Source organism: Hahella chejuensis KCTC 2396, assembly GCF_000012985.1.
Taxonomy (GTDB): domain Bacteria; phylum Pseudomonadota; class Gammaproteobacteria; order Pseudomonadales; family Oleiphilaceae; genus Hahella; species Hahella chejuensis.
Map to the genome: position 1 here is coordinate 401587 of NC_007645.1, position 459936 is coordinate 861522.

Annotated in this window: 432 protein-coding genes, 1 pseudogene and 1 riboswitch (2 of these 434 cut by a window edge); of the genes and pseudogenes, 229 read left to right on the forward strand and 204 right to left on the reverse strand. The window is 54.0% G+C overall.

Annotation, left to right across the window (positions count from 1 at the left end; genetic code table 11):
* Both HCH_RS01770 and HCH_RS01775 read right to left on the reverse strand, forming a co-directional pair.
* Positions 1–983, reverse strand: the 5' portion of a protein-coding gene (locus HCH_RS01770; RefSeq protein ID WP_011394382.1) for a phage major capsid protein, P2 family. It extends 55 nt beyond the left edge of the window; 983 of the gene's 1038 nt are visible here — the first part of the coding sequence; the start codon lies at positions 981–983; its stop codon lies off the left edge, out of view.
* A gap of 25 nt (positions 984–1008) precedes the next feature.
* Entirely contained in the window at positions 1009–1824 is an 816-nt protein-coding gene (locus tag HCH_RS01775) for a GPO family capsid scaffolding protein (protein WP_011394383.1), read from the reverse strand.
* Between the two features lie 159 nt (positions 1825–1983).
* Here HCH_RS01775 and HCH_RS01780 point away from each other — a divergent pair, with 159 nt between their 5' ends.
* From HCH_RS01780 to HCH_RS01790, 3 genes are all read left to right on the forward strand, one after another.
* Positions 1984–3729, forward strand: a complete 1746-nt coding sequence (locus HCH_RS01780) for a terminase large subunit domain-containing protein (RefSeq protein WP_011394384.1) — start codon at positions 1984–1986, stop codon at positions 3727–3729.
* Between the two features lie 14 nt (positions 3730–3743).
* On the forward strand, positions 3744–4730 hold the full coding sequence (locus HCH_RS01785) for a phage portal protein (protein WP_011394385.1): 987 nt from the start codon (positions 3744–3746) through the stop codon (positions 4728–4730).
* Between the two features lie 64 nt (positions 4731–4794).
* Entirely contained in the window at positions 4795–5058 is a 264-nt protein-coding gene (locus HCH_RS01790) for an ogr/Delta-like zinc finger family protein (RefSeq protein ID WP_011394386.1), read from the forward strand.
* A 534-nt stretch (positions 5059–5592) separates the two neighbouring features.
* Here the strand turns inward: HCH_RS01790 and HCH_RS01800 are convergent.
* The 7 genes from HCH_RS01800 to HCH_RS01825 form a co-directional block, all read right to left on the reverse strand.
* Positions 5593–6393 carry a hypothetical protein gene (locus tag HCH_RS01800; RefSeq protein ID WP_011394387.1) on the reverse strand — a complete coding sequence of 267 codons (801 nt, stop codon included), beginning with the start codon at positions 6391–6393 and terminating at the stop codon, positions 5593–5595.
* Positions 6387–7760, reverse strand: coding sequence for a hypothetical protein (locus HCH_RS01805; RefSeq protein WP_011394388.1), 1374 nt, complete (start codon positions 7758–7760; stop codon positions 6387–6389). The genes HCH_RS01800 and HCH_RS01805 overlap by 7 nt, the downstream gene beginning before the upstream one ends.
* A gap of 195 nt (positions 7761–7955) precedes the next feature.
* Positions 7956–8534 (reverse strand): 3'-5' exonuclease, encoded by a 579-nt coding sequence (locus tag HCH_RS01810; protein ID WP_011394389.1) that lies wholly within the window; start codon positions 8532–8534, stop codon positions 7956–7958.
* A gap of 64 nt (positions 8535–8598) precedes the next feature.
* Entirely contained in the window at positions 8599–8766 is a 168-nt protein-coding gene (locus HCH_RS32925; protein WP_238384956.1) for a hypothetical protein, read from the reverse strand.
* 168 nt (positions 8767–8934) lie between these two features.
* Positions 8935–9489 (reverse strand): hypothetical protein, encoded by a 555-nt coding sequence (locus HCH_RS01815; RefSeq protein WP_011394391.1) that lies wholly within the window; start codon positions 9487–9489, stop codon positions 8935–8937.
* Positions 9490–9946: 457 nt separating this feature from the next.
* The gene (locus HCH_RS01820; RefSeq protein WP_011394392.1) at positions 9947–12601 is read right to left on the reverse strand and encodes a toprim domain-containing protein; all 2655 of its coding nucleotides are present in this window, start codon (positions 12599–12601) and stop codon (positions 9947–9949) included.
* A gap of 14 nt (positions 12602–12615) precedes the next feature.
* Positions 12616–12813: a hypothetical protein gene (locus HCH_RS01825; RefSeq protein ID WP_041598355.1), complete on the reverse strand. Its 198-nt coding sequence runs from the start codon at positions 12811–12813 to the stop codon at positions 12616–12618.
* Between the two features lie 260 nt (positions 12814–13073).
* On the opposite strand from HCH_RS01825, the gene HCH_RS01830 reads away from it, so the two are divergent.
* From HCH_RS01830 to arfB, 5 genes are all read left to right on the forward strand, one after another.
* Positions 13074–13391 (forward strand): hypothetical protein, encoded by a 318-nt coding sequence (locus HCH_RS01830; protein WP_041598356.1) that lies wholly within the window; start codon positions 13074–13076, stop codon positions 13389–13391.
* The gene (locus HCH_RS01835) at positions 13391–14401 is read left to right on the forward strand and encodes a phage integrase (protein ID WP_011394393.1); all 1011 of its coding nucleotides are present in this window, start codon (positions 13391–13393) and stop codon (positions 14399–14401) included. Before HCH_RS01830 ends, HCH_RS01835 begins: the two co-directional genes overlap by 1 nt.
* Before the next feature lie 75 nt (positions 14402–14476).
* Positions 14477–15586, forward strand: a complete 1110-nt coding sequence (locus tag HCH_RS32040) for a P-loop NTPase fold protein (protein WP_011394394.1) — start codon at positions 14477–14479, stop codon at positions 15584–15586.
* A 138-nt stretch (positions 15587–15724) separates the two neighbouring features.
* Positions 15725–16507, forward strand: coding sequence for a hypothetical protein (locus tag HCH_RS01845; RefSeq protein WP_238384957.1), 783 nt, complete (start codon positions 15725–15727; stop codon positions 16505–16507).
* 5 nt (positions 16508–16512) lie between these two features.
* Positions 16513–16932: an alternative ribosome rescue aminoacyl-tRNA hydrolase ArfB gene (gene arfB, locus HCH_RS01850; RefSeq protein WP_011394396.1), complete on the forward strand. Its 420-nt coding sequence runs from the start codon at positions 16513–16515 to the stop codon at positions 16930–16932.
* Between the two features lie 79 nt (positions 16933–17011).
* On the opposite strand, the gene HCH_RS01855 is transcribed toward arfB, so the two are convergent.
* Together HCH_RS01855 and HCH_RS01860 are read right to left on the reverse strand one after the other, a co-directional pair.
* The gene (locus tag HCH_RS01855) at positions 17012–18928 is read right to left on the reverse strand and encodes a 5'-nucleotidase C-terminal domain-containing protein (RefSeq protein WP_011394397.1); all 1917 of its coding nucleotides are present in this window, start codon (positions 18926–18928) and stop codon (positions 17012–17014) included.
* Between the two features lie 133 nt (positions 18929–19061).
* Positions 19062–19850, reverse strand: coding sequence for a substrate-binding periplasmic protein (locus tag HCH_RS01860; protein ID WP_011394398.1), 789 nt, complete (start codon positions 19848–19850; stop codon positions 19062–19064).
* Between the two features lie 419 nt (positions 19851–20269).
* Between HCH_RS01860 and HCH_RS01865 the strand changes: the two genes are divergently transcribed.
* From HCH_RS01865 to HCH_RS01945, 18 genes are all read left to right on the forward strand, one after another.
* Positions 20270–20641 (forward strand): hypothetical protein, encoded by a 372-nt coding sequence (locus HCH_RS01865; protein WP_011394399.1) that lies wholly within the window; start codon positions 20270–20272, stop codon positions 20639–20641.
* Positions 20642–20725: 84 nt separating this feature from the next.
* Positions 20726–21196 (forward strand): hypothetical protein, encoded by a 471-nt coding sequence (locus HCH_RS01870; RefSeq protein ID WP_011394400.1) that lies wholly within the window; start codon positions 20726–20728, stop codon positions 21194–21196.
* Between the two features lie 42 nt (positions 21197–21238).
* On the forward strand, positions 21239–21739 hold the full coding sequence (locus HCH_RS01875; protein ID WP_011394401.1) for a protein-tyrosine phosphatase family protein: 501 nt from the start codon (positions 21239–21241) through the stop codon (positions 21737–21739).
* A 215-nt stretch (positions 21740–21954) separates the two neighbouring features.
* Positions 21955–23079 (forward strand): TRAP transporter substrate-binding protein, encoded by a 1125-nt coding sequence (locus HCH_RS01880; protein ID WP_011394402.1) that lies wholly within the window; start codon positions 21955–21957, stop codon positions 23077–23079.
* A 160-nt stretch (positions 23080–23239) separates the two neighbouring features.
* Positions 23240–23785, forward strand: a complete 546-nt coding sequence (locus HCH_RS01885) for a TRAP transporter small permease subunit (RefSeq protein ID WP_011394403.1) — start codon at positions 23240–23242, stop codon at positions 23783–23785.
* Positions 23782–25068: a TRAP transporter large permease gene (locus tag HCH_RS01890; protein WP_011394404.1), complete on the forward strand. Its 1287-nt coding sequence runs from the start codon at positions 23782–23784 to the stop codon at positions 25066–25068. Before HCH_RS01885 ends, HCH_RS01890 begins: the two co-directional genes overlap by 4 nt.
* 61 nt (positions 25069–25129) lie before the next feature.
* Positions 25130–26470: a cache domain-containing protein gene (locus HCH_RS01895; RefSeq protein ID WP_011394405.1), complete on the forward strand. Its 1341-nt coding sequence runs from the start codon at positions 25130–25132 to the stop codon at positions 26468–26470.
* A 10-nt stretch (positions 26471–26480) separates the two neighbouring features.
* Positions 26481–27104: a response regulator transcription factor gene (locus HCH_RS01900; protein WP_011394406.1), complete on the forward strand. Its 624-nt coding sequence runs from the start codon at positions 26481–26483 to the stop codon at positions 27102–27104.
* A 47-nt stretch (positions 27105–27151) separates the two neighbouring features.
* A complete protein-coding gene (locus tag HCH_RS01905) occupies positions 27152–27637 on the forward strand; it encodes a C40 family peptidase (RefSeq protein ID WP_011394407.1) in 486 nt (161 codons plus the stop codon).
* Positions 27638–27739: 102 nt separating this feature from the next.
* Entirely contained in the window at positions 27740–28075 is a 336-nt protein-coding gene (locus HCH_RS01910; protein ID WP_011394408.1) for a low molecular weight protein tyrosine phosphatase family protein, read from the forward strand.
* Between the two features lie 79 nt (positions 28076–28154).
* Complete coding sequence (locus HCH_RS01915) at positions 28155–28481, forward strand: hypothetical protein (RefSeq protein WP_011394409.1); 327 nt, start codon at positions 28155–28157, stop codon at positions 28479–28481.
* Between the two features lie 149 nt (positions 28482–28630).
* A complete protein-coding gene (locus HCH_RS01920) occupies positions 28631–29446 on the forward strand; it encodes a hypothetical protein (RefSeq protein WP_011394410.1) in 816 nt (271 codons plus the stop codon).
* A 336-nt stretch (positions 29447–29782) separates the two neighbouring features.
* Entirely contained in the window at positions 29783–29896 is a 114-nt protein-coding gene (locus tag HCH_RS35140; protein ID WP_206617993.1) for an SEC-C metal-binding domain-containing protein, read from the forward strand.
* A gap of 246 nt (positions 29897–30142) precedes the next feature.
* Positions 30143–30766, forward strand: a complete 624-nt coding sequence (locus HCH_RS01925; protein ID WP_011394411.1) for a LysE family translocator — start codon at positions 30143–30145, stop codon at positions 30764–30766.
* A 12-nt stretch (positions 30767–30778) separates the two neighbouring features.
* Positions 30779–31297: an alpha-ketoglutarate-dependent dioxygenase AlkB family protein gene (locus HCH_RS01930; protein ID WP_011394412.1), complete on the forward strand. Its 519-nt coding sequence runs from the start codon at positions 30779–30781 to the stop codon at positions 31295–31297.
* Between the two features lie 11 nt (positions 31298–31308).
* Complete coding sequence (locus HCH_RS01935; RefSeq protein ID WP_011394413.1) at positions 31309–32013, forward strand: MOSC domain-containing protein; 705 nt, start codon at positions 31309–31311, stop codon at positions 32011–32013.
* Positions 32014–32153: 140 nt separating this feature from the next.
* Positions 32154–32777, forward strand: coding sequence for a glycine-rich domain-containing protein (locus tag HCH_RS01940; RefSeq protein WP_011394414.1), 624 nt, complete (start codon positions 32154–32156; stop codon positions 32775–32777).
* Positions 32734–33264, forward strand: coding sequence for a hypothetical protein (locus tag HCH_RS01945; protein WP_011394415.1), 531 nt, complete (start codon positions 32734–32736; stop codon positions 33262–33264). The genes HCH_RS01940 and HCH_RS01945 overlap by 44 nt, the downstream gene beginning before the upstream one ends.
* Before the next feature lie 57 nt (positions 33265–33321).
* On the opposite strand, the gene HCH_RS01950 is transcribed toward HCH_RS01945, so the two are convergent.
* The 4 genes from HCH_RS01950 to gap all read right to left on the reverse strand — a co-directional run bounded on the left by HCH_RS01950 (position 33322) and on the right by gap (position 41243).
* Complete coding sequence (locus HCH_RS01950) at positions 33322–37662, reverse strand: cation-translocating P-type ATPase (protein ID WP_011394416.1); 4341 nt, start codon at positions 37660–37662, stop codon at positions 33322–33324.
* A gap of 102 nt (positions 37663–37764) precedes the next feature.
* The gene (locus HCH_RS01955) at positions 37765–38445 is read right to left on the reverse strand and encodes a DUF72 domain-containing protein (protein WP_158304917.1); all 681 of its coding nucleotides are present in this window, start codon (positions 38443–38445) and stop codon (positions 37765–37767) included.
* Positions 38446–38764: 319 nt separating this feature from the next.
* Positions 38765–40213, reverse strand: coding sequence for a pyruvate kinase (pyk, locus tag HCH_RS01960; protein WP_011394418.1), 1449 nt, complete (start codon positions 40211–40213; stop codon positions 38765–38767).
* Between the two features lie 25 nt (positions 40214–40238).
* Complete coding sequence (gene gap / locus HCH_RS01965) at positions 40239–41243, reverse strand: type I glyceraldehyde-3-phosphate dehydrogenase (RefSeq protein WP_011394419.1); 1005 nt, start codon at positions 41241–41243, stop codon at positions 40239–40241.
* Positions 41244–41465: 222 nt separating this feature from the next.
* Here gap and edd point away from each other — a divergent pair, with 222 nt between their 5' ends.
* From edd to HCH_RS01980, 3 genes are read left to right on the forward strand one after another with little or no spacing between them, the layout of a single operon-like run.
* Positions 41466–43289, forward strand: coding sequence for a phosphogluconate dehydratase (gene edd / locus HCH_RS01970; protein ID WP_011394420.1), 1824 nt, complete (start codon positions 41466–41468; stop codon positions 43287–43289).
* Entirely contained in the window at positions 43282–44250 is a 969-nt protein-coding gene (locus HCH_RS01975) for a glucokinase (RefSeq protein WP_011394421.1), read from the forward strand. Before edd ends, HCH_RS01975 begins: the two co-directional genes overlap by 8 nt.
* On the forward strand, positions 44250–45134 hold the full coding sequence (locus HCH_RS01980; protein WP_011394422.1) for an aldo/keto reductase: 885 nt from the start codon (positions 44250–44252) through the stop codon (positions 45132–45134). The genes HCH_RS01975 and HCH_RS01980 overlap by 1 nt, the downstream gene beginning before the upstream one ends.
* Positions 45135–45166: 32 nt before the next feature.
* On the opposite strand, the gene HCH_RS01985 is transcribed toward HCH_RS01980, so the two are convergent.
* From HCH_RS01985 to HCH_RS02000, 4 genes are all read right to left on the reverse strand, one after another.
* The gene (locus HCH_RS01985; protein ID WP_011394423.1) at positions 45167–45508 is read right to left on the reverse strand and encodes a YfiM family lipoprotein; all 342 of its coding nucleotides are present in this window, start codon (positions 45506–45508) and stop codon (positions 45167–45169) included.
* The gene (locus HCH_RS01990; protein ID WP_011394424.1) at positions 45493–46185 is read right to left on the reverse strand and encodes an aspartate/glutamate racemase family protein; all 693 of its coding nucleotides are present in this window, start codon (positions 46183–46185) and stop codon (positions 45493–45495) included. The genes HCH_RS01985 and HCH_RS01990 overlap by 16 nt, the downstream gene beginning before the upstream one ends.
* 132 nt (positions 46186–46317) lie before the next feature.
* A complete protein-coding gene (locus tag HCH_RS01995; protein WP_011394425.1) occupies positions 46318–46707 on the reverse strand; it encodes a hypothetical protein in 390 nt (129 codons plus the stop codon).
* A 204-nt stretch (positions 46708–46911) separates the two neighbouring features.
* Entirely contained in the window at positions 46912–49032 is a 2121-nt protein-coding gene (locus HCH_RS02000; RefSeq protein ID WP_011394426.1) for an alpha-amylase, read from the reverse strand.
* Positions 49033–49290: 258 nt separating this feature from the next.
* Here HCH_RS02000 and malE (HCH_RS02005) point away from each other — a divergent pair, with 258 nt between their 5' ends.
* The 5 genes from malE (HCH_RS02005) to HCH_RS02025 all read left to right on the forward strand — a co-directional run bounded on the left by malE (HCH_RS02005) (position 49291) and on the right by HCH_RS02025 (position 54257).
* Positions 49291–50484 carry a maltose/maltodextrin ABC transporter substrate-binding protein MalE gene (malE, locus tag HCH_RS02005; RefSeq protein WP_011394427.1) on the forward strand — a complete coding sequence of 398 codons (1194 nt, stop codon included), beginning with the start codon at positions 49291–49293 and terminating at the stop codon, positions 50482–50484.
* Between the two features lie 140 nt (positions 50485–50624).
* Positions 50625–52175 (forward strand): maltose ABC transporter permease MalF, encoded by a 1551-nt coding sequence (gene malF, locus HCH_RS02010; RefSeq protein WP_011394428.1) that lies wholly within the window; start codon positions 50625–50627, stop codon positions 52173–52175.
* A gap of 10 nt (positions 52176–52185) precedes the next feature.
* The gene (malG, locus tag HCH_RS02015; RefSeq protein WP_011394429.1) at positions 52186–53076 is read left to right on the forward strand and encodes a maltose ABC transporter permease MalG; all 891 of its coding nucleotides are present in this window, start codon (positions 52186–52188) and stop codon (positions 53074–53076) included.
* Between the two features lie 156 nt (positions 53077–53232).
* Positions 53233–53721, forward strand: a complete 489-nt coding sequence (locus HCH_RS02020; protein WP_011394430.1) for a CC0125/CC1285 family lipoprotein — start codon at positions 53233–53235, stop codon at positions 53719–53721.
* A 257-nt stretch (positions 53722–53978) separates the two neighbouring features.
* A complete protein-coding gene (locus tag HCH_RS02025; RefSeq protein WP_011394431.1) occupies positions 53979–54257 on the forward strand; it encodes an RNA recognition motif domain-containing protein in 279 nt (92 codons plus the stop codon).
* A gap of 264 nt (positions 54258–54521) precedes the next feature.
* Here the strand turns inward: HCH_RS02025 and yjjX are convergent, their stop codons facing one another.
* The gene (yjjX, locus tag HCH_RS02030; protein ID WP_041598360.1) at positions 54522–55049 is read right to left on the reverse strand and encodes an inosine/xanthosine triphosphatase; all 528 of its coding nucleotides are present in this window, start codon (positions 55047–55049) and stop codon (positions 54522–54524) included.
* Positions 55050–55193: 144 nt separating this feature from the next.
* Here yjjX and HCH_RS02035 point away from each other — a divergent pair, with 144 nt between their 5' ends.
* Positions 55194–55517, forward strand: a complete 324-nt coding sequence (locus tag HCH_RS02035; RefSeq protein ID WP_011394434.1) for a TraR/DksA family transcriptional regulator — start codon at positions 55194–55196, stop codon at positions 55515–55517.
* A 24-nt stretch (positions 55518–55541) separates the two neighbouring features.
* Here the strand turns inward: HCH_RS02035 and HCH_RS02040 are convergent, their stop codons facing one another.
* Positions 55542–56702: a response regulator gene (locus HCH_RS02040; RefSeq protein ID WP_041598361.1), complete on the reverse strand. Its 1161-nt coding sequence runs from the start codon at positions 56700–56702 to the stop codon at positions 55542–55544.
* Between the two features lie 204 nt (positions 56703–56906).
* Between HCH_RS02040 and HCH_RS32045 the strand changes: the two genes are divergently transcribed.
* The 3 genes from HCH_RS32045 to HCH_RS02055 all read left to right on the forward strand — a co-directional run bounded on the left by HCH_RS32045 (position 56907) and on the right by HCH_RS02055 (position 60226).
* On the forward strand, positions 56907–58136 hold the full coding sequence (locus HCH_RS32045; RefSeq protein WP_083769695.1) for a methyl-accepting chemotaxis protein: 1230 nt from the start codon (positions 56907–56909) through the stop codon (positions 58134–58136).
* A gap of 75 nt (positions 58137–58211) precedes the next feature.
* Entirely contained in the window at positions 58212–58514 is a 303-nt protein-coding gene (locus HCH_RS02050) for an STAS domain-containing protein (RefSeq protein WP_011394437.1), read from the forward strand.
* A 29-nt stretch (positions 58515–58543) separates the two neighbouring features.
* Positions 58544–60226, forward strand: a complete 1683-nt coding sequence (locus HCH_RS02055; RefSeq protein WP_011394438.1) for an ATP-binding SpoIIE family protein phosphatase — start codon at positions 58544–58546, stop codon at positions 60224–60226.
* Between the two features lie 27 nt (positions 60227–60253).
* Here the strand turns inward: HCH_RS02055 and HCH_RS02060 are convergent, their stop codons facing one another.
* Both HCH_RS02060 and HCH_RS02065 read right to left on the reverse strand, forming a co-directional pair.
* On the reverse strand, positions 60254–61000 hold the full coding sequence (locus tag HCH_RS02060; RefSeq protein ID WP_011394439.1) for an MBL fold metallo-hydrolase: 747 nt from the start codon (positions 60998–61000) through the stop codon (positions 60254–60256).
* Positions 61001–61099: 99 nt separating this feature from the next.
* Entirely contained in the window at positions 61100–61750 is a 651-nt protein-coding gene (locus HCH_RS02065) for a hypothetical protein (protein WP_041598362.1), read from the reverse strand.
* Positions 61751–62036: 286 nt separating this feature from the next.
* Between HCH_RS02065 and HCH_RS02070 the strand changes: the two genes are divergently transcribed.
* The 10 genes from HCH_RS02070 (at position 62037) to HCH_RS02115 (ending at position 73244) form a co-directional block, all read left to right on the forward strand.
* On the forward strand, positions 62037–62399 hold the full coding sequence (locus tag HCH_RS02070) for a response regulator (RefSeq protein WP_011394441.1): 363 nt from the start codon (positions 62037–62039) through the stop codon (positions 62397–62399).
* Between the two features lie 28 nt (positions 62400–62427).
* The gene (locus HCH_RS02075; RefSeq protein WP_011394442.1) at positions 62428–64515 is read left to right on the forward strand and encodes a chemotaxis protein CheA; all 2088 of its coding nucleotides are present in this window, start codon (positions 62428–62430) and stop codon (positions 64513–64515) included.
* A complete protein-coding gene (locus HCH_RS02080; protein WP_011394443.1) occupies positions 64499–65008 on the forward strand; it encodes a chemotaxis protein CheW in 510 nt (169 codons plus the stop codon). Before HCH_RS02075 ends, HCH_RS02080 begins: the two co-directional genes overlap by 17 nt.
* A gap of 45 nt (positions 65009–65053) precedes the next feature.
* Complete coding sequence (locus HCH_RS02085; protein ID WP_011394444.1) at positions 65054–67375, forward strand: methyl-accepting chemotaxis protein; 2322 nt, start codon at positions 65054–65056, stop codon at positions 67373–67375.
* Between the two features lie 92 nt (positions 67376–67467).
* On the forward strand, positions 67468–69798 hold the full coding sequence (locus HCH_RS02090) for a methyl-accepting chemotaxis protein (RefSeq protein ID WP_011394445.1): 2331 nt from the start codon (positions 67468–67470) through the stop codon (positions 69796–69798).
* Positions 69798–70313: a chemotaxis protein CheW gene (locus HCH_RS02095; RefSeq protein WP_011394446.1), complete on the forward strand. Its 516-nt coding sequence runs from the start codon at positions 69798–69800 to the stop codon at positions 70311–70313. Before HCH_RS02090 ends, HCH_RS02095 begins: the two co-directional genes overlap by 1 nt.
* Positions 70310–70609, forward strand: a complete 300-nt coding sequence (locus HCH_RS02100) for an STAS domain-containing protein (RefSeq protein WP_011394447.1) — start codon at positions 70310–70312, stop codon at positions 70607–70609. The genes HCH_RS02095 and HCH_RS02100 overlap by 4 nt, the downstream gene beginning before the upstream one ends.
* A 13-nt stretch (positions 70610–70622) precedes the next feature.
* On the forward strand, positions 70623–71471 hold the full coding sequence (locus tag HCH_RS02105; protein ID WP_011394448.1) for a CheR family methyltransferase: 849 nt from the start codon (positions 70623–70625) through the stop codon (positions 71469–71471).
* A gap of 1 nt (position 71472) precedes the next feature.
* Positions 71473–72108: a chemoreceptor glutamine deamidase CheD gene (gene cheD / locus HCH_RS02110; RefSeq protein ID WP_011394449.1), complete on the forward strand. Its 636-nt coding sequence runs from the start codon at positions 71473–71475 to the stop codon at positions 72106–72108.
* Between the two features lie 50 nt (positions 72109–72158).
* Entirely contained in the window at positions 72159–73244 is a 1086-nt protein-coding gene (locus HCH_RS02115; RefSeq protein WP_011394450.1) for a protein-glutamate methylesterase/protein-glutamine glutaminase, read from the forward strand.
* Here the strand turns inward: HCH_RS02115 and HCH_RS02120 are convergent.
* Entirely contained in the window at positions 73241–73702 is a 462-nt protein-coding gene (locus HCH_RS02120; RefSeq protein WP_011394451.1) for a GNAT family N-acetyltransferase, read from the reverse strand. The genes HCH_RS02115 and HCH_RS02120 overlap by 4 nt on opposite strands.
* Before the next feature lie 4 nt (positions 73703–73706).
* Positions 73707–74417 (reverse strand): UTRA domain-containing protein, encoded by a 711-nt coding sequence (locus HCH_RS02125; RefSeq protein ID WP_011394452.1) that lies wholly within the window; start codon positions 74415–74417, stop codon positions 73707–73709.
* Between the two features lie 364 nt (positions 74418–74781).
* Here HCH_RS02125 and HCH_RS02130 point away from each other — a divergent pair, with 364 nt between their 5' ends.
* The gene (locus tag HCH_RS02130; RefSeq protein ID WP_011394453.1) at positions 74782–77169 is read left to right on the forward strand and encodes a purple acid phosphatase family protein; all 2388 of its coding nucleotides are present in this window, start codon (positions 74782–74784) and stop codon (positions 77167–77169) included.
* A gap of 57 nt (positions 77170–77226) precedes the next feature.
* On the opposite strand, the gene HCH_RS02135 is transcribed toward HCH_RS02130, so the two are convergent.
* The 7 genes from HCH_RS02135 to HCH_RS02170 form a co-directional block, all read right to left on the reverse strand.
* Entirely contained in the window at positions 77227–78414 is a 1188-nt protein-coding gene (locus HCH_RS02135; RefSeq protein WP_011394454.1) for an aspartyl protease family protein, read from the reverse strand.
* Positions 78415–79075: 661 nt separating this feature from the next.
* Positions 79076–79480, reverse strand: a complete 405-nt coding sequence (locus tag HCH_RS02145) for a hypothetical protein (RefSeq protein ID WP_041598365.1) — start codon at positions 79478–79480, stop codon at positions 79076–79078.
* Between the two features lie 73 nt (positions 79481–79553).
* Positions 79554–79982 (reverse strand): hypothetical protein, encoded by a 429-nt coding sequence (locus tag HCH_RS02150; RefSeq protein WP_041598366.1) that lies wholly within the window; start codon positions 79980–79982, stop codon positions 79554–79556.
* 335 nt (positions 79983–80317) lie between these two features.
* Positions 80318–81025, reverse strand: coding sequence for an SMI1/KNR4 family protein (locus tag HCH_RS02155; RefSeq protein WP_041598367.1), 708 nt, complete (start codon positions 81023–81025; stop codon positions 80318–80320).
* Positions 81022–81819, reverse strand: coding sequence for an RHS repeat-associated core domain-containing protein (locus HCH_RS34960; protein WP_011394458.1), 798 nt, complete (start codon positions 81817–81819; stop codon positions 81022–81024). The genes HCH_RS02155 and HCH_RS34960 overlap by 4 nt, the downstream gene beginning before the upstream one ends.
* Positions 81820–81940: 121 nt before the next feature.
* A complete protein-coding gene (locus tag HCH_RS02165; RefSeq protein WP_041598368.1) occupies positions 81941–82309 on the reverse strand; it encodes a hypothetical protein in 369 nt (122 codons plus the stop codon).
* 26 nt (positions 82310–82335) lie between these two features.
* Complete coding sequence (locus HCH_RS02170) at positions 82336–86640, reverse strand: RHS repeat-associated core domain-containing protein (RefSeq protein WP_011394459.1); 4305 nt, start codon at positions 86638–86640, stop codon at positions 82336–82338.
* Here HCH_RS02170 and HCH_RS02175 point away from each other — a divergent pair.
* Positions 86639–86830: a hypothetical protein gene (locus tag HCH_RS02175; RefSeq protein ID WP_011394460.1), complete on the forward strand. Its 192-nt coding sequence runs from the start codon at positions 86639–86641 to the stop codon at positions 86828–86830. The genes HCH_RS02170 and HCH_RS02175 overlap by 2 nt on opposite strands.
* 33 nt (positions 86831–86863) lie before the next feature.
* Here HCH_RS02175 and HCH_RS02180 read toward each other — a convergent pair whose 3' ends face one another.
* The gene (locus HCH_RS02180) at positions 86864–87409 is read right to left on the reverse strand and encodes a hypothetical protein (protein ID WP_011394461.1); all 546 of its coding nucleotides are present in this window, start codon (positions 87407–87409) and stop codon (positions 86864–86866) included.
* Positions 87410–87456: 47 nt separating this feature from the next.
* On the reverse strand, positions 87457–88359 hold the full coding sequence (locus HCH_RS02185; protein ID WP_011394462.1) for a sensor domain-containing diguanylate cyclase: 903 nt from the start codon (positions 88357–88359) through the stop codon (positions 87457–87459).
* 219 nt (positions 88360–88578) lie between these two features.
* Here HCH_RS02185 and HCH_RS02190 point away from each other — a divergent pair, with 219 nt between their 5' ends.
* Both HCH_RS02190 and HCH_RS02195 read left to right on the forward strand, forming a co-directional pair.
* Complete coding sequence (locus HCH_RS02190; RefSeq protein ID WP_011394463.1) at positions 88579–89106, forward strand: GNAT family N-acetyltransferase; 528 nt, start codon at positions 88579–88581, stop codon at positions 89104–89106.
* Positions 89107–89123: 17 nt separating this feature from the next.
* Positions 89124–89345, forward strand: a complete 222-nt coding sequence (locus tag HCH_RS02195; RefSeq protein ID WP_011394464.1) for a hypothetical protein — start codon at positions 89124–89126, stop codon at positions 89343–89345.
* A gap of 110 nt (positions 89346–89455) precedes the next feature.
* On the opposite strand, the gene malK is transcribed toward HCH_RS02195, so the two are convergent.
* The 3 genes from malK to malT all read right to left on the reverse strand — a co-directional run bounded on the left by malK (position 89456) and on the right by malT (position 95183).
* Positions 89456–90571: a maltose/maltodextrin ABC transporter ATP-binding protein MalK gene (malK, locus tag HCH_RS02200; RefSeq protein WP_011394465.1), complete on the reverse strand. Its 1116-nt coding sequence runs from the start codon at positions 90569–90571 to the stop codon at positions 89456–89458.
* A gap of 33 nt (positions 90572–90604) precedes the next feature.
* The gene (locus tag HCH_RS02205) at positions 90605–92227 is read right to left on the reverse strand and encodes an alpha-glucosidase family protein (RefSeq protein ID WP_011394466.1); all 1623 of its coding nucleotides are present in this window, start codon (positions 92225–92227) and stop codon (positions 90605–90607) included.
* 199 nt (positions 92228–92426) lie between these two features.
* The gene (malT, locus tag HCH_RS02210; protein ID WP_011394467.1) at positions 92427–95183 is read right to left on the reverse strand and encodes an HTH-type transcriptional regulator MalT; all 2757 of its coding nucleotides are present in this window, start codon (positions 95181–95183) and stop codon (positions 92427–92429) included.
* Positions 95184–95652: 469 nt separating this feature from the next.
* On the opposite strand from malT, the gene HCH_RS02215 reads away from it, so the two are divergent.
* Positions 95653–96654 (forward strand): DMT family transporter, encoded by a 1002-nt coding sequence (locus HCH_RS02215; RefSeq protein ID WP_011394468.1) that lies wholly within the window; start codon positions 95653–95655, stop codon positions 96652–96654.
* Here HCH_RS02215 and HCH_RS02220 read toward each other — a convergent pair.
* A complete protein-coding gene (locus HCH_RS02220; RefSeq protein WP_011394469.1) occupies positions 96562–97890 on the reverse strand; it encodes an SLC13 family permease in 1329 nt (442 codons plus the stop codon). The two genes, HCH_RS02215 and HCH_RS02220, sit on opposite strands and share 93 nt — an antisense overlap.
* 116 nt (positions 97891–98006) lie before the next feature.
* On the opposite strand from HCH_RS02220, the gene HCH_RS02225 reads away from it, so the two are divergent.
* Complete coding sequence (locus HCH_RS02225) at positions 98007–98510, forward strand: GNAT family N-acetyltransferase (protein WP_011394470.1); 504 nt, start codon at positions 98007–98009, stop codon at positions 98508–98510.
* Between the two features lie 11 nt (positions 98511–98521).
* On the opposite strand, the gene HCH_RS02230 is transcribed toward HCH_RS02225, so the two are convergent.
* Entirely contained in the window at positions 98522–99481 is a 960-nt protein-coding gene (locus tag HCH_RS02230; protein WP_011394471.1) for an AEC family transporter, read from the reverse strand.
* 166 nt (positions 99482–99647) lie between these two features.
* Positions 99648–100037: a DUF3461 family protein gene (locus HCH_RS02235; RefSeq protein WP_011394472.1), complete on the reverse strand. Its 390-nt coding sequence runs from the start codon at positions 100035–100037 to the stop codon at positions 99648–99650.
* 280 nt (positions 100038–100317) lie between these two features.
* Here HCH_RS02235 and HCH_RS02240 point away from each other — a divergent pair, with 280 nt between their 5' ends.
* Together HCH_RS02240 and HCH_RS02245 are read left to right on the forward strand one after the other, a co-directional pair.
* Entirely contained in the window at positions 100318–101223 is a 906-nt protein-coding gene (locus HCH_RS02240; protein ID WP_011394473.1) for an alpha/beta hydrolase, read from the forward strand.
* Between the two features lie 145 nt (positions 101224–101368).
* A complete protein-coding gene (locus HCH_RS02245) occupies positions 101369–102031 on the forward strand; it encodes a 2OG-Fe(II) oxygenase (protein ID WP_011394474.1) in 663 nt (220 codons plus the stop codon).
* 53 nt (positions 102032–102084) lie between these two features.
* On the opposite strand, the gene HCH_RS02250 is transcribed toward HCH_RS02245, so the two are convergent.
* The 8 genes from HCH_RS02250 to HCH_RS02285 form a co-directional block, all read right to left on the reverse strand.
* Positions 102085–102579, reverse strand: coding sequence for a glutathione peroxidase (locus HCH_RS02250; RefSeq protein ID WP_011394475.1), 495 nt, complete (start codon positions 102577–102579; stop codon positions 102085–102087).
* Positions 102576–103280, reverse strand: coding sequence for a DUF502 domain-containing protein (locus tag HCH_RS02255; RefSeq protein WP_011394476.1), 705 nt, complete (start codon positions 103278–103280; stop codon positions 102576–102578). The genes HCH_RS02250 and HCH_RS02255 overlap by 4 nt, the downstream gene beginning before the upstream one ends.
* A 12-nt stretch (positions 103281–103292) precedes the next feature.
* A complete protein-coding gene (locus tag HCH_RS02260) occupies positions 103293–103703 on the reverse strand; it encodes a CoA-binding protein (RefSeq protein ID WP_011394477.1) in 411 nt (136 codons plus the stop codon).
* Positions 103704–103775: 72 nt separating this feature from the next.
* On the reverse strand, positions 103776–106223 hold the full coding sequence (locus tag HCH_RS02265; RefSeq protein ID WP_041598370.1) for a putative bifunctional diguanylate cyclase/phosphodiesterase: 2448 nt from the start codon (positions 106221–106223) through the stop codon (positions 103776–103778).
* Between the two features lie 149 nt (positions 106224–106372).
* Positions 106373–107395, reverse strand: coding sequence for a 2-dehydropantoate 2-reductase (locus HCH_RS02270; protein ID WP_011394479.1), 1023 nt, complete (start codon positions 107393–107395; stop codon positions 106373–106375).
* A gap of 543 nt (positions 107396–107938) precedes the next feature.
* Positions 107939–108151 carry a hypothetical protein gene (locus HCH_RS02275; RefSeq protein ID WP_011394481.1) on the reverse strand — a complete coding sequence of 71 codons (213 nt, stop codon included), beginning with the start codon at positions 108149–108151 and terminating at the stop codon, positions 107939–107941.
* Positions 108152–108631: 480 nt separating this feature from the next.
* A complete protein-coding gene (locus tag HCH_RS33515) occupies positions 108632–109528 on the reverse strand; it encodes a methyl-accepting chemotaxis protein (protein ID WP_011394483.1) in 897 nt (298 codons plus the stop codon).
* Positions 109529–109678: 150 nt separating this feature from the next.
* Positions 109679–110896, reverse strand: coding sequence for a GGDEF domain-containing protein (locus HCH_RS02285; protein WP_011394484.1), 1218 nt, complete (start codon positions 110894–110896; stop codon positions 109679–109681).
* A gap of 193 nt (positions 110897–111089) precedes the next feature.
* Here HCH_RS02285 and HCH_RS02290 point away from each other — a divergent pair, with 193 nt between their 5' ends.
* Positions 111090–111554, forward strand: a complete 465-nt coding sequence (locus tag HCH_RS02290; RefSeq protein ID WP_011394485.1) for a MarR family winged helix-turn-helix transcriptional regulator — start codon at positions 111090–111092, stop codon at positions 111552–111554.
* A 68-nt stretch (positions 111555–111622) separates the two neighbouring features.
* Here HCH_RS02290 and xdp1 read toward each other — a convergent pair whose 3' ends face one another.
* Positions 111623–112354, reverse strand: coding sequence for an exosortase-dependent surface protein XDP1 (gene xdp1 / locus HCH_RS02295; protein WP_011394486.1), 732 nt, complete (start codon positions 112352–112354; stop codon positions 111623–111625).
* Between the two features lie 385 nt (positions 112355–112739).
* On the opposite strand from xdp1, the gene HCH_RS02300 reads away from it, so the two are divergent.
* Positions 112740–114074, forward strand: a complete 1335-nt coding sequence (locus tag HCH_RS02300; protein ID WP_011394487.1) for a DUF2235 domain-containing protein — start codon at positions 112740–112742, stop codon at positions 114072–114074.
* A gap of 95 nt (positions 114075–114169) precedes the next feature.
* The gene (locus HCH_RS32050; RefSeq protein WP_011394488.1) at positions 114170–115291 is read left to right on the forward strand and encodes a GGDEF domain-containing protein; all 1122 of its coding nucleotides are present in this window, start codon (positions 114170–114172) and stop codon (positions 115289–115291) included.
* Positions 115292–115297: 6 nt separating this feature from the next.
* Here HCH_RS32050 and HCH_RS02310 read toward each other — a convergent pair whose 3' ends face one another.
* Complete coding sequence (locus HCH_RS02310) at positions 115298–116653, reverse strand: cytochrome-c peroxidase (RefSeq protein ID WP_011394489.1); 1356 nt, start codon at positions 116651–116653, stop codon at positions 115298–115300.
* A gap of 410 nt (positions 116654–117063) precedes the next feature.
* Here HCH_RS02310 and HCH_RS02315 point away from each other — a divergent pair, with 410 nt between their 5' ends.
* The 5 genes and pseudogenes from HCH_RS02315 (at position 117064) to arsB (ending at position 119690) form a co-directional block, all read left to right on the forward strand.
* The gene (locus HCH_RS02315; protein ID WP_011394490.1) at positions 117064–117333 is read left to right on the forward strand and encodes a hypothetical protein; all 270 of its coding nucleotides are present in this window, start codon (positions 117064–117066) and stop codon (positions 117331–117333) included.
* 47 nt (positions 117334–117380) lie between these two features.
* Positions 117381–117791: pseudogene (locus HCH_RS02320) on the forward strand (arsenate reductase ArsC).
* An 11-nt stretch (positions 117792–117802) separates the two neighbouring features.
* Entirely contained in the window at positions 117803–118063 is a 261-nt protein-coding gene (locus tag HCH_RS02325; protein WP_011394492.1) for a metalloregulator ArsR/SmtB family transcription factor, read from the forward strand.
* 130 nt (positions 118064–118193) lie between these two features.
* The gene (locus HCH_RS02330) at positions 118194–118670 is read left to right on the forward strand and encodes an arsenate reductase ArsC (RefSeq protein ID WP_011394493.1); all 477 of its coding nucleotides are present in this window, start codon (positions 118194–118196) and stop codon (positions 118668–118670) included.
* Entirely contained in the window at positions 118671–119690 is a 1020-nt protein-coding gene (arsB, locus tag HCH_RS02335) for an ACR3 family arsenite efflux transporter (RefSeq protein WP_011394494.1), read from the forward strand.
* A 779-nt stretch (positions 119691–120469) separates the two neighbouring features.
* Here the strand turns inward: arsB and HCH_RS02340 are convergent.
* Positions 120470–121339, reverse strand: coding sequence for a PEP-CTERM domain protein (locus HCH_RS02340; RefSeq protein ID WP_011394495.1), 870 nt, complete (start codon positions 121337–121339; stop codon positions 120470–120472).
* A gap of 625 nt (positions 121340–121964) precedes the next feature.
* Between HCH_RS02340 and HCH_RS32055 the strand changes: the two genes are divergently transcribed.
* From HCH_RS32055 to HCH_RS02350, 3 genes are all read left to right on the forward strand, one after another.
* Complete coding sequence (locus tag HCH_RS32055; protein ID WP_011394496.1) at positions 121965–123836, forward strand: methyl-accepting chemotaxis protein; 1872 nt, start codon at positions 121965–121967, stop codon at positions 123834–123836.
* A 78-nt stretch (positions 123837–123914) separates the two neighbouring features.
* Positions 123915–124073 carry a hypothetical protein gene (locus HCH_RS34090; protein ID WP_011394497.1) on the forward strand — a complete coding sequence of 53 codons (159 nt, stop codon included), beginning with the start codon at positions 123915–123917 and terminating at the stop codon, positions 124071–124073.
* Positions 124074–124249: 176 nt separating this feature from the next.
* Positions 124250–124531: a hypothetical protein gene (locus HCH_RS02350; RefSeq protein WP_148212447.1), complete on the forward strand. Its 282-nt coding sequence runs from the start codon at positions 124250–124252 to the stop codon at positions 124529–124531.
* A 429-nt stretch (positions 124532–124960) separates the two neighbouring features.
* Here HCH_RS02350 and HCH_RS02360 read toward each other — a convergent pair whose 3' ends face one another.
* Complete coding sequence (locus HCH_RS02360) at positions 124961–125845, reverse strand: LysR family transcriptional regulator (protein WP_011394499.1); 885 nt, start codon at positions 125843–125845, stop codon at positions 124961–124963.
* A gap of 168 nt (positions 125846–126013) precedes the next feature.
* Here HCH_RS02360 and HCH_RS02365 point away from each other — a divergent pair, with 168 nt between their 5' ends.
* Positions 126014–126949: an alpha/beta hydrolase gene (locus HCH_RS02365; RefSeq protein WP_011394500.1), complete on the forward strand. Its 936-nt coding sequence runs from the start codon at positions 126014–126016 to the stop codon at positions 126947–126949.
* Between the two features lie 334 nt (positions 126950–127283).
* Positions 127284–129131 carry an ABCB family ABC transporter ATP-binding protein/permease gene (locus HCH_RS02370; RefSeq protein WP_011394502.1) on the forward strand — a complete coding sequence of 616 codons (1848 nt, stop codon included), beginning with the start codon at positions 127284–127286 and terminating at the stop codon, positions 129129–129131.
* On the opposite strand, the gene HCH_RS02375 is transcribed toward HCH_RS02370, so the two are convergent.
* Positions 129113–129619, reverse strand: coding sequence for a DUF1993 domain-containing protein (locus HCH_RS02375; protein ID WP_011394503.1), 507 nt, complete (start codon positions 129617–129619; stop codon positions 129113–129115). The genes HCH_RS02370 and HCH_RS02375 overlap by 19 nt on opposite strands.
* A gap of 269 nt (positions 129620–129888) precedes the next feature.
* Here HCH_RS02375 and HCH_RS02380 point away from each other — a divergent pair, with 269 nt between their 5' ends.
* A complete protein-coding gene (locus HCH_RS02380; RefSeq protein ID WP_011394504.1) occupies positions 129889–130884 on the forward strand; it encodes a rhodanese-related sulfurtransferase in 996 nt (331 codons plus the stop codon).
* Between the two features lie 51 nt (positions 130885–130935).
* Here the strand turns inward: HCH_RS02380 and HCH_RS02385 are convergent, their stop codons facing one another.
* Together HCH_RS02385 and HCH_RS02390 are read right to left on the reverse strand one after the other, a co-directional pair.
* Complete coding sequence (locus tag HCH_RS02385) at positions 130936–131274, reverse strand: chaperone modulator CbpM (RefSeq protein ID WP_011394505.1); 339 nt, start codon at positions 131272–131274, stop codon at positions 130936–130938.
* 3 nt (positions 131275–131277) lie between these two features.
* Positions 131278–132243: a DnaJ C-terminal domain-containing protein gene (locus tag HCH_RS02390; protein ID WP_011394506.1), complete on the reverse strand. Its 966-nt coding sequence runs from the start codon at positions 132241–132243 to the stop codon at positions 131278–131280.
* A 167-nt stretch (positions 132244–132410) separates the two neighbouring features.
* On the opposite strand from HCH_RS02390, the gene HCH_RS02395 reads away from it, so the two are divergent.
* The 3 genes from HCH_RS02395 (at position 132411) to folE (ending at position 134692) form a co-directional block, all read left to right on the forward strand.
* Positions 132411–133253, forward strand: a complete 843-nt coding sequence (locus tag HCH_RS02395) for a 23S rRNA (adenine(2030)-N(6))-methyltransferase RlmJ (RefSeq protein ID WP_011394507.1) — start codon at positions 132411–132413, stop codon at positions 133251–133253.
* A gap of 111 nt (positions 133254–133364) precedes the next feature.
* Positions 133365–134090 (forward strand): dihydromonapterin reductase, encoded by a 726-nt coding sequence (gene folM, locus HCH_RS02400; protein ID WP_041599162.1) that lies wholly within the window; start codon positions 133365–133367, stop codon positions 134088–134090.
* A gap of 35 nt (positions 134091–134125) precedes the next feature.
* A complete protein-coding gene (gene folE, locus HCH_RS02405; protein ID WP_011394509.1) occupies positions 134126–134692 on the forward strand; it encodes a GTP cyclohydrolase I FolE in 567 nt (188 codons plus the stop codon).
* Positions 134693–134746: 54 nt separating this feature from the next.
* Here folE and HCH_RS02410 read toward each other — a convergent pair whose 3' ends face one another.
* Together HCH_RS02410 and HCH_RS02415 are read right to left on the reverse strand one after the other, a co-directional pair.
* On the reverse strand, positions 134747–135793 hold the full coding sequence (locus tag HCH_RS02410) for a succinylglutamate desuccinylase/aspartoacylase family protein (RefSeq protein ID WP_011394510.1): 1047 nt from the start codon (positions 135791–135793) through the stop codon (positions 134747–134749).
* A gap of 55 nt (positions 135794–135848) precedes the next feature.
* A complete protein-coding gene (locus HCH_RS02415; RefSeq protein ID WP_011394511.1) occupies positions 135849–136532 on the reverse strand; it encodes an SIMPL domain-containing protein in 684 nt (227 codons plus the stop codon).
* A 661-nt stretch (positions 136533–137193) separates the two neighbouring features.
* Between HCH_RS02415 and HCH_RS02425 the strand changes: the two genes are divergently transcribed.
* Positions 137194–138195, forward strand: a complete 1002-nt coding sequence (locus HCH_RS02425; RefSeq protein WP_011394514.1) for an AraC family transcriptional regulator — start codon at positions 137194–137196, stop codon at positions 138193–138195.
* 23 nt (positions 138196–138218) lie between these two features.
* On the opposite strand, the gene HCH_RS02430 is transcribed toward HCH_RS02425, so the two are convergent.
* The 5 genes from HCH_RS02430 to HCH_RS02450 all read right to left on the reverse strand — a co-directional run bounded on the left by HCH_RS02430 (position 138219) and on the right by HCH_RS02450 (position 143225).
* Entirely contained in the window at positions 138219–139142 is a 924-nt protein-coding gene (locus HCH_RS02430) for a hypothetical protein (protein ID WP_011394515.1), read from the reverse strand.
* A gap of 131 nt (positions 139143–139273) precedes the next feature.
* On the reverse strand, positions 139274–141019 hold the full coding sequence (locus HCH_RS02435) for a PHA/PHB synthase family protein (RefSeq protein WP_011394516.1): 1746 nt from the start codon (positions 141017–141019) through the stop codon (positions 139274–139276).
* Between the two features lie 169 nt (positions 141020–141188).
* On the reverse strand, positions 141189–141980 hold the full coding sequence (gene znuB / locus HCH_RS02440) for a zinc ABC transporter permease subunit ZnuB (RefSeq protein WP_011394517.1): 792 nt from the start codon (positions 141978–141980) through the stop codon (positions 141189–141191).
* Positions 141973–142740, reverse strand: a complete 768-nt coding sequence (gene znuC, locus HCH_RS02445; RefSeq protein ID WP_011394518.1) for a zinc ABC transporter ATP-binding protein ZnuC — start codon at positions 142738–142740, stop codon at positions 141973–141975. Before znuC ends, znuB begins: the two co-directional genes overlap by 8 nt.
* A complete protein-coding gene (locus tag HCH_RS02450) occupies positions 142737–143225 on the reverse strand; it encodes a Fur family transcriptional regulator (RefSeq protein ID WP_011394519.1) in 489 nt (162 codons plus the stop codon). Before HCH_RS02450 ends, znuC begins: the two co-directional genes overlap by 4 nt.
* A gap of 364 nt (positions 143226–143589) precedes the next feature.
* Between HCH_RS02450 and malE (HCH_RS02455) the strand changes: the two genes are divergently transcribed.
* Positions 143590–144819, forward strand: a complete 1230-nt coding sequence (gene malE / locus HCH_RS02455) for a maltose/maltodextrin ABC transporter substrate-binding protein MalE (RefSeq protein WP_011394520.1) — start codon at positions 143590–143592, stop codon at positions 144817–144819.
* Positions 144820–144868: 49 nt separating this feature from the next.
* Here the strand turns inward: malE (HCH_RS02455) and HCH_RS02460 are convergent, their stop codons facing one another.
* The 8 genes from HCH_RS02460 to pilG all read right to left on the reverse strand — a co-directional run bounded on the left by HCH_RS02460 (position 144869) and on the right by pilG (position 159190).
* Positions 144869–145396 (reverse strand): chemotaxis protein CheW, encoded by a 528-nt coding sequence (locus HCH_RS02460; RefSeq protein WP_238384959.1) that lies wholly within the window; start codon positions 145394–145396, stop codon positions 144869–144871.
* 79 nt (positions 145397–145475) lie between these two features.
* Complete coding sequence (locus HCH_RS02465) at positions 145476–146522, reverse strand: chemotaxis protein CheB (RefSeq protein ID WP_011394522.1); 1047 nt, start codon at positions 146520–146522, stop codon at positions 145476–145478.
* Positions 146523–146526: 4 nt separating this feature from the next.
* Positions 146527–154707: a hybrid sensor histidine kinase/response regulator gene (locus HCH_RS02470; protein WP_011394523.1), complete on the reverse strand. Its 8181-nt coding sequence runs from the start codon at positions 154705–154707 to the stop codon at positions 146527–146529.
* 11 nt (positions 154708–154718) lie between these two features.
* The gene (locus HCH_RS02475) at positions 154719–155612 is read right to left on the reverse strand and encodes a CheR family methyltransferase (protein ID WP_011394524.1); all 894 of its coding nucleotides are present in this window, start codon (positions 155610–155612) and stop codon (positions 154719–154721) included.
* A gap of 64 nt (positions 155613–155676) precedes the next feature.
* Complete coding sequence (locus HCH_RS02480; RefSeq protein ID WP_011394525.1) at positions 155677–157743, reverse strand: methyl-accepting chemotaxis protein; 2067 nt, start codon at positions 157741–157743, stop codon at positions 155677–155679.
* A 77-nt stretch (positions 157744–157820) separates the two neighbouring features.
* Entirely contained in the window at positions 157821–158363 is a 543-nt protein-coding gene (locus tag HCH_RS02485) for a chemotaxis protein CheW (protein WP_011394526.1), read from the reverse strand.
* An 18-nt stretch (positions 158364–158381) separates the two neighbouring features.
* A complete protein-coding gene (gene pilH / locus HCH_RS02490; protein WP_011394527.1) occupies positions 158382–158744 on the reverse strand; it encodes a twitching motility response regulator PilH in 363 nt (120 codons plus the stop codon).
* 59 nt (positions 158745–158803) lie between these two features.
* The gene (gene pilG, locus HCH_RS02495; RefSeq protein ID WP_011394528.1) at positions 158804–159190 is read right to left on the reverse strand and encodes a twitching motility response regulator PilG; all 387 of its coding nucleotides are present in this window, start codon (positions 159188–159190) and stop codon (positions 158804–158806) included.
* A gap of 381 nt (positions 159191–159571) precedes the next feature.
* Here pilG and gshB point away from each other — a divergent pair, with 381 nt between their 5' ends.
* The 8 genes from gshB (at position 159572) to HCH_RS02535 (ending at position 165932) form a co-directional block, all read left to right on the forward strand.
* Complete coding sequence (gene gshB, locus HCH_RS02500; RefSeq protein WP_011394529.1) at positions 159572–160540, forward strand: glutathione synthase; 969 nt, start codon at positions 159572–159574, stop codon at positions 160538–160540.
* A 6-nt stretch (positions 160541–160546) separates the two neighbouring features.
* Positions 160547–161440 carry an energy transducer TonB gene (locus tag HCH_RS02505; protein ID WP_049780818.1) on the forward strand — a complete coding sequence of 298 codons (894 nt, stop codon included), beginning with the start codon at positions 160547–160549 and terminating at the stop codon, positions 161438–161440.
* 94 nt (positions 161441–161534) lie between these two features.
* On the forward strand, positions 161535–162092 hold the full coding sequence (locus HCH_RS02510; RefSeq protein ID WP_011394531.1) for a YqgE/AlgH family protein: 558 nt from the start codon (positions 161535–161537) through the stop codon (positions 162090–162092).
* Between the two features lie 43 nt (positions 162093–162135).
* The gene (gene ruvX / locus HCH_RS02515; protein WP_011394532.1) at positions 162136–162612 is read left to right on the forward strand and encodes a Holliday junction resolvase RuvX; all 477 of its coding nucleotides are present in this window, start codon (positions 162136–162138) and stop codon (positions 162610–162612) included.
* Positions 162596–163111 (forward strand): bifunctional pyr operon transcriptional regulator/uracil phosphoribosyltransferase PyrR, encoded by a 516-nt coding sequence (gene pyrR, locus HCH_RS02520; RefSeq protein WP_011394533.1) that lies wholly within the window; start codon positions 162596–162598, stop codon positions 163109–163111. Before ruvX ends, pyrR begins: the two co-directional genes overlap by 17 nt.
* 59 nt (positions 163112–163170) lie before the next feature.
* Complete coding sequence (locus HCH_RS02525) at positions 163171–164175, forward strand: aspartate carbamoyltransferase catalytic subunit (RefSeq protein WP_011394534.1); 1005 nt, start codon at positions 163171–163173, stop codon at positions 164173–164175.
* Positions 164172–165467, forward strand: coding sequence for a dihydroorotase (locus HCH_RS02530; RefSeq protein ID WP_011394535.1), 1296 nt, complete (start codon positions 164172–164174; stop codon positions 165465–165467). The genes HCH_RS02525 and HCH_RS02530 overlap by 4 nt, the downstream gene beginning before the upstream one ends.
* A 75-nt stretch (positions 165468–165542) precedes the next feature.
* Positions 165543–165932 carry a ComEA family DNA-binding protein gene (locus HCH_RS02535; RefSeq protein ID WP_011394536.1) on the forward strand — a complete coding sequence of 130 codons (390 nt, stop codon included), beginning with the start codon at positions 165543–165545 and terminating at the stop codon, positions 165930–165932.
* Positions 165933–166043: 111 nt separating this feature from the next.
* Here HCH_RS02535 and HCH_RS02540 read toward each other — a convergent pair whose 3' ends face one another.
* A complete protein-coding gene (locus tag HCH_RS02540) occupies positions 166044–166319 on the reverse strand; it encodes an HU family DNA-binding protein (protein ID WP_011394537.1) in 276 nt (91 codons plus the stop codon).
* 341 nt (positions 166320–166660) lie between these two features.
* On the opposite strand from HCH_RS02540, the gene HCH_RS02545 reads away from it, so the two are divergent.
* The 3 genes from HCH_RS02545 to HCH_RS02555 all read left to right on the forward strand — a co-directional run bounded on the left by HCH_RS02545 (position 166661) and on the right by HCH_RS02555 (position 171004).
* Positions 166661–167743 carry a hypothetical protein gene (locus HCH_RS02545; RefSeq protein WP_011394539.1) on the forward strand — a complete coding sequence of 361 codons (1083 nt, stop codon included), beginning with the start codon at positions 166661–166663 and terminating at the stop codon, positions 167741–167743.
* Between the two features lie 63 nt (positions 167744–167806).
* Positions 167807–168826 (forward strand): putative solute-binding protein, encoded by a 1020-nt coding sequence (locus tag HCH_RS02550; protein ID WP_011394540.1) that lies wholly within the window; start codon positions 167807–167809, stop codon positions 168824–168826.
* 87 nt (positions 168827–168913) lie between these two features.
* A complete protein-coding gene (locus HCH_RS02555) occupies positions 168914–171004 on the forward strand; it encodes a TRAP transporter large permease subunit (RefSeq protein WP_011394541.1) in 2091 nt (696 codons plus the stop codon).
* Positions 171005–171081: 77 nt separating this feature from the next.
* On the opposite strand, the gene HCH_RS02560 is transcribed toward HCH_RS02555, so the two are convergent.
* From HCH_RS02560 to yrfG, 4 genes are all read right to left on the reverse strand, one after another.
* Positions 171082–172617: a phosphoenolpyruvate carboxykinase gene (locus HCH_RS02560; protein ID WP_011394542.1), complete on the reverse strand. Its 1536-nt coding sequence runs from the start codon at positions 172615–172617 to the stop codon at positions 171082–171084.
* A 230-nt stretch (positions 172618–172847) separates the two neighbouring features.
* The gene (gene hslO, locus HCH_RS02565; RefSeq protein WP_011394543.1) at positions 172848–173705 is read right to left on the reverse strand and encodes an Hsp33 family molecular chaperone HslO; all 858 of its coding nucleotides are present in this window, start codon (positions 173703–173705) and stop codon (positions 172848–172850) included.
* A 30-nt stretch (positions 173706–173735) separates the two neighbouring features.
* Positions 173736–174149: a ribosome-associated heat shock protein Hsp15 gene (hslR, locus tag HCH_RS02570; protein WP_011394544.1), complete on the reverse strand. Its 414-nt coding sequence runs from the start codon at positions 174147–174149 to the stop codon at positions 173736–173738.
* A gap of 13 nt (positions 174150–174162) precedes the next feature.
* Complete coding sequence (gene yrfG / locus HCH_RS02575; RefSeq protein WP_011394545.1) at positions 174163–174840, reverse strand: GMP/IMP nucleotidase; 678 nt, start codon at positions 174838–174840, stop codon at positions 174163–174165.
* Between the two features lie 115 nt (positions 174841–174955).
* On the opposite strand from yrfG, the gene cysQ reads away from it, so the two are divergent.
* Positions 174956–175789: a 3'(2'),5'-bisphosphate nucleotidase CysQ gene (gene cysQ, locus HCH_RS02580; RefSeq protein WP_011394546.1), complete on the forward strand. Its 834-nt coding sequence runs from the start codon at positions 174956–174958 to the stop codon at positions 175787–175789.
* A 91-nt stretch (positions 175790–175880) separates the two neighbouring features.
* Here cysQ and HCH_RS02585 read toward each other — a convergent pair whose 3' ends face one another.
* The gene (locus HCH_RS02585; protein ID WP_011394547.1) at positions 175881–176225 is read right to left on the reverse strand and encodes a hypothetical protein; all 345 of its coding nucleotides are present in this window, start codon (positions 176223–176225) and stop codon (positions 175881–175883) included.
* 203 nt (positions 176226–176428) lie between these two features.
* Positions 176429–177244 carry a bifunctional DNA-formamidopyrimidine glycosylase/DNA-(apurinic or apyrimidinic site) lyase gene (gene mutM, locus HCH_RS02590; RefSeq protein ID WP_011394548.1) on the reverse strand — a complete coding sequence of 272 codons (816 nt, stop codon included), beginning with the start codon at positions 177242–177244 and terminating at the stop codon, positions 176429–176431.
* 304 nt (positions 177245–177548) lie between these two features.
* Here mutM and HCH_RS02595 point away from each other — a divergent pair, with 304 nt between their 5' ends.
* Positions 177549–178742, forward strand: a complete 1194-nt coding sequence (locus HCH_RS02595; RefSeq protein ID WP_011394549.1) for a DesA family fatty acid desaturase — start codon at positions 177549–177551, stop codon at positions 178740–178742.
* A 292-nt stretch (positions 178743–179034) separates the two neighbouring features.
* Positions 179035–180519, forward strand: a complete 1485-nt coding sequence (locus HCH_RS02600) for a hypothetical protein (RefSeq protein WP_158304918.1) — start codon at positions 179035–179037, stop codon at positions 180517–180519.
* A gap of 63 nt (positions 180520–180582) precedes the next feature.
* Here HCH_RS02600 and rsmD read toward each other — a convergent pair whose 3' ends face one another.
* A complete protein-coding gene (rsmD, locus tag HCH_RS02605) occupies positions 180583–181176 on the reverse strand; it encodes a 16S rRNA (guanine(966)-N(2))-methyltransferase RsmD (protein ID WP_011394551.1) in 594 nt (197 codons plus the stop codon).
* Positions 181177–181359: 183 nt separating this feature from the next.
* Here rsmD and ftsY point away from each other — a divergent pair, with 183 nt between their 5' ends.
* From ftsY to HCH_RS02650, 9 genes are all read left to right on the forward strand, one after another.
* On the forward strand, positions 181360–182490 hold the full coding sequence (gene ftsY / locus HCH_RS02610; RefSeq protein ID WP_011394552.1) for a signal recognition particle-docking protein FtsY: 1131 nt from the start codon (positions 181360–181362) through the stop codon (positions 182488–182490).
* 59 nt (positions 182491–182549) lie between these two features.
* Positions 182550–183212 carry a cell division ATP-binding protein FtsE gene (ftsE, locus tag HCH_RS02615; RefSeq protein WP_041599165.1) on the forward strand — a complete coding sequence of 221 codons (663 nt, stop codon included), beginning with the start codon at positions 182550–182552 and terminating at the stop codon, positions 183210–183212.
* A gap of 33 nt (positions 183213–183245) precedes the next feature.
* The gene (gene ftsX, locus HCH_RS02620; RefSeq protein ID WP_011394554.1) at positions 183246–184280 is read left to right on the forward strand and encodes a permease-like cell division protein FtsX; all 1035 of its coding nucleotides are present in this window, start codon (positions 183246–183248) and stop codon (positions 184278–184280) included.
* A 240-nt stretch (positions 184281–184520) separates the two neighbouring features.
* Positions 184521–185375, forward strand: coding sequence for an RNA polymerase sigma factor RpoH (gene rpoH, locus HCH_RS02625; RefSeq protein ID WP_011394555.1), 855 nt, complete (start codon positions 184521–184523; stop codon positions 185373–185375).
* 87 nt (positions 185376–185462) lie between these two features.
* Complete coding sequence (locus HCH_RS02630) at positions 185463–186353, forward strand: NAD(P)-dependent oxidoreductase (RefSeq protein ID WP_011394556.1); 891 nt, start codon at positions 185463–185465, stop codon at positions 186351–186353.
* A complete protein-coding gene (gene hyi, locus HCH_RS02635) occupies positions 186346–187113 on the forward strand; it encodes a hydroxypyruvate isomerase (RefSeq protein ID WP_011394557.1) in 768 nt (255 codons plus the stop codon). The genes HCH_RS02630 and hyi overlap by 8 nt, the downstream gene beginning before the upstream one ends.
* 133 nt (positions 187114–187246) lie before the next feature.
* Positions 187247–188053: a co-chaperone DjlA gene (gene djlA, locus HCH_RS02640; protein ID WP_011394558.1), complete on the forward strand. Its 807-nt coding sequence runs from the start codon at positions 187247–187249 to the stop codon at positions 188051–188053.
* 71 nt (positions 188054–188124) lie between these two features.
* The gene (locus HCH_RS02645) at positions 188125–188805 is read left to right on the forward strand and encodes a response regulator transcription factor (RefSeq protein WP_011394559.1); all 681 of its coding nucleotides are present in this window, start codon (positions 188125–188127) and stop codon (positions 188803–188805) included.
* Between the two features lie 106 nt (positions 188806–188911).
* Positions 188912–190225, forward strand: a complete 1314-nt coding sequence (locus HCH_RS02650; protein ID WP_238384960.1) for a sensor histidine kinase — start codon at positions 188912–188914, stop codon at positions 190223–190225.
* 63 nt (positions 190226–190288) lie between these two features.
* On the opposite strand, the gene HCH_RS02655 is transcribed toward HCH_RS02650, so the two are convergent.
* Positions 190289–190585, reverse strand: a complete 297-nt coding sequence (locus tag HCH_RS02655) for a hypothetical protein (protein WP_011394561.1) — start codon at positions 190583–190585, stop codon at positions 190289–190291.
* A 134-nt stretch (positions 190586–190719) separates the two neighbouring features.
* Positions 190720–191376 carry a TetR/AcrR family transcriptional regulator gene (locus tag HCH_RS02660; RefSeq protein WP_011394562.1) on the reverse strand — a complete coding sequence of 219 codons (657 nt, stop codon included), beginning with the start codon at positions 191374–191376 and terminating at the stop codon, positions 190720–190722.
* A 626-nt stretch (positions 191377–192002) separates the two neighbouring features.
* On the opposite strand from HCH_RS02660, the gene HCH_RS02665 reads away from it, so the two are divergent.
* The 4 genes from HCH_RS02665 (at position 192003) to HCH_RS02680 (ending at position 194353) form a co-directional block, all read left to right on the forward strand.
* Positions 192003–192350: a hypothetical protein gene (locus HCH_RS02665; RefSeq protein ID WP_158304919.1), complete on the forward strand. Its 348-nt coding sequence runs from the start codon at positions 192003–192005 to the stop codon at positions 192348–192350.
* Positions 192351–192379: 29 nt separating this feature from the next.
* Positions 192380–192883 (forward strand): transcription elongation factor GreB, encoded by a 504-nt coding sequence (greB, locus tag HCH_RS02670; protein WP_011394565.1) that lies wholly within the window; start codon positions 192380–192382, stop codon positions 192881–192883.
* A gap of 24 nt (positions 192884–192907) precedes the next feature.
* Positions 192908–193873 carry a VanZ family protein gene (locus HCH_RS02675; protein ID WP_148212449.1) on the forward strand — a complete coding sequence of 322 codons (966 nt, stop codon included), beginning with the start codon at positions 192908–192910 and terminating at the stop codon, positions 193871–193873.
* Positions 193874–194041: 168 nt separating this feature from the next.
* Positions 194042–194353: a hypothetical protein gene (locus tag HCH_RS02680; RefSeq protein WP_041598378.1), complete on the forward strand. Its 312-nt coding sequence runs from the start codon at positions 194042–194044 to the stop codon at positions 194351–194353.
* 21 nt (positions 194354–194374) lie between these two features.
* Here the strand turns inward: HCH_RS02680 and HCH_RS02685 are convergent, their stop codons facing one another.
* Together HCH_RS02685 and HCH_RS02690 are read right to left on the reverse strand one after the other, a co-directional pair.
* Positions 194375–194692 (reverse strand): site-specific integrase, encoded by a 318-nt coding sequence (locus HCH_RS02685; protein WP_011394568.1) that lies wholly within the window; start codon positions 194690–194692, stop codon positions 194375–194377.
* A gap of 195 nt (positions 194693–194887) precedes the next feature.
* On the reverse strand, positions 194888–195160 hold the full coding sequence (locus HCH_RS02690; RefSeq protein ID WP_041598379.1) for an acyl-CoA-binding protein: 273 nt from the start codon (positions 195158–195160) through the stop codon (positions 194888–194890).
* Positions 195161–195289: 129 nt separating this feature from the next.
* Here HCH_RS02690 and HCH_RS02695 point away from each other — a divergent pair, with 129 nt between their 5' ends.
* The 3 genes from HCH_RS02695 (at position 195290) to HCH_RS02705 (ending at position 198111) form a co-directional block, all read left to right on the forward strand.
* Positions 195290–195772, forward strand: a complete 483-nt coding sequence (locus HCH_RS02695) for a DUF4442 domain-containing protein (protein ID WP_011394570.1) — start codon at positions 195290–195292, stop codon at positions 195770–195772.
* 166 nt (positions 195773–195938) lie between these two features.
* Positions 195939–197759 carry an ABC transporter ATP-binding protein gene (locus tag HCH_RS02700; RefSeq protein ID WP_238384961.1) on the forward strand — a complete coding sequence of 607 codons (1821 nt, stop codon included), beginning with the start codon at positions 195939–195941 and terminating at the stop codon, positions 197757–197759.
* A 40-nt stretch (positions 197760–197799) separates the two neighbouring features.
* Complete coding sequence (locus HCH_RS02705; protein WP_011394572.1) at positions 197800–198111, forward strand: DUF2007 domain-containing protein; 312 nt, start codon at positions 197800–197802, stop codon at positions 198109–198111.
* Between the two features lie 6 nt (positions 198112–198117).
* Here HCH_RS02705 and HCH_RS02710 read toward each other — a convergent pair whose 3' ends face one another.
* On the reverse strand, positions 198118–200370 hold the full coding sequence (locus HCH_RS02710) for an ATP-dependent helicase (protein ID WP_041598380.1): 2253 nt from the start codon (positions 200368–200370) through the stop codon (positions 198118–198120).
* A 437-nt stretch (positions 200371–200807) separates the two neighbouring features.
* Here HCH_RS02710 and HCH_RS35145 point away from each other — a divergent pair, with 437 nt between their 5' ends.
* On the forward strand, positions 200808–200921 hold the full coding sequence (locus HCH_RS35145; RefSeq protein WP_420794868.1) for an HNH endonuclease: 114 nt from the start codon (positions 200808–200810) through the stop codon (positions 200919–200921).
* Positions 200922–201124: 203 nt separating this feature from the next.
* Here the strand turns inward: HCH_RS35145 and HCH_RS32060 are convergent, their stop codons facing one another.
* The 3 genes from HCH_RS32060 to HCH_RS02725 all read right to left on the reverse strand — a co-directional run bounded on the left by HCH_RS32060 (position 201125) and on the right by HCH_RS02725 (position 204893).
* Entirely contained in the window at positions 201125–201955 is an 831-nt protein-coding gene (locus tag HCH_RS32060; protein ID WP_011394574.1) for an abortive infection family protein, read from the reverse strand.
* A gap of 1005 nt (positions 201956–202960) precedes the next feature.
* Complete coding sequence (locus tag HCH_RS02720) at positions 202961–203578, reverse strand: hypothetical protein (RefSeq protein WP_041598381.1); 618 nt, start codon at positions 203576–203578, stop codon at positions 202961–202963.
* 655 nt (positions 203579–204233) lie between these two features.
* On the reverse strand, positions 204234–204893 hold the full coding sequence (locus tag HCH_RS02725) for a S24 family peptidase (protein ID WP_041598382.1): 660 nt from the start codon (positions 204891–204893) through the stop codon (positions 204234–204236).
* 84 nt (positions 204894–204977) lie between these two features.
* Between HCH_RS02725 and HCH_RS02730 the strand changes: the two genes are divergently transcribed.
* The 6 genes from HCH_RS02730 to HCH_RS02755 all read left to right on the forward strand — a co-directional run bounded on the left by HCH_RS02730 (position 204978) and on the right by HCH_RS02755 (position 209871).
* Complete coding sequence (locus tag HCH_RS02730; protein WP_011394576.1) at positions 204978–205172, forward strand: Cro/CI family transcriptional regulator; 195 nt, start codon at positions 204978–204980, stop codon at positions 205170–205172.
* Positions 205169–206182, forward strand: a complete 1014-nt coding sequence (locus HCH_RS34535; RefSeq protein ID WP_049780820.1) for a replication protein — start codon at positions 205169–205171, stop codon at positions 206180–206182. Before HCH_RS02730 ends, HCH_RS34535 begins: the two co-directional genes overlap by 4 nt.
* Before the next feature lie 2 nt (positions 206183–206184).
* Positions 206185–206895, forward strand: coding sequence for a replication protein P (locus HCH_RS02740; RefSeq protein WP_011394578.1), 711 nt, complete (start codon positions 206185–206187; stop codon positions 206893–206895).
* Between the two features lie 96 nt (positions 206896–206991).
* Complete coding sequence (locus HCH_RS02745) at positions 206992–207348, forward strand: antiterminator Q family protein (protein WP_011394579.1); 357 nt, start codon at positions 206992–206994, stop codon at positions 207346–207348.
* A 137-nt stretch (positions 207349–207485) separates the two neighbouring features.
* Positions 207486–209090, forward strand: a complete 1605-nt coding sequence (locus tag HCH_RS02750) for a hypothetical protein (protein ID WP_148212450.1) — start codon at positions 207486–207488, stop codon at positions 209088–209090.
* 118 nt (positions 209091–209208) lie between these two features.
* Entirely contained in the window at positions 209209–209871 is a 663-nt protein-coding gene (locus HCH_RS02755) for an EamA family transporter (protein ID WP_011394581.1), read from the forward strand.
* Here the strand turns inward: HCH_RS02755 and HCH_RS02760 are convergent.
* Together HCH_RS02760 and HCH_RS02765 are read right to left on the reverse strand one after the other, a co-directional pair.
* Positions 209833–210420 carry an IS630 family transposase gene (locus tag HCH_RS02760; protein WP_148212451.1) on the reverse strand — a complete coding sequence of 196 codons (588 nt, stop codon included), beginning with the start codon at positions 210418–210420 and terminating at the stop codon, positions 209833–209835. The genes HCH_RS02755 and HCH_RS02760 overlap by 39 nt on opposite strands.
* Before the next feature lie 22 nt (positions 210421–210442).
* A complete protein-coding gene (locus tag HCH_RS02765) occupies positions 210443–210841 on the reverse strand; it encodes a helix-turn-helix domain-containing protein (protein ID WP_011394583.1) in 399 nt (132 codons plus the stop codon).
* Positions 210842–210903: 62 nt separating this feature from the next.
* Here HCH_RS02765 and HCH_RS02770 point away from each other — a divergent pair, with 62 nt between their 5' ends.
* From HCH_RS02770 to HCH_RS02795, 7 genes are all read left to right on the forward strand, one after another.
* Positions 210904–211188, forward strand: a complete 285-nt coding sequence (locus tag HCH_RS02770) for an EamA family transporter (protein ID WP_011394584.1) — start codon at positions 210904–210906, stop codon at positions 211186–211188.
* A 194-nt stretch (positions 211189–211382) separates the two neighbouring features.
* On the forward strand, positions 211383–211745 hold the full coding sequence (locus HCH_RS02775; protein WP_011394585.1) for a histone-like nucleoid-structuring protein, MvaT/MvaU family: 363 nt from the start codon (positions 211383–211385) through the stop codon (positions 211743–211745).
* 405 nt (positions 211746–212150) lie between these two features.
* Complete coding sequence (locus HCH_RS33525) at positions 212151–212798, forward strand: hypothetical protein (RefSeq protein ID WP_011394587.1); 648 nt, start codon at positions 212151–212153, stop codon at positions 212796–212798.
* A 181-nt stretch (positions 212799–212979) separates the two neighbouring features.
* On the forward strand, positions 212980–213405 hold the full coding sequence (locus HCH_RS02780) for a hypothetical protein (protein WP_148212453.1): 426 nt from the start codon (positions 212980–212982) through the stop codon (positions 213403–213405).
* Entirely contained in the window at positions 213398–213634 is a 237-nt protein-coding gene (locus HCH_RS02785) for a tetratricopeptide repeat protein (RefSeq protein WP_011394589.1), read from the forward strand. Before HCH_RS02780 ends, HCH_RS02785 begins: the two co-directional genes overlap by 8 nt.
* A 71-nt stretch (positions 213635–213705) precedes the next feature.
* A complete protein-coding gene (locus HCH_RS02790) occupies positions 213706–214374 on the forward strand; it encodes a hypothetical protein (protein ID WP_011394590.1) in 669 nt (222 codons plus the stop codon).
* An 18-nt stretch (positions 214375–214392) separates the two neighbouring features.
* Positions 214393–214947: an SMI1/KNR4 family protein gene (locus HCH_RS02795; RefSeq protein WP_011394591.1), complete on the forward strand. Its 555-nt coding sequence runs from the start codon at positions 214393–214395 to the stop codon at positions 214945–214947.
* A gap of 149 nt (positions 214948–215096) precedes the next feature.
* Here the strand turns inward: HCH_RS02795 and HCH_RS02800 are convergent, their stop codons facing one another.
* The 12 genes from HCH_RS02800 to HCH_RS02855 form a co-directional block, all read right to left on the reverse strand.
* Positions 215097–222323, reverse strand: a complete 7227-nt coding sequence (locus HCH_RS02800) for a putative Ig domain-containing protein (RefSeq protein WP_011394592.1) — start codon at positions 222321–222323, stop codon at positions 215097–215099.
* The gene (locus HCH_RS02805) at positions 222316–222999 is read right to left on the reverse strand and encodes an imm11 family protein (protein ID WP_011394593.1); all 684 of its coding nucleotides are present in this window, start codon (positions 222997–222999) and stop codon (positions 222316–222318) included. Before HCH_RS02805 ends, HCH_RS02800 begins: the two co-directional genes overlap by 8 nt.
* Before the next feature lie 68 nt (positions 223000–223067).
* Positions 223068–223784 carry an imm11 family protein gene (locus tag HCH_RS02810; RefSeq protein WP_011394594.1) on the reverse strand — a complete coding sequence of 239 codons (717 nt, stop codon included), beginning with the start codon at positions 223782–223784 and terminating at the stop codon, positions 223068–223070.
* A gap of 31 nt (positions 223785–223815) precedes the next feature.
* The gene (locus HCH_RS02815; RefSeq protein WP_011394595.1) at positions 223816–224661 is read right to left on the reverse strand and encodes a DUF4261 domain-containing protein; all 846 of its coding nucleotides are present in this window, start codon (positions 224659–224661) and stop codon (positions 223816–223818) included.
* Positions 224662–225143: 482 nt separating this feature from the next.
* The gene (locus tag HCH_RS02820) at positions 225144–225800 is read right to left on the reverse strand and encodes a hypothetical protein (RefSeq protein WP_148212454.1); all 657 of its coding nucleotides are present in this window, start codon (positions 225798–225800) and stop codon (positions 225144–225146) included.
* A gap of 44 nt (positions 225801–225844) precedes the next feature.
* Entirely contained in the window at positions 225845–226690 is an 846-nt protein-coding gene (locus HCH_RS02825) for a DUF4261 domain-containing protein (RefSeq protein ID WP_041598385.1), read from the reverse strand.
* 277 nt (positions 226691–226967) lie between these two features.
* Positions 226968–227276 carry a hypothetical protein gene (locus HCH_RS02830; RefSeq protein WP_085944393.1) on the reverse strand — a complete coding sequence of 103 codons (309 nt, stop codon included), beginning with the start codon at positions 227274–227276 and terminating at the stop codon, positions 226968–226970.
* A gap of 28 nt (positions 227277–227304) precedes the next feature.
* A complete protein-coding gene (gene radC / locus HCH_RS02835) occupies positions 227305–227745 on the reverse strand; it encodes a RadC family protein (protein ID WP_011394599.1) in 441 nt (146 codons plus the stop codon).
* A gap of 373 nt (positions 227746–228118) precedes the next feature.
* Entirely contained in the window at positions 228119–228496 is a 378-nt protein-coding gene (locus HCH_RS02840; RefSeq protein ID WP_148212455.1) for a hypothetical protein, read from the reverse strand.
* 2 nt (positions 228497–228498) lie between these two features.
* Complete coding sequence (locus HCH_RS02845) at positions 228499–228714, reverse strand: helix-turn-helix transcriptional regulator (protein ID WP_011394601.1); 216 nt, start codon at positions 228712–228714, stop codon at positions 228499–228501.
* Between the two features lie 352 nt (positions 228715–229066).
* Positions 229067–230317, reverse strand: coding sequence for a tyrosine-type recombinase/integrase (locus HCH_RS02850; RefSeq protein ID WP_011394602.1), 1251 nt, complete (start codon positions 230315–230317; stop codon positions 229067–229069).
* A gap of 269 nt (positions 230318–230586) precedes the next feature.
* Positions 230587–230874, reverse strand: coding sequence for a SelT/SelW/SelH family protein (locus HCH_RS02855; protein WP_011394603.1), 288 nt, complete (start codon positions 230872–230874; stop codon positions 230587–230589).
* 145 nt (positions 230875–231019) lie between these two features.
* Between HCH_RS02855 and HCH_RS32070 the strand changes: the two genes are divergently transcribed.
* The 3 genes from HCH_RS32070 (at position 231020) to HCH_RS02870 (ending at position 234491) form a co-directional block, all read left to right on the forward strand.
* On the forward strand, positions 231020–231775 hold the full coding sequence (locus HCH_RS32070) for an ankyrin repeat domain-containing protein (RefSeq protein WP_011394604.1): 756 nt from the start codon (positions 231020–231022) through the stop codon (positions 231773–231775).
* Between the two features lie 115 nt (positions 231776–231890).
* On the forward strand, positions 231891–233960 hold the full coding sequence (locus tag HCH_RS02865; protein ID WP_011394605.1) for a sensor domain-containing diguanylate cyclase: 2070 nt from the start codon (positions 231891–231893) through the stop codon (positions 233958–233960).
* Between the two features lie 78 nt (positions 233961–234038).
* On the forward strand, positions 234039–234491 hold the full coding sequence (locus tag HCH_RS02870; protein WP_049780822.1) for a DoxX family protein: 453 nt from the start codon (positions 234039–234041) through the stop codon (positions 234489–234491).
* Between the two features lie 45 nt (positions 234492–234536).
* Here the strand turns inward: HCH_RS02870 and HCH_RS02875 are convergent, their stop codons facing one another.
* The 12 genes from HCH_RS02875 to HCH_RS34390 form a co-directional block, all read right to left on the reverse strand.
* The gene (locus HCH_RS02875; protein WP_011394608.1) at positions 234537–235298 is read right to left on the reverse strand and encodes an HvfC/BufC N-terminal domain-containing protein; all 762 of its coding nucleotides are present in this window, start codon (positions 235296–235298) and stop codon (positions 234537–234539) included.
* On the reverse strand, positions 235285–236139 hold the full coding sequence (locus HCH_RS02880) for an MNIO family bufferin maturase (protein WP_011394609.1): 855 nt from the start codon (positions 236137–236139) through the stop codon (positions 235285–235287). Before HCH_RS02880 ends, HCH_RS02875 begins: the two co-directional genes overlap by 14 nt.
* A complete protein-coding gene (locus HCH_RS02885; protein ID WP_041598387.1) occupies positions 236136–236387 on the reverse strand; it encodes a BufA1 family periplasmic bufferin-type metallophore in 252 nt (83 codons plus the stop codon). Before HCH_RS02885 ends, HCH_RS02880 begins: the two co-directional genes overlap by 4 nt.
* Before the next feature lie 125 nt (positions 236388–236512).
* Positions 236513–236803, reverse strand: coding sequence for a hypothetical protein (locus HCH_RS02890; protein ID WP_011394612.1), 291 nt, complete (start codon positions 236801–236803; stop codon positions 236513–236515).
* A gap of 261 nt (positions 236804–237064) precedes the next feature.
* Complete coding sequence (locus HCH_RS02895) at positions 237065–237553, reverse strand: Hcp family type VI secretion system effector (protein ID WP_011394613.1); 489 nt, start codon at positions 237551–237553, stop codon at positions 237065–237067.
* Positions 237554–238251: 698 nt separating this feature from the next.
* Positions 238252–240906, reverse strand: a complete 2655-nt coding sequence (locus HCH_RS02900) for an ABC transporter substrate-binding protein (RefSeq protein WP_011394614.1) — start codon at positions 240904–240906, stop codon at positions 238252–238254.
* A 322-nt stretch (positions 240907–241228) separates the two neighbouring features.
* Positions 241229–242119, reverse strand: coding sequence for a 3-hydroxyisobutyrate dehydrogenase (gene mmsB / locus HCH_RS02905; protein ID WP_011394616.1), 891 nt, complete (start codon positions 242117–242119; stop codon positions 241229–241231).
* A 66-nt stretch (positions 242120–242185) separates the two neighbouring features.
* Positions 242186–243307 (reverse strand): enoyl-CoA hydratase/isomerase family protein, encoded by a 1122-nt coding sequence (locus HCH_RS02910; RefSeq protein ID WP_148212456.1) that lies wholly within the window; start codon positions 243305–243307, stop codon positions 242186–242188.
* 42 nt (positions 243308–243349) lie between these two features.
* On the reverse strand, positions 243350–244132 hold the full coding sequence (locus tag HCH_RS02915) for an enoyl-CoA hydratase (protein WP_011394618.1): 783 nt from the start codon (positions 244130–244132) through the stop codon (positions 243350–243352).
* Entirely contained in the window at positions 244132–245292 is a 1161-nt protein-coding gene (locus HCH_RS02920) for an acyl-CoA dehydrogenase family protein (RefSeq protein WP_011394619.1), read from the reverse strand. The genes HCH_RS02915 and HCH_RS02920 overlap by 1 nt, the downstream gene beginning before the upstream one ends.
* 38 nt (positions 245293–245330) lie before the next feature.
* Positions 245331–246827 (reverse strand): CoA-acylating methylmalonate-semialdehyde dehydrogenase, encoded by a 1497-nt coding sequence (locus HCH_RS02925; protein WP_011394620.1) that lies wholly within the window; start codon positions 246825–246827, stop codon positions 245331–245333.
* Between the two features lie 413 nt (positions 246828–247240).
* On the reverse strand, positions 247241–247414 hold the full coding sequence (locus tag HCH_RS34390) for a hypothetical protein (RefSeq protein WP_011394621.1): 174 nt from the start codon (positions 247412–247414) through the stop codon (positions 247241–247243).
* Positions 247415–247691: 277 nt separating this feature from the next.
* On the opposite strand from HCH_RS34390, the gene HCH_RS02930 reads away from it, so the two are divergent.
* Entirely contained in the window at positions 247692–248411 is a 720-nt protein-coding gene (locus tag HCH_RS02930; RefSeq protein WP_158304920.1) for an ElyC/SanA/YdcF family protein, read from the forward strand.
* Positions 248412–248534: 123 nt separating this feature from the next.
* Complete coding sequence (locus tag HCH_RS02935; protein WP_011394623.1) at positions 248535–250184, forward strand: tetratricopeptide repeat-containing response regulator; 1650 nt, start codon at positions 248535–248537, stop codon at positions 250182–250184.
* Positions 250185–250201: 17 nt separating this feature from the next.
* Here the strand turns inward: HCH_RS02935 and hemH are convergent, their stop codons facing one another.
* The gene (gene hemH, locus HCH_RS02940; RefSeq protein ID WP_041598388.1) at positions 250202–251203 is read right to left on the reverse strand and encodes a ferrochelatase; all 1002 of its coding nucleotides are present in this window, start codon (positions 251201–251203) and stop codon (positions 250202–250204) included.
* Between the two features lie 299 nt (positions 251204–251502).
* On the opposite strand from hemH, the gene HCH_RS02945 reads away from it, so the two are divergent.
* The 4 genes from HCH_RS02945 (at position 251503) to hemB (ending at position 254781) form a co-directional block, all read left to right on the forward strand.
* Complete coding sequence (locus HCH_RS02945) at positions 251503–251826, forward strand: c-type cytochrome (RefSeq protein WP_011394625.1); 324 nt, start codon at positions 251503–251505, stop codon at positions 251824–251826.
* Between the two features lie 273 nt (positions 251827–252099).
* A complete protein-coding gene (locus HCH_RS02950; RefSeq protein WP_049781195.1) occupies positions 252100–252861 on the forward strand; it encodes an AraC family transcriptional regulator in 762 nt (253 codons plus the stop codon).
* A gap of 285 nt (positions 252862–253146) precedes the next feature.
* Entirely contained in the window at positions 253147–253785 is a 639-nt protein-coding gene (locus HCH_RS02955) for a hypothetical protein (protein ID WP_158304921.1), read from the forward strand.
* Between the two features lie 6 nt (positions 253786–253791).
* Positions 253792–254781 (forward strand): porphobilinogen synthase, encoded by a 990-nt coding sequence (hemB, locus tag HCH_RS02960; RefSeq protein ID WP_011394628.1) that lies wholly within the window; start codon positions 253792–253794, stop codon positions 254779–254781.
* 53 nt (positions 254782–254834) lie between these two features.
* On the opposite strand, the gene ppnN is transcribed toward hemB, so the two are convergent.
* Positions 254835–256202, reverse strand: a complete 1368-nt coding sequence (ppnN, locus tag HCH_RS02965) for a nucleotide 5'-monophosphate nucleosidase PpnN (protein WP_011394629.1) — start codon at positions 256200–256202, stop codon at positions 254835–254837.
* Between the two features lie 381 nt (positions 256203–256583).
* Between ppnN and thiI the strand changes: the two genes are divergently transcribed.
* Entirely contained in the window at positions 256584–258035 is a 1452-nt protein-coding gene (thiI, locus tag HCH_RS02970) for a tRNA uracil 4-sulfurtransferase ThiI (protein WP_041598390.1), read from the forward strand.
* On the opposite strand, the gene HCH_RS02975 is transcribed toward thiI, so the two are convergent.
* A complete protein-coding gene (locus tag HCH_RS02975) occupies positions 258032–259174 on the reverse strand; it encodes an HD-GYP domain-containing protein (RefSeq protein WP_011394632.1) in 1143 nt (380 codons plus the stop codon). The genes thiI and HCH_RS02975 overlap by 4 nt on opposite strands.
* Before the next feature lie 110 nt (positions 259175–259284).
* Positions 259285–259782, reverse strand: a complete 498-nt coding sequence (locus HCH_RS02980; protein ID WP_011394633.1) for a DUF3299 domain-containing protein — start codon at positions 259780–259782, stop codon at positions 259285–259287.
* A 224-nt stretch (positions 259783–260006) separates the two neighbouring features.
* On the opposite strand from HCH_RS02980, the gene HCH_RS02985 reads away from it, so the two are divergent.
* From HCH_RS02985 to HCH_RS03000, 4 genes are read left to right on the forward strand one after another with little or no spacing between them, the layout of a single operon-like run.
* Positions 260007–260630, forward strand: coding sequence for a DUF2796 domain-containing protein (locus tag HCH_RS02985; protein WP_011394634.1), 624 nt, complete (start codon positions 260007–260009; stop codon positions 260628–260630).
* A gap of 17 nt (positions 260631–260647) precedes the next feature.
* Positions 260648–261427 (forward strand): ABC transporter ATP-binding protein, encoded by a 780-nt coding sequence (locus HCH_RS02990; protein ID WP_011394635.1) that lies wholly within the window; start codon positions 260648–260650, stop codon positions 261425–261427.
* Between the two features lie 19 nt (positions 261428–261446).
* Positions 261447–262700 (forward strand): ABC transporter permease, encoded by a 1254-nt coding sequence (locus tag HCH_RS02995; protein WP_011394636.1) that lies wholly within the window; start codon positions 261447–261449, stop codon positions 262698–262700.
* Positions 262697–263518, forward strand: coding sequence for an alpha/beta hydrolase (locus HCH_RS03000; protein ID WP_148212457.1), 822 nt, complete (start codon positions 262697–262699; stop codon positions 263516–263518). Before HCH_RS02995 ends, HCH_RS03000 begins: the two co-directional genes overlap by 4 nt.
* 25 nt (positions 263519–263543) lie before the next feature.
* Here HCH_RS03000 and HCH_RS03005 read toward each other — a convergent pair whose 3' ends face one another.
* The 3 genes from HCH_RS03005 to HCH_RS03015 form a co-directional block, all read right to left on the reverse strand.
* On the reverse strand, positions 263544–265298 hold the full coding sequence (locus HCH_RS03005; RefSeq protein ID WP_011394638.1) for a diguanylate cyclase: 1755 nt from the start codon (positions 265296–265298) through the stop codon (positions 263544–263546).
* 208 nt (positions 265299–265506) lie between these two features.
* Positions 265507–267825, reverse strand: a complete 2319-nt coding sequence (locus HCH_RS32075) for a c-type cytochrome (protein WP_011394639.1) — start codon at positions 267823–267825, stop codon at positions 265507–265509.
* 38 nt (positions 267826–267863) lie between these two features.
* A complete protein-coding gene (locus HCH_RS03015; protein ID WP_238384963.1) occupies positions 267864–269384 on the reverse strand; it encodes a di-heme-cytochrome C peroxidase in 1521 nt (506 codons plus the stop codon).
* Between HCH_RS03015 and HCH_RS34355 the strand changes: the two genes are divergently transcribed.
* Entirely contained in the window at positions 269359–269637 is a 279-nt protein-coding gene (locus HCH_RS34355) for a hypothetical protein (RefSeq protein WP_162470415.1), read from the forward strand. The genes HCH_RS03015 and HCH_RS34355 overlap by 26 nt on opposite strands.
* A gap of 654 nt (positions 269638–270291) precedes the next feature.
* On the forward strand, positions 270292–270510 hold the full coding sequence (locus tag HCH_RS03025) for a hypothetical protein (protein WP_011394643.1): 219 nt from the start codon (positions 270292–270294) through the stop codon (positions 270508–270510).
* Between the two features lie 40 nt (positions 270511–270550).
* Here HCH_RS03025 and HCH_RS03030 read toward each other — a convergent pair whose 3' ends face one another.
* Together HCH_RS03030 and HCH_RS03035 are read right to left on the reverse strand one after the other, a co-directional pair.
* The gene (locus HCH_RS03030) at positions 270551–270874 is read right to left on the reverse strand and encodes a hypothetical protein (protein WP_041598394.1); all 324 of its coding nucleotides are present in this window, start codon (positions 270872–270874) and stop codon (positions 270551–270553) included.
* Positions 270843–271241: a hypothetical protein gene (locus tag HCH_RS03035; RefSeq protein ID WP_011394645.1), complete on the reverse strand. Its 399-nt coding sequence runs from the start codon at positions 271239–271241 to the stop codon at positions 270843–270845. The genes HCH_RS03030 and HCH_RS03035 overlap by 32 nt, the downstream gene beginning before the upstream one ends.
* Positions 271242–271561: 320 nt before the next feature.
* On the opposite strand from HCH_RS03035, the gene HCH_RS03040 reads away from it, so the two are divergent.
* The 11 genes from HCH_RS03040 (at position 271562) to HCH_RS03090 (ending at position 280751) form a co-directional block, all read left to right on the forward strand.
* Positions 271562–272332, forward strand: a complete 771-nt coding sequence (locus HCH_RS03040) for a substrate-binding periplasmic protein (RefSeq protein WP_011394647.1) — start codon at positions 271562–271564, stop codon at positions 272330–272332.
* A gap of 59 nt (positions 272333–272391) precedes the next feature.
* Positions 272392–272979 carry an ACP phosphodiesterase gene (locus tag HCH_RS03045; protein WP_011394648.1) on the forward strand — a complete coding sequence of 196 codons (588 nt, stop codon included), beginning with the start codon at positions 272392–272394 and terminating at the stop codon, positions 272977–272979.
* Positions 272980–273077: 98 nt separating this feature from the next.
* Positions 273078–273446, forward strand: a complete 369-nt coding sequence (locus HCH_RS03050; RefSeq protein ID WP_011394649.1) for a response regulator — start codon at positions 273078–273080, stop codon at positions 273444–273446.
* Between the two features lie 2 nt (positions 273447–273448).
* Positions 273449–274054 carry a hypothetical protein gene (locus tag HCH_RS03055; protein WP_011394650.1) on the forward strand — a complete coding sequence of 202 codons (606 nt, stop codon included), beginning with the start codon at positions 273449–273451 and terminating at the stop codon, positions 274052–274054.
* A gap of 62 nt (positions 274055–274116) precedes the next feature.
* Positions 274117–275412 carry an ATP-binding protein gene (locus HCH_RS03060; protein ID WP_011394651.1) on the forward strand — a complete coding sequence of 432 codons (1296 nt, stop codon included), beginning with the start codon at positions 274117–274119 and terminating at the stop codon, positions 275410–275412.
* A gap of 343 nt (positions 275413–275755) precedes the next feature.
* The gene (locus tag HCH_RS03065) at positions 275756–276454 is read left to right on the forward strand and encodes a zinc metallopeptidase (RefSeq protein ID WP_011394652.1); all 699 of its coding nucleotides are present in this window, start codon (positions 275756–275758) and stop codon (positions 276452–276454) included.
* Between the two features lie 176 nt (positions 276455–276630).
* Positions 276631–277488, forward strand: coding sequence for a hypothetical protein (locus tag HCH_RS03070; protein WP_011394653.1), 858 nt, complete (start codon positions 276631–276633; stop codon positions 277486–277488).
* Positions 277475–278368 (forward strand): hypothetical protein, encoded by an 894-nt coding sequence (locus tag HCH_RS03075; protein WP_011394654.1) that lies wholly within the window; start codon positions 277475–277477, stop codon positions 278366–278368. Before HCH_RS03070 ends, HCH_RS03075 begins: the two co-directional genes overlap by 14 nt.
* Positions 278355–278843 carry a hypothetical protein gene (locus HCH_RS03080; RefSeq protein ID WP_011394655.1) on the forward strand — a complete coding sequence of 163 codons (489 nt, stop codon included), beginning with the start codon at positions 278355–278357 and terminating at the stop codon, positions 278841–278843. Before HCH_RS03075 ends, HCH_RS03080 begins: the two co-directional genes overlap by 14 nt.
* Positions 278830–279765 carry a tetratricopeptide repeat protein gene (locus HCH_RS03085; RefSeq protein WP_011394656.1) on the forward strand — a complete coding sequence of 312 codons (936 nt, stop codon included), beginning with the start codon at positions 278830–278832 and terminating at the stop codon, positions 279763–279765. The genes HCH_RS03080 and HCH_RS03085 overlap by 14 nt, the downstream gene beginning before the upstream one ends.
* Positions 279732–280751, forward strand: a complete 1020-nt coding sequence (locus tag HCH_RS03090; RefSeq protein WP_011394657.1) for a hypothetical protein — start codon at positions 279732–279734, stop codon at positions 280749–280751. Before HCH_RS03085 ends, HCH_RS03090 begins: the two co-directional genes overlap by 34 nt.
* Positions 280752–280766: 15 nt before the next feature.
* Here HCH_RS03090 and HCH_RS03095 read toward each other — a convergent pair whose 3' ends face one another.
* On the reverse strand, positions 280767–281603 hold the full coding sequence (locus tag HCH_RS03095; RefSeq protein WP_202945288.1) for a peptidoglycan-binding protein: 837 nt from the start codon (positions 281601–281603) through the stop codon (positions 280767–280769).
* A 362-nt stretch (positions 281604–281965) separates the two neighbouring features.
* Here HCH_RS03095 and HCH_RS03100 point away from each other — a divergent pair, with 362 nt between their 5' ends.
* From HCH_RS03100 to HCH_RS32945, 3 genes are all read left to right on the forward strand, one after another.
* A complete protein-coding gene (locus HCH_RS03100) occupies positions 281966–282259 on the forward strand; it encodes a hypothetical protein (protein WP_011394659.1) in 294 nt (97 codons plus the stop codon).
* A gap of 85 nt (positions 282260–282344) precedes the next feature.
* Positions 282345–282749, forward strand: a complete 405-nt coding sequence (locus tag HCH_RS03105) for a hypothetical protein (RefSeq protein WP_011394660.1) — start codon at positions 282345–282347, stop codon at positions 282747–282749.
* Positions 282750–282898: 149 nt separating this feature from the next.
* A complete protein-coding gene (locus HCH_RS32945; RefSeq protein ID WP_011394661.1) occupies positions 282899–283921 on the forward strand; it encodes a phosphoribosyltransferase in 1023 nt (340 codons plus the stop codon).
* A gap of 18 nt (positions 283922–283939) precedes the next feature.
* Here HCH_RS32945 and HCH_RS03115 read toward each other — a convergent pair whose 3' ends face one another.
* The 7 genes from HCH_RS03115 to HCH_RS34095 form a co-directional block, all read right to left on the reverse strand.
* Positions 283940–284485, reverse strand: coding sequence for a MauE/DoxX family redox-associated membrane protein (locus HCH_RS03115; RefSeq protein WP_011394662.1), 546 nt, complete (start codon positions 284483–284485; stop codon positions 283940–283942).
* Positions 284486–284524: 39 nt separating this feature from the next.
* Positions 284525–285001, reverse strand: a complete 477-nt coding sequence (locus HCH_RS03120) for an MgtC/SapB family protein (RefSeq protein ID WP_011394663.1) — start codon at positions 284999–285001, stop codon at positions 284525–284527.
* Between the two features lie 8 nt (positions 285002–285009).
* On the reverse strand, positions 285010–285519 hold the full coding sequence (locus HCH_RS03125) for a hypothetical protein (RefSeq protein WP_011394664.1): 510 nt from the start codon (positions 285517–285519) through the stop codon (positions 285010–285012).
* 264 nt (positions 285520–285783) lie between these two features.
* A complete protein-coding gene (locus tag HCH_RS03130) occupies positions 285784–286272 on the reverse strand; it encodes a hypothetical protein (RefSeq protein ID WP_011394666.1) in 489 nt (162 codons plus the stop codon).
* 140 nt (positions 286273–286412) lie between these two features.
* A complete protein-coding gene (gene cydB / locus HCH_RS03135) occupies positions 286413–287408 on the reverse strand; it encodes a cytochrome d ubiquinol oxidase subunit II (protein ID WP_011394668.1) in 996 nt (331 codons plus the stop codon).
* A gap of 11 nt (positions 287409–287419) precedes the next feature.
* Positions 287420–288781 carry a cytochrome ubiquinol oxidase subunit I gene (locus tag HCH_RS03140; protein ID WP_011394669.1) on the reverse strand — a complete coding sequence of 454 codons (1362 nt, stop codon included), beginning with the start codon at positions 288779–288781 and terminating at the stop codon, positions 287420–287422.
* Positions 288774–288932, reverse strand: a complete 159-nt coding sequence (locus HCH_RS34095) for a hypothetical protein (RefSeq protein ID WP_011394670.1) — start codon at positions 288930–288932, stop codon at positions 288774–288776. Before HCH_RS34095 ends, HCH_RS03140 begins: the two co-directional genes overlap by 8 nt.
* 268 nt (positions 288933–289200) lie before the next feature.
* Between HCH_RS34095 and HCH_RS03145 the strand changes: the two genes are divergently transcribed.
* Both HCH_RS03145 and HCH_RS03150 read left to right on the forward strand, forming a co-directional pair.
* Entirely contained in the window at positions 289201–291069 is a 1869-nt protein-coding gene (locus HCH_RS03145; protein ID WP_041598398.1) for a sensor histidine kinase, read from the forward strand.
* Complete coding sequence (locus tag HCH_RS03150; RefSeq protein WP_011394672.1) at positions 291066–292427, forward strand: sigma-54-dependent transcriptional regulator; 1362 nt, start codon at positions 291066–291068, stop codon at positions 292425–292427. The genes HCH_RS03145 and HCH_RS03150 overlap by 4 nt, the downstream gene beginning before the upstream one ends.
* Before the next feature lie 38 nt (positions 292428–292465).
* On the opposite strand, the gene HCH_RS03155 is transcribed toward HCH_RS03150, so the two are convergent.
* Positions 292466–293164 (reverse strand): hypothetical protein, encoded by a 699-nt coding sequence (locus tag HCH_RS03155; protein WP_011394673.1) that lies wholly within the window; start codon positions 293162–293164, stop codon positions 292466–292468.
* Positions 293165–293248: 84 nt separating this feature from the next.
* Here HCH_RS03155 and HCH_RS34965 point away from each other — a divergent pair, with 84 nt between their 5' ends.
* Positions 293249–293380 carry a hypothetical protein gene (locus HCH_RS34965; RefSeq protein WP_011394674.1) on the forward strand — a complete coding sequence of 44 codons (132 nt, stop codon included), beginning with the start codon at positions 293249–293251 and terminating at the stop codon, positions 293378–293380.
* Between the two features lie 21 nt (positions 293381–293401).
* On the opposite strand, the gene HCH_RS03160 is transcribed toward HCH_RS34965, so the two are convergent.
* The 5 genes from HCH_RS03160 to HCH_RS03180 all read right to left on the reverse strand — a co-directional run bounded on the left by HCH_RS03160 (position 293402) and on the right by HCH_RS03180 (position 298956).
* A complete protein-coding gene (locus tag HCH_RS03160; protein ID WP_011394675.1) occupies positions 293402–294445 on the reverse strand; it encodes an ABC transporter ATP-binding protein in 1044 nt (347 codons plus the stop codon).
* Positions 294442–295410: an ABC transporter ATP-binding protein gene (locus tag HCH_RS03165; RefSeq protein WP_011394676.1), complete on the reverse strand. Its 969-nt coding sequence runs from the start codon at positions 295408–295410 to the stop codon at positions 294442–294444. Before HCH_RS03165 ends, HCH_RS03160 begins: the two co-directional genes overlap by 4 nt.
* Before the next feature lie 17 nt (positions 295411–295427).
* Positions 295428–296333 carry an oligopeptide ABC transporter permease OppC gene (gene oppC, locus HCH_RS03170; protein ID WP_041599182.1) on the reverse strand — a complete coding sequence of 302 codons (906 nt, stop codon included), beginning with the start codon at positions 296331–296333 and terminating at the stop codon, positions 295428–295430.
* Positions 296334–296369: 36 nt separating this feature from the next.
* On the reverse strand, positions 296370–297296 hold the full coding sequence (gene oppB, locus HCH_RS03175) for an oligopeptide ABC transporter permease OppB (protein WP_011394678.1): 927 nt from the start codon (positions 297294–297296) through the stop codon (positions 296370–296372).
* Positions 297297–297363: 67 nt separating this feature from the next.
* Positions 297364–298956, reverse strand: a complete 1593-nt coding sequence (locus HCH_RS03180; RefSeq protein ID WP_011394679.1) for a peptide ABC transporter substrate-binding protein — start codon at positions 298954–298956, stop codon at positions 297364–297366.
* 430 nt (positions 298957–299386) lie between these two features.
* Here HCH_RS03180 and HCH_RS03185 point away from each other — a divergent pair, with 430 nt between their 5' ends.
* Positions 299387–300136 (forward strand): spermidine synthase, encoded by a 750-nt coding sequence (locus HCH_RS03185; RefSeq protein WP_011394680.1) that lies wholly within the window; start codon positions 299387–299389, stop codon positions 300134–300136.
* A gap of 25 nt (positions 300137–300161) precedes the next feature.
* Here the strand turns inward: HCH_RS03185 and HCH_RS03190 are convergent, their stop codons facing one another.
* Entirely contained in the window at positions 300162–301544 is a 1383-nt protein-coding gene (locus HCH_RS03190) for a pyridoxal phosphate-dependent decarboxylase family protein (protein WP_011394681.1), read from the reverse strand.
* Between the two features lie 99 nt (positions 301545–301643).
* On the opposite strand from HCH_RS03190, the gene HCH_RS03195 reads away from it, so the two are divergent.
* Positions 301644–303056 carry a PLP-dependent aminotransferase family protein gene (locus HCH_RS03195; protein WP_011394682.1) on the forward strand — a complete coding sequence of 471 codons (1413 nt, stop codon included), beginning with the start codon at positions 301644–301646 and terminating at the stop codon, positions 303054–303056.
* Positions 303057–303059: 3 nt separating this feature from the next.
* On the opposite strand, the gene HCH_RS03200 is transcribed toward HCH_RS03195, so the two are convergent.
* Complete coding sequence (locus HCH_RS03200) at positions 303060–303845, reverse strand: substrate-binding periplasmic protein (protein ID WP_011394683.1); 786 nt, start codon at positions 303843–303845, stop codon at positions 303060–303062.
* A gap of 357 nt (positions 303846–304202) precedes the next feature.
* Between HCH_RS03200 and HCH_RS03205 the strand changes: the two genes are divergently transcribed.
* Entirely contained in the window at positions 304203–305051 is an 849-nt protein-coding gene (locus HCH_RS03205; protein ID WP_011394684.1) for a substrate-binding periplasmic protein, read from the forward strand.
* Positions 305052–305073: 22 nt separating this feature from the next.
* On the opposite strand, the gene HCH_RS03210 is transcribed toward HCH_RS03205, so the two are convergent.
* From HCH_RS03210 to ytfE, 5 genes are all read right to left on the reverse strand, one after another.
* Complete coding sequence (locus HCH_RS03210) at positions 305074–305409, reverse strand: hypothetical protein (RefSeq protein ID WP_011394685.1); 336 nt, start codon at positions 305407–305409, stop codon at positions 305074–305076.
* Positions 305410–305465: 56 nt separating this feature from the next.
* On the reverse strand, positions 305466–306185 hold the full coding sequence (locus HCH_RS03215) for an alpha/beta fold hydrolase (protein WP_011394686.1): 720 nt from the start codon (positions 306183–306185) through the stop codon (positions 305466–305468).
* Entirely contained in the window at positions 306182–306532 is a 351-nt protein-coding gene (locus HCH_RS03220; RefSeq protein WP_011394687.1) for a winged helix-turn-helix transcriptional regulator, read from the reverse strand. The genes HCH_RS03215 and HCH_RS03220 overlap by 4 nt, the downstream gene beginning before the upstream one ends.
* Before the next feature lie 117 nt (positions 306533–306649).
* Positions 306650–308920 (reverse strand): nitric-oxide reductase large subunit, encoded by a 2271-nt coding sequence (locus HCH_RS03225; RefSeq protein ID WP_011394688.1) that lies wholly within the window; start codon positions 308918–308920, stop codon positions 306650–306652.
* Positions 308913–309581 carry an iron-sulfur cluster repair protein YtfE gene (gene ytfE / locus HCH_RS03230; protein WP_011394689.1) on the reverse strand — a complete coding sequence of 223 codons (669 nt, stop codon included), beginning with the start codon at positions 309579–309581 and terminating at the stop codon, positions 308913–308915. The genes HCH_RS03225 and ytfE overlap by 8 nt, the downstream gene beginning before the upstream one ends.
* A 155-nt stretch (positions 309582–309736) precedes the next feature.
* On the opposite strand from ytfE, the gene norR reads away from it, so the two are divergent.
* From norR to HCH_RS03250, 4 genes are all read left to right on the forward strand, one after another.
* Positions 309737–311266, forward strand: a complete 1530-nt coding sequence (norR, locus tag HCH_RS03235; RefSeq protein WP_011394690.1) for a nitric oxide reductase transcriptional regulator NorR — start codon at positions 309737–309739, stop codon at positions 311264–311266.
* A gap of 556 nt (positions 311267–311822) precedes the next feature.
* Positions 311823–312326, forward strand: a complete 504-nt coding sequence (locus tag HCH_RS03240) for a hypothetical protein (RefSeq protein ID WP_011394694.1) — start codon at positions 311823–311825, stop codon at positions 312324–312326.
* Between the two features lie 17 nt (positions 312327–312343).
* Positions 312344–312754 (forward strand): hypothetical protein, encoded by a 411-nt coding sequence (locus HCH_RS03245; protein ID WP_011394695.1) that lies wholly within the window; start codon positions 312344–312346, stop codon positions 312752–312754.
* Between the two features lie 46 nt (positions 312755–312800).
* On the forward strand, positions 312801–313277 hold the full coding sequence (locus HCH_RS03250) for a hypothetical protein (protein ID WP_011394696.1): 477 nt from the start codon (positions 312801–312803) through the stop codon (positions 313275–313277).
* Positions 313278–313305: 28 nt separating this feature from the next.
* Here HCH_RS03250 and HCH_RS03255 read toward each other — a convergent pair whose 3' ends face one another.
* Positions 313306–314034 (reverse strand): substrate-binding periplasmic protein, encoded by a 729-nt coding sequence (locus HCH_RS03255; RefSeq protein ID WP_148212460.1) that lies wholly within the window; start codon positions 314032–314034, stop codon positions 313306–313308.
* Between the two features lie 251 nt (positions 314035–314285).
* On the opposite strand from HCH_RS03255, the gene HCH_RS03260 reads away from it, so the two are divergent.
* Together HCH_RS03260 and HCH_RS03265 are read left to right on the forward strand one after the other, a co-directional pair.
* Entirely contained in the window at positions 314286–315053 is a 768-nt protein-coding gene (locus tag HCH_RS03260) for an SDR family NAD(P)-dependent oxidoreductase (RefSeq protein WP_011394698.1), read from the forward strand.
* 98 nt (positions 315054–315151) lie between these two features.
* Entirely contained in the window at positions 315152–316129 is a 978-nt protein-coding gene (locus HCH_RS03265; protein ID WP_011394699.1) for a D-2-hydroxyacid dehydrogenase family protein, read from the forward strand.
* A 10-nt stretch (positions 316130–316139) separates the two neighbouring features.
* Here the strand turns inward: HCH_RS03265 and HCH_RS03270 are convergent, their stop codons facing one another.
* Positions 316140–316535 (reverse strand): DUF6795 domain-containing protein, encoded by a 396-nt coding sequence (locus HCH_RS03270; protein ID WP_158304922.1) that lies wholly within the window; start codon positions 316533–316535, stop codon positions 316140–316142.
* Between the two features lie 183 nt (positions 316536–316718).
* Between HCH_RS03270 and HCH_RS03275 the strand changes: the two genes are divergently transcribed.
* Positions 316719–317468, forward strand: a complete 750-nt coding sequence (locus HCH_RS03275) for a hypothetical protein (RefSeq protein WP_011394702.1) — start codon at positions 316719–316721, stop codon at positions 317466–317468.
* Positions 317469–317501: 33 nt separating this feature from the next.
* Here the strand turns inward: HCH_RS03275 and HCH_RS03280 are convergent, their stop codons facing one another.
* Together HCH_RS03280 and HCH_RS03285 are read right to left on the reverse strand one after the other, a co-directional pair.
* Complete coding sequence (locus HCH_RS03280) at positions 317502–318140, reverse strand: alanyl-tRNA editing protein (protein WP_011394703.1); 639 nt, start codon at positions 318138–318140, stop codon at positions 317502–317504.
* Between the two features lie 285 nt (positions 318141–318425).
* Entirely contained in the window at positions 318426–319802 is a 1377-nt protein-coding gene (locus HCH_RS03285; RefSeq protein ID WP_011394704.1) for an aldehyde dehydrogenase family protein, read from the reverse strand.
* Between the two features lie 393 nt (positions 319803–320195).
* Here HCH_RS03285 and HCH_RS03290 point away from each other — a divergent pair, with 393 nt between their 5' ends.
* Positions 320196–320888 carry a PEP-CTERM sorting domain-containing protein gene (locus tag HCH_RS03290; RefSeq protein ID WP_011394705.1) on the forward strand — a complete coding sequence of 231 codons (693 nt, stop codon included), beginning with the start codon at positions 320196–320198 and terminating at the stop codon, positions 320886–320888.
* A gap of 97 nt (positions 320889–320985) precedes the next feature.
* On the opposite strand, the gene HCH_RS03295 is transcribed toward HCH_RS03290, so the two are convergent.
* Positions 320986–322353, reverse strand: a complete 1368-nt coding sequence (locus HCH_RS03295; RefSeq protein ID WP_011394706.1) for a glutamine synthetase family protein — start codon at positions 322351–322353, stop codon at positions 320986–320988.
* Positions 322354–322829: 476 nt separating this feature from the next.
* On the opposite strand from HCH_RS03295, the gene HCH_RS03300 reads away from it, so the two are divergent.
* The 3 genes from HCH_RS03300 (at position 322830) to HCH_RS03310 (ending at position 324609) form a co-directional block, all read left to right on the forward strand.
* Positions 322830–323438, forward strand: coding sequence for a YopT-type cysteine protease domain-containing protein (locus HCH_RS03300; RefSeq protein ID WP_238384964.1), 609 nt, complete (start codon positions 322830–322832; stop codon positions 323436–323438).
* A gap of 101 nt (positions 323439–323539) precedes the next feature.
* A complete protein-coding gene (locus tag HCH_RS03305; protein ID WP_011394708.1) occupies positions 323540–324205 on the forward strand; it encodes a M50 family metallopeptidase in 666 nt (221 codons plus the stop codon).
* A gap of 119 nt (positions 324206–324324) precedes the next feature.
* Complete coding sequence (locus tag HCH_RS03310; protein ID WP_011394709.1) at positions 324325–324609, forward strand: DUF427 domain-containing protein; 285 nt, start codon at positions 324325–324327, stop codon at positions 324607–324609.
* Positions 324610–324631: 22 nt separating this feature from the next.
* Here the strand turns inward: HCH_RS03310 and HCH_RS03315 are convergent, their stop codons facing one another.
* Positions 324632–325300, reverse strand: coding sequence for a hypothetical protein (locus HCH_RS03315; RefSeq protein ID WP_148212462.1), 669 nt, complete (start codon positions 325298–325300; stop codon positions 324632–324634).
* 382 nt (positions 325301–325682) lie between these two features.
* Between HCH_RS03315 and HCH_RS03320 the strand changes: the two genes are divergently transcribed.
* The gene (locus HCH_RS03320) at positions 325683–326468 is read left to right on the forward strand and encodes a PEP-CTERM sorting domain-containing protein (protein ID WP_011394711.1); all 786 of its coding nucleotides are present in this window, start codon (positions 325683–325685) and stop codon (positions 326466–326468) included.
* A 109-nt stretch (positions 326469–326577) separates the two neighbouring features.
* Here HCH_RS03320 and HCH_RS03325 read toward each other — a convergent pair whose 3' ends face one another.
* The 5 genes from HCH_RS03325 to HCH_RS03345 all read right to left on the reverse strand — a co-directional run bounded on the left by HCH_RS03325 (position 326578) and on the right by HCH_RS03345 (position 333064).
* Positions 326578–327687, reverse strand: coding sequence for an HD domain-containing phosphohydrolase (locus HCH_RS03325; RefSeq protein WP_011394712.1), 1110 nt, complete (start codon positions 327685–327687; stop codon positions 326578–326580).
* A gap of 108 nt (positions 327688–327795) precedes the next feature.
* Complete coding sequence (locus tag HCH_RS03330; protein WP_011394713.1) at positions 327796–328596, reverse strand: class I SAM-dependent methyltransferase; 801 nt, start codon at positions 328594–328596, stop codon at positions 327796–327798.
* A 176-nt stretch (positions 328597–328772) separates the two neighbouring features.
* A complete protein-coding gene (locus HCH_RS03335) occupies positions 328773–328970 on the reverse strand; it encodes a PA3496 family putative envelope integrity protein (RefSeq protein ID WP_011394714.1) in 198 nt (65 codons plus the stop codon).
* Between the two features lie 179 nt (positions 328971–329149).
* Positions 329150–330007, reverse strand: coding sequence for a MurR/RpiR family transcriptional regulator (locus HCH_RS03340; RefSeq protein ID WP_011394715.1), 858 nt, complete (start codon positions 330005–330007; stop codon positions 329150–329152).
* A 150-nt stretch (positions 330008–330157) separates the two neighbouring features.
* Positions 330158–333064 carry an EAL domain-containing protein gene (locus HCH_RS03345; protein WP_158304923.1) on the reverse strand — a complete coding sequence of 969 codons (2907 nt, stop codon included), beginning with the start codon at positions 333062–333064 and terminating at the stop codon, positions 330158–330160.
* A 414-nt stretch (positions 333065–333478) separates the two neighbouring features.
* Here HCH_RS03345 and uvrD point away from each other — a divergent pair, with 414 nt between their 5' ends.
* A complete protein-coding gene (gene uvrD, locus HCH_RS03350) occupies positions 333479–335644 on the forward strand; it encodes a DNA helicase II (protein WP_011394718.1) in 2166 nt (721 codons plus the stop codon).
* A 217-nt stretch (positions 335645–335861) separates the two neighbouring features.
* Positions 335862–336965: a TRAP transporter substrate-binding protein gene (locus tag HCH_RS03355; RefSeq protein ID WP_011394719.1), complete on the forward strand. Its 1104-nt coding sequence runs from the start codon at positions 335862–335864 to the stop codon at positions 336963–336965.
* Between the two features lie 71 nt (positions 336966–337036).
* Here the strand turns inward: HCH_RS03355 and HCH_RS03360 are convergent, their stop codons facing one another.
* From HCH_RS03360 to HCH_RS03370, 3 genes are all read right to left on the reverse strand, one after another.
* Positions 337037–337432 carry an acyl-CoA thioesterase gene (locus HCH_RS03360; protein WP_011394720.1) on the reverse strand — a complete coding sequence of 132 codons (396 nt, stop codon included), beginning with the start codon at positions 337430–337432 and terminating at the stop codon, positions 337037–337039.
* Positions 337433–337534: 102 nt separating this feature from the next.
* Positions 337535–338914 carry a TRAP transporter large permease gene (locus HCH_RS03365; protein ID WP_011394721.1) on the reverse strand — a complete coding sequence of 460 codons (1380 nt, stop codon included), beginning with the start codon at positions 338912–338914 and terminating at the stop codon, positions 337535–337537.
* Position 338915: 1 nt separating this feature from the next.
* Positions 338916–339455 (reverse strand): TRAP transporter small permease subunit, encoded by a 540-nt coding sequence (locus HCH_RS03370; RefSeq protein ID WP_011394722.1) that lies wholly within the window; start codon positions 339453–339455, stop codon positions 338916–338918.
* Positions 339456–339800: 345 nt separating this feature from the next.
* On the opposite strand from HCH_RS03370, the gene HCH_RS03375 reads away from it, so the two are divergent.
* The 10 genes from HCH_RS03375 to HCH_RS03425 all read left to right on the forward strand — a co-directional run bounded on the left by HCH_RS03375 (position 339801) and on the right by HCH_RS03425 (position 352952).
* The gene (locus tag HCH_RS03375; RefSeq protein ID WP_011394723.1) at positions 339801–340772 is read left to right on the forward strand and encodes a PstS family phosphate ABC transporter substrate-binding protein; all 972 of its coding nucleotides are present in this window, start codon (positions 339801–339803) and stop codon (positions 340770–340772) included.
* A 198-nt stretch (positions 340773–340970) separates the two neighbouring features.
* Positions 340971–342662, forward strand: a complete 1692-nt coding sequence (locus HCH_RS03380; protein WP_011394724.1) for a TIGR03545 family protein — start codon at positions 340971–340973, stop codon at positions 342660–342662.
* A 275-nt stretch (positions 342663–342937) separates the two neighbouring features.
* Entirely contained in the window at positions 342938–345214 is a 2277-nt protein-coding gene (locus HCH_RS03385) for an ABC transporter permease subunit (protein WP_011394725.1), read from the forward strand.
* A gap of 66 nt (positions 345215–345280) precedes the next feature.
* Positions 345281–346945 carry a phosphate ABC transporter permease PstA gene (gene pstA / locus HCH_RS03390; RefSeq protein ID WP_011394726.1) on the forward strand — a complete coding sequence of 555 codons (1665 nt, stop codon included), beginning with the start codon at positions 345281–345283 and terminating at the stop codon, positions 346943–346945.
* Between the two features lie 54 nt (positions 346946–346999).
* Positions 347000–347872, forward strand: a complete 873-nt coding sequence (gene pstB, locus HCH_RS03395) for a phosphate ABC transporter ATP-binding protein PstB (protein ID WP_049780825.1) — start codon at positions 347000–347002, stop codon at positions 347870–347872.
* A gap of 38 nt (positions 347873–347910) precedes the next feature.
* The gene (gene phoU, locus HCH_RS03400; protein ID WP_011394728.1) at positions 347911–348630 is read left to right on the forward strand and encodes a phosphate signaling complex protein PhoU; all 720 of its coding nucleotides are present in this window, start codon (positions 347911–347913) and stop codon (positions 348628–348630) included.
* 98 nt (positions 348631–348728) lie between these two features.
* Complete coding sequence (locus tag HCH_RS32080; protein WP_148212463.1) at positions 348729–349121, forward strand: gamma-glutamylcyclotransferase family protein; 393 nt, start codon at positions 348729–348731, stop codon at positions 349119–349121.
* A gap of 126 nt (positions 349122–349247) precedes the next feature.
* A complete protein-coding gene (locus tag HCH_RS03415) occupies positions 349248–350075 on the forward strand; it encodes a DUF2059 domain-containing protein (protein WP_011394730.1) in 828 nt (275 codons plus the stop codon).
* A gap of 429 nt (positions 350076–350504) precedes the next feature.
* Entirely contained in the window at positions 350505–351872 is a 1368-nt protein-coding gene (nhaD, locus tag HCH_RS03420) for a sodium:proton antiporter NhaD (protein WP_011394731.1), read from the forward strand.
* Positions 351873–352055: 183 nt separating this feature from the next.
* A complete protein-coding gene (locus tag HCH_RS03425) occupies positions 352056–352952 on the forward strand; it encodes an alpha/beta hydrolase family protein (RefSeq protein ID WP_011394732.1) in 897 nt (298 codons plus the stop codon).
* Positions 352953–352999: 47 nt separating this feature from the next.
* On the opposite strand, the gene HCH_RS03430 is transcribed toward HCH_RS03425, so the two are convergent.
* From HCH_RS03430 to HCH_RS03455, 6 genes are all read right to left on the reverse strand, one after another.
* Positions 353000–353362, reverse strand: coding sequence for a histidine triad nucleotide-binding protein (locus HCH_RS03430; protein ID WP_011394733.1), 363 nt, complete (start codon positions 353360–353362; stop codon positions 353000–353002).
* Positions 353363–353514: 152 nt separating this feature from the next.
* Positions 353515–354801, reverse strand: coding sequence for an FAD-dependent monooxygenase (locus tag HCH_RS03435; RefSeq protein ID WP_011394734.1), 1287 nt, complete (start codon positions 354799–354801; stop codon positions 353515–353517).
* Between the two features lie 100 nt (positions 354802–354901).
* Positions 354902–355699 (reverse strand): substrate-binding periplasmic protein, encoded by a 798-nt coding sequence (locus HCH_RS03440; protein WP_011394735.1) that lies wholly within the window; start codon positions 355697–355699, stop codon positions 354902–354904.
* Between the two features lie 41 nt (positions 355700–355740).
* A complete protein-coding gene (locus tag HCH_RS03445; protein WP_011394736.1) occupies positions 355741–356268 on the reverse strand; it encodes an aminoacyl-tRNA deacylase in 528 nt (175 codons plus the stop codon).
* Positions 356269–356440: 172 nt separating this feature from the next.
* Complete coding sequence (locus tag HCH_RS03450) at positions 356441–357727, reverse strand: OmpA family protein (protein ID WP_202945290.1); 1287 nt, start codon at positions 357725–357727, stop codon at positions 356441–356443.
* Between the two features lie 79 nt (positions 357728–357806).
* Positions 357807–358625 carry a mechanosensitive ion channel family protein gene (locus HCH_RS03455; RefSeq protein WP_011394738.1) on the reverse strand — a complete coding sequence of 273 codons (819 nt, stop codon included), beginning with the start codon at positions 358623–358625 and terminating at the stop codon, positions 357807–357809.
* A gap of 364 nt (positions 358626–358989) precedes the next feature.
* Between HCH_RS03455 and HCH_RS03460 the strand changes: the two genes are divergently transcribed.
* Entirely contained in the window at positions 358990–359664 is a 675-nt protein-coding gene (locus HCH_RS03460) for a class I SAM-dependent methyltransferase (RefSeq protein ID WP_011394739.1), read from the forward strand.
* A gap of 476 nt (positions 359665–360140) precedes the next feature.
* Here the strand turns inward: HCH_RS03460 and HCH_RS32950 are convergent, their stop codons facing one another.
* On the reverse strand, positions 360141–360539 hold the full coding sequence (locus HCH_RS32950; protein WP_011394740.1) for a VanZ family protein: 399 nt from the start codon (positions 360537–360539) through the stop codon (positions 360141–360143).
* A gap of 27 nt (positions 360540–360566) precedes the next feature.
* On the opposite strand from HCH_RS32950, the gene HCH_RS03470 reads away from it, so the two are divergent.
* From HCH_RS03470 to HCH_RS03480, 3 genes are all read left to right on the forward strand, one after another.
* The gene (locus HCH_RS03470) at positions 360567–361382 is read left to right on the forward strand and encodes a DUF2971 domain-containing protein (protein WP_011394741.1); all 816 of its coding nucleotides are present in this window, start codon (positions 360567–360569) and stop codon (positions 361380–361382) included.
* A gap of 52 nt (positions 361383–361434) precedes the next feature.
* Entirely contained in the window at positions 361435–362208 is a 774-nt protein-coding gene (gene cysZ / locus HCH_RS03475) for a sulfate transporter CysZ (RefSeq protein ID WP_011394742.1), read from the forward strand.
* A gap of 115 nt (positions 362209–362323) precedes the next feature.
* Entirely contained in the window at positions 362324–363202 is an 879-nt protein-coding gene (locus HCH_RS03480; RefSeq protein WP_011394743.1) for a response regulator, read from the forward strand.
* A 6-nt stretch (positions 363203–363208) separates the two neighbouring features.
* Here the strand turns inward: HCH_RS03480 and phoR are convergent, their stop codons facing one another.
* The 5 genes from phoR to HCH_RS03505 all read right to left on the reverse strand — a co-directional run bounded on the left by phoR (position 363209) and on the right by HCH_RS03505 (position 368967).
* Complete coding sequence (gene phoR / locus HCH_RS03485) at positions 363209–364537, reverse strand: phosphate regulon sensor histidine kinase PhoR (RefSeq protein ID WP_011394744.1); 1329 nt, start codon at positions 364535–364537, stop codon at positions 363209–363211.
* A gap of 56 nt (positions 364538–364593) precedes the next feature.
* Positions 364594–365286, reverse strand: a complete 693-nt coding sequence (gene phoB / locus HCH_RS03490) for a phosphate regulon transcriptional regulator PhoB (protein ID WP_011394745.1) — start codon at positions 365284–365286, stop codon at positions 364594–364596.
* 136 nt (positions 365287–365422) lie between these two features.
* Positions 365423–366325, reverse strand: a complete 903-nt coding sequence (gene ubiA / locus HCH_RS03495) for a 4-hydroxybenzoate octaprenyltransferase (protein ID WP_011394746.1) — start codon at positions 366323–366325, stop codon at positions 365423–365425.
* A 49-nt stretch (positions 366326–366374) separates the two neighbouring features.
* Positions 366375–368348: a monovalent cation:proton antiporter family protein gene (locus HCH_RS03500; protein ID WP_011394747.1), complete on the reverse strand. Its 1974-nt coding sequence runs from the start codon at positions 368346–368348 to the stop codon at positions 366375–366377.
* 61 nt (positions 368349–368409) lie between these two features.
* Entirely contained in the window at positions 368410–368967 is a 558-nt protein-coding gene (locus HCH_RS03505) for a hypoxanthine-guanine phosphoribosyltransferase (RefSeq protein WP_011394748.1), read from the reverse strand.
* 235 nt (positions 368968–369202) lie between these two features.
* Here HCH_RS03505 and rd point away from each other — a divergent pair, with 235 nt between their 5' ends.
* The gene (rd, locus tag HCH_RS03510) at positions 369203–369370 is read left to right on the forward strand and encodes a rubredoxin (RefSeq protein ID WP_011394749.1); all 168 of its coding nucleotides are present in this window, start codon (positions 369203–369205) and stop codon (positions 369368–369370) included.
* Positions 369371–369420: 50 nt separating this feature from the next.
* The gene (locus tag HCH_RS03515) at positions 369421–370581 is read left to right on the forward strand and encodes an NAD(P)/FAD-dependent oxidoreductase (protein WP_011394750.1); all 1161 of its coding nucleotides are present in this window, start codon (positions 369421–369423) and stop codon (positions 370579–370581) included.
* Positions 370582–370598: 17 nt separating this feature from the next.
* Here the strand turns inward: HCH_RS03515 and rimK are convergent, their stop codons facing one another.
* The 3 genes from rimK to HCH_RS03530 form a co-directional block, all read right to left on the reverse strand.
* A complete protein-coding gene (gene rimK / locus HCH_RS03520; RefSeq protein ID WP_011394751.1) occupies positions 370599–371510 on the reverse strand; it encodes a 30S ribosomal protein S6--L-glutamate ligase in 912 nt (303 codons plus the stop codon).
* Positions 371511–371532: 22 nt separating this feature from the next.
* Positions 371533–373017 (reverse strand): OmpA family protein, encoded by a 1485-nt coding sequence (locus HCH_RS03525; RefSeq protein ID WP_011394752.1) that lies wholly within the window; start codon positions 373015–373017, stop codon positions 371533–371535.
* A 179-nt stretch (positions 373018–373196) separates the two neighbouring features.
* Positions 373197–373433: a cysteine-rich CWC family protein gene (locus HCH_RS03530; protein WP_011394753.1), complete on the reverse strand. Its 237-nt coding sequence runs from the start codon at positions 373431–373433 to the stop codon at positions 373197–373199.
* Between the two features lie 236 nt (positions 373434–373669).
* On the opposite strand from HCH_RS03530, the gene tesB reads away from it, so the two are divergent.
* On the forward strand, positions 373670–374533 hold the full coding sequence (tesB, locus tag HCH_RS03535; RefSeq protein ID WP_041599192.1) for an acyl-CoA thioesterase II: 864 nt from the start codon (positions 373670–373672) through the stop codon (positions 374531–374533).
* Between the two features lie 86 nt (positions 374534–374619).
* On the forward strand, positions 374620–375618 hold the full coding sequence (locus tag HCH_RS03540; RefSeq protein WP_011394755.1) for an MBL fold metallo-hydrolase: 999 nt from the start codon (positions 374620–374622) through the stop codon (positions 375616–375618).
* Positions 375619–375623: 5 nt separating this feature from the next.
* Here HCH_RS03540 and HCH_RS03545 read toward each other — a convergent pair whose 3' ends face one another.
* Together HCH_RS03545 and HCH_RS03550 are read right to left on the reverse strand one after the other, a co-directional pair.
* Positions 375624–378242, reverse strand: a complete 2619-nt coding sequence (locus HCH_RS03545; protein WP_011394756.1) for an EAL domain-containing protein — start codon at positions 378240–378242, stop codon at positions 375624–375626.
* A gap of 196 nt (positions 378243–378438) precedes the next feature.
* Complete coding sequence (locus HCH_RS03550) at positions 378439–378888, reverse strand: flavodoxin (protein WP_011394757.1); 450 nt, start codon at positions 378886–378888, stop codon at positions 378439–378441.
* Between the two features lie 186 nt (positions 378889–379074).
* Here HCH_RS03550 and HCH_RS03555 point away from each other — a divergent pair, with 186 nt between their 5' ends.
* On the forward strand, positions 379075–379530 hold the full coding sequence (locus HCH_RS03555) for an EVE domain-containing protein (RefSeq protein WP_011394758.1): 456 nt from the start codon (positions 379075–379077) through the stop codon (positions 379528–379530).
* A gap of 5 nt (positions 379531–379535) precedes the next feature.
* Here HCH_RS03555 and HCH_RS03560 read toward each other — a convergent pair whose 3' ends face one another.
* Both HCH_RS03560 and HCH_RS03565 read right to left on the reverse strand, forming a co-directional pair.
* Positions 379536–380639, reverse strand: coding sequence for a GGDEF domain-containing protein (locus HCH_RS03560; RefSeq protein ID WP_011394759.1), 1104 nt, complete (start codon positions 380637–380639; stop codon positions 379536–379538).
* 170 nt (positions 380640–380809) lie between these two features.
* On the reverse strand, positions 380810–381169 hold the full coding sequence (locus tag HCH_RS03565; protein WP_011394760.1) for a hypothetical protein: 360 nt from the start codon (positions 381167–381169) through the stop codon (positions 380810–380812).
* A gap of 224 nt (positions 381170–381393) precedes the next feature.
* Positions 381394–381500: riboswitch (SAM-I-IV-variant riboswitch) on the reverse strand.
* A 171-nt stretch (positions 381501–381671) separates the two neighbouring features.
* On the opposite strand from HCH_RS03565, the gene HCH_RS03570 reads away from it, so the two are divergent.
* The 3 genes from HCH_RS03570 to HCH_RS03580 all read left to right on the forward strand — a co-directional run bounded on the left by HCH_RS03570 (position 381672) and on the right by HCH_RS03580 (position 384835).
* Entirely contained in the window at positions 381672–383240 is a 1569-nt protein-coding gene (locus HCH_RS03570; RefSeq protein ID WP_011394761.1) for an inorganic phosphate transporter, read from the forward strand.
* Between the two features lie 138 nt (positions 383241–383378).
* Positions 383379–384242, forward strand: a complete 864-nt coding sequence (locus HCH_RS03575) for a DHH family phosphoesterase (RefSeq protein ID WP_011394762.1) — start codon at positions 383379–383381, stop codon at positions 384240–384242.
* Positions 384239–384835, forward strand: coding sequence for a DUF488 domain-containing protein (locus HCH_RS03580; protein WP_011394763.1), 597 nt, complete (start codon positions 384239–384241; stop codon positions 384833–384835). The genes HCH_RS03575 and HCH_RS03580 overlap by 4 nt, the downstream gene beginning before the upstream one ends.
* 93 nt (positions 384836–384928) lie before the next feature.
* On the opposite strand, the gene HCH_RS03585 is transcribed toward HCH_RS03580, so the two are convergent.
* A complete protein-coding gene (locus tag HCH_RS03585) occupies positions 384929–385243 on the reverse strand; it encodes a DUF4288 domain-containing protein (protein WP_011394764.1) in 315 nt (104 codons plus the stop codon).
* A 280-nt stretch (positions 385244–385523) separates the two neighbouring features.
* Entirely contained in the window at positions 385524–385778 is a 255-nt protein-coding gene (locus HCH_RS34540; RefSeq protein WP_011394765.1) for a cupin domain-containing protein, read from the reverse strand.
* A 314-nt stretch (positions 385779–386092) separates the two neighbouring features.
* Here HCH_RS34540 and HCH_RS03595 point away from each other — a divergent pair, with 314 nt between their 5' ends.
* The 3 genes from HCH_RS03595 to HCH_RS03605 all read left to right on the forward strand — a co-directional run bounded on the left by HCH_RS03595 (position 386093) and on the right by HCH_RS03605 (position 391504).
* Positions 386093–390406 carry a PAS domain S-box protein gene (locus HCH_RS03595; protein WP_011394766.1) on the forward strand — a complete coding sequence of 1438 codons (4314 nt, stop codon included), beginning with the start codon at positions 386093–386095 and terminating at the stop codon, positions 390404–390406.
* 53 nt (positions 390407–390459) lie between these two features.
* Positions 390460–390780, forward strand: coding sequence for a hypothetical protein (locus HCH_RS03600; protein ID WP_011394767.1), 321 nt, complete (start codon positions 390460–390462; stop codon positions 390778–390780).
* Between the two features lie 97 nt (positions 390781–390877).
* Positions 390878–391504: a hypothetical protein gene (locus HCH_RS03605; protein ID WP_148212465.1), complete on the forward strand. Its 627-nt coding sequence runs from the start codon at positions 390878–390880 to the stop codon at positions 391502–391504.
* 14 nt (positions 391505–391518) lie between these two features.
* On the opposite strand, the gene HCH_RS03610 is transcribed toward HCH_RS03605, so the two are convergent.
* The 7 genes from HCH_RS03610 to HCH_RS03640 all read right to left on the reverse strand — a co-directional run bounded on the left by HCH_RS03610 (position 391519) and on the right by HCH_RS03640 (position 399746).
* Positions 391519–393717, reverse strand: a complete 2199-nt coding sequence (locus tag HCH_RS03610) for a YgiQ family radical SAM protein (protein ID WP_011394770.1) — start codon at positions 393715–393717, stop codon at positions 391519–391521.
* 155 nt (positions 393718–393872) lie between these two features.
* Positions 393873–394235 carry a Na+/H+ antiporter subunit G gene (locus tag HCH_RS03615; RefSeq protein ID WP_011394771.1) on the reverse strand — a complete coding sequence of 121 codons (363 nt, stop codon included), beginning with the start codon at positions 394233–394235 and terminating at the stop codon, positions 393873–393875.
* A gap of 39 nt (positions 394236–394274) precedes the next feature.
* Positions 394275–394544, reverse strand: coding sequence for a K+/H+ antiporter subunit F (locus HCH_RS03620; RefSeq protein ID WP_011394772.1), 270 nt, complete (start codon positions 394542–394544; stop codon positions 394275–394277).
* A complete protein-coding gene (locus tag HCH_RS03625) occupies positions 394538–395041 on the reverse strand; it encodes a Na+/H+ antiporter subunit E (protein ID WP_011394773.1) in 504 nt (167 codons plus the stop codon). Before HCH_RS03625 ends, HCH_RS03620 begins: the two co-directional genes overlap by 7 nt.
* Positions 395041–396546, reverse strand: coding sequence for a monovalent cation/H+ antiporter subunit D (locus HCH_RS03630; RefSeq protein WP_011394774.1), 1506 nt, complete (start codon positions 396544–396546; stop codon positions 395041–395043). The genes HCH_RS03625 and HCH_RS03630 overlap by 1 nt, the downstream gene beginning before the upstream one ends.
* Complete coding sequence (locus tag HCH_RS03635; RefSeq protein ID WP_011394775.1) at positions 396546–396911, reverse strand: Na+/H+ antiporter subunit C; 366 nt, start codon at positions 396909–396911, stop codon at positions 396546–396548. The genes HCH_RS03630 and HCH_RS03635 overlap by 1 nt, the downstream gene beginning before the upstream one ends.
* Positions 396912–399746, reverse strand: a complete 2835-nt coding sequence (locus tag HCH_RS03640) for a monovalent cation/H+ antiporter subunit A (RefSeq protein ID WP_011394776.1) — start codon at positions 399744–399746, stop codon at positions 396912–396914.
* A 376-nt stretch (positions 399747–400122) separates the two neighbouring features.
* Here HCH_RS03640 and HCH_RS03645 point away from each other — a divergent pair, with 376 nt between their 5' ends.
* From HCH_RS03645 to HCH_RS03655, 3 genes are all read left to right on the forward strand, one after another.
* The gene (locus tag HCH_RS03645) at positions 400123–400851 is read left to right on the forward strand and encodes a carbonic anhydrase (RefSeq protein ID WP_011394777.1); all 729 of its coding nucleotides are present in this window, start codon (positions 400123–400125) and stop codon (positions 400849–400851) included.
* A gap of 266 nt (positions 400852–401117) precedes the next feature.
* The gene (locus HCH_RS32085; protein WP_011394778.1) at positions 401118–402785 is read left to right on the forward strand and encodes a lytic polysaccharide monooxygenase; all 1668 of its coding nucleotides are present in this window, start codon (positions 401118–401120) and stop codon (positions 402783–402785) included.
* Positions 402786–402938: 153 nt separating this feature from the next.
* Entirely contained in the window at positions 402939–403703 is a 765-nt protein-coding gene (locus HCH_RS03655) for an SDR family oxidoreductase (RefSeq protein WP_011394779.1), read from the forward strand.
* Positions 403704–403745: 42 nt separating this feature from the next.
* Here HCH_RS03655 and HCH_RS32090 read toward each other — a convergent pair whose 3' ends face one another.
* Positions 403746–407537, reverse strand: a complete 3792-nt coding sequence (locus HCH_RS32090) for a response regulator (RefSeq protein WP_011394780.1) — start codon at positions 407535–407537, stop codon at positions 403746–403748.
* A 399-nt stretch (positions 407538–407936) separates the two neighbouring features.
* Between HCH_RS32090 and panB the strand changes: the two genes are divergently transcribed.
* The 4 genes from panB (at position 407937) to HCH_RS03680 (ending at position 411028) form a co-directional block, all read left to right on the forward strand.
* Positions 407937–408773 carry a 3-methyl-2-oxobutanoate hydroxymethyltransferase gene (gene panB / locus HCH_RS03665; protein ID WP_011394781.1) on the forward strand — a complete coding sequence of 279 codons (837 nt, stop codon included), beginning with the start codon at positions 407937–407939 and terminating at the stop codon, positions 408771–408773.
* A gap of 100 nt (positions 408774–408873) precedes the next feature.
* A complete protein-coding gene (locus HCH_RS03670) occupies positions 408874–409446 on the forward strand; it encodes a 3'-5' exonuclease (RefSeq protein ID WP_011394782.1) in 573 nt (190 codons plus the stop codon).
* A complete protein-coding gene (locus HCH_RS03675) occupies positions 409443–409952 on the forward strand; it encodes an endonuclease V (RefSeq protein ID WP_011394783.1) in 510 nt (169 codons plus the stop codon). Before HCH_RS03670 ends, HCH_RS03675 begins: the two co-directional genes overlap by 4 nt.
* Positions 409953–410140: 188 nt before the next feature.
* Positions 410141–411028, forward strand: a complete 888-nt coding sequence (locus tag HCH_RS03680; protein ID WP_011394784.1) for a transporter substrate-binding domain-containing protein — start codon at positions 410141–410143, stop codon at positions 411026–411028.
* Between the two features lie 188 nt (positions 411029–411216).
* On the opposite strand, the gene HCH_RS03685 is transcribed toward HCH_RS03680, so the two are convergent.
* Complete coding sequence (locus HCH_RS03685) at positions 411217–412305, reverse strand: beta-galactosidase (RefSeq protein ID WP_011394785.1); 1089 nt, start codon at positions 412303–412305, stop codon at positions 411217–411219.
* A 383-nt stretch (positions 412306–412688) separates the two neighbouring features.
* Here HCH_RS03685 and HCH_RS03690 point away from each other — a divergent pair, with 383 nt between their 5' ends.
* The 5 genes from HCH_RS03690 (at position 412689) to HCH_RS03710 (ending at position 417212) form a co-directional block, all read left to right on the forward strand.
* Positions 412689–413267, forward strand: coding sequence for an HD domain-containing protein (locus HCH_RS03690; protein ID WP_011394786.1), 579 nt, complete (start codon positions 412689–412691; stop codon positions 413265–413267).
* Between the two features lie 365 nt (positions 413268–413632).
* Positions 413633–414148 carry an outer membrane beta-barrel protein gene (locus HCH_RS03695; protein WP_011394787.1) on the forward strand — a complete coding sequence of 172 codons (516 nt, stop codon included), beginning with the start codon at positions 413633–413635 and terminating at the stop codon, positions 414146–414148.
* Positions 414138–415349: an Ig-like domain-containing protein gene (locus HCH_RS03700; protein WP_011394788.1), complete on the forward strand. Its 1212-nt coding sequence runs from the start codon at positions 414138–414140 to the stop codon at positions 415347–415349. The genes HCH_RS03695 and HCH_RS03700 overlap by 11 nt, the downstream gene beginning before the upstream one ends.
* 111 nt (positions 415350–415460) lie before the next feature.
* The gene (locus tag HCH_RS03705; RefSeq protein WP_238384965.1) at positions 415461–416174 is read left to right on the forward strand and encodes a glycine-rich domain-containing protein; all 714 of its coding nucleotides are present in this window, start codon (positions 415461–415463) and stop codon (positions 416172–416174) included.
* A gap of 162 nt (positions 416175–416336) precedes the next feature.
* Positions 416337–417212, forward strand: a complete 876-nt coding sequence (locus HCH_RS03710) for an ABC transporter substrate-binding protein (RefSeq protein WP_011394790.1) — start codon at positions 416337–416339, stop codon at positions 417210–417212.
* Here HCH_RS03710 and HCH_RS34970 read toward each other — a convergent pair.
* The 5 genes from HCH_RS34970 to HCH_RS03735 all read right to left on the reverse strand — a co-directional run bounded on the left by HCH_RS34970 (position 417201) and on the right by HCH_RS03735 (position 420037).
* Positions 417201–417329 carry a hypothetical protein gene (locus tag HCH_RS34970; protein ID WP_274377832.1) on the reverse strand — a complete coding sequence of 43 codons (129 nt, stop codon included), beginning with the start codon at positions 417327–417329 and terminating at the stop codon, positions 417201–417203. The genes HCH_RS03710 and HCH_RS34970 overlap by 12 nt on opposite strands.
* A gap of 136 nt (positions 417330–417465) precedes the next feature.
* Positions 417466–417894: a hypothetical protein gene (locus HCH_RS32095; RefSeq protein WP_011394792.1), complete on the reverse strand. Its 429-nt coding sequence runs from the start codon at positions 417892–417894 to the stop codon at positions 417466–417468.
* Positions 417895–417907: 13 nt separating this feature from the next.
* Entirely contained in the window at positions 417908–418363 is a 456-nt protein-coding gene (locus HCH_RS03725) for a thioesterase family protein (protein ID WP_011394793.1), read from the reverse strand.
* Positions 418364–418452: 89 nt separating this feature from the next.
* Complete coding sequence (locus HCH_RS03730; RefSeq protein WP_011394794.1) at positions 418453–419328, reverse strand: SGNH/GDSL hydrolase family protein; 876 nt, start codon at positions 419326–419328, stop codon at positions 418453–418455.
* 34 nt (positions 419329–419362) lie between these two features.
* Entirely contained in the window at positions 419363–420037 is a 675-nt protein-coding gene (locus HCH_RS03735) for an esterase/lipase family protein (protein ID WP_041598404.1), read from the reverse strand.
* A gap of 332 nt (positions 420038–420369) precedes the next feature.
* Between HCH_RS03735 and HCH_RS03740 the strand changes: the two genes are divergently transcribed.
* Positions 420370–420621: a hypothetical protein gene (locus HCH_RS03740; protein ID WP_011394796.1), complete on the forward strand. Its 252-nt coding sequence runs from the start codon at positions 420370–420372 to the stop codon at positions 420619–420621.
* Between the two features lie 6 nt (positions 420622–420627).
* On the opposite strand, the gene HCH_RS03745 is transcribed toward HCH_RS03740, so the two are convergent.
* Complete coding sequence (locus HCH_RS03745; RefSeq protein WP_041598405.1) at positions 420628–421656, reverse strand: AraC family transcriptional regulator; 1029 nt, start codon at positions 421654–421656, stop codon at positions 420628–420630.
* A 265-nt stretch (positions 421657–421921) separates the two neighbouring features.
* Between HCH_RS03745 and HCH_RS03750 the strand changes: the two genes are divergently transcribed.
* Both HCH_RS03750 and HCH_RS03755 read left to right on the forward strand, forming a co-directional pair.
* Positions 421922–424216: a M4 family metallopeptidase gene (locus HCH_RS03750; protein WP_011394798.1), complete on the forward strand. Its 2295-nt coding sequence runs from the start codon at positions 421922–421924 to the stop codon at positions 424214–424216.
* 132 nt (positions 424217–424348) lie between these two features.
* On the forward strand, positions 424349–424573 hold the full coding sequence (locus HCH_RS03755; RefSeq protein ID WP_011394799.1) for a hypothetical protein: 225 nt from the start codon (positions 424349–424351) through the stop codon (positions 424571–424573).
* A gap of 38 nt (positions 424574–424611) precedes the next feature.
* On the opposite strand, the gene HCH_RS03760 is transcribed toward HCH_RS03755, so the two are convergent.
* From HCH_RS03760 to HCH_RS03785, 6 genes are all read right to left on the reverse strand, one after another.
* On the reverse strand, positions 424612–425265 hold the full coding sequence (locus HCH_RS03760; RefSeq protein ID WP_011394800.1) for an HAD family hydrolase: 654 nt from the start codon (positions 425263–425265) through the stop codon (positions 424612–424614).
* A 146-nt stretch (positions 425266–425411) separates the two neighbouring features.
* Positions 425412–426683: a pectate lyase gene (locus HCH_RS03765; protein WP_011394801.1), complete on the reverse strand. Its 1272-nt coding sequence runs from the start codon at positions 426681–426683 to the stop codon at positions 425412–425414.
* 149 nt (positions 426684–426832) lie between these two features.
* Complete coding sequence (locus tag HCH_RS03770) at positions 426833–427750, reverse strand: hypothetical protein (RefSeq protein WP_011394802.1); 918 nt, start codon at positions 427748–427750, stop codon at positions 426833–426835.
* A gap of 192 nt (positions 427751–427942) precedes the next feature.
* Positions 427943–428788 carry an alpha/beta hydrolase gene (locus HCH_RS03775; RefSeq protein ID WP_011394803.1) on the reverse strand — a complete coding sequence of 282 codons (846 nt, stop codon included), beginning with the start codon at positions 428786–428788 and terminating at the stop codon, positions 427943–427945.
* 168 nt (positions 428789–428956) lie between these two features.
* Complete coding sequence (locus HCH_RS03780) at positions 428957–429742, reverse strand: type IV pili methyl-accepting chemotaxis transducer N-terminal domain-containing protein (protein ID WP_011394804.1); 786 nt, start codon at positions 429740–429742, stop codon at positions 428957–428959.
* A gap of 384 nt (positions 429743–430126) precedes the next feature.
* Positions 430127–430825, reverse strand: coding sequence for a type IV pili methyl-accepting chemotaxis transducer N-terminal domain-containing protein (locus HCH_RS03785; protein WP_041598406.1), 699 nt, complete (start codon positions 430823–430825; stop codon positions 430127–430129).
* Positions 430826–431484: 659 nt separating this feature from the next.
* Between HCH_RS03785 and HCH_RS03790 the strand changes: the two genes are divergently transcribed.
* The 5 genes from HCH_RS03790 (at position 431485) to HCH_RS03810 (ending at position 437050) form a co-directional block, all read left to right on the forward strand.
* Positions 431485–432168, forward strand: a complete 684-nt coding sequence (locus HCH_RS03790) for a hypothetical protein (protein ID WP_011394807.1) — start codon at positions 431485–431487, stop codon at positions 432166–432168.
* Positions 432169–432581: 413 nt separating this feature from the next.
* Positions 432582–433337 carry an MBL fold metallo-hydrolase gene (locus HCH_RS03795; RefSeq protein WP_011394808.1) on the forward strand — a complete coding sequence of 252 codons (756 nt, stop codon included), beginning with the start codon at positions 432582–432584 and terminating at the stop codon, positions 433335–433337.
* Complete coding sequence (locus HCH_RS03800; RefSeq protein WP_011394809.1) at positions 433312–434142, forward strand: hypothetical protein; 831 nt, start codon at positions 433312–433314, stop codon at positions 434140–434142. The genes HCH_RS03795 and HCH_RS03800 overlap by 26 nt, the downstream gene beginning before the upstream one ends.
* A 26-nt stretch (positions 434143–434168) precedes the next feature.
* Complete coding sequence (locus HCH_RS03805) at positions 434169–435635, forward strand: sensor histidine kinase (protein ID WP_011394810.1); 1467 nt, start codon at positions 434169–434171, stop codon at positions 435633–435635.
* 152 nt (positions 435636–435787) lie between these two features.
* Positions 435788–437050: a hypothetical protein gene (locus HCH_RS03810; protein ID WP_011394811.1), complete on the forward strand. Its 1263-nt coding sequence runs from the start codon at positions 435788–435790 to the stop codon at positions 437048–437050.
* Here the strand turns inward: HCH_RS03810 and HCH_RS03815 are convergent.
* Both HCH_RS03815 and HCH_RS03820 read right to left on the reverse strand, forming a co-directional pair.
* Positions 437012–437599: an IS630 family transposase gene (locus HCH_RS03815; protein WP_148212451.1), complete on the reverse strand. Its 588-nt coding sequence runs from the start codon at positions 437597–437599 to the stop codon at positions 437012–437014. The genes HCH_RS03810 and HCH_RS03815 overlap by 39 nt on opposite strands.
* 22 nt (positions 437600–437621) lie before the next feature.
* Positions 437622–438020 carry a helix-turn-helix domain-containing protein gene (locus tag HCH_RS03820; RefSeq protein WP_011394583.1) on the reverse strand — a complete coding sequence of 133 codons (399 nt, stop codon included), beginning with the start codon at positions 438018–438020 and terminating at the stop codon, positions 437622–437624.
* 168 nt (positions 438021–438188) lie between these two features.
* Between HCH_RS03820 and HCH_RS03825 the strand changes: the two genes are divergently transcribed.
* On the forward strand, positions 438189–438515 hold the full coding sequence (locus HCH_RS03825; RefSeq protein ID WP_041598407.1) for a hypothetical protein: 327 nt from the start codon (positions 438189–438191) through the stop codon (positions 438513–438515).
* Positions 438515–439240 carry a hypothetical protein gene (locus HCH_RS03830; RefSeq protein WP_011394812.1) on the forward strand — a complete coding sequence of 242 codons (726 nt, stop codon included), beginning with the start codon at positions 438515–438517 and terminating at the stop codon, positions 439238–439240. The genes HCH_RS03825 and HCH_RS03830 overlap by 1 nt, the downstream gene beginning before the upstream one ends.
* Here the strand turns inward: HCH_RS03830 and HCH_RS03835 are convergent.
* Positions 439230–440264 carry a GlxA family transcriptional regulator gene (locus HCH_RS03835; RefSeq protein WP_011394813.1) on the reverse strand — a complete coding sequence of 345 codons (1035 nt, stop codon included), beginning with the start codon at positions 440262–440264 and terminating at the stop codon, positions 439230–439232. The genes HCH_RS03830 and HCH_RS03835 overlap by 11 nt on opposite strands.
* A gap of 193 nt (positions 440265–440457) precedes the next feature.
* On the opposite strand from HCH_RS03835, the gene HCH_RS03840 reads away from it, so the two are divergent.
* Positions 440458–441354, forward strand: coding sequence for an alpha/beta fold hydrolase (locus HCH_RS03840; protein WP_011394814.1), 897 nt, complete (start codon positions 440458–440460; stop codon positions 441352–441354).
* 104 nt (positions 441355–441458) lie between these two features.
* On the opposite strand, the gene HCH_RS03845 is transcribed toward HCH_RS03840, so the two are convergent.
* On the reverse strand, positions 441459–443762 hold the full coding sequence (locus HCH_RS03845; RefSeq protein ID WP_011394815.1) for a molybdopterin-dependent oxidoreductase: 2304 nt from the start codon (positions 443760–443762) through the stop codon (positions 441459–441461).
* A 134-nt stretch (positions 443763–443896) separates the two neighbouring features.
* Here HCH_RS03845 and HCH_RS03850 point away from each other — a divergent pair, with 134 nt between their 5' ends.
* The 8 genes from HCH_RS03850 (at position 443897) to HCH_RS03885 (ending at position 452177) form a co-directional block, all read left to right on the forward strand.
* Positions 443897–444373 carry a winged helix-turn-helix transcriptional regulator gene (locus HCH_RS03850; RefSeq protein ID WP_011394816.1) on the forward strand — a complete coding sequence of 159 codons (477 nt, stop codon included), beginning with the start codon at positions 443897–443899 and terminating at the stop codon, positions 444371–444373.
* 396 nt (positions 444374–444769) lie between these two features.
* Positions 444770–445366, forward strand: a complete 597-nt coding sequence (betI, locus tag HCH_RS03855; RefSeq protein WP_011394817.1) for a choline-binding transcriptional repressor BetI — start codon at positions 444770–444772, stop codon at positions 445364–445366.
* A complete protein-coding gene (gene betB, locus HCH_RS03860) occupies positions 445363–446826 on the forward strand; it encodes a betaine-aldehyde dehydrogenase (RefSeq protein WP_011394818.1) in 1464 nt (487 codons plus the stop codon). The genes betI and betB overlap by 4 nt, the downstream gene beginning before the upstream one ends.
* A gap of 9 nt (positions 446827–446835) precedes the next feature.
* Entirely contained in the window at positions 446836–448512 is a 1677-nt protein-coding gene (gene betA, locus HCH_RS03865) for a choline dehydrogenase (protein ID WP_011394819.1), read from the forward strand.
* A 67-nt stretch (positions 448513–448579) separates the two neighbouring features.
* Positions 448580–449518, forward strand: a complete 939-nt coding sequence (locus tag HCH_RS03870) for a choline ABC transporter substrate-binding protein (protein ID WP_011394820.1) — start codon at positions 448580–448582, stop codon at positions 449516–449518.
* Positions 449519–449530: 12 nt separating this feature from the next.
* Positions 449531–450376 (forward strand): choline ABC transporter permease subunit, encoded by an 846-nt coding sequence (choW, locus tag HCH_RS03875; protein WP_011394821.1) that lies wholly within the window; start codon positions 449531–449533, stop codon positions 450374–450376.
* 45 nt (positions 450377–450421) lie between these two features.
* Complete coding sequence (choV, locus tag HCH_RS03880) at positions 450422–451600, forward strand: choline ABC transporter ATP-binding protein (RefSeq protein WP_011394822.1); 1179 nt, start codon at positions 450422–450424, stop codon at positions 451598–451600.
* A gap of 187 nt (positions 451601–451787) precedes the next feature.
* Positions 451788–452177, forward strand: a complete 390-nt coding sequence (locus tag HCH_RS03885; RefSeq protein WP_193359413.1) for a DUF2721 domain-containing protein — start codon at positions 451788–451790, stop codon at positions 452175–452177.
* A 62-nt stretch (positions 452178–452239) separates the two neighbouring features.
* On the opposite strand, the gene HCH_RS03890 is transcribed toward HCH_RS03885, so the two are convergent.
* Both HCH_RS03890 and ltaE read right to left on the reverse strand, forming a co-directional pair.
* Entirely contained in the window at positions 452240–452989 is a 750-nt protein-coding gene (locus HCH_RS03890; RefSeq protein ID WP_011394824.1) for an integral membrane protein, read from the reverse strand.
* 219 nt (positions 452990–453208) lie between these two features.
* On the reverse strand, positions 453209–454216 hold the full coding sequence (ltaE, locus tag HCH_RS03895) for a low-specificity L-threonine aldolase (RefSeq protein WP_011394825.1): 1008 nt from the start codon (positions 454214–454216) through the stop codon (positions 453209–453211).
* A gap of 316 nt (positions 454217–454532) precedes the next feature.
* On the opposite strand from ltaE, the gene HCH_RS03900 reads away from it, so the two are divergent.
* The 4 genes from HCH_RS03900 to HCH_RS03920 all read left to right on the forward strand — a co-directional run.
* Complete coding sequence (locus HCH_RS03900; protein WP_148212470.1) at positions 454533–456320, forward strand: GAF domain-containing protein; 1788 nt, start codon at positions 454533–454535, stop codon at positions 456318–456320.
* Between the two features lie 310 nt (positions 456321–456630).
* Entirely contained in the window at positions 456631–457134 is a 504-nt protein-coding gene (locus tag HCH_RS03905) for a hypothetical protein (protein WP_041598408.1), read from the forward strand.
* Positions 457124–459628 (forward strand): ATP-binding protein, encoded by a 2505-nt coding sequence (locus tag HCH_RS32100; protein WP_011394828.1) that lies wholly within the window; start codon positions 457124–457126, stop codon positions 459626–459628. Before HCH_RS03905 ends, HCH_RS32100 begins: the two co-directional genes overlap by 11 nt.
* An 11-nt stretch (positions 459629–459639) precedes the next feature.
* Positions 459640–459936: the 5' portion of a response regulator gene (locus HCH_RS03920; protein ID WP_011394829.1), read on the forward strand. 1113 nt of this gene lie beyond the right edge of the window; only the first 297 of its 1410 coding nucleotides appear in the window; its start codon is at positions 459640–459642; its stop codon lies beyond the right edge, outside the window.

Sequence of the window (459936 nt, forward strand, 5' to 3'; positions counted from 1 at the left end):
GCGGCCTTGGTTTCGTCCTCGATCACATAGCCTTCGTTTAGGCTGTTGAAGTCTTCCACGCGGTTGCGTTTCGGGTTGTCGATCACCTGACGGCGCAGGCTGTCGGCCTGGTAGTAAAGGCTCAGGTTATCCAGGCTGGTGATCAGCAGGCCTCGGGCCGGGAAAAAGGGCGCGGTGATCGCAGGTAAACCGCCATAGGTGCGGATAATGGCCTGATTCTCCAGGCGCTCTTTTTCCGTTGGCTTGTGACCTTGCGCCGCGTACAGCTGCGCTTTGTCCTCCGCCAGCAGATCCCGCCCCATGATCACCACCAGGTCGCCGCCGTCGCGATGCAGTTCGTCCACCATCTGTAAGCAGGCGTGAACGGCGGCGTCCAGGTTGGCGAAGTCGCCGCCCTCGCCAATGCGGATCTGGCCGGCGGTCGCGCCTTCGACGAACCACTGCGAACCGGATTTAAATTCTCGTAGTTGCTGCAACCAGCCTTTGTTCACATCCTCGCCGTTGGGGTGGTCGCCAGGCTTAGTGGCGGGCAAGGCGCAACTGGTGCCCAGCCAGCCCACACGGAGCTTGGAAAGACTGATCGCCTTGCGCACCCATCCGCCGTAACGGGCTTGGAAGTCGGGAAACTTGGCCCAGGAATCGATGGTTTTGTATTTAATGTGGGTGTCGTATTCCACCGGGTGCAGCTCATAGCCTTTACTGCCCAGGGCCAGCACGTCGCTGGTCTGGCGGTCGGCGCTGTCAGTGTCGGTGCGTTTGGGCACAAAGCCGGTCACGCTGCCGATCACCTTTTCCCCTTTCAGCTCGTCCACCGCCACCACGTTAATCAGCTGCAAGAACTCCGAACTTTCGGTGATCTTGTCCTGCAACTCCTGGGCGATAGTGGGCTCTACATTGAACTGCTCCGCGACGGAGCCTACGCCATAGGTGGCCGCCATGGCGGCGCACATGTCATTGAATAGTTGTTTCGTTTTAAAGTTCATTCGGTCCGCTCGTAGGTGGTTGGAGTTACAGCACGCGCGGCGCGGCGTCGCCGACGCCTTCCGGGGTCAGGGTGCCGGGCGCTTCTTCCAGGGCGGCGCTGAACTCGGCCTTTAAACTGTCGTGCGCGGTCTTCAGGTCGGCGAACTCGGCTTTGATCTCCGCCAGGGCTTGCGCCAGATCTGGGGTTTCCGGTTCTTTTGGTGCGTCCTCGTGTTTGGCGTTTAGCTTGTCCGCGAGGCTGGCGAAGCCCTCCGCCAGAGCGCTGTTAAGCTGCTTGAATTGGTCTTCCGTCATGGCGTGCTCTTGTTCGTTGGGTTCGTGGTTGGTGTCCGTGCGCGCAAACTTACCCATGAGCCGGGAAAACAGGCTGGTCGGGTTGTCCACGCGCAGCGGCGCTAGTTCAATCGGGGCGGTAAACAGGTTGTCCGGGTGTTGCGCCCGGGCGTTAAAGCGCAGTTCCGACGTGCCCAGGCTGGCGGGTGAATCGGTCACCGCCAGGCCCGCCAGATAGGCTTTGCCGGTTCCCGCGAAATTCGGCTGGATCTCGATAGAGGTAAACAGCTTTTGTCCGCTGGTGTTCATCAAAATCAGTTGGTCCGAGGGGGCGATTCTGGCGAACAGACACTCCCGGCCTTTGTCGTCCTGTTCGTGCTTCACGTCCACCACCTGGCCGAGATTGCCGAAAATGCGAATGTGCTCGTACCAGATGTTCGCCGTGTATTCGGCGGGGTCGTAATTGGTTGCCATGTCGATGATGTCCTGGGCGGCGATGTTGCGCCCGTCAATCGTGGGTCCACTGGTGGCCACTTTGACAAAATCGGTATGCAGGGTGCGGGGCATGGGTTCGGGTCCGTCAGTCGTTGCGATGACGCCAAGATAGGCATTCCCACCGGCCCCGGCAAAGGCTTTGAATACGCGTCTTTCCTTGTCGTTTTTAGTAGGAATAACAAGGAGTTAAACAAGGATTAACGCCACCAAAAAGCCCTTACACTGGGCCGCATGTCATCACGTTACCCCCCTGAAATCATCGAAGCGGCGAAGGGCCTTTTTCTTCGCCATATCACGCCGGCGGAAATCCAGCAGCAGCTGGGGATTAATAACGTCCGCGTTATTTACCAGTGGATTGAACGGCACAACTGGAAAGACATGCTGCAACACGAAACCGTCGAGCAGGCCACCGCCCGCCGGTTAATTCATTTGGTGGAAAAAACCAATAAGGTGGCGGTCGATTACCAGGAGATAGACCGGCTCAGTAACCTGTTGGATAAGCTGGCGGGCATTGATTTAAAGAAAGCCAAAACCGCCCGTGAGAAAGCGCAGTCGGAACACGGCGACGCGGGCGGCAACCGCAAGAAGAAAAAGCGTGGCGTGAAAAATGACGTGAGCGGGATTACCCCGGAGCGTCTGGAGACGATCCGCAAGGAATTGTTTTATGACTACCAGCACCGCTGGCACGATAACAAAAGCCAGCGCACGCGTTTTATTCTGAAGTCACGCCAGATCGGCGCGACCTATTACTTTGCCTGGGAGGCCTTCCAGGACGCCATCACGTCCGGCGATAACCAGATCTTTTTATCCGCCAGCCGCTCCCAGGCGGACATATTTAAAGCCTATATCCTCAAGTTCGCGCGCGAGTATTTCGACACGGAATTGAAAGGCGTGGACGTGATCCCGCTCAGCAACGGCGCGGAGTTACGCTTCGTCTCCACCAATGGCCGCACCGCCCAGGGTTACCACGGTCATTTATACATTGATGAAGTGTTCTGGATTCCCGACTTTGACCGGCTCAACAAGCTGGCCAGCGGCATGGCGGCGCATAAGAAATGGCGAAAAACCTATTTCTCTACGCCGTCGGTGAAAAGCCATGGCGCGTACACCTTGTGGAGCGGCGAGCGTTACAACGAGAGCCGCCGCCATAAGGTCGAGTTTGATCTGTCGCGGGCGGCGTTACGGGAGGGCCAGCTGGGACCGGATAAGGTCTGGCGTAATGTGGTTACCGTTGAGGATGCCGCAAACCAGGGCTGCGATCTGTTCGACATAGACGAGCTGAAGCAGGAATACACGGAGGCGGAATTCAACAACCTGTTTATGTGCGCGTTCATGGAAGCGGGCCTCTCCGTGTTCAAGCTGGACGATTTGTTGAGCTGCGCGGTATGCAGCAGCGACGTCTGGCCCGACTTCAAGCCCAGGCAGCCGCGCCCGTTTGCAAACTATCCCGTGTGGTTAGGCTACGATCCGGCGCGCACGGGGGACCGCTCCACCGTGGTGGTGGTAGCGCCGCCGATGCATCCCGCCGGCAAGTTCCGCGTGCTGGAAAAGATCCAGTTAAAAGGCGCGTTCAGCTACCAAGCCAACCGCATCAAGGATTTGCTGGGACGCTACAACGTGCAGTTTGTCGGCATCGACTGCACCGGCCCGGGCCTGGGCGTATTTGAGCAGGTGAAAGCTTTTTACCCTCGCGCCACGCCCATTCACTACAGCCTGAACGCCAAAACCGCCCTGGTGTTGAAAGCCATGGACGTAATCGAAAACGCCCGCATTGAATGGGATGCGGAACACACCGACATTCCCCAGGCGTTCCTCCAGGTGAAGCAGACCACCACGGGCAACGACCTGGTCACCTATGTGGCCGACCGCAGCAGCAAAACCGGCCACGCGGACGTGGCTTGGTCGATCATGCATGCGCTTAGCAACGAACCTTTGGACCGTAAGCAGCGTCGTGGCTCCATCGCCATGGCCGGATAAGTGAGCATTAGAAAATGAGTAAATCGACTTCGCCCATGGCGTTTAGCTTTGGCGCGCCCGAGGCTGTTTTAGACACGACGCTGACCTCTTACCTGGGCGTGTTTTTAAATCCCCATGGCGACTATTACGCGCCGCCGGTCAGTCTTACCGGGCTGGCCAAACTGCTGCGCGCCAACGCCCATCACGGGACCATTCCCTATTTTAAGCGCAACATGCTGCGTAAGTTTTACGTGCCGTCGCCCGTGCTCAGCGCCACGGATCTGGAGAACGCCGGCTTCGATTACCTGGTGTTTGGCATGTGCTACTTTCAAAAGCTCTTTAACCGCCTTGGTCAGATCGTCCGCCTGAAACACATTCCGGCGTTGAATATGCGGCGCATGAAAGCCCCGGATCAGTTCTGTTTGTTGCAGCCAAACCAGGCGGACCCGTTGGCGTTTCGTCCGGGGGAAATCATTCAGTTAAAAGAGTACGACGTGAATCAGCAAATCTATGGCGTTCCCCAGTACCTGGGCGGGCTACAATCCGTTTTACTGAATGAGAGCGCAACGCTATTTCGGAGGAAGTACTACAACAACGGCGCGCACATGGGCTTCATCTTCTACACCGCCGACGCCCAGTTGGACCCCGAGGACGAGCAATCCCTAAAAGAACAAATCCGCGCCAGCAAAGGCGTGGGCAATTTTAGAAGCCTGTACATCAACATACCCGGCGGAAAACCCGACTCCGTGAAGATCATTCCCGTGGGCGATATCGCCACCAAGGACGAATTCGAGCGGGTAAAGAATCTAAGCCGTAACGATGTATTAAGCATGTGGCGTATTCAGCCGGCGCTGGCCGGCATCATGCCGGAGAATACTGGAGGCTTTGGAGACATCGAAAAGATCAGCCGCGTTTACTATGAAAACGAAGTGGTCCCCATGCAGCATGTGTTTTTAAAACTTAATGATGGCCTACAGGCGCAGAAGCAAATCCGCTTCGTAGAGATAATTAGCCCTAAATAGGGCATTATTTATCTGTAAACGGGTACTATGGTAATATTTTCTTTCACGAAAGAGGAAAGCAACAATGCAAGTAAATTGTACCGAGTGTGGAAACAAAGCCATTATCACCAGCCGCCAAGCCTTGGACCCTAAGCTGGCGAACTTATACTGCGTCTGCAAAAACGCGGAGTGCGGACACAGCTTTGTCATGAATCTGGCGTTTAGCCATACGCTCAGCCCGTCGTCGTTTCAGGCTAAAAAAATGATGGTGGAAATGTTAAGGGGAATGGATCGGGCCGAACAGTTGGAACTGCTGGCCCAGGCTCGAAACGATATGAGTGTTATTTAGTGTCCGCTTTGATCGCTTTCCGTGCCTCCTCTAACTTTTCCATTATTAGCTCAATAACCAAGTCGCACCCTAACTGATATTGTTCGCTTATCGCGTGTCGAGACCTTTCTTTCACTGAAAGTTGCACGAATTCCAATATTTGCTGACTTTCAGCCAAGCACTCCAAAGCATCAATAATATTTTTCGTCCTGTGTAACAAAACTCGATAACTCCCAAATACTTCCTTTTATGCCTCAGAACCTCTTCTGTCTTTCTGGCTATAAAAAGATCAGATTTCACATTAAAATTTTCAGGTAACTGTATATAAATACAGTTATTTTTATATCACTTTTTTGTGAGAACGGTGTGTAACGAATCTTTGTCAAATCTTTTCCGTTTTGTGAATTGCGTCACATTTTGTTTCTGTTTGCTCATTTACTAAACACAGTAATCAGTTCTACAGAGTTAGGGAGTCGAGAGACCTTTAAGGTAGAAGGGAGGAGTAGAACGAGAGGCACATAGCGCCTTTCAGCGCCATGCGAAAAGGAGGACAGGTTAATCGAGTTTAATGGGGCTTGAAGGTTTTATCCCCTTTGCTTCTTCAAACCGCTTTTGATACTCAGGAGAGAGCCTAACGTTTACAAACGACATGAACTCATCTATCGACTCCCTGGCGATCTCAGCAATATTATGTGAAGGATTATTAAACTCTCTGTTTAATGCGTCTGGACTAAACATTATGGCTATCTCGTGATCATCAGATATAGGGAGATGATATTCGATTTCATAAGGTTGCTGAGGGTGGCTCGCAACTATCTGATACCAGGCAAGTTGATTGATGTTTATTATCTTTACATCTTCATCAGACGTGGGGTACGTCCAAAAGTGAACCTCTGGATCAATGGGAACTGCATAGTCTCCCCTGTGTGTCCATAAATAAGTGTTCGCCTCTCCCCATATTTCCTTGCTGTGATCCAGCAGCCATTTTTTCATATCGGATGATAAAAACAGGCTGTCAATATCACGGTTTTGCGGAGTACGCCTCCTCAACTTTATATCTACGGTTAAGCTGCCTATTGCTCCCTCGCCGAAAGGCTTATCCCAATATTTCCACCCCCTGCGAAGTAAATTAATAGACATTCCCTTCTTATCGCTCCAAACCTTAAATTCACTATCTTTATAAATATCCACCTTGAAAGGCGTTCTAAGAACGCTTGTCGTTTTTTCATTAGGCGGACATTTAAACTCTAATATCGTTCCGGATAAGTCAAAACGAATGATGGGGGCTGATTTGAAATCAGGCCGTAGCGGGTTTGCTATGGATGCACGAAAGCGCTTAATCCAGCGCATTACCATTTCGGCCTCATCTCACGCATTAACGCCATGAAGGATTCTTTATATCCTCCTGACTGTTTAATAACTTGAGTATTAAAATCCACGTTGCTCTTTGTCGGATGATAGTGTGGGTTAAGCACTGTACTTTTTGAGCTATTGGCAATGATGTTTCTTATTTTAGAGGCGCCAAACAAAACGCCGATGGCGGTAACAGTAACGGCGGCGGCGCCTCCAAAAGTTGAAATTATGGGAGCCCCCATTGCAATTGAGCCTATCTTAAAGCCCGTCCCAAAGGCGGAAGCAGTAAGTCCAAAGCCCCACGCGCCGTCTATTCGCGCCTGAACACGAATTTTCTCCGCGACTTCTGCGGGAGCCCCTCCCCACTGCTCTAAAATGCCCGCTGTTTTAAATTGCTCAAGCATTTTAGACCTTACACAAGTCCAGTCGTCCGTTTGCGTCTTGGTGACGTCTTTCGCCAAAGACATTCCCCGCCTCTGCATTTCCAGCAGCAATGGATTTGCCGCCATTCCAGGCGCACCGATAAATACAGTGTGTTTGTCTAATTGTAAATCAGGCGGCAGTTGTCGCAAGGCGGCCAGCATCAACTCCGAGCCGTTCCCGGTAATGGTCCAGTTAATCTCGCGTCCGATCTTTTGCGCCTTGTAAATCCCTTGAGCGAGCATAGTGGCTGTAAAGTTGGCGGATGTTTGCTTCTGCTCGGGAGTGGTCCATTCCGTGCCGCCCCGGTACAAAGGCGGCGGGTTATAAGCAATAGTGTAACCATTGCTTTCAAGGGTATCCGTGGAACCGGAATAGGCATCTTCAATAATGGGGGGCATTATGTTTGTCGCCGCCTCTTTCAGATTGTCACAATGCCCATTAATAGCCGCATATTTATTAAGTAAGTGGTTTGACGGGGATGGGGACAAATGCCACTGATCCCTCCTATACCGCACATGGTAAAACCCCGGTTGATGTCCTTCCGCGTGTTCCACTAACTCAACGTCGGTTATGTACACCCCAGGAGAGAGCCCGCCGACGCTGTCTTGACGGATTACATAGCTGATACGCAGATTTTCCACCAAATCCACATGCTCAAAGGCGTTGCGCTTGTTGGAATAGGATTGAAAACCGCCTGCGCATGATCTGAGGCGAGACAGGCGAGACAAGACAAGATTTTCCTTACCTCCCACTGTAAGCAGGTAGGCAAAGCGGCGACCGACTTCCCCGCCAGGAACATAAATTTTTCTTCCCGACTCATTTCCTACGCCATCAAACATTAGCATGTAGCCAGAGGCCGCATTTCCATATGATCGTTTAAAGCCGTGGTTTATCAGGCTCGGTTGGCTCAAGCTTGTGCGAGTAAGTTCGGCGGCGGGCGCATTCATACGGGATAAATCTCCTTATTTAGGGTGTCTCTGAAAGGTAAAACTGGCCGTATAGTAGCCAAGTCCAGGCAAACGCTGAATCAGCCTAATGGCATAAATTTTTCTGGTCAATTCTACCGAGTGAAACGACGGGAAAGGGCCAGCCAGTAGGTTTACCCACTGACTGGAGGATAGGGCTGATATTAAACGGGAAGGCTATAGATTAGTGTTATGATGTGCTGGCTCAGATAGTGCGGCGACGGCTCTAATCACCTCCACCGTGGTGAAGCAATCCGCCACAGCCCGGTGGGCGCCATACACTTCTATCCCCATTTGCGCGGCGGCCTTGGCTAAGCTCTGCCTTCTATAGCCGCCTCGTTTCGCGTCGGGCTCTTTCCGATATCTGGCGTAAGCATTCATAGCGCATTGCCAGTTTGCTTCAATCATCGGCAATCTGTAGGCGGCGCAGGTCTGCTTTAATAGCCGACGGTCAAAGTCGGCATTGTAAGCCACCACTGTTCTACCGCCGATCGCTCGCCAAAGTGAAATATACACGTCTGGAAAGTTTGGCTTGTTCGCCAGTTTTTCGTTGGTAACGCCGTGAATCTCAGCGGCTTCCGGCGGCACTGGATTAAGCGGGCGCACCAACTGGTCAAACAATACATTTCCACGCATGTCCATGACGCTGATTTCTATCACTTCCGCCTGATCGTCCAGCCCCGTGGTTTCCGTGTCCAACACCACCACGCGGGAGCTTGTTAGCCATTCTTTAAAAAGTTCTAATCCGATATTCATTTTTACAGTGTCCTAATAAGCAGAGGGCGAACGGTTGCGGCTCTCTGCTTGTGCTTCCATTTGATTAATTCATATCGCCATTATTAACTGGCGAAACGTCGTTGTTTTCGCTTGTCGTCTGCTTTGCTCGTTCGTTCCTGTCTCTTAACCAGCGGCGGCCCTTGCCGCCTTTCACTTGATGCTTCAGCCAGGCGATGACGTGGCCGTTGTGTTTGGGGTGTTTGCGTTCCATTGCCGGCGCTTTCCTCTGCACGTTTCACCACGTAGAATCACACTCGGGCTAACGCATGGGCGCGTAGCGGTGCCGACTTGTCGGCCTGGTGCGGGTTGTCAGGACTAATGCTTGTGCGGCTGACAGCGTCCCGGTCAAGTTCTGCTGTCAGTGCTCCTTTAAAGTCATTCATATCAGCAACCCCTCTATAACCGACTCGTAATAGCTATCCAGCACGCCTCCGGCCAGATCGCTTTGGCTACATACGCCATGGCTGGCGACAAGTAGCGTTCCCCAGACGGGCTTTAACAGGCTGGCCATGGTCGCCAGTAAAATCTGGTCGCGGCGCTTGGCGTTGAGCAATGCCGCATTTAGCGCCGCCGGGGATCTCAAACCGATTTGCTCCAGACGGCTAACGCCCTTGTAGCGTTCTTTCATGGTTTGGATAGCAAAGGCGCTTTCCCCCAGCAGTTCGACGGCTTGGCTCCAGTAGAAGAAAAAAGCCGGGGTCGCCTGGGGAAGTTCGTGCGGCGCTCTGTAGTGGCGCTTGCCCAGGGTTTCGAGCACGGCGAGCCGGCCTTTTGTTTTCGCCTCATGCACCCAACAGCGCAGCGCCTGCCGCGAATTAAGGGTTTTCGACATGCCCGGCGCAATCGCCAGGCCGTTGCAGATCCCCGCCGCCCAGGTTTCCATTGGGCATAAGGGGGCCTCTAAAGTGGGCGCAATCGCCCCTTTATTCATCATGGTGTTAACTCCTTTACATTGATTCCGGGTCAGCCCCGGGCCTGAATCTCCCCCGATAATTGGGTGGGGGGTGTCGGGAATTGGTAACTTTGGTAACCAAGTTCCGAAAAAGTAATTTAAACCTATGTTTTTAAAGTGTTTTTCAGCCTCCGCGATTTGGTAACTAAAAGGTAACTAGAAGGTAACCTAAAAAGTTACCACGTTGATTTATAACGATTTTCCATTTTTGAAAAAGGGAACCTGCGAGTAACTTTTCAGAGCTTCAAAAGGTAACCTCGGTTACTAAAAAGTTACCTAAAAGTTACTTTTTTATTTTCTCTATAAGTCATTGTATTAATTAATAAATTCAGTACTTTTTTAATAGTGGTTACCAAAGTTACCAATTCCCGACACCCCCCTGAAAAAACGGGCTTCCCATGCTTAACGCGCACATAGGCGCACGTATTTACATATTTAGTTAGCGCTTAAAAACCCAACAATGAATGGTCTTTCCGAGCAATTTGCTTTTCACTTTTCGGGTGTCGGAGTACTTGTAGCGCCGGCTATTCGGCAACAGCTTTTTCAACATCTTAAGGTCCAGGGATCGCTGGCCATGGTTGCGGCACATCTCATCAAAATGGTTCAGGTTGATAGCGATCCCGCCCGTTCCGACCAGGTGGTTAAGCATCTCCACCATAGCGCTTTGGTGGTACGCCTGCGGGTCCGGTTGCTGGTTCAAGTACTCGTATGAATCCCAGAACTCCGCCACCGCCGGATGGTCGTCCGCCAGGCGCTCCTGACGACTGAGAGCACGCCCATACAGATAATCGCTCAAACCACTGAAAACGCTTTCATTAAGAGTTGGGAAGATATGCCGCAACGCTTTTGCAGCCGCCATTAACTGGGCGTGGTTTTTCACCAAACGCAGCAGGCTGGTTTTAATTTCCCCGCGGCTGGTGAAGACTTCCTCATAGTGATTAAACTCGTTGAAGAACGTGTTTAGGATCTGCGTTTCATTCTCCAGCGCCTTACGCAGAAAGCCCGCCATCTGGTCGACGCCTTGCCGTTCGAACCACTGCGCCAGCTTTCGCGTGCCAGGTGTGTGGTGTTCCGTCGTACAGTGGCAATGGACAATCCGTTGCAGCAAGGGCGGCGATCCGTCCACCTCGGCATTTTGCGCAAACACCAAGCCGCCTAAAAAGAGCGGTTCTTCCGTGTCGTTGCCGCGCTTGGCGACGCCCAACGTTCCGACCGCGCGCCCGTTAAAGAAGGGTTTAAACTCGTCGAAATCAAACTGCTTCTTTTTCACGTCCGGCTCGTCGCCCCGGTCGGATTCGATCAACACCAGGGGCATATTAGAGCTTTGCGTAAATGCGCGCCGGCGTCCGGCGGCCGTTGACTTCATGGCGTCGAATCCTTCGTAGTCGTCGCGGCCCAAGAGTTTCCAAAGAAACTCAATCAGCGTGGATTTACCGGCGCCCGGATCGCCCGTCAGTTCAAGAAAGGGGAAGCTCTTGTGCTTCGCCCGGATCTGCTGAACGAACAACGAGCCCAGCCAGAAGGCCAGCGCCGTTAATCCCTGCCAGGAAAAGGTCGTTATAAAGTTGTCGATCCACTCCGGGTTGAACTCCCCAGGCTGCACCCGAAAGCCCTTGAAGCTGGTTTTGATGCCGCTCCGCTCCAGTTCAAAATACCCCTCCGCATTCAGTTCCAGTTGTTTGCCTTTGCTGAAAGCAAAGGTCTGGTAGACGTAGGCTTGGCTGTCGGCGTGGTAACCCACATACGGAATGGATTGAATCTCTTTGACCTTACGGTTTAACCACTGCTCATGCAGCATGGCCATGTCTTTGGAGCTACCGGAAAACGCGCCATAGCCTTTGGTGATCATCGCCTTATGAAAGCTAGACGGCGTGTCGATGTTGCTCCCGTCCAACTGGATTAACGCATCCGCGTTATTGCTGCTGTACTGCACCCGGAACACATAGAATTTTTCGTCCAGGATCTCGTCCCGCTCCGCATAAAGCAGTTCCGGCACAAAGTTACTGATCGGGAAGGCTGTGCAGTGCTGGCTAAACGAGTCGTAGCCTTTACCTAGCGTCAATACTGCACCTTCCAGTGCTTCATATAGCTTAGTCACGTCCACTGATACGGAATGCAGCCGGTTATCAAAGTCGATAACGAAGTGAGAATGGCTCTTCCACAAATAGTATGCGTACGCCTTCCACATCACGTTTTTCGCCGTGAACATTTTCCCCCGGTACTGCGCTTCCTCCAGAAACGTATTGTGGATCATGTCCAGGCGGTAAAGGTCGTCCCAGTCCTTGCTGGTCCCAGTTAGAGAGATCTCGACTTTTTCACCCGCCATCTGGAGCTTGGTGTAGTGGGATTTCATGCTCTTGCGGCCCGCTGCGTCATCATCCAACGCCAGCACCCAAGTGATTTTTTTCCCTAAATAGGGTTTTATCGCCTCGCTTGGGTAGTAGCCGGCGGCCAGGATCGCCACCGCCTTACGCTCGGAGAAGTGCAGCGCCAAGGCGTGGAAGATACCTTCCACGATATAAACGCGATCACCTTGTTTAAGCTCCTGGGTCGGAGGCATCCACCACTTGCCCTTAACCGGATCAACCAACACCCATCGCCCATTGACGTTATGGCGTTTGCCGCTGAAGTTGATGCGCTGGCCGTCGTCCTTCTGCTTGTCGATCAACCGTTCCCAATAAAGGGTCCGGTCGCTGTTCAGATAGAAACGGACCGTATTACACCACTCCTGAGACTTGGGCAGCTTATAGCTGCCTTGCTCATACCAGCCCACCATTTCACTAAGAGGAAAGCGGCGATTGTGCGCCAGGTAGGCGTCCGCCGTGGCGTTCGGGTTTGCCTCCGTGGTGGGGAAGCGTTCGGAGTAGTTATTGAAAAGTTCCGGGTATATTTCCCGGGTTGTCTCGCTATAGCCGCAATGTTTTAGCCGGTTACAGCTGACGCGCCAGGGCTCTTTCATGCTGACGAAAAGCTCTTTCTTTCCGCAGTTTGGGCATTTGCCCTGCTGTAAGTATTCCCCTACACGCTTGAAAGCGAACTGGCCATCGCTGGCCAGCGCCTCCGCTATTTCGTTTCTGTTATCGAAAGTTTGCATTGATCGCCCCAGACTCACTTACGTTTTTCGCTTTCTTCGATGCACTCTTGCGCTAAACGAGCCACATTTATTAATACCAACCGCCCAATATGCCTAACGGGTAAATATCCTCTTGCGATTTGCCCTCTCACCTGGTCTTCGCGAAGTCCTGAGAGCTCAGCAAAAGCTCTTTTGGTCATGAGTGGAGAGGGGAATATGATTTTTTCTTTCATGCTAAATACATCCTTTATGCCTGTTTTGTGCTTGTATGTGCTTGCACCAGGGCATTATTTACCCTTCGCAATTGGTGTGTCAACGGAAATATGCCTTCAATCAGGCATATAATGCCTGTTAATCGGCACATACGAGCACATACAGGCACGTATCAACACATTAGCTATTTTTATTTCATCCTTTTTGTTGCAATTTCTGCCCCCAAAAGTGTAAAAATGTGCCGATATGAGCACGTATTTGTCGTTACAGAGGGTAAGAAATGAGACTTAAGGCTGGTGAAAGACTTAAAGCGCTTCGTGAATTAGCGGGATTTACTCGACAAGAGTTTTCAAGCATCACAAATATCGAGCTTATCCGGTTGACGAATCTAGAAAAGCTAAGAGCTAGGGTCGCAGAAGATGAATATGAAAAGCTTGGTTTGCTATTCCCTGAAGTAATTCCTTGGTTTGCGTACGAAGGTGACATTTCTCTAGAGGCATTAAGATCAAGTGAGCAGAAACTTTGCCGCCTAATTGCAGCAAGGTTTGAAGCTGGACAGATTCCAGAAGGTTATTTTTTGGAGGAAAAATTTAAGTAATGGCAGTGAAGAAAGTAGCCAACGGGTGGAAAGTAGACATCCGACCAGAAGGGGTTTATGGGAAAAGAATAAGAAAAACTTTTCCAACCAAACGGCAAGCTGAACAGTGGCAGATAGACCAAAAGGCAAAGGCTAACGCTGGCGAGTGGAGCCCACCAAACAAAGACCGCCGCAAGCTCTCTGATTTAGTGAACACTTGGTATGACTTACATGGGCATACTTTAAAGGATTGCGATAATCGCTTGAGATCACTAACGGCCCTAGTGAATAGATTAGGAGACCCTATAGCAAAAAACTTCACTGGAGAAGACTTTCTTGAATACCGAAGATTTAGACTGACACAAAAGCATGAGCACAGGGATAAGCTTGTGGAGCCAAATACTGTAAATCATGAGCATGCCTATCTCTTTGCTGTATTTAGCAAATTAATTAAGATTAAAAACTGGAAGCTTGATAATCCATTGAAAGGACTCTCAAAACTTACGATCGATGAGCCAGCACTTGTTTATCTGGAACAGGATGAAATAAGGGCATTGTTGGCATCCCTAAAGGAGTCAAAAAACCCTAATGTGTTAGTGATTTCAAAGATATGTTTGTCTACAGGCGCGCGGTGGGGTGAAGCTGAATCACTTCAGGCTCAACAAGTGAAACAAGGCAAAATCCACTTTATTAAAACTAAAAACAGTAAGTCCCGAGCTGTACCCATTTCAGACGAGCTTTCAAAAGAAATAATAGCAGGGCGTCCTAGATTTGGCCGACTGTTCCCGGGTACATCAAAACAAGCCTTTCGCCTTGCAGTAGAGCGCTCAGGCATCAACTTACCCGATGGTCAAATGACCCACGTACTCAGACATACGTTTGCTAGCCACTACATGATCAATGATGGAAACATTCTAAAGTTAAAAGATATCCTCGGGCACAAAACACTATCTATGACTATCCGTTACGCTAAGCTCGCTCCAAAACATTTGGCAGATGCAGTAACTCGAAACCCTTTAGCCACGCTGTAGAGTCCACAAAGTGTCCACCCAAAGGAGTTAGTACGTGCATAAATGAGATCGTGACGAGCGAAAAATCAATAGTTTATGTCAGTACGTGCCGGTACTAGCAGCCTCAGGACGGACGACACTTCCGTGTTTTCCTCAGGGCTCGGCAAAATCGCCGCGCATATTCCCGCATTGCTGCTGGCGGGCTCATACAAGTATTTCCAGACGGTTTGGGCGAGCCCCATGGCGCCGGAACTTAACACTTATCTGCGCCTGCCCACCTATGGCCATTATCTGGGAACCGCTCCTGTCATGCACAATCATCTGCAATCGCTCTGCGAGTTGCGGCTGAATCCGAAAAAAGGACCGCAAAGCCGCTTTCTGCTGGTTGTGGAGGATTTGGATCGCTGCAGTTATGAAAACATCGTCAAAACCTTTGAGACCCTGCGCCTGGTGATGAATATTCCCCGCGTCACCGTGATTATCGCCATCAATCAGCAAATCGCCCTGACGGCGCTGGCGATGCACTACGAAAAGCTGGCGCCGCAACACAAATGGCAGAATCCGCAAGCGATTGCGCGGGACTATCTGGCGAAAGTCATGCATGCGCCCATTACCCTCAGTGAGCCGGACGCCGCCGCCGTGACCCGCTATTTGGGAAGTGTTTGCGGCGCCCAGGCGGACCAGCGACAGGAAACGCCCCACATGGCGATCCATAAATTGCTGCCCGATTCCCCGGCTCGTGCGAATGAGGAAGGCATGTCTCCCCAGCAAAAACAAGCGTTTTACTACTGGCTGGAGCATTTCGAGCTAAGCAATCCCAGGCAAATAAAGCGGTTGTATAACGGTTATAACCTGTTGCGCGCCTGTCTGCGGGAAGACTGGTTGCAGACGGAGGAGGAAGCGCCTGGTCTCAGCGATAAGCGCAGACCTCTCGCCTATCCCATGATGGTTGCGTTGTTTGCGATGGAATACGCCAACGATCGTCCTGACCAGCTTGGTGAGAAGGGGCTGCATAACTGGAAAAAGTTCCTGCGCGGCGAGCGGGGCAAGCCGCTGGAGGACGGCGATAGCCTGGGGCGTATCGACCATGAGGTTCTGGCGATCCTTAAAGAGCCTGTGTGGGAAGACAAGTTAACACCGGCGATCAAGGCGTTTGTGCTGCCCGCTATTGAAACTGAGGAGATTAAGCCAGTGCTGAAAGGCTGATGCAAAGCGCCTTCAACCTTTCCCTGATACCATTTCCCGCCGCATATCAGTAAAGTGAGTATTTAGGGCTGGTTATTGATCGTACGTTTTATGCTGAGTAGAGTTTTGGGCGGGTATTTGCGACCGCTGATTTTAGCCGTGACAGTGCTCCTTTCCGCTTGCGCTGAGACTACATCCAGTCCGCAATTGCGTCTTAGCAATGCGGATCTGGAGTGGGTGGGGCGCAAAGTTTTTCAAAATGAATGCGCGGGTAAACGCGAATGTCTGGTGACCTGGAATCAGGGAGAGGCGTTTCCATCCCTGGGAATTGGTCATTTCATCTGGTATCCCGCGGGTGTCGAGGAGAAGTTCAAGGAAAGCTTTCCTCTGCTGTTTCAATACATGCTGACGCAAGGCGTGGTCGCTCCCTCCTGGATATTGGAACTGGACCCGCTCGACGCCCCCTGGCCAACCCGACAGGCGTTTCTGGCCGTTCAGAACAGCCCGCAGGTGGAGGAGCTACGTGGCTTCCTGGAGCGCACTAAAGCGCAGCAGGCCGCTTTCATGTTTCAGCGGGCGACGGCTTCGTTGGAGGCAATCATTGCATCCGCTCCCGCTGGCAGTCATGAAACCATTCGTCTGCGGATAATGCGTTTAAGCGAAACTCGCGGCGGCGCCTATGCGCTGATTGATTACGTCAATTTCAAAGGCGATGGTCTGTTGGAAACCGAGCGCTACAAAGGCGAGGGCTGGGGCCTGAAGCAGGTGCTGGAGGAGATGGATCGCTTTGAGCAGGGGCGCACGCCTCTGCTGGCGTTTCGCATGGCGGCGATCTTCGTACTGGAACGGCGGGCGAATAACGCCGCAAACCCTATCGAAAAGGAAAAATGGCTGCCGGGATGGAAAAACCGGCTCACCACCTACACGGACCCGGAGGCTTAGTCATCGTGCTGGAGATTTCCAACAAAGTCAGCATCCCCGATCATGAAATTGATATGCAGGCCATCCGCGCCCAGGGCGCAGGGGGGCAGAACGTCAACAAAGTGTCCTCCGCCGTGCATCTGCGCTTCGATATCAACGCGTCGTCGTTGCCGGAGATATACAAGGAAAGGCTGCTGGAGCTGAGCGACCAACGCATCACCAAAGACGGCGTTATCGTCATTAAAGCCCAGCAGTATCGCACCCAGGAGCAAAATCGCGAGGATGCATTAATGCGGTTGAAGGAAGTCATCGTGGCGGCGATGGCGACGCGCAAAAAGCGCATCGCCACCAAGCCCACCAAAGGCTCGCAAACCCGACGTCTGGAAGGCAAGACCAAGCGCGCCAAGGTCAAATCCGCCCGCGGGCGGGTGAGCCGTTACGACTGATTTATATTATTAACATGGCAATGATATTGGCATGTTAGTAATCAGGCGCATGGATGCGCCTGCGCGGCGGCTAGCCTGATTAATAGTTCTCGCAATCCGCCGATAAGCTGTGATTGCAGCCGTCGCGGCCAATGTAATGCTGAGTGCTGTACTCGGCGATCGGCAGTTTATCCACGGTCATGCCGTCTTCGGTGAGGGCGTCCACATAGTCCACGAACCCCTGCGCATACTCGGTGAACGTATCCACATACAGCCCGGCGTTATAAGGCGTGGCGAAAGTGGTGTAGCCGTCCTGGCCGGAGGCGATGAAGTCGTTAGTGACCACGGTGTAGGTCGCGTTCAGGTCGATGGCGTTCCAATCCCCCGCCACCCGTGAGTTCACCTCCACATTGGACAGGCGCGCGCCCTTGGTCTGTGAGGCGTCTACGTTGAAACGCAGGCCGGCGGCGTAAGGATAAGACCCGGAAGAACCATTGTTATCCAGGGTATTGGACAGCGCATCCTCCAGCACGTCGACAATTTGTCGTCCGGTCATTTGCAGCGTCACCAGGGTGTTGGAGAAGGGCAGTAGAGTATAGGCGTCCGCCACAGTGAAATCGCCCATGGGGATGTCCGTTCGCACGCCGCCGCCGTTCTGGATAGCGATATCGGCGGTGGGCGTCACGGTCAGGAAGGCTTTGGCGACAATATTGGAGATGTCGCTGCCGTTAACATAGTTCTCCGAGACGTCGCACAGGCTGGAGCGCGATTCGCCGGGCCAGCGCACCAAACACAGATTTTCAGATACCGTGCCGATCACGGTCTGCTTCAGGGTATCCACTTCATCGTCATAAATCGCCAGCAGGCGTTCTGAAATGGCGTCGGGCGTGGTGGACAGGATCTCCTTGTGGCTGGTCAGGGCCTGCGTCACCCGGTCGGCGTCAGCAGCGGGCAGGGGGTTGGTCACTTTGTCCGCGGCTGCGTAGGTAAACGTCTTGGCGACGGGCATGTAGGGGTTACCGCTACAGGCGGTGATTTTTCCGTTGTCATCGAATGTGACGTCCAAAGCGCCCAGCAGATGCGCATATTCCCAGGCGTGTACGATGCAAACCGCGTCTCCGGCTTTGTCCGTGGCTTTTTTCGGATAATCGCTGACGACGTTGAAGCCCAGCTGGGTGAATGTTTCTCCGCCCATCAGGGTGTGGGAGTCGCCGCCGACAATGACGTCCACCCCGGTCAGGTTCGCGGCCAGAGTCTGATCGTTGGTATAGGTGTAGTGGGTCATCAGAATGATTTTGTTGACGCCCTGAGCGCTGATTTCATCAATGTATTTCTGCGCCGTGGCGGTTTCGTCGAGTAGCGTGGTGCCGGCGTCGGGGCGGCTGGACTCTTGTGTCTTCTGGGCGATATCGATGCCGATGAGTCCAATTTTCTGGCCGCCTACTTCCTTAATCACGTAGGGTTTGATGTAACCCTGGGCGATAGGCGAAGCGTCGCCAGGGGCGACGTTGGCCGCCAGCACCTCCGTCGCGCAGTCATCCGCCGCCAGATAGTTCAGGAATGAAGCCAGCCCGGCGTCGCCGTTGTCAAACTCATGATTACCCAGGGCGAAGGCGTCAAAACAAATGCGGTTCATCATTTCCGCATCCGCTTCTCCGCCGAACAAGGTGAAATACAACGTGCCGGTGACCGCGTCGCCAGAGTGCAGTTTCAGGACATTGCGCTTCTCGTCCGCCAATCTGTCGGCCAGGCTGGTCAGCATGGGAAAACCGCCGTAGGACACAGTCACCGAACCGATGTCGGCTCCACCGTCGGTCTTGGTTTGCAGCCCCAGCGCGCTGACGTCGTAACTGAACGTGGAAGCGGCGAGATGAGAGTGGTGATCGTTAATGTGCAGAATGCTCAGGCTGAACCCGGAATCGTCGTCGCCATTGCTGTTATTGCTGTCGCTGCAGGCGGCGAGTGCGATCGTCGCGCACAAAACCGCGCTCGCGCGCGTTAGAGGAAAAGGCGCCATAAGACATGCTCCACAGTGAATTTGAGTGTTGAAGTTCGTTGTTATCGGAGCTGGGAGTGTCCCACTGAATTATTGCGGCAATGTTGCAACTAACGGGGAAGAATAGAGGGGATCGCCGCCCATTGCGCTGTATTCAGGGAGCGATGCCGTCGCGCGGCGTCAGGGCGGCGGCGCCCAGATATTTCTGGCGAATGCGGTTGTACTCGCCGGACTCGCGAATCATGCGCAGCCCTTTGTTGAACTTCAGCATAGTGTCCAGACTCATTGGGTGTCGTTTGCTGAAGCAGGTGTAGTAGGGCGCGCTGGTCATGTTGATGAAGTTCAACTCGGGAGGGTTCTCCATCTGTTGCGCCTCGTACTGAATCGTGTCGGCGAAGGAATAAATGGCGTCTACGCGTTGAAAGATGAGCATATTGAGCAGCAACTTGTCTGTCCCCACGGTTTCGATGTTTTCCAGCCCCGCTTTTTCCAACTCCGTCTCCAGGTTATAGCCGCGCACAACCGCCAGCTTGTAGGGCTTCATATCACTGAGGGCGCCGATTTTATTTATTTTGCGTCCGTTTAGCGTGAAAAAGCCTTTCTCCAGCGCGCCAAGTTCGTCGGAAAAATATAGAAAGCTTTCTCTTTCCGGTAGATAGGAGCAGCTGCAGAGACCATCGTAGGCTCCGGTTTTGGCCAGTTCCAGTGCGCGATTCCAGGGAAAATAACGAAAAGTGACCGCAATGCCGACCTGTTGAAAGGCGGCCTGTAACAGCTCGATATCATAACCCGGCCGGTCCGTGTTCTCGGGAGAGTCGATTTTTTGAGGAGGAAAGTAATTGCAGGCCAGATTGATGGCGCTGTCGGCGGAAGAGGAGGTTGTCCATAGTCCTGCGCTGACCAGTAACCAAGACGCCACTCTACGTAAAAAGACGGTACTCAATAGGACCTACCCGTATGCTCGCAACCAAATCAACAATTATCGTCAGGCCTGGCGCTCCGCGGCGAGTGCTTGTTTAGGAGAGCATCGCCGCACAACCTCGCGCTGGGCAAATTTTCACCAATCTAAAATATGTCCGGCCATGGTCTATTTCAATTCCGGCGCGCTCCCAGCGTTTGTCTTTTTACACTCTTTTTAAAAATGACGCTATTTGACTTTTTTACAGTATATCAGTGAAAAAACGAGTCAAAATGTCACGAACAGGCTGGCAACGGGGCGGGTCAAGGGGGCAGCGAGTTCCTGTCGTTTCGATGTTTACAATTTGCGTCTGCGTGAGGAAGGGGAGCCGAGACGCTCAGGGTTAAGCTAGCGCCCTCTTTACTCGCCATGTTCACCCACTCTGTCGACAGGAGGACATTGATTTGTCATATGAACAGCGATTGCGACGCACCCAGAAAGAGTATCCTTTCGATCTTTGGGCGGAGCGCTTCCAGGATGGGTTGGAGCAATATACGGACGAGAATAACGACGCCGCCAGACGGATTATGGACAATCTGCTGCAAGCTCTGCTGGAGCTGGGTGAAGGCGCGACGGAAAAGGTGAAGGTCAAACAGTTTGAAGTCGCCGTGGAGTCGCTTAACTACCTTAACGACACAGTGGGCGGGGACTTGATCGAAACGGCGGAAAGGGAAGAGCTGTGCGATCTGTTTGACGCCATCGCGGTAGCGGCTGGCATCGATCCGGAAAATTATGGCGACGGGGAGGGTATCGCCAGCGAGTGGCGAGACTGGTAAGCTGCTGATGTGACAAGTCGTCCGCTCTGATGCAGGCGCGTTGGAGTGGGCGCGAAAGGAATAATAATCAGCGAGAAAGCAGGAATGACCGACTTCCACGATATTCAGAAGACTTTTCCCCATGAGCAGGATTGGACGGCGCTTCAGGAAAATACCCTGATAGAATTAGTCCAAGATTATCAATCCAAACCTTCCTGCGCCAACTCCGCTCTTGTCGAGCTCGCCATCCGCAATCACCCTAAAACCATCGAGTTAAGCGAGCATATACTGGATGATGCGCAGGCGGATAAATGGCTGAAAGCCTCCGCGCTGGGCTCCCTTCTGACCAAGGATTTCAAGCGCGCCCTGGACAAGTCCCTGGGTTTTATCGACCACTGCGATCACCGGTTGCTCTGCGAACTGGTGGAAGCGATGAACTACGAGTTTCAGGGCGAACTCAAAGACTACGCCGCCAACCACGCTACGACTCAGAAACTGAAACAGCGCCTGCGCGCCGGCGCGGACAAAGACGTGGATTACTGCGAATTGTTTTACGAGTATGTGGGGGCTGAGTAAAAATAGCCCCTTTCGCGTATTCGCAAGATAAGGAGTCATAACGTGCTCGTCAGCACTATTTATCCCGTCCAACCTATCGGCAGCGGACGGCTTTTCGTCATGGCCAAACCGGTCGCCGGGGAGTGGATGGAAGAGGAGTTCGCGGGCATCGCCCGCAGCGGCGTCACCAGAATGCTGTCTCTACTGGAGACTCAGGAAATTCGCGAGCTGGGACTGACGCAGGCGCCGGAGCTGTGTCGCCGCTTGGGCATGGCGTTTACCCATTTCCCCATTCCCGATTTCGGGTTGCCCAGGTCCGTGCGGGACGTCGCCACGCTGCTGGACGCTATTTATCCCGCGGTGTTGGCGGGCGAGCATCTGGTTATTCACTGCCGCGCGGGCATCGGACGCACCGGCACGATCGCCGCCTCACTGCTGGTGCGTCATGGCTGGAGCCCAGAGCAGGCTTTCGCGGAAATCAGCTTGAAGCGCGGTGTAGAAGTGCCGGATACCGACGCCCAGAGGCGTTGGGTGATAGAGCATGCGCGCGCCTTATCCCAATAAAGCCACCCTACTGTCTACGTATTATTACTTAGATTGAGTCCGTAGTTATGCGGGCGTATTCGCCCACCGCCTAACGGCGCTAATACGGATAGAATTTGATCAGTCAAAAAGAGAGCATTTTGTGAAGCGCCCGGGTACGAGTGCGACGCGAGCCCGTTGCCGTCCACGGCGATGGCGGTTATTACGCGAAAATAAATATAAGAAAGGTACACAATATGACTCTTAAGCGATTCCTGAGAATCCTTCCCGTATCTGTTTTGTTGGCTTTCGGAATCTCCGGATGCAACGAATCCAGTCCGGCCGCCAGTGCGCAGGCCGCCTCTCCAGAAGCCAAAAAGCCGGAACAGGTCTACACCCTGAGAATGGCGGAAACCTGGCAGCCCAACTTCCCGGTATTCGGCGACGCGCCCCGTAATATGGCGGCGATGGCGGAGAAAATGTCCAATGGACGGCTGAAAATCACCATTGATTCCGCCAACAAGCATAAAGCGCCCTTCGGCGTGTTCGATATGGTCAAGACCGGCCAGTATGACATGGGCCACTCCGCTTCCTATTACTGGAAGGGCAAAGTGCCTGAGACGCTTTACTTCACCACCATGCCTTTCGGCATGATTGCGCCGGAGCAATACGCCTGGTTTTACTACGGCGGGGGCATGGATTTGATGGAGAAAGTCTACGCCAGGCACAACATACTTTCGTTCCCAGGCGGTAATACCGGCAACCAGATGGGCGGTTGGTTCCAGAAAGAAATCAACTCATTGCAGGACCTGCAGGGTCTGAAAATGCGTATTCCCGGATTCGCCGGCGAAGTATTGGCCAAAATCGGCGTGAGCCCCACCAATATCCCTTCCGGCGAGCTATATACCGCGTTGGAGCGCGGCACCATCGACGCTCTGGAGTGGGTCGGTCCCTCTCTGGACTTGCGTATGGGCTTCCACAAAATCGCGCCTTATTACTACACCGGTTGGCATGAGCCTGCGACCGAGTTGCAGTTCATGATCAATAAGGCATCCTGGGAGAAACTGCCTGCGGATCTGCAGGAGATTTTGCGGGTGTCCATGCGCACAGCCGCCTACGACATGTATATCCAGTCCACTCATGAAAGCGCTGTGAATTGGGCGACCATTCAAACGGAATTCCCCAACGTCAAACTGCGCACTTTCCCCAAAGAGGTTATCGCCGCCATGCGTAAAGCGAACGATGAGCTGCTGGCGGAAAAGGCCACTACCGATCCCATGGCGGCGGAGATCCTCAAGTCGCAGCACGATTACATGCTGAAAGCGCGTCGCTGGACTGAGATTTCCGATCTCGCCTACCTCAACAGCCAACCCCAAGGCTAATCGCAGATAATCCCGGGGCCGCTCAGACAGAGCGCGCCTCCGGCGGATTCTTCACGCCGGCGTTTGCGGAAGTCGGCCTGCAGCAGGCGGGCTTGAGGGCGCGCTGCGTGCTGAAGAAGTGCGCTGGGGGGACTGTCCTGCGCCCGGGCTGGAGTGGAATATGCAGTGGATTAAGTTCTTCGATCGCCTGTTCGAACGGGCGTCTCACATCTGCGGCCTTATCGCCGCGGGCTGTTTCCTGCTGATGCTGGTCAACGTGTTTTACGACGTGGTGATGCGATACCTGTTTAATCAGGTGTCTATCGGTATGCAGGAATTGGAGTGGCATCTGTTCGCCGCCGTCTTCTTGCTGGGCGTCCCTTATGCGCTGCGTACCGACGGTCATGTGCGGGTGGATGTGCTGTACGAAGGCTGGTCTGACCGGCTGAAAGCCATCGTCAATATGGTGGGGGCGATTGCGTTCGTCACGCCATTCTCTCTGCTGGTGATGTATTTCGGTTTTGGCTTCACCGTGGATGCTTTCAATCTGATGGAAGGCAGCGGCGATCCCGGCGGTTTACCTTATCGCTGGATCATTAAGTCATTGATTCCTCTGTCCTCACTGCTGATTTTACTGTCCGGCCTGGGCATGATCACTCAGGCGCTGAGAGTGCTGCTGTTGGGAGAGAAGTACGCAGAGTCTCATGCGAAGGAGGGCTTGGCGTGATTGGCATTATTATGTTCGCGGTGGCGTTGCTGATGTTGATGTTCGGCTTCCCCGTCGCATTCACTTTTGGCGGCGTGGCGCTGGTGTTCGGTTTGATCGCTCAGGGCCCCGAGCTGTTCGCATTCATGCCTTACCGCATTCAAAGCATCATGGAAAATACCGTGATGATGGCGATCCCCATGTTTATTTTCATGGGCTTGGTGTTGCAGAAAACCCGGCTGGCGGAGCAATTGCTGGAATCCATGGGCCGGCTGTTTGGCGGCGTGCGCGGCGGACTCGCTATTTCCACCGTATTGGTCGGCGCCTTGCTGGCGGCCTCCACGGGCGTCGTCGGCGCCAGCGTGGTCGCCATGGGGCTGATTTCCCTGCCGGTCATGTTGAAGTATGGCTATCACAAAGGGTTGAGCACTGGAACAATCTGCGCTTCCGGCACTCTGGGGCAGATTATTCCGCCTTCCATCATTCTGATTATTCTTGGCGATGTGATGGGCATCCCTGTGGGCGACCTGTTTCAGGCGGCGGTGGTTCCGGGCGTGGTGCTGATCGGCGCTTATATCGCCTACATTCTGATTGTCGCCTGGCTGAATCCGAAAATGGCGCCGGCGCTGCCGGATAATGGCGATAACCGCGCGCAGCAGGTGAAAATTGCGCTGTTCTCCATCCTGCCGCCATTGGCGTTGATCCTGGTGGTGCTGGGCTCTATTTTCACCGGCGTGGCGACGCCCACGGAGTCCTCCGCGCTGGGCGGCGTCGGCGCGTTGCTGCTGGCGGTGTGTTATCGCCAGTTTTCCTGGAAAATGGTGTGGGAGTGCAGCCGCGAAACCGTCACCGTCACCGCCATGGTGTTTGCGATCCTGTTGGGCGCGACCGCGTTCTCAATGACCTTCACCTACACGGGGGGCGACACCCTGGTGGAGCATTGGATGACGCAGCTGCCCGGCGAAAAGTGGGGCTTCCTGATCCTCACTATGCTGGTTATTCTGGTGTTGGGGTTCTTCATCGATTTCGTGGAGATCTCTTTTATTATTGTGCCGATCCTGGCGCCGGTGGCGGAATCGCTGGGCATCAGTATGGTCTGGTTTGCGGTGCTGATCGCCATGAACCTGCAAACCAGCTTCCTGACGCCGCCGTTCGGGTTCAGTTTGTTCTATCTTAAAGGGGTCGCTCCGAAAGAGGTGACCACGATGGACATCTACCGGGGCGTTACGCCATTTATCATCCTGCAGGCGCTGGTGCTGATAGTACTGCTGGTCGCGCCGGGGTGGTTCGGCTTTGAGGTCTGATTGAGGCGACGCGCAGGGAGGCGCTCCGCCAGATCCTGTTTATCTGCTGGAGGCTTGCGTCATGACGCTGCGCACTAAAGTTGTTCTGTTGGCGTTAGCGCCGCTGTTGTTGATCTCCATCGCGTTTGCGCTGGCGATGGTGAATCTGGCGGATGAGCTGGCGCAGCGTGAGCTGGAAACCTTTGAGAATAACTTGTTGCGCTCTAAGGAAACGGCGCTGAAGAGTTATGTCAGCATCATGCGCATCACCGCCGGTTATCTGGTTGAGAAAGCGGATTCCGACGAGGAGGCGCAACGCAGCATCCAGGAACTGATGCAACGCATGCACTTCAGCGAGGACGGCTATTTCTTCGCCTATACTCCCAGCGGCGTGAATCTGGTGCACGCCACCCAGCCCGGACTGGTGGGCATGGATCTGCTGAATATTCAGGACAACAACAGTAATTACGTAATTCGAAACTTGCTGGCGCGCGCCACGGAAGGCGGCGGCTTTCACAATTATCTCTGGCAGAAACCGACCTCCCGGGTGACGGTGGACAAGATCAGCTATGTGGAATCGTTGCCGCCCTGGAACTGGATGTTCGGCACGGGACTGTATCTGGACGACATTCAACAGGAAATGGAGCTGATCAAAGACGGCGTGGACGAGAACGTGGCGGATGCGCTGCTGACCTTTGTCATCATAGCCTTGCTGGCGGTGATGGGCGTGCTGGTCGCTTCTATCTGGTTCAATGTGCATGAGCATCGGCTGGCGGATCAAAGCCTGAAGGAACTCAGCCATAAAACCGTGCAGTTACAGGAGGAAGAGCGCCGCCGGGTGTCGCGGGAGCTGCATGACGGCATCAATCAGCTGCTGGTGTCGGTGAAATATCGTATCGAGACGGTGCTTGGCCTGCTGCAGGAAGGCCAGCAAACCTTGCGTGAACCACTGCTGAAAGGGCGCGAAACCTTGAAGCAGGCGATTCAGGAAGCCCGTCGCATCAGCCACGACTTACGTCCCAGCATTTTAGACGATTTAGGCCTGGTGGCGGCGTTGGAGCATCTGGGCGAAGATTTCGAAGAGCGCTCCGGCATTGAGGTGTCGGTGTATCTGCAAGTGTCGGAAACCAGACTGGATGAAGATATCGCCACGACTCTATACCGCATCGCCCAGGAAGCGTTGTATAACGTGGAGAAACACGCTTCAGCCAAACAGGTGACGCTACGACTGGAACAGGACGCTGAAGGGCTGTTTCTGGAAGTGAAGGACGATGGAGTCGGATTCTCATTGCGCCGCCTGGGACATGGCAGAGGCATCGGCATTCGCAATATGCGCGAGCGAGTGGAGTTTCTTGGCGGTAGTTTCAGTGTACATTCGGAAGAAGGCAAAGGGACCTGCATTCAGGTGACCTTCATGGGATAAAGAGACAAGAATGATAAGACTGGTATTGGTTGACGATCATATTCTGGTGCTGGAAGGCATCCGCGCCCGGCTGGAACAGGAGCCGGATATCGATGTGGTGGCGCAGGCCACGGACGGTAAGCAGGCCATAGACGCAGTGGCGGAGCATCAGCCGGATGTCGTAATGATGGACGTGAGCATGCCGCGTATGAACGGTATCGACGCCACTGAGTATATGGCGCAGCACTTCCCCGATACCCGCGTGTTGATCCTCAGCATGCATAACAATAAAGAGTATGTGTCGCAGATTCTGCACAAAGGCGCCAAGGGATATATTCTTAAAGATGTGTCTGTGGATGAAATGATTCGCGCCATCCGCACGGTTTATGAAGGCGGCACCTACATCAGCAGCGGAGCCTCGGCGGCATTGTTCTCGCAGCCGCAATTGCGCGGCGAGTCTTCCGCCAGTCTGACTCACCGGGAGGCGTCGGTGTTGAAGAAAGTGGCGGAGGGCAAGAGCAACAAGGCGATCGCGGAAGAGCTTGCCATCAGCGTGCGTACAGTGGAAACTCACAGGCAGAATATCAAGGCGAAACTGGGACTTAGCTCCACGGCGGAATTAACGAAATACGCCATTAAGCATGGGTTAATGTAAGTCGGTTTAACGTTTCGCCTGTCAGCGTAAGTATAGAGGATCGGCCGATGCGTATACCGGGGTTAATATTAATCACCATCTTAATGGCGCTCGCCTCCGGGTGTAGCTCGGTGCGGGTTAACCATCCGCCAGCGGCGACGCCGTCTCCCGACCAGATATCCAGCCCTGTCGCCGCCGCGCTTTATGACCAGTATGACGAGTGGCGCGGCGTGGACTACCGCTATGGGGGCCTTGATAAGTCCGGAGTCGACTGCTCAGGCCTGGTGTATCTCACCTTTCAGGAGCGCTTCGACGCCAAATTGCCCAGAACCACTAAGGGACTGGCGCAAAAAGGGCGTCAGGTGAGTCGCAAAGAACTGCAACCCGGCGATCTGGTGTTCTTCAAACCCGGCGGCTGGAAAGGCCTGCACGTGGGCATTTACGTGGAAAACAACCGCTTCCTGCATGCATCGACCAGTAACGGAGTGGAACTGGCCTATATACATAACGGTTACTGGGCCAATCATTTCTGGCAGGCGCGGCGGGTTAAATAGTGGGTCCTGCGTCGCCTGCGGAGAAAAGCGTTAGGCTATGCGCATCACTCATCAGCTGCTGAATAAAGAGCTGTTCACGGTTTCACCAGGTTTAAATACTTCTTGAGAAATATCCTATTTGTTTGCAGTCGTAACCAGTGGCGCAGCCCTACTGCAGAGCAGGTTTGGCGCAGGCATCCAGAGCTGAGCGTACGCTCGGCGGGGACCAGTCCCAAGGCCCGTAAAACGATTGGCCCAGCGGATCTTCGTTGGGCCGATGTTATTTTGGTCATGGAAGATAAGCATAAGCATCGCTTAATGGCCGACTATGGCCGTTTGTTGCAGCACAAGCAGGTGCATGTCCTTGATATTCCCGATGACTATCAGTACATGGACCCAGAGTTGGTTGAAATACTGCAAACATCCGTTGCCTGCCTTCTGGAATTAACCAATTTTTAATCAACTAACGTCAGTCTAAATGGGCGTCTTTCCTATATGATGGTTCGTTCAACTATTGAACCGTTGCGTGGGACTGACCATGAAAATGACGAATCTTCTTGAAAGGAAGTTGATTGGCGTGGACCCATTTTGGGTCGTCAGAATCGATTATTCTCCTTTGACCGCAAAATTGTGTCTGGATCTCACGCCAGAGCCGGAATCCGGCATCGTTACCCGCAGAGCGATTTTTTCCGGCGTCACCACGTGCAAGACAGATTATTTTGACGCTGTCGGCGATGCTGATTACATGCCCACTGTCATTGGCGTATTAAGTGCGCAGAAAGGCGCGCAACAAAAGATTGTCGTTACCACGGACGCCTTTGAAATGACCTTTGACTGCGCGGGAGAGCCCGAAATCGAGGTCTGATTTCACAAAATTTTTCCCGCCATGCACATTTGAGACTGTTTGTCAGCCCTTATAATTTTCGGTTATCTCTTTATAATGTTCGGCCCTCTCGGAGGTGTGTCTTCGAGCAGGAAAACGAAGAGTGTGCGGCAACGAATTTGAGGTTTTTGGTGATAGTTTTTACTGCTACCGATCAAGTTACGGGGAAAGTTTTTGCGGGCAGCACCCGCAGGTCATTGGAGGATCATTGGGGGCATTTGTTAGTCCAGGAATCCGAAGGCGCGATGGGAGAGTTCTTTGAAACTCTGCGGTCCAGCGGCGCGGACTCTTTCAAAATGGAAGAGTGGGGCTACTCTGACAACCCTAAAGAACTTCGGGAAATGTTGGCTGAAGCGATGGAAGCGCTGGGCGCCAGGGCAATCAAAGTCACACTGACTCGGCCAGAGAACAAATCCAAACCATCAATGGACCTGATGAAAGAGTTGGAAGCATTGAAACAGGAAATGTCGGACGGCTCTGACGATCCCGACTATACGCCGAAGAAGAAAGAGGCTGTGGTTAAGCCGGAAGCTCCCAAGACTGTCCCTAAAGCGGAACCGAAACCACTGCGTCACACCGCTTCCACCCGTGAGGCGGAAGAGATGCGCGCATTGATCGCCGGTATCGAGGCCCGCCGTCGCGGTGGGACCAAAGCGGGGCAAAAGGCGGCGAAGAAAGCTGGCGCCGCTGGTCTGGCGAAAGCGGCCAAGTCTGCGTCTGGCGCAGCTGAAAACGCTGCCCCAGTCAGCCGTCCCAAGCTGTCTGAAGGCCGTACGGGCTCCGCTGCGAAGGAAAAACGCATTCGTGAAGCGATTGCGGCTGAGAAAGCGGAATTGGAAGCGCAAAAGCGTAACCAGGCTTCTGATGAGGCTAAAGAGATGCGCGAGATCATGGCGCGTTTGGATCAGCGCACCAAGGAAACGGCGCGTATCCATCGTCGTCTGTAATTCTGTAGTACAGCGCATTTTAAGCAGGGCTCTGTGATCAGCAGGCCCTGCGACCTCTCATTAATATTCTCAATACCTTCTCTTCCCTATCTAAATAGTAAGTAGTAAGCAACAGCGTTATCTTGTGCTGACCTGTCCCACCCGTCTGCGTCTTTTTTAGTGGCTACTTTGTCGCTAACGGTTCTGATGTTATGATGCCGCCTCCCCGCCGTTAGGCGGAGGAACAACAATGACGGAAACATCAATGGAGGTGTGTCATGCGTACCAAATACGAAGAAATGCTGTGCTTTCGAGGTCACCAGTAAGCGCAGAAAAGGCTATCCATCTGAAACGCAGGTGAAGCGCGGCTACAGAGTCGTTCATGGAGACAAAGATCTGCATGAGAAGCTGGGGAGAAATGATCCCTGTCCCTGTGGCTCACGGAGGTTATTTCAAGCAATGTTGTCTTAAGTCAGGTTGCTTTCGACGGCGTTAACCGAGACGACTATTTCCGCTAAGCAGGCGCTTGCGACCTTGATGTCGACAAGCGCGCAAAATCAAACTTACCTCAGCCATCGCCGCCGCACATTTTATGCGGGGCGATGGCCTCCAGATACTTCTCTATCCCAGCTATTTTCTACTGCATTGACCCTTTGAGCGTGAGCGGGGTACATTGCCTGCAGCGATATTTGATTTACAGCGTTATGGCGGTGGCGTATGAGTCTGGATTCTTATTTGATGTTTGTGGCGGCCTCTTTGATCGTGGTGATGATCCCCGGACCTTCCGTCATGCTGGTGGTCAGTCAGGCGTTGTCGTCAGGGAAAGGCTCTGTCACGCCTTTGGCGGCGGGCGTGGGGTTGGGAGATCTGGTCGCTATGACGCTATCCTTTCTCGGGCTTGGCGCCATTCTGGCGGCTTCCGCCCTGACGTTTACTATTTTGAAATGGGTCGGCGCACTGTATCTGGCCTATTTGGGCGTGAAAATGTTTCGCGCTTCAAGCTCACTGACTGCTGAAGACGGACAGGTCGCCGATGCGAGCGGACGCAGCCAGTTCATCAGCGCATTCATCACCACAGCGCTTAACCCCAAAAGCATTATCTTTTTTATCGCTTTCGTACCGCAGTTTGTTTCCACTGAGGCTGCACTGGTTCCGCAATTCTTCATACTCGGCGCGACTTTCCTGGTGCTGGGCGTACTTAACGCCGCTATGTATGCGCTGTTCGCCGGCAAGTTACGCTCCATGCTGCGCAACCCTAAAGCCTTGCAACGTTTCAACCGTGTGGGCGGCTCCCTGCTGGTCGGCGCCGGAGTGCTAACCGCGGCGACGAGACATGGGTAGGACTGTAACCCGATGCCCCCCGATCTCATTTTAAAGTCAGCCTTTGTGGCGAACCCAGACGCGCTGTTCGGCGAACTGAAAAATAACGTGTGTTGGGATGAGCGCATTAAAGCGAGAAAAACCGCCAGTTATGGCGTTTCCTATGATTATTCGGGCATGACCTATCCACAAACGGAAATGCCGGAAAGCTTGGCGTCGATATGCCGTGATATTGAGACGGCCCTCGGCTTTCGCCCCAATAACTGTTTGCTCAACTACTACCCTGACGGCGACTCATCCATGGGGTATCACTCCGATTCGGCGGAAGAGTTGGCGCCGGGAACCGGCGTGGCGATTATTTCTTTGGGCGCCGAGCGGCGCATTTCCTATCGAAGTAAAGCGGATAAGGCGCATGTTGTAACCTATATGCTTGAACATGGCGCGTTACTGTATATGGACAAGGGCGTACAGGACCGCTGGATGCATGCGATTCCCAAAATGCCGGGCGTGGGGGAGCGCATCAGTCTTACATTCCGACTCATTCTCAAATAAGGAACCTTGGCATGCAGTCAATTGGAACTGCGTCATCCTTGTGGCGCTATCCGGTTAAATCCCTTCTGGGAGAAAAACTCGATGCTCTGGCGCTTGATGGACGCGGTGTGGTCGGCGACCGCATATTCGCTGTCCGCAATGCGGCAGGTAAATTTGGCAGCGGCAAGAACACCAGACGCTTCGCCAGAATGGAAGGGCTTTTGACGATGAGCGCGAGTTGGGACGCCGGCTCGGTGTCGTTGCGACTAGCTGATGGCCGGGTCATGTCGAACGACCATCCCGATCTGAATCAGGCTCTTTCCTCAGTATTGGATCAGGAGGTAGAGTTGGTGCGAGAAGCGGCTGTATCGCACCTTGATGCGGGGCCTGTACACCTGATTTCCACTTCTGCGCTTAATTGGTTGCGAGGACTACTGCCTGAGTCTTTTATCGACGAGCGACGTTTTCGTCCTAATATTATACTGTCGACCTCTGGCGTTGGCGTGATTGAGCACGACTGGCTGGGTAAGACTCTTTCCTTTGCCGGCGGGCTGCGTCTGCACATTACCGGACTGACTGAACGGTGCGTCATGACGGGAATGCGGCAGTCAGATTTGCCCGATGATCTTATGATCACCAGGACGATTGGCGAGCTTATGCAGTTTAATTTCGGCGTATATGCCCAGGTGATGGAGCCCGGTATTCTACGGCAAGGCGAACACGCATTTTTAGAATGATTTCTCTGCGGGCCATGACTGAAATGAAAGTATCCGCACAGGATAAGGAAGCTACGTCTAAACTTTTCTTGTCATTCATTAAAACGGGAAGGCGCGACGCAGGAGGCTTCGTCCTATCCTCAACGTAAGAGGTAAGCGTCATGGGGTGGTTGGCGGCGGGAGCGGTTATTGTCTTTATACTCTATCGTGTGCTGCTTAGTCGGGCGCGACGACAAGCCCTGCAGGCATTTCAGTTTCCCCGTAGCATAAAGAGCAAAGTCCAGAACAAATACCAGCATCTGAATGACTCGCAGTTAGAGATGGTTATGACGGGGCTGAAGGAGTATTTTGCGCTCTGCCAGCTTGGCGGTCGGCGCATGGTGGCGATGCCCTCGCAGGCAGTGGACGTGGCTTGGCACGAGTTCATATTGTTCACCCGCGCTTACGAGCAGTTTTGCCAGAAGTGTTTCGGCCGGTTTTTACATCATACGCCCGCCGAAGCCATGCAAAGCCCCACCCAGGCGCAGAGCGGCATCAAGACCGCATGGCGGTTGGCCTGCCATAAGGAAGGCATTGATCGTCGTAACCCAAACCGATTACCGATGATTTTCTCAATGGATCACGATTTACAGATTCCTGATGGCTTTGTCTACAGCCTCAACTGCAAAGGTCCGGGCGGCGTGGGCTATTGCGCCAGTCATATTGGCTGCGGCTCCGGTTGCGCCGGCGGCGGAGATAGCGATGGCGGCGACGGAGGATGCGGAGGCGGTTGTGGAGGAGATTGAGATCATGAAAAGCAGTACGTCTGCGCCCTTATTTTTTCTTGAGGGTGTGGTTCCAGCAAGGCACGGGGAGGTTGAGGATTGGTGGGCTCGATTGGGCGATTCTTTACAAAGCGAAATTATTGCTTTTTGGCAGGGAGATGCAGACTCGCCTTTGCAGAAGACTATCGCCAACGTCAGGGAATATTTGGTCGTTAGCAGGCTGCATGAAGAAAATGAGCAAGATGCAGAGTTGGAGTTGGATTACCCAAACAGAGAGTTCTATGAGTATTTGGTGAATCATGAGATTTACCTGGATGTGTTCGACAAGCGTTTTCATATTTGCAGGGCGCATAAAGCGATACGCGAAAAACTATTGTTAGGCCGCCTGCCTACTGACTTTGTTTGCCCGTTTATGCGCTCAGAGTGTGTTGTGCGTCAGGCGCTGGAGCGGTTTGGAGGCGGAGATATTCGCTTACGTCTGAGGAAACGCGGGGAAGCGCAAAAGTAAAATCAGGGGGCTGGACCGGGCGTTAGAGCTTTCCGCCTTTCTCGCGTAAGCGCCCCCTTATCCCGCTTTCGCCTCGACGTTCTGCGTCTCGACATTGTTTTCCGTCAGCCAGTCGCGCACTTTCTCCGCGATTTCCTGCTCCGCCTCCACACTTGCTTGCTCCAGCTTCGGCAGGAATTTTGCGCCCACCAGGGAGGCGCCCAGCGAGGCAATTACGCTGAGCCAGCCGGTGACGCCTGGACGGACACAGCCGAACACTCTCGCCAAACCGGGAATTTCCACTATCGCCACCAGCATTGCCGCAGCGCTGATCGACGCCAAGGCGACTTTGCGCGAGCCTTTGCCGGCCATAATGGTTTGCGTGAGTTGTGAGCCGATCAACGTCAGCAGAGCGACGGTCGACGCATGATCCGGTCCCCGCAGCAGACGGTCGACAGCCCAGGTGACGACGGTGACGCCGCCGGTCAAGCCTGCGCGCCATTGAATTTCCCGGGTCAGCGCGACGCCCAGGGATGCTTCCGGGCCTTCTTCCAATAACTGGCGCGCTTTCAATTTGGTGGGTTTGCGCAGAGCTACTGCGAGAGCCGGGACGGAATCGGTCAATAGATTGATCAGTAATAGTTGCCGCGCATTTAATGGCGAGCGTCCTTCCAGCAGCCCGGCGATCAAGGTAAAGCCGATCTCTCCCAGATTGCCTCCGACCATCAGGCTTACTGCATCGCGCACGGCGGTCCATAAAGCGCGTCCCTCCAGCACTGCGGTGACGATGGTTTCTATACGGCCATCCACCACCAACAGGTCCGCCGCTTGTTGGGCGGCCACACTGCACTCCGCGCCCAGGGCGATGCCGACTTCCGCCAGCCGGATCGCCGCGGCGTCGTTGGCGCCGTCTCCGGTCATGCCAACCACTTCGCCGCAGCTCTGCAGAGCGGTGACGATGCGCGCTTTCTGCGCGGGAGAAACGCGGGCGAACACGGATACCTGCGACGCCGTCTGCGCCAGTTCCTGATCGTCCATAGCATCTATCTGAGCTCCGGTGAGCACGGCGTCGCGGCCGTCCATATGCAGGTCGCGGGCGATGGCTTCCGCCGTCACCGGATGGTCGCCGGTAATCATTTTTACTTTGACGCCGGCTTCCCGCAACAGATTGAGAGCGTCTCTGGCGCTCTCGCGGACCGGGTCCGCCAGCGCCAGAAAGCCGCGAAATATGAGGCGTGAGACTTTGTCCCGGTTGAGAGTAAGACTGCGCGCCGGACGTTCCGCCACCGCCAGAATGCGATAGCCGCGGCTTGCCAGCGAATAGGCCAGTTCAGTCAGCTTCTTGCGGTTTTCGTCGTCGAGGACGGTGATACGGCCATCCGGCTGCCGCCAGCGGTTGCAGCGCTCCAGCACAATTTCCGGCGCGCCTTTGACGCACAGGCGTTTGTTTTTGTCCTGTTGGTACAGTGTGGCGTGATAACCACGCTCGGACTTGAACGGCATCTCTTTGACGCGGTTCCACTCATGCATCGCTTCGCGCAGGGAGGGAGCATGAGTCAACACCGCTTCGCCGATCACGCGATCGGTGACATGCGCAGTGTCTTCGTCACCGCTGCCGTGCGGGCTGGCCAGCATTGCGATGAGCAGCACCTCGCGGGCGAGATCGTTGAGGTCCTCAACGGAGACGATTTCCTCGTCGATGGCCACCAACCTGAGCGCCAGCGAGCCTTCAGTGAGAGTGCCGGTTTTATCTGCGCACAATACGGTCATGCGCCCCAGCGCCTCGATCGCGCGAGGATTGCGGGCCAGGGCTCCTTTTTCTCCAAGGCGGCTGGCGGAAGCCAACTGCGCCAGGGTGGCCATAATTGGAAGGCCTTCCGGTACAGCCGCCACCGCCAGACTGACGCCGGAGCCTATCACTTCCTTCACCGGTCGTCGCCGGGAAAGTCCCGCCAGCAACAGGGCGATGCCGGAGAAAGCGGCGATAGGCAGCGTCATGTCAGTGAGCTGATCCAGACGCTTTTCCACGCCATTGCTGGGGGGCTCCGTCAAGTAATGGCTGCGGCGCGCTTCGGAGCGGGAGCGCTCCGTCACCACTACGGCTTCCACTGTCCCTTGCACCACGGTGGCGCCTTCGAACAGCATGGACGAGCGCTCCGCCAGGTTGGGACTGAAACTGGGCGCAGTGTGTTTTTTTACCGGCAGAGATTCTCCCGTCAGCGAGGACTCATCCATTTCCAAGGCCTCAGCCTTCAATATACGCGCGTCCGCCGGCGCCACATCGCCTGCGGTGAGGGTCAGCACATCTCCGGGGCGCAACGCTTTCGCTGGTCCTTCCAGGTACTCTTCGCCGCGCTGGAAGGTATAGAGTTGCGCGGCGCTCATGCCTAATTGTTGCAATTGCTGCTCGGTCTTGCGGCGTTGCAATCCGCCTATCAACCCATTCAAACCTACCACGGTCCCAATCAGCAGCGCGTCTCCGACCGCCCCGGTAAATATCGCCAGCCCTGCGCCAGTGAGCAGTATCGGAACCAGGGGAGTGGTCATTTCCTCCAGCCATAACCGCCATAGGGGTTGCGGCGCGGCGCTTTGCTCCAGCGCCACAGGCAGCGGCTCCCGCTGTTGCAGTCGTTCCAATACGGCTTCCGCGTCCATTGCGTGCCAGGGCGTGCTGTCATGTCTCAGACTCAGCGGCAGTTCAGATACGTTTCGCGCCAGGCGATAGCTGTTCAACATGGCGCAGAGGGAGGCCAGACTGGCGGCCAGACGCACCCGTTTAAGCATGCGCCGGTCCATTTTTTCCAGCGACAGGATCAAACCGCTGAAAGCGTCGATCTTGGCCAATTCCACGCTTTGCGCCGCCATTGTGCGGGTCTGGGCGATAGCGGATAGCAGCCGCCATATCGTATCCAGAGGCGTAGACGTCAATATATGGGCGCCGAAGGGCCAGGGTTCTCCTTCTTTAAGCAAGCCGACCGCGAGATCGGCTTCCGGCAGCAACGCGGAGCCTCCGATCGCCATCACCGACTCGCCGCGGCGTTGATATTCACGGATACGCTCGCGGACCGGCTCCTTGTCGGGGTTCAAAACAGTCACTTTTAGTTCCAGGGCGCGCATTCTGGACAATACCGATTCCAGGGTATGGTCGGTCACCTCCTGTACCAGGACGGCGGCGCAGATGCGATTATCGCGAGTCACTATACGCAGGCTGTCCAGTGGCTGGGAGGTCGCCCTCCACCATTCGCGCAGGCGTGGGGGGACCTCTTGTTCCTGTTCTGGTGTGCGCCATTGGTAGGTGCGGCCTTTCCATTCGACAGCGGGCTCCGTCAGGAGTCCGTCAAGCACCGCCACCGGCGTGCGATGCCGGCCGCTGTGGCGGGTGGCGGTTACCGCCGGGCGTTGAGTACGGAACAATTCTTCATCCAGCGCCACTCGGTCAATGCGATCCAGACGCTCAAGAACCGACGGCTCTTCCAGCAGCAGAATGTCCGCCTTCGCCATACGTTGCGCCAGGGCCAGGCAGAATGCTTTGCGTCCGCGGTGAGCCGGGCGTGGTAGAGAAGAGAAAAAGGTCGATGCGGACTGCGTCAGGTCGTGGGTGAACGCCATCCCAGCGCTGAACGCCGCCAGCGCCAGCTTTTCCGCCGTATCTTTATATTTTTCGATAGGCCCGTCCGGTAATGGCCGGGGGCGCTGAGGCGCAGGCTCCGCTCCCCGCCTCAGTTGCTCGATCTGCTGCAGACAGGCGTCGCGCAGTTGATCCCAGGATTGCTGGCGGGCTTCTTCCGCGCGCCATTGCTGCAAGCGCAGCGCCATGTCCACCAACGAGCCCGACCAGCCATGGCTGAAGGACTCACCGACAGCGTTCATAAAACGCAACAGCAACTCGGTGTTTTCCGAACCAAGCATATGATCCAGCGGCTTGCGCAATGGCGACGTCTGCTCCAGTAAAATGCTGACGGCGGACAGGTCTGTGAAAAAGCGAAAAGTACGGCCGCTGACTTTACCGAACGTCATCCCCGCGCCCATGGCGGAGAGATCCAGGCCCAGCTCCAGCAACGCCCGGTAGCGGATGGTCATTTCTTCCGGAAAACGCGTGTCCGTTGCGAAGAGGTTACGATGCAGCCCGTAGGAGCGCTCCAGCTTTTCCACCGTCTCCAGCGCCGCCTTGCGGCTTTCTTCGCCGGCATTTGCACGCTTGACGGCGAGACGGTCCAATTCCGGGATATACCAGGCGTGCAGGCAATGCCCGGACTCTACGAGTTCGCGCTCCAGGCTGCGCAGGAATTCCGGGGAGTTGCGGCCGCCTTCACGCAACTCCAACAACAGCCAGGGACCATAGATGGACTCCTGGCGAACCTGCCCGAGAGCCTGTCTCAGGAGATGGCCTGGGAGGGGAAGGCGCCAACGTTTAAACATGATCAAACACTCCCTTTTTGAAACACATTGCTTTTATCTCAACCCGGGCTCTCAGTGGAGATATGGCGGTCTGGAGCGAATTCGGCGCTGCGCGCCGCTTTTCTAGTCCTGGGCCAGCCTGTTTAGCCTTGCGTCAACACGGCCCGCAATTGCATGGCTTTTTGGGCGCGCGCCCTGCTTCGTCATATTCGCCCTGGTCGCCCCGTCGGGTCCGTGGAGCCGCAGATAGATCAGATTGGCGGTTACTTTCACGGGCGCCAGAAAACCGTTCAGATCATGAATACAAAACGCCGCGCGGTAATCCGCCAGCAGGTCGTAAGTTTCTTGCGTATACCAGATTGGGTCGCGGAACTCGAAGGCGTAACGGAAGTCCCGGCTCAGCGCTTGTAGAAATTCTTTCAGCCGCCGCCCGTTAAAGCGCCAATGCGGCGGTAGTTGGAACAATATCGGGCCCAGTTTGTCTTCCAGGGCAGAGATGCGCTCCAATAAAGGAGGCGCATGACGCTCAGGGTCTTTGAGCTTTTTCATATGAGTGATATACCGGCTGGCTTTGACGCTGAATAAGAAGTCGGGAGGGGTGGCGTCGCGCCATTGCAGCAATGTCCGCTGCGGGAGCAGGTGATAAAACGAGCTGTTGAGCTCCACCGCGTCAAAGTGACGGCAATAGTATGAAAGCATTTCGCCGTCAGGCAGATCTTGAGGATAAAAGGGGCCGCGCCAGTGAGTATAAGACCATCCTGAAGCGCCTATGCGGACGCCATGAGCGTCGTCTCTCTGTTTCATGCCTCCCTTCCGCATGCGACATTTTTCCCGGATCTCAGCCTACAACCATAGCAGGATTGTCGACAAAAAAATGCCCGCAAAGCAAACTTAAACTCGTTTTCATCCGTTGGCGGCGACGGAGGATGCGAAGACGGCTGTGGAGGAGATTGCGCTTGCAGACCCAAATTGCAGGCAAAAAAAGAGCAGGGTGGAATGGGGACTCCGGAACCCTGCTAAATCACTCAGATTGCGAGTGCGAGAGTGTGATCGAAAATGAGGAGACCGGGTTAGACGCGGCCTCCTGCTAAAGTGGATAAAAAGCGTTTGGGACCCTTCATCCTTACTGAATAGAACCGCCTACGCGCACGATCTTCATCGTATTGGTGCCGCCCTGTGCGTTGACGTAGTCGCCCTTGGTAAGGATTACCAGGTCGCCGTCGGTCACGACATTGCGTTTCACCAGCTCGTTCACCACCAATTGGTTGATCTCTTCGTTGGGATGTTGATCCGAATCGAAGGGAATGGTCTGCACGCCGCGGTATAGAACGACTTTGTGCTGGGTTTCATGGTGGCGCGAGAACGCGTAAATCGGCAGGGGCGATTTGATGCGCGACATCAACAGCGGCGTAGCGCCGGTTTCCGTCATACAAATAATCGCCTTCACGCCTTTGAGATGGTTGGCCGCATACATCGCCGACAGGGCGATGGATTCATCAATGCGGGCCATTCCCTCATGAATACGGTGTTTGGACTGATGCGTGGACGGATGTTTCTCCGCGCCAACGCAGATCCGCGCCATGGCTTCCACCGCCTGCGCCGGATACTGACCCACGGCTGACTCGGCGGACAGCATGACTGCGTCGGTGTAATCCAGCACCGCGTTGGCGATGTCGGATACTTCCGCGCGAGTCGGCATGGGGCTGCTGATCATGGACTCCATCATTTGCGTCGCAGTGATCACTACCCGGTTCAGGGTTCTGGCCCTGGCGATAATATGTTTCTGTACGCCAACCAGCTCCGCGTCGCCGATTTCCACCGCCAGGTCGCCACGAGCGACCATGACCGCGTCGGAGGCCAGGATAACGGCGTCCAGTTGTTCGGGATTATGAACCAGGTCGGCGCGTTCAATTTTGGCCATCAGGCTGGCGTTAGAGCCTTCCGCCTTCAGCAGCGCGCGCGCTTCGTGCATGTCTTCCGGGGTGCGTGCGAAAGAGACTGCGACATAGTCCGCGCCCAGCTTGGCGGCGGTCTTGATGTCCGCTTTGTCTTTATCCGTCAGCGCGTTGGCGGAAAGTCCACCGCCTTTCTTGTTCAGGCCTTTGTTGTTGGACAGTTTGCCGCCGATAATCACGCGACAGATAATTTCCAGTCCGACAACCTGCTCGACTTCCAGTTCCAGGCGACCGTCATCCAGCAGGAGAGTGTCTCCGGCGGCGACGTCATTCACCAACTGTTCGTAGTCGATGCCGACCCGATCAATATCGCCGGCTTCTTTATCCAGGCGAGCGTCCAGTACAAAACGCTGGCCTGGCGTCAGGGTGACTTTGCCGTCGACAAATCGAGCGATGCGCAGCTTGGGGCCTTGCAAGTCGGCAAGAATGGCGACAAAACGATTTTGCTTGCGCGCGAGTTCGCGCACCAGTTCCGCACGGGCGATGTGCTCAGCGGCTTCGCCGTGGGAAAAGTTGAGCCGGACAACATCGACTCCCGCCTTGATGATGGACTCCAGCGCCTCAGGTGAACTGGTGGCTGGACCCAGTGTGGCGATTATTTTGGTGCGACGTAACATATCTCTACCTCTCGTATGAACCGGATTATCTGGCGACCTTCATCAGAGCCAGCGTGTTGTCCAGCATACGGTTGGAGAAGCCCCACTCGTTGTCGTACCACGCCATGACTTTTACATGGCGGCCTTTAACTTTGGTTTGGCCTGCGTCAAAGATGCTGGAGAACGCCGAATGGTTGAAGTCGGCCGATACCAGTTTCTCTTCGTTATAGTCGAGAATTGCTGATTTCGCAGCAGCTTCCCGCATGATTTGGTTGATTTCTTCTTTGCTGGTGTCTTTGCCTGCGATGAAAGAAAAGTCCACCAGAGAAACATTGATGGTGGGGACCCTGACCGCCATGCCGTCCAGTTTGCCTTCCAGTTCCGGCAACACCAGGCCAATCGCCGCAGCGGCGCCGGTTTTGGTGGGGATCATGGACTGGGTGGCGGAACGCGCGCGGTACAGGTCCGAGTGGTATACGTCAGTGAGTTTTTGATCGTTAGTATAAGAATGAATCGTTGTCATCAGGCCGCTTTCAATGCCTACCGCCGCCTGCAGAGCCTGAGCGACCGGCGCCAGACAGTTGGTGGTGCATGATGCGTTGGAAATCACCTGATGGTCCGCGCTGAGAACATTTTCGTTAACGCCGAAAACCACTGTGGCGTCTACTTCAGTTCCGGGAGCGGAAATAATCACTTTCTTGGCGCCGGCTTCAATGTGACCCATGGCCTTGGGCTTGCTGGTGAAGAAGCCTGTGCACTCGTAGACCACGTCTACGTTCAGGGCTTTCCAGGGCAGCAGCTTAGGGTCTCTTTGCGCGCTGATGGAGATGCGGTCGCCATTGACGGTCATGGACTCTTCGTCATGGCTGACTTCACCGGAGAACCGCCCGTGAACTGTGTCATACTTGAACAGGTGAGCGTTGATGGCGGCGTCGCCTAAATCGTTGATAGCGACTACCTGAATGTCTTTGCGATAGTTGTTTTCATAAAGGGCGCGGAGAACGTTGCGTCCAATGCGACCAAAACCATTAATAGCAACTCGAATCGTCATGCCAATCCTCCAGGTGGGGAATTTTTTGTTTTCACATGTAGTAAATATAACAAAATAATTTCCGTAATGGTACGGTCATGTCGTGATTTTGATCAATTAATCTTGTAATATTACCAAATAATTGGTTTTTTCCTCGTCAGGCTTGGAGTTACCTGCGTATCAGCGCAGCCGCCCGGCGTACTATTGGGACAAACAGACGAACATATAAAAGAGCGATCAGCTATGCACCCGACTGTAGACAGAGTTACCCGACGCATTATCGAGCGCAGCAAAGCCACCCGAGCAGCCTATTTGCAGCGCATGGAGAACCTGAAAAACAATAAGCCGCAGCGCAAAACCCTGGCGTGCGGCAATCTGGCGCATGGTTTCGCGGCCTGTACGCAGTCGGATAAAGATGTGCTGCGTCTGATGAATCAGGCCAATGTCGCAATTGTTTCCGCCTACAACGACATGCTCTCCGCGCATCAGCCCTACGAAACCTATCCCGAAGTAATCCGCAATGCGGTGCGGGAAATGGGCTCCGTGGCGCAGTTCGCCGGCGGCGTGCCCGCCATGTGCGACGGCGTGACGCAGGGGCAACCGGGGATGGAGCTGAGTCTGTTCTCTCGCGACACCATCGCCATGAGCACGGCGATTGCGCTCAGCCACAATATGTTCGACTCCGTCCTTCTATTAGGTATTTGCGACAAGATCGTTCCCGGCCTGTTGATCGGCGCACTGAGCTTTGGTTACCTCCCTTCTATATTGATTCCCGCAGGTCCAATGCCGTCTGGCCTGCCTAATAAAGAGAAGCAGCGTATTCGTCAGCTCTACGCCGAAGGCAAAGTGGGCAAAGATGAACTGCTGGAGTCGGAAAGCCAGTCTTATCACAGCCCGGGCACCTGTACTTTCTATGGCACAGCCAACAGCAACCAGTTGCTGGTTGAGGTCATGGGCCTGCATCTGCCTGGCGCGGCGTTTACTCATCCCAACACCCCATTACGGGAGGCGCTGACCAAAGAAGCGGCGCAGCAGGCGGTGCGCTTGTCCGCGCCCAATGGCGGGACTCTGGGCATGGCGGATATGGTGGACGAAAAGACCATCGTTAACGCGTTGGTGGCCTTGTTGTCTACTGGCGGCTCCACCAACCACACTATGCATTGGGTGGCGATTGCCCGGGCGGCGGGAGTGATTATCAACTGGGACGATTTCTCAGAACTTTCCGACGTGGTCCCCTCGCTGACGCGGATTTATCCGAATGGTCAGGCGGATGTGAACGCATTTCATGAAGCGGGCGGAACGCCTTTCCTTATTAAGGAACTGTTGGGCGCGGGTCTATTGCACGACGATGTGGAAACTGTCGTGGGCAAGGGCCTGAGCCGCTATGCGCAAGGACCGGTGTTGCAGAACAACGCACTGGTATGGAAAGACGCGCCGGCGGAAACTCTCAATCCCGCCGTACTGAGCTCGGCGGCGGAGCCGTTTTCCCCCAATGGCGGCCTGAAGGTGTTGTCCGGCAATTTGGGACGCGGCGTCATCAAAGTGTCCGCGGTGGCGGAAGAGCACTGGGTGGTGGAAGCGCCAGCGGTGGTGTTTGACGATCAAAACGACCTGGGCGACGCTTTCAGCAGCGGCAAACTGAATAAAGACTGCATTGTGGTCGTGCGCTTCCAGGGCCCGAAAGCCAATGGCATGCCGGAGCTGCATAAACTGACGCCCTACCTGGGCGTGTTGCAGGACCGGGGCTTCAAGGTGGCGCTGGTGACGGACGGACGCATGTCGGGCGCCTCCGGCAAAGTGCCGGCGGCCATCCACGTATATCCGGAGGCCGCTAACGGCGGTCCTCTGGCGAGAGTACGCAATGGCGATCTAGTGCGTCTGGACGCGCGTAAAGGCGTATTGGAGATACTGACGCCTGCGGAAGAGTTCGACGCCCGTCCGTTAGCGACGGCGAATCTGAGCGCGAATGAACTTGACTATGGCCGCGAGTTGTTCGGTATGATGCGCCGTCAAGCCAGCCATGCGGAAGCTGGCGCGTCTAGTTTCTGGAGTAGCGTCGATGAGTAAAGCGCAATACGCCCTGGTGGGCGATATTGGCGGCACCAATGCGCGTTTCGCGCTGGTGGCCCGGGATAGTTTCGAGCTGGAGCACATCCAGGTGCTTCCTTGTAATGATTACGCCAATCTGGATGAAGCGGTGCGGGATTACCTGGCCCATCATCCAGAAGCTGAAGTTCATGAAGCCTGTATGGCGTTCGCCTGTCCGGTGCACGGCGACACTATCAAAATGACCAACAATCACTGGACTTTCAACAAGGCGGACATGCAGGCCCGTTTGGGCTTTGATACGTTCAAGTACGTTAATGATTTCACCGCTATGGCCCTTGGCACTCTGCACGTGGCGGACGAGCGCTTGCAGAAAGTCGGCGGCGGTGAGGGCAAAGACGGCGCAGCCAGATTGGTGATTGGTCCTGGTACAGGATTGGGCGTGTCTGGTCTCGTGCGCACCATGACGGATTGGGCTCCGTTGTCCACGGAAGGCGGTCATGTTGATTTTGCGCCGACGGATGAAGTGGAAATCAGTGTGCTGCGAATCCTGAAAGAGCGTTTCGGGCGCGTATCCGTTGAGCGGATTCTGTGCGGCGAAGGCTTGTTGAACCTGTATCGCAGTCTATGCGAGATCGATGGCGTAGAGCCGGCGCATACGCAGCCTTCGCAAGTCACGGAAGCGGCGCTGGCGAACAGTGACGTTATCGCTCATAAGACATTAAAACTGTTCTGCGCCATTTTCGGACGCGTAACGGGCAATGCTGCGCTGACTTTGGGCGCGCTCGGCGGCGTTTACGTGTGTGGAGGCATTATTCCCCGCTTTATTGAGTTTTTCCGCGACAGCGATTTCCGCCAGTGTTTTGAAGACAAAGGCCGGATGCGCGATTATCTCGGCGGCATTCCTGTTTATGTGGTGACGGAAACTTACACCGGGCTGCTCGGCGCAGCGGAAGCATTGAAAAACCAAGAGGTGCATTAGTGGATCAGGTGCGGGCGGAGCTGCAAGCGGCTCCTTTGGCGTTGGGAATGATGCGCCTGTTGGATTATCCGGAACTTTGTCCTGCGTCCGCGCTGGCGGCGTGGATTGAGGCGCGCTTGGAGCAGGGGCTGAAAGTATTCGATCACGCCAATATATACGGCGGCGGCGAATGTGAACGTTTGTTTGGTTTGGCGTTGCAGGCCGCTCCGGAATTGAAGGAGCATGTGCGCCTGATCTCCAAGTGCGACATCGTTCCTCCCGCCGAGGACGGTTCCTCTGACTTCGTGAAGCATTACAACACGGAAGCCGCCTATGTGATGGCGTGTGTGGATGACTCTTTGCGTCGTCTGCAAGTGGACAGCATCGACTGTTTCCTGCTGCATCGCCCAGACCCGCTGATGCCGGTGGAGAATACGGCGCGGGCGCTGGAGGACCTGCTGATGGCCGGCAAGATCAAGTCCATCGGGGTGTCTAACTTTCTGCCCGAACACTGGCGTCTGCTGGCGGACCACCTGAATGCTCCTTTGCTGTGCAATCAGATAGAGCTTTCCCTGCTGGCGAACCAATCTTTGTTTGATGGAACCATGGACGCTCTGCGGCGGGACCAGGTGCAGACGATGGCGTGGTCTCCATTAGGCGGCGGCGGATTCTCGCGGGTTCCCGCGTTGGGTGACGCCTTGGCCGCCATGTCGGCGCAAACTGGCGTGTCTGAGACCGGATTAGCCTTATCCTGGCTGAAGCGTATTCCCGGACGGCCATTGCCGGTATTGGGCTCTTTGCGTGAATCCCGCATTAATGACGCCTTGGCCGGGGTTGGCCATGAGATGTCTCGAACTGATTGGTATGCGTTGCTGGAAGCGGCTCGCGGCCACTGCGTCGCCTGATCCAGCGGCCTTGCGTCAATCTGGCGTGAGGCTTACAGGCACCTTGATGCGGCCAGCGCGCCGGTCAAGGCGCCTAACAAGTTGACCGCCATATCCTTGTAGCTCCAGTACTTCCCTGCATAGTTTTCATCGTAATATTCTTTTCCCGCGCCGAACGTCATGGCGACTCCCACGCTTAACGCTGCGCTTCCGCAATCGCTGCGAGAGCCGCTGTCCAGTTGATCGGCGGCTGCCGCGGCGATTGCGGCGGAGGCGGTGAAGTGCGCAATCTTGTCTTTCCCCAGCCAGTCGCTGGGATCTTCACGCAATGCGGCGCAGCTGCTGAGAAACAAGGCTAGCGTCAGAACGAGGGCAGGTTTTATGCAGTCGCCCATTTTACCGCCATGGCGCAATGCAGGTTCGTGGTGTCATAGAGCGGAATGACGCAGTCTTCTGGACTGACCAGCAAGCCGATTTCGGTGCATCCCAGTATCACGCCTTCCGCGCCCTGACTGGCGAGGTTCTCAATGACGCGATAATAGAAATCTCTGGATGAAGGAAGCAGTTCGCCTCGGCACAGTTCTTCATAAATGATGCGGTTGATTTCTTCCTGTTGCGCCGATTCCGGTGTGATCACTGCAATGCCGGTGGCGTCATGAATACGTGTTTTGTAGAAGTCTAACTGCATGGTGTAGCGGGTGCCCAGCAGCGCCACTTTTTTATGGCCGTTGCGCTGTAGCTCGTCAGCAGCGGCATCGGCGATGTGCAACAGAGGAATAGTGAGACGTCTCTCTACTTCCGGCGCTACTTTATGCATGGTGTTGGTGGCGATCAACATGGCCTGGGCCCCGGCGCGCTCCAGGCCAGCGGCGGCTTCCGCCAGCATTTCGGCGAGGCTGTTCCAGTCTTGTTGCGCCTGCAGGCGCTCAATTTCAGCAAAATCAAAGCTATGCATCAGGAGTTTGGCGGAGTGCAGGCCGCCCAGGGCGTCTTTAACTCCCTGATTGATGAGGCGGTAGTAGCTTTGGGTCGACTCCCAGCTCATTCCGCCCAGAATGCCCAGGATTTTCATGGTCTGTTCCTTCTGGCGTATGTTGATGATTTATAAACGGTTGAGTCACCACGCTAACGCCTGTGGCATTCTCTCGCAAGAGGATGCGGCCCGCCAGCTGAAGTTGTTTGACCTCGGGCGGGCCTGTCAGAATCAGACTTCGCGGTATTCCACTTTGTTGTCGTAAACCACCATGCGTGATTTGCCCGCCAACCAGGCGCGATCATAGGGCGAGATAAAGTAAACGCCGGTGATGAACAGGTAAAACACGCCAAACATGTAGGAGTAGGCGAATGTGGCGATGCCGATGAACAACACGGCGGCGCCCATCAGATATAACTTGAGTTCGCTGAGGTCCGTAACGGTCGCCATCTGTAGTTGCTGAAGGATAATGAACAACTTGGTGGAGATATAGACGGTGCCGGTGAAGACCAGGAACAGGAGGATGTTCGACCAAGTCACGCCGCCAAACAGGAAGTGTGCGGCGGAGAAAAATAATGAAACCTGGACCAATCGGGTAGGGGTTTTATCGCTTAATTGCATAACTGCGCTCCTTAGGCTCTGTTGATACTGCAAATACGCCCGATAAGTAAATTGGGATCGGCGGGGGGTAATGGACATTCTAGACCATAAACTCCCCCCAGGGGATTACCACTTGGTTATTAATCAGCGGCAATTTGTAAGGTTTTTTAGCCGCTCCGACGGAAGGTCTTGCTTCCGTCGGAGCCGGGAGGGAAGCGAAGGGCGCTAACGTCCCCTTTCTGCGGAGACAATGATGACGCGGTCTTCGCCGTGAGTGCGAGCGAACGCATAAGGCGCTTCGCTGAGTTTCTGATGTTGGCCTGCGCCAATGGCGGCGTGTCGGTGGCGGAACTGGCCAAGCTTGCGCCAATGGGAGAGTACGGCGTCCACGGCGCCGGCGTCGATATCCGCCCAGTTCATATCGGAGCGGGTTCCCTGACTGGGATCGGAGCCGGTGGGGCCGAAGCGCCGCAGGCTTTCGTCGCCGTAGTAAATCTGCACGGCTCCCGGCGCCAGCAATAACGCGGCGGCGACACGCTTTTGCAACTCCGGCGATTGCCTGGCCAGGGTGCTGAACAATTGCGTGTCATGGGAGGAGATATAGCTCATGACGTTGAAATCAGGATCTTTGTTCAGTTTCTCTGCGTAATCGTTGTATACCGGCTCCAGATTGGATAGGCAGTCAGCGCCCTGACGGGCGTGCTTGCGTTGGAAATCGAAGTTGATCACCGCGTCGAAACCGGCGTCGAAATAGGCGCTCTTACTGACGTCGTGAGGAAATACTTCGCCCACCATCCAGAAGGGATCACTGAAGCCCTCGCTTTCTCCATGCTGGCTGCGATACTGAGTCAAAGCGGCGGCGGCTTCTCGCTTCAACATCAGCCAGGACGCCGGCTCCACATGTTTGACGGTGTCCACGCGAAAGCCGTCAAGGCCGTAATCGCGCACCCACTTCGTGAGCCAACTGACCAGATAGTCGCGGACGGTTGCGTTGGGAAGATCACGGGCGCCGGTATCGGCCTTGCTGCGCAGAAAAGCAGGAAGGGAGACGGTCTGATCGGACTCGGTTTTAAAGTCCGGCAGGAACGCCAGCGAACCTTTGATGGGGTCGACGCCTGCGTTGGGGGGACTGTCGTAATCATAAATACCCGCCCGCACCCAGTCGCGGCCCCACCAGTCCGCCCATTTGGCGTGGTCGTAATTGATGTTGGCGTGATAGCCGTGGAAGTTTTCATTACCGCTGGATTTCCAGTCGCCCCAGCGTGGCGGCAGGTATTGTTCAAAACCGTCGAACAGGCCGCCGAAGCCGAAATCCTGCATATCCTGCAGGGTGGCGTAGCCGGGGTGGTTCATCACGACGTCGAACAGCACTCGAATGCCCCGTTTGTGGGCCTGTTCAATCAATGTCTTCAGCTCCGCCTCTGTGCCCATGTTGGCGTCCAGACGGGTGAAATCAAGGATGTAGTAACCATGGTAGCCATAGTGAGGGAAATCGCCGCGATCTCCGCCGCCCACCCAGCCGTGAATCTGCTCGAAGGGAGGAGAAACCCACAGCGCATTGACGCCCAGAGACTGCAGATAATCGAGTTTGGCGGTGAGGCCGGCGAAGTCGCCGCCATGAAAGGTTCCGATTTCCTCTGCGCCATCCGCCTTGCGGCCATAACTGTGGTCGTTATCCGTGCGCCCGTTGGCGAAGCGGTCGGTGAGAGCGAAATAGACGGTGGCGTTATCCCAGGTGAAGGGTTGTGGCGTCGCTGTGTCCGCCTCCAGCAGCATCAAGCCCTCGCTGTCGGCGGCGGGCGTCAGACTGATCTTGCCGTCTATGACCTGGGCGCGCCGGCCGGAGTAGAAGTCCCGCACCCACTCTCCCTCCTTGAAGACTGGCGCGACCTGAATGCTTTGCTCTTCTATGGCGGGAGCGCAAACCCCGGTCGATGTGGCCTGGGCGGTCGTATTTTTTACTTCGGCCGGTTTGGGCGCGGCGCGCTTAATGACGCGAAAATGCGGCTCATCCCCCTGATTCAGCAAAATCTGGTAGACGCCGGCGGTTTCTATTTGCAGGATGTAATCCCCATGCAGATCCGGCTCCAGGTCCACTTTTCGATACAACCTGACTGGCTCCGCCTCTGCTTCGCCTGCGCCGAAGCGCAAGCGGTACTCGCCGGGCTCAAATTCGCCGTAAGCCAGTCTCTGGCCGGGTTGGGGCGTTTCAAAAAACAGCCGCACCGGCGCGCCGCCGTTTATCTGCACCCAGCTCGCTGGATCAGAGGATCGCGGTTGACTGGCGCAAGCGGTGAGGAGCGTCGATAGAGACAGGGCGGGTAGCAGCACACGGGGTCTGGCCATGTTGGGAAACCTCTTGTTTTATTCTTGGATGGGCGGACCAGATGACGTTCAGGCGTCTTCAACAGACCCTAATGGAAGCAGAATAGACGGCGGGAGAGTAGGTGGAATTAGGGGGATGAGTCTACTCCCCCCCTATACGCCTATGGGATTAAAAATAGGGATGATGCGGATCTTACTCATATGGCGGAGTATCCCTAAACACATAATGCCCCCACATGGCTTGTGGACAACAACAATAACCCACAGAGAGGTAATACAATGAAAGCTTGGCGAAAGCTTGTCGGCTCAGTCGCAGCCTCATTGCTAGTGTCGGCCGGAGCGGTTTCGAGCGCGCAGGCCGATATTGAAGAAGGGAAACTGGTTGTCTGGATAAATGGCGACAAAGGTTATAACGGACTACAGCAAGTCGGCGATTGGTTTGCGAAAGATACCGGCATCGAGGTGAGCGTCGCCCACCCTGATAATGTCACTGATAAATTCCAACAGGCCGCCGCTACCGGCAACGGGCCTGATATTTTCATTTGGGCCCACGACCGTTTCGGCGAATGGGCGAAGTCCGGTTTGATCTCTCCCCTGAATCCTTCCAAGAAAATCAAAGACGAAACCGTCGATTTCACTTGGGACGCGGTGAGCTGGAACGGCAAAGTTTATGGTTATCCCATCGCGCTGGAAGCGGTCGGCCTGATTTACAACAAAGACCTGGTTCCCACTCCTCCCGCTACATTTGAAGACGTTATGGCGTTGGACAAAAAACTGGCGGCGGACGGCAAGCGCGCCATCCTGTGGGATTACAACAACACCTACTTTTCCTGGCCTCTGTTCGCTTCCAATGGCGGTTATCCCTTTAAAAAGAACGGCGCCGGCTATGACGTGAAGGACACTGGCGTCAACAACCCTGGCTCCAAAACCGCAGCGAACCTGATCAAGCAATTGATCGATCAGGGCATGATGCCGAAAGGCGCAGACTATGGCGTCATGGAGTCCAAGTTCAACAAGGGCGAAGTGGCCATGATGATCAATGGTCCCTGGGCCTGGGGCAACCTGAAGAAGAGTGGGATCAACTTTGGCGTGACCACCATTCCTTCCATCAATGGCGAGCCCGGCAAGCCTTTCACCGGCGTGCTGGCGGCGGCGATCAACTCCGCCAGTCCGAACAAAGAGCTGGCGATTGAGTTCATCGAGAACTACATGCTGAACCTGAAAGGCCTGAAGATGGTTAACGATGACGTGCCTCTGGGCGCGGTGGCCAACAAGGCCTTTATGAAGGAACTGTCCGTCGACCCGAATATCGCCGCCACCTTCAAGAATGCGGAAATGGGCGAGCCCATGCCGAACGTTCCTGAAATGGGCGCTTTCTGGTCCTCCATGGGGCCTGCGCTGCAGAACATCACCTCTGGCAGACAGACAGTGGATGAAGCGTTGGACATGGCGGCGAAGCGTATCATTCGCTAAGACCGTCAATCGGGTTCATGGATGAGCCCGCGGCCAACGCAAACACTTTCCGGTCCCGCCGGAATCGTTGCGACCTTTTTCGGCTAAGCCGGAACATGCACGACCATTATTGATCAGACGTAGCAATAGGGGCTATATACATGCTAACTCACGCCCTTTCGTCACCTGTTGTAGATAACAAGCGACCCATGACAAAAGCAGTTTTCAAGTGGGCGGCGGTCGGAGCCGTACTGTTATTGGCTCTTTATCTGACTGTCGCGCTATACGCCCAGAACCAGACCGCCTTCGCGCTGTTGTTTCTGGTGGTAATCGGTTCGGCCGCTTATATCTTCAGCAGTCCGAAAGCTTATGCACACCGCTATATTTATCCCTCCATCGCCGGCATGGTGGCGTTTATTATTTTTCCCCTGTTGTACACCGTCGGTATAGGTTTCACCAATTACAGCGCCAGTAATCTGTTGTCTCAGGAACGCGTTCTTGAGCAGCTGCTCAGCCAGCGTTTTCAGACGGGTGAAGAAAGATACGATTTTAAGCTCTATCCAACGGATGATAAGTTTGTCATGCGTCTGGAGAGCCCTGCCGGAGAAAGCTGGGCGTCCGCGCCATTCAGCTTCTCCGAACTGCAGAACAATGCATTGGCGGTGGCTCCCGCCGAGCAGGCGGCCCCGGATGCACAACCCCTGGCGATCAAAGACGTCATCAAGCTGAAAGAAGACCTGAAAAGCCTGTCCGTCAATATAGAGGGCGGCGCTTCCCTGAGTCTGGCGGGGCTGCGTAATTTCGCGCCCATGCAGTCGCTGTATGGCCTGCGCGACGACGGCAGTCTGGTGAACCAGCAGACCGGCGTGGTGTATGCGCCGAATCAGGACATCGGCTTCTACGAAGGCCCTCAGGGCGAAACCCTGTCCCCAGGCTGGACCGTCACCATCGGCTGGGAGAACTATGTGCAGGTGGTGACTGATCCCAGTATTCGCGGACCTTTCATTGAGATCTTCGTGTGGACGCTGGCGTTCGCCACCATGACCGTGCTGTTTACTCTGGCGGTGGGTCTGGTGCTGGCCAATATCCTGCAGTGGGATCAGCTCAAGGGCAAAGGCTTCTATCGCATGATGCTGATCCTGCCTTATGCGGTGCCCGCTTTTATTTCCATCCTGGTGTTCAAAGGGCTGTTCAACCAGAACTTCGGCGAGATCAACCTGGTGCTGGAGAATCTGTTTGGCGTGCGTCCGGACTGGTTCAGCGATCCGGCGTTGGCGCGCACCATGATACTGATCGTCAACACCTGGCTGGGCTATCCCTACATGATGCTGTTGTGCATGGGCCTGTTGCAGGCGATTCCCCGGGATCTGTATGAAGCCTCCGCCATGGACGGAGCCACGCCGCTGGATAATCTGTTCCGCATTACGCTGCCGCAGATCATCAAGCCGCTGATGCCGCTGCTGATCGCCAGCTTTGCATTCAACTTCAACAACTTCGTGTTGATCGCTCTGTTGACCGGCGGCGCGCCGGACATCATCGGCGCCACCACGCCGGCGGGCACCACCGACCTGCTGGTCAGCTATACCTACCGTATCGCTTTCCAGGATTCCGGACAGAACTTCGGTCTGGCGGCGGCGATCGCCACGGTGATCTTCATCCTGGTGGGTTCGCTGTCGCTGATCAACCTCAAGTTGTCCAAGATAAAGGTATAGGAGCGTTATTATGGCGATGGTGCAGCCGCGTTCAGTGCGCTATCGGGTCTGGGCGACCCACTTTGGACTGCTGTGTTTTATCGGGATCATCCTGTTCCCGCTGCTGATGGTGGTGTCGATCTCCTTCCGCACCGGCAACTTCGCAACCGGCAGTCTGCTGCCGGAGCATCCCTCTCTGGAACACTGGGCGTTGGCCCTGGGCATCCCCTATACCCAGGCGGACGGGACTGTATTGCAGCCGCCGTTCCCGGTGTTGTTATGGTTGTGGAACTCCATCAAGATCGCGGTGATCTCATCGGCGCTGATCCTGCTGCTGTCCACCACCAGCGCTTATGCGTTCGCCCGTCTGCGCTTCAAGTTCAAGGGCGTGATCCTGAAGTCCATGCTGATCTTCCAGATGTTCCCGCCGGTGCTGTCGCTGGTGGCGCTGTACGCCTTGTTTGATCAGATCGGCAACCACGTGAGCTGGCTCGGCATTGATACGCACGGCGCGGTGATTCTCGCTTCGCTGGGGGGCATGGCGCTGCATATCTGGACCATCAAGGGATATTTCGAATCCATCGACCGCTCCCTGGAGGAGGCCGCCATTGTCGACGGCGCCACCACCTGGCAGGCGTTCAGGTACATCCTGCTGCCACTGTCAGTGCCCATTTTGGCGGTGGTGTTCATTCTCGCTTTCGTCATGAACATCATGGAGTACCCGATCGCCTCCATCCTGCTGTTGGATGTGAACAACCTGACCCTGGCGGTGGGCGCTCAGCAGTATCTCTATGAGCAGAACTATTTGTGGGGAGATTTTGCGGCGGCGGCGGTGCTGTCCGGGCTTCCCATCACGCTGATTTTTCTTTATTGCCAGAAATGGATTGTGGGTGGACTCACTGCAGGTGGGGTGAAAGGGTAATCGCGCAATCATCCTCTCGTCTTCCAAATTATTCCTTGCGCGTACCCGGCCTCATGGCCGGGTCTTTTTTTGTGCGCCAGTCGAGATTTTCGAACTGGGTCTGAGTATTCCTCTCCCGCTGTGATAAATTGAATCTCCTGATAAGGAGATTCCCTAATGTTCCCGCGAATTTCGTTAATTATCGCAGCTTTATCTCTGACCGCCGGACTGGGCGGCTGCTCCGCATTTTCCAAACTGCCGGACTATATGGCGAAAGAAGACGGTCGTCCCCATGGTTATTCTGAAATTGCGTTGCCGGAAGGGGGATATCAGGTCAGTTATGAAACTTACAAGAAGTATGAACTGGTCGAAGTGGAAGAACTGGCCATTCGGCGCGCCGCAGAGTTATCGGTTGAGCAGGGCGCCAAAGGGTTTGATGTCGAGAAAACCCTGTGCTTCAAGGAATACCAATTTGATAACGTGCCGGAGCAGAATGCGTCAGGGCGCACTGTCACGCTGACTTCTGCGGCGGGTCCTGTTTCGGTGCCGGTGGATGAACCCAACTTCCCCGGTTATACCCGCACCTTTGAGGTGAGGAAGTGCTTACTTAAAATCAAGTTGCTGAAGGATCTGGACGCCCCTGGCGAAGGGGGCGGCGTAAGTTGACGCTGTCGTATGCGTCACGGGCGAATAAGGGCTGACGTCGGCGAAATGTCATCAATTGGAAATGGGAATGTTCCATAGTTAAATCATTTGACGTTTTGCCACTTTTGTTCCAGATTTGTATGCATTGTGCGCAGCCGCGAAAGCGGGCCTGCAACCGAATTAGCCAGCGGTTGGCTAGTCACTGACGATAATTGGAGCGTTTGGTTTTCGTCAGTGTGATTGCTACAGGCGCTCGTGACAAATAATGAGATGGTGAGATGAATATTTATGTTGGAAACCTGTCCTACCAGGTAACAGAAGACGATTTGCGGGAAGCGTTTGCGGCCTATGGCGATATCAGCAACGTCAATATCATCCGCGATAGAGATACCGGTCAATCCAAAGGGTTCGGTTTCGTGGAAATGTCCGACAACGGGCAGGCGGAAGAGGCGATTCAGAAGCTTAACGAAAGCAACCTGAAAGGCCGTAACATGAAAGTTAACGAGGCCCGTCCCCGGGAAGAAAAGCCAAAGCGTAATTTCAGACCTCGCCATTAATTTGTCATCGTAAGGAAAATAACCGCCTGCCAGGCATAGTCTGGCGGTGATTGTTATTCCTTGCTGAGCGATGCTTTGTAGCAGCCGCTTTCCCTCTCGTCATGGGTGGGAGAATGAGCCGCTAAGCGCGTCTTTTGCTTTTCCAAACCCGGCGTTGCGCCGGGTTTTGGCGGGTTTCTTTGTGTCGGCGAATTCATCGTATTTGCACGCCGATTTTTGCCTGATTCTGCTTTGTCAGAGTAAGGCCGTGCGGGAAGAGATGGATTAAGTCCGGACTTCGGGAAGCGTGAAGCGGGTCAGCGCCAGGATAAGCGTGTCTGCGTACAGGCTTTCGCGGCTGAGCAAGTCTCGGGTCAGCAGTCCGATTGCGCCTGTCTGTTGCTTGCTGTTCTGCGTTCCAAATAACCGGTCGTTGGCTTCTCCCAGCTCCATTCCCTGATCCATCATTTCGACGACGGCTTGTGGTAGCGGCAACGCTGCAGAGCGCGCGTAACTGATGTCGTCTCTGTGACCCACCGCCACCCAGGCGACGGCGAACAGTTGTGAGCGAATCCGGTCGACGCCGCCTTCAAAGCTCACCCAGTAATCCGCGGAAGGATGTACTTCCCGCGCCGCCTGCACCCGGTTCAAGGCGCCTTGCAGGGTTTCGTCGTCGGTGAGGGGTTGGGAAGCGACGCCGGATTCGGTTGGCGCGCCGATACACTGAATCTGCAAACCGGGAAAGCAGCGATTGAAGCCGTTGCGCGCCGCATTGACTTTGACCGGATTGACGGAGGCTACGATGACTTCCATAGACATCTCTCTGTTGAAACAAAATCGCAATTAAAACTTGTTGGTTTGCGACGAATCAAGCCATATATTCTGTTAAATGACATTCTTGCCAGGGAGAGCAATACCAGCCTGGGATACCACCGTAAGCATCGCGAAGGAGAGATTATGCAGCAGTCCCACATCAAGAACAGATTGTCCGAACACCTGTCTGTACTCATCACGCGTCTGGAAGACATCACCCGCGACCTCACGTCCGAGCATTCGGCGGATTCGGCGGAGCAGGCGCAGGAACGGGAGAACGACGACGTGCTGAATGCGCTTAAAGTCGAGACGGAAATCGAGATCAATCAGGTGAAAAAGGCCCTGCAACGGTTACAGCAGGGAGAGTATGGCGTCTGTGTCGCGTGCGGGGAGGATATTCCCGAATCCCGCCTGCAGGTATTGCCTTTCGCAGAGCTGTGCGTCAGTTGCGCCAGTAAGTCTGAATAACCGCTTCCCCGGCTTTATTTCCAATCACTCCAGGCTGAACTGCTCCAAGGCGCGGTTCAGTTTTTCGGGAGGCAGCTTCATAATCTCGGATATCTTCTGAATCAGTTGACGGTCCCCCGGATTGACCCGCAGACCCTGATGGAAGATGTCGTTGGTGGTGAAGATGGCGTTGTCGATGATCGACATAATGGAGTATTCCTGGTCTTCCGATAACCCTAATGTATTCAGAGCGAAGACCATTTGCTCGGCGGCGTTTTCGGTGGCGCTGATGATTTTATCCGCGACGTCCGCATAGCGCTTGTCGATATCCTCCAGCACTCTCTCCGCCTTGGACGTCAGTTGCTTGAGTATTTCCATCTGTAGTTCGGTGGTGCGGCGGTCGTCCAGCGCTTTCACCCGGCTGTCCATGCCCTGTACGAGATAGAACAGGTTATCCCGCAGACGTCCGCAGCGTTTTTCGTCCCCCAGCGGCATGTTTTTCACCAGCAGCGAGACTTGGTCGAAGTTGATGAACAGACGGCGTCCGGCGCTGTGCAATCGTCCCGCGTCCTGAAAGTGTCGCAGCAGACGGCTTTCCAGGTCCCGGGAGAGGCCATTGGGCTCCATGTTTTTTTCTTCGAAGCGACCGCGTATCTGCAAGCTGCAGCGCACGTCGTAATTATTCAGCGCCTGGAACAGCCGTTGTCCCAGCTCGTCGAAGTTGTTGCATTCGGCGGAGTCCAACAGGAAGTTGATATTGACGCCCATGTCGCCGCTGTCAGTCATGGCGGACATGGCGACATCATGAGTGAATTGTAATTGCGACTTGAGCTGACGGTTGGCGATCAGGTTGATGATGGCCTTGTTGATGCGGGCGATGAACTCTTCCGAAGGCGTGTTAGTGGGGATGACGTCGTCCGCCCCGGAGTTGAACAGCGCAATGGTGTCTTCGACACTGTTGTCTGAGGTCAGGCATATCAGTGGGGTATCGGCGATCTGCGTATCCTGACGCAACATGCCGAGGGTCATTTGCGCTTCTTTAAGGGGTTGCTCTATACAGAGAATGATCGCATGCCACTGGCCGCCGTTGATCTTTTCAATGGCGTCCTTCAGCTCGCTTTGTTGCAATTCCAGTAGGCTCAGGCTGGCTGTCTGCAGGGGCTCGGGTAGCGAGCCTATGACTAGACCTGCGTATTTCAAACCCATATGAAACTCCTTGCCGATGATCCGTATTCCGCTTTTTCGCATGGTTATCTCTGAAGCATAGCGCATTTTTCCGGGTTGGCTTTGATGCCGAAGCGTTGAACTTGGCGACCCTGCTTTATTTTGATCCAGGGCTATTTTTTAAACGGCGGCGGCAGGTTGTTCTATAGTTACTAAATCCACTTCTAACAGCTTTCCTGGAACCCTATGCTTGCAATGACACAGAACCTCATGGCGAAAGATCCAATCATATTGGCTGCCCTGGGAACAGGGATGGCGACGCTTTGCGCAGGCTGGCTGACGTCCGGATTGCTATCCGCCGGACTGTTTACGATATCCAGTTTGTCGTTTTTCGCCTCCTGCCTGATTTCCGACGGCAAGCAGAATGAAAGCAAAGGAGAGGAGGACCGGCAGCGACAGAGCAGCGAGCGCGATTTCCAGAACGCGGTGAAGGAAATCGACAATTACGCCAATGGGCAGTTGGCTTCCATCAGTTCGGATAATCGCGATCTGGCGGACACCATCAGTAACAACATCGAATTATTGGGGCAGGCGTTTGTTTCATTGAGCGAGCTGGCCAACCACCAGAATGAGCTGGCCAAAGAAATTTTCGAGCGGATGAAGGGCAAGAAGAGCGATCCCAAGAAAGTCGCCAGGCACGGCGGCAAAAATGAAATGATCGATGATAGTATCAGTATTGAGTTCTTCGCTAAATCCCTGGATCAGGTTATCGGAACCTATGTCGATCTGTTGGTCAGCGTCAGTGAGAAAAGCGTCAACGCGGTGCATCGCATAGAGGATATGGTCACTCACATCGACCAGATGTTCTCCCTGCTGGGCAATATTCAGGAAATCGCTGATCAGACTGATCTGCTGGCGCTCAACGCGGCCATTGAAGCAGCGCGAGCGGGAGAAGCCGGACGCGGCTTCGCGGTGGTGGCGGATGAGGTGCGACGTCTGTCGCGTACTTCCAGCGATCTCAATACGCAGATCAAGGACAAGGCCAACGAAACCAAAGACGCTATCAGCAAAGTGCGCGCGATTGTCGGGGATGTGGCTTCGCTGGACATGAAAGACGCTCTCAATGCGCGCAGCTACATCGATCAGATGCTTCACACCATGCGGGAAGTCAATGATGAAGTGAATGGCGCCGTGGGCCGCATGACTCAGCTGACCAAGGAAATTAAGCAGTCCGTGGATTCCAGCGTGCGCGGCCTGCAGTTTGGCGATATCGCCATGCAGACATGCAGCCGGATGATGGGGCGCCTGGAAGCGTTGAACAACGTCTTGCATTTACAGACGGAAGTCTGCGGTCAGAACGGCAAGTATGCGGATATCGCCAAGGTCAGAGAGCGACTGGGCTCCTTGCATAACGACACCAGCAAGCATGGCTCGACCAAAGCGGCGGAATCCGGCGCCGACATTGAACTGTTTTAATCCGGCGGACAAATAGCTTCCTTCTATGTTTGTCTGCAAACGATCAGTCAGATCAACCTCAGGGAACAGGGTGTTATGAGCATAGAAACCAAAATCACCTCGGACGGCTCCGCCGTCACTATCTACATTCGCGGGCGTTTTGATTTCAGCGTGGTGAATCAGTTCCGGGAGGCCTATGAGGCCTACAAGCAAAAGACGCATTTTTATATCGATATGCGCCAGACCGAGCATATGGACAGCTCGGCGCTGGGTATGTTGTTGAATATGCGCAGTTATCTGGGCTCCGATGCGGTCAAAATCGAAATCGTCAATTGCTCCCCCGGCATCCGTAAAATTCTGGAGATAGCGAAGTTTGACAAGAAGTTCGCCATTAGCTGAGCCATTGCGGCTTTGTGAGGGGGATGGATATGAATATTCTGGTGGTGGACGACGATATGTACAGTCGTCAACTCATGGGATTCGTATTGGAGGAAGGCGGTCACAAGTGCGAGTTTGCGGAGTCTGGCGAGCAGGCGCTGGAAATCTGGCGCGAGCAAGGCGCGGATGTGGTGCTCATGGATGTGCTGATGCCGGGCATGAATGGTTATGAAGCGGCGCGTATTATCAAGGCGGAAGCCGGACAGGACCATATCCCCATCGTTTTCCTGACCGCCCTGGATGATGACCGCGCCCTGGTGGAGTGTCTGTCCATCGGCGACGACTTTCTCGGCAAGCCGGTCAATTTCGTCACCTTGCAGGCGAAAATTCGCGCGCATTCGCGCACCCTGGCCCTGAATCGGCAGGTGGTGGAGCAGAACCGGGAGCTTGCGTACTTCCACACCAAGGTGCAGGCCGAGCACGAGATGACCCAGCACATCATGACGGCGGCGCTCAAACTCAGCGCCAAGGATGTGTACGGCATTCGCTATCATTGCACCGCCCGCTCCACCTTCAACGGCGATCTGGTGTTGCTGAAAGAAAAGCGCGACGGCGGCGCCTATGTGCTGGTGGGGGACTTCACCGGCCACGGGCTGGCGGCGTCCGTCGGTTCTATTCCCGTGGCGCAGGCGTTCAGCACGATGTGTGAGCGTAATCTCTCAGTGAGCGAGATTTCTCTGGAACTGAATAAAATACTGAGGCGCTTTCTGCCCCCCACCATGTTCTTCGCCGCCTGTCTGCTGGAGATCAACTCCACCCGCAGCAAAATCGAGTTGTGGGCCGGCGGGCTTCCGGACGCCTTTATCGTCAGCGGCGACAATAAGATTCGTCGAGTCATTCATTCCGCTCATATGCCCCTCGGGATTATGGAGATGGAGGAGTTTGAATCCTGGACGGAAACGATCTCCGTCACGGCGGAGGACCGTCTTTACATCTACACGGACGGCATCACTGAGTGTCCCAATATCGCCAATGAGATGTTTGGCGAAGAGCGCCTGCGGCAAGTGCTGGAATCTGGCGAGAATAACCTGTTTGACGCCCTGATCGCCGCGGTGCATGAATTTAATGACGATCCGGATTTACAGGATGATCTGTCCCTGGTGGAGTTGAAATGCGCGCCGCCGCCCGAGACGAAATATGAAACGCCCCCGGATGAGGAGTTGAAGGGGGAAGAGACGTCGCCTAAGTCCAATCTGCCGGAGTTTCAGTTGGAGTTGCACTGGGGGCCGGATCAACTGCGTGATTCCGACCCGCTTATGATATTGCGGCAGTGGTTGGGCAGCCACTCAGTCGTGCGTAACAGCAAGGAAGTAGTGTTCATGGTGCTGGCGGAGTTGTTCAATAATGCATTGGAACATGGCGTGTTGGGATTGTTGTCGTCACTGAAAGACGACGACGAAGGTTTTGACCGCTATTATCAGGAGCGCGGCGCCCGCCTGGAAAAACTGGAGGATGGTTACGTCAGGCTGCAGGTGCGTTTATCCAACACCCGTCCGGCGCGGATGATGGTGAGAGTCAGTGACAGCGGACCCGGCTTCTCCATCAAAGTAGAGGATCTGGATTGCAATGACGAGTCCTTCGGGCGCGGCTTGCCGCTTATCAAAGCGCTGTGCTCCGAGTTTGAGCTGGACGGAGAAAACGCTACCGTCAAAGCGCTGATTGAGTTGGATTGAACGCGTTGAGGCGACGCTTATGTCGCCTCAACGGTTAGCGGTGCGCAACGCCGAGCCGACTTCCAACTGTTCCAGCCAGTCCAGGAAGCGGCCCACATCGTCGTCTTTGAAAATGCGTCCGTGTTGCGGCGCCATGTACTTGATGTTCAGCCGCCGCACCCGGCTGATCCAATCATTCTTGGCGGTATTGGAAGGCATCCAGCGCTTGTGGAACAACTCCATATAGCGGGTGTGCTCCTTGAAATTCTCCACGAACAGCGGCGGTTGCCCCGGCTCCAGTGAGGCGCCGATGTCGCCGCTCATCAAAACCTTGAGTTCGGGGTCATAGACGTTGAAGTTGCCGGAAGAGTGCATGTAGTGGGCGGGAATAAACTGCAGATTGACGCCGTCCAGATCCAGCACGCCGCCCTCGTCCGGCAGCGCGACGTACTCAATGTGGCTCATGCCGAAATGGCGGATGAAGCCTTCCCATATCCAGGGCGCATGCAGGCGCGCTTTGGGCAGCGCCTGATCCCACAGTCCCAACGAAGAAATGATGTCAGGGTCCTGGTGGGAGGCGAACAAATCGGTGATTTCATGTATCGGCGCCCAGTCCAGCGCGCACGCCAGCATGGCGGAAAACAGCTCAATGCCGCCAGGCTCCAATATCAGCAAGCGGCGATCGGTGCGCACCATGTATTGATTGGTGTCGATGATTTTTTGGGGTTTGTCGGTATCTCGGCCGCAAATAATCCATTTATGGCGTTTGCCCTGCCATAGCGCTTCGGAATGCATGGACGCTGTTCTCCACCTGTCTGCTAAAGGAAACGCCATACCCGCGCGTTTCCGCGTTGTTGTCGTTCAACGCCCGCTGTGTTCCGAGGCTGGTCGGCGTCAGGTCAGCAGGCCCATCAGGCGCAGGCCGATTGCGATACGTTCGCTGATGCGTTCGGCCGCGTTTTCTATATTTTCAGCAATGGTGAACAGGGATTCCTGAAAGGGGCCCGCCCGGGACGCCTCGATACGGCAGTTGGCGACGATAGACTTGAGGGCGCGGGTGCAGTCCCTGATCTCGGTCAGTAGCTTACGTACGCTGCGATAGTAGCCGTTGGTTTGCTCTTCCAGTTGCGCCTGATCTTTCAGATTACGCTGCAGAATTTCACGCAACTCTTCCGATTTCGCCTGATTGGCGCGCATGGAGCGATTCAACGCCGAGGCGAACTTCTGTTGGTTCATCAGTTTGACGGCGCTGCGGGACAGCTCTCGGGAGGCGGCGCCGATATCCGCAGCGCAAACCATACTGCGGGAGGCGATTTCTTCGATGAATTGAGTGATTCCGCTGAAGCCTTGTCCCCATTCGCCGGCGCGGGCGGTAATGGCCTGAGCGTTCTTGGAGGAGATGGCGATGAGCTTGGCGTAATGAATCGTGCTTTTCAGTTCGCTGGCCAGCGTCGCCGAGGCGACGAAACGGGGAATGGAGCGGCCTTCGTACTGACGCACGAGATCGTCAATGTCTTCCTGTTTCAGCACATTGAGTTCAGCCATTATCACGGATCGTCCATTCCTGATCTTTTCTTCAATTAAAGCGGAAGTTTTCGCTTTTACAACTTGCTGAACCTTGCCGCAAAGCCTTTCGCGGCCCTTTAGTGACACCGGTGCGCCTCGCATTCTTCGCCCCTGTGATTTTTAAATATGCTGCTATGCTTTTATTTCAGGTTCCGGTTAAGTTTTGAGCCGTTATTCTGTTTGAGCCGTATAAGACAGTAACCTGGGTTAGTTCGGGAAACCTGACCGGTTTATTGCGCACATTCAAAAAAGTGTTGGGGATTATATGGCAAAGATACTCGCAGTGGATGATTCCGCCTCTATGCGCCAGATGGTGACGTTCACTCTCAAGGGAGCCGGGTACCAAGTTGATGAAGCCGCCAACGGGCAGGAAGCGCTGAGCAAAGCGAAGTCCGGCAAATATGATCTGGTGATCACCGACGTTAACATGCCCGTCATGGACGGCATCTCCCTGATCAAAAACCTTCGTGCGGAAGGCGCTTACAAATTCACCCCGTTGTTAATGCTGACCACGGAGTCCGGCGCGGATAAAAAAGCGGAAGGCAAAGCGGCGGGCGCCACAGGGTGGATCGTCAAACCATTCAACCCGGATCAACTGGTCGCCACGGTAAAAAAAGTCTTGGGATAACCGGCTGAAGCCGGCTTAGGAGAGACGCATGAGCATGGACCTCTCTCGCTTTCACGATGTCTTTTTTGAAGAAAGCTTTGAAGCCGTCAACACCATAGAGGCGAGCCTCTTGGAAGTGGATCTTGACGCGCCCGATCCTGAATCCATCAACATTATTTTCCGCGCCGCCCACTCCATAAAGGGGGGAAGCGCCACTTTCGGATTTTCCCAGGTGGCGGCCTACACCCATGTAATGGAAAACCTGCTCGACGAGGTCCGCGCCGGCAAACGCCGTCTGACCCAGCCCATCGTGGACGTGCTGTTGGAGTCCGTGGACGCCATGCGCCTGCTGTTGTCTTCCGCCAAAGCCAGTGAAAATATCCCCGAAGAGGAATTCACCCAGCACAAATCCAAGCTCGAAGCCATTTCCCAGGATCAAGCCTCGCTGACGACGTCCAACGCGGCCTTTACCGACAGCGGAGCAGCGCCGGCTGCGGAGTCGTTCGATGCGGATGATGGCGTCAGCGGTTGGCGCGTTGTGTTCACGCCGCATAAAGAAATGATGCAACGGGGCAATGACCCTTTGCGTCTGGCCAGGGAAGTCGCGGCGCTGGCGGAAGGCGACGCGGAGATTGAATGCGACCTCAGCGCGCTGCCGGACTGGGAGCATTTCGAGCCGCTTAACAGTTACCTGGGGTGGACTGTGAGGCTGCGTCGGCCAGTGGACAAAGCCCAGATCGACGACGCTTTCGCCTGGGTGGAAGACGAGTGCGACATGGCGATTGTGCCCATCCCCAAAGCGCAATCGGCGCCATCGCAACAGGCGATGGAAACCCTTGCGGAGCCTTCCGCCCCGGTGGATGAGCAGGCGCAAGCGTCGGATAAGGGAGCCAGTCCCGCTGCGAAGCAGAATAAGCCGGCTATGGTGGCGGAAAGTCAGTCCATCCGCGTCGATCTGGAAAAAGTGGATGCGCTGATCAATATGGTGGGCGAGCTGGTGATCACCCAGTCCATGTTGAACATGCTCAGCGAGGACGAAGCCTTGCAGGGTATGGAAAAGCTGTTGCAGGGATTGACCCAGTTGAAACGTCAGACCCGGGCGTTGCAAGAAGGCGTCATGCAAATTCGCATGCTGCCGATTTCCTTCTGTTTTAATCGCTTTCCGCGCATGGTGCGGGACTTGAGTCGACAACTGGGCAAAGACATTGAACTGATGCTCAGCGGAGAAAACACCGAAGTCGACAAAACCGTTATTGAAAAGATCACCGACCCCCTGGTGCATCTGGTGCGCAATAGCGTGGACCATGGCATTGAGAGTCCGGCGGACCGCACCGCCAAAGGCAAGCCCGAACATGGCTCCGTGTACCTTCGCGCGTACCATCAGGTCGGCAACATCGTGATCGAAGTGGAGGACGACGGCAAAGGCCTGGACCCGCAGGTGTTGCTGTCCAAAGCCAAGCGCAAGGGGCTGATCGCCGGCGACGCGATTCTCAGCGAAGCGCAGATTTTCGAGCTGATATTCCTGCCAGGCTTTTCCACCAAAGAGGAAGCCAGCGACCTGTCCGGCCGCGGCGTCGGCATGGACGTGGTGAAGCGCAATGTGCAAAGCCTCGGCGGCAGTATTCAGGTGGAGTCTGAACTGAATCGGCGTACGCGTTTCACTATACGGCTGCCTTTGACGCTCGCCATCATGGACGGTCAGCTGATTTCGCTGGGCGAAGAGCTTTACGTGATTCCGCTGGTGACCATCATTGAGTCCCTGCAACCCGACCCCTCCATGATCAACCGGGTGGCGGGAACCCATGAGACTATCAAACTGCGCGGCGCCTATCTGCCTGTATTGCGGTTATCGGAGGCCCTGGACGCCGCGCAGAACGAAAGCAAAAAATCCAAGCCGCTTACGGATGGCATTATTGTGATCGTTGAGCATGAAAGCCGACGTTTTGGCTTGTTTGTGGATGAGCTGCTCAGCCAGCAGCAAATCGTCATCAAATCCCTCGAAGAGAATTACCGCATGATACCGGGCGTATCGGCGGCCACGATTCTCGGAGACGGCAGAGTTGCGCTGATTCTGGATGTCAGCGGTCTGTCGCAACTGCAAAAAGATTCGGAAGTCAGCTATGCAGATGCAGGTTAAACAACCCCTTGAAGAAGAGCAGGATGCGGAGCATCAGGCGGAACAGGAAAATGAATATCTGACGTTCAGTCTGGCGGACGAAGAATACGCCGCGCCGATTATGCTGGTGAAGGAAATTCGCGCCTGGGAACCAGTGACGCGGGTGCCTTACGCAGAACCCTGGGAGTGCGGCTTGATCAACGTGCGCGGCGCTATCGTACCGATCATCGATCTGCGCAAACGTATCGGACTGACCAAACTGGAATACAACAAGCACACCGTCGTGGTGATGTTCGCTTTCGACTCCGGGGGAAGAGAACGGGTGCGCGGTGCCGTTATTGACGCGTTGAACGACGTGGTCCGCTTTCCCTCCAGCAAAATTCAACCCTCACCGGAATTACGCAAACGCAAAGCGACGCAATTCGCTCAAGGCGTGGTCGAGTATGACGGACGCATGATCGTCATGTTGGACTTGATCCGAGCTTTGGGAATGGAAGTGGAGAAAACCGCGTGAGAGCCGGACGGGAACAACAATAACCTTAGGATATCGGGGAAGGACATGACGTTAAAGCGTACTTTATGGCTTGCTGGCGTAGCTGTTATCGCCATTTTCGCTGTAATTGTGATGGTTCTGGTGGTGCAGAACCGTTCCACGGTTTCCAACCAGGAGCAAGTAGAAAGGCTGACGGAAGTGGTTCGGGTGATGGGCAACCTGGACATGCGACGGGAAGGCGTGCGCGGAGCCACTTATAACTACGCCTATGGCGTGGAAACGGCGAATCAGCCTGTGCAGGAAGAAGCGCGCCGGGATTACGCAAATTTTGAAACAGCGATACGGAGGAACGTGGAGGCCGTGGTGAATACCCATGTGTCAGAGAAGGTGTCTGACGCTATGAAGGCCGCGATTCCCAGCGTCGACGCCTTTCTCGCTGCGGCCAATCAGGTGATGCAAAGCGGCGATGTCGCCACATTGCACGCTAAAACGCCGGTATTCGCTCGCGAGTTTGATGCGTTGGAGACGCGTACGTTGGCGATGAAGGATCTGCTGAAAGCGGAGCGTGACAGTATCCTGCAGGGTAATCGTCAAGAGATCAGCACGGCTTTCGCAACCGTGCTGGGCATTGTCTGTGTGGGGCTGACTATTATCGGCGTTGGTCTCTGGCGCTTCGGTCATAACCTTCTGTCGACCCTGGGAGAAGAGCCGGCAGTGCTGGAAAACGCCGCCGTCACTATCAGCGCTGGCGATCTGGAAGCGCAGATGACGCAGGCGGGCGGAGTCTACGGAAAGCTGCGGGAAATGCGCGATGAATTGAAGCAGCGCATTGAGCAGGACCGTCAGCAATTGATTATCACCACCCGGTTGAAACAGGCCATAGAAACCACTTCCACTGCTTTAATGGTGGCGGATGAGAACTTCAATATCGTTTACGCCAACCCCGCTGTGAAGAGAGTGTTAAAAGACGCGGAGGTGCAAATCAAGAAGAAACTGCCGCATTTCAACGCTGACAAAATGGAAGGCGTCTGCATCGACAGTTTCCATCGCGATCCCTCTCATCAACATCGTTTGCTCAGGGAATTGCGTCGGCCTTATGACGCCAGTCTGCAGCTGGGCGACGCCTATTTTGACCTGACCGCAGGCGCAATCCGCAATGAAGCCGGGGAGATTCTGGGCTTTGTGGTGGAATGGCGCGACATGACCGTGCAGGTGAATACAGAGAGAGAGGTGCAGCGCATCGTGGAGTCGGCGCGCAGAGGCGATCTGAGCCTGAAAGTGGAGCTGGAAGGCAAGAAAGGCTTTTTTCTATCGCTGGGAGAAGGTCTGAATGCCTTGGTGGATGTGATGGATGACGTTCTCGGCGATATCGGTCAAGTCATGGAGGCGTTGTCGGAAGGCGAGCTGCAGAGACGCATGCGGGACGATCATGAAGGACGCTTCGCCGCCCTGGCGGAGGCTGTGAACGGCAGCATGGTGCGCATGGATAATATCGTCACCCAACTGATTCAGAGCAGTGATTCCGTGAAGGCGTCCAACCAGGAAATCTCCACCGGCAACAACCAGCTCTCCGAAAGAACGGAAAAACAAAGCTCCAGCCTGGAGGAGACCGCCTCCAGCATTGAGGAACTGTCCAGTAACGTCAGCAATACGGCGGACAACGCGCGGCAGGCGGATCAATTGTCCAGCCTCACCCGCAATACGGCCTCGGAAGGCGGCGAAGTCACGCAGCGGGCGGTGAAGTCGATGCGCGAGATCAACGAAGCCAGCCGCAAGATCGCCGAGATTATCGGCGTCATCGACGATATCGCCTTTCAGACCAATCTGCTCGCCCTCAACGCTTCGGTGGAGGCGGCGCGCGCCGGCGAACAGGGGCGGGGGTTCGCGGTGGTGGCGACGGAAGTGCGCAATCTGGCTCAGCGCAGCGCCACCTCGGCGAAAGAAATCAAAGATCTGATCGAAGACAGCGTCAAGAAAGTGCAGGCGGGCTCCAGCCTGGTGGATGAGTCCGGCAAGAAGCTGGAAGAAATTATTGGCAACGTGAAAAAAGTGGCGGATTTAATCTCCGATATCGCGGCGGCGACGGAAGAGCAAAGTTCCGGTTTGGATCAAGTCAACCAGGCGGTGATGGAGCTGGATGAAATCACCCAGCAAAACGCCGCTCTGGCGGAGGAAACGGCGTCCTCAGCCGAGTCCTCGCTGGAAAGCGTGGAACAAATGGCGCAATTGATGTCTTTCTTCAAAGTGCGTGGGGGGGAGGGAAGCGCCCCGATAAGGAAGCCAAAGCCTAAACTGGCGCCGGCGCCTGAACAGGCTGCGCGACAACCCAGGCAGCCTGCCGGCAAGCCGAAAACGGAAGGCGGAGAGGATGACTGGGAAGTGTTCTAAAAGTCATGGCTCCACAGGAAATGCGGAGGCGGCCCAGATAACGCCTAAAACGATAACCCCTTTATGACAGACGCTGCTCTGAGGACCGAATCATGACTCTAAAGCGTACGCTGTGGTTGGCTTTAATTCTCCTCACGTTGGTATTTGCTGTAATTATCATTGTTCTGGTGGGACAGAGGTCCGCCAACGACGCTAATCAAAGTCAAATGGAGGCCGTGGTCACCGCCGTGCGCGCAGCAGGGGATCTGGATATGCGTCATGACGGCATTCGAGGCGTTGTGTATCAGTACGCCTATGGGATGACGGAAGGTCGCGCCAGCGATATGCAGTTGGCCCGGAATGACTTTGTCGAGCATGAGTCGGCCATGCGTAGTGATATCGAGGTGATTCTGAAATCAAGTATTTCAACGGCGGTGGGGGAGGCGCTGGAAAACGTCAAACCGGATGTTGAGCATTATTTCTCTACGGCAAAAGCGGTTCTGGGCAGCCCAACACTCACCAGTGTTGAAACTAACGCGTTGAAATTTCAAGAATCGTTTGAGGTGTTGGAGGAAAAGCTGGGCGCGCTGAGCGAACTGATTGAAGGCCGCACTACCAGCATTGGCGAGACGAACCATGCTGAATTGAATCGCACCTTTACCATTGTCCTGGCGGTGGTGCTGGCGGGTTTGTTTGGCGGGGCGTTTGGTATCTGGCGCTTTCGTAAATGGCTGTTTAACGTGCTTGGCGGAGAGCCTCTCGAGTTACAAAACATTGCTGGCGCAGTCTCTGAAGGGCGTCTGGATGAAGCCATGGAGGAGCGTCCAGGGATATACGGGCGTCTGTTGGCGATGCGCAATATGTTGCGTGAGCAAAGAACGCGGGATCAGGCCCAGATGGTGCGCATGTCGCGCCTTCAGCAAGCCATAGAGACCGCCAGCGTGGGGCTGATGGTGGCCGACGAAGAGTTCAAAATCACATACATGAACCCAGCTGTGACGCAGGCATTGAAGAATGCGGAGCCGGAGATTCGTAAACGTTTACCGCAGTTCAACGCCGACAACCTGATCGGCGAGTGCATCGATGTGTTTCACAAAAATCCCGAGCATCAGCGTCGCCTGCTGACGCAGCTCAACAAGCCTCATGACGCCCGATTGCAACTGGGCGACGCCTACTTTGATCTGACGGCGGGGACGATCCGCGACAAACAGGGCGCCATCCTTGGCTTCGTAGTGCAGTGGAGCGACATCAGTTCGCAAATGGCTATTGAACGCGAAGTGCAGGAAATGGTCGAGAAGGCCAAGCTTGGAGATCTCAAGAAGCGTATTGGTCTGGAAGGCAAAGAAGGCTTTGTGCGCACGCTGGCGGAAGGCCTGAATGAACTGGTTGGCGTGATCGATCTGGTGCTGGAGGATATTCGAGAAGTCATGCAGCGGTTGGCGGAAGGTGAACTGCAAGGGCGCATGCGTGATGATTACCAGGGCGGCTATGACGATCTGGCGCAGGCCGCCAACTCCAGTATGGAGCGTCTGGACAGCATTATGCGTCAGCTGATCGACAGCAGCGACAGTGTGCGTTCGTCTAACCAGGAAATCTCCAGCGGCAATAACCAACTCTCGGAGCGCACCGAAAAGCAAAGCTCCAGCCTGGAGGAAACCGCCTCCAGCATCGAAGAACTATCCAGCAATGTGCGCAACACGGCGGATAACGCCCGTCAGGCGGATCAGTTGTCCAACCTCGCCAGAGACGCCGCCGCCACCGGGGGCGAAGTCACCAAGCGCACAGTGGCGTCCATGGGCGAGATCAATGAAGCCAGCCGCAAAATTGCGGAAATTATCGGGGTGATCGACGACATCGCGTTCCAGACCAACCTGCTGGCGCTGAACGCCTCAGTGGAGGCGGCCCGCGCTGGCGACCAGGGACGGGGGTTTGCGGTAGTGGCGACGGAAGTGCGTAATCTGGCCCAGCGTAGCGCGACCTCCGCGCGGGAGATTAAGGATCTCATCGAAGACAGTGTGAAGAAAGTGCAGGCGGGTTCGAAGCTGGTGGATGAGTCCGGCAAGAACCTGGATGAAATCATCCTGCATGTGAAGAAAGTCAGCGATTTAATTTCCGATATCGCGGCGGCGACGGAGGAACAAAGTTCAGGGCTGGCGCAGGTCAACAAAGCGGTCATGGAGCTGGATGAAATTACCCAGCAAAACGCGGCGCTGGCGGAAGAAACTGCGTCCTCAGCGGAGTCTTCCCTGGATAGTGTTGAGCAGATGGTGCAGTTAATGTCGTTCTTTAAAGTCGATGGCGGTCAGGGCGCTGCTGTGAGCGCGCCCAAAGCGGCGTCGCGAGTGAAAGCGGCGCCTGAACCCGTAGCCGGAAAGGCGTCTAAACCAGCATCCAAACCCGCGTCCAAGGCGGAGTCTGGGGATGAGGATTGGGAAGTGTTCTGATGGATAAGCGACAGAATGCGCAGCAGAGCGCGGACAATAACCTGCAATTTCTGACCTTCTGGCTGGGAGAGGAGTCCTATGGGCTTGATATCCTGCGCGTGAGGGAGATTCGGGGCTGGAACAAACCACGGGAAATCCCCAATGTGCCCAAGTACATCAAGGGCGTCATCGACTTTCGCGGCGGTATCGTGCCCATCGTCGATCTGCGGGTGCGCTTCGCGCTGCCCAAGGCGGATTACGACCGTGAGACGGTGGTGATCATCGTCTCCGTGGAGTTGGACAAGGCCGACGGAGCGGAGCATCACACCATGGGCATGGTGGTGGATCGGGTGGCGGACGTCATGGATGTGGCGGAAAAGGATATCAAGGCGCGTCCGCAACTGGGGTCCAAGCTCGATACCCGCTATCTCACTGGCGTCGTTAACCGCAATGAAGGCATGGTGGTGCTGATCGATGTGGATAAACTACTCGATCCGGAAACATTCACCCAGATGGAATCCTGGAGCAAGGAATGAGTGAACAGCATGAAGCTATTAAGGCCGGCGCAATCAAGTTGCCGGGCGCTTTTTCCATCAGCTCGGTGGAGAAAGTATACGAACAAGTGAATAACGCGCCTGCGACGCAACGCATCAAGTTCGATGGCGCGGAGGTGGAAGTCATGGACGCGGCGGCGCTGCAACTGCTGCTGGCGGTGCAAAAACGACAGCTCAGCCATGGCGGCGGCATCGACTGGCTGGAAGCGTCGGACTACATGAAGCAGGTAGTGCGCTTGCTGTCACTGCAGGCGCAACTGCCTGGGCTGGCGGATTGAAGGAAGGCGGCTTATGAATGATAAGCTGCATACCAGCGAACGGACGCGGGAATTTAACTTCACCCAGGAGCATTTCGCTAAGCTCAGCGCGCTGAGCTATGACCATACCGGGATTGTGGTGCAGAACAACAAGTATGAAATGTTCTACTCACGTCTGGCCAAGCGGGTGCGCGCTCTGAAGCTGAGCAACTTCGATCAGTACGTGGCCTACCTGGAGCGGCATAAGGACGAAGAGTTCACCCATTTTATCAATGCGTTGACCACCAACCTCACGTCCTTTTTCCGGGAAAACCATCACTTTGTGTTTTTGCGCGATAAAGTCGTTCCGGAATACGCCAGTGCCGGCGTCAAGGAGTTTCGAGTGTGGTCCGCGGGCTGTTCTACAGGAGAGGAAACCTACTCTATCGCCATGACCCTGGCGGAGGCCACAGAGGGCTCCAAGATGAGCTGGCGGATCACTGCGTCCGACATCGACACTGAGGTGCTGGGTAAAGCACAGCGCGGCGTTTATCCCCTGGAGCGCGTCGAATCGATTCCCACGCCGGTCAAGAAACGCTGGTTATTACGCGGCAAGGGGACCAACGCAGGCATGGCGCGGGTATCTTCGGAGCTGCAGAAGAATATCGAATTCATACAGGTAAACCTGATTAAGCCATTCTCTTTCCAGCACAAATTCCATGTGATTTTTTGTCGTAACGTAGTGATCTATTTCGATCGCGAAACCAAACAGAAACTCATTGCCCGCTATGCGGACAGCCTGGTGGACACAGGCTACCTGATCATGGGGCACTCTGAATCCCTGCATGGGGTGTCCAGTGAATTCGTCTCCCTGGGGCAAACCATCTATCAGAAGGTGACTTAGCGTGAATTCCGCTCAGAAAAAACCGCAACCGCCGCCGCTGAGTCTGCCATGGTTCCAGAGTGTCAACCGCTTCTGGGTGCAGAACCAGGGCCGTTTTATGGCCAAGATCATGCCCGGGGAGTATTACGTCACCAACCAGCAGGAATTGATTGGCACTGTGCTGGGTTCCTGCATCTCCGCCTGCGTGCGCGATCCGGCTTCCGGCATCGGCGGTATGAATCACTTTATGCTGCCGCAAAACGCCGGCGGCGGCCGCATGGATATCCTCAGCGACGCGTTCCGCTACGGCAACTACGCCATGGAGCATCTGATCAATGACGTCATGAAACTTACCGGCAAGCGCAGCACGCTGGAAGTGAAAATATTCGGTGGCGCCAATGTGATCCGCGGCATGAGCAGCGTAGGAGACAAGAATATCGAGTTTGTGCGCCGTTATCTGGAAGTGGATGGTTTCAAGATCGCATCAGAAGACGTCGGCGGCGATTACCCACGTAAGATTTTGTATGACCCCACCAACGGCAAAGTCATGATGAAGCGTCTGAAATCTTTGCACAACGACACGGTGATCCAGCGTGAAGAGCATTATATGGACGAGTTAAGCCACACCAAGGTAGCGGGAGATGTGGACCTGTTCTGACCGGGGTAGAGGTTTCCGGCGCATTGGAACGAATGATGGCGAGGAACATTATGAGCAGCGGAGCGGGGAAGGTATACAAAGTCCTGGTGGTGGATGATTCTGCGTTGATGCGCAAAATTCTGGTGGAAATACTTAATCAATCGCCCTGTCTGGAAGTGGTGGATACCGCCGGCGACCCTTATCAGGCGCGGGATAAAATCAAGGCGCTCAGTCCAGACGTCATCACCCTGGATGTGGAAATGCCGCGCATGGACGGGCTCACCTTCCTGCGCAATCTGATGCGCCTGCGTCCCATGCCGGTGGTGATGATTTCCAGTCTGACCGAACAGGGCGCCGCTGTGACCCTGGATGCGCTGGAATACGGCGCGGTGGATTTCATCGCCAAACCCAAGATCGATCTGCGCGAGGGCATCGAAGAAAAGGCGCAGGAAATTATTGATAAAGTCATTACCGCCGCGCGCATCCCCCACGATAAATTGCTGCTCAAGCAACAGCGTTTGCAGACGCAGCACCAAAAAGCCGCCGTCGGCGAGAGGCCGCAACCGGTTTTCGCCACCACGGATAAGCTGATCGCCGTCGGCGCTTCCACCGGCGGGCTGGACGCCATTCGCGATCTGTTGGACGGGTTGAACATGGATCTGCCGGGCATCGTCATCGCCCAGCATATTCCCGGCGCCTTCTCACGCTCCTTTGCGGAACGCCTGGACCGGCGTCTGCCTATGAAGGTGGAGGAGGCCTACGACAACGCCCCTATCACCATGGGACGGGTGTATATCGCTCCCGGCGAATATCACCTCGAAGTGGTGCGCACCGGAGCCAAGTATGTGTGCCGGCTCAGCGAAGCGCCGCCGGTGAATCGTCATCGTCCCAGCGTGGATGTGCTGTTCGACTCTATTGTCAGCGCCGCCGGCGCCAACGCCATGGCGGCACTGCTGACAGGCATGGGCAAAGACGGCGCCGCTGGACTGCTGCGTCTGCATGAAGCCGGCGCCTACACCATCGCCCAGGATGAAGCCTCCAGCGTGGTGTGGGGTATGCCCGGCGCGGCGGTGAAACTCAACGCCGCCGATGACGTGTTACCCCTGGAAAAAATCGCCGCCTCCGTGAAACGCTGGTATGCGGAGAACCCTGGCTAGTCGCGCTGATTGCAGTCACGCGTCAGCTCGAAAAAATGTGCGTCTTCCCCGGTGATCCGGTAGCCGTGGCGTTGGTAAAAACGTACGGCGTCAGGATTGCTTTTAAAGCTGGACAGGGTGACGGGACGATTGTTGTCCTGCGTCAGGCGGCGCAGTTGCTCCATCACCTGCGAACCCAGTCCCTGCCTTTGCGCTTCCTTAAAGATCAACGCCAAATGCAGATGCAACGCGTCCTCAAGCAACCGATAGCAGATCAGGCCGACCCGGTTGTCGGCTCTGAAGATCCAATAAAGATCCTCCACGGCGTAGCTGCGATGGAAGCGCTGGGTTTGATAGTCTTCATCCCATCCGAATGCGGTGTCGATGGACGTATAGAGTCCCGCTTTGTACGCGGCGAACGCCTCGCTGAGTTGGTTTGTCTTGAGAGGGATAAATCTTACATCGGCGTCTTCGCGCATGCTTTCAGCTACCTTGTCCTTTCACTCGCATTTCAATGGCGTCATGCAGCCAGAATTCCCGTTCCAGCGCGATAGGTTCTCCGGCGACTTTCACCTGTCGCTCCAGCTTCAGGGAGGGGCAGCCTTCCCGCACCTGCAGGTGTTGCGCGTGGCTGGGGCTGAGTGGAGAGGAGGAGATGCTGACGTCCAGCTCTCTGGCCCGGTAGCCGTATTGCTCCCGCACCAGCGCAGTGAGGGACTTGGCCAGATCATGGGAGAGCAGATCGGGGAAGGCGGATTCCCTAAAGTAGCAGATTTCCAGCAATACCCAGCGCTGATCCACTGCGCGGCGACGGGTGACGACAACGGCGCTCTGCGTCGGCGCCTGTTTCAGCGCTTTGCTGACCTGAATCGGTGGCGTCTCCTGTGCGGCGCTGAGTAATTCTGTGGTCAGCGCCCGATGCTGGGAGATCGCTTCTTCCTGAATACTGCTGCTGCGGGTGGGATCGTAGATAAACACCGGCGGCGCCACGAACCAGCCCATACGATTCAAACGATAGATCAACCCTTGCGACTCCAGCGCATGCAGAGCATCGCGGGCGCTGACGCGGGAGACCTCGAACTGGCCGCACAGGGCGCGCTCCGAGGGAAGTTTACTGCCCGCGGGCAGCTCACCGTTGACAATGCGCTGTTGTAGTTTGGCGGCGAGAGACAGATAGGCGGCGGCCTGATTCACGATACATTCCTTACGACTTGTCCGGCGCGGTCCCGCGTCCGGTGTTGGCTTTAGCGCATTACAGCGAATCGGCGTGACATAAATATGACAATCTGGTTCGTACCAGTAGTAATAAAACTGCCTTGTTTATGAAATTTTATGGAAATTCCAATGAAATATTCCAACTTTATCTTGGTCCGAACCAGATGATTCGCCAGTTATTAGCATGGCTCTGATATGGACCTGTTAATAACCAGGCGCCTGGATGCGCCTGCGCAGCGACAAGCCGTGGGCGACAAGGGCTGACATGCGCAGGCCCTGTCGCTTCAGACAAATAGACGGACGCAATTTGGCTGTCGGATTAATACAATACAAGGAATATCTCATGCTTCATAAACGACTTGCTTGGTTGGCCTGCGGTCTCGCATTCGCTCTGGCCGGTTGTTCCGGCGACCAGGACCCCACCGATCCCCCCGGCTCCGATGTCGAGCCTCCCACGAGCGCCACCGCGCCGGACTTTATTGTGCAGCCCTATTTACAGGCGCCGGCGTCTGATCAGATGACGGTCATGTTCGAAACCGCAGAGAGCAATGCGGAAATATGGGTGCGCCCCTTCGACGGCAAGGGCGAGTTCACCCGCGTCAGCGCGGAGTCCCATTCCCTTGACGGCCTGGTGCGCAAGGCGCCGATACATCAGCTCAGCTCCAATACCTTGTATGAGTACTATGTGGTCACCAAGGTGCTGGGAGAACAGCGTGCGACGCCGCGTTACGCTTTTAAAACCTGGCCCCAGGCGGGGGATGGGGTGGAGCAGGCGCGCATCATCGCGTTGAGCGACACCCAGTTGGATCGGGACGAGTACGCCAAAGTGCTCACCAATGTGGTGAATCAGGGCTTTCTGCAACATGAATGCGACGCGGCGCAACCGCAGACCTGCGCGGAAAATATCGCCGCCATCACGATCTCCGGCGATGTGGTGCAGGTGGGCGGCAATCGCCAGCACTGGCGCGAGCAGTTGTTCGGCAGCCTCGCCGCCATCACGCCCTATGTGCCGCTGGTGACCGTGCCCGGCAATCACGATTATTACAGCGACGCCGAGCTGAGGCTGTATCGCAGCTACATGGCGCCGCCGGAAAACGGCTCGATTGGCTACGAAGACAAGTGGTACTACCTGGATTATCTGGACTTACGACTGGTCGGCCTGGACAGCTATTCCATTTCCGGCGCCCATGGCGCTTTTAATCGGGATACGCTGGCGGTGCAGCGTCAGTGGCTGAAAGAGACCCTGAATGATGCGGAAGTGCAGGGCAAACACTTTGTATTGGGGATGTTCCATCACGGTTGTCTGTCGGAAATGTGGAACGTCGGAGAGAGCATCGGCAGTTGCGAAATGGTGGCGGAGCTGGAGCAATACAGCGCTCGCACCGGCGCAGTGACCGGGCATCTCTTCGGGCACACGCACGCTTATTCCCGTGGTCAGTCCCGGGATGTGAATCACCTGTGGCTCAACGCCGCCAGCGCCTCCGGCTACATCGAACCGCTGGACGACGCGGACCATCAGGCCATGCAGATCCGCGACTACGACACCTTCGAGATCAGCCGCAGCGAGTTCGGCTACAACCTGCTGACCTTCCATTTCGGTGACGCGCCGACGATGACGCTGGAGCGCAAGAAAGGCGGCTTTGATGGCGATACGGAATTCGCTGTGGTGGACAGCCTCACCTTCTCCGTCGAAGACAATATCAATCTGCCGCTGGTGACGGCGGGAACCGGTGAGCAGGACGCCAGCGCCGTTGAGCTGGGCGTGCAGGTGGCCATGCCGGAAGCGGTGCGCGCGGTGCACTGGCAGGTGTCGGAAAGCGCTGAGTTTGACGGAGCGGTCTTCGACATCTGGGGGAATCGCACGCGTCGCCAAAACCTTTATTACGGTCCCGCCGATGAGGTCGAGGGCAATTATGAAAGCGGCTATGTCGCCATCGATACCCAGGCGGATGCGGATATCTTCAACCTGAAGCTGAGCGACATGCTGAACGCCGGTCCTGTACGCGTGGGCGGCGATGACTATTACCGCTGGAATAAACGTTACGACGAACAGAACTCGCATACCTCCAGCTATGACGCTTACGCCGGTCAGAGCCGTCCAGAACTGGCGCTGCGCCCGGGGACTACCTGGCATTGGCGCGCCAGGGTGCGCGACGAGCATATGAACTGGTCGGCCTGGAGCGACGTCGCCAGCTTCGATATCGCCGGAACCCGCACCGATAATCTGATCGTCAATGGCGACGGGGAAGCAGGGGACATGAGTGGCTGGGATCTGCAAAAAGGCATGATGAACGCCATCACCGCTAACGACAACGGCGGCTTTGGGCCCGCTGAAGGAACCTATTATTTCGCTGGACGCGGCTTTGGCAAAGGTGCGCCTTCCGACTGCTGCGAGGAGCAGGTCATACAGGAAATTGATGTCTCCGCCTACGCCACGGAAATAGACGCTGGCCACGCCTACGCGGAATTCAGCGCCATGCTCTCCACCTGGAGCGGCGCTGATGAACCCCGTCTGCAACTGACCGCCCTGGACGCCAGCGGCGCCGAATTGGAATGGGCGGGAGATGACGTGCTCACCAGCAACAGCTCGCAATCCTGGGAAGCCCGCCAAGTCTCAGGCCAGCTCCCCAGCGGCGCCCGCACCCTGCGCATCAGCATGGGAGGCGTGCGCAAAGCCGGTAACGACAACGACGTGTACTTTGATGACCTGAAGCTGTTTTTGTATTACTGAACGGAGTACGGAAAGCAGCGCTTCGTCATTGCTTCCGCATTCGAACGTTAACGGGTATTAGTCCGTTAACGTTCTTTCCCTGTTCAGCTTGGCCGCGCCGCCCTCCCACGTGAGCTCAATGACGTCGCCTTCCGACATCGCGCGCATGGCGCTGCGAATGCCTTCGCAAGAGGTGGTGGCCGGCTCTCCGTTAATAGACGCGATGCGGTGGCCGACGCGTAAGCCAGCCGCTTTAGCGGGGGAGTCGTCCCAAATCAGGGAGACCGTCGGAGACTCTTCAAAGTTCAGAGAAAAGCCATAGGTCGAGCGCGAGAAAGGCCCGTCGCGATACGGGAGAAAGTAAGCAGAGGAAGATCGTGAATCAAGGGTGACGATGAAGTGCTCCAGTACAGATGCGCCGATCAGGCTGGGCGGCGACTCTCGCAACAAGGCGCCGACTTTCCCCATCTCAACGTTACCGATGGATAGAGTTTTGAGCTGCATCTGCAGTTGCTCTTTATTCGGCGCGACGCCGCCAAGGGAAGCGCCAAGGGAGCCTGAGCCCGAAAGGCTGTCGCCAACGCCGCCGTTGTGCTTTGCGCCCTCAAAATCAGGAGGAGAAACCGCCAGATACTCTGGCGAACCGGTATCAAACATTGCCTTGCTTTTGGCCTTGTCCGCGAACTGAATATCGAATATCGGCGCATGCGGATAACCAAAATCATACAGAGTCTGCTTTTTGGCTTTATCAAGATGGTCGAGCTTCGATAACTCGGAATGACAACGCAGCACGGAGGAGGACAAGTCGATCTGCCAGGCGCAGAGCGGCAGCACTTCGGAGCCGAGTACGCCATCAAACAAGCACTGCGCCGTCTTTGGAAAATCCGCTACAAAGAGCGGCGTTTTATGAAAAACCGTCCCCCCAACATTCAAATCCGCCTGCACAATCTCACTTTCGACAATCGCCCCGTGAGAATCTCTTCCTTTACGCTTGTCGATGACTTTAAGGCCTAACTCCTTCGCAAGCTTCGCGCTCATCATCGATGGCGAACCCGTGTCAAAAACAAAACGCCGGGGAGCGCCGCCAACTTCGACTTCAACAAATAACTTGTTGGCCAGAACCTCCAGAGGGAGTTCGAAAGAGAACGCCTTCTCCACTACGTAAGGACCCTCCGTCACCCAACCCGGGGCCTTATCGGACGCGAGAGATAGAGAAGAGGCGGCGACCAGTGCGAAGAGCGGAATTAGCTCCTTTGGTAATGTCATATCGGTGTCCTGTTGTAAGCAGTGAATAGAAGGCGAATACCCTGAGCTGCTGAGTGCTATCCGTATCACAAAATTATTGGAGCCAGAATCGCCACCACTTTTTCACAGGCCCCCGGGGAATACAACTGACCTCACTACGCCATTCAAAGCCCTTTCTGTCCTTACTTCTCGCAGCGCAACTTCCATCCCGGCAGGATAACGACGCCTCGGAGCGCCAGTGCAGGAGTAAATCCTCTACAAACTGAGCAGGCAATTGGTAGTCATGGACGTTTATATAATGAAAAGCCGCCAAAGGCAGAACATAACGAATATCGCCTATCTCAACCCAGAACTCCCCATGAAACCTCTCGTCAGCATCACACATCTCACACGCATGTTTGCCCAACTCCCCATCATGGGCAAAATGACATTGCCGGAAATGCTGCAGAATCTCCAACACGAAATCAGGATTGGGTCCAATACTCGGAACAGAATCCCCCAACCAGCCAATCGTCCGAACGTTTGAGTCTCTGTGCATCTCTGGGCAGTATGCGTGATGGTGGAAATCTGGGATTTTCATAGGCGGAGTAGTGCAGGGGGATAGTTTTTGGAATGGTTTATATGGAGTATTTCAGATCACTCTTAGTGACTGAATGATAATACTCGCTGCATCAGAGATGCCTTAGTCTCCAATTTCTATTTCTGTTATGGCTGAATTAATGACGTCAATATCCCCTGTTACAGGGTTTCTGGCCGAAGCCTGGTACTGTATCGAAATGCTTCCGGACTCAGGTAGGTTGAAGTACTCATTTAGAACAAGGCTACCCCTGTATGAACTATGAGGCTTGATTTCTATATAGTCATCAGGAAACGAAGACGGCTTTACTTTTATATTTATCCTTCTTTTTATCTCTTTTCCTTCTGCATTTAATGACAAGCATGAAATTGTGTATATGCCATTATGGAAGGTAAGCTTTTTGTCCAGGAAGTAGCTTGTTTCTCCTATGTTACTAAAAATGACAGTGATGCTTAGAATTCCATTGGTGCTGTCTGTGATTATGCTGGCTTCTATTTGATTTTCTTCCATTGTTATTACGTCCAATAAAACTTGGCCAAAGCATGACTTGGTTAATATGGATTTTTGAACACTTTTATCTCTATCAATCGCGGCTCGAAGAGCTTAGTTCCTCCCTGGCCCATTCGTCCAGATCCATACCGCCAATTATTACGTCTATTAAAAATGAAAAGATATGACTGCGGTCGAGCTTCTCTGATAGTACATACTTAAGATAACTTTCAGCTCTCAATTCATCCAGATTGTAGTAAATATCCCTGGCTCGTGACTTCGTTATTTCATCAACTTCTTGAAAGCTTGAAAACATACTCTCCTCGCTTGGGTCGATGGTGGAGCCAATTGCGGCTTCAATCTTCCTTAAGTACATTTCAGGTATTCTTACGTCTTTACTTGCCATTTTCTTGTCCGTTTTTATATGACTTTCATATTTGCTCAAGTCTTTCTCTATCTGAGAGCTTAAGGAGTCTCTGATTAAAGTTATATGCGGTGAGCCTCTCAGAAGGAGTACTTTCATTGAATAAATGACTTTCTCCGAAGCCGAATACCCGAGTAAAAATCGCAAGACTCGTTGGAAAGTGTTTTTGGAGAGGATGGCTGGTTGCCATATACATTATGCTCTGATGTCTACTATATATAGTTATTTTACAACTTCAGCGATTCTGCTGGGCGATTTCCTTATCATTTATCTCATTTGAAAAGTGCTTTTCGTATAGAGAGACCCAATATTTTCTTAGTCCTTCAATGTCAAATGGCTCTTTACCAATCTCTAACGCTTTTTCTTTAGCTTTTTTAACTGAAGAAGCCAAGCGTCTTGATTTGGCTTATTGATCTCCCCGAGGTTTGCCAAGCCTAGCATGATTGGTCCATTCTCAATTTAAATGACTTCTCAAGTGATTTCTCAAGATATTTAACATAGTCACGATCATCTGACCCAATGAGAACCCATGTTTTATGGGTTGATTGAGAAGGAGGAGTCCCCAATAATGCTGCTGTATTGTTTTTAGTTACACAGATATTCATCTTATCGGAAAACTCTTCTATATAAAAATTTTCAGAACTAGCCCAATTTATTAACATCTCTTGTTTAATAGATTCTTGTGATATCGATGCAGATCTAAATTTCTTACTGCCGATCTCAAATCGAGTAAATACTTTGTGGTACAACAAATTTTCTAATGAAGATGCGTGCGATATTATTCCAGGAGGCTCTCCTAGTGTTATAGATCCGGGGTTTTCATTTTTAGCTATCAATAGCATCTCGGTTGGAGGAGGGCCGAGACCAATAACAAAATATTCTGAGAATAGTTCTTCGTCCCCTGGCTCGATGGGTTGCTCGTAAAAGTCGATAATATCCTCTAGGTTCGTTGTTCCATTATAGATTAAGTCCAAATTATAGCTGTCGTCACCTAACAGATTAAGAAAATCTTTGTATTCACCGGGAAGCTCAAAACCGAGAAGCCTCTCAAGGTGAAGAATACGACTTGATGACGCCCCTTTGATGTGTTCCCTAAAAGCAGGATCAAAGCGAGTTATATATGTCAGCCAATCGGTAATCATGAGCCATTTCCTGTATTACCTTTAATGATTTTTGCCCTATTAATCGGGTCGTCACAACTCAGGCAAGGGTTTGCAATATCAGTTCTACCATTTACTCCAGCGCTATGTTTGCCCGTCTTATTTGCGCGCGAAACAATACCAATACCCACAGCAGGTGAGTCATGTCCGCTCTGGAATACTTTGGGCTCTGCACAAGTTTGCCCACCTGCAAAGTGCTCTCCTGTCGGAGTATTGACTATACGTAACCCACTGGTATCAACAGAGCTTGGCGCCCAACGGTATCCTTCGGGCAATTTCTCACCCGCGGCTTCCAATCTATTTTTGATCAAGTCTACTTGTTCTGGGTTCCCTGAAATTGCAACGCTTACAGTTCCGTCCTTATGAACGATAGCTCCTATCATTCTCTCCTTTTTTCTGCCTATTTGTGCCTTATCCATCATTTCTATTACTTTATCAGCGGCAGCCAGTGCTGCTGGAGTGCGAGCAGGATAGTTGAGAACATCCATGCTCGTAGCAGCGATTGCATCAAATTGCCTCTTAGGGCTTTCTTTTTTTGCCGTCAACCCAAACGGATCAACCCATCCCACCGGATTTGGCGCATATTGGTAGGCATTGGCGCCGCCCAGGAGGCCGATGGGGGCTTGGTTGATGAAGCGGCCGCTTTGGGGATCATAGTACCGGTGGCGGTTGTAATGGAAGCCGGTTTCTTCGTCGTAATACTGCCCTTGGAAGCGTAGCGGGTTGTGGGCTCTTTCATGATCTGGAGCACCAACATCCCACAGGCGCTGTAGCACGGATCAGTCTAGGGCGCTTTCTTTCTTGTCATCTTCTAGGGGCAGGTAATCGAAGTGGTAGTGACAAAATTTTCATTCTAGGCGAATATCGATCACTTGTATTAGTGAAAGGTGATTATAATCAACTAAATGCAATAAGCGTTGAATGTTCTGATAGGTATTTTGCCAAATGAGATGATATGTCGTACCTGTTAGATATTTTGTGAATTGAAAGCTCTTCAATACTAACATTTTCTAGAATTTCGCCTGGAATGAGACGACTAGAATAACTATTGTAGCAAAAGCTATATGTTCCCTCTGATGCTTCCTTAGTGGCTCCATATAAAGCAATATAAAACTCATCGTTACGAGCTATGAAGGATATTGTATCGTCGCGGTCCATTTCTGTAAATTCTATAAAGTCGAATATTTTTTTTAAAATATTGCAAGTCTCATAAATATCAAATATTGGTTTTATTCCAATTATTCCCATGAAGCCTTCTGCTTTCATTTTCTTCCTCATAATACGTAAATTAGTTAGTTTTCAAAGAAAACTGGTGAGTCGCCTTCTTTAATTTTGTTTTCAATTTCATCATTGCTCCAGATCCTAAAGTCCACCTCTTCCTTACCTTTTATTCCAGTTGGGTCTTCATTTGTGTTTTTGTATTTTTTATTTTTCAATTCTTGTCCTTTCGGGTATCTGGTTTTTAGTTGACTCTCTAACTCATTTATATTTGAAGTTAGCTCTTCTGAAGCAATAAACCTTAGCCCCTGCCAAGGGATGTTGGCATGTTGCTTTAGTTTGTCACTAACAACAAAAAAGTCGACATCCCAACCCTGCTCATCTGTATAGGGTTTATCATTTTTGAAAGCAACGCTTTCATCGAATTTTACTCTCTGCTTCGCTTGACCAAGCTTGTGTGGTCCTTTCATGCCTGTGGTCATACTTCCTCTAAAGCCAACTTTGGCGCTAGGGTCCATTTCTTTGACTTTTGCAATGATTGATTTTAGCGCAGGCATTTGCGCTATATCTTCCATGATCAGCTTAGCCCTTTGTTGAGCTGATAACATGGCGTTATTTTTTATATCCAACTCACGCAGATAGTTAAATTCAGCTGCACGCTGTGCGATATTCTCAGCACTGTAAACACTGTCCTTGAGTGCAGGGGAAGTCGGAGGACAATCTCCCGGCTTCGCCGTCAACCCAAACGGGTCAACCCATCCCACCGGATTCGGCGCATACTGGTATGCATTGGCGCCGCCCAGGAGGCCGATGGGGTCCTGGTTGATGAAGCGACCGCTTTGGGGATCATAGTACCGGTGGCGGTTGTAATGGAAGCCGGTTTCTTCATCGTAATACTGACCTTGGAAGCGTAGCGGGTTGTGGACGCTTTCTACGTCTTGCAGGGCCAGGGCGCCGTAGGCTTTGTAGCGGGCGGACCAGACCAGGGTTCCTTCGGAGTCGGTCATTTCCTGGGGCGTACCCAGGTGATCCAGGTGGTAGTGGTAGACTTTTTCGTCCTGGATGAACGCCAGCGGACGGAAGGTGTCGGGTTCGTAGACGTAGACTTTGCGCAGGTGCTGGCGTTGTTCGGACAGCAGCACGTCGCCGTTCCACAGGAATTCCGTCTGCCCGAAGGCGTCCTGTTTGGAGATACGGCGGCCCAAGGCGTCATAACGGTACTCGGTGCGCTGACCGTCTTTCTCCACCGCGACCAGCTGATTCTGCTTGTTGTAAACGTAGCGGGTTTCCAGTTTGCCGCCTTTGCCGCGGCGCTCTCGAACTAGGTTGCCGGCGTCGTCATAGTCAAAGTGGCGATCACCATAAAAGTCCAGCCGGTTGGCTTTTTTGGTGTGCGATACGCCTGACTGAGTGTCTGAGAGAATATTTCCCGCCGGGTCGAAGTCGAACTGTTCGTTGCAGTAGCTCTCCACCTGCTTGAGGCGGTCCAGGGCGTCGTAATGGTAGCGGGTCGCGCCTTTTTGCAGATCGTCGATCAGCGCCAGATTGCCATGGTGGTCGTACTGATAACGACGGTCGATCAGCTGCGTTTTAGTGGCTTCATGGCTGACGCGATGGCGGCTCAGGCGGCCCATCAGGTCGTATTCATACTGGGATTGCAGCGCGCCCTGCTGGCGAGCGATTTCGCGGCCCTGTTCATCCCGGGTGATCTGCGTCAGCAGGTGGTCGTTGTAGCGGGCTTCGCTGAACAGGCCATGCTGGTCGTAGGCGAAGTTGAGCCGGGTTCCGTCCGCTAACTGGGTTTGCGTGCGCAGGCCCAGGGGATCGTAATCATGACGCAGCACATGCTGGTCCTGACGCTCTTCGGTTAACTGGCCCAGGGCGTTGTAGGCGAAGCGCAATTGTCGGTGGGGATTGCTCGCCTCAGTAAGCCGTCCCGCCGCATCGTAGTGGAACTGGCTGACTTCGCCGTCCGGGCTGTGTTTTTCCCGCAGTCGGCCCAACGGGTCGCGGCTGAAACGGGTGGTGTTGGCTTGTTCCGAGGGGATATCGAGATGCGCGCCTTCCAGATGGGCGATCAGATGCCCGGCGCGGTTGTACTGGTATTCCTGCATGCGGCCGTCGAAGCCGATCTCCCGAATCAGGCGTTCATTGCGGTCGTAACCCAGCTTGTAGCGCTCGCCCTTCTCGTTGATCAGGCCAATCAGGTTGCGTTCTTTGTCGTACAGGTATTCAAACACCTGCCCGTTGGCGTCGATCTTTTTGCGCACCTGGGACAGGCCGTCGTACAGGTATTCCGTGCAGCGACCGGCGGCGTCGATAAAGTGAGTGAGCTGGCTGTTGGCGTTGTAGCGCAGCTGCACGGCGGAGCCGTCCAGATGCTGTACGCGGGTGACGTTGCCGAGCAGGTCATATTCGTACTCGGTGGTGCGCTGGTCCGCATCCACAACCGCGCCGATATCGCCGTCTTCGTTCAGCAGGTACTCGGTGCGACGGCCGTTGACGCTTTCGCTGACCAGCTGCGCCATGGCGTTCCAGACGAAGGTTTTTTCATTGCCTGCGGCGTCGGTGATGGTTTGCGGCAGGCCGCGTTCGTTGTAGGCGTAGCGGGTCTGGTTGCCGAGCGGATCGGTGACGCAGGTCAGCAGCCCTTTGCCGTTGTACTCGCGACGCCAGCTGTGGCCCAGGGGATTGATCATTTCCACCGGCTGGCCGCGGTGGTTGTAACGGATTTTGTAGGTCGCGCCGGCGGCGTCGGTCAGTTGCGTCAATAAGCCCTGCTCGTCGTAGACGTAGCGGGTGACGCCGCCTTCCGGGTCTATGTGCTCGATCAGCTGGCCGTTCTTGTTGTAGGCCATGCGCGTGACCCCGCCCTCGGGATCGATTTCCTTGATGATCTTGCCGCGGTGGTCGTAGTAGTAAGTGGTCTTGCCGCCGTTGCTGTCGAAGGCGTGGGAGACTTTGTTCTGGGTATCCCACTCGAAACGGTAATCGTAAATGCCGCGATCGCCCCACTGACGCAGACACTTGCCGCTGGGGCTGTACTGGCTCCATTCAAAATAGAAGCTGAAGCCGGTTTTCAGGGTGCGGCGGGTGATGATGTGATTCCGGTAGGCGTAGCTTTCGCTGGCGCCGGCCCGGTCTGCGGCGCGGATCAGGTCCTGCTGTTCGTCATAGTCGTAGCTCGCCAGGGTTGCGAAGGCGCCGTTGCTCTGGATCGACTGAATCTCGCACATCAGGCCCTGGGCGTTGTGCAGGATATGCAGGCGCGGTCCCCAGTTGGCTTGCAGGATAGTGATGGGATGCGCATAACCTTCCACGTCCTGCCAATAGGCGATGTCGATGCGATTGCCCAGGGCGTCTATCAGGGCTTCCAGGCGATAGGCGCCATTGCCGCCGACGAAGACTTTATCCGGTTGTCCCAGCTGTTGCAGCGCATAGGTGTTCTCGTCCACCCGATGCAGGGTCATGCGCTCCGCCGCGTTGCGGCTGGACTGTTCGATCAGGGGACGCGGGAAGTCGATATAGCGGCCTTCGTCGCTGGTGAAAGTGATGCGGCCGTTGTCCTCTTCCAGGGTCTGACACAACAGGTGGGTCCAGCCCACGCCCAGGCCGCGCTGATGGTTGTTGGAAGACTTGTAGGTGCGTTTCCACACCAAAGGCATGGGACCGGGCAAGGTGAAGTCCACCAGGTCCAGTAGCTCCTCGCCGGTGATCATGCTCACGGGATCGCCGCTGACGCAGGCTTCGTCGTTGGCGGTCTGGGTGTCGCCGTTATCGTTGTGGCCGCTGGCGTCGCTGACGGACGTTTCTTCAGGACTGGACTCGGATGAGGCGGGCGGCGGCGCGCCATAACTGGTTTTCTCCCCCTTGACGCTCGCCCAGCCTACATTGCCGTTGAAAGACGGATGGCTTTCCGCCATGGGATTGGAGGCGGCCCCACCCGCGGCGGTTCCCGCCGGACGTTTCGGCGACGGCGTCTTCACCGGCTTCAGGCGATTCAACAACTGGGTGGCGGCGTGGGTGTTGGACTGCCCCGGCGTCAGCGTTTTGTTCTTCTCAACGATCAGGGGATGAAAAGGTTTTTCCGAACTATCCACCACCAGCAACACATTGCCATGGCGCGCTTCGCGAATCAGGGTGTTGCGCCAGGTGTTGAACGACGCTGCGGTGCGGTCGGGAAATTTGTTGGCGGTGGACTGGAAATGACTTCCCTGCAGCGAGGCGATAAAGGCGTCGAACTCTTTGCCGCGCCCGTCTCCGTCGCTCAGACACTTCTCGATATAGCCGATGGCGGTGGTGGGCGACTCAATGCGCGTCAGCTCATCGGCGACGATATCCAAGTGATGTTTGACTTGGTAACGACGGGGGTAATGCATGCAGGAAACATCCCTTGTTGAAGGCCGCTTCTGCGCGCACGAAGGCTCAGGCGGATGGGTGAAAGAAAGCCTGTATTGCGATAAGAAGTGGCTGGGTTACAAACAGAAACAATGCTTGCGCTATTGTATTTGTGGTGGTTTTTTAAGCAATCGTCCTTTGGGACTAACGCCAGTCATGAAAAAGGAGTAAGTGAGAATGACGCTGCGGAGGCGGTAAGAATATTTAAAACAGATCTATGTCTCCGTCGTCTTCATTTTGTTTAGCCATTTCATCCAGGTAATTGGCTTTGAAGTGAGCGAGGGCGGTTTCAATGGCGACGCCATTGAGAATCATATCGAACATTTCTCTTTCGCAGGCCATGGTGTAGCGGCCTTTGAGTTCCTGTTGCAGGTTTTTCCATTCTTCCGGCTTGTCCAGACGCTCGCGCGCCTGCAAAAGCCCACCCAGTTCGCCGAGGCTTTCCTTGACGTGGCAAAGACGTTGCGCCAGGCGGTCGAAAAACTGGAAGTCGACGACTGCGTTATGAACGTCTTTTTTCAGGCCGTCTAATTGCAATCTAAGCTCATGCGCTTGTGTAGACGGGTCGGGGGCGGCGTTGACGGTCTCTACGATGGTGGTGAAGGACTGGGTCAAACGGCCGAAAGATTTCTCGCTTTCCAAAATGGAGGCTTCGATCTGCGCCACAGCCAGCGTGAGCATGGTGATGGTTTCATTGATATGCAGCCACTGTTCTTCGCTTAGTTCCAAAGGGGTTTCTGCCTTGCTCATCCGTTTGCCTCTAATGTTTATTCTGGTCTTACGTCCTGTTTCGCCTGTCAGATTTCCACCACGGTCACCCGGTCGCCCTGAGCGCCGGCTTTGATCAGGCCCTGGCGGGCGCGGTTGAGGACGCTTTCCGGGCGCTCATCCAATAACTGATTCTGTGTAATGCCAATACTGACGGTAAATGGCGGCCGAATGCTGGGGTGGCGATCCACCAACGCCGCCAGCTTGCTACGCAGCCGCTCTGCGGCGAGACCAGCTTGACGCAAATCTGTTTCCGGCATCAGTACGGCGAACTCGTTTTCGCCGATGCGTCCAAGCGTGTCCTCGCGGCGGAATACGGCTTTGCAGGTTGCGCCGATAAGCGCCAGCATTTGCTGGCTTTGCTCTGAGTCGCGCGCATGGGACGCGTTGAACTGGTCCACTTGAAAAGTCAGCAGAGAGAATAGCGAGTGATGCCGATAAGCGCGTCGCCATTCTCTGTCCAGTCCATCCAGGAAATTGTCTTTATTGGAAAGCAGTGTGGTTTCGTCCTTGCCGGCGGCTTTGGAGAAATGTTCCTCCAGCTTCACATAGGCGCTGATATCCCGCTGTATGGCGGCGAAATGGCTGACGGCGCCGCTTTTGTCCAATAACGGCATGATGCTGATTTCGATCCAGTATTGACCGCCGTCTTTGCGATAGTTCAGCAGTCGGCAACGCACTTGTGACTTTTCCTGCAAGGCGCGACGAATACGTCGGCAGGCGCTTGCATCGGTTAATGGGCCTTGCAGCATTCTGGGAGTGGCGCCGATGAGTTCGTCTCTGCTGTATCCGGATAATGCCTCCATGGCGCTGTTGGCGTAAACGATTTCCGGGCCGGGGTCGTCCAGGGGCGAGGCTTTGGTGACCAATACGCCATCCGCGGCGTTCTCTACGATATCTTGAAAACCGAACTCTTGTTCCAGTGCGTTCATTGCTGTCCCAATTGCAGGTGTTCCACTTTTAAGTCTAGTTAAATCTGTCGGTTATCACTCACTTTTAGAAAATATGTTTATAAATCAAATTGTTGATATATCTTTAATAAATGACTGACTTAACCCCGGATGCTTATAATTAATTAACTTCATTCAAGTGTAGTAGAAAGCTGAATAAAGCCATTATCTGCACGGACTCTATGGAAAGACGCGAAACCTATGCAAAGTATTGAGATAAAAGCGCCGCTTACGCTGACGACGGAGCGCTTAAGGTTGCGCCAGTTTACGGAAGCGGATTTGCCGGATTACGCCAAGATGCTGGCTGACGACGAAGTGATGCGGTACATGGCGAACGGTCAGGGGTATGATTTGGACGCAGCCTGGAAAAGCCTCGCGCTGATGCTCGGCCATTGGCGTCTGCGGGGATACGGTTTGTGGGCGTTGGAGGAGATTGAGAGCGGGCGTTTGCTGGGGCGCGCGGGACTGTATTATCCGCAGGGGTGGCCGGGCATGGAGATCGGCTGGTTATTGCGCCGGGCTTCTTGGGGGCAGGGGTATGCCTATGAGGCGGCGCAAGCGATCAGGGAGGTGGCGTATTCTCACGTTGGCGCGTCCTCGCTGGTGAGTCTGATCCATCCAATGAACGCCCGTTCGCGGCGCGTGGCGGAAAAGTTGGGAGGGAAAGCCTGTAAAAAGCTGGAAATCCAGCAAAAGCAGGTTTTGCTTTATTCCATTCCAAGATCCTGATGGGCGGAGGAGAGGTAATGTCGAAGAAAACAGGACGGAGCAAACCGGCTCAGTTAGTAAAGGCGGGGTGCGGTGTGCGCTTCGACCCGGAGCAACTGGATGACGAGACAGGGTTTGATTTTTCCGGGGCCGCCGACTTGCTCAAGAAGCAGGTTGAGCGGGAGGCTGACGACGATTCTCCGGAAACACATGCCGCAGACGAAAAAAACCCGGCGAAGGCCGGGCAAAGCGCTGAGTAAACACTCAGGGTCGAGGTGCTTACATAGACGGAGTGAGCGACACAGGAATCGCTTTATCCGTCGCATCACTGCGGTCGCAGTAATTCTTTGGCGTTTGTTCCTGTACGCGCCTACAGCTCTACGCCGGGCTCAACATAAAGACGCGGGCAGGCGCTGCCGTCTTCTTTGAACAGATGACAGTTGTGCGCTTTCAGGCCCAAAGCAATCGGGTTGTTCTCCCGCACGGGATTGGCGCCCGGCGTACGCAGGGTCAGGGTGTTGTCGAAGCCTTCCACGTCCGCGTGCACCAGAGTCTGATAGCCGAGGCGTTCAACCACATTCACCACACCATTGAGAATGACTTCGCCTTCTTCTGCGCTGACGAAATGCTCCGGGCGGATGCCCAGGGTCGCTTTGTCGCCGGTTTTCAGGCCCGCCCCATTAACCGGCACGATGACGTCGATGGCGCCTGGCAACGAGACTTTGACGGACTGAGCGCCCGCTTCCATCACCGTGCAGGTGACGAAGTTCATTTTGGGAGAGCCGATAAACCCGGCGACAAATTTGTTGGAAGGATAGTGGTACAGCTCCAGTGGCTTGCCGACCTGCGCAATGCGTCCGTGGTCCAGCGCGACGATTTTGTCCGCCATGGTCATAGCTTCCACCTGATCGTGGGTTACGTAGATCATGGTGCTCTGCAGGCGTTTATGCAGTTTGGAGATCTCGATACGCATCTGCACCCGCAGTGCGGCGTCCAGGTTGGACAGTGGCTCGTCGAACAGAAACACCTTCGGTTCGCGCACCATGGTGCGGCCAATGGCCACCCGCTGACGTTGTCCGCCGGACAGATCCTTGGGTTTGCGTTGCAGCAGGTGCTCCAGTTGCAGAATGCGCGCGGCGTTTTCCACGCGCTTGTCGATTTCGATTTTGGCGGTTTTCGCCAGTTTCAGACCAAACGCCATGTTCTCCGCCACGTTCATGTGGGGATACAGGGCGTAGGACTGGAACACCATGCCCACTTCACGCTGCATGGGGGCTTTATCGTTCATGCGTTCTTCGCCGATGAACAGATCGCCGGAGGTGATTTCCTCCAGACCCGCGATCATGCGCAGCAAGGTGGACTTGCCACAACCGGACGGGCCGACGAAGACGACGAATTCGCCGTCTTCAATATCCAGATTGATGTCTTTGGATATTTCTACCGTGTCATAACTTTTGCAGACATTTCTTAGCGTTACGCTGGCCATGGCTGGACCCTCTTGACTTGATTGCCGGCGTGTTTACGCCAACTGACAAATACCGATTCCGTAAGCGGGAAGGTGGACGCGGGCGTCGCTCCATTCCGCGTTAAGTACGCTGAGTTCGCTCACTACCGTTTTGGCGCCGGCGGGCAGCTCGATGTCCACGCTTTGCCCGGACAGGTTCAACGCCACCATCATGCGTTCGCCGTTATGGCTGCGCTCGTAGAGAAGCGTATCCGGCGGGCTTGGCAGGAAGCGGACGTCGCCTTTCTGCAGCACAGGCTGCGCTTTGCGCCAGTGCAGGAATTCACGGTAGATGTGCAACAGCGAGTCTTCCGCATCTTCTTGCTCCGCCACCGCGGCGGCGACATGTTCTGGATACACCGGCAGCCAGGGTTTGCCGGCGGTAAAGCCGGCATGCTCTTGCTCCGCCTTCCAGGGCATGGGCGTGCGACAGCCGTCGCGGCCTTTATATTCCGGCCAGAAAGCAATGCCGTAGGGATCGACCAGATCCTCATACTCCAGTTCCGCTTCCACCAGACCCAGCTCTTCGCCTTGATAGAGGCACACGCTTCCCCGCAGGGTGAGCAGCATCGCCATGTAGACTTTGTTCAACGCCAATGGCGCTTCCTGTCCGCACCAGCGTGTGGCCACCCGCGCGACGTCGTGATTGCCGATGGCCCAACAAGGCCAGCCGTCCACCAGTTTCGACTCAATGGTTTCCACGGTTTTGCGCAGAAACTTGGCGTCGCATTGTTCGGTCAGGAAATCGAAGGAGTACGCCATGTGCAGCTTGTCGCCATCGGAGGTGTAAGCGGCCATGGTGTCGAGGGAGTTGTCGTCGCCGATTTCGCCTACGGTGGTTGTGCCCGGGTATTTCTCTAACAGGGCGCGTACCCGTTGCAGGAACGGCAGGTTTTCCGGCTGTGTTTTGTCGTAAAGGTGACGCTGGTAAGCGTAGGGATTTTCTTTACGCACTCCGATGGAGCCTTCCGCCACCTCGGTGTTGGCGGGGTTATCCCGCAGCAGCTTGTCGTGATAGCAGAAGTTGATGGCGTCGAGACGGAAACCGTCCACGCCTCTTTTCAGCCAGAACTCGACGTCGCTGAGCACTTGCTCTACCACTGCCGGATTGTGGAAATTCAGGTCCGGCTGGCTGGTCAGAAAGTTGTGCAGATAATACTGACGACGACGGCTGTCCCACGCCCAGGCGGAACCGCCAAATACGGATACCCAGTTATTGGGCGGCGTGCCGTCGGGTTTCGCCTCCGCCCACACATACCAGTCCGCTTTTGCATTGTCGCGACTGCTGCGGCTTTCCTTGAACCAGGCGTGCTGGTCGGAAGTGTGGCTGAGCACCTGATCGATGATGATTTTCAGGCCGCGCTTGTGCGCTTCCGCCACCATCGTCTCGAAATCTTCCAGGGTTCCGAAAATAGGATCGACGTTGCGATAGTCGGAAACGTCGTAACCAAAATCCTTCATGGGGGAAGTGAAGAAAGGAGACAGCCAGATGGCGTCCACTCCCAGACTGGCGACATAGTCCAGCTTTGCGGTGACGCCCGGCAGATCGCCGATGCCGTCGCCATTGGAATCAAAAAAACTACGGGGATAAATTTGGTAGATGACTGCGCCGCGCCACCAATCACGATCAACCTGCATGTCGCCTCTCTTAACAACTCCAAACCAGGTAACGCACGTGCACCCACAGATAAGTGGAAGACGTTGTTATTTTTACAGTTATGAAGATGGTGCCTGCGGCGAACCGGCCGAACATCCTCCCTCCCTCTTTTTTCTTGGCGTAGTAGTGGGGATGAGGGGGGAGGAGGAGGCGGAGGGTGGGTATGAGGGGGAGACTCGCTCACTCCCCCTGTATCTTACTCAACAGATCCCGCGCCAGATTGATGGCTTCTGAGCGGTGGGTGATGTTCTGTTTTTGGTAGAGGCTGCGGATGTGGGTTTTTACTGTGGTGGGAGCCACTTTCATGTGCTCGGCGATCTGGTCGTTGGACAGACCGGCGTGGATAAGGCTGAGCACTTGCCATTCCCGGCGGGTGAGGGGAGAGGTGCGGATGAGTTCCGGCACGTCGGGGCGGTCGATGATGTCCTGAATGATGGCTTCGTCCAGTGAAATGCGGATCGCCCGGCTGAAGTCCCGTTGTTGTTGCGCCAGTTGGATCAGGCGTTCCGCCCGCTGCTTCTCCATCTCGTCCAACTGCTCTTCGCTGATCAAGGCTTTGAGAATGTTGATCAGCACCTTGCCGATGCGCAGGAAGCTGCCCACCGCGCCGGTGGTGCTAGCGAGCTTCAATGCGATGGCCATGTGGCGCAGGGCGTCTTCACGTTGCTCGTTAAGCCAGTAAAGCTGCGATAAATGGATATGGTTGCGGTTGATATCGGTTTTCAGGCCAAACTGTTCCGCCATGCTTTGAATGCCTTCCAACAGCGGCAGCGCCTTGTCGAAATCTCCCAGACTGACGTAGGCGCGGGCCCAGTTGCGGATATTGCACTGGGTGAAATGGTTAGTGGCCTGTTCCGGCGTCGGCTCCGGCGCCGCAGTCAGCCAGCGTTGAATGGACTCTTTGTCGCGCACTGCGTCCCAGTAGGAAAGCATGGCTGCGTGGGCGTTGGCGGTCCAGTCGATATGGTATTCGCCGGAGGCCAGCATTTTGTGAATCTTCTGCACGTAGTCCGCGCATAAAGACTGACGTCCCCGCGCCTGGGCGATTTTCGCCAGCATCACATAGCTTTGGATGAACCAGCGTTCTCCCTGGCTTTCCAGAATCTCGATGCCCTTCAGCGCGCATCGCTCCGCGCTTTCCAGGTGATGCCATTCCCACATGATCTGGCTGCGAATGCGGTACAGGAATTCCAGAATGGGCAGGCGTTCCAGGCTGTGGTCCTCCGCATACTGCAGCGCCTTCTCCTGGATGTTGTAGGCTTTCTGCAGATAGCCTTGGGCGACGCTGATCTCCGACTGCTGACACAATGCCCAAATGACGTTCTGGTGCGCATGCTCCGCCAAGGCCAGTTGCTCGGTGTCCTGCATGCGGGTGATGGCTTCTTTCAGGTGGCCCTGTACGAACAGGGACTCGCCAATCACCGATGAAGCGGCGGTGCGGGAGGTCGGTAGGTAAACCGGGTCATGGGCCAGCGCGGACTTGGCGAAAGTCTGCGCCCTCTCTGCATCGCCCACATTCATGGCCACCTGGGCGCGCACGGCGTTGAACTCGCCGTTGATCGCTTCCCACTCTTCTTCGCTGCAGTGAGTTTTCAGGTGTTGCTCCGCCGCCCTGAGCCAGGACTCCACTTCAGACCACTGATACTGCCCTTGCGCCACCCAGGCTCTCAGCAGGGTGAGAATGGGGTGGTCGGCGATGACCTCTTTATTCAGCGCGTCGAAACAGCGCTGCAGCAGATTGAACTGGCCTTCGGTGAAAAAGTCGCGACCACAGCTCAGCAGAATGTCCTTAATGCGCTGCTGGTCTTTGGCCAGCACTGCATGACGAGCGGCGTCTTCGAAAAAGCCCATCTCACGCCAGGCGTCGCTGGCGCGCTGGTGGAGCTGCGCGGTTTCATCGGGCAGCACGCAGACTTGCATGTGCCGTAAATATGCAGCGAACAATGGATGGTAGCGGAACCACAAGCCGCTGCTGTCCAGGGGCACGATGAACAGTCCCAGGTTCAATAGCGAGTTCAACAGGAACTGGCCGTCCTGTTGTTGCGCCAGGCGCATCACCATCAGCGCGTTGAAACGTTCCAGCACGCTGGTGCGCAGCAGGAACAGACGCTGTTCGTTGTCGATGCTGGTGCGGGTCAGTTCATCAAAGTAATCGAATATATAGTGATTGCCGCTGTGCAATTGCTCCACATACTCGTTGAATTCCACCCCGGTGGAGGCGGTCGCCGCCAATAACTGCAAGGCCGATACCCAGCCCTCGACGCGGCGGTTGGCGCGTTCGACGCTTTCCCGGGACACTTCAAAACGCAGGCGTTGCTCAAAATACACCTGCGCCTCGTCGGCGCTGAAGGAAAGGTCCTTGGCGGTGATTTCCAGCATCCGCCCCTGCATGCGCAATTGCGCCACGCCGATGGGCGGCGTGGTGCGGGACAACAACACCAGGGTGATATAAGGAGGCAGGTGGCGCAGCAGGAACATCACTCCGCTGTGGATCTCCGGATTGCTGATCAGGTGATAGTCATCTAGAACCAGATGCAACGGATCGCCTTCCAAAGGCAGTTCAGACAGCAAGTCCGTGAGAAACGTCTGCAAGGTCGGATAGCCTTGTTGGTTCAAGGTGCGCAGGGTTTCCGGACAGGCGCCTCGGGTGGCCTCATTCAGTGAATGGGCGACATAGAAAGCGAACTGTTCGCTCAGGTTATCCTGGGCGTCGAGACGGAACCAGGCGGCGTTGGCGCCCAAAGCGCCCAAGCGGTCGTCGATCATCGTGGTTTTGCCGTAACCCGCAGGGGCTTGCACCAGGATCAGGTTGACCGGGTCGATCTCGTGCAGCAGATCGTCGAACTTTTCCCGCTCCAACAGATGCGCAGGCCTCGGCGGCGGCAGTATCTTGGCTTTTATCAAAGTTAAAGACTCGGGCTTTATTGTAGTTGTCATCGGCGACCCTAATTATGTTTCAGCGCTAATGTCGTCCATTATTGGCCGGTTCATACGCCGGTCATGAATTTTTGGTTATATGGAGTCTTGGCTCCCTGGACGCAGTTACTTCAGACTTTAGCAAATATCGCTCTGGAAAGTCAGCGTCCGTTCACCGTATGCGCCCCGGCGGCGGGCGCTTATGTGGTTATTGCGTATTGTCGGTATAAGGCCGGAAGACCACCATACGCGGATGTATACGACAGTGCGTTTTCATTATTTCACTTTGCCCGCAATGTCTTGCGCGTCCATTCTGCGATGTGCGCATGTGGCTGCGGTGAAATAGCGGGATCGTAACAGTTTTTGACGCCGCAGCGGTTCTTCCCCTGCGGCTTTTTTTTGCCCTCAGGGTCCGATCTAAAAATCCCCGACTGCGATAGTTTTGTATTGGCGATGCGACTGTGTTTAAGGAAAGGCGCGGAGGTTGGCGGTGGTTATTTTTGCTTATGCGATGGTGATTTTGGTTTGGGCGACGACGCCTTTGGGAGTCGTATGGAGCAGTCAGTCTTTTCATCCGACGGTGGCGGTAGGGTTGCGCATGACGATCGCGGCGGTCGTCACCGGCGTCATTATTCGCTTGTATCGTATTCCCCTGCACTGGGACCGGGACTCGCTCTATAGCTATCTGTGCGGAACCATGGGCGTGTTTGGGGCGATGATGCTGACCTACTTCGCTTCGAAAACGGTTCCCTCCGGATTGATCTCCGTGATGTACGGTCTGTCGCCGATTATGTCCGGCTTGCTTGGCGTCTATCTGCTGGACGGCGCTCGTTTTCAGAAGAGCCAGTGGCTGGCGCTCGCCCTGGCCATAAGCGGCTTGGCCACGGTGTTTGGCAAGGATCTGCACGCCACCGGCTCAATCGTGTTTGGGCTGATGCTGGTTTTGGGGGCGGTCATGCTGTTCAGTCTCAGTGGGGTGTTGTTGAAGAAACAGAAAGCAACCCCGCACCCCCTGGCGCTGACCTTTGGTTCTATTCTGCTGGCGCTTCCCGGCTATTTCATTCTTTGGGCGTTGATGGATGGCGCAACACCCCGCATCGAATTGCATGATCGCGGCTTGTGGGCGGTAGTGTACCTTGCGTTGATTGGCTCGGTGTTGGGTTTCTTCTCCTATTATTACGTACTGCAGAAGCTGCAGCCTTCCACTGTCGCCATGGCGACGCTGGTGACGCCGGTCTTGGCGCTGATGCTGGGGGTGACGCTGAATGATGAGACTATTCATCCCACGGTATTGCTGGGCGGTTGCCTCATTCTGGTTGGTTTGGCTTTATATTTCGATCTGCCGCGCAAGGCGCTGCGCTGGTTGCGGCCCATTAGCGAACCAGCGCTGGTTTTGCCGTTAAGCAACGAAGAAAATAAATGTACTGATCAACAACGCGCAGGCGAGATTGAGATAAAAGCCCACTCGAACCATGGTTCTCTGAGGAACTAATCCGGTCCCATGCACTATGGCGTTGGGCGGTGTCGCCACCGGCAGCATGAAGGCGCAGGAGGCGGCTACTCCGATGGTCAGCGCAGTCTGACCAGGGCCTAACTGACCCGTCGGCAACGCCAGAAAAATTGGAACCAGCAATGCGGCGGTGGCGGTGTTGCTGGACAGCTCGGTCAGAAAAATGACGAAGGCGGTAATCGCCAGCAGCAGTAAAAACGCAGGCCAGGCGGAGACCAGCGTCGCCAGAGACTCTCCCAGCAATTGGCTGGCGCCGGAGCTTTTCAGGATCACGCTCAAGGTCAAACCGCCCCCGAACAGCAATAGAACGCCCCAGTCTGTTGTCGCGCTGATATCCTTCCAGTTGACCACCTTGGTGATGGTCAGTGCGGCCAGGGCGAGGATCGCAATCCAGCTATCCAAGTCTTTCTCTATGCCTATCAACTCCCCCAGTGGCTTGCTCAGCAGCCACATCGCCACCGTACCGGTGAATACGCCAAGCAGCAGCATGCGCTCACGGGTCCAGGTGAAGTCCGCGGACATTGCGCTCTGGGCGCGTCCGCTAAGATCCGGCTGCAAGGTTTTGCGGAGAATCAGCAACATGACCGGCCATAGCATCAGTGTGATGGGCAGGCCCAGTTGAATCCAATCGCTGAACGTCATATTCAACTGGGCGGCGACAATAGCGTTGGGCGGACTGCCAACCAGGGTGGCGACGCCGCCAATACTGGCTGAGTATGCGACCGCCAACAGCGCGAATACGCGCGGATTGTCCGGGCGATCATCTTCCTGGCTGAGCAGGCCCAGCACCAGCGGCATCATGATCGCCGTGGTGGCGGTATTACTGATCCACATAGACAGCAGGGCGCTGAGCGCGCACAGTAAAATCAATGCATGGCTGATCTTCCCGCGAGTCAGGCGCAGCACCTTGGCGGCGATGGCGCGGTCCACTTGCTGCTTATGTAGCGCAGAGGCCAGCGCGAAGCCGCCGAGGAACAGGAAAATAATCGGATTGGCGAATTCACCGAACCCCTCCTTAACGGTCAACAGTCCGAGCGTCACCGCCATGATGGTAATCAGCAGGGCGGTGACGGTGACGTGGAAGAGTTCAGTGATCCACAGCACCGCGGCGATCCAGAGTATGGAGAGCCCATGACGGGCGTTGGCCGGCGCCTGTAGCAGCGTTTCCAGGCATAGCGGCCCCGCCGCCAGGATTATCCAGATCAGTTTCAGTCGCATGATTAATCAGCCGTTGCTTTCCTTGTCCTGGCGTTCTGCTTGATGTAACGCCAAAAATGGGGTAATCATCGGTTTTTCATAGAGTAAATGTCTTGATATAACGCAAAAGGACGCCAATGACACCGAATGCTTCTCAGTTTAGCCTACGACCTGTCACCCCTGCTGATAATGCGCAAATGGGGGAGGTGATTCGTCAGGTCTCCGCCGAATATGGGCTCACTCCAGAGCGGGGATTCGCTGTCGGTGACGCCAGTGTAGACGCCATGTATGAAACTTATGCGATCCCCGGCGCGGCCTATTGGGTGGTGGAGCACGAAGGCCGCATTGTGGGCGGCGGTGGCGTGGCGCCGTTGGCGGGGGGCGACGGCTCTGTCGCGGAACTGCAGAAAATGTACTTTCTGCCGGTCTGCCGTGGACAAGGCTTGGGGTACAAAATCGTGCTCATGGCGCAAGAGTTCGCCAAAGATCATGGGTTCAAACAGTGTTATCTGGAAACCACCGCCGCGTTAAAAGAGGCCATCGCCTTATACGAACGCCTGGGTTTCAAACTGTTGACCGAGCCCATGGGAGATACCGGACATCAAGTCTGTGAAGTGCGCATGATCAAAGCGCTGGACTGACGCAATGCGCCTTACATCCAGCCGATCGTGTTCAGCACCGTAATGCCGATCGCCAGGGTTATGAAGGACGCCAACGTAGACAAGGCGACAATGGCGGCGGCCAACTCACTGTCGCCGCCCATCGCTTTCGCCATCACGAAGCTAACGGTGGCGGTGGGGCTGGCGAACATGAGAAATAGCGAACCCAGGTAGATATCGCGTATGCCTATGGCGAACGCGACAACAATCTGCGCCACCGGCAACCAGATCAGCTTCAGTTGCGTGGCGTGCAACGCCAGCCCGGAGGTCGCACGCAAAACTTTGCCGTTGATGGAGCCGCCTACGCAGAGCAAGGCCAGAGGCAGGGTCAGGTCGGCGAAATACCCGGCGGCTTTCTTCGCCATGTCTGGCAATGGAATCTGTAATGCCGCAAATCCAAGCGCCAGCACGATGCTGATGATGAGGGGGTTGCGGACTATCTCTTTCAGTACGCCAGCCCAGGGGAGTTTGGCGTTTTGATGCTGCGAGGCGGTCAGCGCCCAGACTGACAACAGGTTATAAAGCAAGGTAACGAAACCCAGCAGCACTGATCCCACTGCAACGCCCTGTGCGCCATAGGCTCCGGCGCATAGCGCCAAACCGACGATGCCCAGGTTGCCTCGAAACGCGCCCTGAACGAATACGCCCAGTTGCGTGGGCTCTGAAATATAGCGTTTGGCGATGATCCAGACTGCAATAAAGCCAACTGTCGTGGAGACGATGGCGTAGCCCAACTGCGCCAGATTGACTACTTGTCCCAACTGAAGCTCGGCGACGTTGAGGAAGATGAGAGTGGGCAGCGCAATTTTGAACACCAGACGGGAGCCTGTCTCAATGAACGCGCCGTCAATCATGTTGCTGCGTCGCAATAAGAAGCCGAGGATGACGAGAAAGAATATCGGCAACACCACACCGGCGGCGAAAACGGCGCTTTGCAGCAACAACTCAAACATGGGCGGACTCTGGAACTTGTTGGCTTAATGGAGGAGTTTAAGCGAGACTGCCGCAGCGTATGAATGAGATGTCAGTATGACGAGAGGGAAATATTCAATTGCTGGCGGTCAGGTTGGCCAAGCGGCTACGTTGGAAGACCGCCCGGCCGAGATCGATCGTTACGAATCAGCGCGATGACAGCTTGTCCAGGTCGCGCTCGATTTCCTTGATCTTGTTGTTCACGACGCGCTCCAGGTGGCGCAGATCCTTCAGAATCTTCTCTTTAACATCTACCTGCTCAGTTTCTTTGCTGGTGATTTTGTCCAGCTCGTCCAGAACGTGCAGCAGATTAGGCGCAATTTCAGAAGTGTTTTCATAACGCTTGGCGCCGCCTGAGTCCACCAGCAATTGCTTTTGCAGGCGGGGAAATTTTACTTTCAGGCTTCTGTGGAAAAGGTCGCCTTTTTCCTTTTTGTAGTAGATCTTGAGGATATCGTTCTCAGCTTCGGTGCGCAGCGTGTATTTTTCGATGCGTTGGGGATCGGCGACGCCGATATGTTTGAGGTGGTCAGTCATGGGTACTCCAGATTAGTTTAAAATTTAAACCTTAAAAATCAGTTTAGTTAAGAAATGGGTAAGTTGTTAAAACAACGATAAAAAACTGTATTGGGGCATATCTTGAACTTTTGATGAAAAATTGCTATAGGTAGAACCCGACAAAAATGTTACCAACGGTAACCTTTTTGACTTATGTCTAGTTCTGTGAGCGGCGGATGTTTTTTTGTACAACTGTGTAAGTTGGTCTATAAATCAAAAGTAGGTCCATCAGTTGTAACTTGGACGGCTGTTTGCTCGTATGACTCGCATAAATATTCTGAAAGATATGATTCGCCTGGGGATGAATTTCATTCCCAACAACTTGATGGCCTATCGTCTGTGCGCCTCTCACACCTCGTGGTTTATTCATGCTCCGCCGGGCTTCTCCAGCGAGCCTTGTGAAATCGACGGGCTGCAGGCGTTATGGTTGAGTCACCACACTGAATGTGAATCCCGCGTTGTTTTGTATCTGCATGGCGGCGGATATGTCATTGGCTCCAACCGCACCCATCTTGAACTGGCCTGCCGCATCAGCAAAGCCGCCAAAGCGCGCACGTTGATGCTGGAATACCGGCTGGCGCCGGAGCACCCATTTCCGGCGGCGTTGCATGACGTGGTGGCGGTTTATAAGCAACTTTTGGATCGGGGCGTTAAACCCAGACATATTGTCATTGCGGGAGACTCCGCGGGCGGAGGCCTGACCATGGCGGCCTTGCAATTCATTCGCGACATGGACCTGCCGGCGCCGGCGGCGGCGGTGTGTATTTCACCGTGGCTGGATCTTACCTGCCACTTGTCGAGCAAGTCCCATCGTCTGCCTCATGATCCGGTGATTTCGCCGGATCGCATTCGTTTTTTTGCGCGCCACTATGCGGGTGACCATGATCCTAAACTGCCAGGCATTTCGCCTTTCTTTGGGGACTTGCATGACCTGCCGCCGATGTTGATTCAGGTGGGCGGCGATGAAATTTTGCTTTCCGAGTGTAAGCAGTTTCACCGGCGCGCCCGTTTACAGGGAGTGCCTCTGCAATTGCAGGTGTGGCCGCATATGTTTCACGTCTGGCATTTCGCCTCGCGTTTGTTGCCGCAAGGCGGTCGCGCCATTCATGAAATCGGCGACTTCATTCGCTCGCACACTCCGTTGGGAGCTACGGAGGCGGCATAAAATACGACTTGTGGGAGAATAGTAAAAAACAATGCGCGCTGAGTAATTTCCGCTCTATAATTCTTCGCCCGGTCAGCGCGGCAATCGCTATTGACCTTGAGGTCCCACTTTTTTTTCGCCGCCGGCGCGGAAGGAATTGCATTCTATGTCCTTGAATCAAGATATCGCCCAGTCGGGCGCTTTGGCCTGTGCGCTGCCTTCTCAGGAGTGGCATGAGCGCATGGCTGACGCCTTGGCGCGGCAAGGATGGGGCGTATTTGACGATCTGATTCCGCTGGAGCTGTCCGCACGCCTGCGACAGGAAGCCGAATTTATTTATACCGAAGGCGGTTTCAGCCCGGCGCATATTGGTCGTGCGGAAGATCGGCAGTTGAATGACTCTGTGCGGCGCGACTGGTCATGTTGGCTGGATGGGCGCAGTGAGACGCAACAGCAGTTTCTGCTGTTTCTGGAAAATGTGCGTCAGGTTCTGAATCGCACTTTGTTTCTGGGACTGCAGGAAGTGGAGGCGCATTACGCTGTTTACGAGGCGCAGGCGTATTATCGCCGTCATGTGGACAACTTTCGTGGACGCAGTCCCCGTAAGGTGACCCTGGTGCATTACCTGAACCCGAACTGGCTTCCCGACGAAGGCGGCGAACTGGGTTTATACGATGGCGGCAACGGCGGCCTTATCGCGGATATAGCGCCAGAGATGGGCCGGACTGTGATCTTTCTCAGTGAAGATTTTCCCCACGAAGTCAGACTGACCCATCGTCCCCGCTGGAGCCTCGCCTGCTGGCTGCGCACCAACTCATCGCCGTTCTGAGGCCCCGCACAGATGCGCGGAGCACTCTTGTCGTTGGAGAATAACTGCCTGGCCTACTTGCCCAGCAGAATTTTACTGAGATGGAGTTGCTCGTCGATTTTATCCAGCAATTCTTCATCGCTGGGCGGCGTACGTGGATCGAAGCGCGCTACGCAGCGGCCTTCGCCATCGACCAGAAACTTCTCGAAATTCCAGCGTATGTCTTCGCCATCGCCGATCAGCCATTGGTAAAGCGGGCTCCGTCCCGGGCCGTTCACCTCTGTTTTTGACGTCATGGGAAAGCTTACCTGGAAACGCGTGGAGCAGAACTCGTGAATGGCGGCTTCGTCGCCGGGCTCTTGCCCGCCGAACTGGTTGCAGGGCAATCCCAATACCACCAGGCCATCGTCTTTGCGCTCTTCATAGAGAGACTGCAACTCTTCGTACTGCGGCGTCAGGCCGCACTCACTGGCGACGTTCACCAGCAACAGCGTTCTACCTTTGAATTGCTCAAGGGGCAGGTCGGCGCCATGAATATCTTTGAGGGTAAAATCGTATAGCGTCGTCATAGTTGGATGTCCTTATGTTGTTCTGGATGTGAGGGAACCGGTTTACCGTTCGTCGTCACGACGGCGGGGTCCGTTTTGGCGACGCCGGGACCGGCGATCGCCAGCAAAGCCGCGCTGCCGGCGCCGCATGAAATGATGGTGCGAATGGCGGCTTCCACTTTGATATCCGGTCTCAGCGTCACTGCTTCGCCTGGGACGTGAAAAACGAAACCGGTCGTGGGGTTGGGGCCTGTTGGGACAAAGACCGTGTAGCGGCCGTCGTCATGCGTACTGGTGACAATGGCGGTCACGGTGGTCGGCGTTGAAGGACCGAATATTTTTACTTCCGCCACAGCGCCGGATCTGAACGGCGAGTTTTTCTTGTCGCCCAGCAACTGGGTGACGATCTCCTTCACCATTTGATAGCCCGGTGCGATACGACGTAAATGACCGTCGAATCGCGAATGTAGAAAGCGGCCGATGCTGGTGGCGGTAAGACTGCCCACCAGGATGCACGCGACGGCGATCACCAGGATAACGACCATGTCGCCAACCACCTCCGGCGCCGACACCATGCGAATCACGATATTGGTGATAGGTTGAATCAGGTCAGTAACGGCTCGGAAGAGCCAATTGAAGAACAGGCCCAGGATCGCCAGGGGCAACAGTACAATAACGCCGCCGATAAAAGCGTTGCGTAATAACAACTTCAGTTTTGTCATAGAGATTAGAAACTATAGTCCCAGTCGGGTAATTTCGATTTTCGGACAGCGGTCCATAACGACTTTGAGTCCAGCGTCCAACGCTTTCCGCGCCGCCTGTTCGTGGATGACTTCCAGTTGCATCCAGACTACGCCGGCGCCGATGGCGATCGCATCGTCAACGATGTCGGGCGCCGCATCCGGGCGGCGAAAAATATCCACCATGTCTACAGGGACGGGAATGTCGCGCAGGCAGGCGTAAACGGTCTCGCCCAGTAAAGTGGCGCCTGCCAGCGCAGGGTTGACGGGAATGACCCGGTATCCTTTGTTTTGCAGAAAAAGCATGACATGGTGGCTGTCGCGCCCCGGTTTATCGCTGGCGCCGACCATTGCGATAGTGTGTACGCTTTTCAATATTCGGCTGATTTCGGCTGCTGAGGGCATGGTGTCGTTGGCTCCGCTGATAAGCTGTCAGCATTATGCGGAGGGCCGTCGTCCCCTGCAACTGCGCTCAGGCTACTTGGGGTTTTTCGGCTGCAATCTCAGCAGTTCTCCCATCTCCTCGGCGGGCAGGGGTTTGCTGAACAGATAGCCCTGGTAGTAATCGCATTCGTTCTCTTTCAGGAACTCCAGATGTTCGACGGTCTCCACGCCTTCCGCCACCACTTCCAGGTCCAGGTGGGCGGCCATGGCCAGGATGGTGGAGACAATGGCGGCGTCGTTCACGTCGCTGTTGATGTCGGTGACGAAGGATCGGTCGATTTTCAGGGAGTCTACCGGCAGTCGCTTCAGATAACTGAGGGAGGAGTAGCCGGTGCCGAAATCATCCAGGGAAAAGCGGACGCCCAGGCCTTTAAGACTGAGCATCTTGTTGATGGTGTCTTTGACGTTCTGGATGACCACGGACTCGGTGACCTCCAGTTCAATGCAGTACGCGGGCAGCCGGGTGGCCTCAAGTATCTCTATGATCTGTTCAACAAACTCCGGCTGGTAGAACTGCTTGGGGCTGACGTTGACGGCGACGCGCATGTCCTCCTCCCACCATCCTTTGTCCAGCCACTCCTTCACCTGCATGCAGGCCTGGGTGAACATATCCAGGCCGGCGGTGAGAATCAGATTGGAGTTTTCCAGCACCGGGACGAATTCATCGGGAGTAATCAGTCCTCGCTGCGGGTGGTTCCAGCGTATCAACGCCTCTGCGCCGATAATGCGTCCATCGGTGACGCTGACCTGGGGTTGATAGTAGAACATCAACGCTTTGTCTTTTACCGCCGTACGCAATTCGTTTTCGATACTGAGTCGCTTGCTCACCGCATCCGCCATCTCCGCTTTGAAGATCGTCACTTTGTTGCGACCTTCGTGTTTGGCCTGGAACAGCGCCGTGTCGGCGTAACGCAGGATGACTTCCGTGTTGGCGTCTTTATCCGGATACAAAGCTACGCCCATACTGGCGGTAACAGTGAATTCCTGAGTGTTGAAAAAGAACGGCGTGGACAGCTCCGAGAGAACTTTCGCTGCGATCAGGTTGGCGTTTTGCTCCGCCTCCTCCGGCGTGCGCCCCAACTCCGGCATGATCACGGTGAATTCATCGCCGCCGAGGCGACCGACAGTGATTTCTTCATCCAGACAGTTACGCAGGTTTTTCGCCACATTGCGTAATAACTCATCGCCGACTGAATGCCCCAGCGAGTCATTGATGTTCTTGAAATTGTCCAGATCGATCAGCAGCAGTGCGCCATAGGCTCCGTGATTGCGGGAGCGGGCGATATCCATAGTAAGACGGTCATAGAACAGATTGCGATTGGGCAGGCCGGTGAGCGGGTCGTGAAAGGCCAGTTGCTCCACCCGGGATTGCGCCTCCACTCTGTCGGTAATGTCCACGGACACGATCAGCGCGCAAGGTTTTCCGAAAAAACGAAAAGGGATTTTGTTGCTCTGCAAGATACGGCGGCGGCCATAAATATCCGTGAGGCCGTGTTCAGGGATGAACATAACTTTCTGTTTGTCGATAACCTCCCTGTCTTCGTTGTCGAAGCGCACCGACTCCAGGTTGGAGATCAAGTGATGCAACGAGTGGTGATCCCCCCCTTCGATTTCCGTGATATTGCGGTCATAGAAGCTCGCTAGCGCCTGATTGACGAAGACAAAGGCGCCGTTGCGATCCTTGGCGTATATCAAATGTGGAACTGTATCGATAATCTGCCGGGTCTGGCGTTCACTGTCGCGCAAAGTCTCTTCCGCCTGGCGGCGCTCTTCCAGGCGCTTTTGTAAGGTCTCAAGAAATTGATTGCCGATCTGCGCCAGATAACCCAGCTCATCGCCATCATGGCTGCGAGGCAGGCGCAAGCGGCGGTCGCCGGGGTCTTCCGGGTTCACCTCGGAAAAACTGGCGGCGAGCGAAATCAATGGTCGCGTGATCATGTAATAGAAGGCGATAAACAGCAGCAATACCAGCACCATGTTGCGCACGATGCCGATAATCAGCACGTAGTAGGCGCGATTGAAGAAGGGTTCCAGGGCTTTATCCACATTCACCACCACTTCCATGCGGCCGGTCTGGAGTTGGTGGTAAGACTCCATCTGCAGCGCAATGGGATAGTTGCGGTAAATGGCGCCGATGCTGGAAGTGATCCAGCCGGTGCTGGAATTAGCGACAGGCTTGGCGCCTTCCGCGAGAATTTGCCCCAGTTCGTCGACGATCAGCACCTGATGGACATAATCATATTGCATAAGACCGGTGACGACTTCTTCCGCCAGACGAGCGTCCAGGGTGTGTACGGCGCGCACGGCGGGGGGACGGGCGGCTTGCAGCACGCGCTCAATAAAATCCCGAAAATCCTTCTCATGACTCAAATAGTCAAAATACACCTGTATGGAGCTGAGCAGACCTCCAAGAATGAAAGCCAGAATCACTCCTGCGCGGGCCAGTTTGAAGGATATACGTCGGTGAAACTTCAGTGTCATGTCTGAAACTGCGTCAGGCGCATCCCTCGACATGATTGGAGCGGCGGTGAGAAGGGATGCTGAGCCAATGTTATCTAACCAGTATAGTCTGAAAATCTCCGGCGCCGGCTAACGGGGAATATTGGATATTCGGGTTATTGCAACGGTCTTTACTTTTCCGCTGCGCAAGCCGCTGCAATGGCGTTGAGAAGCTCTTCCGCACTGTACTTACGGTATTCCCTCCCTTCGACTTCTGCTTGTTTAATAAGGTTCATGAGTGTCCGATTAACTGGACAGGGCGCGCCTAACTTGTCAGCCAAGTGCGTCACTTCGCCGTTGATGTATTCCACTTCGGTTTTTTTACCAAGACGAAGGTCATCTTGCATGGAGGAGCTGGCGTCGGGGTCAATGGCCAAGGCGGCGTTGGCGATGAGACGGAATAGTGGCGTTGGAAGATGCAGCAGATAGGGGGACAGTTCTGGCACAATCGCGCCCAGCCGAATGGTTTGGAAGCCAGCCTGTTCAATCACCCTTAGGGCTTCCCGTTGCGCCGCCGCCAAGGCTTTGCGATAACCGGGGTTGAGCAACATGGTGCGCAGAGGGAGTCCGGACAAAGCGTTAATGGCGTTGTTGAGGTTCAGCAAGAGCTTGCTCCACTGCACAGGCTCCATCCGCTCGTGAATATCCAACGGTAGTCCGCCTGCTTTGAAGTCTTTCTGAATTTGTTCTGAAATAGGAGAGGCCTGTATGGCCAAATGGCCGGAAGAGACTTGCCGTAGATCACCCGGGTGAGGCTGAATGACGTTGAATGGAACCATCCCGGGAATAATCTTATTAGGTAGCCGGGCTTTAAGTTGTCCGGCATTGCGGACGCCATTCTGAAAGCTGACGATAATGGCGGTCTCTGGGGCGTGATGGCGCAGAACCTCCGCTGCGTTTATCGTATCCTGGCTTTTGACGGTCACTAATATGCAGTCGGCGTTGGCCAGCGCAGTGGGATCATCGCCGAAATTAAGCTGCTTACCGTCAAAGTACCGTCTTACGCCTTTAATGTTGCGTAGATGCATGCCTTCCTGAGCAACGCTTTGCGCTTGTGCGGAGCGGCCTATAAACCAGACGGGATTGCCTCCTGCTTGCAGCATACCTCCCAAAAAACTGCCTATTGTTCCTGCGCCGAGTACGGCGTACTTCATCTTTCCACTCCTTTTGTTATTTTTCAGCATGCTGGGCGGCAGATTCTGTCCGGATATCCAGACGCAGGCAGACACTTTTTTGACGGCGAGTGCTATCTTCTTCTATTGCCGCAATGCCCAAGAGAGTGAGCTATAGAGCACATGCCCTCAATGAATGTAGCACCAAAAGCGGGATATTAAAATTTATAGAAGGATAGTGTAGAGAACAAATTCAAGGAGTTAGAGAATAAATAAGTAATATTGTCTGAGTGGTCGGGATGCGTAAATGCTACAGAGAATGAATGTGTAAAATTTTCAGACGTATAATTCCCCTTTTGTTAAATACTTTACAAAATCCTTGTAAAGTTTATTGATTCATAAATGGATATAAAAATGGCTATATATAATCTAAATTATTATAACGGATGTTTGTATGGGGCGACGATGGGGACTCTGTAGGGAAAACAGAAGAAAAGGCAACAAATTCAATAAATAAGAGACTTTACTGATGGCGCTGACTACAACTCTCTTTAAAGGAGAGGGGCGTCGGCGATAAATAGAAGACTATTTAGCGCCGACAAATTGTTTAAGTTCCTGACAAATCGCGTCAGCTTCCGCCTGCAATACCAGACAACGGAATTTGTTGCCTGCGCTCATTGCTCGGTTAAGTTGCTCCATCTTGCTACTATATAAACGCTCTAAGCGTTTGTTGTAGTGTGAAATTTGGCTGGTCATCGCAGTTACCTCCAAAATTTCCGTCTGTAATACTTTCGCCATGATCCTTGCTCACTATATCGGCAGTTTTACTCTCATCTATAGATAAGCAAAATGCTTGCCTATCTCCCTTTACTACAGCCTTTGGACTCTAACTACTCTGTCTCACTTCAAAAGGCTCTCTTACTTTAGAAAGCGCTGAACCTTAATAATTCCCTTGATTGAAAATTGTTGTGAATTATTGCCATAAGAAAATAATTTGCAACCTTACGACATACTTTTTTACCGTACTCAACCAAGGGTGGAATGAGCAAAATCTTATTTATTTAGTAGTTTAGACAAAGTTTTTAATAAGTCAGTTAAAAAATGCACAATAATTTAAAAAATTCGGAAATTACCTAACTATCAATTTGTTTCTGACAGAAAATGAATATGAAGACTATGTGTTTCTACGCACATAGAAACGCATTTGAGAGGAAGTGAAGTGGTACGGAAGTGCAAATAAATCAATGGGTTGATCGCACTTCCGTAATTAAGAATGGCTTACTTGACGCTGAGATGTTGGCGGAGTTCTTCACTGAGATGAATATTTTCACCCGCGCCTTCAACTGACTTATGAGTGTCTTCCAATAGGTTTTGAGTGCGGTGATTGAGTGAGTCGAGCTCTTGCGCAAGGTGATCGAAATCCCGAGCGACGCCTTTTGCGGCCTCCGCGCTTTCAGTGGCGGAACTCATTAGTTGATTGAGGTTGCGAACGGTTTCGCTGGCGATAGTGACGCTGCTCCCTATGACTTCGGACACTTCCTGTTGTTTTTGGATGACGCGTCCGGAAATATCAGTGATTTTCTTGATTTCACTTTGTATTTCTTCCGCCGATTCGTTGGCGGTGGTCGCCAGTTGTCGCACTTCATCGGCGACGACGGCGAACCCTCTGCCGTGCTCACCCGCCCGGGCTGCTTCGATTGCAGCGTTGAGGGCGAGCAGGTTGGTCTGGTCAGCGATAGCTTTGATGGATTCGACCAGCTGATTGATTGTCTTGTTGCTTTCTTCCAGGGATGACAGCAGATCGGTAAATTCGTTGATGTAGCGCGATGAGGCTTCGATATTTGAGGACAGTTGCTTGATGTCGGCCACGCTTTGCTGTGTGGTGTCGACAGTGCCCACCGCCACTTCCACGGATTGTTCCGTCACTCCTTTGATTTGTGCGGAATGATCCATAAACGCCTCTAATTGATGACAACTGTCCTGAATTTCAGACAGTCGCTTCTCAGTGGACTTTTTCACTTTGACGGCATTGTCGTGGATGGATTTCGCCATGGCCGCAGGGTTCTTCTCCATAAGCCTGTCTAGCAATTCCGCTTTGCGCTCCAACTCCCGCAAGCGCGAGTTGTCGATGATGGTCTGGTCGTCATTTGCGCGTGGTTTGCCGAATCCGAACATATTCTTATCCGCCTGTGATCATGTTTTTTGTCATCGCCCGATTGACGCGGGCCTGCGCCGGTGGATGGCGTCAAGGAGTATTCTTGATTGTAGACGCAGGCGGTGAATTTCGCCTGCGCAAATCTATTTAAAATTCATAAAGATGAGAGGTCAGCATTGCGCTCCTTTCTCTGAATCTACGGGCGTCAGAACGCCCTCCAGCGATGACCAGAATACGCAATTGCGGCCATAAGACTTGGCTTGGTAGAGCGCTTTGTCCGCAAGCTCCAGGAGTTGTTTGGGCGTCATGGTTTCTTTGGGAACGCCGCTGACCCCGCCAATGCTGATTGTGACGGATACAGGGTCAGATAAGTTCCACACGGCGCACGCCGCCACCGCGCTGCGTAATTTCTCCGCCAGCGCGGCGGCTTCCTCCGCATCGACGCCTGGCAAAATGATGCCGAATTCCTCGCCGCCATAGCGCGCGAGAACATCACTGTTGCGTTGTAACTGGCGCATCAGGGTTTGTGCGGTTTGCACCAGGCATTCGTCTCCGATCAGGTGACCGTAACGATCATTGACCCGCTTGAAGTGATCAATGTCGATAAGGAGTAGTGAGATGGGGTAGTTCAATCGGGAGGCGCGTCGCAAGTCTGCACTTAGAATCTGGTCAAAGTATCGGCGGTTTTTGACGCCGGTCAGGCCATCCTGAATGGTTAGTTCGGTCAGGTAATTGGCTTGTTGTGAAAGCTTTATGATGCTCAACACGGCGACTTCATACTCATGTCGGGGTAGTGTGGAGATCCAACTCATTCCCAGACCGAAGCTAATCAGAAGAAAACCTATGACGCCGGGTTGTGTGGAGTAAGCTGAAAACAGAGCCAGCGTCATGGGCGCAAGCAGGCAAATGATAAAGAGGTTCACCATACGTCCCAGAATCGCTAAGGACGCTGCGCCGCCAGCGCACAACCCAAGAGTGCAGGTCAGAAATAAAGGGAAGTGTGGGGCAAATGGCGTAGGAAGCACTGATAACGCAGCAACGCCGCCCCACAGGCTGGCGCTGAAGCCTGCTCCGAGTAGTAGTGGCGTATAGGAAGCCTCGCGCCCTGATTCAAGCTTACGCATGAACTGGTGCATCGCGTAATAACGGTAGCTTGATACGGCGAAAATCAGCAGTGCGGCATAAGCCAGCCAAAGAGATTTCTCTGGCGTGGGAGAGCTGAACATGATCGCTGCCGAGATGAACACCCAGGTTGCGGGGTAGAACAGGATTCCGGGACGCTGGCGGTTGGCCAAGTCCCGTTTGCGCTGCTGCTCCAGCTCATCTCGCAACGCTGGCGGGAGGTCCCGTTTATTTGGCGAATTGCGATGGAAGGCGAATCCTCGCATGGGATATTCCCAATAGGATTAAACGTTTGACTATAAGGGCATACTGCTATTTTTTCACGCCTTGAAAGGCGCATGCCTGCTCCTCTGTCTCGACCCGACGGATGGATGGCGTACAATACCCCGGGCAGCTGCGGGTAATCTAAATTTTAGCTGTATTCCCCGCATAGAGCGTGCTGCGAGACTGGAAAAGAGAATGACGACTATGACGACCACTCCCGGAAAAGCCTTAAAACTCGGCGAACAGCTTTGTTTCGCTCTTTACTCCACCTCATTGGCGATGAGTAAGCTCTATAAACCGTTATTGAGTGAATTGGGGCTGACCTACCCGCAGTATCTGATCATGCTGGTGCTTTGGGAGCAGGAAGGGCTGACTTCTTCTGAGTTAGCGAAACAATTGACCCAGGATCTTGGTGCGCTGAGTCCTGTGGTTAAGCGTCTGGAAAAAGAGGGACTGCTGCAACGCAAACGCTCAAGGGAAGATGAGAGAGTCGTGCGTCTCTTTTTGACGGAAGCGGGAAAAAAATTAAGAGACTCTGCGGAAAGCATTCCAGAGCAAGTGCTTTGCATTTCTGGACTTGGGATGGAAGAGGCGAAAGCATTGCGGAAGCAACTGGAAGAACTACGTCAGGCGTTATCAACGCGTGAGAAGTCAGAGTGAGGCGCTAAAGTTAAAAGTTGAGAGATAAAAAAAGCCGGCGTCGCCGGCTTTTTTTATCTTAGTGAGAATTATGCCGCTTTACGGCGACGGGACAGGCCGAAACCTGCCAGACCCAGACCAATCAGCGCTACTGTCGCAGGTTCTGGAACATCGATAGTCTCGATGGTGACATGTCTCAGTTTGAAGTGGTCATTGTAGGAAGACCAGCTTCCGCCGAATGCGGGGTTGTAGGCGCCAATCAACCAGAATTTGGACGCCATATCAGTGCCTGTCGCGGTTTCATTTTTCTTGGTGTCGGCGTAGTTGCCCGCCACGCTCCAGCCGTCACCCAACAGGTTGCTCCACTCTTTGTCATTCAGGTCATAAGCGGAAGCCCCGCCAGTGTAGGCCAGAAGGGAAACGTCAGAGTCGGAGTAATACCAGCCGTTTTTGAAAGAACTCAGATTAACGGCTTCAGAAAAGGACAACATGATCATGTCATAGTCTGCGCCGTAGCCACTGTCGTTGTCAGTGGAGTGCTCGGGAGAGGCGCAACGGTCTGCTCTGTATTCATCGTCATTACAAACGCCCAGACCATCCCAACGTCCCAGACGCGCGTCTTCGACTTTGTTGTCGGAAGAACCTTTGGTGTCGCTCCATGCAGTGACAGTCAGGTTCAAGCCGTCTTTAGAGTAAGAAATTGAACTATTGTAAGAGCCGTAAGCAACGCCATCATTCAGATCCCAGGAGATAGTGCTTGCGAATGCTGATGAAACCGTCAGCCCGGAGACCAGTACGCTTTTTGCGATAAATTTGAACATGTCGTTACTCCGTTAGTGAGAGTTTGAGGTCGTAGAGAAATTTCGAATTTTTACAGCAATACCCATGCCATGTATTTAAAAACAAAGGCTTAAGATCTATTGGTGTGGGCTGAGTGTAAAAAAATATGACGCTGTGTTTGAGCCAATGGCGTCGACCTGTGATAACTTTTCTGCTGTGTGGCCCCGGTGCGTAAGGCCTTCAGGGTGGATTGCATTTTTATTGCGTTAGACTATTTTTTAAACATATGTAAAGGAAAATAGATGGCGGATTTCTCTAGTCGCTGACGCCTCTTCGATTCTGCCGGAGCACGGCAATTGACGCCATGCATGCCTGCTCTGATAAGGATCGAAGACCGGCCTGCAATGTAATACGGGGGAGGGATGTATGGGCAAGTCGATAGTTGTCTGCTGTGATGGTACCTGGAATAGACCGGAATCCGAACAGGATTTGAATTGTCACCCCACTAACGTGCTCAAGCTGGTGCGCTCCATCACGCCTTGTCACCACGGTGCTCATCAAGTGGTGTTTTATGATATGGGCGTCGGCGTGAACGGCCTTTGGGATCGTTTGGCGGGGGGCGCGCTGGGAATTGGCCTATCCGATAATGTTATGGACGCTTATCGCTTCCTGGCTAACAACTGGTCGGAAGGTGATCGCATCTATTTGTTTGGGTTCAGCCGTGGCGCTTATACAGTCAGATCTCTCGCCGGCTTCATCCATTTATTTGGGTTGCTGCCGAAATATGAAATGAAGAATTTCCCTTTAGCCTACCGTTATTATCGCACTCAACCGGAAGAACGCGAGAAGTTGGCGCAGGCCTTCACTGCCCGCCGCTTGATTGACTTGGTGGAAAGTCAGAATCGGCGGGTGGAAATTGAGTTTATGGGGGTATGGGACACGGTTGGCGCGCTGGGCGCCCCAATCACAGGATTGCGCACGCTATCCAGACGTTGGGTGGGGTTTCATGACACCCAGTTATCCGATACGGTGAAGTTCGCCGTACAAGCCCTTGCGATTGATGAGTTGCGCAAGCCGTTCTCCCCGGATCTGTGGACCCACCATCCTGACGCTTCCGAGCTGCGTCGTGAGCGCGATAATCAGCGCATACTGCAGGTTTGGTTACCTGGCAATCATTGCGATGTGGGCGGTGGATACAGTGAAGCGGAACTGTCTGATTTGACGCTGGCGTTCATGTGCGAGCAAGCCAGGGTTCACGGCCTTTACACTGATCCGTCTATGGTGATGACCACTGCTGAAGAACATCGCGAAATGGGTTCTTTGCATGATGAGTTCAAAGGGATTTATTCCGCCATGGGGGAATTCTGTCGCCCGATTGGACCCCAGCAGCGGGAAGAATCGGGCTTAGAGCTTGGGGTGAATGAGAAAATTCATTGCTGCGCGAAAGTCAGGTCAGACAATAAAGGCTCTGGCCTCAACAAAGGCAATCTGTACGCCGCATTCAATGATCATGTCCCGCTGTTTTATCCTCGTAGATGTGAACGTATTCTTGTTGATGAGGCGACAGAAAGCGCCACTCTCACTGGAACGGGCGAGCGTTGTCGGGTGCTGGACTATTCTGGCGTCGGCGCGCGTCTGGAGGCGGTTGGCGCTATCAGCGAGCACAATCGGGTTACAGTCAGACACCCATTATGGGGCGAGCGTTTTGCGGAAGTGAAATGGCGCAACGGGCAGGAGGCGGGGTTGGCGTTCGCCGCATGACGGATTAAGCGGTTCTGTTCCTTTGGCGTCAGGAGGAGAGTAGAGCGTCTTCAGGGCGTCGATATTAAACGAAAGGAAAGGAGCGCGAAGGGAAAGTGAACAGCAGTCTGGACGAGCGCATCAAAAGTCATCAGTACATTCGCAAGCGCCGCACGCTGATGACGTTCGGTTCCTATTTCCTCACCTTCGCCGTCGCAATGGCGGGGTGGTCGTCGGGCTTGCTTGAACTTAGATATGCAGTGCATTTTCTCATTATGAGCGTCGCCATTAATGGCGGTTTTTATCTGTGCTTTCTTAGTAATTGGAACCTCAGACGGAAAGATCCCAATCTCACCGAAGAGCAAATGCTCATCTCTCTGTTTCCTCCGTTATATGTCATGTATTTCATGGATGACAATCAAGCCCGCAGCGCATTGGCGATGGTGGCTATCATCCCTCTTTTATACGGAATCCTCGGCATCGACACCAAACGTTATATTCGCGTCGCCGCAGCTTATTTCGGAGGTTATCTGGGGCTGCTGGGTTTGTTGTTATGGCAAAAGCCGCGCCTGGTGACGCCAAACTCTGAATTTGTCCTGTTAACCGCGCTTTTCATGGTGATGGCGCAGATGGCTTTGATTGGTGGTTTTATCAGTAAATTGCGCGCAAGCCTCAGGGTTAAAAACCATCAACTGAATGAAGCATTGGAAAAAATCAGCGTGATGGCCAGCACGGACGAGTTAACGGGGCTGTGCACCCGCCGTGAACTGATGAAGCAATTATCCAATGAGTTCAGTCGTTGTAGACGTAGTTCAGGCGCTTTGTCTCTCTGTCTGCTCGACATTGACCACTTCAAACGCATCAATGATTCCTATGGCCATCAGGCGGGAGACGCCGTGCTGAAAAAAGTAGCGCAAACCATGCAGTCACTGGTGCGTTCCATCGACTGTTTGGGACGCTATGGTGGTGAGGAATTTCTACTGATTCTCCCGCAAACTCCTCTCGACGGCGCATTCATTACAGCTGAGCGATTGCGGCGGGCGGTGATGGACATTCCCTTTCCGGAAGTGGCGCCGGAATTTCGTGTGACGATCTCCCTTGGCGCTGCGGAGCTGGAGGAGGGCGAAGCTATGGAGACGTTGATCTCCAGGGTGGATAAAGCGTTATATGCAGCCAAGGGCGCGGGACGCAATCGGGTGGTATCCGCGGAGCAAACCGCGGATACTTTACCTGGCTGAGCGAGGTCAATCGCTGACCGCAATGCCACTTGGAACCTGGCTGGGAATCAGTTTACGGAGATTAAGACTGTCCGTGTCCGTCAACGTATGCAGGAAGGCGATCAAGGCGCTGACTTCCGCGTCCGATAACGGGTTGGGGCGCAGTTCGTTGTTCTGGGCGATTTTGTCCCGTAACGAAACATCCTCATACCCCTGAAAGTCAATCTCATCCAGATCGCTGCGAGAGGGCATCAAGGCTTGCGATGTGTCGTAATTGTCCAATGACTCCAGCGCATTCAGGTGGTGCCTGACGACGCCTTCCAATGTAGCAAAAGCCCCGCTGTGGCCGTACGGAGCAGTATGGGCGACGTTACGCAGCGAGGGCGTTTTGAACTTGGCGAAGTCGCTCTGCTCACGACTGGCTTCCGTCCGACCGCGATCCTCTAGTGGCATACGCGCCTCCGGCCCGGGGCCGATCTGCGGCATGGCGATGTTGTGGAAACTGTGGTCAGTCTGGAATTTACCGCTATGGCAGCTGTCGCAACCCGCCGCGCCGTAGAATAAATTCATACCTTCCACTTCCTTCGGACTGAGTGCGTCGACACCGCCTCGCAGATACTGATCAAAACGGCTGTTGTCGGCGCGAAAGGCGCGGGTTTCAAAGGCGGCGATGGCGTTTGCATAATGAGCGATCTTGATATCGTCGGGCAGACTGATGTTGGGATAAGCAGCCTGAAATAATTCGACATATTCGGGAATGGCGCGAATGCGTTTCAGATAGCCCTCCCAAATGGGACGGAAGCGGCCATTGCCGGGGCGGACGGAGTCGGCGATTTCATTCTCGCCGCGTTGCCCGATCATCTCATTGATGTTGGCGATGGGGAACAGCGCCTGCCCGGCCAGTACGTTATCCAACCCGTCTGGCTTTTCCGGGCCGGCAGGAATACTGATTTCGCTTGGCTTGTCCGCATTGCCTTCCATGATGCCTTGCCAATTGAGATGAATGAACTCCCGCGCGCCCAGGTTATAAAGATGGGGGGCATGTCTCCCAATACGACCGGGTACGGCGTCGTCGCCGGAACCTGTGGTGCGATAAGGCCCGATAAAACGCCCGCCTTCGCCGATGCCCAGAGACAGGCCGTCAGTGGTCGCCAGCAATGGGTTATGGCACGTGGCGCAGGAAATATTGCGGTTGCCGCTCATAATCTTGTCGAAGAAGAGCATGCGTCCCAACTCATATTTAGCCGGAGCCGGATCGCCATTATCATAGTAATCCGAATCGATCACTGGCGATGGTAAAGACCCTGCGAAGACTTGTGCGCTGGTTAAGACAGTAAGTGCGATAGAACGACTTAAGAGATTGTTTTTTATGGAACGAGTCACAGCATTTCTCCCTGTAAAAGCTGTCGCAGTAATACTCCCTCTGCTTTGTTTTTTTGTTGTAGGTTTGTGCAGGGTGACGCGGGTTCCTGCTGGTTCTCGCGTACTTGGCGGGGCGCCTTAACCCATGCTATTTGGCCCTAATTCCCTCTCTCCTCCTCTACTTTATCGTTAGGTTGGTGTACGCGACTTTATAAAAATATATTTTCTTTGTAAACAATGAGTTATAAGTCATGCAAATTGAGCGGCTTTATCGTGGCTTTGGAGGAGAGATAGCTATAGGCAAACGGGGGCAACTATCTGAATTTGATCACATCGGGCTAAATCTAATATCAATTATTTCATATATGCGATTTTTCATAATGCCGTCATACGATGACTTCTCCAACAACCCTAGTTAAGGAGAAGCTACGATGAAGCGCCTGTTTCTGGCCATTGCCCTCGTTCTAGCAGGCACGGCCACTTTTGCAAGTGAGTTTGATCTACCCGGATTTGTGACTGAAATAGAAGACGGTCGCTTGTGGGTATTCAAAGAAGGCTCAAAAGCACTTGAGGAGTTTAAAGAGCATGGTGAACCCGGCAAGCAATTTACCAACATTGGTGCGGGCCTCAATGACATGACAGTGAAGGCGGCCGACCAAGCCACGCTTGATGCGTACTTGAAGGCTTTTCAGCAGAAGTAAGTGCACAGGGCCGCAAGGCCCTTAGCTAACGCCACAAGTGAGGAACCATGAAAAGATCTGTTCTGTTCGTTTGCACGGGGAATTCTGCCCGTTCCCAAATGGCTGAGGCGCTTCTGCGAAGCTAGGCTTCTGAGCATTTTGAGGCGTATAGCGCCGGAACCGCCCCGGAAAAGATTGACTTGCGCGCCATAGAGGCTTTGCAACACTTTGGTGTTTCGACGGAGGACCTCTATTCTAAAAGCCTGGATGAGATGAGAGGTAAGACGTTCGACTTTGTCATTTCCTTGTGTGATAAGGCGCAGTCGGAATGCCAAAAAGTCACCCAGGGCAAACAGCATTTGGCTTGGGATTTTGAAGATCCTAAAACCCGGCCTGGGACTGATCCATTTGGTGTGACATTGGGTGAGCTAAACGCCCGCATCAGGATGTTTGTTTTGGTGAATACAAAGACAAAGTAATAGAAAAGACCATGGACCCTCTTCAGCTTTTTAAATGCTTAAGCGACGAAACGCGTCTGCGCAGTCTGTTGCTGATTCAACAAGAAGGCGAACTCTGCGTCTGTGAATTGACCGCCGCGCTGGATGAAATTCAACCCAAAATTTCACGGCATCTAGCCCAATTACGAAAATGTGGGTTGCTGCTGGACAGTCGACAGGGGCAATGGGTGTTCTATCGGGTCAATCCGGCGTTACTTGCGTGGGTCGAAGGAGGTTCTAAGAGTCACCGCTGATGCCAATGAGAGGTTCCTGAAGGCGTCTTGGATGCAACTGTGTGGCATGGGAGACCGCCCGGCGCGAGCGAAAGCCTGTTGTTAAAAAAATTTCCCCTAAAATATATGTTTTTCCATATAAGGTGAGTCGATGAAATTGCTGTTTTTGTGCACCCACAATGCTTGCCGCAGCATTTTAGCGGAGAGTTTGGCCCGTCAGATTGGGGCGGGGCTTTGGTCTGTGGCCAGCGCAGGCAGCTCGCCTGCGGGGCGAATTCATCCTGATACACTGGCGGCTCTGACCGAAAGAGGACTGCCTACAGAAGGATTGCACAGCAAAAGCTGGAATGAGGTAAAGGACTTTCATCCCGATGTAGTGATCACTGTTTGCGATCAGGCGGCAGGCGAATCTTGTCCGGTTTGGTTTGGTCAAGCCGCCAAGCTCCATTGGGGGTTGCCGGACCCCTCTAAACAAACAGACCCGCAGTCCAAGCGGCATCAGTTTGAACAAGTAATCAATATGCTTGAAACCAAGCTGCTGCTTCTGGTGAAGGTGTCAAGACAGCAACCTTCTACCCCTAAAGCACAATGGCAGGCAGAACTGGAACGTCTGGAGGAAGAAGAATAAATGGGAATTTTTGAACGTTATCTATCGGTCTGGGTGGCCCTTTGTATTTTTCTGGGTGTAATACTTGGAAGCTATCTCCCTGATCAGTTTGCCTGGGTCGCGTCACTAGAATGGGCGCATGTAAACCTGGTGGTGGCGGTGCTGATCTGGATCATGATCTATCCCATGATGGTCCAGGTGGACTTTACCGCGCTCAAGGATGTCGGCAAAAAACCCAAAGGGCTGGTGTTAACTTTGGTGGTTAATTGGCTGATCAAGCCGTTTACCATGGCGGCGTTGGGATGGCTATTCTTCAAAATAGTCTTTGCTGACTTGGTGGACCCACAGAGTGCAAACGAATATATCGCGGGCATGATCTTACTGGGAGTAGCTCCCTGTACGGCGATGGTCTTCGTCTGGAGTCAGCTCACCAAAGGCGATCCCAATTACACACTAGTGCAAGTATCCGCCAACGACGTCATCATGGTGTTTGCTTTTGCACCCATTAGTGCCTTTTTGCTAGGGGTCAATGATATTACCGTACCTTGGCAAACCTTGCTGCTGTCCGTGGTGTTATATGTTGTGCTTCCTTTAACTGCAGGCGTGATAACCCGCCATCGACTCGAAGCAGGAGGCGACGGTGCTCGCTTAAAGACCTTTCTACATACCTTGAAACCCTGGTCGGTTATTGGCCTGCTGGGGACTGTGATACTGCTGTTCGGGTTTCAGGCGCAAACCATCTTGATCCAGCCACAGACCATCGCGCTGATTGCCATTCCACTTTTGATTCAGACCTACGGTATTTTTGTGTTGAGTTATGGAGGGGCTCGATGGCTCCGGTTGCCTCATAACATTGCTGCGCCGGCTTGCCTGATTGGCGCCTCCAATTTTTTTGAACTGGCCGTGGCCGTCGCCATCTCCCTGTTTGGCCTGCATTCCGGCGCCGCCCTGGCCACAGTGGTTGGCGTGCTGGTGGAAGTGCCGGTGATGCTGTCACTGGTTTATGTGGCTAACCACACCCGACATTGGTTTGTGTATTAAGAGGAAATCCCCATGCATCCATACGACATTCTCCCCCTTGCATCTGGCGCTCGATTGGTCGACTCAATATTCTCTGGAGTTTGGCCAAAGGCCAATTTTCTCAGGTTGGCCTTATTTTCTTCTTGCTCCTTCCACAGGCAGTGGACTCGAGCGGTTTGATTTCAGTATCGGGTAGCAGAGGAAACGGGCAATTCTCAGACATTGGGAAGCAACCTGAAATAGCAAGCCCAGACCCACAGGACTTGTAAATCCCCCTTTCAACAAGGTTTGCTCCCGTTATCACTCCCTGTAAAAGCTGTCGCAGTAATACTCCTTCTGCTTTGTTTTTTTGTTGTAGGTTTGTGCAGGGTGACGCGGGTTCCTGCTGGTTCTCGCGTACTTGGCGGGGCGCCTTAACCCATGCTATTTGGCCCTAATTCCCCCTCTCCTGGGCTATTCTCTCTCCTCCTCTACTTTATCGTTAGGTTGGTGTACGCGACTTTATAAAAATATATTTTCTTTGTAAACAATGAGTTACGATGAGCGCTAATCGAGCGGATTGATTGCGGCATTGGATAGCTGATTATTAATATGGCAATAATATTGGCATGTGAATAATCAGGCGCATGGATGCACCTGCGCGGCGGCTAGCCGCGGGAGACAGGGTCTGACATGCGCAGATCCTGTCATTTGTACGAGCCATGACCAACGTGCAGAAGGAAGGGCTCAGCGTATCTTGGCGAAAAAGGGCATCCCCGGTTTCCCGGGGAGTATTCAATGGCCGCACGCTACTCGGTTGACTATTTTGATTTAAAGCTCCGGCGTAAACGTCGAATAGAAGCGATAAGACGCTTACTTGATGAACTGAAAAAAGCAATTAACCCTACGCTGAATAACGCGATAGCTTCCGGCTCTGGGACAATCATTTCTTTCGTTACTTCGCCAGTGATTTCCAAGCCGGTGCTAAAGCGGTATATCTCGCCAATAGTAAATGTCGCCGCGATTATCGGCGCTGATGAGTCAATAACATCGTATTCAAATGCCGTTAGAGGCGTGCTTGAGTCCAAGAAAAAGTCACCAAGGGTAATTTCGTCCATTGTGGCTGGATCGAATCCAATGACGCCTTCTGAAAGCCACCTTGTGCTGTAGTCGATGGTTCCGCCTTGGGGAATCTGATCTCCGGGGACTCCTACTGTTGCGTTGAAGCCTGTTGAATCGATCAGGCTCGCAGTGACAATGCTATTAGTGAATAGACCTTCCCAATCGCCCGTAGTCGTGATTTCAAAGGTCGCAAAACCCTTATCAATGGCGCCGGTCATTGCTTGGAGGCCGGACAGGTTTGTATCGTAAGTAACGTTCCCTTTTTTATCCTTGAAGTCGGCAAGGGTGAGTGAACATCCAACGGCTCCTTTGCATTCTATCGTGACTTCTCCGCCGCCTTTTTTGGGTAGCTTTATACTTTCTCCACCTCGAAGGGTAACAGTAGCTTTAGATTTATCCTTAGAAATCCATTGTTGATTAACTAAGGCTCCGTAGGATGTTGCTGGAAGCCATAAGATGAGCAAAGCGCATGTGCTCAAAAGCCATGAATTTTTTCTAGAGGCAGCCTCATTTTGAGTGCGTGAGCACCATGCAATACTTTGAGGTTTTGGGGATTTTTGATTTTTCATTGAGCCGATCTCCATTCGTGGTGATTTAGTGTGAAGTGAACCAGAAGACGACTGCTAAACGGCGAGTTTTTGGAGAGCTGAGCTTTCCTTTGCTTACGACCTCATCATTTTATACCCGTTTGTGCAAAAGAGATCGGGGATTTCGATGGGAGGAAAGTTACGGGCAGCGGCCGCCTTTCAAGCGCCGATTCTGAAACGCTACTTCTTTTCAAAGTATCCGAACACTAGCTTCAGACATTGGAGCAGTCAGGCGCCCTGGTGAAGCGTCAAATGCGGTCTATGATTATCGTAATTTTCACAAATTTATTGTTAATGATGGCTGTAGGTTGGCTGCCTCCACTCCCCGTACGGAGCGGGATATTTGGGGGCAATGTTTTCTCCGCTATGGTTGGTAATTGACAGAGCCTCACTGCTGATTTGAAAGAGGGAGTTGCGGCGCCTTCCACCGGCAGCTGGTGGGAATGGAGCAAGTGGCGAGCGCCATGGAAAGCGTAAAGAAAGCCAGCCAGGACAGCCAAACTGGGCGGCCCGAAATCTACATCAACTGGGGCGGCTTACGCAGAACCGGACCGCTCAGTTCAAAACCTGAGAGGAAACAGGTAAACGGAAGGAGGCCGTGCTGACGATGCAAGCTTATCTGAATATGAAGACAGGGACCAAGCTGACTCTGGCGTTTGCCTTAATGTTGGCGTTCTTTTTCACTTCTCTCTTGGCGTCACAATGGAGCCTGAGACAGCTGCAGGCTTCTCAGGAGCGGCTATCAAGAGACATTCTTGCCGACTTACTAGAAATCAAAAACCTGAATGCGGATTTAAATTCTGCACGGGCGGGCATGCTGCTAATGTCGCTCGTTCGAGAAGAAAGCGATAGAGCGGAATTGAGACAGTCTATTCTGGCCACAGTAGAAAGGAATCAGCGCAGCCTGGATAAACTGTCCTCACGCGCTAACGGTGACCCAGAGAGAACGCTCGCCTTACAAAGTTTGAGACAGCTGTGGCTTGAATACGACCGGATTCGCAGGGAACAGGTCTTGCCTGATATTGAAGCCGGTCGTATTGATTCGGCTCGCGGTTTAATTCAAGGGGGACAGACACAGAGGATCAATGCTATCAGGGAGCTCGGAGATAGACTGTCCACCATTGCGGAAGAACAGGTGAACGTTTTGCTGGCCAAAAGCGATGGGTTAATACGTCGTCAGCAGTCCACTATCGTCATCTTTTGCGTTGCCGCGACGTTATTCAGCGGTTTGATTATCTGGAGCATGAATCGAACCGTAGCGGCTCCGTTGCTACGACTCACCGCATGGGCTAACCGAATATCCAAAGGAGATATGACGCCAGACCCTGAATCTATGGAAAGGCGTGACGAAGTCGGACGTTTGAATGCTGCTTTTGAAGACATGGGACGCTATTTAGGCAAGCTCACGAATAATGCCCGGCAGATTGCTGATGGAGACTTCAATATCCATGTGGAGCCAGCCTCCGATAAAGATTCTTTGGGCAAGGCCTTTGTCAAAATGGGGAATTACCTGCGAGAGCTGGCGCAAAGCGCAGCGTCGATCGCAGGTGGAGATCTAAGTATTACTATAACGCCGAAATCCGATGCAGACGCCTTGGGCGTCGCCTTCAGCGCAATGATTGAGCGATTGCGGAGTCTGGCGTTGGAGTTAAGTGAGGGAATAACAGTACTGTCCAGTGCGGCGCAGGAGATCTTGACCACTACCACGCAAGTGGCGACCGGATCGCAGGAAACAGCCTCCGCCATATCTGAAATTACCGCAACCGTGGAGGAAGTAAAGCAAACGGCATCCCTGGCGAGTGAAAAGGCGCGCAATCTCACGGTATTCGCTAAACGCTCAGTAGATGCGTCAAAGGAGGGTGAAAAGGCCCTAGATAGTATGCAGACGGAGATGGAACATATCCGCAGCCAGATGGCGGCGGTGGCGGAGAGTATTGTCAGGCTCAGTGATCAAAGTCAGGCTATTGGCGATATTGTCTCCAGCGTTAATGATCTGGCTGAGCAATCCAATTTATTAGGCGTAAACGCCTCCATTGAGGCGGTTAAGGCCGGGGAGGTTGGAAGGGGGTTTGGAGTTGTTGCGCAAGAAGTGAAAATCCTCGCTGACCAATCTAAACACGCCACCACACAGGTTCGTGGCATTCTGAGCGATATCCAGAAAGCCATGAATAAGGCGGTGATGGTGGCGGAACAAAGCAGCAAGTCCGTTGATAAGGGGGTTGCGCAGGCGCAGGTATCCGGACAAGCGATTCGACTCCTTGCGGATTGCGTTGAAAACTCCTCCGACGTGGCCATCCAAATTTCAGCTTCCAGTCAGCAGCAACTGGTAGGAATGGATCAAGTCGCCGCGGCGATTGAGAATATCAAGCAAGCCAGTCAGGACAATGTAGCGGGGGCCAAACAGTCAAAAGAGGCGGCTAGTAGCCTCCATCTTTTGGGTAATACGCTCAAAGAGCAGGTAGCGCAGTTCAGGCTGTAACGTAATGGAAAAAGGGCGCAAACGCATACAGAAGGAAAATAGGTGTGCAGGATAGATAGGTGTGCAGGATAGATAGGTGTGCAGGATAGAAATGAGGCGCTGAAGAAGCGGTGGCTCGAAGCTTTGCGTATGGAAGCCGGCGATGGGCTGCTACGTTATGAGGAAATGCTGCTTCTCGCAGAAGAAAAGTCGCGTCAGGTTTACTGGATGCTGGGCAAAAGGTTGACGCCACACTGAAGCGTCTAAAGCTGTAACATTTCCCCTTCACTTAGGCTGGCGCTTATCTACAGTCTGTTATTCCAACTCCATATAAAAAGACGCTCGCAACTTTTTGTAAGTGGAGTACTGTTAGTAAATGGGATGTTGTTGTACTACGGGGATTGGACAAGGCTGACAAGAATGGGGAGGGGGGTATGCCTTGGGATCGCAGTGGCCGGCTTGTCAACATAGGCGCTGCTGCTTCGCTTGAGACTGATAGCCTCCCAGTTAAAGGGGATCGGGTCACCCTGTCTAAAGGTGGAGGGGTGTTTTGGGCGGCGATAAAAGTCACAGAAATTTATGGGACAGAGCTGAAAGGGCTCGTTGAGGAAGTGTCCTGCTTGCATGGCTCTAAAGTTCGTGTGGAGGTCGGAGCCAGTGTTGAATTTAACTGTGAGAATATCAAAATTCTTGTGCGGCCGAGGTTGAAGCCATGACAGCATTGTTAGAGGCGAAGCGCTCGTAAGCTGAGTGACATGTGAATGAATAGCACGTAAGGAAGACGCCACAGGGAGAGGGATGATGCAATATTTTGTTGACAATGGTTGGGCGTACATAGGACGTAGTTGCGCTTCTATTGAAACTATAGAAGAGTCGATCGCCTCCAAACTTGTTCAGCTCAAGCAGCTTGAAGAGGTGGCGGCAAGGTTTCCCTCAATAATGTTTCAGGTGCAAAAATGTCAGTGCGCTTTGTATGGATTGAGAATGCATATTGGAGATAGGAATTATGAATATTTCTATCGGTACGCGGATACGGAGTTAGGGCGATTGGATCAAATACTTCACTATGAAAAAACAGGCTGAGAGCGCACCTTCACTCTCCTAAGTAGTTTGAAGGTTATATAGTCTTCTTTTTAAACAGAATGCTATAGCGCTAAAGGGGATTCACTTCGATCACTCAAAAATTCTATAAACGCCTTTATCCTGGCGCTGGTGAGGCGTCGGCTGGCGTGTAGCGCCCAGACTTCCACTGGCGGGGTGGGCAGGCGACCCCAATCGACCAAAGTTCCTTGCGCCAGGTCTTGCGCTACAAGCGCATAGGGCAGGACGGCGACCACACCTCCAGTGAGTACTGCGTCGCGCTGCATCAGAGGAGAGGGGAGGCGTAGTGCGCTGCGAAGCAGGTAAGCCCGTTCGTTTTGGCCATCCAGTACGCGCAAGATGCGCTCGTCTGGCGTGTTGGAGCGAGCGACCGCCGGAACGGGAGCTGTCTCGTCAGTGGGCTGCGGCAGTCCTGCCGGTGCAATAAGGTGTTGGACATTTCTCAGAATGCAACGTCCGACAAGCTGGCTATCGGGGCGGGGATTGACGCGAATGACGACGTCATAACCTTCTTCAATCAGGTCCACCTCTCGGTCCTCTACCGTCACTTCCAATTGAATTTCAGGATAAGCCTGCGCGAACTCGGCGGCGCGTCGTCCCATCACCATATGACCAAACATCATTGGACAACTGACGCGAAGGCGACCGCGGGCGGGAGCGCGGTCGTGGGTCAACGCCGTCACCGTTTCATTCAGATCGCCCAGTAGGTCACGCGTTCTCTCATGTAGCCATCTCCCTTCTTCAGACAAGGCGAAAGCACGGCTGTCACGGTTGATCAGACGAATTCCCAGTTGATCCTCCAATCTCCTTACCTGACGGGAAAGCGTGGCTTTGGGTTTGCCGGAAGCCTGCTCCGCTCTACTGAATCCGCCATGGCGTGCGACGAGATCGAAATACGCCAGGGCGTCCAGGACGATAGCTTGTTTCATTTATGGAACGCTCCGTCGGAATATTGGTGATTTATTCTCATTTATGGGATGGCCTATTCTACATGAGTTCCATCCGCAGGGCGCAAGCAGACGACTCTTAAACCCGCCGCGTAGCGGTTCTTGTAGGGCGCCAGTTGTAAGTTTTCCAATTTATAGAGGTGTAAATAGATGTCTAGAGAACGAAACGAACTCTTCATCAATCATCCCGTCAGCATGGCGGACCTTGCTGTAGTAGACGCCATACGCCAGCAATCTGCGCCTTTTAAAGGCATGCTGAACGGGCCGCAGGCGCGCGACAGTTATAATCAGATGATAGAGGAAACGCCCGCCGCCGCTGGCGTTGAGTATCAAACCGATACCGTGGGCGGTGTGCCGGGAGTCTGGGTGCGAGTCAAGAATGCCCTGTCAGGGGCTGTGATTCTCTACTTTCATGGAGGAGGCTATGTGGTTGGTTCGGCGAATGCATATTGTCATTTCGCCGGGCAGTTCGCAGCTCGGGTCGGTGTGGACGTTTTTATTGCGGATTATGGTCTGGCGCCAGAACATCCGTTTCCCACGGCGCTAAACCAGGCTAAATCCGTGTACGCAGGATTGCTGGAAGCAGGATACCGTCAGATCGCCGTGGCGGGCGACTCTGCAGGAGGCGGGCTTGCGCTCTCTCTGGCGGAGCAGATCGGCGCCAACGAAAGCGGCGCGCTCGGACTTGCGCCGGTGTGTTGCGTAACCATGTCGCCTTGGACTAATCTGGCTCTGACCGGCGCGAGCCATACAGAACGCGCCGAAGAGGAGTTCTATCTGACACGGGACGCTGTGGCGGCATTCGCGGAATATTACCTTGCCGGCCATGATGCCTACGATCCAAAGGTTTCGCCACTGTATGGCCAGCATTCCGGATTGCCGCCATTGCAGATTCATGTGGGGACGGCCGAGATATTGCTAAGTGATTCCCTGGAATACGCAACGCGGGTGCAGGCCGCTGGAGCGGCGGTCAGCGCGCATGTCTGGGAGGCGATGCCGCATGTCTTTCCCAATGGATTCGCTCAGATTGACGCAGCGGAACGGGCCATGCAGATGATGTCTGAGTTTCTTGTCTCTCACTTTTAGAGGGATAGTGATCCTGAACCACAATATTAATCAGGCAGACAAATAGCTTCCTTCTATTTGTCTGCAACGACAGGGCCTGCCCATGTCATGCCCTGTCTCCCGCGGCTCTTCGCCGCGCAGGCGCATCCATGCGCCAGATATTAACATGTCAATATCATTGCCATGTTAATAAGAGAATTGGCGGAGAATGAACTATAAGTACTTGTTATAGTGGTGGGTTCCCGATCCACGCCGCTAACAGGCGACGCGCTTATGTACGGCGATATCCGCCGTTGCGTACGAAACGCTGGCGGCATTCCAACACTGACCCTGATGACGACTGATTTATTTCATTATGCGACGCTCCAGTTCCGCCACCGACGCGCCGGACAATGAGGCGGGGATCAAGACTCTCCGTTCACTGTGGCCTTACCTGCTTGAGCATAAGCGCCGGGTTTTGCTGGCCTTGTTATGTCTGTTGGGGGCGAAGGGGGCCAGCGTCGGCTTGCCGTTTATCCTTAAATACATTATCGATAGCCTCGATTCGGGGCGCGCCAACATTGTGGTGGGATTGCCTCTGGCCTTGTTGTTGGCCTATGGCGCGGCAAGGCTTGGCAATGTGCTATTCGGCGAAGTGCGCGATGCCCTGTTTGGGAGAGTGACGGAGCGGGCCATGCGACGCATCGGCTTGCAGGCGTTTCAACATTTGCACTCCCTGGATCTGGATTTCCACTTGAATCGCAATACCGGCGGCTTGTCTCGGGATATCGAGCGTGGGCTGTCCGGGATCAGCTTTCTAATGCGGTTTATGGTGTTCAATATCGCGCCCACGCTGCTGGAAATCCTCATGGTGATTAGCCTGCTGCTGATTAACTACTCTCTGTGGTTCGCCCTAATCACCTTTATTGCCGTGGTGTTGTACGTAGCCTATTCCGTGGTGGCGACGGATTGGCGAACGGAGTATGTGCGGGAGGCCAATCGCGCGGATTCTGAAAGCAATACCCGGGTGGTGGATAGCCTGCTCAACTATGAGACGGTGAAGTACTTCACCAATGAAGAATATGAAGCGCAACGCTATGACGCGGATTTAGCGCGATGGGAGCGGGCGCGCCGCAAAAACCGCTTGTCGCTGTTTGTGCTGAACGGCGGGCAGGCGCTTATTGTGGCGCTGGCCATGACATCCATGATGATTCTGGCGGCGCAAAACGTGGTGATGGGAGAAATGACCCTGGGGGACTTCGCTCTGATCAACGCCTTTATGATGCAGCTGTTCATGCCGCTGAATTTTCTGGGTTTTATCTATCGCGAAATGAAAGGCTCGCTCGCTAATATCGAGCAGCTGTTTGTGCTGTTGCGCAGAACTTCGCAGGTGCCTGACAAGGCGGGCGCGCCTGACTTGAGAGTCGAACAGGGGGCGCTTGAATTTTCTGACGTCCATTTCGGCTACTCGGCGCAGCGTCCGATTTTACAAGGCGTTAGCTTCCGCATTGAACCACAGCGCAAGGTGGCGGTGGTGGGAGGCAGCGGCGCTGGGAAGTCGACGCTGGTCAAACTGCTGTTCCGGTTTTATGACGTCAATGGCGGCGCTATAAGCGTGGACGGCCAGGATATTCGGGAGGTGGCGTTGAAATCCCTGCGCTCCGCTATCGCCATCGTGCCTCAGGATACGGTGCTGTTTAACGACACCATTTACGAAAATATTCGCTATGGCTGTATAGATGCGACGGAGGAAGAAGTTTGGCGGGCCATTCGCATGGCGCATCTGGAAAGGTTTGTCCAACATCTGCCGGAGGGTGTGAATACCCTGGTGGGAGAGCGCGGACTGAAGTTGAGCGGCGGCGAAAAGCAACGCGTGGCCATTGCCCGCGCGATTTTGAAGAACCCGCCGATTCTGGTGTTCGACGAAGCGACTTCATCACTGGACAGCAAATCTGAGCAAAGCGTACTGAAGGCGATTCAGGAGGTGTCTCAGGGACAGACCAGTCTGGTGATCGCACACCGGCTTTCTACGATTATCGATGCGGACCTGATAGTGGTGCTGCAGGAAGGAAAGGTTGTGGAGCAAGGGACTCATGCAGAACTGTTGGCGCGCAACGGCGTTTACGCCAATCTTTGGCGCATTCAACAACGCGAGGATACGGAAGCTCCGGCCGTCAGGCCGGAGAAAGAAGACTCTGGCGAGGATTATTCGACGCCTAAATAATCGGCTTTGCCAATTTCCACGCCGTTGTGGCGCAGGATGGCGTAAGCGGTGGTGATGTGGAAATACAGGTTGGGAAGCACGAAGTGCAATAGATAGCGCTGGCCTGTGAAGGTCGGCGTGTATGAACCCAGCTTCAGTTGGATGGTCTTTTCTTCCGTTCCGTCGATCTGCTCTGACGTGAAGGTTTTTACGTAATCAATGGTCTTGTTGATCCGGGCGGATAACTCCGCCAACGTGGCTTCGTTGTCCTCAAAGACTGGCGGCTGCTGGCCGGAAAGGCGCGCGACGCAGCCTTTCACCGTATCGGTGGCGATCTGAATCTGAGAAGAAAGCGGCAACATATCCGGATACAGGCGGTAATTAACCAGATTTTGGGGGTTGAAGCCTTTTTTCTCAGCATGAGCGGCGGCTTTCTCCAGGATTTGATTGAGGTTGCCGAGCATGCGGATGAAGATGGGGACGGAAGTCTGGTACATGGATATAGACATAATATCGCCTCCAGCGATGATCAGAGTTGGTTATTTGCGGTCATAAAGCCGGTCTTGGCCGGTAAAAACAAGCTAACCAGTCGGCGCCGACAGATCCTGGCGCCGGGCTTCCTATTCTAACCAGCTCTGAACGTTAAGGCGTATCACATTGACGGACTTTTTAGCGGTTACGGTTTTCCGACGTGCGATTGGTTAAATTTTGAGTATAATGTCGCCCGCAAATTTTTTGCTCTGGTTTTACGTTCCAGCACGCAATATAGGAAAAGTGAATGTCACAGTATGTTATCTGTGCGCTGTACAAGTTCGTCGCTCTTGACAACTTCGAAGCGCTGCGCGCTCCATTGCTTGAAGTCATGGAGAAAAATGAAGTCAAAGGCACTCTGTTGCTGGCCCGCGAAGGCGTTAACGGCACGGTCTCCGGAACCCGCGAAGGGATGGATGCGCTGCTGGCCTGGCTGAAGTCCGATCCCCGCCTGGCGGACTTGAGCTACAAAGAATCCTACGATGAGAACATTCCGTTCTATCGCACCAAAGTCAAACTGAAGAAAGAAATCGTCACCATGGGCGTGGAGGGCATTGATCCGAAACGTGTGGTGGGCACTTATGTCAAACCGCAGGATTGGAATGCGTTGATTACCGATCCAGAGGTGCTGCTGATCGACACCCGTAACGATTACGAAGTGCAAATCGGCAAGTTTAAGAATGCGATCAACCCAAATACGGAAACATTCCGTGAGTTTCCAGATTATGTCAAAAGTAATCTTGATCCGGCCAAGCACAAAAAAGTGGCGATGTATTGCACCGGCGGCATCCGCTGTGAGAAATCCACCGCTTACTTGAAAGAGCTGGGCTTTGAGGATGTCTATCACCTGGAAGGCGGCATTCTGAAGTATCTGGAAGACGTGCCCCAGGAAGAATCAACCTGGGAAGGCGAGTGCTTCGTTTTTGATAACCGGGTGGCGGTGGATCACAGTCTCAATAAAGGCAGCTACGACCAGTGCCACGCCTGTCGTATGCCGATCAGCGCGGAAGATATGCAGAGCGAGCATTACAAGAAAGGCGTGAGTTGTCCTCACTGTTACGACAAGGTCTCCGAAGACCAACTTCGCCGTTTCGCAGCGCGAGAGCAGCAGATTGAGCTGGCCAAGTCGCGCGGAGAAGAGCACATTGGCTCCGAAGCGGCCAAAGCCATCAAGAAGCGTCAGGCTGAGAAAAAGCTGAAACGCAAAAACTATCATCAGCATCTGACCCAAGGCGCTGAATAGCAAATAGGCCGGCTTAGTAGCCGGCCTATTTCGTTGTGGTTTCCCCCTGCCTTAATCCGCAATCAGGCGGCTGAGTTGCTGGTTCAGTCGCGCGACTTCGCGTCTGAGCTCGTTGACCTCGTCCAATAAATCCAATGACATGGCGAGCCCGGGCAGGTTGAGTTGCAGGTCCCGCTGCAAGCGCATTGCCCGGCTCAACCGCGCCAACGCCAGGGTATCGAACTGCCATTGGTGGGCGGGCCGTTCCTCCACGGGCGCGATGACGCCATAACTGACCAGCTCGATAATGAACTCGGCGTTGACGCCGCCGCGCTCGCATAATTCGCGCAACGTGTAGGTGTCGCTTTGACCAAGCACTTCCACCGTGCTGACGATAGTTTTACGCGTCATCTCTCACACCCCCAACTTGCTGCGCGGATTATAGGATTTTTCTTTTTCCGCAAGTTCCTTATAAAGCGCCTCCGCATCTGCGCTGTGGGACTTGGGCAACGTTACCTGCAGTACGATAATCTGGTCTCCGGCGGGTTTACCGGGCAACCCTTTGCCTTTCAGTCTCAGCTTTTGTCCGCTGCTGGCGCCTTTGGGAACTTTCACGTTGACTTTGCCGCTCAGCGTTGGAGCTGTCACTGTCGCTCCTAGCGCAGCTTCCCATGGCGATACAGGCAGAGTCAGATAAATATCTTTGCCGTCGACGGAGTACACCGGATGGGGCGCCAGATCCACTTCTAAAAATAAATCGCCGTTTTCAGCTCCGCCAAACCCTGCTGCGCCCTGACCTCGCAGCCGTACGTGCTGCCCAGGCCCCATTCCGGCTGGAATTTTCACATTGAGAGATTTGCTGCGATGGCCTACCAGCCCGTATTCGTCAATTTCCGGCACCTGCACCTGTACTTGTTTCTCACACCCGTGGAAAGCTTCCTCCAGGAACAATGCGATTTTGGCGTGCACATCCTCGCCGCGCATGCGAAAGCTTTGTTGATGGCCTTGTCTGTAAGTGCGATGGGCGGAGCCGCCATGACCGAAGACAGACTCGAAAAAGTCGCTGAAATGACGCGCGTCCGCTTCGGTGAAGCCGCCACCGCTGAAGTTTGAGGCGGACTCCCAATCCGGCGGTGGGCGGAAACGACCGTCTTCGCTGTAGGCCCCCATGCGCTTGAGCTGATCATACTCCGCGCGTTTTTCCGGGTCTTTCAACACTTCATAAGCTTCGCCGACTTCTTTGAATTTGACCTCGGCATCCTTTTCTTTACTGACATCAGGATGATATTTACGGGCGAGCTTGCGGTACGCTTTCTTGATGTCATCGGCGGACGCTGCTTCCGCGACGCCGAGAATCTTGTAATAGTCTTTGAATTCCATAGATTTTTACCAACCTTCACAGACCCTGCGTCTCATTGTCGTTAGAATATCCAGCCCAAGGTCGGGCGGGTATTGCCATAGGTCAGATATAATGCTGAAAAGGCGACATTCAACGTCGGACCACATAAAATAGGCGGCTTTTTCAGGGGGAGGAGTCAGCGCCCTTTATGCTGAGCTATCAACATGTCTATCACGCAGGCAATTTCGCCGATGCGCACAAGCATTGGGCGCTGTCTTTATTGCTGCAGGCGCTATGTAAAAAATCCACGCCCTGGCGCTATCTGGAAACGCATGCAGGCCGCGGCGACTATGACCTGACTTCTGAAGAAGCGCAGAAGACATCGGAATGGACTGCCGGCATCCTGCCTTTGATGCAGGCCAAGGGGCCTTGTCCGCCAGAGTTTGACGCTTATCTGGCGGCTGTGCGCGCGCTGAACCCCAACACCGAGCGGTTGACTCGCTATCCAGGCTCTCCGGCCATCGCCGCTGGCTTTCTCCGTGAGACGGACCAGTTGGCGTTGTGTGAACTGCACCCAGGGGAATACGCGGAGCTTAAGCGTCAATTCGGTAGGAACAGGCAAATCCATATTCACCAGAGAGATGGCTTCGAGGGCGTCATGGCGATGTCGCCGCCGCCGGAGAAACGCGGCTTGGTGATGATTGATCCCAGCTATGAGCTGAAGGAAGATTATCAACGTATTCCCGCCTATGTAAACAAACTGACCAAGAAGTGGTCGAATGCGATCATCGCCATCTGGTATCCCATTCTTGCGGAGAAGCGTCACGAAAAAATGCTTGAGTTGATGCGTCAGCTTCCTTTGAACAAGACCCTTCGCAGCGAATTGATCTTAACGCCGGTGGCGCGCGGAATGTACGGAAGTGGTATGCTTGTGGTCAATTCGCCCTGGCGGCTCGATGAGCAACTGCAGGCGGGTTGGGCGTACCTCAGCGAAGCCCTCCGTGGCGATCCGAAAGCCTCCTGTAGCGCTGATTGGCTGATAGCGGAGTGAATCCGCAGGACAAGCCGGCCTGGGAGCGCCGACGCTTGAGGATGACACAAAGGGGATGCGGCCGGCGCCGCAGCCTACTGGACATGAATTCATTGGATACAGGTTTGTGTGGTGAATTGGACTAGCCAAGGAACAATATTAATAACCGGAGCGGCCCAAAGGGTTGGGCTCCATTGTCTGCAGCAGTTGCTTGAAAAAGGCGAGCGGGTCGCTATGACCTATCGCTCCGAGCGGCCGGAGATTGCTGATTTGCGCGAACGCGGCGCAACTTGTCTGCAGGTGGATTTTACGGAACAAAGCTCCGTCGAACGGCTGATACGACGGTTAAAGGAGGAAGTGGGCCCACTCAGGGCGTTGATACACAACGCGTCCTCATGGGCTCCCGACCGGAGTGAGGATACGGACTACCGGGCGGTGATGCAGGATATGGTGGCGATTCATATGACCGCGCCCTACCTGCTGAATATGCATTGTTATGACCTGCTGGAGCAGGGGCGTAACCCATGGTCCGATATCATTCATATTTCCGATTACGTGGTTGAAAAAGGAAGTGACAACCATATTGCGTACGCCGCTGCGAAAGGGGGAATGGAGAGCATGACCCGTTCTTTCGCCAAGCGTTACGCGCCGCATATTAAGGTAAACACTATCGCTCCGTCGTTATTGATGTTCAATGACGGCGACGATCCGGACTACCGAACTAAAACCTTAAGGAAGTCCGCCCTTGGGATCGAGCCCGGTCCTGACGTGGTCTGGCAGGCAATCGCCTTTATCCTGGACTGCTCGTATATGACCGGGCGGGAAATCAAGCTCGATGGCGGACGTCATATCCGTTGATCATAATGATCCATAGGTAATGTAGAGGAACCAACATGTTAGACAAACTGGTCGCGCAGTACAGCGCAATTATTGAATCCCTCGGAGAGGATGTTAACCGTGAGGGACTGCGCGATACGCCTAAGCGCGCCGCCAAAGCGATGCAGTTCTTGTGTCGCGGCTACAACCAGTCATTAGAGGAAGTCACCAACGGGGCGGTTTTCGAGTCAGATACGGACGAAATGGTTCTGGTCAAGGACATCGAATTATACTCCCTGTGCGAACATCACCTGCTGCCCTTCATCGGGCGTTGCCACATTGCCTACATTCCGAATGGCAAGGTGTTGGGCTTGTCGAAATTTGCGCGCATTGTGGATATGTTCGCGCGTCGGATGCAGATCCAGGAGAACCTGACCCGGCAGATCGCGGAAGCGGTTTTGGAAGTCACCAATGCGCATGGCGTCGGCGTCATCATCGAAGCGCGTCACATGTGTATGATGATGCGCGGCGTGGAGAAGCAGAACTCTGTTATGAGTTCCTCCGTGATGTTGGGCTCCATGCGCAACAATCCCTCTACCCGCAGTGAATTCCTCACTCTGGTGCATAGCCGTCGGGCGTTGTAAGCAGGCTCCCGACTCGGGCGCCGCATATCGCGGCGGCCGTCGCACAGGCGTTTGTCAGGTGATGGGCGCCTCGCTGCGGGAAATGTGATCCTCCATATCGGAGTGAAATGTCTCCACAACCTGTTCCGCCAGATCCACCTGATTAAAGCGCGCAATGTGAAAGATCGCCTCGCCTTCATGGGCAAGGGGCAGATTGCTGCGTCCAATGACGATGCCTGAGCATGGCGACAAAATAGGTTCCCCCTGACTGTCCAGAGGGCCGTTCAAGTAACCCAGCAGATCCCCTTTGTTCACCCGGCTTCCCAACGGCTTCAGAACTCGCAGGAAACCACCCACCGGCGCTCGCACCCATTGGGAAGAGCGCGCCACCACCGGCGTCGCCTGAGCTCTGCCTTTGACGCGCATCTTGATCATGCCCAGTTCTTCCATCACCCGACGCACGCCGCGAACGCCTGCGGCGATGCTGTTTTCATCGAAACGCAACGCTTCCCCGGCTTCGTAGGTAATGATCGGTACGCCGAGGTCGTCGCCGGCGCCGCGAAAGGAGCCGTCACGGATTTCCGCATCGATTATGACGGGCACGCCAAACATGTGCGCCAACTCCGCCGCTTTTTGATTATCCAGGTGCACCCGGATTTGCGGAAGATTGCTGCGATCGATCGCGCCAGTGTGAAGGTCGATGGCGTAATCCGCCTGTTGCAGAATGCGAGTGGTGAACAGATGCGCCATCCGCGCCGCCAACGAGCCTTTCTCGCTACCGGGGAAGCTGCGGTTAAGATCGCGCCGGTCAGGCAGGTAACGGGAACGGTGAATGGTGCCCAATACGTTTACGATGGGGACGGCGACCAGGGTGCCTTTCAGATTCTTCAACCAGGGAGCATGCAGCACGCGGCGCACGATTTCCACGCCGTTGAGTTCGTCGCCATGGATTGCGGCGCAGATCAGCAAGCGCGGACCTTTGGATCTGCCATGCACCACTTCGACAGGAATGGAGACGTCTGTTTGGGTATAGAGCTGTCCGACGGGAAGCTCGAATTGTTGACGATGTCCCGGCGCGACCTGCGCGCCGAGAAATTCAAAAGGTTTGGACTTAACCGCCATGGTTGCACATCCTGACTGTTTTCAAGCTGCGGTTGCGTCCAGAATTCGCCAAGCGTTACCGCACCAGTTCGATTTCGCCGTTGACGGTCATGGTGACCGTTTGCGTGCCGGCTGCTACGGCTGGCGTCGCCATGTCAGCCATTTTGGCTGCGCCAAAGCTGCGCATTTCCTGCCGCGCATAGTAGACAGGGCCGCTGCTTGAAATATTCATGTTAACGATTTTGTAGCTCTGCGCTCCCAGTTGGGACGTAATCAGCTTGGCGCGTTCGCCAAAAGATTTCAGCGCTTCGCCGATCAGCTCATTTTCTTTAGCCGCTTTCAGGGCGTCAGACGCGTCGAACTCCACGTTTTGTACTTTCAGACGTTCCTGCAATTCACCAATGAGGCCGGACAGCGCTTCGATATCTTTGCTTTCCAGTTTCAGAGACTGCTCTGCGTTCCAGGCTACGATTTTTTGCTCTTTGTAGCGGGGATCGGTGCGGTAGTCTTGCGTCTGGTATTTCACGCTTTTGGCGGACTTTACTTCATCCAGCGCCCAACGCATGGCTTTGTTTACGTCATCGGCCGCTTGTTGCGCGGTTTTCTGCTGTGATTGGGAGTGTAGCACGACGCGCATGATGTCGTTCTCCAGTTCGCCTTTGGCTTCGGTGGAGAGCTGAACGCGATCGTAGTTAGTTTGCTCCGCAGCGAACGCCGGCATGGCCAGAACGCTGAGTACAAGAAATCTGCTTATCGACATGATTTTCTCCCTAATCCTAAAAGTAGTTGCTGCTCAGCAACATAGCAAAATGATCCTGAGTGCTAAAGATAAATTTAGTTAAGGAGATTAAGCAAAGTATCAGGCTAGGAAAGGCGTAAGGCGGTAGAGATGGGAAGGGGAAATTTCAGAAAATTGCTTTATTCAGAGCAAAAAAAAAACCGCGAAATAAATTTCGCGGCGGGAATTGTGCACTTTCATCAGGCTGGAGTCCAAAGGGTGTCAACAGTAGTAGATGCTGTTGAGATACTCATCCAACGCTGCAAAATTTGCTTGCTCTTGGTCAGTATTTGGAACACAGACTTTCCAATTTTCATCATACATCATACTTGTCTCTCCCTAAGTCAAGTGGCCTGAGTCGGTTCTCTAGGGCCTGAAAACACAGTTAAACGATGGCTACTGCTTCACGTTTACGGGATTCATATTATCAAGGTGAAAGAAAACCGGCTTGACTGCCTGTGTTAAGCTTTTGACATTCTGTTGCAACTTTACGCAGCTATGGTCGGCTTCTTCAGTAATTGCTACAGCGTCTGCATTGTTGCGGAAAAATCGCCGCCAACTCTTACCGCCACACCTGGATGATTGTTATATTGGCCGCTAATAATAATTAACAGTCCCATTTAAATGGTTGAGATTAGTTGATATGGATCAGCCCACAGTCGCCGGTTCCACCGTTAAAGCGCTTTGCTTTTGGCTTGCTGAGCGAGGGATGGATATCAATGCATTGGCGCATGAGGCTGAGCTGGATCTCTCCATGCTGGAGGATCAGGACTATCGCGTTCCTTTACCGGCATATAATCTGCTGTGGTCGCGCGCTGAAGAAACCTTGAAGGACCCTGCTGTTGGCCTGCACGTAGGAGAGTGGGTTGATTCGCGTCGCATGGGGGTGATCGGGCACATCATCTTCAACAATCGCACGTTGGAGCAGGGGTTAAAGCAGTACGTACGTCTGTCGGCGCTGGTGAATGAAGGCGTGCGCACGGAATTTCACCTGCAGGGCGACGATGCGGTGATTGAGTATCACTGCGAACGTCCGGAATATTATCACCGCGCTGGGATGGATCGAATGCTGGCGTTGTCGGTGACCAGGGCGCGGCGCTTTGTCAGCGAGAAGATCTACCTGACCAAAGTGGGCTTTTCCCACCCCGAACCTGAGTACGTCGCTGAATACGAGCGCATCTTTCAATGCCCGGTCAGCTTTAACCAGCCATGTTGCTCTCTCGCTTTCAATAAAGACTTCCTCACCTTTGAACTGCCTCAGCGCAACCCCTATTTACACCAGGCGCTGACCCGCCAAGTGGAGGCGCTGCTGCAAAAGCTGTCCCTGCGCCGTACGGTGTCGCACAAAGTTAAGGCGATCGTGGCCAAACGCCTGTCCCGTGGCGATATCGAGGCGGAAAAAGTGGCGGAAAAAATGAACATGTCGCGCCACACCCTGTATCGCAAACTGAAACAGGAAGGCGTGTCATTTCAGGAATTGGTGGAGCAGGTGCGTAAGGATAAAGCCTTGGATTATCTGCAAAAGGGCAAGTATTCCCTCAGTGAAATCGCCTTTCTACTGGGGTTTTCCGAGTTGAGCGCCTTCAGCCGCGCGTTTAAGCGCTGGACGGGAGAAAGTCCGGCCAGCTACCGCAGTCAGCAATAGCTGGCGTCACAAGACGTAGCCTTCTAAAACCCTTCCGCTTCGCTGTCCGTCTCACCACTCTTCCTCGTGGGACGGGCGAGCAGTAACGACAACAGAATGCTGATGATGGCGCCGGAGATAAACAGGGTGAGGGTGTAACGGTTATTGGTTTGGTCATGGAAAGCCTGATTGGGCGTGATGCGCAATAGCCATTGGCGCTCTGGAAGATCCAGCGTGTCGCTGTACAGCCAGGATTTGCGTTTCTTTATGTTCTCCTCTCCGTCCTGTGGCAGCACCAGCTTCACCAATGGGTCGCTGGCGTAGCGCATCAAGTCAAACACAGACAGGGTGAACCCCTCCGGCTTATAGTCGGCGATGGCGGCTTTCAGGCTATGCTCCAGATCAAAACTGATGGCGATGAGCGTATCGTTCACCCGCCGAATATAGCGAACTTCGCCGCGATAGGCGGGATTCTGAGAGTTGATGCGGGTCACTGGCGTTGCGATGGTTTCTCCACTGCGCCACGCCTCGTCAAAGGCGGGTTGAAGTTCGGGTAATTCGGTGACGCGTTTGATGTCGTTGAGCGTTAGAGATTGCAGGCTGTTGATATCCGTAACACTGAAATGACGGCTCTCATCGGCGGATTTAGCGATTACCAAGTGTTCAATGGTGTTGATGTTGGGAAATCCCTGCAAAAACACGCGGGTGGCGTCAGTCGCGGCGTCTTCTGACTCAGGGCGAGCGCCGCTCATGCGAAACCACAATTCCGCAGCGGCGCGATTCTGTTCGAATGTCCGGCGGACCGTTTGTGCAATGAACTGCGCTTCCTGGGCGAAGCGCGCGTGTGCGTCTCTCTCTTGCTGCTTATTGGAAAAATAGGACATGGCCGCCGTTAACGACAGCCCCACCAAAAGCGCCAGGAGAGATGGCAGAGAAAGTATAAACCCGTACATATTGCGGGACCGCATTGAATCCTCCGGATAATTGCCGCCCCCAGGCGGTTACCAACCCATTTCCGCTGAAAGCGTACTCCATATTCGTGACAGTCGGTAACTATAGAGTTCCCTATTACCCGCATCAAGCGGAAGCCTGAAAGCCTTTATCTTTGATATATATAAGTGCCCGGTGCGTCACAAAGTTGCGGATAACCGGAGTCCGGCGCGCCTAGCGGCGGAGGCGAGGACTGTTCAGCGCTGCTGTGATCTCGCAGCCACTGGCTCCAGGCCGGCCACCAGGAGCCTTCATGACGGGGCGCAATATTGAGCCAGTCGTCGGGGCTGTAATTGCGATCCTGCCCATAACGGGTATTGATCTGGTAACTGCGCCTCGGATGGCCGGGCTCACTGATGATGCCGGCGTTGTGGCCGCCGCTGGTCAATAAAAAAGTAATCTCTGCGGAGCTGGTGAGACGGCGGATTTTATACACGGATTTCCAAGGCGCGACATGATCCTTAGTAGCGCCGACGGCGAAGATGGGAATGCGGATATCACGCAGAAATATTGGACTGTCGTCCACTTCAAAACGGCCCTCGGCGAGATCGTTATTAAGAAACAGACTGCGCAGGTATTGTGAATGCATGCGATAGGGCATGCGAGTGGTGTCTGCGTTCCAGGCCATCAGGTCGTTCATGCTGCTGCGTTCGCCCAGCATATATTCTCGTACGATGCGCGACCAAAGCAGGTCCTTCGAGCGTAGCATCATGAACGCGCCGGACATTTGCGTCGCGTCCAGATAGCCTTGCTCCCACATCAAGTCTTCCAGGAAGGTCAGCTGACTCTCGTTGATGAACAACATCAACTCGCCGGCTTCCTTGAAGTCCGTTTGCGCGGCGAAAAGGCTGATGGTGGCGAGTCGCTTATCCTCGTTTCTCGCCATCGCGGCGGCGGCGATGCTGAGCAGGGTGCCGCCGAGACAATAGCCGACGCCGTGTATCGCCGGAGCGTCGGGAACGATGGCGGAGATTGCGTCCAGCGCTTCCGTCACCCCCAGGCGCAGATAATCCTGCATGCCGAGATTGCGATCTTTGCTATCCGGATTCAACCAGGAAATCATAAACACTGTGTGGCCTTGCTCCACCAAGTACCGGGCCAGGGAGTTATGGGGCGACAGGTCGAGAATGTAGTACTTCATGATCCAGGCGGGAACGATAAGCACCGGCTCTTTGTACGTGCGTTCGGTTGTTGGCGCGTACTGGATCAGTTCTATCAGGCGATTGCGATAAATCACTTTTCCCGGGGTTACGGCGAGATTCTCGCCTACCTTATAGTTTTCCGATCCGACAGGCGGATCGCCATTGAGCATACGCTGAGCGTCTTCGCGCCAGTTCTCCAAGCCGTCGAGAAAATTTTTGCCGCCGGTTTCCAGGGTTTTCTTGATGACCTCCGGGTTCAACCAGGGAATATTGGACGGAGACATCAAATCCAATATCTGACGTGCGCAAAACGACACGATATTTTCGTTGCGGGGCGACACGCCGGGAATATCCGTCGTCGCGTAGTGCCACCACTGCTCATAAAGCAGGAACCACTGGTAAGCCAGATTAAAAGGAAAGCGTCCCCATTCCTCATTGCGAAAGCGGATATCCTGGGGAAGGGGGGCGATGACCGGTTCCGGGTTCTGGTTGGTTATAGTGCGGGAACAATAGACGCCATAGCGCAGCAGGTTGCGGGAGATGTTCTTCGCCAGTTCGGCATGCTTTCCGGGCGCCATCACCGCATGACTGACCCAGTCTGTGTAGGCCTGGATGAAAGCGGCGGGAGAATTGCCGCCAGTACCGTATCCGATAAACGCATGCAGGAGGCGGTCAATCGCCTTTGATTCCGCAAATAAAGAGCTGTCGTCCACGTTAGCCTCTTTGTTTTAGTAGACATTAAAACACGACGCGAAACGCTGGAGCGCGTCCTGGGTGAATCCGGGGACTGCTTGTGGAATGATCACAGTAAGGAGTTGAGGCTTTGAAAGCAACCGTGAAAGACGGCCGGCGAAACTCAACGCTCGCCGGCTTTGCCTTGGGTCAAGCGTGGCGTAGACGGTGCGCGCCCATGCTGCTTAAAAACAGGACGAACGCTGCGACGACGACGGACGGTCCGGCGGGAGTGTCCCACCACCAGGAGAGGCTCAGTCCCGCCACGACAGCGAAGACGCCGCTGGCGATGGCGAGCGCCGCCATTTTTTCTGGCGTATCGCTAAATGGGCGGGCTGCGGCGGCGGGGATAATCAGCAACGATGTCACCAGTAGTACGCCGACGACTTTCATGGCGAGAGCGATGACCAGCGACATCATCAGCATCAATAACAACTGGGTGCGTAATATGTTGTAGCCCTCTACTGCCGCGAGATCCTCGTTCAGCGTCATCATCAGCAGGGAGCGCCACAACAGTTTGAGCATAACGATGGCGGCCACCGCGCCTGCGAATATCCAAATGACATCCTGATAATTGAGCGCCAACAGGTCGCCGAACAGGTAGCTCATCAGGTCCACTTGTTGGTCACGCATAAAACTCAGCGCCACCAGGCCCAGGGACAGGGAGCTGTGAGCCAGGATGCCCAGCAGCGTGTCCGTAGCGATGTGCTTTTGCCTTTGCATCAGGGCCAGCGTCAGGCCCATCAATACGCAGCCGGCGGTGATGGCCAGGCTGACGTTCACCTCCAGCATCAAGCCCAAAGCAACGCCCATTAGCGCTGAGTGGGACAGGGTGTCGCCGAAATAGGACATGCGCCGCCACACTACAAAACAGCCCAAAGGGCCGGTGATAAAAGCCAGACCGATGCCCCCCAGCAGGGCGGGTATGAGGATATCAAGCATGTTGGTCGCCGTGAGAACACTCACTGCCGGCGGCGACGGTGCCGTCGGTATGGTGATGATGGTCGTGATGGTGGTGGTAGACCGCCAGCGAGCGCGCCGCCTGGGTCCCGAAAAGGTTGATGAAGGCAGGCTCGTTGGACACCTTTTCCGGGTGCCCGGCGCAGCAAATATGCCGGTTCAGGCATAACACCTGATCCGTAGAGGCCATTACCAGATGAAGATCATGGGAGACCAGCAGAGCGCCGCAGTGTAACTCATCCCGTAGTGAACGGATAAGGCGGTACAGTTCCGCCTGGCCGGTGACGTCCACGCCTTGCGCTGGTTCATCCAGCACTAACAAGTCTGGCGCCCGTTGCAATGCGCGCGCCAGCAATACCCGCTGCAGTTCGCCGCCGGATAAAGTGTGCATGGGTTGTTTGGCCACGTGCTCCATTTCCACTCTTTGCAGCGCTTCACGCCAGCGCTGCGGGTTGTGCGCCAATTGCAGAAAGCGTTTGACCGTCAACGGCAAGGACGCGTCGATATGAAAGCGCTGCGGCATATAGCCGATTTTCAGGCCGGGACGGCGCAGCACTTCTCCACGGCTCAACGGCTGTATGCCCAAGAGCGCTTTTGCCAGCGTGGACTTGCCGGCGCCGTTGGGACCAATGACCGTGATGATTTCGCCGGAATTAATATCGAAAGTGACGTTTTCAATCAGCGTGCGACCTTGGATCTTTACGGTGACGTCTTGCAGACGTATTAATGGCGGCGGGTTCATTGGGCGGTCCTGCAGGCAGCGCACAGGCCGCTGATTTCCAGCGTCATACTCTCCACTTCGAAATCCCGTTCCTGCGCCAAGGTCAGCAGTTGTTTGCGCAGCGCGCCTTCCGTAATTTCCTGCGCGCGCTTGCACTGTTTGCAAATCAAAAAGCCGCCCTGGTGGCCTTCCTGCGGACACACGCAGCCCATGAAGGCGTTCAGTGACGCAATGCGATGCACCAAGCCATTTTCCTGCAGAAACTCCAACGCTCGATACACCGTTGGCGGGGCGGAATTACGGCCTTCCTGTCCAAACTGAGCAAGGATGTCGTAGGCGCCGATGGGCTTATGGGATTGCCAGATCAGCTCCAGCACGCGTAAGCGTGTGTCCGTCAGTCTCAGACCGCGTTCTTTGCAGAGTCTCTTGGCGGTAATCAGCGCGTCATGAATGCAGGAGGCGTGATTATGTTGCTGAAACACGGCGTTGTCAGATTGGCTGTTCATAATGATTCCGCAAGAGTTGCAATGCTGGCGTTAGCGCGGTCGTCGGAGGAGACGTAGGAAGTGTAATGTTATAACAATTGGGCTTGCGCTGAAACCGCCAACGGCGTTCATGGCGGCGTCTGGCGTGAAACAGGTCGCCAATGTTACAAAAATTCGCGTTTTTATAAGGTTACTTGTATGCAAAACCGCCGGTTAGGGTCCATAATCCTTTGCTGGATGTTTGGCGGGCGCTTGTCGACGTCCGCATTATAAAAATATAAATCAGGGCGGAATGAAACCGGCGTATGCCGGATTGCCAGGAAGGTCGCGCTGAGTCCTCGGGTCGAGACTTCGAACCCCGTGAGACTTCAGAGGTAAAATAAGAATGTCAGCGCTAAAGAACCTTTTCACACTGGCGTTATGCTTGGTCAGCGCTTTCGCCTGCGCGTTTGAAAAAGACTCTCTCATTGTCTGGATAGGAGCCGACAAAGGCTCAAAAGGCGTCGCCGAAGCCGGCGCCGCCTTCACCGCCGCTACCGGCATGAAGGTAAAGGTGGAAACGCCGGACGATCTCACCGTTCAATTCGATCGCCTCGCGCCAACGGCGCAAGGTCCGGACATTGTCATATGGGCCCATGAACGTTTTGGTCCCTGGATCAACGACGGCTTTCTGGAGCCGGTCACACCCTCTCAAAAGATGCGCGACAGCGTAGCGCCTTTCACTTGGCGCGCCCTGACGGTCGGGGATGATATATACGGCTTTCCTATCGCTATAGAAGCGGTGAGCCTGATCTATAACAAGGCGTTGGTGAAAACGCCTCCTCGTACGCTACAGGATGTCATTGCGCTGGATCGCGATCTGCGGAAACAAGGCAAAAAAGCCATTGAGTGGGACTATAAGAATACTTACTTCAGTTGGCCTTTTATCGCCGGCGCCGGCGGCTACAGCTTTGGCAAGTCAGACGGCGTTTATAATCTGGCGGATGTCGGCTTTGACAACCGCGGCTCCGTTGACGCAGTGCAAGCCATTAAGCAGCTTCTGGATCAAGGCGTACTGGAAAAGACGGCGGATTACGGCTCTATGATGAACGGCTTCAAGAAGGGCGAAGTGGCGATGATCATCAACGGTCCCTGGTCGTGGCGTGAGATCCGCGATGCGGGCGTCAATTTTGGCGTGGACTATATTCCCGGACTGACGGCGGAACATCCCGGGCGTCCTTTTGTTGGCGTGCTGGCGGCGGGGATCAATTCCGCGGGAAGAAACAAAGAAGCCGCGCAGCGTTTTCTGGAAGATTATCTACTGACCTATGAGGGACTAAAGAAAGTAAATACAGACAAGCCATTGGGCGCGGTAGCCAATATTCAATTAATGAAAGAGCTTTCCTCCGACCCTTTGATCCGTCATACCTTCGTATCCGCTGAAAAAGGGGAGCTGATGCCGGACGTGCCGGAAATGAAGCGCTTCTGGGGATTATTTACCTATAAGTTGCCAGCGATGCTAAAAGGCGAGGCGGCAATCAGCGCAACGCTGAATGATATGGCGGATAGGCTGCGAAAACTGGACGAACTGAAAGGCTGGGGGCGGCGGCACTATCTTTCAGATAAGAAAAGCTGAGCGTCGACTATACGAACGACTGGGGCGCTTGAGCGCCCCGGATTATCGATCAGCGTGCGGAAACCGCCTGTAATGCGAGGAGTTCCATTTGTTCCAGGGAAGGAATAATGGCTTCTTCGCCGCTGACTTTAACCATCATTTTGTCCATGGGGCCCAGGTCGGCCTTTTCATGGGCGCTGACTTCCTCGCTTCGTACTTTCATCAAACGAGGCAGGCCCTGAGTGACGAACGCCATGAACGGCATTTGTTTGTGCTTGTCGCCAATCGTATTGGTCACGGCAATTCGGGTATGCGTAGATTTCGCGCCGGAGGCGGACTTATTGGCCTTGTCATAAGACATTAACGGCAGACGCAGACCGCGCCAGCGAATGTAGCCCAGGAACCAGTCCGCCCCGTCTTCAACGGGCTCCGGCGCCTGATAGTCAACGATTTCAGCGATGCTGGCGTTGGGTAATAGCAAGTTTTTTCCCTGTACGGGAATCAATAAACAGGAGATCTGTCCGGAGGTTTGCTCCACCATGAATCTATCCTCGAAATCGTTTGTCTTACCGGCGCCTGTCTCACGGCGGGCGCGCATATCATCTCTGGACCAGCGGCAGGTCCAAGCTGATAGAGCTTCAGTCTGAGTCTAGCTTAACAGACCGGGTTATGGAACGTCAGGCCAGGCCGCGCTTGCGTTTCGCCAGTTCCTCAAGCTCTATGGTTTTCAGTAACTTTTCCGCCAACTGATGCGGCGAGCCGCGAAATTCCACGCACCCCGTTGCGGCGACGGAGTCCGGCATTGAGCTGTTGGCGCAGGTGTCTGAGGTCTGAGACCAGATACGGCTGCCATAAGCCCGCAACAGTGGGCCGGCCAGGGAGCCGTCATTGCCCATGCCGCTGAAAATAATCGCATTACAACGGCCGCTGTAGTAGCCGCCGACATTTAGCATGACCTGATCGATAGAAGGGCCATAAGGACCCGGCCAGGCGTTTTCTCTGACCTCCATCGTCCCCTCCGCGCTGAACACCACCTCGTGGTCGACAGGCATGATCACCACTTCGCCATAATGCAGACGCGCGCCGTGCTGTACTTCCTTCAGATCGAAGGCGGAGTGGCGACCTAACACTCGCACCAGCACATTGGCGGCGTTCTGGTCGATATGCTGGGCGTAAACGAAGGCGACAGGCAAGCCTGAGGGTAAGCAATCGAGAAAGCTCTTCACCGCCGCCGGACCGCCCAAAGAGGCGCCCAGAATCCATACCCTTTCCACCGGGTCGTTAACGCCGCCTGGCCGTATATGATGCGGCAACGGCAAAGCGGAAGGGCCGCCTGGAGAGGCTTCCAGCGCAGTTAAAGAAGCTCCGGCCTGGGTAAGCGTGGGCGGTTCGCCCAACAACTCCACCAGTTTGGTAAACAGGCGCCGCTCCCATTTGGCGTAATCGAGGCTGTGCTTGTTGGGCGCCTCTCCTAATCCAAACAAGACGGGGGCTTCGCTATGATCGATCAGCGTATCAATGGCGTCCGCCCAACGGTCTTCGTCGGCCAGTATGACGATCCACACCTCGGCGGCGGCGTGGCGCTCCAGGAGCGCCGTGCTCAGCCGGGAAGGATCACAGCTGGCGATCACCGAAAAACCGTATCCTTCCACCGCGCTTTGCATGATATGCCGCTGTAAAGGGCAGTCCGAAATAATGCCAACTTTTGCAGCCTGCACTGACATCCAGTTATTCCACTAGTCGTTCTATCGTCTCAAGCAGAATTTTTTCCTGGAAGGGTTTACCGAGATATTCATTAACGCCGATTGAAAGCGCACGCTCGCGGTGTTTTTGTCCAGTACGCGAGGTGATCATAATGATCGGCACATCTTTCAGGCGCTCGTCGTGACGCACCAGACTCGCCACCTCGAATCCATCCATACGCGGCATTTCTATATCCAGCAACATGACGTCCGGCTTGTGGTCCTGCAATAACGCGATCGCGTCCACACCGTCTTTTGCGGTAATGACTTCCATGCCATTCCGCTCCAGCAGACGGGAAGTCACCTTCCGTACAGTAACCGAGTCGTCCACCACCATAACGGTAGTTGGGCCGGATGCCGCGCGCGCAGGCTCCGCCGCCGGTTTGAGCGTCGGAGTGAGGCTTGGGCCGAAGTGAGACATATCGCTGCGGAGCAGCGCAGGCAAGTCAAGAATCACGACCACGCTACCATCCCCGAGAATGGTGGCGCCGGAGACGCCGCGCACTGAGGAGAACTGGGTGCCGAGACCTTTTACAACAATCTCGCGGGAGCCCATCAAGCTGTCCACCTGCAGGGCCAGAGGCTGATCGCCGCCGCCGCGCACCAGAATAACCGGCAAAGGCAGGGGCTGACCTTGCAGTTTTGGATGATGTTCGCTCTTCAACAGGCTGCCCAGGTACTGCAGACGATATTTTTGGCCTGCGTACTCGTACAGCGGCGCGTTGGGCTTGTAGTACTCCTCCAGCTCGTAAGTGCTGACGCGCACGATACCTTCAATTGTGTTCAACGGAATCGCGTAATAGTCTTCGCCGGTGTTCACCATCAGCGCCCGGTTCACGGAAACCGTGAACGGCAGGTGGACGATAAAGCGCGTGCCGTGGCCGGGCTTGGAGTCAATAGTGACGCGTCCGCCAAGCTGTTTGATTTCGCTGGCTACAACGTCCATACCGACGCCGCGTCCGGAAATCTGGGTGACTTTTTCCGCGGTGCTGAAGCCGGCCTGGAAAATAAACTGCAGCATATCGTGATCGCTAAGGTGCGTGCCTTCGTCGATCAAGCCGCTCTTAATAGCTTTACGTCTGACCGCGTCGACGTTGATGCCGGCGCCGTCGTCGGAAAGAATCAGTACAACGTCGCCGCCTTCACGACCCACCGACAGTTCGATGCGTCCGGTTTCCGACTTACCTTTGGCGCGACGTTGCTCCGGCATTTCCACACCGTGGTCGATCGCATTACGCAGCATGTGCTCCAATGGCGCCAGCATGCGCTCCAGTACGGTACGGTCCAGCTCGCCTTCCGGGTTGTACACTTCGAAATCGGCTTTCTTGCCAAGTTCGGAGCTTACCTGCCGGATGATGCGGCGCAGTCTGGGCACGATCGAGGTGAACGGGACCATGCGGGTTTTCATTAACCCTTCCTGCAGCTCCGTATTGATACGGGATTGTTGCAGCAACAAGGTTTCCGCGTCACGAGCCTTATCCATCATAGTTTCACGGAGGTCGGTCAAGTCCGAAGAGGACTCGCTCAGAGCTCGCGACAACTGCTGAATAGAGGAGTAACGGTCCATTTCCAGCGGGTCAAAGTCTTCGTATTTGACGCCGCTCTCTTTCTCCATGCGGAACAGAACCTGAGCTTCCGTCTCCATGTCCATCCGACGCAACTGCTCGCGCAGACGGTCGATGGTGGACTGCATCTCTTCCAGGGTATAGGTGAAGTCACTGATCTGCTGTTCAAGCAGACCACGGGTAATACTGGTTTCGCCTGCGAGGTTAACCAGGTTATCCAGCAGGTTGGCGGAGACCCTGACAGTTTCCGCAGCCGTCTGACGTTGCGCCGCTGGTTGTGCGGGCTGCATCTCGGTTTTAGCCGGCTCTTCCTTTTTGACGGCGGGAACGGCTTGCTCACGCTGCATTTGCACCATGCGCTCAGCCAGGGCCTCAGGTTCGCTTTTCGGCGCTTCCGCCGCAGCGGCTTCCGCCTCAGCTTCCTGCTGGCTGCTGTAGAAGTTTTTAACCTGCCCGATTTCGCTTTTCAGGCGATTGAACAGAATCTCGATCTCGCTGCGCAGGGCGTCGTCCAGCTCATGCTTGTGGTCATAAGCTTGTTTAACGATGGATTCAATTTCCTGCGCCAGATCGCCGATGTTGGTCAAAGTGGCCAGGCGCGCGCCGCCTTTCAGAGTGTGCAGGGCGCGGGACATGGAGTCCGCATGCACACTGTTGCGAGGTTCGCGGGTCCAGTCGTTGAACTCACGCTCCAGGCTCGCCTGCAGTTCATTCGCTTCTTCCACGAAGACTTGCAGGATTTCCGGGTCGACATCCAACGCAAACTCAGAGGCTGGCAGCTCATCGCCGCTGCCGACTTCTTTCAGCTCGCGAATCAACTCGTTGGGAACTTCCGGTTGCTCCAGCTGTTCAATCTGATCCAACAGTCGGCCGATGTAACGGATGGAGCGGTCCACCAGCGTGATCAGCTCGTCAGGCACTTGATGCTTGCCGTCGACAACGCTCTCCATACGCTCGGTCAGCGCTTCGGTGAGAGCATGCACGCTGTCGATATTCGCCAGCTTGGCGCCGCCGTTCAGGGTTTGCAGGTCCCGAACCAGCTCTTTCGTCGGCGTAATGTTATCCGGATTGGCTTTCCAGCGATCAAAGCAGTCAATCACTGCGTCCATGATGTCCCTGGACTCATCCAGGAAAATGCTGCGCAGGTCTTCGTCGCTGGTTTCCAGAGCGGCTTCCTGCAGAGACTGCTGCTCGCGCTCGATTTCCGCAATGGTGTCTTCGTGATCAGGCGCGCCTTTCGCCGCCAGATCATGTTGCGCGCAGTACTTGATGACTTGCTGGGCGAGATCGTTCGCAGCGCGCACCGGGCTGTTGCTGGTGACGCTATCCACCATTTCCGCCAGACGGTCATGGCAGGCCAACATCAAATCAGACAGCGACGGTTCCGCCAGGAAACGGCCTTCGACAATGCCCTCGAACAACGTTTCCAGCTCGTGAGCCAAATCGCCGATGGGCTTGATTTCCGCCATGCGCGCGCCGCCTTTCAGCGTGTGCAGGGCGCGCTGCAGTTCTTTCACATGCTCGATATTCTCGAGCTCGCCCAACCAGCTTTGCAGGTTGCGGGCGGTGGAGTCCACCAACTCATTGGCTTCTTCCAGGAATATAGAGACCAGCTCCTGATCCAGTTCGCTGATATCGTAAACCGGGTTCTCGATAGGCGCTTCTTCAACCGGCGCAGGCTCCGCAGTGATCTCTTCGATGCCGGCAAGCCCTTCCGGCTCTTCCGCCGTCTCTTCCACTTGAGGCTCAGATGTCGTTTCAGCGGCGGCTTCCACTTCTGGATGCGCGTCGACAATATAGTCGTCTTCGCCATCCGCGTAGTGATGACCGGCGCCCTGCGCCATGTCGTGAACGCGACCGATCAAGTCGCGAGCAGGGGAGGCGACCTGATTCTGAGCGACGGCGTCCACCATACCCGCCAAGCGGTCGTGACACTCCATCACCAGCCCAACCATGGCGGGCTCTGGCGCCAGGCGGCCTTCCGTCATTCTCTCAAACAGCGTTTCCAGCTCGTGAGCCAAGTCGCCGATGGACTTGATCTCCGCCATTCTGGCGCCGCCTTTCAGCGTATGCAGATCACGCTGCAGTTCTTTCAAATGCTCCAGATTGCCCAGCTCTTCGGACCAACTGTGCATGGTTTCGCCAGTGCGTTGGATAATGTCCTGAGCTTCCTCCAGGAAGATTTCGACCATTTCTGGATCAAGGGGAGCGACTTCCTCAAGAACAGGAATATCTTCCTCTTCGTTGAAATCCATCGTCGGCAAACTGGTTTCGTCGTAGGAAACCTCGTCGCCCTCATCCTCCTCGTCTTCTGACGAGCGCTCGCCGGACAGGTAAGCGTGCAGGGCGTCAATCAGATCCTGAGCGTCATTACAGGTGCGTGTGGCGGTGACGGAGTCGACCATGCCCGCCAGGGTGTCGTGCGCCAGCAAAGACAAGTTACTGGCCTCTTCATCCGGCGTGACCCGTTGCTCAACGATGCCTTCGAACAGGCTTTCCAACTCGTGGGAGAGGTCGCCGATAGGAGGAATGCCCGCCAGTCTGGCGCCGCCTTTCAAGGTATGCAGATCGCGCTGTAATTGCTGAACCAGCGCAATATTATGTAGATCCTGCGACCATTGCTGCATCACGTCAGCGGAGGATTGAATAATGTCCTGAGCTTCTTGCAGGAATACATCCGCCAGCTCTGGGTCCAGTTCGTACACCACGCCGCCGGATGCGACAGGCGCAGGCGTTTCTTCGATCTCCTCCATAAAGCTCGCAGAAGGCTCAATCGCCTCTGGCTCTTCAGGTAGGCCGATATCAAAATTAATATCTTCGGCGAGATCGTCTTCTTCCGCCTCTTCGATGATCACGTCGTCTAAGAGAGGAATCTCGTCATCCGCCGCATTGGCGGCTGGCGCCAGGCTTTCCTCTTCCGCGACTTCTGCGACGGGAGGAACGTCCTCGGCAGGCGCAGACTCAACTGGCTTGGCCAAAGCATAAAGCTCTTGAATCAGAGAGGCGTCAGGTTGAGTGGCGAGGCCCGCCGCAACCTGATCCATCATGCTGATCAATACATCATGGCCACGTTTCGCGATAGTGAAGAAGCGATCGTCAGTGTTGGCGGCGCCAGCTTCCGCCAGTTCATAAGCGGTTTCCAGCGCGCGGGAAAGTTCCGCCACATCTTCCAGACCGGCCACTTCGGCTCCGCGGGATAATGTGGTCAATTCGGTGACCAGCTTATGCTGATCTTCTTTGGAATTCGGGTCCTGGCTCCACTCATTAAGGATGCGCTCGGCGTCCAGCAGAATATCCACGCCTTCCGTCAAGAACAGATTGATCAGTTGCGGATCGGGTTTGCTGGTGGCCTGCAATACGTCGCTTTGGGCGGCGTTAGTCAGGATGCGATTGCTGACAGTGGCCAGTTTTTCCAGGTAGTCATTGGCGCCGTCCAGCGGTTTTAGCGGTGTGCTTTCGATCTGGTCTAAGCCGCGACGCACAAAGCCTGCGCCTTCCTGCAACAACTCGCAAATATCGCTGTCCACGCTGACGCCACGCGCGCGGGCTTCTTTGACAAACTTCTCAAGCGGCACCACTACGGTGGCGATGGGCTCAATGCCAGCGGTATTGGCGCTGCCTTTGAGCGTATGCATGGCGCGGGAGATTTCGTCCGTAATGGGCGTCGGCTCGCCATTTGCGGCGGCTTTAGCAGTGAAAGTCGCCAGCGTTTCAAGATGGCTTTCTGTTTCCGCCTTGAAAATGTCTTTCAGGGCCGGATCGATGTCCAGGGTCGGCTCGCCCGCCGCCGTTGCGGAGGCGTCCTGGTCAAGCTTCAATGGCTTGGGAATCTCGCCTTTGGCGATGGCATGCGCCTGATCCATATACGGTTGCGTATTATGGCTGGGTTTACGGCGCAGTTTGAAATCCTCGACGAGGTCGGGAAGGATTTTGGTCACAGCCTGCATCAGCTCGCCAATATCCTGGCTCATGAAAATGGCGCCGTCGATGATACGGTTCAGCAGATTTTCAACAGACCACGCCAGTTCGCCGACAAGCGTCGCTCCAACCAGGCGGCCGCTGCCTTTCAATGTATGGAAAGCGCGACGGACTTCAATCAACGCTTCCTGGTTGTCGTAACTGGCCAGATAAGAGGGCAGGTACTGGCCAATGGTATCCAGCACTTCCGCCGCTTCTTCAACGAAGATTTCGATGATTTCGTCATCGATCATATCATCTTCGTCTTCTTCCTCCAGTTCTGGAACCTCAATAGTTTCAGCGACAGGCTCAGGGATAGACGGAGGCTCAATAGGCTCTGGCTGCCTTTCTTCAACAACAGGCGCTTCCGGTTCGGAAGCCGCTACAGGCTCTTCGATTGGAGCAGGAGCGGGCTCTTCTTTGGGGACGGACAGATCGATATCAGAAGCGGCGCTTTTCTCGCGGGAGAGACGACGGGCCGCCGCCAGCGCTTCGGCTTTGGCGACGAACTGCTCTACGTCGTTGATTTCCTGTCCTGTTTTAAAGCGCTCAATCAGCTCCGGCAGTTTATTGATCACGCCTTCCAGCAGCTCGAACATTTCCAGCGTGGCGGTAATGGAGCCGTCGATTACCCGGTTGAGCATGTTCTCCACACTCCAGGCCAGCTCGCCCAGGGTGGTGGCGCCGACTAAACGGCCGCTGCCTTTAAGGGTATGGAACGCGCGACGAATTTCAGCCAGGGCTACCTGATCGTCAGGATTGCTCTGGAAGCTGGGGAAATAGTTGTGAATGGTCGCGAGAACTTCTTCCGCTTCTTCAACGAAGATTTCGACGATTTCGTCGTCGATAAGTTCTTTGTCGGAGGCCTTGTCGCGGGACGACTCAGGCGGCGCTGACATAGTGGGCGCAGTACCCGCTACGGTCTGTGGCGCTATGGCGACCGCATCGCCCACCGGATAGCCCAGTTGCGCCAAGCTCTCTTCCGCAACCTGTAGAATCAGTTCGTTATCCTGGCTGCCTTCGCTCAGGCGCTCAAGGTAATACTCAATACTGGTGATGGCGTCCGCCAGCGTATCCAACTGGTTCCAGTCAGGAGACTGGTCGCTGTCTAGCAACCGGTCCTGAATGTAGCGCGCGGAAGCGTCCAACAGATCGGCGGCGCGCTCCAACGGGATAATGCGTAGCCCGCCGCGGATGCTCTGCAGCAGCTTCGGCACGCTTTCAATTTCAGAGCGATCCCAGTGAGAGGCGATGTACTCGACAATATCGGTTTTCGCCTGCTCCAGGCCGTTACGGGCTTCACGAATAACCGCTTCGTGAGCGTTATCGACCTGCTCCTTGGGAATCGCTGCGCCGCCAGCGTTGTCGCCGCTGCTGGCGCGCTGGGAGCCCGCGTCGTCGCTGAAACCGCTGAGAGTGGCTTCAACATAGAGGAGGGCGCCGGCAATATCCATCAATACATTGTCGTCTGGCGTATCCGCGCCGGAAGACAGGGTTTCAATTAAATCGATCTGCTCCTGCACTACTTTTCGTGGAATACCCAGACCCAGGACCGCCATGGTATTGGCGACTTGGTGCAGCCCCGGCAACAGTTCCGCCAGATCGCTGCTATCTTTGAACTCGCCACGTACGAACAGATCCAGTTGGTCTTTGACCCGGGCCAGTTCTTCGTTAAGCGCTTCCACAACGGATTCAATCGCGCCTTTGTCCGGGCCGGACATTTTCTGGCGCTCGATATCCACTTCTTCGTCGCTGGGGAGAGCCTGATCCAGACGGTAGTCTTCACGCACGCCTTCTATAGCAGGGGTGCGGGCGTCGGAACGGGCGACGTAGTAGAGCAAGTGCTTCAGCAGATCTTCAGGCGGCGCCTGCACCAGAATATCGATATTTTCATCAATGACTTTCTTGATGCGGTAATCCAGCGCGCGCAACAGATTCTTGATCGCGGAAGACAGTTCGATACCGTTATTCACCAACGCGTCGATGAAGGCATGGGCGACTCGCCAGATCTGTCCTTGCGCGGTATCGCGGCAGAGGGACTCCAGACGTTTGAACACCTTGCCCATATAGCTGAAGTTAGCAGGCAGCTCGCTTTCGCGAATCACTCCGGCGAGGGCGAACTGATACATTTGCCGCAGCTTACGCAACTGCATGATGACTTTGTCATCGTGCAGACGCTGGTTCACTCCTGGAGGCGCGGCGATGCGGGCCATGGAAAGGTCAGGAGTGAACAAAGATGTGTCGGAAAGCAGCGATTCACCGCGCGAAGCGCGCAGGTCGTTCAAAATCGGCAGCAGAATGACGGGCAGATCGCGCCGGCTTGACTGCAGGCGGTTAAGATAGTTAGGCAGTTGCAGAATCGCCCGCATCAGCACTTCGATGGCTTCATCGGGGTGCGGAACGGTTTCCTGCAGGACTGCCTGCGCCAACTTCTCCATTTCTTCCGCCAGCAAGGCGGCGCCATAGAACTCGACCATCTGCAGAGTTCCATGGACCTGATGTATGTAGTTCAGACAAAAGCGTAATTTGGCGCTGTCTTCAGTGTTGTTGACGTAGTCTTCAAGCGCTAACTGCGCTTGCTTAAGTGTACTGTCGATTTCGCCCTTAACCCAATCAAGAGCTACATAGTCATGGTTGCCCGCCATAACTTCTCCAATTAACTGTTGCGCTCGTTTCGCCTGATAAAAGCGAGAGTTTTGTCACTTCCGACCCGCTGCAAAAGAGGGTGGGTCCAGTCAACGATTTCTCCCAGTCCCAATACCAGTATGCCACCTGGCACCAGGCGTTCAGCCAAGCGGTTGAGGATCTCCTTCCGCCGCCAGCGTCTGAAATAAATCAATAAGTTCTGGCAGAAAATAATGTTCATGCCATGCATCGGCGCGTCTTTAAGGTTAAGCACGTTAACCCTTGCAAAACACACTCTCTCTTTCAAGCGCGGGATAACTGCGTAGAGATTCCCGTTACGCTTTTCAAAAAATTTCTCTTTGCGTTCTTCGTTCAGGGTGACCAGTTTGCGTGCCGGGTAAACAGCAGTTCGGGCCTTCTCCAGCACCGGCGAGGAAATGTCCGTGCCGGTAACGCCGTAGTACTTGGCCAATCCCAGAGCTTCAAGACACTCTTCGATGATCATGGCCAGCGTATAAGGCTCTTCTCCGGTTGAGCAGCCAACGCTCCAGGCTTCGATGGTGGACTTGGCCAGTGCTTCAACCGGCCGGGTCAGCAGATAATCCTTGACCAATCCAAACGCATCTTCATCTCTGTAAAACCGGGTTTCCTGAACCGTCAGCCGATCTACCAGGATGGCCCATTCGACGACGCCGGATGGACTGTCAACGATTTTGTGAAAGTACTCCTGATAGGAGGGGCAGCCGATTTCCCGCATCCGAATGCCCAAGCTGGTCTGCAGAAATGTCTTGCGCTGTATTGGCAAGTTCATTCCAGTGCGCTTCTCCAGCAACGCCTGCCACCGGAAGAATTCCTGATCTTCCATTGGCGGCAGGGTTTTTAAACTCCATGATCCCTCAACTTCAGTGCCATCATTGATCGCCATATTGGCGCCTTAGTCGTGTCCTTGCTGTTGTCGGACGATAGGTCATTGGAACATCAACACAGGTTTAGGCGGCGTCGATGTCCAAGTCTTCCTCGTTGCTGTGACCTACCTGGTCAGGCAGCTTGAAACCTGCTACAGAGTTACGCAGCTGGTTAGCCAGTTCCGCCAGTTTACCGATAGACTTCGCTGTAGCGTTTGTACCCGCGGAAGTCTGTGAGGTAATTTCCTGGATAACGTTCATCGTATTGGAAATATGGCCTGCTGAAGACGACTGCTGACGTGCGGCGTTCGAGATGTTCTGGATCAAGTCCGCAAGGTTTTTCGATACGTTCTCGATTTCTTCCAGGGCGACACCCGCGTCTTGTGCGAAGCGCGCTCCACGCACCACCTCTGCGGTGGTTTGTTCCATGGAGATTACCGCTTCGTTGGTGTCGGTCTGAATGGTTTTTACCAGCGCCTCAATCTGTTTGGTCGCTGCAGAGGAACGTTCCGCAAGTCGCTGTACCTCGTCCGCAACAACCGCGAAGCCTCGACCTGCGTCACCGGCCATAGATGCCTGGATTGCAGCGTTCAAAGAAAGAATGTTGGTCTGGTCGGCAATGTCGTTAATCAACGATACGATATCCCCGATCTCCTGGGATGATTCACCCAGACGCTTGATCCGCTTGGATGTTTCCTGGATCTGTTCACGGATGTTATCCATGCCGCGAATAGTAGACTGTACGATTTCGGCGCCTTTCTTCGCGATCGCAACCGACCGCTCCGCAACCGCTGCTGATTCGGCGGCGTTAGAAGATACCTGGTCGATAGAGACCGCCATTTCGTTGATCGCCGCGGATGCGCCGGCGATTTCCTGCGCCTGGTGCTCGGAAGCGTCGGCCAGATGCATCGCAGTCGCCTGGGTTTCCTGGGCTGCGCCCGCCACCCGTACAGCGGTTTCGTTAATGGAGGTTACCAACTGACGCATCTGGTCGATCGCGAAGTTGATGGAGTCGGCGATCGCGCCCGTGAAGTCCTCGGTTACCGTCGCCTCTGTAGTCAGGTCGCCGTCCGCGAGGTCGGCCAGTTCGTCCAGCAGTCGCAGGATCGCGTTCTGGTTCTGCTCGTTCTGAGAAGCCTCTTTTTCGTAACGCTTTTTGGATTCCTGAGAACCAATGTAGAAGATGATCAAGATCGCAACGATGATGAGGAACAGCAGGGCGTATCCCATTTCGTCACTAACCAGACGGCCTTCAGCCTGAGTCTGGAATACTTCGTTCAGTTTGGAGGTTTCGGTCAACAGCGCCTGTGATTTTTCAAAGATGTTGTTGGCGGCTTCACGCACCCGGAACAGTTCAGGGGACGTTTCAAGAATGGTGTCTACGTTTTCGTTAACGAATTCGAACAGCTCCGCGATGGCTTCCAGACCGAAGGTGGCGTCTTCGTCAGCCACTTTGGTGATGCCCATAACCTGGTTGCCTTCAACCATCCCGTTCAGTACGCGACCGAACAAGTTTACGTCGCGGCCGAAACGGTCCGCTGCGGTTACCGCGTCCTCGCCACCGGCGAGTACTTTGTTAACGCTTCGTACAATACGTTCCGCCAGCAGTGACTGACGCTGGGCTACCGCGACCTGATCGGCGGGCGCATTGTTTTCCAAAAGAATCTGTACAACGTCGTCATACTCAACCTGTAGCTGGGGAATGGTGTCGTTGAGTGTGATGGCGACCTGGTGCAACTGCAGAACGGTGTCTTTGGAGCCGAGGATCTGGTCCGCCGCTTCACGTACGTCGTCCCACAAGCCGGTTACGTTAGACATCTGCACGCTTTCAACGGCAGGCAGATTACGCTCAGGGTTGCCTTTGGTTAGATAATCCCACAAACGTTGGAAGTCGTCCCGGGAGCGGCGCAATTCTTCGAAAGCCTCCGATTTACCGTCCGCGGCCTCCGAGGAGTTCTTTGCGATCTCCTGAGAAAGTACCCGCAGCTCGGAAGCGTAACTGATGTACGTCTTATCCTGACTCGCGTTAAGGTTTACCGTAAATATAACGTAGAGAAGGGCGATTACCGCCACAATCACCACGCCATACATGGCTAGCTGAATAGGGTTCGCACCCTGTCCGGACGAAGTTTTTCCAGATATTGATATCATTGCTTTGGCTCCCCAGCCTTTTCAACTCTAACCATCTAACAGCGTAGCAGACGCTGTAATAGCTGCGCAGCGATTTCTCACTGCGCTACGTTTATGAAATTGGAATCTGCCACCAGACTGGTCGTATCGAATACAATCCAGCGTTCGTTACTACGGGCGTAAAAGCCGCTTACATAAGGTCTCAGCACTTCCGGGATATCCGGCGCGTCCTTTTGGAAGCTGTCCACCGGGAAGTACTGCATGCCAAGCACGCCGTCCACTATCAGGCCGCTGAAAACATCGCCCTGTTCAATGACCAATACGCGCCTGTTTCTCGTGCTGCGGGTTTGTTGCGGCAGCTCGAAGAAAGAAGTCAGGTCCATTATAGGAAGAAGCCGCCCACGTACGTTGGCGACGCCCTGCATCCAGGTTTTAACGCCCGGAATCTGTGTGAAACGGGGGACCGGGAGGATTTCAACCACCTCTCCCATTGCTGCGACGAAGTGAAGTCCCGCCAGAGAGAAACCGATTCCGTTCCACAACTCAATGACGTCTTCCTGCGCAGGCAAACCCTCTGCTAAGGCCTTGCTCTTGGCTTCAATCTCGGCAAGTACGGCAAACGGGTCCGTAGTAATTGACATGATAAAAAGTGGCTCCGCCTATCTGATGAGCTCGTTGATCGTATTGATCAGATCGCTTTCATTGACAGGTTTGACCAGATAGCCCTTGGCGCCCTGACGCGTACCCCATACGCGGTCAGTTTCCTGGTCTTTGGTAGTGACGATGACCACCGGAATATTGGCGGTTTCTTCTGCGCGAGTCAGCTGACGAGTCGCCTGAAAACCGTTCAATCCGGGCATAACGACGTCCATCAGGACGAGGTCAGGTTTTTCCGAGCGGGCCAGCGCCACGCCGTCGGCGCCGTTGTCGGCGGTTAAGATTTCGTGTTGATGCTTTTCCAGTATGCTTGAGATCTTGCGGACCTCAGTTGGCGAATCATCTACGATAAGTATGCGAGCCATAATTCCCCCGAAAACTCATGTGTAACCCTGTAAAAAAAGTGTAGCTTAATAAACTGACATCATTTCTTCGGCAAATGATTTCGAATTGTACCCAGTAGTTCGTCCTTGCTGAAAGGCTTGGTTAAATACTGGTCCGACCCCACAATGCGTCCCTTGGCCTTGTCGAAGAGTCCGTCTTTGCTTGAGAGCATGATAACGGGAGTGCTCTTGAATGCGCTGTTGTTTTTGATAAGCGCGCAGGTCTGGTAGCCGTCGAGCCGGGGCATCATTATATCGACAAAAATGATGTCCGGGTGAGAATCGGCGATTTTTGCCAAGGCGTCGAAACCGTCTGTCGCGGTAATTACAGTGCAGCCGACTTTTTTCAGAAGCGTTTCGGCCGTGCGACGAATCGTCTTACTATCGTCAATCACCATAATTTTGAGGTTTTCAAAGTTATCTTCCATCTCAATATGGCCCTGGTAATGAGGTCATGTTTTCGTTGTGTGAGTCACTAATTCGGCTGGCTGATTTACGTCGGAAAGCGGCGTCAGACATGTTAATGGCTTTTTTAACATAGAATTACAACGCAATCTATAAGTAAATACTATTTATAGTTCAGATGCCCAGTAAGGCAAAGAAAATCTTTGTGTATAAATGTCACAAAACCACTAACGACCTTAACAATTGGAACCTGACTACCTTTTAATTAGCAGATTAGTACAGAAAATAAGATAGTACAGAAGTGGGCTTTGGGCCCGGAAAGTGGCATCATTATGCCCGCCCGATTGCCGGGCGCCCAGTTAATTTTTGCAACCGTCTTTTAACGCATTTAAGTAGGTGCGGATATGACTATCAGGTTGGGTGTGGTGATGGACCCTATCGCCGACATCAACGTTAAAAAGGACAGCACGCTCGCCATGCTGTTGGCGGCCCAGAAACGGGGCTGGTCTCTGTACTATATGCAGCAGGACGATCTGTATCTTGAGCAGGGGCGGGCCTATGCGCGGATGCGCACGCTGAAGGTGGCGGACGACCCCTCCAAGTGGTTCGAAATACAGGATGAGTTCGTGGATGCGCTGGCGACTCTGGACCTGATACTGATGCGTAAAGATCCGCCAGTGGATAGCGAGTTCGTGTTCGCCACCCATATCCTGGAAGCTGCGGAACGTGAGGGCGCGCTGGTCGTCAATCGACCTCAGAGTCTGCGCGACTGCAACGAAAAACTATTCGCCACCCAGTTCCCTGATCTGTGCCCGCCTGTTTTGGTCAGTCGCGACGTAATGCGCCTGCGCCGCTTTTTTGCGGAGCATGAGGACGTGGTGTTCAAGCCGTTGGACGGGATGGGAGGCAAGTCTATCTTTCGGGTGAAAACAGGGGACTTTAACCTTGGCGTTATTCTCGAAACACTCACGGACAATGGACGTCGCCAGATTATGGCGCAACGCTATTTGCCTGAAATCAAGCAAGGCGACAAGCGCATTCTGATGATCAACGGCGAACCTGTTCCGTACGCTTTGGCGCGTATCCCCGCGCAGGGCGAAAACCGCGGCAATCTGGCGGTGGGTGGGAGCGGCGAAGGTCGCGAATTGACGGATCGGGATAAAGATATTTGCGCGCGCGTTGGGCCGGTATTAAGAGAGAAAGGTCTGCACTTTGTCGGACTGGATGTAATTGGCGACTACCTCACAGAAATAAATGTCACTAGTCCTACCTGTATAAGAGAGTTGGATAAACTTTATCATTTGGATATAGCGGGACAATTAATGGATTATTTGTCGTCTTTATTAAAGTCACGTCGGGATATTGTTGTTTAAATAGATATGAGTGATAAGTCGCTTTCTTCTCCGGCTGCGGGAGTCACCGCTTTTGATCGCCTGGGTTTTTGTATGTTCTTCGCCATCGCCGTGCATGCGGCGATTGTGTTGGGAATTACCTTTACTATCGAACCAGAGCGCCCTGTGCCCCTGACAGTCGAGGTCACCCTGGCTCAATTTGATGATAAAGAAGAACCGGAAGACGCCGATTTCCTCGCGCAGTCGAATCAAAAAGGCAGCGGCTCGGAAGAAGATAAGAAAGAACTCACTACCACTGAGCAGGCGGACTTTCGTGATATAGAAACCCATGAAGTCGCGCAGCTACAGCCTGAGGCGGTAAAACCCAGGGAAGCCTCAGCTGAGCGACAGGTGGTTGCGAACAAGACCTCCAATCGTGACATGAGCATGTCGGAAAAGCCGAAGAAGGATAACCCCGAAGAGGCTCCCCCGGAAGAGCGCAGTCAGTTGTTGCAGCGTAGTCTGGAGATCGCCAGCTTGGAGGCGAAGCTTTCCGAGCAGCAACAGGCGTACGCCAAGCGTCCGCGTGTGACGCGACTGACGGCGGTATCGGCGAGAAAGACCGCCAGCGCCTATTACATGGAAGAGTGGCGTCGGGAATTGGAGCGCATCGGCAACATCAACTATCCGGAAGAAGCCCGTAAGCGCAAGCTGGAAGGGAAAGTTCGCGTAGCCGTCATCATTGAGCCGGATGGTCAGGTTCAGGAAATAAATATCCTGGCTTCCTCCGGCGCCAAGATATTGGACGACGCGGTGATCCGTATTATCCGTCTCGCTGAGCCCTTCCCACCGTTCACCGAAGAGATGCGTAAGGAGTCTGACCTGTTGGAGATCATCCGCACCTTCTCTTTTGGCGAGCGCATGTACGCCACTGATTCGTGAGAACTTTCCGGTTAATTCCTATGGTTTTTTGCCGCATAGGGGTTAACTGGTTTATGCTTAGAACTATACAGGCAGTTAAAAAGGCCGCAACTGCATGAGTTCATCAATGTCTACATTACGCAATCAATTTCTGATTGCCATGCCTCACCTCAAGGACCCTAATTTCGAGGGGACCATCAGCTATATATGCGACCATAACGACGAAGGCGCCATGGGAATCGTCATCAATCGGCCTTTGGATATCCGGCTTAGCGATATGTTGGCGCAACTTGAACTGGGCGGAGAAGGCATCGCCATGCCGGTGTATTCCGGCGGTCCCGTGCAGATTGAGCGCGGTTTCGTTCTACATTCGCCTCTTGGCGACTGGCAGTCCTCCATTGAGATCGCTCCTGACATTTGCATTACTACTTCCAAAGACATTCTGGAGGCTATGGCTCGCGGCGTCGGCCCGGATCGTACACTCGTGGCGCTTGGCTATGCGGGGTGGGGCGCCGGCCAACTGGAGAAGGAAATCTCCAACAATTTCTGGATCACCTGTCCCGCTGACTCCGCTATCATTTTCCGTACGCCGGACAGTGAAAAAGTCGTTTCCGCATTGGGACGGGTGGGCATTGATTATCACCGTCTCTCGTCGATTTCCGGGCATGCTTGAAGCTTTGGCGCAGAGGACGTTCGGGAGGTTCGACGTATAGTTTATGGCGACAGTGGTTGGTTTTGATTTCGGGCTTAAGCGCTTTGGCGCGGCTGTCGGACAGTCGGTATCGATGACGGCTTCTCCGCTCAAGGAAATTCCCGCTCAGGACGGCATCCCCCGATGGGAGGCGATTGAAGCGCTGTTGGAAGAATGGAAACCTGCGCTGGTCATCGTGGGAGAACCTTTGAATATGGACGGCAGCGTCAGTGAAATGGCGTTGCGCGCCAGGAAATTCGCCCGGCGTTTGCACGGAAGATATAATCTGCGCGTCGAAATGGCGGACGAGCGACTCACCAGCAGCGAAGCCAAATCCATGGTGAGAGAGCGCTACGGGCAGCGCGACTTCGGACGTTTCGCGGTGGATTCCATCGCCGCGGTCTTTATCGTGGAAAGCTGGCTGGAAGCCCACGCCGACAACCTGGACGCATTTCTTCATCCTCCTCGTAAACAAGGAAAATCCAATGACATCATTGATTGATGTTGATGCGGCCATGCGGGACATGGCCGAAAAACTCAAACTGCTCTGCGCGGAACGCAATATAGATAAGCCTGCGCTCGTCGGCATTCATACTGGCGGCGTATGGGTTGCGCGACGATTGCAAAGCCTGTTGGGCTGGGATGGTCCGGTGGGCGAGCTGGATATCTCATTTTACCGCGACGACTTCACCCGCATCGGCTTGAACCCCAAGGTTAAAGCCTCTTCTTTGCCTTTCGAAACAGAAGGTCGGGACGTGGTGCTGGTGGACGACGTGATTATGAGCGGAAGAACGATTCGGGCCGCCATGAACGAACTTTTTGACTTTGGCCGGCCGGCAAGTATCCTTCTCGTCGCGCTCATGGATGTGGGCGGTCGCGACCTTCCCATACAGCCGGATGTGGTCGGCGCCAGCCGACGGTTACAGTCAAATCAACGTGTGAAACTGCTGGGGCCGGACCCTCTTGCGGTGGAGCTGCGGGAGAAAACAGGCTCCAGCTGAAAGACCTTGGCGACAAGTTCACACATGGGCGAAATCCATCAACCTGAGAATTGATTTCCATGCCTCGCATAGACGACGAACTCAGTCCCCTGCAGTTGAACAGGTTTCAGCAACTTCGACATTTTCTGACCATCGAAGGGCTGAGCCGGAAGCATCTCACGGACATCCTGGACACGGCGGATACTTTTATTGAAGTCGGCTCCAGATCAATCAAGAAAGTTCCTTTACTCCGCGGCAAAACCGTCGCCAATTTATTCTTCGAAGCAAGCACCCGCACCCGCACTACCTTTGAATTGGCCGCCAAACGTTTGTCGGCGGATGTTCTGAATATCAACATCACCACCTCGGCCACCAGCAAAGGCGAATCCTTGTCCGACATGCTGCGCAATTTGGAAGCGATGGCGGTGGATATGTTTGTGGTGCGTCACGCTCAGAGCGGCGCGCCGCATTTCATCGCTAAATCGGTGACGCCAAGAGTCTCGGTCATTAACGCTGGCGATGGCCGTCATGCGCACCCGACCCAGGCGATGTTGGATATGCTGACCATTCGCCAACATAAGCATAAGTTTGAAGGGCTGAAGGTCGCCATCGTGGGAGATATTCTGCACTCGCGAGTCGCGCGATCACAAATTCAGGCCCTTAACCTGCTTGGCGCCGAAGAAGTTCGGGTCATTGCGCCAGATACGCTGCTGCCGCCTTATATTGATCAGTTTGGCGTCAAAGTATTCAGCTCGATGAAAGAAGGCATGCGGGACGTTGACGTAGTGATCATGCTGCGTTTGCAGAAAGAACGTATGGAAGGCGCTTTGCTGCCCAGCGAGCAGGAATTTTTCCGTCTTTACGGCTTGTCCCAGGACAAACTGGCATTGGCCAAGCCTGATGCGATTGTCATGCATCCCGGACCGATTAACCGCGGTGTGGAGATAGAGTCCGCAGTCGCTGACGGTCCGCAATCCGTTATATTGAACCAGGTGACTAATGGCATTGCGGTGCGGATGGCGGTCATGTCCATGGCGATGAGCGGCCAGATAGCTGAATTGACAGCGGATGAGGAGGTTGCGTGAGCGGGCGGGTACACATAAAAGGCGGTCGAATTATCGATCCGTCTCAAAGTCTGGACGCTGTGTCGGACTTATATATTGCTGATGGAGAAGTCGTCGCGATCGGCGCGGCGCCAGCCGACTTCCAGGCAGATATGGTGATTGACGCCGCCGGTTCCTGGGTGACGCCTGGATTGGTAGACCTGTGCGCTTATTTGCGCGAGCCGGGCTATGAACATAAAGCAAACATCGCCAGCGAGTCGCTGGCCGCAGTGAAGGGCGGCTTTACGACGCTATGCTGCCCTCCGGCGACATCGCCAGTCAATGACACCGCGGCGGTGACCAATCTCATATACGATCAGGCGTTGACCGCGGGTAAGGCGAAGATACTGCCTATTGGCGCAATGACCAAAGGGTTGGCCGGAGAGCAACTGAGCGAAATGCACGCGTTGCGAGAGGCCGGCTGCGTTGGCGTTTCCAATCTGCGCTATCCTTTCCGGGACAATCAGGTCATGAAACGCTGCCTGGAATACGCCTGCTCTCAGGATATTACGGTATTCGTATGCCCGGAAGATTATGCGTTGGCGAAAGACGGCTGCGTTCATGAAGGCGCCACCAGCGGATTGCTGGGCCTGAGCGGCATTCCCGCCATTGCGGAAACCATGGCGGTGGCGCAGTGGCTGATTCTGGTGGAGGAAACCGAAGCGCGGATACACCTTGGGCAATTATCCTGCGCGAAATCGGTCGAGCTGGTCGCAGACGCCAAACGTCGCGGCCTGAAAGTCACCTGTGACGTGGCGCTGGCGAACCTGATTTATACCGATGCCGTGATCAAAGACTTCAATCCTGCGTTTCACGTGCGCCCTCCGCTGCGACGGGAGGAAGACCGTAAGGCATTGCTGAATGGTGTGAACGAGGGCGTGATCGACGCTATTTGTTCTCATCATCAGCCTCATGAAAGCGCAGCCAAGCTGGCTCCGTTTGCGGAAACCCGCTCAGGCATGTCGGTGATTGAAACGGTGCTGCCGCAGATTCTTGCGTTGACGACGGCAGGCGAGCTGCGCCTGGAAGCGGCGATGCGGGCGCTGACGTCAGGGCCGGCGCAGGTGCTGGAGCTATCTATGGGGAGTTTGCAGATTGGAAGCGCAGCGGATGTGGCGTTGATAGATCCGACTGCGAGGTGGCTGGTGACTGAGACCGATCTGGTGTCCAAAGGCAAGAATTGCCCATGGCTGGATACGGAAGTGGTTGGATTGGCCTATAAAACCATTGTGGAAGGACGTGTAGTGTATGATCGCTCGTTGATGATGGAGTAGCATACAACGTTCACTTATCGAGGCGGTTGTCAGATTTGACGAGACAATGACGATTTGATTGAAGGAGGTTGACGAATGGGATCTTTCATCCTGTTTATAGCGGTATTGGTTATTATCTATCAGTTATCGAACATCTCCCGCAATACTGCGGACGCATTGGATAAACAGGTGGCGTTGCAGTATGAAATCGTCGCTGTCGAGAAGCGTCTTGATCAGTTGACCGAGTTGCTGAGCGCGCGACAATTCGAGAGTAGACAGGAGAGCGCAGTCATTGTCGATGCGGATGAGCTGGTCAACATTAACCACGCTACAGTTAAGCAGTTGACTTCTTTACCCAAAATTGGCCGCGCTACGGCTCAGAAAATTGCTGAAGCGAGGCCGTTCTCCAAGCCGGAAGACCTGAAACTGGTGCAGGGAATCAATGAGGATATCTTTGCGGATCTGGCGGAAAAAATAACGGTCTGAGTCCGTTGTTTAAAACTTCTGATCCTTGAGGGCTGTTTGGCCTTCTGCGGCGGAAGCGCCCTGTTCCTGTCCGGACGGATAGCGGGCAGAGTGGGGCTTCCGCCGCCAATATTATTTATTGACTGCATCCTTCAAGAGCTTGCCAGCCTTGAACCCAACGGTTTTGCTGGCGGGAATTTTAATTGCGGCCCCAGTTTTGGGGTTTTTACCTGTACGTGCGCTCCTATTGCGCTGACTGAAGGTTCCGAATCCGATCAGTGAGACGGTTTCATTGCGGGATACCGCGTCGGCTATTTCATCGGTTAACGCGTTCAGTACCTCCGCAGCTTTGCTTTTCGACAAATTCGTGCGTGCTGCAATCGCTGCGGCAAGTTCAGGTTTGCGCATACTCTTCTCCTATCGGGTTTGTATTGTTATTGGTGGCGAACGCTGTGAGCCGAAGTCCTACAAACCCTGCTTCAGGCCCAGCGCTCCTTTAGTTATAGCGGCTCCCGGAGCCCTGTCAAATGCGCGGCGGCGTAATTTCGGCCTTTTTTGAAAGACGCTTCGGTAACGGTATTTATCGTTTTTTGTCTTTTTGTGCCAAATTTATTGCGCTTTGTGCCGTTCATCTCACAAAAAACCTTCCAGTTTGTCCATAATCTGGCCCTTCCTAAGCATAAACCCCTATGCTCGCCGGGCTGCGGCGACATCGAAGAATAAAGACAAAAGGCAACTGGGAGGTTTTTGTGAGCCCATATTTCTTGAGGTTTTCATCCGCGATACTGCATTGGGTCTGCCCCGTCCGGCGGTGGTTTTCCGCCAAACACGCGGCTGTCCTTGCTACAACTCTGGCGCTGGCTGGATGCGGCGCAACACGCAATGTGATGTACAAGACCACTGGCGACGTCATGGTGAGTTTTGCGCAGGAACATCAGACTCCCTTTGTCCTCAGCACAGATGACGTTTCCATGAACTGCGGTATGTCGGAAGCGTTGGCGCCGATGTTGATGTCCTTTGGTCGCGTTCGCGACGAGCCCCACTCTCTTGCTGTCATGATCTACGGCTCCGCTGGTATGTGCGCAGAGTCCCGCGCTTTAAATGAAGAGTTGCGCTATATGCGTGCGATTCGCGACCAGGACCCGGCGGAAGCCGAGGATGCGCTGATCGCGCAGAAACGCTTTAACACCTTGGCGGCCAAGCGCAACTACGAAGCTTATCAGCATCTCGTCGCCCAATATGGCGAGCCAGGAGGAGCCTGCCCTGAGCTGGAAGAGGACTACGACGAATTCATCTGGATGATGGGTATGATTGCCGGTTTGCAGGCGCTTAACAACGAAATTGCGTCAGGAGCGGGGCTGGGCGTACCTAAGAATATCGCTGCGAAAGTCGAACGGTCTGCAGCCTGTGTGGATGATGACAAATGGTGGGGCGCGCCCATGGCGATTCGAGCGACGGTGTGGTCCATGTTGCCTGGAGCCGAACCTAAGGGCGAAAACGCCTCCATGCGACTCGCCGCAGCGGCGAAGAAAGGCGAACGCGCAGGCGTGCGGCTGGCTCATGTTTTTCAAGCCTTGGCGGCATACGGGAAAGGGGATATGGATGCGGTGAAACAGGTCATTCGCGCCCATGCCAAGTCCAAAGCCAATAAAGAAGCCCCGCCGGAGGCGCGTCTGTTGGATGAATTGGCGACGACGATGCTGACTGGATTGTCCGACCGCATGTGGACAGAGCATACCGGCCACCGCACGCCGATGGGCGCCTTGGGAAGGTTCTGGGACGATAAGAAGCAAACTACAGCGGAGACTGTGGATCTCAGCGATATTTTGTAGCTGGCCGGCATGGCGGGAGCGGACCGGATCAATGTCAAAGAAGCTAACGACTGGGAAATTAAAATGAAAACAAGGGCGATAAAAAAACAACTGGCGGGTTTGGCATGCGCCGCCGCTATGACACTGTCGGGCTTTTCCAACGCGGAAATGATGGAGCGCTCGTTCTGCGTATTTGATCCAATCGGGGCCAATGGGCCACTGTTTAACATTATGAAGACGGCGAAGCCTTCTGCGCTGGGGTGGGGGGTGAATCTGGATTTACGCGCCTACACTGACGAAAAAGTAGCGGCTGAAGATTTTAAAGCCGGGCAGTGTGACGCAGTGCTGCTGACAGGCACTCGCGCGCGCGAGTTCAATCGATTTACCGGCACCTTGGAAGCGATGGGCGCTATCCCGGGCGATGAAGAAATGAATCTGCTGCTGCAGACGTTGAATCAACCGAAGGCGGCGGCTCTGTTGACGCAAGGCGAGTTTGAAGTAGCCGGCATCCTGCCTGCAGGCGCTGTTTACCTGTTCATTCGCGACCGCAATCTGGATTCCGTTGAGGAACTGCAGGGTAAGAAGATCGCCACACTGGATTATGACAATGCGGCCTTAACCATGGTGCGTCGGGTAGGCGCTTCGGTAGTAAGCGCTAACTCCAGCAACTTTGCCGGAAAGTTCAACAATGGCAATGTCGATGTCGCCTACGCGCCAGCGGTGGCGTATACCCCATTGGAGCTTTATAAGGGACTGGAACCGGATGGCGGTGTGTTTAATTACAAGCTGGCGCAAATGAACTTCCAGATCATTATTCGTCAGGACCGCTTCCCGGAGGGGTATGGCCAGTTATCGCGGGAGTACGCGGCGGGTCGTTATGAAGAAGCGTACCAAATCATCCGCGATGCGGAAGCGGAAATAAAAGACGAATACTGGATGCGTCCGGCGACGCAAAAACTGGAAGGCTATGACAAGTTGCTGCGCGAAGTGCGCATGGCTTTGCGGGACGAAGGCGCCTACGACAGTCGTGCGCTGACGCTGATGCGTAAAGTCCGTTGCAAGACCAACCCCACCGCCGGGGAATGCGTGGAAAACCTCGAATAATCCGTACTGCTCAGATCCTGCTTTGGCGCAGAGGCCCTGAAGGTGGATGCGGGCGGTAATTGAATATCATCTGGATTGCACTAAATCATGAATGGTTCCCTGGCCTATGAGTCCGGTGTCGCTATCGGCCGGACCAAGCGGGAGTGGTTTTCATCATTTCCGGTTTGTCTGCTTTTGGCGGCGGTGGTGGCGTTCGGCGCCGCCAGCGATATCCATAATAAAATTCTGCAAATGGGGCAGGCGATCTGGCCGGGGTATTACGAGCTGCGCATAGAACCGGTAGCGCCGGAATGTAATCCCAATCCGAATATCGAATCTGAATTGCAGAGGTTATTGGCGCAGCAGCAAGCGCCAGCGGACGATCTCGGATTGTTTGAGCCAGACCCCGTCGACCCTGCGACATTACGCGCGTCATTACTCAACGCCAAGGCGGCATGCGTTGAGAAGTTTCAACGCTATGAGGCAGCCAAGGATCGCATTACTCCAGGAGTGAGGGCGTTCCGGGCGGGAGAGCTGTTTGTGGCGGACGTTATTGCATTCGGGCTGACTTCTCAGCGCTTTATTCTGGTCATTCTGGTGTTGATCTGCGCCGCCACAGCAACGGCAGGACGCCATCATATCGCTATGCGTCCCATGGTGACAGTGTTGGATCATCGCGTTTCCACGGCTTTGCAGCTGGTCGCCAACGCGATGTTGTTTGCGTCTTCCTGGTCTTTCCGTGAGCTTGGGTTAGCCCATGGCGGCGAATCGCCGCAACGGGATGCATTGCATTTATTGTGGATGTCCGGATTCGGCGCCTTGACCCTGATGAGTCTCTGGCAGTTGATCAAGATCCCGGAGGACGCCAAACCAGGAGGCCGCTTTGGCGGAGCGTTGCTAAGCGTGCCGCTGTACACCACCATGTGCTTGATATCTGGAACTTATTTCATGATGGAAGGGCATGTGGCGGGCGTCGGCATCTATCTGGATAAAATGATGGATCTGTCCGACATGTTCCTGAATGTAGGGCTATATGTCTGGATAGGCATGATGCTGAAGGAGACAAGGCTCGCCAGTCTGGTGTTCAACGTATTCCACCCTTGGAAGATGCCGCCGGAAATGCTCGCCTTTGTGGCGATCGCCGTTGCCGCCATACCCACGGCCTATACGGGCGCCTCAGGCATTTTCGTGATCGCGGCGGGCTCGGTGATTTATCTTGAACTGCGCAAAGCCGGGGCGCGTCGCCAATTGGCCTTGGCGGCCACGGCTATTTCCGGCAGTCTCGGCGTGGTGCTGCGCCCCTGCCTGCTGGTGGTGATCATCGCCTATTTGAACCGGGAAGTGACCACGGATCAATTGTTCGGCTGGGGCGGCAAAGTGTTCGTGCTGACGTTGATGTTGTTCGCTGCTTTCAGTATGACGATGAACCGGCGCAGTCCGATTGCGCTGGCCCCGGTACGCGTCGCTGCGCCGGCAATGCTGGCGGCTTTGAAACCGCTTATTCCTTATGTGCTGGCGATCAGTGCAGTCACTTTGGTTTATTCCTGGGGATTGGGCGTTGGTCTTAATGAGTTCACCGCTCCGCGCATATTGCCAGTGATGATGCTGGCTATTCTGGTATACGAACGCTATCGAACGCCGAGCGCGGCGGAAAAAAAGGAATCCAACGGAGAAGTTAAGTGCGCCAGTTTTGAGAAGGCGTTGCGCTCGGCGACGAACGAGACGACGACTCATATCGGCGCCTTGTTATTCTTGATGGGGCTTTCCGTCAGTGTGGGGGGCGTGGTAGAGCGCTCTGGTTTGATGGAGCTCTTTCCGCACAGTTTCGCCAGCGTCTGGATGGTCATGCTGATGCTGGTGGCGATACTGGTGGTGATCGGTATGGTGATGGACCCCTATGGCGCAGTCATTCTTGTCAGCGCGACCATCGCCAAAATCGCTTATGACAATGGCGTCGACCCTGTGCATTTCTGGATGGTGACTCTGGTGGCCTTTGAGTTAGGTTACTTAAGCCCGCCTGTGGCGCTCAATCACTTATTGACCCGGCAGGTTGTTGGAGAGGAAGAAATCCGTCTGGCGCAAATGGAGGAGGGAAGTTTTTATCAGCGCCATGAACGAATTCTCATGCCGTTATTGGTGCTGGGTAGCGCATTGAGCATTGTGGCTTTTGGGCCTTTAGCTTATCAAGCGTGGAGCTAGCCAGCTTCGGATGCGTTGAGGGTAACCCCGGGACATAAAAAAACCCGGCGGACCGGGTTTTTTGAAAGAGCCGTCGCTTAGTCCAAAGAAGGACCCGCTGCGCGGATAGCGTCGGAAACATCGAACTTTTTGAAGTTCTCCACGAACTGTTGGATCAGATCCTGCGCCTTGGCGTCGTACGCTTCTTTGTCCGCCCAAGTGTTGCGCGGGTTCAGCAGTACGCTGTCTACGCCTTCCAGTTCTTTGGGAACGGTCAGGTTCAGCTTTTCTAAGTGTTCAGTTTCGACATCCGCCAGCTCTCCGCTTTGGATGGCGCTGATAATGGCGCGGGTCACAGGAATGCTGAAGCGCTTGCCTACGCCGTGGGGACCGCCGGTCCAGCCAGTGTTGACCAGGTAAACCTTGCTGCCGAATTCTTCCATACGCTTCATTAACAGCTCAGCGTAAACGCCTGCAGGGCGAGGGAAGAACGGTGCGCCAAAGCACGTGGAGAAAGTAGACTTCAGCTTGGAGCTGGAGCCCATCTCGGTAGAACCCACCAACGCGGTGTAGCCGCTCAGGAAGTGATAAGCCGCCGCTTCTTTGCTGAGGATAGACACGGGAGGTAATACGCCGGTCATGTCGCAAGTCAGGAAGACGATAGCGGACGGTTCGCCTGCGCGATTTTCCAGCACGCGCTTTTCCACATGCTCAAGCGGGTAGGCGCAACGGGTGTTTTCGGTTAGAGACACGTCAGTATAGTCCGGCGTGCGGTCTTGATCGTCAATGACGACGTTCTCGACGATGGCTCCAAAACGAATAGCGTTCCAGATAACCGGCTCGTTTTTCTGGCTTAGATCAATACACTTCGCGTAACAGCCGCCTTCCACGTTGAAAACAGTGCCGCGACCCCAGCCATGCTCATCATCGCCGATCAGAAAACGGGACTCGTCAGCGGACAGCGTGGTTTTGCCGGTGCCGGACAAGCCGAAGAACAGGCATGTCTGACCGTCTTCGCCGACATTGGCGGAGCAGTGCATGGGCAGTACGTCTTTTTCCGGCAGCAGGAAGTTCTGTACGGAGAACATCGCCTTTTTCATTTCACCCGCGTAGCGCATGCCCGCCAGCAAAACTTTGCGGCGCGCAAAGTTGATGATTACGGCGCCATCGCTGTTGGTTCCGTCGCGCTCAGGCTCGCACACGAAGTCTGGAATGTTCATCACCTGCCATTCTTGTTTGTCCGCCGGGTTGTAACGCTCGGGGCGGATGAACAGGTTACGGCCAAACAGGTTGTGCCAGGCAGTTTCGGTGGTGACTTTTATGGGTAAGTAGTGCTCGGGATCAGCGCCTACGTGCAGGTGGGAAACGAATCGGTCGCGGGTGGAGATGTAATCTTCGACGCGGTCCCAAAGTGCGTCGAATTTCTCTGCATCGAAGGGCCGGTTAATCGCGCCCCAGTCGATAGCATCCGCAGTGCTGGGCTCCTGTACGATGAAACGGTCCATTGGGGAGCGTCCCGTTCGTTTTCCGGTGTTGACCACCAGGGAGCCGTTGGCGGCCATACGGCCTTCTTTACGGCTAATAGCCTGTTCAACCAACTCGGCTGAACTAAGATCTGTATATATATTGCTCACTTAACCTCGCCCTCATTATAACAATCATAGGCGCAGACGCCGCCGTTCTTTTAAGTTTTGTTATGCTCGGGACGCGCTGCGTTATCGCAAACAGGGGCGCTATTATGCCAAAAGCAGGTTGAAAAGACGACAGTTTCCGGGTGTGCGTAAGGCCTAGTCCTGCGTGCGTTTCCGGCCCGCCCTGTGGGGGCTGGCCGGGGCGCGCGAAACGGTTCGCGCGAGCGTCAGGTTCAGTGAAGGGTGGGGGAGTCGAATAATTGCTCTATACGCTCGCGGCCAAAGCTGTAGCGTTGCAGGCAAAACTGGCAGTTCATCTCTATTTCTCCGCTTTCGTCCAAGATAGAGAAGGCTTCTTCTCGGCCTAGAGACTTAACCACTTCAAGGGTTCTCTCCTCCGAGCAGGAGCACCAGAAACTGGCGGGCTCTTCCTGAAGCACTCTGACGGATTCCTCATGGAACAAACGATGCAGCACTTCTTCCGCCGGCAGGCTGAATAGCTCATCCGCCGTTAACGTGGCGGATAGCGCGACAATGCGCTCCCAGTTTTCAGCGGAGTACTCGCCGCCACGGGCTGCGGGAAGTTGTTGCAGCAGCAGTCCGCCCCAGCATCCGTTGGATTCATATAGCCAGATTCTGGTCGCCAACTGCTCGGAGCGTTCAAAATATTCTTCCAGGCAGGCGGAAAGTGAATCTGAAGACAGGGGAACAATGCCTTGATAGCGCTGACCATTTTGAGGCGCAATGGTTATCGCGAGAGCGGCGCGATTTCCCAGCAACTGCTTTAATGACGTGCTGTCCGGCGCGCCTTCCCAGCGAGCGATGCCGCGGGCGGTGCGGCGGTGGGTCGCTTCCGCCATCAACAGACGCAACTCGCCTTCACCGGTGGCTTGCAGGGTTGTGTCGCCTTTGATTTTGAGCGTCGCGCTTAGCAGCAGGCCTGCGCTTAAGGCTTGACCCAGTAAGGACTGGATCGCCTGTGGGTAATCATGGCGGGACAGCGCATCCTGCACGGTTTTTTTCAGGACCAGCAGCTCGCCGCGGATGTCCAGTTCGTCAAAAATAAAGCGTTGCAGTAAATCGGCTTTCATGAGTGAGGAAATATCCTGCTCTAATCAATATTAATCGTGTTCAGCTTGTTCTTTGAAGCGGTGGATCATACGCCGTTGCTTCTTGGTCGGCCTGCGCGCCGGCGGTAATTGCGCCGCCTGAATCTGCTTCTGCTGCCAGGCCAGTTGCTCGCGTTTTTCGACGCTGGCTTCCGTTTCTTGATATAGCTTCTGCGCCACGGGAGCCGGGCCGCGTTTTTCGGAGATATCCAATACCAGTACAGTCTTTTCCGACCAGCCTTGTTTAAGGGTGACCTCCGCCCCTGCTTCAACTACTCGTCCGGGCTTAACGCGGGCTCCATTATAATGCACCCTGCCGCCTTCTATGGCCTCTTTAGCGAGGGTGCGGGTTTTGTAAAAGCGCGCGGCCCATAACCATTTATCCAACCGCACTTTGTGTTCTGTCGCTGAAGCCTGCCCCTTCATTTATTACCTGTCTCTAAGCTTTACTGTTGACGAAGACGTTGGTAGGCAAAATCTGGTCGAAGTGCAGAATGCCTTTAAATTCTGTCTCTTCTTTTGCGGGACGTTTGCTGTCCGGGTGTAGCACAGCCAGCAAGTGCGCGACGCCGTACTCTTTGGCTGAGCGCAATACCGGCAAGCTATCGTCTATCAATACCGCTCTGTCCGGCTGGAAAGGCTCCACCTCCTGCAGGCGGCTCCAGAACGCAACGTCCTCTTTGGGAACGCCAAAGTCGTGAGAGCTGACAATGTTGTCAAAATAAGGCGTTAAGTCGACTTGGCGTAACTTGAGTTCAAGGCTTTTGCGATGGGCATTGGTCACCATCACCACACGGTGATGACTGTCCTGCATTGCCTTGAGAAACTCCTCAACAAAGGGGCGATAGCCAATTAGATGTCGGACTTCTTCTTTCAGTGTAGGGATATCGACTTCCAGCTCTCGGCTCCAATAATCGAGACAGTACCAATTCAGCTGCCCCTGCAGCAGTCGGACTCTCTTAAGCAGATCCTTGCTCACCACTTCCGGATGAAGCTCTTTAAGCTCCGCCAAGCGCTTTGGCAGGTGCTCCATCCAGAAAAAATTGTCGAAATGTAAGTCCAGTAGTGTGCCATCCATATCAAGCAATATAGTGTCGATGGCGCTCCAATCCAGCATGTAATAACCTTCTTTACTTCATGAGTAAGTCTGTTAGATTGTAACTCTTTCAAAGAGTACAGGACAGGCGCGCGCAAAGATGGCGTCGTCCCCCTTCCCATCAGGACAAGGTTACATGATAGATAAAAACACCATTGAGCGGATGCACGCCGAAATTCAAGGGATTATGGATTCGGCCGGCGCAGCGATTCTCGATGTATACGAAAAAGCGGAATCCATTGAAATCACCACCAAAGACGACGATTCTCCATTGACCCTGGCGGATCGCAGAGCTCACGCCATTATTGCGGAAGGCCTGCGTAAGATGCCGGAAGGGTTTCCTGTGCTGTCAGAGGAGTCTACCTTGCCGGACTACGAAGAACGCCGCCAATGGACGACTTATTGGCTGGTCGATCCGCTCGACGGCACCAAGGAGTTTATCAACCGCAATGGTGAGTTCACGGTCAATATTGCGCTGATCCATGAAGGCTTTCCGGTTGCTGGTTGGGTGTATGTGCCTGTTAGGAGCCAGCTATATTATGGCTGGAGCCTGGATGGCGACGCCGCTGCATTTTTGGCGGAGAATGGCGCTTCTCATGCGATCGCCGCCCGCAAGTTGAATCCAGAAGCGGGAGTCATAGTGGTGGCGAGCCGTCGTCATGGAGGCGAAGCGCTGCAGCCTATGTTGGATAAAGCGGAAGCGCGCTTTGCGAAACTGGAGCGCAAGAGCATCGGCAGTTCTCTGAAAATCTGTCTGGTGGCGGAAGGTAAAGCGGATTGGTACCCCCGATTGGCGCCAACCTCTGAGTGGGATACCGCTGCGGCGCATGCGGTGCTGCTAGGAGCCGGCGGGGTTATGGTGGACGCTGAATACAAGCCGCTACGCTACAACACTAAAGAAAGCATCTTAAATCCGCATTTTCATGCTATCGCCGACGATGGCGAGGTTTGGAAAGAGCTGGTGCTCTAATTGCGAAAGGCCGGCCATACACATGGGCGGTAAAATGAAAAAGCCGGCGTATTGCCGGCTTTTTCATTTATGTGGGCGGTCAGCGGTCGACTTAGTTTTGTGCGCCCTCGTCACCCAAAGTCACTACTTTCTCCTTACGGCCAACCTGGGTGCACCCCAGACAGCGTACAAATGTGGTTTTGGCTGGGCCGATAACTAAGGTTTCCGCCGCTTCCCCTGCGTTTCCACCCAAAGCGGAAAAGGGCAGTGAAGCTACGTAAACGACGGAGCCAATGACAGTGATGCCGAACAGCACTGGACGGGCGAACAGAGCGTCACCGGTCATGGCCAACGCGGATGGCTTTTCCTCCACGATTTCGCTGTATCCTGCAGTAGGCATGATGAAGGCTGCAGTGGCGACAACAATACTAATCCAACGAATAAGCGTCTGGCGCATGGGTGAACTCTCCCAATTAACAAATCCAATAGTCTATCTATTAAGACAAATATAACAGGCTTTTGAAAACTTTCTAAAAAAGAATCAGCTGTTTTGCCATAATATTTTGTGTATTTTCTAACTTTGCCGCGCCCCTGTCGACGCTTTTTGTTGAGTTTGTGACATTCTCCCATTGCACCTCAGCGATAAAAAATGTCTATACCCTAGCGCTGACAGGAAGGGCAGAATACACTGGTCCGCTGGCCTAGTTTGATTTCCTTGAGTTCCGTTTGGCATACCGTGCAGGGCTGTCCGCCTCGTCCATAGGCGCGCAACGTCTGCTGAAAGTAACCGGGCTTGCCGTCTCCGCCTACAAAATCCCGCAAAGTGGCGCCGCCCATGTTGATCGCGTCGCTTAGTACTTTTCTGACTGCCTCCGCCAGAACCTGATAACGTTTGAGACTAACCTCGCCAGCTGCCCGAGTGGGGCGAATACCCGCCAGGAATAGCGCCTCATTGGCGTAGATGTTGCCAACGCCGACAACAATGGCTTGATCCATCAGAAAGGTTTTGACTGGTGACTTGCGTTGGCGAGAGCGCTTGTACAGGAGTTCTCCGCTGAACTGGTCGCTCAAGGGTTCAGGGCCGAGATGTTTCAGCAGGGGATGTTCTTGCGTTGGCGGATTTAGCAGCAACAGACAGCCGAAACGCCGTGGATCGTTGTAACGCAAGGTGATATCGCCTTCGAGCAATATATCCACATGATCATGCTTCATTCGCGGGGTTTCCGGCGCCACGATGCGTAGGTTGCCGGACATTCCTAAGTGAAAGAGCAGCTCATCGTCCCCAAGGTTGATCAACAGATACTTGGCTCGGCGGGTGACATTCAACACCGTTTTACCCTGCGCCGCGGCGGGCAAGTCCATTGGTACGGGCCAGCGCAAGCGTGGTTCATAGATATTTACTTGGAGTATTTTTCTACCAGTGATGTGGGGCGCAACGCCTCTACGGGTAGTTTCCACTTCAGGTAATTCTGGCACGGGGCAAACCTTTATTTCGAATTGAGTTGGGAGGAGAAGACCACCGACTGAGCGTGACCTCTGTAACGTTAGGCATTCACCGAGTAAAAACAACAGTCTAACCATGAGAGTGTGAAAAACCTATAGAGAACTTCCGCGAAATGGCTTGGGTTAGCCTTTGTAATTGCAGTTTTCAGAGTGCGAACATTGTCCCGTTTCACGCCGGTTTTTCAGTAATTTCTTACAAACTTTAATATGCGGGCGCGCAAAGTTTAGCGTACACTTGTACGCTCAAATTTCGGGATACAACAAGAGAGATTTCCACATGTGGTATGAAGGCCTGCTGGGGCTGACTGCTTGGCAAACCGTCCTGGCGACCCTGATTCTTACGCAAATCACCATTGTGAGCGTCACCGTTTACTTACACCGCCATTCGGCTCATAACTCCATTGATCTGCATCCGGCGTTAGCGCACTTCTTCCGTTTCTGGCTGTGGCTGACCACAGGCATGATTACGAAAGAATGGACAGCTGTGCACCGTAAGCATCACGCGAAGTGTGAGACTGAAGAAGACCCGCACAGCCCGGTTAAGAAAGGGCTGAAGACCGTATTCTGGAGCGGCGCGGAGCTTTATAAAGCCGGCGCTACGGAGGAAACCCTCAAGCGCTACGGGCAACGCACCCCGGATGACTGGCTGGAACGTAATCTTTATGCCCCCTATAACTGGATTGGCATTACCGTCATGGCGGTGATTGATCTGCTATTGTTCGGCGCCAAGGGCATTACTGTGTGGGCGGTGCAGATGATGTGGATTCCATTCTTCGCCGCTGGCGTTATCAACGGAATTGCGCATTTCTTTGGCTACCGCAATTTTGAATGCACTGACAACGCCAGAAATATCTCGCCTTGGGGCTTTTTCATCGGCGGCGAAGAATTGCACAACAACCATCACACCTATCCGCACTCGCCCAAGCTCTCCGTGAAGCCTTGGGAGTTTGACATTGGCTGGATGTGGATAAAGATTTTTGAGTTTCTACGATTGGCCAAAGCCAAGCCTGTCGGCCCTATCGCACATCAAGTGCCCGGAAAGTCGCTGCTGGATGTGGACACGTTGATGGCTATCGCCAACAATCGTTTTCAGGTCATGGTGCAATATCGGAAGAAAGTGCTGGCGCCGTTATTGAATGAGCGCAAACTGCAGCTCCCGCCGGAGGAGCGCACATTGTTGCAAAAAGTCCGTAAGCTGATGTATCGGGAAGAATCGCTGATTCACCCGCAAGAACATCACTGCTTGCAGGAAGTGCTGGCGAAGCATGAAACGCTGCAAATGATCTATCATAAGAGCAAAGAACTACAAGCGATTTGGAAGCGTCAGCCCGGTATGCAATATCAGGATAAAGTTGCAGCTTTGCGTGAATGGTGTCATCAGGCGGAGCAAAGCGGGGTACGTCACCTGGAGGAGTTTGCCGCCTGGCTGAAGTCCTTCTCATTGGTCCCTGCGCCTGCTGTGGCGCGATAGCGGTTTCCGCTGCCAGACATATCTCTAAAAAGACCGGCGGAAGCCGGTCTTTTTTCTCCTCTTTCCCCAATCTTTGACCATACTTTCCTCTGATTCAGGCGAGAATCAGTCCGCCGCACTTTGCGCTGTTCATCTATCAGGAGGAAACATGAAAAGCGAAAGAACAGTCAGGTCTCTCTTATATATTTTCTTGGTCTCTTTTCTCTCCCTTGGCGGGTGTGACTCTGACAACAACTCCTCAAGTAGCGACAGTAGCGGAAGCGTGTCTGCTACGGTGGAGTTCCCTTCTGGCGTGACCGTAGCAAGTCCGGTGGACGCCTCCAGTGGTCTGGGCGCGCTAAGTGTTGGCGACAAATGGCGACAAAAGGAACTTCCCAGCGCGGGGGTTTCCTCGTTGGCGGTAGCGTCGTCAAGCGCTTACACAGAAACTTCTGCGGCGATATCACGGGTTCTGAGCGGGGACTTGGCGTTGGCCGCCAGCTTTGATTCGACGGCGTTTTTTAGACGCGGCGGCGACGCCTCCTGCTACGGACCGACGTTAAAGTGGCAAAATCACCCTGATGCGGGGATGGGCGACCTTGGTTCGGGCGAGTTGCCGAGTGGAGATCTGGGTATTTGGAACGCCAGTACGTCAGACGGCGAAGCCTGTGCGGCGGCCCAGTTGAACGCGCGAATGCGGGATGTCCAGGCGCGTGTAGGCATGGGGATGCTGACGTTGGCGGGCATGGTGGCGGTTTACGAGTCCACTGGCGCGACCTGGCCGGACGATATCAGCCCGGGAACGAGTGTCGACCTGACGGCTGAGCTGAATGCGTTGAGTCTGAGCAGTATGACCTTTAACAGTGCGGTGATAAGCCTGGATGCAGGCGGCTCTGTCTGGTCTTACAGTTTGTCCGTAAGCTACGACGACGGATCTGGGGGGCGCAATATCTCCTTGAACTTGCAGCATGCCATTACTGATCGTGATGCAGGCTTGTTCGAAGGACTTTTTTCCTATCTTGTAGAAGATGTCTTCGCCGGCGGTAATTGCGGGATGGGAGATAACAATGTCTCCCACAATGGCTCGGTGCATTACAAAAAAACGGGTTCCACCAACGTCACTTTGCAATCAAGAAGCGCCACAGCCTGTGGCTGGGCCAGTACGACGCCGGCGGCGGATATCCGGGATAATCTGGTTTCCTCTACGGTATTAAGTGAGGCCTTTGCTGTTGATCCGGGTGGGGCGTGGGCGGACAACTTCAATGTATTTACTGCTGAGTTTAATACCGACAGTCTGCTGGGCCTCTATTCCTATTCGTGGCAGGCGGGTTCAGGCGACTCCCATGCGCGGATTTTGGATATAGGTATAGAGACCACGGCCGGAGGCGAAGCCTACTTTGGTTTTGGCGACAGAGTTCAGGATAGCCTTAGCGGTCAAATTAACGGATTTATCTGCAACTGGGCCGGTCCGGGAAATGATCATAGCCCGACTGAGTTTAGTCAGTATGCGCAGAGACAGTTTCTGACCTATGACTCGGCCAGCGACAAGTACATCGTTTCCAGCGACGGCTCGTCCGACATTACCTATGCGCCAACCAACATCTGTATGTATGCAGGCGGCGCTTTCTTATATGACCGGGATCTGGATGGCGATCTAAGTGATGAAAACGCCAGTACCGTGAATGTTGTGGACGGCGGTTCGCCATTGGATTTTGACTTAATGACAGTATCTGACTCGGAAGCCAATATTTGGGAGCATATTATCGCTCGCGGCTACAGTCTTCCCGCATATCCATGATAGCCGTTTACTGAAGATGAAAGTCTGAGTGCGGCGCTCTCCGGTAGTGAGCGCCGCTAAGAATCAGTCTGGCTGGCGGACCAGACATAATGCATATTGCACTTGTCCGGCTGTCTTGTGACGGGAAATGGCCCAGCCGGGAGGCAGTGGAAGCGGATTGAGCTCTACCTCTGCTTCGACGTATACATAGGCGTTTGCTGCCAGCAGTTTTCTTTCCGCCAGGATTTGCAGGGCGGGAGCAAGAAACTCTTTTCTGAAAGGCGGATCAAGAAATACAACCTCCCAGGGTTTGTCCGGCGACGCCGCTCTTAACCAATTCAGGGCGTCTGCGTTCACCACGCTGGCGTTATCTGCACGTAAAAGCTGAATCTGACTTTTTAAATGAGATGCGATCACTGGGCTTTGGTCGATAAAGGTCACATCCGCCGCGCCGCGGGAAAGCGCCTCCAATCCCAGTGCGCCGCTACCGCAATACACGTCCAGGCAGCGAGGGCCGGGAAATATAGGCATTAGCCAGTTGAATAGTGTTTCCCGTACCCGATCAGGAGTGGGACGGACTCCATCCAAAGCGGGAAATGTCAGTTTTCTTCCTCGATGGGAGCCGCCGATAATGCGCAATTGGCCCAACTCAGGGGCGGACTTGCCTTTATGTCTCATGCTATGTGTGTGGTCCGAATGAAATAAAAATAACCAGGCGTTTGGGGCGTAACGTCCGCAATTTTATCGCCAATGTCTGGGCGTGGCGAAGCGGGTAGGGCCGTTAGCCTTGCGTACGAACATCGCAGGTTAATAGAATAGGGCCCCATTTGCATCTTCGCCTAAGTTTTGGACATCTCTGATATGCATTCAATGATCAACTATGTGTTTATGGCCCTGATGGGGCTGTCGGTATTGTTATTGATCGCCGACGTTCTGTCCCGTAGAAATAGCCTTCCGCGTCCGCGCTCATTCGAACTGAGCCCGCCTGAGACGCAGAAAAAAGCTGAAGCAAAGGGCGTAACGCCGACAAAAACACAGCCCGCGCCTGTAAAAGAGGTCGCGCCGCAGGAGCCTGTCGGCGGGTGGTTGACGAGAGTGCGCTCTGGATTGAGCAAGACCCGTGGCCAGTTCAGCCAGAATCTTATGGCGCTGTTCGCCGGCTCCAAGGCGATAGATGAAGAGCTGCTGGAAGAAATCGAAACCCTGTTGTTATCCGCCGACGTTGGCATTGAAGCCACGACCCAGATTACCCAGGCGATTACTGAAAAGCTTGATCGTAACCAGTTAAAGGACTCATCAGCGCTGTATGACGCCTTGAAAGAAGAGCTCCGCGGCTTGCTGGAGCCATGCTGCAGTCCTTTGCAAATAGAAAATAAAACCCCTTATGTGATTCTGGTGGTGGGCGTGAACGGCGTCGGCAAGACCACCACGATCGGCAAGCTGGCCAATAAATTCCAGCAGGAAGGCCGCTCTGTCGTCCTGGCCGCCGGGGATACCTTCCGCGCCGCCGCTGTGGAGCAGCTACAAGTTTGGGGGGAGCGCAACAATGTGCCGGTTATCGCGCAACATACCGGCGCGGACAGCGCTTCGGTCATTTTCGATGCGGTACAGGCGGCCAAGTCGCGAGGAGTGGACGTTGTTATCGCTGATACGGCGGGGCGGCTGCAGAACAAAGAGAATCTGATGGCCGAGCTGGAGAAAGTGGTTCGCGTCATCAAGAAACATGACCCGGATGCTCCTCATGAAGTGCTATTGGTGCTGGACGCGGGTACAGGACAGAATGCGCTGAGCCAGGCTCAGTTGTTCCGTCAGGCGGTCGGCGTCACCGGTATCGCCATCACCAAATTGGATGGCACGGCGAAAGGCGGCATCTTGTTCGCCATCGCCAAACAGCACGGATTGCCGATCCGTTATATCGGGGTAGGCGAAGGCATTGACGATTTGCGCCCATTTGATGCGAGCGAATTTGTGGATGCGCTGTTTGACGCATAAAACCGAAGCCTGAAGGGCAAGGCGATGACGCAAAGAGGAAACTTATGATCGGCGACAGCATGATCCACTTTGATCGGGTCTCAAAACGCTACAGTGGCGGCTTTGAAGCCCTGTCTGAGGTCAGCTTCTCATTGCGGCGCGGTGAGATGGCGTTTCTGACCGGGCACTCCGGCGCGGGCAAAAGCACACTGCTCAAGTTGATCATGCTTATGGAGCGTCCCAATCAGGGAAGAATTTATGTTGGCGGGCAAAACCTTGAGAAGTTTCCCCGTCGGCAAATTCCCTACTTCCGTCGTCATGTTGGCGTGGTGTTTCAGAATCACCATTTGTTGTTTGATCGCACTGTATTTCAAAATGTGGCGTTGCCGTTGGAAATCGCGGGTGTTTCATCCCGAGAGATCGGAAGACGGGTGCGTGCGTCTCTGGATAAGGTAGGGCTGCTGAAGAAAGAAAATTCATTGCCTATTACTTTATCGGGAGGAGAACAGCAGCGGGTGGGCATCGCCCGGGCGGTAGTGAACAAGCCGCCGTTGCTGCTCGCCGATGAGCCTACAGGAAACCTGGACCCTGAGTTGTCCGCCGAGATCATGCGGCTGTTCCAGCAGTTTAACCAGGTTGGGGTGACCGTGCTGATCGCCAGCCACGATTTGGCGCTGATCTCCCATATGAAGCATCGCGTTATGCGACTGGATCATGGCCAGTTGGTGGCCGGGCGCGGCTGATTGAAAACTCCCGAGCGAAGAGAATAAAAGAATATGAAAGAAAACATACCGCGCGGAGCCAGTCCTTCAAGATCGGGTCGCAAACAGCCGCCTCCTCCGCCTGCGGAAGCGCCGCCGCGGCAGGGCGCCTCTGCGGGATTGGAGCAAAGCGGCCTGGAAGCCTATTTTTCCCACCACCGCCTGACCGCCCGCGACAGCTTAATGCGTTTGATACGGAGCCCTTTGTCCAGCCTGATGACATGGCTGGTGATCGCTGTGGCGCTGGCTTTACCGTCCGGTTTGTTTGTCATGCTGGGCAATTTGGGTGGATTGACGGAGGGGCTGGAGGGTGCGTCGCGGATATCGCTATACATGAAGTTAGATGTGGACGACCAAGCCGCGTACCAATTATCGCAGAAGCTCAAAGAACGTCCTGAGGTGCAGTCGATGCAGTTCATCAACCGTAGTCAGGCATTGGAGGAGTTCAAGTCTCTGTCTGGCTGGGGGGATGTCCTGGCTTATCTGGACGACAATCCGTTGCCGGCGGTGATTGTATTGCAACCCGCGCCAGAGTATGGGCAGGCGGAAAAGGTGCAGGCGTTCACGGAATCGCTGTCCAAGCTGCCTGAAGTGGATAATGTGCAACTGGACCTGCAATGGGTGAAACGCTTGAATGCGTTGTTTGAGGTGTTGGGGCGCAGCACCCTGGCCATAGGGGCCTTATTAGGACTGGCGGTGATTCTGATTATCGGCAATACCATCCGGTTGGCGATAGAGAACCGTAAAGAAGAAATTCTGGTGGTTAAGCTGGTGGGGGGAACCGATCCCTTTGTACGCAGGCCGTTTTTGTATACCGGTTTTTGGTATGGCGTAGGCGGCGCTTTACTAGCCTGGTTATTGGTGAATATGGCGCTGCTTTGGCTGAGCGGACCAGTGAACCAGTTGGCGGCGTTGTATTACAGTAGCTTCAATTTGTCCGGCCTGTCGATTGAAGCCTCTTCGTTGCTGCTGTTGACGGGGTGTTTCCTGGGATGTGGCGGCGCCTGGCTCGCAGTAAGACGGCATTTGGATGATATTGAGCCTAAATGACCAATTTTTAATACCGTCCAGCTATTGAAATAATGGCAGCCGGACTTAATTACAGTTAAGCCCTGTAATCCAGTGCGGGCGGCGGCCTGGATAGGAATAGGTTCGCAGAGGCTTGCAGACGCAGACGGTAAAGTCGATGGTGGCGTTACATTTCGTTACAATGGGAACTTTCGACTGCGTTGGCAGTCTAATCATCAAGTGCTATATTTTCACGTCGAGTAAGATAATTGGAGATTTTGAATGGGTACCAGTTTACGGCCTGTAGAAATGCTTGCTCCAGTAGGGAATCTGGAGGGATACGTTCACGCGGTAAACAGCATTCCTGTTCTCAGCGCTGAAGAAGAGCGCGAATTGGCGGAACGTTTCCACCAAAACGAGGACTTATACGCAGCCAGACAGTTAGTTATGGCTCACCTTCGCTTTGTGGTGCATATCGCCAAGAGTTATTCCGGATATGGTCTGTCTCAGGCTGACTTGGTCCAGGAAGGGAATATTGGATTAATGAAAGCGGTTAAACGCTTCAACCCTGAGTTCGGCGTTCGTCTGGTTTCTTTTGCTGTGCACTGGATTAAGGCGGAAATTCACGAATTCATATTGCGTAACTGGCGTATCGTCAAAGTGGCGACCACCAAAGCGCAACGCAAACTGTTCTTTAACCTGCGCTCCGCCAAAAAGCGTCTGGCATGGTTGACCAATGATGAAGCCAAAGCCGTTGCGGAGGACTTGGGCGTCGATACCCACGTCGTACGGGAAATGGAAAGCAGGCTGGCTGGACAGGACACGTCTTTTGACGCAGGCGCGGATGAAGACGATGAAACGGCGTTCAAGGCTCCTGCAAACTATTTGGAAGACCGCCGTTATGATCCGGCGATGATGCTGGAGAATGAAAACTGGGAAGAAGACTCCAACAGTCGTCTCCACGACGCGTTGACCCAGTTGGATGAGCGCAGCAAAGACATCATACAAAAGCGCTGGTTGGCTGAAAACAAAGCCACTCTGCATGAGCTTGCTGATGAATACGGCGTCTCCGCTGAGCGTATACGCCAGTTGGAAAAGAATGCGATGAAAAAGGTTAAGCTGATGCTTGAAGCATAAGCGACGCCAGCTATTGAAAAAAACCGCCGTATGGCGGTTTTTTTTTTGCAGTAATTCCGCCGCCCACTTTTGGAGGAAACAATACCCATGCATATCGCTTTTCTTGGCCTCGGCTTGATGGGCGCGCCCATGGTGGAGAATTTGCTGGACGCTGGTTATTCGCTAACGCTATGGAATCGCACGCGGTCGAAAGCCGAGGCGTTTATTGGGCGGGCGCACATTGCTGACGAGCCTGCGCAGGCTGTCGAAAAGGCGGATGTCGTTATCCTGATGCTGGAAAATGGTCCGGTGGTTGACGACATCCTGATGCGGCAGGGCGTTGCAGATGCTGTTGCGGCAGGGGCTTTACTCATCGATATGGGCTCTGTTCCGCCTTCTTTACCGCGTAAGCATGCTGCTTATCTGAAAACAAGAGGTGTGGCTCACTTGGATGCGCCAGTCTCAGGCGGGACCGTGGGGGCGGCGCAGGCGACTTTGTCGATCATGGTTGGAGGAGAGCGCCGTCAGTATGACAAAGCCCAGCCTGTCTTCAGGGCGTTGGGTAAGGCCACTTACATTGGTCCTCACGGCGCTGGACAACTGGCGAAGCTCGCCAACCAGGCGATTGTGGGAATCACCATTGGCGCTGTGGCGGAAGCTTTGATGTTGGCCGCTAAAGGCGGCGCTGATCCGGTGGCCGTGCGCGAGGCGTTGCTGGGGGGATTCGCATCAAGCCGTATCTTGGATTTACACGGTCGCCGAATGCTGGAGCGCGACTTCCAGCCAGGAGCGACAGCCAGAGTGCAGCACAAAGACTTGACCATGATCCTCGATGAGGCCAGAGCGGAAGGACTGACGCTGCCTCTCACCGGACAGGTTTTCGAGGAGTATCAGGCCTTGCTGGAAGCCGGGTATGAGAATGTGGACCACAGTGGGCTATTGCTGCACTTAGAAGCGCTTAATCAGGTTCGTCTTGATGGAAGACGGAAAGATGCCTAAGTTCGCCGCCAACCTGTCCATGCTGTTTGTGGACGTACCTATGGAGGAACGTTTCTCCGCGGCGGCTCAAGCTGGCTTCACAGGTGTGGAAATACAGTTCCCTTATGCCTGGGATAAAGCGTTACTGTCCGCCAGAAAACAGAGTGCAGGAGTCAGTGTGGTTTTGCATAACTTACCTGCTGGCGATTGGGATGCCGGCGAGCGGGGCATCGCATGCATTCCGGGACGGGAGAAAGAGTTTCGGGAAGGGGTGGCGTTAGCTATTGCATACGCCAAAGCGCTAGGCTCTCCCAGGTTGAACTGTCTGGCGGGGATAAAGCCGGCGGCAGTAAGCGATGAACAGGCATGGTTCACGCTGATCGAGAATTTGCGCTATGCGGCGCATAAGCTGGATGAACAAGGCATTGTGCTGACATTGGAGGCGATCAACAGTCTGGATGTCCCCGGTTTTCTGATAAGCAGCACGGACAGCGCGCTGCGTGCGATTCAGCTGTCAGGCGTGAAAAATATTGAATATCAATATGATATCTATCATATGCAAGTGATGGAGGGGGATTTGGTGCGGACCATCAAGCACCATCTCGATACCATTGGACATATTCAGTTCGCCGATAATCCAGGGCGTCATCAACCAGGGACTGGTGAAATTAATTTTGCGTACGTTTTCTCCCAGCTTGACGAAATGGGTTACCAAGGGTGGGTCAGCGCAGAGTATATTCCCCTCGGAAACACGCGGGAAACGCTGGAATGGTTGCATTAGTCGGCGCCGCCCCCAAATTACTAAATCTTAACTGGGCGTTTATTTTCCCGATACCTAGACTACGCAATGGGTAAATAATGAACTACCAGCTTAATAAATTAGCATCAGACGACGATTGGAGATTTGGAATTTAATGGGCTGGTGGGGAAAAGTTATTGGCGGCGCATTTGGATATGCATTAGGTGGTCCCTTAGGGGGGCTGCTCGGCGCGGCAATCGGACATAGTTTTGACGTCGGCGTACAGCGGATCGAGTTGGCGCCGCCGAATTGGGGCGCAGGCGACCAGGAGCGGGTGCAAACGGCCTTCTTCACCGCCGTGTTTAGCGTAATGGGGCATGTGGCCAAGGCTGACGGACGCGTCAGTGAGGTGGAAATACAGGCGGCGCGCCACATCATGGCCGGCATGCAATTGAATCCGGAACAGGAAAAGTTGGCGATCGAACTGTTCAATCGCGGTAAACAGCCGGAATTCGACCTGCAAGCAGTGCTACTTCAGTTCCGGGATGAATGCCATCGTCGCGCCAACTTACTGCAGATGTTTTTGGAGATATTGCTGGCGACAGCGCTGGCGGATCAGGATCTGCACGCCAACGAACAACGTATACTGCGTGAAGTGGCTGAAACACTGGGATTCAGCCGTCATCAATTTGAAGGCTTGCTGGCGATGGCTATCGCCAGACAGCGATACGCCCAGGAAGGTTTCCACGCCGGCGCGAAAGAAAAGACGCCGAGTCTATCGGACGCATACGCCGCGCTGGGAGTGAATGAAAACTCTACTGATGATGAAATTAAGAAAGCCTACCGGCGTCTGATGAGTCAGCACCATCCGGATAAGCTGGTGTCGAAGGGCCTGCCGGAGGAAATGGTTAAGATAGCGACGGAGAAAACTCAGGAGATCCGCACCGCCTACGAGCAAATCAAGCGGGCGCGGGGCAGGTGAGTTCAGACGCTGTTGGCAAGGAACTTCTGTTTCTGTAGTGGTATCAGGTAGTGAAGAGACGGGGATGAAAAATGCGAGTTTTAGTTATTGAAGACGATAAAGATGTAGCTGCCTATCTGAGTAAGGGACTCAAAGAAAGCGGATATGTGGTGGACGCCACTGACAACGGAAAAACCGGCCTGCATATGGCCACAACCGAAAGTTATGATCTGCTTCTTGTGGATCGCATGCTGCCGGAGCTGGATGGTTTGTCCGTCGTGCGCATGTTGCGCGCGGGCGGCTCCAAAACCCCGGTACTGGTGCTGAGCGCGCTTGGCGAAGTCGACGATCGTGTCCAAGGTTTGCGCGCCGGCGGCGACGATTATCTGGTTAAACCCTTCTCTTTCAGCGAGTTATTGGCGCGTATCGAAGCTTTGCTGCGTCGTTCCCAGCAGCAACAGGACGTGGTCACTACTCTGAAAGTGGCGGATCTGGAAATGGACCTGTTGGCGCGAACAGTCAAACGCAACGGCTTGTCCATTGACTTGCAGCCGCGAGAATTCCGTTTGTTGGAATACTTTATGCGCAATCCCGGTCAGGTTCTGACGCGCACCATGTTGCTGGAGAAAGTGTGGGATTATCACTTTGATCCGCAAACCAACGTTATCGATGTTCATATCAGCCGTCTGCGGGCCAAGATCGATAAGGATTTTGAGACACCCTTGTTGCACACCATTCGTGGAGCAGGGTACGTCCTACGTGAAGCTGCCTAAGCTATTACGCACCTCGGCATTTCAGTTCGCAATATTGTACATGCTGCTCTTCGCAGCCTCTGTACTCTTCCTTCTAGGCTTCATTTACTGGGCGACGGTGGGTTTCATGTCCGCCCAGTTCGACGAAACCATCCAGGCTGAGATTCAAGGATTGGCTGAGCAATACCGGCGGCAGGGGCTGCGCGGCATGGTCAGCGTCATGAATGAGCGTGTACTGAACGATCCTCAAGGCGAATCATTGTATCTGCTGGTCAATTCCGACCTGCAGCCGCTGGCGGGCAATCTGAATGAATGGCCGGCATTGGTGGAGGATGAAGACGGTTGGATCGGTTTTTATTTGAACCGCTCAGGAGGCCGCTTCGCAGCCCCTCATATGGCGCGCGCGCGAGTGTTTACGCTACGGGGTGGATATCGCTTGTTGGTGGGGCGGGATATTTTTGATCTGTTTCGGGTGCGGGAGTTGATAGAGCGCTCTTTGACTTGGGGCGTAGCCATAACTCTTGGCTTGGCGTTCCTGGGGGGCGTCGCGTTGGCGAAAAGTACGCGACGACGAATTGAGGCGATTACCCACACCAGCCGGCAGATTATGCAGGGAAATCTGTCCTTGCGCGTCCCTGTGCGCGGCTCTGGCGATGACTTCGATGAGTTGGCGGATCACTTGAATCGCATGCTGGACCAGATTGAGGCCCTGATGGCGGGAGTGCGTCACGTCTCTGACAACATTGCACATGATCTGCGAACGCCATTAACGCGTGTGCGTAGCAGGCTGGAGTTGTTATGCCAGAAAGACTTGCCTGAAGACGCCCGCGGCGTGGTGCAGGAAATCATCGGCGAGGCGGATCAGCTATTGCAGACGTTCAATGCGTTGCTGCGTATTGCGCGCATCGAGTCCGGCGGCTACAGCGCTAATTTCTCCGAGGTGGATCTGCATGGTTTGGTGGCGGACGCGGTAGAGCTTTATGAAGCGCTGGCGGCGGATAAGTCGCAAACGCTATCGCTGGACCTTGCTCAGGGCATCATCGTAAAAGGCGACCGTGACTTACTGTTCCAGGCCATCGCCAACTTGCTGGATAACGCCATCAAGTATACGCCGGTGAACGGCAACGTCGGCGTGAGACTGCGTGCTTTTGACCAAGCCGTCATCAGCATATGGGATGAGGGCCCCGGTATCTCAGAGGATGAGCGTGACAAGGTGGTGCAGCGGTTCTATCGGGTAGACAAGACACGCGGACTGCCAGGCAACGGATTGGGTTTGAGTATGGTGAAGGCTGTGTGCGAGATGCACAAAGGCGCATTGGAATTGCGTGATAACCAACCAGGGTTGCGGGCGGAGATGAAGCTGCCTTTACCCAAAGCGCTGCCGGCTGCGACAGCCACGGAGCAAGAATCAGCAGGGAAGACGCCGGCGCTACCGGGCTGAGGATAAGCTCAGAGGATAAAGCGCCCCTTTATCCTCTATCGAAGCCTGTTTTCTGTAAAAGAATCAGTTTAGACGGGATCTTATCAGGCTCAAGGTCTGCTTGAGCGGATAGGCGGCCGTTTCCAAAGTCGTATTCACAAGGCCTTCCACTTGTTTGCGCGCCCGCTCAATTCTGGCTTTCTGCACGCCTACGCGAGCGCTAATGCTATCCAGTTCGCCTTCAAGGTGTTTTTGCTCCGCCATGATGTAGGCCAGGACGGCGTGGCGGTTTATCTTGTCAGTGACGCCGTAATGTTCCAGTTGGTAGCCGATATAATCGAGCCCGTTCAAAGCATTATTGAGAATATCTTGGGTTTTCATGATGAATTTTTCCCTGGGCTGTCCGCTAGGATAGGTGATGGAAGTTGTGCAGAACCTACCTGCAAAAAATAGAGGGGACAACCTAATTTTTCCATTCTCAGCAACGGGTTGTAAGTCCGCCCGGGTGCTGTTGATTAACTCTGCTGCGCACGGTGGCGGTCCACGAAGCGCTGTAGTAATAAATCCAATATATGTTCGTAAGTTTCCAGCGGCGTATCCGTCAGATAGGCGGTGTTGCCTGTCAAATGCAGGCTGACCATGCCATGCAACAGACTCCATAGCTCGATCAACATGGTGCGACGCTGATCGCTGGATGCATTTAAGCCAACTCGATCCAGAACAGATTGCAGGCAAGTCTCTGCAAAATTGGCCACTTCCATGGAAAGCGCATATTCCTGATTGGACAGAGGCTCAATATCCGTCCCTTTATACTCTCTGAATTTAGGCGCGTGGGAAGAGAACATCAGCTCGTAGTGCTCAGGCTGGCTGAGGCCAAACTCAATGTAGCCGCGCATGATGGCGCGTCCACGGGAAATGGCGTCCTGCTCCGCTTCCGCTCTTTTCATCAGATAAGCGCGTAGCTTGCTGAAGCCCTGAATCATCAGGGTGACGTAGATTTCGTCTTTGCTTTGGTAGTAGTTGTAGAGGTTCGGCGCGGTCATGCCGAGGGCTTTGCCAAGCCTGCGCATGGTGAGGGCGGCGAATCCTTCCTGAACGATGAGGCGCAGGGCCACATCCAGAATATTCCTTTTAAGTTGTTCAACTTCTTCGGGGGGCCTGACTGGGCGCATTAGCTCTATCTAACCTGGGGTATTCCAATTGCATCAGATTAGTTCGTGACAATAACAGTGGCTGAACCCTAAATTCAACTACTGAATGCAGGAAAACGGGAATTTTTTATGATGAAAGTCAAGTATCCCTGAATTTCTCGTGAAAACAGAAAGTTAAGTCATATCTAGAGATCTTTTCGCCCTTTAAAAAAGGTTAATAATTAATCCACCTTGAGGCAATAAGCCATCCCGTAGTCTTAGCTCCAAGGATGGTGAAAAGAAGGTTTCACCCAAACGCGCAAAGCACAGTGTTTTAAGTTTGTTTTTTGTTATGTGCTTGTTGACGTAGTTGTTGTCCTGCCCTTGAGTGTTGTTTTTTTTAAGAGCGTTAGCCACTGCCTAGATTATCCCCTGTTTTGCAGGGGATTTTTTTTGTCCGCCGCGATAGAATTTGACCCTGTATCAGCGCTTTCGCCCCCTTACTTTATTATTGCGATAGAACGAGGGCTGCATGGCGTCAGTCAACTTACTATGCATAAACGGCAGTTAATTTTCTTATGACGTTGAATTTCCGGGCAGTCATCCTAGGGACTGTTTTTGATATTGGCGGCTCATTCATCGCTTTCAACATAATTAGCGGTTTTTATTTGGCGATGCTGCATGCGGGAGGCGCTACCAAGGAGGACCTGGAGGCGCTGATTGGCAATCCCAGCGACGCATTTGGATTAATGGCGCTTCTGATGGGCGTAGGCATTGCATTTGATGGCTTGGCGGGATATCTGACGGCCAGGATGGCGGGCTACCTTGAATATTGGCATGTCTTGGCTATGTGGGGGCTGTTGACTGTCATGCAGTTCGCCCTCAGTTCCGGAGGCGGAGAGAGCGACGCGGTGTCTATTCCTTCGTATGTGGTCATAGTGGGCTATTTCGGCGGATTGATTGCAGCTTTCAGTGGCGCTTATCTCTTCAAAAAAGGCAAGCGCGGCTCTCCCTGAGCGCGCCGAGTCCAGCGTGAGAATTTAAGATGAGTCGTTACCGTCCCCCCGGCCCACCCAAAGCCCGTTATATTACGTCGGAAGGCGAACGCGTATTGCGGGAGGAGCTGCAGTATTTATGGAAAGTAAAACGTCCGGAAGTGACTAAAGCCGTATCCGAAGCGGCCGCTATGGGCGATCGCAGTGAAAACGCCGAGTACATCTACGGCAAAAAACAATTGCGGGAAATAGATCGTCGCGTCCGCTATCTGACCAAGCGTTTGGATGAACTCAAGGTGGTGGATCGACCGCCGGAAGATCAGAGCCGCGTCTATTTCGGGGCATGGGTGACATTGGAAGACGAAGAGGGTGATGAACACCGTTACCGCATTGTTGGGTCTGATGAGATCGGCGCTCAAAAAGGCTACATCAGTGTTGACTCTCCTATGGCGAAAGCGCTGTTGAAGAAGCAGGTGGACGATGAGGCGATAGTGACGACGCCTTCCGGCAGAAAGTCTTATTTTGTAATTGAAATTGAGTATTGCGGCGCTTAACGCCTTTAGTTTCGCTGGGTGACTATGATGTATGCGACTGCGCCAGAGGCGTCTGTTCAGAGAAGTAAATTTCATTGGATGTTCGGTCTGGCGTTTGTCGCCGGCCTGTATTTATTGTTCGCGGATGTGGGGCCTCACAAAAGCTCCTCTATGCTGTACAACGCGTTATGGGATTTCGGCCATGTCGTCTGGACCGCCGTAGTGGTGGCTTTGGCGCTGCGTCTGCCGCAGATACGCCGATTCGGCGCCAATAGGCTGTGGTTGCTGACGCCTGTGGCGGCGTTTATATTCGCCGGCGTTGTGGAGTTAATTCAGGCGAAAATCGGCCGCTCGCCTTCCTGGGGAGATGTATTCGCAGATGTCGCCGGCGCTCTGATGGGATTGATGCTGGTGATGCCGGCGGAGGGCGTGCGCCACCGCTTTTTCGTCGTGCTTCGTTGTCTTTTGGCTATAGCCGCTTTTTTATACACATGCTTGCCCGTGGCGAAGGCGGTAAACATTTCACTTCATCAAAGTGCAGAGTTTCCGGTGCTGGCGGACTTTGAAACCCCCCGCGATCGTCAGCGCTGGACAGGGCGGGTGATCAAGCTTACCCGTGAGCAGGCGAGCCACGGCGAACAGGCGCTTTATATTGAACTGCGCAAGCAGGATGTATTCCCCGGCGCTTCCTTCATCGAATTTCCACGTGACTGGACAGGCTATTCCAAATTAGCGCTCTCCGTATACGCAGAGAAGGACATGCACGTGGCCATTCGTTTGGACGACGGTTTTTATCTGGATATGCCGACAGATAAATTTGAAGACCGGGTCAATATCCGTCTACAGGCTAAGAAAGGATGGAATCATTACACCCTGGATTTTGACGAGTGGACCATGACTAAGTCCGGTCGTCGTCTGGACGTTGCCGATGTGCGTAATTTCTTCATCTTTACGACCCATGATTACGGCGCCAAGTGGATGATTGTCGATAACATCCGCCTGGAAATGTAAATCCCCCTGTGAACTTGGTCACGAATGACGGCGAAAGGCGGTGAACCCGCCTGCATCGTCAATAGAATAGAACGACACCCTGTTCAATATTTGCTGGGGATCGTCATGTTCACAACAAGAAAAATATTATTGTCTGTTATTACTTCCTTTTGTTTCTGTAGTCAGGCTATGGCTGCGGAGGGCGCTGCCGTTCAGACGGGATATAAAGAAAAGTCGACGCTGGAAAACTTTCCACTGCAGTCTCTGGACCCCTCTGCTTTATCCGCTGCAGTAATCGGCGGCTCTTTGGACGCTCCGACGGCGGGAGAAGAGACCGAAGCCCCTTTTGAATTGAAAGAGAGCTCTGCGCAAGCCGAAAAACGGGAAACACAGGATGAGTTTCGGGCGTTGTCCGTTCCCACTGACACTCCACAGCCTCGCTTCACGCCAGTGACGCCGACGACTCATAATTACGACTATCTGATTACGACAGAACGCTGATTGCAGGCCGGATGTCTCTCGTTAGGCGGGCTGCATATCGTCCAGGTCCGGCAATGGTTTTTTAAGCACATCCTGATACATGAAGCGCAGTGCTTTCAACGCCTGTTTGCAGCGTGCGGGCGAAGCGCTCAGCGTCGTGGCGACATAACGCAGAAAGCGACGCACGTCTTTTTCTCCAAGCTCTTTCGGGCTGCGATTATGATTAAAGGATATGAAGCGATAAATCCAATGCAGGTAGGAGTGCTCGGTGCGGGGACTGAAGCCCTGCGATTCAATCGCCTGCTTCAATTGGCAGATAAATTCAGGTTCGTTCGGCAACAGTAATTCAGCAGTTTCCATTACGATAACCTCGCTGGTTCTTCTTTTTATAATTATCAGTAAATTCTATTACAACGAAATGTTGCCTGCAAAGATGGTTTGATGAAGCTTTTGCAAACTTTTGCCGGTTAAATTTTTTGTTAGTTCGGGTGTTGAAAAGGCGTAATCTGGGGAGTGACAAGGGAAACGAACACAGCGTCGTTTCCCTGCAAGCGCTTAGCTGTAGCGCTTTTTCAAGTCGGCGATCACGTCGACATAACGTTGCATCGCTTCATCTTTGGAAACCCCTTGCAACTTTGACCAGGCGTCGTATTTTGCGCGTCCCACGAAATCCATCATGCCGGGGCGGGAGCCGCTGACATCGCCTTCGCTGGCCTGCTTATACAGCGCATACATTTCCAGCTTCATTTCATTGGAGGGAGAGAAGTCGCCCTCGGCGGTTTTGACGTAATTGAGCGCTTCTTCGAACGCTTTTTGTAAGTCACTCATTGCATAGTCCTTAACTGTTTGGGTGTGAAAGGGCATTATAGCCCGGCGGCAAAACTGACTGAAGGTCATTTACCCCCTCTGTGATCGGTTTCGTCGCCTGGGGGCCAATAATAAACGCAGGTTAAGAACATGAATAAATTAATGTCTATTGTCAGCAAAATTAATTTGTTGCCGGAGATCGCCCGTAGCAGAGCCTTGACTCTGTTTTTCGGGAAGGTGGTGAAATACGCGGGAACCACGGGAATTGTAGTAGAAGAGCTTACCGGGCATCGCTGTATCATTACGCTGAAAAATCGTCGCGCGGTGCGGAATCACATTGGTTCCGTGCATGCTGTCGCCAATGCGCTGATTGCAGAGTCAGCCACGGGCTTTTTGGTGGGGATGAACGTGCCGGACCACGCTGTTCCAGTTATTAAAACCATGAAGCTGGACTATGTGAAACGGGCGAAAGGCGACATGCGCGCAGAAGCCCATTTGACAGAGGAGCAGATACACGCCATTCAGACGCTTGAAAAGGGCGAGGTCACGGTGGCGGTCGCTATTACCGACAGTGAAGACAAAGAGCCGGTTATGGCGGAAATGATCTGGGCCTGGACGCCTAAGCGGCGCTGATCGGCTCCCGACGCTAAAGTCTATGGGCGGCGGACGAGATGCGGCTAGCGCCCGCCAGGCCGTCGCACTAGAATGGAGTCATCGCAACAGGCGTCTGCGTCGCCGTTCTGGCTGTCGCCCAGACGCTTTCCATTGCGTTTGCTCGTAGTAAGTCGCGGAGGACATTTTGCCAGACCAACAACGCCATACTGACCGCACTGAAGCCGCCAACGAGAGATATGACTGGCGGCGAATCCGGAATATGGTGCTGGCGTACAGACCGCAGTTGGCGAGGGCGAATCTGATTGCGGTGCTGGCCACATTGGCGGCGGTGCCTGTGCCGCTGCTGCTGCCTTTGCTGGTGGATGAGGTGCTGCTGGAGCAACCCGGCCCAGTCATTGCGCTGATCAACCAGTATTCACCTGAGACTATACATGGGGCGGCGTTTTACATTGGCGTCATGGTGTTCGCCGCATTGGTCTTGCGCACGTTTTCTCTACTCATGAATGTCTGGCAGGGCAGGCAATTCGCCAGTATCTCGAAAGATATCATTTGCCGTATCAGACAGGATCTATTGAGCCGCCTCAGCAGTATTTCCATGGCCGAGTATGAAGTCATGGGGAGCGGCGCGGTGGCGTCCCGTTATGTGACCGACCTCAATACCATCGATCAGTTCATCGGCAGTTCGGTCAGCCGTTTGCTGGTGGCGTTGCTGACGATAGTCGGCACTGCGGTGGTATTGTTGTGGGTGCACTGGCAGCTGGCGCTGCTGATTCTGTTTTTCAATCCCTTTGTTATTTATTTGACTACGCGTCTCGGCAAAAAAGTCAAAGAACTCAAGCGCCGGGAAAACCAGGCGTTGGAGCTGTTCCAGGAGGCGCTGACGGAAACGTTGGATGGGATTCATCAGATTCGCGCCGCTAACCGTGAGCAGCACTATATCCGACGACTGCTGGATCACGCCTGGGGCGTTCGTAATCATGCGGTGCAATATGAATGGAAGAGCGACGCCGCCAACAGAGTCAGCTTTATGCTGTTCCTGTTTGGCGTGGACCTGTTTCGCGCCGCCGCCATGCTGACGGTGTTTTACTCCGATCTGAGTATTGGTCATATGTTTGCGATATTCGGCTACCTCTGGTTCATGATGGCTCCGGTGCAGGATATTCTGAGCATGCAATACAGTTTCTACGCCGCCAATGCTGCGCTGGGGCGGATTAATCAGTTGCTGCAGTTGCGCCAGGAACCGGTTTATCCGCCGCAAACCAATCCTTTCGCAGGAAAAAGAACCGTCGCGCTGGATGTGGATAATGTGCATTTTTCCTATGGCGATGGGCCAGACGTGCTGCAGGGCGTCTCTTTGCATATCAATCCAGGGGAAAAGGCGGCGCTTGTCGGCGCCAGCGGCGGGGGGAAATCCACCTTGGTTCAGGTGTTACTGGGGATGTATTCGCCCTCCCGGGGCTCCGTCAGTTTCGATGGCGTCCCAATTCAGCGAATCGGACATCATCGGGTGCGGGAGCATGTCGTCACCGTATTGCAGCATCCCACCTTGTTCAATGACAGCTTGCGTCAGAATCTTACGATGGGACGACCACACACGGATGCGCAACTCTGGCAGGCGCTGGAAGTGGCGCAACTGAAGTCGGTGGTGGAGAACTTGCCGGACGGGTTGGACACATTGGTGGGGCGGCAAGGCGTCAGGCTGTCCGGAGGGCAACGGCAGCGAGTGGCGATCGCCCGGATGATTCTGGCTGATCCGCAAGTGGTGATTCTCGATGAGGCCACGTCGGCTTTAGATGCGGAAACCGAGTACCACCTGCATCGGGCGCTGGCGGACTTCCTTGATCAGCGCACCACACTGATCATTGCTCACCGCCTCAGCGCTGTAAAGCAGGCGGATCGCGTCTATGTATTTGAAGACGGCCGCATTGCCGAGGAAGGCAAACATGAAGAGTTGTTGCAGCAACGAGGGCTGTATGCGCAGCTTTATGGCGAGCGTCAGCACTGAGCTGGCCTCTGACGATATTTGGCGATGAAAGGAGAAGCACGTGCGTCAGGTCTATGAAGCCGCTAATGTCTTGGAAGCCCACATGATTAAAGGCGTACTGGAGCAATCCGGCGTTACGGGATTTATCGACGGTGAGTTTCTGCAGGGAGGAATGGGAGAATTGCCGGCGGCGGGGTTGGTGAGGGTTTCCGTTAACGACGTGGATTACGAGCAAGCGCGCTCAATTCTGCGGGATTGGGAAAATTCCCAAGTGCAAGAGGCGCATACGCCAGCCAGTCACTTTACCGGGTGGATCGGCATTTTTCTATTTGGCTTCATCACTGGACTGGTGACCGCGTTTTGGTTGATGTAATTCGCGTCATCCACCCAGTGAACTGAAATACAGGTGGGCGCTTTTCTTGCTGAAGTTCATTCTGCGTCCATCCTCAAACTCCACTTGAAATGCATCGTCGAGATCAGCGATGACTTCTCCTTCACCCAGAATGCTGTGGCGAACCCGGTCGCCGGACCAGATTTGCTCCGGCTCACTGGCTGCGGCTTGCGCCGGCTGCTCATAGTTAACGTTGTGCCAGTCAAGATAGCGAGTGGCGATGGGCGTCAAACGCTGTCCCGATTCGTAATGGGCTGAGTCGTTGGCGTCAGTCTGTTTGCGCTGATCCAGAAACTCCCCCACCGCCATGGAAACGTCCATGCAGGCTTCTTTTACAAAGCGGCTGGGCTTGTCATCTTTGCTGAGCGCGGTCTTGTCGTTCAGTGTCGGAGTAAACAAATACAGGGCCTCTTTGGCCCGGGTCATGGCCACATATAGCAGACGCCGTTCCGCCTGCAGGTGGTCAACGATGTCTTCGCCGCCGCGCATACTGTAAGGAAGATATTGTTCATTCAGCCCGATGAGCATCACCACGGGCCACTCCAGACCTTTGGTGCGATGCATGGTGGATAAGGTGACGCCGCCCTGTTGTTTTTGCGCACTGGCCAGACGTCGCAGCTCATCGAAATGTTGCAGAGTCTCCAGCGAAGGTAAGTTCAGCGTGGCGAGATAGTGCTCAACGCCCAGCACGTTATTAATGCGCTCGTCAGCAGTGTCATGAGTGAGGGCAAGTTCTTCAAGTGTCTTGAACAACTCGGTATCGTCAATATAAAAACGCACAATGTCCGCTGCTGAGCCTTTCATTTTCGGCAAGAGACTCCAGGCTTGAGCAGTGCGTTTCAATTTGCGTTTTTGCAGGGCATGCAGTGAGTCAGGAATCCACTCCAATAGCTGATCGCCCCAGTGAGCGTCGTGTTGCGCCAGTATATGCGCCAGCTCGCGCAGCGTGTCGTCCTTCAGTCCCACATGAGGGAAGCGCAGCAGACCGGCGAGCACTTCCGCCCGTTTGTTTTCCTCAAGCATACCCAGCCGCCCAGAGGCCATTTCCAGAACATACTGAATATGCATGACTTCCCGATTCGCCAGAGCGCCTTTATCTCCATCAATACGATAGGGAATGCGATGGGCCAGAAGAGCCAGCTCAACGGGCACGGCCTGAGACCATACTCTGAACAGAATCGCGATATCTTCCGGTTCGCCGCCGCCGTTAAGTAACCGTCCTAATTGCAGCACCAGTTGGCGGGTTTCATCTCCGCCTTGCAGAACGTTGACGTCCGTGGAGGGCGTCCCCTTGTGAGAGCGACACAGAAGGTCCTTGCGCCCGTGATTGTGAGTAATCAGGTGGTTGGCGAGCAGGGCGACTTTATGGCCGTAGCGAAACGTATACGAAAGGGTGAACTCACGAGGGCTTTCAAACTCTTCCGCGAAACGGTTAAGAATAAACTCCGGCTGGGCGCCGCGAAATTCGTAGATGGTTTGATCGGGGTCCCCTACCACAGTGACCCTGGCGCGCGCGCCGGCGATATAACGTAGCAGTAAGTGCTGAATTTCATTGGTGTCCTGATATTCGTCCACCAGGATTACATCCATTTTATCCGCCACCAGTTTCACCAGATCCGGCGATTCCTGCAAACATTTCACTGGTTCGTAAAGCATGTCGGCGAAGCTGATGCGCGAATGCGACTTGCGCCAGGCTTCAAAGCTGTTGACGACTTCAATGAGAAACGCCAGCTCTTTGCGATATTCCAGTTGCTCGAAGACCGTCTGCAATGGCAACAGAGAGGTTTTGCTCATGTCCAACAGGCGGGAAGCCAGCTCGATATATTCCTTTTTATTGCGCTTGACGCTGTCCTGATGCGACTCAGGGGCATGCCGACGCAGCAATTGCCAGAGCTGGAAATGAATCTCCTGATCCGACAGAACCTGGCCAACAAAGGCTGGCAGTACGCCTTCGCGGATGAAGCGCTGGTAAAGGCGTAACCCCATGGCGTGGTAAGTGCGAACTTCAGGCTGCTCGCGATAATGCGTTCCCGCGACTTGGCGTAATTTGCGCTCGAAGTCTTCCTTGGCGGCGCGGTTGAACATCAGTATCAAAATGCGGCGAGGGTCATGTCCCTGGTCCATCAGATGATGGATGCGGTGGGCGAGGGTGGTCGTTTTGCCGCTGCCGGCGACGGCGGTGATAACGCTGTGCTCAAAGCCGGACTGAATGATCCGCTGCTGCTCTTCGGTTAACTGCATGCTCGCCTGATGGTGATGGTTGGGGAAACCGGGCTCATGGCCCCTGATCGAGGGGGTGATTAAAACATGATGAGTCATATAAAGTTGTTGTTTTTCAGTATATTACGCTTGTCATTTTCCGCTATCACCCCGGTTATCGTAAATCTGGTACACCACTGGGACATTTTCTGGCTCGGTGGAAATATTGAGCAAGATTATTATTTCTCTGTAGTGTGTCGGACACATCCGGATTTTACAGAATTGGTCTATGGATAACATCATCGGCTTTCAAGGAAAGCTCTCCACGTAATAGCTGCTTTTACTCAATCTCTAACCACCAAACCATGATCTTAGTTGGTCTGCGCGGCCATGGCCGGCAATGGCACAAGTTTAAGGCGGCGAGATAACTACTTGTGTCAGGTCTGCTTAAGGCAGGGTGAACCAGTGTGGCCAGTGAGGTGGATCACATCTGGCCAAAGGCGAGAGGCGGCGACGATCAAGGCAAAAGCCTGCGGGCAATTTGTAAGGGCTGCCATCGGTGCAAAACAACTAATACGCGGCAATGTATTTAGTGAACTATCATATTTTTACTTGGCCAAATAAAAATATGAGGAGGATTTATGGGCATAGACGAAGCTGCGGAGGCTAGCTCTGATGAAGAGATTATTGCAATAGGTTCTCATTTCAATTTGGATGGGCTATCACGCACGAAAGGCAACTTGGAGCGCAGCGGAAAACTAATCCGTGTGCTTGCGCTTGTTATACAAAATCTCTACTACCCTCTCTGTATACAGTCTTGAATGTACCTAAAAACGGTATACATCGCGTTAACAATGGCGGTTGCTTCAGGGACATCTAGCAAGTCATTCACATGTGCGAGGCTCGCCCTATTTCTGAGCGTAGAAAAGGCGTCAATTGATGCAGCAAACGAATTAAGGACTTTAGTAACGTCTTCAGCCCTATGACCTGACGCTTGCAATGCCGGATGAAACTGTCGAAGTTGCTTGAATGCTTTGGATGCCGTAGGGTCACTGGGAAGATCAATTTGATTGTCGGTACAAAGTTGCACCAAATATCCATGGAGTGCAGTATGCGCACGATCAATGGCGCTTGAAGAATCCACTGTGCCGATTAAAGCCTTCGCGTCTCCCAAAGCTCTTATCACCGAAGTCGAAATAGATTCACTGAATTCTGGCGCAGCAACACTGCCAGCTGTTTGATTTAACTGACCATCAACAACTTGATAATGGTCCTGGTTTTTAAGCAGAATCTGATTGATATGCTGCACCGTTGGGACAGTAGCGCCACTACGCTCTAGCTCTTCTAAAGTCTCATATACAGCAGCGATAAAATTAGGAGCATCTTGTGCTGCATTCTGAGCCAGTCTGGACATATCAGACTCGGCCCAGTCAAGCGAAGAACTGCGGGCATAATAATCACCAGAAACTTTGCACAAGTGCTGTTTAAATACTTCAATTATTCGCTGCCGATCCATTGCCCCCGATACTTTTCTGATCAATGAAATAAAATCATCTACAGACAGATCACTGAGTGGTGTCGTTGAGCCCATGGGAAATCTAAGCTCACTTGTCATTTGAAGCGGCATCAATTGTCCTCCCTATTTTGTATATCGCGCATGCGCATTGCCCCATTCCAACACTTTGAAGATAGTTCCTCTAGCCCACTGATTCCAGTGCAAAAAATCCCGCGAAGTCAAACTACCTCATTTACGAAAAACTTTGCGCACGCATATACACTTGCTTGGGGGCTCGTTATCACAACGGGCTAGATCCCAAGTTATTGAATAGAAGCACTTTTCAGGAAAACTTCATCGAAAAGCCGAGCCATTTGGTACGACAAAGCGTAATTAACATTATAGAAAACAGCGAGCTATAGTTGAGGAGTAGCCCTCCGTGTGAGGGTGTGGCATGAAACGTATCGTCTAGAGATTAGGGCATGGAGACAGCATAAGTCGCCCCCGCGAGAGGTGATTTTTCTCTCACTTACAATTCAAAACGCCTCAAAAACCTTCAATAGATGAAATTCAGCACTTAGGCGTCAGTGCTTCCAGCATAAGGGGTTCCCCGTTTTCCGACTTTCCCTCCACAAAGTATTTTGCAAAACCCGCAGGCGTGGGGAGGAGTGAATTTTTCGGTTTATTAAGGGCTGTATGTGCTTGGCTGCTCTAGTTATTGTCTTACTTTGGATAAGGTCCAAGCGCCTGAGATCACCGGAAGAGGAAAAGGCAATGGATAAACATTAACCAAGTTACCCCCATTTCGTCGCTACACTTATTAGTTGATCCCAAGTATCTACCGGAATAGCTAAGCGAACGCCAAGCATTGCTAGGGATTTGCGGGCTTATAAACCGCATTTCGACAGGCAATACCATTTAACACCAGCACGATGGAGTCTATCGAGTAAACTCTCATTAGCATAAGCAACCCCCTACAAGGCTCCAAAGAGCATACGGACATTAGGTCTTTAAATGAAAGCGCCCTGGGAATCTCCAGGGCGTAGTAGTGCGGAGTATGGAAACTGCTGTTATCAATTGGATAGAAATAACAAAATTTTGTCTTGCTTTAAGAGACGAAATAAGACGAGGTAGGTATTACCCCCTCATCACCGCTCCCATAGAAATCAATAGCTTTGGTCGAGCACGGTCCCTAGGCTTCATATAGGTAGCATTTATCTCATCCTCATCTTCAACTGATCTGGGTTTTCTTATATCTGACATAGTATAGCGGCCATCAATAACCCAATTACGCCCTCGACTATCGGTTACTGACTCTCCGTTAGATCCGCGAAACTGCATGTAAGCCACATCAGGTAAATATGCGGCCATATATCTTGTAAAGCTCTCTAGGAAACGTTTAGTGACTCCATCCGGGTGCGGGGCTGCCGAAAAGCAAGAGTGGATAGTTACTTTTACAATATTCTTGCGTCTTAGCAATATCGGACTATCGGTATCTACAACAAGAAACTTTGCAAGGTCCTGCGCTTTAAAATCACCAACTTGAACCTGATTGCCATGAGCAACAATATGAATCTTTTTGTCATCTTTCGATGCCGTTGATTGCATATATTCAAGATATTGAGCCTGCATAACTATATTGGCATCATACTCTTTATTATTTCTTATCAGCTTATCACGAATGTTTTCAGCATCTTTTATGAGTTTTTGACGCGACTCGGGGGGCTCATCCCCATAAAAAAATACTAGGATCATTTATTCAACTCCTTGAATTTGTGTTACAGAAGCTGTGGCTAGAGGCAATTAGTAACTACCTCCAATAAGTAAAGCGTAAATCCAAGCACTAAGCCGTCAGCTATTTAGTCATAATAGACGTCTAATTTATGGAGTATGTGACATAAGTCTGTATCTCATAACCCCATTTGAATCTTTACGACATTAACTGTTCAGTGAGACGCAACTTTTCTCATGGGGAAAATGTCATGCTACGAAGCGACTCATGCACTACATTCAGCAACCTGCGACCACTCTAAGGGAAGCGCTAGAGCAGCGGTGGCGACGAATTGATCTCGTTAGAAAAGCGAGAAGAAACTGTCATGATGAGAAGAGGCTCGCCGCCTGTTTTAGTGAAGCGTTTGAAACATCATGACCTAAAGCGGAGAGGTAACAGTTCTTTTCAGAATCCCACTGTAAGCACAGCCCTAATGTTTACCTGCTTAACGCTCACATGCTTTTAGACTTAATATGTCGCAATCTGGGGGCAAGGATTTAAGATATGTTTTTATTCGCTAGCCCTCGGAATGTCTGAAAACCTGACTAACTTTAAAATTGAAGCTTTCTGATAGAGAGGAGTTTAGGTTTTGCTATAAAGCCAAAGCCTGTTATTGGCGTAGCCCGCCATGACGACGGGTTAATCCGGCAACAAATCGAATTCAAGCCTTTTCACAACGCCAATGACGGCGCTTTCTTCTGTCAGCTCTATTGGCTTGTAATCGGGGTTCAGCGACATCAAGTATTGGTTCGGGCCGTCAACAACCAGCTTCTTAATAATGGCCTCTTTTGAACCTTTCAGCCCGACAACCACAACCATACCGCTTACCGGGGTGATGTCGGGGTCAACGACCACAATGGCTCCCTCAGGAATGGACGGCGTTCCATGCGGGTTCGCCATGGAGTCACCCACCGCTTTCATGGCGAAGGCGTGCGGTCCGACAACGACACTGATCCCGCGCCAGGCTATCGCGTCCTTATGGTGGAACGTATTCGCGATCTCCTTCCACACACGAGCTTGCTGGGGTGTAATTAAGGGCACTTTCCCAAGGCTGGCGTAAGGCTGGTAACCCGCTATCTTTTCATCTCCGGCCCTCTCCGCCTTCCCGTAAAGCAGCCAGTCCGGCTGGCAACTGAGCGCCGAGCAAAGCAAGTGAAGATTCTCGCCTCGGGGAGAGGTTTCCCCCTTTTCCCATTGGGAGATGGTGACGTGCGAAACCCTCACCATCTTGCCCAGGCGACCTTGAGTTAATCCGAGAAAATTCCGCCTTTCTCGCAGGCGCTGTCCTAAGTCTGTCATGAAAGAGATCTTAAGCGATATTGACGAAACATATCTTTAATGTTCAAATTTATCAAATCTTAAATTCATGAGAAAGGAATGTCGATGAGAAAAGCAGACGCCGTTGCCTATTTCGGAGGCAAATCAAAGCTCGCCAACGCGCTGGGCGTGGCTCCCGCGTCAGTGTCTCAGCGGGGCGAGTTTCTGCCAATGTTACGCGCCTATCAGGTTGAGCGCATGACTGGCGGAAAGTTAAGAGTTCGGAAAAGAGTGGTGGCCCAGATCGGGCGGAGAGTATGAAGACGGAGAAGGAAATCAGTATGACGGCGCAATCTAATGAAATGGGTAATGTGGTGCCTTTCAGAGCGCCGCAGGCGTCGAGTGAAGCGCCACCGGAGTCAACAGGAGCGCCACAGGAGGCGAGCCCTATCAAAGCCGATTTGGACAATGGCTACACGCGCGTGGCCAATGAGTTGCTCAACGCGCTGGCTCGCATCGATTTAAGCGGTCGGGAATTCAAGATTGTTAACGCGGTGATGCGTAAGACGTTTGGCTTCAACAAGGCGATGGACTGGATTTCGCTGGAGCAGCTCGTTGAGATGACGGGCATTTCCCGGCGTCACCTTCCGTCTTTAATCACGGGCTTGGTGCGTGCGAAGGTGATACGCCGGGAGGGGGAGTCCAACGTAAAAAAATATGCGGTCAACACTCGCCTGGGCGAGTGGGATTTATCACTCAAAAAAGGCGAGAAAAAAGACGATCCAGAGAATCCAGCACCAGCGACCGAGGAAGCGAGCGCCCCGGATTCGGGAGCAATAAACCCGGATTTGGGACGAAAAAAACCGGATTCGGGTGCGGAGCTGTTCCCGGATTCGGGAAGAATAAACCCGGATTCGGGGGCGGATGTATCCGAAAAAGGGGGTATTCGTCCCGAATTAGGGGACCACAAAAGACATATAGACATGAAAGACATTGTTACAAAAGACATAGCGCGCACGAAGGGCCCTACCCGAGCGCCGGATGATTTCGACATCACCGACGCGCTGTTCGCCTGGGCGATCAAAAACCAGATCACCACGGACCTTGCCATCGAGACCGACAAGTTCCTGGACCACCACCGGGCCAAGGGAACGAAATTCCAGTGCTGGAAATCCGCATGGCGTAACTGGATGCGCAACAGCATGAGGTTTGCGCCAAAGCCAACCCGTCAATCGCACCTCAACGAATACGGCGCAGCGGGCAACAGCACAGTGCCTGGGGATGTTTACGGATTTCACGACACAAGTTGGGCGGATGATTTAGGGATATAACCATGGAAACAAAACCCATCGGATCACAGCAAATTCAAGACGCAATCAGTCGAACGGTACGCCGATGCGACACGCTACAGCATGCGGCCCAACGTAAAGCTTATGGACAGTCTGAGGCGGCCATTTCCAAGCAGGCGGCGGAGGTTGTCAATCGCCTGTTCACGGAGCTTAGCGGGATATTCCCGGCTTGGAAGTACGCCTTTCCAGACCATGAAGTCATCCAGCAGGCCAAGAAAGCTTGGACCAAGGGCTTCATCGAAAACGGAATTCTCACTATGCAGCAGGTTCAAGTGGGGTTGGTGAGAGCGCGCAGACTGAATACTCCGCACATTCCCAGCGTGGGTCAGTTCATCGCATGGTGTAAGCCGACAGCGGAAGACCTTGGGCTGATGCCGGTGCAGGCGGCCTACCGTCTGGCGTGCGAGGGGGGTCAGAAGCTCGAACACAGTGACAGCCTTGCCCATCTGGCCGTGCGCATTGCAGCGAGGGAAACGGGCTGGTATGAGCTTAGAACACGTCTGGAAAGCGAAATGCTGCCGCTGTTCACCCGCAATTACGACATCGTCTGTCGCCGCGTCATGAACGGAGAGGACATCCAGGCGGACATCCCCAAGGCGCTGCCTGAGGAGCCCGTTAAAGCCTCTCGCCCGGTTCCGAAAGAGGAGGCCCGCCGGAGGATGGCGGAGTTGCTGAAATCCATCTCGCCCAACTAGGGCAAGAATGAGAGTCCCTGGATATCTGCTTTCTGGGAGTAGGGCGGTAGCCAAAAAAGCGAAGTGGGAACAACAGAATATTTTTAGAGAATTGATATGAACAGAACGATGAATGAAACGCCGTGGCTGTTGGAGCAATGGGCTCAGTGGTCAAAGATGGATGCAAGCCTGGGCTATTCGTCATCAACGCCCTTTTCCCGTTTGAACGGCAGCGCGACGCGTTCCCCCGTTATCACGGATCAGGAAGCGGCGGCGGTGGATTTGGCGGTGTCCAAACTGCGGACGCGGGATGAAGAGATGGGAGAGGTCGTGCGGCTGTATTACATGGCGGGAGAGAACCTGTCTTATGTCGTCAGACGCATGCCGAAACTGGATCGGCGCAAGGCGGACCTGCTGGTTAAGTCGGGCGTCGCCTGGATCGACGCTACGCTTTACTCACACACATTGCAGTGACAGGAGAGAAGGGAGCTGTAGGAAACGATGGCGGGCTAAGTGTGTAGCGTCCTCTAACTATTTCGTATGGCGTATTGTGCGGGACCATTGAGTTAATTAAGGTTCCGCCTTCACTCCCACACTTTTGGACCGCTACCGTGACAGACTCCAGACAGGACTTTATTTGCGACATGCTCAGAACCTTCGCCAACGAACACGAGAAAGGCGGAATACGGGATCTGTTAATGATCACGCTGCGTGCGCTGGAGCAGGTCACAGACAACGAAGAAGACATGCTGCAAGCGCTGATGGCGGTGATCTGCGCCACCGATTGTCTGGATGAGAGCGAGGTTATCGCCGACTTGGCGTTCGCCTCGCTGATGGCGGTGATGAATGCGGTGACAGATCGCTGTCCAAGCCCCAACCGGTTGGCGGAAATTAGCATCTGGGTTGATGAACAACTTGGGCTTGCGTTGGAAGCCGGCGTGGACACGATGAGGCTGCGAAGAATCATACAATGCGCCACCTACGCCAGACTCGAAATCAGAGAAGACGTGATATTTCGGATTAACGAGAAAGAAGTGGAAGACAGCCCGCCGTTCATTGGCGTTCCCACGACCGAATCGATGGCGAGAGCCATCCTGGAGCTGGTCGAGATTAATGGCTGTAAAACCGAGTGGGATTTGCTGCAAGTGTTGACCCATCTGGGAGCGCAAATGCCCGAAGGCGCGACGGCATTGTATGTGCCAGCGCTGTTAGACCTTGAAGCGCCCTGGCGCGACTGCGCGGCGTTGCTGGCCATGGACCCGATCAGGAAAAACCGACAGAGCGCCATTGAAGCCTGGCTGTCGCCGGAGTGTCAGACGCTTGCCAATGAAACGGACCTAGCCCGGCTGGTGGCTGCCCGTAAATGGCTGCCTGAGGAGGATAGAGAGCTTATAGATATCGTGGTTAAGGGATTGCAGCGCCTTCGTGTGGGCGGCGCTGTGACGCCTTCCAGCAAGGCGGAGATACTAGGGGGCTATGTCTCCCCATTTGATTCTCAGGGGGCGTTCTATGCCGTCCTGGCGCTGCGTCATGAAGACGCCTGGAAGATCTGGAGCGCTCGCCTGCAACAGGGCGTTGGCGTCACCAAGGGCGGCGTGCTGGTATTTCCAGATTTCGAGTCGCTCGAACATCACATTGAGGGCGGCAAACACCACTTTCACCTTGGCGAACTCTCCCTTTTCACCCTGCAAAAAATCATTCGCCACTTCCTGCTGAAAAACCGCGATTCGGGAACGCTACCGGCGCCAGAGCTGCTATGGCTGATCAGCCATGTCGAAGGGGAATGGTCGTTGCCGGACGCCATCAATATGGAGGGCATCATAGAAATGCTGACGGATGCGGGAGAACTGCCTGCGGACCAATGGGACTTTGCGCAAGACATGCGCAGTCTGACGCAACCTTGGTTACGGTCGGAATGGACAAACGAGCGCCCAACGAGTGAGGCGCTAATCCTTGAATATCTGGAGCCGCAACGGGAAAGCTGGCTGGAGCGTTGCGCCCTTTTGGCTTGCTTCCTTCATGAGCGCAAAGGAAGACGCAAGGAGATTGAGCTGCTGAGGCAAGCCGCCGCCAGCATCGCCTCCGGCAAACCGTTGATAAACGTTTCCCTTATACGGGAAATGGCGGAATCCGCGTTTCATTGGGAAGGAGCGCCAGTCCAGTGGCATGATATGCCGTCCGAGATAGCGAAGACAATTCGGCGGCAAATTTATTAACACTCGGAATCAGTGATAAGACTCCACAGTAGAGGCCTAACCCACTCAAGCATAGGAAAAGTTTGTTCAGTCACTGAATAAACGAAACCACGGAATTATCGTTAACAAGGACAGGTAGATGCTTTACAGCTTTCTTTGCGCCACTCTATGGGCCTCGACAGGAATTTTCGTTAAGTATATTGATGGTCTGAGCGTACCGCACATTATCTGGGGGCGTTTTCTCATCGCCTTCTTATTCGGGCTTCTCTTTGTTCAAAGCAGAGCCAAGTTTCAATTTACGCCTCTCCAGCAACGCTCATACAGCGAATATGCATTAGCCTTGATGATGACCGCCTATTATGTACTGGCGACTTATTCGTTCTTTTACGCGCCTGTCGCCGTGGCGGCGCTGCTTATTGCACTAGCTCCTTTATTCACATTTTTGCTACGGCTGTTTATCAAAGGTGAATTCCATCGCAATGAGTTACTGGGCTTTATCATCGCCTTTTTGGGACTCATGCTTTACTTCTACGGCAAGGACTATGCTGGAGAGGGATACAGTACGGATGCGATAATACTGGGAGGCGTCTGTGCGCTCAGCGCCGCTATTTTGAGGGCGGCCTTTTCGTTCATTGTTTGGGAGAGCGTTGGAAAAGGACGCTCCGTAGATGCCGCTAATATTAATAACAATACGCTGCTATTGGGCGTCATTTTGTTGAGTCCTGCGCTCTTTTTCCAGAGCGTGTCTGGCGCTATTAAGCACCTAAACGAAATTAATCTTATATTCCTGTCCAAACTTTGACAGGATGTCGTTCACTGACTCTTTCAGCCTGTCGAAAGTCTCATACGAATCCAAAGGCAGCCAGCTGTACTTCACCTTTCGCCACAAGATCTCTATCAGGTTTAGCTCCGGTGAATATTTCGGCAAATAGATCGGCCAGATGCCTTTATCTATCCAATCCAACCTATGTCGGCGAAACTCCGCAGAGCGATGTATGGAGGCGTTGTCCAGAAGCACCACGGCTGGCTTAAGCGGATCTTTGCTCTCCGCCAGCTTATTAAAAAGCGCTACGACTTTGGCGGAGTCCACCCGCTCCTCTGTGGCATGGAATATCAGCTTCTGGCGGCGACTCATAAACCCCAGAACGTTCAGTCTCTTATTGTGTGGATAGGATTTCATTTGCGTCGGCTTCCCCACAGGGCTCCAGCCATAAGGTAAGTTGGAACGCTGACTGAAGCCTGATTCATCAAAGTAGTAAAGCTCGATTTCGCCTGCATCCTCCCAGGATTGAAGATCTTTCACAACGCCCTGAAACTGGCGGAAGGCGACTTCATCCCGAAGCGCGCGCAGCGAAAAGCGGAATCGCTTGAAGCTATACTTTGATTTTTTTTAAGTTCCGTTTAACGGTCTCCAGACTAGCGCTTTTTCCAGTTTCTTTCTCCAGACGTATCTGGACGTCTCGTAGTTGTTGGGGCTGCTCGTCAATCCACTTACAAACCTTTTCTTGTTCCTGCTCCGTGTAAATGGGCGGTCTTCCCGGGGAGGCGTCGCTAATGAGGCCGCATATTCCCATGCTTTCCCACTGCTCAATCCAGATCGAAATGGTGTTGCGGTGGAAGTCGATAATGTCGGCAATTTTATCGATTTTATACCCCTTATTGCTGAGCAGTATGGCGTGACAGCGAATACGGAAGCGGGAGCTCGGGCTGTAGCGAAATCCATCGGTAAGAGTCTTTATTTCAGCGGGCTTAAGATGATTGACGTACTTCACGGTGCAAAATATGATCAGATTGAGTGGTCGTAAGTCGCCTATTTTATTAGAAAATTTTTATTTTGCTACTTACTGCCCCTAATATTTCTTATCTACTTGGTCTTGGCGTTATCGCCACCTTTGTCCCGAATATGCTGAACAACCTATCGTCTATGAAGTTGAATCCAACGGTTCACAACATAATAGGAATGTCTACGCCCATCTCCGCAAGCATTATGGCCTGGATATTTTTAGGGGAAGAGCAGGATGCGCTTGCTTTGATTGCTATGCTGGTCACGGTTTCAGGAATATTTCTATCTATGAGGACGCCTGTAAAGAAGCCCGTGGCGGCAACTGAACAGGCTTAATAAGTGAGAGCAACGAGTCTCTTAATGCTTGTTGCTCACACTCCCAAACCGTACTTGGCCATCGCATATACTTTGATATTCCCAGCGGTATATTGCTGAAATTAAGTGGGCTATACTCGTTATTCAACTCGTAATAGATGAGCTTGATAGTCAACATTAAACTGTTAGTTCACCGTATAAAATTTGGGGATAAAATGAAAAAAATAAATGCGTATGCGAATACTCTGGCCGAAATTGAAGCCCTCAAGAAGAAGCTTGAGGCGCTTGAAAATGATGAAGGCCTGAAGAAGAGCCTGGAGTTCAAGAAGAAGCTGGAAGACTTAATGTCCAAGTATGGAGTCTCACGGGATGAAGTGATCAATCTGCTTGGCGGTGGCGGGAAAGCGGCCTCTAAAGCGTCGGCGTCCGACAAACGTCGCGGCACTCGTCCGTTAAAAGTATATAAGAACCCAAAAACTGGAGAAACGGTAGAGACTCGCGGCGGAAACCACAAAGTGCTGAATGAGTGGAAAGAAAAATACGGTAAAGAAAAAGTTGAAAGCTGGTTAGTCTTTTAATCCAGCCTGAAAGCTCCAAACCCATTCTAGATTTAACGCCTCTTTCAAAGGGGCTTTATTCCTTGAATACTTTTCATGCTTTGTCCTGAAGAACCAATGAGAATAGTAATTGCATCTACTCTCGTTTTGGTCACGCAGATCATGGAGAGGTGGCAATCTCGGTTTACCACTTGCCTCTTGGTCAACTTTTCGAAGCAATAAAACTCCGGCTCTGTATGTAATGGGTCTGCTGGAGAGTTAGATGTGAATAACCTCTTATTATTGTGGCGAAAAAGGAAAATATTTTGATAGAATTTAATACAATAGATTTCGATTTGCTTATAACCATTATTGATGGTGCATCGTATGCAATTTTGGTAGGTCATTATGCGCAGGTTTATCCTTAAATAAAGCAGTAGGTGAAGAATGGACCCAAAATCTCTGATCAGAGAACTAGAAAACCTCCCAGCTGATTACGCTGAGTTTGGAGGTAAGTTGTCTGAAGTTTATCAAATGTTTATTGATTGCATTAATAAATGTGTGGCCTCAGGCAGCCTGAGCTTATTTAAATCCGAATTCAGTGAATTCATCTACTCTTATTTTTCGAGACTAGACCCTAAAAAGATAGAATTGTGTTTTTTGGAGTATGAGAATAATCTCCTTGAAAATTTAGATAAGCTGTTTTTACAAGAAGAAATACAGCACCGTAGATATCCAGTAGATGCTATTTATTTGTGCTATAACCCTGGGTTGTATTATGTAAGCTCGGTTCTTTGTGGTTGTAGTGAATATTCACAATATAATCATGACTGGATTGGGGGATTCTATCATGATACCGGACAAATCGAAGTCGCTGAGGAATTGTTGTGTTGGAATGATTTAGGGTTAGAATTTGATGCATATTCGAAAGATCATGAAATTGCTCGGCTTTTTGTCTATATGATGGTTCTTTGGGCAAGTTGTCGTGCAATAAAAAACTCAAAGTATTGTGAATTTCCATTTTCTTTTTCATGTCATGATTCTCCATGTGACATAATTGATATCTCTTATAGAAGTAGAATCAATTTGATATAGTCTTGTGATATTTATGCTAGGGATACTCTAAATAGATTGTTTGCTCCAAGTTGGAAGAATAAAAAAACGAATCAGTTCGTTTCAGGCTGGAAAGTAAGGGTTTAGGTCGTAAGATGATGATTAAAAATAGATTGTTGTGTTATTTGTCTGTACTACATTGTGTTTTTTTTCAATTCCATCTATGGCCTTTGAAGCCACAGAAACTGTTTCAACATCTATAGAATCTCTACCCAATCCAGTGGAAGGCAATCAATACCACAAAGACATTGTAAATGCTTGGAAGCTTGTTCATGATGATCAGTACTCAAAGGCCTTTGCAATTGCTGATGAGATGACATCAAAGATTGAAGAGTCTTTTAACAAGAAAGTCAAGCAATATGCCTTTAAAACGGAAGCTGAGTTTGAGGAGTTTATTGCTAGCGATAAAAAAACAGTTCAGAGAATAGATTGGTATTATACGGAAGCGCTTCGAATTAAGGCATATATATATTCTTCAAATCGGTATTTTGAAATGGCTTTAGCGGAGCTTAATAAGATAGATAGTATCGCTCCAATCTCCGCTGGAGCCAAAATAGAAAAAGGATATATATTTAGGTCAATTGAATGATTTTGCTCTGGCCCATAAAACCTATCAGGATGCTCTTTTTCTTGCTAATAGATACTCAAGTCAGTCTATGTTTAAAGCTGCGGCGCTGCGCGGTATAGGGTTTATTTTGATCGAAATGGAAAGGCTTGATGAAGCGGAAGAAGCTCTGCAAAAATCCTTGATAATTGAGCCAGACAATGATGTGGCCATTAATGAATTGGAATATATAAATGAACTTCGTGGTCCATAAATATAACAGATATTTTACTTTCAGGGCAGATTGATGATTATGTTCTGCGCTTATAAATTATGGGATCAGTAATGATAGCCGAGAGCATTTACACAAACAGCGATAACTTTACGGCCTTTCCTGAGCCGGGTGATGTCTTTGCGAGTGATTTTGAAAAGTCAGTAATGCTGCCTTTGGCTATGTATAGGCCGGAAAGGTTTAATGAGGAAATACTACTGGCAACGCCTTTCGGTGACAGTGAGGGGCTGGTTGGAAAAGAAGACCTTAATGAGTTCATCGGAGAGGAATGGTATTCCTACTCGAAGGTGGAAGATAAATGGAAGCTTGATTGCACCCCTGAGGATTTAAGTCCATTTGAGTATAACTTCCGAGGGACGAAAGCAGAAACCCTAAAAAGCTACCTAGAAACAAAGAAGAAATTGATAGAGTTTGGGAGCTTACCCAAACCCTCAAAATGTACATCACCAGGTGGAAATTACCCTTTGTTTATCCCAAAGGAAGAAATTTCCAGCGGCTCGAATTGGTTTGCGAGTTTAAGCAAAAGAGTGCCTTTCAGGTTGCTTGACCAGACCAGTGAGTATAGCTCCAAGTTAGCCATATTTTATGATGGGTCTGGAAATGCTTATCAATATTTAGGTTATCTGTATTCAGATGTGTATACACGTTGTCTAAACCCTCAACTCCATTTCTTGTATTGTGCGCCTACAAGACGTGTTCTGGTTGGCCTGGAGTTCTACTGAGCATAGGGGGATGAAGTCATGATTCCTGAAGAAAAGCTACCTGTTTTATTTGACGTACTGAGCTGGAGCAAGTGCGAAGCAGGGCGTCCCACCGAAAGCAGTATTGAGAAAATCAATGCTCATTATGAAATCACTCTCCCTGCGTCGTTAATTAGATTTATGCAGGCCAGCAAATACTATGCAGATTCTCTTTGTCTATTTGATGAGAGCTACCAGTCTTGGAATCACATCATTCGAGCAAACAGCTATTATAAGAATATTCGCAGAAGGAAAGGCAGGCGATGGTGTTATGTGATGCCAAGGCATTTCGTATTAATCAAGGCCGGTCATGACTCTCGTAACTTGGTTTTAGATAAGTCGAAGTATGATCCAGTAACTGGTGAGTATGGCCTTCAATACTGGTTTCCGGGCTATGAAATTGAGTTTGGTGATTCATACCCTGACTTTAATACCTATATGAGATCATTGGTTGAGTTCTTAATTGCAAGAGCTGATGAGGAGACGCAAGCTCTATGTCAGGCGATAGTTGGAAGCGTCGGCTCCTCTGAGGAGGGGGGCGGGTCAGATCTCTAATACCTGAGCGCCCAACACCGCACCCTTAAGTCTTTTTTTATACCCGCGAAATTAAAAATTTAGCCTTGTCATTTACAGCCTTTCCTGATGCATAAAAAAGGCCGTCTAGTAGACGGCCTGAGATTGAGTTAGATAACGGACGTCAGGGCTTACCAGGCCGCCGCTATGGTCATGCTCGGCTGATTGTGCGGATCATGTGGAAGCAGAATTTCACCACCCGATGGCGCATCAAACGCCGCCATGGCGCTGACCAGCGCTTCTACCTTATGCGCCATGTCTGAATCATCCGCCAGAACGGGCTCCGGCCAATCGCTCATGGTGAGAGCCGCCATGGTGGCTCCGCCTGTGCCAGGAATCACGTCACCCCACACGCCTGTGGTATTGCCGGAAGCCAGGACCGCATCGCGGCCGTGGCCGCTTTGGTCATGCACCGTGGTTCCTTCGCCTTCTCGGAAGTCGTACCAGAGGTGCAGGCCGCTTTCGTTACCAGTTAAAGTTGCGTTCCATGTCTCGGCAACCGAGTCGGCATTCTTAGCGAAACTCCACACGCGTAAATCACTGAGGCTTCCTTCCAGATCGGCAATCTCGCTATTCTTGCTCAGCGTGCCCAAAGGCAGGTCAATGCTGGAGTTGAGGGTCGCCTTTAATTCACCGTTTTCATATAGGTGTGTGGTTTTGCCTTCTCTTACTAACGTCAGGCTAACCCACTTATCTAATGGAGCGGAGTAATTAAGCTCTTGGTAGGAGCGTCCGTATTCACCGAGGCCTAGCTTTCCACTATTGGACTGACTCATCCTGATGGAGTGCCTGGAGGAGTTCAGCAGAATTGACGCGCCATCGACGTCCGCCGAGCGTTTGACTCGCGCCTCCAGCGTCCAGTCCCCCGCCAGATCCGCTTCGCCAATGGTGGCGTATCGGTTGTTGTCAGGGAGACTGAACTCATGGCTGGAGGAGCCAGGGGAGGGGGCTTCCCCTGGCGACACATTCAACGTAAAGCTTTCAGAGGCTCGTGCGCCAGCGCGGTCAGTGGCCGTCAGCATGACGTTGTAAACGCCTTCGTTGCCGACGATACCGCTAAAGGTCAATGTCTCCGCATCAAAGCTCAGCCAGTCAGGCAATGGGCTGCCGTCCGCCAGGGTGGCGGCGTAAGTCAGCGCATCGCCCACATCCGGGTCGCTGAAGGTTTCAGCCGGAGCGGTGAAGTTTAACGTCTCACCGGTTTTCGCCAGCACGTTAAGAAGCTCCATACTGACCCCCGGCGCGTCATTGACGTTTTCGACCGTTAAGTTGAATACGGTGGAGGCTGAGGCTTGGCCATCCGACGCCGTAAGCGCTATCTCATAGGCTCCCACGTCTGCGTTTCGGGGAGTCCCCGTAAATTTAACGCCGTTGAAGTTCAACCAGGAGGGCAGGGCGTTTCCATTGGCCAGCTTGGCGACATAGTTAAGCGCGTCGCCATCTGAGTCCGTGAAAAGGCCGGAAGGAACGGTAAAGCTCCAGGGCGCGTCTTCAGAGATGCTGACGCCTTCCTGCAAGCCGATGACTTCGGGAGCGTGATTTTCACCGGAACCGCTGGAATCCGTCCCTGACACAACCTCGCCCCAGACGCCGGTCGTATCTGTGGAGGCGAGTACGGCATTACGCCCGTTTCCACTTCGGTCATTAAGCAGAGCGCCTTCTCCCTCGCTGAAGTCGTACCAGAGATGGAGACCGGTTTCTTCGCCGGTCAATGGCGTATACCAGGCCGCCGCGACGGCGTCAGCGTCTTTGGCGTAGTTCCACACTCTCAGGTCGCACAGGCTGTCATCCAAGTCAGCTAGAGCACTGTTCTTGCTTAATGTGCTAAGCGGCAGACTGATCGAGCTATATAGAGTGTTTGCTAATTCGCCATTCACGTATAAGTGGGTTCGACCACTCCGCTTCACCAGCGTCAAGTTCACCCACTTATCAACTGGAAGCGTATAGTCAAATGCCTGATAGCTGCGGCCATACACGCCAATGCCCACTTTCCCGTCGCCGGATTGTCCCAGGCGAATGGAGTGCTTGCTTGAGTTCAGTAAGATGGACGTCCCATCGGAGTCAGCGGAGCGCTTCACCCGCGCTTCCAGTGTCCAGTCGCCGACAATATCCGCTTGGCCGATAGTGGCGTATAGATTGTTGTCGGTAAAACTAAACTCATGGCTTGGATCGCCAGTGGGCTCAGTGGGTTCGGGATAGGTGGTCAGCTTGAAGTTATCTGATGCTTCAATACCCGCGCTGTCCTTGACAGTAACTTTGACCTCCAGTACGCCAGCGGTGTCGCTGACGCCGCTGAAGGTTCGAGTGTCGGGGTCAAAATACAGCCAGTCGGGCAGGGGGGCGCCGTCGGGTAAGGTGGCGCTGTACTCCAGCGTGTCGCCTGCATCGTCATCCCTGAAGGTGTTATCCGGCAGGGTGTAGGTGAAATCGCTATTCGCCTGTGTTTGCAGATCCTTAATCGGCTGTCTGACGACAGGAGCGTCATTGACGTTTTGCACGGATAAGGTGACGCGCATGGAGGTTGAAGCAATGCCGTCCGTAGCGGTGACGATGAGAGCGTGCTCTCCCACCTCGTCATTGGTGGCGAGCCCGTAGAGAGTACCGCTTTCATGAAAGCCAAACCATGAGGGCAGCTCTTCGCCACTTTCCATTTTTACCTGGTAGGTCAGAATGTCCCCATCCGCATCCACAAAGGTCCCTGTCGGTAAAGAATAGGTCCAGCGAGAATCTTCATTAACGACAATGGTTTCTACAGGGCGACCGATAGTCGGGCCATGGTTGTCGGTGCGCGTATGAGGTTTCCAGGTTAGATCGATTTCCTGGCCCACTCGGGCACGGAACGCCTCCATGGTTTCTCCCTCTTTGCGCGTCATAGCGTCCGCCAAGTGGGCCACATCGTCACTGCTCAGCCAGCTGTCTTCCAGTCGAATGGCGCTTAATGCCTGATAGTCCGCATTGAACCAGTTCGGTATACGGATTTGTGAGCTGGGGTCGCCAGCTTTGGAGATGGTCAGATCCGCTGATGATTGGGAGAACCATAGCTCGTGCTTCGACAAGCCTTGAATCACCAGGATGTCTTTGTCGCCAAGCCCTGACTTATTGAGGACGATTGTGTCGACGCCATCGCCACTTTGATAAACATAAACATCATCGCCATTGCCACCTTGTAGCTCGTCGTTATCCCTGCCGCCGTAGATGACGTCATTGTCATCGCCGCCGTTGAGATAATCCTGACCAGAGCCGCCATACAGGTAATCATTGCCGCCATAGCTGTGAACATTATCGTCGCCGCCTTCCGCCGTAATGACATTGGCGCTTTCATTGCCTCTGATAATCTGAGAGAAACTATTGCCTTCCATTAATTTATCAAGAATGGCGTCACTATCCAGATTAAGTCCCAAGGCTGGAAGTGCGATATCGTATGTTGTTATACCCTCTAGATGATAGTGTTCGGGGAGGTTGCCCAACCATAATGAACGAGCATTAATCTGACGAGTAGTGATGACCAGTCCCCACTCCCTGTCATTGGTGACAACCAGATCGTCAAGGCTGTCAACGCCGGTAATGTTCAAGTGGTTTTTGTCAGAGCCGGTTTCATCTATGATGTCGTTAAATCCACCAACAATTTCGACGTTATACGTATCGGCGCCAAGGCCTCCGTTGAGGCGATCATTGCCGAGCCCGCCATCTAAAGTGTCATCGCCGCCTTCGCCAAATAACTTGTCGTCGCCCGTTCCGCCATAAAGGATGTCATTACCTTCACCAGCATATATGCTGGTGTCGCTCTCTTTGTCGGAAAAGTCGATCACATCATTGTTGAGACTGCCGGAAACAGGGCCTTCGGAGCCTGCTGCGTCATATCCAGGTGTAGCGGGACCCCTGGTATCCGCCAATACCAGTTTGGCGTTCTTGAAAGTCTGAGTTGACATGACAACGGCGTCGCCTTCCGCGCCATATCGAATGGTGACTTTGTCTTCGCCTTGAATGACGTTGATTGTTGACGAGGCGTATGTATCCGCAAACTTGATGGTGGAAATCCCTTCTTCATCTTTGATATGCGTGACGCCATAACCCCTTTTGACGATGTAAGTATCGTCGCCTTCTCCCCCCGCCAGCACGTCGCCTTCGCCGCCGCCGTCCAGGGTGTCGTTACCTTCGTCGCCATACAGGAAGTCGCCGCCCAAGCCGCCTTGCAGCCAGTCGTCGCCTTTGTTCCCATACAGCGTGTCGGCGCCAGCGCCGCCAACGATATGGTCAATATCGACTCCGCCGTAGATGAAGTCCTTGTCATCGCCGCCATCCAGGTAGTTATTGCCTGCAATGCCGTAGATCACATCTTCGCCAGCGTCGCCGTATATTCTGTCATTTCCTGCGCCAGCGAGGATTTGGTCATCGCCTCCGCCTGCGTGCACCTCGTCATCGCCATGGAAAGCCTCGTCCAGTCCTTGTGGCGTCGTAGGCGCGACGAAGGTATTGCCATTTGAGGTGATGCTGGTGGCGTCATAGGTGCTGTCCGCCCAGATCATATCCCGACCGCTGCCGCTCAGGATGACGTCGCTGCCGCCTCCGCCGATGATGATCTGACCTTCGCCGTCACCGGCGTCAATATGGTCGTTTCCATGAAACTCGCCGGCCAGCTTATCGTGATCGCCCCAGATGTAGTCTTTATCGGCTCCGCCATCGATGACGTCATCGCCGCCATGACCGTAAATCTGATCGCTGCCTGCACCGCCAGAGATGGTGTCGTTGCCATGCAGTAGAGGGTCCAGGTCAGGTAGATCCGTCACCTGACTGCGGTCGCCCCAGAGGATATCGTCGCCTTCGCCTCCGTCAATAACGTCGGAACCGGCTTCGCCCCAAATCCTGTCCGCGCCTTCGCCGCCGGAGAGAACGTCGTCATAGGAGACGCCTTCCTCCACTTCCGTGAGCAGGTCGTCATTGCTGATTTGAGCGCTGCCTGACGAAGCGTTGGACCGATACTCATTGCGGCTGTCGCCGTGAATGTGGTCGTCGCCTTCGCCGCCGGATATCATGTCTGCGCCTGCGCCGCCGCTAAGCAGGTCATTGCCTTTACCGCCCAGAAGGGTGTCGTTGCCTTCATCCCCGGAAATCCAGTCATCGCCATCGCCGCCGTCCAGATAATCTTCGGAAGAAGCGGACTCCTTGGCATAGTTGGGAGTTGGCGCGCCAGTGTCGTCAAACAGGCGTTGGCTGTCGTTGCCCCAAATCCAGTCATTGCCTGAGCCGCCAAGAATGCGATCACTGCCGCTACCGCCGACTAACAGGTCCGAGCCCGCCGCGCCATCCATAAAGTCGTCGCCAGCGCGTCCATAAAAGGAATCGCCTGACTGATGGCCGCCATAAAACTGGTCTTTATGATCAGTGCCTTCAAAGAAGAACACATAGCCGCTGTCCGCCTGTCCTTTTTTCCACTCCGGCAGCGAAGCGCCATTATGGTCTTTGCCATTGGCGTAGTCCCACAGCTTGGTCGCGTCTTCCGCTTTAAATATCAGGCCGGATTTATTGATCTCATCCTGATAAGCCAAGCCGTCACGCGCTTCCCATCTGGTTTTGATGATGGTGGAAGTGGTTCCGGGTCGGAGGATTTCGCCTGTACCGACGTTGTAGGCGTCAACAGGGTCGGGCTCGGTTTCCTCGATGGGATCTTTCAGCGTAATGCCAAAGTTCAAGTTGGGGTCGATGGAGTTAAAAAAGCTGATTGTGAGAGAGCCGCCGGAGTCGTCATCCTTCATGGTGATGATCAGTTTGTTGGAATCGGTCAGGACAAACCGGTTGCCGTCCGCGTCTTCGAAGATGTTGCTGTCAGCCGCCACACGGGTAATTTCGGTGACGACTTTGCCAGGATCGGATGCGTTGGCTTTGAGCAGGATTCGGTTGGCGCCGTTATAGTCAAGCAGGTAGTCCGCGCCATCGCCTTTGGTGTAGACGTAGGTGTCGTCTCCGATACCTCCCTCCAGGCGATCATTGCCTGCGCCGCCCTCCAGAGTGTCATGGCCGTCGCCGCCATAAAGCTCGTCGTTGCCGCCTTCGCCCTTCAGCGTATCGTCGCCAGCCAAACCAAAGAGCCAGTCGCCGCCAGCGCCGCCTACCAATTCATCGTTGGTTTCTCCGCCTTCGATACTCTCGCCAAACACGACTTCGATCACTTCGTTTGACTTGCCGGGTTCTGACTCCCAAATGCCGCTGAGGGTTTCTTCCATGGCCTTGAGCGTGTCGTTTAGCTGCGCCAAGGTTTCATTTCCAGGGAAAGCCACTTCCGCAATTTGGAGTGAGGCGGTCAGAGCGCCGTAGTTTTCGTAAATCTCGTAAGCTGTGCCAATCCAGGCGAAAGGCCCGCCTAGCAATTTAGCAGCGATGGCAATTACCCCTTCTGTTGCAATATCTGCAATAAGCGACTTGAAAACATCCGCCGACATTTCCAAATTGGAGTTCCCAATAATCTCAGCGATATCCTCAAGAGTGAGGTCGTCATTATCAATAAAATCTGCCTTCGCGATAGCGGAGACGGATAGTAAAGCAATTGCCAATGTTGCCTTACCAGTTAGGCCACTAATGCCGGTAACAGCCTTATTGAATTTGTCGGGGGTAAAGCCGCCAAATATGTACCCAATTTTATATGTCTCACTTTTGCCGTCCCACATAAAGTATTCAGCAGTGAGTTTTGACTTTTTTAACTTCTCATCAAATTGCGGCCCGGCATTGTTATAGATGATTTTCGCCATCGGGTCTGTTTGTGATGAATTGGGGTTATAATCTGGGTGTGTCGAATAGCGGCTTTTATAGAGCTCATCATTTTTATTAAGGAAAAATGTGACTCCATTGGGTGTGTTCGAAATTAGACTGTTGCGTAATTCTTGCTGGAATAAGGCAATTTTATTAAATGCCTCCGCAGCCATCGCTTTGCGGTTATCAAGGTAGTCTGGGTCACTGGCATCCCCATATTGGTTCGCCAAAATAGCGACTTTATCACTATACTCTTTCTGCAAAAACACTAGCCTTTGGCGGACAAACTCGGAGTAAGCTGGATGCGATCCGCTATGAACTGCCGCAAAATTTGGTCCCTTCTTGCCAGCGCCCTTTTCTTTAGGAAGATAGACCCCATTACTTGGGTTGTCTTGGTTGTAAACTAAGTGACCCTCTGAGTGATCAGCAATTTCTTGAAAGAAGCCTTCAAACTCCTTTGCCACCTCGGTAGGAATAAGGTGATGCCCTTCGACACTTGCCCCCGTGCCATATGCATTCTTATTGAAAGCTATTTCATTCGGGAGGCTTTCGTTTACATTATCCATTTCTTTGCGGAGAGCGGTCCCGCTTCCATCAACAAACACATTAGACATGAGCTACCATTTCTCCTTGCTTTCCATATAACTGCGTATACTCTTTGATGCCAGAAACGCCTCCTTGCTGGAGCGCCATAAACATCGCCTCATTTATAAATAAAGGGCTAACTAAATAGTGTGGTGGGTGAAAATGCTTCCAAAGAGGGAGAGTCTCTATATAGTTTCTGACTGAGGTGATATGCTGAATCGTAGGTATAAACTCTTCTTCAATACTACTCGCAGCATTGTAGTCCATGCCTATAAGTGGCAAATTGAGATTCTCAATGGTCACGTATCTACGCATGTTCATGTGATAGAATTGTTTGCCTGTAATCTGGTTTCCTTTTTTATCAAAAACTTCAACTGGCCAGAACTGGTGAAGAAATGGGTCATTATTCTCTATTATTATTTTTGCTTTATTTGATACATATATATGCTCAAGCAAAACTAGAATGTCTGGTATTTCCCAGTCGATTAATGTGGCCTCAAGTGGTGTGTTCATGCGCCACTCTGCCAACAGCGGTGCTTTATATAGTTTGCAGTGTGGAGAATTCTCAGGGGTGATCTCTTCTAGATTATTGGTGTACTCGCCAGGCCCTGGTTTACGATCCATTTTGAATGGAAGAGTACTTTGTACAGAAAAGTGTATGCCTGATGGTAGGTTTCCGTAGTCAGTTTTTAGTCTGTAAATCATTTTGTAGTCCTATGCATCCATGATTTATAAAGCTAGTTAAAGTAATAAACATTAGTCTTTTTTTGTGTTTAAATACTGCATAGCGACTCTTCGGTAATGCCATATTTTTCACTATATAGGTCTAATCCTTTTATACCTTCTACACGAAATGCCTCTACTAGAGTTTCATTTAGGTAAAGGACTGTGCGAGCTTTTAAATGCCGTTGATCAATGTCAGCTATGCAATGTCGCCACAAAGGGATTTGCCCCAACTGCTCCCTTAAAGTAGGGGAGTCCTTAACCCTGGCCATAAAGTCCTCTTCCTTTGGTATAGGATAAAAGCCAAGCTCAGCCGCTGTGGCTACTCGATTAGACGGCGTAATAGTTAGAAAGCGTCGCTCATTAAACCAGTAATAAGCTTGCTCAGAAGCAATTGGCTCTTCCTTGTGGTTGAGCAATTGCACGGGAAAGTATTCATGCTCCATTGTGTCTATATTTTTGATCACAGATTTTGCTCGTTCGGAGATAAATAGATAACCACCAACACCCCACAAGTCCGGTATTGGTTCCACCTCTTTCCCTTGGTGAAAACGTAAGCAAGTCATGACTGGGCGATCAGATAAAAGCGGCGCTTGAAAAAACTTAACACCTGGCTGTTGAAAGATGTCCGGTGCGGGAGTGAATTTTTTTTCGTAATGGATTAGGCCCACTCCCCAGCGCTCTCTCGCGTCGCTTCCGGGGCGAGGAACAGGGAACGCTTCCAAACGCTCTTGTGTCGCCAGCTTTGATAAAAATCTATAAAACATGATTAGAATCCTTACAGTCTGCTTTATTGAATTAATTAATGGTTTCCACGTTCATCGCCCAACGAGCAGGCAGCACATCATTAGCCGGAATTTTGCGCATTCTGAACTGCTTGTCCCGTTCGATGCCGATGGTGTTGCCTTCGCTGAACACTGGGCCGTTAGCCAGGATGTAGCCGACCATGCTATACAGGTGCTTGGCGACCTCTGAGGGTTTGCACTGGAAAGGATCGATCTGGATTTCAAATCCGGTTAAAGCGTCGAGGCCTTTAGTGATCGCTCCGAACATGTTTTTGTCCTTTGAAGACAAAATACGTATTCCAGCCAAGTAAGTTGTTGGCAATCCATACAAAGCGTTGGGGACGTCACTGTTGAACTTCTCCATGGCTTCCCCTGCAACGCGAACGGCTTGAGCAAACTGCTCATTGTCAGCCAGCACTTCTGAGTTACTCCAGTAGAATGCCAAGGGCTTTGCTCTTTGGGCCAGCAGGTCGGCGATTGTCATTACTCGAAGAGCGGAATATATCGCTCGAAGTTGATCGTCGGTTGTATTCAGCGGTGAAATAATCAGGTGCGCTTTATGGTCTTTGATAAGTTGCTCGCCATTCTTTAGGCGGTGGCTGGTGCGTAGCGCAACATTGAAAGTGTCAGCTGGAATCGGCTTATCAATGACCATTACCGCAAACGCCATACCTCCCCAGGTAATAACGTAGCCATCTTCGGCATTCTCTGAACCTTGAACCGTTACAGACTGGTTATCCAGTTCTTCCCTAAGGTAAGCCTCCAACTCAGTGACGGAAAGGGTGAAGGGGGAGGCGAGGAGCATCATTTGGATAGCGCCGGGGAAGGCGGGATTTTGGTTTGCGGTTTGGTTGTTCATGATTGACTCGTATTTTCTTTTCCATAAAAAAGAGTAATGCAAGTTCCGTTAGTGTGGGTACAAAACGAAGCCTGCTGACTTATGCATGTTATAACATGATGTAGCGACAGATTTATTCGGTTATAGAGAGCAGTCGTAAGTATTAAGGCGCTAACAGCTCTGCTAGCGGCGGAACTCTTGCACTCTGAATCAGGGGGTATTGCCCAGGATGGTGACGGGAAAAAAGGCTCTGTGGCGGCGGAGATAGGTTGTCTTCATGATTAGTGTGATATTCCCTTAAGGCAGGCGAGAAATAAGGGCGTATTTTACATCTTTCAGGCAGTCCGGCTACTGAAAATTAGGAACAGTGACGTAACTTTTTATGTGCGCGGCTAAGGGTGCTCCCCTAGGTCTGTATCTGTAAGCGTTTTCTCCCAGGGTCTCCATGTTGCCGCTAAGAGGGGGCCGAATTATCCTGGCGTTGGCTTGTTGAGGGTTAAAAGTTAAGAAAACTCTGAAATGACAAGAGTGGTTTTTGTTTCCTTTTTATAGAAGAAATGGAATTCCGGCATATACCTATGAGAGTAATTTGCACCTTCCGCATACCCTATATACCTGTACTCGTGACCCAGTTTGTCAAAAACTTTAACGTATTTATTAAGACTACCTTCGTCTCCTGGGATGTCTGAAAGAGTGTGGCAGAAGTGGTCCTGTATTTCACAGAAGCAGTTTGAATAGCTTGTTATACTCCCTCCTGTATGGAGAAGTGGGAGCTTCGAGCTTATATCGCCTAAAGATGTTATGTATCCATCTTTTTTGAATGACTCTTTAGTTTCTTGGAACCTCTCTTTCGCTACCTCCGAGAAATGCTCGAAGGAATGGAGGTTATTTTCAGTGCAATCTAGAGACCACCTTCCATCCTTGTTTGTATACGTTAGCCAAAGATCTCCACAATTGTCACCGATATTTTCAATGCCTAAAAGACCTTCTTCATTCCCAAGTGGAATCGCAAGCAATACTTCGCTTTCTATATCGTCTCCAAGTTTATAAATGCCCAGAGGAAGGAGGAGGCGCTTTTCTAGCTCGGAAGAAAATACTTTACCTGGATCTGGGAAGGCGGTAAAAGATTCGCAATCTGAATATATGGCTTTCTCGTTCATAATTATCATGTTGAATATAAAATAGGTTTATGGCGTGTTTTATATCAATTTATAGACTCAAGTTTCATCGCCCAACGAGGAGGGAGTTCCTCATTGCTAGGGATCATTCGCATACTGAACAGCTTATCCTGCTCCATGCCGATGGTATTGCCTTCACTGAATACGGGGCCATTTGCTAGGATATAACCGACCATACCATACAGATGCCTGGCGACTTCAGATGGTTTGCCATCGAAAGGATCTATCTGGATTTCAAAACCAGTTAAGACATCAAGACCTTTAGTAATCGCTCCGAATCTGCTTTTATTATCTGACGACAGAATTCGCAATCCAGCCAAGTAAGTTGTGGGCAATTCATACAGTGCATTAGGGATGTTACTGTTAAATTTTTGCATCGCATCACCAGCCTCACGCACCGCTTGAGAGAATTGCTCGCAGTCTGCCAACACTTGTGACTTATTCCAATAAAATGCCAAAGGTTCTGACTGCTGGGCTAGCAAGTCGGCAATTGTCATTACTCGCAAGGCTAGATAGATGGCTTGCAACTGATCATTCATAGCGTTCATTGGAGAAATGATCAAATGTGCTTTATGGCTCTTGATGAGATTCTCGCCATTTTTTAGGCGGAAACTAGTACGTAGAGCAACATCGAATTCGTCCGCTGGAATAGGTTTGTCAATTGACATTATTGTAAATATCAACCCTCCCCATGTAATCATAAAGCATCCTTCCGATTCATCTGAGCCTTGTACAGAAACAGACTGATTATCCAATGCCTCTCTCAGGTAAGCCTCTAGCTCAGCAGCGGAAAGTGTGAAAGGTGAAGCTAGAAGCATCATTTGTATCACGTTAGGGAACGCGGGTTTCTGGTTTTCGGTTTGGTTGTTCATGAGTGTCTCGTATTTTTCCTACAATAATGAGTAAAACAGCAGCTACTCAACTGACCTTGTTGATTTATGCACGTTATAAAATGACGTAGCGACAGATTTATTTGAGCTGAATTTTCACGCGCAAAAATCCTCATTTCGAGCTTGGCGTATTTGTATAGCGTTAATTCGTAGATTTCAGAGTTAGAACTAAAGTCACTCCTTCTCGCTTCTTCTGCCTTGGCTCGGCTAGACCTGACTTAAGTTATACAGGCTGGCTCTTGCTGGAGTAGCGCTTATTTCACGGTTCTTGAATATTCTGTTTGCCAGGAACGAGCCCAGCCTCTATGAGCAACAAGCGCCAAGCGCTGTATGGAATCGGGCGGTGATTGCTAGTATCGGGCGGCGCACACCAGCGGCGTACACTACGAGCATCAACCCCTACCAGCTTTCCAGCTTCGGCTCCGGTCAAACCAGCAATACGCAGTAAGAGTCTGACGTCGCTTTCCTTGGGAGGGTGGTAGTTTGGGCTGGCGAATGGCTCCAGCGTTCCCTGAGTTAGTTTCTCACCTTGAGTTTGAGTTTCGTAAATGCCTTTTTCTTCCGTCATTGTTGCCTCAAAAATGAGTGGGAGCGGGCTACAAGAGCCCGTTTTCCGCAAAACTGTATTTGTTCGTCCCGCCGATAATAACGTGATCCAACACTCGCACTTCAAAAAAGTTAAGAGACTTCTTAATTTCCTCCGTGATGCGAATGTCAGCCTGACTAGGGGTGGAGTTTTGCGACGGGTGATTATGCGAGAGGATGACCGCCGCCGCATTCAGGAGCAATGCTTTTTTAGCGATTTCACGGACATGAATGGTGGCTTTATCAAAGGTTCCCCGGAACATGGCGTCAAATTCAATTACGCGGTGCTGGTTATCCAGAAACATAACACCGAACACTTCATATTGCAGTTCGGCTAATTTTAGTTTCAGGAAGTCGTACGCTAATTCAGGGCTAGTGATGACTGCGCCGGGCTGGGTCAGTCTGCTAGTCAGAATGGTCAATGCCTGCTTAATGATTTGATCGCCTTTCAACGGTTTCTCTCCGGTTGGTGACCTTGCCTTAATGGCCGGTCGTTCAAAATAGGATGGATGTATGATAGGACCAATGGTCCTTTGTGTCAACTTGCGAAATCGGACTCTTTTGGAAAGAAGTATCGATATCAATCTTTAGGGATCAAGGCGTATCGCGTAACGACCGGTGACTGCGACTCTGGACGGCCCAGAGTACATAGCCTTATTTCTATGTCCAAAAATACATTGGACTCAGGTAGGTTCTAAGCAGGTGTCTGTATGCTGGAATTGGGATGCTGAAACAGGATTGATGGTTAACTTCAACCACTGACGAGGCGCGAGGGTGGGAAAGAAAAAACGCGGCCCATATACAGGACCGCAATGAATACCTTCATCACCTTGAGTTATCTCCGGCTTGCCGGAAACCACCTCTAGAATAATGGACATTACAAGGCCTGTCATAACCAGGTACGGACAGAGGCCTACTTTGCTCTTTGAAGCAACGACCTAAGCGCAGCTCCAGAGAGGCTATATCTTCCAGGCGGTCCTTGAGCAGCGAGAACAGGCTGAGTTTGATGGAGGGGCTTAGTACTTCGCCCAACTCGCAATCCGCTGAGAGCGCCACCACTATCGCTGTCGATTGCTCGGTGAATCGCCCCAGGTCGTCCATGATATTGACAAACTCAGAGTGTAATCGGTGGTTGCCAGTGTTCGAATTGGTAGGGCCCTCGTTCAGGCTTCCTATCACTGCTGAAAATCTATTATTTCTCAATGTCATGCTTCCTTGCGTTTAACCCACTGGTTATAAGGAACGCCAGCTTTTAATGAGGCTTGCCAGTCGTCTAGAGACGATTCAAACCAACCTACCGCCCTGTGTCCCAGGGATACAGGAGGAGGAAAGCTGCCAGAGGCTACGCGCTCGTAAATTGTCGATCTGGAAAGGCCTGTTAACTTGGTTGTTTCTTTAATTCTGAAAATCATTTCCGCCATGCTTTATCGGACTCCTTGGCTCGAAAACGGATGTTGCAAATCGTCGTGAAATGATACTGGTATCCGTTTTATTATCAACAAAATCAAAAGGTTAAAATGATTTTGGTGGCTGATTTAGACCGTATCAGTCGCTTTAGGGGCAAATACGAAAAAGGGTGCCTCTTACTAATGTGCAAGAATGAGATTTAATGAGTAATAATGTGCATGGCTCTAGTTTTAGCCAGTGCTTTCATTACGATTTATTTATATTCGAAAGAAAATTAAAGCATGCGTAAATTGGCGACGTTACTAACGCTTTAAGATCCTGAGTAGGCATGGCGGCGTTAACTGAAATGCGCCGCCATAGAGAGAGTTAGTCTTGACGGGCGTGAAGAGGAACTACGTTTCCAAAGTCGTTGGCGACATGGTTCTCCACCATCTCCCCCCAAGCTTTCCAGGCCATCTTTTGCTCGTCTATATAGGCGGCCCGTTGGTAGGTTGCTACCAGTCGGTCACGAGGCTGGTGATTCAACATCTTTTCTATAACGTGTGGTGAGGTTTTCAGATGCTCTCCCCAAGCCGTAGCAGCTGAGCGACGCAGATCATGCACAGTGAAGTGTGGAACACTTTCCAGCCGTGTTGACAGTCGCCGAAGAGTGACGGTTAGGCCCTCTGTACTTAACGGTGTGATTCCATTGCCTAGACTAAGCACATACTCGCCATGTCCACTGATAGGGCGCATGGATTCAATGAGTCGCATTGCCAGATTAGGCAGGTATAGAGTATGGGCCTTGCGGTTTTTGGTGCGCTCGGGAGGCAGTACCCACATGCCTTGTGTTAAATCCAGTTCGCTCCAGCGCATCATTGTGACTTCACCACGTCGGGCTCCAGTGAGAATTAGTAATTTAAATGCGTTGGCAGTTGCAGGAGTGATAGAAGCACTATCTAGTAGACGCCAGAATGAGCGTAACTCGGAGAGCGGCAGCGCTCGATCTCTTGGTGCTCCAGCGGTAATTTTGAAGCTTTTAGCGCTTAATCCCTCAATGGGGTTCTCTTTGATCAGATGACGCTCTTCTGCAAATCGAAACAACATCTTTAACAAACACAAGCATTTACGCGTTTCTTCCTTTATCCCTTTGGCGACCATGGAGTCAAGCACTGCTGCAATTTGACGACGAATGACATGCTTGGCCAGCAGCGGCCCAAGCGACTTCTCTAGGTGGACGCGCCAGCGTGCCTCATGATCAGCTAAAGTCCTGTCGGTTACTTCCTTCGCTGACTTTTGTAATGTCAGCCAGGATTCGAATAATTGTTGCGTGGTGATGGCGTTTGCGTTTTCAGCTCGCTGCTCCTTCTGCACATATTGAGGATCAAGTCCTTCAAATAGTTGCTGGCGCATTATTTCTGCTTGTTGGCGAGCGGCACGTAAAGAAATAACAGGATAATCGCCCAATGACAGCTTGGCGGGTTTCTTGGTGGCGGGGCGACGGTAGCGAAACACCCAGGTCCGAGCTATTTTTCCTCGTTTGGGGTAGATGCGAAGAGAAAGGCCGTTACCGTCCGAAAGACAGGTGTCAGTCTCCGTTTTAGCATTACGTATTTTGGTGTCGCTCAGTTTTCCCATTAATACTGCTCTCCATAAGTCCATTCGAAAATTTATTGAAGGAATCTATGCTGTAAACCGGTACATTCCCCGGTACGCATTTGAAATGATTGTGGGTGACTTGTGTCGGATAATGCTGGACTAATTATCCTTTATTATCAATAGCTTCTTTGATCTGCTGGATCTTTTTGGTTGTCTATGAATATGAGTTTGGCCCCTGATCGAGGGGCCTAAGTTTAACCACAGGAGAGGTTGGTCTCCAGCCTAATTTCAGACGCGGGTGAGTGGAACTATCCTTTGTTGCGGGATTTGTCTATATGGCCCAGAGACTTATCTGGACAGGCCGCGTCTCTGACTGTCTGCTTAAGTGTTGCGACATCGGGAAAGCCTTCGTTCGCGCTGCGATCCCAGATGATTTCGTCATCACAAAGTATCTTGAACTCGCCTTTGCCGGCGGGAACCAGGGCGACTTCCTGCAGCTCGTCAGTGAATGTCGTCAGCAACTCCTGCGCCATCCAGGCGGAGCGCAGCAGCCAGCCGCACAGTGGACAGTAACGTATGGATATTTTGGGTTTCATGGTGTGGTCCGCATATTCCTCGTGATTTTTTCCCTATTATAAATTGAAGGTGAGACGACGATGAGAGTGCGGTAAGCATCGTCGGACACTTGCATTTCCAACGCGAATAATAATTAAGACACAAGCAGCGGCATAGGAAACCAACATGCTTCGCACTCGAAACCGTCAACTCCCCCTATATTATTTTCTCTTCTCAAGCCGAAAGGGCGTCAGGCTCCTGTTGGCGTTACTTGAAAAAATACTGTTTACGCTGACGACAGGCGCCTTACTGAGCGCTTGCAGTTCGCAACCGTCTCAGCAGCAAACTGCGGTGCTCACCGCTGAGCAGCCGACAAAAGTCATTGTAGCGGCTCAGCAAGGCGATCAGGCACGGCTGCGCAGTCTGCTGGCCTCGGGCAGCCCGGTGAATGTTGTGACGCCAGTGGGCTCCGCGCTGGATGTCGCTGCGCAAAATGGCGACACGGAAGCAGTGATCGCCTTGCTGAGAGCCGGTGCGGACCCCAATGTGGGGCGTCGCGCAGGTGCGCCGTCGCCATTGCACTATCTGGCTGAACGGGGCGACGCCACAGGGGTGAAAGTGCTGGCGGCGGCCGGCGCGAAGCTGGATTATCCAATGGCGAATGGCGCCACAGCGCTGGCGCTGGCGGTGCAAAAAGGTCATTTATCCACCGCCAAAGCGCTGATCAAAGCCGGAGCGGATGTAAATGTGGTGTATGCGGACAGATCACTGTTGATGTACGTGGTGGAGCAGAACTCCTTGTTGATGGCGCAGCTATTGGTTGACGCCGGTGTTGACGTTAACTACCGCAACTCCTCGGGTGAGAGCGCACTCAGCACGGCGCAGCAGAAAGGACTGCAGGACCTGCAAATGCTGTTATTGCAGTCTGGCGCTCGTTCCTAGTCAGAGTTGGATAAAATTTGAACTGCGTCCTAGACTGATAAAGGGCGCAGAAAATAATAACCAGCGTGGCGTTCGCCCAAATCAACGCGCTGCGGTGTTGGTCGGAATCAGGTTTATGTGCGTATCTCCCGGGCGAAGTCTGGGGGTGTTCTTCGCCGTTGGCGTCCTTTGGGGGATGTTGGCGTGTAACGGAGTGCTTGCGATAACCCCTGGTATTCATGATGCAACCCGTCGCGTGTTGTTCATCAGCTCGTATCATCCTCAATTTCCTACGTTTTCTGAGCAGATCAGAGGGCTCAATAGCGCTTTTGACGGGCAAAATATTGAACTTGATATTGAGTTCATGGACAGCAAACGCCTTAACAGCCCTGATCACTATCAACGCTTTCACGAATTGTTGAAGGGGAAGTTGGAAGCGCTGCCTGCCTATGAGCTGCTGATCGTGGGCGATGATAACGCGCTTAATTTTGCGCTTGAGCGTCAAGCGGAACTCTTCGCTGCGACGCCAATTGTGTTCTTTGGCGTCAATGACGCGCGACTCGCGGCAAGCCTCAGCGGAAGAAGTGGGGTGACTGGCGTTGTGGAAGCTATTTCAATGGACGACACCGTGCAGTTGATGCGGCGCTTATATGGCGCTAAGGCGCCGATTACTGTGATTACGGATGCGACTACCACGGGGCGTAACGATCTTCGCAGCTTTATCCATTTTATGACGAGAAGTCAGGACCGCAACTTTCGGGTGTTGTCATTAGAGCAACTGAGTTTTGGAGAGTTATACGCGGAGTTGCGCGCGATCCCCGCCAGTGATCCTGTGCTCCTGATCTCTCCGTTTAGAGATAAGAATGGCGCGACGCTTGAGTTTCAGAAGAGTCTGTCTTTGATCCGGGATCACCTGAAGGCGCCGCTGTTTCACTTATGGATGCATGGTATTGGCCAAGGCATTCTGGGTGGGAAAGTGATTTCTCATTTCGAGCAGGCGCGTGTCGCAGCCAATATCGGATTGAGGGCGCTCAGGGGGGAAAAGGTGGGCGATATCCCCGTTGTGACCGACAGCCCAAACCGCTATGTGTTTGATTTCCGCGAGATGCTTCGATTTGACATTGGAGAGGATGATTTACCGCTGGACAGTTTATTGTTGTTTCGACCGGTGACCTTGTATCAGCAGCACAAAGCGTTGTTTTGGGGCGTAGTGCTGATCGTGGGCTTTCTCGCTTTGTTGGTCATGCTACTGATCGTCAGCTTGCGTATGCGGGTGCGAACTCAACGAGAGGTTATGAAAATCAATATCGACCTGGAGTCCAAAGTAAAGGAACGCACTGAACAACTGGAGGAGAAAAACACGCAGCTCAGTCTGGTGCAGGCGATCGCCCAATTGGGTTCTTTTGAGTATTTGCCTGAACAGTGGAGCGTATGCTGTAACGCGGAGTTTTGCTCCATGGTGGGGCTGCCTTTTGAGGCGCGAAGCCTCAGTGTTGAAGCCTTTATGAGTTTCATACATCCATCAGACCGTGAAGAGCTGCGTAATGCAACGGAGCGCGCCTTGAAGATCAATCAACCTTTTCACGGCTGCCTGCGTACTATCCGGAAAGACGGCTCTCTCTGTTATTTCAATTACACCAGCCGTCCTATCAGCCATCGGGATGGGCGTACGTCCATTTTGGGGTCGGTTATTGACGTCACTCAGCTGAAAGAGGCGGAGTCCCGCTTCAAAGAGATGGCGAATCATGATGATCTCACAGGTCTCGCCAACCGGCGTCTGTTGGATGAACTGTTCACCAAGGCGGAACATATGGCGCGGCGGTGTGCGAATGAAATAGTGGTTCTGTATTGCGATCTGGATAAGTTCAAACCGATCAATGATCAATACGGGCATGATGTCGGCGATGCGGTATTAGTGGCGGTGGCGCAGCGCTTGCGGGAAAGTTTCCGCGAATCCGATACGGTGGCGAGAATTGGAGGCGACGAATTTGTCATCCTTTTAAATGGCCACTGCTCCAAAGATCAACTACACGGCATCATCCACAAGACCAAGCACAGCCTGCGAGGCCCTATCCATATTAAGAACGTCAGTTGTAACGTGGACGTCAGCATTGGGTACGCTGCTTATCCTGGAGACGGCGCTTGCCTGGATACATTGTTGAATGTGGCGGACAACAGGATGTATCAGGAAAAGCAATACTCGTGATCATTTGCAATGCGCATGGAACCTTCGGCTCGCCGCCCGGTCTAATTGTGCAATTCAATATATCTAGAGGAAAAAACAATGCCGAACGCGCTAATCATGCCTTTTCAATGGGGAATCAAGGCAGTGGAGATGTTGCAGCCAGTGTATTTGCTGGCCATCCGGATTTATTTGGCGAAAATCTATTTTATGTCCGGAATGACCAAGATAAAGAGCTGGAGCACCACATTGGCGTTGTTCGAGTATGAATACTCTGTTCCTGTTGTTTCTCCCGTCTTCGCCGCGTACTCCGCTACGGCCGTTGAGCTGATCTGCTCTGTTCTGCTGGTGGTGGGCCTGGGTGCCCGCGTTGGCGCGGCTGGCTTGTTGGCGTTGAGTGTTGTCGGTATCTACTCTGCGGCTGAGTTGATTGGCGCAATAGGAGTGAAAGAGCTGTTGTTCTGGGGCGGGTTACTATCTGTAGTTGTCGCCTATGGGCCAGGCTTACTGTCTGCGGATCATTGGCTGCGTAAACGTTATTTGCCGTCCGCCTGATTGCAACATCCGCTTGGAAAAAGGGAGCTGTTTTAGCTCCCTTTTTTATGGTGATGGAATATATCCGGCGATGAATCCGGCTTGAATGCATTGTTGTAACAAGCTGCCCAAATCTGCTTCCGGGAAGTCCTCGGCAAATCGCTCACACACAGCTTCGAAGTCAGTGAATTCTGCAATGAGTTGCAGGAAGCGGAAAGTCGGCGCGTCCAGCACGTCTATTCTGGCGCTCCACTCCGGACGCCAGACTATCAAGTGAAAGTCATCCTCCGATAGCTCTACGGAGGCGAGATCTCCGCCGGGTTGATGCGCGGCCCATATCTCGTGCGCCGGGTAGGCGCACTGCAAGAGCGTGGCGTTTGCCGGCAGGCGAAACTGGAGCGGAAGGCCTTGAGCGCAGTAATCATTGAACTGCGTCCAGTCATCGCTAATATGGTCGTCAGCCTCTTCCGCAATATGGATCAGCAACTCCAGTTTGGCGATATCGGTTAGAAATTTGATATGTTGCAGAGGCGAAAAGTCAGAGAGAAAGGCGACAAATGTTGCGCCAAACTCTGTAAAGGAATTTTCTCTAGAGGGAACCTCTGCAAAATAGCGTCGACTCGTTGCACGGAAGCACTCTTCTCCTAACAGCTCCTGGCATACCGGAAACATGGTTTGCAAAGCGCGGACATGCGTTTCCCGTAAACTATCGCGATAGATATCCACACACATGCGCGCGCTTAAGTTGGTTTTGTCTTTGACCTGTATGCAATCGCCTTGTCGGCGAATCTCCGCGAGCATGTTTAGCTGTAGTTCACGCAGCGACATCGGGTTCCTCCAACATGCGCTGAGCGATTGCGGCTTCGGCGGCGACGTCATCAAAGCTGGGAATGTCATTATCCCGTTCAATGAGGGTGGGTCTTGCGCCAATGGTTCTCAGGGCGTATCCATATAACTCCCAGACTCTCTGATCCACAGGCGCTCCGTGGGTATCAAGGAGGTAGGTTTGTTTGTCTTCGAATCCCGCCAAATGGTATTCCGCTACGCGTTGTGCAGGAATGGCGTCGATATAAGTGCGCGGGTCAAACTCATGATTGACGGCGCTGACATAGATATTATTGATATCGAGCAACAGTAGGCAATCTGCTTCTTCTGCAATCTGGCTCAGGAAATCCCACTCGCTCATGCAGGAGCTGTCATAAGTGAGGTAACTGGATACGTTTTCCAACAGAATACGGGTCTCAAAAATATCCTGCACGATTTTTATACGTTCAGCGACGTGACGGATGGTTTCCTCTGTGTAGGGTAGCGGCATGAGCTCATGCAAATCGACGCCATGGACAGAGGTCCAACAAAGGTGTTCTGAAATCCAGGCCGGACGGAGCTCATGGATCAAATCTTGGAGTTTGCGTAAATAGTTTTTGTCTAACGGTTCTGTGCCGCCCAACGACATTCCTACGCCGTGTAATGCGACAGGATAGTTCGAGGCGATATCAAGCAGCCGCTTTTTGGCCACGCCGCCAGCAGTCAGGTAGTTGTCGGTGAGGGCTTCGAACCAGGGAAGAGATGGGTGTTTTTCGAGGATATGACCGAAGTGGCAAGAACGCAGGCCGATTCCCGCTCCGGAAATCGGCCCTACCGTCTGCCGCCAAAGCGGCATTGGAATCATGACTTAACTTTACCGCCTGTCAGCTTTTCGCAAGTACCAGCGGGAACATAGATCCATTCATCAGCGACATTGTCTGCAGTGGATTGACCTGCGCAACCATGATTGCCTGCGGCGCAGTCGTTCATGCCGGCTTTGACGACGCCAGCGCATTTTTCGAAGCCTGGTTTGGCCGCGTTGGCGGAACCTGCGACGCCCAGAGCAAGTACGGCTGCGATAGCGGTGGCTGCGGCAGTATTTTTAGCTTTCATCTACTTTATCCTTTAACTGATTGGGTTTGATAAATTGCAATGCACTGAATGTTTGGTGCTGGCAATTTTGACTTGCTGCGAAGAAAAAAGTTCACACCACTTCTGCAACAAAGCCAATTCTTAGATTAACTTTCCTTAACCAGCAGTTTTCGACGGCGTATGATCTTCACCTCTGTTCGAGGCGGTTGCGTCGAATTCTGTACCGGGTATCGGGAATTATAGGGCTTGGCGTGTTGGCGGGCTAGAATGGTTTCACGGGCGGAACGTATAAGCGCGCACAGTGTGGTTGGGTCCATACTGGTTGGCACGTTGAATGGCGTTATCTGGCTGAGCTCGCCGCCAGTGAGTTTGAATGCGACTTTTAAGCCTGAGCTGTGCTCAGCCTCCTGCATGATAGAGTCTATTTCCCAATCCATATTTCCCCTCCAACTTAAAGTCTGAGTCCTAACCGCCGGAATCTAAACGGTTAATAAAACTTGAGATTGTAGGGAGATTTCCCGGATTTACATCAGGAACATGGACGAGTGCGTTCTGTCTGAACTGCCTATGACTTTGGCTTATAGAGAGAGGATGTTAGCGAGGAAACAATAAAAGTTTGGGGTGCTTGGAGGCCGAAAAAGAAAAATGCGGAGGGGCCGAAGCCCATCCGCACTTTTTGCTGGTTAGCGAAAAAACTATTACAGTTTTTTGCCAGCTTCCAGGTCGTAACCAACGCGCTCTGGAGTTTTGCCAGCGTGCTTCTTGTCAGAAGCAGTGTAAGACATAGTCACTTTAGAGAAGCTCAGAGATACAGACTCGCTAGGAGCGGACTCTGCGCCAGCGGAAACGCTGTAGCTGCTGATCATTACGTCTTCCATTTCGTAGGAAACGTATTTTTCGATTTTGTCAGCCTGGGTGCGAACGATGTCGACCACAACTTTAACGCCAGCAGTACCAGTCAAAGACTCTTTGAACAGACCGGAAGAGGCGCTGTCCATCAGCTTGGAAACAGAGATTTCGCTGATGCTGGGACGAGTAGCTTCACGGTTGGACATATGGCCTGCTTCCATAGTGATGTGGCGACCAACGCCGAATTGGAAGCTGTCCAGACGAATCCAGTCTTTGTAGCCTTCAGCAGTTACGTTGCCTTTAACTTTCAGACCGTCGTAGTTCATGTAAATAGCCATGGTGTATTCCCTATTCTGTAGTTTACGAATGTTTTGTGATCGACATTATATAAAGCGTCTATCAATCGAAAATGCCGTCAGAAAAATTTATGAAAAAGTAAATTTTTTTCAGAGGCCAGCGGCATTCCGTTGAGACAGCATAATAGAGAAGGGAGTGAAACATCACAATACGTAAAATCCTTATTTTTTAATAAGTTAATTCGACTCTGACACTATTTAATTTGAAAGAGAGCAATGCTTCGTGTCCACTCTGAAGGCTTTATTTTGAGCAATCTTAGCTCACTCTGGCCCTATTTATTTTGTTGAAAATGTAATGATGTCTTTAAAGCTCTTATATGTCTGTTGTTTGACTCTGTCCCTATTTTTAAAATCACTCTGACACTATTTAATGAGGTTTGATATAGATTCCAGCTTTTCACTCTGTGCCTTATTAATTGAAATTATTTTTATGTGTTTTCATGATAGTACTTACAACTGGGATGAAAGCAATCAAAAGGCATAATCCTATTGTTTTATTTGGGGGTTGTTGATAATGAATTTAAGTTGGATTTTGTCGGTGCGATAAATGATTTGTATATATTTTGTTCGGATTCGAGTGTAAGAAAAAAGAACTTTAAGAAACAGGTAACGGGAGAGAACGATATTATTCGCGAGCGGAACTGATTGAGGGGGAGTGACTCATTCGAGAAGACTGGTCGTCACCAGCTTCTCGAGGTCAGCGTGAGCGGCTCGAAAGCGCCGGTCCTGTTAAGTTGAAGAGCCCAGACGTTTTCGCTGGCCTGATGATCAATGGAGCTAAAAGAAATCAACTCTCCAATGCCGAGGTCAATATCTTTCAGGTTTTCCAGTGTGGAGACCATTGTTTCCGTGTCGAAGTTGCGTCCGGCCCGTTGTAAAGCTTCAGTAAGTAATGACGCGGCCAGATAGCCCTCAAGGGATTGTGCGTCAGGTTTGTGGTCAGGAAAGTAGCGGCGCATTGCCTGACGGTGGCGCAGGACGCCGGTTGCATAGGAATGCACCGGAGGGGTTGCCTGGGTTGCGATAATTCCGGCGGTGTGCGGCGCCTCCAAACTTTTTAAGTCTTGCGCCAGTGCATTGGCGCTGGCGGAGGAAACGACGGCGATTCGTCCTTCCCAACCTGCTTTGCGGATGCGACTAATCGTTTTGGCTGTGGCGGAATGGTTCCCGATAATAACCAAGGCCTGTAGTTCGCTTTGCTCTTCAAGAATAAGACGGGCAGGGCCTTCGATCTGTTCCACGTAGGGTTGATATGTGAACTGCGGAATGTCCCGCGCATGCACATTATAGAAGGCAAGCGCCCGCTCCATCCCCGCTAACCCGTCACGTCCTGATGCGGTGTCTTCATAAAGCACGGCGATCCTGCTGGGTTCAACTTCCTGGATATCTACAAAGTGGCGCACGATAGCGAAGGTTTCGTCTGCATATCCGACCCGGAAATTAAAAACGTAACGATCAGGAGGATTGCGACGTAGCGCCGCGGCGCCGGATTGCACGCCGATCACCAGCGTCTGTTGCTCCATGATCGCTGGGAGGAGGACGTCCGGTGCGCCAATATTGCCAATAAGAGCGAATGAGCCGTTCTGTGATAGCAGCGTTTGCATGTTGATGCGGGACTTCAGCGGCTGATTCGCGTCGTCGAAGGCCTGTAATGTCAGCATACGCCCGTGTATGCCGCCACTGGCGTTGATTTCCTCAAAGCGGGTCTGTACTCCGCGTCTGGCGGAGCTGCCTTGCGCTTGCCCATCTTCACTAATCGGAGCGCTCATGCCTATGCGTATTTCATTTTCGTTCACGCCGCGTGGCGTAGACCAGCCATTGAGACCTGCGGTCAGGTCGGATAGTTGATAGCGTACTTGTGGCGACAACAGACTGGCGGATAACAGGCCCAAGACGATGGCGGCCCCAGCGCAAAAGTACTTTACTCCGGCAGGGATGCGGAATTCCGTGCGCTTCTTCGACTCCTGCGCCTGTGGCAATTGCGTTGCAATACCGGAATGAGACTGACTGGTTGAGCCGGAAGTTCCGTTTCGAGTGAGATGAAGGGATTTGTTAAGCGTGGTTGAGTCCACTTCAATAGGCTGACTGAAGGCGCGTTCTTCTCTTGAATGTGCGGGGTCAACCAGCGTCGCCGGATTCATATCCTCTACATAGCCAATGGCGCCGGCTGACTTAAAGGCGGATTGAAACTTTTTGGCCTGACTCAGGTTCAGGTTCTTGCGAACGATAATACGCTTACCGCTGAACATTTTTTTCAGGCCGGCGTCGCTGATGGAAAACTTGTTCTTCAGTTTTTTCAGGACGACGGCGCGTTCGGCGCCTTCCGCCAGTTCACCAGTAAAGATAAACGCGTAAGTTGTCAGATTGACCAGCTTCAGGCCGTGATCATTGCTGTTACGTACGGCGTTGCGCGCCCGCAACTGCAGATCGCGGACCATATCAAGACAGCTTTCGTAGCGATCAGCAGGGGCAATCGCCATGGCCTTGGTGATGACTGGCTCCAATATTTTATTGCGAGGGTCGGCAAGTTCCTTATCGCTCAATGGCTGTGGCAGGTATTTGCGCTGCTGCGCCATAATCTGGTGATGCGTCTCACCGTTAAAAGGGCGTTCACCGGTGATGCAATAGTAAAGAACGGCGCCGAGCGCATAGATATCGGCGCGTCCGTCGATGTCTTTCGAACTGTCGATCTGCTCCGGGGCAAGGTAGCCTGGGGTTCCTACCACCAAGCCCATTTGGGTGTATTGCAGATCCTGCTCTTCCAGGGGTTTGCTGATGCCGAAGTCGAGCAGTTTGGCGACGGAATGATTGCCCGATACTTTGGCCACCATGATGTTGCCGGGCTTCAGGTCACGATGAACAATATTGAGCTGATGCGCGGCCTGCAGACCCGCAGCCATCTGCTCAATAAGCCAGACGACGTTTTCCAGAGGCAGTCCGTTCCCATGCTTTTCCATCAGGTCGGAAAGGACTTCTCCTTGCAGGAACTCCGCCACCAGATACAGCATATTGTCTTCGGTTGCGCCGAAGTCGAAGACCTGCATGACATTGGGATGATTTAGCTGGCTGGCGATGCGGGCTTCGCGATAGAAAAGCTGGATATAGCCCACATTGGGAGCGCCGGAGCGCAATACTTTGACGACGACCAGCCGGTCCAGCGACAACTGACGGGCGACATAAACCCGGCTCATGCCGCCATCGGCCAGGAGATATTCCAGGCGGTACATGCCTTTAAGCACGCGGCCGAGCATTGAATCGGCGCTGTTATAGCCCGTAGCGTCCTCGAAGAAAGCGGGCGCCGGAGTGTCTGTTGTGAACTTTGCAATAGCCGTCATCAACGTCCCTATTCAGATCTGGACAAATTATTCTGTCTCCCATCCGGACAAAAGCGGGGCGGGCGCGTTGACGCCGGAAGATGCCGCGGGTGCTGGTGGATGGTTTTGGATTCCAACTGCCGGGCCAGGTAGAGTGGCCGGTACTTGCTCAAAGTCGCTTCAACTTTGATCAGTTTTTATCTTGCCTGATATTCTCTCATATTTATTTAGTGAGTATGGTCTAGGCTGTTCGGGTGAGGCGAGAAACCCTATGGGATGCGGTTTGAGCGAAAAATTAAGGCGGCGCTAGAGCCGCCTTTTTTGACGTGATTTTACAAAGTTGTCACGTTTTGTCGGCGAATAATTTTTGAATGCTGGAGAAGTCCAGGAGACCGGACCCCTGTTTGCTGTGCGCCTGATACAGGGACTTGGCCAAACCACCCATCGGCGTGCTGGAGCGGCTCTGAATGGCGGCCTCCAAAGCCAGGCCCAGATCCTTGTTCATCAGATTAACGGCGAAGCCGCCTTCATACTCACGCCCAGCCGGCGCGTTCTCCATAACCCCAGGATAGGGGTTATATAGCTCCAGAGACCAGTTTCTGCCTGAGCTTTTCAGCATGATGTCGGAAAGCACCTTAGGGTCCAGCCCCAGGTTGACCCCCAGCTGTAAGGCCTCGGCGGTGCCGATCATATGAACGGCGAGCAGCATGTTGTTGCAGATTTTCGCGGCTTGCCCTGCGCCATGATCGCCGGCGTGAAACAGGTTTTTACCCATTGCTGACAGGATCGGTTGCGCCTTTTCCAGATCCTGAGGCGCGCCACCGATAATAAAGGTCAGCGTCCCCGCCGTGGCTCCAGCGGTGCCGCCGGAAACCGGCGCGTCCAGCATGGCGAAGCCTTTTTTGCTGGCTTCCGCAGCGATGCGGCGAGATGTCTCTGGCGCGATGGTGGAACAATCGATCAGCAGAGGGCGCTCGCTGAGTTGGTTCAGCAGGCCGTTTTCACCGAGATAGACTGCTTCGGAGTGCTCGCTGGCCGGTAGCATGGTAACCACCGCGTCCACGCCGTGGGCCGCTTCCAGCGCACTGCTGCAAGCGGTGGCTCCCGCTTTCTCCGCAGCCGACACAGCGTCTTTGACCAAGTCGAAAACGCGTAATTCAAAGCCGGCCTTTAGTAGATTGTGGGCCATTGGGCCGCCCATGTGCCCAAGACCTATAAATCCGATAGTTTTCATGGTTTCCCTCCAGATTGTTATTTTTGTCTGGGTGATTAATTGAAGGTCCGGGACCGTTGCCTGTGCTTACAGTACTGCTAAGTCATGCAAGGGACTGATATCCCAGGGGGAGGAGAAGAATTCATCCACCCACGCCTCCGGAACATCCGCAAACGACGGATAACGCCATTGCGGTTTGAAGTCTTTATCTATGAGCAGGGCTCGCACGCCTTCGCGGAACTCGGGGTGCATCGCACATTGCACCGCCATGATCAGTTCGCGTTTAAAGACGTCAGGCAGACTCAATCCGCCGCCCTCGCGAATTTGCCGCCATACCAGGTGCGCGGTGGTCGGGCAGCCGTTACGCAGAGATTTCTGCGCTTTGCCGACCCATTCATCCACCGTGGGGTAGTCCAGAATCGCGCCCACTACCTGGGTGAGGGATTTGCCCTGGGTAACCTGCTTGATCATGGCGCGATGCTGCGCCACCTGACCACCCGGACGTTGCGACTGATGCTGCTCATTCCAGGAACGCAGCAGTTGCGTGACGCGGGTATGATTACTTTCAGGGCTGCTCCAGGAGGTTCGGGTCAGCGCTTGTAGAAAGGCTTCCTTTTGCGCATGGGGCAAAAAGCCGTCGGCCCAACCCAGCTCAAGCGCATCGGCGGCGTTACAGGCGGCGCCGGTCAAGCCAAGATAAAGGCCTGCTCCGTCGGGCATGCGGTTGAGGAACCAAGTCCCGCCGACATCGGGAAAGAGCCCGATGGTGACTTCAGGCATGGCGATACGGGAAGTCTCCGTGACGATGCGGTGGCTGGCGCCGGCCATCAGACCCAGGCCGCCGCCCATGACAATGCCGTTGCCCCAGCAGACGACAGGCTTAGGATAGACGTGGATGAGGTAGTCGAGACGATATTCCCGCGTGAAGAACTCTTCTGCGTAAGCGGGCGGACCATTGTTTGCCTCGCATATGGATTCATACATCTGCACGATATCGCCGCCGGCGCAGAAGGCTTTATCGCCAGCCCCCTGCATAAATACCGCGACGATTTTGTCGTCCAGACGCCATTCCTGCATGACGCTGTACATCGACTCAATCATGCTCAGCTTCAGCGCGTTAAGCGATTTCTCCACGTTCAGGGTGATCACGCCGATGCGGTGACCGTCGCTGCATTCGCGCTCTTCGAATAAAACTGGTTTATCGCTCATTCCACTCTCTTCCATCTATTCAACATTGTCAGGAGTCGCCTTTCAGCGGTTTTTCCATTGCGGCGAGCGTTTTCCGAGGAAGGCGTTGACGCCTTCTTTCTGGTCTTCCGTATCAAACAGATCTACAAACAGCTCTCTTTCTACCGGCAGGCCCATACGCTGCGGAGCGCTACGCGCGGACTGGATCAGCTCTTTACAGGCGCGCACGGCGGGCGGACTCTGACGCGCGACTTTTTCCGCCCAGGCCAGAGCGGTCTCGCGGGCGTCGCCTTTTTCCACCACCGCTTCCACCAGTCCGATATTGAGAGCCGTTTCTGCGTTGACTCTTTCGCCCATTAAGATCATGCGCTTCGCCCAGCCTTCACCGACCAGCCAGGGAAGATTCTGTGTGCCGCCTGCGCAGGGAAGCAGGCCTACGCTGGCCTCAGGCAGCGCCATTTGCGCATGAGTCTCGGCGATGCGCAGGTCGCAGGCGAGCGCGCACTCCAAGCCGCCGCCCATGGCGTAGCCGTTGATTGCGGCGATGGATACGCCGCGGTAGTTGGATAGGGTTTCGAATGCTTCGCCAAAGATACGCGCCATATGGCGCGCTCTGGCTTTGTCGCCATCGGCGAACAGGTTCAGGTCAGCGCCGGCTGAGAAGAATTTTTCACCTTGCCCGGTGATCACCAGGGCATAGACGTCTTTATTGTCGTTGAGCTGCTGAATCAACGCCTTGAGCGCCGGCAGACTGGTTTCATCCCAGGTATTGGCGGGCGGGTTGGCGATAGTGAGCACGGCGGTGCGCTCAATGATTTCAAGTTGGAGTTTCTCTGTGCCTGTCATTAGCGAATAGTCTCCATGGCGTGTTCGAGGAGTAGGCGACGTGCAATGATGACGCGCATGATTTCGTTGGTTCCCTCCAGGATCTGATGCACCCGGCTGTCGCGAACGTAACGCTCCAACGGATACTCCCTGATGTAGCCATAGCCGCCGTGAATTTGCAATGCGTCATTACAGATCTTGAAGCCGGCGTCTGTCGCGAAGCGTTTGGCCATGGCGCTATAGGTGGAGGCTTCCGGGTGTTTGGAGTCCAGCTTGAACGCTGCGAGTCGCACCATCTGCCGGGCCGCCACTAAATCTGTGGCCATATCCGCCAGTTTGAATTGCAACGCCTGAAAGTCGGACAGCTTGCGCCCGAACTGCTCTCGCTCCTGCATGTAACGCTGTGCGGTTTCCAGCGCCGCCTGGGCGGTGCCGATGGAGCAGGTGGCGATATTAATGCGACCGCCATCCAGACCCATCATGGCGAACTTGAAGCCTTCGCCTTCAGCGCCAAGGCGGTTGGTCTGGGGAATCCGCACATTATCGAAAGTAATGGCGCGCGTGGGCTGGCTGTTCCAGCCCATTTTGTCTTCCTTACGACCGTAGGCGACGCCAGGGGCGTCAGCGGGTACGACCAGAGCAGACACGCCTTTGGCGCCGGGTTCTCCGGTGCGCGCCATCACCACCAATACGTCAGTGCTGCCGGCGCCGGAAATAAACATTTTGGAGCCGTTGATGACGTAGTCGGAGCCGTCTTTTTTCGCTGATGTGCGCAAAGACGCCGCATCAGAGCCCGCGTTGGGCTCCGTGAGACAGTAAGACGCCAGTAATTCACCGCTGACCAGTTTGGGCAGCCAGGCCTGACGCAGCTCATCATGGCCGAAGCTGGCGATCATCCATGTCGCCATGTTGTGAATCGTCAGGTAGGCGGTTGTGGAGGTGCAACCCCATGACAGCTCTTCGAAAATGATTGAGCTGTCCAGTCTGGGCAGTCCCAGGCCGCCCCATTCCTCGGGGGTATACAGGGACAGAAAGCCCATTTCGCCCGCTTTGCGGATTGTCTCCACGGGGAAGTGAGCGGTAGCGTCCCATTCGGCGGCGTAGGGCGCCAGTTCTTTCTCAGCGAAAGCGCGGGCGCTGTCGCGGAAAGCGATTTGCTGTTCGGATAGTTCAAAATTCACGATACATACACTCTTAACAGTTGCCTATCACCGCATCCTTACCGCATTTGAATGGTCAGGTTCGGGCCTTGCACTTCTTCGCCATGGTGGAACCAACGGCTGATAACGGTTTTGGTTTCGGTATAGAAACGCACCGCCTGTTTGCCGTAGGCATGCTGGTCGCCGTAGAAAGAGTTGCGCCAACCAGTGAAGGAGAAGAAGGGAAGAGGCACGGGAATAGGGATGTTGATGCCGACTTGTCCCACTTGCACATTGCGCTGGAAGTGACGCGCCGCCCCGCCGGAATTAGTGAACAGCGAGACGCCGTTGCCGTAGGGATTGTCATTGATCAGCTTGAGGGCGTCGTCAATGGTTTCCACTTGCATGGCGAGCAGCACGGGCCCGAAGATTTCTTCGCGATAGATCGTCATTTCCGGGGTGACATTACTGAACAGTGAGGGTCCGACCCAGTTGCCTTCCGGGAAGTCCGGATGGGTGAAACTGGAGCCATCGAGAAGACATTGCGCGCCTTCTTCTTTGCCCTTGGCGAGCAGCCCCAATACGCGATCTCTGGAGCCGCGGCTTATCAGCGGGCCGTAGCCAGCGGCTTCGTCGTTCCAGGCGCCGGGCTTCACTTCCGCCATAGAGTCCTTGAGCTCGTCCAGCCATTGTGCGGACTCGCCTACGAACACCGCTACCGAGATGGCCATGCAGCGTTGCCCTGCTGCGCCGACGGAGGCGCCAGTCAGATGCGAGATAACCTGCTTCTTGTCCGCATCCGGCATGATGACCATGTGGTTCTTGGCGCCGGTCATACATTGCACGCGCTTCAGGTGCTGGGCGCCGGTGCGATAGATGTGCTGGCCCACTGGCGCGGAGCCGACGAAGGAGATGGCTTTGATGTCTGGATGCGTCAGCAGCATGTCCACTTGTTCGCGGTCGCCGTGCAGAACCTGCAGAACGCCTTTGGGAAAGCCCGCTTCGTCAAACAGTTGCGCGATGCGCATGGGAGTGAGCGGGTCTTGCTCAGAGGGCTTGAGCACGAAGGTGTTGCCGCAAGCCAGCGCCATGGGGAACATCCACAGGGGGATCATCGCCGGGAAATTGAACGGCGTGATGCCGGCGCAAACGCCAAGGGGATGCATGTAGGAACTGGTATCGATATCCCGCGCTACGTTCTCAACGGTTTCGCCCATCATCATTGATGGGATGTTGCAGGCGTGCTCGACGACTTCAATGCCGCGCCAGACATCGCCTTTGGCGTCGGCGAAAATCTTGCCGGTCTCCTGGCTGAGAATTTCTGCGATTTCGTCCTGATTCTGCTTGAGAAGATGCACGAACTTCATCATCAGGCGCGCCCTGTCGATGACGGGAACGTCTTTCCAGGTTTCAAACGCCTGTTTGGCGCTGGCCACCGCCCGGTTGACTTCGTCAGGCGTGGCGCAGGGAGTATTGGCCAGATTTAGCTGCGTGGCCGGATTCAGGTTCGGGATGTGGCGGGTGGCTGCGCTTTCCGTAAATGAGCCGTCTATATATAACGGGACCCTGGTTTGCATTTTGGGACTCCTTGTAATCTTATTTTTATGGATAGAATGAGCCTGCTCCGGAAGATGTCACACATGCTTCCGCTACGCTCAGAGCCTTGGCTCGCATAGGATTATTCTAGACCTTATGACGGCGTAACGGCATTGCAGAATCCTCCACGGGAATTAGCCATAACCACCAAGAGGTAACGTAAATGCGCTATTTAAAAGGAGAAAATCTCGTGACTGCGTGCGTAAAACGGAATAACCAGGAAACGTTCGATAGAAGCGGCGTCAGCGTGAGGGGCCCGGAGTATACGAGTAAACGCCGTTAAGTTATTAGAGCTTCCGAGTGGTTGTATTTGAAAGTGAAGGGGCGGTTTGAAGAAGTAAGAGCAGCAACTGACATTGGGTCAGTTGCTTGGGTAATCTGGACGAATGTCCGATCAGGCGTCAGCGGTGGAGGAGGCTCCTGTGTCTCCCGCTTCGACGGTGGCTGCGTCGCGCTTTTCCTGCGCGCGCTTGATCAAGTGGTTAAGTACGGTGCGAACAGTGTAGGTTATGCCGAACAACGTCAGGGCCGCAGCCAGCGTTGATTCGATAGGCGCTTCCAATAACATGGTTTCTCCCGAGATTTAAGATGAAAACTTTGGTTAGCGCACTGACTGACTACATCGAGCTAACCAAAGCTTTCCTCCTGTGTTAGTGAAAATTTAACGTTCTCAAGGAGTAAACGGCTGTTCGAAAAAGCGGCCGCAGAATAACCAATTAGAGCGGGCGGTTCAAGGCGGAGCTTTGTTAAATTGTGCAAAGCTTGGCCTTTTTGACGCTTTTGTGTACAAGGATAAAAGTGGCAAATTTATGTTTTTTATAAAGAAATTTATTAGTTACTGGGCGATGCCGTTACCCCTTGCCTTGCTGATCTCATTTATTGCGCTAATGATGCTGATCAGGGGGCGCAGACGGAAACTGGCGCTGGGAATGCTCGGCGTTGTTTGGCTGGGGCTGTTCGTCATCAGTACGCCCTGGTTCTCCGATAAGTTGATGGCTCCGCTGGAAAGCCAATATCCCCCCTACGCCGGTCAGGAAGTCCGCTACGTAGTGGTGTTGGGAGGCTATCATGAGTCGGATTCGAGCCTTCCTATCACCAGTTATATTGAGGGAGATGCAATCTATCGCATTATTGAAGGCATGCGAGTGGCTCTGCTAAATCCGGAGTCAAGGTTGCTGGTTTCCGGTTACGCCCGTACCGACCCTCTGTCCAATGCGGAGGCCTACGCCAGACTGGCGGAGTCGCTGGGTTTTCCTCGTGAACGGATCGATCTGCAGGAAGACCCCCGGGATACCCATGAAGAAGCACTGGCGGCGCAGGCGCGAATGGGGGAGCAGCCTTTCGCGTTGGTGACTTCGGCTTACCATATGCCACGGGCGATGCAGCTGTTTGAGGGCGTGGGACTGCATCCCATTCCAGCGCCCACCGGGCATACCATTAAACAACATCAGGAATTGGACTGGCGTCGCTTTCGGCCTGCGCTTGGCGGACTGGCTGCGACACAGAAGGCCTGGCACGAGTATTTAGGCGCGTTATGGGCCAATCTGGTCGCAAGCATAAATTGAAATGGGTCAAAAAACGGACGTGTCTTCCGACGCTCCGTGGCGGCGATGCTATGCTTAAAACATTCTCGCTTTGAAGATGTTGACGCACGCTTCCTACTAGATTTCAAACTGAGCTGAAGACTGATGTTTAACAGGGAATACCGCAACGCACGCTTCCTGATAGTGGACGGCAATACCCAATTGCGTCTGGCTCTGGAGAAAATGCTGAAATCATTCGGCGCCTGGTATATCGATATGGCGGCGGACGGGGATGAAGCCATCAACAAGTGTGAGCATGGTCTGTTCGACGTCGTCATCTGCGACTATCAGCTTTCCGGCCGAAATGGACAGCATGTGCTGGAGGAACTGAGGGAACGTAAAATCCTCCGCTATACCTCTTTGTTTGTGATGATGTCAGCGGAAACCACCCGGGAGATGGTGCTGGCCGCCATCGATCATCAACCCGACGCCTATATCAACAAGCCCATTACTTCTGATGTTCTGAAGCAGCGCCTGGATAACCTGCTGGTGGACAACGAAGTGTTATATGAGCTGAAGCACGCCATCGATATGGAGCGCTGGAGCGAAGCTATTTCCCGTTGCGAAGAAAAAATCGCCCGCGGCAGCAAATACCTGCGCTGGTGCGAGAAAACCGTGGCGGAGCTGTATTTTCAGACGGGCGCCCTCCATGAGGCCCTGCGGGTCTATCAACAGGTGTTGTCGGAGCGCACGCTGATTTGGGCGCAGGTGGGGGTGGCCAGAGTTCATATCGCTCAGGCGGATTACGATCTGGCGGAGGAATTGCTGCGTAAGGTCGTGGCGGCTGCTCCAAACTGTCTGGTGGCTTATGACTTGCTGGCGCGAGTGCTGGTGGATACACACCGGGGCAAAGAAGCGCAGGAATGGTTGGTGGACGCTGTGAGTCTATCGCCGACGGCCATTCTCAGACATGCCAGGCTGGGGGATATCGCCTGGGATAATCAGGATGTGGACTGCGCAGTGGAAGCGTTTCGTAACGCCGTCGAGTTGGGACGCAAAAGCATCTTTGACCGGCTCGAAAATCATCTGGGTTTTTCCCGCAGTCTTTGTGAACGCGCCGGCGCGCTGCCAAAAGTCATGCGTGAAGCGGCGCTGCAGGAAACCGTTGAGGTCCTGCGCAATATAGACGAACGTTTTGTCATGAATGACGCCGCCCGCTTTCAATACGAAGTGGTGGCTGCGAAGACCTGTAGCATGCTGAAGCATGAAGAAGAACGGGACGAGCGGCTTGCGAGGGCTGAAACATACTATCAATCTGTGGGGCTGAGTTTGCCGAGCGCTCGCGTTATGGAATACGCCCAGGTGTTGCTGGCCAGTGGGAAAGATCTGGAGGCGGAGTTTATTCTGTCGCAATTATCGCTGATGCATGGCGATGAGCCGGAGCTGCAAAAGCGGATTGAGGAAATGCGCGACGAGCCGGTCAGTCCGGCGGCGCGGCAAAAGGCGGCGGAACTGAACAAACAGGGGATTAAGCTGGCCGAGCAGGATGATCTTAAAGGCGCTGTTGCGGCCTTTAACGAGGCGCTGGAGTATTCCGCCAGACATCCCGCCTTAAACCTGAATCTGGCTCAGGTGCTGCTGAAACAGCTTAGTTCATCGCCAAATGATGGCGCGGCGCGTAGGGCCTGCGCCGCCTGTTTTGATCGGATTATTCATATCAAGCCCACCCACAAGCAATATCCCCGTTTCCAGCACCTGCGGAGTAAGTTCGAGGGAACCTATGGCGACGGCGTCGAGGCGCAGAGCGCAGGATAACCGGTCGCCTGCTGCGGTCAGATCCAACCTCGTAAGTGTTGCTCACAGAGTTCCTGCAATAGCTCAATATGTTCCGGTTCTGCATTTAAGGCGGGGATATAATGAAAATCCTTGCCGCCGGCCTGTTCATACAGCCCCCGGTTTTCTTCTTCGATTTCTTCCAGCGTTTCCAGGCAGTCTGCGGAGAAGCCAGGGCAAATGACGTCCAGCGCTTCACAACCGTTGGCGCCCAGCTCCGTAACGGTGGCGTCGGTGTAAGGCTTCAGCCACTCCGCCGTTCCAACCCGGGACTGAAAGCTCATCAGCCATTGCGACTCATCCAGTTTCAGCTCTCTCGCCACAGCCAGGGCGGTCTCTTCCGCATCGCGGCGGTAAGGATCGCCTTTCTCCACATAGGCTTTAGGCAGGCCATGAAAGGAAAACAGTAACTTGCCCTGACGCCCTCGCACCCGCCAGTGGGCGCGCACGCTATCCACTAAGGAGGCGATGTAGGCGGGATGATTATGGTAGCGCTTCACGAAACGAAGCTCCGGAATGTCGCGCATCTTAGCCATGGCCTGAGCCAGCGCGTCAAAGCTGGCGGCGGTGGTGGTGGCGGAGTACTGCGGATAAAGGGGCAGCACCAGGACTTTCTCGATGCCCTGGCGTTGCAACGCTGCAAGCTTATCCGGCAGGGACGGCGCGCCATAAGTCATGGCGAAATCCACCAGCACGCGAGCGCCCAGCTCCTGTCCCAGTGCGTTTTGCAGGCCGCAGGCCTGTTGTTGCGTGATGGTTTTGATCGGTGAGCCCTTCGGCGTCCAGATCTTGCGATAGTTGGGAATGAGCTTTCTGGGGCGAAAACGGAGAATGACCAGATTCAGGACCGCCCACCAGATCAGGCGCGGCGCCTCGATCACTCTGGGATCGCTGAGGAACTGCTTCAGGTAACGGCGTATAGAGGGGGCGTCTGGGGCGTCCGGCGTGCCCAGGTTGACAAGCAGCACGGCGCTCCGGGTGTTATCAGGACTAATGATCATTCAGATAGGCATTCCAGCTAGGGGACATTAATTTTATATCGGGACAGCGCGTGGAAAACTGCAGTGGATCAAGGCAAGCACGCAGTCTGACTTCCTACAATGGCGATCCCGAGCGTATGACGTTGAATTATAGCGTCTTCACAGATCGAAATGTGTCTACGCTTCCCCTGCGTGGACGGATCATTTCTTCCGCCCATTCAACAGCCTGCGCGCAAGGCCGCGGCGGCTGGTGGGCGGCGAGCGACCTATGCTATAAAGGCCTGACAAAAATTCCAACACTCCAAGAAGGAGAATAACTGATGAGAGTAGCCAAGAAAGTCCCTGTAATCCTGGTCGGCGTGGCTTCCATATTGCTTTCCGTCTCCGTACAGGCGGCGGATGCGGCGGCGGGCAAAGCCAAGTCGGCCGTTTGTGCGGCATGCCATGGCGCGGACGGCAAAGCCGTTATCCCCACCTATCCGAGTCTGGCCGGCCAGAATGAACAGTATCTGGTGGAAGCGATGAAAGCGTACCGCAGTAAGAATCGCAGTGGCGGTCAGGCGGTTATTATGCAAGGCCAGGCGGCGGCTTTGTCTGACGAAGATATCGCCAATCTGGCGGCTTATTACGCTGGAATGAAATAACAACTCCTTGCTACGCGCAGCTGCGGATCAACGGCTGCGCTGTTTCGCCCCTTCCTGTTTTCGCCCTCCTTTCGCATTTTTCTGCGCTGACTTTCCAACCGATTGACTGTATGGGGGATTTTCCTTTCTTGAGCTTGTCTTTACGCCATGGATAATTGGGCTGCGTTACGCTGAATATCGCTGCCAAAGGAGTTAAAACAGGGCGTTATGACAGAGCAGACAGTCAGACCATATGTCGATTCGAAGGCGGCCGATTCAGATTCTGGAGAATATATGCCTATCCGGGGCGAGCGACCTATCGTCGCCAGGGCCCGTGAATTTCCCAGCGGATATCGGGTTACGCCGCATAAACACGAGTGTTGTCAGCTTATTTTCGCCACCTCAGGCGTGATGGAGCTGGTCACCGACGAGGGGATATGGCTGATACCCCCGCAACGAGCGGTGTGGATGCCGCCCAATGTGGAGCATGGCATGCGCGCCCGTGGCGACGTGTCCCTGCGAACCATGTACATCCAACCCCATGCCTGTCCCGTGAGCTTTCCCCAAAAGCCGCGCACGCTGCAAATATCGCCGTTGTTGAGGGAGCTGATCATTCGCGCGATGCGAGTTCCCAGCAATTACGACGAAGGTGGTCGGGATGGCCGTATCATGTCCTTGATTTTGGAAGAGATTGAATGGTCCGGTGAGCGGCCACTACGGCTTCCCGCCACCCGCGACTCCCGCTTGCAGAACCTGTGCCGGGCTATCCTGGCCAATCCGGCTGATCCGCGCGAGCTGAAAGATTGGTCAACGGTAATCGGGGCCTCCGAACGCACGCTGTCCCGCTTGTTTCGCAATGAGCTGGGAGTGTCTTATCAATACTGGCGCCAGCAGGTCGCCGCGCTCAACGCAATCCCCCGGCTCGCCGCCGGCGACCCGGTGACACTGATCGCTGCGGATCTTGGCTACGAAACGCCGAGCGCCTTTTCCGCTATGTTTCGACGCATTATGGGCGTCGCTCCCAGTCTTTATTTTCAGCGCCAATCAGAAAGCTGACTTTTTATTATTAATCAGGCGGACAAATAGCTTCCTTCTATTTGTCTGCAACGACAGGGCCTGCACAGGTCAGGCCCTGTCTCCCGTGGCTGGCCGCCGCGCAGGCGCATCCATGCGCCTGATTATTAACATGTCAATATCATTGCCATATTAATAAGTTTGTCTGGTTCGGCGTAAACATTGGCTTCTCTCAGGAAGTAGGGCGGGCTGCACAGGCGTAGGATTGCCGAGGTGAAGGAAAATCTATCAGGGATATGAGAGTTAGCGGCTATGCGTCTGAACACATTGGAGATATATGGCGGTAAGCCTGAAAGCGCTGAAGCTGTTCTTGTTTATGTGCCTGGCAAAAAGCGTGAGATGCGAGCGCGTGAGTTGGCGAACGGTCTGCGACTGGATGGCGTCGTTTATGTTTCTGCATCGGTGTGGCGAAGAGATACGCAACTCTGTTGTCCGTTACATGCCGCTTCTTCTGATTCTTTTTGGATTGGCGATGCTGTGACGGTTGTGTCCAATTTGATTGAGTACTTGTTGGCGAGGATGAATAAACGGGCGCGCATTGTTTTGGTGGGGTTCCGTGAAGGCGCGCGTGTCGCAGCTGAATATCTGTACCGTAATTCCGTGCGGCTTGACGCAATTGCCTTCTTAAACTGCGTGGCGTTAAGCGAAAAAAGCGTGGCTGAATACTGCGCTGAAGATTTGGAGGGGCTTCCTATGTTGATCACCCTGAGAGACATAGAGGCGACGGCTTTAATGGAAAATACATGGGAAGCGGCGGCTATTTTCGAGGATATGGGCGCGCAGGTGGATATTCGCGTGTATCCCAACGCTAGCCTGACCGAAGAAGGATATGAAGTCCGGGCCTTTGGGTCATTGATGCAGAGGCGGTTAAGAATAAAGGGAGAGAGTTTCAATGCATATCACTGAAAGGCGATGCTCACTATGAAGGCTTCTTTTCCCGTGGCTCGCCCCCGGCGTCTACGTCGTAATAACTCCATACGCGATTTGGTGCGGGAGACCGCGTTGCGGGTGGAGGATTTGGTGTACCCCCTGTTTGTCATCCCCGGTATTCAGCAGCGCGAGACGGTTGCGTTCATGCCCGGAGTCGAGCGCCTGTCGCCGGATCTGGCGGTGGAGCTTTGCGTTGGCGCCTGGCGCAGCGGCGTGAAGGCGGTGTTGTTGTTCGGGCTGCCTGAGCATAAAGACCCGCAGGGGCGCAGCGCATGGGAAGACGGGCCGGTGCAACAGGCGTTGCGGCTGATCCGGCAGGCGGCGCCAGGGCTGATGCTGATCACGGATGTGTGCCTATGCCAGTATGCGGAGCACGGCCATTGCGGCGTGCTTTGCGGCGATGGCGTCGATAATGATCGCACCCTGGCGCTGTTGGCCAAGGTGGCGTTGAGTCACGCGCGAGCAGGAGCGGACGTCGTCGCTCCCGCCGCCATGATGGACGGCCAGGTGGCGGCGATTAGGCGCGCGCTGGACGCAGACGGATTCCAGCACGTCTCCGTCATGTCCTATGCGGTGAAGTACGCTTCCGCCTTTTACGGACCCTTCCGGGATGCGGCGAACTCCGCGCCCGCGGGCGGCGACCGCAAACACTATCAGATGGACCCGGCCAACTTGCGGGAAGCAATGCGGGAGGCGGAGCTGGACGCAGCGGAAGGCGCAGATTTTCTGATGGTGAAGCCGGCGATGGTGTATCTGGATGTATTGCGCAAGCTTCGCGATCGATTCGATCTGCCGATGGCGGCCTATAACGTCAGTGGCGAATACGCCATGGTGAAAGCCGCGGCGGCCAACGGTTGGATCGACGAACGCAGCGTGGTGTTGGAAACCTTGTTGAGTATGAAACGGGCGGGCGCGGACATGATTATCAGTTATCACGCCCTGGATGCGACGCGCTGGCTGCAGGAAACCTGATCGCTGGCGGCTTGCCGCCGCCAGTGCTTCTCTTTTCTAGCAAGGACGCATTCTTAGTCCACAATGCGATAGCTGGGCACGTATTTGCTGCCCGGCAACTTCATCCGCTGCTGCTTCACGAAAGACTCCAGCAGTGATCCGAAAGAGCCGACAATGGTCTTGTCGCCGCTGATTTCGAACGGTCCCAGACGCTCCACCAGCTGCACGCCTTCCTCTTTCACGTTGCCGGATACAATGCCGGAGAACGCCCGTCGCAGGTTCGCCGCCAGATCGTGGATTGGCTGCTCTCGGTGCAGCGCCAGCGCGCGCATGCTCTCGTGAGTGGGCTGGAAGGGGTGCTGGAATTCGGGCTGAACCTTCAACAGCCAGTTGTAATAGTAAGCGTCGCTGGAGCCTTTGCGGTGGTAAGTGACGTCCTGGATGCCTTTCTTCATTTCCAGCGCAACCAGTTCAGGATCGTCAATGATGATGCGATAACGGCGTTGGGCGGCTTTGCCTAACGTCAGACCGATAAACTCATTGATTTGCCCAAAATACTCTTCGTTTTTCTTGGCTCCGGCGAAAATCACAGGGAAGGGCAGTGAATCGTTCTCGGGATTGAGGAGAATGCCCAACAGATAAAGAATCTCTTCCGCCGTACCGGCGCCGCCAGGGAAGACGACGATGCCGTGACCCAGGCGCACAAAAGCTTCCAGGCGCTTTTCGATATCCGGCAAAATCACCAGCTCGTTAACGATGGGGTTTGGCGACTCCGCCGCGATGATGCCAGGCTCGGTCAGACCGATATAACGTCCGCTTTGAATGCGTTGTTTGGCGTGGGCTATGGTGGCGCCTTTCATTGGCCCTTTCATTGCGCCGGGGCCGCAGCCGGTGCAGATATCCAGCCCGCGCAGTCCCAGGGAATGTCCGACCTCCTTGGTGAAATCATACTCGTCCCGGCTGATGGAGTGGCCTCCCCAGCACACCACGATGTTGGGGTAGCGACGCGGAATCAGCACGCCGGCGTTACGCAGCATATGGAAAATGAAGTTGGTGATGTCCTCGCCGTTGTTCAAGTTCAGCTGAGTGTTGTGGGACAGCACGTTGTTGGCGTAAATGATATCGCGCAGCACGGCGTAAAGGTGCTCTTGAATCCCTTTGATCATCTTGCCGTCGACGAAAGCGTTGTGAGGCGCGTTGATCACCTCCAGCTTGATGCCGCGGGCCTGCTGAATCAACTGGATATCGAAATCGGCGAATTCAGCCAGAATGGTGTTGGGGTCGTCGGATTCGTTGCCGCAGTTTAATACGGCCAGTGCGCATTGCCGGAACAGGCGGTACACGCCGCGATTGCTGCGGTCCTTCAACAGGTTGACTTCGTGTTGCGAGACCAGATCGAGGCTGCCTTCCGGGGCGATGCGTGCGGTTATTTTGTTACTCATATCTATATCTTTCCTTTTCTAATACTTCTACTTGCCGGCGGGGCCGGCGGTTCCGATTCCGGCGGACGGCTGTGGGAGCGAGCCAGAGCCTGACGCGTTTGCAGGCGTGATAACGGTGACGCTGCAATGCCAATAGAGCCTAATCTGCTATTGTTATCATTTATAAGAGCCCATCCGGGAGCAGGGTTATGCAAGGATGACCGGGGCGGCGCAGGTAAGCGGGTTTTCCGGATGGAGTCTAAATAGTAAGTCGTCCGGGCGAAGTTGGCTATCACTCCCTGGCGTCGTCCGCGCAGGGGGATTTTTGGCGAACGGCCCATGCATGACAGGGGGAATGGTAGTAGAATAGCGCCCCCGCTGAGATTTGGATCAGGCCAGATTATGAAGTTTCTCGTCAAATTATTTCCCGAAATCACAATTAAAAGTAAACCGGTGCGTAAGGATCTGGTCAAGCAGTTACGCATAAATATTCGTCGCGTATTGCGTCAAATTGACGAAAACGTGGTGGTTGAAGGCTCCTGGGACAAAATTGAAGTCTTGCTGCCGGACGCGGACGAACGCACCAGTAAACGGGCGATTGAAGCCCTGCAAAGGGTGTCTGGAATCACCAACTTCCTGGTGGTGCATGAATATCCCCTGGTGGATTTCCATACCATCTACCTGAATGCGAAAGCCCTTTACGAAGAGCAACTGGAAGGCAAGCGTTTCCAGGTGCGGGTCAAGCGCGCCGGCAAGCATGATTTCACCTCCATGGATCTGGAGCGCTACGTCGGCGGCGGACTGCGTCAGCACACCAAGGCGGCGGGAGTGGACCTGTCGAACCCGGAAGTCATCATTTCCATCGAAGTGCGCGACGATAAATATTATCTGGTGGAGAAACGCTACGAAGGCCTGGGCGGGTATCCCGTCGGCGGCCTGGAGCCAGTGGTGTCGCTGATGTCCGGCGGCTATGATTCCGGCGTGGCGAGCTACCTGACCATGAAGCGGGGCATGCGCACCCACTTTTGCTTCTTCAACCTGGGTGGAACCGCTCACGAAGTAGGTGTGAAGCAGGCGGCGCTGTATTTGTGGGAGAAGTACGGCGGCGGCCAGCGGGTTAAATTCATCACGGTGCCTTTTGAAGGCGTAGTGGCGGAAATTCTGGACAAGATCTATCACTCCAACATGGGCGTAGTACTGAAGCGCATGATGCTGCGGGCGGCGACCCAGGTCGCGCGTGATCTGTCCGCCACGGCGCTGGTTACCGGCGAGTGTGTGGCGCAGGTGTCCAGTCAAACTCTGACCAACCTGAACGTCATTGACTCCGCTACCGACATGCTGGTGCTGCGTCCGCTGATCGTCACTGACAAGCAGGATATTATCCGCATGGCCGGCCAGATTGGCGTGGAAGAATTCGCCCGCAACATGCCGGAATACTGTGGCGTTATTTCCGATCGTCCCACCACCAAAGCGCGGGATTATCGCATTGAGAACGATGAGAAGCGGTTCGACATGCAGGTGCTGGAACAGGCGCTGGCTAATCGCCGGGCGATTAATATTGACGAGATCATGCAGTCGGAACTGACGGTAGATGAAGTTGAAGTGGTGTCGACGCCGTCGCTGGACGACATAATAATCGATATCCGTCACCCCAACGAACAGGAAAAGGCGCCGCTGACCCTGACTAACAACAAAATTCTGCAGATTCCTTTTTATGAGCTGGAAAGCCGCATGGCTGACCTGGATGGCGAAGCCCGTTATCTGCTGTTCTGCGACAAAGGCGTCATGAGTCAGCTGCACGCCAGCCACCTCAACGGAAATGGACGTAAAGTCCTGGTGTATCGTCCGCTTTAACCGTATTCGTTCTCGCGAAAGCGCTGCTGGATTTCCTCAATGTGTTTGCGGCAATCCATCAGCGCCAGCACGCACTCCTTGTCTAATTTGGCTCCCGCCAGTCGCTTGAGTTCAGCGAAGGCTTTGTCATTACTCCAGGCGGGTTTGTAGGGACGGGCGCTGGTAAGGGCGTCGAAGACATCAGCGACGCTGACGATTCGGGATTCAATGGGAATTTGCTCGCCGCGCAGATGCTCGGGATAGCCCGCTCCATCCAGGGTTTCATGGTGATACAGCACGATGTTGCGCAGCATGTTCACATGACTGACGCCGTTGAGGCCATAGTTATCAATCAAAGCGTCCACCAGCTCGTGCCCGTACATGGGGTGGCGACGCATTTCATCCAGTTCTTCTTCCTCCAGGCGACCCGGCTTTAGCAAAATGCTGTCGGGCACTTTTATTTTGCCGAGATCATGTAAGGGCGCGAACAGACAAATGTGCTCCACATATTCGTCAGAGAAGCCATGCTTTGACGCCAGGCGCGCGGCGATCAGTCTGGAGTAGCGCGCCATGCGTTCTAAGTGACCGCCGGTTTCTGGGTCGCGGGAATGGGTCAACAACATGGCCGATTTTACGGTGGCGATCAGCGTGCGGATGTTGCTGCGCTCGTTATACACGATCAAGGTGATCATGTGTCCGATCATATCCATATCCACCAGCGCGCGGCCCTGAAAACAGTCTTTCTCTGCGCCATTAAAAAATACGAAGCCGAGAAAGCGCTCGTTGTAGCGCATGGGGAAGGTGTAAGAGGCGTGAAATCCCGCTTTCAGCAGGGCTTTCGTGTGTTGGGTTGGGCTCTCTCCGCCGCCCAATTCACCGCCTATGTCATTAATGACGCGGATGAACTGGTTGTCTTTCATCTGTTGCAGGGAGGCGACATCGTGCAGCGCCGTCTGATAGTGCTCCAGCAAAGGATGGCCAACGCCGGCGACAGCGAAGGTTTTGAGCTGATCCTGCAAGGCGTCGTAAATAGCGATGGCGATGCGACAGATAAAGGGATAGGTCTGCTGGAGGTTTTCCAGCAGATATTCCAGTTTCTGCTGGACGCTGCCCTGGTGGTTGAGGAGGTCCAGAGAATCAGGCTGATACTCGCTGGCCACAGTCATTCTCCCGGTTTGTCGATGTAACTTCCCTTGAAGCTCCGCAGGAGCGCGAATACTTAAAGTGTAGTCGAGATCAGGAGCATGACTCTGGAAATATGCAAGGCCGCTTAGTTGTACTGATAAGGCTCGAAGGCGTCCGCCTGCATGCTATAACCGCTCTCCGCCAGCTCGCTGCTAACCGCCTCCACGCTGATCGCCCCGGATACCCAGAATGCGTCATAGAGGTAATCCAACGGCAGAGGCTTCTTGTTGGCTTTCACGTAAACGATCTGGTTTGAAGGCGGCGGCGGTACGTGAATACAGGCGCCCATGTACGGCACCAGCAGGAACTCGGTTACGCCGCTTTCGTCGCCTTCCAGCGGCACCGCAAAGCCTGCGATGCGAACTTTCTGTTTGTTCAGTTCCGGCACGATTGGGGCGTTGGCCTGAGGCTGCGGCTCCATGGCGATCTGGCCATGCTCCACTGTGCCGCTAACGGTTGTCTGCTGGGCGGACTTGGGAATCAAATCCTGCCATTGCACGGTCTTGAAACTTTCCGCGAGTACTCCGCCGGAGAGCAGGGAGGAAAATACGAGCGCGATCAGCGTCGAGAGCAATCTGTTCATAAATACCCTATGGAATCAGTGTTTTCGTCAAAACGTGGAAAGGCGACACAGACCGCCGACAGCCGTTCCCCACCCCGGATAGGCGCAACACATTGTATGTCCGCGCGAGCCCAAGGTTAACTGTTTTGAATTAAATTCACCCTATAACTATTTCGTTTCGTTATGTTATAACATAAAAAGCCAAGTGGAAGAATCACTCTCTAAGTTCAGGAGCATTAAATTTTATGAATTATAGGAATCGCCTGTGGGTAGGTATGATGATGCTGGCGGCCAGCCAGCTCACGCAAGCGGAAGAATTTGAGCAGCATGGGGCCCATGTGCATGGCGCGGCGACCATGAATCTGGCGCTGGAAGAGGGGAAACTGGTCGTGGAGCTGGAAAGCCCGGCGATGAATCTTGTGGGCTTTGAGCATGCGCCCGCTACGGATGAAGAGCGTCAGCAAGTAGAGAAGGCGGCTGCTTTGTTGAAAAAGGGCGAAGAACTGTTTGGCCTGACCCCGGCCGCGGGGTGTAAGCTGTTGTCGGCTGAAGTGGACGGTGATGTTTTCGAACACGACGAGGACGGCGGCAAGCATGAGGAGGCGGACCACGATGAGCATGGTCACAGTGATGACGCCCATCAGGAACACAGTGATGATAAAAACGATCATGACCATCATGAAGACGGCCACTCCGATATCGACGCTTCCTATATTTTCGAATGTGGCGATGCGGACAAGCTCACTTCAGTGGACGTATTGCTGTTCAAGCACTTTCCTGCTCTAAACGATCTTGATGTACAGGTCATTGGGCCGAAGGGGCAGACCGCCATGGAGCTGAATCCGGAAAAACATCAGATTAATTTGTAAGTAGTGAGAATGGCGTCATGCAGAATCTAAGCGAACCCTCCATCGCGGCAGTGCGAGACGCAGCGGCGGCGACTGGCCCTGCGCCAGAGCCTGCCCTGGTGCAGTTGGAGGGGCTGAAATTTCGTTGGCCCGGGGGAGAGGACGATGTATTGGATATCCCGGCGCTGCAGGTGCGGGAGGGAGAACGTATCTTTCTGCGTGGCGCCAGCGGCAGCGGCAAAACAACGCTGCTGAGCCTGCTGGGAGGGGTGATCCAGCCCAGGGAGGGAAGCGTCAAGGTGATGGATACGGAGCTGAGCGCGCTCAGCGCTTCACGCCGGGATAGCTTTAGGGCGGATAACATCGGCTTCATTTTCCAGATGTTTAACCTGATTCCCTACTTGTCCTTAGTGGATAACGTGACTTTATCCTGCCGTTTTTCCAAGGCGCGTCGACAACGAGTGGCCGCCCGTGGAATCAGTCTGACCCAGGAGGCGGAGCGCCTGTTATCCCATTTACGTCTGGATGTGGGTAAACTCGGGCGCAGGCCGGTGACTGACCTCAGTGTGGGGCAGCAGCAACGGGTCGCCGTGGCGCGGGCCCTGATCGGCTCGCCAGGGCTGATTATCGCCGATGAACCCACCTCCGCCCTGGATGCGGACGCCCGGGTGGCGTTTATCGAGCTGCTGTTTCAGGAGGTGGCCGCCAGCGGATCGACGCTGGTGTTTGTCAGCCACGATCCCGCTTTGCAGGACCTGTTTGACCGCACTGTCAGTCTGGCGGAAATCAATCGCGCTTATCAGTCACCGGAATCTTGACCTGCGGAGGCGCTTTTCGATGTCTATTTACAGTTTAACGCTGCGCAGCCTGTTGAATCGCAAAACAACGGCGCTGCTGACGATTTTCTCCATCGCCGTCAGCGTCATGCTGCTGTTGGGTGTGGACAACATTCGCCGGGAAGCCAAAGCGGGCTTCGCCAATACGATCTCCGGCGCGGACCTGATTGTCGGCGCCCGTAGCGGTTCCGTGCAGTTGCTACTGTACTCGGTTTTCCGCATCGGCAACGCCACCAACAATATTTCCTGGCGCAGTTATCAGGACGTGGCCGGCATGAAGCGGGTGAAGTGGACGATCCCACTGTCGTTAGGCGATTCACACCGCGGTTATCGCGTTCTGGGCACCAATACGGACTATTTTGAGCACTTTCGTTATGGCTCCAAACGCTCGCTGGTTTTTAGCGAAGGCGACCGTTTCGATGACGTATACGACGCCGTATTAGGCGCAGAAGTGGCGGAGAAGCTGGGCTATAAACTGGGTCAGTCCATCGTGATTTCCCATGGCGCCGGCGAGGTCAGTTTTGCCAATCATGACGATAAACCTTTCAAAGTCGTCGGCATTTTGAAGAAGACCGGCACGCCGGTGGATCGCACAGTGCATGTCTCTCTGGAAGGCATTGAAGCCATCCATTTGGGATGGGACAGCGGCGCGCCAAGCGGTTCCATCAGCGCGGAGCAGGCGCGACATGCCGACTTGCAGCCGAAGCTGATAACGGCGTTTCTGGTTGGGCTGGATTCGAAAATCGCCACATTCACCTTACAGCGTGCGATCAACGATTATCGCGGCGAGCCTTTGCTGGCGATATTGCCGGGGGTTGCGCTACAGGAGTTGTGGAGCATGATGGGCGTAGCGGAGGTGGCCTTGCTGGCGGTGTCGGCATTTGTCGTCGCGACTGGCTTGATCGGCATGTTGACGGTAATCTGGTCAGGGTTGAACGAACGCCGTCGGGAAATGGCCATCTTGCGTTCCGTAGGCGCCAAACCGCGGCATATATTCGTTCTACTGATGATTGAGGCTGGTTTGATGGCGGTTTGCGGCGTGTTGGTTGGCGTCGGAATGCTGTTTTTGACGTTGTTCGCCGCTCAACCTGCGCTGGAGAATTACTTCGGTTTGTTTATCGGCGTGGACCCGTTGACCGTCGATAATCTGGCCGTATTGGGCGGCATCATTCTGGCGGGCGTATTAATCGGAGCGGCGCCTGCCTATCGGGCCTATCGCTACTCCCTGGCGGACGGTATGACAATTCGAACATGAGACAATCCTGGGCTAAGGCGCGAACCTTCATGTGGGCGTTAATCAGCACTCTTCTGCTAATCTGCTTTTCCGGCGCGGCGTTTTTCTGGTTATATCAGGATCGGATGATTTTCTTTCCGCAGCCCGTGGACGCCGGTAACCGCAGCAGACTGAAATCCATCGAATTCAAATTCGAACATGAGGGCGTGACTTTATCCGGATGGTTTCAGCATGGTGAAATCTCCGCAAGCAAGCCTTTGTTACTGTACTTTGGCGGGAACGGCGAAGAGGTGTCATGGAACGCCTGGGAGATGGAAAAACTGCCGGTCGACTCATTTCTTCTGTTGAACTACCGGGGCTACGGCGACAGTGAGGGCTCCCCGGGGGAAGAGGCGTTGGTGGGAGACGCCGTCGCCTTATATGATCATCTCACTCGCAAATTGAAAATCGACCCTCAGCATATTGTTCTGCTGGGTCGCAGCCTGGGGTCCGGCGTGGCGGTGCAGTTGGCCAGTCGGCGTCCGGTGCGCGCGTTGGTGCTGACCACTCCATTCGACAGTCTGGCCGCCGTCGGCAAGCGGCATTACCCCTGGTTGCCAGTCGGTTTACTGGTGCGTCATCCCTTCAATTCACTGACCCATGCGGCGACGATTAAAACGCCTGCGCTGGCGTTGTTGGCGGGGAGAGACAGAATTGTGCCTGCGGAACATGGGCGGCGCTTGATGGAGGCTTGGGGCGGTCCGCAAAACACGGTTACCCTGGACGCGGCGGACCACAACGACATCAGTATGTATCCTGAGTACTGGCGCGCCATCAGTCAGTTTATCGAGAGTCTCTGATACTTGAAAACGGCGGTTCAGGCAATCAGCTTTCCGCGCCAATCAGCGCATTTTTCGACATCTCTGATTCCCGGCGCGGGGCGCAGGAACGATAGTCGATAACCCGGTTGCGGCCTTGCTGTTTGGCGGTGTACAAGGCGTAGTCCGCACGCTCGAACAGCTTATTGGGGCAGTCGAACTCGTCATGAGCCATACTCGCCACGCCGACGCTGATAGAGAGCTTGTAGCCTGACTCCGTTTCTTCTTCGACTTTGACCCTTAGACGATTGGCCAGACTCATGGCGGCGTCGTGGTCGGTATTAGGCAGGATGACCGCGAATTCTTCACCGCCATAACGACAGGGACAATTCGGTTTGCGCACGCCTTTCGCCAGTATGCGAGCGACCTCCTTCAACGCATGGTCGCCGACGTTGTGGCCGTAGGTGTCATTGAATTGCTTGAAGCAGTCGATATCGATCACCAGCAGGGTCAGTGGCTGTTTACTTTGCTGGGCGCGATGAAATTCTGTTGCGAATTTGTCGTCGAAATGACGGCGGTTGAACAGGCCGGTCAGGGCGTCCGTGTAGGTTTTGCGCTGCAACTCATTTACCCGGCTGCTCAGCGCCAGGGACAGCAACACCATTTCCGTCAGCGAGCCGATTTGAAACCCGTTCTGGGTGAGCACGTTATGCGGCAGCAGGCCGAAGGTTTTCAGCATGTACGCCAGCACGCCGATCAACAACGCCGTCCAGGCGGTCATGTAGTAGCGCGCGGGGCGCGAACCCGCCATTAACGCAAGCACGCCCATCAGCAGCAACTGGGCGGCGATGACGAAAGTCAGCAGGGATATCGGCACAATCATTGTGTGATAGGTGAAAAACGGCGTGCAGGCGAGGCTGATCAGCATCAGCCATTCCAGCACGCGGGCGGCGAAATCCGTTCGCGGCGCGATTTGCTGAGTCACCAGAATTGAGCGGGCGAACTGCAAGGCGCCCAGCAGAGACAGAATCAGCAGAATCAGCAGACTGTGATTGGCGAACCAGGGAAAGTTCGGCCACAGAAACTGGAATGTCAGGCCGTTATGCACCGCCATATACAGACCATAACTGGTGACGTACAGCAGATAATGGGCGAAGGTGCGGTCGCGGACGGCGATGAACATGAAAAAGTTATAGATGACGAGGACCAGAAACCCGCCGTAATAAGCGCCGTAGGCCAGTTGTTCCTTGCCGATGCGTTCCAGTAGCGACTCAGGCGCGTACAGAGACAGACCGATGTTCATGGAGCCGTCGCTGCTGAAGCGCATGTAATAGGTGCGGGATGCGTAGGCGGGCAATTCCAGAGGGAACAAGTAGTCTCTGTGCTCAACGTCTCTTGAGTAAAACGAGAGGCGATCGCCTGTAGCGTGGCGTTTCCAGGAACCGTCGGCAAGCGGTTCCCATAATGTCAGGTGGTCGATCAGGGGGTAATCCTGGCGCAGCGTCACCGCCAGATCTTCTGCAGTGGTGTTTTTCAGAGTGAACCGAACCCACCAGGCGGATTCGGAAAAGCCAAAGTTAGGTGACTGGCCTGCCGTTGATTTGAACCGGTCGGCGAACTCAGCAGAGCTGACTTCTTCGAAGCGCAGGGATTGCGTAGGATCTTCCAATAACGCCAGATGCGGCGTCAGCCCCGCCATGTCGAGGCCTTTGTCCACGTTGAAGGGAGTCGGGCCCTCGCCGCTCGCCGCGACAGCCTCCAAACTACGGGCAAAAAGCAACACAAACACTAAGCAAGCTAGCGTATAGCTATGGCGAGGCATTTGGCCATCTCCAAAAAGTTGACTAACTTATGTTCCTTTGGAAGAAATAGCTTCCATGCCCTCTCCTAGCTCACGCCGGAGGAAAGGCGCAATAGTCTGTTAGTATTACCAATAAAGGCCGCATTGTCGACTTTACAGCAGGCTGTTGCAAGCCCCCTTTGCAGGCCTCTTTCCTTCATCGTCAGACGTTGTGAGCGTCCTTCGGCGCTCAATATTCGGAGACTGTCGAGCACCCGGGAGTCCTAAATTCCGCGGGCGTTTCCGGCTTGTCACGATGCACTTTCAGGTACTCGACAATCGCCATGCGCTGTTTCTCGGTGAGCATGGGGCCAATAACGCCTTTGGGCAATGGATTGGCTTCCGGGTCCCGCAGGAACGCGCGCCAATCCGTGACGGATGCGGAGAAAGCGTGACCGCTGTTGCTGTTGCCTGGCAAACGGGTATCGAACCAAAAACCGTTGGCTTCCGCGCCTTGCGGCGGCTCTGTGACGAAGCCGACGCGTTCAGGGTCGAAATCTCTGTAGCCCACCTGAAAGCGACTTGCCCGCTGCTCGGGCGGTGATAACAGTTGATATAGGTTTGGCGCCGAGCCATTGTGCAGGAAGGGCGGCGTCGCCCAAACCCCCTCCAGGGGGCGGGGCTTGTAGCCCGCAACCTCTTGAGGCAGGTCGAGCGTGCCGAAGCCTTCCAGACATTGCCGCTGCGCATAGTCGATGTTGTTGTCTGCGTAGTAACGGTTTTTCACCAGGACGCCAATAAGATTCAACGCAAGTCCTTCGGAAAGTCTATGGATGTCCTGTTTCGCCAGGAGGTTGTCGATTTCCTTGACTCCCTTCTGGGTGAGCCTTATCAGCTCCTCGTTGAGGCAAATCAAGTCGCAGCTTTTCACGTAGTGGGGACGATAGGACGGTTTCGATGGAGCGCTATCCAGCGGCGTTGACAGACTGTTAAGCGCAGCCGCGATAGCGGCGAAATCGCCAATCGGCGCGACGACGGGAATGACGTCGTTGGAGGGATAAGCGGCCAGCAACTCTGACAACTCTCCCAAGGGGAGTTCCCGCTCCTGGCGCAGTGTGATGATTTGGCGCAGTCTGGCGCGCACCTCGCGAATCAGTCGCTGGGTCAACAAGGGGCGTAAAGCGTCGTCGATGTCTTGATTGTTCAGTCCGGTCGCAGACAAGTCATAGTGCTTGTCGATAAAGGCCTGGGCGGCGCTGGGATCAGTGCCGATCACACTGAGCGGCGCTACAGAAATCATCCATTCCGACCAGGGCGCCGGTTTCAGGGGCGCATTGATCTCCAAGTCGGCGACGTCGGCTTCATGCGGTCCGTGACAGCCCTGACAGTAGCGCCGGAACAGACCTTCGCCTTTGGCGGCGAGGACCTGATCCACTGGTCCGAATACCTTTTCCGGCCAAGTAGGCGCCTTGAGCGTTTGCAATGCGCTTTCGATACGGGCGAGGTCTTCGATGCGCACGGCGCTGTGAAAGCGTTTGCCGGGAGGGACAGGGGAGCCGTCGGCGTTGACCAGATCGATGCGCGCGCCGACGCCAAGCGCCTCACCGATGTTGCGCGCCAGTGGCTGCGCCACCGAGCCGTTATATTGCACCCAATTAAATTTCCAGATGTCCCACAAGTAGGGATAGCTGACTGGCGCCGCTCCGACTTGATAGTTAGATGCGCTCAGATGGTCGCCGAACAGGGTGTTGCCTATGCGGCCCAGCGCGTCGGTGCGACCGTAGCCTTCTTCCACAGGGTAGAGTTTACGCAGCGGGTTATTTTGACCGGCGCCGACAAAACCGCCGACGCTGCGCCACAAAGCGGAGCGCAGTCCGTCCTTGCCTTCCGGATAGCGGTCGTTCAGCACTTTTTGCGCGAAACGGTCAAATTTCCAGGGATTGACGGCTGTATAAAACAGCGAGGCCACCAAGGTCGGCGCGAACGCGCCGCGCTGCATGCTGGTGAGCGCATGCATGGCGGGACCGCCGTCGATGCGCACTGCGTAACGGACGCCATCGCGCTGATAATGCAGCTCACTGCTATGGCAGGCGGCGCAGGAGATATCCAGCACGTCTTCGCCGATAGCGGGATCGAAATGCTTGCTGAAGCCCAGCGGAAGCTGGTCGGGATTGGCGGCGCTGGGAACAGGGTCGACAATAAAACGAAAAAGTCGCATGCGCTCCGGGTCCGCCAGACGCTGTTCGCTGAAAGGTTCCTCCAAGTGTATGAACCAGTTATAACGCACGGCGCCGGCAGATGCGCCCTGGGGCATGGAAACTCCTTGGGGAGTGTAGTAGTAAAGCTCCCGCAAGGAAGCGTTGTCGCCCTCCCAGCCCTGATCCAGATACACATATTCATCGACCGGCTCCGCCGCCGGCAGGTTTTTATTGGGATACAGCACAAACCAGGCGAACCCGGCGCATGCGGCGACAACCAATACGATCACGACGAACGCCAGCCATTTGATCAATCGCAGCGGCGCGCTACGTTTTTGTTGGATAAACTTCATACTTCCCTTGGAGGTCATATCCTTTCCTTCGCACCTATTTCGTTTTTATTGCGTGGTTATAGAGATTTCAGATATTCAAGCAGCGCTAGTTTGTCGTCGGAGCTCAGGTCCACGCCAAACAGATGTCCTGCGTTGCTGTTACCGGGCAGACGCGTGTCGAATAGCGTGGCGCCGGGCGCTTTTCGTGTACTGACGCCGACCTTGACGGGATCGAATTCGCGATCGCCGACAAAGAAAGTTTGCGGGCGCTGTTCCGGCGGCAGCAGCAGTGATTGCAGATTGGGGACGGAGCCGTTGTGCAAATAAGGGGCGGACGACCACACGCCATCCAGCGGACGCCCCTTGTAATAGCGGGGAATCGCCGTCGCGTCAGGCTTGCCGCTGGGGTGTGATGCTTCCGCCATATCCAGGGTGGCGGCGATGGGATGGCGCAATATGGCGCCGATTGACGCGTGAATGACGAGCTTGATGCTGGGTTCCGTCGCCCCGATCGTTGCGCCGCCGAACACCATCAGTTTACGTCCCTGGTAGGGCCCGCTTTGCGCGCTCGCGCGCAGGAAATTCATGGCCATTCTGGGGTCTGTGCCGACTTCATCGAGCGGGGTTAGGGCGACGCTGATTTTTGCATCCGACGGGTTGTGCTCTGCCAAGGTATGACAGGACAGGCAGCGCTCAGCGTAAAGACTGCGACCTTGATCAACGAGATGCGTGTTCAGTTTGCCAAGTATCGGCTCAGGCCACTTTGGCGCTTGCAGGGCTTCGTTGCGCTTTTGAATATCGCCCAGGTTGTTGAAATTGACGCTGCTGGGATACCCGGGAAGTTCGCTGTGACCATCGACGGTCGCTGCGCCATACACCGCCAGCGCAGTTGTTACGTTTTGCGCCAAAGGCCCCGGGGCGGCGTTGCTGGCGGAGCCGTTCCACTGCACCAGATCCATGCGCGGAGTTCCCCACAGGACAGGAAAGCTGACTGGCGCATCCGGAGAACGCCGGTTTTCTGGTTGATGAGTGATTTCAGAGGTGATCACATTGAAGATCTGTCCGAACGCATCCAGCCTGCCACGGCCGTAGGGGACCTCTGTGCTATTCATGGCGAAGCGCTCGGTGAAGTAGTCCAGGCGTTGCTGCAACGCTGTTCTCAGTTGCACTTCCGACGACGCCGAGAACGCTTTCGCGAAGCGGGAGAACTTTTCTGGCTGCGCCAAGGTCGCCTGCAAACTGTCGCGAATAGCGAATTCCAGACCGCTGTAGTTGATCAGCGCCGAGCCGCCGTCAATACGGATGCTTTTACCTTGGTAACGCACTTCCGCCGTGTGGCAAGCGGCGCATCCTAATCCCGCCCAGGCGACTCCATTTGCGTCCACATCCTGGGCGAAGCCTACCGGCAATGCGTCGGGGTTGTGTTCGGACGCCGGCGCGCTCAGAAATCCCAATTCATTCATATGCGACTCTGCCAGGAAAGGCGCTTCCTTATCCGCTTGCTCCAAATGCAGAAGCCAGTCATAGGGAATAATACGCGAGCCGAAAGAGGCGAAATGAGCCTGGTCCCGAGTGGCGCCGGACCAGCCTTGCTCCAAGTGGATTACCTCAGACGCACTGCCTGGTCCCGTTGGCGGCGCGTCAGTCGTGCTGCCTGTGGGTTCTTCAGTCTGGCGGCATGCCGTGACGCTCAGCAGTAATAACGCTGGTGCGCATATGGCGAGGGTTAAGCGCCTCACATTAGGCTTGTCGGCGCTGGAGAGAGGCGATTTCGCGTCGCTGCGTAATAAGGAAAGTCTGGGCAAGGCGCGTAGTAAGCCGCAGCCGATTGAACAGCAAAGCATGGTGTAAAGTCCTGGGTGTCCCTGAAAAGCAGATTGGTATCATTAGTTGTTATCGCCGCCGGTTGACTAACGAGATCCTGAACGGCCGCACGCAAAATGAATGTCCTCTGCGCACGCATTAACTATAGTTCATGTTTTTATAAAACCGTGAGAGTTTATTGCTTATTTTTCAGAGAGTTGTTTAAAAAGTGACAAATTTTCATGAATTTGTGATGGAAGGTTGATGTCAGAGAAGGGCTTAACGTTTTTCTTAAGGAATCTCTATGCGAACAATTTTCAGCAGGGGGCATTGGCGTTCTGTTTGGGGGAAATCGTCACAACGGCGTCTGCGCAGGATGAGTTTCTAATGGTTGAGCGGGACGGTGGATGTGCGGGAGAAAAAGCCAAAAATAAGCGTTTATATTAATCAGGCAGACAAATAGCTTCCTTCTATTTGTCTGCAACGACAGGGCCTGCACATGTCAGGCCCTGTCTCCCGCGCAGGCGCATCCATGCGCCAGATATTAACATGTCAATATCATTGCCATATTAATATAAGATTGATTTGCGTGGAGCGACGGATGTCAGCGGAGACTCTGACTCGCAAACCGGCATGCAAATCAACAGCAAGGCGTTGGAGGAGCTGAGCTGGGATGAGCTTGCGGCGGCGGGTGTGTAACCTGTGAGCAAGACATTGGTTTTCGACTTGTTGGCGCAGATGAATTATCCGCACGATAAGCTGGAGGGCTTGTGGATTATGGATGCGAACAAAGTGGCGGCGATCAATGACGATGATTTCGCTGTGGCCGAACGGAACGGCGACGTAGTGCAAAAAGTACCGCCGGCTACAGGGCGCATAGACGCCAACACCCTGTATGTCACTGACCTGGGGAACCCTTGAGCAGCGACTAGCTCTCAACACTACGGGCGTAAAACGGAGGTTACGCCCGTCTGCCGAACAAGCCGGCGGGGTCCTGGGTCAGGGTTTCTTCTTCGCGCAGGGCGTACAGGACTTTGACGCCCAATGGCTGCGCCGGCTGTGGCGTAGCCAGAATATTGGAGTAATGAAAGAAAGCCGTGTTCTCAAAATCCAGCGCCATGAACGCATTGTTTTGGTAAGGATCGGGAACGCCTAACAGCACCGGCCGCTGATAGCTGACGTAGCGCAGGCGCCAGCTGCTGTTGCTCAGATCCAGGCCCCAGTAAGTGCGTGGGCGATGCTTCACTACGATTTCACCCAGGGCGAGGGCGGTGTCCATCAGCATGGAGAAAACAATGTGATCGCCGTCCCGCTTGGAGTTCAACCATATATCTTTGCGCGCCAGATGCGGGCTCATAGACTTCCGGCCAGTGTTTATAGGCCCAGGCGTGAAGATCGGGCAAGAAGGGTTCCGGCGAGGCGTTGTGCAGCCCTTCGTCTAGGTCCAGGCCGAACTTGCGCAGCAGTTCGCCATAGATAACCAGACGGTTGGCTTTTTCCGCGATCAGGTAGTTGAGATTGGCGTAGGCTTGCTCAATCGTTAAGGAAAACGGTTCCTGTGAATGCGGGGCCTGATAGGGCGGATAGTCCTTCAGCAGCCGTTTGAGTTTGGCTTGTCCCCTTCCGAATATTGCTTGCACCAGAGTCGGCATATCCATCACCTTAAATCCATTTTATTTCTGAGTAGTTTGCTCTGCTTTCCCTTTATCGTAAATAGCCCATGTGGCTGTACTTATCAACTTTGGGCTAGTTAATTTTACATGATTAAATTCATTTTCGCCCCGCCTTTGCATGGCAGGGGGAGTCGGATGTTTCCGGGTTATCCAGACGACCATCATAACGCTGAAAATGCGGCGCTGCAGCGCTATTTCCGCGTTCCTAAGCTAATTAGCTGATATACTGGCGAATCTTCCAAACAAGAACCAAACTAGTTTGAGCAAAACTATTTCCAAAAGGGGAGCATCTGTTCGAAATGCGGGTCTTTAAATTTTTGATCTCACATTCTTTCCATTCTCTACTGCTGGCGCTGTTTTTATGCGCGGGCTCCGCCTCTGCGGCGGAAAAGGTGGAGACATTTCTTCTGGTTACGGAAAACTACCCGCCGTACAACATGAGCATGAACAATAGTGAGTACGAACACTCCGGCGACCAGATATACGGCGTCTCGGCGGATATTGTGAAAATGTTGTTCGAACGCGCCAAACTGCCCTACAACATGAAGCTGCGCGCCTGGCATTACGCCTTTGAGCACGCCCAGCGCAAAGCTTATCGCGGTGTATTCTCCACCACCCGTACAGAAGAGCGTGAGAGCATGTTCCAGTGGGTGGGACCATTGGTGGAGGATTCCTGGGTTGCGTTCAGTCGACCCAATGAATCCATGAGCATCACCAGCATTGAAGATTTGAAAAAGTATCGGGTGGGCGGATACAAAGGCGATATCGCCAGCGAATATCTGATTGAAAAAGGCGTGAATGTCAGCCTGATCGATGATGATACGCTGAACCTCAAGCGTCTGTACGGCAAGTACATTGACTTGTGGATCTCTGGCCCTTACTCCGGCCCTTATTATGCGAAACAGGCGGGATATCCCTCGCCGCAACCAGCTTATGTTTTCAACCAGGCGGAAATGTATTTGGCGTTGAATGTGGAAACGCCGCAGAAGTACGTCGATCTGCTTAACGAAACCCTGGCGAAGATGCGCAGCGAAGGTAAAGTCGACGAAATTATCGCCCGCTACCGCTAACAGAAAGGAGGCCAGGGAGGGCTTTCTGTACACCGTTGTTCCTTCCTGAATAGTATCTTATGAACTTCCTGGCGCACTTCCATTTGGCGGATCTCTCCGCGACCTCATTCACAGGTAACTTTCTGGGCGATTTCGTAAAAGGCGCGGAGTTGAATCATCTGCCTGCGTCGGTGGCTACTGGAATTCGCCTGCATCGAGCCATCGATTTATATACGGATAATCATGCTCTGGTTAAAGAGGCCATAGCGCTTATTTCCCCCGCCCGCCGCCGCTTCGCCGGCATTATAGTGGATGTGGCGTTTGATCATTTCCTGGCTCGGAGCTGGCGAGACTGGCATGCGGACTCTCTGCAGGATTTCGCGGACGGAGTCTATACGTCGCTTCTGGTGGAATATGAACTGATGCCGCCAAGAGCGCAGCGCACAGTACGACATATGAGCGAACATGACTGGCTGAACGGCTATGCGCGCCTGCCGAATATATACCGATCACTCGACAATATTGCCGCCAGGCTGAGCCGGCGCACCGCAATGTACGGCGCAGGCGAGGAAGTGGAGCTTCAATATCAGGCGTTAGAGGCCTGCTTTCTAGGCTTTTATCCTGAGTTGCTGGCCTACGTCGAAGGCGTCAATATCGACTCCATGTAGTCTTTTTCTCGCTGATTTCCCCCCATTGGCGGTGATTCCGCACCAGCTGTTTTTCATTGTCTATACTTAAACGGTACGGCCCGCAATGGAGAATGCCTATGACAATGAATATTGTTATTGCAGACGATTCGTCACTGTCACGGAAAATGGTGATGAACGCTCTGCCTCCGCAGCTTAGTGATGTGGAAATCACGTTCGCCCGGAATGGTAAAGAAGCCTTGGACGCCTATTACGCCGGTAAGGCTGATGTTATGTTTCTGGATTTGACCATGCCGGAAATGGACGGCTACACCGTTCTTAAAAAGCTGAAGGAAGCGGAAGCGAACACTATTGTCTGCGTCATCAGCGCCGATATTCAGCCCGAGGCGCAGCAGCGAGTGCTGGCGTTGGGGGCGGCCTGCTTTATCGGTAAACCCGTCACCACGGAATTGTTGAGAAAGCGTATTCACGATATCGGTTTACTTTAAAGATGTTTACTCGAGACCAGTTAGACGCGCTGCAGGAAATATTCAATATCGCCATGGGGCAGGGCGCTAACAGGCTTGCTCGCCTCGTTGAAACATTTGTCGTCCTGTCCGCGCCGAAGCTGTACTCCCTCAAATCCCAAGCCGACCCGGAACTGATCAAGCGACTCGGCGATACGCCCATCATCGCCACCCGGCAGTCGTTTGTGGGGCCATTGCGGGGCGAAGTGGTGATCTTTTTCGGCATGAACGGCGCCAATGAACTGGCCGAATTGATGGGATACTCCCAGGACAGCGATACTCAACGAGTCAAGGAAGAGTTGATTCTCGACGTTACCAATATTTTGGTGGGCGCCTGTATTACCGGCCTGAGTCAGCAGCTGAATATAGGCAAGTCGTCGTTCTCCACCCCTGGGCTGTTGGTGGAAGGAAAGTCAGTGACGGAAGCTCTCGAAAACCAGCGCCTGCCTCAGGATTCAGAAGCGCTGCTGGTGGAAATCCAATTCAAGATTGAGGCGCACGCCTTTTTCTGTGAACTGCTGATCTGTATTGCGAATGAATCCATCGCTTCTGTCATCACTGCAGTGGATAAGTTGCTCAAAGGCGTTTGACCCATGGCGCGCGATTGGCTGAAGGCGCGCGTAAGTAAAGGAATTTGCGGGAAGGAGTGGGGATGTCGTTCGAACAAAAACTGTTGGAGAATGTGCTGCAGCAAATCAGTATGGGGATCGTCATTCTGGATCAGGACTGTCGGATCTGCTTCTGGAATGAATTCATGCAGATTAACAGCGGTGAAACGAGCGCGATCGACAAAAGCATTTTTGACGTTTTTCCCGACCTGCCGCAAAGCTGGTTCAAGAAAAAAATCGACACGGTGTACACCATTCAAAACATGGCGTTCACTGACTGGAAAAAACGCCCCTACGTCTTCCACTTTCCCACCAGCCGTCCGATGACCGGCGGGCTCGATGTGATGTATCAGAACGCTACCTTTTCTCCGCTAACGGATGAAAAGGGCGAAGTCACCGGGGTACTGATCATGATCACTGACGTCACTGAAGTGGCGGAGCAGACCCTGCAACTGGAGCGGCTGACCGCTCGCCTGGAACATGAAAAGCAAGAGCAGAAGAAGCTTATCGCCAAGCTGGAAGAGGCGCAGAACCAACTGTTGCAGTCTGAGAAGATGGCGGCGATCGGTCAGTTGGCGGCGGGCGTGGCCCATGAGATCAACAATCCTACTGGTTATGTCTATTCCAACATGGGCTCTCTGGGGCATATGGTGAACGACTTGTTGGCGGTCATTGCGGTTTATGAACAACAATTTGAGAAGGTTGGCGATACAGCCATTCGGGAAGCCGTCAACAAGGCGAAAGAAGAATACGACTTCGATTACCTGAAAGAAGATCTGGTGACGTTGGTCAATGAATCCAAGGATGGCATAGAGCGAGTCAAACGCATCGTGCAGGACCTCAAAGGGTTTTCTCATGTCGGCGAGTCTGACTGGCAGGAGGCGGATTTGCATAACGGCATGGACAGCACTTTGAACGTCGTTTGGAATGAGGTGAAGTTCAAGGCGGAAGTGCAGAAAGAATATGGGGATATTCCCCGGGTGGAATGTATCCCGTCTCAGATCAATCAGGTGTTTATGAATCTGATCGTCAATGCGGCGCATGCCATTGAAAAGCAGGGGATTATCAAAATCACCACCGGTTGCGAAGGCGACATGGTGTTTATCCGCGTGTCTGATACCGGGGCGGGGATCTCGTCGGAAAACCTCAATCGTATCTTCGAGCCGTTTTTCACGACTAAACCTGTAGGTAAAGGAACAGGGTTGGGGTTGTCCGTGTCCTACAGCATCGTGCAGAAACATCATGGGCGTATGGAGGTCGCCAGTAAACCTGGAGAAGGGACGACATTCACGATCTGGCTTCCGGTAACCCAGCCTGAAGAGGAGGCGGGAGAAGAATGAATAAACATTCATTGAGGCCTATGGCGGCAAGATGACGCTATGGGTAAATAAGGGGGATTAGCCCATAATTCTCATCGAGTAGTCTTTTTTGCCTAAGCTGAATATTGGCGCTACACTCTATCCCTGTCTAAGGAATAAAAAAGTTGGTTGAAATAACTTTCGACAGCGCAGGCGTTTAGTTCCTTACTAAGAAGGCGGCAGGAAGCCGGCTTGGCGAAGACAGCCCGAAACTCGTCTGGCTCGGAGGGTTCCCAGGCGAAGCAGAAACTGCTGCACGAAATGCATCGGATAACCGATGCGGATGTAGTGAAGGTAGGCTTGGTTTTTGTGAGAGCGAATTAGTATGCACCTGATAATAATAATCGCATCCGTGTTAGTCATCGTCATCGCTGGTCCACACCTGTGGGTCCGCCATGTAAAGAAAAAGTATTCCGCCGATATCGCAGATATGCCGGGAACCGGCGGTGAGTTGGCTTCTCATCTGGTGCAGCGTTTTGGGCTGGATGATGTGAGGGTGGTGATGGCCCGTTCCGGCGGCGATCATTACTCGACAAAAGAAAAAATCATTCGTTTGAGCCCTGAGACATTCCGCGGAAAATCCCTGACCGCCGTCGCTGTCGCCGCCCATGAAGTCGGGCACGCAATTCAATACGCTCGCGGCGAGAACATCACCAAACTGCGCGCGAAATACTCCCCAGCCGCTCAGTCCGCAGAAAAACTGGCGCTCACCATTTTCATGTTTTCCCCTGTCATCCTGGCGGTATTGCACGTTCCACAGCTGGCGCTGCTGACCGTCGCCACCGGCTTGATCGCCTTGCTGGCCTCTGTGGCGGCGCAGATGATCGTATTGCCGCTGGAATGGGACGCCAGCTTTAACAAGGCGCTGCCGATACTGGTGGACGGCGAATACATCAACCCTCGTCAGGAAGCCGCCGTGCGCCGCATACTGAGAGCGGAATCTTTCACCTATGTCGCCAACACGTTGGCGGACATGTTCCGTTTATGGCGTTGGATCGCCATATTGCGCGGCGCCGCCCGCTAGGAATTAGTGGACGCTGACAGGTTTAGCGCAGCCCAGAAAGAGTCGGGCTAAATAGTCTGAATGGATTATTTATCTCACTGCCCGATTCTTTAAACTTTTCTCCCGAAATTTCCTGCCCGCTCAAAACGGCCCGCATCCAGTTTCTATATGGATGACACACGAAGTTAAGGGAGTACATGTCCATATCAGCTGCACCGCATTCGACTCAAAACGCCGTTATCCGACATGATTTCGCCGCGATGCCTCGTTATCTGATTAACCTTTCTGGCATCGTGCTTAGCGTTCCTTACCCGGCGCAAGCTCGTCACATCTCTCTGGGCTTGTGTGGCGTGTACGATATCTATCAGGAGTTGAGTTATGAGGTGTGGGACCTCCCGTATATTGATCTTCTGAAATTCGTCCTTCCCTATCATTTATCCGGTGCATCAAAGAAAGCGAGTCCTGTGGCGGAACTGCGCGTGTTCGCCAAGCTGGTGTGGGCGCAAGACAGTGATGGTTTGGATTTACGCGACATCGAGCAGTTGGCGGAGTGGCTGTTAACCTCCGTGCAGAAGGAGTATAGGGCGAAAGATAAGCAGATCATTGCTGAACGCCTCGAAGAATTGAATCTAGGGGCGCGGGGTAGTCACAAAAGCCCGGAAAAAGCGTTTGGCAAACTGGTCAAGGCTGTTTACGGAAGAGAGCTGGCGGGACAGGATATCGTTGAAGACCTGCGGCTTTGGCGACGCCCTCGACGTCCAGAGGAGCTGCTTACTTGCCTGATCAATGGCGTTCCCTGGCTAGTGTATGAAGCCTATAAACCTCATGATCATGGCCACGTGGTCGCCCACGCGGCGATTACACCCAGACATGTTGTCTCCCTTACTTTTTATCTCGACGACAAAACATTGGACTATTTCAGTCCCAACTTGAACTTTGAAGGTATCATCCCTCGCGATATCCGAAATCTGATGCGCGAAATGCGGATCATATATTCCCCCTACGCCAGAACGGATGCATATATTGAGAACGGGAGAGAGGATGAAGTGGTTTAACCGCGCACTGCGAAAAAGCGCTTCCCAGCATAGTGAATCTGTCCTGCGTTTAGGGTCCCGATCCAGTTTGTCAGGACCGGATTTTAAGTCGGCGCCAAGGTATGAGGTCCTGCTATCTCGGAACATTTTGAGCTTTTCGCTGCCAGTAAGCTCGGCCTCTCAGACGAACCCCTGGGGCGAGCAGAGAAAATCGTACTTTATCTCCAGGCAAGCGGATATTTACAACGATACTTTACTGGCGAGGCTGGACGATGTTTCGGTCAGAAGGCTATCCATTGTTTATGCCGGGTGGGGCTATTGCGATCATGAGGGCGTTGTGGGAGAGGCCCTTTTGGAGGTGAAACTATGGCGGTTGCCCTGCAGGAATAGCGACACTGACTTTCGTAGCGCTGAGTCGCTGAAGCGGTGGCTATTAAAAGCGTGTGAGGATGACTGGCGGGAGGTGTATGCGACTGTCTATTTACCGAAAAAATCTATGCATAAAGTAATACGCTTTGAAGCGGGCAAGGTGTATTCGGGACAGCAGCTTCAGTACCCCATGACCATGGATGATCTGATGGAAAATGAAATTAATGGGCTGACGTGGTTTCACTATGAGGTGCGTATCCCAGGAACCTATCGGCGACTTTTCTATCTGCTTCCCCTGACAAGTGAGCATCTCCTCCAGGTTTCAGTGGAGCTTTCCTCTCAAAAAGGTCCCAGCGACACCAAAGACACCAACTTTATGGAACTGGTCAAACAAAATATGGCGGAGTTTCTCGACAGCGTTTGTTACAAGCCCAGTGAGACAGAGTCGGGGAGGTTTCCGCTCCTGCGCAAGGCCGATTGGCCGGCGACCATGACCGGAACAAAGACCGGGAGCGGCAATGAGCGACTATAAACTTGCGGATGAAGATCGCTGGTCCCACCGTTACTATTTTGCGTCTTTGATCTCCAACCCGATAACGCCTTTGATGGCTTTTCTAGTGCACGGCGTCTGGCTTGGCTGGCCCTTGTTTATTTTGGGAGGGTGGATTGCGGGGAACCCAAACTACGCCAGAGAAGTTGTCGTTATGGTTGTGGGGATTATTGGCGCCTATTTGTTGGCTGGATTTCTGCTGCCTTGGTTTACGCCCGGCGGCACAGGATATGAGAGCTGTTTGCTGGCGCTGTTCGCGTGGAAATTGAGCGCCACTGTTTATGTTTTTATATCGCAAAATCAAGGGCGAGATAGAACGAAATACCGGGATAAGAGCGAGGAGTTTGAGCCAATGCTTATCTTCTGTTTTATCGCGGTTGTGATGAGTTTTGACGTGCCTGACCACTTCTCGGAGATAGGCCGTCTTGTTCTCTTGGGTTTATATGAAACGGGATAAAAACCTCAGTGAAGCGTGGCTTAGCTTTAATCAGCTCGACTATGAAAAGGCCACGCGGAACCTGAAAAGTGCGCTTGACTCGGCTCCGTCGGCTGAGGGACATGCATTGCTGGCGTTATGTCTTATTCCGCAAAACCGGATATTGGCGGCGCGAGTGGAAGCCCAGCGTGGCGTGGCGGAAGATCGTCGCAGCGCATTTTGCCATTACGCCGCTGCCGCCGCTTCTGAAGCTGGCAAACACTATGACGCCGCTCGCAGGCATATTGAACTGGCTTTGGAATTAGAGCCGCAAACTAGCGCCTATCAAATCGCTTCACTTCGGCTGGATCGCCTGCAGCAGGGATCAGATATCCTGGAGCCGTTGAAGACGCTCTTGTCTGAGCGTCCCAATGATTTGGCTGTCATTTACGCCCTGGCGGAGTGCTATTGCGACAGTTCAGAATGGGAGCAAGCGTATCTCTATGCCGGGCGCGCGTTACGTTTGGAGGCGACTAGTCAGCGAGCGCTGATGTTGATGGCGCGAGTTTGCATTCAGTTGCATAAGTATGACGAAGCGCGAGGCCATATATTCTGGGTGCTTGGCGCGAATAAAGATAATGCCGAGGCTATGGAGCTGCTAAGCCAGATTGAGACCAGAGATAAACCGGTATGGCGAGGTTTCAGGATGTTTTACAAGAAACTGCAATACCATGGTTTCGACGCGCTGGTGCTGGCGTATAGCGTTCTGATCTTTTTCGCGGTCGCCTTTGGACTAACTTCCCCTGAGCTCTTTGGCGTAAGTGAGAGCCAATCTATTGATAAACGTCCTTTTGTCATCGCGTTTGGAGGTTTGGTGGCGCCGCTCGTATTTTACGGCGCTATGGGGCATTTCTGTAAGCGGAAAGAAAAATGTTGGATAGAGAAGCTGACTCCTTTGATTTAATAAACGCAACACCGGGCTTTTATCTCATCCATCAGACGAAAGAGGCCCGCATTGCAGGTGAGCCGGCACAGCGAGTTCGCTGCTCTTCTGTTGTAGTCAATGGCATGAACCTGGGTATGGACATGGTTATACGTGAACAATTGCCATGGATCGGGGCCCCTTTCAATTGGAGAGCCCAAGGCGAGGACGTCATAGGCCCTGACTATGAGTTGTTTTACCTGCCGCCTTTTTTGTATGCGAAGTCGGAGGGAAAGCTCAAAGCATCTCAGGAGGCCTTTATTGAAAAGGCGTCAGCATTGCTTGCCGATGCAATTATTGAAGCGCAAGAAAAAGGGCAAGAGATTGAATGGACCCTGTGCGGCGATGGCGCCCGGCTGTTTTTTGAAGCGCTACGACGGATTGACGGAATTGTGTTGGATAAACAGTATGTGCGGTTTATTGCGCCGACTCAGGATCTGACGACACTGCTTCCACTGATGCGCGGCTTGGGAATGAAGCTGTTTGGAGATGTGCTCAGTTATCATAAATATGATTTTTTCTCCGTTGGCAATCGCCTGTTCCATCGGAGAAAGATTTTAAAGGAGATTGCGGCCTTTGGTGCGGAATACGAAGGGGCGGCTTTTTGTTTGGGGCTCAAAGCCGTGCGTGAACGGAAGATGGTCGCAAATCTGTTGATTTTCTTTGTATTTTCTCTACTTTTTTTCGTTGGATATACCCGGTCTTCCGGAGACCTCAGCAATTGGATAATCCTGTGTTTCGTTATGCTTCCAGTCTTGCATGGGGTATGGCTCTTGTCTGAATTTAATACCCTGGTGAAAGCCATTTTCGCAAGACGTATCCCGAACCCGGACCTTAATCCACACTTTACCTTATGTGAGGAATTCGATGTTCGTTGCTCTGACGATATCAGAGGCCCATTTAAAGAGTGGCGTAGTATCTTTCGCGCTCGCGCCGCACTGAAAAAGCAATTACGTGCGGCGGCTTGAGGCGATTTCCAGTCGTCATCCGCGGCCGTTTACTTCTCCACTAGCCAGATAAGCCCTTGCTATTTCCGCTATTTCATGGGCGCGGTCGCGCCCGTTGATGCAGCGGCGGGCGTTAATAAAGTCCTTTTTGTTTTCGTTGATGTAATCCGAAATTTTGTGGCCGGTGAAGGCGCCGGTCATGAAGCCATGCGTTAGCACAAACAGTGCGATTTCCGGCTGCATGGCGAGGTCGGGGTCTTGCACCAGCGGCGCACCCAGGAGCTGCTGATATTTCCGGTAGTTGTTCTCCCAGGTGAGCTGCACATAGCCGCGCCCGTAGTAAGGATAATAGCGCAGGTTGTGCTTTCTCCATTCCTCACTTAGCCAAAACGCTTCTTTGACTGGTTCAAAGGTTTGCGCCGTTTCCCACTGAACCGTCGCCAGCACGTAGGCGATTTGTTGTGGCAGCCCGATGCCCTGCTTTCTGCACTCGCCACAAATGGCCTGTTTAACGCTGGACGTGCTGGAAAAATCATAGCGTACGGATTCATAGCACTCTGTCGCCCGCCGGATCAGTTCCGCCAGAGATTGGGGGCCGACCAGCGTTGGATTGCCGGGAAACACGTCAATTTTGAATTCGGCCCAGGCGCTGCGGGTCTTGGGGCCATAGAGGCCGTCGATCTCGCCGACGGGGTATCCCAGCCGATGCAATGCGATTTGTAATTCGCGTAGTTGTTCAGAGCTGAGTGTTTCCAGTGGCCTGGCGCAGGCGATTTCAGTGAGTTCTTTGAACCTGGCTGGTTGTTCGGTGGCGGGCGCCTCCCGAACAATAGAAGAAACGCTGACGTTGTCACGGACTGTATCAACCATCATCCCACCCCCGATAAGAATGCATGTGAAGGCAACCGGAAGTTTCCACCGCGCCTCCCTGGACTGGTCCGGAAAAGACTCGGGATATGGCTTAAGCTTGGTCGAAGATCGGCGCAGTGGCAATGAACTTTCGCTCTAATTCGACGTTATAGGTAATCGGCTTTGCAAAATATGCAATTTTACGCAAGGGCTTTGCAAAAATTACGCTGCACTCAGAGCTGATTTATGCATGTCAGTCAGCCCGCTGATTTCCGCAACACCCCAACGGAAAGGACGTTTCGTGGATCGGCACGGTATTTGCCGCCTCCCTGTTGCAGACAGGCGACCATTCAAGCGACGCCTGCTAACTAACAAGGAGACTTGAAATGAGTGTCAGAGAAGAAGCATTTGTTCGCGACAGAACTGAAAACCCCGATTACGCCAACCTGAAACGCGACTTGGACGCGCTGCGCAAAGACATCGCTAAATTGTCCGCAGGCGTTTACAACGACACTAAAGCCCGCGCGGGTGAAGCCGTCAGCGCTGTCAATGAAAAGTCCAGCAAAGCGGTGCATGCGGCGGAGGAGAAAATCGGTGAACGCCCGTTTTTGAGCCTGCTGATGAGCTTTGTACTGGGGCTGGTGTTGGCGAAGGTGTTGGAATCCAGAAATCACTCCTGAACGACCGGACCCTCCCGCTCAAGCTGAGCGAGTGTAGTGAGGCCGCATTGGCGGCCTTGTTAATTTCGGCATGGAGGAATTTACCATGAAAGAAGCGGTGCGATGGCTGTTGTTCTACGTGCTGACAGCCGTGGGAATATGGCTGCTCGCGTTGGCCTTGATTCTTGGCGGTCTGGCTTTTCAGTTTAAGGCGCTGGTCACGCTGTTGCAGCCTATGCTGGGGGCTGCTGCGGCGTATTCCCTGACGGGGCTGGCCTGCTTTCTGGCCTTGGCGGTCCCGTGTCTGTTGGTTTGGGGCGGCTTGCGCAGAAAAGCGCGACGCCAGACCGCTGCTGCGAGCGAAGACGCCCATGATCCTTATGCCGGTGCGGCCACGTTAGTAAAGAAATACCCTCTGGAATCAGTAACGATTGCATTTGCAGCCGGATTTTCCGCTAATGATCGAGAGCAGTTACAGACCCTGTTGACCACTGTCGCCAAAGAACGTTGAGAAAAATTTGTCCTTTCCTTGTGCAGACTGCGCTTGAGGGAGTTACAGTTATTGTCAGACGCGGCGAGGCTGCGAAATGGCCCGCTTTCTCCATTCATCGTCGTACAGTCTATCCACATACAGTCTATTTACATACAAGGGGGATAATCATGGAACTCCCGATCAAAAACCGTACTACCGCCGGCCGGATGCTGGCGCAGTCCCTTATTTCCTACCGCTCCCGCAATAACCTGCTTATATTGGCCCTACCCAGAGGCGGCGCGCCTGTGGCCCGGGAAATCGCTTCCGCCCTGGCGGCGCCGCTGGACCTGCTTCTGGTGCGAAAGCTGGGCGCGCCCATGTATCCGGAATTGGCGATGGGAGCCATCGCCAGCGGCGGCGCAATTGTCATGAACGACGATGTCGTGAACATCCACCATATCAGTGAAGATGATATCGCCATTGTCAGAGAGAGGGAGGAGAAGGAGCTGCGGCGCAGAGACCTGGCGTATCGCGGCGACAGGCCCATGCCGGAGATTAAAGGCCGTTGCGTGATAGTTGTGGATGATGGGATGGCCACCGGCGCGACTATGAAAGCGGGCGTCGCAGCGCTGCGGGGAATGCAGCCTGAACGTATCGTGGTGGCCATCCCTGTGGCGCCCAGGGATACGGTGACGGAATTAAAAGCGATGGTCGATGAAGTCGTGTGCCTGGACACGCCTGAGCCGTTCTACGCGATTGGCGGTTGTTATACGGACTTTGGACAGACGTCAGATAAGGAAGTGACGGACATTCTGCAGGCCGCCTGGGCGCAGGAAGCGACAAACGCCGATGAAGAGCCTCATTCCCTGGAGAAAACCAGCTGGACCGAATACTGCCGGCAATTCAGCCATGAGCATCATGGCTGGTTAGTGTCTTTTCGCGAGGAAGAACCGGCGGCGAAGCAGCGACATAGAGAAATGAAGTTTCAGAATTTGCCGCTGCAGAGTCTGGATTATGACGAACATGACGATGTCTTTCAGCTCAGTGTGCTCGATACTGGCAAGCCACATGAGATCTCCATTTTTTGCCCCAAGCGTCTGGCTGAAGCGCCCCATGGCGCGAGCAGCGCATTACTGCAGATCGATACCGGTGAGGGCGGCAGCATACTGTTGGGCTTCAGCGAAACCTATGCCGTCGCCAAAGCGAGGTAGCCTTTGGCGCAGTGGCGTTTAAATCACGCCGCTGCGCATCAGGATGAGCATTAACGCCATGGCCGCCATGCCCAGATCCTCCGTTAACGTCACTGTGCTCAGGGGAACATCCAGCACGGTGCCCATACAGGGGCAGTTAATGTCCAGCCCCTTGCGCAAAGCGGAGAGCACGCCAGCGGCCCCAAAAGACAAGACGATAATCGTCAGAACATATGTCAGATAAGGCGCTGTGAAGGATAAATACGCCAGTCCCAACCCAAGCTCGATATAAGGATAAACGTAAGCATAGCCGCGAAACCGTTTGGCCAGCAGATCGTACATTTCAAAGCCATTGGCGAAGGCTTTGGGGTGGAACAACTTGAGCATGGCGAAAATACACAGGAAAAATCCCATAAAGTAATGCATCCAGACCATTCCGCTGAAAGGTTCGGGCAGTGACGCGGCCAGCGCGGCGAGAGCGGACACGGCGAGCAAAGCCAGCAGGGGCTGATAGTCGGAGAGATGCGCGCCGCGCTCGTTCTCGCGTGTCTGAAAAACCGGCTTACTGTTCATCTTGCTATTCATGATGACCTCCTTGTTTTCCTTGTTTGTCGGTTGCGAATATCAGGGGCCGTCGCCATTGTCCGTCAGGCGATTGCTGAGACATCCCAAGGCACTTAGAACAATTAGCACAATAATGGTCAGGCCGACGGCCAGCACATATTGCTCCAGCGCCGCCGCTACGCCCAATGCGCTGGCCATCAGCAATGTTGCGGCGGTGGTGAGGCCGGTGACGCCATCCTCGCTGCGGAAGATAGTGCCGGCGCCGAGAAAACTGATGCCGGTGGCGATGGCGACAATCACTCTGGTTGGGTCCGCATTGACCGTGGAGGTGAGATTGGCGTCTATGGATGACGTCAGTAACGTCGCCAGATCCGTAAACAGCGCGGCGGTGGCGGCCACCAGCATATGGGTGCGAAACCCGGCGGGGCGCTTTTTCATTTCCCGCTCAAAGCCGATGGCTCCGCCCAGGACAAGGGCGATGCAGACATGCATCAGCACCCACAACTGCCCTTGATATTCGGTAAGAAAAGCGTCCATAGCAGGAACTAGAAGTTATAGCCCATTCCGACGCCATAGACGAATACGCCGTCGCTGAAGCGATTGTCCGCCTCGTCTGCGTCTTCAAATAAAAACTGATACTCAACCTGACCGACTACGAAAGTGCTGTCCGCCACGTAGTATTTCAAACCGGCTTCGGGTGCGGCGATAAAGCTTTCATCCACTGATTCTCCGTAGATGTAGCCGAGGTTGGCGCCGAGATAAGGCTTCAGAGTGTCGCGGCCAAAGTGATGGTCGTAAAAGACCCGGGTGGAGCCGTTCCAGACGCTTTCTTCTCCCTCGTGGTCAGAGACGCTGACCGATTGGCGCACGCCCACTTCCGCATCGGGCGACAGATATTGCCCGTAAGCGGCGTCCATGGAGAAGATGTTGCTGTCGAAGTCTTTATCGCTGGACCCTGATCCGGAAATGGAAAACTCTTGCGTTCCCACATCCGGCGCGGAGTATGCGATGGGAGGGATGGCGATCAGACCGATGGCGGCAATTAAGTGTTTCATGGCTACTTTTCCTTTTCGTTTTTTAATGACTCAATAGATTGCATTCAACGCCGCGCTGACGTTTTTGCGTGGCTGCCTGAACCTGAAACGCAGAAAGTGTGCCGATTTGATGAAGCCCTTGGGACGCGTTGAATTAGAGATTATTGGCTGGCGGTCGAGGAGCGTTGATTGAGAGCAATAGACGGTAATTATTCCAGGGAATTGTAAGGCTTACATGAAAATGCAGAGTGCTTCGGGGCGTTTTTAAGACCTGAATGGGAGAGGTTAACGTTGCATTAACCTGAGCAAGAGCATGGTCAGAGCGCCGCAGGTCGTCCCGGCGATAGCGCAGGAAAACCCGAAAAATACGATGACTCCCGCCATGCCGTCGTTTTTAGCGTCACCCTGGACTGCAGTTAACGCGGCGAATATCAGTATGGGCGCCAACCCGCAGTACAAGCCGCGCAGCCAGCCGTTATCGTTGGGTAACTGTTGGGTTCGGTAGTCGATGTATATCAGACTCGCTCCGAACAGCGCGCCGGCGAAGGCGGCTGGAATGCCGCCAATCATGTAAACGACGCCAATCAAAGGCGTAAATGAAAACAGGTGTCCGCCGACAAAGGGACCCGCCAAAGTGAAATTCAGGAGAGAGGTCAGCATTAGCAGAAATGCGCGTATGCAGCTACGTAGCTTGTTTCTGCGGATGCACCCCTCGCTTTGAATGGGGTGGATACTGATATCGGAAACGGTTTCCGTCGCCACTAGCTCACTCATCGTTCAGCTCCGCCAAATACCCAGACTTCAAGTAAACAATGTCTGCATAGCCATACGCACTGCGCCGGCGGCGAGCGTCAGAACGACGACTCCCGCCAGATAGAGCAGGACGGCGTTGCGCGCCTGACGCCATTTGTTCATCAGTAGCCATCCTGTGTGTTGGTTTTTCCGCTGAACACCCGGTAGTTGTAGATGTTGTAAGCGATGACAATGGGAAGGAACAGCACAATCCCTATTAGAGTGAAGCTGGTGCTGCGCTCAGGAGCGATAGCCTCCCAGATGGTGAGTTGGCCAGGAATGATGTAGGGGAACATACCGGCCGCCAGGCCAATAAAGGCTAGCCCGAACAGCGCCATGGCCAGTCCTAAAGGCTTCAGGTCGTTGCCTTCGCCGCTGCGCAGCATCTGCCACAGACGGAGCCCCACATAGGCGCTCAGCAAAGGCACGGGCGCCAGCAGCAGGCCAGTGGGCCAGGTCAGCCAGCGCTGGAATACCTGGGGCTGGGCGAGCAACATCCAGACGCTGACCAGCGCCAGGAAGAACATAACGGCGAACAGACTGATGATGCCCAGGCGCCTCACGGATACCTGCAGACGACCCGAGCTCTTGCGCACCAGCCAGCAACTGCCGAGCAGGGCGTAGCCGCAGACCAGGGCGACGGCGGTCATCAAAGAAAAAGGCGTAAACCAGGCGATCTGCTCGGAAGGTTGGGGCTCGAGAGAAAAGCCCTGCACCAAAGAGCCGAGAACAATGCCCTGACTCAACGTCGCCAACGTGGAGCCGAAGCTGAAACTGAAGTCCCACCAACCGCGACTGGTGTGAGATTTAAAGTAAAACTCAAACGCCACGCCGCGAAAAATCAGCGCGATCAGCATCAGGATTATCGGCAGGTAAAGCTGCGACAGCACGGTTGCGTAAGCTTTGGGAAATCCTGCGAACAGCACGACGCCGCCGAACACCAGCCAAGTCTGGTTGCTGTCCCAGAGATGGGAGAGGCTTTTTATGGCGATAGCGCGGTCATCCGCTTTGCTAAGCCAGGGCGAGAGGATGCCTACGCCAAGGGAAAAGCCGTCCAGCAATACGTACATCAGAACGCCGACGGCGATGAGTAACAGGTAGATAAGCGCAAAGTCCATGGCGATCCTCCTTAATGTGCGGGATTTAGCGTAGTGGGCAGATCTTCGTCCTGAGCTGCGCCGGTGACGTCAGGGGGACCCTGGCGGATCAACTTGCGCATGAAGTACAGATAGACGCCGAACAGCAGGGAGTACACTGCGACAAACAGAATCAGCGTAGACATGACTTGCGAGGCCGGCAGCGGCGACGTCACATCCATGGTGCGCACCAGTCCCTGCACCAGCCAGGGCTGACGACCGACCTCGACCACGTACCAGCCCGCCAGGGTGGCGATGACCCCCGCGGGAATCATCAGGCGAGAGAAGTTCAGCAGCAGGCGGTGATCGAACAGACGGCCCTTGCGGCGGGCCCAAAAGCCCAATACGCCCAGCAATAGCATTAGCCCACCCAGCGCCAGCATGATGCGGAAGGAAAAGAACACCACGGCGACGGGCGGCCGGTTTTCCGGCGCCACTTGATCCAGTCCGGCGATTTCGCCGTTGATGTCATGAGTCAGAATCAGGCTGGCGGCCTTGGGAATAACGATCTCGAAATCATTCTTGGCTTCCTTTTGGTTGGGTAGCGCGAACAGGCGGAACCCCGCGCCCTGTTCGGTTTCCCATACCGCTTCCATGGCGGCCACTTTTACTGGCTGGTGCTCATGCACATTCAGACCGTGCATGTCCCCCGCCAGAATCTGCAGCGGCGCCAGAACCAGAATCGCCCACATGGAGATGGAAAAGCCGCTTTTGGCGAACTCGGTATGCTGCTTCCGCAACAGATAGATCGCATTGACGCCGGCGAACAACAGCGACGCAGACAGAAAACTGGCCAGCAGCATATGAGTCAGTCGATAGGGGAAAGAAGGGTTGAAGATCACTGCCCACCAGTCTGTCGGATGGAATACGCCGTCAACGATTTCATAGCCAGCCGGGGTGTGCATCCAGGAGTTGGCCGCCAGAATCCAGAAGGCGGAAATCATGGTGCCGACGCAGACCACGCAGGTAGCCATGAAATGCACGCGAGGCGAGACTTTCTTCCAACCGAACAACATGATGCCGAGGAAGCCTGCTTCCAGAAAGAAAGCTGTGAGCACTTCATAGGTCAGCAGGGGACTCAAAACGGGCCCGACTATCTCTGAAAAGCGACTGAAGTTGGTTCCAAATTCATAAGAAAGCACGACGCCGGAGACGACGCCCATGCCGAAGGTGATGGCGAAAGGTTTCTGCCAGAAGCGCGCCTGTTGCAGGTATACCTGGCGACGAGTCTTGAGCCAGAGTCCTTCCATCAGCGCCAGATACAGCGACAGCCCGATGGTGATAGTGGGAAATATGATGTGATAACTAATCGTGAATGCGAACTGGAAGCGTGACAGTAACGCGGGATCAGGCATTTTGCTCTCCTCCCTCGAATTGTAGGCGTGAGGTTCTGAGCGCGGCTTTGCGGGAACGTCGATTGCGTTGCAGCACTGGGGCGAGGGTCATGCCACAAGCTAACAGAATGACGGCGGAAACGGAAAGCAGATCGATTAACCAGGCGCTCATACGAATACTCCTATCTCTTATTACTTCAAAGGTTCTATGACTTCACAACTTTGATTTCGCCGCTTCGACTGAGGTGATCGCTTGTCACTATGGATGCGGCTGGGTATGAAATTCGCTTTGCAGGAATAAGAGCAACATGCGCGCCAATCACAAAATGCGCCGAGACGCCTTGATGTACGGCAATTTTTTCCTAATTTTGGGTTCTGGGTGTAAACTTCGTTTACTGTTTTTGGGGAGGCTGGCGTAAACAAAGTTTACGCTTGGAGACATGAATACGATTCAGCTTTTTTCCGTTTCCATGTGGACCACGGTGTTGTCCGCCGGTGGCGTCTCACTGTGGCTGTGGTCGCGGCGTCGGCAAGAGCCCGCGCTGAGGGCATTGTCCGGGTTTTGCCTGTCGATGGCAATCTGGTGTTTTGGCCATATCCTGGTGCTTCAGGACCATCAAGCGGTGGGGACGCTGATCCTGCTGGGCAACCCATTAATGCCGACTGCTTTCCTCCATTTTGTTCTGCTATGGCTGGGCGATCCCCTGGATCTCCCGCAACAGCTTCGTAAACTCGCCCCCTTGTTCTACTTCACTGCAGTGGCGGTTGTGTTGGCCAGCTGGGTGACGGGCGGCGGCTACATTTCTCCCTGGATGCAGTTTGAGGGCTTTTTTCATCTGGCTTTCACCGGCTGGTTGAATCTGGCGTACACCGTTGCGATTGGCGTTGTCGGGCATTTGCTTTTGCTGATGGCGTTCCGGCGCAGCAAAGGTAATCTTAGACGCTCCATTACCGCAATGTTTATCACTGGCGGCTGGGGATTCACCCTTTCCACCAGTTTTATTTTCCCTTCGCTGGATATCAACCTGTTCCCCTACGCGATGCTGGCGCTGCCCAGTTACGCCGTGCTGGTGGTATACAGCGTGGTGCGCTATCGCCTGGTGGAGGTGAATCGCTGGGTGAATCAGGCGGTGATCTGGCTGGCGTTGCTCGCCACCAGTATGCTGGCCATGTCGCTGATTCTGGCGCTGCTGGCGCCCCTGGGACTGGAGGAACTGGCGCAGGCGCCGCTGAGTCAGCTGGTGGTTTACTCCGGTATCTTGCTGGTGTTCGCCTGGTTGGCGTACGGGCCCGCCAAAGAGTTCGCCGACCGTCTGGTGTATCCGGGGGCGGTGCTGGATAAGTCTACGTTGGATCAATGGGTCACCCGTCTCAATGCGGTAAGAGGCTGGGGAGAGCTGCGCCAGACGGCGGAGCAGCTTTGGTTGAGAAAGAGTGGTGTGGCCGCCAGTGTGAATATCGACGGTCGTTTCGATTACCCACAGGGACCTGTGTTCGTCTGCGAAAAGCGGGAGCAGTGGGATTGCCGCTTGCAGGGCTGGGAGGACGTAGCGCCGTCTCATCAGCGTCTGGCGGAATTTATGGCGAAACTGTTGCCGTCCGCCTGTGCGACTTTGGAGCGTTCATTGTTGTTGGCTGAAGCGGAGCGCAAACGTTTGGAGCAACAACACTTGGTGGAGCTGGGCGGCCTGACGGCGGCGATTGCTCACGAACTTCGCAACCCTCTGAATATCATCACCATGGCGGCGGCGCAGACCGATCCACGCATCCGCGAGCATATTTCCAAGCAGGTGGAGCGGGCGGAGCTGTTGATCAAGGACGTACTCACCTACGCGGGCCAGATTCGCCTGGAGCTGAAGCCGACCAACCTGTATGCACTGACGGCCGCCACCGTGGCGCAGATTCGGCAACTGCACGGGGTGGAAATAGCACTGCAGGCTCCTGAAGAAGTCTGGCTATCCGTTGATCCACAACGTCTGCAGCAAGTGTTGATCAACCTGTTGGATAACGCCGCCGCCTTTGTCAGGCAAATACCGCTGGGCCGGATTCTGGTGGCGGTGACGCATGATGAGCATGGCGTCTTGATAGCGATTCATAACAACGGACCGGCGGTGCCTGAAGCGATGAAGCCGCGCCTGTTTCAGGCCTTTGTCAGCAAAAGAGCGGGCGGGAGCGGATTAGGATTGGCGATAGTCCGACGCATCGTCGACGCTCACCGTGGCGAGGTCTGGCATAGCGATGAAGAAGGGTGGCCGGTTAGCTTCATGATTCGCCTTCCTCTGGAACAGAATGAAAAGGAAACAGCATGAGCGCAGCGAAAATTTTAATAGTGGATGATGAAAGCGCCTTTTGCGAGCTGTGCGCATTATGGCTTGAGCAAGCGGGATACGAGGTCAGCAGTTGCGGCGACGCAGAGTCGGCGCGACGCCTGTTCAATGAGCAGGACTTTGACCTGGTATTGCAGGACCTGGCGTTGCCGCCGACCTTCCTGCCGGAAGAGGGACTGCAACTGATCGCACTGTACGCGGACACCCCGGTGGTGGTGTTGACGGGGCACGACGAAAAGGAACTGGCGATTAAGGCGATGCAGGCGGGCGCCTGGGATTTTATCGGCAAGCCTGTCGATCCGGATATGTTGCGGGTGGTGGCGCAACGCGCCATCGAGCGGCGACGTCTGGCGAAGGAAGTGGAGCGCCTGCGGCGGGTGGTGGGGCGTCCCCCGGAGTCCGATGATTTGGGTTTGATCGGCGCCAGCGCGAGCATGGACGCCCTGCGCGAATTAGTCCGCCGTATCGCCCCCACCGACGTGCCGGTATTGATTCAGGGCCCCAGCGGTACCGGTAAAGAAGTGATCGCCCAGGCGTTGCACCGTCTGAGCCAGCGTTCGGGAGAGGCGTTTATTTCCGTCCACTGCGGCGCCATTCCAGGCGAACTGCTGGAAAGTGAACTTTTCGGCTATAAAAAAGGCGCGTTCACCGGCGCGGACAAAGATCGCAAGGGATTGTTGTTCATGGCGGATAAAGGCACTTTGTTTCTCGACGAAATAGGGGAAATGCCCCTGCCCATGCAGGTGAAACTGCTGCGGGTGCTGCAGGAAGGATGTTATTACCCGGTTGGCAGTCGGGAAGTGGAACATATTGATGTGCGTCTGGTCAGCGCCACTAACCGGAACCTGCCTAAAGCGGTTGAGGAGGGTAGTTTCCGTGACGATCTGTACTATCGGATCAAGGGGCTCACCTTGATGACGCCTCCACTACAGGAGCGGCGCTCGGATATTCCGCTGCTGGTGCGCCACTTTTTGCAAGGCATGGCGCGTAAGAGCGGGCGCGAGTTACAGGTGGACGGCGAAACCATGCGCTGGTTCTGCGCGCACCCCTGGCCCGGCGCCGTACGGGAGCTGAAAAACACCCTGGAAAGCGCCGCCGCTATTTGCATGGGAGACGTGCTGACCATGCAGGAAGTCAACCTGATCAGCGGAACCGCCTCCGTCCCGACAGCGCAAATCAAAGGCGACACGCTGGACGAACAAGTCAGTTCACTGGAGATCCACCTGATCCAACAGGCCCTGAGCGAACAGCAAGGCAACAAAACCCGCGCCGCCGCGCAATTAGGGCTTACAAGACAGGGGTTGCTGAAGAAAATGGCGAGATATGGGGTGGGGGGCTGAGCGCTGGACGTTGCGGAGGCGACGTCCAGCTCAAAGGCTTAACGGTACTTACGGTCTCTGTCTTTCAGACTGACTTTGGTTCCGAAGAAGTAATTGAAGCCCACAGAAAAGGTGTCATCTTTTCTACCATCGGAGTAGGAAAAGTCGACGCTTGCTGCGTTCTGAAATAACTCTGGCTGGTACTCGACGGCAATACCGTAGTTGTCTTTTGAATCCATGCCAGAAGCATGGAGCGATGTACGCACGTTTTCATTAGCGTACCAAGTGGCGCCTAGATTCCAACTGTTGTGATTGTCTTCCAGGTTGTCGAATTTTGCGATGTTACGTGAAGCGCTCAAAGTGAAGTCTGTTAGGTAATATTGCGCAAATACTCCGTAGTTATCGGTATCTGCTGTATCTGCCCATGGTAAGTCAAAGTCGGTTTCTGAGTATGAGTAACTCAAACCAATTTTTCCGAGGAAGTAATCTCGCGCAAAAACAGTTGCGCCCAAACTGTAGACATCAGCATTAACGCGTTCGTTGTGACCATCTACCTGTGTGGCGTTACCGTGTAGGTTGCCGCCGATAAAACTGTAAATGGGAAGGTTTGCACTTCCCGCCAGTTGATAGCTGTCAGAATGCCGACTATGAGTGTAGTCCAGACCTGCGTCAAAGTTTACGTCGGCGACGCCGCCATCAACGGCAAAAGCAAAAACAGGGAAAAGGGTAAGGGAGGCGAACTTGATTACTGCGTTCACGAAGTCAATCCTTGTGAGTGTATAGATAACGGAAGTCTAAGGGGCGGCATCATAGCGTAACGCTAACAAGAGTGGAATAACGCTATGGAGCGACTAACAGAGCTGTTTTTTATTCAGGAAAGAGAAAAAGAGCCGGCGGTCAAACTGCGACGCCGGCGAGAGTGGAATAAACTTTTGTTGCAGGACTGGTTGGAAATCCCGCTTCCGCTTGGGTAAGTGGAAGCGGGGACTACAAGATTAGTCAGTGATTTCCTTCCATTTCAGGCATGAGACCTGATGGTCCACACCGGTTTGCTCTAGAACGGGAACTTTCTCCGCGCAGCGGCTTTCGGCGTAGTTGCAACGCGTGCGGAACACGCAGCCGCTGGGCGGATTGATCGGCGAGGGCAGGTCGCCCTTCAATACGACCTGTTCTTTCTGGCGCTCGATATCCGGGTCAGGAATCGGCACGGCGGAAATCAGGGCCTTGGTGTAAGGATGCTTGGGGTCCCGATAAATAGAGTCCTTGTCCGCGAGCTCCATTACCTTGCCCAGATACAACACCATCACCCGATGGCTCACGTGGCGCACCACCGACAGGTCGTGACTGATGAACAGCAGCGACATGCCGAATTCTTTTTGCAGCTCCGTCAGCAAGTTGATGATCTGCGCCTGAATCGAGACGTCCAGCGCCGAAACCGGCTCGTCGCAGACAATCAGCTTGGGTTGCAGAATCATCGCCCGCGCGATGCCGATACGCTGGCATTGGCCGCCGGAGAATTCATGCGGATAGCGGTTGATCATCTGCGGCAACAGACCCACTTTATCCATCATCGCTTTGACTTTGTCGCGACGCTCCTGTTTGCTGAGCTGAGGATAGAACGTCATCAACGGCTCCGCGATGATGTCGCCGATGGTGCGACGGGGGTTAAGGCTGGCCAGCGGGTCCTGAAAAATGATCTGCATGGACTTGCGGTGGGGACGCATGGTTTTGCTGTCCAGCCCTGCGATGTCCTGTCCCAGCCAGACGACCTTGCCGTCCGTGGGTGAGATTAATTGCAGCACGGCGCGTCCCAGTGTGGACTTGCCGCAGCCGGACTCGCCGACGATGCCCAGTGTTTCTCCCTCGCGCACTTCAAAGGAGACCCCGTCCACCGCCTTGACGAAGCGATCGTTTTTCTTGAAAAAACCGTCGCTGCCGAGAGGGAAATGCACCTTCAGGTTGTTAACGGTCAGGATCGTTTTGCCACTGGAGACTGCGTTAGCCTCGGAGTTTGTTTGAATAGAAGATATTTGGGTCATGAAAACGACTCCAGAAGGCAGGCGCTTAATCGATTATCCCCTACTTTACGTAGTGGTGGATGGTCAAGCTTGCAGCGGTCTTGAGCGTACGGGCAACGTGGGTGGAAAGAGCATCCTTTAGGGAGATTTTGCAGGTTAGGGGGCTGCCCCGGTATTGCTTGCAAGGAAGTATGCCCAGATCCGTCCAGCCGTGGCATAGAGGCCAGCAGTCCCATGGTGTAAGGGTGTTTGGGGTTATAAAAGATTTCCCGAACGGTTCCAGACTCTACGATGCGTCCGCCGTACATGACCAACACGCGATCACATAATCCCGCTACAACGCCCAGATCATGGGTGATCATAACGATGGCGGTGTTCATTTCTCGTTTGAGGTCATTCATCAATTTGAGAATTTGCGCCTGTATAGTGACGTCCAGTGCGGTTGTAGGCTCATCAGCAATCAAAAGGTCCGGCTGACATAACAGCGCCATGGCGATCATCACTCGTTGACGCATCCCACCGGAGAACTCATGTGGGTACATATCGAATCGCTTGATAGGTTCAGGTATTCCCACTTTGCTCAGCATTTCGATGCAAACGGCGCGCGCTTCCTGCATGGAAATTCCGGTGTGCTCAATCAGTACTTCCGTAAGCTGCTTAGATACTTTTAAGAAAGGGTTCAGGGACGTCATTGGGTCTTGAAATATCAATGACATATCACTACCGCGAACCTCATTGAGCCTTTCTCTGGACATTAGTAGAAGTTCCTGTCCTTTAAAGCGGACGCTGCCGGAGGTTTTACCGTTTTCCGCCAACAGTCCCATGATGGACATGAAGACTTGGGTCTTGCCGGAACCGGATTCTCCCACTATTCCCAGGCTTTCCCCGGGAAACAATTGAAAGCTAACGTCATTGACCGCGTTCACTTGTCCGTCGGGAGTGCTGAACTTGGTGGAGAGATAGCTTACTTCCAATAAGGGTTGCATGTTGAAAATCTCCGCCGTTATCTGTCTTTGGGATCGAGCGCGTCACGCAGCCCGTCGCCGATGAAGTTGAAGCAAAACAGGGTGGTGGCCAGGAAAATAGCCGGGTAAATCAGCATCCAGGGAGCCATTTCCATCAGCTTGGCGCCTTCGGAAATCAGCACGCCCCAGCTGGTCAGCGGCTCCTGCACCCCTAAGCCCAGGAACGACAGGAAACTTTCGGTCAGAATGACCTGGGGCACTGTCAGAGTGACGTAAACGATCACCGGACCCAGAACATTCGGAATGATATGACGGAAGATAATCTTCAGGTTGCTGACGCCGCCTGCATGGGCCGCTTCCACGTATTCCTTGCGCTTGATGGACAGCGTCTGGCCGCGCACGATACGCGCCATGGTCAGCCATTCCACCGCCCCCAGGGCGACGAAGATCAGGAATATGTTGCGACCGAACACCACCATCAACAGGATGACGAAAAACATGAATGGCAGGGAATACATGATGTCGACGAAGCGCATCATCAGGTTATCCACTCTGCCGCCGAAATAGCCGGCGATGGCGCCGTAAGTTACACCGATAATCAGACTCACGCCGGTGGCGAGAATGCCCACCATCAAAGACACGCGGGCGCCGTAGAGAACGCGGATAAACAGGTCGCGTCCGCTGCTGTCGGTGCCGAACCAGTGTGCGTTGGCGTAATCCGGGGCGGCCTGAATGCGGTCCCAATAGATTTCATCGAGTGGGTGCGGGCTCAGTAAAGGCGCGAAGATAGCCATGAGCGCGATGATGGCGAGTATCACCATGGACACCACCGCCGCCTTGTTCTGAAACAAACGGCGTCTGGCGTCCTGCCACAGACTGCGGCCTTCGACGGCGTTTTCCGCGTCGGGCATCATGGCGGCGAGCTTACTTTTTTGACTGTACATGACTTGGTCCTGGGATTGATTCATCTGCGCCTCCCGTCAGTCGTGAAGACGGACTTTAGGGTCGAGCAGGCCGTACAGCATGTCGACGATGAGGTTCAGAACGATAATGAGCACGCCGTAGAAAATGACGGTTCCCATCACCAGGGGATAGTCCCGGTTGAGGGCGCCCTGAATGAAGTAACGACCGATGCCGGGAATATCGAAAATCGTTTCGATGACGACCGAACCGGTGATGACGGCGGCGGTGGCGGGTCCAAGGTAAGAGACCACGGGCAACATGGCGCCTTTCAGAGCATGGCGCAGCAATACCAGACGCTCGCGCAGACCTTTGGCGCGGGCGGTGCGAATGTAGTTGGAGTGCAGGACCTCAATCATGCTGCCGCGGGTCAAACGCGCGATGTAGGCGATTTGCGGCAACGCCAGGGCGAGCACCGGCAGAATTTTGTATTGGAGCGAACCGTCTCCCCAGCCCGCGACGGGCAACCAGGATAGATAGACGCCGAAAATCAGAGTAAGCACCGGCGCCATGACGAAGTTGGGGATGGCGATGCCCGTCATGGCCATGGTCATCACGGAGTAATCGGTTGCGCTGTTTTTGCGCAAAGCGGCCATTGCTCCAAATAAGGTGCCGAATATGACCGCGAGGATAATCGCCATGCCGCCTATCTGTAAGCTCGCGGGGAAGCCGCTCATCAACAGGTCGGTGACGCTGAAGTCGCGAAACTTGTAAGACGGGCCGAAATCTCCCACCAGGATTTTGCCCAGGTAGATGGCGTATTGCTCCACCAGGGGCTTATCCATGTCGTAGGCTTTCATAATGTTCGCCTCGATTTCCGGAGGCAGCGAACGTTCCTTATCCCAGGGACCGCCAGGTGCGATCCGCATCATGAAAAAAGCAATAGTAATAACGATGAGCAGGGTTGGAATAGACGCCAACACCCGCCGAATGAAATAGTTCAACATAACGGTTACGCAGAATAGGCTGAGCGGAGGCCGCCCACAGGGGCGCCTCCGCGAAAAGGTTTAGCGATTAATTCTCGATACTTAACCAGCGAGTGCGGTGGGTATCGTTGATAGCGTCTTTCCAGCCTTTGATCTTGGTGGAGACCAGGTTTTTGGACACGTAGTAGTAGATAGGGATGATAGGCGCGTCTTCCATGGCGATTGCTTCCGCTTTGCCCATGATCTGCGCGCGTTTCTTCAGGTCAGACTCAAGATAGGCTTCTTCCATCAGCTTATCGTAGTCAGGATTGTCGTAGTTACCGTAGTTGAGAGACTTGGAAGTGCTTTCCAGCAGGAACAGGAAGTTCTGCGGATCGTTGTAGTCAGCCACCCAACCTGCGCGGGCGACTTCAAAGTTACCTTGCTTCAGTTCTGCGTAGTGAACTTTTACTTCGCTGTTGAACAGTTCGGTTTCAACGCCGATTTTCTTCCACATCTGCGCAACCGCGATGGCGATACGCTTGTGGTTGTCGTCGGTGTTGTAGCGCAGCTGCACTTTCAGGTTCTTGCCGTCGCCGTAACCCGCTTCTTTCATCAGCTCTTTGGCTTTAGTGATGCGGTCCGCCATCGGCATGCTTTTCCAGGTGACGTAAGAAGGTTCTTTGTAGTTGCTGGTGCCAGGAGGAACCATGCTGTAAGCAGGCAGCTCACCGGTTTTCAGCACTTTGTCCATGATGATTTCGCGGTCGATGGCCATGGACAGGGCCTGACGGATACGTTTGTCAGTGAAGGGCGCGCGCTTGGTGTTGATCGGATAGTAGTAAGTGCCGAGGTAAGGCGCGATTTTGGTTTCCTCCGGCATGTTTTGACGCAGCCAGTCGATCTGGCCGGAAGGGAACTTGTAGATGCAGTCGATTTCGCCAGCGCGCATACGCTTGATCAGCGCCGCTGCGTCTTCCTGGGGATAGAAGATGACGTTGTCGATTTTGACGTTCGCCGTGTCCCAGAACTGTTCATTCTTGGTCACTTTGACGTGGGTGTTAGGCAGCCATTCCACCAGCTTGTAGGGGCCGTTGGTGGCGATATGTTCTTTCTTGGTCCAGTCCTTACCGTACTTCTCAACAATATGCTTGGGCACAGGGAAGGCGGTGTAATGGGTCAGCATGCTGATCAGGAAAGGCGCAGGTCCTTTCAGTGTGATTTCCAGAGTCTTGTCGTCCAGCGCATGCACGCCCAGGTCTTCCGGCTTGGCTTTGCCAGTGTTCAACTCTTCGCCGTTTTTGATGATATACAGCAGTGATGCGTATTCCGCGGCGGTTTCCGGCAACAGGATGCGACGCATGGCGTACTCGAAATCCTGCGCGGTGACGGGCTGGCCGTCGCTCCATTTGTGATCGCGAATTTTAAATGTATACACCAGTCCGTCGTCGCTCACGGTCCAGCTCTCTGCAGCGCCGGGGATGGCGTTGCCTTCAGGGTCTTCAGTCGTCAGGCCCATAAAAAGATCCCCAGCGATGCGGTTTTCCCAGTCACCGCTGAGGAAATGAGGGTCCAGTGACGCCGGCTCTCCCTGGTTGCCGATTCTAAGTGTTGTGTCAGCTTGGGCGATGGGCGCTCCCAGCAGTGAAAGTGTCAGCGTTAAGGCGGAAAATATTTTCCCTGTGCGAGATTTAAAACTCATAAAATCCTCTCGTCTTAATGTTGATGTCCTCAATGGTTTTATTGTTTTTTCCATAGCGGACTGGTTACGAGGCTGACCCGTTTTCAGAGCGCAGAAGGCCTCTGTGATGGTACAGCATCAGTTTTAAGTTATTGTTAATTACGCATCATGCCAGTCATTGGACAACGAGTGTGGAGAGAGGCGCTAACTTGGTCAATCGAAATGCCGTATACCTATATGTACTTTTTGTATATCTACGTATTGATGTGGGGCGCCGGCCATGCTGTGCGTATCAAAACGGGGCGAAAGCGGTTATTTGGGGATAACGCTTAACCTTGGTTCCCCGCAAAGCGGAAGTGCGCAGCTCGCTAACTACTGTTTTTTGTCCCCGGCGCCATTTACACTTTGCGCGATTTTTTAAGCTTAAGAATGACGCCCAGGCCTGCTTTTTATGGCGATTCCCGGTAGAGAAATATTCCGCACCTACGACGAGTTTGGGTGCATCCAGGTGTTTGACGACGGCCAGAAGCGCTACCTGGGGTTTGGCTCCAACGATGAGCAAAGCTGTCTGTTGAAAGACAACCCCTCTTTGCTGGCGCACGGCTATACCCGCGCCATGCTGTTGTGTCTGTTGCTGCATGAGCCGCGCCGCGCGGTCATGTTGGGTTTGGGCGGCGGCAGTCTGATCAACTGTCTGTATCATCGGGTTCCGAACCTGCAGTTGCAGGCGGTGGAGCTGCGGGCGGAAGTGGTGCGAGTGGCGCAGCGCTTTTTCCAGTTGCCGCGGGACGAGCGGGTGCAGATTACGATTGCTGACTTCGCCGCCTATTTGGAGACGGTGGCGGCGCATTCAGCCGATTTGCTTCTATGCGACGTATTCACAGGGGACGGACTGGACGGCCGCCTGCTGCAGCCGACTTTCCTTGAACAGAGCGAGCGCCTTTTGAGCGACGACGGCTGGCTGGTGATGAACTGCTGGGTGGACCATCGCCTGGAGAAAGTCATGCTGGCGGAGTTGGGGCGACGTTTTCGCAGCGTATACCTGTGCGCCACTCAGGAAGGCAACTGGATTATCCTGGCGGGCAAGCCCGCCGTTACGTTTGCGGAGAAGCAACTGACTGCGGCGGCGAAGAGGTTTTCGCCGCAGCTGGGCTTTTCCCTGGCCCCTTTCGTTAAACGCATGACTCGGTATCAGGCCTAGATGCTGTTGGCGCTCTAGGCTCCGATTACCGCCGTGCGCAACTTTCCAGTAGGGCGCAGACATGGTCGACATCGTCCTGTGTGGTGCGCCAGTTACTGAAGGCCGCCCGAATGGCGCTGCGTCCCCGCCATTGTCCCGGCGTCATGAAGACCTCTCCGGTGGCGTTGAGTCGCTGCAGAAAAGGGGCGACCTCTGCGTCATCTATTCCTTGAGGACGAAACACCACCACATTGAGTTTGGCCGACTTGAGTAATTCGTAGTCAGGCGACTGCTCCAGCCACTGGGCCAAGCGTTCCGCTTGCGAACAATTGTCTTGCACTATCTGGCGGATACCTGCCTTGCCGTAAGCCAACAGGCTGATCCACAAGGGCAGGGCGCGAAAACGTCGCGAGTTCTCGATACCCAGATTCATGAACGATGGCGTGACGCTGTCTACCGCCAGATAAGGGGCGGGGACTTCCAGGCAGGACTGTAATAGTGGCATGTGGCGGCAGAAGAAAATGCCGCAGTCATAAGGCGTATTCAGCCATTTATGCGCATCGGAGGTGATGGAGTCCGCGCGCTCCAGCCCTTTGGTCCAATCGCGACGGTCCTCCAATAAGCGTGAAAATAAACCGAAAGCGCCGTCTACGTGCAGCCAGGCGTCATGTTGTTCGCATAGTTCAGCAATGGCTTCGAGGTCATCGAAATCCGTACCTGTCACCGTTCCTGCGCTGGCGAGTACGATTTTCCCTGCGCTGTCGCTGTTCTCCAGGGCATTACGCAAGGCGTCCACATCCATAGCTTCACTGTCAGCGAGACGCGCTACCTGAACCAGACGCTTGCGTCCCAATCCGGCGATCGCCATGCCTTTCAGGGCGCTGGCGTGAGGCGTGGCGGAGAACACTTCCACCTCCACACCGGATAAACCGTCAGCGGCGATATCCACGCCTTGTCTTTGTCCTGCGAACTGGCGGCCACAGAGAATGCCCAATAAATTGGATGCCGTGGCGCCGGTAGTCAGACAACCGGAGAAACTGTCCGGCAGATCGCAAAGGGCGAGCAGCCACTCAATGGTTTGAACTTCAAGCGCAGACGCGATGGAGTCTCCGGGGGTAGACAGATTCTGGTCCACCGCAGCCGCAATCCAGTCGCCCAGCAGCGCCGCCGGAGTCACTCCGCCAGTAACGAAACCCCAATACCTGGGACCAATGGCGGCGGCGAGATGGGGGCTTATCTCTCTGATGAAGCGCGCGACGGCGGCTTCCGCGCCCTCTCCAAGCTCAGGCGCTGCTAATGCGGGGGGGGTTGTGTCGGAGATCATGGCGGCTGGGCGATCGTTGGCGGAGCGGATGAAGTCCAGACACCATTGGCGGACGTCAGTGGTCAGTCTGTCCAGGTCGTGAAAGTCGTCGTGTAGCTGCGACATGGCGGTGCTCCTTAATGAGGTTACTGAATCGGAATTGCATTATCGGAGCAGGAGTGAAAGCATAACAGTAACAATTATCTATCTTAAAAAGAGTACAATTTGCCTGCGCTATACCAGACCCTCGCGGAAAGCCTGATGCAGGATATCCTCAGTGGACGCCTGCAACCGGGTGAGCGACTGCCCTCGGTGCGGCATTTCAGTCGCCAGCATGAAGTCAGCCTGACGACGGCGCTGCAATGCTATCGCCAGTTGGAGGCCGACGGGTTCGTCCAGGCGCGGCCGCAATCCGGTTTTTACGTGAGGCATAAAGAAAAGCCCCCTGCGGGGCCGGAGTTGCCGGTTTTCACCGGGCGCGCCGCGCGAGTCGCCAACATTGGGGCGATCGAAGAAGTGCAGGCTGTCTCCAGCCGTCGGAATTTCGCTCCTTTCGGCGTTTCCCTGTTAGCGCCTTCGCTGGTTCCTTCCGACATGCTGCAGCGCAGCCTGGTCCGCGCATCCCGGCGCTTGGGCGAGCGTCTGTTCCATTATGGTCCCGCGCAAGGCGATGCTGGTTTGCGGGAGGCGCTGGCGCGGCATTTCAAAGAGGACGGCATGGCGTTCTCGCCGGATGATCTGATGATCTGCAACGGTGGCATGGATGCGGTGAGTTTGGGGTTGCAGCTGTGTACGCAACCCGGAGAAACAGTGGCGGTGCTGACTCCCTGCTTCAGCGGGCTATTGCAGGTGATAGAGAGCCTTGGGCGCAAGGTGTTGGAGATACCATTGCACTACCGGGGGATTTATCCGGATCGTTTGCGTGAAGCGATGGCGGAGCCGGATGTGAAAGCCTGTCTGTTGAGCGCCAATAACCATAATCCGCTAGGGTTTACTTTGTCGGCGCAGGAGAAAAAGGATATCGCCGCCTGGGCGGCGGCGTACCAGTGCCCTGTGATTGAAGATGATATCTTCGGCGAGTGTGGTTATGGCCGCCAGCGGCCGTTGCCGATTAAAGCCTGGGATGAAGAGGGATGGGTGTTCTGGTGCGGCTCAGTATCGAAAACGCTGACGCCGGCGTATCGCCTGGGTTGGTGCGCGCCAGGTAAGTGGCGACAGGCGGCGTTGCAGCATCGCCGGGCGCTCACGATCAGTATCAACCTGCCTTTGCAAGCCGCCTTGGCGGACTTCATTCATTGCGGCGAGTATCGCAGTCACTTGCGCAAGTTACGCTTGAGCCTGGCGCAGCAGGTGGACGCCATGAGCCGGGCCGTATTGCAGTTTTTCCCTGATGGCTCAACCGTTACGGAGCCGGAAGGCGGTTATGTGCTATGGGTGACTCTGCCGCCGCAGTGCGACGGCTGGCGGGTGTTTCAAAGGGCGGCGCAGGAAGGCCTGAGTATCTCCCCGGGGACGGTTTTTTCCATTACAGAACGCTATCGTCACTGCATCAGATTAAATGCGGGCTGGCCGTTTGACGACAGCGCGCTGGCGGCGGTGAGCCGGCTGGGGGAAATCTGTCGGGAGGAAACGCTTTAGCGGCTATTTTTTCTGGATGAAGTCGCCCATGCGGGACTTTTCAAACAAAGACTCCAGGCGTCCGCTGGCGCGCATTTTCTTCAAGCCGCGATTGAAGGCCTCTATCAGTTCATTGGCGTCAGGAATGCGGCGGGACATAAGGAGATAGTGTTTCTCCTCGGACAACGGCTTCAAATGGCTGGTGACCATGCGGTCGACCCCGGGGGCGAACTCGCTGGATAAAATGAAGTAACCCACTTCAACGTCTTCCGGCACCACATCCACCCGGTGTTTGAACATCATTTTGAAGCTGCTGACGATGTCGCTGGCGTAGTCGTGGGGGAGCTCCTCATTGCGGACCATCTCCATGAACCTTTCGTTGTAGTTGTACCCCAGCGTTAGTCCGAAGCGGTACTTTTTCAGGTCGCTGAAGTCCTTCCAGTCAAAATCGGTGTTACGCAGATGAAAAAACACGTATTGGGTGCTGGAGATGGGGTCGCTGTAGATGAAATACTGGGTGCGCTCTTCGCGGTAGGCCCACAGGATGGAGCCGTCCCACTCGCCGTCCTGAGCGCTTTGCAGGGCGCGTTTCCAGGGCATGAAGGTGAATTTCACTTCGTAGCCTTCGCTGGCGAAGGCTTCTTTGACAATCAGCGACACGACGCCATCGTACTTGAGGTCCTGGGAGACATAGGGCGGCCATTCGCCATTGGTAAGACGAACGACGCGTTTGGCGTCGGCGGCGTGAGCCGAGCCCAACAGGCTCAAAGCCCACCCGAGAAACAAGAAGCGCCAGAGAAAGGTATTCATGGTTAGACGGCCGTACAAGTGAAAAACATATCCTGCGACAGACTTTGGGTCTCTCCCGTTATGTCATCATGACAATCCGCTAATAGATTATTAACGTGGCAATGATCTTGGCATGTTAATAATCAGACGCATGAATGCGCCTGCGCGGCGGCTAGCCGCGGGAGACAGAGCCTGACATGTGCAGGCTCTGTCGTTGCAGACAAATAGAAGGCAGCTATTTGTCTACCTGATTAATAAGTGTATGCGAATTGCCGCAGTTCGCAAACGCAGGCAAGGAACGCAGTGGCTAACCACGACGGAGGCTATACTCATTAAAGCGTCGCCCCGTGCGGCTCAATTTCTATCTAAGGAATCCTGATGAGGCGCCTAACGGAAAATTTACTATTTACCCTTGTTTTAATCGCCATGATTGGCGGCGCGACGGCGAAAGAAAAAATATTGCTGGTGACGCAGGAGTTTCCTCCATTGCAGGTGATGACTGGTCATGGCGAGTATACCGGCTTCGTCATCGACTTTATGAAGGAAGTGATGGCGGACGTCGGCAAAGAAAACGACATTGAGAGCAGCATTATGTTCGCCCCCTGGAAGCGGGCCATGCTGTTAGCGGAGAGCCAGCCGAACGTCGTCTTCTTTTCTCTGTCGCGCACCCCTGAGCGGGAAACCAAGTTTCACTGGCTGGGATGGGTGGCGCCCTATGATGTGTACCTGTACAAACTCAGCTCCCGGGAAGATGTTCAAGCAAAAGGCTGGGAGGACATCATAGGCAAGGGTTACAGCATCAGCGTGCAAAGCGGCAGTAATTTCGAGGAACTGCTGAAGCGCAAGGGAATCGGCTTTCCGCCGGACAATACAATGGTGGAGACAGTGGTGCATAACTCCCAGAACATCATGCGGGCATACCGGGGCTTCACAGATTTAATGATGCAGGTCGAAGTCAGTTTCCCCATTCGCCTGAAAGAGGCGAATCTCAACCCATCTAATTTTGAAAAGCTGTTCAGAATTGACGAGTTGTCAGGGCGGTTGTGGGCGGTGGTCAGCCCGAAAACGTCTGACGCTATCAAACAGGCGTTACAAAAAAGCTTTGATCGTTTGAAAGCGGCGGGACGGGATAAGGCGCTGATGCGCCGTTACTTTGTGGAGCCGCCGGCGGACGCCTTGCTAGAGGTGGAAAGGACGTTGGAAAACGCCACTGCCTGGCCTGGGTGACTCTGCAGTAGGGCTGAACGGGTCAGGAAATCCTGATGCTGGCGACGACCCCTTCACAGCGCAGCGAGCCCAGGGTGGAGCTGGATGTGTAAATAAAAAAGCTGCCGCCATCCACGTCAATCGCCGCGACTTCGATGGAAAACTGTTCTGACATGCGGTTCGCTTCCGTCAGCGCGCTATGGCCTGATTTCAGGAGGACGGTGGCGCCATTTTCTACCCCGGCGATATCTCCGCTCAGCGGCGCGGGATCATTGCAGCCTGAGTTCACGCCGAGGCGGAACTGAGCGTCGTCGCAACCGCCAAGCCAGGGCGTTGCGCCTAGTACTACGAATGTGGCTGCTGTAAGAAGCTTTTTCATCTCCGGCTCCTTTCCCATCGACTTTGTTCGAGTATACGCCTTTGTGATTGCGAGCGTCAGGGCAGGGCTGCGCGCTGACGGCTTTCCCAGATGGCGAAGGTGTCGAGCAGGGTGCGGGCGCAGGCGGCGGGGTTGGCCTGAAGCAGAAAATGAGGGCCTTTAATGCGCATCAGACGGTTGTTAGGGAAGTACTGTTGTATTTCCTGCACTTTTCCCGGCGACACCAGATAGTCGTCACTGGCCTGTAAGTAGATAGAGGGGATGGGGGCTGGCTCATGGCGCCAGTGCAGCTGTTGCAGGGACTTCAAGCGGGCCTTGAGGGTGTTCGGCGGTACGGTGCGCACGGCGGCGTTGAAGCGCTGCAGAAAATCGTCTCCAACGTCGGAGCCGAGCAGCAGGCGTCGCTGCGTCCAGCTGGAAAAAGGCAGTCGCATCATCCTGTGCAGCGGCAATCTGCGTCCAATGCACACCGCCAAGGGGCTTGGGATGGACAGAAAGGTGGCGACGAAAATCACGCCACGCAGACCGGGCGTCGCATCCGCCGCCAGTATGGCGCCGATGGGGCCGGAAAAGGATTCCGCCAACAGATAAAATTCATCATCAGGAAGTTGTTCGCGGACATGTGAGGCCAACGAATCGTAATCCTGGGGGCCGGTTTGCGGCAGCGGAATAACCTGGGCTTGCACGTTAGGCAGGCACTCCAAAAACGGACCGAATAATTCACCGGTCCCGTCCATCCCCGGCAACATCACCAATTTAGGCTGAGATCTCATCATTGGGGGGAATCCTTGGTGGCGGCGACGATTTCCTCTTGCAGCTTTTCCAGGTCGTCCAGTATTCGGATGAATTTACGCCCGAAAGGGGTGATTTCATATTCCACACGCGGGGGAATTTCCGGATAAGCGATGCGTTTGATAATGCCGAAGCTTTGGTTTTTGCGCAGGCAGTCGTTAAGCACTTTGGTGGTCAGTCCATCCACCCGACGCACCATTTCGCCAGGTCGGTTAACGCCATTCGCCAGCAGGCTGAACACAGTCAGCGACCATTTACAGCCATAAATGGTTTCCACCATACGGGCGCTTTGCAAAGGGGGCGTTTTCAGGGGGACGGTATCTTCGGACATAGACTCGGAACCAATTACGGGCGACGGATGCGTCAGGGTTGCAATGAATCCAGATAATAAACAAAAAGACCCGGAAACCTGAACAGGAATTCCGGGCCGGGCGTTATGTAAGGCTCATTAGTCAGCGACAGCCTCAGGCTGCAGCGTTTCCCCCGATTCGCCGAACAGGCCGCGTACAACCTGTAAGCCAACGGCGAAAGCGCCGATGATAAAAATGACGTCGCCGAAGGTGCGCGCCCAGCGCAGGGTTTCCATGATGTCCTGCTGCATGAAAATTTCGCTGCGCGCGTACCAAAGCCCCTGACTGGCGCTGGCGTGGAATTGCAGCAGCCCTATCGGCGCCAGACTGGCGACCACCATCAACGCCAGACCGGCGTTCAGCCACCAGAAGCCGGTTTTCATCAAGCGGTCGCTGAAGACCATTTGCGGGCGGATATAGCGCAACACCAGTAAAGTGAAACCAATGGCCAGGAATCCGTAGACGCCAAACAGCGCCGAATGGGCATGCACTGGCGTGGTGTTCAACCCCTGGATGTAATACAGCGAGATGGGCGGATTGATCAGGAAACCGAAAACTCCCGCGCCAAGCATATTCCAGAACGCCACGGCGACGAAGCACAGCAGCGGCCATTTCAGGTTTTCCATCCATGGCGCGCGCGCTTTCAGGCGCCAGTTCTCCCAGGCTTCGTAGCCCAGCACGATCAGAGGAACCACTTCCAGCGCGCTGAAGGTGGCGCCTACCGCCATCACCGGCGTAGTGGTCCCAGAGAAGTAAAGATGGTGAAACGTTCCGGGAACGCCCCCGAGCATAAACAGCGAGGCCGAAGCCAGACTGGCGGTGGTCGCCATGGAGCGGGACACCAGTCCCATGGTGGAGAAAATAAACGCCAGCGCCGTTGTGGCGAACACTTCGAAGAACCCTTCCACCCACAAGTGCACCACCCACCAGCGCCAGTATTCCATGATGGAAAGATGCGTGCGTTCGCCGTAGAAGAAGGCGGAACCGTAAAACAGCCCAATAGCGATCACTGACGCGGTCAACAACGCTAACAGGTTTTTGTCGCCAGGGCGTCGCAACCCATTGACGATTCCACGCAGCATCAATACGAGCCAGAACGCGACGCCGAGGAATTTTCCGATCTGCCAGAGCCTTCCCAGATCCACATATTCATACCCTTGATGGCCGAGCCAGAAATTCAGTTCTGGAGGCAGGATTTGTGCGATCGCCAGCCAGTTGCCGACAAAGGAGCCGACGACGACCGCCACCAACGCCCAAAACAGAATGTCGACGCCCAGCTTTTGATATTTGGGATCTTTGCCGCCGTTAATAATCGGCGCCAGAAACAACCCCGCGGCGAGAAAGCCGGTGGCGATCCAGAACAGCGCGCTCTGAATATGCCAGGTGCGCACCAGGGAGTAGGGAAACCACTGTGAAACATCAAGACCGTAAAAGTGGTGACCTTCAACGGTGTAATGGGCGGTAAAGCCGCCCAGCAACACCTGGAAGGCGAATAACGCGACGATCAGGAACAGGTATTTGCCCAGCGCCAGTTGCGAGGGCGTCAGCGCGAAGCGACTCAATGGATCTGACTGCGGCGCCGCAGGCTCCGCCTCATTGTGTTTATGCAGGAACGCCCATCCCCAGATCAACAAGCCGACGCCGGCGATCAGCAGCGCGACGCTGACAATGGACCACATGATGTTTTCCGCGGTAGGGCGGTTGTCTATCAAGGGCTCGTGAGGCCAGTTATTGGTGTAGGTGACCTCGCTGTCAGGCCTTTGCGTGGCGGCGGCCCAGGCGGTCCAGAAGAAGAAAGCGGTCAGGTCTTCTCGGCGCTGGGCGTCGGGCAGAGTATTTTCTTTCATCGCATAGCTTTCACGGGTTCCCCGCAAGTCTGGCGCATCGCTGAACAGGCGGCTGTAGTATTTCGCGGTATCCGTTATCGCTTGCGCGCGGCGGTTGCTGACTGATGCGGAGCGGCTCTCCGCGTCGTAGGTGTTGCGGCGGTATTCGCTTTTCAGGCGATGGCGCAGGATGCTCTGTTGCTCGTCATCCAGCTCGGCATAGGATGCCCCGTACACGTCCTGCGCGGCGAGTTGCAACCAACGCTCCAGTTCGCGATGCAGCCAGTCTGCGGTCCAATCCGGCGCCTGATAGGCGCCATGTCCCCAAATTGAGCCCAATTGCATGCCGCCCACGGATTGCCAGGCGGTTTGTCCATCAAGAATATTTTCCTGGGTAAAAATGGTCTCGCCTGTAGCGTTGACGTAACGCTCTGGAATCGGCGGCGCCTGCCGATAAACCTCGCGGCCAAAGAAGCCGAGCAAGCAGAAAGTGACGCCCAATACGGCGATGAGCAGCCACCAGAGTTTGCGGTATTCAGCCATGGGCGTCCTCCACAACGTCGGTGAACAGAATGTTGTTCTCCAGATGGATATGCTGCATTAAATCGTCTCGCAATTGGGCGAGGCCGGCGTAAAGCGCGCGCCAGGTATTGCAGGCGCCTTTGGGAGGGGTGATGTTGTTGGTTAACGCCTCTAATTGCGCCAACGCTTCGCCATGGTGATCATGCTCCATGCGCATGACGGAAATAGGGCCTTGCGCCTGCATGCCGCTCATCCCGGCCAATAGTATGGGAAATAGAATGTTCTCCTCTTTCATCATGTGGCTTTCCAGCTCTTGAAACATTTCCGTCAGATGCTGAGCCAGTCCGTTCGGACACTCGTCTCGCTCCCCATGGACATGCTCCACACGGCGGGCGAGGTGTATCAGTTCCGGAAGTTGCTCGCGATGGCGGGCGTGGTAGCGGGTGAGAATATGGTCAATCAGCTCAGGGCGACCGGCGTTGCTCCAGTTATCATCCGGCTCCTCCTGTAGGGCGTTGAGTCGTTCCAGCACAACGTCTGGCTCCAGCTCCTTCTCAGTCAGGGCGTCCCGCAGCTTCTTCGCGCCTCCGCAACAAAAATCCAGTTGGTATTCACGAAACAGGCGAGTGGAGCCGGGGAGGTTGCGAGCGATCCAGCCGACGGGACGATCAAGTAAGGTCATGGCGGGTTTCCTTCAATAGTGTTTAACTCGCAACAGGTTTGGCAACCTTTGTGCCATTTATTAACATTATGATTTTTAAGTATTTAAAATTAACTGTGGTGTTTTATACCCGAATCTAATAGGGTTATAAAAACCCTTTTAAGGTGATTAGTACCATGATTGAGGCCAGCCTGTTGGCGGATCTGGTGACGGAACTGCCCCACGCCGTGCGTTACCAGCGTTTGATGAACGCCATGCGAGAATATTTTCGGTGCGGCGCAGTGGCGCTGTTGCGGGCTGACGGCGACAGCCTGCGGCCGTTGGCGGCGGAAGGGCTGGTGCAGGAAACCCTGGGACGCCGCTTTATCATCGCCCAGCACCCCCGTCTTGCAGCCATATTGGCCAGCCGGCGACCGGTGTGCTTTGCGAGCGACTCAGGCTTGCCCGATCCCTATGACGGTCTGTTGGAGAGCTGCGTCGGCGAACCTTTGCCTGTGCATGATTGCATGGGTGTGAGCCTGTATGTGGATGGCCTCCTGTGGGGGGCGGTGACCCTGGACGCCCTGCAGGAAGGGACTTTTGATGCGCAGGCGCAGCAGGATCTGGCGCGGTTCACGTTGATCATCGAAGCCTCAGTAAGAGTGACCCGGTTAGAACAGGAGCGGAGAAATCTGGCGCTCATGCGGCAGGATGGAGACCGGCGCGGCGTGACCCAGGATGAAAGCGAGATCATTGGCTCCAGCGATTGCATTCGAAACCTGCTGCGGGAACTGGATGTGGTGGCGGACTCCGAGTTGCCGGTGCTGCTGATGGGCGAGACCGGGGTGGGAAAAGAGTTGTTCGCCCGACGCCTGCATGGTCGTTCGCCGCGCAGAGAGCGTCCGTTGATTCATGTGAACTGCGCCGCATTGCCGGAATCCCTGGTGGAAAGCGAGTTGTTCGGCCACAGCAAGGGGGCATTCTCCGGCGCGTCGGCGGATCGCGCAGGGCGCTTTGAAGCGGCGCATGGCGGCGTGATTTTCCTGGATGAAGTGGGGGAGCTGCCCCTGAGCGTGCAGGCGAAATTATTACGAACGTTGCAGAACGGTGAGATACAGCGTTTGGGCGAAGACAAACCGAGACAAGTGGATGTGCGGGTCATCGCAGCCACCAATCGACAATTGAAAGAGAGCGTTCGCTCCGGCGACTTTCGAGCGGATCTGTATCACCGTCTGTCCGTCTACCCTGTCTGGATTCCGCCGCTGCGTGAGCGCGACGCCGATGTGCTGGTGCTGGCGGGTCATTTTCTGGAGCTTAATCGCTCACGTCTGGGCGTGCGCAGTCTGCGGCTGTCGCGAGCGGCGGAGCAGGCCTTGTGCGCTTACTCCTGGCCAGGCAATGTGCGGGAGCTGGAGCATGTCATCAGTCGCGCAGCGCTCAAAGCCATCAGCCGCGGCGCCAGCCGAAACGATATCGTGACGCTGGATGCGGCGTTGCTGGACCTGGATTATGGCGAAGAAGCGACGGCTCCCAGTGAGAGCCCGCCGTTGACTCTTGCAAAAGTCACCCACGTTCGCTCGCTGCGCGCCACAGTGGAGGACTGTCAACGCGAAGCCATCCGTGAGGCGGTGAATCGTCACGATGGTTCCTGGGCCGCCGCCGCCCGTGAGCTGGAGGTGGATTCGAGCAATCTGCACAAAATGGCCAAGAAGTTGGGGCTGAAATGAACCAGATGCTGGCGGCGTTCATGCACGTTAAACTCTGGCCGCCAGCGTTAAAAAATAGTCAGCAAGATCAATCAGGCGAATCTGCGCACGCGCCGCCACACTGCTCTCTGTTGAGGCGAATATGGCGAATGAGACGACTGTAAGCACATATCAAAACCGGCTACGGCGTGTGCTGGCATACATTGACCAGCCTTCAAAAAAACATGCGGACAAACGCCTTCCCAATTTCGGCGAGATCCGCGGTGGGAGCCTTGGCGAGATCATGATGAATTTCTTTTCAAAGCGAGGGCGGACATTATGCAGACGGATAACCAGAACTATTCAGTCAATATCGTGGAGCAGGAGGCCATTCCGGTCGCGGCGCTGGAACATTGCGCGACACGCCTTGTTTTCTCCAACGCGTGACCATGTACCCGGACGTTCCTGAACATGAAGCGATCATCGATATCTATTTGCCATTGGCTTGATCAGCGGCGCGCCGCCAAAAAGGTTCTTCTTCGACCCAAATCCGGCAATAATGCGAGCCAACGTTGAAAATCAGGAATGAGAGATAGAGATGCTGCGCGTTTTGGGGATTGTATTATTACTGTCACTGGCCAGTTGCGGTTTTGTGGAAGGCGTTGATGACGCCAAGGCTGCCGCCGCGACCTTTTTTGACGACAGAATCAAGGAAGGCGGCCCCGGAGCGGATCGCTTTTACTCGTCGCACTTTATGGACTCCGTGGACCCTGAAGAGTGGGAGAGCATTCGTCGGCTGGTGCAAAAGGCCAATGGCGACTTGCGTAGTTACTCCCTTGATACATGGCGCGCGCAGGACAAAGTGCAGACAAATGGGTTGTCCGGCATGTTTGTGACACTCACTTACAAGACGACCTATACAAACGGGGAGGGCGTGGAGACGCTGATTTTGTTCAGGAATGACGACAACCCGGAATACAAGGTGATGTACCATCACTTTAACAGTGAGTCGATCAACCGGCTCGTCAAGCAGGGGATCGATGAGGCCGCTAGTAAACCGGAAGTGATTAAGCCCATCGCTGTCAAAGGTGCTGGCAAGTAGCTTATTGTGGCGCCTGAATGAAATTTACTAAGACACTGGCCGCGTGGCGTCTGGGGTGGAAACTTTATTTCTTGCTGTACGCGCTGATTGCCGTCGTGTTTGCGATGATTATTACGCAGGCGCTGTTTGCCTGGCATGACTATGTGGATTTTGCGTTTTTCTACATCAATCTGGCGGCGATTTATGGCTACGCCTTTAACAAAAGAGTAGGGCGGGCCGGGCTCTGGAAATGCCTGTTATGGGTTTACCCTGTCTGGTCGCTGCTGTATCAGTTTGTCTTGCCGTTTGGCTATGATTTCCCGCTGCTGGGCATGCGAGCATACGTAAACTGGACCATGATATTCCCGCTGGGCGTCACCGTTGTAAGTTCCCGGTGTATTTATAATTATGGATTTAAGTCGCAGCCTTTGTGGATGGGTAATGCATGACCTCTTTCACGTCGTGAAGCGAGATCAGAATAGTTAGGAGATAAATATGAGTGACTTGTACGCGCCGCCCAAAAGTCAGGTTTCGGATGTCGCGATGTCGGTTAAAGAGCCAAACGTCATCTGGAAAATATTCTTTGTGATCTGTGTGCTGTTGAATCTGATCGTGGCGCCATTTCTGATTATGTCTTTCATTGGTGCAGACTATGTGGATTTAGATTTTAACGCTGGCGCGCTGGATTACTTTGATTGGCTCATACAGTGCGTCATGTTGGCTGGGTTATTTGGGTATGCTTTTTCCAAACGCATCGGCATGCAGAAGTTGTGGAAGGCTGCGCTGCCAGTATATGTCGTCTGGTTTGTCTCATATGCCTTTATCCTGCCGTTCGGGTTTGGCGTGTATCAATTTAATGAGCCGCCCGCGCTGGACTGGACACTGGTGATTGATCCACTGTTCACACTGGCCGTGGCGCAGGCGATATATCTTTACGGTTTCTCCTCGGACCACCTTTGGCGTGAGCAGTGAAAGCGGATCGATAGCCCATTAAGAGGCGTTACTCAATGGGATACTCTCTGCCATATTTTTCGTAAAGCGGCAGGAGCTGATGGGTTTCAATGAGGTAAGCGACGCCTTCGTTATACTTCTCCCGTAGATATTCGCCACGCTCGTTATTGGCGAAGGTCATGTACAAGAAGACCCGGGTCACCGGCTCAGTGCGAAACTGGGTTTTATCTACCAGAATATTGCTGAAAGTAATGTTGGTCTGACGCAGGTTGTCGAAGTAGTAATCCGCCCGTTTCAGATAGACTTTGGAGAGCGCGCTTTCTCTGGAGTTCAGATCTTCTCCCTGGAGATACTGCTTCACCTTATCGTCGATATAGTCCGTATAACCTCGAATCCACACGCCGTTTTTCCCCGCTAGCGATTCCAGTCCTTTCCACTCTCCGAAATGATCCGGCAAAAAGGTGACAGCTTCGGTGATAACGGAAACAGGGTAGCGCGCCTGCGGGTACTCTTCAGTGGGATCAAGCCCGCCATACATATCGGCGTGTCCGTCTTTCACCATCAGCTCGGCCCGCTTCCAGGGCACGATAATCTGGTTTACCTCGATATTCACATGCCTGAATGCGGCGAAAATGATTTCGTTGTAGAGTCCTTTGCCGTCTTTTTCCACGCTGCCTTCCCACTCTGGCGTAACCCAGATAATGCGATCGACGTTCTCCGCATATGAGGCGTGGTTTATTAAGCTTGTGAGAATAAGAATTGCGAGTTGTTTGAGCATCTTGCTTCCAATCAGATAATGCCCGGGATATCCGGCGGAATAATAGAACAAGCCGGGCCCAATGCGAAGGTCAGAAGGCGACATTTATGCGTCTCTAGACGAAGTCAGCGCGCAATAATATTTTTTCCTTCATGAAATCAACAATCTATACCAGTATGTGCCTACCTGACCAATTTGTGCTTACTTTTTTGATGCATCCAGCAAGCCTACTCTGAGCGCCTGTTTCGAATGACTTCAGAGAGGTGATGCAAATGCAATTGGTACAAGGTTCATGGGCTTTAATCGTCGGTGGCTCCAGCGGGATGGGATTGGAAATTGCGCGGCGGATGGGGGCGGCTGGCGTGAACATCATGCTGGTCGGCAAGCGTCAGGAAAAACTGCAACAAGCCGGCGAAGCGTTACGCGGAAATGTAGAGGTCGAGACATTGAATGTGGACCTCTATGAACAGGAGCAAGTGACGCAGCTGATAAAACAACTGAACGCTTTCGATGAACCTGTTCGCTATCTGGTGAACGCCGCGGGCTACTTCAGTCCCAAACCGTTTCTTGAGCATACGCCGGCGGATTACGACGCATATCTGGGTTTGAATAAAGCCTTGTTCTTTATCTCCCAGGCCGTTGCTGCAAACATGCGCGATCATGGCGGGGGCGCTGTACTTAATATCGGCTCTATGTGGGCGAAACAGGCGGTCAAAGCGACGCCGTCTTCAGCCTACTCTATGGCCAAAGCGGGATTGCATGCGCTAACTCAACATATGGCGATGGAACTGGCGGAGTATGGCGTGCGCGTCAACGCCATCGCGCCTGCGGTGGTGAGAACGCCAATCTATGAGGCCTTTATCGCTCCGCAAGAGGTCGACGAGACACTGGCGACGCTAAACGCATTTCATCCCATTGGGCGTATTGGTGAAGTCGGGGATGTAGCGAGCGCCGCGATGTTTCTGTTGTCGGATCAGGCTGGCTGGGTGACCGGCGCGATCTGGGACGTGGACGGCGGCGTCATGGCGGGACGCAATTAGCTCGCCTTATACAGGGCTCGCTCGCTGCGTGGTAAGCGAGAGCCCTGCTATACTGCCGCGCCATATCTCTTAATACGATATACAGGAGTAGCACTGTAATGGATGAGATAGTGAACAGGAGACTGCGCTGTGCGGTATTGGACGACTATCAGAATGTGGCTAAGACCTATGCGGATTGGAGTGCGCTGGAAACGCGCATAGATCTACAGGTGTTCAATCGCCATCTTGGCAATGAAGATGAGGTCGCCGCGCAACTGGCGGAATTCGATATTATTGTCATCATGCGTGAAAGAACGCCCTTTGGCGCTTCTTTGTTAAATCGCTTGCCGAGGTTGAAGCTCCTGGTGACCTCCGGGCCTCGTAACGCCGCTATAGATCTTGCCGCAGCAAAGGCCAACGGCGTGACAGTGTGTGGCACCCAGGCCTCTAAAGCGCCGCCGACCGAGCTTACCTGGGCCTTGATACTGGGGTTGGCGCGCCACACTGCGATAGAGGATGCTGCATTTAAAGCTAATGGGCCTTGGCAAAATACAGTAGGCGTTGACCTCGCAGGTAAAACGCTTGGGCTGCTGGGATTTGGTCATATCGGACAGAAAGTGGCGACGATTGGTCAGGCGTTTGGCATGAATATCATCGCCTGGAGCGCCAATCTCACTGAGGATTTGACCCGCTCAATGGGCGTGACGCTTGCGGAATCGAAGGACGCTCTGCTGGAGTGCAGCGATATCGTCTCCATACATCTGGTGTTAGGAGAGCGCAGCTGGGGGCTGATTGATGCGGAGGCGTTGTCGCGGATGAAAAAGTCTGCGTTGTTGATTAATACTTCCCGCGCTCAAATCGTCGACCAGACGGCGCTGGTGGAAGCGCTGCAGCAGAAGCGCATCGCCGGGGCGGGATTGGATGTATTTGAACAGGAGCCTCTGCCGGAAGGACATGTTCTGCGCACGCTGCCGAATGTGCTGGCGATTCCTCATCAGGGCTATGTCACAGAGAATAACTATCGCACTTACTACACTCAGATCGTCGAGGCGATTCAAGCTTACCTGGATGGCGCGCCGGTTCGGGAGATGAGCTGATCTGTAGCGATCAGCGCCACTCGCAGTTACTTTCAATGCTGGCCGCGCCCAGATGCACATATCTTCGTTCCCGCGTCAGCTCGCAGGTGAAGCGCAAAGGGCGTCCCGCTAGCTCGTCATTGGGGGCGGGGCCGATTTTGATTGTGCTCCAGATCAGGTGTTCAGTACCGTTTACATCGACGTAAATGGTTTGCGCCGCCCGGAACGGGATCGGCAACAGCGTCGCCAGCAGAGAAGCTTTATATAGAGCGGGCAGACGGAAGCTCCCATCCTGGGCGGTGCGTACGCTGTCGGAAGATTTTTGACGCCATTCGACCCAGCGGGTCACAGTGGCGCCTGATACAGGTTCGCCGGCGTAGGTAATCACGCCGTAAACTTCTGAAAACAGGCATACTTTGCCGATCATATCCAAGACTCCCATGTCCTGCGCAGACATCATGGCTAGCGTAGAGAATGATAGCATGTTTCCCTGTAAGTATTATGTAAGAGGTTAATTTTAATATATATTTCATGCTTGTCTCCCTGTTGGCGAAAAGGCTTTTGGGAGACTTGCGCATCAACAGATTCTGGTCAGAACGGAGAGTGAAGAATGAGCTTCAGGAGAAACGGATATAGGGATATCAAAAAGATTCTCGCAGTGGGGATGGCGCTGGCGTTGAGCGCCTGCGCCCAGCAGAGCGTCAAGCCGCCTTTGCAGAAAAACCTGGATCAGGCGTACGCCAATGCGGTCAGAGATGCTGAAATTGTGGAGCCGAATGAAATTTCAAAAAATCTGACGGCGATTACGACGTTGAATCCAGCTCTGGAATGGAGTGGAGATCGACAGAAAGTGTTGGTGACCACCTGGACATCCTGGGACGGTTACGACAACTCAGTGGGCCAGACGCAGACTCTGTCCAGAGAAGTTTGGGTGACGGTGGTTCCTGAAGTGAAAAGCTTCTGTCGCGCTCGCTATAAGTTTCCAGAGCAGACCATTTTGCGCCTGGAGCAATTACTGGGTTTGCCGCCTGGGGATAATAAAACCAAGTTCGTGGAAATGTGGGTGAGTCCGTCAGATCTGTTCCGCCCCTCTCCAGATCCGGAAATCAGCGATCATGAAGCAGAGTTGGACTTCCCTGTGTCGGACCGTTTTGTCACTGTAAGCAAGGATCACAAGGCGTGGTTCAAGAACTTGCGTAAAACCTCATATGGCGAGAACGGCTACCCCTGGACTCGCTTGGGTTACACCTATGATTGGGGTAACCCCGAGTCGGAAGTAGGATTGAGCGAGTTTGTCATACGCGCTGGAGCCAGTGTAAAAGTGCACAGCGTGACCAATACGATCAAATACTGCGAATAACCGATAACGCTGGCTCCGGGCGCGGCCCGGAGCTTAGTCCAGGTAAATCTCCACACGTTCTTTGTCCTTGCCGACATTCTTACGTTTCATGGAGATGCGTCCCACTTCGCCTGTGCGGGTCAGGTGCGTGCCGCCGCAAGGAACCTCCGCGAATCCCTCCACCCGCCAATAGCGTCTTTCCGCATCTTCGTCACTGAAAGCGCTGATGATGTCGCGGTTTTCGTCGATGAGACGTTGCGCGTCGGCGTCAATATCCGGCAACAGTGGGGAAATGCTTTGGGGCCAGGAGAAATCGATACGCGCCTTTTCCTCGGCGATATGCGCACCGACTTTATCGACTCTGCCCAGCTTGCGATAGAACAGTTCGAGCACCAGCTCCGCTGCAAAATGCAGCCGCATAAGGCGATATCGTCTTTCCCAGTCAATGGTGATTTCCACTGGATCGCCGACCTGAAGCGCATGATCTTCCGGCAGCTCGTAAAAAATTTCCTGCTCTTCCTTGCGCGCGCTGATCACTCTGAATCCGCCAATGGTTCCATGGTCGCTTTCCTGACCGCCGGAGAGCGCATAAAAGATAGTTTCCTCGACCGTAATCACGGCGTCCTGGACGCTGGTGACGTAGGTGCTGAGAGTTGTGAGATAGGGGTCTTCCCAGAATATTTTTCTTGTCATACTTCAGCCTGAAAAAGTCCTTTAAACAGATACGCGGAATCTTCGCCAACCATAAGCGCGTTTGCAAGAGGGGCGCTTAATGGGGCCCCTGAACACTGTCCCTGACCAGGCCAAGAATGTTGCGCCAGAGCTGTAGTAGCGGGATACCGGCGTAACCAGATTCCTGGGTGTCGTTACATTCGATAATTACCCAATCCCATCGCAGGGTCTTATTAACATGCCAATATCATTGCCATGTTAATATAATCTGATCATCCCTGAGACGAAAGGATGTTATGTATCAGGTTAAGCCATACGCAAATAGTAAGATTTGGCCTGGGTGAGTTGCGTGTAGGCGAGCTCCGATAACAGTGAGCCGCATCCAGATTGCTTAACGCCTCCCCAAGCCAGGGCGGGATCAATATGAATACCTGGGTTCATCAGCACCGCGCCGGTCTGTAGTTGCTCCCCAATTGCCTGGGCGCGGGCGATATCCTGGGCCCACAGTGAGGCCCTCAGTCCGTAGAGGCTGTCATTCATAAAGTGGACGGCTTCAGCATCATCCTTCACTTTCATGACGCCCATAACTGGACCGAATGTTTCACTTGCCATCAATGTCATGGAGTGATCGACATTCGTTAATATCTGTGGCGCGAGGTAGGTGGAGCCCAGACATGAGTCCGAGAAGTGAGCGCTCTCAATGCAAGGCGTGGCCCCTTGGGCGATAGCAGCGTCCAGTTGTGTTCTGACCGCCATGGCTTTTTGTGCGCTCACCATTGGCCCCAATGTGGTGGTGGGTTGCATGGGGTTTGCTAACTTGTAGTGTTTAACTTCAGCCACCAAAGCGTCTAAGAAGTCCTCATAGATGTCTTCATGAGCGTATATGCGCTCGATTGCGTGATTGGATTGCCCGCAATTTAATAAAGCGCCTTTGGCAATACCAGCGGCGCTCATGTGCAATGGTGCATCTGGAAAAACATAAGCAGGATTATTGCCGCCTAATTCAAGGGTTAGTTTCTTGAAAGTCCCTGCGGCGGCGCGCTCTATAGCTACGCCGGTCGCACTGGAGCCTGTAAAGGAGACATGTCTGACTCTGTGATCACTGATCAAACGCAACATATCGGCGTCTTTGACGTGTAAATGTTGAAATACACCGTCCGGTAGTCCGGCCTCAAAGAAAATGTGAGAGAACCGCTCCGCGCACAATAGCGTCTGTGTGGAATGTTTGAGAATAACGCAGTTGCCAGCCATGAGTGCGGGGATAATCGCACTGGCTGCGGCGAGATAAGGATGGCTCCAGGGGGCGATACACAATGCTACGCCTAGCGGCTCGCGCCTCATGTAGCGGCGGAAGCCGGTTTTGGGTTGCGTTATGATGTCTTCAAGATACCTTTCAGCGATATCAATCATATACTCGACACAAGTTTCAGTGTCTTTGATTTCTTGGGGCGTCTCGCGTACTGGACGGCCTATTAATAAGGTGATCTCAGGAGCGATTTCACGCGTTTGCGCCGCCAGCGTGGCGACTGCGAGACGGCAGTAGCGCGCCCGTTCTGTGATGGAGACGGTGCGCCAGATTCTTTGGGCTGTGAGTGCGCGTTCGAGCGCTGTGTTGATTTGAGTGTCCGTGGCTGGTTCCCTTTCCGCCACTAATGATCCGTCAATGGGTGAAATGATTCTCATAATCGTTGCTTCCCTATGCTTGTCGTCGCAATAAATTTCCCTCTGCTCAGCTTTAATTATTGCAAATTCCTGGGGGTTGTCGCGGGGTTTTACAAATCTTGTGGAACGTTTCCTATTTGATATTGAAGCTCCCATAGGCGGACGAAAGGGAGGGAGTTGGGGTTCCGATTTTAATATGCGTTAGGGTGTCAATGAGCTCTGCACTAGTTCTGTCGAATAGTCCATTATTTTTACATGCCGTGTAAGACAAAAATGCTTTGTCCTTATAAATCAAAGGTCTAATAGTTGGCATGCTGGTTGCTATATAACGGGGACAATAAGGGTAAGACTCTTCACTATAAAAACTAGTATTTACGCTAAAACAATTTAACCGACATTTGTTCAGAGGACATCATGAAGAAACTCGCATTTCTAGCAAGCCTTCCACTAATGCTGGGTGCAGCCAGCGCGTACGCTATTCCAGCTTCTTACGGCACTGCTACTCACGACACAACTGCGTGGCAAGAACTGGCTGACGCGCCTAATGGCGATTCCTACGGCGTTTCCTGGACTACTGACGGCGGCGCAAGCTGGGGTCGTAATGACCTGACCGTCGGTCAAACCGTTCAATTCAAATTCAACGTTCACAAGCAAAACGTGGGTACTCACTACGCCGACCTGATGAAGGCCTGGATTGACTGGGACCAAAATGGCGTATTCGACGCTAGTGACGAAATCGCATACGGCGAGCACAAGCTGGATGACTTCGAGCATGTTCAAGGTATGTGGCAAGCGCCGACTAACCCCGATTTCTCATTTTTCTCAAGCGAATATACTCTGACCAACTCTGACGTGGGCGACTTCTGGTTGCGCGCTATCGTTACTTGCACCCACTCTATCACCAACATGTATGGTGGTTCTTGGGGCGATCAGTGGACTCCAACCTACACTGGCAACTATCAGAACCTGATGACTCCAACCGGTCACTACTATCAAGGTGAAACGGAAGAGTGGAAAATCTCCGTTCACTCTGTGCCTGAGCCCACTACTTTCGCACTGTTGGGCCTGGGTCTAGTTGGCCTGGTGGCTAGAAAGCGCGTTAAATAAGATATAACTACCGCTAGCTTAATGATTCTGGATCGGAGGGAGAGTCTTTTCCTCTGGTCCAGGCATCGTTACTCCCTTCTTGACTTGGCGCTGATATTCAGATTATTTCGAAGTAGCGTTCCAACTCCCACATTGAAATATGTTTTCTATATTCCCGCTCTTCCCATTCGCGAGTTGCTGCAAAGTGTTCGACAAAAGGGGAACCAAAGAAGTCTCTGGCCATCTGACAGTTTTTCAGGCGTTGCGCCGCCTCCCATAAAGTCGAGGGAAACTGTAAGTGTTCGGGAAATGTCTTGTCATAGGCGTTGCCTTCCACCATGCATTCTGGTTCAAGCTTGTTTTCCATTCCCCACAGTCCTGAAGCGATGACCGCCGCGAGAATGACATAGGGGTTGGCGTCTGCGGCGCCAATTCGATATTCCAAGCGTTGAGACTGTATGTCTCCGGGAATAACTCGGATAGCACAGGTTCTGTTGTCGATTCCTATACTGGCTTCAGTGGGCGCCCAGAAGCCTGGAATCAGCCGCCGGTAAGAATTAATTGTTGGCGCAATCATCGCCATTAGGTCCGGCATAAGCTTTTGTTGACCTGCGACGAAATGGCGCATTGTTGCGCTCATATTGGCCTCTCTTTCTCCGTCATAAAAGAGGTTCAGCCCGTCCCTGTCTTTTAACGATAAATGTATGTGACCGCTTTGTCCTGGATAGTCTTTTGACCACTTAGCCATGAATGTGGCCGTCTTGCCTTGTTTTTGCAGCGCAACTTTAGTGAAAGTTTTAAATAAGGCGGCTTTATCGGCTGCATTTATTGCCTCATCATGGGCAATTGCCGCCTCCAGGACTCCGGGACCAGTTTCCTCATGAAGGCCTTCAAGTGGGAAATCCATATCGTCCGCCAACTGGAGCAGACTCAAATACGTATCCGATTCCACACTGTTGCGGATAACGGAGTAGCCAAACTCCGACGGCGCCATGGGGGTGAGGCCTTGGAACGACTTCTCCCGGATACTGTGAGGCGTTTCTTCAAAAACAAAGAATTCATACTCAAAGCCGCAATCGACTTCTACTCCCATGTCTTTAGCTTTGCTTACAACTCTTTTGAGCAAGCTGCGCGGACAAACTGCCTCCGCTTTATCAGCAAATTCAGCCAGAAAAAATACGCCGCCGCTTTCAAGAGGCAAAGTGCGGCAACTTGAGGGGATAATGCGAACCTGGGCGTCGGGATATCCAGTATGCCAACCAGTGTATGCGACATTGTCATAGAGTTGATCCTTCACATCCCAACCCAGGACGACATCGCAGAAGCCAAAGCCTTTGTGGAGAGCGGACAGGAACTTGTCTCGCGACATATATTTGCCGCGCATGACGCCGTCTATATCAAACACACCGACTTTAATGTGTTTGAACATGGAATCTTCGATAAGCGTGCGTGCGTCTTCGACGGATTTCACTTCCCTTGGGTCCATAACGTCACCTGTGCAGTTCGCGGATGAAGAGGGCGCATTAATAAATATAACAGCTCTGAGGGAACCTGACGGGATATTGCAAGTCTGACTATCCTGGGTCTGACGTGTTTAAGACAGCAGTTGGACTAAAGTCTAGGAGTGGAAGCTGGGTCTGTGAGCGCTTTACCAGATACAAGGCGCCTATCGATCTGAATTAATATTTCAGTTCGCCGCTTCCGTTACTTTTTACTCTGGATGTTGCCTCTGAGGCGGTGGGGTAAAAAGAATTTTTACGAGATTTGTTGTTATCAGGAGTACGTAAAATGCCCGTTATGTTTGATTGGTTAGCGCACAATATTTTGTCATTGCGTGTGGCGGGAGTACAGAACTCCGCAACAGCCGCTGGCGGTCATTGCACTTGGCGCTTTTCGCAAGTTAAGAATCCGGTTCGAAGCTTAATTCTTACCAATTCGGATACCAGTGGCGGTATTTGCGAAATGTTGGCGGCAAAGTGGCTGGAAGTTCACGCCAATGCTGAGAAATATGCCCGCTCCGGTGAGGCGACTTCTTTGGCTGGCTGGATCAGTCGCACTGGCGGAGAGATCGACCCTAATAAAGTCCGTCAGATTATGCAGATGTTTATAATCGGCAGTACGATGAACTCTGGGGCTGTCGTTGGCCAGCCAGGCATCGGCAGAGAAGATCAAAACTACGCGACGGAGCGTTGGTTGCAATCTAAAGGCGTGACCAGACGTAAGCATGTTTCCAGTGGTCCAAGTTGGTTTAAAGGCATGTCGCGAGGATCGACAGGTGATAGGGGCGGGCGCCGCAGAGATTTTTCGGCGGAAATCGGGCGGGCGATTACCTCCAGTGCGAAGTCATACAAAATGATTGGCGTCGCCGGGCCGAATTTCGCTCATGCCGTGGCTGCATGGAGCGATACGGATGTAACCTTTTTTGATCCTAACTTTGGAGAGTTCTGGTTCCCGACGACGACCGCTTTCCAGGGATGGTTTCCCCGTTTCTGGCATCTGGCGGGATATGGAACGCCAGCGATAGGCCTGAGCGAATCCTATGAAATCATGGAGTATGATACGGTAGCTTAGTTTTTCAGGTAAGATAGCGGCCGAATATAAACGGCGAATAGCCTGAGAAGCGCCTGCAGTGTCGCTTCCTGTATTTCAGTCCAGCGATAAAGGAGCTAATTTTGGCCAAAGCATACCTTCCTCTTATTGGCGTTATTCTTTTGGTTGTGGTGCTTTGGCCTTATCCGGTGCTGATTCCTCTTAAAATACTCGTGGTTTTCTTTCATGAAGCTTCACACGCCATTATGACGGTGGCGACGGGAGGTGAAGTGGTGGAAATGGTTATCTCCGTTGATCAAGGCGGACACGTGCTATCCCGCGGCGGTAATCGGTTTCTGACATTGTCCGCCGGCTATCTTGGGTCGTTGATCTGGGGCGTATTAATTTATCTGACAGCGCTATTGAGTCGCCTTGATCGCGCGCTTATGTTCATTCTTGGACTGTCTTTATTGGCGATAGCCGCCTGGTGGATAAGAGATGTTTTTGCCCTGGGTTTTGCGCTCGCTACAGGAGGCGCCATGATAGCCAGCGCGATATGGCTGCCGATGTCATTTAATGATGCGGTCCTGCGAGTTATTGGCGTCACCAGTATGTTGTACGCCCCATTGGACATTTACAGCGATACGATTGAACGCTCTCACCTGCGGTCTGACGCAGTTATGCTTGGTGAGGCTTATGGTGGCTCAGGCATGCTTTGGGGCGTAGGCTGGTTTCTGTTGAGTCTGGCCGTTATCTACGTCGCATTTAAATTCGGGCATCGAAGCCCGCCTTCTTCACAAGATAATTGATACCTTTTCCCTGCGACGCCGTATATCTATACTGAGTTCGCGCATGCAGTGCTGTCGGTATTGAAACGCGGGATGCGAACAAGAATAACAAAAATCGATAGACAATCAGGAGAGAGACTATGAAAGCTATATGGAATGGCGCAGTTATTGCCGAATGTGAGAACACGATCATTTTGGAAGGAAACCATTACTTTCCTCCTTCCGCCATCCGGTCAGAATATTTTAAGCCAAGCGATACCCGTACAGTTTGTGGATGGAAAGGCACAGCCTGCTACTACGACATTGAAGTTGAGGGCTCCACCAATCGAGATGCAGCTTGGTATTACCCTACAGCCTCAGAAACGGCCAGTAATATTCAAAACTATGTTGCTTTCTGGAGAGGGGTGACAATAGAAGAAGGTTAGCCAGATTGGTGTGGCGTGAGTGTTACTCCAAACTCCACTCAGCAAGGACGCTCACGCCATTATAGTCGTAGCTCATACTGAGGTAGTTGCTACGCATTTCAACTTGCGCCGGGGCTGAAAAACCTTTCTCCCAGGTAAGGTCATTGCTTGATGTAATCAGCAGGCGCCAAGCGCCGTTTTCTTGATAGAGCCTGCCCGTGTAGTAGTAAATAACAGGCAGGCCAAAGTCAGTGTAAGACTCAATATCTGCGATCCATTCATACGTATTGTCTTCTGTTGGGCGAATATCCATTGATCCGCTGAGCTGCTGGGGCGTTCCATTAACGCTATAAGACAGCAGATCGAAAGAGCCAGCTTTAGCGCTTTTTCTGTCGGAAGGAGTCTGCTCCGGAGCTCGAATAACTGAGTCGGTGAATAATGTCGGGCTGCTGCGCACCATTATGCCGGTATCATAAACAGATCCCGCTGCGGGAGGCGGTAACTGCTCAAGTTGCGTTAGTTCTGGCTGTAGCGTCGGAATCAGTGTTACGCCAACGCCGGCGGCCGTGAGCATAAGGGCGGGATATAAAATATCTGGCGGAAGCCGGCCCTGATGGTTGTGATGCATTATCTTTTCAGCAACAAACAAAACTAGCCCGGCGATAACTAAGGCCGTACCGGATATTGCTAACAGCGCATCGAAATCTGACATAGCTTTCGCTTGATGTTTAGCTTTGCGGGTTGACTTCATCCTGGCCGCAGTGGAGATGACATTCAGAGTGAAACTCCCACACTATGAGTCTCATCCTCCTTATCTAAAGGTAGAACAAATTAAGTAAAGTGCACTCACAAGCAATCGTCATGTGAGAGGTCTGCATTGCTCAACGAGACCTTACAGTTCGCCGGTTAATATGTCGGTTAAATTTACACCATTAAGCTATAGATCTGACGAGTTATACCCTGGTCTCTTTTTTGAGCCAATAATATCAATGGATTGTAAAAGATGGCGCCAAAAATGCTAATACTTGGCCACTAATTTGGGCAGGCCTTATGGCTTACAAATCAATAAACCAATAATCGAGTAGTAATTGTCTATGAAAACTTTCAAAGTACTGGCTGCAGTAGTGGCGCTGGGTTCTTCTGTCTCTGCATATGCTTACCAAATTAACGATGAATATGTGGGCAAGGATCATGGGTATGGCGATGTCATTGGAGACACCTCGAAATTCGATGTAAAGGGAATTGATGTAAGTGTTTCAGGCACTATGTTGACTGTCGACGTCTACACGCACTTTGTAAATCATGTTGGTGTTTTTAATAACTACGTCACCGACACAGCATTGAGCCAGAAAAAAGGTATTGCATTCGGAGACTTGTTCCTTTCTTCAACTTGGACGCCAAATGGCGAGGCTGATACCGGTTATTTGGATGACAGGCATAGCACTGGCACCAAGTGGACCTATGGCTTCAATCTAGATGACCGTTGGAGCTCCGTAGGCGGAGATGGCGCTTTGTATGAGCTGAATGGCGCTGCAAACCGTGATAATGCATATCTGTCCAACAACTTTATCAACGGCAGATATGCCACTTACCGTCACGGTCAGGAAGTTGCTGTTAAAACCAGCAGCTCTACCGTAACTTCCGTTGGCTCCGGCTCTTGGTTGGTTGATACCGTAAACGGTAAAGTATCTTTCACCTTTGACATTGCGGGTACTGATCTGCTGAAAGGCGATGAGATTGCTTTCCACTGGGGTATGACCTGCGGTAACGATACTATCGAAGGCAAGATTCCTTTCTCTGTACCGGAGCCTGGCGCACTGGCTTTGATGGGCCTTGGTCTGGCGGTGGTTGGTCTGCGTCGTCGTAAGCAGTCTGCTTAAGACAGTATTGCAAGCAGGGCGGGGCATTTAGATTCTCCGCTCAGAATTAAAAAACCGCGTTGGCTTATCCCAGCGCGGTTTTTTTATGTTTTAGCGTTTGATAGTGGAACTAGCTCTCTTTGGCTATATAGAGCTTTCTGACTGCCATGTTGAATGCTTCAACGCAATCCGGATCGAACAGCGAGCCGTTGTAACTGTTCACGTAGCGCACAGCTTCAAACAACGACTTCTTATACGAGCGATCTTCACGTTCACTGGTTATCTCGAAAAATGCGTCACATATGGCCAGGACTCTGGAGCCGAGGGGGATATCTTTGCCGCTGACGCCAAAAGGGTAACCACTCCCGTCATAGTGTTCGTGATGATGCAGAACGATCTGCGCTGCGTCTTCCCAGCCGCCGAAGCGGTGCAGTATCTGTGAACTGGTGGCGACATGGGCGGCCATTATTTTCTGTTCTTCTCGCGACAACAGCTCTTCATGTTTGTGGGCCAAGCCTACGGGTACGAAAGCCATGCCCAAATCGTGCAGCAACACAGCGGCGCTGAGTTGTTCTTCGTTGAGCTGTCCGCCTAATTCTTCGTTGACGGCCATACAGAGCTCTAATTCCTTCTGAGTACGATCCTTGCGATATATGCTGAGCTGATCCAACTGGCGCGCCAGGAAGCGAAATAACTGTTGGTCTGAGTCTTTGCCTGGAGCGAAGTAGCTCGGCATGGAGGCTTCCGGACGCGCGACCTCTCCAGCATCTTTAGGCCCAGACAGCAGTTCGTCCAGCCCCTCGTTGATAACGGCTATCACGTTTCCGGGGGAGGCGTTACGTACTTTGGCGATAACGTTAAGCAACGACTCCTGTAGATCTCCATCGGCGGTGTGATCACTCGCTAACTGTCCGACCAGGGTTTCGACGTAGCCGATGATGCTCATAAAGAAAACGCCGAACATCGGCTGATAGGGGAGTTCTCCCTTACGCATGTCGGAGACGATTTCCTCCAATTCATGGATAACATCCACCATGGCGTCCAGGAAAACCATTCTGCAGTTGCCTTTGAGGGAGTGCATGCTGCGGAACAGCTCGTTGATTAACTCAGGATTGACCTGATGCTCCAGGGTTTGAATTGTGTGCTCTATCTCTTCGACGTTTTCCTGAAAGCAGGCGACAAACTCGTCAATCAGGTCTTTTTCCAACTCAACAAACTGCGGGCAGGTAATTGGCTTCATGACATATCGGGCTCCTGTTGAATACGGACATCCCCTTGTGCGACTACGCCGCGATGCGGAGGCGATTGCTTTTAGTATAGACGTTGGCTGGGCATATCGAGCGGATGCTCAATCAAACTCAAGTAACGCCAGCTTTTCACCAAACAGGTAACGATGCCAGGGAGACCAGGCGAGTAGGCTTAAGGCCCCCCAGCGTTCCCAATGATAGTCGAGGATGCACCACTCCTGTCTGACCTTTATGTGAGAGTTCCAACTTTCCAGACGACGGATATTGTGCAGAGTCCATTGAAAAGCGGCGTTCATCCAACCAATGGCTTCATGTAAGTGCGCCTGACCCAGTGCTCCGTGAGGCAGCATCTCCAATAGCATACGGGCATGCGGGATACGTTCGGCAAGGTCATTGAAGAACTGTTTGATGCGTTGCTCGGTGAAATACATAAGGACGCCTTCCGCCAAAATCAGACAATTGTCAGACTCTCCGGCGGCGTGCTCCAACCAGGAGACGTCAAACAGCGACTGCTCCAACATGCGGTAGCGGTCAGAATCGCTGAAAAACAGACGGCGAGCGGCGATGACATTAGGCAGGTCGAGATCGAACCAGTGTATCTGGCCGTTGTCCACGCGCAGATAGCGACTGTCGAAACCCGCTCCGAGATTGATGATAACCGCCTGAGGATGGGCGTTGATAAAATCCATCACCAGTTTGTCGATGAGGTCTGTACGGATTGCGATGGCTAACTGTGATAACCAGGCGTTACTGAAGCGCTTGAAGTCATAATTGAGGCGCTGGTACATTTCCAGAGCCTTGTCGTCATGAATGATGGCGTCGGGGCGCAAGGTTTCCATCGCCCTGGCCCACAAAGGGAGAAGTGCGGTTTCTGAAATATCCCGCAATTGCAGCGTCTCCATCGTCGTGCTCCCTGAATGTCCCCATGCCTGTTTCAGCCGTTAAACGGCATCAACAAGTCTGGTATATTTTCACGAAATATCCAGCGACTACTTAGTCAAGCGGAGAACGTGCGTGCGTCCGGGAGGAAGTGGGGCGCACGCGAAGAACGCTGTTTTGGCGTTTATTCAGATAACGTTTATTCAGATAAATAGTAGTCTTCGGTAGCCTCACGCAACCGCTTGTTTTCGAGGTAGTCCTCTATTGCCCGGCGGGCTTGAAGGCGTCGCTTGGAGGCTTGCTTCTCTTTGCTTTTCCTCTCTTGAGTTTCGGTTTCGTAAAAAACGTCAAGAATGGTACTGGCGACGGAATCGGAAGGTTGATTCATGTTTTGCATGGCTTTCCCCTTAGCCTAGTGACGGTTCACTGTAATTGTTATTTTTTACACTGGAATGACAACCGGCTTACTGCTTGATAACGCCTGTTATCAATCCGTTCCTGCGTTGGTGTGATGTCTTGTCCAGCCGACTGAGGAGCGTCGGTCTTATGCTGTATATTATTTCACCGATAGTACAATTAATTAGGCGAGAGCCGCAACGAGCTTAGATTCTTTTTCGCTTGGTTGAGCTTTTGCACATGCTGCTCATCAAGCTTTTGAAATAGATTGCTGGCGATCGTGTCCAGAATCATCAAGTGGGCAAGGCGAGAAGCCAAGGGCGTGAAGGCGTCAGCGTTTTCGTCCACTGAGACGCCGATGTTAAGGTTGGCGATATTGGCCAGCGCCGATTGTGGCGGGCTGATGGCGACAACTTTGGCGCCGGAGGCGCGCGCCTGCATGCAGGATTGAATCAGGTTATTCGTGCGGCCGCTATGGGATATGGCGATTATAACGTCGTTGGTTTCCACCAGGCCGGCGATCAACATTTGCGTATCAGGATCGGGGCAGGCATGGGTACTCGGCTTCAGGCGAAAGAATTTCTGCTGAGCGTCCGCCGCCACGGCGGCGGACGCTCCATAGCCGAAAAAGTATAAGCGTGGGGAGTTGGAAATCCAGGCGCATGCCTGCTCAATCCGATCCCAGGCGAGCTGATTGAAGACCTGCTGCAATGACGACTGTACGTCGCTAAATATTTTGGCGCCGAGTTGCTGCAGGCTATCTCCAGATCGTGCTCGGAATGGCGTTTGCCTCTGCATGCTTGCTAGCTGTTGGGCGAGGCTCACCTTAAAGCTTTGAAAACTGTCGAAGCAGATAGTGCGACAGAATCGCACAATGGTTGGTTCGCTAACGCCCGCCTCGGTAGCCAGGTCGACGATACGCATATGAATGACATCATTGGGGTTGCGCAACACGCATTCCGCGACTTTTTGTTCGCTTTTGCGCAGCGTGTCCCGGTTCTGTCGAAGCCAGCTCAATATATCGTGGGGGCGTCCCATCCAATTACCTTGGTGTGTCATATCAGCCTGACGGCGGGGTTCAGCAGGCGGGATGGCTTGAGAATCCGCTTTTGGGGCCAGGCATTGGAAATCGTGTTTTAAGGATAGACAAAAGCGAAGCAGTATTGCACAAACAAATAGTCGTTGGCGTTATTGAATAACCGGAGTTGGACTTTGCAGCGTTACAGGGCCTACGCTTTGTTCGCGCAAAAGGCTCGCCATCTGTTCGGCCCCCAGCGGCTCGGCGATCAGATATCCCTGCACGGTGTGGCAGCCGCTCTCCCGCAAGAACTGCAAATGCCCTTCATGTTCTACGCCTTCAGCGATGACTTCCAGGTTCAGACTTTTACCCAGCATGATGACGGCGCGAGTGATGGCTGCATCGTCAGCGTTGTGGTGTGCGTCTTTGATGAACATCCGGTCTATTTTCAGTGCGTTTAGCGGAAAGCGCTTGAGATAGGATAGAGAGGAGTATCCCGTACCAAAATCATCCACGGTAATGCGTACCCCCATCTCTCGCAGGCGGGACAGCATAAACTGGGTGCGGCTCATGTTTTCCATTAGCGTGCTTTCCGTCAGCTCAAGGTCGAGCAGATGCGGAGGCAGTTCAGTGTCTTGCAGTACTTTGCGCACCATTTGCGGCAGGTTGCTCTGGCGTAACTGGTGAGCGGAAAGGTTGACGGACACTTGGATATTATCCAGCCCCTCCCGGCTCCAGGCGGCGGCTTGAGCGCAGGCGGCGCCGAGCATTTGCTCTCCCAGCTCCGTGATCAAGCCGCTTTCTTCCGCCATAGGCACGAAGTCGCTGGGAGCGATCAGGCCTCTTTGTGGGTGTCGCCAGCGCGCCAGCGCCTCCACACCGGTGATGCGGCCGCTATCCAGTGAGAGCTTGGGTTGGAAAAAAACTTCCATTTGTTGATTCTGTATCGCCCGGCGTAGCTCGGTCTCCACATCCAAACGCATGCGCGACATGCTGCGCAACATGCGACTGTAAAATTCATAGGTGTTGCCGCCGAGGTATTTTGCCTGCCGCACAGCCATATTGGCCTGTTGCATCAGGGTTTGAATTTCCCAGCCGTTATCGGGCGCTTGGGTGACGCCTATTGAGGTGGATACGTAGAATTCATGTCCGTCGATATTGAAGGGCGCTTTCAGTTCATCCAGCAGCTGCTCACAGAAACGGCTTATCTGGGAACGGCTCTTCGCGGGGGTGAGGATCGCAAACTCATCGCTGCCGAGGCGCGCCAGGGTATGTGCGTGGGATGCGGTTTGTGAGATCCGCGTAGCAACCTGTTTTAACAGTTCATCCCCTCGGTCCTGACCCAGGCTTTCGTTGACCTGACGAAAACGGTCGACATTCAGAAGAAGCATATTGATGCTGAGTCCTTGCTCCCGTACTTTACGTAGAATTTTATCCAGACGCTCACGGAACAGCATGCGGTTCGCCAGTCCGGTCAGCTCATCGTAGTTGAGCAGATAATGGAGCTTCTCGTCTGCTTGTTTTCGTTCAGTAAGATCGGAAAATAAGCCTGCGTAATGGGTGGTTGCGCCTTCTGTATTGATGATGGAGGTAATTTGCAGCCACTGACAATAGAACTCACCGGATTTACGCTTTTCATATAACTCACCTTGCCAGCGGCCCCGCAAAAACAGCTCGTCGCGAATACGACTGAACACTTGCCGCTTGTTGGGAGCCTGGCTGAAATCCTCCAGGCTGCTGCCAATCACTTCTTCCGTCTCATAACCGGTGATCTGGCTAAACGCGTTGTTGACGGTGAGGAATCGGAACTCGGTATCCAGTGCGAACACGCCCTGGGGCGTATGGTCAAAGACGGACTTGGCCAGAAGCAGCTGCTCATCGCGACTTTTCTCTTTGCTGATGTCGCGGCGCGACCCGATCATGCGGGTAATGCGGCCGAGTTTGTCGAAACTTACCGGCTTGCCGCAATCTTCCACCCAGATCCAGGCGTCTTTAGCAGTGGTGACGCGATATTGCACCCGGTATGTATTACTCAAGCCCTTCAGACAGAGCATCATTTCCTTTCTGATGCGCGGACGGTCGTCAGTATGTATCAACCCATGCATGCGCTCCACGAATGCGGTCGCCGACATTTCTCGGGGACCGAAGGCGTCATGAAAGAATGATTGATAGAGAGAGTTTCTCGGAATATCCCAGTCCCACAAGGCCAACCCTGTGGCTTCAATAGCCTGCGATAAACGGGTTTGGCTTTTCATCAGCGCATCGCTGATGTTTTTCCGCAATTTGATTTGCTGGCTCAAAATACGATTGGCTTCGGACAATTCGTCTGTGCGCTCGCAGATAGCGTTTTCCAGCTCTTTTTGAGTCTCGCGCAGCTCGTGTTCTATTTCCTCGCGACGAGTAATTTCATAGGCGAGCTGTTGGTTAAGCTGTTCTGAGGCGGAGCGGGCGTTATCCAAGTAGGCGATGAGGCCTTGCATCTGCAGGTTCTGATTAAGGTAGCGGCTGGACGCAAGATACCAGAGCGCGGCGAGTGGGTAGAGAAAGACGCTGAGGATGGCTGCGTTGGTCATTAACTCCGTGGGGAGGGGGGATCTGCCGCTTAACAGGACCGACAACCAGAGAAGTGGCATGGCGCTAAGAATGATAAATGGAGTGCGCCAGATGCCGAGAAAAAAGGATAGAAGGCCCGCGGCGACGAACTGGGCGATGGTGGCGCTGTCAAGCCAGGACGAAGGGAGCTCCAGGATGATGTAAGCGGCTACTGGCCCCAACACGGTCGCGATTGCGGCGCTGAGCAACACATAAAGCCTGCTAAGGTTGGCGACGTTGCGAGGTAAGTTGGCGCTTTCATCCTGTAATAGAGCCTGAGCCCGTGAGCCGAAGACGGCGAGCAGAACGGCGCAGATAGCTCCCAGCGTGGCAAGTCCTATCAAGGGCGCTACAGCGTGATAGGGAGAGGCGGTGGCGACGAAGCCCATGGTAATGAAAAAAAGCAATGCAGCGGCGTGGCGACTACGACGCCCCAGCTTTATAAGTTGCTCCCGACGCACCTTGAGAGGTTTAGGGCGCGCCATGGTCGACATCAGCTTTAAACTGCTTGCTTGAATATCGTTTGTCCCGGGGTGCATGTTAGTATAATTGTCCGATTTCACTGGAATCCCGCCGCACAAACAAACCCGTCATATCTGCTTTTGACGGTCGGCGAACCTGGAAAGCAGCGATGCAATGTTGTAATGGGCTGTAAAATTATCCAGTATTAATCGCCGCAAATGTGCAAGGCGGCGACTCCGGTTGGCGGTTCAGTGTGCTTATTGTATGTAACATTTTGTTATTTTTTGTTCGTTGTCCCATTTAACCCGATAGTGAACTCGCGCACAAGCACTTCGAATAAAATCGGAGATGAGTCTGCGGTTTAATTTCCTGGCGTGTCTTTCGCGGAAAGCCGTTAACAACAAAGCCCTTCAAACAAAGAGAGGTAAGTCTCAGCAATGGACGTAACGGCGGTTTTGGACCCGCTTAACGATGCTCAACGTGAGGCGGTTACCGCCAGCGCTCGCAACCTGCTGGTGCTGGCCGGCGCCGGCAGCGGCAAAACCCGCGTTCTTGTGCACCGCATGGCATGGTTGATTCAAGTCGAGCGTATTGGCGCTCACGCAATAATGGCGGTGACGTTCACCAACAAGGCGGCGCGGGAAATGCGTGAGCGGGTGGAGTCGCTGTTGCATATACCGACGCGTGGAATGTGGCTGGGAACCTTTCACAGCCTGGCGCACAGACTGCTGCGCGCGCACTGGCGAGAAGCCGGTTTGCCGGAAAACTTCCAGGTGATCGACTCAGATGACCAGCAGCGCATGCTGAAGCGAGTGATTCGCGAATTGGGACTGGATGAGTCCAAGTGGCCTGCGCGCCAGGCGCAGTATTTTATCAACAGCCAGAAAGACGAAGGGCTGCGACCGGATAATATTGAACCGGGTAGCGACGCCTGGCGGCAGACCATGAACAAGATATACCAGCGCTACGACGAATATTGTCGGCAGAGCGGGTTGGTGGACTTTGGCGAGTTATTGCTGCGCTCTCATGAACTCTGGCTGCAAAAGCCGGATCTGTTGCGGCACTATCAGCAGCGCTTCCAGCATATTCTGGTTGACGAGTTTCAGGATACCAACACCATTCAATATGCGTGGCTGCGCGTGTTGGCGGGGGACCGCGTTCCCATGACCGTGGTCGGAGACGACGACCAGTCCATCTACGGCTGGCGCGGCGCCAAGATTGAGAATATTCAGCGTTTCCAGAATGACTTCGGCGAAGCGGCGCTGGTGCGCCTTGAGCAGAACTACCGGTCAACGCAGACCATTCTGCGGGCCGCCAACCACGTCATTGCCCACAACCCCAGTCGTCTGGGCAAACAGCTATGGACGGATCAGGGCGAAGGCGAAGCGATTGACGTGTACGCTGCGTTTAACGAGCAGGATGAAGCCAACTATATTGTCGAATCCGTGCAGTCATGGGTGAATCAGGGGCGGTCGCGTTCGGAAGTGGCGCTGTTGTACCGGTCCAACGTGCAGTCGCGGGTATTGGAAGAAGCGTTGATCCGCCACGGCGTGCCATATCGGATATATGGCGGTTTACGCTTCTATGATCGTCTGGAGGTTAAAAACGCAGTGGCGTATTTGCGCCTGGCCCATTTCGCGGATGATGACGCCGCCTTTGAGCGGGTGGTCAACATTCCGTCTCGCGGCGTTGGCGCCAAGTCGTTGGAAACCTTGCGCGACGCAGCGCGCGAGCGCAGAGGGTCGTTATGGCGGACTTCTGTGGCGGCGGTCAGCGCAGGCTTAATCAAAGGCAAAGCGGGAGCTGGGCTGAAGCATTTTATTGAAATAGTCGAAAATCTGCGCGAATTTGCGAAAGAGAACAGTTTGCAGGATCTCACCAAGCATATGCTGGAAGTCAGCGGCATATTGGAGCATCACGCCAATGAAAAGGGAGATAAGGCGGAAGCGCGCAAGGAAAACCTGCTGGAACTGGTGAATGCGGTTGCCGAGTACGAAACACTCGACAATGAATCGCCCTTGGCGGAGTTCCTGACCCAGGCGGCGCTGGACGCAGGCGAGCGTCAGGCGGAGGTGGATCAGGATGCGGTGCAACTGATGACATTGCACTCCGCCAAAGGTTTGGAGTTTCCCCTGGTGTTTCTGACAGGCATGGAGGAAGAGCTGTTTCCTCATTCGATGGCTTTGGAAGAGGCGGGACGTTTGGAGGAAGAACGCCGGTTGTGCTACGTCGGCATTACTCGCGCCATGGAGAAGTTGGTGCTTACTTTTGCAGAAAGTCGCCGTTTGTATGGCCAGGATAAATATCACTCCATTTCTCGTTTTGTCCGCGAAATCCCCAATGAGCTATTGCGTGAAGTGCGCTTACGCTCCGTCGTGAGCAAACCTATGTTTTGGGATCGTGGGCCTGCGCATGGCGCGATTGGCGAGTCTGCGCAACAGTCAGGTATTTCTCTTGGGCAGCGGGTGCGACATGAAAAGTTTGGTGAAGGCGTTGTGCTGAACTATGAAGGCAGTGGTCCGCATTCCCGGATTCAGGTGAACTTCGACGATCAGGGCAGTAAGTGGCTGGTGCTTTCATACGCCAAACTGGAAGCGATTTGATCGGCCTGGCTGTTAACTGATCCGTTAGATTTTGCGTGCGCTTCGCCAGTGTCCTTTTGCCGGATAATCGAGTTATACTGCGGAACGCAGCCTTTTCGTCGGCTCATCTAAGCAGGTTTTATCCGCCTTTTTAGATGGCCTGGCGGCTGGCGCTGGATGCTTGGCTGCGCAAGGCGCCGAGATCACATAAGAATAAAGACAAAGGAAACGCAATCGAATGAAAAGACGCTATCTGTTTTCCCTGATGGGCGCAGGCATGTTGGGAATGCTTCTGGGCGGATGCTCCGCCGAGAAGGAAGCGGCGGCCCCGGTTGCCCAGCAGGCGCCCAAGCAAACCATTCAATGGAAGTTGGTGACTTCCTGGCCGAAAAACTTCCCTGGTCTGGGCGAAGCCCCAGAGCGTTTCGCTAAAGAAGTTGAGCGCATGAGCGACGGACGCCTAAAGGTCAAAGTCTATGGCGCTGGCGAACTGGTTCCTGCACTGGAGGTATTTGACGCCGTCTCTCAAGGCACTGCGGAAGCAGGCCATGCCGCATCATACTACTGGAAAGGCAAAATTCCCGCCGCACAGTTTTTCTCTACAGTTCCCTTTGGTTTGAATGCGCAGGAAATCAACTCATGGATCAGCTACGGCGGTGGCCTGGAGTTGTGGCGTGAATTGTATGAACCATTCGGCGTTATTCCTATGCTTGGCGGTAATACCGGTGTGCAGATGGGGGGCTGGTTCAACAAAGAGATCAACTCTCTGGATGACCTGAAAGGACTCAAGATGCGCATTCCTGGATTAGGCGGAGAAGTCTTGCAACGGGCTGGCGGTACGCCGGTGCAATTGCCGGGCGGCGAAATTTTCACCGCTTTGCAGACTGGCGCCATTGACGCCACAGAGTGGGTAGGCCCATACAATGATTTGGCGTTCGGTCTGCATAAAGCGGCCAAATACTATTATTATCCCGGCTGGCATGAGCCCGGCACTTCCTTGGAGTTCACGTTTAACAAGAAAGCGTTCGAAGCCTTGCCTAAAGATCTGCAAGCCATTGTGGAAGTGGCTGCGCGTATGACCAACCAGGATATGCTGGATGAATATACGGCGCGCAACAACGCGGCTCTGAATGAACTGGTGAACAACCATGGGGTGGACGTCCGCCGCTTTCCTGACGACGTGCTGAAGGAGCTGCAGGATATCTCCCGTCAGACAATTCAGGAGATTGCAGATAAAGATCCCGCAGTGAAAAGGGTTTATGAATCTTATGAGAAATTCCGCAGCAATGTGTGGAAATACCATGAGATCTCAGAAAGAGCGTATATCAACGCCAGGTCATAAGGCGCGCACTACAGACACAAAAAACCGCAGCTTAGACTGCGGTTTTTTTATGCCTGGCGTCTTACCCCGGATCACTCTCCGGCAGGCACCGCGCGGATGCGTCCGGAGTCGTCAATCGCCACCAGAACAAATACGCCTTCCGTTACCTTGCGGGGCGTATTTTGATGGTTGTCGCGGGTCCAGACCTCCACTTCTATATGCATGGAGCTGGTGCCGATATTAACCATGCGCGCATAGCAACTGACTTCCGCGCCGACTCTCACCGGAGACAGAAAATCTAACTGTTTGACGGATACGGTCGCGGTGCGGCCTTTGGCGATACGACCGGCCATGCTGGCTGCGGCCAGGTCCATCTGCGACATCAACCAGCCAGCGTAGATATCGCCGTTGGAGTTGGTGTCCTTATCGAGAGCAATGACGCGAAGCGCCAGTTCTCCGTTGGGGGCTGAGCTACTAGAAGCTTTCATGACAGTTCTCTTGTATTTATGAAAATCCGTTATCTGCAAGTTTAGGCGCTGGGGAGGCGATTCTCCGCCATTGTATCAATTGCGCCTAAACGGTGGAGGGGATTACGGCCCGTAAACCACCTCAGGCAACCAGGTGGCCAGTGACGGCCAGGCCGCCAGCAGACAGAGCATTAATACCTGGATGACGATAAAAGGTGCCACGCCTATATAAATGTCCGTTGTTTTCACGTGGCTTGGGGCGACCCCGCGTAAATAAAACAGCGAAAATCCGAATGGCGGGGTCAGGAACGATGTCTGTAAATTTAAACCGATCATAATACCCAACCAAATCGGGTCGACTCCCATTGCCAACAATACCGGGCCGACGATCGGCACGACTACGAAGGTGATCTCGATAAAGTCGAGAATAAAGCCCAATAGGAAAATAACCAGCATCACCACCAGCACCGCCATGAATACGCCGCCGGGCATGGATGTGAAAATCTCTTTGATCAGTTCATCGCCGCCATAGGCGCGGAACACCAGTGAAAAAACAGTAGCGCCAATCAGTATCATAAACACCATACAGGTGACGCGGGTGGTTTGCTGACAAACGTCCCTTAATACAGAAACTGAAATCTGGCGTTTATAGGTCGCCAGGATAATAGCGCCAAATGCGCCGACGCCAGCTGCTTCCGTCGGCGTGGCGATACCTGACAGGATTGAGCCCAGAACCGCGATGATCAGCGCCAATGGTGGCGTCAGATCCTTCAGAAGAGAGAGTTCACGAGAGTGCATTTCCTGTTTGCTAAGCTTTTCGCCGGCGGGCATTAGGTCTGGCTTAACAAGCGCTAATACAAACAGATAAATGATGTACAACAGAACCAGTACCAGGCCTGGAATCAGCGCCCCGACGAAAAGGTCGCCCACGGAGACGGTGTCCGGGTTGAAAATACCCATATCCCGTTGTGCTTGTTGATAGGAGCTGGATAACACATCTCCCAACAAAACCAGGGCGATCGAAGGAGGAATGATCTGGCCCAGAGTGCCCGTGGCGCAGATGGTTCCGGTGGCCACCGCTTTGCTGTATCTGCTTTTCAGCATGGTCGGCAGGGAAATGAGGCCCATTGTCACTACCGTGGCGCCGACGATGCCTGTACTGGCCGCCAGCAACATACCGACGATGGCTACAGAGATACCCAGGCCGCCGGGAACATTGCGGAACAACATGGCCATGCTTTCCAGTAGATTTTCAGCGATCTTTGACTTCTGCAGCATACAGCCCATAAACACGAACAAGGGCACCGCCAATAAGGTCTGGTTATTCATTAACCCATATAGGCGGCTGGGCGTGGCCAGTAAGAAGCTATGGTCAAAAACGCCGGCCATGGCCCCAATGCCTGCAAAGGCGAGGGCGGTGCCGGCGAGGGAGAAGGCCACGGGATAACCACAGAGTAATACCAGACAGACCACCGCGAACATGATCAGCGACATATATTCCATATTAGTCGTGCTCCTCTTGTCCGTTGGAATGGCTGGGGTTGATTATCAGACAGAGGTTACGCAGCACTTCCGCAGTTCCTTGGGCGCCAAGGACAAATACCAACGCCAGAATCAGCGATTTGAGGATGAAGACTGCAGGCAATCCGGCTGTTTCAGGAGAAATTTCGCGAATACGCCAGCTCTGCGCTATGTATGGCCAGCTTTCTATGCCGATATAAATAAGCAGAGGGAATAAGAGAAGAAGCGTTCCCAATAAGTTCACAATGGCTTTGCCGCGCACGGAAAATCGTTGATAGAGAATATCCACTCTCACATGTTCATCGTGTTTCAGGGTGTAGGCGGAAGCAATCATGAATACGAAGCCATGCATATAAAGCACGGATTCCTGAAGGGCGATGGAACTGTTATTGAAGACATACCGGAGCAGGACGACGGCGACAGTTCCGACTACCATTCCGATATTGAGCCAGGAAATAATGGCGCCGGTTTTCTCGGTGAATGCGTCAATGAGTCTCACAACCGCAGTGAGGCCGTTAGTCATTATGGATTTTCCTTCTTGTTGTTAGATGGGGCTATCGGTGTAGCGACCGAGTCAGCAGCCCTTCATGTCCACAGCTCTTACTTCTGACATATCTATGCATACGACGCCCGAAAAATCCCTAATGTGCAGCAGTCTCTTGTTTCCTTAACCGGGGGGCGGGAATTCAACCGCTAAGTTTAACCTGAGTGAAATGGGAATGCGATGAGCCTTGGGTGAAAACAGGTTGCAATCTGAATGTCACAAGGCGTCACTTTGTAACATCCTTGTCACATTCGAATCCTATAGTGGCGATCAATCCGACGAACCTATCGGATACGTCGCAATCGAAACCAGGAGTTCATCCCTATGCAATTAAAAAAATTTTTTGCGGCAGCCACAGTTGTTGCTGCTTCATTCTGGGCAGGCGCAGCTTCTGCGGATTTGGATCCGAAGCTGTCTGATTACAGTAAAGCAAGTGGTGTTTCCGGCAATCTATCCAGCGTAGGTTCCGATACTCTGGCCAACCTGATGACGCTGTGGGCCGAAGAGTTCAAGCGTAATTATCCAAACGTCAATATTCAGATCCAGGCTGCAGGCTCCTCCACTGCGCCTCCAGCGTTGACTGAAGGCACTTCCAACATGGGCCCGATGAGCCGCAAGATGAAAGACAAAGAGTTGGAAGCGTTCGAAAAGAAATTCGGCTACAAGCCAACCGCTATTCCTGTCGCGATCGACGCCCTGGCGGTGTTCGTCCACAAAGACAACCCTATTAAAGGCATGACCATGGCGCAAATCGACGCTGTGTTCTCCTCTACTCGCAAGTGCGGTTACAGCAAAGACGTCACTACTTGGGGCGATTTGGGGCTGACTGGCTCCATGGCTAACCGTTCCGTACAGTTGTTTGGTCGTAACTCTGTTTCCGGCACCTACGGTTACTTTAAAGAGCACGCACTGTGTAAAGGCGACTTCAAAAACAACGTTAACGAACAGCCTGGCTCTGCGTCAGTTGTTCAGGGCGTATCTGAATCCGTGAATGGCATTGGTTATTCCGGTATCGGCTACAAGACAGCCAGCGTGCGTCTGGTTCCTCTTGCCAAGAAAGAAGGCGACAAGTTTGTAGAAGCTTCGCCTGCAACGGCAATCACTGGCGAGTACCCACTGTCGCGCTTCTTGTACGTATACGTTAACAAGGCTCCAAACAAAGACCTGGACCCGATCGTTGGCGAATTCATCAAAATGATCATGTCCAAGCAAGGCCAGGAAGTGGTCGTGAAAGACGGTTATGTGCCTCTGCCTTCTTCCGTCACCAGCAAGTACCTGAAGGAGCTGTCACTGTAAGACTTTCTTACAGACAAAGCTTAAAGGTCGAAAAAAACCGCCTCATTCAGGCGGTTTTTTCTTTTGTGAAGCGCACTTACCTGCTTGGGTCTTACGCATAATCCCCGCGATCCCGCCATACACTTTTCACATCTGCGCTGCTATCTTATGCGGTTATCGGGGTAACTCTCTCGCCAAAGAAAAGCATAAGGAAAAGCCATGCGCGCACTTAAGTTTGTTGGCTATATATTCGTTCTGTTGATCGTAATTGTTATAGCCGCTCTCTTTTTTATAGATATCATCGCCAAGTTTGCGATTGAAGAAGAAGGCACCAAAGCAGTAAAGGCCAAGGTTGAAGTGGATTCGGTGGATGTCCGTTTCTTTCCTCTTGGCGCCTCAATTTATGGTTTGAAGGTGACCAATCCTCAGGCGCCGATGACCAACGCATTTGAAGCGGAACTGATCGACGCCAATCTGGACTGGGAACCACTGTTAAAGTCCAAAGTGATTGTGGAAACCGCTGCGTTGGAAGGCATGCGCTTTAATACAGCGCGCTCCGTTACCGGCGCTGTACCAGGATTGACGCCTCCTCCCAGCCAGGAGCCTTCGCTGGTTGATCAGTTCAAAGAAGATATGAAGCTGCCGGCCATTGATATTCCAGATCCAAGTGAGCTGCTGGCCAGAGTGGATCTTAAGACCGTGAGTATGGCCAAGGAGATGGAGGCTTCTCTGTCTGCGCGCAAGAAAGCCTGGAAAGAACGCATCGACGCTCTGCCTAACAAAGAAACCCTGGAAAGCTACAAGCAGCGTATCAAAGCGCTGAAAGAGGCGAAAAATCCTCTCGAAAGGCTGCAGGCCGTCGCCAAAGTGAAAGACTTGCAGAGCGACGCCAAGAAAGACTTACAGAAAATCCGCGACGCCAAGTCTGATCTGGAGAAAGAAGTCGCTCAGTTAAAAGCGGATCTGGCTAAAGTAAAAGCAGCCCCGCAAGAAGATATGAAGCGCGTGATGGAACTGGCTGGTTTGAATCCGGGCGCCTGGGAAGGTTTGGCGAAAGCCTTGTTCGGCGATGAAGTGGCGAAATGGGCGAACAACGCCTACATGTGGTACGGTCGCTTGCAACCCTACATCAATGGTTCTGGTGAGGAAGCGCAGAAGTCCGCCCCCGAGCCTGATACGACGGACTACAGCGACGGCTTGCCGCGTTTCCTGGTGAAGACGTTGAGCATCAGCGGTAAGTTGCCGATTCCGCAGCAGGATGTGCCATTCTCCGGTAAGTTCAACAACTTGACGGATCGCGCCGATGTTTGGGGCAAGCCTGCGCAATTGGCCCTGCAAAGCCAGGCGCAGGGCGTTGGCAAGCTGGACTTCAAGGGCGTCCTTGATCATGTCACCGCTGTCGCTAAGGATTCTTTCTCCTTCGACCTGACGGATCTGCCCGTCACTGATATTGTTTTCTCCGATAAAGAAGATTTCCCCGTCACCTTGAGCAAAGCGATCGCCGCGATAGCAGGCAAGGCGGATATCACTGACGGCAAGTTGGCGATGAATGTCGACGCCAAATTCCTGGAAGTGCAACTGGCCAACCTGTTGGAAGGAGAGAGCGCTCCGCTGAAGAAGGCGCTGCTGAATGCATTGAAGAATATTTCTCAGTTCGATGTGAATATGCTGGCCTCCGGCGCGCTGCAGGACCCTGAAGTGAAAATCACTTCCAGTCTGGACAAAATATTGTCGCAGAGCGTGAAAGGGCTGATCGACGAGGAGAAGAAAAAGCTTTCCGGCAAGGTGCAGGCGAAACTGAATGAGATCGTCAGTGAGAAAGTCGGCGGGCTGGACAGTGAGTTGAATGGATTGGTGGATATCAACGCGCTGTTGCAAGAACGCATCGGCGACTTTTCCAACCTGTTGTAATTCACTTTCCGCTGTCATCAGCATCAATACGCGGGGACGAAACAGCTTCGTCCCCGCTAACGCCACCCCACTTATTTCCCTTAAATCCCGCGTTACTCGCACGCTGCGCTGAAGTTCGGCGGATAATGGGACTGCGTCCTGATAAGCTGTCACAGAAGCTTAAAATCCCTTTGCTTTAATGAAGACTCCGCCAGCGACAAATGTGACAGGGTTGTAACATAACTGTCACATTGTGCCGTTATCGTTTGCGCATCTTTTAATATTGGGATTTCACTATGAATGAGGCGGTATCTGTCAAAGCCCCAGAGATAGACTTCAATACCCCCCAGCTCAAGCGCCACCGCAGTATCCGAACCCTGAAAGACAAAATGGCGAAAGGGTTTATAGCCGCCGGCGGCGTGAGCGTCATTGTTGCAGTCACCCTGATCTTCTTTTACTTACTGTATGAAGTGGCGCCGATTTTTAAATCCGCGTCCGTAGATGCTATCGCCAGCTATGACGCTCCCGGCGAGAAGGGCGCAACCCTGTTGCTGGGCATGGAAGAGCAGGCCGAGAAGGGGCTGAGGCTGAATGATAATGGCAATGTCGCCTTCTTTAATTTAAAAGACGGCTCTGTCGATTCCGCTACCCGACTGCCTATTCCAGATAGCGCGACGCTGACCGGCGTCAACGAAGGCGCGCCAGGCTCCAACACTGTGGTGGCTGGCGTGAGTGACGGCAGCGTCGTTATCTTTAAACACACATACAAGATCACCTGGCCGAACAATGTCCGGGTGATCACGCCATCCCTGGAGTTTCCTTATGGCGAGTCTCCGATGGCGTTGGATCCTTCCGGGGCGGCGCTGACTCATGTGGCGGTGCGTGATAATAATGATTATCTGCTGGTCGTGGGCGCCAATGCCTCCAACAAGCTGTTCGCCAGCTTTTATGAGAAAGAAGCGAACTTCCTGACTGGCGACGTGACGCTGGAAGAATCAACCGTCACCATGCCTTCAGTGAATGGCGATATCGTTTCCATTCAGATCAGTCCGGACACCCGTTGGCTGTATATCGCCACCAAGAGCGGCAAGCTGGACATGTACGACATTTCCAACAAGCAGTCGCCGGATCTGATCGCTCGCGTCGACGCTGTGGCGTCAGGCTCCCAGATTACTGACATGCGCTTTCTGCTGGGCGGCTATTCCTTGTTGATTGCCAACAACCGTGGCGAAATTCGTCAGTGGTTCCCAGTCCGCGACACTGAAAACCAGTATCACTTGCAGCATGTGCGCAGCTTCCAGGCGGGCAAGGCGGCAATCGCCAAGATCGCAGTGGAGCCAAGACGGAAAGGTTTTCTGGTCGCTACCGCTCAGGGCGAAGCGGCGATTTTCAACACCACTGCTGAGCGCAATCTGCTGCAGGCGCAGATCGTTGACAGCGACGTCAAGCATCTGTCGATTGCGCCCAGAGCTAACTTCATGCTGCTGCAGTCGCAAGATGACCGCCTGCATTTCTGGAGCATCGACAATGAACACCCGGACGTGTCCTGGTCCGCGCTTTGGAACGAAGTGTGGTATGAGGGCTATGCCGAGCCAGACTATGTTTGGCAGTCTTCCGCCGCCAGTAATGATTTTGAACCCAAGTACAGTCTGACGCCTCTGGTATTCGGCACGATCAAAGCGGCGTTCTACGCCATGTTGATCGCAATTCCTCTGGCGATCTGCGGCGCCTTGTATACCGCTCATTTCATGTCGCCGACTTTGCGTCGGAAAGTGAAGCCGGCGATTGAGCTGATGGAAGCATTGCCGACGGTCATTTTGGGCTTCCTGGCGGGGCTGTTTTTCGCTCCCTTTATGGAATCGCACATGCCGGGCGTATTTACGCTGTTGGTGTTGACTCCCATCGCGATTCTTGTGTTCAGCTTCGCATGGGTCAACATGCCGCAATCCGTACGCTTGATAGTGCCGGAAGGCTGGGAGCCATTGTTGCTGTTGCCGGTTATTTGCTTCATCGGCTGGCTCAGCTTTGCGATCAGCCCTGCTGTAGAAGTCGCTTTGTTCGCCGGCAATATGCCTCTTTGGCTGAAAGAAAACCTGGGCCTCGATTATGACCAGCGCAACGCGCTTGTGGTTGGCGCGGCGATGGGCTTTGCGGTGATTCCCACTATTTTCTCCATTACCGAAGACGCCGTATTCAGCGTGCCCAAGCATCTGACCTACGGATCATTGGCGCTGGGCGCAACACAATGGCAAACCATGATTCGCGTTGTGCTGCCTACCGCCAGCCCGGGCATTTTCTCCGCATTGATGATCGGTCTGGGACGCGCTGTCGGTGAAACCATGATCGTACTGATGGCGACAGGCAACACGCCGATTATGGATATGAATATTTTTGAGGGCATGCGTACGCTGGCCGCTAACATTGCGGTGGAAATGCCAGAATCTGAAGTTGGCAGCTCGCACTTCCGGATTCTGTTCCTGGCGGCGTTCGTGTTGTTCCTGTTCACTTTCCTGGTGAACACTGTGGCTGAATTCGTGCGCCAGCGTCTGCGGGCCAAGTACAGCGTGATCTAAGGTCACGCTGAGTCATGCGGAAGTCCGATGGGCAGTAAAGAAATCTGAGAGAATCGAGAGAACAGAATGCGCGTTTCACTGAAAACCTGGTTTAACAAAGGCGATCCCTGGATCTGGATTAACGCCGGCGCCGTATCGATCAGTCTGGTGATGGTGTTCGGTCTGCTGCTGCTGATTGGCGTGCGCGGCTTGGCCCACTTTTGGCCTCATAGCCTGATGGAAACGGATTATCTTGGCGAAAACGATAAAACCACGCTGTTGATCGGCGAGATCGTTGAAACGGAAGAAGTGCCGGCGGAGCAATTACACGCCGCAGGCGTGCAGGTGCCGCCGGGTGTGGATTATATGCGCCGGGACCTGATCAAGACCGGCAACAGGGACCTGCTCGGCTCCGACTTTCGTTGGGTGCTGGCGGACCGCATGCGCGACGTGCGCTATCCCAAAGAGTTGATGGCGCTGGAGCGTCGAGAGTGGGGTAATTTCTACGGTTATTTGGTGTCCGTCAAAGAAAATGGCTCGGTAGTAGCCTCTGGGGCCGGCGCTTGGGATGAGTTACAGTCCCGCATTGATCGCGCCCTGTCGTTGCACGACCGTATCTATGACATCGAAAAGCAGCAGATTGGTAAGGTGAACTATTCGCTGGAGCGTCTGCGTCTGAAGGAACGCCGCTTGGAGCTGGATGGCCGCAAGACGCCGGAAGCTATGGCGGAGATTGAAGCTGAGCGCGCGGAACAGCACGCTACGTATGAAGCGCTGCAGAAAGATCTGGACGAGCTGTATCAGGAAATCAAACGCGATGCCCTGGTGGCTCGCGCGATGAACGGTAAAGAGTTGGAAATCTCCCTGTCCAAAGTGGTGCGCGCCTTTCAGCCGAACCAGATGGGAGTAGTGGAAAAGGTTGGATTCTATTTCGCCAAGATCTGGGAATTCATTAGCGATGATCCGCGTGAAGCGAATACTGAGGGCGGCATCTTCCCGGCTATTTACGGCACGGTATTGATGGTGATCATTATGTCCGTGCTGGTGACGCCACTGGGTGTGATTGCCGCCGTTTACCTCCGGGAATATGCGCATCAAGGCGCGCTGACGCGCATCATCCGCATCGCGGTCAATAACTTGGCGGGAGTTCCCTCCATTGTGTACGGCGTATTTGGTCTGGGCTTCTTTATCTATTTCCTCGGTAGCGGTATTGACGAACACTTCTTTCCTGAAGCGCTGCCTTCGCCGACCTTTGGCGCTCCCGGACTGTTGTGGGCGTCGATCACTCTGGCGATTCTGACTTTGCCAGTCGTCATCGTCGCCACGGAGGAGGGCCTCGCCCGTATTCCCCGTTCGATTCGCGAAGGCAGCCTGGCGTTGGGTGCCACCAAGGCGGAAACGCTGTGGCGGGTTGTCCTGCCAATGGCCAGCCCGGCCATGATGACCGGTGTGATTCTCGCGATAGCGCGCGCCGCTGGGGAAGTCGCACCTTTGATGTTGGTAGGGGTGGTTAAGCTGGCTCCGTCGCTGCCGCTGGATGGTAATTATCCTTATCTGCACCTGGATCAAAAATTTATGCACCTGGGCTTCCATATCTACGACGTCGGTTTCCAAAGCCCCAACGTAGAGGCGGCGCGCCCACTGGTTTATGCGACGGCCCTGTTGCTGGTGGCGGTGATCGCATTACTTAACCTGAGTGCGGTGGCGATTCGTAACCGCCTGCGTGAAAAGTACAAAGCCCTTGAGATGTAACCTGAGCCGGATGACGCCCCGAAGCCGGTGGGGAGGACTATAATGAGTGAAACTATGACCAATCAGAACGTAGTGAACGAAGAGCAGCCATTCAACGAATCCAAGCACCGTTCTCACGGTATCGACATTAGCGCGATCGAGCGCTCGATGGAGGATTTGTCGATCGACAATGAGACGATCGCCCTTGAGGTGAACAAACTCAAGCTGTTCTACGGCGAGAAAGAAGCGTTACACGGCATTGATCTGAGCATCCCGCAGAAGCGGGTGACGGCGTTCATCGGTCCGTCAGGTTGTGGTAAGTCCACCCTGCTGCGTTGTTTCAACCGAATGAACGATCTGGTGGACGGTTGTCGCATTGACGGCCAGATCCTGCTGGAGCAGGAAGACATTTACCGCAAGGGAGTGGATGTGGCGGAATTGCGTCGTCGGGTGGGTATGGTGTTCCAGAAGCCGAACCCATTCCCCAAGACCATCTATGAGAACGTGGCTTACGGGCTCAGAATCCAGGGCATCAACAAGAAGCGCATCCTGGATGAGACCGTTGAATGGGCGCTCAAGTCTGCGGCGTTGTGGGATGAAGTGAAGGACCGCTTGAATGACAGCGCTTTGGGCCTGTCCGGTGGTCAGCAGCAGCGTTTGGTTATCGCCCGCACTGTGGCGGTGAAACCGGAAGTTCTTTTGCTTGACGAACCTGCATCGGCTCTTGACCCGCTATCGACGCTGAAGATCGAAGAGCTGATCCATGAGCTGAAAAACGATTACACCATCGTCATCGTCACCCATAATATGCAGCAGGCGGCGCGGGTATCGGACTATACTGCGTTCATGTACATGGGCGACCTGATTGAATTCGGCAGCACCAACCAGCTGTTCACCAATCCGTCCTGCAAGCAGACAGAAGATTATATTACCGGGCGTTACGGGTAACAGTTTTCCCCGGCGGAAATTAGTAATAGGAAGCATATATGGCGAACTCAGACGTTCATTTGCAGCATATTTCTCAACAGTTCAATGTCGATTTGCGGGAGCTTCGGAACCATGTTCTGGTGATGGGCGGCCTGGTGGAAAAGCAGGTGGCGGACGCGGTTGAGGCATTGGTGCGAGGGGATTCCGAACTGGCCGAAATGGTGCGCCAGAATGACAATGACGTCGATAAACTGGAACTTACCATTGATGAGGAATGCACCAGGGTGATCGCCAAGCGCCAGCCTACGGCGAGCGATTTGCGCCTGGTGGTGGCGATTGCGAAAATGGTTAACGACCTGGAGCGCATCGGCGATGAGTCGGAGAAAATCGCCAAGAACGCGCTGCAATTGCTGGAAGAAGGCGAAGCGCCGCGGGGTTACGTGGAAGTGCGTCATATCGGCAGCCATGTCGGAAAAATGGTGCATGACGCACTGGACGCCTTCGCCCGTTTTGATTTGGACTTGGCCTTTGAAGTCATGAAAGAAGACAAGTCAGTGGACATCGAGTATAAAACCGCGATGCGTTCACTGGTGACGTTCATGATGGAAGATCCGCGCAGTATCTCCCGAATCCTTAGCGTCATGTGGGTGTTGCGTGCGCTGGAGCGCATCGGCGACCACGCCAGAAATATCTGTGAGCACGTGATTTTCATGGTGAAGGGTAAGGATGTGCGCCATGCTTCTCTGGAGAAAACCGAGAAGCTTATCGAAAGATCCTGACCTTTTTCCGGCGAGTCTATTTATGGTAAAACGCAGCTTCGGTTGCGTTTTTTGTGTTTAGCGCCGCTGATTCAACAATTGTTATCAGGACTTGTGCATTGTCTACGCCGCTTTTTTGTTATGGCACGTTACGTCACCCTCATGTGATGCAACGGCTGTTAGGCTGGACGCCGGAAGCCTCCGCCGCCAGACTGCCGGGATATCGTTGTTTACAGGTTGTCGGAAAGGCCTATCCTGGCCTTTGGCGCGACCGGAATGCAGATTGCACTGGTTACCTCTACCACGGCCTGACTCAGCATGACATCACCCGCCTTGACCACTATGAAGGCGATGATTACGTCCGTCGTTACTGCATGGTAAGGACGCCTGGAGGCGGCCGCCTTATTGCCTGGGTCTACCTTTACCGCCGGCCCGAAAAACTGACCACCCGTATCTGGCGTTACGAAACCTTTCTGCGGGATAGTCTGGTTAACTATCTTGGTGAATTGTAGGTTTTTGTAATATAAGCCGGTTTTTCAAAGCGCTGAAAATTTAGACAACTATACTGGAAGACAGGCGAACGGATTCATGCCGCTCGCCATGTCTTTTTGTTGTCGTTGTTTTTGGGATGCTCTCATATGAAGTTGTTCCGCGCTGTTTTCTGTCTGTTGTCCGCTCTTCTACTTTCCGCTCCTGTTTTCGCCGTTAAATCGGACGCCTCGCTATCCGCAAATTTGCTGGCTCAAACAGGTGTGGATGAATTGCTGTCGCGCTATCCGGATATGATTAAAACCGGAATACGCGCCAACATCCGACGCACTGGCGCGTCGGAAGATCTGATGGACCTGTTTGAACGGGTGGTGGATGGCGCTTATCAGGCGGACGACCTGCAAAGTCAGGTCGAGAGACGCCTGGAGCAGCAGCTATCGCCAGCGGAAATGCGTCATATTTTGCAGTGGTATCGGTCCCCAATCGGTCAGAAAATCGTGGCGGCGGAGCTTAACGCTATGAGCACGGAGGAATACGCCGAGGCGCAGAAAAGAATGGAGAGCCTGAGCGAGGAAAACAAAGGCGGCGAGAGGGAGCATCTGTTCTCCGCCTATGATCGCGCCACCCGGGCGACGGACTCCATGCTGGATAATACAGTCACAATCCAATTGGCTATGGCCGCCGCAATAACCTCTGTAGTGAAAGGTCCAGAGTTGCCTTCATATCATGATCTGAAAAGGGTGATTGAAGAGCGCCGCTTCTCCATGCGAGGCATGGTGGGACAGCAAGTCTATCTGAACTACCTCTATACCTATCGAAACGTACCGCTCACAGACATGAAGGACTACATTGCGTTCGCTCGCACCGACGCGGGATCGCGTTTTGTGGAAGCGTTAAAGACAGCTTTGTTTGATGTGCTGGAAGAACGTTCAGAGATGCTAGGGGAAAGATTGAACCAATTGGCTGGGGCGCAGTAACCGCCTTAGTTCTTTGAAAGGAGTCGAACGCCTGACATAAAACAGGAGTTGCCCGCGGGTCGGGAGGAGGGAGAGATGACCCGCAGGCGGCCATCCTGTCGAAACCGGATGGAGCGCCGGATGCGTTGCGACATCACCGGACCCCTTGAGATCAGTCCTGCCGCTATTCCGCCAGCGCTGAGCGCAACTGTAACCAATTCCCTTTGTCCCAGGGTTGACGCATATCAACAACCCCGGCGTTTTATCCGGATTATGCTTAGCGCCTACAAGCCATCAGAGACTTAAGCTTAATTGCGCAATCTTTTCCCAGCCCATAAAATTTCAACGTTTTTCATTATGTTCTGCGCCTGCAGGCGGTGGTTTGTAGTAAATCGTTGACAGGGGCGCGCTCAATAACAATAACCGAGAACTAAAGTACGGATTAGCTGAATGAGAAAACTTCCACTTCTGCTGGGCGGTCTGCTGTGCATGGCCGGTCCTGTTTGGGCCTCTGAAGGAGGCATGTTCGTCCTCGACGCCACTGACTCACCCAAGGCGATACTCGCCGTCATAATTTTTATCGTCGCTTATATCGCCGTCATGGCGGAAGAAGTATTGCATTTAAGGAAATCCAAGCCGGTTATTTTCGCCGCTGGATTAATCTGGGTCCTGGTGGCCAGCGTGGCTCAGGACATGGGACGCAGCGATGACGAAATCCACAACGCCGTCTCTCACAATTTGTTGGAGTACGGCGCTTTATTCTTATTTCTATTGGTGGCGATGACTTTCATCAATGCGATGGAAGAGCGCCATGTCTTCGAGTCCTTACGCTCGTATCTGGTGCACAAGGGCATGAGCTATCGTAAGCTGTTCTGGGTTACCGGATGGCTGGCGTTTTTCATTTCGCCAGTGGCGGATAACCTCACCACCGCGTTGTTGATGGGCGCCGTCATCATGGCGGTGGGGGGCAGAGATACTCGATTTGTCTCTTTGGCCATGGTCAATGTGGTGGTGGGCGCTAACGCAGGTGGGGCGTTCAGTCCTTTTGGGGACATTACGACGTTGATGGTGTGGGCGTCCAAGAAAGTTCAGTTTGAAGAGTTTTTTGCGCTGTTCATTCCTTCCGTGCTGAATTTTGTAACACCCGCGCTGATCATGAACTTTTTCCTGCCTAATGGCGTTCCTTCCGGACATGGTGGGCTGGTTCCAATCAAGCGAGGAGGCCTACGCATCTGCGCCTTGTTCCTACTCACCATTGCAACGGCGGTCTGCTTTGAGCGCTTTTTCCATCTGCCGCCGTTTCTCGGCATGATGACCGGTATGTCCGTACTCATGTTTTTCGCTTATTTTCTACGTAAAACCGGCACGGTGGAGGATGATATCCAGTTTGATATTTTCCGAAGAGTGGCGCGTGCGGAGTGGGACACGTTACTGTTCTTTTTCGGTGTTATCTTCTGTGTGGGCGGCCTGGCGACGTTGGGCTATCTGCAGATGATGTCCCATGGCATGTACGATAACTGGGGGCCAACGATCGCGAATATTGTGGCGGGAACTATTTCTGCGGTCGTGGATAATATTCCGGTGATGTTCGCGATTATTTCCATGGAGCCGGATATGGATGTCAGCCAATGGCTGTTGATCACGCTTACTGCGGGAGTGGGAGGCAGCCTGCTCTCTATCGGTTCTGCGGCCGGGGTGGCGTTGATGGGGCAGTCAAAAGGCAGCTATACCTTCTTGTCCCATCTGAAATGGTCCTGGGCTATCTTGATCGGCTACGGCGTATCTATCGCCGCGCATCTGGCTATCAATGGAACCTGAAAGGCCTGTGTGGCGACGAGCTGCCGGACTAATAGTCTGGCGCATGGATGCGCCTGCGCGGCTGTTAGCCGCGGGAGACAGGGCCTGACCTGTGCAGGCCCTGTCGTTGCAGACAAGTAGAAGGAAGCTATTTGTCTGCCTGATTAATAGCATGGAACACACTGAGACTAGAGAACCTTCGCCATGTCCCCGTCCCCTGAAATCTTATCGGTCAGTAGCCAGGACCAAGTACATTCCACGCTGTCTCTCTATCGCACAGAGGATGCATTGGCTCCAGTGGTTGTCTGTATGCCCGCTATGGGCGTGCGAGCCAGCTTCTATGCGCCTTTGGCGGAGGCGCTGTCCGCGCGCGGCCTGCACTGCGCAACGGCGGACCTGCGCGGACATGGCGGCAGCTCAGTGCGCGCATCCCGGCGCACTAATTTCGGTTACTACGAAATGATTCAGTATGACTGGCCGGCAGTGTTGGACTGTGTGAGGCTTCATTTACCGGATTCACCGATCTGGCTGCTTGGCCACAGTCTGGGCGGTCAACTGAGCGCCCTTTACATGGCGGAGCAGCCGGGGTCCGTAGCAGGCCTGATTTTACTGGCTTCCTGTAATGTCTATTACAAAGGTTACGCCAAACCTTTGAGGACTCTCGTCAGCACGCAATTTCTTCGCGGCGTCAGCGAAGTACTGGGTTATTTGCCAGGGGATCGCATTGGTTTCGCAGGGCGGGAGGCGCGTCGCCTTATTCGCGATTGGGCGCGTAATGCTCGCACTGGTGATTATTACCCGGAGCGCAGCCCTATTAATTATGAGCGTCTTTTGGAGGCGGTCACCAAGCCTGTGCTGGCGATTTCATTCGAGTCCGATGAACTGGCTCCGGCTGAAGCCGTAGCGAACTTGTATTGCAAAATGCCTTCAGCGGAGGTAACGCATTGGCGTCTGACGAATGCGGATTTTGGCGGCGCCTGCGTTGGGCACTTCAATTGGATCAAACACTCCGAGAACTTGGCGCAGCGTTTAGGCGGTTGGCTGAATGAGCGTAATGCCTTACACCCTGAGTCGACGTTGACGGCCCCGCAGGAAAGCTAACAGGGTAAGCCCGCGCCTTACCCTGTCCATAGCTTGAAAAGGCAGGCCTAGACTTTGAGTTTGTCCGTATAGGGCGGCCAGCCCAGAGGTTTCCCCGCCAGCACATGGAGGTGAATATGGAAAACGGTTTGGCCTGCGCTTTCGTTACAGTTCATCACCACCCGGTAGCCGTCGTCGGCGAACCCTTTTTCTTTGGCGATTTTGGCGGCGGCGATGTACAAGTGGCCCACTAACTCCCGGTCTTGTTCTTCAATATCGTTGATCGTGGCGATGGACTTTTTGGGAATGACCAGAAAGTGCACCGGCGCCTGGGGGTTGATATCGTTGAACGCCAGACAGAATTCATCCTCGTAGATAATATCGGCGGGGATTTCCCGTTTGATGATTTTGCTGAAAATCGTTTCAGACATGGTCTTGCATCCTTTGGCTGGGTTACTTGTTGAGATGTTAATAATCAGACGCATGGATGCGCCTGCGCGGCGGCTAGCCGCGGGAGACAGTGCCTGACATGGGCAGGCGCTGTCGTTGCGGACAAATAGAAGGAAGCTATTTGTCCGCCTGATTAATAACGCGTCAGCGGACGTTCCGCCTCGGCGCCATTCAGTCCCATTGCATAGGCGACGACCTTGCGCTTCGCCGGTCCCAACAAGCCAGCGAGGCCAAGACCAAGGTTGCGCGCCAACTTCACAGGGGCCAGATTGTTGCTGAAGGCGTAATAAAAACCATCCATCAGCGTCATCATTTTAAGATTCTCTCCCCGGCGCAATCGTTCATACTGGCGGAGCGTCTCAAGGTCTCCAATGTCCGGGCCACGTTCAGCGGCTTGCCGAATGACTTCCGCAAGGGCGGCGGCGTCCTGAAAACCCAGGTTTACTCCCTGTCCCGCCAGAGGATTTATCGTATGCGCTGCGTCTCCCGCCAGCGCGACGCCCTTCGCCACATAGTGTTGGGCGTGCCGTTTCACCAGTGGGAATGAGCCTTTGCCGAGCACATGGAGCAGCTCCGGTAACTGCCGGGGAAACTCTTTGCGCAGAGCACGGAGAAAATCGTCTTGAGAGAGTTGTTGTAAAGCCTTTAACTTGGCGGGCTGGTCGTACCAGACCAGTGAGGCGTAGGCGACGCCGTCAATGGCGCACAAAGGCAAAAACGCCAGTGGCCCATGGGGCCGGAACGCCTGCCAGGTAATGTCCTGAGGCTCTCCTGCTATGGCTACGCTGATCACCAGGGCATGCTGCTCATAGGCGTCGCTGAGCAGCCCAAGCTGCGCTTGCTCCCGAACCATGGAGGAGCCTCCGTCTGCGCCGACGATCAGGCGTCCGCGCAGTATGCTCTGATCGTCCAGCGTGACTTCGGGAAACGTTTCGCGAAAGTTGATGGCGCGAATGCGTCGCCCGCTGATTAGCGTTGTGTTTTCCGCTTGCTCGACCACGCGCAGCAGGGCTAATTGAATGACCCGGTTCTCAACGATATGACCGAGATGAGTGTGGCCGACCTGACGAGAATCGAACTCTGTTTTATTCACCACTGACGAAAGCCGCTCGCCAAGGGGATTACCCAGCTTTTCCCAAACAGCCAGGCGCTGATAGGGGTGGGCGCGCATCTGCAGCACGCGCTCCCAGGCGCCAAGTTGGGTCAGGAATTTCTCGCTGGCGAAGTTGATGGCGGATACTCGCAGGTCCGGCGTCTCGTCAGGGTTGAAAGGGACGGGCGGCTCCCTCTCAATAACCGCGATTCTTAACACCGTGTTCTTTAACGCCGCGGCGATGGCTGCGCCGACCATACCTCCACCGACGATAATAACGTCATAGTCAGGGGTGTCGCTGGGTTGGGAAGAAGCCTTGTCTGTCATAGTAGTATCAATGCGTTGCGGGCGGCTGGATAAGCCGGGAGCCTAATGATAGAGGAAGTGGGAAGGGGACTGCAAAGCCTCGGCGCCTGCGTTGGAGACCTTATTCGTCCGCCATGGAAGGGGGCGTATGGGTAAGGATATCCAATGGACTCTCGGCTATGCCGTAGCGTCGGTATATGGTCGCCACCCATCCGCTTTGCAAAAGCTCCGCCAGGGCGGCGTTGAAGTCGGCGACGATGACTTCGGCGTTGTCCAGGTTGCGACGCACCCCCATATGCAAGGGGCGATGCACCAGGGGGAGAGGCAGTATTTTCAGGCTTTCGCTAAGCCTTTCATCATGGTTGATGAGGTTTTGTAGAATTCTGACATCCTCTACGGTCAGATCCAGACGCCCGACAGCCGTCATGTTGAGGGCGCTCTCCGTTGTGTTGACTGTGACCTTGTTCAGTGATGTAGAGAAATCAAACGGACTCCAAAAGCGGGCGCCTTGGCGCACGCCAATGCGGGCGCTGGTAAGATCGCTCAGGCGCGAAGGTTTGAATGTGCTTTCTGTCGGTGTGGCGAAGCCAATGACGTTGACATAATAAGGGGAAGAAAAGACAAAGACTTCTTCTCTTTCCAGGGTCCACCAAAGCCCAATCATGACATCGACTTCTCTGAATTCCGCTGCGCGCAACAGACGTGGCCAGGGCAAAATCTTAATTTGCACTGGATAGCCTGCTTTATGGAAGGCGGATTCCACGATTTCCGTGGCCAGGCCGCGGTGAGGCTGGTCTTCATCCAAGTAGGGCGGCCAGGGAGGACCGCCCAGGACCAGAGTCGGTTTCTCCGCGTTGGCGAAGCCCGCATGCAGCCATAACGCCGCCAGCGCTAGCGTCAGATATTTATATATCGGCAACGCTGCCGGAGTACGCTGGCGAATATTGAAGGCTCCAGGTGTCAGGCGTGCCTGTGGGCGCGTTTGCGGCCTTGTCGCACACGTTGTAGCGGTGGACTGTTAGGCTGAACGAACCCTTCATTCATGATCAGTGGCCGCGCTAATTCGACATACGCGCTCATGGACATGCGCAGAATCTCACTGTGAGTGCCCGCGCTGAAGGCGATTTCTTCATTATTGCGCAGATGCTCGTCCATATAGACGGACATGCCGTACAGATTGCCGAAAGGAGGGATAGCGCCGACTTCACATTCCGCAAAATGGTCTTTGAAGTCTTCTTCGTCCGCCAATTCTATAAAATCCGTACCCATCGCACGCATGAAGCGGTCCCAGCGAATGCGCGATGTGGCGGGCATAACCGCCATCGCGAACTTGCCGTCCATCATGACAATCACGGTTTTTGCGAGCATCTTCCCGCAGATATGCGCGGACTGAGCAATCTCCTGGGCGGTATAAGCGGGGGAGTGCTGTATCGACACATACCGGACTTGGTGTCCATCGAGGAAGTTCTTCAGAGATTGTACAGGCATAAGCCACCTCCAGCCTGGATAAGAAACATTCGCTCTTATTAATTAAGATAGCCTATTAAGTTGCGATTGCAGCAAACAGAGGGACTGAAAGTTGGGAACTGGGTAACGGAAGGGAAAAAATTAAAGGGGAACCTGAGTTCCCCTTAATTGGATTTATCTGGCGAACGAGCCGTTATTGATTGGTTTTAACGGTCGCTTCCACGACGCCGACAACGCGACGGTTGGCGCTGCGGCCATCCGCTGTATTGTTGTCGCCGATTGGACGGGTTTCGCCATAGCCAACGCTGGAGATTCTCTCGCCAGCGATGCCGAAGCGCTCCACCACCATCTGACGCACAGCGCTGGCGCGCTTCTCGGACAGCTTCTGGTTGTAGGCGTCTTGGCCACGGTCGTCAGTGTGACCTTCCACAACGGCTTTAGTGTCTGGATACTGACGCATGAACTCCGCCAGTTTTTCCACTTCAGATACGAACTCATCTGTAATTGCGGCTGAGTTGGTCGGGAACGTCACGTTCAATGTAATGGTGACTGTTTCGCTCAGCTGGATGCGGCAGCCGCGGTTATCCACTTTGGCGCCATAAGGCGTGTCTGGGCATGCGTCCAGGCCGTCAGTGATGCCGTCGCGGTCGGTATCCAGCGGGCAGCCTCTGCTGTCGACTTTAGCGGCAGCTGGAGAGTTCGGGCACTGGTCTTTTTCATTCGGCACGCCGTCTGCGTCATCATCGCCGACAACTGGGCAGCCCGTAGCGTCTACGCGCGCACCGGCTTTGGTGTTGGGGCACTGATCCTTGTCATCAGTCACGCCGTCGCCGTCCGCGTCGCCGATCACCTCACATCCGCGAGCATCGACTGTGGCGCCGTAAGGCGTTCCAGGACAAGCGTCCTCATCGTCGTATACGCCGTCGCGGTCGCTATCTTTAGGCGCTGGCGCGGCGGAGGCGAACATGTAGGTGAAACCCAGGTTCAACATGGCGTCTTTCGTTTCGTCTTCATCGCCATATACGCCGCGGGCGTCAAAGCGCACGTCCATGGAGTCGCTGATAGCATGCTTGATGCCGGCGCCCAGATTGTACTGGGTTTCCTCGTCTTTGCCGCCGCCATCGTGTTTGAATCTATAATTGCCTGCGCCGCCGACTAGATATGGACGCCAAGCTTCGCCCTGGTTGAAGTGGTAGAGCGCATCCACGCGATAGAACACGCTATCGAGGTAGCCGGCGTTATGCTTGCGTTCCAGGTCCGCGGCTCCAATCAGGACTTCTGCGGAAATGGCAGGGGTGAAGTTGTATCCCAAACCTGCGGCTAAACTGGGATCGTCTTCGATTTGGCGCTCATGGTCGAAAAAGGTATAGCCGAGCAGGCCGGTGAAATAAGCGCCTTCTTCGCGACCGTCGGCGAACGCCGGCTGCGTGGAAGCAATAGCGCTCATCAGTAAAATGGATGGGAGTAGTTTTGCTTTCATTGCCACCTCTTTGTGTAATCTATACCCGGACCTTGTCGGCCCGGGGGAACTTTCCAAAATAAAACAGGGATTAAGGGAGTTATTGAGTTTCTTGATAAATGTGGACATCCCTTTGTGGGAACGGAATGGTGACGCCTTCTTCGTCGAAGCGTTTTTTCACATTCTCATGCATATCGAAATACAGCGGCCAATAGTCCGCAGTGGCGACCCAGGGACGCACAGCTAAATTGACGGAGCTGTCCGCCAGCGCCAATACGGCGATAACGGGAGCTGGGTCTTTCAATACGCGGGAGTCGGCTTCAAGCATTGATTTAATTATATTTTTCGCCTTGTCGATGTCGTCGCCGTAGCTGATGCCGAAAACCATGTCCACACGTCTGGTTGCTTCCGCTGCAATGTTGATCAAGGGGTTATTGGCCAGGTTGGAGTTGGGAATAATGACCCGGCGATTGTCCGGGGTCATCAAAATCGTCGTGAAGATCTGGATTTCCCTGACCGTACCGATATAGCCAGCTCCATCTATCACATCGCCAACCTTAAAAGGCTTGAACACCAGGATCATAATGCCGCTGGCGAAGTTCGACAGGTTGCCCTGTAGAGCCAGGCCTATAGCCAGACCGGCGGCGCCTAAAACAGCGATAAAGGAAGTCGTTTCAATGCCCACCATTTGCGCCACGCTGACCAGCAACATCGCCTTGAGGGCAACTGATGCAAGGCTGTGAACAAACTTGGTGAGTGTTGGATCAAACTTCTTCTGCAGGCGATCGTCAGTGAACTTGAGCGCCTTGCCGATCAGCCACATACCTACAATAAGAGTAATAATGGCGAGCAACAGTTGCGGCGCGTACTCCATCACCAATTCGACGCCCTTATCTAAATACTGATCTAGGTTCTCCATTGAGGACTCCTTAGCGGTTTTAGTTCTTATGCGTCAGCGCCCGCCACCTGGGATGGGTGGGGTTGGGTATTGCGTTGCAAAGGATGACGGCGAGCGCGCGGACATTGAAGCCAGACTTGCGCTAGTCTAGCAGAAGCCGGCGCTCTGCCAAGCGCTTTTACGCCAAGAATCCTGGCCTTAGCCGCGCAATAAGTGCATTTCCGTAGGCGTGACGAAAATCTGACGCAAATTCCAAGCTAGAGCTTACGAAAAGTTTTCATAACCGGATTCCCTCGATTTGGCGCTATTTGTGACATAATAGGCGCTATTTCCTGGAATTTTCGTCTTATTCGATAATCTACGTTCAGTAGCGGATTAACTTCTCATGTCGGACTTATTACTGCCTTTGCTGCAACGCACGTTGCCTCGCAGCGCTCTGCGGGTGGCTGCGCCACCGCTTATTCCTGAAGTTCGTCTGTATTTATTCGACCCTGCGGTGATGGAAGGGCCACTCTCTCATGATGAGGCCCAGGCCGTCGTCGCCGAACCGGCCTATTGGAGTTTTTGTTGGGCCAGCGGGCAGGTGTTGGCGCGATATATTCTCGATCATCCTGAGCTTGTAGCAGGTAAAACGGTGTGGGATATCGGAACAGGATCGGGTTTGGCGGCTATCGCTGCGGCGTTGGCTGGCGCGTCAGTTGTTCTGGCTTGTGATCTGGATTCGGCTGCGCAAGTCGCGGTGGGGGAGAATGCGGCGCTCAATGGCGTGCGGGTGAGGGTATGTGAGACGCTACCGACCGCCGACAATCCTGATGTGATCACTGCGGCGGATGTTCTCTATGATCGAGACAATCTGCAATGGTTGCCGGAATGGCGGGATAAAGCGTCTAAAGTGCTGTTAGCGGATTCGCGGGTGCGTAATCTGGCTGCGCCTGGATATGAGCTGAAGAAGACAGCATCCGGCAGAACGTTCCCTGATCTCAATGAGTTCGACGAGTTTAATGAAGTGAGAATTTACGAGAGCGGACGCCATATCCAAGACGAAAAAAAAGGCGACTAATCAGGTCGCCTCATTTGGAATAGGTTTTGGATTCCCATCCGCCGTTCCTTGGTAAAGCGCCATCCTGTGCGCCAACTTTGTCCTATTTTATTCCTGGATTAACTCCAAAAATTCCCTCAAGCATCATTCCTTATCCTTGCTTCCCTTCGCTTCCTGCGAAGAAACCATCCTGGCTGGATTCCATTTCCTTGTCTGCCTTGACGGTTGTAAATATACCTCGGGCCGAATGACGTTTTGGTGACAATCATCAAACGCGGGTGCGCCGCTTAACAAGGTCTGTTTATTAAAAGTTATATAAAACAATGTGTTATGAAATATCTCAGCAAGTGAATCCGTAATGATTACAGTAACTTCCGCTAATTTCCTACGTCTTTGTGAGATATCTCTTACAAACTTTTGGGCTGATTTCTTACTACTAATACATTAGTGCATTTTCTGTAGAAGCCTGCTTATTGAGGAAATTCTCCCCGGCGGCTTCAGTGGGAGACTTTGGGTGGACGGGCGGAGACCACCAGCCAGTTCGCCAGGAATACGCCCATCGCAATGCCGATAGTATTGGCCACAATATCTCCCAGGCTTCCATCCCGATAGGGAATCAAGCTTTGCAGGCCTTCAATGAGTAAGCCATAGCAAGTCATGGCGATAAAAACATGAAAGCCCCGGCTATTTTGGTGACTCCACATGGCCATCCCGCTCATTACGGCGAAGGAAAACGCATGTCGTATTTTATCGTTAACCGTTCCCAATGGTGTGTACTCATTGGGCGTGAGTGCGATGACGAGTCCTACCGCCATAAGTGCGTAGAAGGCGACGCGGGCGGGCCAATGCCCTCCAAGAAGGATCAAGCTTTTATATAATTGAGACAATCTGAACATGCGGAAGCGTTTCCCAGGCATCAAAACATGAAATTATATCTGTACGCCAACAAGCTGAGCATTACCATCTTGAGAGAAGGCAAATTGCCTTTACTTGGGCTGGCTGGCTTACACGACCCTTTTCTGATTCCAGAGCTTCCCGTGGCGGCGCCCCCTGTCAGAGATATCACACAAGCGGAGTTCGTGGCGGAAGTAAGGAGGCAATATGACGCCCTTCCAGAGGATCTGAGCAGTCTGGTCACGTTCGAGTACTATGTGCAGCAGGCCAAGCATAAGCGTAAAGAGATTGAAGCGATTTTATTGCAGGGCGCAGCGAGCGAACCCTTGTTTCTCAGTCCTCGGTTTTTGCTTTCGTTGGGCGTTCTCAGTCTGTTTGAATCTGTTGAGAGCGTTGCGCTTTGGCGGTTTCAGGGAGATCGCCACCGGGGCGTCGCATTACAGATAGATCCTGGCAAGGCGGGATTTTTGGAAGCGCATTATCAAGACTGCCCGCAGACGTTCAAAAAAGTCGAGTATTGTGATGAGAGGCCGCAAACCGGCGCATTCGGTTTTAGCCCTTTGTTCCAGCGCTCAACGGAGTTTTCCGGGGAGGGGGAGTGGCGCCTGTTGCGTCCGCTGGATACGGGACAGAAGCAAATACAATGGGATGGTGAGGCATTGTCCCTTTGTAAGTTTCCCTCCAACGCCATATCTGCGATCATGTTCGGCTGCGCTGTGGACCCTGAACTGCGGGATGCGTTGACGCAACTGCTTCAGGTGGATATGCGCTACCGTCATTTACAGACATTTCAAATGAAAATGAGCGCGTCCCGGTTTCGCTTGAGTGCGGAGCCTTTAAACTGAGCTTAACGGCGTTTCTCACTAATTTTTTGTATGAGGCAGAAAGGAAAAGAGCGTGAAATTATTCGCTAAAGGTTTTAACGACCTGCTGGAAGGGTTTCGCCTGATTCAGCATCCCAAACTGCGGGTCTTTGTCATTATCCCTTTGATTATCAATATATTGGTGTTTGTCGGCTTTATCTGGGGCATGAGCGCGTACTTCTCCGGTTGGGTGGACGCCATGGTCAGTTGGCTACCGGATTGGTTGTCTTTCTTGCGCTGGCTGGTATGGCTGGTCTTCGCCATTCTGGTGGGCGTACTGGTGTTTTATACCTTTGTGTTTGTGGCCACCCTGGTCGGCGCTCCTTTTTACGGCTTGCTGGCGGAACAGACGCAGAAGCTGCTGACCGGCAAAGAGGTGGATGAAGACACGCCCTGGAAGCAGGTGATCATGAATATTCCCGCCAGTGTTTGGCGTGAGATCAAGAAGCTTCTTTATTATCTTCCTCGTGCGCTGGGGTTATTATTGCTCAGCTTCATCCCTGTGGTGAACTTGGTGTCGCCGTTACTTTGGGCGGTATTCTCCTCCTGGATCATGGCGCTTGAGTTTGTGGACTACCCTGCGGATAACAACAAGCGCAAGATTGATGACGTGATTCGTTTCATGCGCGAGCGTCGCAGTCGGACGCTGGGCTTCGGTTTAGGCGTTTGGGGCAGTACTTTGATTCCTATCGTGAATTTGGTGTCCATGCAGGCGGCGGTCGCCGGCGGCGTTAAATTCTGGCTGGAAGAGCACGGTCAGTTACCTAAAGCGAACCCCGCTTCTGGCGCTGGAGTAGCGGTGAGGTGATCCTGCTGTGGCGGCGTGATAGCTACGCCGCCGCTTAAGTACTGAATAAAGTGGGAATTTTGTCAGACAGTGCTAGCCTTATAGTTATGTGATTAACGGAAAGTGTAGCTCTGACATGGCTTTAAAGGTGTTGGTGGTTGATGACGCGAGTTTCGTCCGTGATATGGTCAAGCGGGCGATGCGAACCTATTTTCCTCAGGTGACGGTGGAAGAAGCCATCAACGGGAAAAAAGCGCAGATCCTGATGAACAAGACGCACTATGACCTCATCCTGTGCGACTGGGAAATGCCGGAAATGTCAGGACTTGAGCTGTTGCAGTGGGCGCGTGGACAAGACGCCTACAAGAAAACGCCTTTCGTCATGGTGACCAGCCGGGGGGATCGTGGCCATGTGGTGGAGGCGGTGCAAAGCGGCGTTTCCGATTATCTGGGAAAGCCCTTCAGTCCTGAAATGCTGGCGCAGAAGGTCAATAAGCAACTGGCCGCCAAGCTTAAACGCGCTGCAGGTGAAAAGTCCTCTTCGGCCCGTCCGGGTTCTGATTCCGCTTCCGTATTGATGCAGGCGTCTGACAGCGCCAAGCAGGCCTCGGCGCCGGCCGTGACGCCAGGACCGTTTGCTGACAGCGCGGCCCTGTTGACTGGCGGCCCCACATCCCCTAAAAAATCAGCGCCGGACCCAACGTCAGGCAAGAAAGCGCTGGCGCAGATTCGTTTTGCTGAATTCAACCTGCCCTGCGTGATAAAAGCCATTACCCTGACGGAAGTGAAGGTCATCGCCAAGCGGGGGCAGAAGTTCCCGATGATCCTTGATCCTGCGGTAGTGGATATAGAAGTCGACGATGGCGAGACCCTGGAGCGGATCAACGGCTACGTGCATATGCTGCAGGCGGTGGAGAAGCGAGTGGATACCGACTTTATCAGCATTGTTATTCGGTTTGTGGATGAAGACCCGGATAAGATGGCGTCGTTATCCAAGTTTATCGCCAAATTCTAGACTTATTTAATCCCTCACGTCCTCGGCTTCCGCCAACGCTTCCGCAGACGCCATGCGGGTGCGCGGGAAGTGGCAGGTAAAAGTGCTGCCTGCGCCGATGTGGCTGGTGATTTCCAGCTCTCCGTCATGATTGATCAGGACATGTTTGACGATTGCGAGGCCCAGGCCTGTGCCGCCAGTGTCTGCGGCCCTTGAAGGGTCGGCGCGGTAAAAACGTTCCGTCAGTCTGGGGATGTGCAGGGGGTCAATGCCGATGCCGCTGTCCCTCACGGCGAAATGCACGCCTTTCTTATCCTCGAACCAGCGCACCCGAATTTCGCCATTGGGAGGTGTGTATTTCACCGCGTTCATAACGATGTTGGAAAAGGCGCTGTGTAGTTGCGTTTCGTTGCCGGTAAGCCCGGCTGCGCTCTCCAGACTCAACTCTATGCGATGGCCTTTTTCCTGACTCAGGGCGCGGGCGTCGTCGCAGATGGCGCGTAGCATGCTGTCCACATCCACCAGCGTGGCTTTGAAGTTGGAGCCGTCATTTTCAATGCGGGACAGCAGCAGTAAATCGTTGACCAGCGCTTCCATACGCTGCGCCTGCTGTTGCATTTGATTCATGGCGCGATTCCAGCGCGGAGGTAATTCGTCGGCATTATCGATGAGGGTTTCCAGATAGCCTGATATGACCGTCAATGGCGTGCGCAACTCATGTGATACGTTAGAGACGAAGTCTCGTCGCATCTCTTCCAGACGGTACAGGCGCGTCACGTCCTGCACCAATAGCAAACGATCGTCTTCTCCGAACAGTGTGATATGAAACTGTAACTTCAGGTTGGGATTATTGGGGGCGTTGAGGATCAACGGTTCCTGGTATTTCTTGGAAGCGAAGTAGCGTTTAAAAATGGGGGTGCGGATCAGGTTATAGATGAGCTGGCCGCGGTCAGTCGGGTACTTGAAGCCCAGCAGTTTCTCCGCGGATTGGTTCCACCAGTCCATAGCGCCCTCGCTGTTGGTCATGACGACGGCGTCTTTAAGGGCGTTGGTGGATTCCTGGATGCGGTCGATCATGGCTTGCAGCCGATCGCGGGAGCGATAGTGCTGAACCTGGAGGCGATGTATGCCATCGAACAGGTCTCCCCAGAGTCCGCGACTTTCGGGAGGGTCTTCCATTTTCGCCTGATACAGCCAGCGATGCATGCGAAACGCCTGGGTGAGCGTCCATCCCAGGTAGGCGGTAAGGCCGAACACTAGCGCCCAGGCCACTGAACCGATAATAAGGCCGACAATGATACAGCCCAGCAAACTGTAAACCAGTAGCCGTACATAATGACGCCAGTGATTGCGCATGCGTTTTATGAATACTTCTTTTGGAATTATTTATTATTTAAGACGGATCGCGGCGCTTATGGCGCTCGAGTCGAAAAGCGATAGCCCGTCCCACGCACGGTTTGAACCAAGTGATGATGACTGGGCTCCAGCGCCTTACGTAAACGTCGAATATGCACGTCCACCGTGCGTTCCTCCACGTAGACGTTGCCGCCCCAAACCTGATCCAAAAGCTGCCCGCGAGTATACACCCGTTCCTGATGCGTCATAAAGAACTGCAGGAGCTTGTATTCCGTGGGGCCCATGTTGAGCGCATCGCCCTTGGCGGTGACGCGGTGGCACACAGGATCGAGGCGCAGTCCTTCGACTTCAATGGGGGTTTCCATGCCTTGTACGGCGGTGCGGCGCAGCACTGCTTTCAGGCGCGCGACCAGTTCTCTGGGGGAGAATGGTTTGGTGATGTAATCGTCTGCGCCTACTTCCAAACCCTGGACTTTGTTGTCCTCTTCGGTTTTGGCGGTGAGCATGATGAGAGGGATTTCGGAGGTGTTCTGGTCGCGCTTCAATCTGCGTGCGAATTCAATGCCGCTGACGCCGGGAAGCATCCAGTCCAGCAGTATGAGGTCCGGCTTCTGATCTATGATCAATGCGTGCGCTTCCCGCGCGTCCCCTGCCTCCAGGTAGTCATAGTCGGCCATTTCCAGAGCGACTGCGATCATTTCCCGGATGGCGGGCTCATCGTCCACAATGAGAACTTGTTTGCTAGCCATGCAAAACACCTTTTTGAATACTCGATTGCCGAATTATTACAACGGCGTTTTGTTACAAGTATATGACAGGCGCTTAATTAATGTGATGGAAATGAGCCCGGCCGCTTATAGCCGGGCAAAGCGAAGCGGGGTAAGCCTAGGGGCGGAATAAAAACTCCAGAACCAAACCAAGGAAAACGGCGGCTCCGACCCAGTGATTGTTGAGGAACGCCTTGAAACAGTGCTGGGAGCTGCGGTCGCGAATCAAGTGTTGTTGATACACAAACAGCACGGCGACGATGATTAGAGACACCTGATAATAAACGCCCAGTTCGTGTTGCGCGCCAACCATGAACAGCACGCCCAGGGTCAATACCTGCAGGCCCGCCACGGCTGCGCGATCCGCCTCGCCAAATAGAATAGCCGTGGACTTGACCCCGATTTTGAGGTCGTCTTCCCGGTCCGCCATCGCGTACATGGTGTCGTAAGCGACGGTCCACACCACGGTCGCGGTATACAAGAGCCATGCTTGCTGTGGCACTGCGTCGAGTTCTGCGGCGAAAGCCATGGGGATGCCCCAGGCGAAGGCCGCGCCCAGTACGACCTGGGGCAGGTAAGTGTGGCGTTTCATGAAAGGGTAAGTGGAGGCCAGCGCCAGCGCTCCGGCTGAGAGGTAAATCGTCAAGGCGTTGGTGAACAGCACCAGGATAAAAGAAACGCCAACTAGAATGCCGAATAAGGTAAGCGCCTCTTTTTCCGTCACCTGGTTCTGCGCAAACGGACGGCCTTTTGTACGCTCGACGTGCATGTCTATACGGCGATCAGCGTAGTCGTTGATGACGCAGCCGGCGGAGCGCATCAGTAGCACGCCGAAAACGAAGATGAACAGGTTTTTGAGTGAGGGGGCTCCTTCTGACGCCAGCCATAGCGCCCACAGCGTCGGCCAAAGCAGCAGGTAAGTTCCGATAGGGCGGTTCAGTCGCGTGAGGCCGATATAAACAGGCAATCTTGCTTTGAATTGCTCCGCTACGGATGGAAGTGGACGCCCTTGGGATTTCATAGCCAAACAGAATCCTGATTTAGTGTGTGGTTTGAAACTGCGTTCAAGCTCAGCCGCCCAGCAACCTGTTTTCCGCCTGTTCAACCTGATCCGCCGAACCATGCAGAATCAGTGTATCGCCGGGCTGCAGAACAAAGTCGCCGGCAGGGTCGAAGAACTCCTCATCTCCGCGCCGAATACTGTCGACATTGCAGGCCGCCAGCTTCATCTGCGCCAGAGTGCGATGACAGCTGTAAGCGCCGTCCGGCAGCGTTAGCGCATGCAGTTTTTCCAGCGGCGTACCGTCAGCGCTGACCAACTGGGAGTTAATGCCCGGGTAATAACCATGCAGCATTTTGTAGCGGTTACGGCGCACTTCCTCAATCTGACGATGGATCTTCCTGGCCGGCGCGCCCATAAGAGTAAGCACTTGAGTCACCAACATCAAGCTGGCCTCCAGCGTCTCCGGCACGATCTCCGTGGCGCCTGCTTCCTGCAGCAAGGGCATCTTGGAGTCATCCGCGGTGCGCACCAGAATAGGCACTTTAGAGCCGGTGGAGCGCACCTTACGGATCACCGCCAGGCTTTTGTCCACATCCGCGTAAGTAATGATAATCAGTCGTGCTCTCTCCAGGCCCAGGGCCTTGAGGATATCCAATCGCTCGGAATCGCCAAAGTGGACTGGTTCGCCCGCGGCGGCCGCTTCTTTTACTCGCACCGGGTCTTTATCCACGGCGGTCATGGGCATGGCGCTACGGCGCATGAAACGGGCGACGGTTTGGCCAACGCGACCAAAACCGCATACGATGGCGTGTCCTTCCAGCTCGGAACAGGCGTCAGTCAGCGCTTCCACACGGGTCTGGGCTATGCCCTGGTCTTTATTGGACGGGAATCTGGCGCTGAGATGGCGAGCCAGATTCATCAGCCAGGGCGTCAGGGTGATGCTGAGAATGACCGTGGTGATCACTACTGCGCCGGCTTGCTTGGATATGAGTTGGAACTTTTCTCCCAGCGCAAACAGGGCGAAGCCAAACTCGCCGCCCTGAGCCAGATAAAGTCCTGTTTTCAGCGCGACGGCTCTGTCTTTCTGATGGCGATAGGCGAGGGCGCCGATCAGCGTCGCCTTGGCCAGCAGGAGCAGGGCGGTGATAAGTAAGATCCACGGCCAGTTGGCGAGCACTTCCTGAAAGTCGACGATCATACCCACGCTGATAAAGAACAGGCCCAGCAGAAGGTCGCGGAACGGACGGATATCCGCCTCGATCTGATGTTTATAATGGGTCTCCGACAGCATCATGCCGGCGATGAAAGCGCCCAGCGCCATGGATAAGCCAAAGCTGTGGGTTAACGCCGCCGCAAGCAGGGACACCATCAGCACAGTCAGAACGAACAGCTCCTCCGAATGAGACTTGGCGACTTCCGTGAAAATAATCGGCAGCAGGTACTTGCCGATGGCCAGCATCAGGGCGAACAACAGCACGCCTTTACCCAGGGTGATAGCAAGAGCCAAGGCCAGTGAGCTATCCGAGCCTCCGGCCAGGAACGGAATCAGAATCAAGAAGATAACCGCCGCCAGATCCTGGAACAGCAACACACCCATGGACATGACGCCGTGAGGCTGGCCCAGTTCGTTACGCTGCACCAGCTCTTTGCTGACTACCGCTGTAGAGGAAAGCGCCAGGGCTCCGGCGATGATAATGGCCTCTTCCGTACTGGCTTGGAACAGCCGGGCGACGCCAAATATCACCAGGCTGCTCACAGCGACTTGCCAGCCGCCCAGGTTGAACACCACCTTGCGTAAAGCAATCATCTTAGCCAGGGAGAACTCCAGCCCAAGGGAGAACAGCAGGAAAACCACGCCAAACTCCGCCAGCACCTGGATGGTTTCCACGTCGTCCACCCAGCCCAAAGCGGTGGGACCGACGCCGAGACCCACCGCGAGGTAAGCCAGGACAGAGGGAATGTTCATGCGCCGGAACAGCGACGATACGACGACCGCCGCGGTTATCAGCACCAAAAACTGACTCAGATTAGCTTCATGCATAAGAGGTAAGGAACCAACATCGCCTGTTAGTGAATTGGTTTAGCGCCCGGGCGGGCTCGGCTTAAAGGCCTTTTACGGCGTAAATGCCAGGCGCATTGCGCCAGTAGCCTTTGTAGTCCATGCCGTAACCGAATATATAGCGGTCGGCGACTTCCAGGCCAGTGAAGTTGCACTTCTGGCCGGGATAGACTTTGCGTTCATGCTGCTTGTCCACCAGTACGGCGGTGTAGACTTTCTCCGGTTGCTTGCCCTCGCAGTAGTCGCAGATGGCGTGCAAAGTGGTCCCTTCATCAAGAATATCGTCGAGGATCAGAATTGTGCGCCCTTCCAGGGTTTCCGCCGGCTCCACTTTCCATTTCAGACCGCCGCCGCTGGTCTGGTTGTTATAGCGGGTAGCGTGAATATAACTGACTTCCAGAGGAAAGCGCAGCTTGGGCAGCAGCTTGCCTGCGAACACGACGCCGCCGGTCATCACGCAATACACCAAAGGGTTGCTGTCTTTCAGCTGCGCCGTGATTTCCTGCGCCAGGCGCTCAATAGCCTGGTCTACCTGTGCTTCGTCGAAAAGGCAGTCTGCTTCCTGAAATACCTGCTGCATGTTTTCCATATTATGGGACATTGGAATTACCTGAGAGTTACCGTTGTAATGATGAATTTTCTAAGATTCTGAATAAGTTATAGGCTTTGTCGGCGACGCTGGCGTCCCAACAACGGCTAGTATAACGATTTAGCCCCGGAATGACTTGATCAATGCCTGCCGGAACCTTATAAATGCACTCACTGTGAATCAGGCGTTTTACCATAAATAAGAAGCTCTTTGCGGCTTTTTTGACAAAATTGAATAGGATACTGTGATGCGTAAATGGCAATGTGTGGTGTGCGGATACATTTATGATGAGGCGGAAGGCTGGCCCGAAGACGGTATCGCTCCCGGAACTCGCTGGGAAGATGTGCCGGAAGACTGGATTTGTCCAGACTGCGGCGTCGGCAAAGAAGACTTTGAAATGATTCAAATCGGTTAATTCGCTCTCTAAGCCGCTCAACTCTCTACTGAAAATTAAAAGGATATGTCATGCCGGATACTGCGCCCATTGTCATTATCGGAACCGGCCTCGCCGGCTATACGCTGGCCCGTGAGTTCCGCAAACTCAACAAAGACGCGCCAGTGCTGATGCTGACGGCGGACGACGGCCACTCATACTCCAAGCCCATGCTCTCCACCGGCTTCGCCAAGGCTAAAACCGCGGATCAGCTGTCCATGGCCGATCCCGGCAAGATGGCGGAGCAACTCAATATTGATGTGCGCACCTTCGCGACGGTGACGGCGCTTGATCCGGACGGACATCGTCTGTTTATCGGCGAAGAGGCGGTGGCGTACAGCAAGCTGGTATTGGCCTGGGGCGCGGATCTTATTCATCTGAATATTCCCGGCTCCGGCGCAGGCAAGGTGTTCGCGGTCAACGATCTGATGGACTACCGACGCATCCGGGACGCTCTGCATGACAAGAAGAAAGTTGCGATTCTTGGCGCGGGTCTGATTGGCTGTGAGTTCGCCAACGATCTGTTACAGGGAGGTTATCACGTCGAACTGATTGCGCCTTCCGATACCGCGCTGCCCGGGATGCTGCCAAAGGCGGCTGGCGATGCGGTGGTGAAAGGCTTACAGGCGCAGGGCGCGGTCTTTCATTTGGGGCAGGTGGCGACGGCGGTGGAGGAGGCGGGCGATGGCGTGGAATTGACGCTGGATAACGGGGTCAAAGTGCAGGCGGATATCGTGTTGTCAGCCGTAGGACTGCGGCCGCGTACGACGCTAGCCAAGCACGCTGGCGTTCAGGTTAACCGCGGTATCGTAGTGGACCGGGAAATGCGCACCAGCGCAGCGGACATCTATGCATTAGGCGACTGCGCGGAAGTGGACGGCCATGTACTTTTATACGTGCTGCCTTTGATGGCCTGCGCTAAAGCGTTGGCGAAAAGTCTGGCTGGCGAGCCTACCAAAGTCAGTTACGGGGTAATGCCGGTAGTGGTGAAAACCCCCGCCTGTCCGGTCGTAGTGGCTCCGCCTCCAGTTGGCGCCGAAGGCGAATGGCGAGTGGAGCAGTCTGGCGACTGTGACGTGAGGGCCCTGTTCGTTAATGCTGACGGCGCGCTGGAAGGGTTTGCGCTAACCGGCTCGCATGTGATGGAAAAGCAGAAACTGGCTCAGCAATTGGACCCCATTCATAACGACTGAACGGGGCCCTCACCGGCTCAGCCCTGACCTTTGGTGCGGGTGCTGGGCTTCTTCTCCTGACTCTTCTTCTCGATAAATGAGTAAATCAGGCCGGCGATATCCTTGCCCGTCGCGGTTTCTATACCTTCCAGGCCGGGCGAAGAGTTCACCTCCATCACCAACGGACCATGATTGGAGCGCAGCAGGTCGACGCCGGCTACGTTTAAGCCCATGACGCGGGCGGCTCTCACCGCTGTCGAGCGTTCTTCCGGGGTAATCTTGATGACGGACGCCTGGCCGCCCCGGTGCAGGTTGGAGCGAAACTCGCCCGGCTGCGCCTGTCTTTTCATGGCGGCGACGACTTTGTCGCCGACGACGAAGCAGCGGATATCGGCGCCGCCAGCTTCCTTGATGAACTCTTGCACCAGAATGTTGGCTTTCAAGCCCATAAAGGCTTCGATGACGCTTTCCGCGGCCTTGCGGGTTTCCGCCAGAACCACGCCGATGCCTTGCGTGCCTTCCAGCAACTTGATAACCAGCGGCGCGCCGCCGACCATGGAGATCAGGTCGCGAATGTCGTCAGGGGAGTGGGCGAACCCGGTGACGGGCATGCCCACGCCTTTGCGTGAGAGTAATTGCAAAGAGCGCAATTTGTCGCGGGCGCGTGAGATGGCCACGGACTCATTCAACGGAAAGACTCCCATCATTTCAAACTGGCGCAACACCGCCGTGCCGTAGAAAGTGATGGAGGCGCCGATCCGGGGAATGATGGCGTCGAACCCTTCCAGCACCTGACCCTGGTAATGGATGGTGGGTTTATGGGTCGCCATGTTCATGTAACAACGCAGCGTGTCGATTACATGCACCTCATGCCCCCTTTTTTCACCTGCCTCCTTTAAACGTGAGGTGGAATAAAGGGAAGGATTGCGCGACAAAATGGCTATTTTCATAAGTTACCAAGGAAATATTGAACTAAGGTAGATTGGCGTCGTTGATAATCAGCACTTCAACTCTGCGATTAGCCGCGCGCCCTTCTTTGGTGTCATTGTTCGCCACCGGACGTGATGCTCCGAAGCCTTCTGCTTCTATCCGGCTGGAATCTATGCTGCCGACATTGGCGAGGAACTTGGCGACGTTGCTGGCGCGCTTCTCAGAAAGAGACTGGTTCAGGGCCCGGTCGCCGCGGTTGTCAGTATGACCGGAAATGCGAATTTTGCAATTGGGGAAGGCTTCAATTGCGTCGATGATTTTGTTCAGCAGGGTGACGTTGTCACGTTGCACTTCGCTGGAGCCGGAGGCGAATTTGAAACCATGAGCGCGGATCAGCACATTGGCGTTTTGCCGGTAAACGTCGGCTTCCGTCAGGGTAAACAGCTCTTGGACAAACTCAAAACGGCGTTGAATCTCCTCGTTGGCGCGTTTGACCGCGTCGGTCTCCAACTGGACCGCCAGCAGCTTCTGCTCCATTTCCTGCTTCATGGTTTCCAGACTGGCTGCGCTTTGTACCTCGCGGACTTCCGCTTCCGTCAAAGCATGACGCAGGGTCAGTTTCTCCTGCTGCAGGCGATTCAGTGCCTCGTTGATGGATTCTTTAACTTGCGCGGACCCTTTCTCGAAAGGAATTTCAGAAACCACAGGCTGCACGGCCTCAGCCAGCCTGGCCTCATGCCAGAGTAAAATGTCTTCCAGGCTGGCGTCTCTAGCTTCAAAGTCTGCGGCCTGGGCGGCGATAGCGCGGGCGTGTTGCACCTGGGTCAGGGCGTTGTTGGCGTGGCGCCGGGCTTTTTCCTGTTGGCTGCGGTCATTTTCCAATGTGGACAGCGCCAGCAGCATTTCCTCTTCCGCTACCCGCAGGGTTTTGGGGGCGTGGTCGTCGATGTCTTCTTTGCGAGCCTGCTCAATCGCCTTGCGGGCTTTGCCTGTCACGTCCAGTTTAAGTGAGCGCAGTTCGATATCCCGGTATACGCCTGCGAGGGCGGTCTGGGCTTTATTGTTGTCGGCGCCTGGCTGCTTCTCAAGTTGCGCGGCGATGTCGCGCAATTGCTTGTCGGCGGAAGCGAACTCATCTCCGAGCAACTCCTCTCCGTTTGCGGTCATCGCCGCCTGACGGGCGTTCTCAATGGCTTGCAGCTTCCCGCGGGCGGCGTCCGCCTGCTTCTCCGCCTGGGCGGCGTAGGTCAGTCCCGCTTGCGCCTTGGCGGCGGCGACGGTCGGTTTGCTGCGGGAGAGCTCCAGCGCTTCATTATAGGCTTCCACGGCTTTTCCATAAGCGTCCGGCGCATACAGGTGCACGTCGTTGTCGCGCGAGGTTTCCATTTGAGCGTATAGCTGCTTCGCCTCATCTAAAGATACGGCGGCGGGTTCCTGTTTCAGCACCGGTGTGCTGCTGCAGGCTGCGATAGCCAGGGCCAGAGAGGTGGCGGTGAAGAGTCGATATAGCTTTTTGGAAATAAACATTATTCGGTAGTCCGTGTTTGATTTGAGGCGGCGATATAGCCGGATGCAGAGACTATCTGTCTTCCCCGGTTGAACTTTTTTATGTCGTTCTGTTGTACGTTATTTGGCTGGCATACTAGCTTAAAATGACGCCGGGCCAAAGTTTACCAAACCTGGATTATCATTATATTCGGAGAGGCTCAGCCAGCCGCATCCGCTTCGCTTTGTTTTGCTTTCAGGCGCTCGTTCAGACAGCTTCTGCAGTAACACTTCGCGCCTTCCGCGAATAACTCGGAGGTCAGTCCCGAAGGCGGGAGGGAGAAGCACCAACATGTGGACTTGCCTTTTTCCAGGTCGCATTGAGCCGGACGACCGCAACCTGGGCAGGCGTGTGAATAAGCGGGGTCGGGAAAGGCGATATTGACGGCGTTTTTCATTTTGCCGGTCTCCGGAAGCTGTAGTATTGATTGTTAGCCAGCCCGATAGCTGCGGCTGCTTTTTATACTTTGGCGTCTTCCAAGTCAATATAGAGGACGAGAGGTCCGCCATAAGGCGACTTGCTTTAGGTTAGGAGCATTTGAAATTCGACGCAAGCCGTCGGGGGAAGCAGGTTGATTTACTGCTGGCCGGCGGTCAGTTAAAGTTTTATGACCTATTCAAACAGGAAAGCAAGATGAACGATGTAGTCCAGAAATTGTTGGATTTGTTGCAGTTGCGCGCGCTTGACGATTGCCTGTTCCAAGGATCAAGCGAAGACCTGGGATTCAAGAATGTATTTGGCGGCCAGGTCGTCGGTCAGGCGCTGATGGCGGCCTATCGCACTGTCGATGAGACGCGGGTCGCCCATAGCCTGCATGCTTACTTTCTGCGCGCCGGCGATCCGGATCATGACATTATTTATGAGGTGACGCCGATCCGGGATGGCCGCTCTTTCAGCGCCAGACGCGTCGCCGCCCGTCAGCATGGTAAGGAAATACTTACTCTCATGGTTTCGTTCCAGACGCCTGAACAGGGGTTTGAGCATCAGGAGCCGATGGTTGATGTAGCTGGACCGGAGGACATCGTATCGGAGCTGGAGATGCGTCGTCGCTTCCAGGATCTGATCCCTGAGAGCCGCCGTGAACAGTTGACCCGCGAGCGCCCGATAGAGATTCGCCCGCTGAATCCGGTCAACCCTCTGAATCCTGAGAAGCAGGAGCCGAAAAAGTACAATTGGTTTCGTGCGGTGCGCGATATGCCTGAAGGCGTGCGCTGGCACCATTGCGTATTAGCTTACGCATCGGATTTCGGTTTGCTGGGAACCAGTCTGCATCCCCATGGCGTTTCCTTTTTCCAACGGGGCATGCAGGTGGCGAGTCTGGATCATGCGGTCTGGTTTCATCGCGATTTTCGTGTGGATGACTGGTTGCTTTACGCGATGGACAGTCCCAGCGCCTCCCACGGACGCGGCTTTAATCGCGGACTGATTTATGACCGCTCAGGCCGGTTGGTGGCTTCCACCGCGCAGGAGGCGTTGATTCGTCGACGTATGGATTGAGCCACAGAGTATGCTTTATTCGTAACATTAAACGCCTCCAGAGAATTCGGGGCGGAAGACTTCTGTAATCACTGAGAGACTGGCGCATGACCAAAATACTGGATCTGGATGTTCCCCACGCGTACCGCAATCGCCCCCACCATGTAGGCGGTCGCTTTCGGTCGCCGCCAGGAGGCCATCACGACGGCCGGCATTCTTCGGAGATGGCGAAAGTACTGTGGGAGCTGTTTCGTCATGGCAATGATCCGGTGCGCGCCACTCACGACCATTGCCTGCTGCGGGATGCGGCGAAGGCGGAACTGGCGGCGGCGCAGGCGCAGCAAAGTCTGACCTGGCTGGGGCAGTCCTGTTTCTATCTGCGCCTGGGCGATCAGGCGATACTCACCGATCCGTTCCTGGGCGAGCGGGCGTCTCCCCTGCGCTTCAGTGGCCCCAAACGTCTGGTGGCGTCGCCGCTGCAGATTGAAGACCTGCACATAGACGTCATCGTCATGTCTCACAATCATTATGATCACTTCGACGCATCGACTCTGGCGAGAGTGAAGAATAAGGAAAGCGTCCAGGTGGTCACTACCCTGGGATTGCGCCCGGATTTTATCCGCCTGGGATACCCTAAGATCGTCGAACTGGATTGGTATCAAAGCTGCCGGATTCAAGGCGTACACTATACCGCGTTGCCGGCTTACCACTTTTCCGGACGTTCGCTCTGGGATGCGGATCAGACATTGTGGGCGAGCTTCGCCATAGAAGGAGGGGGAGTTAAGTGCTTCTTCGCCGGCGATACTGGCTATGGTGACGAGTTTAAACGCATTGGCGAGTTGACCGGGCCCTATGATATCGCCCTTGTACCCATCGGCGCCTATGCCCCGAGGGAAGTTTTCGCAGGGGTTCACGCCAGCCCGGAAGAGGCGATTTCAATGGGCAGGGATCTGAAGGCGGCGCGCTTGGTGGGGATGCACTGGGGCACAGTGAGATTGACCACTGAGCCGTTCTGGGAACCGAGAGATCGCTTTCTGGTTCCTGGCTCAGGGCCGCAAAGGCGGGTTATGAAAATTGGCGAAACCCGCGACATATCCGTTTTGTAACCGCCTCAGCCGGATTTGGCGCGTATATCCCGTTCCGCCGCCCGCTCCCGGGCGTGGGCGGCGTAGGTGCGCAGCCACTCAATGGCGAACTCCCAGGGCATCGGCCGGGCCAGCCAGTAGCCCTGAATGTAGCGGCAGTGCATGGAGCGCAATAGATTGAGCGCTTCAATATCCTCTACGCCTTCCGCAATGGCCTCATAGCCCAGGCCATGAGACATATCAATGGCGGTGCGCGCTACGACGCTGGCGTCCGGCTCGCTGGCGAGATCGGAAACCAGCGAGCGATCTATTTTCACCTTATGCAGAGGCAGCTTCTTGATGTAGGAGAGGGAGGAATAACCCACGCCGAAGTCATCCAGGGCAATCAATACGCCAGCTGCTCGCAGGGCTTGTAACGCCGATAGCGCGCCCTCGGGGTCTTGCATCAATGCGGTCTCTGTCAGCTCCAGCGTCAGCCGTGCGGGGGCGACGCTGGAGCCTTCCAGTAGTCGCTGCACTTTCTCGATAAAACTGTCGTTCTCCAGATCCACCATGGATATGTTCACCGCTATGCCGATGTCATCGTAGCCTGCCTGGCTTAATTCCTGTAAATGGAGCAGAGCCTGCCTGATTACCCAAAGAGTGAGTTTGGTGATATGGCCAGCCTGCTCTGCTAACGGGATGAACTCGTCGGGGAATATCTGACCGAAATCATCATGAGTCCAGCGGATCAACGCCTCAAATCCGGTAATGACATCAGCCTCAATGTCCAATTGAGGCTGAAAATGCAGACAGAGCTTGTTGGCGTCGATGGCTTTGTCCAGCTCCGCCAGTAAAGTGAGACGCCGCTCGCTGTAAGGGTTGTATTGGGACTGATAGACCGCAGCGCAGCCCTTGCTGTGATGAGTCGCGTCCAAGGCGATACGCGCCAATCTCAACAGGCCTTCAGCGCTGTCCGTGTGATGGGGGTAGGCGGCCAGGCCAAAGCGCGGATCAAGATCAAGAGAAAGGTAGCCAAACTGGATGCGCTGCCCCAGAAATTTCGACAGGGCCTGCACTTCCTGCTCGGCTTCACTGTTGCGGCGCTGTTCCAGCAGCATCGCCAGCGTGATTTCATCCAGTGAGGCGACATAAAGCGGCCCCTGTACGGAATGCTCGATAGAGATAACGCCGTCCAGCGTTTCCACGAACTCATTGAGCTGGTGGGCGATCTGATACATCAGCTGACGGGCGTTTTCATTACCCAGGGTACGGTCGATGTCACGGTAACGTTGAAGGCTGATCAGACAGGCCATAAAGGCGGAGCCTGGCTGGGCGCTAATGCGATCGGCGATGAAGCGTTCCAGGTAGGCGCGGCTGGGCAGCTCTGTGACCTGACTGTGGGTTGCTTCATATAGACGACGCTGCTCCAGCAACTGCAGTTCCTGCTGCTCTTCGATGATTTGTTCCTGGGCTTTGAGGCGCTCGTTCCGCTCAACGTAAATGCGCTCCACAATGGCGACCGACAGCAGCACGGCTTCTGCGGCGGAGCCGATTTCGAAGCCGTAGGCGGTCAGTAGGTTATGCGGGACAACGCCCAAGACCAGCAACAGGGTCAAACTGGCCCCCAGCTCTAACATCAGCCAGGCGCAGGTAAACAGGCGAGCGGAGCGCACGCCCTTCCACCAGAGGTAGGGCCCAATAATGACGAGAATCAGGTCTGTGACCAGCACTAACGCGGTGGATACGCCTTTTGACAGGTGCGGAGGCGCGGCGAATACGCCGATGATCGAGGCCACCCCGGCGATACTGACGCCGATTAGAAGGTAATTCAGGCGCGGCGCCATGACGGGCAGTTTAAGGAAACGTCGGGAAAACTCCGCCGCCGATAGCGCGATTAGCGGCACGGAGACCAGGATAGTGAAGTTCTGCAACTGCGGTACGTTAGGCCAGAGGAACTGGAAGGTGCGGCCTTGCAGCGTCGCCTGCACCAGCAGAATCATCAAGGTAAAGATGACATAGAACAGATACATGGGCTCTCGGAGCGCCAGGAAAATAAACAGGTTGAACGTGACCACGAAGAGCAGGAAGCCGTAATAAAGGCCGTGGGTGAGCGCTTCCCGATCATTGCGCAGGTAAAACGCATCTTCCTTCCATATCTCCAGCGGCAGGCTCAGAGAGCCCTCGCTTTGGATGCGGAACAAAAACTCATGGGATTCGCCGGGCTCCAGTTCCACGGGATAGATATAAAGAGGGTGCAGGGTTTCCCGCTGACTGAACGGATAATATTCGCCGGTCTGGCTGCGCCGGACGACCTCGCCGTTGACCAGTTCGGCGAATAGAACGTCATCCAGATGGGGCGCTCTCACCACCAGAAGGCGGCGTTTCGATTTATCGGTGTCGTTGGCGAGAAGGAAGCGAAACCAGAAGCTGTCTTTGGTGTAGCCGAAGTTGGCGTGATTGGCGGCGATGGTCTCCCAGGGACGCTCAGTATGGCCGCGCAGGCCTTCAATAGTTTCCTCTCCGCTGGCGTCGCGCCAATAAGCGATAATGGGGATAGCGCTGTTCTCTGTGCTGACATAGTTGCGCGGCGTCTCCGTCTCCCCCAGACAATGGGCGCTTAATATAAGCAGGCTTAGCAGCAGGAACGTTTTTATGTTGGGCATTGTTCTTTTAGGTTCTGCAATTAGCGTCGCCCCACAATGACCGTAATGGGGAGAAGCGAAGGCGGTGATTACAACTTAAGATTAGGTAGGGATAGGCGTTCGCGCCAACCTTGGGCGCTTATTGGGAGGGATGGAGCGCAGACCATTGAAGGTCAATGGCCTGCGAGTGGCGGCGGGAGACGCGCGAGGGAAGGGATTACGGCAACTGCTGCGCCCACTCCAGCGCCCAGGCGACGGCTTCTTCCGCCGGATCAGTGGTTTCCATCGCGTCGATCTTGAGCTCTTCACCTACTTTGACTGCCGCCAGCTCGGTCATGGCGTGCTCCATTTGCTCTCCGGCGCCGCAATAACTGTCGAAGTATGAGCTGTCGCCCAGAGTGATGAGGCCAAAGGGTTTGCCGACGATATTGGGAAACTGGGTGGTTAGCGCTGTGTATAAGGGCGCAATATTGTCAGGTAAGTCGCCGCTGCCGGTGGTGGAGGTGCAGATCAGCGCAGCGGAGTCCGCTTCCGTGATGTCTTCCAGAGTGGGATTTTGCGCCACCCTGGCTTCATATTCTTTATCATTCAGCGCCTTTTGCACCGCCTCGGCGGTTTCCAATGCCGCGCCGTATACAGTGCCGACGCAGATAACAATCTTTTTCATGCTCTTTCCCGGTTACTGGGACGATTTAATGTCCGATTAATTCAGTCGGGTATTGTAAGCATCCGCGCCAGGAATTTTAAGCGTCGCCATCAGGAATTACATATGCGTGCGCCGTATTAGAATTTTGTTGGATTTGCATTTATTGTTTAGGCCCCGCCATCCCGCAGCTCTACAGGAGGACAAACTATGGCGTACTGGCTGATGAAAACTGAACCTGACGCATTCAGCATTGATGATCTGGCGAACTCGCCGGACGGCGTCTCAGGCTGGGATGGCGTGCGTAATTATCAGGCGCGTAACTTCATGCGCGACGATATGAAAGTGGGCGATCAGGTATTCATCTATCACAGCAGTTGCCCCGAACCGGGCGTGGCGGGCATAGCGGAAGTTTGTCGGGAAGCCTATCCGGACCCGTCTTCTTTTGATCCGGAGTCGCCTTATTACGACCCCAAGTCCACGGAGGAAAACCCCCGCTGGTGGTGCGTCTCAGTGAGATTCGTGCGCAAACTGAACAAGGTCGTCCCGCTGGCGGAGATGAAGCTGAACCCGGCGCTGCAGGATATGGCGCTGGTCAAACGCAGTCGCCTTTCCGTTATGCCGGTGCAGCCCCATGAGTGGGAAACGATCATGGCGATGGCGTGACGCGCCTAAACGGGTTCATCCTCACTGGCTTTTTGCACAACCAATGGGATCACCATATTGCGGCCTTTAATTTTGGCCTGATACAGATTGACGTCCGCCTGTTTCAATAGCGAGGCGAGATCTTTCGCCTGACTGATGGAGCACACGCCGCAACTGATGGTGTAGCGGATCTCTTGATTTTTGTATTGCAACGGACTGGCTTCGATGCTCTTGCGCAGCCTTTCCGCCAGCGTCAGGGCCTGCACCAATGACGTGTCCGGCAATTGAATGAGAAACTCTTCTCCGCCCCAGCGCGCCGCCATGTCCATTTTGCGGCAGGCGTTGACCAATAACTCTGAAATTTTCATCAGCACGAAGTCGCCGGCGTCATGGCCGTAAGTGTCGTTAATCATCTTGAAGTGATCGATATCCAGCAGGATCACTGAAAAATGGCTGCCGTGGCGTTTGTAGCGAAAATACTCTTTCTCAAGCTGCTGTTGCATGTCGCGTCGGTTCGGCAATTGGGTCAGCTCATCTGTGCGGGCCGCTTTTTCATATAGACGCGCCATATTGATCAGCTCCTGACGCGCCTTGCGTCGGGAGTGATCCATCACAAATGCAAAGACCGAGACGAAGGAAACGGTGGCGGCGAAGCGGAGTTGAAAATCCAGGTTGTAGACGGTGCGCACCCAGGGAAGTTCCGGAAAGCGGAAGATAATGGCGATCAGCGCCACCATAATAATCAACATCCAACTGCCGGTGCGCAGTCCCGCCACATAGAAGACGAAGGGAGGAAACACGTAAAACCACAGAATGCCGGTATTGCTCTCGCCGCCGCCGGCGATGAGATACAGGAACAACAGCCCCACCAGCCATAAAAACAGGGTTTTGAACAGTTGCTGATTGAGAGTGCGGTTGTAGGAAATCACATTCATGAGCATCAACGCGCAAAACAAAAATAGCGCGGATGCGTGCGCAGTATGGGTCCACAGCCAGGACTTCACGCCAATAACGAAGGACATGAAGGACGCCGCATAAGCCAGCGCTTTAATGACGCTAACGACCTTGGCTTCTTCGTCGAGGACTGCGCTTAACAGATGAAAGTTGGTTTTGCGGTTACGCTCTGTCATGTTTTATTGTTATGGCCGCCTCTGCAAGTGACTGTTTCTATTATAGTCCACATATATTCGATAAATTGCCGACACTATCAGGTATTTCCCGCAACAACTGTTAAATATTATTTCGGAATGCGACGGCGGAGGTCGGCGGAAGGCCAGGAAATCAGGCGGCGCCCGTCGGATTAACCTAACGGGCGGCGATGGCTTTGCTCTGAGCTGATGGCCGGCAGCGCCATAGCGGTCAGTCTGAAGCGTACGAAGTCCAGGGCCTGTTGCGCGGAGGCGAACCGAAAGCTGGCGTAACGGCTGGCGCCGCGGCGATCGCGGTATTCTGCGTAAACCCAAAAGCTGGCTTGGACTCCCTGGGTCTTGCATCGGTATGAGCCTTGCGCCATCCAGACATGCAGAGGGCAAAGGTGAATGCAGTGGCTGATCGTCGCGCCGGACGTGAGAAGCTGTTCCAGACTGGGCGGCGGTAGCTCGGGCTGATTCTGAAGCTCGTGAGCCTCAGCTTGATCTGCTAATGAAGCAGTTAATGACATGTTCTTGGTTCTCCACGTTAATACTATCGATTAAAACGTGCGAGAACTGACGTGGGGCTTGCCTGTGAGTTGCCAGGATGGCCACATCTCAGAACCCGGAAAACAGTTTTTTGTTAAGTCATTCCCGCACGTGGGAGGTTTTCTAATGTCTATTGCCTAATGAGGCGCAAACGATCGGGGGCTTATTTACCGGTTGGTAACATGCCCTTGGTAATTCGTTTGGTAATCGACATTATTGACTTAAACAAAATGTTTCCTGTATCGGTTCTGGCACCACCTTGCCCAGGTCGGCAGGTTGGTGAGGACGTCAGTCCTTCTCTTGATGCACGAACTCGCTTAATGTATACAAAATAATCGGTTGAATCAATAACCTGGCGAGAGGCAGCTCAATCTTCCAGGATTTTCCCCGTTAATAGCCGTTATTTCCGCGATTTTGGACTATGTCCATCAGATGACTGTTTTGTTAAAGTTGCGCCTTCAAATTTACTGAGGGGAATATCTGATGGAGTTTCGCAACCTGGGCCAGTTGGAAGAAGCCGCCTCCAGTGGGCAGCAGGAACTGGCCCGCATTGGTATTGCGCTACTTTTTATTCTGGGCATCCTGATTTACACCAACCTTCGGATCGGCGATCTTGAGGGAGGATACCTGCTTGTAGTCGCCGCTATGATTGGCGGTTATATGGCGCTGAACATCGGCGCCAACGACGTAGCCAATAATATGGGCCCCGCTGTAGGCTCGAAAGCGATCACGCTGCTGGGCGCGCTGGCGCTGGCGGCGATATTTGAAGCGCTGGGCGCGCTGGTCGCCGGAGGCAACGTAGTCAGCACTATCAAGAATGGCATTATCAATCCCGACTTCATTCAAGATTCCACTACTTTCATTTGGCTGATGATGGCGGCGCTGCTGGCCGGCGCGTTGTGGCTGAACGTGGCGACCTATCTGGGCGCGCCAGTGTCCACCACGCACTCTATTGTTGGCGGCGTACTGGGCGCAGGCATCGCCGCCGGCGGCTTTGGCGTTGCGAACTGGGGACAGATGGGCGCTATCGTGGCCAGCTGGGTGATTTCGCCTGCAATGGGCGGCGTTATCGCGGCGGGAACCCTGTACTTCGTCAAGCGTTCAATGCTGTATGAAGAGGACAAGCTGGGCGCCGCGCGTCGTTACGTTCCTGTGCTTATCGCGATCATGGCGTGGGCGTTCGTAACTTATCTGTTGCTCAAAGGCGCCAAGAATATTATCAAGCTGGATTTCATGACCGCCTTGCTGATCGGTCTGGGAGTCTCGGCGGCGCTGTACTTTGCGTTGTTGCCGATGGTGGGACGCGCTGCGCGGAAAATGGAAAACACCCGTGAAAGCGTCAACAAACTGTTTACCGTACCGCTGATCTTTGCGGCGGCGTTGCTGAGTTTCGCTCATGGCGCCAACGACGTGGCTAACGCGATTGGGCCGCTGGCGGCGATCAATGATGCGATTGTTAACCACGGCGTGGTGCAAAAGGCGTCTATTCCGTTATGGGTGATGATGGTCGGCGCGCTGGGCATCGCGATAGGATTGCTGTTATACGGACCGAAGTTGATCAAGACGGTCGGCAATGAAATTACCGAGCTGGACAAGACCCGCGCCTTCTGTATCGCTCTGGCCGCTGCTATCACGGTAATTGTGGCTTCGCAGCTGGGCCTGCCGGTCAGCTCTACTCATATTGCTGTCGGCGCGGTCTTCGGCGTTGGTTTCCTGCGTGAATATCTGAAAGTGAATTACGCCAGCCAGCTGCACCTTATTCTGGAGGAGCATGCGGGTCTGGAGCGAGAAAAGCTGCAGAAATTCCTGAACAACTTCGAAAAAGCGTCTGTGGAAGATATGAAGCAGATGCTGAAGCAGGCCAAGAAGCACAAAGAAGACGTGCCTCTCACTAAAGAGGAGCGCAAGCGTCTGAAAAATGTGTATCGGGAAGAGCTGGTCAAGCGTGCGAGCATCAAGAAGATCGTCGCCGCCTGGATTATTACTGTTCCTGTGTCCGCATTACTGGCTGCGCTGTTGTACTTTATGATTCGCGGTATGCTGCTGCCATAGGCGGCAGGCTTATGAAAGCCCGGCCTCCGGAAGGAGCGCCGGGCTTTTTTATGTTGGCTTACCGGAAAGTGGCGTTGAGCCGTCCTCTGAACTTAGCGTATATATGGCAGTTATAAGGACTGTTAAGGTGAGCGACCGGTGACTCAGACTCTCGTAATTTATCATGGTAATTGCCTGGACGGCTTCGGCGCGGCGTATGCGGCGTATCGACGCCTGACGATGTTGGACAAGCAGGACGCGGACTACTACGCTGCGACCCACGGCGAGCCGCCGCCGGAAGCCGCCGGCAAGCGTGTTTATCTGCTGGATTTCTGCTACAAGCGGGAAACCCTGAAGCAACTGTGCGCCAGCGCTGACGCCGTCATTGTGCTGGATCATCATATCAGCGCTGCGGAAGAGGTGGCCGGACTGGATCAGGAATGCCCGAATCTGAGTTTGACATTTGATATGAGCCGGTCCGGCGCAGTGATCGCCTGGGAGCATTTCCATGAAGAACCGCCTCCGGCGTTGTTGGCGATGATTCAGGACCGGGACCTGTGGCAGTGGCGTATTGCTGACAGCCGCGACGTCAACGCGGCATTGATGTCTTACCCCAAAGATTTTGAAGTATGGGATGAGTTGGCCCAATCCGGGGCCGCCCTGTCGCGTCTGGCGGATGAGGGGCGCGCCATTAACCGCTTCCGCGAGCAGATGATCGAATATTACAAAGGGCGGGCGGTGATGGGGGAGATCGCCGGCTACGCGGCGCCAATCGTTAACTGTCCTCTGGCGGTGACCAGCGAGTTGCTCAACGTGCTGGCGCAAGGTCATCCGTTCGCCGCGGGGTACAGTGATAAAGGCGGCAAGCGCGGCTGGTCCCTGAGGTCTACGGAAGACGGCGTCAATGTGGCGGAAGTGGCAATGAAGTTTGGCGGCGGCGGGCATCCCCGCGCAGCAGGCTTCTCCACCCGGATTGATGAGCGCTGGCTGGTCCTGGAGCCATCGGAATCCGAAGCCGAATGAGCACTCCGCCGCTTCCCTTGTACAGCATCGGTTACGCCACCAAACCGATAGAAGTCTTTATCGGACAATTACAGAGCCATCGAATCGACGTGGTGGCGGACGTGCGCTCGGTTCCATACAGCCGCGCTTTCCACGACTACAACCGGGAAACTCTGATCCAGCATCTCAAGGACTATGGCATACGCTATGTCTATCTCGGAGAAGAACTGGGCCCGCGTTCCAAAGACCCGGCCCACTATGACGAAAGCCGACAGGTGCAGTTTGACCGTCTGATTCAATCCGATTTGTTTCAGAGCGGGGTAGGAAGGCTAAAAGACGGCTTGGATAAAGGCTTTCGCATCGCCCTGATGTGCGCCGAGAAAGACCCCGCCAGCTGCCACCGCAGCCTGCTGATCGCCTACGCTCTGCAACGGGAAGGCCTCACCGTCAGGCACATCTCCCATGAAGGAGACATCGAAGCGCAACCGGAACTGGAGCGCCGCCTGATGGAGCTTACCGGCATTCAACCGGATATGCTGACCCCAGAGGAAGAATGTCGCGACCTGGCCTATCGTAAATATTGTCAGGTCATGGCTTATCGGAAGCCGGAGTGAGGAGGGCTTAATAAGCCTGACGACAGGGGCGCTTATGGTTGGGGTGTGAGCAATGCTTTGTATGCGGTCCTTTAAACTCTTGTGTGAAGCGCTTTAGGAATCGGGATTGTAGTCATACTTGAGATAGTGCTCATTATAGAAAGCCTCCAGGTCCAAGTCTGACTCATATAATACAGACCATACTTCATATCCGTTTCTCAGTTTTTTTCCGTCTTGTTTATAAGCACTTTGCTCCGGGTGTAACTCGAAGTTGCAGTCCTTTGCGTATTTCTCAGCTTCCTTTAAGGCTTTTGCGTGAGCGGAATCGAAACTCTTCGCTTTAAAACATACGATGCGTTCTTCGTAAATGTTTTTGCCTGACTCCTTGATTCCAAAATGGTAAAGGCTCTTAACTGCATACCAGCTCATTTCATGTTCTCCGTTGGAATATTAATTCAATGCCAGCGATCTAAGTTTGATCTATTTGATGCGCCAAAACTGGTGTGGCGTATTTCTATGTAACGTTTGCGATAATCTGAAGAGACAGATACGCAGTATCTCTATAACTATGTTGAAGGCTCGCACAGAGACAGGAGAAATAGCCCTTGCCTTGCTGACCGTTCCCTCTGTTTATTCTGCTCAATCCGATCCCCATGGCGGGACGGGGTTGAGGTTACCATGAAAATTAAGTCCTCTGTTGACTCGTTCCTTAGTTGATGAGGCGCGCCTGCCGGGACTGGTGAGGATGCAAGGTATAGGTTTCTCCGCTGACCTCCAGCGTCGCAATGCCGGTTAGGACGAAGAAGAACTGTTCCGCCTTTTGATGCAGGTGGCGCACTTCCGCACAGCCGCTGGGAACTCGCTCCTGGATAACGCTTAAGGTCGGACTTTTAACCAGATGCCAGCCGTCGCAGCGTTCTCCCCAGATGTAATGTTCGGCGTTGTCCGTTGATACTACGCTCATCCTATATTCCTTTAAGTTTTTGTTTTATTGGCGGTAGCTATAAGTTGAGAGCTATATTCCCTGATAAGCGGCTCTGGCTCAAGGCTGGCGGCTATTCCATCTGCGTCGCAGAGGGCCCTCATCACTGGCCCGCGACCTGACTGCGCCTGACTAAACACGAGCCCGCCTAGTCCTGATTTTTCAGCTAATCTCTTATAAACATAAAGAAGCGTTGTCCAAAATTCTTGCGGCGCAGTATCTCATTCTGGCGCGAGGAGGCGGCGGGCCATCGGCGGCGCTTGTTCGGGCATACCGGGTAGGCGATGGGAGCTTGGATGTCAGGGAAATCTTCCTCAGCTCAATTGCGGATCTTTACTGCGCTGGTTGTGATTGTCGGCGTCTGCCTGCTTGTGGTGTATCTCAGCATGGATATGGAGCGCCGCAGGATTTACACGGAAGTGGAAGCCCTGATGGAGGGACAGGTCGCTTTTCGCTCGGAGAAAATCACTCAGCGTCTGGAAGGCCTTTCCCACGATGCGCGCTTCCTCCTTTTCACCCCGCCCATCCAGGGTATCGTGCGCGCGACTGAAAACGATGGCTACGACGTTCGGGAAGACAGTTCCCTGTCGCTGTGGCGACGACGTCTGAATACGATTTTCTCCGGCTATCTGGTCACTCACCCGGAAGTCACGCAGGTGCGACTTATCGGCGTGGCGGACAATGGCAAGGAAATTGTGCGAGTTGAGCGCATTGGCCAGCTTCCGGAAATTATTGCGGATGACGAATTGCAGCCGAAAGCCCAGCGAGATTATTTTCAGGAAGCCATCCGCATTCCACCGGGCTCCTTGTATGTGTCCGATCTGAACCTTAATCGTGAGTACGATATGGTGCAGTGGCCGCATGTGCCGACACTGAGAATGGCCACTCCGGTTATCAGCAGCGCAGGCAATACGTTCGGTATTCTGGTGATTAATATTGACGCCAGTTTCATGCTAGACGACCTCACGGCGGAGGTTCCGCAGGGGTACCGCGTTTACCTCACCAATCAAAACGGCGACTTTCTGATTCATACCAATAGCAACAAAGTGTTCGGCTTTGATCTCGGGCGGCGCTTCCGCTGGCAGGATGAGTTTAAAACCGTCCAGGTTGAGTCTGAATTATTTAGGAGTATGTCTCTATATGAAGCGGAGGACGGCGCGCAGCTTGCCGCCAGCCAAGAGGTTCCTTTGCAGGAAGGGCTGCCTGAACGAGTGCTCAGACTTTATATCACCTACCCACAGGAAGCGGCGGAGAAACGGGTGGGACAGGCTGTCTCCAATATCATGCTCGCCTTGCTGGGCGGCATGGCGGTGGTGGGCGGGTTTCTGTATCTCTACTGGCTGAATATGCGACAAAGGCAGCTGGTCAGTTCCGGACAGGCGCGCATGGCGGCGATTGTAGAAAGCGCGCAGGACGCTGTCTTGGGTATGGACCTGGATGGTGTGGTCACGGACTGGAATCGCGGCGCGGAACGGATGTTTGGTTACCCTCGTGATGAGGCGATCGGACGTTTCGTGCAGAAGCTCATCGTCCCGGGAGAGCGGGTGGCGGAAGAAACAAGCATCTTGAGAATGATTGAAGATGGCGGACCGGTTAGGCCCTTCAATACTCAGCGAAAATGCAAGGACGGTCGCACGGTGGAAGTCTCGGTGTCAGTGTCGCCAATCCGGAATGCGGACGGGGAGATCGTGGGCGCCGCCAAGACGATTCGCGATATCAGCCGACAGATATCCATAGAGAATCAGATTCGGGAACTGAATGCTTCGCTGGAGCGTCAGGTAGAGGCGCGGACAGCGGAAATCCGTCGTTATCTGGCGTTGCAGCAGGCGATTCTCAACAACGCAGGGAATGCGATCATCGCCACAGATCTGGAAGGCCTCATCACGCTGTTTAACCCCGCTGCTGAACGCATGCTGGGATACACGGCTGACGAAATGGTAGGCAAAAGGACGCCAGCGGTTTTCCATCTACGGGAAGAGGTGGCGGCGCGGGCGCAGGAGTTCTCCGAAGAGTTGGGGGAGAGGCTGGCGCCGGGTTTTGAGGTCTTCATCGTGAAGACCAAGCGTGGATTGCCCAATGAGCACGAATGGACCTATGTGCGTAAAGATGGAGCGCGTTTCCCGGTTCAACTTTCTGTGACGGAGTTGAAGGACGAAAATAATCGCGCCAGCGGCTATCTGGGCGTCGCGACGGATATATCCCGGCAGGTGCAGGACCGGCGCAATCTGATGTCCATGCGGGATCAGTTGTTGAAAGCGGCGGAAGTGGCTGAGCTGGGGATATGGACCTGGGATTTGGTAAGCGACACGCTCACCTGGAATCGGCAAATGTTCGAGATTTACCAGGTTCCCTATGAGTTGAACAATGCCGGCTTGAGCCATCGCCACTGGCGCAATGCGCTGCATCCTGAAGACGAAGCCGCGACGACGGCCAAGCTGGAGGCGGCTTTGGCGGGCGAAGGCGTATACGACCCCATTTATCGCATAGTGCGGCCCAGTGGAGAGGTGCGCTATGTGCAGGCCGCCGCGGTGGTGGAGTTCAATGATCTGGGCAAACCGATTCTGGTGCTGGGGGTCAATAGAGACATTACCGAGCAGCGCGAATACGAGCAACGCCTGCGCGAAGCCAAGGCCATGGCGGATAACGCCAGCAAAGCGAAGTCCGAGTTTCTGGCCAATATGAGTCACGAGATTCGCACTCCCATGAATGCGATTCTGGGCATGGTCAACTTACTCAAGCGTACGAATCTGGAAGAGCGTCAGCAGGATTATGTGCATAAGGCGGAGTCCTCCGCCCGCGCCTTGCTTGGCATTCTCAACGACATTCTGGACTTCTCCAAAATCGAAGCCGGCAAACTGACGTTGGACGTGGAGCCGTGCAGCCTGGATAAACTGCTACAGGATGTCGGCGTCATTATTACCGCTAACCTTGGCGATAAGCCGCTGGAGGTGCTGTTCGATATCGACCCGAAAATTCCTGACTGGCTGGAGCTGGATGGCCTGCGTTTGCAGCAGATTCTGATCAATCTGGCGGGAAATGCGGTGAAATTTACGGAACAGGGCGAGGTGGAGATCACCGTCAGGCTGAAGTCCGAGGAGGAGGATCGTCTGGTTTTATCATTTTCCGTGCGAGACACCGGCATAGGCATCTCCGCCGAGCAACTGCAGCGTATTTTCGAAGGCTTCACCCAGGCGGAAGCCTCCACCGCCAGACGATTTGGCGGAGCTGGGCTGGGATTGGCGATATGCCGGCGTCTGGTGAGGTTGATGGGAGGAGAGATTGCGGCGGAAAGCGAAGAGGGCGAAGGTAGCGTGTTCCGTTTTTCTATCGCCTGCGTCAGGGCTCAGGCCTGGAGCGCGGCCAAAAAGGCCTGTAGTCTGCCCAAAACGCTACGGGTGCTGGTTGTGGACGATAACGCCAGCGCCAGAGAGGTGCTTAAGGGGATTATCGAGTCCTTTGGCTGGGTCGCGGACATTGCTGTCAATGGCGAAGAGGGCGTCGCCAGGGTTCTGGAGGCTGCGGAGGCGTCGTCTCCTCATAATCTGGTTCTGATTGACTGGGGGATGCCGGGTCTGAACGGCTGGCGCGCTGCGGAGTTGATCAAAGCGCAATATCCGGAAGGCCGGGCGCCGTTGATCATGATGGTGAGCGCCCAGACGAGGGACGAGATGGAGCGCCGCCGCCTTGCCTCGCCGAGCATTATTGACGCATATCTCACCAAGCCAGTGACCGCCTCAATGGTGCTTGAGGCGGCGTCTGAAACCCTGGCGCAGGATTGTTCCCGAGGAAATACTGACAATGCGGCAATCGGCGCCCGTCTGCATGGCATGTCGATATTGCTGGTTGAGGATAACCCGACCAATCAGCAGGTGGCGATGGAGCTGTTGCAGAGCGAAGGGGCTGGCGTACAAATTGCGGCGGATGGCCTTGAAGCCGTTGCGGCGATACAGAGTGCGGAAGTCATGTTTGATGCGGTGCTGATGGATATTCAAATGCCGGGCATGGACGGTTACGCCGCCACGCGGGAAATTCGCGGCAAATTGAAAATGAACGCTCTGCCTATTATCGCAATGACCGCCAATGCAATGTTCTCAGATCGGGAAGCGGCGCTTGCCGTGGGAATGAACGACCACGTCGGCAAACCCTTTGACTTTGACCACCTGCTGGACGTGTTGATTAAACAAACGGGCTGGGGCGGCGTCAGAACGACTGCGACCACAACCGCAGCCCCTGAGGAGGCTGCTTGCGCCGCTGAAAGTAGCGGCGCCATCAATGCGGCTTGCGCTCTGGCGCGGATGAACGACAACTGGGGAATATACTGTCGCGCCCTACAACTGTTTCTGCGGGACGCCCCGAAATTGGTGGAGCTCTATCCTGCGCAGTGGCCCTCGGAACCTGAGGAGACTCGACGCAATTTCCACAGCCTCAAAGGCATGTCGTCCACAGTAGGAGCCAACGGCGTGTCTGAGCTGGCCGCGGAACTGGAAAATCTGGTGAGAGGGGAGCGCGAAGTCGACCGCTATCAGGCGTTGCTGGAGCAACTAACGCTCAAGATCAAAGCGGCGTACGTGGAAGCGGAAGAGCTGCTGCAACGACGGAAAGTCGGTTAGTCTCATATTCGTCTATGCTTAAGTCCCTTGATTTAAAAACTGGAGCTAATGCTATGAAACAAGTGGCTGTTTTTGTGGCGCTGATCATGCTCGCGCTGGGCGTGCAAGCCGCTGAATTAAGTAAACAGGCCCTGCAGGGAAGCTGGTTGATTCTGACCATGAACGGCGAGTCTGATGATGAGAATGACAAGTGGGAATTCGAGGGCGATAACTTTTACCAGAACCTGGGCGGACGGCGTATTTCCCCGGACGCCTTCACGGTGAAAGGGCAAACCATTGACCTGGGTTACGCCAAAATCAAAGTGCTGGCTTTCGATGGCGACACGATGACGGCGGATATGGCGGGCTTCACCTACGAACTTAAAAAGGAGTGAAACAGTTCTAAATAAAGAGAGCGGACAGTTCGCCTTCTCGGTCTTGCGCTGGCGGTCGTGAGTCTATGTGCGCATAATGCCGCTCGGATTTTATCGAGTGGCTGCCGACGCACAGGCGAACCGCCGCCAGCAGCGCAAGGAACATATGAATCTACGAGTATTGCTGTTCACGCTTATCACCGGGCCGTTTTTTAGCGCGTTTTCCTTTGTTACGGTTTTCTTCGTAATCGGCGCGATTCAAGCTCCTGACTCTTTCATGGACAAGGGCGTTGAAATACTGGGAATCTATTTAGGTTCTGTTTTCGTATCCACCATTGTGGGTTATCTGGTGGCCTTTTGGGGAGTTGAGGAGCTGCCGCCAGGCATCTTCCCTCTTGTCGTCTATTCAGTCTTATTTTCAGCAGCGGTCTGTCGATATTTCCTGTGGACCTACTTTAAGGAATATTCGAGAAAGACGGTGGTTTTGCATATTACGCTGATCAGCATGGTCGTCGCCTTGCTCGACTACGGTGTGTTTTTTCTGCTTTTTTCTCAGTCGCCTAAAATGAGTTTCGTTATACCGTCTATGGTTCTGCCGACCAGTATTGTTCTGGGGGTTATCTGCGGTGTCTGGGAAAGCGGTAAAGAGAATCGCAAAGGGGTGAGAGAGGCAAGGAAGGGGGAAAAAGCTCTACGTCCGAGTACAGAAACAGGGGGAAAGCCTCAGGCGACGGATGTCATCTGAGGCTGTGTGATCTGTTACCGCCCCTTCGCCGGTGAGCGGCCAGCTGGTTTGCCACGCTTAGGGCCTGCGCCCTGGCGGGGCGGCAGACCGGTGTGTTGCGTCAGAATCCTGCCTTTACGCGGCTGTCCGCCTTGTGGACTCAGCTTGGAGCCGTACTTCTTGGCGCTTGGGTGATTGGCTGGCTGCGTTGGCGGCACCAGATGTTTCTTGCCGTAGCCAATCAAATGCGCCTTGCCCATACGCTGCAGGGCTTCTCTGAGCATGGGCCAGTTGTCCGGGTCGTGATAGCGCAGAAACGCCTTGTGCAGGCGGCGCTGCCGTTCGCCTTTAGGGATGTAAACCTTGTCCGTCTTATAGTTGATGCGATGCAAGGGGTCCCGCTCTGAGTGATACATGGCGGTGGCGCTCGCCATGGGCGATGGATAGAACGCCTGCACCTGATCGGCGCGGAAGCCGTTTTCCTTTAACCACATCGCCAGATTCAACATGTCTTCATCGGTAGTGCCGGGGTGGGCGGCGATGAAGTAGGGAATCAGATACTGCTCTTTGCCCGCTTCTTTGGAGAAGCGCTCGAACATCTCCTTGAACTTGTAGTACGTGCCCATGCCAGGCTTCATCATTTTCGACAGGGGCGCATCTTCTGAATGCTCCGGCGCGATTTTCAGATAGCCGCCGACATGGTGGGTCACCAGCTCGCGTACGTATTCCGGATCTTCCACCGCCAGGTCATAGCGTAAGCCTGAGGCGATCATCACTCGCTTCACGCCAGGCAGCGCGCGGGCGCGGCGATACAGCTGGGTGGTCTCCGAGTGATCGGTTTTCAGGTTTTTGCAGATCGTCGGATAGACGCAGGACAGACGACGGCAGTTGGCGTGAATCTCCTCACTCTTACAGTTGAGGTGATACATATTGGCGGTAGGGCCGCCCAGGTCGGAGATAGTGCCGGTAAAGCCGGGGGTCTTGTCGCGAATATTCTCGATCTCGCGAATGACGGAGTCCTGAGAGCGGCTTTGAATCCAGCGTCCTTCATGCTCGGTGATGGAACAAAAAGAACAGCCGCCGAAACAGCCGCGCATGATGTTCACCGAGAAACGGATCATGTCGTACGCGGGGATGCGCGCCTTGCCGTACGCCGGGTGAGGAATGCGCTGGAAGGGCAATTCGAAAACGTCATCCAGCTCCTTGGTCTGCAGCGGAATCGCCGGAGGATTCACCCACAGGTAACGGTCGCCATGCTTCTGCGCCAGGGTGTGAGCGTTGGCCGGGTTGGTTTCCAGGTGCAGCACGCGGGACGTATGCGCGTACAGGACAGGGTCGTTGCGTACTTTTTCGTAGGAGGGCAGTTGAATAAAGCGCTTGTGGCCGCCGCTGGGAGGCAGAATATGCACGACTTGCTCTTCCGGCTCATTGGCGGCAGCCTGCTTGGAGCCGCAGCCTTCTTCCGTTCCTTCCTCGTTGGCGTACACGTAGGGGTTGGGCAGCGGATCGACTCTACCGGGTTTGTCGATGCGGGTGGAGTCCTTCATTTCCCAATCCTGCGGTAATTCCGGCAGTACGCAGGCTGTGCCGCGAATATTGGTCATATCCTTCATCTGCTCACCGGCGGCGGCGCGATGAGCGATCTCCACCACCGCTCTTTCCGCGTTGCCGTAAACCAGCAGGTCCGCTTTGGAGTCAAACAGGACGGAGCGGCGCACTTTATCCGACCAGTAATCATAATGGGCGATGCGACGCAGGCTGGCTTCGATGCCGCCTACCAGCACCGGCACGTCGCTGTAGGCCTCTTTGCAGCGCTGGGTGTACACCAGAACCGCGCGGTCGGGACGTTTGCCGCCTTCGTTATTAGGCGTGTAGGCGTCGTCGTGGCGCAGTTTACGGTCCGCGGTGTAGCGGTTGATCATGGAGTCCATGTTGCCGGCGGATACGGCGTAGAACAGGTTGGGTTTGCCCAACGCCATGAAGGCGTCCTTCGAGGACCAGTCCGGTTGCGCAATGATGCCGACGCGAAAGCCGTGGGATTCCCACAAACGCCCAATCACCGCCATGCCGAAGCTGGGATGATCGACGTAAGCGTCGCCGCTGATGATGATAATGTCGCAGCTGTCCCAGCCCTGCGCCTCCATTTCCTTGCGCGACATCGGCAGAAATTCCGCCGTGCCGAAGCATTCAGCCCAATAGCGTTGATAGGAAAACAGAGGACGCGCCGCGTGCATACAGAACTCACCGGGAGGATTGATTAAAAAATGGCCGAGTATTTTACTCGATTATTCCGGCGGACGCGATAGCGGAGACCCGGCGGGGGAAAGATTTCCTTCCCCCGGGCGTAATCATAATTTCAATGCTTTGGAATTTGGAGCCTGTCTTATTTTTACTCCGATGGGGGCAAGCGTTTGCGTATTCTCTCCGTCAACGCCTGATTACGAGTGTTCGCCAGCGACTGTTGACTCTGGTGCAGCGCCACTTTCGCCAGCATGTGCGCGGTAACCGGTGCGGTGATCATCACAAACAGCGTAATCAGCAACTCATGGGCGGAAAGGCGCTGTTCCCGCACGGTGAAAGCGATAATAGACGCAATCAGCAGAGAGCCCATGCCTACCGTCGCCGCCAGCGTCGGCGCATGTAGTCGGGTATAGAAGTCGCTCATCTTCAACACGCCAATGGAGCCCAGCAGGGCGAAGAGTCCTCCAAGGAGGACCAAAGCGCAAATAATCAGTTCTACCGTAAAGCTCATATCAGTGTTCTCTCAATGCTCTCTCAATCCATACAAGACTCATTCGATAATGTCGCCGCGCAGGAGAAATTTGCACAACGCCGCCGTGCTGGCGAAACCAAGCATGGCCACCAGTAGCGCGGCCTCGAAGAACAGGGCGGCGCCCTGCCAGAGTCCGAACAAGATGATCAACGCCATGCTGTTGAGGTACATGGTCTCCAGCGCCAGAATCCGGTCGGCGGACTCCGGCCCCAGCAGCAAGCGCCAGAGGTTCAACAGCATGGCCACGGACACCATGCCGATGGCGATTTGCAAAGCCAGATTCAGCATTCGAATATCTCCTTCAGGACGGCTTCGTAACGGCCTTTGATATGCGCGATCAGGGCGGCTTCGTCGTCCAGGTGCAGAGTGTGGAGGTACAGCCAGAGCCTGTCTTCTGAAACCTCCACACTGACAGTGCCGGGCGTTAGTGAAATGGTTCCGGCCAGAATCGTGAGCGGCAATGGCTCGTGCAGTTCAAGCGGCAGGGCGACGAAGGCGGGCTGTAAGCGCTGGTTCGGCCCCATGATCATTTTGGCGACGCGGAAGTTATCGCGAATGATGTCGCCAAGCACGAGTAAAACATAGCGGATCGCCAGACCTGGCCGTTTCAGGCGCGGCTGTGGGTCGCTAAGGGGGGCGGTCAGACGTGGAATGGCGATAGCCAATACCCCTCCCAGCGCCAGATGGCCCGGCGCGACGCTGTTGTTGAGCATCAGCCAGGCGACAAACAGCAGCAGGCTGAGCCAGGGGGAGGGAAACCAGAACATGCGCAGTCTGTTGACCATCAGGAGCCTCCTTGTTGCATCAGGCCGCCGAGGGCGGCGGAGTTGTGCAATTGCATTGCGGCGGCGTCAGCGAATTCCGTTATGGGGCCGCCGAACACCACCAACAGAGGCGACGCCGCCAGCAGCATATAAACGGCGATCATACGCAACGCCGGCGTCGGCTCCGCCACTGGCGCGTCGTCGCTGTGCCGCCAGAACAGGGATGAACCGGCGCGAGACAGGGCGATGATTGCGGCCAGACCGCTGATCAGCACGACGGGCCAGATAAAACTGGCTTCCAGGGGGCCTTCAGTCGCTTGCAGCAGCAATATCTTTCCGACGAAGCCTGACAATGGCGGCGCTCCAGCCACAGCTACTGCGGCGATGATAAAGGCGACGCCCAGGGCGACCGGACGCTGCATGCGTCGGGAGGCGACGAAGCGGTCTTCCGCTTTGCCGCGCTGCCGGCCGATCATATCCGCCAACAGGAACAGTGCGCCGGTGATCAGCGTGGTGTGAATGGTGTAATACAAGGCCGCCGCGGTGGCGTCGGCGCGTTGCAACGCGATGGCGGTCAGCAGAATGCCTATGGAGACCAGCGTCAGGTTGGCGGTCAGCGTGCGCAGGCTGGGGCTGGCGAGGGCGGCGATGGAGCCGACGATCAACGTTAACAGCGCCAGCGGCTGCAGCCAGGGCGTGGCGATTTCCGCCAGCGCGCCGGCGTCGGCGCCGAAAATGGTCGTGTGAATGCGCAATATGCTGTACGCCCCCACTTTGGTCATGATGGCGAACAGAGCGGCCACCGGAGCCGACGCGGAGGAATAGGCGCGTGGCAACCAGAAATAGAAAGGCAGCAACGCCGCTTTGAGACCGAAGACGGCCAATAACAACAAGCCGCCCGCCTTCGCCAGCGGCTGCTCATCCGGTCCCAGAAGCGTAGCTTTGACGGCCATGTCTGCGATATTGAGCGTACCCAGAACGCCATATAGCGTTCCCAGGGCGAACAGGAACAGGCAGGAGCCGACCAGATTGAGAATGACGTAATGCACCGCCGCCCGGGTTTTTTGTTTGCCGCCGCCATGGATCAGCAACGCGTAGGAGGCGATGAGCAGGACTTCAAAAAACACGAAGAGGTTGAATATGTCGCCGGTGAGAAAGGCGCCGTTGACGCCCATCAGTTGCAGCATGAACAGAGGATGAAAGTACATGCCGTGCTTGTCGTCGCCGGCGCAGGCGTACAGCAGCGCGCCCAGACCCAGCAGTGAGGTGAGCAAGGTCAGCAGAGCGGAAATGCGGTCCGCCACCAGCACAATGCCGAACGGCGACCGCCAGTCCCCCACCGCGTAGGTCATGGCGCCATCCAGGTGCGTACGTTGCAGCAGGATAGCGGCGATGGCGATCAGCGCCAGATTCACGGCGACGGCGACAACTCGTTGCCTGGGCAGAGAGTGGCCAAACGGCGGCAGCAGCAACAGCATGCCCGTCAGTAAGGGAATGACGATGGGAAGTATCGGCAAATGCTGCATCACCCTCTTCTCCCCGTGCGTCTTTGTACCAGGGACGGCTCGGAGGGAATGCGGCCGTCAACGTGATCATTGCCATGATCCGCCCGCGACCGCATCGCCAATATAACCAGGAACGCGGTCATGGCGAAACCGATGACGATAGCGGTGAGCACCAATGCCTGCGGCAAGGGGTCGCTATAGTTGTCGGAAGTCCCTAAAACCGCTGCGCCGTACAAAGTGAGGCGTCCGCTGGCGAATAGAAACAGGTTGACGGCGTAGGACAACAGCGTCAGACCCAGCACCACGGAAAAGGTGCGTCCGCGCAGGCACAGGAATACGCCGCAGGCCGTCAACAGGCCGACACAGAATGCGTAAACGCCTTCCATTTAAAACTCCTCTTTGTGATGCGTCGCAGGCGCGCGCGGGGCGTCGCCGTGATCAAAAGCCGGGCGCTCGCTGGTGGTGAGCTTGCCCAGGTTCGCCAGGATCAACATGGCGGCTCCGACGACAGTCAGGTAGACGCCCAAGTCAAAAAGCATGGCGCTGGCGAGTTCAAAGTCGCCGATCCAGGGCAGGTGGAAATGGTCAAACCAGCTGGTCAGGAAGGGGCGTTCGAACCACCAGGCGCCGGCGCCGGTAAGAGCGGCCAGCAGGACGCCGCCGGCGATCAGAGCCTGATAGTTGATGTGTACCCGGTGTTTGATCCACGCCACGCCATGGGCGATGTATTGCTGAATGATCGCCACAGCAGTGATCAGTCCCGCGATAAAACCGCCGCCGGGGAGGTTGTGGCCGCGCAGCAGAATATAAACAGACACCAGCAACGCCAGCGGCAGCAGGTTCTGCGACACCAGAGCGAGGATCATCGGATGGCGATCCTGACTCCAGGGCCGACCGCTCTCGTCTCCCGACGGCATATACAGGCGCATGCCTGCAATCAGCTTGTAGATACCCAGGGCGGCGATGCCCAGCACCGTGATTTCTCCCAGTGTGTCGAAGCCGCGGAAGTCCACCAGAATAACGTTAACGACATTGTCGCCGCCGCCTCCGGTTTTGCTGTTAGTCAGGTAGTAGTCCGAAATGCTCTCTAGTGGGCGGGTCATCAGAGCGTAACTGATGCTGCCCACGACGCCGCCGATCAGGGCGGACAGGCTAAGGTCGCGAGTGAGCCGGTTGGGGCTGGACTCTTTGAGCGAGGTCTGCGGCAGGAAGAACAGCGCCAGCATCAACAGAATAACGGTGATGATTTCAACGGACAGTTGCGTCAACGCCAGATCCGGGGCGGAAAAATAAGCGAAGGCGATAGAGACGATCAGCCCGGTGACTGACAACGACAGCAGGGCGGTGAAGCGGCTTCGCGCCCAGATGACGGTCGCCACTGCGCTCAGGCTCAGCAGGATGGCTCCGGTCAGCACCACGCCGTTGAGTTCAAGCTGCGGCCGGGAGCCGGCGCTGTGGTGCAAGTCCAGCAACGGACCGGCCATTAACAGCAACGCGAACAGCAGCAACAAGAATACGTAGCGCTGCAGTGAGCCGTTCTCCAGAGCTTCAGTGAAGCGGGCGCATTGCCTGACCACAAACTGCACGGACCCCTCAAAGATATGCTTGGCGTCATGTGGCGGGAATTGGGCGTGGAACTGAAACAGCGTGCGCCGGTTGTAGTAGATGTAAAGGCCGCCCGCCATGGCCGCCAGGCTCATCAGCATGGGAATGTTGAAACCGTGCCAGATGGCGAGACTGTATTCAGGCAGGCGTCCGTTGATCACCGCCGACGACGCGGCGTTCAGCAGATCATTGACCACGTAGTTGGGAAACACCCCGACCAGAAGACAGAGCGCGACCAGTATTTCCACGGGAACTTTCATGTAGCGGGGCGGCTCATGAGGCGTTTTGGGCAGATCGATCGGGTCGCCGTTGAAGAAAACGTCGTGGATAAAGCGCAGTGAGTAAGCCACGGAGAAAGCCCCGCCGACGGTCGCCAACACGGGAATAACCCAGGACAAGCCGCCCAGGGTGCTTTGATCCAGTGTTTCTGCAAAGAACATTTCCTTGGACAGGAAGCCATTCAGCAAAGGAACGCCAGCCATGGAGGACGCCGCCACCATGGCCAGCGCCGCTGTATGCGGCATGTATTTCCACAGACCGTTGAGTTTGCGCATGTCGCGAGAGCCGGACTCATGATCGATAATGCCCGCCGCCATGAACAGGGACGCCTTGAAGGTGGCGTGGTTGATGATGTGAAACACCGCTGCGACCGCCGCCAGTCGAGTGTTCATGCCCAACAGCAGGGTGATCAGACCGAGATGGCTGATGGTGGAGTAGGCCAGCAGTCCTTTCAGATCGTGTTGAAACAGGGCCGTGAAGGCGCCGTAGAGCAGGGTGATCAAACCGGTCATGCTGACCGCCAGGAACCACATGTCCGTGCCGGACATAGCCGGATAGAACCTCGCCAACAGGAAAATGCCTGCTTTAACCATGGTGGCGGAGTGCAGATACGCGCTGACCGGCGTCGGCGCCGCCATGGCGTGAGGCAGCCAGAAATGGAACGGGAACTGGGCGGACTTGGTGAAAGCGCCCAATAGCAACAAAATCAAGGCGACAGGGTAGGCGGGATGGGATTTGATCAACGCGCCGTTGGCCAGCACGGTGTCCAGGCTGTAGTCGCCGACTATATGGCCGATCAGCAGAAGCCCGGCCAGTAGCGCAAGCCCGCCCGCTCCGGTGATGGCCAGCGCCATGCGCGCGCCTTTGCGGGCGTCGCTCTTATGCGACCAGAAGCTTATCAGCAGGAAAGAGCTGATACTGGTGAGCTCCCAGAATATCCAGAGTTGCAGCAGGTTGTTGGATAAGACGATGCCGAGCATCGCTGTCATAAACAGAAGCAGGTAGGAGTAAAACCGCGCCATGTTTTCCTGCTCTGAGAGATAATAGCGCGCGTACAGAATCACCAGTAGCCCGATGACCAATATCAGCAGACAGAACAACAACCCGAGCCCGTCGAGCCGGAAAGACAGCTGCAGCCCGATGGCGGGTATCCAGTCCAGGGCGAAGCGCAATGTCTCGCCATCCAGCACGGCCTGGGCCTGGATCAGGGTATAGACCAGCGCCCAGGCGGGAAATAACGCAACGGAGAGCGCCTGGGCGCTACGCCCCGAGCGTCCGGAGAATAGAGGAACCAACGCTCCCAACAGGGGCGCCAGAGGGATCAAATACAAACTCATCCGCAGACGTACTCCTTTGTTTTTCATACCCCGTCGGTGTGAGGCGGAGCTTCCTGACGGGGCCTTACACTATAATGGTCTGACTGCAAAAGGGAATGCTCAAGGCAGGATTATAGTCTCTCCGGCTCATCGGGACGGGGTTGCGGTGAAAAAAACGGCAATTTGGGGGCGGGGAGTTGCAGAGCGCGCAGCAGGGGGAAAGACAGGTTTATCGAGTTTCTGGCTACGTTGAAGCAATAAACGCGTCCTGTTTCATCTTGTGGGTTGTCAGCGGGCGTAGAAACGGGTAAATATGTTTTGAAAACAATAATGAGCCAGAAAACAATAAGTTAGATGGTGTCTGGTTGCATATTTTTGTCAACAAGGAGAAAGGCATATGATCAGACGTCTGATATGGGTATTGGCTGGAGTGACCGCATGCGGGCAGGCATTGGCCAGTGGTGAGTCGCATTGGGGATATGATGAACCCGAACGCTGGGGGGAACTGAAGCCGGAATATACGATGTGCTCCGCCGGGAAAAATCAGTCGCCGGTGGATATCAGCGGCCTCATCAAAGGCGAGTTGCCAGCGGTGGGCATGAACTATAGCAGCGGCGGCCATGAAGTCATCAATAACGGCCATACCATTCAGGTGAACTACAAGCCGGGCAGTAAGGCCAGTGTGGATGGACGGGAGTTTGAACTCAAGCAGTTTCACTTCCATGCTCCCAGTGAGAATACCGTAGACGGCAAGAGTTTCCCCTTGGAAGCGCATTTCGTACACGCCAATGAAAATGGCGAACTGGCGGTGCTGTCCGTGCTGTATGAAGAGGGAGAACACAACGAACAACTGGCGAAAGTCTGGGAGCATATGCCGGCAGAGGCGGGTGGGTCCAAAGTCTTGCCGACGGCAGTTCACGCTGGCGACATGGTGTCAGCGAGCGCAGGCTACTACCGCTTTAACGGTTCGCTGACCACACCGCCCTGCTCCGAAGGCGTGCGCTGGCTGGTGATGAAGGATTACCGCACGGCGTCTAAAGAGCAGATCAACCAGTTTATGGAAACCATGGGCGGCCCTACCAATCGTCCCGTGCAAGGCGTGAACGCGCGCATTATTCTGCATTAATCGTTAACTCCGCGCAGGCTCTATTGTGGGGCCTGCTTTCCCCTATCGTTTTTCCCCGACTGACGCAGGGCAAAGCAAACGCTTATGCGCGCCGTTCAACCTTTCTTCATGGCTCAACCCATTTTTCTAGGGCGTATGGGGGATTTACCCATGGATCGTGAATTCAGATCATGAAAACGTATTCATGATCTGAATGCTATGCTTCTTATAGCGCGTAAGAGACGCGCCGATTACCGCCAAATAATGAGTTTACGGAAGGAACAACAATGAACAGAAACTGTAGATCCCTCTCCGCCGGCGCATTGCTGGCATGTCTGGCTGGCGGCGTTAACGCCCACGGCCTGATAGAAGACCCGCCCTCCCGCAACTGGTATTGCGGAGTCGTCACCAAGCCCGATGAAATTGATAACGGCACAGCGGAATATGAAGAATGCCGCGGCGCCTTCGCCCAGGACCCGGTGGGCGGCTACCAGTTCATGAGCGTGTTGACCCATGCTCGGGGACGCGCGGTGGTGGACCCGTTGCCCGAGCATGTGTGTGGTTTCGGTAGCGAAACCTGGCAGGGCGGGGCCACCCCGTGGGATAGCGCCATCGATTGGCCTGCTTCCCAGCTGAGCCCCGGCCCCAAAACGTTTACGTGGAATATTTCCTGGGGACCGCACTTTGATGACACGGAAGAGTTTCGCTACTGGATCACCAAGCCGGGGTTTCAGTTTCAGTCTGGACGCTCGCTGACCTGGGACGATTTTGAAGAAGACGCATTCTGCGTTCTGAACTATGACGACAAAAATCCCGACGCCAATCCCAATGTGGAGCCCGACAAAGCCAATGCGCGTTTCCGTACGACCTGCGATATTCCAGAGCGTAGCGGCAGGCACGTGATCTATGGCGAGTGGGGGCGTAACCAATACACTTTCGAGCGCTTCCATGGATGTGTTGATGTGGTGTTCGACGGGACTGATCCGGGTGATGGTGAAAACGTTTTCGCAAAAATCGCCGTGACGCCTGATGTCAGTGAGTTCACGGGAGCCGGGGAGTTGCGCCTGGACGCGGGCGAATCACAAGGTGAAGGACTCACGTATCAGTGGAGCCTGTCGTCGCAGAGCCCGGCGCTTTATGAACTGGATGGCGCTAACCAGAAAGAAGCCACCTTACGTTTGGCCAATCCGGAAACAGCCGGTCGCATCACGATCTCTCTGCATGTGAGTAATATCGACGACAGTGATGACGCCAGCGTCGCCATCACGCACTTACCGGCGGGCTCGTCTCCCTGGTTGGATCTGGGCGCGCTTACCGCGCAGCCGATGACCTTGGCAGCGGGCGACAAGGTTAGCGTGCGCGTGGTGCTGCAGGATGGGCGTGATCTCTACTACCCGGCGCAGCCTCTGGTGCTTGGCGACGCTGACTCCGCGGCGGCGGAATGGCCCTATGCGCTGGCGCAGGCGGTCAATGCGGCGGGAGCGGAAATCAAAGTGGGCGTGGTTGACGCAGATGGCGCGGTGAACCCGGTGCGCGACCCCGTGGCGAACAAAATATACGCCAAGACCGACGCGGCGGTGGCGAACGCCTATTTGCAAGTGAAGAAAGGCGGCGATGAGCCGGCGGCGGACTGCACGGTCGATTACGATGTGGTGAATGAGTGGGACGGCGGATTCCATACCGTGGCGACCATCACCAATAACAGCGACGAACCGGTGCGAGGATACGAGCTGGCCTGGACCCTGGGGACGGGCGAAACCTTCGACTATGGCTGGAACGCCAATTTCAGCGCAGATGGCGCTGGGGTGACCGCAGCGGTTCCTGCGACGCAATGGAACGGAACCTTGGCCGCCAACGGCGGAACCTCCACTTTCGGCTTTATCGGTAAAAAAGGCTCCGCTCCCGCCAAGATCCCCGCGAGCATTAAACTTAACGGGACTGAGTGCGGGCAGTAGCCTGTCGTTGCAGACAAATAGCAGGAAGCTATTTGTCTGCCTGATGAATAGTCGAAAACCAGACTTTCCGATAGATCGCGAAGGCGCCTTTTTACGTTACTCTTTAGTTTAAGGTGTTGATAAGAGAAACGTTTACCAGGGAGCCTTCGCTACATGACCAGCGTATCAACCAGCAGAAAAGTCGCCATTATTACTGGCGCGGGAAGGGGAATTGGCGCGGCGACGGCGGCGCTGGCGGGAGAACGCGGCTACGCCGTCTGTGTGAACTACTTGAGAAATCATCAGGCGGCGCAGCAGGTCGTGGACTCGATTCTGGCGCGAGGCGGCGAGGCGATCGCCGTGCAGGCCGACGTTTCGCAGGAAGAGGGCGTGCAGGCGCTGTTTGCAGCGGTGGATCGCGAACTCGGAAAGGTGACCGCGTTGGTCAATAATGTTGGCGTGCTGGAGCGGCAAATGCGTCTGGATCACATGGACGCCGAACGTCTGACGCGCATCTTCCGCAATAACGTCGTGAGTTACTTCCTGTGCTCGCGGGAGGCGGTCAAACGCATGTCCACAGCCTACGGCGGTTGCGGCGGCGTGATTGTGAACGTCTCCTCCATGGCGTCGAAACTGGGCTCTCCTGGAGAATACATTGATTATGCGGCCTCCAAAGGCGCCGTCGACTCCATGACGATAGGGCTGGCGAAAGAAGTGGCGCAGGAAGGCGTCAGGGTGAACTGCGTGCGGCCTGGGTCGGTGTACACAGAGATTCACGCCAGCGGCGGCGAACCGGGACGCGTGGAGCGGGTGAAAGCGAACATTCCCATGCGCCGGGGCGGTCAGCCGGAAGAACTGGCCAATGCGATTTTATGGTTGTTGTCGGCTGAAGCCTCTTATGTCACCGGCGCAATAGTGGATGTCTCCGGAGGGCTATAACTTTATGGCTTTAACGCGATGGCGTGTTCAGGTTGCCCAGGACTAACTCACCGGTCGGGTGTTGAGGTAATGGTCGAAATGCCGGGCCAGTTGTTCACTGGCGGAGATGAAGTTCGGCAGCAGACGGTTGACTTCTTCGATATCATCCAGGCTGGCGGCGTTCTCCAAGGCGCCGGCGGCGTGCTGTAATTGCCGCGCGTGCAGTTGTCCCGCCGCGCCTTTGACTGAGTGGGCGATAAACTCCACTTTGCCTGCATCACTCTCGGCGATGGCTTTTTGCAGTGACGCCAAGCGTTCTGGAAGGCGACTGCAAAATCCGCCTAACAACCGGCTCAACAGGGCATGTTTGCCCATCAGACTTTCCAGCGCGGCCTTTTCGTCCCAGAGTTGCAATGGTTCCTCCTCCATCGTATCCATATCGGCTACGTCCCCTAATGCGGCGCTGAATGTTTGCATTGCGGGCTTGACGCTGGAGCGGCGGAACAGCCATAACTTCAGCTTTTCCTCTAAGCCGCCGGCGTTGATCGGCTTACTGAGATAGTCATCCATGCCCGCTGCGAGGCATTTTTCCCGATCGCCTTTCATGGCGTTGGCGGTCATGGCGATAATAGGAATATGGCGGTTGCGCTCACCGGCTTTGCCGGCGCGAATTTGACGAGTGGCTTCATAACCGTCCATTTCCGGCATCTGACAGTCCATCAAAACCAAGTTGTACGGCGCATCCTCCGGCGCGCTTTGCAGCGCCGCCAACGCCTCCAATCCATTGCCTGCGACATCCGCCGGCAACCCCATTTCCTCCAGCATCAGCTGCGCCACTTCCTGGTTAATCTGATTGTCCTCCACGAGTAAAAGGCGGCTGGGCGCAGGCCATTGCATCGGTGGGGGCGCTTCCGCCTGCTTCTGCTCAGCGGCGTCGTTGGCGGGGAGAGAGCGGGCGTAATGGCGCGTGACCAGCGGCTTGGCCTGACGCAACGCGTCGCCGCCTTCCGCCACCACCGAGAGGACGGCGCTCAATTCCGCAACGGAGACGGGTTTGGGCAGGTAGGCGCTGAACCCCAGCTCTGCGAAATAACGCGCGTCGCCCCGGTGACCGATACTGGTCATCATCACTAACGCCATACTGCGGTACGCCGGTTTGGCTTTGAGCTCGCGTCCCAGCATGGCTCCATCCATTTGCGGCATATGCATGTCCAGAATGGCGATGTCGAAGGGGCGGCCGAAAGCGGCGGGCGAGCCGTTGATCTTCGCTTCGCACATGGCGAGCGCTTCCTCGCCACTGGCTGTTTCGAGCACGTGGGCGCCCCACATTCTGAGCTGTCCGCAGAGCACCTCGCGGTTGGCGGCGTTATCGTCCACCACCAACAGGGAAAGTGCGCGCATATCCACTTTGGGAAGAATGGGCTGGGTTAATTCACTGCGTTGCAAGCGTACGCAAAACTCGAAGCAACTTCCTTCGCCCTGCTCGCTATGGACGGTGATGCCGCCCTCCATCAGTTCGCTGAGCCGCTTGCAAATAGCCAGACCCAACCCGGTGCCGCCGAACTGACGGGTCGTGGAGGCGTCCACCTGGGTAAAGGGGTCGAAAAGCCCGCCGATTTTATCCGCGGGGATACCTATGCCGGTATCGGATACGGACACGGTCAAGAGCAGATGATCGCCTTCCGGCTGTAATTGGCAGCGGATGACGATTTCGCCTTCGGCGGTGAATTTGATCGCGTTGCTGACCAGATTGGTGAGGATCTGCCGCAGCCGGCCGGGGTCGCCACGCACCATGGACTGCTCGACGGCGCTTTGATCCAGAACCAGCTCCAGGTCCTTTTCCTGCGCACGCAAGGCCATGGTGCCGGCGAACTCGTCCAGATGATGGCGCAGGTCGAAGTCGAGAAGTTCCAGCTCCAGTTTTCCCGCATCCACTTTGGAGAAATCCAGAATATCGTTGATAAGGCTCAGCAGGGATTCTGCGCTGGATTTGGCGATTTTGACTTTACGCAACTGTTCCGAATCAAGCTTGGATTGCAGCACCAGATTCAGCATGCCCAGGACGCCGTTCATCGGCGTACGGATCTCGTGGCTCATGGTCGCCAGAAAGTCACTCTTGGCGCGGGCGGCGGCCTCGGCGGCGTCCTTCGCTTGAGTCAGCTCCAGTTGTGCATTGCGCTGGGCGGTAATGTCCACCGCGGTTGCGTAGAACTTGCCTGAAACCGGATCGCAGGCTGCGCTCCACAGCAAGGTCACGACTTCCCCGCTATAACAGCGGTAGCGATTGACGAAAGAGAGGGCGGGCTTGCCCCGGGCCAGTTTATTCAGCTCCTGCAATGTGCTTTCCGCGTCGTCCGGGTGTATGAAGTGGACGATAGGTTCCGAAAGCAGCTCTCTTTCCGAGTAGCCCAGCACTTTGCTGAAGGTGAAGTTGATTTTCTCGAAGTAGCCCTCTTTATTGGCGATACAGAGGAAATTGGTGGATAAATCGAAGAAGTTCTGCAGTTCTTTCTGGGATTGTTCAATCTGTTGACGCGCGGCCCGGCTGGCCGCCTCCGCTTGTTTGCGCTCGGTTATGTCCTCAATGATCGACCAGATATATTCGCGGCCCTGAGTGTCGGAAATCAGCACGCCATTCAGCAGCACTGGGTAGCGTTCGCCGTTCTTGCGGATGTACTCCTTTTCATAGGGGCCGTAGCGCCCGCGAATGCTGAGTTGCTTGAGTTGTTGCGACTCCTCCTTTTCGTAGTCCTTGGGCGTGATGTCCCAGTAACTCAGCATCAGGAATTCTTTGCGGGTGTAGCCGGTCGGCCCCAGTAAGGCGTTATTGATCTCAAGAAAGTCGCCGGTTTTATAGTCGTTGAGGGCGATGCCCAGAGGCGACAGATCGAACAGACTGCGCAGCAGCATTTCATTCTCATGGCGCTTGCGCATTTGCCTGAACACCAATACTGTCGGCGCCAGTATGAGCAGTCCTATCGTTAATACGCTCACCCGAAGGGCGATTGCGTCCTCCGCCAACTGCGGCCAGCCGCCTTTGGGCGTGGCGCCGATACGCCAGGAGCCATTGGGCAACGTGACCTCCGCGATAACTGGGTCTGTGTGAAAGACTGCCGGGTCGCCGTAGAATATGTCGCTGTCCGTGTCGCTGTTGTAGGCGGAGCGGATGGCGATATCCAGCCTCTGTGCCGCGCCCGTCAGACCGCTGGCTTTGTACAGCTGATCGACGTCGATAACGGCGGACACCAGCCCCCAGAAGCGTTCTTTTTTGCCGCTGTCGGAGTAGGTGAACACGGGGATGCGCCCGATAAATCCGTAGCCCCCTTGCACCAGCTTGACGGGGCCGGTCACCAGCGGCTGTCCGGACGTTCGCGCTTGCTCAGCGGCCTCGCGTTGGTCGGGGGTTGCGCTCAGGTCTAGTCCAATGGCGCCTTCGTTGCCCTGTAACGGATAAACCAGCCGGATCACCATGCCCGGCGCGGCGCCAATATTGCGCAGCTGGGCGCGTCCGTCGAATAGCGGGTAGGCGAATTCGGTGAAGCGTTCCTGGTTCATGTCCGGCTCGACGCTGATCGCCGCCACCAGTCCACGCACGGTCTGAATATTGCTGCTGATAGCGCCTTCCAGGCTTGCGCGCACGACGCTTAAATGACTGAGCACGTCATTGCGGACTTCCTGCTCATGGCGAATATTGTTGAGACGGTCGATATAAAAACCGGCGGAGATTACGCCAACCGTGATGATCAGCGCGGCGTAGCGGTACAGCCATTTAAACCTGCCGAGACCGCTGTTATTGGGCTGTTGCATGGGGCGGTCAAACGTTTCGCCTTCCTTTATCCCAGGCTGGCTCTTCATAAATCGCTTCGTCCAAGAGTTCCGCTACATTGAGTTCGGCGCCGGGCGTCAGGCCGTCCAGCGCTTTTAAATGTCTGGGGACGGCCGCTATTTCCTTGGGGAGACATCTTTCTCGCCGCAGGCTTGGTGGCGTCTTTGGATCATCAACAAGCCTTAGATTCTAGCTTAGCATGTATCGCCGGGCTCGCTTTCAGAATGACTGCGATGCTTGAGCTGATGCGGTTAATGTTATTGGGGAAAACATAATAATTGGTTATAGTTTTGCCCAAATAAAAACAACCATCCCATGCAACGATTAATCAGGCGGACAAAGCGCCTGATGATTAACATGCCAATATCATTGCCATATTAATAGCTGAAAATACTGAACAAGCAAAGGCGACGGACCTGGGAGGGTTTATGAGCACGCACGTTGACAGAAAGCGCATCACTATTCCGCAAATACGGTCTATGAAAGGTAAGGGAAGCATTGTTTCCCTGACAGCTTACACAACGCCGATGGCGCAAATGATGGATGAGTTCGTGGACCTGATTATCGTCGGCGACTCCACCGGTATGGTGGCCTATGGCTTTAACTCCACTATGTCCGTCACCCTGGACATGATGATCAACCACGGCGCGGCGGTGACGCGGGGAGTCAGCAAGGCCTGTGTGATCGTCGATATGCCGTTCGGAAGCTTTCAGGAGTCGCCACAGCAGGCTTACCGTAACGCGGCCAGAGTTCTGGTGGAGACGCAGGCGCAGGGCGTGAAAATGGAGGGCGGCGCCGAGTTGCTGGAAACCGTTGATTTTCTGGTGCGCCGGGGTATCCCGGTAATGCCGCACATCGGCCTCACGCCACAGCACGCCAATGTGCAGGGCGGATTCAAGGCGCAGATTCGCACCGAGGAAGAAATCAACGCGTTCATCAAACTGGGGCGGGCCTTTGAAGAAGCGGGCGCATTCGCGTTATTGGTGGAGGGCGCGTTTGAAGAGGCGGCGCGCAAGGTGACGGCGGCCGTCACTATTCCCACTGTTGGCATCGGCGCCTCCCCGGAATGCGATGGCCAGGTGTTGGTGACCGAGGATATACTGGGCCTGTTTTCGGGCTATACGCCCAAATTCGCCAAACGCTACGTGGACTTAAGCCAACCCATTAAAGAGGCTTTCTCCAGGTACGCCCACGAAGTGCGCTCCGGCGAGTTCCCTGCAATGGAACACTGTTTCGGAGTCCGCAAGAACAGCGATGGAGGCTGACTCCTCGCCACAATCCGAAGATAAGGCCGTCGCCATTTGCGTCTTTGCTTCATGCGACGGTCTTATCTCAGAGGTTGGAAATTATTGAAGAAGTATAAATATGGATTTACCTACAAAACCTGACTACTACCTGATCATTGATCTGGAAGCCACCTGCTGCGATCAGGGCTCCGTGCCCCGCAGGGAAATGGAGACTATTGAAATCGGCGCAGTGATGGTGGACGCAATGTCCCTGGCGGTGGTCGATGAGCTCCAAACCTTTATCCGTCCAGTGCGACACCCGCAGTTAACGGACTTCTGTCGTGAACTGACTACTATCAAGCAAACACAGGTCGACAGCGCGCCGACTTATCCAGAAGCTATCGAGTCCCTGCAAGGCTGGATGCGCCATTACCCCAATTATCTGTTTTGCTCCTGGGGCGATTACGATAAAGGCCAGTTCGAGCAGGACTGCCAATTTCATCGGATCGCCTATCCCTTCGCCAGCGGGCATCTGAATATCAAGAAACAGTTCTCCGCGACGCAAGGGCTCAAGAAAAAGTATGGCATGGCGGGAGCCTTGCGCGTTGCCGGTTTGTCCCTGGAAGGCTCCCATCACCGTGGTATTGACGACGCCCGCAATATGGCGAAACTGATGCCTTACATCGTCGGTCCAGAAAAGGTGAAACATTGATTCTAGCTGTAGACGTACAATACGAAGACGGTGGCGGCGCGACCGTCGCGGGCGTTCTGTTCGAAGACTGGAGTGACCCGGAGCCGGCGCGAGCGGTACTGACGCATGTCAGTGAGGTGCAGGACTATGAGCCTGGCCAATTCTATAAGCGTGAGCTGCCTTGCATCCTGCAGTTGCTGGACGCTATTCACGAATCCGTGGATCTCATTGTCGTGGATGGCTATGTCACACTGGGTGCGGATGATCGCCCCGGTCTTGGCATGCACTTATATAATGCTCTGCAACAACGCATACCGATCATTGGCGTGGCGAAAAAAGCCTTTCTGGATACGCCGCCGGATCGCGAAATCCTTCGAGGCGACAGCCTCAAACCCCTCTATGTTTCCGGTGTAGGCGTCCCATTGACGCAGGCTCGGGACTGGATTCTTGCAATGCACGGGAAACACCGTATTCCCACCCTTCTCAAGCGGGTCGACCAGCTGTGTCGGGGCTCCTGGCGTCCATAACGAGAGTATTTCTCCCGCTGTTCTATACTGAAAAATAATGCCTGTGACTTGTTGAGACGATATCCAGCGCAGGTCACTGGGCAGGCCCTGTCGTTGCAGACAAATAGAAGGAAGCTATTTGACTGCCTGATTAATAATTCGGGACGGGTGACAGAGCTTTGCGGGCGAGCCGCAGAGCGGGGAGCCACGTGCGTTATCTGTTATGTCTTTGTCTTAGCGGTTGCCTTGCCATATCCGCCGCCGGCGCGGAACCTGTGGTGGTGCGCCATGTGGGGCCGGAAGACGTTGGCGATATTCGTAAAAATTATTTCATTGGCCTGCTGCATCTGACGCTGGAAGAGTCCGCATCGGACGTGGGGCCATATGAAATGAAGCAGATTCAGGCGCCGATGTCGCAGGGACGGGCTTTTAAAAGTCTGCAGGAGGGACTCGTCGATGTGGTCTGGTCCATGACCTCGGAGGAGAGGGAAACCAATTACCACGCGATCAGGATACCTCTGATGCAGGGGCTGATTGGGTATCGCGTGCTGGTCATTCGCAAGGAGGACCGCTTCAAGTTTAACGCGATCACCGAGCCTGAGCAGCTTAAGACGCTGTTGGCTTATCAGGGCCACGACTGGCCGGATACGCAAATCCTGCAAGCTAATGGCTACCGGCTCAACGCCAGTTCCTGGTACAAGGGGCTGTTTAAACTGCTGGCGCAGGGGGGATTCGATTATTTCCCGCGCAGTGTGCTGGAGGCCTGGGATGAATTGGTGGCGCTCGACCAGGATAGCCTGATGGTGGAGGAGAGTATTCTGCTGCATTACCCAACGGCGGTTTACTTCTTTGTACGGCGCGAAGACGCGGATTTGGCGGAGAGGTTGCGTCTGGGTCTGCGCAAAGCCATTGATAATGGCAAATTTGAACGTCTGCTATATGGATTTGAGCCTCATCGCCGCGCGCTGCAGGCGGTGGACTTCAAACATCGACGCATCTTCCAGTTACACAACCCGCTGTTGACCGCTCAAACGCCGTTGGACGACAAGTCGCTCTGGTTTGACGTGGAAGCCTATGTGAAGAACCATTCCCGGTAATCTGACTGGCGACTTCAGCGGCGAGTGAGTTTCACTCATTGTCGGCGCAGGGACGCCGGCCCTGAAGAGGACCGGCGTCTTGTTGTCGGGACAAAATGATCCCGTTCCCTGTGTGTTTACAGGTCGCCATGGTCACTAATTCCTTGTGTGTGGGGAGAGAGGTTCGGCAAGCCTCGCCGAATGGGGAGTTACTCTGACGCCAGTTCGATACTGGTGTGCACGAGCGTCAGGTCGTCGCTCAATGCGTCGCTCTTCAGGTCAGCCGCCCAGATTTCGATATAGCTGAAGCCGGAATCCAGGGCGAACTGAATGGAGCCGAGCAACTCTTCTTCAGTGAGTTGGATGTTAGCGCGGTCGGACGACGCCGTGCCGACGATCTGCACCGCTGCGAAGCTGGTCGCCTGCGCTGACACCAGCAGGTTGTACATCTCTGGATAGGCGTTCATGGCGTTCTCCTCGCTGAACCACGCGGCGAATAAACCAAATCTTGAACCGATGCTGGCGTGGCCGTAGGCGGCGACTTCCTGAGCCACTACCGGGCTGCGGAATACAGGATGTATTTCCACGTCCAGTTTGGTGGTGGGGAAGGCCGCATCGTAGGCGTCCATGATGTGCTTCCAGGATTCCACCAGCACCTCGTTGGAGAAGCCCATGGATCTGAAACGGCTTTCCGTGTCACGGTCGAAGAAGTACTGCATCTCGAAGCCGTTGGTGGTGGAGTTGGTCATGTGCACCAGCTCAATATTGGGGTTGCCGTCGTAGCGTTGTCCCAGCGCGTCGATAAACTGTGTATAGCGGTCCAGGAAAACGCTGTCCCAGGGCAGGGGCATGCTCTTGGGGTAAACGGCGCGGAACAGATAATCCAGCGTTTGCGCGCCCTGCGCTTTAAGCCATAACGGCGCTTCCGCTCCGTTGGTAATCGCCAGCGCGACTTTCACGCCTTCCTGTTGCGCTTTCGCCAACTGGCTGTCCAGGCGGCTCCAGTCGTATACCCCGGGCGTTGGCTCCAGCAGGGCCCAGCTGATGCGCACCAGTACGCCGTCCATGTACTCGATTTCACCCGCGTTATGGAAGATAGAAGAGTTGCGCTCAGTGGTCGGACTGCAGCTACAGTAAATCCCAGACAGGTTTGGGCTCTGCATGGCGTTGACTGTGCTGGAGACTGCGCCGGAAGCGACGATGGCGCCGCTGAAGAGCAAAGAATTTAAAGCCGCTTTCCAGTTGTTGCGGATAGAAGAGAGTGTGTGTGAACGGATGGTGAAGAACTCCTTGGACATGATGCTATACCTGCTTATGTTCAGCCCATGAATGGGACGATGGATAATCGGGTTAATAACTCTCGAAAGTACCGCTCAGCTCATTCGTTGGGCGCAGAATAGGCATCATGCAGGAGGGGTTAAAGGCCGTTTCCGTAAAACTGTGAAGTGCCTGCCGGGGGGTTACCATAAGCCAACGCAAGGTAATGGTTTTGACCGGGTATGTATCTGTATGTATGTGAAATTTAAGAATATATTTCTGTTGTGAAACCCCGGAAATGGGACTTGCCGCACATCTGCAATGTGATCGTTACGCTTGTTATGGTGTCTGCTATGCCGTTAAAGGGATATACTCCGCCGCGTTAACGGCCGCCTAAGATGAAAGTGACGAGGAAATGGCATTCATGAAAGTAGAGCTGGAGAAGATTTTCAGTTTCATCATCGAACTGGAAAAGCTGAAAAGCGTCAATCGCATGACCAAAGTGATTGGAACCGACCGCCGTGAGAATTCGGCTGAGCACAGTTGGCAAATCGCGGTGCTGGCGATGTCCCTGGAGGGCTATGCAAAGGAGAAGGTGGACATTAATCGAGTCGTGCGCATGCTGTTATTGCATGACGTAGTGGAAATTGACGCTGGCGATAAGTTTATCTTCTCCGCGGCCCATGCGGATACAGAAAATGAAATGAAGGCGGCGGAACGGATATTCGGGATGCTGCCGCCGCAAGTGGGGGACGAGTTCAAAGCGTTGTGGCTGGAATATGAAGAGAGGCGGACTCCGGAGTCCCGCTACGCTTACGCCATGGATAGGTTGATGCCGGTGTTGATCAACCTGAATAACGGTTGTCAGAGTTGGGTGGAGAATGGCGTGCGTCTGGAGCAGGTGCTTTCGAAAACGGGCATTCTGGCCGACTTCAACGCTGAGCTGTGGGAGATGATCAGTCGCCGCTTGTATGAGTCTCGTCAAATGGGCTTTTTAGGCTGAAAACCTGTTTTAAAACAGGCGAATAGATCGCTATTGAGATACAGGTGAAATAATATTTTCCCTAATCGGCTAGGCCAAATGGCATGAGGTTTTACGCTGGACGTTAAGCGGCATTCAAGGTAATTTATGCCCACCTATAGTACTTACTGATAAACCCGGTGCTATATTGCCGCCTGTCGGCGACGCATTGTGCGCCTCAGGCGGTTAACCTCAAGTCCTGATTTTTCCCCTGCCCCCCCCAGTCCATTATTACAACTTGTTTAAGCCGGTTTTTGTAATTAGCAATAGCAGGTTGATTTCCCTAATATAACCTTACTTTTCTGCAGTCTTTGCACTGCCCAAAACCAATCACGGAAAGAAGTCTAATGCGTCAAATAACTTGTACCTTCATTTGCTTGGCCTGTTTCTCTGCGCCGGTGCTGGCGGAAACCTGGTATGTGGGAGCGGATGGCGGCGTCGCGATGGTGAAAGCCTCCTCTGAGAAATTTTACATCCCTGCGGCCAATGTTCGTCTGGGCGGACGTCTTGAAAACGGCGTTGGTCTGGAAGCTTTATTCTCGGCGGGCGTAACAGACGCTGAAGAAGCGAACGTCAATATGGAGCTGAGCAGCATGGCGGGCGGTTATTTGACATACACGGGCGTACTCAGCGGCGACACCCTGGCGACATTGGGCGTGGGCTATGTATCCACCGAGCTGGCGACAGAGGTCGGTGGTGTAAGCTCCGACTTGTCATTCGACGGGACCAGCCTGGCGATCAGATTGGAAGAACCGCTCAAAGCCTATCCCAGCGTAAAGCTGTCCGCTGGCTACTATCATGTATTTGAAGATGATGGCGTGAAGATCAGAAACTTTGGTCTGGGATTGCAATATGATTTCTAATATCAGGAAAACCCGCCTTGTAGCGAGTTTCGCTGCGTTGGCGCTGTGTTCCGCATTGTTGTCCGCATGCGGGGGTGGGAGTGGCGATACCGATGCGTTGAATGATGCTGTCGATGCAGGCAAGCTGGACGCCAAGAGCCTGACTCTGACCTCCACTTCCGACAAAGCGCTGTTTGAACCCAATGAAAGCTGGCAACTGAAAGTGGTGGCGGAGCTGAATAACGGCTCCACGCAGGATATAACCAGCAAAGTGAAATGGTCCACCAGTGATAGCTCACTGGCGACAGTCGACGATGCCGGCAAGATGAAGACCGGGACTCCGGTCGGCAATGAAGATGTGGTGATTACAGCGTCATTGGTGAATCTCAGCGCAGAGCTGACGGTCACTGTTTCCGACGCCACATTGTCCAGTATTGAAGCGAGCGCGAGCGGCTCTGAGGTGGATGAGTGCCGTAGCCTGACCCTGAGCGCAACTGGAACCTATACCGACGGCTCTCAACGTCCAATGGTGTCCGGGTTGTCCTGGACCAGCAGTGATAGCGCCGTGGCCACGATTAACAGCGACAGCAGTGCATTGGTGACGCATAACAGCGGTAATGTAAATGTGACGGTTAGTCGAGGAACTGTTGCTTCTGCGGCGCTGCCTGTCACGGTCAACGATACGCTGGCGTCTTTGAAGATCAACGAAGGCAGTGAGATTTCAGTCAGCAAGTCTGGTAGCGCCACATTGACCGTCAGCGGCGACTACAGCGATGGAACCAACAACGTCGGCATTACCTCCAACTCCTCCTGGACCATCGGCAACACGGGCGTGGCCACGGTGGATGACGGTAAAGTCACAGGCGTGTCCACGGGCGAAACAACTGTCACCGCAGCTTGCGGTGGACTTACCGCGGATACGACAGTGAAAGTATTGGAGATTTCCGAGTATGAATTGTCGGATCTCAAAGGCGACACGGCTCTGGAGGAAGGTGAAGTGCGGCAGTTGAGCTTCTATGAGGTCTACACTGACAACACCAAGACCAATATCTCTTCTAAAGCGGACTGGGAAATTACTACCGGCGACGAAATCGCCGATATTAATGGCGATGGCAAGCTCACGATGAAGAATGACTTCAGCGGTTACAGTGGTACTTCTATTACCGTTAGAGCTGAATATGACGACAATTCAAAATCGTTGACCATTAATATTGAGAAATAGTTGATAGTTGTTGTCTAACTATTTGTAAAAGGGGCAATTTATCGCCCCTTTCTCTTTTCGGGTAGGGTAATGATGTGGATAATGGGCGCCGGCGTTGTTAAGGAGGCTGCCTTGAATTATCTCATTATTGTTGTTGCACTCGCTGTCCTGGCTGGCGTTACCTATTACGGTTATCAGCAATACCGTAAAGCGGTGCGCAATAGACGCGTTCGATTTATCGATAACTATCGTTTTCCTCCCACCATTGATCGGCGCATCGCCAGGAAATACCCGCATTTGACTCCAGCCCAAGTCGAGAAGGTGCTTACTGGTTTGCGTGAATACTTCCATATTTGTCGCATGGCGAATGGAAGAATGGTATCCATGCCGTCGCAGGTGGTGGATGTCGCTTGGCACGAATTTATTTTATTCACCCGTCGTTATGAAAAATTCTGTGACGAAGCTTTTGGGCGCTTTTTGCACCACACGCCAGCGGAAGGTATGGGCAAACCTGCAAATATACAGGATGGGGTGAAACTGGCCTGGCGCTTGAGCTGTTTAAGGGAAAACATTGATCCTCTGCGGCCCAGGGCTTTGCCCATTCTGTTCGCTCTGGATGCGGAATTGAAGATTCCTGATGGCTTTTACTATTCGCTGGACTGTACCGGGCGCAATGACCACTGCGCGTCTAATATAGGGTGTTCTGGTTCCAGTTCTAGTTGCTCCAGCGACTGCGCTGGCGATTGGGGCGGTAGTTCCTCTAGTCGTCGTTACAATGATAATGACAGCGACAGCGGCAGCAGTTGTGGGAGCAGCTGCGGCGGAGGCTGTGGCGGCGGAGACTGATACAACGCTTCATCCCTGCTAGTATTTCCCTAATAATCTCGCGGACGAATAGCGTTTTCCTATTTGTCCACAAACGACAGGCGCTGCGACTTATGTCAGCCCCTGTCTTCAGAGGCTTGTCGCCGCCCAGGCGTATCGCCTCATTGAATACGGGATCAGGGTATGAAGCTGTTGTGTGGCTTGTGGCTGATGTTGATTGCGGTTTCCGCCTGCGCGGATCAACGTCCTCTCCGTTATTATCAAAAAGACAGTCGCTACGAATATCGCATTCAGTTGCTGCAATTGGCGCTGTTAAAGGCGGGGGTAGGCAACGAATTCATGCTGCGTCCCCTGCAGGACAATGTTACTGCTGCAAGAGGGTTGGCTTTACTGGAACGAGGTCAGCTGGATGTAGCGTTCCTGCCTACCACCGTTGATCTGGAGCGGCGCTTTCGAGCGGTGAAAATCCCCATTCTGCGAGGAATCCTGGGCTATCGCGTATTTTTGGCGCATAAACACAGTCTTCCTGCATTGAGTCTGGTAAAGAGCCTGGATGACCTGCGCGATCGTTTTGTCGCAGGCTTCGGCGCGCAGTGGAGCGATATTGATATCTTGCGCGGTAACCGCCTTAAGGTGGAGGACTCCCCTCAATATGGACTTTTATTCGACATGCTGATGGAGATGCGCTTCGACTATTTTCCCAGAGGGTTGAACGAAGCCTGGAAAGAGCTGGAGGAGCGTCAGGCGCAATATCCCGATCTGGCGGTGGAGCCCACGCTGGCGCTGTATTATCCCTATCCTGTGTATTTCTTTGTCGGTAAAGGAGACGAAACCCTGGCGCGATTGATTGAAAAAGGGCTCAATGCAGCGCTGGAAGACGGCTCCTTCGAGCAACTGTTCCTGACGCATCATCAGTCATTTTTAAATCGCGCGCAGTTGCCGCAACGGCGTGTATTTTTATTGCAAAACCCCACCCTCCCTGCCGGAACGGAAGCTCCAGACACCCACTGGTGGCTACCGGAATCGCCTTTGAATGAAGGCGCGCCGTCAGTCGAATAGCGGTAGCTCTTCATAGGGCTTCTCGTGTAGTGAACGCAGCCTGGATTGCAGGGAGCCGCTACGAATCTCAAGCTTGTGGCGGTCCGTATCGAGAATATCCAGTAAAGTTTGCTTCACTGCTGTTTTGCTTCCATTTTTACACGCCTGCATCGTTGAGCATTTCCATCGTGACGGGGAGGTCGCTCTCAGCGTTAGCAAAAAGTGACCTGTGTATAGTCCCTGCAGAACGACTGACGTCCAACGACAAACAAAATCAGAGCTTATGGTGGTCGATAAAGAGAGCTTCCAGGCCGGAACTCTTGCTCTCGTTATTCGCCTGATACAGATGGCAACTGATGCGGGCGTAATTATCGAGGTCGCTTTGCACCAGGCAAGTGCTCTCGTAGGCAACGTTATTTTCCTTGAAGCGCATGCGCAGCACAGTGGCTTCGCCATGCGCGGCTTCTTCAATGGCGGCCTCGCCGAATATCACCGCCCCGTCGATTTCACGCTTAATCTTGAGTTGGTGGTTCTCAGAATAAATTTGCAGCGCTCCCTGATAGGTGCTGGTGGAGTCTGGCGCCTTGCCGATGAGTTGATACGCGCCGATGACAAAATCTCCGAGAAAGTCTTTGGCGGTTTCGCCGCCGAAAGCGGAGGGGGATAACAGACAGCACAACAGCGCTGCAGGTTTGAGGTTCATCCTGAAAGTCTCCTTAGGATACCGTGTATGTCGCAGTGCCCAGTGCAATAGTTTGCTCCCGGTCATTGATCAGCTCCATGCGCGTCACTGCTATCGACTGGCCGTGGCGAATGACGCTGGCGGAGGCGACGAAAAACGCGCCGCGCCCGGGGCGCAGATAATCCACCCGCATATCTATTGTGCCGAGCCTGCGCAGTTTGCGCTGCACTTCTTTCGGGTCAATCTCCGTTAGACGCTCGATGATGCTGATTGTCGCCACCAACCCGCCGGCGACATCCAGCAACGTTGCAGTGACGCCGCCATGAAGGATGTTTTGAAACGTATTGCCGACCAGCTCCGGCTTCATTTCCAGTCCCAGCACCACTTTCTCTTTGCTGACCTCTCGGACTTTGATGCCGACCAGCCGGTTGAAGGGGATATGCTCGTTAAAATAAGCGGTAATCGTTTCTATCAGCTGTGCTTTGTCCATGCAATGCGCCTTTCACCGTGTTGGGCGGAATATCTCATTAAAGCAAAATCGCCGGGGTTCGCCCTATGAGACATAAAGGTCTGTTGACATTAGGCTTTTATAGTCTGTTTCCGTCGCCAGGCGTAGTCCTGATTCTCCTCCAGAAACCGGATGAAGTCTGCGCCGAAGTTTTTATAACCCATGGCGGACAGGTGAATTTCATCCGCCCAGAATTTTTTGCCGGCCAGATTCAAGCGGCGTGTCTGCGCATCATAAAACAACGTATTTTCATGCTGGGCGAGCGTTTCGGCTATGGCGTTGGACAGACGTCCATGGATGGTGCGGATGATGTCATGACGCAGTGGCGACTCATCAATGGACGGATATCCATGCAGCTCGAACACGGAAGAAATCCAGGGGCCTGAGCGCAGGTATAAAAACAGCTTCCATCCTCGCTCCCGACTCAGCGGCGCACTGTAGCCATGGCTCACGACTGTGGCGTGAGGATGGTAAAGATCGCGCATTTCCAGACTTCTCTTGTAGAACTCCGTGATGCTGCTCAATACGGTATTGAGAATATCTTGTCGCAGGGATTGCTGCATCGTTAAACCCGGTTCGTAAGGAACGAGTATTGGCGCCAGGTTGGCGAATATGTCATTGCCGCCTGCGCTGATAAAGACGTAATCCAGTCGGACATGGGCGTGTTTCAGTCTGCGATAGTGTTGTAAATGCGGTTGCATCTGCAGGGTGGTGGCGCCGGAGATGGCGAGGTCCAGCCAATTGGCGCCCAGTGGGTCCAGCATAGCGATCGCCTCGAAAATATTATTGGGAGCGTTCAAGGCGCCCCAACCGCGTCCCGGGTAATCAAACCAGGAGTCCCCCTCCAGCAGGATGTTCGGATACTCGCGCCGCAGTCCCCGCCTGACGCTGTCGATAAACTCGTTCAAGTTTCCGCTGATGTAGTGTTGTCCTATCTGTCTCGCCATGACCTGTATTGCCTGTCCTTATGTTCCTTATGATTCAGCGCTTTGCTTGAAAGCGTCCCTCCCGCAGGAAATGCAGGGTTTGTTCCAGCGCAGTCTGGTTGCGCATGATAAACGGATGCGAAGCGGGGAGCGTCAGGAAGTCTCTCATGCCTGTTAGTTTCGCCCGCTCAACCGACACTTTACCGTCATTGGGGCCATTAATCATGAGCGAGAGCAGGGGATTTACGGAGCGGTCGCCGGTGATGACGCCACATTCAAAGTCGGGAGAGCCCAGATTTTGCAGTAACTTATTGTCTAGAGCGCCCAGTTGCCCGCCCGCCGGGCCGTTAAGCAGTTTAAAGAGCATCAGACCTCCCAGTTTGTCGACCACTTCGCTGCCCTGATTAGGTGGGCTGAGCATAACGACCCGACCTATGGAAATGTCAGGCTTTAATGCACTTAAAACCCTGACCAGGATACCGCCCATGGAGTGTGTGACGAAGTGGAGCGGGGAGCTGTTGGCGCCGAAGCGAGCAAGTAAAGCAGGATAGAGATGTTGCGTCACCAGTGACTCCAGGGAGAGACGCGTGGAAGGGTAATTCAGGTTGAACGTCTCGAATCCCTGGGCGTCGAGATAGCGTTGCATACGGTTCAGGCTACGCGACGTGCGCGCTAATCCGTGCAATAGCACAACCGGCTGTCGCGTTATGGGACGATATTGATGATTCATGTTGGAGCTCCACTGTGAGACGGGGTTATGGAGTCTAGTGTTGTAGATGTGCATAGGGGCGCCCTAGGGAGTAACGTAGCGCCAAACAAATCTACCAGTTGCGTTTTTCAGTACCAGGCAAGGCGCTGGCGTTGGGCGTGAATTGATAAGGGACAAGCTAAAACAATTGAAAACACACTCCGCGCGGGCAATCATCTATACTAGACAATAGCTAAGGTTAGCTAACGCGTTGGATGCTATCCACAGGGAATTTTCGCTTAATAATTAAACAAATAAAGCGAATTTATGAATGAACTATCTCGTATGCAAGGGGCTTTAAGCAGGGGGCTGAGATGGATATGCGATTTTATGGTGTTGACTGGATCGCCATGCTGCTGACGTTTGTCGCAGTATGGCAAATCGGCAACAAGAATAAAGCTGGGTTCTGGCTGATGATGCTGGCCAATGTGGGATGGATGATGGTCGGGATAATGGGGCAAAGCACCGCCATTTTCCTGGCGAATGCGGTTTTCCTCTCAATGAATTGGCGCGCCGCCAGTAAGTGGGCGAAACAGGAGACGACTGCGCATGCGGACACCGCCTGACTTTGTTTACAGTAACGGAGACTCCTGCAGGCTCTGCCGGTAAGTCTCCGGCGAGCAGGAAAACCAGCGTTTGAAGGCGCGGCTGAAATTGCCGGCGTCGTTAAACCCCAGACTGTATGCGATTTGGGAGATGCTCATGGAAGAGGATTTCAGATAACGCTCCGCAATTTCCTGCCGCACTTCATCCACCAGCTCACGGAAGTTGGTGCCCTCCTGACTGAGATGGCGCTGCAATGAGCGTTCACTCAAGTGCAGCGTCTGCGCCACTTTCTGCAAAGAAGTTTCTTCCGTCGCCATAGTCTGGCGCAGCAGCGAGCGCACCCGCTGGGTCAGTTTCCTGTTGAACAGACGTCCAAAGTATATTTCGCAAAGGCGTTCGTTTTCATTCGCCAGCAGCACATCGGCGTTAGGCAGACGGCAATGAAAGTAGTTGCGGCTGAAGATCAAACGGTAGCGACTGTCGCCCCAGCTTACTGGACTGCGAAAATAGCGCTCATAGTTTTCATAGTCCGCCGGTTTGTCGCGGCCCATGGAGACGCGCAACAGATCCGTTCCCTGTGGCGTCAGAAAGCGGCAGATGCGCACCATCATGCAGGCGGCGGCGTCCAGAATGGCGTCATGCACGGGCGCGTCGCCCTCTCTCACCACGCCTAACTCCACCTCGTCCCCATTGGTCTGCAGATACAGGCGGGTGACATTGGAAATGCCGTAGTTATAACGAATAACCCGTGAAAACCCCTCCCATAATGACTGACTGGCGATCACCGCATAGCCCAGAGCGTGAAAGGTGGTGAGACTGATGTTTTTGCCAGCGTCGATGCCTATGCTTTCGCATTGCGTCGCAGCGATGACGGCGTCGAATAAAGCGTTGATCTTGTCGGTGCGCACGGGGGCGAGGGGAGATTGCAATTCGGAGGCGCAGAGTTGCGCTGACTGCATTAAATCATAGGCGTCCAGCCCTTGCTTTTCAAAGGCGTCCAGACACATTTTCACCCAGTTGGCGATGATGAAGGGTTCGTCCAGTTGTGGCGTCATAAGAGTAGTTTCTCTTCCATAGACTTGGCGAAATAACTTGCCTGCCGCAGGGTCGCCGCCCACGCGCATTCGAATATAGCAAATCAAGGGCCAGGGAAAACTCGGCCAAATAACCTAACGAAATAGGCGTACTTCACACTGTTAAAAAAATGGCAGCAAGTGACAGATAAATAGCGCGCAATGACATGTCGAATGGATTCTCAATAGTTAGGATGTTCTGCTCCAAAAAAATCAAAATGATAGAAACAAGAGAGGGGAACTACTCGTGAAATTAAAGCTTTTAGTAGCTGTCATGGCCGCCATGACAGGCAGCTACGCCTTATACCACCAGTTAGGCGATGGATCGTCGGACGCTATGTCGGCGTCGGTGGATAACGCTCAACAGTCCAGTCAGTCACTCGCAACGGCGACGGCTATGACTTCCGCCGCCGCTCCAGCGGGTGCGCCCGGCGCTGCTGCGAAAACAGCAGGCGATGCGCCCAGCATGGCGGATGTTGAGGACTTTGTAGCCAATCTTAACGATCAGGCGGATACGGGTTATCAATCCCCCAATGCACAGTTTTCGCCCCCTGCGGCCGGCGCTGACCTATTTCAGGGCGAGCGCACGGCTGGCGTAGGCGCGCCTTTCCATCTCAAACCGGCCGGCGGACAGTCGCTGGTGGCCAGCGACGCCAATATGGCCAAGCAGGCGGTCATGATGGGCGGCAAGCAGTTGCTTAATATCAGTGAAAACGATGATCTGGAGTTGAAAACCTCCAAGCGCGACGATGAAGGCAACGTCTATTACAAATTCACCCAGGAATATAACGGCGTGCCTGTGCATGGTCGTGAAACTGTGGTGCAGGCGTCCAGCAAAGACGAAATCAGTCTGGTGGCCGGTGAATTCGAGCCTGGCATCCAATTGGACGTTAATCCTGGGTTAAATGGCCAGGTGGCGTTCAACAAAGCGGTCGACAGTATGCGCGACACCCTGAGGGGCGAGCCCAGGTTCCGCGAAGACCCCAGCCTGCAGATTTATGTATCCGAAGCGGATGGTCCGGTCCTGACCTGGCGTTCCGTCGTGGAATACATCACCACTGACGAAGGCTATCGCGTAGATGAAATCTTCGTTGACGCCAACAGTGGAAAAATCGTGGATAAACTGCCGCGCTTCTATTCGGCGTTATCGCGCAGCGTTCACTCCATCGATCGTCAGTGTTTCGATCCTAACTGGGGCAGCAACATCCTGCCTGGGCGGGAAGTGTCTCCCAACGCCGATGAGCACGCCAAAGCCGCTTATGACAACTCCGGCTATACCTACTGGTTCTACGACAACATGTTCAACCGCGACTCTTATGACGGCCGCGGCAAGAAAATGGTCAGCACCGTACACGCCATGTTCACAACGCCGAATGGCGGCTGCTCCGGCGACAACGCTTACTTTAACGGCGAGCAGATGATTTACGGCGAAGGCGGCAGCATGCTGCAGAATCCCGCCGGCGCGCTGGATATCGTGGCGCATGAGTTGACTCACGGCGTGACCTTCTCTGAAAGCAACCTGACTTATCGTAATGAGTCCGGCGCCATCAACGAAGCGTTATCTGATATCTTCGGCGCAGGCGCTGAAACTTACGTGATGTCCGGCGGCAGCGCGAACAGCAAGCCGTCCGGCGGCCTGAAACCGCAGCGCAGCAACTGGACTCTGGGTGAGAAAGCTTCTCCGAACGGCAGCATGATGCGCGACATGAGCGACCCTGTGGCGGACGGGCAGAGCCGCGACAGCTACGACTCTCGCTATACCGGCACGCAAGACAACGGCGGCGTTCACCTTAACAGCGGCATCATGAACCTGGCGTTCTACCTGCTGTCCGAAGGCGGCGTGCATCCTCGTGGAAAAACCACCAACCGGGTGACCGGTATTGGCATGGAGAAGGCGCTGGAAATCTACTACCACGCCAACACCAACCTGTTCACCGCATCCACCAACTTTGCCTCTGCGCGGACGCGTCTGGCGCAGTCTGCGGAAACGCTGTACGGCGAGTGTTCTCAGGAGTGGCATTCCATTCATGAGTCTTTCGACGCTGTAAAAGTGCAGGGCAGCTGGACGCCTTGTGATGATGGCGGCGATGACGGCGGAGATGACAATGGCGGAGATGACGGCGGGGACGACGGTGGAGATAACGGCGGCGATACTGGCTCCGTTTCGATTTCCAGCGCGAAGGCCTCCAGCACCTATAGCAACAGATACCTGCCTTCCAATCTGCATGACGGCTCTCTGTCTACGCCTTGGGTGTCATCCACCATCTACAACAGCTATCAGCAACAGTGGGTGATGTTGGATCTGGGCGGCGCCAGAAGCATGTCCGGCATGACGATCAACTGGGATGGCGGCAACTTCGCCGGCTCCTATGACATCTATGTCTGGCAGAATGGTCAGTGGGTACGTGCGCAACGCGTCAGACAATACCGTTCCGGCGCTGCGGATATTCCGCTGCAAGCCAACTCGCAGTATGTGCTGGTCACCATGCGCTACGGCAACTACGGTCGTTGGTACGCGATTGACGAAATCACGCTGAGGTAATCTGCATGGGCGCGCTATGCGCCCCTTTATTTCCGGCGCTGTTGGGACTTCTAACGCGGCGTCGGGACTTCAGCCCGGAGGAGACTGCCTCCCTCAAAAATAACAACGCGGCAGTATAGAGACAAAATCAAAATGAATATCAGAAATGAACTTGCTCCCATTCTTCTGCAAGCCATATCGGATGCGATTCAATTCAATCGCGCGATTATGGACGGCGGCTTCTTAAACGATTCGGAAAGTCACTTCGAGTATTTGGTGAGTTTGAATCACCTTCTTCATTATTTGGAGGAGGAGTACAAAAAAATAGAAGCAGAGGTGGGCATGCCTCTGAATCTATTAGCGTTGGAAAGCGCCTGAGGCAGGCGCGTAATGAGCCAGTGGCCGCCCGGATTGCGTTATGGCCGCCGGCTCAGTAAATGGACCAGTTCTCTCATGTCATGAAAGCATAAGGCCGCACCCGCGGCCTTTTGTTTTTCCGCATCCATGTCCGCACTATAGGCGTACACCGTCATACCTGCGGCCACAGCGGCGGTGATGCCTGCTGTGGAGTCCTCCACCACCACGCAGCGCTCAGGCGCCGCTCCCAGGGCGGAGGCTGCGCGCAGATAGATGTCCGGCGCCGGCTTGGGGTTCTCAACATCTTCGACGCAGAAACAGTGATCGAAATACGCATGCAGGCCGGTCTGGCTCAACTTGAAGTCCATGTCTTCGCGCAAGGCGTTAGTGGCCATGGCTTTGGGCAGGCGGATGGCCTGCAAGGTTTCCTCGACGAACGGGACTGTGGTCAGCCCTGTGTGCATGGCTTCCCAGAAACCAGCGCGCAAACGGTGATGGGTGTCCTCCGGCAGCGCCCGGCCTAACAGCGTCGCTGCGGTAACCAGGTTAACCTCAGTGGTTTGCCCGGTGAAATGGGTATGCATCTCCATATGGGTCAAATGTAAGCCCTGCTCCGCCAACAGGCTCATGAATACTTCATTGGTCAGGCGCTCGGTATCCACCAGCACGCCGTCGCAGTCAAAAATAACAGCGTCGTACATATACTTCTGCATGCATTGTTCCAGGGTGATAAGAGGTAAGGCGTTCGGACAGTATACCGGGCGGATGGCCCTAACGGCATTTATACGTGTGTCTAGGCAGGGAATAGAAATGGCTTCCCCAGTTAGGAGAAACCATTTTGATAAACGGAGGCGGGGAATCAGTAGCTGAAAACGTCTGACTGATCCACTTGACAGCTGGCGGTGTTCCAGAATTCGCCTTTCTTCTCGGATTTGCCTTCTCCCTTCTTGACGCCTTCGTATTCGACGCAAATTTTGGGTTTGCCGGCTTTGTAGTTTTTGACTTTCAGGTTGCGAATGGTGGCGGTGTCGTTGTAGTTGCTGTTGACGCCGGCGAGCCCGCTGGAAAGCGTTCCTTCAATAAAGACATCTTCCACAACCAGGTGGCGGGGACCGCCATTGTTTTTACAATCGCCGCAAGAACGCCATAGCTTGCCGTTGTCGCCTTTGACGGTGAAGCCGCCTTTGATGATAGTCGTGCTGTGCCTGGAGTTATGTTGGAAGATTTTGTCCGGTTTGCCGCCGGGGCCGTTATTACTGTTGTAAGCCCAGCCCCCAATGATGGTCATGGTCCCGCCTTCCGAAGAGTGGGTGGCTGCGTCTTCACAGACGTCCTCCCACACTACGTTTTCCAAAGTGCAGTCGCCGCTGGTGCAATGAATGCCGTCAGAACCGCCGTTGGCGGAGATGCGCAGGTTCTTTACGCTCGCATTGATAAGGGTAAGCACCGGTGGTTGATGTTCGCTATCCTTGTTGCAGGAGAGTCCGATCGTCCTTCCGCCGCAGTCCACACTCTTATTCTTAATGACGGCTCCGGCGAAACATTCGTCGGCGCTGCTGGAATCGCGTAGTGGTTGTGCGAATTGTGCGGTGGAACTGGCGACGACGCCCTTGGCGTCGGTGTATTTGATCCAATACCAGTAGGAGGTTCCGTTATTGGCCTTTGCGTCGCGGAAGGTGCGAGCGTCGCCCGCGAGTCTGGCGATGCGTTGACGACCAATAGGATTGGCGTCCGTGTCCCGCATCACTTGCACGTTGCGCAGAGCTCCTGTGGCGCTCCAGGACAGCTCTACCTCGCCGTCGCCGGCGTCGGCTTGCAATGTGACGGTCACAGCGCCGTCGCCGCCGCCATTTCCGGGAATGGCGGCGTTGTCAGGAACGGAACACTCCTTTACCGACTTGGCTGGATTGGGATCGCTTCCGAACGTGGCGACATCGCAGGAAAAAGCGCCGCTTAGTGTTTTTTTGACGAACTTGCCGGCTGCGCCAAAAGCCACTTGGGTAGGGCTGGCCACCATGCAGGTTTGGCCGCTTTTGCAAATTGTGGTGAACCCATTGGGTCTATTGGCGGCGGCTTGAATGCTCGTTGCTGAGGCAAGCAAAGCCAAGCCTAACGTTAATTTACGAAACATCGTGTTCTCCGTATTTTCGATTTTTTATTTACCCTGAAGACGAAGGCGTCTTGCGTGTTTTTATTGGTTTTCCAGATAGGGGAGCCGCCGCATGGGCGTTGTTGGCGTCACCTCCTTTCGCCGTCTGCATAACGTGAAAAGAAGGCTGCTTATTGCGCCTGCAGAGAGGCGAGCAGACTGTCTTCCATTTCCTCGAAGCTCAACGCTTCGTAATCCGTCACCGCCGTCATTTGATCTTCACTGAGGTAGGCGGATGCTTCCTGTAGGTAGTCATCGCGGTAGCGGTTCAGCGCTTTGACTGCCTCATTCGCCAGAGCGCGTTTGTCTGTCTGAGTGAGGGCGTAACTCTGCATCGCCTCCTCAAAAGCCACTTTGTGTCTGAGTTTGGTCAGGAGCAGGGTGCGTTCCTGATCAGGACTGAGAGGGCTGTTGACGCTTAATTTGTCGGTAATCTCTCGCAGCTGGTGTTGTTCAAACTCAGAGTTTCTGGTGAGCTCAAACAGACGCGCGCTTTCGCCATCCAGCAGCTCGACGATGCGCTGATCAAGGTCGGCCAGGGCTTGATCGCGCAACACCATATGCTCCGTCGCTTGCTCAGAATCGGTGAAGTAATTCTCTGTAGGGAGGGCGGTGAGGCGCTCACGTTCTCTCAGCAGGCTTAGTAGCTGTTCTGTGTCGGCGGTATTGAGCGAAGTTTCGGTAAGCAGGGCGCGGTATTTTTCGCTGACCGCCTTTTGCAGACTGCGCGCCTCTGCGTCGAGTAGCTGGCGGGTCGCGGGGTCAACCGGGAAGGTCGGTTGCAGCGAGCGTTGCTGTGCATCGGCGGAGACGCCCTGCCCAACCAGTGATGGCGGTATGTCCCTATGCTGTGCCGGGCTTTGCAGATACGCGTTGAAAGCGGCGATCGTTTCTTGATAACGAGCGCTTTGTTGCTGGATCTGATCTTGAAAACGTTTTCTTTCCAGGGCGAAATCAGATTTCAGATGATTGTTTTCAACCCACAGGTAAATAGCTGCGCTGGCGCAAAGGAGTGCGCATGCTGACATGCCTGCTGGGAATCTGATCATATCCATGACTCCTGTATTTATTAATTTTCCGGTTGTTTATTGAGCAATTGGCGCTGGGTGCAATGAATATTAGTTAATCTGGTCAGGCTGTGATACCGGGTAAAGGGAATAGACTGCTTGAGTGCGCAGATGTATAGCCAAGGGCGGGTACAGCCTTTACTTCATAGGAAAGCGCGCCCTTCGACTGCCTGATTAATACAGGCTTTGCTCAAGAAAGCGAGTTACCCGGCTTTCATATTCCTCCGGGGCGTACTCGTGAAAATCCTGATGATGGGCGCCCTTTACCAGCCACAGAAACTTGGGTTCCGGAGCGTTGTCGAATAGATGCTGGGACTCCGTCAAGGTGGTGTGCTGATCTTCCGTTCCGGTGATGATCAGGACTGGGGCTGTGATATGTTTGATGGCGAATTCCGGTCTCAGCTCATCCAGGCTGACTCCCAATCGCAAAGGAATTTGTGCGGTCAATAATGGCGTCAACCATTCTCCCAGAGCGCCAAGTCGCATCGAAAGTCGATTACTGACGGCTTGTTCGATGTTCGGATAAACGGCTTCCAGAACATAAACGTCCGCAGATGCGGGGGACTGTCCCAACAAACTCGCAGCGCCGCCAAGTGAGACGCCAATGATTGCGACCTTGGCGCATTGGCGTTGCGTGCGTAAATAGGCGATGGCGGACTTGACGTTGTCGGACTCCCGGTAGCCAAACGTGATTTGCTCTCCCTGTGTTTCGCCGTGGCCCTGAAGATCTATCAGCAAAGAGGAATATCCTGATTTCTGAAGGAACAAGGCGCGTTTGATCATGCTGGTGCGGTCAGAACGTACGCCATGTAAAAGCAGGGCGCATTGCTGGCCGGCGGCAGGCGCATACCAGCCGCTGACGCCGTCAAACTGCACTGTTTGCGCATTGAGCGCCGGCGGCGGTGGAGCGATGTGGTGATTAACGGACGCGGATAACGCCCCTCCTGCGCCCCACACTGCCGCGAGAGCAAGAACCAGTGCGCCTGAGGCGAAAGCGATGCGTCTTCTGAATTTTTTCATGGGGCAGGATTACTTCGCAGCAGAAATAGATGTCCACATTGGCGCCGAAACGTTCGTGACGTGACGGGATCAAGGAGGCTCATGTGTGATCCTATCGAAAACCTGTTCTATCAGAAAGCGGTTCAGAGAAGGCGCAGCATTCAGCTGCGCCAGAGAATGGACGGATATTCAGCTTTGCAGGCTTTCATAAAGACCTGTGATGGTCTCCATATTCTTCAGCATGCCTTCTGTGGTGGTGGCGATGATGAAAGGTACAAAACTTTGGCCCTGCATCAATTGGAATCCGGAGCGGGAGAAGCTCCACTGGGAAATCACTTTGTCCAACGCGGCGTTGATGTCCTGGCTGTTGATTTTCGCCTGACGGAGCTCATGTAACGCCTCGTCATATTCCTGGACCGCCTGGGCGAAGCTTCTTTGCAGATCCGCCTGATCCAGATTCCAGCTCAGCGCGGAGTAATAGAGCGCGATGCGCTGGGACAACATCCGTTGACGTCCGGCGAGGTTGATCATTTTATTTTTGGGATTCCCCGACTGCTGCTCCAGTGACTGCACGACTTTGTTGCTGAGAGCGAGAACGCGCTCTCCAGCGCTGATCAGTTCAACGGCTTTGTCTTTTGAAGGTTTCTCCGTCGCCAACTTGCGGAACTCCTTCCACTCCTTGCGCACGGACTTTAGCTGTCCAGATATTTGCGGCGTCTTGGTGTAGGACTCCAGTTCTCCCAATTGCTGCTCAAATAAGGCGACGCTTTCTGTGAGCTGGCTTGAGGACTTATCCGGCTGAATATCCTGACCTATGAGCAGGTAGGACTTTACGATTCGCTGACTCAGCATACGTTGGCGCCCAGCCTTGTTAATGGCTTCGTCCAGGTCGGTAATGTCTGCGGTGGCAATGTGGCTCCAGGATAGTGCAAACAGGGAGAAAAGAAGCAGACTCAAGTTCCTTATATGGCGCATATGCATTTACCTCATGTGATTCAATCTGGTGCAGTCTAATTTAAATTCCATAAATATCAGATGGTTACGGCGTGATAACTGGATAGGTAGTTAACGCATCGCTGATCTGGCGCAAGTTAGGCGCCAAATGAACCGGAAATTTTGGGGTATAGACAAAGAGCGATTCTGGGAAGAGGGAGAAAACTGTCAGAACCAGGGGGGAAAGGGAGAATGAGTCACTCTGCGGAGGAGGATGGAAGGGAGGAGGTATGGCGAACTGCGCCGGCTGACTGCAAGAGGGAAAAAGAGGCTGAATAAGCGGAAAAAAAGAGTGCGGCTTGCGCCGCACTAAACGAAGAAGACGAATAAATCGGGTACTCGGTTTAAGGGTTCAATCCTTGCGGATCAGCTTTTCAGACCTGCGTACATGTCGGAAATCTTGCGCATGCTTTTCAACATACTTTCAGTGGTCATAGCGATAACGAAAGGCACGAAGTCCTGTCCGTCCATTTTCTCGAAACCAGAGTGAGAGAAGGACCACTGTGAAATAACTTTATCCAGCGCTTTGTTGATCTCTTCGCTGTTGGCGTCCGCTTTGCGCAGCTCGCTCAAGCCGGAGTCGTATTTTTTGACGGCGGCTTTAAAATCGTTTTCCAGATCGGCGACGCCCAGATTCCAACTCATAGCGGAGTAGTACATGGCGATTTTCTGGGACAACATGCCTTGTTCGTTGGAAATATTGATCAAATGACCTTTGGTGCTGGCGACTTGTTTTTCCAGGTTGCTGGTGACGCCCTGAGTCAGACTCAGAAGCTCTTCACTTTGCTCGATCAACTTCGCCGCATTTTCCTGGTTGGGAGCGGCGGTCGCCAGCTTACGGAATGCGGCCCACTCTTTACGTACGGATTTCAAATCCCGCGCCATTTCACCCGCTTTTAAATAGCCTTCCAGGTCGGTCAGTTGAGATTCAAATTGCGCCACACTGTCATGTAATTGAATTGCGGATTTGTCGGGAAGAATATCCTGACCAATCAATAAATATGCTTTAACAATTCTTTGGCTCAACATTCTTTGTTGACCGGCGATGTCCAGAGCCTGGTCCATGCTCGATATTTCCGCGCGAGCCAGGCCTGCGCCGAATGCGGTAAGTGTGACAAGTAAGAAACAAATCTTTCTGAACGACTGCATTAAAGTTTACCTAGTGCTAAAAATGGCGTGCATATTGAAGGATTTAGATCAAAAATCAAGCGCCAAATGGCTTTTGACATATAAGTAATTTACGAAGTCAATAGATATTGTTCGTTTCCAGTCAATTATATGTGTCAATATGTTTTGTAACAGTGAAAATAATGCACTTTTATGTAACTAAAAGTTGCTTTTTTAAGGGATAAACGAGGCGGGTATATAATTCGTTATACTGTATTATTTTTAATAAATTTTACATTGTTTTTCTTTTGCGAATTGTACGTCATGTTTTTTATCGCCGATTCTATTTGTAGTTATGCTTGAAAAAGCAGCAATTGAAGCGCGTTGTCCAGCGCAAAAAAGCGATCGAATATCTCTGCCTTTTCCGAATGATGGGATTAATAGATGAGAAAAGTCAGAGGTGATAACAAAACATTATAAAAAACATGAAGGGCGCAGGGGCCGGATTGTCGCTAGCTTCTGTATCCGGTCACGCGCGCGGTGGGAGCCTTATTCCGACATAAGCAAGGCGGGGTTGCAGTGACTGTCAGCAATAATGAGTTTAAGGAGACGACAAGATGGCCCTGGCGGATATTTTTAAACAAAATGCGAACAAGTCAATTACCGTGACCGGCGCGGAATCCTCAAATATTTCTCACGCTACCTACAGCGTCAAATGTAACAACATCCAACGCAACTGCTATCTGGTGAATCAGCTTGAGCGAGCCAATCTGCAGGAAGGCGCGCACGTGGCTGGCGGTAAAACCGTTACCGTCGCCACCGCCCATAACGGCAACTGCTATTGGTTGCCCTGGCGGGGATGGCGCGCTGTCGTAGGTCAGCTTCAGGGCGCCTGTAATTTCTTCGTTACCGCCAATTTGACCGGGTGCTGCGTGGTTGTATCCGGTAATCCGGTCTCCCCCTTTGTGGTGCATATGAATTGCCAGCCGGCCAATGAAAACCTGGTGAACTTCCCCAACAGCGGAGATATCAAAGAATACAACTTTGATCTGCAGGCGGCGCAGGATCAGTTTTATGGACAGGTCACCGAGCAGCTGATCACTAACAACGTGATTTCTCATGCCGGCCTGCAAATGTTGAAACCCAGCGACTACGGAGCCAAGGCGCGGGAGGGTTACGCTTCGCCCACCAGCGTATTTGGCGTGCGCACAGGCGGACTGTGGACCATTTACTACAACGTAGGTAAGGGCGGCGGTCCTGGCATTACCCGCGAACTGTTCCCGAATTTTCAACCCCTCTGATCGAGCGCTCCTATTTCGCGCATACTTACGGTTTCGTGCATTCCTACGGCCGGTGAGTCAACGCCGGCTTGCTTTTGCGTTTCCTTCCCATCCCTTCCCCTGTTCTTCGGCGCCTTTCATTACAGAAAACGGAGTCCCGTTTATAAACCAATAGGTTATTAATATGGCAATGATATTGGCATGTTAATAATCAGGCGCATGGATGCGTCTGCGCGGCTATTAGCCGCGGGAGACAGGGTCTGACATGTGCAGGCCCTGTCGTTGCAGACAAATAGAAGGAAGCTATTTGTCTGCCTGATTAATAGTGGCATAATCCCGACGGCAATCGACAGGTTGCCGCCATGCAGGCATGGGAGCGCCATCCGCGCGTTTCGCGATGAGATGGAAAATGGAAAACACGGAAAGCTTTTGTTATGAAGAATTTGCTGATTGTCGGTAATGGAGAGGCCTTCTCGGAAGAGTGCAACACCTCTTTCCTGTTGCAGTCCGCCGATGGCTCCATTCTTATCGACTGTGGTTATCAGGTTCCGCCCCGCTTATGGGCGGGCGATTTGCATCAGAACATTGATCTGGTGTTGCTGACCCACCACCATGCGGACCACTCCTTCGGTGTCGTACCTTTGCTGGTCCGCTATCTGGAAGAAAAAAGAACCCGTCCTCTTAAGATTTGGGGGCCGGCGGGAACGGAAACCTTTATTAAAAGTCTGCTTGAGCATGGCTATCCCGGCGTGTCCAAGTATTTCAAATACACGATTGAGTTCGCCGAATTCGACACCCTCGACAGTAAACAATACGGGGATGTTTCCATTCGCTGCGCGCCCACCGTACACTCTATCCCGAACTTATTGTATCGACTGGATTTTAACGGTCGCTCATTCTCCATTTCCGGAGACGGCAAGCTGACGCCGGAAGCGGTTGAGTTGATTCAGGGCGTCGACCTGCATTTGCAGGAAGTGTATGAGCTTAACGACAATATCCCCAGTCATTATTCATTCAGCGAAGTGCTGCAATTTGCTCAATCCGGCGGAGCCGCGAGCGTGGGCGTGACCCATATGTGCAGGAATGAAATCAGCGTTATTACTGAGACCTACGATAAGTTAGTAAGGGAGAACGAGATTGAAAAGGACAGACTTTTTATCACCTATGCGGGGCAAACTTTCGCATTTTAAAACCTGCGCGCTGCTGACGGCCGGCGCCTGCGCATTGTCGCTCAACGCCGCCGCCAAGGAAATTTTCGTCATTAATAAAAACGCTGCGGATTATCGCGTGGTGGAGACGAATGAAATCGGCGCGCGCATTGATGTGTACTCCAATACGCCGCACCGCTACCTGAACAGCGAGAAAAAGGAGCACGTCTTCACGGGCGTGCCCGTGAGCGAGTTGTCGGCGAAAGAGTGGCGTTACGATAACGTTTACTTTATCGGCGACGATGACTACATCACCTTCATGCCTGCGCAGATCGCCAACAATCCGCAAACTATTCTGGCGAGCGCTAAGGACGCGGCGCCATTGAGCAAGCGAGACGGCGAAGTGCAGGTTATTCTTCCCACCCGCGAAGATGCGAAAGTGGAGGATAAGTACCTGAAAAAGGCCGCTTTCTGGGCCTGGTATGTGAAGACGGTGGTGTACGGCGACCTGAATAACACCCTGCAATATGGCGACGCCTCCATCGATATGACCAAAGTCATGGGCGAGCCTACGACTGCCTACAAAGCCCCTTCGGTATTTTCCTATGAGCCCATCGAGTGTCCGGAGACCTACCAGGTTTCCGTAAAAGACCTGGACCCCGGCTTCGATAAAGGAAGCGTTCAGTTCCGGCAATTGAACGGCAATCAGCGGGGTTATGGCGCAGGAGACGTCATGCTGATTTTCTCCAAGGAAGATACGGCGCTGCCCATTGAGTGCGGCGGGCCCTATGCGGTGCGCAAGGGAGAAGAGTATATCTACAGCGTATATTCTTTTAAGGGAATTTAATCAGCTAACAAAGTGCGTCTAACAATATGGATAGTTTTAGAAAGTACTCGTTTCTGCGTTGCATCAAGTTTACGGTTCTGGTCGCTTTATTTGGGTTCGCGGTTTCCTTTTTCGTGCACCAATATCAGGTATTGGCGAACTCGATCAAAGTCTCCGATCAGACTTCCGGCCTGATTAACAGACAGCATATTTCAGTGCTGCTTGGACGGGGCAACTTTGTCCATATTGAAGACGCCTTGGCGCAGCTGGTTAAAGAGAGCCCGTTACTGTTCGCCTATGTGCTGGACGCCGACGGCAAGGTGGCGGCGACCAGTCATAAATCCGCAGCGGTCGATGTTCCCTGTTGCTACGACTGGGAGAACCTGGAGGGTAGCGCGTTTAAGTTTGACGGGACGCCGGCGGCGCCTTTTGAGTCGGTAGCGGATGGCGTTTCCTTTATCCGCAAAGTGACGCCGGTGCTTGAGCATTCTTCCAGTGAAAAAATCGGGTCGCTGGTGACCTTCCTCGTTCCCAGACTGATTAAGCGCGAGCACCTTGCGGATACCCTGATTATCAGCTCCATGGCGCTGATTTTTATCCTGGCGACAGGTGTGGCGCTTTCCCTGTTATTGTCGCGGGCGCTAACCGCCCCGGTGAGAGAGCTTACCCGGTTTGTGGACTCTGTGGATGACACTGAAGCTAAAGAGGAATTGAATCGACTGGGGACGCATCCGTTCGCAGGCGGCAACATTGTGGAAATACGGCAGTTGCTGCAGTCGTTTCTGGCCTATCGCGAAAAAATTCTCGATCACAAGAACCTCCTGGAAGCACAAGTGCGGGAGAGAACGCACGCGCTTGAAGTGGCGGTGGAGGAAAACCGCATGCTGGGCAATACGCTACGTACGGCGTTGGAAGATGAGCGCAAACTGATCGCCCAGGAAATTCACGACAATTTCAACGCCACGCTGGTCGCCATCAAAATGTATTCTCAGAAAATCGAGCAATTGGCTCGTGAAGGCGGCGAGGATGCGCAGATCGCCGGCATGGGAGGAAAAATCACGTCGATTGTCACGGATGCCTACAGCTCCGCCAGAAGTCTGGTTTCCCGGCTGCGGCCGGAGATTATCGACACACTTGGCTTAAGTGGCGCCCTGGAGGAGCTGGTCAACAATTACAACCAGTCTTCAAATGGGTGTTCGTTTATGCTGTCGATCGGCGACCACTGCGACAATCTGGACGAGGAGCGCAACATCGGCATTTATCGCATTGTGCAGGAAGCCGTCACCAACGCAGTCAAACATGCCGCGGCGAAAGAGGTGGCGATTTCGCTACATCGTCCCAAGGACTATGAACTGGTGATTCAAGACGATGGCGTGGGCTTCAAGCCCTTGCAGGAAAAGGACGCGGGCATTGGACTGATCTCCATGCGCGAACGCGCCATGAGCCTGGGCGGTCGTTTCGAGTCGGTAAACACGGAAGCGGGCGCCCGTATCAAAGTGTCCATTCCCGCTTAACTTTTGGTTCTAGGAAAGAAAAAGCCTGTAGTCTATAGTGAAATAAGCCCCGTTATTCGAGAAGGTCATAGCTGTTAAAACCTTTTTCTAAATTTGAGGGTGGAGAAAAGAGCCATATCTAACTAGATGAATTAATTCTCAGGAGCGGGTTAGTGAAGAAGCCGTCTGAGGTTGACTTGTTTTTGTTAATAAAGAGGACGTTGCGTCATCTTGCTAGGCTGCGCTTCAAAAGGGCTAGAAAAAAGGCCCTGAATACAAGATTGGGCTACTTGCGTAGGGATATGGAGCTCAAGTATATCAGAGATCTTCTTGGTCGAGGCAGGTTTGCAGGGAGGATGTCTTATCGAAAAATACTCAATGTTACCCTTCCAAAGTTATTCTCTCTAATTGAAAATCCATCAGAGTCTTTAAGGGCGCTCTCTAAACTGGGCCCAATATTTGAAAGTAACTGCGTAATAAAAAGGATTTCGATAAGTCATGAGAAAGTCAGTGGTCATGACTTAGCCGCTGAAGTACTTCTGGGTAGAGTTGTTAAGGCGTGCGGTACATTTCTAAGCAATTCCGGGGGAGATGTCTCTATTTCGGGGGTCTATCCGACATCTGACTCTATGGCAAAACTGATCAGGTCCGTCGGCGTTGTTAAAGAGTTGGAAGTAGATGGGCATCAAATTGACGGAAGCTCTGAAAAAAAAGAGAAGATCGTCTTATTCTCGAGGCGAGCCATACCTGAAGGGGATATTTCAGTTGGTAGCTTGGACAGGAAAACTCTAACAACACAAGATTTTGTTGATCATATCAACAAGTGCCTATTAGGTTGCAAAGTTAAACTGACTGCTCATGCTGAGCAGCAGCTAGCCGAGTACGTAGGCGAAATCCTTGATAATGTACAAGAACACTCGGGAAACAACGACTGGCAAATTGTAGGATACTTAGACAAAAATAACGAAAGTAGAGTTTGTGAAGTAGTTATTTTTAATTTTGGGAAGACTATATCTGATACATTTAAAGAGCTAGAGAGAGACGATTTTGCTAAGTCTGAAATGATGGGTTACTTGGAGTGTCACCGGCGCGGAAATCTAATGATGCCTAATTGGAACGAAGATGACCTTATAACGTTGGTTGCCTTACAGGGGCGGGTTAGTAGCAAAAATAGCGAAAGTGATGATACAAGAGGTCACGGTACTGTAGATTTGATTAGTTTTTTTCAAGATATATGCTTGGGAGAGGATGGGGAAGCTAAGGCAAAAATGTGTATTATGTCGGGGAAGACACATATAAAGTTTGACGGGAAATACAAGATGAAAAATGATGGAAATGGGCGTCCAACAATAGCTTTTAATGTAGATAATGATCTTCGAAAAATCCCTGATAAGCACCTAAACGAAATTAATCTTATATTCCTGTCCAAACTTTGACAGGATGTCGTTCACTGACTCTTTCAGCCTGTCGAAAGTCTCATACGAATCCAAAGGCAGCCAGCTGTACTTCACCTTTCGCCACAAGATCTCTATCAGGTTTAGCTCCGGTGAATATTTCGGCAAATAGATCGGCCAGATGCCTTTATCTATCCAATCCAACCTATGTCGGCGAAACTCCGCAGAGCGATGTATGGAGGCGTTGTCCAGAAGCACCACGGCTGGCTTAAGCGGATCTTTGCTCTCCGCCAGCTTATTAAAAAGCGCTACGACTTTGGCGGAGTCCACCCGCTCCTCTGTGGCATGGAATATCAGCTTCTGGCGGCGACTCATAAACCCCAGAACGTTCAGTCTCTTATTGTGTGGATAGGATTTCATTTGCGTCGGCTTCCCCACAGGGCTCCAGCCATAAGGTAAGTTGGAACGCTGACTGAAGCCTGATTCATCAAAGTAGTAAAGCTCGATTTCGCCTGCATCCTCCCAGGATTGAAGATCTTTCACAACGCCCTGAAACTGGCGGAAGGCGACTTCATCCCGAAGCGCGCGCAGCGAAAAGCGGAATCGCTTGAAGCTATACTTTGATTTTTTTTAAGTTCCGTTTAACGGTCTCCAGACTAGCGCTTTTTCCAGTTTCTTTCTCCAGACGTATCTGGACGTCTCGTAGTTGTTGGGGCTGCTCGTCAATCCACTTACAAACCTTTTCTTGTTCCTGCTCCGTGTAAATGGGCGGTCTTCCCGGGGAGGCGTCGCTAATGAGGCCGCATATTCCCATGCTTTCCCACTGCTCAATCCAGATCGAAATGGTGTTGCGGTGGAAGTCGATAATGTCGGCAATTTTATCGATTTTATACCCCTTATTGCTGAGCAGTATGGCGTGACAGCGAATACGGAAGCGGGAGCTCGGGCTGTAGCGAAATCCATCGGTAAGAGTCTTTATTTCAGCGGGCTTAAGATGATTGACGTACTTCACGGTGCAAAATATGATCAGATTGAGTGGTCGTAAGTCGCCTATTTTATTAGAAAATTTTTATTTTGCTACTTAAAGATTATGTTGTTCACTTGAGAGGGGCGAGATTCCCAGGGACATTGATAGCTATTAGATTTGTGCTTCCTGAAATAGTTACTGAAGAGGTTTTAAATGAGTAGGAATAACGTGTTAATTGATCTCGGAAAGCTTGGAGGGAGAGTCTTTGTTGGTAGGAGTAGTGGTAAAAAAGCAAGAAAATACTTCAAGTTGGATGAATGTAATGAAAAAGTGTGTAAACTAGTTATTAAGGTTCCAGAGAATACGATTTCTATTAATAGCTCATTTTTTCTCGGCTTATTTGGTCCTGATGTAGAGAGGATTCATAGCGTTGAATTGTTCTTTGACTATGTTGATATTAGTAGATTGGGTGAAAGGTTTCAGGATCAGCTTAAAACTGCTGTGTCTAGATCATTATTAAATAGAGGCTTAACTCTCTGATGAAAAGGCTGGTGCTAGTTATACTATTGATTATGGTTAATAGTGCTGGCTTGGCTCGTGGAAATATAATACAAGGCAATGGCTTAGGTTTGGATGATGCTCCTGGAACGATAGAAACTATCGATGCGGCAGAGAAAGAAGAAATTAAAACGAATTTATCTGAAAATAAAGAGCTTCCCGTTTATTCTAATGCTAAAGAAAACAACTCATCGGGGAACGTAGAAGGCGATGAAGACGAGTTCAGTTTTGGCTTAAAAGATTTTGTTTATGTTTGTGGCGTTATATTGGGTGTTATTAATATTTTTCTTATATTTTGGTTTAGATGGAGCGATAAAAGCAGATCTATCTATGATGATTTTTGGCTAAGAAAAGTTATTATTCCTAGTGTTATCGATCCTTTTAAAAAATTTATATTTGAATGTTGTAAAAATTATAATGGTTATGTGATGAAGGAGGGAGAATATGAGGATTTTGAAAAAAATGTCGAGGATATTAGAGAATATTTTGATTTGGTTTCTATTTTTTCTCCAGACCTGACTGTTAAGGTCGAGGCATATCTCGACGAGCTTCTTAAGTATGTGTCGTCGAGGTCTTTCCCGGGAGATGTATATGATGATAGTGATACAGTCGGGATAGCTGAATGTAATCCATTTTTAAGATGCTTTAATCAGGTGGTTAAAGCATTTGTAGAAGCACACATAAAAGTTAAAACTTTTAAGAGTTAAAGGAGTAACTTGTGATAGCGGGCGTCACGTAACTGAAGCGTTTACGGTATTGCTCCATCGTGCATCCGGTGGCTCGTTTAAAGAGTCGCCGGAATGAGCTGATGTCTTCATAACCTACTTCCCAGATGATTTCATTCGACGATTTCAGTGTTGTCTCCAATTGGTGTTTCACCGCCTCTACCCGTAATTGCTGCAGGTAATTGATCGGGTTCTCGCCGGTGGCTTCCTTGAAGCGGCGTTTGAAGGTGCGCCCTCCCAGCCCGGCCAGCGCCGCCACGTCGTCGACGGAAAAATGCTCGGCATAGTGCGATTCCATCCACTCCTGGGCTTTCTTAACGGCGTCATCTTTGTGGGACTTGTAGCCATAAAACGTGATGTAAGGGGTTTGTTGTTGGCGTTTGCTGTCGAACAGGTGCAGTTTGGACACCGCTGACGCCAGCCCCTGACCGGCGAAGCGTTCGATCAGATGAAAGCTAAGATCGATATAGGCGGTGGCGCCGCCAGCGCAGATGATGTCGCCGCTATCGATGAGCAATCGATCTATGTCCAGCCTTATTTCCGGGTAGCGCTGGCGGAAATGTTCTGCGGCGCGCCAGTGGGTGGTGACGGTTTTGCCTTCCAGAAGTCCGGCTTCGGCCAGAACGAAGCTTCCGGTGCAGGCGCTGGCGATGACGGCGCCGCGCCGGGCGTGAGCTTGCAGCCATGTATAAGCCTGACGAAATTGCGCCAGATGTTGCGGCAGGGCGGCGCCTGCAGTAATCGCCTCAATAGCGGAAGCAACAATGATCAAATCCGGCTCCACTTCCTCGAACGCTGCATTCGGAGCGATAGCCATGCCGTTGTAGGCGGTGACGGGCTGATCATTCTGCGTCACAACATTGATATTGAAGAATGGCTCCAGTGAACGTTTGCCGGCGGCGCCGGACAGTCGGGCGTGACAGTAATTCGCCGTGGTGAATATATCCAGAATGCCGTGTACGGAGGCGGCGGCGCAGTGGGGAAGGGCGAGCAAAACGATCTTCATGGGTGACTCCTTCATCCAATTCGTTAGCGAAACAGGAAAAGATGAAATGTCATAAAAAGCAATTTAAGTGTCAAATATGACACTCCCGCTAATGCATTGCAATCCTTATCTTGTACTCATAGCCGCAGCGATAAAGCCCGAGAAATGGCGCCACGCCGGCGATTGTATCCAGCAAGTTAAGAGGAGAAGCCCCATGTCCGCGAACATTCCCCTGGTTGTCGCTCCATCCAAGCCTCTGCGGGAGCCGCAGGTTCCCTTCGCTTTGAAAGCCATGCGCTGGGCGATTCGCGCCTACGCCCGTATTTCCTCTCAGGGGGCAGGCCGAATGCTTAACCGGCTGTGGTTTACGCCGCAACGTTATGGGGTGGGCTCGCGCTTTGACGCCTTGCTGGACAAGGCTGACGCGTTCATGAACTTGAAAGTGGGCGCGCTGACCATCCCTGTCTACAGCTGGGGAAGCGGCCCGGTGGTGTTATGCGCCCATGGCTGGTCCGGCTCAGGCGTGCAGTTCGGCGCCATGGTGGCCCCTTTAGTGGAGAAGGGTTATCGGGTCGTTGCCTTTGATGCGCCCGGCCATGGGCGGGCCCAGGGCGTGCGCACAAACGTGCTGCAAATGCGGGACGCGATTCTGGCGGTGGCGGCCCAGACATTGGGCGTTCACGCCGTGGTCGCGCATTCTTTGGGATCTATCGCCGCGGCCATGGCGGTGCGGGAAGGACTGTTGACCAACAAAGTCATTATGCTGGCGCCGCCAGCGGATATGCAGGTGGTGTTGGATGTGTTCCAGCAGCGGCTACAGGTTCCAGACGCCGTCATGCTCGCACATTGCAAACTGATGGAGCAGGAGTTTGGCGATGACATTTGGGATCGCTTGTCATTGATGAAAAACGTTCCACTCATCCAGGCGGAAGGAATGATCGTATCAGATATAAATGATGCGGAAGTTCCTGCTGCGTACGGTGAAGCGCTTGCCCTCAAGTGGCGTGGCAGTCGTTTCCTGCAGACCGCGGGGCTGGGGCATTACCGAGTATTGCGGGATGAAAGCGTCATTGAGGAAGTTGTAAAGTTCATAAACCGACTCCCTGATTGACGCCGGTGAGGGACATTGCGGTTAAGGGACGGTCCCTTGGACAGGCCGGCGCAGCGACGATACGGCGTTATTGATGAGTGCGTATCGTCGCCTTTTTGCGGTGTTTAGACGTCCACGGCTTCCAGCGCCACCGGGACGTACTTGTGATAAGGCGTCTTGGCGATGGGGTCGCAGTGAGCCGCGTCCGTCAGCATGTTGATCGCTGGGCCATTGCGCAACTGTCTTCCTTGCTCATCCTGATAGAGCATGCCGAAGCCGTGAGGCAGCGTCAGTACTCCTGGCAACACGCTCTCATCCGCGGAGGCGATGGCCTCAACCGCGCCCCGTCGGGAACGGCAGCGCACTTTATCCCCGGAAACCAGTCCCAGCTTGGCCAGATCGGAGGGGTGAACGCGTAATACGCCTTCCTTATCCGTCTTGCGCCACTCCGGCCCGCGGTAGATTTGGTTGGCGTTATAGGCGCGGCGTTCGCCGGCGGCGAGGATGAACGGATAATCCCTGTCTTCACTGAGCGCCTCTGTTTTCAAACGATCCAGCCACTCAGTCAGTTCGGGTATATGCAGGTTTATTTTGCGGTCCCTGGTCTTTAACAGATCCCAGGTCTCCTCTACCTTGAAGGTGGAGATGGGCGCGGGCCTGGGACTCTCCAGAAAGCGGTTGAACAGCGCCAGCCCCAGAGCGTAGCCCTTGCCTTGCAGGCCTGTACGTCGGACTTGCGAGCCGAACTTGGCGGCGTACATCTGACAGACGCCCCAGATCGCCGCTGCGGATTGCATGCCTTCCGGCAGCGCCTTGCCAAGGGTGGCGTACAAAATGACCGGGACGTATTTGCGCCACTGTGGGTGGCGCTTCAACGTCGCCGCCAGCGCCAATGGAAAGGCGCGGCTGAAGGGGAGGCGACGGTCCAGCCTGGCCGCTTTTTCCAGTAAAGGAAAATGGTCTGGTATTGCGCCCAGTCCCACCAATAGTCGTCGGTAAATCTCCGGCTCTGGAAGCGTGTCGCCGCTGCGGGGCAGTATGGGGCGACGCAAATGGTAATAGCTGGTGGGGAAGCCGAATGTGAAATAGGTGGACTCCACTTTTTCAAACTGGCTGTCCGCCGGCAATATGTAGTGCGCGTGGAGGGCGGTTTCCGTCATCGCCACATCAATCACCACCATCAATTCCAGTTTTTTGAAAGCGTTCCGATAGGCTTCCGTATCGGCGGCGGACAAGGCGGGATTGGCGCTGTCTACAATTAGGGCGCGGATACGGCCAGGGTGATCGCTATCGATTTCCTGCGGCAAAATGTTTGGCGGGAACAGCTTGGCGATGCCATACATGCCGGTGACGGCGGTTTTCTGGTCATCGGCTTTGGAGTGGCCGATCAAAGGGGCGAATTGGGCCATCAAGTGATTGCCGCCCGATCTGTTGAAATTGCCGGTCACCAGAAACAGTAGTTTTTCCAGATAGGAATTCAGCGTGCTGTGCAGACTGTGTTGAATGCCGAGGTCCGCTCTGACGGTGGCGGATTTCGCTGTAGCGAATCCACGGGCGACCTGGCGCGCCAGCTCGGGATCGACGCCGGCGGTGGTTGCGTATTGCTCTATCGGCAGGTCGATGAAATGACGGCGCAAGTCATCGTAGCCATTGGTGTGTTGGTTTAGGAATTCTTTGTTTTCCAGTTCTTCCTGAAAAATGACGGCGATGATGGCGGAGAGCAGGTAAGCGTCCATACCTGGGCGCACCCGCAAATGAATGTCCGCGTCTTTGGCGGTTTCGCTGACGCGTGGATCAATGACCACCAGAGTGCGGCTGGGGTCTTTCTTGTAGGCTTTCAGCAGGTCCCGGGTTTTGCGCACGCCGTGGGCCATATAAGGGTTGGCTCCCAGCACGATGCAGTAATCGGAGTGCTCCATCCCTTCCAGTACAAAGCAGCTTTCGCGGCCGAACAGTTTCCCGTTTACCCAGAAATCCCCCGTCTTTTCCTGCGCCAACGCGGTATATAAATAGGGCGTATCCAAAGCCGCCCGCAATGCGCCGGAGTAGCTGCCGCCAAGATGATTGCCCTGGCCTCCGCCTCCATAGTAGGCGAATGCGCCGCCGCCATGTTGGGCCTTGATGTCGCGCATGCGTGTGGTGATCTCGGCGATGGCTGCGTCCCAGGAGATAGGAGCGTATTCGCCGTTTGGCTGGCGTTTTAGAGGTTGTCGCAGGCGAGCGGAATGATTTTGGTAGTGATCAAGCTTGGCGGCTTTCTGGCAGATGTAGCCTTCCGAATTGGGCGCCAGTTTGTCGCCTCTTACTTTGACGATGCGTCCCTTGTCCACCTGCATTTCCAGGCCGCAATTGATGCTGCATAGAATGCATGCAGTAGGCTTCCATACAGGCTGATCGACGCATTCTTCAACTGTCTCTGCATCAGACATGATCACTCTCCTTTCTTATTAGTTCTATTTTGGAACCTATGAAATAGTAAATTCCAAACTGGAACCTGTAAAGCTATACTTCCTGTCGTTCTTTACCTCACATCCGTCAACCTGGAGAAGTCACCTGCTCGCTTATGCGCTGGAATGAAATCCAAGATATCCCTTGCTCAATCGCCCGCACTTTGTCGGTCATTGGCGACCGCTGGACCCTGTTGGTCATCCGTGAAGCGTTTCTGGGCGTGCGACGTTTTGAGCAGTTCCAGAAGCGTTTGCAGATCACGCGCCATCGCTTGTCGGACCGCCTGAATAAACTGGTGGAAAGCGGCGTGTTGCGCAAAGCGTTGTATCAGGGAAGTCCAGCACGCTATGAGTATAGGCTCACCCGCAAGGGGATGGATTTGTACCCTGTGATTCTGGCGATGGCGGGTTGGGGCGATAAATACATGGCTGGCGACGCCGGGCCTCCCGTTGAGTACGTTCATTTGGGCTGCGGTAAGAAAATGACCGCTACGCTGACCTGTTCTGAATGTGGCGAGCCTGTTGACGCCAAATCGGTGAAACCCATGCTGGGGTCCGGACTCCGCGCTTTGACGAAGAGCGCCGACGAATAACGAGAAATCAGGGCGCCTGTCGCCTTTTCGTCGCTGTTGCTGGCAGACTCTCGTTCTTTCCCTTCTTTCCCTTCTTTCCCTTCTTTCCCTTCCCTTTTGGCTTCCTTGCGTCCTCATGTCTCGCTTTTTTCGAGCTTTCCCTGAGAGAACTGTTGCGACTCAAAGTAAATTTAGAGATTAAGGTCTTTGTCTATTTAGAATGCTAAATATTTATAATTTACAAAAAGTTACATTTTTGTGTGCGTGTGACGAAGTGGTGGCTTAATTGGTTGTAATAAAAGAGTTTTGTTCTCTGTTTCGTTAGGTCTTTTGCTCGTTTCCTGAAGGCTCTCAAAATTGAAATATTGAATTCAAACTATTAGGGTGTGTTTTTAATTGAACATTCAATCAATAAAAATGCCTAAAATCGTCGTCGAAGCAGAGAAGAAAGAGCAGCTTATCGAAGCCACCCTGAAGTCGGTGGAAGCCTATGGCATTCCGGGCACGACCATTAATTCCATTAGCCGTTATGCGGGTGTTTCTACTGGCATTATCAGCCATTACTTCGGAGGCAAGCAGGCGCTGATGGAGGCGACTGTCCGCTACCTGCTGGAAGCCTTGAAAACCTCCCTGCTGAAAGAGCTGGCCAAAACGTCGGACGGTTCGCCATACAGTCGCCTTCTTTCCATCGTCGAAGCCAACTTCAGCAAGTTGCAGGTGAGTGAACGGGCGGCGAAAACCTGGATGGCCTTTTGGGCTCAGGCGATGCATGACCCGCAGCTGGCTCGCTTGCAACGCGTCAATGAACGGCGATTGTTCTCTAATTTGAAAGTAAGCCTGCGGGAAATTCTGCCGCCGTCCCAAGTGGAGGATCAGGCTCACGCCATCGCGGCCTTGATCGATGGTTTGTGGCTGCGCAGCGCGCTCAGCTCCGGCGGCCTGTCCGTCGTGCAGGCGGAACGCATTTGTAAGAACTACGTAAGTGAGTTGTTTGAAGGAAAACACAAAGCATGAGCATTCCTGTTTATCAGTCTTTTGTTGACGGCGCTTATCGGGCGTCCACATCGAATGAGACCTTCGATGTGGTGAATCCCGCTACAGGCGAGCTGATTTACCGCGTTGAGCAGGCTTGTGAAAGCCTGGTGCAGGCGGCGGTGGAGTCTGCGCAGCGCGGCTTTGCTGAATGGTCCGCCATGACCGGCATGCAGCGGGGACGTGTGTTACAGAAAGCGGTGGCGCTGCTGCGGGAAAAAAATGACGAGCTGGCTCGTATCGAAGTGCTGGACACCGGCAAGCCCTGGCAGGAAGCGAGCGTCGTGGACGTGGTGACCGGGGCAGACAGTATCGAGTTCTTCGCTGGTCTGGCGCCTTCAATTGAAGGCAATCAGCAATCCCTGGGCGACGATTTCTATTACACCCGCCGGGAACCTTTGGGCGTGTGCGCAGGCATTGGCGCCTGGAACTATCCATTGCAGATCGCCTGCTGGAAGTCTGCGCCAGCCCTGGCTGCAGGCAACGCCATGGTGTTCAAACCCTCCGAAGAAACTCCGTTGGGCGCTTTGAAGTTGGCGGAGATTTTCATTGAAGCAGGCGTTCCCGCCGGCGTTTTCAATGTGGTGCAGGGCGATCATCGGGTGGGCCGTATGCTGACCGCTCATCCCGGTATCGCCAAAGTGTCTTTTACCGGCGAAGTGGGCACAGGCAAGAAAGTGATGGCGGACTCGGCCTCCACTCTGAAAGACGTGACCATGGAGTTGGGCGGCAAATCACCGCTGGTGATTTTCAATGATTGCGATCTGGAAAACGCCGTCTCCGCAGCCCTGCTCGGGAATTTCTACACCCAGGGCGAAGTCTGCACCCACGGCACGCGGGTGTTTGTGCATAAAGAGATTTACGACCGTTTTCTGGCGCGAGTGAAAGAGCGCGTCGAAAGCAATGTGCGCATAGGCGACCCCATGCATCCCGACACCAATCTGGGGGCGCTGATCTCCGCGCCGCACCTGGAGAAAGTCATGGGCTATATCGAGCTGGGCAAGCAGGAAGGCGCAAGGCTGGTCTGCGGCGGCGAACGGGTGCGCCCGCAAGGCGTGGAGAACGGTTATTTCGTCGCTCCCACAGTATTCGCCGACTGTCGCGATGACATGAGCATCGTGCGGGAAGAGATATTCGGTCCCGTCATGAGCGTGCTGAGCTTTGAGGACGAAGAAGAGGTCATTGCGCGCGCCAATGATACGGAATACGGCCTGGCCGCGGCGGTGTTCACCAATGACATCCGTCGCGCTCATCGTGTGATCGGCAAGCTGCAGGCGGGGATTTGCTGGATTAACAGTTTCGGCTATTCGCCGGCGGAGATGCCGGTAGGCGGTTACAAGCAATCCGGCATCGGTCGCGAAAACGGCATGGCCACCCTGAATCACTACACCCAAATCAAGGCCGTCTACGTCGGCATGACGGACCTGGAATCACCTTTTTGAGCGAGCGTTATGGCTGACAAGCAGTTTACCAATAGTTTTGATTACATCATCGTCGGGACCGGTTCCGCTGGATGCGTTCTGGCTAACCGTCTGTCGGAAAGTGGTAAGTTCAATGTGCTGGCGCTGGAAGCAGGCCGTAAAGACGATACCTGGAAGATCCACATGCCCGCCGCCCTGACTTTCAATCTGGCGGACGACAAGTACAACTGGTACTACCACACTGAACCCCAGGCATTCATGAACAATCGCCGCCTGTACTGGCCGCGGGGAAGAGTATGGGGAGGCGGCTCCGCCCTCAACGCCATGGTGTATATCCGTGGTCACGCGCTGGATTATGACCGCTGGGAAGAAGAAGGCGCCAAGGGCTGGGCGTATAAAGACATACTGCCTTACTTCCGCAAGGCGGAAACCCGTGAACGCGGGGGCGACGCCTATCGCGGCAACGCTGGCCCGTTGAACGTGCATACCGGGGACGAAAAGAATCCTTTGTTCGACGCGTTCATCAAGGCGGGAATGGAAGCTGGTTATCCCTACACCGAGGACATGAACGGCTATCAGCAGGAAGGCGTGGGCGTGATGGACATGACCATCAAGCAGGGCAAACGCTGGAGCGCGGCGCAGGCATACCTGCGTCCCGCCCTGACGCGTCCCAATCTGACGGCGGAAACCGGCGCCATGGTCACCCGTCTTCTGTTCGACAAAGGTCGCTGCATTGGCGTTGAGTACGAACAAAACGGCGCACTGGTCAAGGTCAAGGCGGAGCGGGAAGTGATCTTGTCCGGCGGCGCGATTAACTCGCCGCAGACCTTAATACTTTCCGGCATTGGCGATGAAGCGCAGTTGAAGTCTCTGGGCATCCCTGTGGTGGCGCATGTCCCCGGCGTAGGCCAGAACCTGCAGGATCACCTGGAGTTCTATGTGCAGCAAGCCTGTTCGCAGCCGCTGACGTTGTACACCTACACCAAGCAGCCGCGCAAAACCCTGGAAGGCGTGAAGTGGTTTCTGAACCACGACAGCGGCGCCTGCCGCACCGCACATTTGGAAGCGGGCGGTTTTATCCGCACTGAAGCCGGTGTGAAGCACCCGGACATCCAATACCACTTCCTGCCGTCGCAGGTGATTGACCATGGCCGCGTCGATCCGAAGTTGCACGCCTATCAGGCCCACGTTGGGCCGATGCGCCCGACCTCCACGGGTTATTTGAAGGTTGTCTCCCGCGACCCGCGTCAGCACCCGCTGCTGGAGCCGAACTACCTGGCGACGGAGCGTGACCGCTGGGAGATGCGTCAGTGTGTGAAACTGACCCGGGAGATCTTCGCGCAACAGGCGCTTGATCCATTCCGCGGTGAAGAACTGCGTCCTGGTCCGGCTGTAAAAAGCGATGCGGAAATAGACGAATTCATCCGCCAGAGAGCGGATAGCGCTTACCACCCCTCCTGCACCTGCAAAATGGGTGCGGATGACGACCCGATGGCGGTGGTGAATTCCGAGGCGAAAGTCAGAGGCGTTGAAGGACTGAGAGTGGTGGACGCATCCATCATGCCCAGCATCGTCAGCGGCAACCTGAATGCGCCGACCATTATGATGGCCGAGAAGTGCGCAGATCACATTCTCGGCGTTTCGATGCTGCCGCCCAGCGACGCGCCGGTCTGGATTCATCCCGACTACGCGAACAAGCAGCGGTAGCCAAGGCCCGCCCTGGAGACAGGGCGGACCCCAACCATTTCTGGAACGATTGAAGAGAGGAAAAATAATGAACCACTTCAAGCGACTGTTGATCAGCGGTCTGATGTTATTGACGAGTGTTAACGCCTATAGCGCGCAAAGCTGCAAAGAAGTCACCTTTGCGGATGTCGGCTGGACCGACATCACCGCCACCACTGCGTTGACCTCCGTCATTCTGCAGGGGCTGGGCTATTCCACGGAATCCCAGCTGCTGTCTGTGCCGGTGACCTACAAGTCGCTGGAGAACGGCGACGTGGACGTATTCCTGGGCAACTGGATGCCGACCATGGAAGCGGATATTCGCCCTTATGTGGAAAACAAGTCTGTGGAAGTTGTTGGCAAGAACCTGGACGGCGCCAAGTACACGCTGGCGGTGCCCTCTTATGTGGCGGAAGCGGGCGTGAAAACATTCGCGGATATCGCCAAGCATGCGGACAAGTTCAAAGACCGTATCTACGGCATCGAGCCGGGCAATGACGGCAACCGTCTGATTCAGGACATGATCGATAAAAACGCCTTCGCTCTGAAAGAATTCAAAGTGGTGGAATCCAGCGAAGCAGGCATGCTGTCGCAGCTGAAAAGAGCCGTTAAGCGTAAAGAGTGGATTGTGTTTCTGGCCTGGGAGCCGCATCCGATGAACGCCAACTTTGAGCTGACTTATCTCAGCGGCGGCGATGATTATTTCGGCCCTAACTTCGGTGGCGCGTCTGTATTCACCAATGTGCGTAAAGGCTTGATGAATGAGTGCGGTAACCTGGCGCAACTGCTGAACAACCTGGAGTTTTCCCTGCAAATGGAAAACGAAGTCATGGGCGCAATTCTGGATGATAAGAAAAAGCCTGAAGTGGCGGCCAAAGCGTGGTTAAAAGAAAACTTCGACAGCGTCGAAGGCTGGTTGCAGGGCGTTAAAACCATTGACGGCAAGCCAGCGGCGCCGGCAGTGAAAAAACACCTGGACCTGATGTAAGCAGGCGCAGGTATGGACTGGAGTAGTTATTTGAGCGCTCTTAGCAGCTACAAACTGCCAGTCGGCGATTGGATGGAAAGCCTGGTCGATATGCTTATCGACCATGGCGGCGCCTTCTTCGACGGCGTCGCCATTTGTCTGGAATACTTGATCCAGGGGCTCACCGAAGCGCTGTTATTTGCGCCGCCCTGGTTGTTCATCGCCGTCATCGTGGCGTTCGCCGCCTGGCGTCATCGCAATTGGTCATCGCCTTTATTCGCACTGATCGCTCTGGGCCTCATCTGGAATATGGGGTACTGGGAGGAGACGATCGAAACACTGGCGCTGGTCCTGTTTGCGACCGGATTCTGCGTGCTCTTCGGCGTTCCGATTGGCATCGCCGCCGCGCACCGTCCCTGGTTGTATCGCGGTATGCGTCCCTTGCTGGATTTGATGCAGACGATTCCGACCTTTGTTTATCTGATTCCGACCCTGACCCTGTTTGGTCTGGGAGTGGTGCCCGGCCTGATTTCAACCGTGATCTTCGCTATCGCTGCGCCAATCCGCCTGACCCATCTGGGTATCACACAGGTGCCGGAAGAATTATTGGAAGCCGGCAAAGCGTTTGGCTGCAAACCCAGCGTTTTGCTGCTGAAAGTAGAGATACCCGCGGCGATGTCCAGCATTATGGCGGGCGTCACGCAGTGCATCATGCTGTCTTTGTCCATGGTGGTCATCGCCGCCCTGGTCGGCGCCGACGGACTGGGCAAACCAGTGGTGCGCGCCTTGAATACGGTGGATATCGCCACTGGATTTGAAGCCGGGCTGGCTATCGTACTGATCGCCATTTTATTGGACAGACTGTTTAAAAGAGCCTGAGCGCGCCGCGCTTGGTCTCTGCTGAAAGAGTAGTGGGCAATTGCCATGATTGAGTTTAAAAACGTAGACGTGGTGTTCGGCGACCAGCCCCAGCAGGCTATCGCTCTGCTGGATGAAGGCCAGGACCGGGAAGCGATTCTCGACCGCACCGGACACACCGTCGCCGTAAATAACGCCAGCCTGAGAGTGGAAAAGGGCGAAATTTGTGTGCTGATGGGGCTGTCCGGCTCCGGTAAATCCAGTTTGCTGCGCACAGCGAACGGTTTGAATCCAGTGGCCCGAGGGCAAGTGCTCATCACCACGGAAGACGGCGAGCAGGACTTCTTCGCCTTGCCTGTCGAGCAACAGCGCAAGCTGCGGCTAGAGCGCATCACTATGGTGTTTCAGAAGTTCGCGCTGATGCCTTGGCTGACAGTGGGAGAGAATGTCGCTTTTGGTCTGGAAATGAAGGGAATGAGCCGCGCTCAGGTGAAAAAGCGGGTGGATGAGCAACTGGAGCTGGTGGGACTGGCGCAATGGCGCGACACCAAGCCCGGCGAGCTGTCCGGCGGTATGCAGCAACGCGTTGGTCTGGCGCGGGCGCTGGCGATGGAGTCCGATATTATTCTGATGGATGAGCCCTTTTCCGCATTGGACCCGCTGATCCGAAATCAGCTGCAGGATGAATTGCTGCGCCTGCAGGAGAAACTGAACAAAACGGTGATCTTCGTCAGTCACGATCTGGATGAGGCGCTGAAGCTCGGCAACCATATCGCCATTATGAAAGACGGATGTATCGTGCAGCATGACACGCCGGAAAATATAGTGTTGAATCCCGCCAATGATTATGTGCGCAGTTTTGTCTCGCACACCAATCCGGTCAATGTGCTGCTTGCGCAATCGCTGATGCGTCCGCTGACGACGGCGGAAAAGGTGGCGGATGAAATCTGCGTCAGCAAGCGCTACGACTATTGGCTGAAAACGGCGGACAAGCTGGAGGACAGCCAGGTTCGATATGCCGACGCCGTATTCCCCGTGCAACGCTGGAGTTCGGAGCAGGAGGTGGAAAGCCTGCAAAAGCTACCCACGATCATTCCCGCGGATACGCTTATGCGGGACGTGGTGGCCATCCGCCACTTCACCGGCCATGCGATATTGGTCGGCGGCGAAAAGGAAATATCCGGCGTTATCAACGACCAGAACATCTACCACGCCCTCCTGGGCCGCCATCTCGACGACAACTGATCTCAACGGCTCGCACCGCACTCTGCGAGCCGTTTTCTTTTATCCCTATCCCAGTTTCATCGTATGTATGGGCCTCATTACCTTTTAATCGACACTAGGCAAAGCGTTAGACGTCTGGCGTGTCCTGTCGCTTTGTGATTTGATGGATAGCCTAGCTTTTAATCGAAGACTTCAGCCGCGCTTAATCATGTTGAACATCTCTACGCCTGCACTACTGTTTCCCGCCATTTCCTTGTTATTACTGGCCTACACCAATCGATTCTTGGTGATCGCTCAGTTGATACGCTCTTTGTACAAGCAATTAAATGAGACGAAGGAGCGTCATATGAAGCAGCAGATTCTGCATTTGCGGAAGCGGATTCATCTGATTCGCTGGATGCAGTCTCTGGGAGTCATGGCTTTTATTCTGTGTACGCTTTCTATGGGCAGCCTGATTTTGGAGCTGGAGTATGTCGGAGAGGGGCTGCTCGGGGGGAGCTTGCTGCTGCTATTGGGGTCTTTGGTTATTTGTCTGATTGAGATTCATATCTCCGGCGCTGCGCTCAGTATTCAGTTGAATAATCTGGAAGACCTCTGAGATCGAGGCAATAAAAAAGCCAGCATCATGCTGGCTTTTCCATATAAAGAGCTGTTTGGAAACTAGCCCGCCATCGTTTGATCTTCCACGCCAAAGACATTCCGATACAGTGCGCCGTAGCAGATCATGGTCATGGGTATTGTCCAGATCAGGCCAATACCCAGTGGGATCATCGCCACAAAGTTAATCAAGCCCAACAACAAGAACAGGCCAAAAACGGCGAACCAGCGTTTGGTGACGGCTTTGCGTGAGGCTTCCAGGGCTTGCCAGGGGGAAAGGTTTTTCTCGATAACCAATGGAAGCGCCAGGTAGTAGCTGAACATTAGATAGATGCCGGGTAATACCAGTAATAGAAATCCGATAAACAGCATGACGTACATCAGGATAGCGGTTAAAAGCAAAGGCAACGCTTTATGGAAATAGTTAAATACTTCCCCAACATTTAAAGGCGCATCGACTGAGCGCTTAAGGCCAAGCATAAATAGGCCCATGCCAAGAGGCAGCGATACGGCTGTGACGACCACTTGATTGAGTATGGCCAGGACTACGGCAGCTCCGCCGCTGTCGGGGCCTACAATGCCGATGACAAAGCCCATAACCAGGGATACGCCAAACATAACAGCGAAGTAAACAATACCTGCCAGGATAATAGTCAGCTTAGCCCCACTGGTGCGTTCCCAGGCTTCACTGATCAGTTCGCCCACCCGAAAGTGGTAGTTGCCGTTAACGCCGTCTTCCAGCGAGCCCCACCTGCGGTCTCCACTACGCTCCGGAGTGAGGTTGGATTGCGGAGTAGAATAAACGTCGCTCATAGTTATTCCTTAATGCCCGTTGTTTTATTAATAAAAATTAACAGACAAAATATAGCATATTATTCCTAACAGATAGCCAGACTGGAAAATTTATTTTTTACAAAGAGTTACGGAGTTCGCGGTATGGAGCGGGAAGTTGCTCAAAAAGAGAGCTTTTTGCGGCGTTACTGAGCTGGACGAAAGTATCGGGGCCTTTGATGAGGCCCCGATATGCAGAACTTATTTTTTAAACGCCATGACCGCTTGCGCCAGGCGATCAATATCATCCCGTGAAATATCCAGATGAGTGACGAATCGGATCGTTGGCGATGGCGAAATTAAAATATTATGTGACTTCAGATACTGCGCCAGTGCGTTGATATCCTCTCCTCGATAGCTGGCGAACGCCATATTGGTCTGCACCAGACTCATATCTATATCGAACAGGTTGGTCTCCGCCAGACGTTGCGCCAGATAGGCGGCGTTGTCGTGGTCCTCCTGCAGGCGTTCAACCCCTGACTGCAAAGCAATGATGCCAGCGGCGGCCAATACGCCAGCCTGCCGCATGCCGCCGCCACAGACTTTTCGCCAGCGTCGGGCGGTATCGATAAAGGCCTTGTCGCCGCACAACAGGGACCCAACTGGCGCGCCGAGGCCCTTTGACAGGCAAATGGAGACGGAGTCGAAGTATTGCGTGACTTCTTTGGGATTAATGCCTTGCTTGACGGTCGCATTGAACAGACGGGCTCCGTCCAGGTGCGTGGCGAGCCCTCTGCGGCGGGCAAGCTCCGTTGCGTTTCGGATGTAATCTTGCGGAATCACCTTGCCGCCGATGGTATTTTCCAGGCTCAGCAGGCGGGTGCGGGCGAAATGGAAGTCGTCTGGCTTGATGGCGGCTTCTATTTTTGCGAGAGGGATAGTTCCGTCCGCATCATGCTCAATGGGTTGAGGTTGTATGCCTCCCAGCACTGCTGCGCCGCCGCCTTCATATTTATAAGTATGCGCCTGTTGGCCGACCAGATACTCATCGCCGCGCTGGCAGTGGGTGAGCAACGCCAGCAGGTTGGTCTGGGTGCCGCTGCAGGCGAACAAGGCGGCTTCATAGCCCAGCATCTCCGCCGCTATGTCTTGCAGGCGGTTGACGGTTGGATCATCGCCGTAGACGTCATCGCCGACTTCCGCGGCCGCCATGGCGGCTCTCATCGGCTGGCTGGGACGAGTAACGGTGTCGCTGCGAAAATCAATCATAATTGGATACCAATGCGATAGAATGTTCTGTTTTGTCGGGCCGCTCGAATCAATGACGCCGGAGAATCTGTCTGAGAGGACAGGAACGAGTTGTCAAGCCAATGCTATTTTGGTAATTCTGAGCGCCCCTGACTTTTTTTAAAGGACTAGACCAGAGCGAATATTACGGATTAATCGCGAAATTGCGGAGCCTGGCCCTCCCAATTGTGTTAAAGTTACGTGTTACTACGTATGCCTCTGCAGTCGACAGTTTATGCGGCTACATAAACTGAATTGAGGGTAGTAAGGATTAACACGCCCAGATTCGGACGACAACGTGTTTCGAACCAAAAGACGTAGAGCCAAGCACTCGATCCAGTTTCATTTGGCGATGGCCTTTATCGCGCTATTGCTCACTTTCGGCGCGGTATTAGGCTGGTTTCACCATCAGAAAATGTCGGACATATTTATTACGTCCACCCATCACCTGTTCGATAGAGTGGCCACGGACGTCAGCGGCGCGTTTTACGCAGGCTACTCTCCCGTCTCCGCCACCGTCAAACTGCTCTCACTGTCCCCATTGATGCAGGAGAATGACCTCGAAGGCCGCTTGCAGCACTTACCCAGTCTGGTGGCCGTTTTGCGCGCGCAACCGCAGGTCGCCGCGTTATCCGTAGGGTATGCGGACTCGGAATATTTCATCATTCGCAACCTGAACTCGGAATATCTGCTGAAGCGTTTTGATGCGCCATTGGGGGCGCATTATGTGGTGGACAACATCGAGCGCAGCGACGGTTCCAACGCCTTCATGCGCTTCTACTATGACGAAGCGCTAAACCGAATTGGCGAGAAAGATCTCGGCTACACCAATTACGATCCCACCGTGCGTCCCTGGTATCGTTTGGCGGCCTACACGCGCGACGTCACCACCACACAGCCTTACTTATATTATTTTATCGGCAAGGTCGGGGTGACGGCCGTCAAACAGGACCCCGCCAGCGGCGCGGTGTTCGCGGCGGACATCACTTTGGAGTCGCTGTCGCAGACCTTGCAGGAAAATCGGGTCAGTCCCTCGTCGCAAATGTTGATCTATACCCATGACGGTAGCGTGATCGGTAGTCTGGACCCCGGCTCAATCGTAGTCGACAACGATCCCGAGAAACTGCGCATATTGCAGCTGGCTGACCTGAAAAGTCCTGAGATTCGCGACTTTATCGCGCGACAGAAGGAATCCGCCGGCTCTGACTTTTTCTTCGACTCCCACGGCGAACGCTGGCTGGGAGTTACCCGTCCCGTTAACCTGGTGGGCTTCACCGCCAACCTGATGATACTGGCGCCAGAGTCCGAGCTATTGGCCGAGGCATACGAAATCACCAATCAGTCAGGCGTGATCACCTTGGTTATCGTGATACTGGCCTTGCCGTTCGCGTTGTTTTTCGCCAATCAGATTGCGCGGCCGTTGAAAAATCTGGCGGAGGAGACCCGACGTATCCAACGGCTGGACTTCGTTTCGCCATTGACGGTGAAGTCCTCCATCAGCGATATCGATTCCCTGGCGTCCGCTATTGAGCTGATGAAAAACACCATCAGCCGCTTTACTGGATTGACCCGCACCCTGGCGGAGGAGCGGGATTTCGATCGCCTGTTGCATGAAGTATCTCTTAATGCGATGCATATGAGTCAGGCGGAAGGGGCCCTGGTCTATCTTATCGATCCCGAAGAAGAGCGCTTGTGGCCGGCGTGCTTTCAGACCCGTCATGGCGCCAAAACCCATCATGCCATGCCGTCACTGAATCTGTCGGATCAGAATATCGCCTTTGTGCAGGCGACCTGCCAGGACGATCTGAGCGTCATTGCCGTCACATACGACTCCGCAGCCCGTTGCGGCACCCATGAAAGTCTGCTGAATCACGTGGGTAGCGAACGCCTCAGCACGGTGGCGATGCCGCTCAAGAATCGCCAGGGGCGGCGCATTGGTCTGTTATGTCTGCTGTTTCAGCCTGATGAAGATAATAGCCTGACCGCACCGGAAGAGAGGCTGGCGTTTGTGCGGGCGCTGGCGGGATTGTGCGCCCTTTCCATCGACAGCGGATATCGCGCCAGTCCCCGCAAGCAGGCGGTTTGAGACTAAGCTGCCCGCATAGCGGGCTATGCCATCTCTCAACTTGATTTATAATTCGATTCGTGGAAAGGTTGTGCCCACTCATGCGGATCAAATTAGCGAACAAATAATGCCGAAACGTCAACAGCCTCTTGGCGTCCGAACTGGCGACGATTATGCAGCGCGAGCGCGTCGCCGCAAGACCTGCGGCAAGCTCCAATAAGCCTGTATGCCGATTCACTTTGTTACCGGCTCGCATAATTTCAGGCGGCTTCTATCCTTACTTCTGTTGCTCTTCAGCTGCGTCTGGGCGCTAACGGCGCATGCGGACACGATGGAAGAGCGCCGTATCCGCACCAGCCTGAAGTTGTTCCGCGCCATGCTGGCGGCGGATCAGGATATAGAGTCCAAGAAGACCCACGACGACTATTTGAAAATAGTGCTTATCTACGCCAACAACAGCGCCAAGGCGGAGTTTTATGGCCGCGAACTGCTGGAATTGGGCGAGGGCGAACAACAGGCCCGGGTGCGTGGACTCCCCATTCGGGTTGAGATTTCCAACGATTTTGCATTGAGTAAATATCAGACGGCGCCGCCCGCCGGCGTTTTCGTCATCGAAAAGCTGTTTGATGACGAATTGCGGCAGTTGATCCAATTCGGCGTCGACAAACAGGTGGTGCTCTACTCTCCGTTTGAAGGGGATGTGGCCAAAGGCGTGTTGGGCGGTCTCGCGGTAGAGGCGCACATTAAGCCCTATATTAATCTGCAGACGCTGGCGGAATCCCAGATTCGTATCAAGGCGTTTTTTCTGAAGGTGGCGAAAACTTATGGCCCGTGACACCCGTGCAGAGCGATCCCGCGTGCCTATCGCCGCCACGCTTGCGTTTTCATTGCTGGCGCTGGCGTTGGAAGGCGTGCTGGCGGTTTATTGGTTTCTTGGGCTGGAACCCCGCTTAAGCGAAGAAGCGCAGGCGAACGCCCAGATACTGGCGTACTCCCAGGGGGTGGCGCTGGCGGATGTGCTGACGGAACACGCTGGTCAGCCGGTGGACCGTGAGCGGGTGGAGCGTGTGATTGATCAGATTCTGCTGCTGACCGATCCAGTGTCGGAGACGCCTTTCTTCCAGAGCGTGACCCTGGAGCTGGACTACAGCACGTTGAATGCGCCCTCAGGCATTCTGAATCGCACCTGGGGCGTGCGCAAATGCGCAGGTTGCTACGCCGCTCAAATTGAGCTGTACTCGAGGGTGACGGATGAGCTTCTGGGCGTTGCGCGCTTTGAAGTCAGCCACCTTTTCTTCAGTAAGCTCAAGCGTAATATGCAGCATGCCTTTCTGATGGATGCGTTACTGACGCTATGTCTGTTGTTGATCGCCTGGGTGGTGATCAACATCCTGATACGGAAACTGCGCGCTGAGATCGACGCGCGCAAACAGACGGAAAAAGAGCTGATCCTGGCCAAAGAACAGGCTGAAACCGCCAGTGAAGCCAAGAGCTTCTTCGTGGCTAACGTCAGTCACGAGATCCGCACGCCCATGAATGCAATACTGGGTATGTGCTATCTGATGCAGCGCACTGATCTGGACGCGAGGCAGACGGATTTTCTCAATCGCATCAACGTCGCCGCCAAATCATTGCTGGCGCTAATTAACGACATTCTCGATTTCTCCAAGATTGAAGCGGGCAAGCTCAAGATAGAAAACCGCCCCTTTAGTCTCGACGGCGTATTGCAACAGCTGGCGCAAATGGAGGCGGCGAAGGCGGCGGAGAAACAACTGGAGCTGATCTTCTCCGTGTCCCAGGATGTGCCGCAGCGCCTGAAGGGCGACCCGGACCGCTTGGGACAGATCCTGCTCAATCTGGTGAACAACGCCATTAAGTTCACGGAGCGCGGTAAGATTGTGGTGACGGTGCGTCTGTATAAGAAAGAAGCGGGCGACGAGGGGCCTGTGATGCTGCGCTTCTCTATCCGTGACACTGGCGTCGGTATCGCGCCGAAAAACCTGTCGCGTCTGTTCGCGGCATTCAGTCAGGTGGACAGCCGTTTGAGCCGCCGTTATGAAGGCACTGGACTGGGGCTCGCTATCTGTAAGCAACTGGTGCAGTTGATGGGAGGGAAGATCTGGGCGAAGAGTACGCCAGGCAAAGGCAGTACCTTTGTGTTCACGGCCGGTTTTCAGGTGGATACGGATGAGGCGCCGCCGCCACAGGAAGTGAAAGAAGTCGGCCCGGTGGCTCGTCCGCGGGTATCGGGCAGAGTGCTGGTGGTGGAGGATAATCCGGGTAACCAGGAGGTGGCCCGTCATCTGCTGGGTGATCTCGGGCTGCATGTGGACATCTGCAACAACGGCTTGCAGGCCATTAACCGCATCAAAGACGCCCTGTATCGCAAAGAAGGACTCTGGGACCTGATATTCATGGATATTCAGATGCCGGAAATGGATGGCTTGCAGGCGACGCAATTGTTGCGCAAACTGCCGGGTCTGGATAAGACGCCGGTTATCGCCATGACGGCGATGGCGATCGCCGGTGATAAAGAGCGTTGCCTTAAGGCGGGTATGAATGATTATATTACCAAGCCTATCGACGTGAACCAGTTGTACCGGACGTTAAAAGCCTGGATGCGGGAAGCGCCTCCGAGCAAGCAGGTGGAAGCGGTCGAGTCTACGGCTGACAAGCCCGTCCGTAAGATCACGGAGAACTCTATCGAGCTGGATTTGCCAGGGATCGATTGGCAACAGGCGCAAGCGCGCTTCTTGGGTAATATATCCCTATTGCTGCATCTGGTGGTGGATTTTATTGAAAACAACTCTCACGCTTGCGCCCGCTTGCAGGACATGCTGGATCAGGGCGATGAGCAGGGTGCGGAGCATTTGGCCCATAGTCTGAAAGGCGAAGCCGGCAACCTGGGCGCCGAAGACGTGTATCAGGCCGCCATGACCCTGGAAAAGGAGATACGCCTGGGGCAGGTCAGAAACGAATCCTTAGTGATGCTGGCCGACGCACTGGACGAAATGTCTGGTTCCGCGCGTCAGGCGGAACTGCTGTTGCTGGAGCTGGAAAGCAACGGCGAACCCGAGCCGCAGCCCCAGAACGAGGATGGGCTGGTAGCGCGGGGGGCCTTGCTGGAAATACTGGAGGAGCTGGAAAAACTCATTTCCAGCAATAACTTACGCGCCAGGGACGTCGCTAAAGAAGTCAACGCATACGTATTAAGTGACGCTGCAAAGAGAGAAAATCAGGATTTGCTATTAAACTTACAGAAGTTGAACTTTAAAGAGGCGCTGGAAGCGTTGAGACGTTTGCGAACCCTGATACGAACAGACGATTAGAGCGACGACCTATGGCTAAGCAACAACCGGCCGGGCGTATTTTGGTGGTGGATGATCAGGCCACCAATATTGAGCTTCTGCATAACATCTTCAAAGAAGTGCACGAAGTGGAGTTCGCCATGACTGGCGAAGAGGCGCTGGAAATGGCGATCCGGGACTTACCGGACATTATCTTGCTTGATATCCAGTTGCCCGGCATGGATGGCTTTGAAGTATGCCGCAGGCTTAAGAGCAATGCGAATACCCGGCATATTCCCGTCATTTTTCTGACTGCGAAAAATGATGTGGACGACATGGTCAACGGCTAC

What these genes read in the sequence shown, in the direction of transcription:
- HCH_RS01775 (WP_011394383.1), bottom strand. Translation starts at nt 1,824, where the DNA reads ATGCCCCGCACCCTGCATACCGATTTTGTCAAAGTGGCCACCAGTGGA.
- HCH_RS01780 (WP_011394384.1), top strand. Translation starts at nt 1,984, where the DNA reads ATGTCATCACGTTACCCCCCTGAAATCATCGAAGCGGCGAAGGGCCTT.
- HCH_RS01785 (WP_011394385.1), top strand. Translation starts at nt 3,744, where the DNA reads ATGAGTAAATCGACTTCGCCCATGGCGTTTAGCTTTGGCGCGCCCGAG.
- HCH_RS01790 (WP_011394386.1), top strand. Translation starts at nt 4,795, where the DNA reads ATGCAAGTAAATTGTACCGAGTGTGGAAACAAAGCCATTATCACCAGC.
- HCH_RS01800 (WP_011394387.1), bottom strand. Translation starts at nt 6,393, where the DNA reads ATGGTAATGCGCTGGATTAAGCGCTTTCGTGCATCCATAGCAAACCCG.
- HCH_RS01805 (WP_011394388.1), bottom strand. Translation starts at nt 7,760, where the DNA reads ATGAATGCGCCCGCCGCCGAACTTACTCGCACAAGCTTGAGCCAACCG.
- HCH_RS01810 (WP_011394389.1), bottom strand. Translation starts at nt 8,534, where the DNA reads ATGAATATCGGATTAGAACTTTTTAAAGAATGGCTAACAAGCTCCCGC.
- HCH_RS32925 (WP_238384956.1), bottom strand. Translation starts at nt 8,766, where the DNA reads ATGGAACGCAAACACCCCAAACACAACGGCCACGTCATCGCCTGGCTG.
- HCH_RS01815 (WP_011394391.1), bottom strand. Translation starts at nt 9,489, where the DNA reads ATGATGAATAAAGGGGCGATTGCGCCCACTTTAGAGGCCCCCTTATGC.
- HCH_RS01820 (WP_011394392.1), bottom strand. Translation starts at nt 12,601, where the DNA reads ATGCAAACTTTCGATAACAGAAACGAAATAGCGGAGGCGCTGGCCAGC.
- HCH_RS01825 (WP_041598355.1), bottom strand. Translation starts at nt 12,813, where the DNA reads ATGAAAGAAAAAATCATATTCCCCTCTCCACTCATGACCAAAAGAGCT.
- HCH_RS01830 (WP_041598356.1), top strand. Translation starts at nt 13,074, where the DNA reads ATGAGACTTAAGGCTGGTGAAAGACTTAAAGCGCTTCGTGAATTAGCG.
- HCH_RS01835 (WP_011394393.1), top strand. Translation starts at nt 13,391, where the DNA reads ATGGCAGTGAAGAAAGTAGCCAACGGGTGGAAAGTAGACATCCGACCA.
- HCH_RS32040 (WP_011394394.1), top strand. Translation starts at nt 14,477, where the DNA reads ATGTCAGTACGTGCCGGTACTAGCAGCCTCAGGACGGACGACACTTCC.
- HCH_RS01855 (WP_011394397.1), bottom strand. Translation starts at nt 18,928, where the DNA reads ATGGCGCCTTTTCCTCTAACGCGCGCGAGCGCGGTTTTGTGCGCGACG.
- HCH_RS01870 (WP_011394400.1), top strand. Translation starts at nt 20,726, where the DNA reads ATGACCGACTTCCACGATATTCAGAAGACTTTTCCCCATGAGCAGGAT.
- HCH_RS01880 (WP_011394402.1), top strand. Translation starts at nt 21,955, where the DNA reads ATGACTCTTAAGCGATTCCTGAGAATCCTTCCCGTATCTGTTTTGTTG.
- HCH_RS01885 (WP_011394403.1), top strand. Translation starts at nt 23,240, where the DNA reads ATGCAGTGGATTAAGTTCTTCGATCGCCTGTTCGAACGGGCGTCTCAC.
- HCH_RS01895 (WP_011394405.1), top strand. Translation starts at nt 25,130, where the DNA reads ATGACGCTGCGCACTAAAGTTGTTCTGTTGGCGTTAGCGCCGCTGTTG.
- HCH_RS01900 (WP_011394406.1), top strand. Translation starts at nt 26,481, where the DNA reads ATGATAAGACTGGTATTGGTTGACGATCATATTCTGGTGCTGGAAGGC.
- HCH_RS01905 (WP_011394407.1), top strand. Translation starts at nt 27,152, where the DNA reads ATGCGTATACCGGGGTTAATATTAATCACCATCTTAATGGCGCTCGCC.
- HCH_RS01915 (WP_011394409.1), top strand. Translation starts at nt 28,155, where the DNA reads ATGAAAATGACGAATCTTCTTGAAAGGAAGTTGATTGGCGTGGACCCA.
- HCH_RS01925 (WP_011394411.1), top strand. Translation starts at nt 30,143, where the DNA reads ATGAGTCTGGATTCTTATTTGATGTTTGTGGCGGCCTCTTTGATCGTG.
- HCH_RS01930 (WP_011394412.1), top strand. Translation starts at nt 30,779, where the DNA reads ATGCCCCCCGATCTCATTTTAAAGTCAGCCTTTGTGGCGAACCCAGAC.
- HCH_RS01935 (WP_011394413.1), top strand. Translation starts at nt 31,309, where the DNA reads ATGCAGTCAATTGGAACTGCGTCATCCTTGTGGCGCTATCCGGTTAAA.
- HCH_RS01940 (WP_011394414.1), top strand. Translation starts at nt 32,154, where the DNA reads ATGGGGTGGTTGGCGGCGGGAGCGGTTATTGTCTTTATACTCTATCGT.
- HCH_RS01945 (WP_011394415.1), top strand. Translation starts at nt 32,734, where the DNA reads ATGGCGGCGACGGAGGATGCGGAGGCGGTTGTGGAGGAGATTGAGATC.
- HCH_RS01950 (WP_011394416.1), bottom strand. Translation starts at nt 37,662, where the DNA reads ATGTTTAAACGTTGGCGCCTTCCCCTCCCAGGCCATCTCCTGAGACAG.
- HCH_RS01955 (WP_158304917.1), bottom strand. Translation starts at nt 38,445, where the DNA reads ATGAAACAGAGAGACGACGCTCATGGCGTCCGCATAGGCGCTTCAGGA.
- pyk (WP_011394418.1), bottom strand. Translation starts at nt 40,213, where the DNA reads ATGTTACGTCGCACCAAAATAATCGCCACACTGGGTCCAGCCACCAGT.
- gap (WP_011394419.1), bottom strand. Translation starts at nt 41,243, where the DNA reads ATGACGATTCGAGTTGCTATTAATGGTTTTGGTCGCATTGGACGCAAC.
- edd (WP_011394420.1), top strand. Translation starts at nt 41,466, where the DNA reads ATGCACCCGACTGTAGACAGAGTTACCCGACGCATTATCGAGCGCAGC.
- HCH_RS01975 (WP_011394421.1), top strand. Translation starts at nt 43,282, where the DNA reads ATGAGTAAAGCGCAATACGCCCTGGTGGGCGATATTGGCGGCACCAAT.
- HCH_RS01985 (WP_011394423.1), bottom strand. Translation starts at nt 45,508, where the DNA reads ATGGGCGACTGCATAAAACCTGCCCTCGTTCTGACGCTAGCCTTGTTT.
- HCH_RS01990 (WP_011394424.1), bottom strand. Translation starts at nt 46,185, where the DNA reads ATGAAAATCCTGGGCATTCTGGGCGGAATGAGCTGGGAGTCGACCCAA.
- HCH_RS01995 (WP_011394425.1), bottom strand. Translation starts at nt 46,707, where the DNA reads ATGCAATTAAGCGATAAAACCCCTACCCGATTGGTCCAGGTTTCATTA.
- HCH_RS02000 (WP_011394426.1), bottom strand. Translation starts at nt 49,032, where the DNA reads ATGGCCAGACCCCGTGTGCTGCTACCCGCCCTGTCTCTATCGACGCTC.
- malE (WP_011394427.1), top strand. Translation starts at nt 49,291, where the DNA reads ATGAAAGCTTGGCGAAAGCTTGTCGGCTCAGTCGCAGCCTCATTGCTA.
- malF (WP_011394428.1), top strand. Translation starts at nt 50,625, where the DNA reads ATGCTAACTCACGCCCTTTCGTCACCTGTTGTAGATAACAAGCGACCC.
- malG (WP_011394429.1), top strand. Translation starts at nt 52,186, where the DNA reads ATGGCGATGGTGCAGCCGCGTTCAGTGCGCTATCGGGTCTGGGCGACC.
- HCH_RS02020 (WP_011394430.1), top strand. Translation starts at nt 53,233, where the DNA reads ATGTTCCCGCGAATTTCGTTAATTATCGCAGCTTTATCTCTGACCGCC.
- HCH_RS02025 (WP_011394431.1), top strand. Translation starts at nt 53,979, where the DNA reads ATGAATATTTATGTTGGAAACCTGTCCTACCAGGTAACAGAAGACGAT.
- yjjX (WP_041598360.1), bottom strand. Translation starts at nt 55,049, where the DNA reads ATGGAAGTCATCGTAGCCTCCGTCAATCCGGTCAAAGTCAATGCGGCG.
- HCH_RS02035 (WP_011394434.1), top strand. Translation starts at nt 55,194, where the DNA reads ATGCAGCAGTCCCACATCAAGAACAGATTGTCCGAACACCTGTCTGTA.
- HCH_RS02040 (WP_041598361.1), bottom strand. Translation starts at nt 56,702, where the DNA reads ATGGGTTTGAAATACGCAGGTCTAGTCATAGGCTCGCTACCCGAGCCC.
- HCH_RS32045 (WP_083769695.1), top strand. Translation starts at nt 56,907, where the DNA reads ATGCTTGCAATGACACAGAACCTCATGGCGAAAGATCCAATCATATTG.
- HCH_RS02050 (WP_011394437.1), top strand. Translation starts at nt 58,212, where the DNA reads ATGAGCATAGAAACCAAAATCACCTCGGACGGCTCCGCCGTCACTATC.
- HCH_RS02055 (WP_011394438.1), top strand. Translation starts at nt 58,544, where the DNA reads ATGAATATTCTGGTGGTGGACGACGATATGTACAGTCGTCAACTCATG.
- HCH_RS02060 (WP_011394439.1), bottom strand. Translation starts at nt 61,000, where the DNA reads ATGCATTCCGAAGCGCTATGGCAGGGCAAACGCCATAAATGGATTATT.
- HCH_RS02065 (WP_041598362.1), bottom strand. Translation starts at nt 61,750, where the DNA reads ATGGCTGAACTCAATGTGCTGAAACAGGAAGACATTGACGATCTCGTG.
- HCH_RS02070 (WP_011394441.1), top strand. Translation starts at nt 62,037, where the DNA reads ATGGCAAAGATACTCGCAGTGGATGATTCCGCCTCTATGCGCCAGATG.
- HCH_RS02075 (WP_011394442.1), top strand. Translation starts at nt 62,428, where the DNA reads ATGAGCATGGACCTCTCTCGCTTTCACGATGTCTTTTTTGAAGAAAGC.
- HCH_RS02080 (WP_011394443.1), top strand. Translation starts at nt 64,499, where the DNA reads ATGCAGATGCAGGTTAAACAACCCCTTGAAGAAGAGCAGGATGCGGAG.
- HCH_RS02085 (WP_011394444.1), top strand. Translation starts at nt 65,054, where the DNA reads ATGACGTTAAAGCGTACTTTATGGCTTGCTGGCGTAGCTGTTATCGCC.
- HCH_RS02090 (WP_011394445.1), top strand. Translation starts at nt 67,468, where the DNA reads ATGACTCTAAAGCGTACGCTGTGGTTGGCTTTAATTCTCCTCACGTTG.
- HCH_RS02095 (WP_011394446.1), top strand. Translation starts at nt 69,798, where the DNA reads ATGGATAAGCGACAGAATGCGCAGCAGAGCGCGGACAATAACCTGCAA.
- HCH_RS02100 (WP_011394447.1), top strand. Translation starts at nt 70,310, where the DNA reads ATGAGTGAACAGCATGAAGCTATTAAGGCCGGCGCAATCAAGTTGCCG.
- HCH_RS02105 (WP_011394448.1), top strand. Translation starts at nt 70,623, where the DNA reads ATGAATGATAAGCTGCATACCAGCGAACGGACGCGGGAATTTAACTTC.
- HCH_RS02115 (WP_011394450.1), top strand. Translation starts at nt 72,159, where the DNA reads ATGAGCAGCGGAGCGGGGAAGGTATACAAAGTCCTGGTGGTGGATGAT.
- HCH_RS02120 (WP_011394451.1), bottom strand. Translation starts at nt 73,702, where the DNA reads ATGCGCGAAGACGCCGATGTAAGATTTATCCCTCTCAAGACAAACCAA.
- HCH_RS02130 (WP_011394453.1), top strand. Translation starts at nt 74,782, where the DNA reads ATGCTTCATAAACGACTTGCTTGGTTGGCCTGCGGTCTCGCATTCGCT.
- HCH_RS02135 (WP_011394454.1), bottom strand. Translation starts at nt 78,414, where the DNA reads ATGACATTACCAAAGGAGCTAATTCCGCTCTTCGCACTGGTCGCCGCC.
- HCH_RS02145 (WP_041598365.1), bottom strand. Translation starts at nt 79,480, where the DNA reads ATGGAAGAAAATCAAATAGAAGCCAGCATAATCACAGACAGCACCAAT.
- HCH_RS02150 (WP_041598366.1), bottom strand. Translation starts at nt 79,982, where the DNA reads ATGAAAGTACTCCTTCTGAGAGGCTCACCGCATATAACTTTAATCAGA.
- HCH_RS02155 (WP_041598367.1), bottom strand. Translation starts at nt 81,025, where the DNA reads ATGATTACCGATTGGCTGACATATATAACTCGCTTTGATCCTGCTTTT.
- HCH_RS02165 (WP_041598368.1), bottom strand. Translation starts at nt 82,309, where the DNA reads ATGAAAGCAGAAGGCTTCATGGGAATAATTGGAATAAAACCAATATTT.
- HCH_RS02175 (WP_011394460.1), top strand. Translation starts at nt 86,639, where the DNA reads ATGCAGGAAACATCCCTTGTTGAAGGCCGCTTCTGCGCGCACGAAGGC.
- HCH_RS02170 (WP_011394459.1), bottom strand. Translation starts at nt 86,640, where the DNA reads ATGCATTACCCCCGTCGTTACCAAGTCAAACATCACTTGGATATCGTC.
- HCH_RS02180 (WP_011394461.1), bottom strand. Translation starts at nt 87,409, where the DNA reads ATGAGCAAGGCAGAAACCCCTTTGGAACTAAGCGAAGAACAGTGGCTG.
- HCH_RS02185 (WP_011394462.1), bottom strand. Translation starts at nt 88,359, where the DNA reads ATGAACGCACTGGAACAAGAGTTCGGTTTTCAAGATATCGTAGAGAAC.
- HCH_RS02190 (WP_011394463.1), top strand. Translation starts at nt 88,579, where the DNA reads ATGCAAAGTATTGAGATAAAAGCGCCGCTTACGCTGACGACGGAGCGC.
- HCH_RS02195 (WP_011394464.1), top strand. Translation starts at nt 89,124, where the DNA reads ATGTCGAAGAAAACAGGACGGAGCAAACCGGCTCAGTTAGTAAAGGCG.
- malK (WP_011394465.1), bottom strand. Translation starts at nt 90,571, where the DNA reads ATGGCCAGCGTAACGCTAAGAAATGTCTGCAAAAGTTATGACACGGTA.
- HCH_RS02205 (WP_011394466.1), bottom strand. Translation starts at nt 92,227, where the DNA reads ATGCAGGTTGATCGTGATTGGTGGCGCGGCGCAGTCATCTACCAAATT.
- malT (WP_011394467.1), bottom strand. Translation starts at nt 95,183, where the DNA reads ATGACAACTACAATAAAGCCCGAGTCTTTAACTTTGATAAAAGCCAAG.
- HCH_RS02220 (WP_011394469.1), bottom strand. Translation starts at nt 97,890, where the DNA reads ATGCGACTGAAACTGATCTGGATAATCCTGGCGGCGGGGCCGCTATGC.
- HCH_RS02225 (WP_011394470.1), top strand. Translation starts at nt 98,007, where the DNA reads ATGACACCGAATGCTTCTCAGTTTAGCCTACGACCTGTCACCCCTGCT.
- HCH_RS02230 (WP_011394471.1), bottom strand. Translation starts at nt 99,481, where the DNA reads ATGTTTGAGTTGTTGCTGCAAAGCGCCGTTTTCGCCGCCGGTGTGGTG.
- HCH_RS02235 (WP_011394472.1), bottom strand. Translation starts at nt 100,037, where the DNA reads ATGACTGACCACCTCAAACATATCGGCGTCGCCGATCCCCAACGCATC.
- HCH_RS02240 (WP_011394473.1), top strand. Translation starts at nt 100,318, where the DNA reads ATGACTCGCATAAATATTCTGAAAGATATGATTCGCCTGGGGATGAAT.
- HCH_RS02245 (WP_011394474.1), top strand. Translation starts at nt 101,369, where the DNA reads ATGTCCTTGAATCAAGATATCGCCCAGTCGGGCGCTTTGGCCTGTGCG.
- HCH_RS02250 (WP_011394475.1), bottom strand. Translation starts at nt 102,579, where the DNA reads ATGACGACGCTATACGATTTTACCCTCAAAGATATTCATGGCGCCGAC.
- HCH_RS02255 (WP_011394476.1), bottom strand. Translation starts at nt 103,280, where the DNA reads ATGACAAAACTGAAGTTGTTATTACGCAACGCTTTTATCGGCGGCGTT.
- HCH_RS02260 (WP_011394477.1), bottom strand. Translation starts at nt 103,703, where the DNA reads ATGCCCTCAGCAGCCGAAATCAGCCGAATATTGAAAAGCGTACACACT.
- HCH_RS02265 (WP_041598370.1), bottom strand. Translation starts at nt 106,223, where the DNA reads ATGACACTGAAGTTTCACCGACGTATATCCTTCAAACTGGCCCGCGCA.
- HCH_RS02270 (WP_011394479.1), bottom strand. Translation starts at nt 107,395, where the DNA reads ATGAAGTACGCCGTACTCGGCGCAGGAACAATAGGCAGTTTTTTGGGA.
- HCH_RS02275 (WP_011394481.1), bottom strand. Translation starts at nt 108,151, where the DNA reads ATGGCGAAAGTATTACAGACGGAAATTTTGGAGGTAACTGCGATGACC.
- HCH_RS33515 (WP_011394483.1), bottom strand. Translation starts at nt 109,528, where the DNA reads ATGTTCGGATTCGGCAAACCACGCGCAAATGACGACCAGACCATCATC.
- HCH_RS02285 (WP_011394484.1), bottom strand. Translation starts at nt 110,896, where the DNA reads ATGCGAGGATTCGCCTTCCATCGCAATTCGCCAAATAAACGGGACCTC.
- HCH_RS02290 (WP_011394485.1), top strand. Translation starts at nt 111,090, where the DNA reads ATGACGACTATGACGACCACTCCCGGAAAAGCCTTAAAACTCGGCGAA.
- xdp1 (WP_011394486.1), bottom strand. Translation starts at nt 112,354, where the DNA reads ATGTTCAAATTTATCGCAAAAAGCGTACTGGTCTCCGGGCTGACGGTT.
- HCH_RS02300 (WP_011394487.1), top strand. Translation starts at nt 112,740, where the DNA reads ATGGGCAAGTCGATAGTTGTCTGCTGTGATGGTACCTGGAATAGACCG.
- HCH_RS02315 (WP_011394490.1), top strand. Translation starts at nt 117,064, where the DNA reads ATGAAGCGCCTGTTTCTGGCCATTGCCCTCGTTCTAGCAGGCACGGCC.
- HCH_RS02325 (WP_011394492.1), top strand. Translation starts at nt 117,803, where the DNA reads ATGGACCCTCTTCAGCTTTTTAAATGCTTAAGCGACGAAACGCGTCTG.
- HCH_RS02330 (WP_011394493.1), top strand. Translation starts at nt 118,194, where the DNA reads ATGAAATTGCTGTTTTTGTGCACCCACAATGCTTGCCGCAGCATTTTA.
- arsB (WP_011394494.1), top strand. Translation starts at nt 118,671, where the DNA reads ATGGGAATTTTTGAACGTTATCTATCGGTCTGGGTGGCCCTTTGTATT.
- HCH_RS02340 (WP_011394495.1), bottom strand. Translation starts at nt 121,339, where the DNA reads ATGAAAAATCAAAAATCCCCAAAACCTCAAAGTATTGCATGGTGCTCA.
- HCH_RS32055 (WP_011394496.1), top strand. Translation starts at nt 121,965, where the DNA reads ATGCAAGCTTATCTGAATATGAAGACAGGGACCAAGCTGACTCTGGCG.
- HCH_RS02350 (WP_148212447.1), top strand. Translation starts at nt 124,250, where the DNA reads ATGCCTTGGGATCGCAGTGGCCGGCTTGTCAACATAGGCGCTGCTGCT.
- HCH_RS02360 (WP_011394499.1), bottom strand. Translation starts at nt 125,845, where the DNA reads ATGAAACAAGCTATCGTCCTGGACGCCCTGGCGTATTTCGATCTCGTC.
- HCH_RS02365 (WP_011394500.1), top strand. Translation starts at nt 126,014, where the DNA reads ATGTCTAGAGAACGAAACGAACTCTTCATCAATCATCCCGTCAGCATG.
- HCH_RS02370 (WP_011394502.1), top strand. Translation starts at nt 127,284, where the DNA reads ATGCGACGCTCCAGTTCCGCCACCGACGCGCCGGACAATGAGGCGGGG.
- HCH_RS02375 (WP_011394503.1), bottom strand. Translation starts at nt 129,619, where the DNA reads ATGTCTATATCCATGTACCAGACTTCCGTCCCCATCTTCATCCGCATG.
- HCH_RS02380 (WP_011394504.1), top strand. Translation starts at nt 129,889, where the DNA reads ATGTCACAGTATGTTATCTGTGCGCTGTACAAGTTCGTCGCTCTTGAC.
- HCH_RS02385 (WP_011394505.1), bottom strand. Translation starts at nt 131,274, where the DNA reads ATGACGCGTAAAACTATCGTCAGCACGGTGGAAGTGCTTGGTCAAAGC.
- HCH_RS02390 (WP_011394506.1), bottom strand. Translation starts at nt 132,243, where the DNA reads ATGGAATTCAAAGACTATTACAAGATTCTCGGCGTCGCGGAAGCAGCG.
- HCH_RS02395 (WP_011394507.1), top strand. Translation starts at nt 132,411, where the DNA reads ATGCTGAGCTATCAACATGTCTATCACGCAGGCAATTTCGCCGATGCG.
- folE (WP_011394509.1), top strand. Translation starts at nt 134,126, where the DNA reads ATGTTAGACAAACTGGTCGCGCAGTACAGCGCAATTATTGAATCCCTC.
- HCH_RS02410 (WP_011394510.1), bottom strand. Translation starts at nt 135,793, where the DNA reads ATGGCGGTTAAGTCCAAACCTTTTGAATTTCTCGGCGCGCAGGTCGCG.
- HCH_RS02415 (WP_011394511.1), bottom strand. Translation starts at nt 136,532, where the DNA reads ATGTCGATAAGCAGATTTCTTGTACTCAGCGTTCTGGCCATGCCGGCG.
- HCH_RS02425 (WP_011394514.1), top strand. Translation starts at nt 137,194, where the DNA reads ATGGATCAGCCCACAGTCGCCGGTTCCACCGTTAAAGCGCTTTGCTTT.
- HCH_RS02430 (WP_011394515.1), bottom strand. Translation starts at nt 139,142, where the DNA reads ATGCGGTCCCGCAATATGTACGGGTTTATACTTTCTCTGCCATCTCTC.
- znuB (WP_011394517.1), bottom strand. Translation starts at nt 141,980, where the DNA reads ATGCTTGATATCCTCATACCCGCCCTGCTGGGGGGCATCGGTCTGGCT.
- znuC (WP_011394518.1), bottom strand. Translation starts at nt 142,740, where the DNA reads ATGAACCCGCCGCCATTAATACGTCTGCAAGACGTCACCGTAAAGATC.
- HCH_RS02450 (WP_011394519.1), bottom strand. Translation starts at nt 143,225, where the DNA reads ATGAACAGCCAATCTGACAACGCCGTGTTTCAGCAACATAATCACGCC.
- malE (WP_011394520.1), top strand. Translation starts at nt 143,590, where the DNA reads ATGTCAGCGCTAAAGAACCTTTTCACACTGGCGTTATGCTTGGTCAGC.
- HCH_RS02460 (WP_238384959.1), bottom strand. Translation starts at nt 145,396, where the DNA reads ATGCGCGCCCGCCGTGAGACAGGCGCCGGTAAGACAAACGATTTCGAG.
- HCH_RS02465 (WP_011394522.1), bottom strand. Translation starts at nt 146,522, where the DNA reads ATGTCAGTGCAGGCTGCAAAAGTTGGCATTATTTCGGACTGCCCTTTA.
- HCH_RS02470 (WP_011394523.1), bottom strand. Translation starts at nt 154,707, where the DNA reads ATGGCGGGCAACCATGACTATGTAGCTCTTGATTGGGTTAAGGGCGAA.
- HCH_RS02475 (WP_011394524.1), bottom strand. Translation starts at nt 155,612, where the DNA reads ATGGCGATCAATGATGGCACTGAAGTTGAGGGATCATGGAGTTTAAAA.
- HCH_RS02480 (WP_011394525.1), bottom strand. Translation starts at nt 157,743, where the DNA reads ATGATATCAATATCTGGAAAAACTTCGTCCGGACAGGGTGCGAACCCT.
- HCH_RS02485 (WP_011394526.1), bottom strand. Translation starts at nt 158,363, where the DNA reads ATGTCAATTACTACGGACCCGTTTGCCGTACTTGCCGAGATTGAAGCC.
- pilH (WP_011394527.1), bottom strand. Translation starts at nt 158,744, where the DNA reads ATGGCTCGCATACTTATCGTAGATGATTCGCCAACTGAGGTCCGCAAG.
- pilG (WP_011394528.1), bottom strand. Translation starts at nt 159,190, where the DNA reads ATGGAAGATAACTTTGAAAACCTCAAAATTATGGTGATTGACGATAGT.
- gshB (WP_011394529.1), top strand. Translation starts at nt 159,572, where the DNA reads ATGACTATCAGGTTGGGTGTGGTGATGGACCCTATCGCCGACATCAAC.
- HCH_RS02505 (WP_049780818.1), top strand. Translation starts at nt 160,547, where the DNA reads ATGAGTGATAAGTCGCTTTCTTCTCCGGCTGCGGGAGTCACCGCTTTT.
- HCH_RS02510 (WP_011394531.1), top strand. Translation starts at nt 161,535, where the DNA reads ATGAGTTCATCAATGTCTACATTACGCAATCAATTTCTGATTGCCATG.
- ruvX (WP_011394532.1), top strand. Translation starts at nt 162,136, where the DNA reads ATGGCGACAGTGGTTGGTTTTGATTTCGGGCTTAAGCGCTTTGGCGCG.
- pyrR (WP_011394533.1), top strand. Translation starts at nt 162,596, where the DNA reads ATGACATCATTGATTGATGTTGATGCGGCCATGCGGGACATGGCCGAA.
- HCH_RS02525 (WP_011394534.1), top strand. Translation starts at nt 163,171, where the DNA reads ATGCCTCGCATAGACGACGAACTCAGTCCCCTGCAGTTGAACAGGTTT.
- HCH_RS02535 (WP_011394536.1), top strand. Translation starts at nt 165,543, where the DNA reads ATGGGATCTTTCATCCTGTTTATAGCGGTATTGGTTATTATCTATCAG.
- HCH_RS02540 (WP_011394537.1), bottom strand. Translation starts at nt 166,319, where the DNA reads ATGCGCAAACCTGAACTTGCCGCAGCGATTGCAGCACGCACGAATTTG.
- HCH_RS02550 (WP_011394540.1), top strand. Translation starts at nt 167,807, where the DNA reads ATGAAAACAAGGGCGATAAAAAAACAACTGGCGGGTTTGGCATGCGCC.
- HCH_RS02555 (WP_011394541.1), top strand. Translation starts at nt 168,914, where the DNA reads ATGAATGGTTCCCTGGCCTATGAGTCCGGTGTCGCTATCGGCCGGACC.
- hslO (WP_011394543.1), bottom strand. Translation starts at nt 173,705, where the DNA reads ATGAAAGCCGATTTACTGCAACGCTTTATTTTTGACGAACTGGACATC.
- hslR (WP_011394544.1), bottom strand. Translation starts at nt 174,149, where the DNA reads ATGAAGGGGCAGGCTTCAGCGACAGAACACAAAGTGCGGTTGGATAAA.
- yrfG (WP_011394545.1), bottom strand. Translation starts at nt 174,840, where the DNA reads ATGCTGGATTGGAGCGCCATCGACACTATATTGCTTGATATGGATGGC.
- cysQ (WP_011394546.1), top strand. Translation starts at nt 174,956, where the DNA reads ATGATAGATAAAAACACCATTGAGCGGATGCACGCCGAAATTCAAGGG.
- HCH_RS02585 (WP_011394547.1), bottom strand. Translation starts at nt 176,225, where the DNA reads ATGCGCCAGACGCTTATTCGTTGGATTAGTATTGTTGTCGCCACTGCA.
- HCH_RS02595 (WP_011394549.1), top strand. Translation starts at nt 177,549, where the DNA reads ATGTGGTATGAAGGCCTGCTGGGGCTGACTGCTTGGCAAACCGTCCTG.
- rsmD (WP_011394551.1), bottom strand. Translation starts at nt 181,176, where the DNA reads ATGAGACATAAAGGCAAGTCCGCCCCTGAGTTGGGCCAATTGCGCATT.
- ftsY (WP_011394552.1), top strand. Translation starts at nt 181,360, where the DNA reads ATGCATTCAATGATCAACTATGTGTTTATGGCCCTGATGGGGCTGTCG.
- ftsE (WP_041599165.1), top strand. Translation starts at nt 182,550, where the DNA reads ATGATCCACTTTGATCGGGTCTCAAAACGCTACAGTGGCGGCTTTGAA.
- ftsX (WP_011394554.1), top strand. Translation starts at nt 183,246, where the DNA reads ATGAAAGAAAACATACCGCGCGGAGCCAGTCCTTCAAGATCGGGTCGC.
- rpoH (WP_011394555.1), top strand. Translation starts at nt 184,521, where the DNA reads ATGGGTACCAGTTTACGGCCTGTAGAAATGCTTGCTCCAGTAGGGAAT.
- HCH_RS02630 (WP_011394556.1), top strand. Translation starts at nt 185,463, where the DNA reads ATGCATATCGCTTTTCTTGGCCTCGGCTTGATGGGCGCGCCCATGGTG.
- hyi (WP_011394557.1), top strand. Translation starts at nt 186,346, where the DNA reads ATGCCTAAGTTCGCCGCCAACCTGTCCATGCTGTTTGTGGACGTACCT.
- djlA (WP_011394558.1), top strand. Translation starts at nt 187,247, where the DNA reads ATGGGCTGGTGGGGAAAAGTTATTGGCGGCGCATTTGGATATGCATTA.
- HCH_RS02645 (WP_011394559.1), top strand. Translation starts at nt 188,125, where the DNA reads ATGCGAGTTTTAGTTATTGAAGACGATAAAGATGTAGCTGCCTATCTG.
- HCH_RS02650 (WP_238384960.1), top strand. Translation starts at nt 188,912, where the DNA reads ATGTCCGCCCAGTTCGACGAAACCATCCAGGCTGAGATTCAAGGATTG.
- HCH_RS02655 (WP_011394561.1), bottom strand. Translation starts at nt 190,585, where the DNA reads ATGAAAACCCAAGATATTCTCAATAATGCTTTGAACGGGCTCGATTAT.
- HCH_RS02660 (WP_011394562.1), bottom strand. Translation starts at nt 191,376, where the DNA reads ATGCGCCCAGTCAGGCCCCCCGAAGAAGTTGAACAACTTAAAAGGAAT.
- greB (WP_011394565.1), top strand. Translation starts at nt 192,380, where the DNA reads ATGAGTCGTTACCGTCCCCCCGGCCCACCCAAAGCCCGTTATATTACG.
- HCH_RS02675 (WP_148212449.1), top strand. Translation starts at nt 192,908, where the DNA reads ATGATGTATGCGACTGCGCCAGAGGCGTCTGTTCAGAGAAGTAAATTT.
- HCH_RS02680 (WP_041598378.1), top strand. Translation starts at nt 194,042, where the DNA reads ATGGCTGCGGAGGGCGCTGCCGTTCAGACGGGATATAAAGAAAAGTCG.
- HCH_RS02685 (WP_011394568.1), bottom strand. Translation starts at nt 194,692, where the DNA reads ATGGAAACTGCTGAATTACTGTTGCCGAACGAACCTGAATTTATCTGC.
- HCH_RS02690 (WP_041598379.1), bottom strand. Translation starts at nt 195,160, where the DNA reads ATGAGTGACTTACAAAAAGCGTTCGAAGAAGCGCTCAATTACGTCAAA.
- HCH_RS02695 (WP_011394570.1), top strand. Translation starts at nt 195,290, where the DNA reads ATGAATAAATTAATGTCTATTGTCAGCAAAATTAATTTGTTGCCGGAG.
- HCH_RS02710 (WP_041598380.1), bottom strand. Translation starts at nt 200,370, where the DNA reads ATGCAGTTAACCGAAGAGCAGCAGCGGATCATTCAGTCCGGCTTTGAG.
- HCH_RS32060 (WP_011394574.1), bottom strand. Translation starts at nt 201,955, where the DNA reads ATGCCGCTTCAAATGACAAGTGAGCTTAGATTTCCCATGGGCTCAACG.
- HCH_RS02720 (WP_041598381.1), bottom strand. Translation starts at nt 203,578, where the DNA reads ATGATCCTAGTATTTTTTTATGGGGATGAGCCCCCCGAGTCGCGTCAA.
- HCH_RS02725 (WP_041598382.1), bottom strand. Translation starts at nt 204,893, where the DNA reads ATGACAGACTTAGGACAGCGCCTGCGAGAAAGGCGGAATTTTCTCGGA.
- HCH_RS02730 (WP_011394576.1), top strand. Translation starts at nt 204,978, where the DNA reads ATGAGAAAAGCAGACGCCGTTGCCTATTTCGGAGGCAAATCAAAGCTC.
- HCH_RS34535 (WP_049780820.1), top strand. Translation starts at nt 205,169, where the DNA reads ATGAAGACGGAGAAGGAAATCAGTATGACGGCGCAATCTAATGAAATG.
- HCH_RS02740 (WP_011394578.1), top strand. Translation starts at nt 206,185, where the DNA reads ATGGAAACAAAACCCATCGGATCACAGCAAATTCAAGACGCAATCAGT.
- HCH_RS02745 (WP_011394579.1), top strand. Translation starts at nt 206,992, where the DNA reads ATGAACAGAACGATGAATGAAACGCCGTGGCTGTTGGAGCAATGGGCT.
- HCH_RS02755 (WP_011394581.1), top strand. Translation starts at nt 209,209, where the DNA reads ATGCTTTACAGCTTTCTTTGCGCCACTCTATGGGCCTCGACAGGAATT.
- HCH_RS02775 (WP_011394585.1), top strand. Translation starts at nt 211,383, where the DNA reads ATGAAAAAAATAAATGCGTATGCGAATACTCTGGCCGAAATTGAAGCC.
- HCH_RS33525 (WP_011394587.1), top strand. Translation starts at nt 212,151, where the DNA reads ATGGACCCAAAATCTCTGATCAGAGAACTAGAAAACCTCCCAGCTGAT.
- HCH_RS02780 (WP_148212453.1), top strand. Translation starts at nt 212,980, where the DNA reads ATGGCCTTTGAAGCCACAGAAACTGTTTCAACATCTATAGAATCTCTA.
- HCH_RS02790 (WP_011394590.1), top strand. Translation starts at nt 213,706, where the DNA reads ATGATAGCCGAGAGCATTTACACAAACAGCGATAACTTTACGGCCTTT.
- HCH_RS02795 (WP_011394591.1), top strand. Translation starts at nt 214,393, where the DNA reads ATGATTCCTGAAGAAAAGCTACCTGTTTTATTTGACGTACTGAGCTGG.
- HCH_RS02800 (WP_011394592.1), bottom strand. Translation starts at nt 222,323, where the DNA reads ATGTCTAATGTGTTTGTTGATGGAAGCGGGACCGCTCTCCGCAAAGAA.
- HCH_RS02805 (WP_011394593.1), bottom strand. Translation starts at nt 222,999, where the DNA reads ATGATTTACAGACTAAAAACTGACTACGGAAACCTACCATCAGGCATA.
- HCH_RS02810 (WP_011394594.1), bottom strand. Translation starts at nt 223,784, where the DNA reads ATGTTTTATAGATTTTTATCAAAGCTGGCGACACAAGAGCGTTTGGAA.
- HCH_RS02815 (WP_011394595.1), bottom strand. Translation starts at nt 224,661, where the DNA reads ATGAACAACCAAACCGCAAACCAAAATCCCGCCTTCCCCGGCGCTATC.
- HCH_RS02820 (WP_148212454.1), bottom strand. Translation starts at nt 225,800, where the DNA reads ATGAACGAGAAAGCCATATATTCAGATTGCGAATCTTTTACCGCCTTC.
- HCH_RS02825 (WP_041598385.1), bottom strand. Translation starts at nt 226,690, where the DNA reads ATGAACAACCAAACCGAAAACCAGAAACCCGCGTTCCCTAACGTGATA.
- HCH_RS02830 (WP_085944393.1), bottom strand. Translation starts at nt 227,276, where the DNA reads ATGACGGAAGAAAAAGGCATTTACGAAACTCAAACTCAAGGTGAGAAA.
- HCH_RS02845 (WP_011394601.1), bottom strand. Translation starts at nt 228,714, where the DNA reads ATGGCGGAAATGATTTTCAGAATTAAAGAAACAACCAAGTTAACAGGC.
- HCH_RS02850 (WP_011394602.1), bottom strand. Translation starts at nt 230,317, where the DNA reads ATGGGAAAACTGAGCGACACCAAAATACGTAATGCTAAAACGGAGACT.
- HCH_RS02855 (WP_011394603.1), bottom strand. Translation starts at nt 230,874, where the DNA reads ATGAAACCCAAAATATCCATACGTTACTGTCCACTGTGCGGCTGGCTG.
- HCH_RS32070 (WP_011394604.1), top strand. Translation starts at nt 231,020, where the DNA reads ATGCTTCGCACTCGAAACCGTCAACTCCCCCTATATTATTTTCTCTTC.
- HCH_RS02865 (WP_011394605.1), top strand. Translation starts at nt 231,891, where the DNA reads ATGTGCGTATCTCCCGGGCGAAGTCTGGGGGTGTTCTTCGCCGTTGGC.
- HCH_RS02870 (WP_049780822.1), top strand. Translation starts at nt 234,039, where the DNA reads ATGCCGAACGCGCTAATCATGCCTTTTCAATGGGGAATCAAGGCAGTG.
- HCH_RS02875 (WP_011394608.1), bottom strand. Translation starts at nt 235,298, where the DNA reads ATGTCGCTGCGTGAACTACAGCTAAACATGCTCGCGGAGATTCGCCGA.
- HCH_RS02880 (WP_011394609.1), bottom strand. Translation starts at nt 236,139, where the DNA reads ATGATTCCAATGCCGCTTTGGCGGCAGACGGTAGGGCCGATTTCCGGA.
- HCH_RS02885 (WP_041598387.1), bottom strand. Translation starts at nt 236,387, where the DNA reads ATGAAAGCTAAAAATACTGCCGCAGCCACCGCTATCGCAGCCGTACTT.
- HCH_RS02890 (WP_011394612.1), bottom strand. Translation starts at nt 236,803, where the DNA reads ATGGATTGGGAAATAGACTCTATCATGCAGGAGGCTGAGCACAGCTCA.
- HCH_RS02895 (WP_011394613.1), bottom strand. Translation starts at nt 237,553, where the DNA reads ATGGCTATTTACATGAACTACGACGGTCTGAAAGTTAAAGGCAACGTA.
- HCH_RS02900 (WP_011394614.1), bottom strand. Translation starts at nt 240,906, where the DNA reads ATGACGGCTATTGCAAAGTTCACAACAGACACTCCGGCGCCCGCTTTC.
- mmsB (WP_011394616.1), bottom strand. Translation starts at nt 242,119, where the DNA reads ATGAAAACTATCGGATTTATAGGTCTTGGGCACATGGGCGGCCCAATG.
- HCH_RS02910 (WP_148212456.1), bottom strand. Translation starts at nt 243,307, where the DNA reads ATGAGCGATAAACCAGTTTTATTCGAAGAGCGCGAATGCAGCGACGGT.
- HCH_RS02915 (WP_011394618.1), bottom strand. Translation starts at nt 244,132, where the DNA reads ATGACAGGCACAGAGAAACTCCAACTTGAAATCATTGAGCGCACCGCC.
- HCH_RS02925 (WP_011394620.1), bottom strand. Translation starts at nt 246,827, where the DNA reads ATGCAAACCAGGGTCCCGTTATATATAGACGGCTCATTTACGGAAAGC.
- HCH_RS34390 (WP_011394621.1), bottom strand. Translation starts at nt 247,414, where the DNA reads ATGTTATTGGAAGCGCCTATCGAATCAACGCTGGCTGCGGCCCTGACG.
- HCH_RS02930 (WP_158304920.1), top strand. Translation starts at nt 247,692, where the DNA reads ATGCCGTTACCCCTTGCCTTGCTGATCTCATTTATTGCGCTAATGATG.
- HCH_RS02935 (WP_011394623.1), top strand. Translation starts at nt 248,535, where the DNA reads ATGTTTAACAGGGAATACCGCAACGCACGCTTCCTGATAGTGGACGGC.
- hemH (WP_041598388.1), bottom strand. Translation starts at nt 251,203, where the DNA reads ATGATCATTAGTCCTGATAACACCCGGAGCGCCGTGCTGCTTGTCAAC.
- HCH_RS02945 (WP_011394625.1), top strand. Translation starts at nt 251,503, where the DNA reads ATGAGAGTAGCCAAGAAAGTCCCTGTAATCCTGGTCGGCGTGGCTTCC.
- HCH_RS02950 (WP_049781195.1), top strand. Translation starts at nt 252,100, where the DNA reads ATGCCTATCCGGGGCGAGCGACCTATCGTCGCCAGGGCCCGTGAATTT.
- hemB (WP_011394628.1), top strand. Translation starts at nt 253,792, where the DNA reads ATGCTCACTATGAAGGCTTCTTTTCCCGTGGCTCGCCCCCGGCGTCTA.
- ppnN (WP_011394629.1), bottom strand. Translation starts at nt 256,202, where the DNA reads ATGAGTAACAAAATAACCGCACGCATCGCCCCGGAAGGCAGCCTCGAT.
- thiI (WP_041598390.1), top strand. Translation starts at nt 256,584, where the DNA reads ATGAAGTTTCTCGTCAAATTATTTCCCGAAATCACAATTAAAAGTAAA.
- HCH_RS02980 (WP_011394633.1), bottom strand. Translation starts at nt 259,782, where the DNA reads ATGAACAGATTGCTCTCGACGCTGATCGCGCTCGTATTTTCCTCCCTG.
- HCH_RS02985 (WP_011394634.1), top strand. Translation starts at nt 260,007, where the DNA reads ATGAATTATAGGAATCGCCTGTGGGTAGGTATGATGATGCTGGCGGCC.
- HCH_RS02990 (WP_011394635.1), top strand. Translation starts at nt 260,648, where the DNA reads ATGCAGAATCTAAGCGAACCCTCCATCGCGGCAGTGCGAGACGCAGCG.
- HCH_RS02995 (WP_011394636.1), top strand. Translation starts at nt 261,447, where the DNA reads ATGTCTATTTACAGTTTAACGCTGCGCAGCCTGTTGAATCGCAAAACA.
- HCH_RS03000 (WP_148212457.1), top strand. Translation starts at nt 262,697, where the DNA reads ATGAGACAATCCTGGGCTAAGGCGCGAACCTTCATGTGGGCGTTAATC.
- HCH_RS03005 (WP_011394638.1), bottom strand. Translation starts at nt 265,298, where the DNA reads ATGCCTCGCCATAGCTATACGCTAGCTTGCTTAGTGTTTGTGTTGCTT.
- HCH_RS32075 (WP_011394639.1), bottom strand. Translation starts at nt 267,825, where the DNA reads ATGACCTCCAAGGGAAGTATGAAGTTTATCCAACAAAAACGTAGCGCG.
- HCH_RS03030 (WP_041598394.1), bottom strand. Translation starts at nt 270,874, where the DNA reads ATGCTGATGGACACCGCCCTCGCCCTGGGTGAAATCGTAGTGAAGCAT.
- HCH_RS03035 (WP_011394645.1), bottom strand. Translation starts at nt 271,241, where the DNA reads ATGCCGACTCTGGTGCAAGCAATATTCGGAAGGGGACAAGCCAAACTC.
- HCH_RS03040 (WP_011394647.1), top strand. Translation starts at nt 271,562, where the DNA reads ATGCGGGTCTTTAAATTTTTGATCTCACATTCTTTCCATTCTCTACTG.
- HCH_RS03045 (WP_011394648.1), top strand. Translation starts at nt 272,392, where the DNA reads ATGAACTTCCTGGCGCACTTCCATTTGGCGGATCTCTCCGCGACCTCA.
- HCH_RS03050 (WP_011394649.1), top strand. Translation starts at nt 273,078, where the DNA reads ATGACAATGAATATTGTTATTGCAGACGATTCGTCACTGTCACGGAAA.
- HCH_RS03055 (WP_011394650.1), top strand. Translation starts at nt 273,449, where the DNA reads ATGTTTACTCGAGACCAGTTAGACGCGCTGCAGGAAATATTCAATATC.
- HCH_RS03060 (WP_011394651.1), top strand. Translation starts at nt 274,117, where the DNA reads ATGTCGTTCGAACAAAAACTGTTGGAGAATGTGCTGCAGCAAATCAGT.
- HCH_RS03065 (WP_011394652.1), top strand. Translation starts at nt 275,756, where the DNA reads ATGCACCTGATAATAATAATCGCATCCGTGTTAGTCATCGTCATCGCT.
- HCH_RS03070 (WP_011394653.1), top strand. Translation starts at nt 276,631, where the DNA reads ATGTCCATATCAGCTGCACCGCATTCGACTCAAAACGCCGTTATCCGA.
- HCH_RS03075 (WP_011394654.1), top strand. Translation starts at nt 277,475, where the DNA reads ATGAAGTGGTTTAACCGCGCACTGCGAAAAAGCGCTTCCCAGCATAGT.
- HCH_RS03080 (WP_011394655.1), top strand. Translation starts at nt 278,355, where the DNA reads ATGAGCGACTATAAACTTGCGGATGAAGATCGCTGGTCCCACCGTTAC.
- HCH_RS03085 (WP_011394656.1), top strand. Translation starts at nt 278,830, where the DNA reads ATGAAACGGGATAAAAACCTCAGTGAAGCGTGGCTTAGCTTTAATCAG.
- HCH_RS03090 (WP_011394657.1), top strand. Translation starts at nt 279,732, where the DNA reads ATGTTGGATAGAGAAGCTGACTCCTTTGATTTAATAAACGCAACACCG.
- HCH_RS03095 (WP_202945288.1), bottom strand. Translation starts at nt 281,603, where the DNA reads ATGATGGTTGATACAGTCCGTGACAACGTCAGCGTTTCTTCTATTGTT.
- HCH_RS03100 (WP_011394659.1), top strand. Translation starts at nt 281,966, where the DNA reads ATGAGTGTCAGAGAAGAAGCATTTGTTCGCGACAGAACTGAAAACCCC.
- HCH_RS03105 (WP_011394660.1), top strand. Translation starts at nt 282,345, where the DNA reads ATGAAAGAAGCGGTGCGATGGCTGTTGTTCTACGTGCTGACAGCCGTG.
- HCH_RS32945 (WP_011394661.1), top strand. Translation starts at nt 282,899, where the DNA reads ATGGAACTCCCGATCAAAAACCGTACTACCGCCGGCCGGATGCTGGCG.
- HCH_RS03115 (WP_011394662.1), bottom strand. Translation starts at nt 284,485, where the DNA reads ATGAATAGCAAGATGAACAGTAAGCCGGTTTTTCAGACACGCGAGAAC.
- HCH_RS03120 (WP_011394663.1), bottom strand. Translation starts at nt 285,001, where the DNA reads ATGGACGCTTTTCTTACCGAATATCAAGGGCAGTTGTGGGTGCTGATG.
- HCH_RS03125 (WP_011394664.1), bottom strand. Translation starts at nt 285,519, where the DNA reads ATGAAACACTTAATTGCCGCCATCGGTCTGATCGCCATCCCTCCCATC.
- HCH_RS03130 (WP_011394666.1), bottom strand. Translation starts at nt 286,272, where the DNA reads ATGAGTGAGCTAGTGGCGACGGAAACCGTTTCCGATATCAGTATCCAC.
- cydB (WP_011394668.1), bottom strand. Translation starts at nt 287,408, where the DNA reads ATGGACTTTGCGCTTATCTACCTGTTACTCATCGCCGTCGGCGTTCTG.
- HCH_RS03140 (WP_011394669.1), bottom strand. Translation starts at nt 288,781, where the DNA reads ATGCCTGATCCCGCGTTACTGTCACGCTTCCAGTTCGCATTCACGATT.
- HCH_RS34095 (WP_011394670.1), bottom strand. Translation starts at nt 288,932, where the DNA reads ATGAGCGCCTGGTTAATCGATCTGCTTTCCGTTTCCGCCGTCATTCTG.
- HCH_RS03145 (WP_041598398.1), top strand. Translation starts at nt 289,201, where the DNA reads ATGAATACGATTCAGCTTTTTTCCGTTTCCATGTGGACCACGGTGTTG.
- HCH_RS03150 (WP_011394672.1), top strand. Translation starts at nt 291,066, where the DNA reads ATGAGCGCAGCGAAAATTTTAATAGTGGATGATGAAAGCGCCTTTTGC.
- HCH_RS34965 (WP_011394674.1), top strand. Translation starts at nt 293,249, where the DNA reads ATGGAGCGACTAACAGAGCTGTTTTTTATTCAGGAAAGAGAAAAAGAG.
- HCH_RS03160 (WP_011394675.1), bottom strand. Translation starts at nt 294,445, where the DNA reads ATGACCCAAATATCTTCTATTCAAACAAACTCCGAGGCTAACGCAGTC.
- HCH_RS03165 (WP_011394676.1), bottom strand. Translation starts at nt 295,410, where the DNA reads ATGCAACCCTTATTGGAAGTAAGCTATCTCTCCACCAAGTTCAGCACT.
- oppC (WP_041599182.1), bottom strand. Translation starts at nt 296,333, where the DNA reads ATGTACAGTCAAAAAAGTAAGCTCGCCGCCATGATGCCCGACGCGGAA.
- oppB (WP_011394678.1), bottom strand. Translation starts at nt 297,296, where the DNA reads ATGTTGAACTATTTCATTCGGCGGGTGTTGGCGTCTATTCCAACCCTG.
- HCH_RS03180 (WP_011394679.1), bottom strand. Translation starts at nt 298,956, where the DNA reads ATGAGTTTTAAATCTCGCACAGGGAAAATATTTTCCGCCTTAACGCTG.
- HCH_RS03185 (WP_011394680.1), top strand. Translation starts at nt 299,387, where the DNA reads ATGGCGATTCCCGGTAGAGAAATATTCCGCACCTACGACGAGTTTGGG.
- HCH_RS03190 (WP_011394681.1), bottom strand. Translation starts at nt 301,544, where the DNA reads ATGTCGCAGCTACACGACGACTTTCACGACCTGGACAGACTGACCACT.
- HCH_RS03200 (WP_011394683.1), bottom strand. Translation starts at nt 303,845, where the DNA reads ATGAATACCTTTCTCTGGCGCTTCTTGTTTCTCGGGTGGGCTTTGAGC.
- HCH_RS03205 (WP_011394684.1), top strand. Translation starts at nt 304,203, where the DNA reads ATGAGGCGCCTAACGGAAAATTTACTATTTACCCTTGTTTTAATCGCC.
- HCH_RS03210 (WP_011394685.1), bottom strand. Translation starts at nt 305,409, where the DNA reads ATGAAAAAGCTTCTTACAGCAGCCACATTCGTAGTACTAGGCGCAACG.
- HCH_RS03215 (WP_011394686.1), bottom strand. Translation starts at nt 306,185, where the DNA reads ATGATGAGATCTCAGCCTAAATTGGTGATGTTGCCGGGGATGGACGGG.
- HCH_RS03220 (WP_011394687.1), bottom strand. Translation starts at nt 306,532, where the DNA reads ATGTCCGAAGATACCGTCCCCCTGAAAACGCCCCCTTTGCAAAGCGCC.
- HCH_RS03225 (WP_011394688.1), bottom strand. Translation starts at nt 308,920, where the DNA reads ATGGCTGAATACCGCAAACTCTGGTGGCTGCTCATCGCCGTATTGGGC.
- ytfE (WP_011394689.1), bottom strand. Translation starts at nt 309,581, where the DNA reads ATGACCTTACTTGATCGTCCCGTCGGCTGGATCGCTCGCAACCTCCCC.
- norR (WP_011394690.1), top strand. Translation starts at nt 309,737, where the DNA reads ATGATTGAGGCCAGCCTGTTGGCGGATCTGGTGACGGAACTGCCCCAC.
- HCH_RS03240 (WP_011394694.1), top strand. Translation starts at nt 311,823, where the DNA reads ATGCTGCGCGTTTTGGGGATTGTATTATTACTGTCACTGGCCAGTTGC.
- HCH_RS03245 (WP_011394695.1), top strand. Translation starts at nt 312,344, where the DNA reads ATGAAATTTACTAAGACACTGGCCGCGTGGCGTCTGGGGTGGAAACTT.
- HCH_RS03250 (WP_011394696.1), top strand. Translation starts at nt 312,801, where the DNA reads ATGAGTGACTTGTACGCGCCGCCCAAAAGTCAGGTTTCGGATGTCGCG.
- HCH_RS03255 (WP_148212460.1), bottom strand. Translation starts at nt 314,034, where the DNA reads ATGCTCAAACAACTCGCAATTCTTATTCTCACAAGCTTAATAAACCAC.
- HCH_RS03260 (WP_011394698.1), top strand. Translation starts at nt 314,286, where the DNA reads ATGCAATTGGTACAAGGTTCATGGGCTTTAATCGTCGGTGGCTCCAGC.
- HCH_RS03265 (WP_011394699.1), top strand. Translation starts at nt 315,152, where the DNA reads ATGGATGAGATAGTGAACAGGAGACTGCGCTGTGCGGTATTGGACGAC.
- HCH_RS03270 (WP_158304922.1), bottom strand. Translation starts at nt 316,535, where the DNA reads ATGATCGGCAAAGTATGCCTGTTTTCAGAAGTTTACGGCGTGATTACC.
- HCH_RS03275 (WP_011394702.1), top strand. Translation starts at nt 316,719, where the DNA reads ATGAGCTTCAGGAGAAACGGATATAGGGATATCAAAAAGATTCTCGCA.
- HCH_RS03280 (WP_011394703.1), bottom strand. Translation starts at nt 318,140, where the DNA reads ATGACAAGAAAAATATTCTGGGAAGACCCCTATCTCACAACTCTCAGC.
- HCH_RS03285 (WP_011394704.1), bottom strand. Translation starts at nt 319,802, where the DNA reads ATGAGAATCATTTCACCCATTGACGGATCATTAGTGGCGGAAAGGGAA.
- HCH_RS03290 (WP_011394705.1), top strand. Translation starts at nt 320,196, where the DNA reads ATGAAGAAACTCGCATTTCTAGCAAGCCTTCCACTAATGCTGGGTGCA.
- HCH_RS03295 (WP_011394706.1), bottom strand. Translation starts at nt 322,353, where the DNA reads ATGGACCCAAGGGAAGTGAAATCCGTCGAAGACGCACGCACGCTTATC.
- HCH_RS03300 (WP_238384964.1), top strand. Translation starts at nt 322,830, where the DNA reads ATGTTGGCGGCAAAGTGGCTGGAAGTTCACGCCAATGCTGAGAAATAT.
- HCH_RS03310 (WP_011394709.1), top strand. Translation starts at nt 324,325, where the DNA reads ATGAAAGCTATATGGAATGGCGCAGTTATTGCCGAATGTGAGAACACG.
- HCH_RS03315 (WP_148212462.1), bottom strand. Translation starts at nt 325,300, where the DNA reads ATGTCAGATTTCGATGCGCTGTTAGCAATATCCGGTACGGCCTTAGTT.
- HCH_RS03320 (WP_011394711.1), top strand. Translation starts at nt 325,683, where the DNA reads ATGAAAACTTTCAAAGTACTGGCTGCAGTAGTGGCGCTGGGTTCTTCT.
- HCH_RS03325 (WP_011394712.1), bottom strand. Translation starts at nt 327,687, where the DNA reads ATGAAGCCAATTACCTGCCCGCAGTTTGTTGAGTTGGAAAAAGACCTG.
- HCH_RS03330 (WP_011394713.1), bottom strand. Translation starts at nt 328,596, where the DNA reads ATGGAGACGCTGCAATTGCGGGATATTTCAGAAACCGCACTTCTCCCT.
- HCH_RS03335 (WP_011394714.1), bottom strand. Translation starts at nt 328,970, where the DNA reads ATGCAAAACATGAATCAACCTTCCGATTCCGTCGCCAGTACCATTCTT.
- HCH_RS03340 (WP_011394715.1), bottom strand. Translation starts at nt 330,007, where the DNA reads ATGGGACGCCCCCACGATATATTGAGCTGGCTTCGACAGAACCGGGAC.
- HCH_RS03345 (WP_158304923.1), bottom strand. Translation starts at nt 333,064, where the DNA reads ATGGCGCGCCCTAAACCTCTCAAGGTGCGTCGGGAGCAACTTATAAAG.
- uvrD (WP_011394718.1), top strand. Translation starts at nt 333,479, where the DNA reads ATGGACGTAACGGCGGTTTTGGACCCGCTTAACGATGCTCAACGTGAG.
- HCH_RS03355 (WP_011394719.1), top strand. Translation starts at nt 335,862, where the DNA reads ATGAAAAGACGCTATCTGTTTTCCCTGATGGGCGCAGGCATGTTGGGA.
- HCH_RS03360 (WP_011394720.1), bottom strand. Translation starts at nt 337,432, where the DNA reads ATGAAAGCTTCTAGTAGCTCAGCCCCCAACGGAGAACTGGCGCTTCGC.
- HCH_RS03365 (WP_011394721.1), bottom strand. Translation starts at nt 338,914, where the DNA reads ATGGAATATATGTCGCTGATCATGTTCGCGGTGGTCTGTCTGGTATTA.
- HCH_RS03370 (WP_011394722.1), bottom strand. Translation starts at nt 339,455, where the DNA reads ATGACTAACGGCCTCACTGCGGTTGTGAGACTCATTGACGCATTCACC.
- HCH_RS03375 (WP_011394723.1), top strand. Translation starts at nt 339,801, where the DNA reads ATGCAATTAAAAAAATTTTTTGCGGCAGCCACAGTTGTTGCTGCTTCA.
- HCH_RS03380 (WP_011394724.1), top strand. Translation starts at nt 340,971, where the DNA reads ATGCGCGCACTTAAGTTTGTTGGCTATATATTCGTTCTGTTGATCGTA.
- HCH_RS03385 (WP_011394725.1), top strand. Translation starts at nt 342,938, where the DNA reads ATGAATGAGGCGGTATCTGTCAAAGCCCCAGAGATAGACTTCAATACC.
- pstA (WP_011394726.1), top strand. Translation starts at nt 345,281, where the DNA reads ATGCGCGTTTCACTGAAAACCTGGTTTAACAAAGGCGATCCCTGGATC.
- pstB (WP_049780825.1), top strand. Translation starts at nt 347,000, where the DNA reads ATGACCAATCAGAACGTAGTGAACGAAGAGCAGCCATTCAACGAATCC.
- phoU (WP_011394728.1), top strand. Translation starts at nt 347,911, where the DNA reads ATGGCGAACTCAGACGTTCATTTGCAGCATATTTCTCAACAGTTCAAT.
- HCH_RS03415 (WP_011394730.1), top strand. Translation starts at nt 349,248, where the DNA reads ATGAAGTTGTTCCGCGCTGTTTTCTGTCTGTTGTCCGCTCTTCTACTT.
- nhaD (WP_011394731.1), top strand. Translation starts at nt 350,505, where the DNA reads ATGAGAAAACTTCCACTTCTGCTGGGCGGTCTGCTGTGCATGGCCGGT.
- HCH_RS03425 (WP_011394732.1), top strand. Translation starts at nt 352,056, where the DNA reads ATGTCCCCGTCCCCTGAAATCTTATCGGTCAGTAGCCAGGACCAAGTA.
- HCH_RS03430 (WP_011394733.1), bottom strand. Translation starts at nt 353,362, where the DNA reads ATGTCTGAAACGATTTTCAGCAAAATCATCAAACGGGAAATCCCCGCC.
- HCH_RS03435 (WP_011394734.1), bottom strand. Translation starts at nt 354,801, where the DNA reads ATGACAGACAAGGCTTCTTCCCAACCCAGCGACACCCCTGACTATGAC.
- HCH_RS03445 (WP_011394736.1), bottom strand. Translation starts at nt 356,268, where the DNA reads ATGCCTGTACAATCTCTGAAGAACTTCCTCGATGGACACCAAGTCCGG.
- HCH_RS03450 (WP_202945290.1), bottom strand. Translation starts at nt 357,727, where the DNA reads ATGAAAGCAAAACTACTCCCATCCATTTTACTGATGAGCGCTATTGCT.
- HCH_RS03455 (WP_011394738.1), bottom strand. Translation starts at nt 358,625, where the DNA reads ATGGAGAACCTAGATCAGTATTTAGATAAGGGCGTCGAATTGGTGATG.
- HCH_RS03460 (WP_011394739.1), top strand. Translation starts at nt 358,990, where the DNA reads ATGTCGGACTTATTACTGCCTTTGCTGCAACGCACGTTGCCTCGCAGC.
- HCH_RS32950 (WP_011394740.1), bottom strand. Translation starts at nt 360,539, where the DNA reads ATGTTCAGATTGTCTCAATTATATAAAAGCTTGATCCTTCTTGGAGGG.
- HCH_RS03470 (WP_011394741.1), top strand. Translation starts at nt 360,567, where the DNA reads ATGAAATTATATCTGTACGCCAACAAGCTGAGCATTACCATCTTGAGA.
- HCH_RS03480 (WP_011394743.1), top strand. Translation starts at nt 362,324, where the DNA reads ATGGCTTTAAAGGTGTTGGTGGTTGATGACGCGAGTTTCGTCCGTGAT.
- phoR (WP_011394744.1), bottom strand. Translation starts at nt 364,537, where the DNA reads ATGCGCAATCACTGGCGTCATTATGTACGGCTACTGGTTTACAGTTTG.
- phoB (WP_011394745.1), bottom strand. Translation starts at nt 365,286, where the DNA reads ATGGCTAGCAAACAAGTTCTCATTGTGGACGATGAGCCCGCCATCCGG.
- ubiA (WP_011394746.1), bottom strand. Translation starts at nt 366,325, where the DNA reads ATGAAATCCCAAGGGCGTCCACTTCCATCCGTAGCGGAGCAATTCAAA.
- HCH_RS03500 (WP_011394747.1), bottom strand. Translation starts at nt 368,348, where the DNA reads ATGCATGAAGCTAATCTGAGTCAGTTTTTGGTGCTGATAACCGCGGCG.
- HCH_RS03505 (WP_011394748.1), bottom strand. Translation starts at nt 368,967, where the DNA reads ATGTCCCATAATATGGAAAACATGCAGCAGGTATTTCAGGAAGCAGAC.
- rd (WP_011394749.1), top strand. Translation starts at nt 369,203, where the DNA reads ATGCGTAAATGGCAATGTGTGGTGTGCGGATACATTTATGATGAGGCG.
- HCH_RS03515 (WP_011394750.1), top strand. Translation starts at nt 369,421, where the DNA reads ATGCCGGATACTGCGCCCATTGTCATTATCGGAACCGGCCTCGCCGGC.
- rimK (WP_011394751.1), bottom strand. Translation starts at nt 371,510, where the DNA reads ATGAAAATAGCCATTTTGTCGCGCAATCCTTCCCTTTATTCCACCTCA.
- HCH_RS03525 (WP_011394752.1), bottom strand. Translation starts at nt 373,017, where the DNA reads ATGTTTATTTCCAAAAAGCTATATCGACTCTTCACCGCCACCTCTCTG.
- HCH_RS03530 (WP_011394753.1), bottom strand. Translation starts at nt 373,433, where the DNA reads ATGAAAAACGCCGTCAATATCGCCTTTCCCGACCCCGCTTATTCACAC.
- tesB (WP_041599192.1), top strand. Translation starts at nt 373,670, where the DNA reads ATGAACGATGTAGTCCAGAAATTGTTGGATTTGTTGCAGTTGCGCGCG.
- HCH_RS03540 (WP_011394755.1), top strand. Translation starts at nt 374,620, where the DNA reads ATGACCAAAATACTGGATCTGGATGTTCCCCACGCGTACCGCAATCGC.
- HCH_RS03545 (WP_011394756.1), bottom strand. Translation starts at nt 378,242, where the DNA reads ATGCCCAACATAAAAACGTTCCTGCTGCTAAGCCTGCTTATATTAAGC.
- HCH_RS03550 (WP_011394757.1), bottom strand. Translation starts at nt 378,888, where the DNA reads ATGAAAAAGATTGTTATCTGCGTCGGCACTGTATACGGCGCGGCATTG.
- HCH_RS03555 (WP_011394758.1), top strand. Translation starts at nt 379,075, where the DNA reads ATGGCGTACTGGCTGATGAAAACTGAACCTGACGCATTCAGCATTGAT.
- HCH_RS03560 (WP_011394759.1), bottom strand. Translation starts at nt 380,639, where the DNA reads ATGACAGAGCGTAACCGCAAAACCAACTTTCATCTGTTAAGCGCAGTC.
- HCH_RS03565 (WP_011394760.1), bottom strand. Translation starts at nt 381,169, where the DNA reads ATGTCATTAACTGCTTCATTAGCAGATCAAGCTGAGGCTCACGAGCTT.
- HCH_RS03570 (WP_011394761.1), top strand. Translation starts at nt 381,672, where the DNA reads ATGGAGTTTCGCAACCTGGGCCAGTTGGAAGAAGCCGCCTCCAGTGGG.
- HCH_RS03580 (WP_011394763.1), top strand. Translation starts at nt 384,239, where the DNA reads ATGAGCACTCCGCCGCTTCCCTTGTACAGCATCGGTTACGCCACCAAA.
- HCH_RS03585 (WP_011394764.1), bottom strand. Translation starts at nt 385,243, where the DNA reads ATGAGCTGGTATGCAGTTAAGAGCCTTTACCATTTTGGAATCAAGGAG.
- HCH_RS34540 (WP_011394765.1), bottom strand. Translation starts at nt 385,778, where the DNA reads ATGAGCGTAGTATCAACGGACAACGCCGAACATTACATCTGGGGAGAA.
- HCH_RS03595 (WP_011394766.1), top strand. Translation starts at nt 386,093, where the DNA reads ATGTCAGGGAAATCTTCCTCAGCTCAATTGCGGATCTTTACTGCGCTG.
- HCH_RS03600 (WP_011394767.1), top strand. Translation starts at nt 390,460, where the DNA reads ATGAAACAAGTGGCTGTTTTTGTGGCGCTGATCATGCTCGCGCTGGGC.
- HCH_RS03610 (WP_011394770.1), bottom strand. Translation starts at nt 393,717, where the DNA reads ATGCACGCGGCGCGTCCTCTGTTTTCCTATCAACGCTATTGGGCTGAA.
- HCH_RS03615 (WP_011394771.1), bottom strand. Translation starts at nt 394,235, where the DNA reads ATGAGCTTTACGGTAGAACTGATTATTTGCGCTTTGGTCCTCCTTGGA.
- HCH_RS03620 (WP_011394772.1), bottom strand. Translation starts at nt 394,544, where the DNA reads ATGCTGAATCTGGCTTTGCAAATCGCCATCGGCATGGTGTCCGTGGCC.
- HCH_RS03625 (WP_011394773.1), bottom strand. Translation starts at nt 395,041, where the DNA reads ATGGTCAACAGACTGCGCATGTTCTGGTTTCCCTCCCCCTGGCTCAGC.
- HCH_RS03630 (WP_011394774.1), bottom strand. Translation starts at nt 396,546, where the DNA reads ATGCAGCATTTGCCGATACTTCCCATCGTCATTCCCTTACTGACGGGC.
- HCH_RS03635 (WP_011394775.1), bottom strand. Translation starts at nt 396,911, where the DNA reads ATGGAAGGCGTTTACGCATTCTGTGTCGGCCTGTTGACGGCCTGCGGC.
- HCH_RS03640 (WP_011394776.1), bottom strand. Translation starts at nt 399,746, where the DNA reads ATGAGTTTGTATTTGATCCCTCTGGCGCCCCTGTTGGGAGCGTTGGTT.
- HCH_RS03645 (WP_011394777.1), top strand. Translation starts at nt 400,123, where the DNA reads ATGATCAGACGTCTGATATGGGTATTGGCTGGAGTGACCGCATGCGGG.
- HCH_RS32085 (WP_011394778.1), top strand. Translation starts at nt 401,118, where the DNA reads ATGAACAGAAACTGTAGATCCCTCTCCGCCGGCGCATTGCTGGCATGT.
- HCH_RS03655 (WP_011394779.1), top strand. Translation starts at nt 402,939, where the DNA reads ATGACCAGCGTATCAACCAGCAGAAAAGTCGCCATTATTACTGGCGCG.
- HCH_RS32090 (WP_011394780.1), bottom strand. Translation starts at nt 407,537, where the DNA reads ATGAAGAGCCAGCCTGGGATAAAGGAAGGCGAAACGTTTGACCGCCCC.
- panB (WP_011394781.1), top strand. Translation starts at nt 407,937, where the DNA reads ATGAGCACGCACGTTGACAGAAAGCGCATCACTATTCCGCAAATACGG.
- HCH_RS03670 (WP_011394782.1), top strand. Translation starts at nt 408,874, where the DNA reads ATGGATTTACCTACAAAACCTGACTACTACCTGATCATTGATCTGGAA.
- HCH_RS03685 (WP_011394785.1), bottom strand. Translation starts at nt 412,305, where the DNA reads ATGTCCAAGGAGTTCTTCACCATCCGTTCACACACACTCTCTTCTATC.
- HCH_RS03690 (WP_011394786.1), top strand. Translation starts at nt 412,689, where the DNA reads ATGAAAGTAGAGCTGGAGAAGATTTTCAGTTTCATCATCGAACTGGAA.
- HCH_RS03695 (WP_011394787.1), top strand. Translation starts at nt 413,633, where the DNA reads ATGCGTCAAATAACTTGTACCTTCATTTGCTTGGCCTGTTTCTCTGCG.
- HCH_RS03700 (WP_011394788.1), top strand. Translation starts at nt 414,138, where the DNA reads ATGATTTCTAATATCAGGAAAACCCGCCTTGTAGCGAGTTTCGCTGCG.
- HCH_RS03710 (WP_011394790.1), top strand. Translation starts at nt 416,337, where the DNA reads ATGAAGCTGTTGTGTGGCTTGTGGCTGATGTTGATTGCGGTTTCCGCC.
- HCH_RS32095 (WP_011394792.1), bottom strand. Translation starts at nt 417,894, where the DNA reads ATGAACCTCAAACCTGCAGCGCTGTTGTGCTGTCTGTTATCCCCCTCC.
- HCH_RS03725 (WP_011394793.1), bottom strand. Translation starts at nt 418,363, where the DNA reads ATGGACAAAGCACAGCTGATAGAAACGATTACCGCTTATTTTAACGAG.
- HCH_RS03730 (WP_011394794.1), bottom strand. Translation starts at nt 419,328, where the DNA reads ATGGCGAGACAGATAGGACAACACTACATCAGCGGAAACTTGAACGAG.
- HCH_RS03735 (WP_041598404.1), bottom strand. Translation starts at nt 420,037, where the DNA reads ATGAATCATCAATATCGTCCCATAACGCGACAGCCGGTTGTGCTATTG.
- HCH_RS03740 (WP_011394796.1), top strand. Translation starts at nt 420,370, where the DNA reads ATGGATATGCGATTTTATGGTGTTGACTGGATCGCCATGCTGCTGACG.
- HCH_RS03745 (WP_041598405.1), bottom strand. Translation starts at nt 421,656, where the DNA reads ATGACGCCACAACTGGACGAACCCTTCATCATCGCCAACTGGGTGAAA.
- HCH_RS03755 (WP_011394799.1), top strand. Translation starts at nt 424,349, where the DNA reads ATGAATATCAGAAATGAACTTGCTCCCATTCTTCTGCAAGCCATATCG.
- HCH_RS03760 (WP_011394800.1), bottom strand. Translation starts at nt 425,265, where the DNA reads ATGCAGAAGTATATGTACGACGCTGTTATTTTTGACTGCGACGGCGTG.
- HCH_RS03765 (WP_011394801.1), bottom strand. Translation starts at nt 426,683, where the DNA reads ATGTTTCGTAAATTAACGTTAGGCTTGGCTTTGCTTGCCTCAGCAACG.
- HCH_RS03770 (WP_011394802.1), bottom strand. Translation starts at nt 427,750, where the DNA reads ATGATCAGATTCCCAGCAGGCATGTCAGCATGCGCACTCCTTTGCGCC.
- HCH_RS03775 (WP_011394803.1), bottom strand. Translation starts at nt 428,788, where the DNA reads ATGAAAAAATTCAGAAGACGCATCGCTTTCGCCTCAGGCGCACTGGTT.
- HCH_RS03780 (WP_011394804.1), bottom strand. Translation starts at nt 429,742, where the DNA reads ATGCGCCATATAAGGAACTTGAGTCTGCTTCTTTTCTCCCTGTTTGCA.
- HCH_RS03785 (WP_041598406.1), bottom strand. Translation starts at nt 430,825, where the DNA reads ATGGACCAGGCTCTGGACATCGCCGGTCAACAAAGAATGTTGAGCCAA.
- HCH_RS03790 (WP_011394807.1), top strand. Translation starts at nt 431,485, where the DNA reads ATGGCCCTGGCGGATATTTTTAAACAAAATGCGAACAAGTCAATTACC.
- HCH_RS03795 (WP_011394808.1), top strand. Translation starts at nt 432,582, where the DNA reads ATGAAGAATTTGCTGATTGTCGGTAATGGAGAGGCCTTCTCGGAAGAG.
- HCH_RS03800 (WP_011394809.1), top strand. Translation starts at nt 433,312, where the DNA reads ATGCGGGGCAAACTTTCGCATTTTAAAACCTGCGCGCTGCTGACGGCC.
- HCH_RS03805 (WP_011394810.1), top strand. Translation starts at nt 434,169, where the DNA reads ATGGATAGTTTTAGAAAGTACTCGTTTCTGCGTTGCATCAAGTTTACG.
- HCH_RS03825 (WP_041598407.1), top strand. Translation starts at nt 438,189, where the DNA reads ATGAGTAGGAATAACGTGTTAATTGATCTCGGAAAGCTTGGAGGGAGA.
- HCH_RS03830 (WP_011394812.1), top strand. Translation starts at nt 438,515, where the DNA reads ATGAAAAGGCTGGTGCTAGTTATACTATTGATTATGGTTAATAGTGCT.
- HCH_RS03835 (WP_011394813.1), bottom strand. Translation starts at nt 440,264, where the DNA reads ATGAAGATCGTTTTGCTCGCCCTTCCCCACTGCGCCGCCGCCTCCGTA.
- HCH_RS03840 (WP_011394814.1), top strand. Translation starts at nt 440,458, where the DNA reads ATGTCCGCGAACATTCCCCTGGTTGTCGCTCCATCCAAGCCTCTGCGG.
- HCH_RS03845 (WP_011394815.1), bottom strand. Translation starts at nt 443,762, where the DNA reads ATGTCTGATGCAGAGACAGTTGAAGAATGCGTCGATCAGCCTGTATGG.
- HCH_RS03850 (WP_011394816.1), top strand. Translation starts at nt 443,897, where the DNA reads ATGCGCTGGAATGAAATCCAAGATATCCCTTGCTCAATCGCCCGCACT.
- betI (WP_011394817.1), top strand. Translation starts at nt 444,770, where the DNA reads ATGCCTAAAATCGTCGTCGAAGCAGAGAAGAAAGAGCAGCTTATCGAA.
- betB (WP_011394818.1), top strand. Translation starts at nt 445,363, where the DNA reads ATGAGCATTCCTGTTTATCAGTCTTTTGTTGACGGCGCTTATCGGGCG.
- betA (WP_011394819.1), top strand. Translation starts at nt 446,836, where the DNA reads ATGGCTGACAAGCAGTTTACCAATAGTTTTGATTACATCATCGTCGGG.
- HCH_RS03870 (WP_011394820.1), top strand. Translation starts at nt 448,580, where the DNA reads ATGAACCACTTCAAGCGACTGTTGATCAGCGGTCTGATGTTATTGACG.
- choW (WP_011394821.1), top strand. Translation starts at nt 449,531, where the DNA reads ATGGACTGGAGTAGTTATTTGAGCGCTCTTAGCAGCTACAAACTGCCA.
- choV (WP_011394822.1), top strand. Translation starts at nt 450,422, where the DNA reads ATGATTGAGTTTAAAAACGTAGACGTGGTGTTCGGCGACCAGCCCCAG.
- HCH_RS03885 (WP_193359413.1), top strand. Translation starts at nt 451,788, where the DNA reads ATGTTGAACATCTCTACGCCTGCACTACTGTTTCCCGCCATTTCCTTG.
- HCH_RS03890 (WP_011394824.1), bottom strand. Translation starts at nt 452,989, where the DNA reads ATGAGCGACGTTTATTCTACTCCGCAATCCAACCTCACTCCGGAGCGT.
- ltaE (WP_011394825.1), bottom strand. Translation starts at nt 454,216, where the DNA reads ATGATTGATTTTCGCAGCGACACCGTTACTCGTCCCAGCCAGCCGATG.
- HCH_RS03905 (WP_041598408.1), top strand. Translation starts at nt 456,631, where the DNA reads ATGGAAGAGCGCCGTATCCGCACCAGCCTGAAGTTGTTCCGCGCCATG.
- HCH_RS32100 (WP_011394828.1), top strand. Translation starts at nt 457,124, where the DNA reads ATGGCCCGTGACACCCGTGCAGAGCGATCCCGCGTGCCTATCGCCGCC.